The organism is Polluticoccus soli, from assembly GCF_029269745.1.
In the GTDB taxonomy this organism is placed as follows: Bacteria; Bacteroidota; Bacteroidia; order Chitinophagales; family Chitinophagaceae; genus Polluticoccus; species Polluticoccus soli.
Genome location: NZ_JARJHT010000003.1, coordinates 1 through 461,373, shown reverse-complemented (window position 1 = coordinate 461,373; position 461,373 = coordinate 1). Strand labels below are relative to the sequence as shown.

The 461,373-nt window shown below is 47.5% G+C and carries 440 protein-coding genes, 5 tRNA genes and 1 pseudogene (1 of these 446 only partly in view); 213 read left to right on the top strand and 233 right to left on the bottom strand.

The features are described 5' to 3' along the window. Positions 1-757: the final stretch of a T9SS type A sorting domain-containing protein gene (locus P2W83_RS18440; RefSeq protein ID WP_276135255.1), read on the top strand. The gene continues 764 nt to the left of window position 1, outside the view; only the last 757 of its 1,521 coding nucleotides appear in the window; the start codon falls outside the window, past its left edge; the stop codon is at positions 755-757. A 181-nt stretch (positions 758-938) separates the two neighbouring features. Here P2W83_RS18440 and P2W83_RS18435 read toward each other — a convergent pair whose 3' ends face one another. From P2W83_RS18435 to flxY, 4 genes are all read right to left on the bottom strand, one after another. Beyond that, entirely contained in the window at positions 939-1,487 is a 549-nt protein-coding gene (locus tag P2W83_RS18435; protein WP_276135254.1) for an REP-associated tyrosine transposase, read from the bottom strand. A gap of 115 nt (positions 1,488-1,602) precedes the next feature. Then, positions 1,603-2,517 carry a DUF6438 domain-containing protein gene (locus tag P2W83_RS18430; RefSeq protein WP_276135253.1) on the bottom strand — a complete coding sequence of 305 codons (915 nt, stop codon included), beginning with the start codon at positions 2,515-2,517 and terminating at the stop codon, positions 1,603-1,605. A 63-nt stretch (positions 2,518-2,580) separates the two neighbouring features. Beyond that, positions 2,581-3,066: a tetratricopeptide repeat protein gene (locus P2W83_RS18425; protein WP_276135252.1), complete on the bottom strand. Its 486-nt coding sequence runs from the start codon at positions 3,064-3,066 to the stop codon at positions 2,581-2,583. A 10-nt stretch (positions 3,067-3,076) separates the two neighbouring features. Next, the gene (gene flxY / locus P2W83_RS18420) at positions 3,077-4,369 is read right to left on the bottom strand and encodes a flexirubin biosynthesis putative acyl-CoA ligase FlxY (RefSeq protein WP_276135251.1); all 1,293 of its coding nucleotides are present in this window, start codon (positions 4,367-4,369) and stop codon (positions 3,077-3,079) included. 98 nt (positions 4,370-4,467) lie between these two features. Here flxY and guaB point away from each other — a divergent pair, with 98 nt between their 5' ends. Continuing rightward, complete coding sequence (gene guaB / locus P2W83_RS18415) at positions 4,468-5,937, top strand: IMP dehydrogenase (RefSeq protein ID WP_276135250.1); 1,470 nt, start codon at positions 4,468-4,470, stop codon at positions 5,935-5,937. 76 nt (positions 5,938-6,013) lie between these two features. Here the strand turns inward: guaB and P2W83_RS18410 are convergent, their stop codons facing one another. Genes P2W83_RS18410 through P2W83_RS18395 form a run of 4 tightly spaced genes read right to left on the bottom strand, consistent with a single transcriptional unit; the run spans position 6,014 to position 10,549 of the window. Continuing rightward, on the bottom strand, positions 6,014-7,222 hold the full coding sequence (locus tag P2W83_RS18410; RefSeq protein ID WP_276135249.1) for a serine hydrolase domain-containing protein: 1,209 nt from the start codon (positions 7,220-7,222) through the stop codon (positions 6,014-6,016). A 51-nt stretch (positions 7,223-7,273) separates the two neighbouring features. Further along, complete coding sequence (locus tag P2W83_RS18405) at positions 7,274-7,861, bottom strand: acyl carrier protein phosphodiesterase (protein ID WP_276135248.1); 588 nt, start codon at positions 7,859-7,861, stop codon at positions 7,274-7,276. 10 nt (positions 7,862-7,871) lie between these two features. Further along, complete coding sequence (locus P2W83_RS18400) at positions 7,872-10,061, bottom strand: FUSC family protein (protein WP_276135247.1); 2,190 nt, start codon at positions 10,059-10,061, stop codon at positions 7,872-7,874. Continuing rightward, entirely contained in the window at positions 10,061-10,549 is a 489-nt protein-coding gene (locus P2W83_RS18395; protein ID WP_276135246.1) for a TlpA family protein disulfide reductase, read from the bottom strand. The genes P2W83_RS18400 and P2W83_RS18395 overlap by 1 nt, the downstream gene beginning before the upstream one ends. A gap of 131 nt (positions 10,550-10,680) precedes the next feature. On the opposite strand from P2W83_RS18395, the gene P2W83_RS18390 reads away from it, so the two are divergent. Both P2W83_RS18390 and P2W83_RS18385 read left to right on the top strand, forming a co-directional pair. Beyond that, positions 10,681-12,219, top strand: a complete 1,539-nt coding sequence (locus P2W83_RS18390) for an acyl-CoA carboxylase subunit beta (protein ID WP_276135245.1) — start codon at positions 10,681-10,683, stop codon at positions 12,217-12,219. 57 nt (positions 12,220-12,276) lie between these two features. Beyond that, the gene (locus P2W83_RS18385; RefSeq protein WP_276135244.1) at positions 12,277-13,125 is read left to right on the top strand and encodes a UbiA family prenyltransferase; all 849 of its coding nucleotides are present in this window, start codon (positions 12,277-12,279) and stop codon (positions 13,123-13,125) included. Positions 13,126-13,191: 66 nt separating this feature from the next. On the opposite strand, the gene P2W83_RS18380 is transcribed toward P2W83_RS18385, so the two are convergent. Together P2W83_RS18380 and P2W83_RS18375 are read right to left on the bottom strand one after the other, a co-directional pair. Beyond that, positions 13,192-14,076, bottom strand: coding sequence for a choice-of-anchor V domain-containing protein (locus P2W83_RS18380; RefSeq protein ID WP_276135243.1), 885 nt, complete (start codon positions 14,074-14,076; stop codon positions 13,192-13,194). A 172-nt stretch (positions 14,077-14,248) separates the two neighbouring features. After that, a complete protein-coding gene (locus P2W83_RS18375; protein WP_276135242.1) occupies positions 14,249-15,091 on the bottom strand; it encodes a choice-of-anchor V domain-containing protein in 843 nt (280 codons plus the stop codon). Between the two features lie 155 nt (positions 15,092-15,246). Here P2W83_RS18375 and trmB point away from each other — a divergent pair, with 155 nt between their 5' ends. From trmB to P2W83_RS18355, 4 genes are read left to right on the top strand one after another with little or no spacing between them, the layout of a single operon-like run. Then, positions 15,247-15,948 carry a tRNA (guanosine(46)-N7)-methyltransferase TrmB gene (gene trmB / locus P2W83_RS18370; protein ID WP_276135241.1) on the top strand — a complete coding sequence of 234 codons (702 nt, stop codon included), beginning with the start codon at positions 15,247-15,249 and terminating at the stop codon, positions 15,946-15,948. Next, on the top strand, positions 15,923-16,132 hold the full coding sequence (locus P2W83_RS18365) for a C1orf53 family protein (RefSeq protein ID WP_276135240.1): 210 nt from the start codon (positions 15,923-15,925) through the stop codon (positions 16,130-16,132). Before trmB ends, P2W83_RS18365 begins: the two co-directional genes overlap by 26 nt. Beyond that, a complete protein-coding gene (locus tag P2W83_RS18360) occupies positions 16,104-16,454 on the top strand; it encodes an MGMT family protein (RefSeq protein WP_276135239.1) in 351 nt (116 codons plus the stop codon). Before P2W83_RS18365 ends, P2W83_RS18360 begins: the two co-directional genes overlap by 29 nt. Positions 16,455-16,509: 55 nt before the next feature. Further along, complete coding sequence (locus tag P2W83_RS18355) at positions 16,510-18,219, top strand: L,D-transpeptidase family protein (RefSeq protein WP_276135238.1); 1,710 nt, start codon at positions 16,510-16,512, stop codon at positions 18,217-18,219. A gap of 4 nt (positions 18,220-18,223) precedes the next feature. On the opposite strand, the gene P2W83_RS18350 is transcribed toward P2W83_RS18355, so the two are convergent. Further along, the gene (locus tag P2W83_RS18350; protein ID WP_276135237.1) at positions 18,224-18,985 is read right to left on the bottom strand and encodes a murein L,D-transpeptidase catalytic domain family protein; all 762 of its coding nucleotides are present in this window, start codon (positions 18,983-18,985) and stop codon (positions 18,224-18,226) included. Positions 18,986-19,229: 244 nt separating this feature from the next. Between P2W83_RS18350 and P2W83_RS18345 the strand changes: the two genes are divergently transcribed. From P2W83_RS18345 to P2W83_RS18335, 3 genes are all read left to right on the top strand, one after another. Beyond that, positions 19,230-20,408 (top strand): acetyl-CoA C-acyltransferase, encoded by a 1,179-nt coding sequence (locus tag P2W83_RS18345; protein WP_276135236.1) that lies wholly within the window; start codon positions 19,230-19,232, stop codon positions 20,406-20,408. A gap of 354 nt (positions 20,409-20,762) precedes the next feature. After that, a complete protein-coding gene (locus P2W83_RS18340; RefSeq protein WP_276135235.1) occupies positions 20,763-20,954 on the top strand; it encodes a hypothetical protein in 192 nt (63 codons plus the stop codon). Between the two features lie 245 nt (positions 20,955-21,199). Then, positions 21,200-21,817, top strand: a complete 618-nt coding sequence (locus tag P2W83_RS18335; protein WP_276135234.1) for a hypothetical protein — start codon at positions 21,200-21,202, stop codon at positions 21,815-21,817. Positions 21,818-21,867: 50 nt separating this feature from the next. Here P2W83_RS18335 and P2W83_RS18330 read toward each other — a convergent pair whose 3' ends face one another. Both P2W83_RS18330 and odhB read right to left on the bottom strand, forming a co-directional pair. Beyond that, positions 21,868-24,228 carry a TonB-dependent receptor gene (locus tag P2W83_RS18330; protein ID WP_276135233.1) on the bottom strand — a complete coding sequence of 787 codons (2,361 nt, stop codon included), beginning with the start codon at positions 24,226-24,228 and terminating at the stop codon, positions 21,868-21,870. Between the two features lie 417 nt (positions 24,229-24,645). After that, positions 24,646-25,875 carry a 2-oxoglutarate dehydrogenase complex dihydrolipoyllysine-residue succinyltransferase gene (gene odhB, locus P2W83_RS18325; protein WP_276135232.1) on the bottom strand — a complete coding sequence of 410 codons (1,230 nt, stop codon included), beginning with the start codon at positions 25,873-25,875 and terminating at the stop codon, positions 24,646-24,648. A gap of 113 nt (positions 25,876-25,988) precedes the next feature. Between odhB and P2W83_RS18320 the strand changes: the two genes are divergently transcribed. Beyond that, positions 25,989-26,639, top strand: a complete 651-nt coding sequence (locus P2W83_RS18320) for an MgtC/SapB family protein (protein ID WP_276135231.1) — start codon at positions 25,989-25,991, stop codon at positions 26,637-26,639. Here the strand turns inward: P2W83_RS18320 and crcB are convergent. The 3 genes from crcB to P2W83_RS18305 form a co-directional block, all read right to left on the bottom strand. Continuing rightward, on the bottom strand, positions 26,636-27,016 hold the full coding sequence (crcB, locus tag P2W83_RS18315; RefSeq protein ID WP_276135230.1) for a fluoride efflux transporter CrcB: 381 nt from the start codon (positions 27,014-27,016) through the stop codon (positions 26,636-26,638). The two genes, P2W83_RS18320 and crcB, sit on opposite strands and share 4 nt — an antisense overlap. Before the next feature lie 237 nt (positions 27,017-27,253). Next, on the bottom strand, positions 27,254-28,873 hold the full coding sequence (locus P2W83_RS18310; RefSeq protein WP_276135229.1) for an ELWxxDGT repeat protein: 1,620 nt from the start codon (positions 28,871-28,873) through the stop codon (positions 27,254-27,256). 122 nt (positions 28,874-28,995) lie between these two features. Continuing rightward, a complete protein-coding gene (locus P2W83_RS18305; RefSeq protein WP_276135228.1) occupies positions 28,996-30,066 on the bottom strand; it encodes a TolB family protein in 1,071 nt (356 codons plus the stop codon). Positions 30,067-30,193: 127 nt separating this feature from the next. Here P2W83_RS18305 and P2W83_RS18300 point away from each other — a divergent pair, with 127 nt between their 5' ends. Then, entirely contained in the window at positions 30,194-31,393 is a 1,200-nt protein-coding gene (locus tag P2W83_RS18300) for a T9SS type A sorting domain-containing protein (protein WP_276135227.1), read from the top strand. A 50-nt stretch (positions 31,394-31,443) separates the two neighbouring features. Here P2W83_RS18300 and P2W83_RS18295 read toward each other — a convergent pair whose 3' ends face one another. Together P2W83_RS18295 and P2W83_RS18290 are read right to left on the bottom strand one after the other, a co-directional pair. After that, a complete protein-coding gene (locus P2W83_RS18295; RefSeq protein ID WP_276135226.1) occupies positions 31,444-32,142 on the bottom strand; it encodes a hypothetical protein in 699 nt (232 codons plus the stop codon). 88 nt (positions 32,143-32,230) lie between these two features. Then, positions 32,231-32,479, bottom strand: coding sequence for a hypothetical protein (locus P2W83_RS18290; protein ID WP_276135225.1), 249 nt, complete (start codon positions 32,477-32,479; stop codon positions 32,231-32,233). Positions 32,480-32,690: 211 nt separating this feature from the next. On the opposite strand from P2W83_RS18290, the gene P2W83_RS18285 reads away from it, so the two are divergent. Next, on the top strand, positions 32,691-32,903 hold the full coding sequence (locus tag P2W83_RS18285) for a hypothetical protein (protein WP_276135224.1): 213 nt from the start codon (positions 32,691-32,693) through the stop codon (positions 32,901-32,903). A 332-nt stretch (positions 32,904-33,235) separates the two neighbouring features. Here P2W83_RS18285 and P2W83_RS18280 read toward each other — a convergent pair whose 3' ends face one another. Next, complete coding sequence (locus tag P2W83_RS18280; RefSeq protein ID WP_276135223.1) at positions 33,236-33,532, bottom strand: hypothetical protein; 297 nt, start codon at positions 33,530-33,532, stop codon at positions 33,236-33,238. A gap of 174 nt (positions 33,533-33,706) precedes the next feature. Here P2W83_RS18280 and P2W83_RS18275 point away from each other — a divergent pair, with 174 nt between their 5' ends. Next, the gene (locus tag P2W83_RS18275) at positions 33,707-34,057 is read left to right on the top strand and encodes a hypothetical protein (protein WP_276135222.1); all 351 of its coding nucleotides are present in this window, start codon (positions 33,707-33,709) and stop codon (positions 34,055-34,057) included. Between the two features lie 72 nt (positions 34,058-34,129). Continuing rightward, a complete protein-coding gene (locus P2W83_RS18270) occupies positions 34,130-34,675 on the top strand; it encodes a DUF1697 domain-containing protein (protein ID WP_276135221.1) in 546 nt (181 codons plus the stop codon). A 2-nt stretch (positions 34,676-34,677) separates the two neighbouring features. Here the strand turns inward: P2W83_RS18270 and P2W83_RS18265 are convergent, their stop codons facing one another. The 13 genes from P2W83_RS18265 to P2W83_RS18205 all read right to left on the bottom strand — a co-directional run bounded on the left by P2W83_RS18265 (position 34,678) and on the right by P2W83_RS18205 (position 47,380). After that, complete coding sequence (locus P2W83_RS18265; protein ID WP_276135220.1) at positions 34,678-34,983, bottom strand: hypothetical protein; 306 nt, start codon at positions 34,981-34,983, stop codon at positions 34,678-34,680. 80 nt (positions 34,984-35,063) lie between these two features. Beyond that, positions 35,064-36,443, bottom strand: coding sequence for a ComEC/Rec2 family competence protein (locus P2W83_RS18260; protein WP_276135219.1), 1,380 nt, complete (start codon positions 36,441-36,443; stop codon positions 35,064-35,066). Positions 36,444-36,464: 21 nt separating this feature from the next. After that, positions 36,465-38,369 (bottom strand): gluzincin family metallopeptidase, encoded by a 1,905-nt coding sequence (locus P2W83_RS18255; RefSeq protein WP_276135218.1) that lies wholly within the window; start codon positions 38,367-38,369, stop codon positions 36,465-36,467. Between the two features lie 113 nt (positions 38,370-38,482). Beyond that, on the bottom strand, positions 38,483-38,818 hold the full coding sequence (locus tag P2W83_RS18250) for an outer membrane protein (RefSeq protein WP_276135217.1): 336 nt from the start codon (positions 38,816-38,818) through the stop codon (positions 38,483-38,485). A gap of 155 nt (positions 38,819-38,973) precedes the next feature. Continuing rightward, positions 38,974-39,138, bottom strand: coding sequence for a hypothetical protein (locus P2W83_RS18245; RefSeq protein WP_276135216.1), 165 nt, complete (start codon positions 39,136-39,138; stop codon positions 38,974-38,976). A gap of 43 nt (positions 39,139-39,181) precedes the next feature. Then, entirely contained in the window at positions 39,182-39,856 is a 675-nt protein-coding gene (locus P2W83_RS18240; protein WP_276135215.1) for an outer membrane beta-barrel protein, read from the bottom strand. 53 nt (positions 39,857-39,909) lie between these two features. Further along, positions 39,910-40,764 carry a hypothetical protein gene (locus tag P2W83_RS18235; RefSeq protein ID WP_276135214.1) on the bottom strand — a complete coding sequence of 285 codons (855 nt, stop codon included), beginning with the start codon at positions 40,762-40,764 and terminating at the stop codon, positions 39,910-39,912. A 95-nt stretch (positions 40,765-40,859) separates the two neighbouring features. Beyond that, positions 40,860-41,552, bottom strand: coding sequence for a hypothetical protein (locus P2W83_RS18230; RefSeq protein ID WP_276135213.1), 693 nt, complete (start codon positions 41,550-41,552; stop codon positions 40,860-40,862). A gap of 31 nt (positions 41,553-41,583) precedes the next feature. After that, positions 41,584-42,282, bottom strand: a complete 699-nt coding sequence (locus P2W83_RS18225; protein WP_276135212.1) for a hypothetical protein — start codon at positions 42,280-42,282, stop codon at positions 41,584-41,586. Positions 42,283-42,404: 122 nt separating this feature from the next. Next, complete coding sequence (locus tag P2W83_RS18220; RefSeq protein WP_276135211.1) at positions 42,405-44,912, bottom strand: cation-translocating P-type ATPase; 2,508 nt, start codon at positions 44,910-44,912, stop codon at positions 42,405-42,407. A 56-nt stretch (positions 44,913-44,968) separates the two neighbouring features. Then, positions 44,969-45,448, bottom strand: a complete 480-nt coding sequence (locus P2W83_RS18215) for a hypothetical protein (RefSeq protein ID WP_276135210.1) — start codon at positions 45,446-45,448, stop codon at positions 44,969-44,971. A 69-nt stretch (positions 45,449-45,517) separates the two neighbouring features. Beyond that, complete coding sequence (locus tag P2W83_RS18210; protein ID WP_276135209.1) at positions 45,518-46,831, bottom strand: PBSX family phage terminase large subunit; 1,314 nt, start codon at positions 46,829-46,831, stop codon at positions 45,518-45,520. A gap of 99 nt (positions 46,832-46,930) precedes the next feature. Next, complete coding sequence (locus P2W83_RS18205) at positions 46,931-47,380, bottom strand: terminase small subunit (protein ID WP_276135208.1); 450 nt, start codon at positions 47,378-47,380, stop codon at positions 46,931-46,933. A gap of 184 nt (positions 47,381-47,564) precedes the next feature. On the opposite strand from P2W83_RS18205, the gene P2W83_RS18705 reads away from it, so the two are divergent. Beyond that, entirely contained in the window at positions 47,565-47,921 is a 357-nt protein-coding gene (locus tag P2W83_RS18705; protein ID WP_420831816.1) for a DUF1493 family protein, read from the top strand. 104 nt (positions 47,922-48,025) lie between these two features. Here P2W83_RS18705 and P2W83_RS18200 read toward each other — a convergent pair whose 3' ends face one another. Then, positions 48,026-48,529, bottom strand: a complete 504-nt coding sequence (locus tag P2W83_RS18200) for a hypothetical protein (RefSeq protein WP_276135207.1) — start codon at positions 48,527-48,529, stop codon at positions 48,026-48,028. A gap of 97 nt (positions 48,530-48,626) precedes the next feature. Here P2W83_RS18200 and P2W83_RS18195 point away from each other — a divergent pair, with 97 nt between their 5' ends. From P2W83_RS18195 to P2W83_RS18185, 3 genes are all read left to right on the top strand, one after another. Further along, entirely contained in the window at positions 48,627-49,100 is a 474-nt protein-coding gene (locus P2W83_RS18195; protein ID WP_276135206.1) for a hypothetical protein, read from the top strand. Positions 49,101-49,750: 650 nt separating this feature from the next. Further along, on the top strand, positions 49,751-50,131 hold the full coding sequence (locus tag P2W83_RS18190) for an endonuclease domain-containing protein (RefSeq protein ID WP_276135205.1): 381 nt from the start codon (positions 49,751-49,753) through the stop codon (positions 50,129-50,131). An 81-nt stretch (positions 50,132-50,212) separates the two neighbouring features. Then, on the top strand, positions 50,213-50,554 hold the full coding sequence (locus P2W83_RS18185; protein ID WP_276135204.1) for a hypothetical protein: 342 nt from the start codon (positions 50,213-50,215) through the stop codon (positions 50,552-50,554). A 44-nt stretch (positions 50,555-50,598) separates the two neighbouring features. On the opposite strand, the gene P2W83_RS18180 is transcribed toward P2W83_RS18185, so the two are convergent. After that, positions 50,599-51,348, bottom strand: a complete 750-nt coding sequence (locus P2W83_RS18180; protein WP_276135203.1) for a DUF6794 domain-containing protein — start codon at positions 51,346-51,348, stop codon at positions 50,599-50,601. A 222-nt stretch (positions 51,349-51,570) separates the two neighbouring features. Here P2W83_RS18180 and P2W83_RS18175 point away from each other — a divergent pair, with 222 nt between their 5' ends. The 4 genes from P2W83_RS18175 to P2W83_RS18160 all read left to right on the top strand — a co-directional run bounded on the left by P2W83_RS18175 (position 51,571) and on the right by P2W83_RS18160 (position 59,357). Next, a complete protein-coding gene (locus tag P2W83_RS18175; protein WP_276135202.1) occupies positions 51,571-53,436 on the top strand; it encodes a PAS domain-containing protein in 1,866 nt (621 codons plus the stop codon). A gap of 237 nt (positions 53,437-53,673) precedes the next feature. After that, complete coding sequence (locus P2W83_RS18170; RefSeq protein WP_276135201.1) at positions 53,674-55,494, top strand: CHASE domain-containing protein; 1,821 nt, start codon at positions 53,674-53,676, stop codon at positions 55,492-55,494. Between the two features lie 21 nt (positions 55,495-55,515). Beyond that, entirely contained in the window at positions 55,516-57,396 is a 1,881-nt protein-coding gene (locus tag P2W83_RS18165) for a PAS domain-containing protein (RefSeq protein WP_276135200.1), read from the top strand. A 23-nt stretch (positions 57,397-57,419) separates the two neighbouring features. Next, positions 57,420-59,357, top strand: coding sequence for a PAS domain S-box protein (locus tag P2W83_RS18160; protein WP_276135199.1), 1,938 nt, complete (start codon positions 57,420-57,422; stop codon positions 59,355-59,357). A gap of 138 nt (positions 59,358-59,495) precedes the next feature. Here the strand turns inward: P2W83_RS18160 and P2W83_RS18155 are convergent, their stop codons facing one another. The 10 genes from P2W83_RS18155 to P2W83_RS18110 form a co-directional block, all read right to left on the bottom strand. Then, positions 59,496-62,210, bottom strand: coding sequence for a T9SS type A sorting domain-containing protein (locus P2W83_RS18155; protein ID WP_276135198.1), 2,715 nt, complete (start codon positions 62,208-62,210; stop codon positions 59,496-59,498). Between the two features lie 429 nt (positions 62,211-62,639). Then, positions 62,640-63,089 carry a hypothetical protein gene (locus tag P2W83_RS18150; RefSeq protein WP_276135197.1) on the bottom strand — a complete coding sequence of 150 codons (450 nt, stop codon included), beginning with the start codon at positions 63,087-63,089 and terminating at the stop codon, positions 62,640-62,642. Positions 63,090-63,181: 92 nt separating this feature from the next. Further along, positions 63,182-63,787, bottom strand: coding sequence for a rhomboid family intramembrane serine protease (locus P2W83_RS18145; RefSeq protein ID WP_276135196.1), 606 nt, complete (start codon positions 63,785-63,787; stop codon positions 63,182-63,184). A gap of 8 nt (positions 63,788-63,795) precedes the next feature. Then, a complete protein-coding gene (locus tag P2W83_RS18140; RefSeq protein ID WP_276135195.1) occupies positions 63,796-64,818 on the bottom strand; it encodes a DUF2167 domain-containing protein in 1,023 nt (340 codons plus the stop codon). Positions 64,819-64,955: 137 nt separating this feature from the next. Further along, the gene (locus tag P2W83_RS18135; RefSeq protein WP_276135194.1) at positions 64,956-65,609 is read right to left on the bottom strand and encodes a hypothetical protein; all 654 of its coding nucleotides are present in this window, start codon (positions 65,607-65,609) and stop codon (positions 64,956-64,958) included. 85 nt (positions 65,610-65,694) lie between these two features. Continuing rightward, positions 65,695-66,264 carry a hypothetical protein gene (locus P2W83_RS18130; protein WP_276135193.1) on the bottom strand — a complete coding sequence of 190 codons (570 nt, stop codon included), beginning with the start codon at positions 66,262-66,264 and terminating at the stop codon, positions 65,695-65,697. Positions 66,265-66,287: 23 nt separating this feature from the next. Next, complete coding sequence (locus P2W83_RS18125) at positions 66,288-66,857, bottom strand: hypothetical protein (protein ID WP_276135192.1); 570 nt, start codon at positions 66,855-66,857, stop codon at positions 66,288-66,290. A 110-nt stretch (positions 66,858-66,967) separates the two neighbouring features. Then, positions 66,968-68,020 (bottom strand): methyltransferase family protein, encoded by a 1,053-nt coding sequence (locus tag P2W83_RS18120; RefSeq protein ID WP_276135191.1) that lies wholly within the window; start codon positions 68,018-68,020, stop codon positions 66,968-66,970. A 40-nt stretch (positions 68,021-68,060) separates the two neighbouring features. Next, positions 68,061-68,615 carry a hypothetical protein gene (locus P2W83_RS18115; RefSeq protein ID WP_276135190.1) on the bottom strand — a complete coding sequence of 185 codons (555 nt, stop codon included), beginning with the start codon at positions 68,613-68,615 and terminating at the stop codon, positions 68,061-68,063. A 196-nt stretch (positions 68,616-68,811) separates the two neighbouring features. Next, a complete protein-coding gene (locus tag P2W83_RS18110) occupies positions 68,812-69,498 on the bottom strand; it encodes a LuxR C-terminal-related transcriptional regulator (RefSeq protein WP_276135189.1) in 687 nt (228 codons plus the stop codon). Between the two features lie 254 nt (positions 69,499-69,752). On the opposite strand from P2W83_RS18110, the gene P2W83_RS18105 reads away from it, so the two are divergent. Next, positions 69,753-70,127: a hypothetical protein gene (locus tag P2W83_RS18105; RefSeq protein ID WP_276135188.1), complete on the top strand. Its 375-nt coding sequence runs from the start codon at positions 69,753-69,755 to the stop codon at positions 70,125-70,127. 95 nt (positions 70,128-70,222) lie between these two features. On the opposite strand, the gene P2W83_RS18100 is transcribed toward P2W83_RS18105, so the two are convergent. Further along, entirely contained in the window at positions 70,223-70,420 is a 198-nt protein-coding gene (locus P2W83_RS18100; protein ID WP_276135187.1) for a hypothetical protein, read from the bottom strand. Positions 70,421-70,713: 293 nt separating this feature from the next. Here P2W83_RS18100 and P2W83_RS18095 point away from each other — a divergent pair, with 293 nt between their 5' ends. Beyond that, the gene (locus tag P2W83_RS18095) at positions 70,714-71,103 is read left to right on the top strand and encodes a response regulator (RefSeq protein ID WP_276135186.1); all 390 of its coding nucleotides are present in this window, start codon (positions 70,714-70,716) and stop codon (positions 71,101-71,103) included. Positions 71,104-71,113: 10 nt separating this feature from the next. Here the strand turns inward: P2W83_RS18095 and P2W83_RS18090 are convergent, their stop codons facing one another. From P2W83_RS18090 to P2W83_RS18060, 7 genes are all read right to left on the bottom strand, one after another. Further along, entirely contained in the window at positions 71,114-71,287 is a 174-nt protein-coding gene (locus P2W83_RS18090; protein WP_276135185.1) for a hypothetical protein, read from the bottom strand. Positions 71,288-71,397: 110 nt separating this feature from the next. Beyond that, on the bottom strand, positions 71,398-73,086 hold the full coding sequence (locus tag P2W83_RS18085) for a hypothetical protein (protein ID WP_276135184.1): 1,689 nt from the start codon (positions 73,084-73,086) through the stop codon (positions 71,398-71,400). Between the two features lie 27 nt (positions 73,087-73,113). After that, complete coding sequence (locus tag P2W83_RS18080; RefSeq protein ID WP_276135183.1) at positions 73,114-73,845, bottom strand: heavy-metal-associated domain-containing protein; 732 nt, start codon at positions 73,843-73,845, stop codon at positions 73,114-73,116. Positions 73,846-73,989: 144 nt separating this feature from the next. Continuing rightward, positions 73,990-74,745 (bottom strand): T9SS type A sorting domain-containing protein, encoded by a 756-nt coding sequence (locus tag P2W83_RS18075; RefSeq protein ID WP_276135182.1) that lies wholly within the window; start codon positions 74,743-74,745, stop codon positions 73,990-73,992. Between the two features lie 97 nt (positions 74,746-74,842). Next, positions 74,843-75,403: a helix-turn-helix domain-containing protein gene (locus tag P2W83_RS18070; RefSeq protein ID WP_276135181.1), complete on the bottom strand. Its 561-nt coding sequence runs from the start codon at positions 75,401-75,403 to the stop codon at positions 74,843-74,845. An 81-nt stretch (positions 75,404-75,484) separates the two neighbouring features. Continuing rightward, positions 75,485-77,518 (bottom strand): hypothetical protein, encoded by a 2,034-nt coding sequence (locus P2W83_RS18065; protein ID WP_276135180.1) that lies wholly within the window; start codon positions 77,516-77,518, stop codon positions 75,485-75,487. A gap of 16 nt (positions 77,519-77,534) precedes the next feature. Then, entirely contained in the window at positions 77,535-78,569 is a 1,035-nt protein-coding gene (locus tag P2W83_RS18060) for a S8 family peptidase (RefSeq protein ID WP_276135179.1), read from the bottom strand. A gap of 470 nt (positions 78,570-79,039) precedes the next feature. Between P2W83_RS18060 and P2W83_RS18055 the strand changes: the two genes are divergently transcribed. The 5 genes from P2W83_RS18055 to P2W83_RS18035 all read left to right on the top strand — a co-directional run bounded on the left by P2W83_RS18055 (position 79,040) and on the right by P2W83_RS18035 (position 82,315). Beyond that, positions 79,040-79,690 carry a hypothetical protein gene (locus tag P2W83_RS18055; protein ID WP_276135178.1) on the top strand — a complete coding sequence of 217 codons (651 nt, stop codon included), beginning with the start codon at positions 79,040-79,042 and terminating at the stop codon, positions 79,688-79,690. A 331-nt stretch (positions 79,691-80,021) separates the two neighbouring features. Next, entirely contained in the window at positions 80,022-80,330 is a 309-nt protein-coding gene (locus P2W83_RS18050) for a hypothetical protein (RefSeq protein ID WP_276135177.1), read from the top strand. Then, positions 80,317-81,093 carry a sensor histidine kinase gene (locus P2W83_RS18045; RefSeq protein WP_276135176.1) on the top strand — a complete coding sequence of 259 codons (777 nt, stop codon included), beginning with the start codon at positions 80,317-80,319 and terminating at the stop codon, positions 81,091-81,093. Before P2W83_RS18050 ends, P2W83_RS18045 begins: the two co-directional genes overlap by 14 nt. 12 nt (positions 81,094-81,105) lie before the next feature. Next, on the top strand, positions 81,106-81,756 hold the full coding sequence (locus P2W83_RS18040; RefSeq protein ID WP_276135175.1) for a response regulator transcription factor: 651 nt from the start codon (positions 81,106-81,108) through the stop codon (positions 81,754-81,756). Between the two features lie 55 nt (positions 81,757-81,811). Further along, the gene (locus P2W83_RS18035; protein WP_276135174.1) at positions 81,812-82,315 is read left to right on the top strand and encodes a VOC family protein; all 504 of its coding nucleotides are present in this window, start codon (positions 81,812-81,814) and stop codon (positions 82,313-82,315) included. A 3-nt stretch (positions 82,316-82,318) separates the two neighbouring features. Here the strand turns inward: P2W83_RS18035 and P2W83_RS18030 are convergent, their stop codons facing one another. Next, complete coding sequence (locus P2W83_RS18030) at positions 82,319-84,895, bottom strand: PAS domain-containing protein (protein WP_276135173.1); 2,577 nt, start codon at positions 84,893-84,895, stop codon at positions 82,319-82,321. A gap of 257 nt (positions 84,896-85,152) precedes the next feature. Between P2W83_RS18030 and P2W83_RS18025 the strand changes: the two genes are divergently transcribed. Then, positions 85,153-86,223 (top strand): trypsin-like serine protease, encoded by a 1,071-nt coding sequence (locus tag P2W83_RS18025; protein WP_276135172.1) that lies wholly within the window; start codon positions 85,153-85,155, stop codon positions 86,221-86,223. Positions 86,224-86,403: 180 nt separating this feature from the next. Then, positions 86,404-86,712 (top strand): GNAT family N-acetyltransferase, encoded by a 309-nt coding sequence (locus P2W83_RS18020; RefSeq protein ID WP_276135171.1) that lies wholly within the window; start codon positions 86,404-86,406, stop codon positions 86,710-86,712. Between the two features lie 3 nt (positions 86,713-86,715). Here the strand turns inward: P2W83_RS18020 and P2W83_RS18015 are convergent, their stop codons facing one another. The 6 genes from P2W83_RS18015 to P2W83_RS17990 all read right to left on the bottom strand — a co-directional run bounded on the left by P2W83_RS18015 (position 86,716) and on the right by P2W83_RS17990 (position 89,484). Next, complete coding sequence (locus P2W83_RS18015) at positions 86,716-87,336, bottom strand: class I SAM-dependent methyltransferase (RefSeq protein ID WP_276135170.1); 621 nt, start codon at positions 87,334-87,336, stop codon at positions 86,716-86,718. A 1-nt stretch (position 87,337) separates the two neighbouring features. Next, a complete protein-coding gene (locus P2W83_RS18010) occupies positions 87,338-87,754 on the bottom strand; it encodes an arsenate reductase ArsC (protein WP_276135169.1) in 417 nt (138 codons plus the stop codon). Continuing rightward, on the bottom strand, positions 87,754-87,909 hold the full coding sequence (locus tag P2W83_RS18005; protein WP_276135168.1) for a hypothetical protein: 156 nt from the start codon (positions 87,907-87,909) through the stop codon (positions 87,754-87,756). Before P2W83_RS18005 ends, P2W83_RS18010 begins: the two co-directional genes overlap by 1 nt. A gap of 8 nt (positions 87,910-87,917) precedes the next feature. After that, the gene (locus P2W83_RS18000) at positions 87,918-88,754 is read right to left on the bottom strand and encodes an arsenite methyltransferase (protein WP_276135167.1); all 837 of its coding nucleotides are present in this window, start codon (positions 88,752-88,754) and stop codon (positions 87,918-87,920) included. 54 nt (positions 88,755-88,808) lie between these two features. Next, positions 88,809-89,138 (bottom strand): ArsR/SmtB family transcription factor, encoded by a 330-nt coding sequence (locus P2W83_RS17995; protein ID WP_276135166.1) that lies wholly within the window; start codon positions 89,136-89,138, stop codon positions 88,809-88,811. A 124-nt stretch (positions 89,139-89,262) separates the two neighbouring features. Continuing rightward, entirely contained in the window at positions 89,263-89,484 is a 222-nt protein-coding gene (locus P2W83_RS17990; protein WP_276135165.1) for a hypothetical protein, read from the bottom strand. 135 nt (positions 89,485-89,619) lie between these two features. Here P2W83_RS17990 and P2W83_RS17985 point away from each other — a divergent pair, with 135 nt between their 5' ends. The 4 genes from P2W83_RS17985 to P2W83_RS17970 all read left to right on the top strand — a co-directional run bounded on the left by P2W83_RS17985 (position 89,620) and on the right by P2W83_RS17970 (position 92,236). Beyond that, complete coding sequence (locus P2W83_RS17985) at positions 89,620-89,949, top strand: phage holin family protein (RefSeq protein ID WP_276135164.1); 330 nt, start codon at positions 89,620-89,622, stop codon at positions 89,947-89,949. A gap of 166 nt (positions 89,950-90,115) precedes the next feature. Then, entirely contained in the window at positions 90,116-90,490 is a 375-nt protein-coding gene (locus tag P2W83_RS17980) for a T9SS type A sorting domain-containing protein (RefSeq protein ID WP_276135163.1), read from the top strand. A 274-nt stretch (positions 90,491-90,764) separates the two neighbouring features. Further along, on the top strand, positions 90,765-91,001 hold the full coding sequence (locus P2W83_RS17975) for a hypothetical protein (RefSeq protein ID WP_276135162.1): 237 nt from the start codon (positions 90,765-90,767) through the stop codon (positions 90,999-91,001). A gap of 167 nt (positions 91,002-91,168) precedes the next feature. After that, positions 91,169-92,236 (top strand): endonuclease/exonuclease/phosphatase family protein, encoded by a 1,068-nt coding sequence (locus tag P2W83_RS17970; RefSeq protein ID WP_276135161.1) that lies wholly within the window; start codon positions 91,169-91,171, stop codon positions 92,234-92,236. A 56-nt stretch (positions 92,237-92,292) separates the two neighbouring features. Here P2W83_RS17970 and P2W83_RS17965 read toward each other — a convergent pair whose 3' ends face one another. From P2W83_RS17965 to P2W83_RS17955, 3 genes are all read right to left on the bottom strand, one after another. Next, on the bottom strand, positions 92,293-93,336 hold the full coding sequence (locus P2W83_RS17965) for a methyltransferase family protein (RefSeq protein ID WP_276135160.1): 1,044 nt from the start codon (positions 93,334-93,336) through the stop codon (positions 92,293-92,295). A gap of 40 nt (positions 93,337-93,376) precedes the next feature. Next, entirely contained in the window at positions 93,377-93,922 is a 546-nt protein-coding gene (locus P2W83_RS17960; protein WP_276135159.1) for a hypothetical protein, read from the bottom strand. Positions 93,923-94,091: 169 nt separating this feature from the next. Beyond that, complete coding sequence (locus P2W83_RS17955) at positions 94,092-94,784, bottom strand: hypothetical protein (protein ID WP_276135158.1); 693 nt, start codon at positions 94,782-94,784, stop codon at positions 94,092-94,094. Positions 94,785-94,958: 174 nt separating this feature from the next. Here P2W83_RS17955 and P2W83_RS17950 point away from each other — a divergent pair, with 174 nt between their 5' ends. The 4 genes from P2W83_RS17950 to P2W83_RS17935 all read left to right on the top strand — a co-directional run bounded on the left by P2W83_RS17950 (position 94,959) and on the right by P2W83_RS17935 (position 100,329). Continuing rightward, complete coding sequence (locus P2W83_RS17950) at positions 94,959-96,305, top strand: T9SS type A sorting domain-containing protein (protein ID WP_276135157.1); 1,347 nt, start codon at positions 94,959-94,961, stop codon at positions 96,303-96,305. Between the two features lie 168 nt (positions 96,306-96,473). Next, complete coding sequence (locus P2W83_RS17945; RefSeq protein WP_276135156.1) at positions 96,474-97,829, top strand: T9SS type A sorting domain-containing protein; 1,356 nt, start codon at positions 96,474-96,476, stop codon at positions 97,827-97,829. Between the two features lie 149 nt (positions 97,830-97,978). Then, positions 97,979-98,374: a BlaI/MecI/CopY family transcriptional regulator gene (locus tag P2W83_RS17940; protein ID WP_276135155.1), complete on the top strand. Its 396-nt coding sequence runs from the start codon at positions 97,979-97,981 to the stop codon at positions 98,372-98,374. Between the two features lie 32 nt (positions 98,375-98,406). After that, a complete protein-coding gene (locus P2W83_RS17935; protein WP_276135154.1) occupies positions 98,407-100,329 on the top strand; it encodes a M56 family metallopeptidase in 1,923 nt (640 codons plus the stop codon). A 373-nt stretch (positions 100,330-100,702) separates the two neighbouring features. Here the strand turns inward: P2W83_RS17935 and P2W83_RS17930 are convergent, their stop codons facing one another. Further along, positions 100,703-101,161 carry an META domain-containing protein gene (locus tag P2W83_RS17930; protein ID WP_276135153.1) on the bottom strand — a complete coding sequence of 153 codons (459 nt, stop codon included), beginning with the start codon at positions 101,159-101,161 and terminating at the stop codon, positions 100,703-100,705. A gap of 279 nt (positions 101,162-101,440) precedes the next feature. Next, a complete protein-coding gene (locus P2W83_RS17925; RefSeq protein ID WP_276135152.1) occupies positions 101,441-102,289 on the bottom strand; it encodes an NAD(P)-dependent oxidoreductase in 849 nt (282 codons plus the stop codon). 271 nt (positions 102,290-102,560) lie between these two features. On the opposite strand from P2W83_RS17925, the gene P2W83_RS17920 reads away from it, so the two are divergent. The 4 genes from P2W83_RS17920 (at position 102,561) to P2W83_RS17905 (ending at position 104,292) form a co-directional block, all read left to right on the top strand. Further along, positions 102,561-102,851 (top strand): GIY-YIG nuclease family protein, encoded by a 291-nt coding sequence (locus tag P2W83_RS17920; RefSeq protein WP_276135151.1) that lies wholly within the window; start codon positions 102,561-102,563, stop codon positions 102,849-102,851. Between the two features lie 233 nt (positions 102,852-103,084). Next, positions 103,085-103,363 (top strand): RNA recognition motif domain-containing protein, encoded by a 279-nt coding sequence (locus P2W83_RS17915; RefSeq protein WP_276135150.1) that lies wholly within the window; start codon positions 103,085-103,087, stop codon positions 103,361-103,363. Positions 103,364-103,460: 97 nt separating this feature from the next. Further along, positions 103,461-103,754: an RNA recognition motif domain-containing protein gene (locus tag P2W83_RS17910; RefSeq protein ID WP_276135149.1), complete on the top strand. Its 294-nt coding sequence runs from the start codon at positions 103,461-103,463 to the stop codon at positions 103,752-103,754. 289 nt (positions 103,755-104,043) lie between these two features. Further along, the gene (locus P2W83_RS17905; RefSeq protein WP_276135148.1) at positions 104,044-104,292 is read left to right on the top strand and encodes a hypothetical protein; all 249 of its coding nucleotides are present in this window, start codon (positions 104,044-104,046) and stop codon (positions 104,290-104,292) included. Positions 104,293-104,297: 5 nt separating this feature from the next. On the opposite strand, the gene P2W83_RS17900 is transcribed toward P2W83_RS17905, so the two are convergent. Together P2W83_RS17900 and P2W83_RS17895 are read right to left on the bottom strand one after the other, a co-directional pair. After that, on the bottom strand, positions 104,298-104,585 hold the full coding sequence (locus P2W83_RS17900) for a hypothetical protein (RefSeq protein WP_276135147.1): 288 nt from the start codon (positions 104,583-104,585) through the stop codon (positions 104,298-104,300). 619 nt (positions 104,586-105,204) lie between these two features. After that, the gene (locus P2W83_RS17895) at positions 105,205-106,164 is read right to left on the bottom strand and encodes a ligand-binding sensor domain-containing protein (protein ID WP_276135146.1); all 960 of its coding nucleotides are present in this window, start codon (positions 106,162-106,164) and stop codon (positions 105,205-105,207) included. 437 nt (positions 106,165-106,601) lie between these two features. On the opposite strand from P2W83_RS17895, the gene katG reads away from it, so the two are divergent. The 3 genes from katG to P2W83_RS17880 all read left to right on the top strand — a co-directional run bounded on the left by katG (position 106,602) and on the right by P2W83_RS17880 (position 111,144). Beyond that, a complete protein-coding gene (katG, locus tag P2W83_RS17890) occupies positions 106,602-108,878 on the top strand; it encodes a catalase/peroxidase HPI (protein ID WP_276135145.1) in 2,277 nt (758 codons plus the stop codon). A gap of 277 nt (positions 108,879-109,155) precedes the next feature. Next, on the top strand, positions 109,156-109,707 hold the full coding sequence (locus tag P2W83_RS17885) for an REP-associated tyrosine transposase (RefSeq protein WP_276135144.1): 552 nt from the start codon (positions 109,156-109,158) through the stop codon (positions 109,705-109,707). Positions 109,708-110,088: 381 nt separating this feature from the next. Continuing rightward, positions 110,089-111,144 carry an NAD(P)-dependent alcohol dehydrogenase gene (locus tag P2W83_RS17880; protein ID WP_276135143.1) on the top strand — a complete coding sequence of 352 codons (1,056 nt, stop codon included), beginning with the start codon at positions 110,089-110,091 and terminating at the stop codon, positions 111,142-111,144. 58 nt (positions 111,145-111,202) lie between these two features. On the opposite strand, the gene P2W83_RS17875 is transcribed toward P2W83_RS17880, so the two are convergent. Further along, positions 111,203-111,727, bottom strand: coding sequence for a hypothetical protein (locus tag P2W83_RS17875; protein ID WP_276135142.1), 525 nt, complete (start codon positions 111,725-111,727; stop codon positions 111,203-111,205). Between the two features lie 120 nt (positions 111,728-111,847). After that, positions 111,848-112,054, bottom strand: coding sequence for a DUF5808 domain-containing protein (locus P2W83_RS17870; RefSeq protein ID WP_276135141.1), 207 nt, complete (start codon positions 112,052-112,054; stop codon positions 111,848-111,850). Between the two features lie 216 nt (positions 112,055-112,270). On the opposite strand from P2W83_RS17870, the gene P2W83_RS17865 reads away from it, so the two are divergent. From P2W83_RS17865 to P2W83_RS17855, 3 genes are all read left to right on the top strand, one after another. Continuing rightward, a complete protein-coding gene (locus tag P2W83_RS17865) occupies positions 112,271-113,515 on the top strand; it encodes a T9SS type A sorting domain-containing protein (protein WP_276135140.1) in 1,245 nt (414 codons plus the stop codon). Positions 113,516-113,674: 159 nt separating this feature from the next. Continuing rightward, positions 113,675-114,778, top strand: coding sequence for a sensor histidine kinase (locus tag P2W83_RS17860; protein WP_276135139.1), 1,104 nt, complete (start codon positions 113,675-113,677; stop codon positions 114,776-114,778). Further along, entirely contained in the window at positions 114,775-115,506 is a 732-nt protein-coding gene (locus P2W83_RS17855; protein WP_276135138.1) for a LytR/AlgR family response regulator transcription factor, read from the top strand. The genes P2W83_RS17860 and P2W83_RS17855 overlap by 4 nt, the downstream gene beginning before the upstream one ends. A 21-nt stretch (positions 115,507-115,527) precedes the next feature. Here the strand turns inward: P2W83_RS17855 and P2W83_RS17850 are convergent, their stop codons facing one another. The 5 genes from P2W83_RS17850 to P2W83_RS17830 all read right to left on the bottom strand — a co-directional run bounded on the left by P2W83_RS17850 (position 115,528) and on the right by P2W83_RS17830 (position 119,466). After that, entirely contained in the window at positions 115,528-115,740 is a 213-nt protein-coding gene (locus P2W83_RS17850; protein ID WP_276135137.1) for a hypothetical protein, read from the bottom strand. Positions 115,741-115,908: 168 nt separating this feature from the next. Further along, positions 115,909-116,106 carry a hypothetical protein gene (locus P2W83_RS17845; RefSeq protein ID WP_276135136.1) on the bottom strand — a complete coding sequence of 66 codons (198 nt, stop codon included), beginning with the start codon at positions 116,104-116,106 and terminating at the stop codon, positions 115,909-115,911. A gap of 153 nt (positions 116,107-116,259) precedes the next feature. Beyond that, on the bottom strand, positions 116,260-116,706 hold the full coding sequence (locus tag P2W83_RS17840) for a hypothetical protein (protein WP_276135135.1): 447 nt from the start codon (positions 116,704-116,706) through the stop codon (positions 116,260-116,262). A gap of 67 nt (positions 116,707-116,773) precedes the next feature. After that, a complete protein-coding gene (locus P2W83_RS17835; RefSeq protein ID WP_276135134.1) occupies positions 116,774-118,021 on the bottom strand; it encodes a T9SS type A sorting domain-containing protein in 1,248 nt (415 codons plus the stop codon). A 182-nt stretch (positions 118,022-118,203) separates the two neighbouring features. Beyond that, entirely contained in the window at positions 118,204-119,466 is a 1,263-nt protein-coding gene (locus P2W83_RS17830) for a T9SS type A sorting domain-containing protein (RefSeq protein ID WP_276135133.1), read from the bottom strand. A 129-nt stretch (positions 119,467-119,595) separates the two neighbouring features. Between P2W83_RS17830 and P2W83_RS17825 the strand changes: the two genes are divergently transcribed. Next, complete coding sequence (locus P2W83_RS17825) at positions 119,596-120,294, top strand: hypothetical protein (protein ID WP_276135132.1); 699 nt, start codon at positions 119,596-119,598, stop codon at positions 120,292-120,294. 4 nt (positions 120,295-120,298) lie between these two features. Here the strand turns inward: P2W83_RS17825 and P2W83_RS17820 are convergent, their stop codons facing one another. The 3 genes from P2W83_RS17820 to P2W83_RS17810 form a co-directional block, all read right to left on the bottom strand. Then, entirely contained in the window at positions 120,299-120,886 is a 588-nt protein-coding gene (locus P2W83_RS17820) for a C40 family peptidase (protein ID WP_276135131.1), read from the bottom strand. 127 nt (positions 120,887-121,013) lie between these two features. Beyond that, the gene (locus tag P2W83_RS17815; RefSeq protein ID WP_276135130.1) at positions 121,014-121,688 is read right to left on the bottom strand and encodes a hypothetical protein; all 675 of its coding nucleotides are present in this window, start codon (positions 121,686-121,688) and stop codon (positions 121,014-121,016) included. A 69-nt stretch (positions 121,689-121,757) separates the two neighbouring features. Beyond that, positions 121,758-123,125, bottom strand: a complete 1,368-nt coding sequence (locus P2W83_RS17810; protein ID WP_276135129.1) for an Omp28-related outer membrane protein — start codon at positions 123,123-123,125, stop codon at positions 121,758-121,760. A gap of 344 nt (positions 123,126-123,469) precedes the next feature. Here P2W83_RS17810 and P2W83_RS17805 point away from each other — a divergent pair, with 344 nt between their 5' ends. After that, positions 123,470-123,856: an iron chaperone gene (locus P2W83_RS17805; protein WP_276135128.1), complete on the top strand. Its 387-nt coding sequence runs from the start codon at positions 123,470-123,472 to the stop codon at positions 123,854-123,856. Here P2W83_RS17805 and P2W83_RS17800 read toward each other — a convergent pair whose 3' ends face one another. The 6 genes from P2W83_RS17800 to P2W83_RS17775 form a co-directional block, all read right to left on the bottom strand. After that, positions 123,857-124,183: a hypothetical protein gene (locus P2W83_RS17800; RefSeq protein WP_276135127.1), complete on the bottom strand. Its 327-nt coding sequence runs from the start codon at positions 124,181-124,183 to the stop codon at positions 123,857-123,859. It abuts the gene before it with no gap. Positions 124,184-124,247: 64 nt separating this feature from the next. Continuing rightward, entirely contained in the window at positions 124,248-124,397 is a 150-nt protein-coding gene (locus P2W83_RS17795; RefSeq protein WP_276135126.1) for a hypothetical protein, read from the bottom strand. 56 nt (positions 124,398-124,453) lie between these two features. Next, positions 124,454-124,759: a phosphoribosylpyrophosphate synthetase gene (locus P2W83_RS17790; protein WP_276135125.1), complete on the bottom strand. Its 306-nt coding sequence runs from the start codon at positions 124,757-124,759 to the stop codon at positions 124,454-124,456. 31 nt (positions 124,760-124,790) lie between these two features. Then, a complete protein-coding gene (locus P2W83_RS17785; protein ID WP_276135124.1) occupies positions 124,791-125,213 on the bottom strand; it encodes a response regulator in 423 nt (140 codons plus the stop codon). A 59-nt stretch (positions 125,214-125,272) separates the two neighbouring features. After that, positions 125,273-125,839, bottom strand: a complete 567-nt coding sequence (locus tag P2W83_RS17780; RefSeq protein WP_276135123.1) for an NADPH-dependent FMN reductase — start codon at positions 125,837-125,839, stop codon at positions 125,273-125,275. Between the two features lie 36 nt (positions 125,840-125,875). Beyond that, positions 125,876-126,256, bottom strand: coding sequence for a DoxX family protein (locus P2W83_RS17775; RefSeq protein ID WP_276135122.1), 381 nt, complete (start codon positions 126,254-126,256; stop codon positions 125,876-125,878). Between the two features lie 100 nt (positions 126,257-126,356). Between P2W83_RS17775 and P2W83_RS17770 the strand changes: the two genes are divergently transcribed. Together P2W83_RS17770 and P2W83_RS17765 are read left to right on the top strand one after the other, a co-directional pair. Beyond that, entirely contained in the window at positions 126,357-126,734 is a 378-nt protein-coding gene (locus tag P2W83_RS17770; protein WP_276135121.1) for a winged helix-turn-helix transcriptional regulator, read from the top strand. Between the two features lie 113 nt (positions 126,735-126,847). After that, on the top strand, positions 126,848-127,537 hold the full coding sequence (locus P2W83_RS17765; protein ID WP_276135120.1) for a hypothetical protein: 690 nt from the start codon (positions 126,848-126,850) through the stop codon (positions 127,535-127,537). A 231-nt stretch (positions 127,538-127,768) separates the two neighbouring features. On the opposite strand, the gene P2W83_RS17760 is transcribed toward P2W83_RS17765, so the two are convergent. Together P2W83_RS17760 and P2W83_RS17755 are read right to left on the bottom strand one after the other, a co-directional pair. Beyond that, a complete protein-coding gene (locus P2W83_RS17760) occupies positions 127,769-128,035 on the bottom strand; it encodes a hypothetical protein (protein ID WP_276135119.1) in 267 nt (88 codons plus the stop codon). Between the two features lie 208 nt (positions 128,036-128,243). Further along, entirely contained in the window at positions 128,244-128,501 is a 258-nt protein-coding gene (locus tag P2W83_RS17755) for a hypothetical protein (RefSeq protein ID WP_276135118.1), read from the bottom strand. A 174-nt stretch (positions 128,502-128,675) separates the two neighbouring features. Between P2W83_RS17755 and P2W83_RS17750 the strand changes: the two genes are divergently transcribed. Next, on the top strand, positions 128,676-128,927 hold the full coding sequence (locus tag P2W83_RS17750; protein ID WP_276135117.1) for a hypothetical protein: 252 nt from the start codon (positions 128,676-128,678) through the stop codon (positions 128,925-128,927). Here the strand turns inward: P2W83_RS17750 and P2W83_RS17745 are convergent. The 12 genes from P2W83_RS17745 to P2W83_RS17690 form a co-directional block, all read right to left on the bottom strand. After that, the gene (locus tag P2W83_RS17745; RefSeq protein WP_276135116.1) at positions 128,924-129,202 is read right to left on the bottom strand and encodes a PepSY-like domain-containing protein; all 279 of its coding nucleotides are present in this window, start codon (positions 129,200-129,202) and stop codon (positions 128,924-128,926) included. The two genes, P2W83_RS17750 and P2W83_RS17745, sit on opposite strands and share 4 nt — an antisense overlap. A 110-nt stretch (positions 129,203-129,312) precedes the next feature. Further along, positions 129,313-129,597, bottom strand: coding sequence for a hypothetical protein (locus tag P2W83_RS17740; protein WP_276135115.1), 285 nt, complete (start codon positions 129,595-129,597; stop codon positions 129,313-129,315). Between the two features lie 134 nt (positions 129,598-129,731). Next, a complete protein-coding gene (locus P2W83_RS17735) occupies positions 129,732-130,004 on the bottom strand; it encodes a hypothetical protein (RefSeq protein ID WP_276135114.1) in 273 nt (90 codons plus the stop codon). A gap of 104 nt (positions 130,005-130,108) precedes the next feature. Continuing rightward, entirely contained in the window at positions 130,109-131,095 is a 987-nt protein-coding gene (locus tag P2W83_RS17730) for an outer membrane beta-barrel protein (RefSeq protein WP_276135113.1), read from the bottom strand. Positions 131,096-131,112: 17 nt separating this feature from the next. Then, positions 131,113-137,580: a PKD-like domain-containing protein gene (locus P2W83_RS17725; protein ID WP_276135112.1), complete on the bottom strand. Its 6,468-nt coding sequence runs from the start codon at positions 137,578-137,580 to the stop codon at positions 131,113-131,115. 274 nt (positions 137,581-137,854) lie between these two features. Then, positions 137,855-138,127, bottom strand: a complete 273-nt coding sequence (locus P2W83_RS17720) for a hypothetical protein (RefSeq protein ID WP_276135111.1) — start codon at positions 138,125-138,127, stop codon at positions 137,855-137,857. A gap of 39 nt (positions 138,128-138,166) precedes the next feature. Continuing rightward, positions 138,167-138,436: a hypothetical protein gene (locus P2W83_RS17715; protein WP_276135110.1), complete on the bottom strand. Its 270-nt coding sequence runs from the start codon at positions 138,434-138,436 to the stop codon at positions 138,167-138,169. A gap of 13 nt (positions 138,437-138,449) precedes the next feature. Continuing rightward, positions 138,450-139,208: a hypothetical protein gene (locus P2W83_RS17710; protein WP_276135109.1), complete on the bottom strand. Its 759-nt coding sequence runs from the start codon at positions 139,206-139,208 to the stop codon at positions 138,450-138,452. Between the two features lie 7 nt (positions 139,209-139,215). Continuing rightward, complete coding sequence (locus tag P2W83_RS17705) at positions 139,216-140,025, bottom strand: hypothetical protein (protein ID WP_276135108.1); 810 nt, start codon at positions 140,023-140,025, stop codon at positions 139,216-139,218. Between the two features lie 186 nt (positions 140,026-140,211). After that, positions 140,212-140,781: a hypothetical protein gene (locus tag P2W83_RS17700; protein WP_276135107.1), complete on the bottom strand. Its 570-nt coding sequence runs from the start codon at positions 140,779-140,781 to the stop codon at positions 140,212-140,214. A gap of 33 nt (positions 140,782-140,814) precedes the next feature. Continuing rightward, the gene (locus P2W83_RS17695) at positions 140,815-141,339 is read right to left on the bottom strand and encodes a hypothetical protein (protein WP_276135106.1); all 525 of its coding nucleotides are present in this window, start codon (positions 141,337-141,339) and stop codon (positions 140,815-140,817) included. Between the two features lie 92 nt (positions 141,340-141,431). Then, positions 141,432-141,977, bottom strand: coding sequence for a hypothetical protein (locus tag P2W83_RS17690; protein WP_276135105.1), 546 nt, complete (start codon positions 141,975-141,977; stop codon positions 141,432-141,434). Positions 141,978-142,109: 132 nt separating this feature from the next. Between P2W83_RS17690 and P2W83_RS17685 the strand changes: the two genes are divergently transcribed. The 4 genes from P2W83_RS17685 to P2W83_RS17670 all read left to right on the top strand — a co-directional run bounded on the left by P2W83_RS17685 (position 142,110) and on the right by P2W83_RS17670 (position 144,996). Further along, positions 142,110-143,315 (top strand): hypothetical protein, encoded by a 1,206-nt coding sequence (locus P2W83_RS17685; RefSeq protein WP_276135104.1) that lies wholly within the window; start codon positions 142,110-142,112, stop codon positions 143,313-143,315. 6 nt (positions 143,316-143,321) lie between these two features. After that, positions 143,322-143,534: a hypothetical protein gene (locus P2W83_RS17680; protein WP_276135103.1), complete on the top strand. Its 213-nt coding sequence runs from the start codon at positions 143,322-143,324 to the stop codon at positions 143,532-143,534. 581 nt (positions 143,535-144,115) lie between these two features. Then, positions 144,116-144,640 carry a DUF922 domain-containing protein gene (locus P2W83_RS17675; RefSeq protein WP_276135102.1) on the top strand — a complete coding sequence of 175 codons (525 nt, stop codon included), beginning with the start codon at positions 144,116-144,118 and terminating at the stop codon, positions 144,638-144,640. A gap of 182 nt (positions 144,641-144,822) precedes the next feature. Further along, positions 144,823-144,996 carry a hypothetical protein gene (locus P2W83_RS17670; RefSeq protein ID WP_276135101.1) on the top strand — a complete coding sequence of 58 codons (174 nt, stop codon included), beginning with the start codon at positions 144,823-144,825 and terminating at the stop codon, positions 144,994-144,996. Between the two features lie 95 nt (positions 144,997-145,091). On the opposite strand, the gene P2W83_RS17665 is transcribed toward P2W83_RS17670, so the two are convergent. After that, on the bottom strand, positions 145,092-145,784 hold the full coding sequence (locus P2W83_RS17665; protein WP_276135100.1) for a calcium-binding EGF-like domain-containing protein: 693 nt from the start codon (positions 145,782-145,784) through the stop codon (positions 145,092-145,094). Between the two features lie 532 nt (positions 145,785-146,316). Between P2W83_RS17665 and P2W83_RS17660 the strand changes: the two genes are divergently transcribed. Then, positions 146,317-147,171 carry a hypothetical protein gene (locus P2W83_RS17660; protein WP_276135099.1) on the top strand — a complete coding sequence of 285 codons (855 nt, stop codon included), beginning with the start codon at positions 146,317-146,319 and terminating at the stop codon, positions 147,169-147,171. A 177-nt stretch (positions 147,172-147,348) separates the two neighbouring features. Here the strand turns inward: P2W83_RS17660 and P2W83_RS17655 are convergent, their stop codons facing one another. After that, the gene (locus P2W83_RS17655) at positions 147,349-148,620 is read right to left on the bottom strand and encodes a T9SS type A sorting domain-containing protein (RefSeq protein WP_276135098.1); all 1,272 of its coding nucleotides are present in this window, start codon (positions 148,618-148,620) and stop codon (positions 147,349-147,351) included. A gap of 499 nt (positions 148,621-149,119) precedes the next feature. Here P2W83_RS17655 and P2W83_RS17650 point away from each other — a divergent pair, with 499 nt between their 5' ends. Beyond that, the gene (locus tag P2W83_RS17650) at positions 149,120-149,461 is read left to right on the top strand and encodes a hypothetical protein (RefSeq protein ID WP_276135097.1); all 342 of its coding nucleotides are present in this window, start codon (positions 149,120-149,122) and stop codon (positions 149,459-149,461) included. A gap of 5 nt (positions 149,462-149,466) precedes the next feature. On the opposite strand, the gene P2W83_RS17645 is transcribed toward P2W83_RS17650, so the two are convergent. Both P2W83_RS17645 and P2W83_RS17640 read right to left on the bottom strand, forming a co-directional pair. Beyond that, entirely contained in the window at positions 149,467-150,129 is a 663-nt protein-coding gene (locus tag P2W83_RS17645) for a hypothetical protein (RefSeq protein ID WP_276135096.1), read from the bottom strand. Positions 150,130-150,327: 198 nt separating this feature from the next. Continuing rightward, the gene (locus P2W83_RS17640; RefSeq protein ID WP_276135095.1) at positions 150,328-150,759 is read right to left on the bottom strand and encodes a hypothetical protein; all 432 of its coding nucleotides are present in this window, start codon (positions 150,757-150,759) and stop codon (positions 150,328-150,330) included. 119 nt (positions 150,760-150,878) lie between these two features. Here P2W83_RS17640 and P2W83_RS17635 point away from each other — a divergent pair, with 119 nt between their 5' ends. From P2W83_RS17635 to P2W83_RS17625, 3 genes are all read left to right on the top strand, one after another. Then, positions 150,879-152,252 carry a T9SS type A sorting domain-containing protein gene (locus tag P2W83_RS17635; protein WP_276135094.1) on the top strand — a complete coding sequence of 458 codons (1,374 nt, stop codon included), beginning with the start codon at positions 150,879-150,881 and terminating at the stop codon, positions 152,250-152,252. Positions 152,253-152,374: 122 nt separating this feature from the next. Next, positions 152,375-153,052: a hypothetical protein gene (locus P2W83_RS17630; RefSeq protein ID WP_276135093.1), complete on the top strand. Its 678-nt coding sequence runs from the start codon at positions 152,375-152,377 to the stop codon at positions 153,050-153,052. Between the two features lie 360 nt (positions 153,053-153,412). Beyond that, positions 153,413-154,012, top strand: coding sequence for a hypothetical protein (locus P2W83_RS17625; protein ID WP_276135092.1), 600 nt, complete (start codon positions 153,413-153,415; stop codon positions 154,010-154,012). A gap of 17 nt (positions 154,013-154,029) precedes the next feature. Here the strand turns inward: P2W83_RS17625 and P2W83_RS17620 are convergent, their stop codons facing one another. Both P2W83_RS17620 and P2W83_RS17615 read right to left on the bottom strand, forming a co-directional pair. Further along, on the bottom strand, positions 154,030-154,425 hold the full coding sequence (locus tag P2W83_RS17620; protein WP_276135091.1) for a SpoIIAA family protein: 396 nt from the start codon (positions 154,423-154,425) through the stop codon (positions 154,030-154,032). Between the two features lie 376 nt (positions 154,426-154,801). Further along, positions 154,802-155,587, bottom strand: coding sequence for a GldM family protein (locus P2W83_RS17615; protein WP_276135090.1), 786 nt, complete (start codon positions 155,585-155,587; stop codon positions 154,802-154,804). Between the two features lie 105 nt (positions 155,588-155,692). On the opposite strand from P2W83_RS17615, the gene P2W83_RS17610 reads away from it, so the two are divergent. Further along, positions 155,693-157,597, top strand: a complete 1,905-nt coding sequence (locus P2W83_RS17610) for a T9SS type A sorting domain-containing protein (protein ID WP_276135089.1) — start codon at positions 155,693-155,695, stop codon at positions 157,595-157,597. A 61-nt stretch (positions 157,598-157,658) separates the two neighbouring features. On the opposite strand, the gene P2W83_RS17605 is transcribed toward P2W83_RS17610, so the two are convergent. Beyond that, entirely contained in the window at positions 157,659-158,216 is a 558-nt protein-coding gene (locus P2W83_RS17605; protein WP_276135088.1) for a DUF922 domain-containing protein, read from the bottom strand. Between the two features lie 473 nt (positions 158,217-158,689). Here P2W83_RS17605 and P2W83_RS17600 point away from each other — a divergent pair, with 473 nt between their 5' ends. From P2W83_RS17600 to P2W83_RS17590, 3 genes are all read left to right on the top strand, one after another. Further along, on the top strand, positions 158,690-159,277 hold the full coding sequence (locus tag P2W83_RS17600; protein WP_276135087.1) for a calcium-binding EGF-like domain-containing protein: 588 nt from the start codon (positions 158,690-158,692) through the stop codon (positions 159,275-159,277). A 160-nt stretch (positions 159,278-159,437) separates the two neighbouring features. Further along, positions 159,438-159,968: a hypothetical protein gene (locus P2W83_RS17595; protein WP_276135086.1), complete on the top strand. Its 531-nt coding sequence runs from the start codon at positions 159,438-159,440 to the stop codon at positions 159,966-159,968. Between the two features lie 10 nt (positions 159,969-159,978). After that, on the top strand, positions 159,979-160,605 hold the full coding sequence (locus P2W83_RS17590; RefSeq protein ID WP_276135085.1) for a hypothetical protein: 627 nt from the start codon (positions 159,979-159,981) through the stop codon (positions 160,603-160,605). Here P2W83_RS17590 and P2W83_RS17585 read toward each other — a convergent pair whose 3' ends face one another. Then, positions 160,606-161,256 carry an EB domain-containing protein gene (locus P2W83_RS17585; RefSeq protein WP_276135084.1) on the bottom strand — a complete coding sequence of 217 codons (651 nt, stop codon included), beginning with the start codon at positions 161,254-161,256 and terminating at the stop codon, positions 160,606-160,608. Between the two features lie 119 nt (positions 161,257-161,375). Here P2W83_RS17585 and P2W83_RS17580 point away from each other — a divergent pair, with 119 nt between their 5' ends. Next, positions 161,376-162,668 (top strand): DUF6600 domain-containing protein, encoded by a 1,293-nt coding sequence (locus tag P2W83_RS17580; protein ID WP_276135083.1) that lies wholly within the window; start codon positions 161,376-161,378, stop codon positions 162,666-162,668. A gap of 270 nt (positions 162,669-162,938) precedes the next feature. On the opposite strand, the gene P2W83_RS17575 is transcribed toward P2W83_RS17580, so the two are convergent. The 5 genes from P2W83_RS17575 to P2W83_RS17555 all read right to left on the bottom strand — a co-directional run bounded on the left by P2W83_RS17575 (position 162,939) and on the right by P2W83_RS17555 (position 165,695). Continuing rightward, positions 162,939-163,697 carry a hypothetical protein gene (locus tag P2W83_RS17575; RefSeq protein ID WP_276135082.1) on the bottom strand — a complete coding sequence of 253 codons (759 nt, stop codon included), beginning with the start codon at positions 163,695-163,697 and terminating at the stop codon, positions 162,939-162,941. Between the two features lie 582 nt (positions 163,698-164,279). Next, a complete protein-coding gene (locus tag P2W83_RS17570; RefSeq protein ID WP_276135081.1) occupies positions 164,280-164,519 on the bottom strand; it encodes a hypothetical protein in 240 nt (79 codons plus the stop codon). Between the two features lie 478 nt (positions 164,520-164,997). After that, positions 164,998-165,165, bottom strand: a complete 168-nt coding sequence (locus tag P2W83_RS17565) for a FeoB-associated Cys-rich membrane protein (protein ID WP_276135080.1) — start codon at positions 165,163-165,165, stop codon at positions 164,998-165,000. 27 nt (positions 165,166-165,192) lie between these two features. Continuing rightward, a complete protein-coding gene (locus P2W83_RS17560) occupies positions 165,193-165,393 on the bottom strand; it encodes a hypothetical protein (protein WP_276135079.1) in 201 nt (66 codons plus the stop codon). Positions 165,394-165,416: 23 nt separating this feature from the next. After that, entirely contained in the window at positions 165,417-165,695 is a 279-nt protein-coding gene (locus tag P2W83_RS17555; RefSeq protein WP_276135078.1) for an RNA recognition motif domain-containing protein, read from the bottom strand. Positions 165,696-166,080: 385 nt separating this feature from the next. Between P2W83_RS17555 and P2W83_RS17550 the strand changes: the two genes are divergently transcribed. Continuing rightward, positions 166,081-166,824 carry a hypothetical protein gene (locus P2W83_RS17550; protein ID WP_276135077.1) on the top strand — a complete coding sequence of 248 codons (744 nt, stop codon included), beginning with the start codon at positions 166,081-166,083 and terminating at the stop codon, positions 166,822-166,824. A gap of 77 nt (positions 166,825-166,901) precedes the next feature. On the opposite strand, the gene P2W83_RS17545 is transcribed toward P2W83_RS17550, so the two are convergent. From P2W83_RS17545 to P2W83_RS17535, 3 genes are all read right to left on the bottom strand, one after another. After that, complete coding sequence (locus P2W83_RS17545) at positions 166,902-167,102, bottom strand: hypothetical protein (RefSeq protein ID WP_276135076.1); 201 nt, start codon at positions 167,100-167,102, stop codon at positions 166,902-166,904. Positions 167,103-167,200: 98 nt separating this feature from the next. Further along, a complete protein-coding gene (locus tag P2W83_RS17540) occupies positions 167,201-168,160 on the bottom strand; it encodes a T9SS type A sorting domain-containing protein (protein WP_276135075.1) in 960 nt (319 codons plus the stop codon). Positions 168,161-168,317: 157 nt separating this feature from the next. Then, positions 168,318-169,058 carry a hypothetical protein gene (locus P2W83_RS17535; protein WP_276135074.1) on the bottom strand — a complete coding sequence of 247 codons (741 nt, stop codon included), beginning with the start codon at positions 169,056-169,058 and terminating at the stop codon, positions 168,318-168,320. Between the two features lie 194 nt (positions 169,059-169,252). Between P2W83_RS17535 and P2W83_RS17530 the strand changes: the two genes are divergently transcribed. From P2W83_RS17530 to P2W83_RS17520, 3 genes are all read left to right on the top strand, one after another. After that, positions 169,253-169,762: a DUF7738 domain-containing protein gene (locus tag P2W83_RS17530; protein WP_276135073.1), complete on the top strand. Its 510-nt coding sequence runs from the start codon at positions 169,253-169,255 to the stop codon at positions 169,760-169,762. A 117-nt stretch (positions 169,763-169,879) separates the two neighbouring features. Then, a complete protein-coding gene (locus P2W83_RS17525) occupies positions 169,880-170,158 on the top strand; it encodes a hypothetical protein (protein ID WP_276135072.1) in 279 nt (92 codons plus the stop codon). A 79-nt stretch (positions 170,159-170,237) separates the two neighbouring features. Further along, the gene (locus tag P2W83_RS17520) at positions 170,238-171,479 is read left to right on the top strand and encodes a T9SS type A sorting domain-containing protein (RefSeq protein ID WP_276135071.1); all 1,242 of its coding nucleotides are present in this window, start codon (positions 170,238-170,240) and stop codon (positions 171,477-171,479) included. Positions 171,480-171,548: 69 nt separating this feature from the next. Here the strand turns inward: P2W83_RS17520 and P2W83_RS17515 are convergent, their stop codons facing one another. The 3 genes from P2W83_RS17515 to P2W83_RS17505 form a co-directional block, all read right to left on the bottom strand. Further along, positions 171,549-173,456 (bottom strand): T9SS type A sorting domain-containing protein, encoded by a 1,908-nt coding sequence (locus P2W83_RS17515; RefSeq protein WP_276135070.1) that lies wholly within the window; start codon positions 173,454-173,456, stop codon positions 171,549-171,551. Positions 173,457-174,353: 897 nt separating this feature from the next. Beyond that, positions 174,354-174,863 (bottom strand): hypothetical protein, encoded by a 510-nt coding sequence (locus P2W83_RS17510; RefSeq protein WP_276135069.1) that lies wholly within the window; start codon positions 174,861-174,863, stop codon positions 174,354-174,356. 71 nt (positions 174,864-174,934) lie between these two features. Continuing rightward, complete coding sequence (locus P2W83_RS17505; protein WP_276135068.1) at positions 174,935-175,903, bottom strand: type IX secretion system membrane protein PorP/SprF; 969 nt, start codon at positions 175,901-175,903, stop codon at positions 174,935-174,937. Between the two features lie 288 nt (positions 175,904-176,191). Here P2W83_RS17505 and P2W83_RS17500 point away from each other — a divergent pair, with 288 nt between their 5' ends. Next, positions 176,192-176,695 (top strand): hypothetical protein, encoded by a 504-nt coding sequence (locus P2W83_RS17500; protein WP_276135067.1) that lies wholly within the window; start codon positions 176,192-176,194, stop codon positions 176,693-176,695. 262 nt (positions 176,696-176,957) lie between these two features. Then, positions 176,958-177,272: a hypothetical protein gene (locus tag P2W83_RS17495; RefSeq protein ID WP_276135066.1), complete on the top strand. Its 315-nt coding sequence runs from the start codon at positions 176,958-176,960 to the stop codon at positions 177,270-177,272. A gap of 64 nt (positions 177,273-177,336) precedes the next feature. Here P2W83_RS17495 and P2W83_RS17490 read toward each other — a convergent pair whose 3' ends face one another. From P2W83_RS17490 to P2W83_RS17445, 10 genes are all read right to left on the bottom strand, one after another. Then, positions 177,337-178,077 (bottom strand): hypothetical protein, encoded by a 741-nt coding sequence (locus P2W83_RS17490; protein WP_276135065.1) that lies wholly within the window; start codon positions 178,075-178,077, stop codon positions 177,337-177,339. Between the two features lie 8 nt (positions 178,078-178,085). Continuing rightward, complete coding sequence (locus P2W83_RS17485) at positions 178,086-179,390, bottom strand: hypothetical protein (RefSeq protein ID WP_276135064.1); 1,305 nt, start codon at positions 179,388-179,390, stop codon at positions 178,086-178,088. Next, positions 179,387-180,436 carry a hypothetical protein gene (locus P2W83_RS17480; RefSeq protein WP_276135063.1) on the bottom strand — a complete coding sequence of 350 codons (1,050 nt, stop codon included), beginning with the start codon at positions 180,434-180,436 and terminating at the stop codon, positions 179,387-179,389. Before P2W83_RS17480 ends, P2W83_RS17485 begins: the two co-directional genes overlap by 4 nt. A 299-nt stretch (positions 180,437-180,735) precedes the next feature. Then, positions 180,736-182,082: a replicative DNA helicase gene (locus P2W83_RS17475; protein WP_276135295.1), complete on the bottom strand. Its 1,347-nt coding sequence runs from the start codon at positions 182,080-182,082 to the stop codon at positions 180,736-180,738. Positions 182,083-182,455: 373 nt separating this feature from the next. Next, positions 182,456-183,352 carry a Lin1244/Lin1753 domain-containing protein gene (locus P2W83_RS17470; protein WP_276135062.1) on the bottom strand — a complete coding sequence of 299 codons (897 nt, stop codon included), beginning with the start codon at positions 183,350-183,352 and terminating at the stop codon, positions 182,456-182,458. 99 nt (positions 183,353-183,451) lie between these two features. After that, on the bottom strand, positions 183,452-183,610 hold the full coding sequence (locus tag P2W83_RS17465) for a hypothetical protein (protein WP_276135061.1): 159 nt from the start codon (positions 183,608-183,610) through the stop codon (positions 183,452-183,454). A gap of 214 nt (positions 183,611-183,824) precedes the next feature. Beyond that, positions 183,825-184,619, bottom strand: coding sequence for a hypothetical protein (locus tag P2W83_RS17460; RefSeq protein ID WP_276135060.1), 795 nt, complete (start codon positions 184,617-184,619; stop codon positions 183,825-183,827). A 466-nt stretch (positions 184,620-185,085) separates the two neighbouring features. Beyond that, positions 185,086-185,355 carry a hypothetical protein gene (locus tag P2W83_RS17455; RefSeq protein ID WP_276135059.1) on the bottom strand — a complete coding sequence of 90 codons (270 nt, stop codon included), beginning with the start codon at positions 185,353-185,355 and terminating at the stop codon, positions 185,086-185,088. 196 nt (positions 185,356-185,551) lie between these two features. Continuing rightward, positions 185,552-185,932, bottom strand: coding sequence for a hypothetical protein (locus tag P2W83_RS17450; protein ID WP_276135058.1), 381 nt, complete (start codon positions 185,930-185,932; stop codon positions 185,552-185,554). A gap of 848 nt (positions 185,933-186,780) precedes the next feature. Continuing rightward, positions 186,781-186,990, bottom strand: a complete 210-nt coding sequence (locus tag P2W83_RS17445) for a hypothetical protein (RefSeq protein ID WP_276135057.1) — start codon at positions 186,988-186,990, stop codon at positions 186,781-186,783. A gap of 135 nt (positions 186,991-187,125) precedes the next feature. Between P2W83_RS17445 and P2W83_RS17440 the strand changes: the two genes are divergently transcribed. Together P2W83_RS17440 and P2W83_RS17435 are read left to right on the top strand one after the other, a co-directional pair. Then, positions 187,126-187,866 carry a S24 family peptidase gene (locus tag P2W83_RS17440; protein WP_276135056.1) on the top strand — a complete coding sequence of 247 codons (741 nt, stop codon included), beginning with the start codon at positions 187,126-187,128 and terminating at the stop codon, positions 187,864-187,866. Between the two features lie 275 nt (positions 187,867-188,141). Further along, entirely contained in the window at positions 188,142-188,357 is a 216-nt protein-coding gene (locus P2W83_RS17435; protein WP_276135055.1) for a hypothetical protein, read from the top strand. A 505-nt stretch (positions 188,358-188,862) separates the two neighbouring features. Here P2W83_RS17435 and P2W83_RS17430 read toward each other — a convergent pair. Together P2W83_RS17430 and P2W83_RS17425 are read right to left on the bottom strand one after the other, a co-directional pair. After that, positions 188,863-189,684, bottom strand: coding sequence for a T9SS type A sorting domain-containing protein (locus P2W83_RS17430; protein WP_276135054.1), 822 nt, complete (start codon positions 189,682-189,684; stop codon positions 188,863-188,865). A 186-nt stretch (positions 189,685-189,870) separates the two neighbouring features. Further along, positions 189,871-191,154 carry a T9SS type A sorting domain-containing protein gene (locus tag P2W83_RS17425; RefSeq protein ID WP_276135053.1) on the bottom strand — a complete coding sequence of 428 codons (1,284 nt, stop codon included), beginning with the start codon at positions 191,152-191,154 and terminating at the stop codon, positions 189,871-189,873. Between the two features lie 536 nt (positions 191,155-191,690). Here P2W83_RS17425 and P2W83_RS17420 point away from each other — a divergent pair. The 7 genes from P2W83_RS17420 (at position 191,691) to P2W83_RS17390 (ending at position 199,374) form a co-directional block, all read left to right on the top strand. Continuing rightward, on the top strand, positions 191,691-192,482 hold the full coding sequence (locus tag P2W83_RS17420; RefSeq protein ID WP_276135052.1) for a COG4705 family protein: 792 nt from the start codon (positions 191,691-191,693) through the stop codon (positions 192,480-192,482). A 397-nt stretch (positions 192,483-192,879) separates the two neighbouring features. Then, complete coding sequence (locus tag P2W83_RS17415) at positions 192,880-193,146, top strand: hypothetical protein (RefSeq protein ID WP_276135051.1); 267 nt, start codon at positions 192,880-192,882, stop codon at positions 193,144-193,146. Between the two features lie 115 nt (positions 193,147-193,261). After that, complete coding sequence (locus P2W83_RS17410) at positions 193,262-194,290, top strand: hypothetical protein (RefSeq protein WP_276135050.1); 1,029 nt, start codon at positions 193,262-193,264, stop codon at positions 194,288-194,290. A gap of 344 nt (positions 194,291-194,634) precedes the next feature. Continuing rightward, positions 194,635-195,348 carry a hypothetical protein gene (locus tag P2W83_RS17405; RefSeq protein WP_276135049.1) on the top strand — a complete coding sequence of 238 codons (714 nt, stop codon included), beginning with the start codon at positions 194,635-194,637 and terminating at the stop codon, positions 195,346-195,348. Positions 195,349-195,413: 65 nt separating this feature from the next. Further along, positions 195,414-196,220, top strand: a complete 807-nt coding sequence (locus tag P2W83_RS17400; RefSeq protein WP_276135048.1) for a hypothetical protein — start codon at positions 195,414-195,416, stop codon at positions 196,218-196,220. A 78-nt stretch (positions 196,221-196,298) separates the two neighbouring features. Further along, positions 196,299-198,050 (top strand): T9SS type A sorting domain-containing protein, encoded by a 1,752-nt coding sequence (locus P2W83_RS17395; protein WP_276135047.1) that lies wholly within the window; start codon positions 196,299-196,301, stop codon positions 198,048-198,050. Between the two features lie 151 nt (positions 198,051-198,201). Next, on the top strand, positions 198,202-199,374 hold the full coding sequence (locus P2W83_RS17390; RefSeq protein WP_276135046.1) for a hypothetical protein: 1,173 nt from the start codon (positions 198,202-198,204) through the stop codon (positions 199,372-199,374). 566 nt (positions 199,375-199,940) lie between these two features. On the opposite strand, the gene P2W83_RS17385 is transcribed toward P2W83_RS17390, so the two are convergent. Further along, the gene (locus tag P2W83_RS17385) at positions 199,941-201,257 is read right to left on the bottom strand and encodes a T9SS type A sorting domain-containing protein (RefSeq protein WP_276135045.1); all 1,317 of its coding nucleotides are present in this window, start codon (positions 201,255-201,257) and stop codon (positions 199,941-199,943) included. Positions 201,258-201,566: 309 nt separating this feature from the next. On the opposite strand from P2W83_RS17385, the gene P2W83_RS17380 reads away from it, so the two are divergent. The 6 genes from P2W83_RS17380 to P2W83_RS17355 all read left to right on the top strand — a co-directional run bounded on the left by P2W83_RS17380 (position 201,567) and on the right by P2W83_RS17355 (position 206,995). Further along, the gene (locus P2W83_RS17380; RefSeq protein WP_276135044.1) at positions 201,567-201,845 is read left to right on the top strand and encodes a hypothetical protein; all 279 of its coding nucleotides are present in this window, start codon (positions 201,567-201,569) and stop codon (positions 201,843-201,845) included. 35 nt (positions 201,846-201,880) lie between these two features. After that, a complete protein-coding gene (locus P2W83_RS17375; RefSeq protein WP_276135043.1) occupies positions 201,881-202,447 on the top strand; it encodes a hypothetical protein in 567 nt (188 codons plus the stop codon). 54 nt (positions 202,448-202,501) lie between these two features. Further along, the gene (locus P2W83_RS17370; RefSeq protein WP_276135042.1) at positions 202,502-203,035 is read left to right on the top strand and encodes a hypothetical protein; all 534 of its coding nucleotides are present in this window, start codon (positions 202,502-202,504) and stop codon (positions 203,033-203,035) included. A gap of 452 nt (positions 203,036-203,487) precedes the next feature. Continuing rightward, entirely contained in the window at positions 203,488-203,928 is a 441-nt protein-coding gene (locus tag P2W83_RS17365; protein WP_276135041.1) for a helix-turn-helix transcriptional regulator, read from the top strand. Positions 203,929-204,035: 107 nt separating this feature from the next. Next, positions 204,036-205,499 carry a T9SS type A sorting domain-containing protein gene (locus P2W83_RS17360; protein WP_276135040.1) on the top strand — a complete coding sequence of 488 codons (1,464 nt, stop codon included), beginning with the start codon at positions 204,036-204,038 and terminating at the stop codon, positions 205,497-205,499. Between the two features lie 20 nt (positions 205,500-205,519). Then, the gene (locus P2W83_RS17355) at positions 205,520-206,995 is read left to right on the top strand and encodes a T9SS type A sorting domain-containing protein (RefSeq protein WP_276135039.1); all 1,476 of its coding nucleotides are present in this window, start codon (positions 205,520-205,522) and stop codon (positions 206,993-206,995) included. A 54-nt stretch (positions 206,996-207,049) separates the two neighbouring features. On the opposite strand, the gene P2W83_RS17350 is transcribed toward P2W83_RS17355, so the two are convergent. Then, on the bottom strand, positions 207,050-207,274 hold the full coding sequence (locus tag P2W83_RS17350; RefSeq protein ID WP_276135038.1) for a DUF3606 domain-containing protein: 225 nt from the start codon (positions 207,272-207,274) through the stop codon (positions 207,050-207,052). Positions 207,275-207,454: 180 nt separating this feature from the next. Further along, positions 207,455-208,822 carry a sensor histidine kinase gene (locus P2W83_RS17345; protein ID WP_276135037.1) on the bottom strand — a complete coding sequence of 456 codons (1,368 nt, stop codon included), beginning with the start codon at positions 208,820-208,822 and terminating at the stop codon, positions 207,455-207,457. Positions 208,823-209,100: 278 nt separating this feature from the next. On the opposite strand from P2W83_RS17345, the gene P2W83_RS17340 reads away from it, so the two are divergent. Beyond that, positions 209,101-209,370 carry a hypothetical protein gene (locus P2W83_RS17340; protein ID WP_276135036.1) on the top strand — a complete coding sequence of 90 codons (270 nt, stop codon included), beginning with the start codon at positions 209,101-209,103 and terminating at the stop codon, positions 209,368-209,370. Between the two features lie 248 nt (positions 209,371-209,618). Here P2W83_RS17340 and P2W83_RS17335 read toward each other — a convergent pair whose 3' ends face one another. Both P2W83_RS17335 and P2W83_RS17330 read right to left on the bottom strand, forming a co-directional pair. Beyond that, on the bottom strand, positions 209,619-209,843 hold the full coding sequence (locus tag P2W83_RS17335) for a hypothetical protein (protein ID WP_276135035.1): 225 nt from the start codon (positions 209,841-209,843) through the stop codon (positions 209,619-209,621). Positions 209,844-210,005: 162 nt separating this feature from the next. Further along, positions 210,006-210,269: a hypothetical protein gene (locus P2W83_RS17330; RefSeq protein ID WP_276135034.1), complete on the bottom strand. Its 264-nt coding sequence runs from the start codon at positions 210,267-210,269 to the stop codon at positions 210,006-210,008. Positions 210,270-210,541: 272 nt separating this feature from the next. Here P2W83_RS17330 and P2W83_RS17325 point away from each other — a divergent pair, with 272 nt between their 5' ends. The 6 genes and pseudogenes from P2W83_RS17325 to P2W83_RS17305 all read left to right on the top strand — a co-directional run bounded on the left by P2W83_RS17325 (position 210,542) and on the right by P2W83_RS17305 (position 213,179). Continuing rightward, positions 210,542-210,769 carry a hypothetical protein gene (locus P2W83_RS17325; RefSeq protein WP_276135033.1) on the top strand — a complete coding sequence of 76 codons (228 nt, stop codon included), beginning with the start codon at positions 210,542-210,544 and terminating at the stop codon, positions 210,767-210,769. Between the two features lie 65 nt (positions 210,770-210,834). Further along, the gene (locus tag P2W83_RS17320; RefSeq protein WP_276135032.1) at positions 210,835-211,053 is read left to right on the top strand and encodes a hypothetical protein; all 219 of its coding nucleotides are present in this window, start codon (positions 210,835-210,837) and stop codon (positions 211,051-211,053) included. 42 nt (positions 211,054-211,095) lie between these two features. Further along, positions 211,096-211,758 carry a J domain-containing protein gene (locus P2W83_RS17315; protein WP_276135031.1) on the top strand — a complete coding sequence of 221 codons (663 nt, stop codon included), beginning with the start codon at positions 211,096-211,098 and terminating at the stop codon, positions 211,756-211,758. Positions 211,759-211,883: 125 nt separating this feature from the next. Further along, positions 211,884-212,290 (top strand): annotated as a pseudogene (locus tag P2W83_RS18700) (GxxExxY protein). 149 nt (positions 212,291-212,439) lie between these two features. Then, the gene (locus tag P2W83_RS17310) at positions 212,440-212,997 is read left to right on the top strand and encodes a hypothetical protein (protein ID WP_276135030.1); all 558 of its coding nucleotides are present in this window, start codon (positions 212,440-212,442) and stop codon (positions 212,995-212,997) included. A 5-nt stretch (positions 212,998-213,002) separates the two neighbouring features. After that, on the top strand, positions 213,003-213,179 hold the full coding sequence (locus P2W83_RS17305) for a hypothetical protein (protein WP_276135029.1): 177 nt from the start codon (positions 213,003-213,005) through the stop codon (positions 213,177-213,179). On the opposite strand, the gene P2W83_RS17300 is transcribed toward P2W83_RS17305, so the two are convergent. Together P2W83_RS17300 and P2W83_RS17295 are read right to left on the bottom strand one after the other, a co-directional pair. Further along, positions 213,176-213,874: a hypothetical protein gene (locus tag P2W83_RS17300; RefSeq protein ID WP_276135028.1), complete on the bottom strand. Its 699-nt coding sequence runs from the start codon at positions 213,872-213,874 to the stop codon at positions 213,176-213,178. The genes P2W83_RS17305 and P2W83_RS17300 overlap by 4 nt on opposite strands. 9 nt (positions 213,875-213,883) lie before the next feature. Beyond that, the gene (locus P2W83_RS17295; RefSeq protein ID WP_276135027.1) at positions 213,884-214,522 is read right to left on the bottom strand and encodes a hypothetical protein; all 639 of its coding nucleotides are present in this window, start codon (positions 214,520-214,522) and stop codon (positions 213,884-213,886) included. 178 nt (positions 214,523-214,700) lie between these two features. Between P2W83_RS17295 and P2W83_RS17290 the strand changes: the two genes are divergently transcribed. Then, positions 214,701-215,537 (top strand): hypothetical protein, encoded by an 837-nt coding sequence (locus P2W83_RS17290; RefSeq protein WP_276135026.1) that lies wholly within the window; start codon positions 214,701-214,703, stop codon positions 215,535-215,537. Positions 215,538-215,676: 139 nt separating this feature from the next. Next, the gene (locus P2W83_RS17285) at positions 215,677-215,958 is read left to right on the top strand and encodes a hypothetical protein (RefSeq protein WP_276135025.1); all 282 of its coding nucleotides are present in this window, start codon (positions 215,677-215,679) and stop codon (positions 215,956-215,958) included. Positions 215,959-216,037: 79 nt separating this feature from the next. Here the strand turns inward: P2W83_RS17285 and P2W83_RS17280 are convergent, their stop codons facing one another. Both P2W83_RS17280 and P2W83_RS17275 read right to left on the bottom strand, forming a co-directional pair. Then, the gene (locus P2W83_RS17280) at positions 216,038-216,334 is read right to left on the bottom strand and encodes a GIY-YIG nuclease family protein (protein ID WP_276135024.1); all 297 of its coding nucleotides are present in this window, start codon (positions 216,332-216,334) and stop codon (positions 216,038-216,040) included. Positions 216,335-216,424: 90 nt separating this feature from the next. Next, positions 216,425-216,832, bottom strand: coding sequence for an energy transducer TonB (locus P2W83_RS17275; RefSeq protein ID WP_276135023.1), 408 nt, complete (start codon positions 216,830-216,832; stop codon positions 216,425-216,427). Between the two features lie 115 nt (positions 216,833-216,947). Here P2W83_RS17275 and P2W83_RS17270 point away from each other — a divergent pair, with 115 nt between their 5' ends. Further along, positions 216,948-218,474, top strand: a complete 1,527-nt coding sequence (locus P2W83_RS17270; protein ID WP_276135022.1) for an ArnT family glycosyltransferase — start codon at positions 216,948-216,950, stop codon at positions 218,472-218,474. Between the two features lie 2 nt (positions 218,475-218,476). On the opposite strand, the gene P2W83_RS17265 is transcribed toward P2W83_RS17270, so the two are convergent. Beyond that, on the bottom strand, positions 218,477-218,623 hold the full coding sequence (locus tag P2W83_RS17265) for a hypothetical protein (protein ID WP_276135021.1): 147 nt from the start codon (positions 218,621-218,623) through the stop codon (positions 218,477-218,479). A 152-nt stretch (positions 218,624-218,775) separates the two neighbouring features. Here P2W83_RS17265 and P2W83_RS17260 point away from each other — a divergent pair, with 152 nt between their 5' ends. The 13 genes from P2W83_RS17260 to P2W83_RS17200 all read left to right on the top strand — a co-directional run bounded on the left by P2W83_RS17260 (position 218,776) and on the right by P2W83_RS17200 (position 227,263). Continuing rightward, a complete protein-coding gene (locus P2W83_RS17260; protein ID WP_276135020.1) occupies positions 218,776-219,093 on the top strand; it encodes a hypothetical protein in 318 nt (105 codons plus the stop codon). Next, positions 219,090-219,335 (top strand): hypothetical protein, encoded by a 246-nt coding sequence (locus tag P2W83_RS17255; RefSeq protein WP_276135019.1) that lies wholly within the window; start codon positions 219,090-219,092, stop codon positions 219,333-219,335. Before P2W83_RS17260 ends, P2W83_RS17255 begins: the two co-directional genes overlap by 4 nt. A gap of 21 nt (positions 219,336-219,356) precedes the next feature. Beyond that, entirely contained in the window at positions 219,357-220,190 is an 834-nt protein-coding gene (locus P2W83_RS17250; RefSeq protein WP_276135018.1) for a hypothetical protein, read from the top strand. A gap of 98 nt (positions 220,191-220,288) precedes the next feature. Further along, on the top strand, positions 220,289-221,620 hold the full coding sequence (locus tag P2W83_RS17245; protein ID WP_276135017.1) for a hypothetical protein: 1,332 nt from the start codon (positions 220,289-220,291) through the stop codon (positions 221,618-221,620). A 72-nt stretch (positions 221,621-221,692) separates the two neighbouring features. Further along, positions 221,693-222,670 (top strand): hypothetical protein, encoded by a 978-nt coding sequence (locus P2W83_RS17240; protein WP_276135016.1) that lies wholly within the window; start codon positions 221,693-221,695, stop codon positions 222,668-222,670. Positions 222,671-222,673: 3 nt separating this feature from the next. Beyond that, on the top strand, positions 222,674-223,066 hold the full coding sequence (locus P2W83_RS17235; protein ID WP_276135015.1) for a hypothetical protein: 393 nt from the start codon (positions 222,674-222,676) through the stop codon (positions 223,064-223,066). Between the two features lie 21 nt (positions 223,067-223,087). Next, positions 223,088-223,246, top strand: a complete 159-nt coding sequence (locus P2W83_RS17230) for a hypothetical protein (RefSeq protein WP_276135014.1) — start codon at positions 223,088-223,090, stop codon at positions 223,244-223,246. A gap of 5 nt (positions 223,247-223,251) precedes the next feature. Further along, positions 223,252-223,797 carry a hypothetical protein gene (locus P2W83_RS17225; RefSeq protein ID WP_276135013.1) on the top strand — a complete coding sequence of 182 codons (546 nt, stop codon included), beginning with the start codon at positions 223,252-223,254 and terminating at the stop codon, positions 223,795-223,797. Positions 223,798-223,799: 2 nt separating this feature from the next. Continuing rightward, entirely contained in the window at positions 223,800-224,342 is a 543-nt protein-coding gene (locus P2W83_RS17220) for a hypothetical protein (protein ID WP_276135012.1), read from the top strand. 8 nt (positions 224,343-224,350) lie between these two features. Then, positions 224,351-225,178 carry a hypothetical protein gene (locus P2W83_RS17215; RefSeq protein ID WP_276135011.1) on the top strand — a complete coding sequence of 276 codons (828 nt, stop codon included), beginning with the start codon at positions 224,351-224,353 and terminating at the stop codon, positions 225,176-225,178. Positions 225,179-225,589: 411 nt separating this feature from the next. Further along, a complete protein-coding gene (locus tag P2W83_RS17210) occupies positions 225,590-226,225 on the top strand; it encodes a hypothetical protein (protein WP_276135010.1) in 636 nt (211 codons plus the stop codon). A gap of 13 nt (positions 226,226-226,238) precedes the next feature. Then, positions 226,239-226,439, top strand: coding sequence for a hypothetical protein (locus P2W83_RS17205; protein ID WP_276135009.1), 201 nt, complete (start codon positions 226,239-226,241; stop codon positions 226,437-226,439). Between the two features lie 44 nt (positions 226,440-226,483). Further along, a complete protein-coding gene (locus tag P2W83_RS17200; protein ID WP_276135008.1) occupies positions 226,484-227,263 on the top strand; it encodes an FkbM family methyltransferase in 780 nt (259 codons plus the stop codon). 54 nt (positions 227,264-227,317) lie between these two features. Here P2W83_RS17200 and P2W83_RS17195 read toward each other — a convergent pair whose 3' ends face one another. Then, a complete protein-coding gene (locus P2W83_RS17195; protein ID WP_276135007.1) occupies positions 227,318-227,539 on the bottom strand; it encodes a hypothetical protein in 222 nt (73 codons plus the stop codon). A gap of 228 nt (positions 227,540-227,767) precedes the next feature. On the opposite strand from P2W83_RS17195, the gene asnS reads away from it, so the two are divergent. From asnS to P2W83_RS17170, 5 genes are all read left to right on the top strand, one after another. Next, positions 227,768-229,201, top strand: a complete 1,434-nt coding sequence (asnS, locus tag P2W83_RS17190; RefSeq protein WP_276135006.1) for an asparagine--tRNA ligase — start codon at positions 227,768-227,770, stop codon at positions 229,199-229,201. 282 nt (positions 229,202-229,483) lie between these two features. Next, positions 229,484-232,285, top strand: a complete 2,802-nt coding sequence (locus P2W83_RS17185) for a S8 family serine peptidase (protein ID WP_276135005.1) — start codon at positions 229,484-229,486, stop codon at positions 232,283-232,285. Positions 232,286-232,342: 57 nt separating this feature from the next. After that, a complete protein-coding gene (locus P2W83_RS17180; protein WP_276135004.1) occupies positions 232,343-234,157 on the top strand; it encodes a hypothetical protein in 1,815 nt (604 codons plus the stop codon). 51 nt (positions 234,158-234,208) lie between these two features. Then, positions 234,209-234,580 carry a hypothetical protein gene (locus P2W83_RS17175; RefSeq protein WP_276135003.1) on the top strand — a complete coding sequence of 124 codons (372 nt, stop codon included), beginning with the start codon at positions 234,209-234,211 and terminating at the stop codon, positions 234,578-234,580. A gap of 110 nt (positions 234,581-234,690) precedes the next feature. After that, complete coding sequence (locus tag P2W83_RS17170; RefSeq protein ID WP_276135002.1) at positions 234,691-235,809, top strand: hypothetical protein; 1,119 nt, start codon at positions 234,691-234,693, stop codon at positions 235,807-235,809. A gap of 58 nt (positions 235,810-235,867) precedes the next feature. On the opposite strand, the gene P2W83_RS17165 is transcribed toward P2W83_RS17170, so the two are convergent. From P2W83_RS17165 to P2W83_RS17130, 8 genes are all read right to left on the bottom strand, one after another. After that, positions 235,868-239,239, bottom strand: coding sequence for a DUF7948 domain-containing protein (locus P2W83_RS17165; RefSeq protein ID WP_276135001.1), 3,372 nt, complete (start codon positions 239,237-239,239; stop codon positions 235,868-235,870). A gap of 107 nt (positions 239,240-239,346) precedes the next feature. Further along, positions 239,347-242,865 carry a T9SS type A sorting domain-containing protein gene (locus P2W83_RS17160; RefSeq protein ID WP_276135000.1) on the bottom strand — a complete coding sequence of 1,173 codons (3,519 nt, stop codon included), beginning with the start codon at positions 242,863-242,865 and terminating at the stop codon, positions 239,347-239,349. A gap of 60 nt (positions 242,866-242,925) precedes the next feature. Beyond that, on the bottom strand, positions 242,926-245,301 hold the full coding sequence (locus P2W83_RS17155) for a T9SS type A sorting domain-containing protein (protein WP_276134999.1): 2,376 nt from the start codon (positions 245,299-245,301) through the stop codon (positions 242,926-242,928). Between the two features lie 47 nt (positions 245,302-245,348). Continuing rightward, positions 245,349-247,730: a T9SS type A sorting domain-containing protein gene (locus tag P2W83_RS17150; RefSeq protein WP_276134998.1), complete on the bottom strand. Its 2,382-nt coding sequence runs from the start codon at positions 247,728-247,730 to the stop codon at positions 245,349-245,351. 35 nt (positions 247,731-247,765) lie between these two features. Beyond that, entirely contained in the window at positions 247,766-250,171 is a 2,406-nt protein-coding gene (locus P2W83_RS17145; RefSeq protein WP_276134997.1) for an Ig-like domain-containing protein, read from the bottom strand. A 140-nt stretch (positions 250,172-250,311) separates the two neighbouring features. Further along, complete coding sequence (locus P2W83_RS17140; RefSeq protein WP_276134996.1) at positions 250,312-250,668, bottom strand: hypothetical protein; 357 nt, start codon at positions 250,666-250,668, stop codon at positions 250,312-250,314. Between the two features lie 192 nt (positions 250,669-250,860). After that, the gene (locus tag P2W83_RS17135; protein ID WP_276134995.1) at positions 250,861-253,896 is read right to left on the bottom strand and encodes a T9SS type A sorting domain-containing protein; all 3,036 of its coding nucleotides are present in this window, start codon (positions 253,894-253,896) and stop codon (positions 250,861-250,863) included. A gap of 59 nt (positions 253,897-253,955) precedes the next feature. Next, complete coding sequence (locus P2W83_RS17130; protein ID WP_276134994.1) at positions 253,956-256,715, bottom strand: Ig-like domain-containing protein; 2,760 nt, start codon at positions 256,713-256,715, stop codon at positions 253,956-253,958. A gap of 640 nt (positions 256,716-257,355) precedes the next feature. Between P2W83_RS17130 and P2W83_RS17125 the strand changes: the two genes are divergently transcribed. Both P2W83_RS17125 and P2W83_RS17120 read left to right on the top strand, forming a co-directional pair. Further along, positions 257,356-258,057, top strand: a complete 702-nt coding sequence (locus P2W83_RS17125; RefSeq protein WP_276134993.1) for a ComEA family DNA-binding protein — start codon at positions 257,356-257,358, stop codon at positions 258,055-258,057. Positions 258,058-258,427: 370 nt separating this feature from the next. Then, positions 258,428-259,567 (top strand): acyl-CoA dehydrogenase family protein, encoded by a 1,140-nt coding sequence (locus P2W83_RS17120; protein WP_276134992.1) that lies wholly within the window; start codon positions 258,428-258,430, stop codon positions 259,565-259,567. A gap of 34 nt (positions 259,568-259,601) precedes the next feature. Here the strand turns inward: P2W83_RS17120 and P2W83_RS17115 are convergent, their stop codons facing one another. The 7 genes from P2W83_RS17115 to P2W83_RS17085 all read right to left on the bottom strand — a co-directional run bounded on the left by P2W83_RS17115 (position 259,602) and on the right by P2W83_RS17085 (position 264,918). Then, entirely contained in the window at positions 259,602-260,021 is a 420-nt protein-coding gene (locus P2W83_RS17115; protein WP_276134991.1) for a hypothetical protein, read from the bottom strand. 144 nt (positions 260,022-260,165) lie between these two features. Continuing rightward, positions 260,166-260,570, bottom strand: a complete 405-nt coding sequence (locus tag P2W83_RS17110) for a lipocalin family protein (RefSeq protein ID WP_276134990.1) — start codon at positions 260,568-260,570, stop codon at positions 260,166-260,168. 46 nt (positions 260,571-260,616) lie between these two features. Continuing rightward, complete coding sequence (locus P2W83_RS17105) at positions 260,617-261,042, bottom strand: lipocalin-like domain-containing protein (RefSeq protein WP_276134989.1); 426 nt, start codon at positions 261,040-261,042, stop codon at positions 260,617-260,619. 385 nt (positions 261,043-261,427) lie between these two features. Beyond that, a complete protein-coding gene (locus P2W83_RS17100; protein WP_276134988.1) occupies positions 261,428-261,808 on the bottom strand; it encodes a lipocalin-like domain-containing protein in 381 nt (126 codons plus the stop codon). Between the two features lie 96 nt (positions 261,809-261,904). Beyond that, on the bottom strand, positions 261,905-262,747 hold the full coding sequence (locus tag P2W83_RS17095) for a transketolase (protein ID WP_276134987.1): 843 nt from the start codon (positions 262,745-262,747) through the stop codon (positions 261,905-261,907). A gap of 94 nt (positions 262,748-262,841) precedes the next feature. After that, positions 262,842-263,549, bottom strand: a complete 708-nt coding sequence (locus tag P2W83_RS17090) for an FkbM family methyltransferase (RefSeq protein WP_276134986.1) — start codon at positions 263,547-263,549, stop codon at positions 262,842-262,844. A 202-nt stretch (positions 263,550-263,751) separates the two neighbouring features. Further along, positions 263,752-264,918 (bottom strand): acyltransferase family protein, encoded by a 1,167-nt coding sequence (locus P2W83_RS17085; protein WP_276134985.1) that lies wholly within the window; start codon positions 264,916-264,918, stop codon positions 263,752-263,754. Positions 264,919-265,122: 204 nt separating this feature from the next. On the opposite strand from P2W83_RS17085, the gene P2W83_RS17080 reads away from it, so the two are divergent. From P2W83_RS17080 to P2W83_RS17045, 8 genes are all read left to right on the top strand, one after another. Then, complete coding sequence (locus P2W83_RS17080) at positions 265,123-266,904, top strand: DUF1420 family protein (protein ID WP_276134984.1); 1,782 nt, start codon at positions 265,123-265,125, stop codon at positions 266,902-266,904. Positions 266,905-267,010: 106 nt separating this feature from the next. Continuing rightward, positions 267,011-268,306, top strand: a complete 1,296-nt coding sequence (locus tag P2W83_RS17075) for a TolC family protein (RefSeq protein WP_276134983.1) — start codon at positions 267,011-267,013, stop codon at positions 268,304-268,306. A 1-nt stretch (position 268,307) separates the two neighbouring features. Beyond that, positions 268,308-269,402, top strand: a complete 1,095-nt coding sequence (locus P2W83_RS17070; RefSeq protein ID WP_276134982.1) for an efflux RND transporter periplasmic adaptor subunit — start codon at positions 268,308-268,310, stop codon at positions 269,400-269,402. Next, the gene (locus P2W83_RS17065; protein WP_276134981.1) at positions 269,399-270,661 is read left to right on the top strand and encodes an ABC transporter permease; all 1,263 of its coding nucleotides are present in this window, start codon (positions 269,399-269,401) and stop codon (positions 270,659-270,661) included. Before P2W83_RS17070 ends, P2W83_RS17065 begins: the two co-directional genes overlap by 4 nt. A gap of 2 nt (positions 270,662-270,663) precedes the next feature. Further along, complete coding sequence (locus P2W83_RS17060) at positions 270,664-271,368, top strand: ABC transporter ATP-binding protein (RefSeq protein ID WP_276134980.1); 705 nt, start codon at positions 270,664-270,666, stop codon at positions 271,366-271,368. 10 nt (positions 271,369-271,378) lie between these two features. Beyond that, a complete protein-coding gene (locus tag P2W83_RS17055) occupies positions 271,379-272,452 on the top strand; it encodes a sensor histidine kinase (protein ID WP_276134979.1) in 1,074 nt (357 codons plus the stop codon). Beyond that, positions 272,452-273,213 carry a LytR/AlgR family response regulator transcription factor gene (locus P2W83_RS17050; RefSeq protein WP_276134978.1) on the top strand — a complete coding sequence of 254 codons (762 nt, stop codon included), beginning with the start codon at positions 272,452-272,454 and terminating at the stop codon, positions 273,211-273,213. Before P2W83_RS17055 ends, P2W83_RS17050 begins: the two co-directional genes overlap by 1 nt. Before the next feature lie 18 nt (positions 273,214-273,231). Beyond that, positions 273,232-274,161 carry an alpha/beta fold hydrolase gene (locus P2W83_RS17045; RefSeq protein WP_276134977.1) on the top strand — a complete coding sequence of 310 codons (930 nt, stop codon included), beginning with the start codon at positions 273,232-273,234 and terminating at the stop codon, positions 274,159-274,161. A 78-nt stretch (positions 274,162-274,239) separates the two neighbouring features. Here the strand turns inward: P2W83_RS17045 and P2W83_RS17040 are convergent, their stop codons facing one another. The 9 genes from P2W83_RS17040 to P2W83_RS17000 form a co-directional block, all read right to left on the bottom strand. Continuing rightward, entirely contained in the window at positions 274,240-274,863 is a 624-nt protein-coding gene (locus P2W83_RS17040; protein ID WP_276134976.1) for a DUF4294 domain-containing protein, read from the bottom strand. A gap of 73 nt (positions 274,864-274,936) precedes the next feature. Then, the gene (locus P2W83_RS17035) at positions 274,937-275,299 is read right to left on the bottom strand and encodes a response regulator (RefSeq protein WP_276134975.1); all 363 of its coding nucleotides are present in this window, start codon (positions 275,297-275,299) and stop codon (positions 274,937-274,939) included. Between the two features lie 95 nt (positions 275,300-275,394). Then, complete coding sequence (locus P2W83_RS17030; RefSeq protein WP_276134974.1) at positions 275,395-276,420, bottom strand: threonine aldolase family protein; 1,026 nt, start codon at positions 276,418-276,420, stop codon at positions 275,395-275,397. Between the two features lie 25 nt (positions 276,421-276,445). Continuing rightward, a complete protein-coding gene (gene gldE, locus P2W83_RS17025; RefSeq protein ID WP_276134973.1) occupies positions 276,446-277,789 on the bottom strand; it encodes a gliding motility-associated protein GldE in 1,344 nt (447 codons plus the stop codon). 90 nt (positions 277,790-277,879) lie between these two features. After that, positions 277,880-278,344 (bottom strand): single-stranded DNA-binding protein, encoded by a 465-nt coding sequence (locus tag P2W83_RS17020; RefSeq protein WP_276134972.1) that lies wholly within the window; start codon positions 278,342-278,344, stop codon positions 277,880-277,882. Positions 278,345-278,390: 46 nt separating this feature from the next. Then, positions 278,391-279,464 (bottom strand): A/G-specific adenine glycosylase, encoded by a 1,074-nt coding sequence (gene mutY, locus P2W83_RS17015; protein WP_276134971.1) that lies wholly within the window; start codon positions 279,462-279,464, stop codon positions 278,391-278,393. Between the two features lie 20 nt (positions 279,465-279,484). Continuing rightward, positions 279,485-280,513: an acyltransferase family protein gene (locus tag P2W83_RS17010; protein WP_276134970.1), complete on the bottom strand. Its 1,029-nt coding sequence runs from the start codon at positions 280,511-280,513 to the stop codon at positions 279,485-279,487. Between the two features lie 102 nt (positions 280,514-280,615). Beyond that, a complete protein-coding gene (locus tag P2W83_RS17005; protein ID WP_276134969.1) occupies positions 280,616-281,044 on the bottom strand; it encodes a sulfite exporter TauE/SafE family protein in 429 nt (142 codons plus the stop codon). A gap of 143 nt (positions 281,045-281,187) precedes the next feature. Beyond that, positions 281,188-281,754 carry an inorganic diphosphatase gene (locus P2W83_RS17000; RefSeq protein WP_276134968.1) on the bottom strand — a complete coding sequence of 189 codons (567 nt, stop codon included), beginning with the start codon at positions 281,752-281,754 and terminating at the stop codon, positions 281,188-281,190. A 402-nt stretch (positions 281,755-282,156) separates the two neighbouring features. Here P2W83_RS17000 and P2W83_RS16995 point away from each other — a divergent pair, with 402 nt between their 5' ends. From P2W83_RS16995 to P2W83_RS16975, 5 genes are all read left to right on the top strand, one after another. Continuing rightward, positions 282,157-282,984: a MotA/TolQ/ExbB proton channel family protein gene (locus P2W83_RS16995; protein WP_276134967.1), complete on the top strand. Its 828-nt coding sequence runs from the start codon at positions 282,157-282,159 to the stop codon at positions 282,982-282,984. 95 nt (positions 282,985-283,079) lie between these two features. After that, positions 283,080-283,742 carry an ExbD/TolR family protein gene (locus P2W83_RS16990; protein WP_276134966.1) on the top strand — a complete coding sequence of 221 codons (663 nt, stop codon included), beginning with the start codon at positions 283,080-283,082 and terminating at the stop codon, positions 283,740-283,742. 53 nt (positions 283,743-283,795) lie between these two features. Then, the gene (locus P2W83_RS16985; protein WP_276134965.1) at positions 283,796-284,407 is read left to right on the top strand and encodes an ExbD/TolR family protein; all 612 of its coding nucleotides are present in this window, start codon (positions 283,796-283,798) and stop codon (positions 284,405-284,407) included. Positions 284,408-284,468: 61 nt separating this feature from the next. After that, the gene (locus P2W83_RS16980; RefSeq protein ID WP_276134964.1) at positions 284,469-285,269 is read left to right on the top strand and encodes an energy transducer TonB; all 801 of its coding nucleotides are present in this window, start codon (positions 284,469-284,471) and stop codon (positions 285,267-285,269) included. Positions 285,270-285,680: 411 nt separating this feature from the next. Continuing rightward, on the top strand, positions 285,681-287,087 hold the full coding sequence (locus tag P2W83_RS16975) for a hypothetical protein (protein WP_276134963.1): 1,407 nt from the start codon (positions 285,681-285,683) through the stop codon (positions 287,085-287,087). A gap of 910 nt (positions 287,088-287,997) precedes the next feature. Here P2W83_RS16975 and P2W83_RS16970 read toward each other — a convergent pair. Continuing rightward, complete coding sequence (locus P2W83_RS16970) at positions 287,998-288,225, bottom strand: hypothetical protein (protein WP_276134962.1); 228 nt, start codon at positions 288,223-288,225, stop codon at positions 287,998-288,000. A gap of 19 nt (positions 288,226-288,244) precedes the next feature. Beyond that, a complete protein-coding gene (locus tag P2W83_RS16965) occupies positions 288,245-292,090 on the bottom strand; it encodes a DUF7948 domain-containing protein (RefSeq protein WP_276134961.1) in 3,846 nt (1,281 codons plus the stop codon). Between the two features lie 359 nt (positions 292,091-292,449). Here P2W83_RS16965 and P2W83_RS16960 point away from each other — a divergent pair, with 359 nt between their 5' ends. The 7 genes from P2W83_RS16960 (at position 292,450) to P2W83_RS16930 (ending at position 298,402) form a co-directional block, all read left to right on the top strand. Then, positions 292,450-292,746 (top strand): hypothetical protein, encoded by a 297-nt coding sequence (locus P2W83_RS16960; RefSeq protein WP_276134960.1) that lies wholly within the window; start codon positions 292,450-292,452, stop codon positions 292,744-292,746. Positions 292,747-293,018: 272 nt separating this feature from the next. Continuing rightward, the gene (locus P2W83_RS16955) at positions 293,019-293,384 is read left to right on the top strand and encodes an endonuclease domain-containing protein (protein ID WP_276134959.1); all 366 of its coding nucleotides are present in this window, start codon (positions 293,019-293,021) and stop codon (positions 293,382-293,384) included. 716 nt (positions 293,385-294,100) lie between these two features. Next, complete coding sequence (locus P2W83_RS16950) at positions 294,101-294,709, top strand: OmpH/Skp family outer membrane protein (protein ID WP_276134958.1); 609 nt, start codon at positions 294,101-294,103, stop codon at positions 294,707-294,709. A 28-nt stretch (positions 294,710-294,737) separates the two neighbouring features. Beyond that, positions 294,738-296,186 carry an APC family permease gene (locus P2W83_RS16945; RefSeq protein ID WP_276134957.1) on the top strand — a complete coding sequence of 483 codons (1,449 nt, stop codon included), beginning with the start codon at positions 294,738-294,740 and terminating at the stop codon, positions 296,184-296,186. Beyond that, on the top strand, positions 296,176-297,165 hold the full coding sequence (locus P2W83_RS16940) for a bifunctional heptose 7-phosphate kinase/heptose 1-phosphate adenyltransferase (protein WP_276134956.1): 990 nt from the start codon (positions 296,176-296,178) through the stop codon (positions 297,163-297,165). The genes P2W83_RS16945 and P2W83_RS16940 overlap by 11 nt, the downstream gene beginning before the upstream one ends. Before the next feature lie 9 nt (positions 297,166-297,174). Further along, a complete protein-coding gene (locus P2W83_RS16935; protein ID WP_276134955.1) occupies positions 297,175-297,783 on the top strand; it encodes a hypothetical protein in 609 nt (202 codons plus the stop codon). 82 nt (positions 297,784-297,865) lie between these two features. After that, entirely contained in the window at positions 297,866-298,402 is a 537-nt protein-coding gene (locus tag P2W83_RS16930; RefSeq protein WP_276134954.1) for a hypothetical protein, read from the top strand. 73 nt (positions 298,403-298,475) lie between these two features. Here P2W83_RS16930 and P2W83_RS16925 read toward each other — a convergent pair whose 3' ends face one another. From P2W83_RS16925 to P2W83_RS16910, 4 genes are all read right to left on the bottom strand, one after another. Further along, positions 298,476-300,035, bottom strand: a complete 1,560-nt coding sequence (locus P2W83_RS16925; protein WP_276134953.1) for a GH3 family acyl-acid amido synthetase — start codon at positions 300,033-300,035, stop codon at positions 298,476-298,478. Between the two features lie 178 nt (positions 300,036-300,213). Beyond that, positions 300,214-301,623, bottom strand: a complete 1,410-nt coding sequence (locus P2W83_RS16920) for an amidohydrolase family protein (protein ID WP_276134952.1) — start codon at positions 301,621-301,623, stop codon at positions 300,214-300,216. A 64-nt stretch (positions 301,624-301,687) separates the two neighbouring features. Continuing rightward, a complete protein-coding gene (locus P2W83_RS16915) occupies positions 301,688-302,998 on the bottom strand; it encodes an alkaline phosphatase D family protein (RefSeq protein ID WP_276134951.1) in 1,311 nt (436 codons plus the stop codon). A 38-nt stretch (positions 302,999-303,036) separates the two neighbouring features. Beyond that, a complete protein-coding gene (locus tag P2W83_RS16910; protein ID WP_276134950.1) occupies positions 303,037-304,194 on the bottom strand; it encodes an acyltransferase family protein in 1,158 nt (385 codons plus the stop codon). Positions 304,195-304,278: 84 nt separating this feature from the next. Between P2W83_RS16910 and purB the strand changes: the two genes are divergently transcribed. The 6 genes from purB to P2W83_RS16880 all read left to right on the top strand — a co-directional run bounded on the left by purB (position 304,279) and on the right by P2W83_RS16880 (position 315,127). Continuing rightward, on the top strand, positions 304,279-305,628 hold the full coding sequence (gene purB / locus P2W83_RS16905) for an adenylosuccinate lyase (RefSeq protein WP_276134949.1): 1,350 nt from the start codon (positions 304,279-304,281) through the stop codon (positions 305,626-305,628). Positions 305,629-305,642: 14 nt separating this feature from the next. Further along, complete coding sequence (locus P2W83_RS16900) at positions 305,643-307,001, top strand: methyltransferase RsmF C-terminal domain-like protein (RefSeq protein WP_276134948.1); 1,359 nt, start codon at positions 305,643-305,645, stop codon at positions 306,999-307,001. A 36-nt stretch (positions 307,002-307,037) separates the two neighbouring features. Then, positions 307,038-307,505 (top strand): RlpA-like double-psi beta-barrel domain-containing protein, encoded by a 468-nt coding sequence (locus P2W83_RS16895; protein WP_276134947.1) that lies wholly within the window; start codon positions 307,038-307,040, stop codon positions 307,503-307,505. Between the two features lie 51 nt (positions 307,506-307,556). Beyond that, complete coding sequence (locus P2W83_RS16890) at positions 307,557-308,573, top strand: glycosyltransferase family 9 protein (RefSeq protein ID WP_276134946.1); 1,017 nt, start codon at positions 307,557-307,559, stop codon at positions 308,571-308,573. A gap of 154 nt (positions 308,574-308,727) precedes the next feature. Continuing rightward, positions 308,728-311,718, top strand: a complete 2,991-nt coding sequence (locus tag P2W83_RS16885; protein ID WP_276134945.1) for a T9SS type B sorting domain-containing protein — start codon at positions 308,728-308,730, stop codon at positions 311,716-311,718. Positions 311,719-311,923: 205 nt separating this feature from the next. After that, complete coding sequence (locus tag P2W83_RS16880; protein WP_276134944.1) at positions 311,924-315,127, top strand: T9SS type B sorting domain-containing protein; 3,204 nt, start codon at positions 311,924-311,926, stop codon at positions 315,125-315,127. 76 nt (positions 315,128-315,203) lie between these two features. On the opposite strand, the gene P2W83_RS16875 is transcribed toward P2W83_RS16880, so the two are convergent. Beyond that, positions 315,204-315,686, bottom strand: coding sequence for an SRPBCC family protein (locus tag P2W83_RS16875; RefSeq protein WP_276134943.1), 483 nt, complete (start codon positions 315,684-315,686; stop codon positions 315,204-315,206). A gap of 17 nt (positions 315,687-315,703) precedes the next feature. Further along, positions 315,704-316,489, bottom strand: a complete 786-nt coding sequence (locus tag P2W83_RS16870; RefSeq protein WP_276134942.1) for a HEAT repeat domain-containing protein — start codon at positions 316,487-316,489, stop codon at positions 315,704-315,706. A 205-nt stretch (positions 316,490-316,694) separates the two neighbouring features. Between P2W83_RS16870 and P2W83_RS16865 the strand changes: the two genes are divergently transcribed. Further along, the gene (locus P2W83_RS16865) at positions 316,695-317,237 is read left to right on the top strand and encodes a hypothetical protein (RefSeq protein WP_276134941.1); all 543 of its coding nucleotides are present in this window, start codon (positions 316,695-316,697) and stop codon (positions 317,235-317,237) included. Between the two features lie 61 nt (positions 317,238-317,298). Here P2W83_RS16865 and P2W83_RS16860 read toward each other — a convergent pair whose 3' ends face one another. Beyond that, complete coding sequence (locus P2W83_RS16860; RefSeq protein WP_276134940.1) at positions 317,299-318,981, bottom strand: NAD+ synthase; 1,683 nt, start codon at positions 318,979-318,981, stop codon at positions 317,299-317,301. A gap of 92 nt (positions 318,982-319,073) precedes the next feature. Further along, on the bottom strand, positions 319,074-319,877 hold the full coding sequence (locus P2W83_RS16855; protein ID WP_276134939.1) for a porin family protein: 804 nt from the start codon (positions 319,875-319,877) through the stop codon (positions 319,074-319,076). Positions 319,878-319,963: 86 nt separating this feature from the next. Here P2W83_RS16855 and gldB point away from each other — a divergent pair, with 86 nt between their 5' ends. The 4 genes from gldB (at position 319,964) to P2W83_RS16835 (ending at position 323,847) form a co-directional block, all read left to right on the top strand. Further along, positions 319,964-321,043 (top strand): gliding motility lipoprotein GldB, encoded by a 1,080-nt coding sequence (gldB, locus tag P2W83_RS16850; RefSeq protein WP_276134938.1) that lies wholly within the window; start codon positions 319,964-319,966, stop codon positions 321,041-321,043. Positions 321,044-321,114: 71 nt separating this feature from the next. Then, a complete protein-coding gene (locus P2W83_RS16845; protein ID WP_276134937.1) occupies positions 321,115-321,981 on the top strand; it encodes a segregation and condensation protein A in 867 nt (288 codons plus the stop codon). 145 nt (positions 321,982-322,126) lie between these two features. Continuing rightward, positions 322,127-323,143, top strand: coding sequence for a tRNA (adenosine(37)-N6)-threonylcarbamoyltransferase complex transferase subunit TsaD (gene tsaD / locus P2W83_RS16840; RefSeq protein ID WP_276134936.1), 1,017 nt, complete (start codon positions 322,127-322,129; stop codon positions 323,141-323,143). Beyond that, positions 323,140-323,847 (top strand): tRNA1(Val) (adenine(37)-N6)-methyltransferase, encoded by a 708-nt coding sequence (locus P2W83_RS16835; protein WP_276134935.1) that lies wholly within the window; start codon positions 323,140-323,142, stop codon positions 323,845-323,847. The genes tsaD and P2W83_RS16835 overlap by 4 nt, the downstream gene beginning before the upstream one ends. On the opposite strand, the gene P2W83_RS16830 is transcribed toward P2W83_RS16835, so the two are convergent. Then, positions 323,810-324,244 carry a cytochrome d ubiquinol oxidase subunit II gene (locus tag P2W83_RS16830; protein WP_276134934.1) on the bottom strand — a complete coding sequence of 145 codons (435 nt, stop codon included), beginning with the start codon at positions 324,242-324,244 and terminating at the stop codon, positions 323,810-323,812. The two genes, P2W83_RS16835 and P2W83_RS16830, sit on opposite strands and share 38 nt — an antisense overlap. Before the next feature lie 301 nt (positions 324,245-324,545). Here P2W83_RS16830 and P2W83_RS16825 point away from each other — a divergent pair, with 301 nt between their 5' ends. Beyond that, positions 324,546-329,690, top strand: a complete 5,145-nt coding sequence (locus P2W83_RS16825) for a right-handed parallel beta-helix repeat-containing protein (RefSeq protein ID WP_276134933.1) — start codon at positions 324,546-324,548, stop codon at positions 329,688-329,690. Positions 329,691-329,738: 48 nt separating this feature from the next. Here the strand turns inward: P2W83_RS16825 and P2W83_RS16820 are convergent, their stop codons facing one another. Further along, positions 329,739-330,467, bottom strand: coding sequence for an EcsC family protein (locus P2W83_RS16820; RefSeq protein WP_276134932.1), 729 nt, complete (start codon positions 330,465-330,467; stop codon positions 329,739-329,741). 102 nt (positions 330,468-330,569) lie between these two features. Here P2W83_RS16820 and P2W83_RS16815 point away from each other — a divergent pair, with 102 nt between their 5' ends. Further along, a complete protein-coding gene (locus P2W83_RS16815) occupies positions 330,570-331,358 on the top strand; it encodes a hypothetical protein (RefSeq protein ID WP_276134931.1) in 789 nt (262 codons plus the stop codon). A 75-nt stretch (positions 331,359-331,433) separates the two neighbouring features. Here P2W83_RS16815 and P2W83_RS16810 read toward each other — a convergent pair whose 3' ends face one another. Then, positions 331,434-331,589: a lmo0937 family membrane protein gene (locus P2W83_RS16810; RefSeq protein WP_276134930.1), complete on the bottom strand. Its 156-nt coding sequence runs from the start codon at positions 331,587-331,589 to the stop codon at positions 331,434-331,436. A 109-nt stretch (positions 331,590-331,698) separates the two neighbouring features. On the opposite strand from P2W83_RS16810, the gene P2W83_RS16805 reads away from it, so the two are divergent. Next, positions 331,699-332,637 carry an MlaD family protein gene (locus P2W83_RS16805; RefSeq protein WP_276134929.1) on the top strand — a complete coding sequence of 313 codons (939 nt, stop codon included), beginning with the start codon at positions 331,699-331,701 and terminating at the stop codon, positions 332,635-332,637. Positions 332,638-332,648: 11 nt separating this feature from the next. Further along, on the top strand, positions 332,649-333,941 hold the full coding sequence (locus tag P2W83_RS16800) for a flavin monoamine oxidase family protein (RefSeq protein ID WP_276134928.1): 1,293 nt from the start codon (positions 332,649-332,651) through the stop codon (positions 333,939-333,941). Here P2W83_RS16800 and P2W83_RS16795 read toward each other — a convergent pair. The 3 genes from P2W83_RS16795 to P2W83_RS16785 form a co-directional block, all read right to left on the bottom strand. Beyond that, positions 333,922-334,602, bottom strand: a complete 681-nt coding sequence (locus P2W83_RS16795; RefSeq protein ID WP_276134927.1) for an outer membrane beta-barrel protein — start codon at positions 334,600-334,602, stop codon at positions 333,922-333,924. The two genes, P2W83_RS16800 and P2W83_RS16795, sit on opposite strands and share 20 nt — an antisense overlap. A gap of 36 nt (positions 334,603-334,638) precedes the next feature. Continuing rightward, on the bottom strand, positions 334,639-335,058 hold the full coding sequence (locus P2W83_RS16790; protein WP_276134926.1) for an acyl-CoA thioesterase: 420 nt from the start codon (positions 335,056-335,058) through the stop codon (positions 334,639-334,641). Positions 335,059-335,128: 70 nt separating this feature from the next. Next, the gene (locus P2W83_RS16785; RefSeq protein WP_276134925.1) at positions 335,129-335,821 is read right to left on the bottom strand and encodes a porin family protein; all 693 of its coding nucleotides are present in this window, start codon (positions 335,819-335,821) and stop codon (positions 335,129-335,131) included. A gap of 19 nt (positions 335,822-335,840) precedes the next feature. Between P2W83_RS16785 and P2W83_RS16780 the strand changes: the two genes are divergently transcribed. From P2W83_RS16780 to P2W83_RS16745, 8 genes are all read left to right on the top strand, one after another. Beyond that, on the top strand, positions 335,841-336,149 hold the full coding sequence (locus P2W83_RS16780) for a hypothetical protein (protein ID WP_276134924.1): 309 nt from the start codon (positions 335,841-335,843) through the stop codon (positions 336,147-336,149). A gap of 1 nt (position 336,150) precedes the next feature. Next, a complete protein-coding gene (locus P2W83_RS16775; protein WP_276134923.1) occupies positions 336,151-336,912 on the top strand; it encodes an MBL fold metallo-hydrolase in 762 nt (253 codons plus the stop codon). A gap of 37 nt (positions 336,913-336,949) precedes the next feature. Continuing rightward, positions 336,950-337,480, top strand: a complete 531-nt coding sequence (locus tag P2W83_RS16770) for a TlpA family protein disulfide reductase (RefSeq protein WP_276134922.1) — start codon at positions 336,950-336,952, stop codon at positions 337,478-337,480. Between the two features lie 112 nt (positions 337,481-337,592). Then, a complete protein-coding gene (locus P2W83_RS16765; protein ID WP_276134921.1) occupies positions 337,593-337,844 on the top strand; it encodes a type B 50S ribosomal protein L31 in 252 nt (83 codons plus the stop codon). Positions 337,845-337,874: 30 nt separating this feature from the next. Further along, the gene (locus P2W83_RS16760; RefSeq protein WP_276134920.1) at positions 337,875-339,107 is read left to right on the top strand and encodes a GlmU family protein; all 1,233 of its coding nucleotides are present in this window, start codon (positions 337,875-337,877) and stop codon (positions 339,105-339,107) included. A 32-nt stretch (positions 339,108-339,139) separates the two neighbouring features. Next, on the top strand, positions 339,140-339,907 hold the full coding sequence (gene tpiA / locus P2W83_RS16755) for a triose-phosphate isomerase (RefSeq protein WP_276134919.1): 768 nt from the start codon (positions 339,140-339,142) through the stop codon (positions 339,905-339,907). A gap of 65 nt (positions 339,908-339,972) precedes the next feature. Next, positions 339,973-340,044: transfer RNA gene (locus P2W83_RS16750), tRNA-Glu, on the top strand. A gap of 73 nt (positions 340,045-340,117) precedes the next feature. Then, positions 340,118-340,189 (top strand) — tRNA-Arg (locus P2W83_RS16745). A gap of 94 nt (positions 340,190-340,283) precedes the next feature. On the opposite strand, the gene P2W83_RS16740 is transcribed toward P2W83_RS16745, so the two are convergent. The 6 genes from P2W83_RS16740 to P2W83_RS16715 all read right to left on the bottom strand — a co-directional run bounded on the left by P2W83_RS16740 (position 340,284) and on the right by P2W83_RS16715 (position 348,686). Continuing rightward, on the bottom strand, positions 340,284-340,979 hold the full coding sequence (locus P2W83_RS16740; protein WP_276134918.1) for a hypothetical protein: 696 nt from the start codon (positions 340,977-340,979) through the stop codon (positions 340,284-340,286). A 562-nt stretch (positions 340,980-341,541) separates the two neighbouring features. Beyond that, positions 341,542-342,018 (bottom strand): hypothetical protein, encoded by a 477-nt coding sequence (locus tag P2W83_RS16735; protein WP_276134917.1) that lies wholly within the window; start codon positions 342,016-342,018, stop codon positions 341,542-341,544. 18 nt (positions 342,019-342,036) lie between these two features. Further along, positions 342,037-342,822, bottom strand: coding sequence for a hypothetical protein (locus P2W83_RS16730; protein ID WP_276134916.1), 786 nt, complete (start codon positions 342,820-342,822; stop codon positions 342,037-342,039). 127 nt (positions 342,823-342,949) lie between these two features. Continuing rightward, positions 342,950-345,253, bottom strand: coding sequence for a PAS domain-containing sensor histidine kinase (locus tag P2W83_RS16725; protein WP_276134915.1), 2,304 nt, complete (start codon positions 345,251-345,253; stop codon positions 342,950-342,952). Positions 345,254-345,380: 127 nt separating this feature from the next. Beyond that, positions 345,381-347,075, bottom strand: a complete 1,695-nt coding sequence (locus P2W83_RS16720) for a GEVED domain-containing protein (RefSeq protein WP_276134914.1) — start codon at positions 347,073-347,075, stop codon at positions 345,381-345,383. A gap of 117 nt (positions 347,076-347,192) precedes the next feature. After that, positions 347,193-348,686 (bottom strand): aryl-sulfate sulfotransferase, encoded by a 1,494-nt coding sequence (locus P2W83_RS16715; RefSeq protein WP_276134913.1) that lies wholly within the window; start codon positions 348,684-348,686, stop codon positions 347,193-347,195. Positions 348,687-348,967: 281 nt separating this feature from the next. On the opposite strand from P2W83_RS16715, the gene P2W83_RS16710 reads away from it, so the two are divergent. From P2W83_RS16710 to P2W83_RS16700, 3 genes are read left to right on the top strand one after another with little or no spacing between them, the layout of a single operon-like run. After that, positions 348,968-349,327: a response regulator transcription factor gene (locus tag P2W83_RS16710; RefSeq protein ID WP_276134912.1), complete on the top strand. Its 360-nt coding sequence runs from the start codon at positions 348,968-348,970 to the stop codon at positions 349,325-349,327. Between the two features lie 25 nt (positions 349,328-349,352). Next, positions 349,353-350,438 (top strand): HEAT repeat domain-containing protein, encoded by a 1,086-nt coding sequence (locus P2W83_RS16705; RefSeq protein ID WP_276134911.1) that lies wholly within the window; start codon positions 349,353-349,355, stop codon positions 350,436-350,438. Beyond that, positions 350,435-351,877 carry a glycosyltransferase family 2 protein gene (locus P2W83_RS16700; protein ID WP_276134910.1) on the top strand — a complete coding sequence of 481 codons (1,443 nt, stop codon included), beginning with the start codon at positions 350,435-350,437 and terminating at the stop codon, positions 351,875-351,877. Before P2W83_RS16705 ends, P2W83_RS16700 begins: the two co-directional genes overlap by 4 nt. On the opposite strand, the gene P2W83_RS16695 is transcribed toward P2W83_RS16700, so the two are convergent. After that, entirely contained in the window at positions 351,874-353,100 is a 1,227-nt protein-coding gene (locus P2W83_RS16695) for a YaiO family outer membrane beta-barrel protein (RefSeq protein ID WP_276135294.1), read from the bottom strand. The genes P2W83_RS16700 and P2W83_RS16695 overlap by 4 nt on opposite strands. A 368-nt stretch (positions 353,101-353,468) precedes the next feature. Between P2W83_RS16695 and P2W83_RS16690 the strand changes: the two genes are divergently transcribed. Beyond that, complete coding sequence (locus P2W83_RS16690) at positions 353,469-361,616, top strand: T9SS type B sorting domain-containing protein (protein WP_276134909.1); 8,148 nt, start codon at positions 353,469-353,471, stop codon at positions 361,614-361,616. 49 nt (positions 361,617-361,665) lie between these two features. On the opposite strand, the gene P2W83_RS16685 is transcribed toward P2W83_RS16690, so the two are convergent. After that, entirely contained in the window at positions 361,666-363,804 is a 2,139-nt protein-coding gene (locus tag P2W83_RS16685) for an elongation factor G (RefSeq protein WP_276134908.1), read from the bottom strand. A 638-nt stretch (positions 363,805-364,442) separates the two neighbouring features. Between P2W83_RS16685 and P2W83_RS16680 the strand changes: the two genes are divergently transcribed. The 10 genes from P2W83_RS16680 to P2W83_RS16635 all read left to right on the top strand — a co-directional run bounded on the left by P2W83_RS16680 (position 364,443) and on the right by P2W83_RS16635 (position 378,165). Continuing rightward, positions 364,443-369,407, top strand: coding sequence for a LamG-like jellyroll fold domain-containing protein (locus tag P2W83_RS16680; RefSeq protein WP_276134907.1), 4,965 nt, complete (start codon positions 364,443-364,445; stop codon positions 369,405-369,407). 94 nt (positions 369,408-369,501) lie between these two features. Continuing rightward, entirely contained in the window at positions 369,502-370,248 is a 747-nt protein-coding gene (locus P2W83_RS16675) for an MbnP family protein (protein WP_276134906.1), read from the top strand. Then, positions 370,238-371,338, top strand: coding sequence for a cytochrome-c peroxidase (locus P2W83_RS16670; RefSeq protein WP_276134905.1), 1,101 nt, complete (start codon positions 370,238-370,240; stop codon positions 371,336-371,338). Before P2W83_RS16675 ends, P2W83_RS16670 begins: the two co-directional genes overlap by 11 nt. Positions 371,339-371,433: 95 nt before the next feature. After that, positions 371,434-371,721 (top strand): PqqD family protein, encoded by a 288-nt coding sequence (locus P2W83_RS16665; protein ID WP_276134904.1) that lies wholly within the window; start codon positions 371,434-371,436, stop codon positions 371,719-371,721. A 26-nt stretch (positions 371,722-371,747) separates the two neighbouring features. Next, positions 371,748-371,894 carry a hypothetical protein gene (locus P2W83_RS16660; RefSeq protein ID WP_276134903.1) on the top strand — a complete coding sequence of 49 codons (147 nt, stop codon included), beginning with the start codon at positions 371,748-371,750 and terminating at the stop codon, positions 371,892-371,894. 27 nt (positions 371,895-371,921) lie between these two features. Continuing rightward, the gene (locus tag P2W83_RS16655) at positions 371,922-372,836 is read left to right on the top strand and encodes a hypothetical protein (protein ID WP_276134902.1); all 915 of its coding nucleotides are present in this window, start codon (positions 371,922-371,924) and stop codon (positions 372,834-372,836) included. 6 nt (positions 372,837-372,842) lie between these two features. Next, the gene (locus P2W83_RS16650; protein WP_276134901.1) at positions 372,843-374,708 is read left to right on the top strand and encodes an asparagine synthetase B family protein; all 1,866 of its coding nucleotides are present in this window, start codon (positions 372,843-372,845) and stop codon (positions 374,706-374,708) included. Further along, positions 374,698-375,147, top strand: coding sequence for a lasso peptide biosynthesis B2 protein (locus P2W83_RS16645; protein ID WP_276134900.1), 450 nt, complete (start codon positions 374,698-374,700; stop codon positions 375,145-375,147). The genes P2W83_RS16650 and P2W83_RS16645 overlap by 11 nt, the downstream gene beginning before the upstream one ends. Positions 375,148-375,202: 55 nt before the next feature. Then, a complete protein-coding gene (locus P2W83_RS16640; RefSeq protein ID WP_276134899.1) occupies positions 375,203-376,993 on the top strand; it encodes an ABC transporter ATP-binding protein in 1,791 nt (596 codons plus the stop codon). Beyond that, positions 376,990-378,165 carry a nucleotidyltransferase family protein gene (locus tag P2W83_RS16635; RefSeq protein ID WP_276134898.1) on the top strand — a complete coding sequence of 392 codons (1,176 nt, stop codon included), beginning with the start codon at positions 376,990-376,992 and terminating at the stop codon, positions 378,163-378,165. Before P2W83_RS16640 ends, P2W83_RS16635 begins: the two co-directional genes overlap by 4 nt. A 5-nt stretch (positions 378,166-378,170) precedes the next feature. Here P2W83_RS16635 and P2W83_RS16630 read toward each other — a convergent pair whose 3' ends face one another. The 6 genes from P2W83_RS16630 to P2W83_RS16605 all read right to left on the bottom strand — a co-directional run bounded on the left by P2W83_RS16630 (position 378,171) and on the right by P2W83_RS16605 (position 385,646). Continuing rightward, complete coding sequence (locus P2W83_RS16630) at positions 378,171-379,301, bottom strand: vWA domain-containing protein (RefSeq protein WP_276134897.1); 1,131 nt, start codon at positions 379,299-379,301, stop codon at positions 378,171-378,173. A 17-nt stretch (positions 379,302-379,318) separates the two neighbouring features. Further along, positions 379,319-380,149, bottom strand: coding sequence for an MBL fold metallo-hydrolase (locus P2W83_RS16625; RefSeq protein ID WP_276134896.1), 831 nt, complete (start codon positions 380,147-380,149; stop codon positions 379,319-379,321). Positions 380,150-380,211: 62 nt separating this feature from the next. Beyond that, the gene (locus P2W83_RS16620) at positions 380,212-381,765 is read right to left on the bottom strand and encodes a glycoside hydrolase family 5 protein (protein WP_276134895.1); all 1,554 of its coding nucleotides are present in this window, start codon (positions 381,763-381,765) and stop codon (positions 380,212-380,214) included. A gap of 46 nt (positions 381,766-381,811) precedes the next feature. Next, positions 381,812-382,630: an N-acetylmuramic acid 6-phosphate etherase gene (gene murQ, locus P2W83_RS16615; RefSeq protein ID WP_276134894.1), complete on the bottom strand. Its 819-nt coding sequence runs from the start codon at positions 382,628-382,630 to the stop codon at positions 381,812-381,814. 354 nt (positions 382,631-382,984) lie between these two features. After that, positions 382,985-383,695 (bottom strand): hypothetical protein, encoded by a 711-nt coding sequence (locus tag P2W83_RS16610; protein WP_276134893.1) that lies wholly within the window; start codon positions 383,693-383,695, stop codon positions 382,985-382,987. A 70-nt stretch (positions 383,696-383,765) separates the two neighbouring features. Next, complete coding sequence (locus P2W83_RS16605; protein ID WP_276134892.1) at positions 383,766-385,646, bottom strand: Nramp family divalent metal transporter; 1,881 nt, start codon at positions 385,644-385,646, stop codon at positions 383,766-383,768. Between the two features lie 135 nt (positions 385,647-385,781). On the opposite strand from P2W83_RS16605, the gene P2W83_RS16600 reads away from it, so the two are divergent. The 6 genes from P2W83_RS16600 to P2W83_RS16575 all read left to right on the top strand — a co-directional run bounded on the left by P2W83_RS16600 (position 385,782) and on the right by P2W83_RS16575 (position 392,513). Then, positions 385,782-386,162, top strand: a complete 381-nt coding sequence (locus P2W83_RS16600; RefSeq protein ID WP_276134891.1) for a BlaI/MecI/CopY family transcriptional regulator — start codon at positions 385,782-385,784, stop codon at positions 386,160-386,162. A 6-nt stretch (positions 386,163-386,168) separates the two neighbouring features. Beyond that, complete coding sequence (locus P2W83_RS16595) at positions 386,169-387,332, top strand: M56 family metallopeptidase (protein ID WP_276134890.1); 1,164 nt, start codon at positions 386,169-386,171, stop codon at positions 387,330-387,332. A gap of 116 nt (positions 387,333-387,448) precedes the next feature. Then, positions 387,449-388,096, top strand: coding sequence for a hypothetical protein (locus P2W83_RS16590; RefSeq protein WP_276134889.1), 648 nt, complete (start codon positions 387,449-387,451; stop codon positions 388,094-388,096). A gap of 83 nt (positions 388,097-388,179) precedes the next feature. Beyond that, positions 388,180-389,178 carry a tryptophan--tRNA ligase gene (trpS, locus tag P2W83_RS16585; protein ID WP_276134888.1) on the top strand — a complete coding sequence of 333 codons (999 nt, stop codon included), beginning with the start codon at positions 388,180-388,182 and terminating at the stop codon, positions 389,176-389,178. Positions 389,179-389,254: 76 nt separating this feature from the next. After that, positions 389,255-389,893 carry a deoxynucleoside kinase gene (locus P2W83_RS16580; RefSeq protein WP_276134887.1) on the top strand — a complete coding sequence of 213 codons (639 nt, stop codon included), beginning with the start codon at positions 389,255-389,257 and terminating at the stop codon, positions 389,891-389,893. A 70-nt stretch (positions 389,894-389,963) separates the two neighbouring features. Continuing rightward, entirely contained in the window at positions 389,964-392,513 is a 2,550-nt protein-coding gene (locus P2W83_RS16575; RefSeq protein ID WP_276134886.1) for a DUF5686 and carboxypeptidase regulatory-like domain-containing protein, read from the top strand. A gap of 2 nt (positions 392,514-392,515) precedes the next feature. On the opposite strand, the gene P2W83_RS16570 is transcribed toward P2W83_RS16575, so the two are convergent. From P2W83_RS16570 to P2W83_RS16560, 3 genes are all read right to left on the bottom strand, one after another. Next, positions 392,516-393,742 (bottom strand): cation:proton antiporter domain-containing protein, encoded by a 1,227-nt coding sequence (locus P2W83_RS16570; protein ID WP_276134885.1) that lies wholly within the window; start codon positions 393,740-393,742, stop codon positions 392,516-392,518. 94 nt (positions 393,743-393,836) lie between these two features. Beyond that, positions 393,837-396,164 (bottom strand): PKD domain-containing protein, encoded by a 2,328-nt coding sequence (locus P2W83_RS16565; RefSeq protein WP_276134884.1) that lies wholly within the window; start codon positions 396,162-396,164, stop codon positions 393,837-393,839. A 177-nt stretch (positions 396,165-396,341) separates the two neighbouring features. Continuing rightward, positions 396,342-396,412, bottom strand: a tRNA-Gln gene (locus tag P2W83_RS16560). 186 nt (positions 396,413-396,598) lie between these two features. On the opposite strand from P2W83_RS16560, the gene mrdA reads away from it, so the two are divergent. Genes mrdA through P2W83_RS16545 form a run of 3 tightly spaced genes read left to right on the top strand, consistent with a single transcriptional unit; the run spans position 396,599 to position 400,705 of the window. Next, positions 396,599-398,635: a penicillin-binding protein 2 gene (mrdA, locus tag P2W83_RS16555; RefSeq protein ID WP_276134883.1), complete on the top strand. Its 2,037-nt coding sequence runs from the start codon at positions 396,599-396,601 to the stop codon at positions 398,633-398,635. Next, entirely contained in the window at positions 398,616-399,947 is a 1,332-nt protein-coding gene (gene rodA / locus P2W83_RS16550) for a rod shape-determining protein RodA (protein WP_276134882.1), read from the top strand. The genes mrdA and rodA overlap by 20 nt, the downstream gene beginning before the upstream one ends. A gap of 11 nt (positions 399,948-399,958) precedes the next feature. Further along, positions 399,959-400,705 (top strand): MBL fold metallo-hydrolase, encoded by a 747-nt coding sequence (locus tag P2W83_RS16545; RefSeq protein ID WP_276134881.1) that lies wholly within the window; start codon positions 399,959-399,961, stop codon positions 400,703-400,705. On the opposite strand, the gene P2W83_RS16540 is transcribed toward P2W83_RS16545, so the two are convergent. From P2W83_RS16540 to P2W83_RS16530, 3 genes are read right to left on the bottom strand one after another with little or no spacing between them, the layout of a single operon-like run. After that, positions 400,702-401,250: a hypothetical protein gene (locus P2W83_RS16540; RefSeq protein ID WP_276134880.1), complete on the bottom strand. Its 549-nt coding sequence runs from the start codon at positions 401,248-401,250 to the stop codon at positions 400,702-400,704. The genes P2W83_RS16545 and P2W83_RS16540 overlap by 4 nt on opposite strands. Then, positions 401,219-401,875, bottom strand: a complete 657-nt coding sequence (locus P2W83_RS16535) for a hypothetical protein (RefSeq protein ID WP_276134879.1) — start codon at positions 401,873-401,875, stop codon at positions 401,219-401,221. The genes P2W83_RS16540 and P2W83_RS16535 overlap by 32 nt, the downstream gene beginning before the upstream one ends. A gap of 31 nt (positions 401,876-401,906) precedes the next feature. After that, entirely contained in the window at positions 401,907-402,467 is a 561-nt protein-coding gene (locus P2W83_RS16530; protein ID WP_276134878.1) for an RNA polymerase sigma factor, read from the bottom strand. A gap of 103 nt (positions 402,468-402,570) precedes the next feature. Here P2W83_RS16530 and fmt point away from each other — a divergent pair, with 103 nt between their 5' ends. Beyond that, complete coding sequence (fmt, locus tag P2W83_RS16525; protein ID WP_276134877.1) at positions 402,571-403,503, top strand: methionyl-tRNA formyltransferase; 933 nt, start codon at positions 402,571-402,573, stop codon at positions 403,501-403,503. Here fmt and aroQ read toward each other — a convergent pair. Beyond that, on the bottom strand, positions 403,483-403,923 hold the full coding sequence (aroQ, locus tag P2W83_RS16520) for a type II 3-dehydroquinate dehydratase (RefSeq protein ID WP_276134876.1): 441 nt from the start codon (positions 403,921-403,923) through the stop codon (positions 403,483-403,485). The genes fmt and aroQ overlap by 21 nt on opposite strands. 74 nt (positions 403,924-403,997) lie before the next feature. Between aroQ and P2W83_RS16515 the strand changes: the two genes are divergently transcribed. Next, positions 403,998-404,459, top strand: a complete 462-nt coding sequence (locus P2W83_RS16515) for a MarR family winged helix-turn-helix transcriptional regulator (RefSeq protein ID WP_276134875.1) — start codon at positions 403,998-404,000, stop codon at positions 404,457-404,459. A 10-nt stretch (positions 404,460-404,469) separates the two neighbouring features. Then, the gene (gene xerD, locus P2W83_RS16510) at positions 404,470-405,369 is read left to right on the top strand and encodes a site-specific tyrosine recombinase XerD (RefSeq protein ID WP_276134874.1); all 900 of its coding nucleotides are present in this window, start codon (positions 404,470-404,472) and stop codon (positions 405,367-405,369) included. On the opposite strand, the gene P2W83_RS16505 is transcribed toward xerD, so the two are convergent. The 3 genes from P2W83_RS16505 to uvrA are packed head-to-tail and all read right to left on the bottom strand — an operon-like array spanning position 405,370 to position 409,287. Continuing rightward, positions 405,370-405,990: a Type 1 glutamine amidotransferase-like domain-containing protein gene (locus tag P2W83_RS16505; protein WP_276134873.1), complete on the bottom strand. Its 621-nt coding sequence runs from the start codon at positions 405,988-405,990 to the stop codon at positions 405,370-405,372. Continuing rightward, the gene (locus P2W83_RS16500) at positions 405,987-406,508 is read right to left on the bottom strand and encodes a hypothetical protein (protein WP_276134872.1); all 522 of its coding nucleotides are present in this window, start codon (positions 406,506-406,508) and stop codon (positions 405,987-405,989) included. The genes P2W83_RS16505 and P2W83_RS16500 overlap by 4 nt, the downstream gene beginning before the upstream one ends. 37 nt (positions 406,509-406,545) lie before the next feature. Beyond that, positions 406,546-409,287, bottom strand: coding sequence for an excinuclease ABC subunit UvrA (gene uvrA, locus P2W83_RS16495; RefSeq protein ID WP_420831820.1), 2,742 nt, complete (start codon positions 409,285-409,287; stop codon positions 406,546-406,548). Between the two features lie 518 nt (positions 409,288-409,805). Between uvrA and P2W83_RS16490 the strand changes: the two genes are divergently transcribed. Next, entirely contained in the window at positions 409,806-410,744 is a 939-nt protein-coding gene (locus tag P2W83_RS16490) for a toxin-antitoxin system YwqK family antitoxin (protein ID WP_276134870.1), read from the top strand. Positions 410,745-410,904: 160 nt separating this feature from the next. Then, positions 410,905-411,726 (top strand): hypothetical protein, encoded by an 822-nt coding sequence (locus tag P2W83_RS16485; RefSeq protein ID WP_276134869.1) that lies wholly within the window; start codon positions 410,905-410,907, stop codon positions 411,724-411,726. Positions 411,727-411,730: 4 nt separating this feature from the next. Here P2W83_RS16485 and P2W83_RS16480 read toward each other — a convergent pair whose 3' ends face one another. After that, positions 411,731-412,231 carry a GNAT family N-acetyltransferase gene (locus tag P2W83_RS16480; protein ID WP_276134868.1) on the bottom strand — a complete coding sequence of 167 codons (501 nt, stop codon included), beginning with the start codon at positions 412,229-412,231 and terminating at the stop codon, positions 411,731-411,733. Positions 412,232-412,280: 49 nt separating this feature from the next. Between P2W83_RS16480 and P2W83_RS16475 the strand changes: the two genes are divergently transcribed. Continuing rightward, entirely contained in the window at positions 412,281-412,757 is a 477-nt protein-coding gene (locus P2W83_RS16475) for a nuclear transport factor 2 family protein (RefSeq protein WP_276134867.1), read from the top strand. A 514-nt stretch (positions 412,758-413,271) separates the two neighbouring features. Beyond that, positions 413,272-413,454 (top strand): hypothetical protein, encoded by a 183-nt coding sequence (locus tag P2W83_RS16470; protein ID WP_276134866.1) that lies wholly within the window; start codon positions 413,272-413,274, stop codon positions 413,452-413,454. Here P2W83_RS16470 and P2W83_RS16465 read toward each other — a convergent pair. Beyond that, the gene (locus tag P2W83_RS16465) at positions 413,447-413,851 is read right to left on the bottom strand and encodes a hypothetical protein (RefSeq protein ID WP_276134865.1); all 405 of its coding nucleotides are present in this window, start codon (positions 413,849-413,851) and stop codon (positions 413,447-413,449) included. The genes P2W83_RS16470 and P2W83_RS16465 overlap by 8 nt on opposite strands. Before the next feature lie 119 nt (positions 413,852-413,970). Then, entirely contained in the window at positions 413,971-414,165 is a 195-nt protein-coding gene (locus P2W83_RS16460; RefSeq protein WP_276134864.1) for a hypothetical protein, read from the bottom strand. A gap of 141 nt (positions 414,166-414,306) precedes the next feature. On the opposite strand from P2W83_RS16460, the gene P2W83_RS16455 reads away from it, so the two are divergent. Then, positions 414,307-416,028 carry a M14 family metallopeptidase gene (locus tag P2W83_RS16455; RefSeq protein WP_276134863.1) on the top strand — a complete coding sequence of 574 codons (1,722 nt, stop codon included), beginning with the start codon at positions 414,307-414,309 and terminating at the stop codon, positions 416,026-416,028. On the opposite strand, the gene P2W83_RS16450 is transcribed toward P2W83_RS16455, so the two are convergent. The 3 genes from P2W83_RS16450 to P2W83_RS16440 all read right to left on the bottom strand — a co-directional run bounded on the left by P2W83_RS16450 (position 416,025) and on the right by P2W83_RS16440 (position 417,198). Next, complete coding sequence (locus P2W83_RS16450) at positions 416,025-416,264, bottom strand: 4a-hydroxytetrahydrobiopterin dehydratase (RefSeq protein WP_276134862.1); 240 nt, start codon at positions 416,262-416,264, stop codon at positions 416,025-416,027. The genes P2W83_RS16455 and P2W83_RS16450 overlap by 4 nt on opposite strands. A gap of 31 nt (positions 416,265-416,295) precedes the next feature. Beyond that, entirely contained in the window at positions 416,296-416,682 is a 387-nt protein-coding gene (locus tag P2W83_RS16445; RefSeq protein WP_276134861.1) for an SET domain-containing protein-lysine N-methyltransferase, read from the bottom strand. Positions 416,683-416,751: 69 nt separating this feature from the next. Then, a complete protein-coding gene (locus P2W83_RS16440; RefSeq protein ID WP_276134860.1) occupies positions 416,752-417,198 on the bottom strand; it encodes a septal ring lytic transglycosylase RlpA family protein in 447 nt (148 codons plus the stop codon). A gap of 318 nt (positions 417,199-417,516) precedes the next feature. Here P2W83_RS16440 and P2W83_RS16435 point away from each other — a divergent pair, with 318 nt between their 5' ends. Continuing rightward, on the top strand, positions 417,517-418,773 hold the full coding sequence (locus P2W83_RS16435) for a Na+/H+ antiporter (RefSeq protein WP_276134859.1): 1,257 nt from the start codon (positions 417,517-417,519) through the stop codon (positions 418,771-418,773). Between the two features lie 78 nt (positions 418,774-418,851). On the opposite strand, the gene P2W83_RS16430 is transcribed toward P2W83_RS16435, so the two are convergent. Together P2W83_RS16430 and P2W83_RS16425 are read right to left on the bottom strand one after the other, a co-directional pair. Further along, positions 418,852-419,313, bottom strand: a complete 462-nt coding sequence (locus P2W83_RS16430) for a septal ring lytic transglycosylase RlpA family protein (protein WP_276134858.1) — start codon at positions 419,311-419,313, stop codon at positions 418,852-418,854. A 69-nt stretch (positions 419,314-419,382) separates the two neighbouring features. Further along, positions 419,383-421,164 (bottom strand): DEAD/DEAH box helicase, encoded by a 1,782-nt coding sequence (locus P2W83_RS16425; protein WP_276134857.1) that lies wholly within the window; start codon positions 421,162-421,164, stop codon positions 419,383-419,385. A gap of 426 nt (positions 421,165-421,590) precedes the next feature. Here P2W83_RS16425 and P2W83_RS16420 point away from each other — a divergent pair, with 426 nt between their 5' ends. The 6 genes from P2W83_RS16420 (at position 421,591) to P2W83_RS16395 (ending at position 425,456) form a co-directional block, all read left to right on the top strand. Beyond that, entirely contained in the window at positions 421,591-421,881 is a 291-nt protein-coding gene (locus P2W83_RS16420) for a hypothetical protein (RefSeq protein WP_276134856.1), read from the top strand. A gap of 252 nt (positions 421,882-422,133) precedes the next feature. Beyond that, positions 422,134-422,715: a hypothetical protein gene (locus P2W83_RS16415; RefSeq protein ID WP_276134855.1), complete on the top strand. Its 582-nt coding sequence runs from the start codon at positions 422,134-422,136 to the stop codon at positions 422,713-422,715. Positions 422,716-422,726: 11 nt separating this feature from the next. Beyond that, entirely contained in the window at positions 422,727-423,062 is a 336-nt protein-coding gene (locus P2W83_RS16410; RefSeq protein WP_276134854.1) for a hypothetical protein, read from the top strand. Positions 423,063-423,213: 151 nt separating this feature from the next. Further along, complete coding sequence (locus tag P2W83_RS16405) at positions 423,214-423,981, top strand: alpha/beta hydrolase (RefSeq protein ID WP_276134853.1); 768 nt, start codon at positions 423,214-423,216, stop codon at positions 423,979-423,981. Between the two features lie 324 nt (positions 423,982-424,305). Next, a complete protein-coding gene (locus tag P2W83_RS16400; RefSeq protein ID WP_276134852.1) occupies positions 424,306-424,695 on the top strand; it encodes a hypothetical protein in 390 nt (129 codons plus the stop codon). A gap of 68 nt (positions 424,696-424,763) precedes the next feature. Then, positions 424,764-425,456 (top strand): hypothetical protein, encoded by a 693-nt coding sequence (locus tag P2W83_RS16395; RefSeq protein WP_276134851.1) that lies wholly within the window; start codon positions 424,764-424,766, stop codon positions 425,454-425,456. 62 nt (positions 425,457-425,518) lie between these two features. On the opposite strand, the gene P2W83_RS16390 is transcribed toward P2W83_RS16395, so the two are convergent. Then, on the bottom strand, positions 425,519-426,415 hold the full coding sequence (locus tag P2W83_RS16390) for a T9SS type A sorting domain-containing protein (protein ID WP_276134850.1): 897 nt from the start codon (positions 426,413-426,415) through the stop codon (positions 425,519-425,521). A 116-nt stretch (positions 426,416-426,531) separates the two neighbouring features. Continuing rightward, complete coding sequence (locus tag P2W83_RS16385) at positions 426,532-427,248, bottom strand: hypothetical protein (RefSeq protein ID WP_276134849.1); 717 nt, start codon at positions 427,246-427,248, stop codon at positions 426,532-426,534. 264 nt (positions 427,249-427,512) lie between these two features. On the opposite strand from P2W83_RS16385, the gene P2W83_RS16380 reads away from it, so the two are divergent. Both P2W83_RS16380 and P2W83_RS16375 read left to right on the top strand, forming a co-directional pair. Further along, the gene (locus P2W83_RS16380; RefSeq protein ID WP_276134848.1) at positions 427,513-428,028 is read left to right on the top strand and encodes a T9SS type A sorting domain-containing protein; all 516 of its coding nucleotides are present in this window, start codon (positions 427,513-427,515) and stop codon (positions 428,026-428,028) included. A 25-nt stretch (positions 428,029-428,053) separates the two neighbouring features. Continuing rightward, entirely contained in the window at positions 428,054-428,926 is an 873-nt protein-coding gene (locus tag P2W83_RS16375) for a hypothetical protein (protein WP_276134847.1), read from the top strand. 50 nt (positions 428,927-428,976) lie between these two features. Here the strand turns inward: P2W83_RS16375 and P2W83_RS16370 are convergent, their stop codons facing one another. Then, positions 428,977-429,321, bottom strand: coding sequence for a TfoX/Sxy family protein (locus P2W83_RS16370; RefSeq protein WP_276134846.1), 345 nt, complete (start codon positions 429,319-429,321; stop codon positions 428,977-428,979). A 129-nt stretch (positions 429,322-429,450) separates the two neighbouring features. Here P2W83_RS16370 and P2W83_RS16365 point away from each other — a divergent pair, with 129 nt between their 5' ends. Further along, positions 429,451-431,739 carry a PAS domain S-box protein gene (locus P2W83_RS16365; protein WP_276134845.1) on the top strand — a complete coding sequence of 763 codons (2,289 nt, stop codon included), beginning with the start codon at positions 429,451-429,453 and terminating at the stop codon, positions 431,737-431,739. A gap of 2 nt (positions 431,740-431,741) precedes the next feature. Here P2W83_RS16365 and P2W83_RS16360 read toward each other — a convergent pair whose 3' ends face one another. From P2W83_RS16360 to P2W83_RS16340, 5 genes are all read right to left on the bottom strand, one after another. Further along, a complete protein-coding gene (locus tag P2W83_RS16360) occupies positions 431,742-432,104 on the bottom strand; it encodes a PH domain-containing protein (protein WP_276134844.1) in 363 nt (120 codons plus the stop codon). A gap of 38 nt (positions 432,105-432,142) precedes the next feature. Beyond that, complete coding sequence (locus P2W83_RS16355) at positions 432,143-432,592, bottom strand: pyridoxamine 5'-phosphate oxidase family protein (protein WP_276134843.1); 450 nt, start codon at positions 432,590-432,592, stop codon at positions 432,143-432,145. 45 nt (positions 432,593-432,637) lie between these two features. Beyond that, the gene (locus P2W83_RS16350) at positions 432,638-433,846 is read right to left on the bottom strand and encodes a cation:proton antiporter domain-containing protein (protein WP_276134842.1); all 1,209 of its coding nucleotides are present in this window, start codon (positions 433,844-433,846) and stop codon (positions 432,638-432,640) included. A 67-nt stretch (positions 433,847-433,913) separates the two neighbouring features. Further along, positions 433,914-435,593, bottom strand: a complete 1,680-nt coding sequence (locus P2W83_RS16345) for a tetratricopeptide repeat protein (protein WP_276134841.1) — start codon at positions 435,591-435,593, stop codon at positions 433,914-433,916. Between the two features lie 644 nt (positions 435,594-436,237). Then, complete coding sequence (locus P2W83_RS16340; RefSeq protein WP_420831819.1) at positions 436,238-438,367, bottom strand: endonuclease MutS2; 2,130 nt, start codon at positions 438,365-438,367, stop codon at positions 436,238-436,240. Positions 438,368-438,458: 91 nt separating this feature from the next. On the opposite strand from P2W83_RS16340, the gene P2W83_RS16335 reads away from it, so the two are divergent. Together P2W83_RS16335 and P2W83_RS16330 are read left to right on the top strand one after the other, a co-directional pair. Further along, a complete protein-coding gene (locus tag P2W83_RS16335; protein WP_276134839.1) occupies positions 438,459-441,872 on the top strand; it encodes a DUF4175 family protein in 3,414 nt (1,137 codons plus the stop codon). A gap of 242 nt (positions 441,873-442,114) precedes the next feature. Further along, positions 442,115-442,588, top strand: a complete 474-nt coding sequence (locus tag P2W83_RS16330) for a hypothetical protein (protein ID WP_276134838.1) — start codon at positions 442,115-442,117, stop codon at positions 442,586-442,588. A gap of 73 nt (positions 442,589-442,661) precedes the next feature. Here the strand turns inward: P2W83_RS16330 and P2W83_RS16325 are convergent, their stop codons facing one another. Next, positions 442,662-443,210: a hypothetical protein gene (locus P2W83_RS16325; protein WP_276134837.1), complete on the bottom strand. Its 549-nt coding sequence runs from the start codon at positions 443,208-443,210 to the stop codon at positions 442,662-442,664. Positions 443,211-443,253: 43 nt separating this feature from the next. Here P2W83_RS16325 and P2W83_RS16320 point away from each other — a divergent pair, with 43 nt between their 5' ends. Beyond that, positions 443,254-444,522 (top strand): replication-associated recombination protein A, encoded by a 1,269-nt coding sequence (locus P2W83_RS16320; RefSeq protein ID WP_276134836.1) that lies wholly within the window; start codon positions 443,254-443,256, stop codon positions 444,520-444,522. A gap of 33 nt (positions 444,523-444,555) precedes the next feature. On the opposite strand, the gene P2W83_RS16315 is transcribed toward P2W83_RS16320, so the two are convergent. Together P2W83_RS16315 and P2W83_RS16310 are read right to left on the bottom strand one after the other, a co-directional pair. Continuing rightward, positions 444,556-444,972 carry a hypothetical protein gene (locus P2W83_RS16315; protein ID WP_276134835.1) on the bottom strand — a complete coding sequence of 139 codons (417 nt, stop codon included), beginning with the start codon at positions 444,970-444,972 and terminating at the stop codon, positions 444,556-444,558. Positions 444,973-445,028: 56 nt separating this feature from the next. Beyond that, positions 445,029-445,760 carry an energy transducer TonB gene (locus P2W83_RS16310; RefSeq protein ID WP_276134834.1) on the bottom strand — a complete coding sequence of 244 codons (732 nt, stop codon included), beginning with the start codon at positions 445,758-445,760 and terminating at the stop codon, positions 445,029-445,031. Positions 445,761-445,864: 104 nt separating this feature from the next. On the opposite strand from P2W83_RS16310, the gene P2W83_RS16305 reads away from it, so the two are divergent. Then, complete coding sequence (locus P2W83_RS16305; RefSeq protein ID WP_276134833.1) at positions 445,865-446,908, top strand: DUF2235 domain-containing protein; 1,044 nt, start codon at positions 445,865-445,867, stop codon at positions 446,906-446,908. Between the two features lie 12 nt (positions 446,909-446,920). Beyond that, positions 446,921-447,583, top strand: a complete 663-nt coding sequence (locus P2W83_RS16300) for a class I SAM-dependent methyltransferase (protein WP_276134832.1) — start codon at positions 446,921-446,923, stop codon at positions 447,581-447,583. A 10-nt stretch (positions 447,584-447,593) separates the two neighbouring features. Here P2W83_RS16300 and P2W83_RS16295 read toward each other — a convergent pair whose 3' ends face one another. The 6 genes from P2W83_RS16295 to P2W83_RS16270 form a co-directional block, all read right to left on the bottom strand. Next, the gene (locus P2W83_RS16295; protein ID WP_276134831.1) at positions 447,594-448,331 is read right to left on the bottom strand and encodes a LytR/AlgR family response regulator transcription factor; all 738 of its coding nucleotides are present in this window, start codon (positions 448,329-448,331) and stop codon (positions 447,594-447,596) included. Further along, positions 448,303-449,352: a sensor histidine kinase gene (locus P2W83_RS16290; RefSeq protein WP_276134830.1), complete on the bottom strand. Its 1,050-nt coding sequence runs from the start codon at positions 449,350-449,352 to the stop codon at positions 448,303-448,305. Before P2W83_RS16290 ends, P2W83_RS16295 begins: the two co-directional genes overlap by 29 nt. A gap of 9 nt (positions 449,353-449,361) precedes the next feature. Then, positions 449,362-449,670 (bottom strand): DUF4288 domain-containing protein, encoded by a 309-nt coding sequence (locus P2W83_RS16285; RefSeq protein ID WP_276134829.1) that lies wholly within the window; start codon positions 449,668-449,670, stop codon positions 449,362-449,364. A 52-nt stretch (positions 449,671-449,722) separates the two neighbouring features. Continuing rightward, on the bottom strand, positions 449,723-450,469 hold the full coding sequence (locus tag P2W83_RS16280; protein WP_276134828.1) for a LiaF transmembrane domain-containing protein: 747 nt from the start codon (positions 450,467-450,469) through the stop codon (positions 449,723-449,725). Between the two features lie 126 nt (positions 450,470-450,595). Continuing rightward, positions 450,596-451,645, bottom strand: a complete 1,050-nt coding sequence (locus tag P2W83_RS16275; RefSeq protein WP_276134827.1) for a glycosyltransferase family 2 protein — start codon at positions 451,643-451,645, stop codon at positions 450,596-450,598. A 16-nt stretch (positions 451,646-451,661) separates the two neighbouring features. Next, on the bottom strand, positions 451,662-451,877 hold the full coding sequence (locus P2W83_RS16270) for a hypothetical protein (RefSeq protein ID WP_276134826.1): 216 nt from the start codon (positions 451,875-451,877) through the stop codon (positions 451,662-451,664). A gap of 93 nt (positions 451,878-451,970) precedes the next feature. Between P2W83_RS16270 and P2W83_RS16265 the strand changes: the two genes are divergently transcribed. Beyond that, a complete protein-coding gene (locus tag P2W83_RS16265; protein WP_276134825.1) occupies positions 451,971-453,107 on the top strand; it encodes a sensor histidine kinase in 1,137 nt (378 codons plus the stop codon). 78 nt (positions 453,108-453,185) lie between these two features. Next, positions 453,186-453,270, top strand: a tRNA-Leu gene (locus P2W83_RS16260). A 54-nt stretch (positions 453,271-453,324) separates the two neighbouring features. Here the strand turns inward: P2W83_RS16260 and P2W83_RS16255 are convergent. The 3 genes from P2W83_RS16255 to msrA form a co-directional block, all read right to left on the bottom strand. Continuing rightward, entirely contained in the window at positions 453,325-453,618 is a 294-nt protein-coding gene (locus tag P2W83_RS16255) for a chaperone modulator CbpM (RefSeq protein ID WP_276134824.1), read from the bottom strand. A gap of 2 nt (positions 453,619-453,620) precedes the next feature. Then, the gene (locus tag P2W83_RS16250) at positions 453,621-454,547 is read right to left on the bottom strand and encodes a J domain-containing protein (protein WP_276134823.1); all 927 of its coding nucleotides are present in this window, start codon (positions 454,545-454,547) and stop codon (positions 453,621-453,623) included. Positions 454,548-454,661: 114 nt separating this feature from the next. After that, positions 454,662-455,336, bottom strand: coding sequence for a peptide-methionine (S)-S-oxide reductase MsrA (gene msrA, locus P2W83_RS16245; RefSeq protein ID WP_276134822.1), 675 nt, complete (start codon positions 455,334-455,336; stop codon positions 454,662-454,664). Positions 455,337-455,486: 150 nt separating this feature from the next. Between msrA and P2W83_RS16240 the strand changes: the two genes are divergently transcribed. Continuing rightward, positions 455,487-455,571 (top strand) — tRNA-Ser (locus P2W83_RS16240). Positions 455,572-455,651: 80 nt separating this feature from the next. Here the strand turns inward: P2W83_RS16240 and P2W83_RS16235 are convergent. The 3 genes from P2W83_RS16235 to P2W83_RS16225 all read right to left on the bottom strand — a co-directional run. Beyond that, positions 455,652-457,673: an OmpA family protein gene (locus P2W83_RS16235; protein ID WP_276134821.1), complete on the bottom strand. Its 2,022-nt coding sequence runs from the start codon at positions 457,671-457,673 to the stop codon at positions 455,652-455,654. 15 nt (positions 457,674-457,688) lie between these two features. Beyond that, a complete protein-coding gene (locus P2W83_RS16230) occupies positions 457,689-458,678 on the bottom strand; it encodes a PorP/SprF family type IX secretion system membrane protein (RefSeq protein ID WP_276134820.1) in 990 nt (329 codons plus the stop codon). Between the two features lie 35 nt (positions 458,679-458,713). Next, positions 458,714-461,373: Ig-like domain-containing protein (locus P2W83_RS16225; RefSeq protein ID WP_276134819.1), on the bottom strand; the 2,660-nt coding region annotated here is incomplete at its 5' end.

Sequence of the window (461,373 nt, the reverse complement as noted above, 5' to 3'; positions counted from 1 at the left end):
TTATGTGGATAACACATTCTATGGCAGCGGTGTATTTGCTGATAATAGCTATTCAAATCTCGACAGGTTCTATGCAATGACCCTGCAGCCGGATGGGAAAATTTTGGCGGCAGGCATGTCTGGCACGCAATCCGGATTGACTGATTTCGTATTAATGCGTTTTGATGAGAATGGTTACCGGGATAACAGCTTTGGCAACAATGGCGTGGCCCGGGCAATGACTCTTTCGTCGTACAATGTGATCAATGCCATTGCGCTGCAGAACGATGGCCGCGTAGTGGTGGCTGGCGCCACTCCCGGTGGCTCAGGCCTTGATTTTGCGCTATTGCGATTTAATCCTAATGGCAGCCTTGATAACAGCTTTGATGGCGATGGCAAAGCAACGACCTCTAATACGGGCGGCGACGACCTGGCATATGGTGTTGCGATTCAGTCTGACGGTAAAATTGTAGCTGCCGGATTCTCCGGATCTCAGCCTAACTATACACTTGTGCGCTACCTGGGTGGCGATGGCGTAAACGTGAATGAAATAGCTAATAACGCAAGCCTGAAAGTTTATCCTAACCCGGGCAGTGGTTTGTTTGTGATGCAAACGGCTAATGCAGATGTGGCATACACTGTGACGGATATAAATGGCCGTATTGTTTCAACAGGTCTTACAGCAAAAGGACAAACAACCGTAGACCTGACGAAAAATGCTAACGGTATTTACCTGCTGCAAATAGAAAACGAAACAGTGAAGCTGGTGAAGCAGTAAAACATTATAACGTACAAAGAAGATCCCGGGGTGATGCTCCGGGATCTTTTTTATGCCTCAAGTTGGAAACTTGAGTTATTTAATACCACCAGTCGCAGACTGGCGGTAGCGCTAAAAAAAACAATGCTGCCGCAAGTCTGCGACTTGTGGCTATATATCAAGCCAGTTTGAAACTGGCGAATCAATACAATAGATCAATTTTCAATTTGCCCTTGCCGCCCGCATAATCGTGTGCACTGCTGTAGGGATAGTTTTCAGCATCAACAACGTAACCGGCTACAACGGGATTATTATGTATGTAATAGAGTTTCTGCTGAATGACGGGACCGGTGTATAATTCTATCGGGTGGTTGTGTTGTTGCCAGAATTGGTATTGCTCATTGTTACGGTTATATGCCCCGGCGTTGCGGAATATCGACATCATCCATGACTTTCTCGATTCCTGGATGTTTAGGTCTATTTCGCTGATGATCTTTTTGCTGGTGAATTTTTTCAGGTCGCTGATGATGTCGGATAGTTTGTTGTTTTCTGCGCTGGCTATGAAGTGTACATGGTTGGTCATGATGCAGTATGCATGCACTTTGAAGCCTTTATTTTCCTGGCAGTACTGCACGCTTTCCAAAAACAGGTCTTTATAAAGCGGACGGGTAAACACGTCGATCCAGCTTACGATAGTGAAGGTGATAAAATACACACCTTGCTGGTCGTGTATCTTGTAGTTTCTGCTCATAGTGTCCTCAAGTTACAAACTTGGGTTATTTATTGCCACCAGTCGCAGACTGGCGGCAGCGTTCTTGTGGTTTGGAAGAGTGGCGGGAGCGGGTCTTTTTAGGAAGAAACTGTTGCTATTTCTTGCCATCATAAGAAGGCTGCGGTACAGACATTCCGAAAAATGCCCGTTCTTCTTCTTTTGTCAGCCTGATTTTTTTCAACTGGCATACTTTGAAAAAGTCCTGGAGCATTGTCGATAAAGCCCCAAGTCCAGCAGTGCCTGTGCCGCCATGTGCAATAATTTCTGTTGTACCGCCTTCATGCTCAACCCTTAAAAAAGTATGCCCAACGTCTAATACCGGCGCGCCGTATTCGTTAGGTAATGCAGGTAGGTCGATATAGTTGATGAGATCGTGAAGATCGCTAAGCTCAGTTGCGGATAATTTGCGACTGCTTCTCATCATGAAGACATTGTTGTTTTGGAATTCAGCTGTATAGAATGTGATAGTCCCATCGGGTGAAACTGTTGCGCCGGGCAGAGGATTGCTCGCTCCAAATCCACCTTCCTTTGTGTACTCGATCTTGCCTATAGAATGGGTTGCAGGCTTAGCCGAATATTCGGTCAGGTATCCGAATTTGTAAGTTAAGACCGTATCATAGATGCGGGTTCGATTGTTTTCGAGCCAGGTTTTTGCTTCTACTTTAAATCTGATGTCTGCATTTGATGTGTCAATCTGTTTTAGGGTGAAGTTACCGCCCATAGCTTCGAGCAGGTCGTAGTTGTTGCGACCTTTATCTAAAACCACCAAAAATTCATAGCCCTGGATGAGGAGGTCCGTCCGGCCGTTTTTGTCTATGTCGATCTTGAAGAAGCTGTCGGGTTCACTGCCAGTATGGCGAAACAGGTAGTAGGTATCAATGGAAGCGTTTAGTTCCGGATGACTGCCAATAAAAGAGATCACATCATCTTTTGACCTGATCTTGTCTATAGCATTACCCCAACAGGTGTTTGCGCAGAAGAACAGAATGACGAGGATATAGTTTTTCATAGTTGGTTTCCTGAAGGTACAAACTTGGGTTATTTATTGCCACCAGTCGCAGACTGGCGGCGGTTAGGCGCCAGTAGTCGTTATAAAGCGCAGGGCAGTTGAAGCAATAGTGCTATTGGGATATTCGTCCATTGCTTGCTGATAATATTGTTTACACATTTCCAGGTTGCCAAGCTGGCTATAACAAAATGCTATGTTGCACAAATCCATTTCTCTGAATGTGCGACGCGAAGATGTTAGTGCCACATAGCGGTATTTGTCTATCCAGGTATTGCGCGTTAGATGTTTCAAGCTAGCTTCTATATAAGGAATGGCAGCTTCGAAATTTCCCGCAGTTATCAGTTTAAATCCCTTTTTGTGGTCAGCTATTAATACAGCGCGCATAGCTAGTGAAAGACAGTAGAATGCTATGCCGGAAATCATCATGGATATTGGTAGGTCATGAGTGAGCAGCCAGAATATATAGACCAATATTCCGCAAACGGTAAGTTGGGGTGCAAGTGATATCCATGCGAATTCGTTTTTTGCAATTGGAACTTTTGAACTCATAGTATCTAATTTACCTATTATCCACAAACTTCACTTGCTTTCTACTCCCTGTAGGAAATTGCATTTGCAGCATTTCGGCGCTTGAGTGGAAGTGCAGCAGCGGAGATACGCGCAGTTTGCCTTGCAGTATGGGTTTTAGTTTTCGTTCCGCATCATCAACGGGCAGTAGCGTGTGCAGGTGTAGCTTCAGTTCGTCGGTGCCGAGGTCGTTGGTAAAGACCTCTATCACGTACTCCTGCACAAACGGTATCTCGTTCAGTATATCAAAGATGGCAGGAGGATAAATGGTGGTGCCTTTGTATTTGATCATTTGCTGCTTACGGCCCAGCACCGGGCTCAGCCTCCGCGACATGCGCCCGCAGGCACAGGGGCTATCGTAGTAGCAGGCAATATCACCCGTGCGGTAACGTATCAGCGGCATGCCTTCTATGCCCAGTGTAGTAATGGTCACTTCGCCATAGCTAACAGGTGGCATCGCTTTGCCGTGGTCATCCACTATCTCCATGATCACCAGGTCGGGTTGCTCGTGGCCGCCCATGCCGTGTGTGCATTCGGTAAAGGCCGTCTGCATCTCGGTAGATGCGTAGGTATTATAAAACTTGATAGGCCACTGATCGTAGATGCGCTGGCCTAGTGTGTTCAATTCAAAATCTGCCGCACGTATGCTTTCGCCTATGCACACTGCTTTGTGCACTGGTGTATGTTTCAGGTCTATTTGATTTTCCTGCGCATGTTCTATCAGCTTCAGCATGAATGAAGGAACGGCTACGATGCTGTTGCTTTGCAAGCGGTTGATGGTATCCCATTGCATAGAGGGTAACCCCGGTCCTGTACGCACTAGCGCTGCGCCCATTTGGCGTAGGCCAGAGTAGTAAGCCATACCCGCCATGAACTGCCTGTCGAGTGTCAGCATGAGCTGGTAGACATCGGTGGGCTTGCCGTCAGCACAGAGGAAAGACTGGTGTTCGTTATAAGCAAGGCGTTGCAGGTCGTTCTCGGTCAGGGCAATGGTAACTGGTTTGCCGAGCGTACCGCTGGTGGCGGTGTATTCTTTTATTTCATGATCGGGCACGCAGAGAAAATCCCAGTTGTGCTCCTGCATATCCATTTTACTGGTAGTAGGCAGGAACTCCAGGTCGCGTACTGATTTGATATTATCAATATTGATTTTATGTTCGCTGAACAGTTTTTGGTAGAAAGGGGAGCGGTCGCGGGCATACTCCAGCAGCTGCCGCAGGGCCTTTGCCTGGTAGTCGTTTTGCGTGCTCAGCGGCTCGAAAGCCAACCGGGGATGGAAGTTCATGCCCTGTGAAAGTTTAGGCCAAAGTACAAGGAATACACCTATTCACCTATATCAAAAACCAATTTTTCATTTTTCAAATTGCCGCCATATCTTTGCACATGGCTGCAAAATCCAAGTTCTACGGCGAAGGCCTCACATTTGATGATGTGCTCCTTGTGCCTTCCTACTCCGAAGTATTGCCCAACGAGGTAAGTTTAGCTACCCAATTAACAAGAGACATACGCCTGAATGTTCCAATGGCATCCGCTGCAATGGATACCGTTACGGAAGCTAACCTGGCTATTGCGCTGGCCCGCGAAGGCGGTATCGGTATCCTGCACAAGAATATGAGTGTGGAACGCCAGGCAGAGCATGTGCGTAAGGTGAAACGTAGTGAAAGCGGCCTGATCGTTGACCCGATCACCCTGCGTGCTGAAGCTACTGTAGGCGAAGCGCTGAGGGTAATGCGTGAGAACCGCATAGGTGGTATTCCCATTGTAGATGCTAATCATTTATTAGTAGGTATCCTTACCAACCGTGATCTACGCTTTGAGAAGAACCTGAAACGTAAAGTGAGCGAAGTGATGACCCGCGAGAACCTGGTTACTGCATCGGCAGGTACCAGCATGGGCAAGGCAGAAGGTATCCTTGAAGAATACAAGATCGAGAAGCTGCCGATAGTAGATAAGAAGGGCAAACTGATAGGCCTCATTACCTTCCGCGATGTGCAGAACCTGAAGAGCCACCCTATGGCTGCCAAAGACAGCACAGGCCGCCTTCTGGTAGGTGCTGCTATCGGTATCACTAAAGATACTATGGAACGCGCCGAAGCGCTGAAAGCTGCGGGTGTTGACGTACTGGTGCTGGATAGCTCGCACGGTCACTCAAAAGGCGTGCTGGAAGCTATGGCCCGCGTAAAGAAAGCCTTCAAAACTATCCCCATAATAGGTGGTAACGTAGCTACTGCAGAAGGTGCAAAGGCCCTGGCCGATGCAGGTGCTGATGCGGTGAAGGTAGGTGTAGGTCCGGGTTCTATCTGTACCACGCGTATCGTAACAGGTGCAGGCGCTCCACAGCTTACCGCTATTATGGAAGCAGCCAGCGCACTGAAACGCCGCGGCATCCCGGTTATCGCCGATGGTGGTATCCGTTATACAGGCGACATGGTGAAAGCCATCGCTGCAGGTGCATCGTGCATCATGGCGGGTTCTATCTTCGCCGGTACTGAAGAAAGCCCTGGTGAAACTATCATCTACGAAGGCCGTAAATTCAAAGGCTATCGTGGTATGGGCTCTCTGGAAGCTATGCAGGAAGGTTCTAAAGACCGCTACTTCCAGGAAGGCGAAGCTGATGCGAAGAAACTGGTGCCGGAAGGTATCGTTGGCCGTGTACCTTACAAAGGCATGGTGAACGAAGTGATACAACAGTTTGTAGGCGGCTTGCGTGCAGGTATGGGTCTTACAGGTTGTAAAGACATCAAAGCGCTGCAGGACGATGCACAGTTCGTACGCATCACATCTGCTAGTATGGCAGAAAGCCACCCGCACAATATCGTGATCACAAAAGAGGCTCCTAACTATAGCCGTTAACCATATACGTGTAGTGACGTATCAATAAAAAAGCCCCGTAACTACGGGGCTTTTCATTTATATAAAACTCAATCAGCTATTCTTCCGATTCAAAATCGCCGCTTGTTTCCATGCCCTTCACAAGGCTGTACACTACTGGCGCTTGTTTGTAGATACTGGTGTTGTATTTATTGCCCAGCATGATGATGGTGAAGTTCTGCTCTACAAAGCGGTAGAACACGGTATTGTTGCCATGCCACCAGCCGTTGTGATAGATCACGCGCTCTTTGCCGGGATTGTTGATCATACGCCAGCCGAGGCCGTAGTTCTTCTTACCACCTTTCTCGAACGAGTAAGGGGCATAGGCCATATCAATAGTTTCTTTGTTGAGGAGTAAGTGGCTGTAGAAAGATTGATCCCAGCGGTACATGTCTTCTACCGTGCTGTAAATACCTTTGTCACCATCTACGCCGTCGGCAAACATTACCGGGTCGCGTACCCAGTTGGGCCTGTAGCTGATGGTAGCCGTTGCAGGCAAGCCTTTCTCAGCTTCAAACACAAAGGTATTCTTCATACCCAGCGGTTCAAATATGAACTTGCGCATAAAATCAGGATAGCTCATATCTGTAGCTGCTTCTATGATCAGCGCGAGGAAGGCGAAGTTGCTGTTGCTATATTTGAAACGCGCGTCAGGCCTGAACTCGAGTCCCGGTTTGAACTTGATGAAATAGTCGAGCATCTGGTTGTTATTGATCGGCGTTTTCTGGTCTTTCCTATAGGCCGGTATCCATTTATAATAATCTGGTAAGCCTGAGCGGTGACACAGCAGCATCTTTACCGTAATGTTGGGATAAGGGAAGGTAGGCAGGTATTCCTGCACCGGGTGGTTGATGTTGATGAAGTTGTGCTGGTGTAAATAGAGTACTGCCGTGCCCGTAAAAGTTTTAGATACAGAAGCCAGCTGCACTGCGCTGTTAGGCAGCAGTTTCAGGCCAGTTTCACGGTTGGCCATACCAAAATACCTTTCGTACAAAACCTTACCATTTTGACCTACTAACACACTACCATTGAAGCCTGTACTCGCATAGCGACGGAAGAAATTATCCAGCCTTTCAACGATCGCCCTGTATTCAGGTTTAGTAGTATCTGCATACTGCAGCGGTGAGCTGGGCAACACCTTGGTAGGTTCGTCCGGCTCCGGCATTAATGGTTTACCAACAGCAGGTTGCGGGTTGCTGTTGCATGCTATAAATAGCAAGGATAGTAGGAGTGCGGTGGCTATATATGGAAAAAAATACTTGCGCATTGTTCTTAGACTTATCGAGTGTTGCAAAAATAAAATTGCATCTAAGCCAGACTAAAGGGTTAACTCAACTTTAACAAAACTAACCACGTCGTCGATCAATTCATAATAACACTGTGCCAGTTGATAATAGTTGGTTACAAAAATTTCATAAGCTTTTTCAACCGGCGGCATGTGTTGCGCACGCCTGTTGAGTCCGTTCATCGACTTGTTTATTCCCTGCAGTGTGCGGTAATTATACAGCCAGTTATGCTGCTGCATGTAAGGGAAGTATGTAGCAAAACTTTCTGGAAACCATTGGCTGTTTTGTTCCAGTGTTTTATAGGTCTGCTGTGTAAAGTTCAGCAGCTCCTTTTCTGAATTGAAGTGTTTGGCATCATTGGCCAGGTAGTGATCGAACACCGTATCCATTATAGCGCCGGCATACAAACCATAGTCTTCGCGAAACCATAGTTTGCCTCTCAGCGTAGCGGGATGCACATCTGCAAAGCTGTCTATCTTGCGATGCAGCAGTATCCCTTTCTTAATGCCTTCGGGAAATTTATCTAGCGCCAGCTTACCTTTTACATGATCGCCGATCATGTTGCCTGTAAGTATCTCTGCATCTCCAAACGATAGAAATGCATGTCCCAGGTAGTTCATGCGGCTAAAACTACGAAGTTGGAACCAATTTCGCGGGCTGAGGTTGCCTGTCGGTAAGTTCGTGCAGGTTCTGGTTCATCGCTTTTAGCTCGATGAGCATTTTTTCCACATACACCATCTGGTGCACGGTGAGTGCGTATGGGTACTTGAAAGTTGGGGCAGGTACTTTGATCCTTGTCTTGTTGTTGGGATCTATTTTTTGTGCCAGCAGTAGGTTCTTATTGAACCACAGCAGGCATTGGTTGAGCGCCTCTGTATGTGTCTCTGTTGCCTCGCTGGGGTTCTTGCGCGATTCCTGCTCGAGGTTGATATTGTTGAGCTCGCGGGTAAGGCGCACGCTATGTGTGATGAGGTGGTAGTAGATCGCGTAGTTCTTCTTGTGCAGCGTAGGCTCCTGCATAAAACGGTTGAATGAATCGAATGCATTGCTGTTCTTCGATTCGGCATTGCGCTTGTTGCGTGTCCAGTTGGGGTTGCCGTCGTGACTGAAGAAGGTAGCGAGGAAGTAGTGGTAATTACTGTTGATAGCGTTGGCCAGGTGCAGCGGCAGCCATTTCTTATCCCAGTGCGGTAGCAGGGCAAAGCCGGCAATGATGGCCACGGCAGAGCCTGCAATGGTGCAAAGCGTACGTGTCACTAGCAGGTGATCATCGGCTGAGGCCTCGAAGTTGAACATGAGCACCAGGCTGACTGTAACAAAGAATGCTGCAACAGAATAGCGCTTGCGTATATAATACACCATCAGCACCAGGCAGATGAATAGGATGACTTCTTTAAGGTAAAGGCCTGCTGGTATGCGTAGCAATAGACCACCGGCAATACTACCCGTCACAGTACCTAATATGCGCTGGAAGCCTTTCTTGATAGTGGCACCAAAGTACGGCTGCATCACGATCATAGCTGTAAGCGGTATCCAGTAGCCGCGCTCAATTTCGAACCACTGTGCAACGAACAGACCTATGGCTGCACCTGCGCCTGTACGCAGTGCATAGCGTGCCGTAAACGTATTGAGGTTGAACAGCAGCTGCAGATTGCGTATCCAGTGCTTAGGATGCAGCACCAATAAAGTTTTGATGAGCGAGTAAGAACGGAACACCGATTCATCATCGCCCATTTCTTCCAGCCTGCCGATAGAGCTTTCTATCAGGCGCACAGCACGCTCGGTTAGCTGTATCGCCCGGCGTATGGCGATGTTCTGTGCGTTGTCTTCTTCCAAAGGTTCTTCGCGCAGTAGCACGATGAGTTTATTAAGACGCGTGAGGCGCGACGAAAGCAACAACTCTTCTTCAGGCTTTAACGTGATAACATATACCGCCATCCTGTCGAGCGTTTGCTGCAGGGCGTTGAATACTGCGTATAGTTTCAGTCTTACTTCGTTGGGCACGTCGCGGCGGCTTACATTATCCAGCTCATCGCTGATGGCGATGATGTGTGTGCCTACGAGTGCCGTGGCTTTGCGCAGCTGCGCCAGCGGGTAGTCTCTATCGTCGGCTTTGGCCTGGTGGGCCGTAGTGCCGTAAAAGTGCAGCGACTGGTCGATAGCTGCACGTACCACTTGTTCTTTAAGATATATTTTCCTGATAGTGCTGCGGGCCGACATGCCATCCCAGCCTTTGGCCACGGTAACTATCAGCTGTGCGTTCGCTTTCCATATCAATGCAATCGAGCGACGGTAAGGCTCGCGTGCAGGCATGAACATGAGGATGAACAAACCTACCAATGCATTCCATGCTCCGCCTATACACACGAGGTTGAGCCTCGTCACCAGGTCGTGCGCCGATGCTGTGGGGAAGGCATTGGTGAATATGAACATCAGGAATACGGTCACCGAAAGACCTTGTCCGCGGTCGCCCAGGTTGCGGAACAGGCCAGAAAGAAAACCCACGGCCAGCATAGCCAGCGTTCCTATCCATACATTATTGCCCGTGATGCTACCGAGGGCGGCAAATAAGACTGCGAGCACAGCCCCGCCAAATAGCACTCTTGCACCCTGCGAAAACGATCCACGCAGCTCTACCCAGCAAATGGCCTCGGCTGTCAGCGATACCCAACTGGCTTCCACAATATGTCCTGTGGCAAGGCCAAATATCAGTGGAACTGTGGTGGCAATAGCCAGCCGCATTCCCCAGCTGAAAGTGGGTTCAAGAGTTTCCTGTTCTATTAATTTGTGTAGCTGCTCGTATGGATTCGGTAAGCGCATTAATAATTCAGAGCGAGTTGTTTATCTATCAGCACCTGCAATTGTTTTGCAGATATCATGCCCTCGAAGAAGTTTTTGTATTCAGTTTTATTGTTCACTATCAGTGTAGCCGGAATAGAACCTTGCCAGCGGTTGTCGATCTTAGGGATGAAGTAGTTGGCATCGCTTTCGTTCAGCCACATCAACTCGTGCTGTAGCTTGCGCTTTTTTGCAAAGGCAACGAGTTTCTTCGGGTAGTCTTTAGGGAAGTCAACACTCACCAGCAATACCTTCACCGGCTTGTCCTTGTACGCATCAGCCATATGGTCGAACTCGGGCATCTCCTTCATGCAAGGGCCGCACCAGGTGGCGAAGAAGTTCACTATATATAAGGTATCGGCGCTGCTGTAGCGTTTCAACAGGTCATCTACTTTAAACTCAGGTATGTTCTGCGCGCGTGCTGCAGAGGTGATCATTATCAATGACAGTATGCCGAGGAGTTTCTTCATAAAAATCTATTGTAGAGTAAAGTTATTATTCTGGCAATCGTAACAATATATCTTTTATTTAAAACTGTCCTAAAAAATCTATACTTATCGGGCTTTTGCTTTAGGTTTGTTGCTGATTTTCAAAAATTAATATGGATAAAACAGCCTTATTAAAACAAAAAGCCGACCAGGCTATGCTGGGTGGCGGCGCCAAACGTATAGAGGCGCAACATAAAAAAGGCAAACTCACTGCACGTGAGCGTTTAACACTGCTGCTGGACGAAGGTTCGTTTGAAGAGATAGGCATGCTGGTTACTCACCGCAGCCGCGACTTTGGTATGGAGAACGAAGTGTACATGGGCGATGGTGTGGTAACAGGTTACGGAACCATCAATGGCAGGCTGGTATATGTGTTCTCGCAAGACTTTACCGTGTTTGGTGGTAGCTTGTCTGAAACACACGCTGAAAAGATTTGCAAGATCATGGACCTGGCGATGCAAAATGGCGCGCCGGTGATAGGGCTGAACGATAGCGGTGGTGCACGTATACAAGAAGGCGTGGTATCGCTGGGTGGTTATGCCGATATATTTTACCGCAACGTAAAAGCATCTGGTGTGGTGCCGCAGATATCTGCCATCATGGGCCCGTGTGCCGGTGGTGCAGTGTATTCTCCTGCCATTACAGATTTTATCATGATGGTGGAGAACACGTCTTATATGTTCGTTACCGGACCAAACGTGGTGAAGACCGTAACGCATGAAACCGTAACCAGCGAAGAACTGGGTGGTGCGCATACACACGCATCAAAATCGGGCGTGACGCATTTTGCGCTGGCTAATGAAGTAGAATGTATCGAACGCATCAAGCAACTGCTGAGCTATATGCCGCAGAACTGCGAAGAAGACGCTCCTGTATATCCTTACGAACTGGCTGATGAAACAAGGGCGAAGCTGGATAGCGTCATCCCGGAAAATCCTAACCAGCCTTATGATATCAAGGAAGTGATAGAAGAAGTAGTAGATGCTGATTCTTTCCTGGAAGTGCATAAAGAATATGCTGAGAATATTGTGGTAGGCTTTGCACGCATAGCCGGCCGCAGCATAGGTATCGTGGCCAACCAGCCAGCAAGTCTTGCAGGTGTACTCGATATCAACTCGAGCAAGAAGGGCGCACGTTTTGTACGCTTCTGCGATGCGTTCAATATTCCGTTGTTAGTGCTGGTAGATGTACCGGGCTTCCTGCCGGGTACCGACCAGGAGTGGCACGGTATCATCACCAATGGTGCGAAGCTGCTGTACGCGCTCAGCGAAGCAACCGTTCCAAAGATCACGGTTATTACCCGTAAAGCTTATGGCGGCGCGTACGACGTGATGAACTCTAAACACATCGGTGCTGACCTGAACTATGCATGGCCTACAGCGGAGATCGCGGTAATGGGTGCCAAGGGGGCTGCGGAGATCATCTTCAAAAAAGAGATCAAAGAAGCGACTGACCACGAAGCCAAGTGGAAAGAGAAAGAGCTGGAATACACAGATAAATTCGCTAATCCATACGGTGCTGCCGCACGTGGTTTTATAGATGAAGTGATCCTGCCGTCGCAAACGCGCAGCAAACTTATTAAAGCCTTTAAGATGCTGGAGCATAAAGTGGTGAACCTACCTAAGCGCAAGCATGGCAACATACCGCTGTAAGCAACAATTGAACTTTATATAACGAAGTACGGCCCTGCGCCGTACTTTTGTTTTTAGGTGAAGAAAGTTGCCGATACATTCCTGAGCTGGATACTGTACACCAGCTTTTTTGCGGGCTGCTGTGCGGTAGCGATGTGCATGGCTACCGAAAGGCTGATACTCGGGGAGGTGCCTTCACTATTTAGCGCACTGCACGTCCTGGTATTTGGCAGCACGCTGATGGTGTACAACGTGCACTACATCGTTAAACGTTCCACTCCCGCCTTGTCTGATCGTTTTGCCTGGTCGCAGTTCCATATGTTGTGGCACCGGGTCATGTTCAGCATTGGATTCTTAGGTTGTTTCGTCAGTATCTTCTTTGTGAACTGGCAGATACTGGTGGGCTGTGGTGTGCTTGCTTTTCTCTCGTTTGCGTATTCGCTGCCGTTGCTGCCGTTTAAAGACAAGCGCAGGATACGTGAATTTGGCTGGGTGAAGATAACCGTGCTGACCCTTGTATGGACCATTGTGACCAGCGTGCTGCCCATGCTTTACTGGGAGGTGCCGTTGACCGGTTACCCGTTCGAGATAGTGATACGCTTCGTGTTCATGTTCACGCTTTGTGTGGCATTTGATATCCGTGATATGCAAACCGACCTCGAGTCGGGGATAGCAACACTGCCTAACCTGATAGGGGTAAAGAACAGCTACCACCTTATGGATGCGACTCTGCTATTGTTCGTACTGCTGTGCGTGTTTCAATATGTGCATTATCCCATTCCCTCGCGTTTGGCCGGCGAAGTGGCCGCCGCTATTGCCACCAAGTATGTCATCCATTACTCAAAGACCCATCCTTCCGACAGGGTCTATCTCGGACTCGTAGATGGGATGATGCTGCTATACGGTGTATTACTGCTACTGAATTAAATAGAAACGCCACCGCTCTGCGGTGGCGTTGTGGTTGTTTCATTTACCCTATGTGCCCAAGTATTTCTAGTATTTTATCAGCGGCGTCGTGTGTGTCATTCCCTCGTTGTTGCGGATCTGGATATGGTAAAAACCCGGTGCCCAGTCAGAAGTATTGTATTCAAAAGGTATGGTGTTGGATGAATATACTTCTGTGAACAGTTTGCGTCCGCTCATATCGAAAGCAGTGATGGTGTACTGCGATGTTGGCGCATTCTTCAGTTCTATCTTCAGGCGATCGCCGCCTACCAGCGGGTTGGGCCATATCTTCACATTAGGCGTCGTCTGCAGATCCTCAACCGAAGTTACATTTGTAAACTGTTTCTGAAACGGCGCACTGACCTGGTCGCCTGTTTGCATCGTATTGTTGTCTACGGCATTTACGATACCCCAGAACCTTACGGCGCCTTTATTGCTGCCCAAAGGAGGTGCTGCCCAGTCAAAATTTACATTCAACAGCCCGGTTGAAGAGAGGATCTTACCGGTGTGTTCTACCACTTTAATTGTGTCAGGGGCAATCGTAGGTTTGGTTGAGCGTACCGCAGTTTGTGCGGCAGTCGCTATGAGCGTTCCGGCATTGCCCTGGTTGGCTTCATAAATAGCACATGCCTGAAAGCCAAAGTAGTCCATCGCAGTGTTGGTGCCCTCCAGTGTTACGGTATAGGTGTGACCTTCTACATAGCCGAATCCCGTAACGTCCCATCCATTGGTTTTATCCACTATCTTTTTGAAGCTGCCAACTGTTGAGGTATTACTGGTGTGACAACCCGGCGCTGCGCAGGTAGCAGTAAAAGCCCCGGTCCTGTTGCCGTCTGAAGGAGGGTTAGAAGCCGCAGGGCCAGCATTGTTGCTCAATAAGGCTAGAGAAAGCATTCCTGCCGTAACAGAAAAGAGTAGAATTTTTTTCTTCATAGAGGACGCTTTAAGATTTAAATGATAATGATTCGTTAAGTAAGATAACACACATTAGTATTAATTGCAAATTATTTTTTTATATCATAAAAGCAGGGATTTATGAAATGTGTATGTTATTGGTAATAAAAAAGCCCCGCATTGCGGGGCTTTAAATCTTTATGTGTAGCGATTAGTACTTGATCACCGGGATCATCTTCTGCGCACCGTCCTTGCTCAGCTGTACATGATACAGACCTGCGGGCCAGCTGGCAGTGTTAATGCTTATCTCTGCTTTGCTGCTTGTAACTGATGCTGACTGCTCAGTTAGCTTACGGCCAGACAGATCAAATGCTGATACAGTGTAGTCGCCTGTGCTTGCATCTTCCAAAGTCAGGTGCAGCATATCGCTGTGCAGCGGGTTAGGGTAGGCATTAACGGAAACATTTTGCGCCAGCTCAGCTACTGAAGTATTGTTCTCAGCAAAAGTAGCCGTGAATGGCAGGCTTGGAACGTCGCCACCTGTGTTGCCATTGCCGTTCACCGAGTTGGCAGCTATGTAAAAGGTAACAGTGCCGGCATCTGCTGCTGGTGATACCCAGGTGAAGTGTGTAATGCTACCTGAAATACGGTTAGTGTGTTCCACTACTTTTTTAGTGCCCACGGTTGCTACGTGTTGTCCTGTGCCTGCTGTTAGTGCACCCACGCTGGCGCCGCTGCTGTTAGCTACCTCGGCCTGGAAACCGAAATTTGAGAATGCCGTATTAGAAACTGTAAGCTCTACATCGTACGTGCGCAGTGGTTTGTACTTGTTATCGGTCACCACCTGGCTGGTGCCTACATCGGTGAGTTTGATCGATACTGCAGTGCTTGCAGAGGCTGTGCCGTGGCAGCTGGCTTCTGCACAGGTTTTGCCATTGCTGCCCGTGCGCAGGCCTTGCGAGCCCAGGGCACTGGCGGGACCAGAGTTATAGCTCGACAGCGTGATCGCTGCCAAGGCTGAAGAAAGAGAAAAAAGTAAAAGTTTTTGCTTCATAAAAGTTGGATGTTTAAATGGACGAAAATTGAATTTAAGAGAATATTATTTAAGCACGCAAGTAATTTTTTTGCAACATAATGAAAACCTTGATGTTAAAACAGGACAGTTTAGCCGTTTAAGGGTACAAATTGCTGCCTATCTTTGCGGCCATTATGGGGCACAAGAAATTAATCAGGTTCAACGCTATCAATAACTTCAGCAACGTGCTGCAGAAACCCGAGGGAATGAAGGGTAAATGGCATGAGCATTTCAAGAACAATAACCCCATAACGCTGGAGCTGGCATGTGGTAAAGGAGAGTATAGCGTAAACCTGGGCCGCGAGCACAAAGACCGCAACTTCATTGGCGTAGATATAAAAGGCAACCGTATCTACAACGGTGCCAAAATAGCATTGACAGAAGGGCTGACGAACGTAGGTTTCCTTCGTATACATATAGGCCAGATAGACCAGCAATTCGCTCCGGGCGAAGTTGATGAGATCTGGATCATCTTCCCTGATCCCTTCCTGCGCGAGTCGCGCTCGAAGAACAGGCTGACGCATGCGCGCTTCCTGAACCTGTACCAGCAGATCATGAAGCCGGGCGGCCGTGTTAATTTAAAAACGGACTCGAAAGAGCTGTACGATTTTACACTCGAGTCGATAGCTGAGAATAACTGCACCATACACGAGAACCTGGTAGACATTTACGGCACAGGTAAGGCTGTGGGTCCGCTGGCTATTCAAACCTTTTACGAGAAGATGCACCTGGCAGAAGGGCGCACTATCTATTTCATTTCCTTCTCGCTGCCCGCAGAGCCCATCAGTATCCCGAAACGATTTGAGAAGGATGAACCAGCTGAAGGAGGGGATTGATTATTACATACTGCCTGACGGCAGGCTGGTGTTCACTGCAAAATATCTAAGCGACCGCGGTTTCTGTTGCGGCAACGGCTGCATGCATTGCCCTTATGAGTATATTCGGGTACGCGAACCACTGCGTACACAATTGCTGCTGAAACGACAACGCAATGAAGAAACAGGCGACCAACCAGGATGATATTTACGATGCAATTTTTGATGTAGTACGTGCGGTGCCCAAAGGCAGAGTAACTACATACGGTGCAGTAGCCGCTGCTATAGGTATGAAAAGCGGCGCCCGTGTGGTTGGGTATGCCATGAACTCTTGTGGCGGAGTAAAACCCAAAGTGCCTGCCCACCGCGTAGTGAACCGAAACGGAATGCTGAGCGGAAAACATCATTTCAGTCCGCCAGAGCTGATGCAGCAACTATTGGAAAAAGAGGGTATTAAAGTTGAGGAAGACAAAGTATTAGACTTCGACAAACGTTTCTGGGACCCTGTTAAAGAACTGTTAGGGTAGGGCTGGGAACAGTTTTTATACTTCTAGCTTGGAGTTTGGAATAAGATTATTACGTATGAACACAAGCACTAATAGAAGAACCGTGGGCAAGATTTTGTCATTATTTGCACTGTTTGTAGCAATAGCTTTCACCAGTTGCCGTGAGCGGCGTGATACTGCTGGCGGTTTATTCGGTCCTACCAAGTTTGACGAGGATGATTTTGTAGCGGTACTAAGCAAGAAATATGTCAAGCCCATAGACAGCGCTTCATGGAATAAGGAGAAGCTGCATGAAGACATTGAACAATACCAACAGTATGTGTACCAGGCCAACGATTACTTCCCCCTGTGGCTGGATGAGGATGGCAGTACCAAGTATGTTGACGAGCTGATAAAAGAGCTGGAGAACCTGAGGATGGATGGACTGGATCCGGAACAATACAACCTTTCTTTCCTGAAACAACAACGTACTTATTTCGATAGAACCAAGACACCTAACCTGGATACCGTTGTGGCGTTCGATACTGCGTGTACACACAGTTACCTTGCTGCCTCGCACGACCTGTTGTTTGGTAGGATCTCTGCAAAGAAAGCAGACCCAATATGGTACCATAAGAATGACTCTACCTGGAGACCTGATACTGTGCTGATAAAACAACTGTATCAGCAAGGCAGATACCCGACGCTGGCCAGCTATCGCAGTAAGATCCCGATGTACAATGTGCTGATGGAAACACGCGCGCATTATGATCTGCTGTTGAAGAACCAGGAGTTCCTCAATGCTAAAGCCGGGCTGGTGGCAGATACCGTGCCGGTAGATAGTTATAGCATGTACATCATTCATACAGAGATGCCGTGGTTAGCCAATGCAGAGACCGATTCAGGCAATACACGCAGTGCGCAGATCAAAGCATACCAGAAGTTTTATGCGCTGAAACAAAGCGGTAAGCTGGATAAAGAAACTATGGCAAAGATCAAAGGCGAACCAACGGACGTGTTTGACCATATAGATGTGAACATGGAGCGCCTGCGCTGGTTGCCGCAAAGCTTTGAAGACAGGTATGTGATCGTGAACGTGCCGATGATGGAACTGTTCCTACGTAAAGACGGAGAAGATGTGATGCACATGAACGTTGTTGTTGGTCGTCCTGAACGCAAAACACCATCTATAGGTGCCAACATGGCCAACGTAGTGTTCAATCCATCGTGGGGTGTGCCGCCTACTATATTAAGGAAAGACGTAGCGCCGGGTTTGGCTAAAAGTGGTGCAGCTTACCTGGCTGAACGACGCCTGGTGCCTTACACTAAAAAAGGAAAGCGGGTAAACCCTGCATCGGTGACAGCTGCAAATGCAACAAACTTCATGTTCCGTCAGCCGCCGGGCGATCATAATGCCTTGGGTAATGTGAAATTCAACCTGCCCAACAATTGGGATATATACCTGCATGATACGCCGCATCGCGAAGACTTTGATAAGCCTTACCGTGCTAAAAGCTCGGGCTGCATACGTGTGCAGAAACCACGCGAAATGGCAGAGTACATATTGAGTGTTCTGGAAGGTAAACAGTATGACCAGGAGCGGATATCTGCTGTGATCAGTACGCAGTCTACCAAGTTTGTGAACCTGGAGAAAAAATTAGCCGTACACATTGTTTACCTGACTGTTTTTGACAGCGATAACCAACGTGTACGGTTTGTGAAAGATATTTATGAAAAGGATGCCCAGGTGCTTAGCCAGCTGAGAGGCGATACTGAGCAACCTAAAGAAACGGTAGCTAAGAAGTAAGTTCTTACAGGGTACCGCCATTTGGCACCTGGCATGCCCTGTTCAACCATGTTGAGCTAGACAGGTAGTCCTTTTGCGGAGCATATACGAACAGTACGCTACCGTCTTTGATGGCGCTGATGAACTTAGGGGCCAGCGAGTTAGAAACTGCAGGACAACCCCAGCTACGACCCAGGCGGCCCATACCGGCCACAGCATCATTGCTTACATAGTTGGCACCGTGTATTACCACCGCGCGCGACATAGCAGAATGATTATAACCCTGGTCTACACCACGCAGGCGCAGTGACGTGCCATGCTTACCAACATAAGTACCATCGGTTATATAAAAACCAAGACTACTCTGGTGCGACTGAGCCTGGTTAGAGAACTTCGTCGCATATAGGTCGCCCGAGCCCTGGCCGTGCGCTACGTAATCATTGATCAAAAGCTTTTTAGAAACCAGGTCGATCACCCAAAGTCGATGAGCAGTAGAAGGCTGCGAAAAATCGGCGATACTCAGTATGTTCTTACTCACCTGTCCGGCGCTACGCAGGTTCAAAAAACCGGTATAGGCTTTCTTAAACACGTCGTACGCTAGTTTCTTACCACCAAAATCGATCGCGTTATAAACCGAGGTGATATATTCATCTATAGTTTGAGCTTTATTGGTCGAGGCAGCTGCGGAAGCTACTTTCTTTGCATTATTATCGTCTTCCTTCGCATTAACATTATACGAAAACGCAGTAGTAAAGGCCACAGACATACACAGGATCAGCTTCTTCATAATCGGTTCTGTTTGGTTTGGAATACATCGAAGATACGAAGAAGCGGCAGGGTGGCCAAGGTATAATGCGTTGTTTAACCGTGTTTTAACAGCCCACGGCAAGGTCCTTTATAAAAGCCCGGCTGTGTAAGAATTGCCTCATATGGGATTATTTATATGCATATTGAGCAGGCTTATAGACAGTTTTCGCAAATGCCTTTTTTCCGTACTTTTGGCGGTCTTTTTCAAACGACATTTACTGATTATGAAAGAAGTATATATCATATCGGCTGTTCGTACGCCAATGGGCAGCTGGGGTGGATCACTGAAAGATTTCTCTGCTACTAAGCTTGGTGCTATCGCTATCAAAGGCGCACTGGAAAAAGCCGGTGTCGCTGCCAGCGAAGTAAACGAAGTACTGATGGGCTGCGTACTGCAGGCTAACCTCGGTCAAGCTCCTGCACGCCAGGCTGCTCGTTTCGCAGGTGTTCCTGACAACGTGCCTTGCACTACTATCAACAAAGTATGTGCTAGTGGTATGAAAGCCATCATGCAAGGTGCGCAAGCTATCATGCTGGGCGATGCTGATGTAGTAGTAGCAGGCGGTATGGAGAGCATGAGCAATGTGCCTTTCTATAGCGACACACTGCGTTGGGGTAATAAATACGGTAACGCATCATTTATCGATGGTCTGGCTAAAGACGGTTTGACTGATGTGTACCACAACTACGCTATGGGTAATGCTGCTGAGCTTTGCGCTAAAGAGTGCAACATCAGCCGCGAAGACCAGGATGCATTTGCTATTGAAAGCTACAAACGCAGCCAGGCTGCTGCTACTGCCGGTAAATTCGACAACGAGATCGTTCCTGTTGAAATTCCGCAGAAGAAAGGCGATGCTATCAAATTTGCAAAAGACGAAGAGCCTTGGAACGTGAAGTTCGAGAAGATACCGGAACTGCGTCCTGCATTTGTAAAAGACGGTACAGTAACTGCTGCTAACGCTTCTACTATGAACGATGGCGCTGCTGCACTGGTACTGATGAGCAAAGAAAAAGCAGAAGCACTGGGTGTAAAGCCAATAGCTAAAATAAAAGGCTATGCTGATGCTGAACAAGCACCAGAATGGTTCACTACTACACCTTCTATCGCTGTACCAAAGGCTGTTGAAAAAGCAGGTTTGAAAATGAGCGATATCAATTTCTTCGAACTGAACGAAGCATTCAGCGTAGTAGGTATTGCCAATGCACAGAAAATGGGACTGAAACCAGAGCAAGTGAACGTGAACGGTGGTGCCGTATCTCTGGGTCACCCGCTGGGTGCTAGTGGTGCGCGTATCATCACCACACTGGTGAACGTGCTGCAGCAAAACAACGCTAAATACGGCGCTGCAGGTATCTGCAACGGCGGTGGCGGTGCCAGCGCTGTGGTGATCGAGAAGATGTAATTAGTATTAGAGAGTTATACTGAAGCCGCCATCGTTTGATGGCGGTTTTTTTATGCGTGTAATTGAGTAAATTCAAACACGCTTTCTTATGAATCGTATTCACCTGATCCCAATCGTCATTCTTCTCCTGGCTTTCAACCCATACAGGGCTGTCTGTCAGACATCCTCATCAAAGCCATTTTTTCCCTTTATAGAATATTCGGAATTTGAGGGGTGTGAGGCGATGAAACGTCATGCCCTCCAGGACGATTCAGGCGGCAATCTGAAATATGTCATCATGTGCACTTTGTGCCACTAGACAAGCAACTTGCGTCTGCGATCATTTTACGGGATCAGTATAATATAACAGCAGTAATGGCACCTATGAATTGTTTTGGCGATTTGTACGATCACTTCGGCTGTTATAACGATGTGGTAGAGCAATTAATGCGTCGCCGCCTGATGCGCAATTTTCCCAGGCTTATTGAACACAAGGCAGACAGCCTGCTCAGAAAAATGTCATCAGAGGTCCTTTATGAGGAAGTAAGTCGTCGTCGCCATGAATAAAGAGTAAACAAGCTCATCAATAACCTCCACGCTTATACCATATATTATATAGCATTTTTCTTTTTGTTTTCTTTAACAGCCGGGCTTTAAACTCTTTTAATCCTGCTGCGTCTAATCCTTTATTCGTTACTGTTTCAGCTGCTGCGCTTTAACATACTATATGAAGCAACTGGCACAGTATTCGCAATAGATGAGGTTTATTAATCAACATAGAAAACAAAGAACAAAACAAAACTTAGAAGCTTATGAAACAGTTCATCACAACATTAGCAATAGCAGGTGTAACCTTAGTAGGTGTTACTTCATGTAACACATCGGCTGTAAAAGAAAAGAACGCTGCTCTTGAAGCGCAGCAAAAGACGATCGACTCGATGAAAGTTGAGATGGCTAAAAAACAAGTGATCGACTCGATGAGTGAAGTAGCACGCACACAGTTTGTGGTGCCACAGGTAATACCTTCAGCACAGGTGCAACAATCTGTAGCGCCGCGTAAACACACCGTTGCTAAGAAACGCAGCACACGTTCACGTTCAGTAGCACGTACACGTACTACACACAGCAACGATACATATAACTCAGGTAGCTCTAATGCAGGTAGCAACAACTACCCTGTAGCGCAAACACAAACGCAATCGCAACCTGTGTACACGCCGGTAGAAACGCCAGCGCCAGTACAACAGCCAACTAAGAAAGGCTGGAGTGCAAAAGCTAAAGGTGCCGTAATCGGTGCGGGTGTAGGTGCCATTGGTGGTGCTATCATCAACAAGCAAAACAGGGGTAAAGGTGCGATCATAGGTGGTATCATTGGTGCCGCAGGTGGTCTGGGTACCGGAGCCATTTTGGATAAGAGGAACGGACGATAGTTTACAGGTAGGTCAATAGAGTGAGCGCCCCGCAATTTGCGGGGCGTTTTTTATTGTCCGCTGTCGCTTGTTTGCCGTTCGCGGCGTGCCTTGATATTCTTGTTGCCAAACTTCCAGCTGATGGTTCCCTGCACGCAGCGATGATCATCATAGTCGAACTGGTAGGTGCCGTTGTGCAGGTTGAGGTACTTATCCCATGATGTACGCGTAGGGTCGTTTATCTGCAGGTTAAGCGTTAGCCGCTTGTCGAAGAAGAGCGCTCTGATGCCTCCCCAAAACATGTAGTTGGCATAACCGAGATTAAAGCCATCCTGTTCTTTGGATCCATAATAGAAACCAAGTTCGGCCATCAACGTCTGCGCCTTGTTTAGCTGGAATGTGTTGAATATGTCCACCTCCCACGAAGGCAGGTTGAAATTGTTGGCTGTGTTATAGTAGTCGGATCTGAACGATTTGCGATAGCCACTCAGCGTCACCGTATTCTCCCACCAATCTGTAATGTTGTTGGTGGCATTCAACGAGAGGCCAAACGAAGTTGAGGTTCCTGAATTGGCCCAGGTGTAGAAGTAGGAGTTATTGACAGAGTCCGTTTGTGCTATCCATTGTATCATAGCATCTACCTGTTGCGCATATAGAGTAATGGTATATTGCGACATTAAGGTATATCCTAACTCAACGTTGTGACTGAACGATGGCTGGAGAAACGGGTTGCCACCTTCGTAAGATGTCGGCGTAGTGTAGGTGCGGAAAGGGTTGCGTTGAAAATACTGCGGTCGTTCAATACGCCTGCTGTAGTTTATGTTGAATGCGTTGTCTTCGTTGGGCGTGTAGAGCAGGTAAGCGGTGGGGAATAGTTTTGCATAGTTGTTGGTAACGGTGTCGCCAATAGAAATGCCTCTTGATTGCGTGTATTCACCTCGCAGGCCCAGTTGTCCTTCCCATTTATCCCATTTCTTTTCTGTGCTGAAGTATAGTGCCTGGGTATTCTCTGTATAATCAAACTCATTGCTTTTTTCAGTGTTGCGCACATACACGCCGTCATTGAGGTCGCTAAAAATATTGTCGCTGACGTTGTGAATGCCTGATGCTTTTGCGCCAAAGCTCCACTCAGCAAACGTGGTGGGCAACACGACGTCTGCTTTTAGTTCCATGTAGTTTACATCCAGGTCGGCGGTAGTGAGATTAGTGCCGGGTGCACCTATTCTACCGCCATCGGTCAGGACACTTTGATTGGTAGCTGTGCGATCGCGGTGAGAAGGGCGACCAAAATATTCATAGTCGATGTTCAGTTTTTTACCACTCGTGTCGATCCTCCATTCGTAGTTTACATCCACCACCTGGCGCAAACCTGTTTCTTTTATCTGCGCGCGGGAGCGTTGCAGTGAGTCGATATTGCCCGTATTTAGATTAGTGATGGTCGAGACGTAAGCCTGCCTCGCTATGCGGTCGGTGTGGCCCGTGGTGTACATGATGCCGAGTGTCGATCGATTACCGATGTTGTAATCAGCTCCAAGTTCCAGGCGCGAATAAATAGGATCTGTGATCTGCCAGCTGCTCAAATAGTTTTCCTGGTTGTCGAACTGCGTAGTTGTTTGCTGGTCGAGAGTATTTTGATTTCGTGTAAGGAAGCCATTGGCAAAGACATTCAGCTTGTTCTTCCGGTAGTTGAGCGACAGCGTGGTTCTTGCTCCGCCTCTCACGCGTTGTGTATAGCTCAAACCTACATTGCCATTCAGTCCTTCGTTCTTTCTTTTCTTCGTGACAATGTTGATGAGACCTGTGTTGCCTTCTGCTTCGTATTTAGCCGGTGGGGTAGTGATTACTTCGATCTGCGATATGTTGTCGGCTTTTATGGTGCGCAGAAAAGCTTCCAGTTCATCGCCACCCAGGCGTACCAGTTTGCCGTCTATCATAATGCTCACCGTGCTTTTTCCGGCAAGAGATACAGAGTTGTTAGTAACGCGCACTCCGGGTGCTTTTCTCAACAGCTCGTATGCATCGGAACCAATGGCGGATATCGTATTCTCTACGTTTAACACTGTGCGGTCTGCTTTGCGTTCTATCAGTGGTTTGCGCGAGCTCACGATGACAGCTGCAAGTTCTTTGCCTACCGGTTCTAAAATGATATCCTGTTGTTTGTTGCTAACAGGAGCGAATGCGGGTGCATAGCCCGAAGCAATGATCTTCAAAAGGAGTTGGTTCGTATCGGTTACCGGTATTTTATAGGCGCCATTACTGTCTGCCATGTCCATTTTTACTATGGCGCTATCGGGTAGGTGTTGCAATATCAGGGTAGCAAAAGCAACAGGCTGGTGTTGTTTGTCAACAATTTTGCCAACAATCGTGAGTTGTCCATTGGCCTTTATGAGGCACAAAAAGTGCAGGGTGATAAGTATGAATAAGCGGCTCATAGACAATTAAATATAAGTAAAGCCGTCGATATTCATTCGTCGAATGAAGTTCCCCATTCGTCAAATGGAAACTACGTTTCGACTGAAAACGCCTGTTGTTGCTATAAATGACGTTTTTTGGTATGGATTATGTTCTATATATTTACTCATCCTATAAAGCGTGGTGTATGAAAGAGATGCTTGGTGTGCTGCGAACGCCGATAAGAGGCGTTCATACTTTTTACCATTTCTCACCTGTATACGTAGTTCTATCCCATTACACGCCAGACGTTACTGGCATCAGCTTTGCTATACGAATTCATGAACCAGCGGTGCTTGCACCGTGGTGGTTTTAACGATAAGCGCAAAAGATATGCGCTTCGCCTAAAACAAGACAGCCGCTTTTCAGCGGCTGTTCTTTTTTATATTTCCTTGTTACTACAGTTCTAAAAGTGCTTTTACAGGATCGTGTCCTATCAGCAGCAGCTCCGGATTTTCCAGCAGTTCTTTTACACGCACCAGGAAGCTTACCGACTCACGACCATCGATGATGCGGTGATCGTAGCTGAGTGCGAGGTACATCATAGGGCGTACTTCTACTTTGCCATTTATTGCCATTGGGCGCTCCTGTATCTTGTGCATACCCAGGATAGCGCTCTGTGGTATGTTGATGATCGGTGTAGACATCAGTGAACCGAATACACCACCGTTGGTGATGGTGAAGGTACCGCCTGTCATTTCTTCGATGCTCAGTTTATTCTCGCGTGCTTTCTTAGCCAGGTTGCCAACTTCAGCTTCTATTTGCGCCATGCTCAGGCTCTCTGCATTGCGGATAACAGGTACTACCAGTCCCTTAGGAGCAGATACTGCTATCGAGATATCGCAGTAGTCGTGGTACACGATCTCTTCGCCGTCGATGTAAGCATTCACTGCCGGCCATTCCTGCAGTGCGTAGCAAACTGCTTTGGTGAAGAACGACATGAAACCGAGGTTCACACCATGCGATTCTTTGAAAGTATCCTTGTACTGCTTGCGTATCTCCATGATGCGGGTCATGTCCACCTCGTTGAAGGTAGTGAGCATAGCAGTAGTGTTCTTAGCTTCCACCAGTCTGCGCGATACTGTTTTGCGCAGGTTGCTCATCTTCTCGCGTTTTGCATCGCGGGTAAATGCAGCAGCACCGCCTTTGCGGCCTGGGTTAGCCAGGGCTTCCAGCACATCGGCCTTCAGAATTTTGCCCATAGCGCCAGTGCCTTTCACGTCGCCGGCTTTCACCTGCTTGTCGCTCATGATAGATTTAGCCACCGGTGTAGCTTTTACATCGGCTGCAGGAGCAGCAGCTTTAGGCGCTTCGGCTTTAGGTGCCTCAGCCTTAGCAGCGGGCTTCGCTTCTTCTTTGGCAGGAGCGGGAGCAGCAGCGCCTTCAGGGCGTGCAGCTGTCTCGTCTATCTTGCAGGCAAGATCTCCGATGTTCAATGTATCGCCTTCTTTGGCTACTGTATGGAGTATGCCTGCTTTTTCGGCGTTCAGCTCAAAGGTTGCTTTTTCCGATTCCAGTTCGCAGAGCAGTTCATCCCTTTCCACCCATTCACCATCCTTCTTCAGCCACTTCACTAAGGTTACTTCGCTAATTGATTCGCCAACCGTGGGTACTTTAATTTCTATCATGTAAGGACATTTGCGGGTGGCAAAATTAACGAACGCCTATGGATTATTCAAAAATGCATTCAAACACTTTAAATACCATATACTGGCGTAATTTTATGGTTGTTATATAAGCTATGGATATATTCAACGAGGATATTCAAAAAGTGCTGCTGTCGGCCCTGCTGGGCGCCCTGATAGGCCTGGAACGCGAGTGGAGTGGCAAGGCGGCTGGATTCAGAACCATGATGCTGGTGAGCGTAGGTGGTACTTTATTTACCCTGGTGTCACATCATATGGCATTACTTGACATAAGACATGCAAGTGATGTTACCCGTATCGCGTCCAATATTGTGACCGGCATCGGTTTCATAGGCGCGGGCATCATCTTCCGCAACCAGCAGAGTATACACGGGGTTACCACCGCAGCAGCGGTGTGGACGGCCGGCGCCATAGGAATGAGCGTGGGCATTGGCGATTACCAGGTGGCCGTCGAAACTACAGCCATCGTACTCATCATCCTGGTCATCCTCCACTTCATCGAAAAGCGGTTTGAGAGCAAGTATATGATACGCGATTACGTCATCAGGCAAGAATACACTACAGATGCCGCCCTGCTAAAACCTACCGATTTTTTTGATAAGAATTATAAGATACGCAAGGTGAAGACCGAAAAGAGTGAAGGTATGGTAGTGCTTACCTGGACAGTTAGGGCTACGCAGGAAAAGCACGACCTGGTGGTGGCTCAGCTGGTGCGCGACACAAGAGTAACGCAGTTACATTATTAATTACCCGAAAGGCCCATGCCCAGCCTGCACAGCAGAATGCCGATCACTACGCTGAAGATGGTGTATGCCAGTGCGGCGAGTCCCTGTTCGTTTTTAAAGAGGTTATTATTGTCCAGCGCAAAGGCAGAGAAGGTGGTAAAGCCGCCGCAGAAGCCAGTGCCGAGAAATAGCGCCCATCCGGTTGGTGCGCCTCCCGCAGTTGCCTTCGAGGTGAAACCAAATAGCAGACCAACAAGAAAACAACCGACAAGATTGACTGTAAGTGTAGCTACCGGAAATGTTTTGATAGTGTATTTGTCCATGGCGATGTACATTCCATAGCGCGCCATGCTGCCCAAGCCGCCCCCTAAGGCCACCATCAAAAATTTCCCTAACATTGTGTGAAGATAGTTAAAACACTGTAGTACAAAAGCTATTGCGATTGTTGGCAATGAAACTCTTTACTGTCGCTGGCCTTCATTGGGAGGGTACGTAACATTGTCTTGAGAAAAAAAGGGAGTGCGACCAATATCTCACACATCATTTCATTTCAGAGGGGCGATCAAGTCTCTCGATTGCGCAAAGTGCAAAGAGGAGCTCGTAGCTCCTCTTATGTTTTTTGCAAATTATTCAGGTCATTCTATTATCAGCTGTGTAGCATACAACGCATCATCGACAGCTATTTTTACCAGGTACATACCCTTTGCAGTTTCGGGCAACCGGATATTTTCTTTCGTAGATGCCAGAGACTGACTTAGTATAAGTCTACCTGCAACATCGTATACCTCCAGGTTCGCTGTGGTGAATGTTTTGTTTCCTGTTTCAATAGTAAACGTTCCATTACTTGGGTTCGGATAGATGCGGACACTAGCCGTTAGCTCGTGGTTACGGATATTGGTACTTGTATCATTCGTCAACAACCATAATTCAAAGCCTGTTGTATCGTATCGAGCCTGAAAGAATAACATTGAATCGTACACACAAAGTGCCGGTGGTGGGTTATTTACAGTGTTTGCCGGAGGGGTGGCTGTGGGTGCCACAACCTTTGTACCTGAAATTGAGCCGTCACTGATAAATAGCTGCCTGCCAGCTGTGCCATTTTGAATTGCTTCGAAATACAGATACCCCTTGTATACAATCAAATTCCTCGGATGGCCACCTATAGACCCAGAAAATATATCAGTTACAAGCTGGGTTCCACTAGCGGTGCCATCGGTCACCCATAATTCCCGCCCTTGAGAACCATTGTCTGCATTGAAGTAGAGCTTACCGTTATATTCTTCAAATTCGACTGGTCCGCTTGGTAGCACCCCAGGATTGATATCCTTGACCATCACTGTCCCTTCCGCTGTGCCATCGCTCATCCATAGTTCTGCTCCGTTAATGCCGTCGCTTGCCGAGAAATAAACGTTATTGCTAAACTCGACAAACTCGTTGGTAGTGCCTGATCCCGGAGGATTAATTTGTTTCAGCATCTGTGTGCCAGCGGTCGTCCCATCGGTAACCCACAGTTCGTCTCCAGTTCCCACGCCCTTAGTTGCACGAAAAAATAATTTGCTAAGCGCCTTCGTAAATACGTCAGGAGACACAGGACCGCCAGAATCAACCATCTGTGTCCCAAGCGTAGTGCCATCTGTCGCCCACAATTCTAATCCGGTCAAATCCGTCATTGCGCTGAAATATACTTTGTTATTGTAGGTAATGAATTTAGCTGCATGAGAACTATTAAAACCCGGTCTTATATCAATTAACATTTGCGTTCCGGCCGTAGTGCCGTCAGTTACCCAGATTTCCCTGCCGTATGTTATATCATCAGCAGCAAAATACATTTTACCGTTAAGCACCGCTCCATCAAGTTCGGAAGTCGAATTACCTGTTCCCGGCATTATATCTTTTATCAATTGAGTTCCTGCAACCGTTCCGTCTGATATCCAAGGTTCCATGCCACTGGTTGGAGATGATGCTAGAAATACCAATTTACCAGCCATCTCGTGAAGAGAGGAGGGCGAGCTTCCGTCAGCGCCAGGATTTATTTCCAGCACCTGGGTACCTGCCACAGTGCCATCCGTCACCCATAACTCACTGCCTGTCGCAGGAGTTGTGGCAGTGAAATATAGCTTGTTGCCTACGATGCAAAAGTTATTGGGAGATGATGAATTAGGGCCTGCATTGAGGTCTAAACGTTCAAATCTTAAAGCTGGCTGCCCAATTGCCTGATGGCTCATCAGAGTTAATAGGAATAGTAGTTTCTTCATAACACGCATATGCCTTAAATATAAGGTAATTACACGTGATCCGAAAGAGGCTGGCGGACTCTATCGCAAAATAATAAAGGAGCGTAACCGCTCCTCTTTTATTCGCTCTTATCACTCAGGAGTTATTCTACCCAGTCGCAAATGAACAGGTTGGTATCGTGCGTGCCGCCGTTGTTGCGGTTCGATGAGAAGATGAGTTTCTTACCATCGGGTGAGAACATCGGGAAGGCGTCAAAACCACCGTCGTGCGATATCTTTTGCAGGTTGCTGCCATCTATATTGATGGTGTACATGTTGAACGGGAAACCTCTTTCGTACTCGTGGTTAGACGCAAAGATGATGCGCTTGCCATCGGGCATGAAGTTGGGTGCCCAGTTGGCTTTGCCCAGTTTAGTTACCTGCTGCACGTTGCTGCCGTCGGCATTGGCCACAAACACCTCCATATTGGTAGGGGCAACCATGCCCTGTGCCAGCAGGTCTTTGTATTCTTTTACCTCTGCCTCTGTGGTAGGACGGCTTGCGCGCCAAACTATCTTGCTGCCATCGGGGCTGAACCAGGCACCACCATCGTAACCCAGGTCTTTGGTTATTTGTTTTACGTTCTTACCGTCAATGTCCATTACATACAGTTCCAGGTCGCCACTGCGGGTAGAGGTGAATACGATCTTATCGCCCTTAGGAGAGATCGTTGCTTCAGCATCATAACCGGGATTGTGGGTAAGCTGTTTGGTGATATTGCCTTTCAGATCGGCCACGAAGATGTCGTAGCTATCGTAAATAGGCCATACGTATTTCTTCAGCACCTTCCTGTCTGGCACCGGCGGACAAGTATCTGCACCCAAATGTGTAGATGCGTACAGCACGTGCTTGCCATCAGGCATCATATAAGAACAGGTGGTGCGGCCTTTATGACTCACTTGCTTGTATTCAAATTTATCATCGGCCTTCTTTGGCAGCTTGCCATAAAATATCTGGTCGCAGTTCAGTCCCTCTTTCGGGTTGGTGCGCTGAAAGCTAACGGCTTTGCCATCGAAGCTGAAATAGGCTTCCGCGTTATCGCCGCCAAAAGTGAGCTGCTTTACGTTTTTGAAATGCTTTTCGTCGTTGTATACCAGCTTGTCAGTTTGTGCTGTGGCTTTGGTGCCGAACATAACTGCCAGCGCCAGTGCCACGTAATGGGAAGATAACCGCATGTGAGGTGTGTGATTTTATGGGCGCAAATTAATGCTGCTCGGCGACTTTATTTGTCATGGCATTGTCATGCGATGTTATGTGTGCTGCTGGCTTTTTTATATATTTGGACTCAACTCAATTTCCATTATGAAGAAACTTTACGCATTTGCCATAGCGATGCTGGGCGCAGGTGCAGCTTTTGCACAGATCACACTCACCCAGAGCAGCTACTCGTCGGCGGTAATCGGATCAGACACCTTTGCTGATGCACAATTGCCCGTGCCGCAACTGGCACCGGGTTCTGCAGCACAAGAGTGGGATTTTACCGGTGTTCAATATAGCAACACCCGCTACTATTCAGAACAGCTCCAGGGTACGAACAGCAACCTGCCGGGTGCTAGCTGGTATAGCTCTCGCAACACCAAGATGGGCGCGCTCGATTCGTTGCGACTGAAGACCAACAGGTGGTCTGGCATAACTGCAACCGGTTTCATGCGTATTGGCGAAACTACAGAACGCTATGCTATAGGCCTGGGTCAGTTTGGTGCGCCTTTCATTGCTTCCGACTCGCTGGTGATCCTCGCGCAGGATGCTCCTTATTCTCAACCTTATCCACTCATCAAGTTCCCGGCTACTTATAACAGCAGCTGGCAGTCAACATGGAGCTTGACGGTCAACATGGAGCTGACCTTCCAGGCCCAAAGCCTGACGAGCGCCCCATTCCAGTACAAATCAACCACCGACTATAACTTCAGCGTTCCCGGTTTCGGTAAGGCCTCTGTTATATTGTATGATGGCTCGATGACCGACTTCGTGGATGTATTGCTGGAACGCATTAGTGGTGTTACTACCGATTCGTTCTTCCTGAACGGTTCACCAGCTCCGGCTCCTGTATTAGGTGCCCTGCAACTGACGCAGAACAAAATAACCAACAGCTATTTTGCAGAGCTGTTCCGCCCGCAGGAGATCAACGCACTGGTACTGTACACTTATGGTAACGATGCTACGTACACTAATGTGTCAACAGCCCAGATACATATCCTGCGCATCCCATTCCGTACTTCGGTGCAAAGCGTAAGCGCCGATGGTAAAATGGTATTGTATCCTAACCCGGTTGGTAACAGCAGGGCGATCAATGTGAAGCTGGCATCTACAGCAAATGGTAACTACCGCTATAAGCTGAGCCAGATCACAGGCGCCGTATCTGGCGAGGGTACTGTGCTGGCTAACGGTAGCAACGAGTTGCAGATCAATCTGCCTTCAACGCTGGCTAATGGTGTGTACTGGCTTACCTTGTCGAACGACAAAGGCGAAGTAGCTACAGCTCCTTTCAGGGTTGAACAATAATGACTGAACGACTTACTTTATAGGTGCCGGGATTCGTCCCGGCATTTTTTTTAGAATTCATCCACCCTGAACGCTTCACTGATATTGCAGCGGCGCAGGGCGCATTTGGCGCCGTAGTGGTTTTGCCTGAAGTCGTTGAGCGTGGCAACGCCTGCCTGGTTCTTCAGCTCATCATAATAGCCAGTGTTGGCGTAAGCTATATGGTAAGGATTGCACACGATGATATGGTTGTAGTGCGACAGGTTATCCACGGTACAGGGTTTCAGGCTTTTGAGTTTCAGTCCTAACAATGCGGCTGCATCTGCCGGTTCTATACCATCATTAATATCGCTCACCGCAGACACATAATTGTAACGTGGGTTTTGCTGCTGCAGCTTTTTTGCCATTACAGCAAAGCAGAGCTCTGCATATTTACGGATGTCGTGCGACAGCAGGTCGGTGCTCTTCTCGCTGAAGGCTGATGCAGTAGCGGCTTGTTTCAGTTCAGTGAATGTCAGCGTGATGGTCTCGTCGTTCCTCAGGCGGATCGTGTACTTTCCAGCTGCATTGTCAGTAGAAAAATAACGGAACACATTATTGACCCCAAAGGTGCCGATGGCTGCTTTGATGACCGCTACTGAGGCTGCATTGCCCTCGCCTTGTACCAAGCCTTGCTTGAAGGTGTTGAACAAGGGATTATCGGAGGCTGTCTGTGCAGAGCACCAGGTGGTACCTGCTACCAAACAAAACAGTAACGACAGCCTGCGCATGGGTAGAAAGATTTGTATCTAATATAATCCAAATAACTTCCGGAACCAATATTCGCCCTTTCCGTTCATGATCGATAGCTAGTCAAACCTATTCCTTACAATACAAGTAAGTCTCGCTTTTTCGCGCTGTCGTCAGGAACTCTTCAAACCTGTCGTCGTTAAGGCTTTGGCTGCTCATTACGATATCGAAGGCATCGGGCAGGTGAAAGTGATTGTCGATGACGTACAGGAACCGGAGGCGGAATGCAATAGGTACTGCTGGCAGCAGGTGTTTCCAGTCGTGAAAATCATTAGCTGTCTCCTGGACAGATGTTTCGAATTGGTGGTAGCGTATCATGTGAGTTGGGTTGTTTTCAGTATTCAAATATAGAACGTGCCACGGTACAGTGTGCAATAAGTTGTTAAAATAACATAGTGAAAAAACGGGCATTTCTAACTGGTTGATATGAGTTTATATGGGTTGTTTGGTTATATAACTGCAGCTCGGCCGTTGCATAGTTTTTGCTTATTGATGAGCGAGCATTTGTTGGACCCGAAAAGAATGAGAGATGGCCGTTTTTAAAGTAGTGTTTTTGAAAAATGAAGTGTTAGCCTGTCACGAATTATTGTCTCCCCCGCACGAAGCTGAGAACGTGAAATTTGAGCATGATAAAAATGGGCATCTTATATATGCCATGATCCCTGCCGACTCGGCGAGGGAGGCACATATCAAAGCCATGGAGCTGGTGAAGGACATGCGCCGCAGCGCTCCACGAAACTAGCTTCCACAGCCGATTGTAGCCGTTTTTGTAGAAAATTTTTCCGCAGCTGTGTACTGTGCAATTATTGGCTTGCATCTATCGCCTTGTTTCTGAAAGCTTCTCCCCGAACGGCCGGAGGGGCATATTTTTTAATAGTAAGTAGGGAAAGGAATAGTAAACGAACCAGAATAAAGTGATGTGACGAGTGAGGTAGATGGTGGTTGATTAAGCTCCCCTCAATACGAGGGGAGTATTTTTTTGCCCTTTTGATAATTGGCAAAACAACAGGCGCATTTCCAATGAAATGCGCCTGCTGCCAAACATTTAAAAAACACTCAATAACAGCTCATTAACTAAGCATCATACACATCATCTTGCCTTGTAATGGTGGTGCGGTGCACACGCGTATCAGAAGTGCTGCGGGAACGGCTGCCGCCACCCAGAATCGCACCCAATAACAGAATGAATAACAATGCGCCGCCTACTATCCAAACCCAGGGCTCAGTGTACCACTGCTCTGTGGTGGTTGTTTTTGCGGTTTTTTCTACCGTTACATTGGTAGCGTCTTGCGCAAAACTGTAAACGGACGCCATCATCGTCATAAAAAGAAAGGCCAGTCTATACGTAACTAATTCAATCGACTTTTTCATAACTGTTGAATTTATTTGCCTACAAGTTTTAAAAACTATGCCAGTGCAACGGATTGACAAATAGCCGCTTGTACAATATTGGCAAGCTTTCAGGCACGGCTGTTTTAGTATTTACTGTACCGGTAGCGGCCGTAACCAAAGCCGGTTATTTTTTCACCAGTTAAATCTCTCGCTATGAATCGTTCAAATTCCCTGGACGGCAAATCGTTTACATTGTCTAAAGCCATCGAAGTAAAGAATCACTTCCAGTACCTTGTTGGTAACAACTACTGCGGCGTTGGTAATATAGTGGCCTTGTTTGTTTGTCCTTCCGAAAGACGCGAAGAACTCATCAATGAGTACAAGAATCACAAGATCGCCAAACTGAATGGCGGCATCTTTACCAGCAAAGGCGCCCGTCGCGAAGAAGAGTATGAAGTGATCATCATGGCGAGGGTAAGCCACCCGGCTATGACCTCCAAATTTGAGATTTTTAAAGACATACGCACCTACGCGGTCGAAAGGCAGATACACTACCGGTTCTGATGGCTGTGACATGAGCTTTGTGAAGAGAGTTGCAGCCGCCAATGCAACTTTTTTTATTTTTAGCTCATCGGTATGGAACAGTATGTTGCTTTCTTAAGAGCTATCAATGTAAGCGGGCACAGGCTCATCAAGATGGAAGACCTGCGTCGGATACTGGGCGAGATGCCCGGGGTTGCCAACGTACGCACTTATATACAAAGCGGCAACGTGCTGCTGGAAGCCAAAGAGAAAGATGAAGCAAAGCTCACGGCTAAGATCGAGAAACAACTTGTCAAAGAACTTGGTTTCGAGGTGGAGGTGTTTTTGAGAACTAAGGCTGAGCTGGAAGAGATACTCAGCAATAACCCGTTCAAAAAAGCAGCGCTCGGCAAAGACCTCGCATTATATATTACCTTCCTTACCAAAGCTCCCGATGCGGAGCAGCGAAAGACGTTCGAGTCTCAGAGTAACGAGATAGATAGTTTTAAGATCGCCGGCCGCGATGTATATGCCCTTGTGGTGAAGGACGGATCGAAATCGCTGTTCAGCAATATGTTTGTAGAGCGCAAACTGAAACAGTTGGCCACGGGTCGCAACCAGACCACGCTCCATAAGATCCTCGCAATGTTTGATAAATAAGTTTAGGCTGCTGCCACATGCCTGGCCTGGCCCAGGCTGTCGTACACCTGCGCTTTCAGCACATTGAAATCGTGCACGTCGCAGTCGTCGCTGCTGGAAGGTATTTGCTTGTAGGTGTCTTGCAGCGAACGTATCAGCTGGCTGCAGTATTGCGGACTGGCAGAACGCTGGCGGTTGAGCTCGTTTATCGCATTCAGGACAATGAGTCTTAAACCTATCAGGTAGGGTTCGCGTTGAAAATCGAGCTTTTCGAGATCTTCCATCAAGCGGTTGATATTCATAACATTCGTTCTGATCCTCAAGTTCATGCAAAAACTGTTCCATACAAATGATAGGGTTTGAAGGTGATAGGTTAAGAGGGAAAGGGTTATAGGTTATAGTGGTTTTGTTAGCCTTGTATGGTGTACTCTATATATTTATTGGTCTTGTCGATCTTTGGTTTCACCAATCCTCTCCAGCTGTTTTTGTTTTTGCCGGTAGGGCTGCAATCCGGGTCGTAGCCGTAATCCATTCTTAGTACACGATGGTTAGTTTTTTCCTTCAGGCGGCGATACAGGTTCTTGGCCGGCATCTTCCATCCGTTGGGTTTGGTGATGTTGCTGTCGGTCTTGTCTACCGGTATCATAGCCACCAGCTCAGGGTGTTCCATCGCCTCCAGCGCTTTTACCAGTGTAGCATTGTGGCTGCCGTGGTGACCTACTTTATATAATACTGTGTTTTGAAGCAGCTGGTAGGTATTAAAGTGCGGCGCATCAGCCCATTTTATATGCTCCCACGATACCCAGTTACCCGTTTGCGCATCGGCAGCAAACAACAATACTTTACCTGAACGCACCAGCTCGAAGGCCAGCACCAGGCTGCTGTTGTTGGTGTACGAGTCGAGGTAGATGCCGAGGCGTGCAGCAGAGCCCAGCCAGTCGTCGTCTATCTTTCTCCATTTGCTATCGCGGTGGTCGTAGGCGGCCAGTATCTCGGGATCGATTTCAGAACGTTTCTTTTTAAAGGTTTGATTGAAGGGGAACTGGTCTTCAGCCCTGTTAAAGGTTCCTTCGTTTTGGTTGTCGAGTGCCGAGAGCATGCGGCTGGCATTGCCATTAGCCAGCGCCAGGTGCGGATCGTAGCTCTGTGTTTTATCGGGGTCTTTGCTGAAGAGCTGGTCGCGGCGGCGGGGTGGGCCGAGTACATACACCTTCACCGACTCTTCGTCTATACCGGGCAGGCTTTTTATCTGGCCGGGACTCAGGTATTCGGGTTTCTTCTTGCCTACCTTCTTCAATACTTCTATACCGCGCGCGGGTACACCCGGCGAATCGTCCACACTGTAGAAGCCCAGCATGTCGTGCAGGCGGTTGGCATGTTCGGTCTTGTTGAGCGCGTGCAGTTTCAGACCAATGGCCTGTACTTTGTCGGTCAGCTTCTTTTCATCCCTGCGTATCTGCCTTGCAAAAGCATCGCGTGGGTCGTCGAGCCACGACAGCCACACTTGCGATACGGAATCCTGGAAATGCTCTTCGCAGTGGCAGAAGCCTGACATATGATCGTTGTGCTGGTGTGTGCCGATAACCACATCGAGGTGTCCGTTTACTTCTGATTTAATATAGGTAACGATCTCCTCGAGACGGTCTTTGGAGCTCTGGCTGTTGCGGAATGTGCCGCAATCTATCAGCACATTGCTTTTGTTCTTTTTATCGTTGAAGGTGAGCAGGAAGCAATCGCCCAGTTCGCCCACCTGGAACATTTTTACGGTTACATCTACTGATTTTGCCATGGTAGTTGTTTTTGGGTTGGTTTAGTGAAAATGAAGGTGAGCAAAGTTGATATCGCCACAGCCGTCCTCATCATACAACGATTTGCTGAGCGCGGTGTAAGAGGCCGTCTTACCAAGCTGGTAATCCATCTGCTGCTGGAACCTGTATTCGCTATTCACGTTCTTGCAGATCACGTACTCTACATCGCAGTCTTGCGACATGTTGAGCAGTATGGTGCAACCACCGCGGAACGTAAGTCCTTCAAGTGCGTCTTGTTTGAAGTGCATGGTTTGCGTGAGGGTGATGAGTACCTGGTCGTTGATCTTGCCATCGCGGCCTACGCGGAATACTGGTCGTACTCTATGCACTTCCAGTTCTGGTACACGACCGGTCGAAACAGCTTGTCCATCGTATTGGAAGGTGAGCACCTTGTCGGTGAGACCCAGTTGTGCCAGCAGGCTAGACCAGGCACCGGGCTTGCCGCGCCGTTTGCCCATCAGCAACCCGTGCAGTTTTGCCTGCACCTTCAGCGATTGGTCGTGTATCTTCTTCCTGTTGTTGGCGCTTGCGTAAGAGTTGTCCACTATATCGCGGATGTCCTGGCGCAATTCGTCTGCTATAAATTTCCATGACCTTCTGTCCTGGTCGGTCATCGTTACGGGCTTAGACCATTGCAGGCTATCAACCGATAGTGTGTTCACTCTTTCAGGATAAATACCCCAACTCCTGAATGCTTCTATCAAGGCTACTTTGTATCCTTTCACATCTTTGTTAGAGCTGTCGAGATCAGCAGTGATAAGCGCGCGCAGGAAATCGCCAAACGTAATATCGTGCGGCGGACAGTAGTCGAGCGCGCGGATACATACATGCAACAATCTTTCTGCGAGCTCGCATGCCTCTTGTGCCAGGCGTTTCACCAGGTCGGGGTGAATGGCGCCGGCCTGCAATACGCCGCTGCCGTTGGTAGCAATACGCAGCAGGTCTGCCGTAGTATTGTTATACAGTCTTATAAAGGCGTCGAAAACGGCGGCGACCAATATGGCGCCGCGGTCGTGTGGTTCGTATATAGTGCGGTAGTCTTCGGGGTTGGGTTTGTAGCGTTGCCATTTGCCATTCTCGATCTTGCCGATGGCGCCGCGTAGTGCGCCGCGGTTGCCGTCCAGCGCATTGCCAAACTGTGTGGCCAGTTCGCCCAGGAAGCTGAACTCTTCAAGGTTGCCGCGTGTTTGTGCTATCTGGTGCTCTACGAGCTGCGGAATGGTGAACCGTTGCAGCAGCGCAACGATATCGGCGAAGCCTTCGTGGAAGGCAGGGACATCTGGATTGGTATTCTCGATAAAGCGCGGGTGGATGCTATCGAGAATGGCGTGCGTCATTTCGTGCGCAATGATGTCGGGCGATAGTGCTGTAAAGATGACACCACCGGGGAAGTTGATGCCGCCCACATTTTGTGCTGCTTCGAAGTAGCCAAAGAGCACTGCCTTCTTTTCAGGATCGTAGTAGGCATTGGCATCGCGCAGTGCGTGCGGGTGGATGCGCAGTTTGTCTACGTATTCCCACACGTACTCCCATGCTTCGCCTTTTTGCTGTTTGAAATACTGGCGTGGCGGCCAGATGATCTTCCGTCCCAGCGAATGCTCGAAGTGCTCCAGTGTCTTCATGGCAATGGTGTACACAAATTGCTGGTGAAACTTCGGGTTGCCCTCGCTGGGTGTGAGGCCACTCTGCCTGAGTACGTCGGGCGCGTCGAGGTGCACGGGGTCGTAAAAGCAGTTGCTGGCCGGGTCAAAGTCTATTACCTCAAAATAGTCGCCTATGGGGCCTTTTTTGAGGTTGTCTTCCCAGCGCACCTGGTAAGTAATTTCATTGATGCCTTCGGTATCCAGCCGTGTAGAGAAGGTGGGGTCAAGCGAATAGCCCCGCAGCTGGCGGTAAGGTTGTTTCATGTAGCGTGTGTTTATTGTTGGTAATAAAATTATCCCGTATATCCCTTACAAAATAGCGTGAAAACACGGGATTTTATTACGATAAAGTTTGGTATATTATTTCGGCTGTCAATCTAAAACCGGTATCGTGCGCCAATGCCGAAGGTGTAGTAGTTCATGTGACTGTAGTAGGTGATGCTCCTGGTACCACCGAACGGCGGAGTGCTGTCTTCGAGATTGACAAAGCGCGCGCTGAGGTCGGCCGAAAGTGAGATGCGCGGCAAGATGTTGTATGCAATGCCTGCCTGTGGGCCGGCTAAAAAGCCGCCCAAGGAATAGACCTCACCATATTCACTAGGCCAGTTTTCATAATGAACTTTGCGTTTAACGGTGGCTACCATGTACCCGCCGGTTGCTCCTGCATAAAACGTAAACCGCTTAGCCGGAATATGCAGGTTTGCCTGCAGCACCAGCGATTTGAAGGGGGTGCCGATGCTTTGCTGTTCAGTAACTGTATAACTGGTCTGCGCCTGGTAGGTTTTTATAATTTCATTGTACGCAAGTTTGCCAACCTCTAAGCCGCCACCCAGTTGCAGCCATTTTTTGTTGCGCAGGTAGTATAGGCCTACCTAAAACCACCTCCTTCGAGGTTGCCGATATAATTGCTTTTAGAGAAGCTAGATGTAAAGCCCTTGTAGTAGAGAGCACCGGGAGATAATGCGAGCTCATTCTTCTGCGCGAAGACGGAAGTGCTAAGAGCGAGTAACAGAGCGAGTGTCAGTTTTTTCATAAGAGGGTCGGCTGTTTGAGTTTGTAGCGGGTGCTAAAAAATACTAGAATAGATATCGAGCACCGAGGCTGAGTGTATAATAGTGCAGACCTTCATAAGAAGTGGGTGCGCTGGAAAGGAAAGTAAATGGAGTAGGTGCGGCATTTTTTAGTTGGATGTACCGCATGCTGGCTTCCGTTACGAGCGCGAAGCCAGGAACGAGCCTGAAGGTTATTCCTGCTTGTCCGCCACCGGAAAATCCTCCCACAACATCGGTATGGTTATAGTCTACGCCTTCGTTGTTGAAATTTATGTGACGATTTGCTATTGCCGTAAAATAGCCACCGGCACCACCGGCATGAAATGTGAATCGTTTGACCGGGAGGCGAAAGTTAGCCACAGCTGTTGTATTGATAAATGGCGCGGCAATAGTTTCCTTGCTTATGGCAGTCACTGGTTGCAGGCTGGGATGCTGCGCCGGAAATACTATATTAAAACTATTCGAGCTGAGCCAGCCTATTTCGCAGCCTCCGCCAACCTGCAGCCATTTTATGTTGCGCAGGTAGTAAGCGCCAAACTGGTATCCGCCGCCTCCCAGGTTGCTGCCATAGTCGATGGTCGGAGCTGCTGTAACCATGGCTGTATAGTTTATATAGCCGACTGAGAAGGCAACTTCATTCTTCTGCGCAAAAGCCTGTGCGGAAACAGTGAGTAACAGAGCGAGGGCTAGTTTTTTCATAAGAGGGTAGTGTTGTAAGGGGCTAAAGTAGTATTCATTGATCGCATTTTGTCTCAATAATCCACATGGTTTTTTACAATCTTATAATAAGGCGGATAGTAAGTTCTGGTATCGGGTTCCTTCTCATAATTCGCGAAGTTATAGACGACATAGAACAGCGTGTCGGGAGACGACGAAGAGAGTGGTGCAATGAAGTCCAGGTTATTGCTAAGCAAGGTGTTCATGTGAGGCGGCACTGTTGGAACAACCGCATGAAACCTGTCTTTTCTCAGGAAGTTGTAGATGCCCCGTCTTGGTAATTTGACACTGGTGTCCCTCTGGTGTAGTACAGACGAGGAATCAACCATATTGCCTAACCAGTCAAGAGAAAACGATACTGCCTGCTCGCTTGCCGTAAGCGTAGTCCAGACAGATACGCCGTTCTTATCATAGGCATCTACTGCTTTCCAATGCGATTTTTTTCCATTGCCGTTCAGTACAATCAGGCGTTCGTTGCCCGAACTGTCAGCTAGCACAGCTTTGCTGCCGGTGGGATAGTAGTCAAAAACCTTGATGTTGGCGAGGCCATTGAATTTAGATAGAGAGGGCCATCCGGTTAACTTATAATCATAGCTGTACCAGTCATAGGCGTAGGTCTTGCCTGTTATAGCCGTGGAAGTTGGCAGAGATCCTGTTCCGTTTGGTGGAATGGTGAGTTTTGCAAACACGACGAGACTGTCCGGGTTCAGCGGATTGGCATTTGGTGTATGGTAAATGTCTACAGTTATTATTTCAGCCGTCTTGTTCTCGAAGGCACCATTTAATTTTAGGACCATTGGATCGGGGGCAGGTGCAGGTGTAGTTGTTTCCTTTTTACAGCCGGCAAAAGCAACTGCGCATGCAGTAAGCCAAAGAATAGGTAATCGCATAGTGTTGGTTAGGTTTTTCCTTTCTGTTCCAAAATACATACCAAATTGTGTCATTCAATTGTCAGGCTCCTTTTTCTGCATCCTCGGTAAACAATTCAATCCTCATTCCAATCGAAAACATAATTGATACCCGCATTGAACTGCCAAGTGTTGAGCTGGTAAGCTATAGAATGTGCGCTACCAAAAATGGCTATAATGAATTCATTCAGCCACATACGGCGGTAAGCCAGTTCGCCGGTCAGTTCAAAATGCCGCGACAGCATCAGTGAGCCACCGGCCTGTATGCCTGCACCTACCCCATACATATGGAACGGCTGAAAACTGAAGGGCACATTGGAGTATTGATAGACGTACATTTTGCCGCTTCCGTTTGTTTTTACCAGGGCGAGCAGTACACCTGCGTAAGGCTTAAACCTAAAGAGGGGAAACTTCAAATTGGCGGCAACATACGGCAAGTAATATTGATCTGCGATGGCCTGGTAATCGGAACCGCTAAATGTGGCGGGTATCGGTGTGCCAACAGGTACAGCGTTAGCCGTGTTGTAGAAGCCGGTCTTCCGTCCCCTCATGCTACCCGTTTCAAAAGCATACTTAAGTTCGATCCAGTCGTGCGATTGCGCCAATGATATCGCGCCGCCATAGCCAGCGCCTTGTTGAGAGCCGAAGATGTAGCTGTCGCTGGATGTACCACTATGGTATAATGCATGCGCGCTAATACCGATCTTGAATTGCTGGGCAGCCGATGCCAGTGACAAGAGCATTAGCAGGGTTACTGGTATAAAGCGCATGGTAAAATGATTTAGGGTTGATCTGTTGTTTTTAGAAAACATAATTGACGCCTACACTGACATTCAATGTGAGCAACCTGTAATTGAGCTTGGGACGGTCGTCGAGAAAAGAGACGGCGGTTTCGTGCAGCCAGGTGCGGCGTATACCCAGCTCTCCGGCAAGTTCCAGGTGTTTGATAACAGGATAGTTGATACCGGCCTGCGCACCCAGGGTTGCACCATACGTATCAAACGATTCAAACTCGATAAACGATTGCGCCCACGAATAAGTATTGACAACTGCTTTGCCACTGGCTTCAGTTCTTACCAGTCCGGTCATGATGCCAGCGTAGGGGTGCAGCTTGCCTATGGGTATTTTCACATTGGCCATCACATGCGTTGAGTAAAAGATGTCGGCAATGTTCTGGCTGACGAATAATGTTTGTATGTTGTTGGGGTCGGTACTGCTGCTGTAGCTGTAATCGCCGTTCTTGCTTGTTAACGATCCCGTCTCGATGCCGTAAGCCATTTCTATCCATTCGCCGCCATGGCGAAACTGCAACGCGCCGGAATAGCCGATGGTCTTTATTGCGGGAAAATTATAGAGGGTGCCGGTAACAGTTGAGCTATAAATATCGCTGCGTGGTTTGCCCGATACATAAAAGCCACTGCCCCGGAGCGATAGTTTAAAATCGTGTGCTGTGGCTGTCGAGACGATAAACAGGCAGATAGTGGAAAGGATAGTACGCATGGCAAATGATTTTGGATACAAGTCTATACAATACAGGCCGCGTCATCTAATTGATACCTGCAACTGGTTTAGGCTTTTATTGCAGTATTTAATAAAGCGGCCAGAGTCATTATTGAAATTTACTAAAAGGTCCTTCTGCTACGTCGTTTTATTAGTTTGTACACCTCAAACCACGCAACGGAAATAAAGGCTGCAACTATTGCGACCATGAGGTGCGAACCATTGAGCGGCTGCAGGCGGAAGAAGGATGCAAACGCTGGCACATATAACAACAGCGCCAACAGCACAATAGTGAGCAGCAACATGGCGCTCAGCAGGTTGTTGCGGTAGCGCAGGGTAGTAAATACCGAATGGTAAAACGACCTGTTGGCGAGGGTCAGGAAAATGTTGGCAATCACAAGTGTTGTAAATACCAGTGAGCGTACCAGGTCTTCGTTATGGCCATGACTAACGCCGTATTGATAACTGAATAAGGTAGCTGCGGTGATGGCAAGACCTTGCACAATGCTTATGGTCAGCTCTTTCAGGTTGAAGAAGGTACTGGTGATAGCGCGCGGTGGTTGCCGCATGCTGTTCTCCTCCAGTGGTTCGTTCTCATACACTATAGAGCAGGTAGGTCCCATGATCAGCTCAAGGAAGATGACATGCACGGGCGTGAAAATAGCTGGGTACACCCAACCTAAGAACAACGGTAATGCTACGGTGAGGATGATAGGGATGTGTATGGAGATGATATATTGAATAGCCTTTTTTAGATTGGTGTAAATACGTCGCCCCATGGCTACGGCATCTACCATCTTACCGAAATCATCGTCGGTAAGAATGAGCGAGGCCGATTGCTTGGCGAGCTCTGAGCCGCGCTTGCCCATGGCTATACCTATGTGAGCTGCTTTCAACGCCGGGCCATCGTTCACACCATCGCCCGTCATGCCAACAATATGGCCCTGGTTTACCAGGCTGCGTACGATGCGGAATTTGAGCTCCGGGTGAATGCGGGCAAAGATGTCGTTGTCGAGTGCCGCTTTGTCGAAGTCTGCCTCCGATAAAGGGAGCAGGTCATTTGCCGTCATCGCTTTATCGCAGCCATGTATCCTGGCCTGCTTTGCGATGGCTATCGTTGTAGCGAGGTTGTCGCCGGTGATGATCTTTAGCCTGATGCCGGCCTTGTATAGTTGCTCAAATACTTCGGCTATGTTTTTTTTGGGTGGATCATAAAATGCCACCAGTCCTACAAACTCAAACTTGAGATCCTGTTGCATTGCCGGGAACTCGTTGCCATCAAACTTTGTAGTGCCAACTCCCAGAACGCGTAGTCCACAATCAGTCATTTGATCGAGCTTGTTACGCAACGTCGCTACCTGGTTGGCTGTAAGCTGGCATACTTGTATAAGGGCTTCCGGTGCGCCTTTGCAGGCAATGATCCTGTCGCCGTCTGCGTTTCCAAAGACATGCGTCATCATAGGAGGCTTGCCGCCTATGGGGTACTCATGTATCATGTGGTAGTGCGGGCGCTCGTCGACGGGAGTTGCCGCAGCATAGGCGGCATGCAGGGCCTGCTCCATCGGGTCGAAGGGAACGGGTTCGCTGGCCCACATCGCCATGCGTACAATAGCTGAAGCATGAGGATCGTCCCATTCGCCTGTTGCATAAAATCTATCCTGCGTCAATTCATACACCTGGTTAAGCTCCATTCGGTTCTCGGTGATGGTGCCGGTCTTGTCTGTGCAGAGTATTGTAGCCGCGCCCAGCGCTTCTACAGTGCTGGTTTGTTTTACAATGATGCCGGTGCGCATTAGTCGCCAGGCTCCAAGAGCCATAAAGGTGGCAAAGGCTACGGGTATCTCCTCAGGCAGTACCGACATAGCAATGGTAAGCCCCTTAAGCAGGCTGGGCAGCAGTTCACGTGTGCGCAGATAGTTGATGCCCCATATCAGCAGGAACACTACTGTACCTGCCAGTGCCATCCATTTTACAAAGCTGCTGATCTGCAGCTGCAGCGGTGTTTTTTCTTTGCCGATCGCTTCTACAGAAAGTCCTATCTGCTCGAGACGGGTGGCTACGCCTATGGCTGTTGTTTCAAACACACACAGGCCCGATACCACCAGTGTGCCTTTATATATTTTGTCGTCACCAGCGTGTATGTCTTTGATCACGGCATAAGCCTCGCCGGTAAGTATAGATTCATTGACGCTTAGATCGTTGAGGTGAATGATGCGGCCATCGGCAGGCACCAGTTCTCCTTCCGATACTACGATAAGATCGCCTATTACGATCTCTGAAGAATTTATTTTAGCTACCGCATTGTTCCTGATAACAGTGGCATGCGGCTGTGTGAATTCCCTCAGCGATTCCAGGGCTTTGCGGCTTCGGTTGTCCTGGTAAAATGAAATTGCAGAAACTGCAATGATGGCACCGAGCATGAACCACGCTTCTGATAATTCGCCCAGTACAAAATAGATGGTAGCACAAGCCAGCAACAGCAGGAACATGGGCTCGGTAGCCACATCTTTTAACGAAGCCCAAAGCGCGTTGTTGCGGCTTTTAGCTATCGTATTTGTGCCATGCGCTTTTGCCGAGGCGGCTACTTGCTCATTGCTAAGACCGGAGAATGGGAACGGATTGTCCTGCATGCTGGAAAATAGGCGGTAAACTTAGTTGGGGCTTTGATAAAACAGAATGATAAGTATCACTGTGGAGTAAACACCTGGTTGGTTACCGGCGGCGCATCGGGTATCTTGATCACGTTAAATTCAAACTTCGTAGCGCGGTGGCAATCGTTGCAGGTGTTGGTAAGTAATGTAAAGCTGCTTTTAAAAAGCTGAACGTTTTTAGCGCGGATGGCGTTGTCGATACTGTCCAGCGCCGGCTCTATCAACGGCAGCTTGCTGATCTCCGGGCGGTCGGTATTGTATTTGCCAACGTCTTCAAACAGTTCTTTTATTTCTCCCGCTTCAAATTCGGCGAGTGGCCAGTTGCCGGCATCTCCGGCAAACCAGAGTTTGGCATGGTGCATTTGGATAGACGCCATAAACTCCCCTATGCCGGGGTGGTAGGCTTCTACCTCCTTTTGCTGCACAGCGGTGGTCTGCGCCTGCTGTGGCGAACTGTTGTTTTGAGTGCAGGCAGTGGCGAGTAGTACAAATAATAGCAGAGCGATCGGTTTCATACACCTGTTATTTTTGTTAGTCATAAAGTTAGCACATTGGCTTGTGACGTAATTGATGACTTATTCACGCTAGGCCGCCCTCCCCAGCACACCCACCTTATCCGCATAGTCTTTAAAATACGTCTGGAAGAAATAGCGCAGGGCATCGAAAAGGTCCATTTTGTACATGTTGCGGTCTTTTTTGAGCATGCCGGGCTTGCTGCTTTCATCGTCCACAGTGGCTATGATGCAGTCGTTTGCCAGCAGGGGACAACCTTCTTGCGAGAGCAGTATATTGGGATAGTCGGCAAAGAGCATGTTGATCAGCTGGCGGCTGTCGTGGTGCATCAGGTTGCGCGGGTTGAGGTGCAGCAGCCTGTCGCTGATGCCGAGGTAGCTGCGTATCATCTGGTAGTAGGTGCTGTGCCTGTGGTCAAAACCAATGTCGCCACGGTTGCCCGATGCATCGCCGGTTACATACAGTATGCTGGCAGGGAAGGCGGCCCGTATGCGGGCGCAGAGTTCTTTGAGCTGCACATCGGCAGCAAACTCTTTTATGAAGTGAACGAAGCTATCCTTAGCCCCGCGGTGCGGACTCATCTGCACAGCTATGCACGATACAGGCTCGCGGTTAAAGTCGAATGAAAGATGGACTGGGTAAGAGGGCATGAAGGGCAGCGTAGGGCGCAGGTGCCGTTCGCGGTCGAAGGTGAAAAGCCAGGGCATTGTGTTAGTGCGCAGCCCCCATTCGCCAAGGGCGTACACGCGGTACTGGTTGTGGTCGTAGCGCTTCATCCATTCTATCTGCTCGCGGTCTTTGTCGGTAATGAAGCGGTTATCGTTGTAGGTGCTTTTGACAGCGACCTTATCTTCCACGTCCTGGTCGAAGAAATGCTTCTTCAGCCAATGCTCTTCATGCACAGGGTTGAAGGTGAGCGTGATCTGGATATTGTCCTTGCCACGTGCACGGCGGTTCAGTTCCAGGAAGTCTTCAAATTCCAGTTCGGCGGCTTCTTCTACCAGTATGCGGTTCAGGCCCTCGAAGCTTTTTAGCTTGTCGGGGTCATCGAGGCCGCGGAAGATGATCTGGGAACCGGTAACACAGGTTAGCGTTCGTTCTGTCTTGCTGAATTTGAAATAAGGTGAGAGATCGAATTCTTCTACCCGCGAGCGGAATGATGGTATCACAGAATCTCTTAGGGTAGCACCTACCTTACGTATCACCAGGGTTTTTATAGCCTCGTCGGAACGGGCGGCTTTCAACACTTCGTTTTGGGCAGCGCTAAAACTTTTGCTGCTGGCTGTGCCTCCGTAGTTGATCACAAAACGGGCGCTGGTCTTTGATATTTTATCAAAGACGTTTGTGAATTTGTCTGCCGGGAATGATAAATGTATCTCATTCATAATGCTTGCAATTGTGCTCCTGTATAGGTTTATAGGTAGCGGTGATAAGAATTGATAAACTTTATCAAAGTTTTTTCGAAGGAAAATTTTTTCGTGGGCTTATTTGAATTCTTGGTCGCCGATGGTGATGCGAAATTTTACTTTTTCGGTGAGCATGCCCATTTCTTTAGCAAGTTTGTTATCGAGCTCAATGGCTCTGAATACATCACTGGCTGTTGGCGATACCAGGATGGGTTCGTAACCATCGGCAGTCTTCACCAGCTTTTCAAATTTCATATCGCCGTTGATAATGCGGGAAAGCAAAGCACGTTTTTTAGAGAGGGCCGACATTTTGATGAGGTGCTCTTCATCTTTGCGTATCTGGTTGTCTATTTCCAGTTGCCGTTGTCCTTCTTCTATACGGGCTTTTATTTCAGGATCGTTGGAGAGGCGGTGTGCGGAGGCGTAGAAAGACCGGGCATCGGGGTAGGCAGCTTTATATGCTCTTACCCGGTCGCCGTGCTGTATCATCTCTTCGATGAATTTCTCGTGGCGGGGATTTGTTTTCATGATAGGGTTTATTTATTATAGCAAAAATACGGAATTTATTGTATTTGTGCAAATAAATGTTATCCAGGAAAACCCCCTATCCCCCTAAAGGGGGAACGTCTTATAGCATATTCCCCCTTTAGGGGGATAGGGGGTAGCGTAAAAACTTGAAGTGATTTAGTAGTTTTAAGTTATAGCCTGTACTATGCCCGAGATAAATAAAGAATTAGAAAGGTTTGTTGTGGACTTTTGCCACGATAACAAAGTCCGGAATGTTGACCTGACTGAATTGAGCGCCGAGACTTCACTCGATCTGGACCTTAATCTTTTTGATCTGAGTATAGATCTTTTTGTGTCTGATTTTATCACAAGATTCAAACTTGACCATTCTGAGTTCAATTGGTCAACTTATGGATACCCCTCTCCGAATGCAGCCTTTATTGTTTTTCGATCGTTTAACTATAAGTTGCCTTGGGTGAAAAGGATGTGCAGACGGGCATATCAGCCGAAGATAACGCTTGGCGTTTTTCAGGATGCCATGGTTACTGGGATGCTAAGATGATTTTTGTGGTTTATGGTATTGCCTACCGACTAAGCTACCAAATAAAAATGGGTTCAGATGAAACACCTGAACCCATATGGATACCTGGCAATGCAGGAATATTATTAGCCTCGCTTGTTCAGCACGCAGGTAGCCGCCTCCTTGATATTGGGCGCTTGCTTGTCTTCGACATAGCGTCCTATGGTTCTGTTGTCGATAACGGCAGACACGATTTTGAGACCGGTGGCAGCAAGTTTTTGCATGATCTCTTTTGGCACTTCGATACGGACATTGTTGCTGGTAGTCGAGGTTCCACCCTCGGTAAGGAAATTCACTGGAACTTCGCCAATGGGGTGGAACTCCATTTTTTCGCCATTGGTGAATTCCAGTATCACGAGGTCTTTGTCGGTCATCCGCGGTAAGCGTTTACCATCTTGCACAACATAGGTCCAGAAGTAGTACTTGTCAGAGTTGTGGCCAACACTGAATTTCCATTGCAGTGTATTGGGGCCAACGGGTTGCGTTACGTACTCAAAATTGCGTTCGTCTTTGTTGAAATCGCATTGCGCATTGGAAGCAAACGGCAGTAGCGCCAAAGAGAGTGCGGGGAACAGTTTTCTTAGATCCATAGAAAGGTTTGGTTGTTGTGTGAAGCTAGATAACATCAAAGACTCAACAAAAAATATTTTGACGTTGGATGGTGTCGCTTTTTGGTATTTTCATGATATGAAACAACACGCCACGCTAATCCTCCTGCTATTGCCACAGCTGGCGTTTGCCGCCGCGGGTGTAGCCGATGTGGCTGATGATGATCCGAATTTGTTTGTGGTGATGATGGCCATGCTGCTGGCGTTTGTAGTTTTGATGTTGATAGGCTTGCTGGTGTTTGCGTTGTTTGTAGGAGGTGCACTGTTGCTGGCTGGTATGGGCATCTTTTCGTTGTCTGTCATTTCGGGCTGGTATCATCGTTCGTTTGTCAAAGGTGTTAGTACGTTTTTTCGTTTAAGTCTGGTTGCTATGGGGCTTGTGGGAGGTGTGTTGTTTGCACTTGTTTTGCATCTTCTTAAGGTGCCACTTGCTTCTTACCCCTCAACCTGGATACTTGTGGCCGTTGCCGGAGCTGCAGCGGGCTGGGTGTCCTTCTACTTCATAAAAAGGTTAGGCAAACTTCTTGTCGACAAATTTGTTGCGCGGAGATAAGTATTGCTCGTGTTGTGTCCACATCCCCCGCTTACGCACAGAGCTTTCGCACGCCCCCTTCGGAATGGGGCAGTATTGTCTTAGTCCCCCCTTTTTAAGGGGGCGGAGGGGGATGTTGGGTAATGTGTGCTTGCTTGCGTTGTGTCCACATCCCCCGCTTACGCGCATGGCCTTCGCACACCCCCTTCGGAAGGGGGCAGTATTGTCTTAGTCCCCGCTTTTTAAGGGGGCGGAGGGGGATGTTGGGTAATGAGTGCTTGCTCGCGTTGTGTCCACATCCCTCGCTTACGCACAGAGCTTTCGCACGCCCCCTTCGGAAGGGGGCAGTATTGTCTTAGACCCCCCTTTTTAAGGGGGCGGAGGGGGATGTTGGGTAATGAGTGCTTGCTCGCGTTGTGTTCACATCCCCCACTTGCGCGCATGGCTTTCGCACGCCCCCTTCGGAAGGGGGCAGTATTGTCTTAGTCCCCCCTTTTTAAGGGGGCGGAGGGGGATGTTGGGTAATGAGTGCTTGCTCGCGTTGTGTCCACATCCCCCGCTTACGCACAGAGCTTTCGCACGCCCCCTTCGGAAGGGGGCAGTATTGTCTTAGTCCCCCTTTTTAAGGGGACGGAGGGGGATGTTGGGTAATGAGTGCTAATTTTAAGTACTTGGCTAATAGGATCATTCCATATAATCCCAGGCTAAAGCAGCTGGCACGCTTGCTAAGAAAGAATGCAACGGTGTCTGAAGTGATCTTGTGGAAGCATGTGCGTGGTAAAGCGTTTGGTGTAGAATTTCACAGGCAGGTGCCCATGTTAGAATTCATAGTAGATTTCTATTGCCACGAACTACAGCTTGCGATAGAAGTGGATGGAATTACGCATGATTTTAACGGAGCAGTTGAGCTGGACGCGATGCGTCAAAAAAGTATTGAGGAACATGGTGTTTCATTTCTGCGATTTTCCAGTAAGGAGGTGTCTGAAAATATTGGGTCTGTCATCAGGTCTATCGAGAGCACTGTTGAGCAGTTACAGCGTGAGAAGACATAGCCGGATATCCTTCAGAAGGGGAAGCGTATAGAAGTGGTATTAAAAAAAGCGTAATTTTAGAAATCCCAAACACCATAGCTCATGCGTTACCCAGTCTATTGTCTTGTTTTACTTATACTTTCCTGCAAAGGGAAAAACAAGAATGCTGATGATGCTGCGGCGCCGAAGACATCTCATGATCATAGCATAGAATGCCAGGCGCAACGGGATCTCGCCATTTCCGACCATAACAGCGGCAGCATGAAATATTATTTCTACGGCATTGCCTATCCTGCAAAGGAAGCTGTGAGGAAGTTGAAAGAGCTGGAAATAACCCCGGTGGTTAAAGACTGCGAGCCGGAAAAAGCAGGGCTTTGCTATAATGGGTTCATAGACAGCATCATGTTTGCCGAGTATCGCGTGCTGATACCCGAGATCAAATAGCGCTCATGTTCGTTGATGTGTCTGACGGTAAGTTTTCTATGGAATTATGGTGAGTTGAGACGCTGCGGCAGATAGCCGTTACGGTTCGAACTCCAGCCTCGTGGCGGCATGTGAAAACATTCGCAGGGATATCCCTCCACCAGGTCGCCTACATTGCGGGCGGTGGTGGTGTTGGGTTGGTTTTCTATATGCGTTATTTCAAACAGCAGTGCGTCGTTGTTATGTGCCCTTACCACAGCAAATGCCCGTAGCGATACAGGACCCGCATACATCTTGGTTTGTGTTTCGGCGGCGGTGTATATCATGATGGTATCGCCCACCGGGTATTGCGCCAGCAGCGGCTGCTGTGGTGGCAATTCTTTAAAGTCGTAGATGAAGTGCATGGTCGAGTCGGTTCTGCCTGCTTCAGTGCCGGGGTTTTGTCGCATTCGTACCTGGCCTTCCAGGTCTATAGGTTGATGGTTGAGATACCTGTGATACGAAACAAGTACAATGGACGACATGTCGTCCGGGTTGTCGACACCCATGGTGATGAACCAGCGTTTCAGCCTGCTGTTGCTGGCAAGGCCCCAAGTGGTGCGCATGTACTGTCCCAGCGACATATGGTAGTGCAGCGGCAAATAGTATTCCGGCATGGTCATGAAACCATAAAGAGAGGTGTCGTCGGCAAATATTTTGTCGAGATAAACAAAGGTCTCATTGAGTGTTGCCGGTTGGCCGCGCAATTTGTTTTGCGCGCTTGTGTACGGAGCGTAACAAAACAAACATAGTAATAGGATCAGGGCCGTTTTCATACATATAAAATTACCGTACTAAGAGCCAGCGAAAATGTTAAAGCTTTGCCTATGCATGTACTGCCTGATAGAAATGCCTGATACACACAGTACAACGACAGGAAGAAATTTTAGACTCTGCAGGTTAGAATAATGGGCAACACATCTGTTTTATTTTTGTTACGATAGAGCTATATTTACTGTTGAGCCGGGGCGTTGCTCTTTAAGGCTCATAGACCCACTATGTTACACACTATTCCCGACAACTCCCAGCGACCGGTATGGTTTGCAGTGGCCACATTTGCTGTGCTGCTCACCATTACTCAATACGTAGCCTTTGAGCGCTACCTCATATCGAAAGATCGCGAGCGTGAATTGCTGGGCGATGAACTGATCGCGGTGCAGGATCGTTTCCGGAAAATATTGAACAACGATATTACGGCTGCCAATACACTGGCCATCATCTACAAAGAATATGGCACTCCAAAAAATTTCGACAGCATTGCAAAACAGATAGTGCACAATGGCAGCAATTATGTAGACGCGCTGCAACTCACGAATAATGGCATCATACAGAATGTGTACCCACCGGTAGAATACCAAAGTACTGTCGGCATCAATACCCGCGCCGACTCATTGCGGCTACGTGAAGAGCAGGAGGCGCTAACAAAAGACGGTATCTATTTTGCGGGTCCGCGGCAGCTGCGCATGGGCGGCGAGGGTATATTGGCCAAGGTGCCCATCGTTGTAAATAATGAAGTAGCGGCACTTGCGGTAGTGCTCACCAAAATGTCTACAATCGAAAAAGCGCTGGACCTGAATAATGGCAAAAGCAAATTTGCTTACCGGCTCTCAAAGGTAGGTGGCCGTTATACCGGCATGCACTACCTGACCGCAGCGAGGCCCTACGATGGCAGCGAGTTTGAATCGGTAGCCATGCCAGAGGGTAACTGGGTACTGAGTATAGGTTATACAACGCCAGGCTCGCGTGCAAATATTTTCTGGCTGGCTGCATTAGGTGTTGTGGTGAGCATGTTTGGAGCAGCGATGGTGTATAGTCGCAGCATACAGCGTTTGCGGTTGCAACAATCGGTAGCAATGGCCACGCACGATCTGGGCGAACGGGTGAAAGAGCTGTCCACCATTTTCCAGACCAACGAAATATTGAAAGACGATAAGCAAACAATAGGTGAGGTGTTCCAGAGAATAGTAGATATACTGCCGCCGGGATGGCAGTATCCCGGTGTATGTGCTGCTAAGGTCATGTTCAACAAGAGGGCCTACACTACAAACAACTACCGCGAGTCGCGATACAAGCAAACAGCGGAACTGCACTTGCAGGACGGACGCTCGGGCTATATAGAAGTGTGCTACCTGCAGGAAATGCCGGCAGCATACGAAGGTCCGTTCTTAAAAGAAGAACGCAGCCTGATAAATACGATAGCAGAAACAATCGAGATCTACTTCAACAAGAAACGCCACGAGGATACCGTGCGCATGTCTGAGGCCAACCTGAGATCGATAATAGACTCGAGCCAGGTAGGCTTTATGCTTTGCGACACGGGGCTCAATATTATTGCCGCCAACAAAAGAATGGCCAACAACTACCAGGTGCTCTCGGGCAGGCCGTTGGTTGTGGGTGATGATTTTATTGAAGCGCTGTTGCCAGACAGGAAGCAACGTGTGCAGCAATTACTGGCGCAGGTGATCGTCGGAGGCGCCCCCGTGGAATACGACACCAGCTACGTAGTTGATACAAAGACAATACATATTACCGTAAGCATTGCCCCCGTGGTCAATGATAACCAGATCATAGGTATTTGTATGGCGGCATACGATATTACTGCGCGGAAGCAGATGGAGCTGGAACGGCAGCGCATCATTGACGACCTGCAGAAACGCAACCGGGCGCTGGAGCATTTTGCCCATATGGTCTCGCACGAAGTGCGTGCGCCACTGGCCACCCTTATGGGACTAAGCGGTCTTATCAAAGAAGCCGCCGATGAAGAGGAACACCAGGTAATGGTGAATGGTATCGTAGAGTCGTCGTACAGGCTGGACAATGTATTGAAAGACCTGAACGATATTTTGCGGGTAAAGGCTGAGTGACTGCTGCTTGCTGCTTGTTGTGGTTGTTGATGTTGGCAAGCCCGTAAGCGCTGATTAGCCTGCCATTTGCGCCCGGCGGTTTGTTGATTAACATCCTGTTAGGCCCATTCACTTTATTAAGGCGGATTTTAATCGGTAAATTTATATGGAGAGCCGGAGGTGTATCCCTTTGGGTTGTGAGTGAGTATGCTCAAGTTGTTGAAAAAAAAAGGCAGAAAGTTATCGGTGATATATGCCGTGATAACTTTTGTTGCGCTCCTCACTGTCACACAGCTGCTGGTATGGCAGCGCCACCGGGCCGTTCGTGCCAAAGAGTTTAACCAGTTGCTGCTGGAACTGGATGATACCAAAGATCACCTCAATATCGTTTTAGCCCACAACGCATCGTCTGTAAAAACGATAGTGACGCTTGTGAAATATGACCAGTCATTGGCCTGGTTTAACGATGTGGCTAAAGACCTGATGGAGATGAATGAATCGATAGACATAGTGGAGTATGTAGATACAAATTTTAATATTGCCCGCGTGTATCCGCTAAAAGGCAACGAGGTGATACTGGGGTACAACGTGATGACTGATCCGCGCAGGCGTGCCGAAACCCAGCAGGCGTTGACAGATAGGCGAATAAGATTTGCCGGGCCATACGATCTGCTGACAGGGGAGAAGGGTATAGCAACGAGACTGCCTATCTACGACGAAGGGAAATTTTTGGGTGGAGCAGTGACGATCACCAAACTTTCAACCATCCTGAAGCGCATGCCGGAGCTGAATAATAAGAGCGGAGTATATGTGTACCAGCTTACGAAAGTGAATCCGGTTACCCATAAAAAGGAAAGCTTTTTTAAAGGCTACAACGCGGCAGACGACTGGCAGGTGTCGAGGTACAACAGGAGGGGAGACTGGATATTGCACGTGGGCTACGTTAAAGGCTACATTACCCACTATACGATCTACCTGCTGGCTGTGTTTAGTGTATTGTTTAGTGGTTTGGGAGCCATGTTCGTTTATATGAAAACGTATGAAGCTGCCAAGCTGGAGCATGCTGTCAGGATAAAGACCCGCGACCTGGGCGAACGCATGAAAGAACTCTCTGCTATATACCAGGTGAACGAGATACTGAAAGACGAAAGGCAGAGCATAGGTATAGCCCTGAGCCGGGTGGTGAAAATAATACCCAGCGGATTTCAATACCCTGAAAGTTGTGCGGCGCGCATTGTTATTGGTAAAGAAGAATATACCAGTGGTGATTGCAGCCGAAAAGGCTATCATATGCAGGCGCCTATGATATTTAACGACAACAGCGAAGGGTACCTGGAGGTGAGCTATCCTGATACCATGAACCTGGAAGACGAGGGGCCGTTCATGAAAGATGAACGCGCACTGCTGAACGCACTGGCAGAAGCCATACAGATTTACTACAACAAGAAACTGCACCGCGACAGGGTGGCCAGATCGGAGGCCAGCCTGCGCACCACTATTGAGGCGATGCCTGCAGGGGTACTGCTGGCAGACGCGACGGGCGAGGTGCTTGCCCTCAATAGCCGGATGAGGGTCATCTATTCTTCCGTCGCGTTAAAGTCGTCCGACGTAGGAGATAATTTTATGGACTCTGTAAATTCTGAGCGAAAGGAAGAGGTGAAAGCCCACTTTGACCGGGTGATACAGGATATGGAGCCGGTAGAGTATGATGTGAAATATGGAACTGAAGAGAATCCCGTATACCTGAACATAAGTATGATACCGGTCATTTCCAATGCCTCGGCTATAGGAGTGTGCATTACTGTACTGGATATTACTGACCGTAAGAAGGTGGAAGTAGAGCACAGGCGCATCATTAGCGACCTGATGCAACACATGAGTGCAATGGTGGAATTTGCGCGCGTAATGAACGAGCGGGTAGGAGTGCCGGTGTCAGCTATCATCAGCGCTGCTGAACAGGCTGAAAAGTCGCAGAACGGTGTGCAAAAAGAAGCGATCAGCAACATTCATCGGTTGGCGAAAGAGGTAGATAACCTGATAAAAGAAATGGGCGAAACGTTAAAGGCTAAGAAACCGTAGCAGCTTTGGCAATCCAAAAGAATGAAGATTATGGCAGGTATCTTCAAAAAAGGAAAAAGAGCGTTTGTGGCGTACGCCGCAATAACCTTTGTTGTGCTGCTCATCATTACACAGCTGTTGGTTTACCAACGGTATTCTATTAACCGCGCAGCCGAGCGGACAGACCTGGAGCACGAACTGGATGAAGTGCGCGGCAGGCTGGGCGCGATACTGCTGCATAATATTTCTACGGCCAATACTGTGGCCATGTTGTACCAGCACGATAGAACTTTCAATTGGTTTGACAGTACCAGCCCGAAGTTGCTGGCGCTGAATGAGGGACTGGACATGATACAGGTGTACGAGGTGAACGTTGCCACACATGTGTACCCCTTAAAGGGCAACGAAAAGGTAATAGGACAGGACCTGATGAAAATTCCAAGATTCAAGGCTGAAGCTGAACTGAGCGACAAAACCGGCCAGTTAGCCTTTGCTGGACCTTACGACAGGTTATTGACCAAGGACAAGGCTATTGCCGGACGGGTGCGTGCGTATGATCATGGCAGGCTTGCAGCCCGCATAGCGGTGGTGTCCAGTTTTAGCTCCATTTTTAAGCTCATACCTGAGTTCCAAAACAAAGGCGACAAGTTTGTTTTCCGGTTAGGGAAGAAAAGTCCGCTTACCGGGCAGGTGGAATATTTCTTTGACGGGTACACACCGAAGGCCGGCTGGGTGGATTCAGTGTACATGCCGGTAGGCGCCTGGACGCTGTATGCGGCCTATCACAAAGGTTATGAGTCCGGGAATAATGTTTACCTGCTCTCGCTGTTCGGTATACTGTTTAGTGCGCTGGGGGCTTTGTTTGTGTATAACAGAACGCACGAGACCCTGCGCCTGGAGCATGCCATAGTGAAAAAAACGCACGATCTCGATGAGCGGATGAAAGAGCTGTCGACGATATACCAGGCGAACGAAATACTGAAGGATGAACTGCAAAGTGTAAGCATTGCGCTCAGCCGGGTGGTCAATATATTACCTGCGGGCTGGCAGTATCCAGATGTGTGTGCCGCGCGTATTGTGATAGGTGACGATGTGTACGCAACAAAGAACTACGAGGATACGCCTCATAAACTGCAGGCTCTCCTGAGTTTTGCAGATGGACGCGCAGGGAATGTAGAAGTAGTTTACCTGAAGAAAATGCCGCGCGAGGACGAGGGGCCTTTCCTAAAAGAAGAGCGCGAGCTGATCAATTCAATAGCGGAAACCATCGAACTGTTTTATAACAAGAAGTACCATCGTGAGCGGATCACCCGTTCAGAAGGTATCCTGCGCTCGCTTATCGAGGCAACACCGGTAGCCATTGTGCTTTGCGATAAAGACTTCAATCTGATGGCCGTTAACAGCGTGATGGCTACCAGGTATATACAGATGATGGGTAAAAGCCTGGAAGTGGGCGATAATTTTATAGAAGCGCTGGTGCCGCGCGACCGTGAGGAGGTCTACAATGTGTTTACAAAAGTGATGGAGGAACATGAGCCTATAGAGTATGAGCAAAACTATGTGCTGCCATTGGGCAATCTCAATATAAACATCACCGTTGCTCCTGTAATGAGTGGTGATACCGCCATAGGCGTAGCAGTAGCGATGCATGATATAGCCAACCGCAAGCGCAGGGAAGAAGAGCACCACCGCATGCTGGAAAGCCTGACACAACACAAGGCGGCAATGGGAGAGTATATGCGCCTGTTGACACAAAAGCTGCGCGAACCACTACAGGCAATAGAAGACCAGGTGAGCCAGGCTACTGCCGAAGCGAACGAGCAGAAACGGAAGGAGATAATAGAAAAACTGCAGCAGCTGGTGCAGCGGGCTGATAAGGTGGTGGTTTCTCTTGACGAGGTATTAACTGGTAAAAAGAGCTGACAGGTATGTAATTGAACGAAGGTATGCGGAGCATTTTCAAAAAGACGGAGTCAATGTATAAGGTGTACGCGGTCATCATATTTGTGGTGCTGCTTGTCATCACCCAGCTGCTGGTATACCAAAAATACAAGATCAACCGTGCAAAAGAGCGCACCGCCCTTGAGCAGGAGCTGGAGGATGTGGCGGAAGAGTTTCAGACCGTGCTTCGTCACAATATATCGTCGGCCAATACAATAGCCATGTTGTATGCCCAGGATAGTACGCTGTCGTGGTTTGACAGTACCGCCAGGAATCTCATACACTTAAACCCCGCGCTGGACCTGGTAGAGTTCCTGGACTCGTTTACCACCACGCATATTTATCCGCTCAAAGGTTACGAGTTCTACCTCGGCAAAGATCCGCTGGAAGACCCCGTGCGACGTGCTGAGACCATGCTGGCGGTGCAGAAAAAAGACCTGCGTTTTGCGGGCCCCTTCCCGATGCGGAATTCAAACGAAAAGGGCATAGCGGGCCGGCAGGCAATATTTTTTGACGGAAGGTTTATCGGTATCGCGGTAGTGGTATCGAAATTGTCGACCATACAACGCGTTATTCCTGAATTTCAGAACAAAGACCAGAAGTTCGTCTTCCAGTTGTCGAAGGTGAACGTAGCAACGAATAAACGAGAGTATTATTTTGACGGGTACAAGCCCCGGGGTAATATGGTAGATTCTGTATTCATACCCGGCGAGGACTGGACACTGCATGCGGCTTATGCAAAAGGTTATAGCTCCGCTTTCGGTATTTGGATACTTGCTCTGTTTGGAATACTGTTCAGTGCAGCAGGGGCGGCATTTGTATACTTCAGGACCCATGCAACAATGCGCCTTGAAGAAACCGTGAAGGCGAAAACACGCGTTCTGCATGAGCGGATGAAAGAACTGTCTGCGATATACCAGATCAGTGAAGTGCTGAAGGATGAGCGACAGAGTGTAGAATCCGCCTTTACCAAGGTGGTGAATATCATTCCTGTGGGCTGGCAGCATAGCGATGCCTGTGCCGCAAGGATCTCGGTTGGTGAGGAGGTGTATGCCACTGATAACTGGGTGGATTCGCCGTACCTGATGCGGACACCGCTGCAGTTTGTAGATGGACGTAAAGGTTATGTCGAAGTGATCTATTGCCGGGAAGAGCCACCCGAAGACGAAGGGCCATTTGTGACCGGTGAGCGCGATCTCCTCAACTCGCTGGCAGAGATGCTGATGCTGTTTTACAATAAAAAGTTCAACGGAGAAAGAGTGGCGCGGTCGGAGGCTAAAATGCGCTCTATGATCGAGGCAACACCCGTGCCGCTAATGCTTTGCGATAAGGACTTGAATATCTTATCGATCAACAGCATCATGACGAAGCGGTACCATGCCATGACAGAGCTGGACATGAAAGTGGGTGATAACTTCATTGAAGTACTGAAGCCGGAGCGGAGGGAAGATGTACGCGCGCTTTTCAACCAGGTGATGATCGATCTTGAGCCTGTATCGTATGAAGCTGTCTATGATACTCCTCACGGTCAAATATACCTGCACGTGATCGTGACGCCGGTAACAAGCAACGCAGAGCCTATAGGCGTGTGTACCGCCATGCACGATGTTACTAAACGCAAGCAAAGAGACAAGGAGAACCGGAAGGTTATTCACGACCTGATGCGGGAGCTGTCCCGCATTGTGGAGTATGCCCGGGAGCTGGCGCAAAAAATGCATGAGCCGTTGGCCAACATATCCGGTTCGTTAACTCGTGCCTCGGAAGAAAAGAATGAACAGGAGCGCGCAACTATGCTGGAAGAAGTCAAAACAACTGCGAGAAATACTAATAAAATGATCGGCGAACTGGAGATGGCAATGAAGAATAGGGAAGATATAGAAAATGGAGAAGATACAGAAGATACAGAAGATGGTGAGGATAGAGAAGTATCTGACAGTGCGTAAAAAGCAGTGCGCCCGCTACAACTGAAGTAGCAGGCGCAAGCTAATTTGAATGGCGTGGAAACGCTTTCCGTGTTATCTGTTTATGATCTATGTACTAAAAAAGGTTTATCAAGGTTGGTTTCATAGTGATAGGGTCTGTTATTGGTTGATAGTTAGTTTTCTTGTAGATAATTCAACACCATCTTTTGAGATAGCAATGAAATAGTTGCCCGGCGCCAAAACTCCTGCCTGTAGTTTTTTCACCAGCGAATGACCAACGTGCTGGTAAGTTTCGTTGTAAACGATCCTTCCCTGTATGTCAACGATCCTGAAGTTGTAGTTGCCGGCAGCAGCATTAGGCATACTGATGTTAATGTTTTGAGCATTGGTTGGGTTGGGGTATATAGTTACATCGTTTACAACCGGATCTTTAACAGATACAGGTGCCGCACTCAAGGCTATGTAGAACCTGTCTGGTGCAAAAGAGGCAGAGTCTGCATTTATCCTGAAGTCAACATTGGTTGGCAGGACCATACTAAACCACTGTTCGGTTTGCAGGTACCTGTCTATGAGCCTGGCTTTTACGTTCGTAGTATTGAATGAAGGTGTAATAGTAAAGCGATACACGTCGTTGGCACGCAGCTTCCACATTTTCAATGCAACGGTATCATTTTCTGAAACACCTGGGCGAGCCTCGAGAGCCAATGTATTATCGTCGCTCACTATCGCCAGGTTCTCACCTGCGTTCACTGGTTTTTGTGCATCATTGTCGTCAACTCCTTTTGCATAGCTATTGTCGAACAGTATGAACGCGCCGTCGGCCGGGCTTAATGTTGTCCCGTTTTTCAGGTAGCTAAGCTGTATGTGCAACTTATCGCTGTTTACCGCTGGTTTAAATCCATTATTGCTGGCGCCATCTGTCTTGTGTGCTTCGCGTAGTGTTAAGCTGCCCGTGCCACCTGTTGCCATTACAAAGAAGCCCATGCCCATCGGAATGGTGGAGTTTGGTCCCGAATAACAGCCACCGGTAATTGAGGGCGTAAATCCTGATGCATTGTCAAACAGCACATATGCACCTGTTCCATAGCTGCCGTTCGACCTTGGATCCCATAACCAAAACCTGTTTCCCATGTTTACCCTGTCTGAAGCAGACATCAAACTAAAATCTATGGCCGACGGATAGGGGTTGCCCAACACCATCAGCTTATTCTCTTGTACAGTGATAGTTGGTTGGTCGCCCTGCGCCAGCGTCCCTTTCGATCTCAAGGTCGTTGTGGTTGCTCCGTTTGTACTTGAGCCTGGTAAAACGCTGCGGTCGCCACGTATGAAAAGGAAATATGCGCGCTCGCTCGACAGTGCTTTTGTATTGGTGTTGGTAACCGGCGATGTGTTAAGGCTTTGATTGCTCACGTCCCAGGTCAAGATGGAACTGGAAGGCATAACGGCGTCGAATCCGTTTGTAGTGCTATAGCTTGAATTGCAGGTGATGATCGTGCCATAACCGGGATTAGGATTGCTATTAATGCTTGTGGCGCCTTCCTGCCAGGCATCACGAATAGTTTGAGAGCCGGATGTTACCGGTGCCAGCAACCGCCAGGTGCGGAGATTGCCCGGCATTGTAGGTATGTAACGTTCAACAGTTACATCGCCCGAGATACTGCCGGCAACGCATTCCGCTACGCGTGCTGTTCCGGTACTGGTGCTTTTCAGTGTAAGGAATCCGCCAGTGGTCAGCGTGCCAGAGAATCGCCTAAGTTCACCGGTAAAATTGGTTGGTCCTGCCAGGGTAACACCTGCAGCGTTGCCAAATGCAAGGTCTTTTACGGTATTTGTTTCAAATGTGTTTGCCGGTAATGTCTGTGCTCCCGAGGTGCCGTTCAGGGCAACTGCACCGTTGGTTGCTTTCATATAGCCGCCGGAAAGCAAATAGATCGGACCTGCGATCTCCACTCTACCAGTTACAGACACATAACCATTATCCAAGGTCAGGCATTTGCATTTTCCTGTGTCGCTTGCAGCGATAGTTGGCTTGTTGGTGGCGTTGCCTACGTACACATGTTTGGTTGAATCTGGCACAACGGCAGGGCTCCAGTTGCCGGGAGTTTTCCAGTCGCTGTTGGTAGATCCGGTCCATATAGCCGGATTAGCAGGTGTAAGAGAAACTTCATTGCTGATCTGTATCGCTCCATCGCTTTGTACGATCAGTGCACGGTAAATATTGGTACCGGTATCCGCCGCTGTCACTGGATTTATTGTTAAGCTTGTACCGGTTGCACCGGCGATATTCACACCATTTTTCTGCCACCTGTATGTAACAGTTCCAGCCGCAGCGGTTGCAGCAACAGTGAATGTGGCTGAAGAACCTATGCAAACACTCTTGCTTTGTGGTTGCGTAGTTACCGTAGGCTGAGATATTGCAACATCACTGGCAAATGAACAAGTGTACAGTAGCGCATTGGTTTGAGGGTTTACAAATATGAGCGAATATTTTTTTCCGGTAGGAAGGTTGACAGATCCGTAAAAGCAATAACTAGCCTTGTAGTTGGAGCCGTTTATGTTGATGGGCGAAGCAGGCCCGGCCGTAACTGCTAATTGCGCAGAGTCGGAGTAGAAAGCCTTGATGGCAGGAATCGGGCTTGGACCGGGGATGTCCCACCTTACCTCGAAATTCCCTGCTTTAGTACCGCCGGGAACTGTTGCATAAGAGGTGCCGGTAAAATTGGTGGCGATTGCGTTACCGCTGACGCCTGGGCAACTTGTTGAGCTTGCACTTCCGGATGTGTAATTGTCGATTCTTTGAGGGCATTGGGCGAGGACGTGTCCGCCGGACAGGCACAGCAGTGCCAGAAGCAGGTGAGAGAGTTTGCTTTGCATGTTTTCTGGTTTTGCACGAATGTATGCTCAGCTATCACCGATGTTGAATTTTATAGCACCGCTTTACAATTGCCTAACGGGTCAATAACGGCGCCTTAACATATAAATTGACGCGGCGGAAATAAAGATTTGGTTGTATTGGAGTTAGTGCTGGCATATGGTGATTTTTGAATTTGTTCGGGAAATGTTATGGGATATTGGTGGTGAGATTTCAATCATACAACAATGTTATTATGTATTTCTGTTGTTGACTGAACAGTTTGTAATGCAGAGATGCAACTGCATTTAGGCAATTAGCGGTAGCTATCTCTGCAATAACACTAGCTACCTCTACCGTAACGTTGACTACCTCAACAATAGTGTTATCTCTGCAGTAACGTTGATCATCTCTGCAATAATCTTCGAATATGGAATGCGAGGTGTGAACTTTTAGCGGTGATCGTCGCGATGCGGTGGAACGCGGTTGTTCCGTCGTTCATAGTGCTCCATCAATTGCGGCGGTATATAGCCATGTGGTAGCGGGTGCTTACTGATGAACGCTTTTTCTTTTTGTTCATCAATTGTCGTGTCGCGGATGAGTGCAGTCTTTTGTAGTCCTGCTATGAATGTTGTGACGGTTGTTTCATGTGTATTGCCTCGCAGTAGTCCGAGGTTTTTGCTGCGTACAAAATAGATGACCATGCCTGTGTCTGCTCCGTAGTACGGGTATAGTCTGAATAATTCAGTCTCGTGCAGTGTCTGGAACGAATAGATCTCGTTCAGTCCGCCACGCTTCAGTACAAAGCTTTTGCCATTTACAAATACTACCTGGTCTTCGGCTTGCGCGAAGCATCGTGTGCACGCTAATAGTAAGAAGAGAAATGTTATAGCTGGCTTCATAGCGGTAGATAAAGTTAGCGAATCAGCCGTTATGCGGATGGGAAATGAAAAATGCCGGGCGTTTGCCCGGCATTTTTCATTAATAGCTATTGTTATTTCAGGAAGGGTGGATTCCGTACCTGGTCTAAGAAAATGCTGTAAGACTCCGGTTTTAGTATCAACGTGTACGCGATGCCGTACAGTGCTCCCCACAGGTGTATGCCGTGGCCAATACGCTGTTCGGTTTTGTGCGACATATAGTAAGAGTATATGAGATAGCCCACAGCGAACAGGATGAAATAAATAGGGATGATGAACTTAAGATAGATAACACCCCACGGCTGAAACAACACCTGCGCGAACATGATGGCGGCTACTGCACCACTGGCACCACAAGCACGATACTCCGGATTGTCTTTTTGCTTTGAGTATTCCGTGACGCAGGAAAGCACCAGTGCCGATGTATAGAACAGCAAATATTGCGAGGTAGAGAAGATATGGTTCTCCAGCTCTGTGCCGAAGAAATACAGCGTGAGCATATTGAACAACAGGTGGCCGAAGTCAGCATGTACAAAACCTACGGACACGAAGCGGAAGTATTCCTTCTTGGTCTGGTTCATCTGGTAAGGGTACAGGCATAGTTTTTCGAAAACCACCTCGTTGTTGAATGCAGAAAAGGATGTAATGGCAGTAATGATGATAATAATGATCGTCAGCATGCAGCGTGTTAGCTTTTCGTTTCTTCGTTTGTTTCTGCAGCAATGGTTTCTTCTGCCACTTCGGCTACAGGCGCCAGCTCAGCTACCGGTTCTTCTTCAACAGGCGTAGGCGTGAAAGGTTGTTCTTTCTTTTTGAACAAGCCGGCCAGTTTGTTGCGGAAAGCACCTACCATAGCCATCAGTGCCAGCGCTATCAGTTTGATGTTTTTCAGCAGCAGCGCCAGTATGCCTGCTTTTGCCAGCAGCTTACCTGCAATAAGACCACCGATAGAGTAAGCTGCTACTTTGTCCATAGATGGGTTGAAGTCGCTGTACTTGTTACCATCTGTAAACGCTGCCATCTTCAGCACATTCGGGATGTGGGTGTTGATATCTGCCAGCTGGCTCATACTGCCCACCGCGTTCATGCTCAACACACCTTTGCGGCCCAATATGCGCACGTCGTAATTAAGTGTCAGGTTCTCGGCATCTTCGCCAAATTGTATCTTCTTGGCCCAGTGCAGCACTTTATTGTCATTGTCGTAGTATGGTTTAGCTGCCCAGTCAACTATGTGAACGGATTCATAGCCTTGCTCTTTGCGGGCTTTATTTTCTTCCGCTTCACCGCCTTGCATTTCTTTCAGCAGGTCGTCGTAGTTAATGTCTGCTGCGTCTTCGTCTTTTACAAAGCCATCTTCGTCGTAGGTTACAATAAAGGCCCAGGCACCGGTAGTCGACACTGCAAAATCAGATTTTACGACCATGCCCAGCACATCGGGACGTTCGGGGTTGCCCCAAAGGTCGTGTAGTATGAATTGCGCTTTGTCGGCGGGAATGAATTTGTACGTCTCGGGCAATGTAAGGTTAGCGTATTCTTTCAGCGCTACTTTGCCGTGTTGGTAATTCATAGTGGTTTCTACCGAGTCGAGGTAGAGTTTCCATTGCTGTTCCATGTAGGCGGCGCTGTCTGCTATCTGTGCGCGGCTGTTGAAGGAAAAAAGCAAACAAAGTAGTAGTGTTATCCGGCAGGGGATAGAGTTCCATCTAGTCATATTGATTTGGTTTTAGTGAAAAGGCTAAAGATAATCTGCGGGCGGAGGAAAATCAAGCCCCGTGGGCGTTTGGATGGTTTCTTAGAATAAAAAATGCCGGGCTTTGCCCGGCATTTGAATATGTTTAATGAAACAGTTTAGAAAATATAATCAACACCCAGAGTAAGCGGGAAGGAGAAAATACCACCTTTGTAATTTTCCAGCCCCGAATAATCTGGCTTATGTACATGCATTCCGGGAGCGGCGGATGTATAGCGCATCGCCGCCTCGGCTGAAATGCCCATGCCGTCCATCAGTTTTATGCGAGCACCTGCCTGTAGCCCAGCAGATGGTATGGTGCCATTAACTCCGGCATAGTCGAATGGGACACCAGCGGCGTAAACTTCGTCTTTGCCGGAATTGAAACGTGCGAAACCCGCGTTAATGCCAAAGTATAAGAAAGATCGAACAAGATTCTTTTTGATGTTTAGGAACAAGTATGGGTTGATAACTGGTGAAGAGTATCTGTATTCAATAATGGCTGGAATGCTAAAAACTGCGGGAATCGTTTCTTCTCGTATATAATCTACGCCGCTTACATTACAGCCAACTCCCAGCTGTATTTTGCGCGTGTCTATACCTAGTTTGCCGCCAACTATCATTTGCGGTTTGCTCTCAAAACTGGTGAAGTATTCAGACGACCCGATCGGAGCGGTGTTGTATAGCATTCCCCCCTGCACACCCAACATGAATTTCTGGCTGTAGCCTGCGAATGAACATAGTGTGATCAGTAGTGTGAAAACGGCTCTCATGGCTGCAAAGCTACGATACGCGCGGCTTTCCTGTATAAAAAAACTCCCGCCACGAAGGCGGGAGTCAAATCAAACCACTTATTGGCTAATTAGCGCTCCATTGCGCAGCTGTAAATACATCTGTGCATGGGTTAACGCCGGGGTTCACAAGTATCTGTTTCAACGAGGCAATTGTTTGTCGTGCGTATTCTGCAAAGCCTTCCGCATTCATGTTGCATTTCATGAGTGCAGCTGCGCCGCAAAAGGTGTTTACCTGCGTATCATCGCCACCTTTCTGCGCCAGTTCCATGTACCGCTGGGCCATTTCGCAGTCTTCTTCGTTCTCTTCGTCTTTTACAAAGTCTTCGGCGCTAGGCGCTTTGCCAGAGTAGGTCCAGGTGTGAGCACCGGCACCGTTCTTCAGACTTTGGAAGTGATCAGCATCCACAACATTGATCGTGAAGTTTGAATACTTCGGGTTGGTGTTGCGGTATGTGCCACCTTCGTTGCGATATACGTGGTCGCCAGCCTGGTCTTTCATGTTGATCGCATCACCTTCTTGGTTCACAGTTACGGTAATGTAGCCGTCTTGTGATTTGTAATAACCCGGTTTCAGTGTTTGCGCTTTCATCACGAAAGGCATCATCAGTGTAAGCAGGAAGAATATCTGTTTCATAAATTGAATGCTGTGTTGGTTGATTAATCTCTTACGTATACTTCAACTTTTACATTGCGCGAGTTTACCAGGGCGCCTGTAGATTTATTCGTGTACTTTACTGTCATTGACGTCACTACGTTGTGGAAGGTGTTGGCATCTGCACTCAACAGCTGGTCGCGCATCTCTAGTTTGTAGCGCAGGTAGGTCTCGCCTTTCAGCTCTATCTGGTCAACATATTTTCCCGAAGTGTACACATTGCCTGTTTCGCCGCCTGCATGGCTCACGATAGCGCTTACGCCAGACACGTCGACACTGTATAGCGATGGGTCGTTAGGTACGAGTATTGCCAGGCCATAGTATTCAAAGTCTGATGTAGGCAGTGATGTCTGCATCACGTAATAGTTGTTGTAGTTCACGCTTACACCATCGTCGTACAGTACCAGGTCTTTGGTGTTGATAGAGAAGTTTCCGCCTTCAACGCCCATCTCCCAATATTTGGTAGTGTTAGTTGGTGTTGGTTCAGGATCGTCTTCGTCTTTAGAGCAGGCGCTTAAAAAAGAGGTAAGGATAAAGAGCAGTGCCAATGGCCATGTTAAGCTGAGTTTTTTCATATAATGTCCGTTTTTTCGTTCTGAATAATTAATGATCTGTTTCTACAAATGTCTGACAGGATGTTAGGTTAGAACAGCGTAGTTGTACGTGATCTTTTTACGTATCACTACTAGATAACGCCCGGTATAAAGCGCCATTTTACTTTCTCGCAATAGTCGGCATACTCGGGGTCTGCCAGCAGGTGACGTTCTTCTGTTATGGCGCGCAGGTAGTACACTACCGTCCATACTGCCATACCTGAAATAGCCCACGGATTGCCGGGCAGTATTGGGATCAGTGTCAACCACCAGGCCGTTACTTTGGCTATATATGCCGGGTGCCTAACGAAGCGATAAGCGCCGCCGGTTACAATGCCGCGGTTGGTGAGGTTGCTGCAGCGCGTGCCCAACGATACCGATGCCCATGCATAGATGCCGATGAGCGAAACGACAGCAAGGCGCAGCACGAAAGTGGCACCCGTAGACCCATCGAACCATGCATACATGTTGGTGTATTGCGGGGCTACTTCGCTCAGCACCTGGTTGAATGGAGGATAGCAAATAAGTGCTACTAACCAGCCACTCCAGGTAGGTTCTACAGAACGTATCTTATTGCCCAGTCTGCGCGACTCGAACAGGTAGCCGAATGTAAACAGCGCGGTATCGAGCAAAAAGAAACCGGTAAGCGCCAGCGGAAAGGCGATGTTGTTGAACCACATGAAAAACGTACGGTCCATGCCGGTCTTCACCACACGTTCTATTTCGCGCGCCATGTCTATGCTGTTGCCCACGGTAAACTGCACCATGATGGGGATGAAGAACAACTTCACAACCAGGAACAGGAACTGTGTTTTCCGCTGCTGCGAAACAAACCGCGGTATGGTGAATTGGCCGGTGTTGCTTATGCTGTCGGCCAGCTGCGCCAGCGACGAGAAAAAGATCTGCCCCGGTGAGGTAGCAGTTTCATCATCGCGACGGCTGATGGTGTTGATGATAGACACGATGGTATAGAACGCGGCAATGGCACCGAGCGCCAAACGGGCTTCGTTGCCAATGAAATTCTGGTACCAGGTGTTGTAACTGTACAAGGCAAAGGCGCCCCATATAAGCGCAACATCCGCCAGCAGTAATGAGAGCCAGCGGATGTTGCGTTTAGCAATAAATAAACTTATAGCTGAATACATACTTCAAGATTCATTTACACAAAAGCTATTATTGGTCTTATTAGTCCTGAAGACACATTGTGTTACAGCTTGCACTCACTGTTACAGAACTGTTCCATGTTTGTGTGCCGTCTTCGGCTGAGTAAGAAACAGTACGTGGGCTTGTGTATGTTTTAGTAACACAGCCTGTAGCGCCGCAAGAAGGTGTGCTGCTGTAGTATTGAGTGATCTGGCCCGCATAAGAACCGTCAACATATACGCTGATCGGGTTGCCCTGGAAATCTGACCAGAAAGTCAGTTTGTAAGAGCTACCGCCAGATGAACTTGACGAAGAAGATGATGATCCGCCAGATGAAGATGTAGAACTTCCTGAAGACGAGCCACCAGAAGATGATGTAGAGCCGCCTGAAGATGAGCTGCTACCGCCACCTACATAAGTAGCGCACCATTTGCCGCTGTAGCCTGTCTGGCAAACACAGTCACCATCGGCACAGTAGCCGTTTACGCAGCTCTCGCCGCACGGGTCCTTTTTTTCGCACGACTGGAAGGCTACCAGTGAAGTGAGTACTGCAATTGCCAGCAGCAGGCTTCTGAACTTGTTCGTAAATGTGTACATAGGTATACGTGTTGTGGTTTGTTTCGTACCGGGTCGTGATCTTAGTTATATAGGGGCAATAGCCTGGCTTCTCCCGTTTAGGAGCAGTTTTGCATAGCTTTCGATGATTGATAAAGGAATCTCTGCAAAATTAACAAAACAGTAGGAAGCCCGACAATACTCAGAACTGGGTATTTTGGAATAATTTGGATTAATATTAGATTAAATCGAATGCACGCGCGAACTGCTGCAGCTCGTATAGCGACTGTGTACCCAGCTTGCGTTTTATGTTGCGGCGGTGGGTATCGGCAGTGGCTACAGACATGAACAATTCTGCAGATATCTCCTGGCTGCTTTTACCCAGGGCCAACGCTTTCAACACGCCTTTTTCACGGTCGCCCAGCTTGGAGAATTTCTGGTAGTTGTCGCGCAGGAAGGTATTCTCTTCCAGCAGGCGGTCGACTTTATGTTTTACACTTTCCAGCGGATCGATGGGGACGGCGAATACGATGGTGAGCAGGGGACGGCCTTCATCATCCTGCATTAGTATTTTGATGGATGTATTGTACCACCTGAAATTACCATCTTTTGACCTTACCTGCTGAAAGAAGGTGACTGAATCGTCGGGCGAGTTCTTTTCCAGGTATTCAAAAACCTTGGGTGCATAGTCGTTCAGGTCTTCGATATTGAAGAAACGAATGTAATACTCCTCGAGAGTGAGTTTTGCCATGTCCTCCCAGTTCGCACCCAGGATGTTCAGGCCCCTGTCGGACATATATAGCAACCGTTGGGTAGCCAGGTTTTGTATGATCACGACGCCCGGGTATTCGTTGGCGGTTGTCTTAATGTTGTTTACTGCGGCGCATATCCTGTCGTCCAGTGCAGTCATCATATTGATAGTCATAATACAGCGTACACAAAATAACCTGTAGTGGTAATAAATACAATGAATTAGATAGTTGCTTTTCTATTAATTTTTGCTATCATTTAGAATACAAAAATCGACCACTGTCAGCTGCACAGCAACCGTATTTCTACTGAAAAATTAAGGCCGATATAATAAAATTTACATATTGTTAAATGTGTTTATGTGTAATGTCTCTCGCTGGCACGGTTTTATAAGTATAGTAGTGAATCGTTTCCTATAAATAGTGATTTATGAAAAAAGTGATGAAGGGCCTGGTAGCAGGCATGTGTGTGATAATAGCAGGTTATACCAATGCTTTCGCCGAAAACAAGCTGACAAATAACGAAATACCCGCAGATAATGCTACAGGAGTAGTTTCCAACCGGCCTAATATGGGTATTAAACTTATAGAAACAAATAATAATCCATTTGCGCAGAAAAACCTCGTGGTGGAAATGCGCGACGTAATGGGAAAATATATATACACCTCAGGTGCGGCAGCAACGGTGAATGGGCAACCAGCTATTGATGTGGATATTCCGCAGCTGGCGAAGGGTGTGTACAGCTATGCAGTGTATGATGAAAAAGACAACATAATCGCCATAGGTAAATATGTTAAAGAGTAAGGGTATGCTCCATGCATCCCACTGTAGACCATACAGAGAGACGTTGCATAAGGCAGCGTCTTTTTTTTGTGGCTGATGATCCACTGTGAAACCAGCTATGACTTTTCGATACCGTCAACTATCTCTTTGGCGATCTCCTCTGCAGCTTCCTTTGATTTTGCCTTGACGATGGCGAATATCAGTTGCCCGTTTGCCTGCTCGTAAAAAACACTCCCGTCGAAATGTGTTTCAGGTTCGGCCTCCGTGACCGATAGTACCTGGTTTTTTAGAAATGTGATCTTGTAAATGTGCATGGCCGTGCTTTATGCCGGCGAAAATAGCAGTGACGTGCATTGCGCGGTAGGGTTAAAAAACAGAAATGTTTCAGCCATCTATAACTGGCTTATACTGACGAGGTCTTCCGCGTATGCATATCTCTTAAATACGTCTTAGAACCGACTGTAAGGCCGTGAAAGCGTGGGTCTTCAAAGTGTAGGGTGGCATTTTTACTTTCGATTGGGGGCCTGGTTTACTTATGTAAAATAAAGGATGAATAAATTTACGTATTATTGTTGCTGTACGACCATCGTTCCTGTTCTTTACCATTATGAATAATATCTTTCGCTACGAGAGAGTCTTGATCATTGACGACAGTAACATAGACAGGTTTGTTGCGGAGAAGATGATCAGGCAAACCTATTTTGCAGAGCACATCCTCACGATGCCGTCGGCGCAGCTGGCGCTCGATTATCTTGGCGTCATCAAGAATGAGGAGAGCTTACCGGACATCATCTTCCTTGATATTAATATGCCCGGAATGACTGGGTTCGAATTCCTGGAACATTACCGGGAGCTGCCGGAGATGATAAGGCAGCAATCGATAGTAGTGCTTAGTTCTACCATCAACCAGAAAGATATAGACAAGGCGATGGCAGATCCTTATGTTATCACCTTTATGGAAAAGCCGGTGAGCGCTGAAAGGTTGCAAATGCTATAAGGCATCTCTTTTATAGCTCAGTCATTTCAACTACCTGCGTAGTAAACTCATCGCTGTTGATGCCGTGCACATGTTTTTGCGACTGCTTATGGTCGCGCGTGTCGTAGTACACGTTGCATTTCGTGCAATGGTTATAGTGCTGTTTTTCGGAATCAGGCAGTTTGTCAAACTCTTCTTTTTTCATAGTGATAGGTTGAGTAGTGCTTAAATAATTGCCCAAAACCCGTGCCGATGGAGCGGCAATAAAAAAAGCCGCAGTATTGCTGCGGCTTCTACGAAGTAGTGTTTAGTATATTATCTCATCAGTGTTGGGTACAATCTCAGGTATACCTGTCCCGACATAGGGTTGTTGCCATAAATAGGATCGAGTTTTTCAGGCGCTATATATAGCGAAGCTTGCGTTCCTGCTGCTATGCGGATGACGCCAAGATGGAACAGGTCGTAAGCAAGACCTAACGTGAGCGCATTGACGGGGAAGATATCGTGATGATCGAAGTTGGGCTCTTCAAGTCCTAACTCTTCTGCAGATTTTTGTATCCATTCATAACGCGTGTACACATTCAACCTGTTGACAGCGTACGATGCTTCGAGCAGGGCAGCATTCTCGCCGTCGAGCTGTGTTTTTTTGTTTAGTCCCCATAGGGCAGTAACGTTGAGCAGGTTGCCTCGCACTACATTACTATAAGTAGCCGATGCGGTGGTACGGTTTACGTCCTGGCCGGGGTGTGTTGTCTCGGGCTCCTTTACAAAGCCATGGCCTACATGAAATGCCCAGTTGTTGGATGGGTTGAACGACAGCCTTCCGCTCCAGGAATCGAAACGTGGTTTATCAAAATTATATCTGTCCTCATCCGGCTCGCGGCCGGTGAACGAAGATCCTTCGAGCTTGAACTTGCCTACACGTACACCCAGCGTCGCTACACCAAAGGTGATATGTGTAGCATCATTCCAGTGGTGGCTGATGGGTGCATCGGGGTTGGGCATAGCAGAAGGGCGGTGCATGAAGGCTACAGAGCCCAAAGCAGGCTCTCCGGGATAACCTACGTACACAAAGGCATCTACTTTTTTGCTGAAGGCGTGTGCATAGCTCACCGCCAGTTCAGAGAATAGGTCATGCGGGTGCTGTCGGTCTATCAGCGGTTTGCCTTTCCATGTTTCACCAGACTGGAATAACAACGGGTAACCTTCTCCACCCACTATCGGTGCATCTAGCGAGAACATAGTACTGAAGTGGAACAGGCCACGTTTGCCCACTTTGCGCTGGCCCATTGCCATGAACCAGTTGGGTGCATCAAATTTGGAATCGCCACGGGTACCGTTATCAAACAGGTCTGTTTTTACATAGCGCACAAAAACATTTCCATGCAACATGAACATCCATTTCTTGGTGTGGTACATCTTACCATACATGGGTGATTCGTCGGGCAGCCAACCGGTACCCGAGCCATTGCGGTTCATAGGCAGGTTGAGCGAGTAGGCATGACTCATGCTACTCATGTCGTGATCGCCGTGCATGCCGCCCATATCGTGTTGCATTGACGAATCAGCTTCCATGTTCATCTCATGACCTTTGTGCGTAGTGTGGTCGTGCTCCTCCATGTCGTGTTGCATGGTAGTGTCGGCCGCGTGCATGTGTTCACTGTGGTCGTGTGTTGGTGTGGTATCCACAGGTTGCTGCATGTGCATACTATGATCTGTTGCAGGTTTAGCTGCAGGTTGCATATGCATGCTGTGATCGTGTTGCTGCGTTGGAGTGGCTTTGGGTGCGACTGCTTTTTGGGGAGCTGTGGCAGCCGCTTTTTTTGCAGGCTTCTTTGTTGTAGCGGCCTTAGCCGGAGTCGCTTTTTTAGCAGGCTTTTTGGTAGCGGCTGGTTTCGGCGCAGGAGCAGCCTTCTTCGGCGGTTGTTGCATATGGTGCTCATGCTGAGCCGTAGCAGCCATCGAGAAAGCAAGCAGGAATACCAGGAAAAACAATTGTTTCATCTTGATGCGTTATTGTTCGTCAAAGGGTTATAGCAATACCAGCATTATAGCACTCATTGCCACCATCAGCAGGTCTTCAAACAAAGTGACTTTGCTGAGTGGCAGTTTAATTACCGTACCAAGACAAGCGCACTGGAAAGGTGTTTTCTTCAGCAGGCTTTGTACTACACCTATGGTGCTCACACCCATTACTACCAGCGTCACCGCATTAGTTATCATCGGGTTGAAGCTTGTAAGAAAAGCAGCACCCAAAGCCAGCTCAACAAAAGGATAGATGAAACCCCAGGCGGGAACTGCTTTAGCCACTACGTCGTACGTGCGGTAACCCTCGGCAAAACCTTTCAGGTTCATGAGCTTGAAGAAAGAGAATACCACAAAGAAGCCCGCCATGAAGTGGCTCATCCATTGCATCAGGTGAAAACCGCCCTGCGCAGCCTGTACCAGTAGCGTGACACCAGTGATGTAGCCGAATATCAGGAAGATGGGAAAATAGGAGTTGGTGGTTGCTGCTGTGTCATCTGCGGTCGTGGTATGATGCATTGAAGTGTCCGCTTCTGATATCTTATAATTTTCGCCAGCGTTACTAATGGCGTGTTGCAGTACGGAAGTAGGGATGTGTTTTTGCATAGTAATGGTAGCCTGTGGCGCTTGCAGCTGCAGGTCTACGCTCAGTATATCGCCCAGCTTCAGCAGCTCGCTTTTTACCTTGGCTACACAGCCGTAGCAGGTCATATTGCTGATGTTGTATGTATGTGTCATCGCTAAAAGATTATAACACAAAGGTCGCACCGCGGGGTGGGCGGACTGTTATACAACTATGGAGGAGTGTTACATGATTATGGTACATTAAAAAAGCCACCCCTTGCGGAATGGCTCTCTTAAGTTATGTAAGTGGGCTTGCTGTTATAGTTTCACTATCTGCTCGATGCCGCTGCGGCCTTCGTTGTCCTGTACTTTTATCATGTAGTTGCCTGCAGGTATTTTCGACATATTGATAGAAGGGTTTTGTTTTCCGCCTTCGTAGCTAATGTCTCTAACTACCTGTCCTGAAATAGAAATAATGGTCACCCTGGTGATGTCGTGTGCGTATTTGATGTTCAGTACATCGCCGGCAGGGTTAGGGCTCATGCTGAAGCTCAGTTGCTGCGCCACTTCGTTTACACCGGTCGCTTTGTTGAGTGCATCAACGATGCCTGCGCCAGTGCCGTTCTTTTCATTGTACCAGATCTTGTGATCGGTACCGCTGGCTATCACGATGTGTGGCATGCCGCTGCCGCCATAGTTGGCTTCGTCAATAGTGTTACCGTTATTATTGAATACGCTCACCTTGCTCAGGTCTACACCATTGTTGGTGGCAAAAGTCTGGAGGGTAGAGCATTGGTCATTTCCGATCCCGTCGCCGATGAGGTAGTACAGCACTTTGCCGGGGTGTGCAGCTGCATAATTTTGCACGGCGGTAAAGGCATTGCTGGTGCCGTTATTGCAGGCGCTGCAAGGCATTACCCATACCATCACCACGGTTTTTCCGGCGTCCAGGTCAGTAAACAAGGTGTGGCTGGTGCTATTGCAATCTGTGGCGGTGAAGTCGGTAGCATTTTCCTGGGCATAGCCCACGGCAGCTACGGCGATGAGGCCTAGAGTAGTAAAGAGTCTTTTCATATAATGGCTGATTTTTATTTCTTGATACAAGTTACGGAAAAATTGATGATCTGCCGTTGGCGACTTAGCCCACTATGACAATTCTATTAACTGGCTATTAAACCCCGTCCAGAGGTTTGCGGTGGTGCATGCCTTTGTCTTTGTAAAAGCTTGGGGTGAGCCCGGTCACTTTTTTGAACTGCGCCGAAAGGTGCGCCACGCTGCTATAACCCAGTTGCCAGGCTATTTCACTTAATGACAATTCATCGTACACCAGCAGCTCTTTTACCTTCTCTATTTTCTGGGATATGATGTATTGCTCTATGGTCTTTCCTTCTACCTCAGAGAATAGCTTACTGAGGTAGGAGTAATCGTGATTAAGTTTTTCTGACAGGTATTCGCTGTATTTGAGTTTGGTCTGGTCTTCGCTGTGGTGAATGAGGTCGATGACCACATTCTTTATCTTCTCAATGATGCGTCCCTTCTTTGTATCTATCAGCTCGAAGCCTACGTCCGCCAGGTTGTGTTTCAGCTCATCCATTTGCTGCGCCGATGGTTTTTCGGCCAGTTCCACCTCGCCCAGCTGCACATTCAGGGGTTCGATACCAACCTTCTCCAGTTCGTTCTTCACCACCATGCGGCAACGGTTGCACACCATGTTCTTTATATAGAGGTTCATGGGGTAAAGTTAGGGGAGGATAAGGTATGCAAAAAAAGATCCCCGCTGATGGCGGGGATCGGTTGATATCGTTTGACAAGTCTATTGCCTGTTGCCCGGCCAGGTGGCAAAGTTGAGCAGCGGTATATCTACCGTAAACGATAGGCTGAACCTGGAATACATTTCTGATACTGTATTGTCGGTTGCCGTTACATTACGCAGACGAGGACCTATTTGCCAGCCGGCTCCAAATGATATAGGTGTTTTGCCAAAGCCGTAAATAAGGAAAGCACCCGGTGCTACCAGTTCGCGTAGTGTGATGGTTGGTATCTGGGATGTTTCATCGTCCTCCATCCTGAACGCGGCTACGGCTCCCAAGTCTATAGCGGATAAGAATAGTGAAAGCGAGCTGGTGTGTTTTCCGCTGAAGACGGAGTAGAACTGGCCGAGGCTTGCCGACACGCCCACAGGCGCCAGCAGGCCGTACGAATTGAATTGGAACTGATCGTCAATGCCTTCAATGCGCTCATATCCTACGAACGGACCGAGGTAGGCGTTGAGCGCAATGTTACCCCGCGACTCACGCTTTACACGCGATGATCCTGCAGGCAGGGCCGCGGCCTCTATGGCGTCGCTCACTTCTTCCGAACTTTTGGCTTCAGCCACCGAAGCCATAAATGTACCCAGACGTAGCAGAACTGGTGAAAAGCGCTGGGCGTTCATGATCCTGTCTTCTTCTGCTCCCAGCAACTTCAACTCCTGGTCTTTTTCTATGACGGGTTTGCTGAAGGCAAAATTGTATATGGTGTAAGCGTCGACCGCGGCGGTACTGTAGTTGCGCTCTTTAATGTTGAGTGCCAGGTCTGATGTGCGGCGACAAATACGAATGTAATTGGCAAAGGTGGTGTCGAATCTGCCCATGCCCTTCTTCTCCATGAAAGGCAGTTCGGTAAACCTGCCTGCCTGTTCAATCAGGTCTACCACGCCGTTGAAATAGTTGTAATAGAGCTCGAACGGAGGTGTTTGTTTTTCCCTCGTTATCTTTTCGGCTTCCAGAATGTAACCATGCACAGTTTCTCCTTTTGCAACAAGTTGTGTGCAAAATGCAGCATATTCGGGGTAATTCGCGTTGTAGGCGGCAGCCAGTTTTTTCAGTATGGTTGCTACAGAACGTTCATTGCCGTCTATTCTTACAAATTCAATGTCTTCAGCCTGTTCTGCTATCAGCGACAAGTATATTCTAACTGTCAGCGGGTCAGAAAAAGCTTTCTTCACCGAGTCGGCTGGTACCCAGTAATCACTATTGTTTTGTGCTTTGAAGGAAGTAGAGACGAGTTGGAATAGCTTCAGCGTTGCTGAAATATTTTTCGTGGCAAACGTGTCGTAGCTGGCATATTGTTCCTTCGCCATGCTGTCTATGTATTCAACCGGAAAACCTTCGATGATCTTTCCCGGATGTACTTCGTTAAGTATACCATTGGTAACATAATTTCCAGAAAGGCAGGTGTATTTTAACAGCGGGTGGCGGTTGAAGAACGCTGCGTAGTTGCCATCGGTGATCACTTTGGGCAAATTATTGGTAAGCATGCGCAGGTCTTGCTGAAACGCTTCCTGCAGTGCGGGGAGAAATGCCTGGTACATGTAGATGTTGTCGCCTATATCGCCGAGCATGTCACATGTTTCTGGAAACAATGTGACCGCATCGCGATATTTTTCTTTGCTCATTTCCTTCCTGAACTTATCGAAGAATGCAACACTGAGTTCTTCTTTTGTACGTTTTACCAGGAAGCGTGCAATGCCATCTGCCAGGGTCGTAACATCAAGACCTCCAATGGAAGAAAAGGGGTTGCCCGCGCCAACTGCAGGAATTCCGCTCAGGCCCGCAAAGGCGCTGCCCGCAGGAAGCAATGGGATAAACAGGTCATTTTCCTGGTAGAAGTCAACTCGTACATCTTCGCCCGCGTTAACGTCCAGGTATTTTGAAAGGATCGTATCAGCAATTTTCAGGCTGGCGGGTGTGAATGTTTTTCCGACGACCAGTTTTCTGAGTGCAACTGCATCGTTAAAAGCGTACGGTTGCGCTTGTATCGAGCTTCCAAAAAGAATGGCGACAAGCGAAAGTGTGATGGTTTTCATTGCGTGTGTGTTTTTATTAAGACGATATTTTGTAAGTGAATTGCCCTGCATCTACAAATGCCGGATTGTCTACAGTTGTGTCAAACTGACGTAGGTTGTTCATAACGCTTGCCCGGTTTTGTGCACAACCAGCCGAGAGCATTAAAGCAACGATACCCGATATGAACGCACAGCCAAAACTGCTGCCGGGTTCCTGGATATAAAAATTCTGGCTGCTAGTGCCTGGCATCCATCTTTGAGCAAATATGGTCACGACCGGCGGTAGACTCGCACTTTGCGCACTCAAAAAGGCAGGCATTGCAGATCCTACCGCTATGCAGGCGTTGCTACTGGCCGGGAAGGGCCTGTATTGTGGCAGCATTAGTTTGCCATCGCCGGCGGCTGCTACTACAATGATGTTTTTATTGTTTACCGTATCGGTGATCAGTTGGTTGAGTTCGTCATCAAACGGCATAGCGCGCGAGATGTTGATGATATTTGCTCCTTGTTGAATCGCGTATTTTATACCTGCGATAACATACTTCGGACTTGCATCTGCGCCATTGATGATGCGGACGGGCAAAAGCTTGCATTCGGGTGCTACACCTGTAATGCCATTGCTGGGCGAAGCAGAGCGAGCGCCGATAATACCTGCAACGGGTGTGCCGTGTTGGTTGATGTCAGCTGCTAATGGCTGGCCAGACGTAGTATCGGTAATATTGTTGTACGCGCCGGAAAAATCAGGATGTATGGGATCAAGGCCATCGTCGAGCACAGCAACTGTTATGTTTCGGCCCCTGGTATCTCGTATGCTGGCCGGAATCGAACTCAGTACACGATTGTAGTTGACCAGCATACCTGGATAGGCAGGTCGCGTGGTTAGCTCCTCTGCTGTCAAAAAACTTTCGTTGGATTTGATACCTGCGACGGTGGTGCCGTCGGGTTGTAATCCATTTATTACCTTGCTTCCGTCCAGCGTTGTGCTCGCAGGAGCTGATGCCATCGGAGGACGTTCGAAGTTCGGCTGTATCTGCAGGTTCAGCTCTTTGGTCGGCGTTACATTCGTAGTCATGTTTTTTAACTAATAGTTATAGGTGCGATCAATGATTGCCTGGTACCATGTGCTTGCTGGTTACTTGTGTTTCGGGTAGGAATTGTAAAGGATGAAGTTTTCATAAGATGACTGATTTACTATTATTGATCTGGCACAAATATCAATCATTAATATAGTGAACGCAATAGTAATGTTACGTATTTACGAAGCGTGTTTATACGCATCTTACGCCTATGTGGATCAAAAATTCCTTTTAGCGGTACTGTTCGTGTTTCAAGAGACTTATATTCAAGAGAATATTTTCACCTTAAAAACTAGAAATGAAAAGACTAATTGTCTGTAATAGCGTAATTGCGTAGTTCTACGTAAACCGAAATACGTAGTTCCGCTATTGCATTGGCGGCATAAAGTTTCGTCCTTTGTGATCCGGCTATGATAGCTGCCAACAATTGTATATACTTAATGTCAGATCACACAAAACAAAACCTATGAAAAAAGCATTTTTGAAATTAATGGGCTGTAGCCTGCTGGCGGTAATGGCATCGTGTGGAAATAGTGAGACGAAGGAGGAAACTGCTACGATCGATACAACAGTGCAGGCAAGTGATGCACAAGTCGAACAAACGAAATTAGCGGGATCCCGGATCATTTGTGCTGAATGCACGGAAGACTCTCTTTGCACACAACAATGCCTGGATTCGGTGCTTGGGTGTCATTATATCGACGGAACGGTATTTGAGCAAATGACCACAGGTAGCGGATATACGGGTGGCGGTTTTAGCCCTAAAACGGTGGCGCAAATAAGGAAAATTGTAAATACCTATGATTGCCGCGATCACAGGATTTTGGTAGTGGGCAATGATGCCGATAAGGCTCATGATACCGATATCAAATTTAAGGTGATTAAGATAGACAGGGCTGATTCTCTTATCACGTCTGTAAGCTATACATTCCCCTTGTTCAAAAAGATTATTCTTCAACATAATCCGTCTAATATCTCTTTCTTCAAAGGAGCTAAAAACGGTGAGGGTGATATAGTTATCAGGGTAACGACGGCAAGCGGCGAACTGATGCACTATGATATCAGCGACGTGCCTCCAACAAAATATGACGAGGTTGATATCTCTAAGTTGAAATAATCCAAACGATTCGGGTTTGCTTTTACTAGCCTCATCCATATTATCACCAATTGTCCCGTTAACGATCGGGTTTAAGAAAAGATCAACTCTGTTGTGGCTGTATCCACTAATAGGGTTGATCTTTGATTTGACCGTTTTTGCATTTAAGCGGATTCTTTTTATTAACCACCAATGGCCATCTAACGTTTTTATATTGTTAGAGTTCGTTCTGGTGAGTTTTCTATATAAAGAACGGGTTTTTAAGAGTAGTCGGTTTTTCTACTTAATTCTCATCACATTCGCCACGTTCTTTGTTTTCAATTCCATAAACAAATCGTTTTTACAATTCAATATGCTTGGCACGAGCATTTTTGCCTTTGTATACATTGTGTATGGTATTCTTGGGTTTTATAGCCTGCTCCAGAAACAGGATGAATTGTTTCTTGACCGGTCCTGGTTTTTCTGGCTAAATGTGGCCTTGACTATTTATGCTTCCGGCACCTTTCTGCTATTCCTTTTTATGGACTACTTGCTTTCGCTGGACTTTGACGTATTTAATAAGATATGGAGTTATGTTTTCCTAACCCTCAACATCACCAAAAACCTCCTGATAGCTGTAGCTTTATACCATTACAAACCTGTTGCGCGTGAATCTCACTAGTCTCATCATCATAGGTATCGCTGCCATGCTGGCTTTGGCCATGGGGGTGATATTGTTTGTAGTGATGTACCAACGCAGGGTGATACGCCACCAGGTAGAACTAAAGCAGATAGAGGAGCAGAAAGAACTGGAACTGATACAGGCAGGCATACAAAGCGAAGAGCAGGAGCGCATGCGCATAGCCAGCGAGCTACACGACGATGTTGGTGCTACACTAGCTTCGGCCCGCCTGTTCCTGCACCAGAAAGAGTTGACCGACGAGGCCGCGATACAACAGTCGAAAGAGCTGCTGGACGAGAGCATACAGAAGATACGCAGCATATCACACAAGCTGCAGCCCAGCACGCTGCATCATTTGGGTTTGCAAACCTCACTGCAGTCGCTGTCGGAGATCATTAGTAAGTCGGGTGTTGTGAAGGTGATCTATGTAAAGGTGAATGACTTACCACGGCTGGATGCGCAACTGGAGCTATCAGCCTACCGCGTGGTGCAGGAGCTGATGAACAATTGTATCAAACATGCCAATGCGCAAAACATCACCATGCAGACAGACGTGAATGGTGAACTGAAGATAAAGCTGAGTCACGACGGCAAGGGACTGCTGCAGCAGGACTATGAGGAGCTGATCTACAAGAAAGGCGCCATTGGTCTGAAGAATATAGTGAACAGGCTGAAGTCTATCAATGCGAACATTTCTTTTGACAAAGATGGCGACTGGTACACCATAGAAGTAGCCGCGCCGCTGATGCCCGCTAATAATTAAAACGATCTCACTATGCCTGCCATCAAATTTGCCATCGCCGACGACCATAAGATATTTCGCCAGGGATTGCGCTTTGCCCTCAGTAACGACAAGGGTATAGACTGCATAGGTGAAGCCGACAATGGCCGTAAGCTACTGGAGCTGCTGGAGCAACAACAGCCCGATGTGGCGCTGATAGACCTGAAGATGCCGGAGATGGATGGCATAGACACCACCAAGGAGATACGCAGGCTATACCCGGATATGAAGATCATTATCCTTACCATGTTTGATGACGAGCACTTCATTGTGCACCTGATGGAGAACGGCGCGAATGGCTATCTTATAAAGAACGCAGAGCCCGATGAGATCAAAACCGCCATCCGTTCTGCGCACGAAACGGGCTACTACTTCAACGACCTGGTGAGCAATACCATGCTGAAAAGCCTGATGCAAAAACAAAAAGCATCGCCGCGCTTCAAGCCCGAAATAAAACTGAACGACCGCGAACTGGAAGTGCTGCGTCTTATTTGCGCCGAACATACGGCTGCGGAGATAGGTGAAAAAGTTTTTTTGAGTGCACGCACGGTGGAAGGTATACGCGCTAACCTGTTGGAAAAGATTGGAGTGCGCAACACCGCAGGCCTGGTTATGTATGCCGTTAAAAATGGTATTGTAGAATAACGATCGATTGGTTCGAAAATTTAGGAACTTGTGTGCATCCAAATCCTAAATACACATGGCCATCGTTCAAAAGATCGTCCCCAACTTCTGGTTCAACCGCAATGCCGACGAGGCGGTAACCCACTACGTCTCTATTTTCAAGAATTCTTCCATAGGCGACAAGACCTATTATACCGATGCCGGTTTTGAACAGCACCAGATGCTGGAAGGTACTACGCTGACCATCGAGTTCAAGCTGGAAGGGTCCGACTTTGTAGCGCTGAACGCCGGACCGGAGTTTGAATTTACCGAGGCTATTTCGTTTATCGTTTACTGCGATTCACAGGAGGAGATAGACTACTATTGGGAAAACTTGAGCTCTGGCGGCGATCCAAGGTCGCAGATGTGTGGCTGGCTGAAAGATAGGTTCGGCGTATCTTGGCAGATAGTGCCGTCTGAGTTCATTAAAATGCTGAAAGATAAAGACCGCACAAAAGTAGAACGCGCCATGGCCGCCATGATGCAGATGAAAAAGCTCGACATCAACAAGCTGCGTGATGTGTTTAATGGTAAGGACTAGTGGCTAGCCCACGTGTTTTACCGGCAATATGATATGGAAGCTCGCGCCCTTTTCTGGCGTGCCTTTGGCGAAGATGATACCGTTGTGGAATTCCGCGATTTTTTTACATAGTGCAAGGCCTATGCCGGTACCTTCAAACTGCTCGCGGCGGTGCAGGCGTTGGAAGATGACAAAGATCTGTTCGGCATATTCCTGTTCAAATCCAATGCCGTTGTCGGTCACCACTATCTCTACGTGGTCTATTTTTGGGTTCAGTCGTTCGTACTGCAGCACTTCGTGTCTGGGCATCGTGCGCGAGCCGATGTGAATAAGCGGCGCCCTGTCATCCTTTGAATACTTCAATGCATTGCCCACGAGGTTGAAGAAAAGCTGGTTCATTTGTATAGGCACTGCATCTACCTGGCAAATATTGTCGATTATTATCGTAGCGTTCTTTTGCTTGATGAGCACTTCGTAGTCCACTATTATCTTGCTGATGGTGCGGTTCAGGTCGGTAGGGAAGAATACCTCCTGCTTTGCGCCCATGCGCGAGAAGTTGAGCAGGTCACTCAGTAGGCTTGACATGCGTTGTGCCGCATCGGATATTTTTCCGAAATACATCTCGCCATCGGTGGTTAGCTCTTGTTTATGTTTCCGCACTATCATATCTGTGAAGATATTGATCTTGCGCAGCGGCTCCTGCAGGTCGTGGCTGGCTACGTATACAAACTGCTGCAGGTTGTCGTTCACAGTCAGCAGTTCGTCATTGGCTTTTTTCAATTCCAGGGTGCGGTATTCCACCAGCGCCTCCAGTTCTTCCTGCATTAGCTTTTCAAGGGTGATGTCGCGCGTAGTGCCTATCATGTATTGAGGCATTCCCCTTTCATCCATGTACAGTTTGCCCTTCGAGTGCAGCATTTTTGTTTTGCCGTCTACAGTAACACGGTGCTCTGCCTCGTAGTGGCCATCGCCATTAATGATATTGGCCATCGGCACCATCGCTGCTGTCTTGTCGTCGGGGTGCATCTTTTCAAGCAGCACGGCTATCGTGGCCCTGGTAGATTGCAATCCCAGCCAATCCTTCAATCTTTCAGACACGGTAACGATGCCCTCTTTAAGATCAGCGTGCCAGGTAGCCATATCGGCCACGTGCAATGCATTACGCAGGTTTTCTTCAGCCTCGCCCAATCGTTGTTTTGCACGCACCAGGTCGGTTACTTCGGTGGCGGTGTTCATCACACCATATACTTTTCCGTTCTCGTCCAGCAGGGGCGAGAAGGTAAAGTTGTAGTAAGTAGTTGTTTTTACGCCGTTGCGCATCAGGTCAACGCGGTCTTCAGTTGCGTGGTATGGGATGCCGGTGGTGTATACGTCATCCAGTATTTTAAAGAACGGCTGGTCCGCCAGCTCGTAAAGTACCTCGTAATAGGTTTTTCCTTCTACCTCTTCGCGCGTGCGGTCCCAGGCTGCCAGTAAGGCATCGTTCATTGTTTCTATCCGCATTTCGCGGCCAACGTAAATACCAATTGGGGCAGGCGAGGCGTATACAAAGCTCTTGAAGCGTTTTTCGTTTTCTTCGGCACGCTTGCGGGCCATTACAAACTCTGTTACATCAACCGCGTGGCCGAAAATGCCTTCTACTTCGCCAGCCTCATTCTTCAGCGGGTTGGCTACGAAATCGAAATAGCAATCCTGCAGGTTACCATCCTCGTTGCGGTCCAGTTTCAACAGTATCTCGTGACCTTGCTGCGTTTCGCCGGTTTGGTACACGATATCGAGTATATCGAAAATGCCCTGGGTTACCAGTTCTGGCAGCGCCTCCCTGATGGGCAGGCCAATCACCTTACGGCCAGGCCCCACTGATTGCATAAAAGCAGGATTGGCAGTTTCTACCACCAACTTGGGTCCGTGCAATACGGCGATCATGGCCGATGCATTCATGAATAGCTGGTATAACCGGTGCCTTTCGGCTTTTGAGGCCTCAAGTGCTGCCTGTTCGGCACGGCGTGCTTTAGTACGTTCTTCTTCTACATGCTGGTGCTCTATGGCAAGCACTGTTGTGCGGCTTACCAGCTTCAGTATGTGCAGGTCGTCGGCAGCCGGACTTTTGGGGTGTTTATAATAAATAGCGAACGTGCCCAGTACTTTGCCTTCCTTTCCCATAAGAGGGGTAGACCAGCAGGCACGTAAACCATGCGCCAATGCAAGGTCTTTGTAGTCTTTCCACAGCGGGTCGGTGGCAATGTCTTCAACGATCGTTGTGAGCGTTTTGTAAGCGGCTGTTCCGCACGACCCTGCTTCGGGACCTATCTGGGCACCATGTATGGTGCTGTTATAGTCTGCGGGAAGGTCGGGGGCAGAGCCATGCAGCAAGTGCTTGCCCTCTTCATCTGTCAGCAGTATGCTGGCTATGGCGCCTTCTGTGCTCTGTGCCTGCACCCATGCTACGATACGATTGAGAATAGTGCCGAGAGGCGCGCCCTTCGATATCATTTCCAGTACTTCTCCCTGTCCGGCCATGAGGGCTTCCAGGCGTTCGTACAAGTGCCGGGTGGCGGTGTCGGTACCCGTTTGGGTCGATATGTTTTCGAGGGCGTCCAAGCTGTGTGCTAATTGAGATTGAAGCTAGTCGTTTTTTTGGCAACCAGCTGTAAAATAAAAAAGCTAAAAAATCGTGCCACATGGGTTTGATAATCAAATGCTTTTGTTCATACTGAACGGCATTGGTATTCAATAGGGGGCGTGGTTTGAAGTTGCGTTTTAGTTATGTCGTTGCGACAAATTATTTTTTTATGCCAACAGGCAACCTTTTGTACTCTGTCTGCATTTATAATGGAGTAAGACATAAAACCAGGTACATGAACAAGCTTCTATCTACGCTAGCATTTTCGGCTGTTATAGCGACAGCAGCCAAACAGGCCACGGCCCAACCCGTAGTAGGGGGCAGCGGCATCACCGGCAATGCAGATTTCTTTTGCTCGCTGGTAGCGCCACAGAGTGCCACGCTCAGCCCGCTGATATGCGGAGCCTCGCTTATTCACCCACAATGGGTGCTTACGGCAGGACACTGTGCTTTCAGCCAGTTTACCTCGAAGAAGTTCGACAGCATTGATGTGGCGGTAGCGCCTTATGTGCCGTCACAAGGTGGCTATGTTCGTGTCAGGTCGGCGAAGATCTATGTGCACAAAAAGTATAGCCTTACCGGCGATGGTTATGATATAGCCCTGATAAAACTCCGTACGCCGGTAACCAATGTTTCGCCCATTGCCATGCCCGCACAAGGAGATAACTCCCTGTACGATGATGGCGACCCGGTGAACATCGTCGGCTTCGGTATCTATGATACGCTGAACTTAGGCGCCCAGCCCGATACGCTGCAGTTTGCGCCAATACAAGTGATCGGCAACACGCAGTGCAACCAGCTATATGGTGGCGCCATCCTGGCCGACATGGTTTGCGCAGGTATGTTTAGTGGAAATATAGGCGGCGCCGCCGGCGACAGCGGCGGACCGCTGTTTGCGAACACCAGCAATGGCCCGGTGCAGACGGGTGTTGTAAGCTGGGGCGGCGGTGCATGGACGACTACTGATGCCCCGGGTGTCTATACCAGGGTGTCTGCTTACCGTCAGTGGATAGATTCGGTAATATACGCCGACAGTACTTTGTCGGTAGGCGAGGTGACACGCACACAGGCTGAAGTACGGAGAACAGACCGCGAAATAACTGTAGCGCTGGAAGATGTGGCGACAACGGAGTTGCAGTATACATTATATAACTACGAGGGCCGCGCACTGCGTTCTGGCACATGGGCGGCTGGCCATAGAGAGTACAGTATTGAAGCAGCGGACCTGCAGAATGCGCTTTACTTCATCAATATCGCCAACGATAGAGGTTTTCGATTTACCGGAAAGGTGCCTGTGCTGCGGTGATCTCTTTGAAGATGAGTTTGCATACAAGTGGTTTGAGGTATTAAAATGAGGTTATAATAATAGCAGCTGTACTGCGTATCTGCCTGATATTACAGGCAATGAGAATCACAACTTTCGGGTTGTGATTCTTAGTTTTTATCGAGTTACTTTTACCTCTTCAGATGACCCAATTTATTTGCAATGAACGATATCGAACTGGAACTGGACCCTACAACTGGTAACGGAGCGTTTAAAATAGAAGAGAATGGTGAACGCCTTGCCGAAATGGTTTTCAGGATAACCGCCAACAAAATGGTGATCTTTCATACCGAAGTATCGCAGAAGCTTTCGGGGCAGGGTGTAGGCAAAAGGCTGGTAACAGAAATGTTGGCCTATGTGCGTAGCCACGATCTAAAAGTAGTCCCTCTATGTCCGTTTGTGCACGGCCTGTTTCAGCGCCACCCCGAAGAGTATGCTGACGTCTGGGACCGTGGCTGGCATTCTAGCTAGTGGCTAAGCTGCGGTTTTCAACTCTCGTTTAAAGCTGCAGAACAGAAAGTTTTGTACTGTATTGAATGGCGTTATATGGTCTTCTTCTATACACCTGATCTTTTGAAAGCCGTTGGCTAGTTCTGTCGCCAATTTCGTTTCGGTGTATTGTTTAATATCAAGACCGCTACATTTTTTAGGTCCGTTCTCCGAAAAAGTACCAATGGTAACATAGCCCTTTACAGCGTTCCTTGCCGTGGCCAGATACCTGGTTATTTGTTCCGGCGTGGTGAGGAAATGGAAAGTGGCCCTATCATGCCATACATCGTAGGTTTCAGTTGGCTCAAACTCCGTAATGTCGGAGACGATCCAGTTCACTTTTTCTGCTACAGCTCCCAGTCTTTCCTTCGCGCGTTCTATGGCATTGGCCGATATGTCCAGCACTGTGATGTTTTGATAGCCTTCCGCCAGCAAGAAATCAACCAGCCTGCTGTCGCCGCCGCCAATGTCAATTATTCGGGCATTCCTGTCAACGCCAAAGCTGTGAATGAAATCCAATGAAGTCTGCGGAATGTCTTGCGTCCAGCTCACTTCGTTGGGCTGTTTGGTTGCATAAACATTTTCCCAGTGTGCTTTTCCTTCCATCTTAGCCCAAATTGGTTTGCACAAAATTTTTGCAGTAGTCCTTTATCATATCGCGCACCATGCGAAACTCGTGCATGATATGGTCTTCCGTTCCTGTTGCTTTTGCCGGGTCGGGGAAGTTGTGGTGAAACTTCTTCGCGTTGCTAGGGAAGTAAGGGCAGCGCTCTTTGGCATTATCGCATACAGTTATCACAAAGTCGAACGGGATATCCCTGTATTCGTTCATGTTGTTGGAGGTCTGCCCTGTTATATCCACGCCATCTTTTTGCATGATGGCAATTGCACGCGGGTTGACGCCATGTGTTTCTACCCCCGCGCTGTAAATAATTGCCTTATCTCCGGCAAACTGCCGCAGGTAGCCTTCAGCTATCTGGCTGCGGCAGCTATTGCCGGTGCATAATACCAGTACGTTCTTCATTAGTCTATTTTTACTACGCTTATCAATATCCAAAGCAGGTTGATGATCGTGAAACGGAGGTCGAAACCCATAGTCAGGTTAAGACCGATTATGCCGAGCAGGATAATGCCGAAACGCTTGTGACGGCCGAGATAAAGTGAGATGTTTTGTTTCATATAGTCTATTAGCAGCAGCCTGAACCCGGCGTACAACAATCTGGTTTGCGTGCAAACACAGTAACACTAAATATGCCCGTGCCGCTCTGTTTGAACGATGCGATCTCTTCGGCCGACAAGTAGGTGCTGAGTATGTCGTCTGGAATGATGATCTGTTTTTCTTTTTGCAGGGTGAGGGATTCAAAGCCTGCCTGTTTGATGAGGCCGAGATAATCTTCTTTCTGAATAGCACCACTAACGCATCCGGCATACATTTCGGCAGCCTGTTGCAGGTTAGCAGGCAATTCGCCCACCAACACTATGTCTGATATGCTGAAGTGGCCGCGCGATTTCAATACTCGGAATACCTCTTTGAATACGTTCGCTTTGTTGGGAACGAGGTTGAGCACGCAATTGCTCACCACTACATCGGCAGTGCTGGCTGTTACGGGCATCCGTTCAATATCTCCCAGGCGGAACTCAACGTTGTTAAAGCCAAGCTTTTCTGCATTGGCCCTTGCCTTGTCTATCATCGCCTCCGTAAAGTCAATACCTATCACTTTCCCGGTTTCACCGGTTTGAGATCGCGCTACAAAACAATCGTTGCCCGCGCCGCTTCCCAAGTCTATAACTGTATCACCGGGTTTTATTTGCGCAAATTCGGTCGGAAGTCCGCAACCCAGCCCCAGGTCGGCATCGGGGTTGTACCCTTGCAGTTGGGTGTAATCATCACTCATGATGTTATATACCTCTGTGCTGCAGCAACCCGAACCGCAGCATGAAGCCGCGTTAGTTTCTTTGTCCTGCAGCGCTATTTCGCTGTATTTCTGTTTTACCAGATCCTTCAGTTCCTGATCGGTGCTCATTGTATTAGTGTTTAGGCTTTATTGCAATATTGCGATTGATTAAGTCAAATTTTTTTAGCAGCAGTTATTATTAGCGGGCATGTCTTTGAATAGCTCGGCAAAGGTCTGCTTGTATTGCAGCCACACTTTTGGGTCAATGCAGTAGCATATGCTGGTGCCTTCAATAGTGCCTTGTATCAACCCGACGTTCTTCAGCTCCTTCAGGTGTTGAGAGATAGTGGCTTGCGCCAGTCCCAGTTCTTCTACAAGGTCGCCGCAAATGCAGCTGTTAGCCTTCAACAGCTCTTCCAGTATGGCAATACGTGCGGGATGTGCTATAGCTTTGGCCATAGCTGCTATCTCGTTTTGCTTTTTCGTAAAGAGGTCAGTTTTGGTCGCGCCCATATCAATCGCAATATTACGATTGATGTTTGAAACAAAAAAAAATATTTTACCGGCAATAAAAAAGCCGGCTCTAGGCCGGCTTTTACCAATAACAGAAAACAAAGTCAATTATTCCTTTCCCTTATTAGTGAGCTGCGTGGTTAGCAGTGTCTGCAGCTACGGTGTCAGTAACGCCACCTGTAGTAGTAGCAGCGTCCATAGTACCACCAGCAACAGTGTCAACTGGAGTTACAGGAACTGCAGTAGCAGTGTCAGTAACAGTAGTTTCGTTTTCAGTGCTCTCACCGCACGATGCTGCGAACAGACCGAAAGCACCCAGCAGCATCAAAGTTTTGATCGATTTCATAATAGCTTTTTCTATTAATCGCATTTTGGCCCGGAGGTAACCCATTGCCGACATAAAAATTTTTACCCTAAGCATTAGTGGCTGAAACAAAGGCTGGCATAGTTTCTGTTAAAGAAACTTATAAACTGTTTAACGATGGGCTTTTTAGTACAATTGCTAGTCAATGCGCTTATACTGCTGGTGCTGGAGAAGATCATGCCCCGCGTCAAGGTAAGCAGCTTTGGGACGGCGGTAGGCGTGGCGCTGGTGGTGGGTTTCCTGAATGCGACCGTGGGTTTTCTTCTCCGGCTGCCGCTCAATATCCTCACCCTGGGGTTGCTCTCGTTCCTGGTGCGGCTGTTTGTAACGGCGGTAATGATCAAGATAGCAGACAAGTTTTTCAGTGGTTTTGAGGTAGAAGGGTTTACTCCGGCGCTGATCATCGCGGTGGTAATGGCCATTGTCGGCACGATACTTTCATTATGATTGATTCATGGTAATTGGTGTGTTGGGGTGGCCTGGTGCCACCCTTTTTCGTGCGGCTTGATTGAGACATTTTAACTGCAAAAAATTGTTAAACAAAAATAACTTTGTGTCCATTGCGCAGGCATGAGTTTTTATTATTCTTTAATGTAAATGAAAGGAGGACTCAATGAAAAGATGCGTACAAATATTTCTACTGGTGATTAGCTCGATGGCGGTAGATGCGCAAACGGTTCCTGCTGCGCCTCGCGACAGTGTGGCTCTCACTGATCAGTTCGTGGCAGAGGATTTGGTCAACATTTACCCCAATCCGGTGGTAGATGTAGTGAACATCGAGATACACCAGCCGGAAAAGGCAAAACTCACTGTCCTGATCAAGGACGTTATTGGCAAAACGGTTTACAATGGCTCAGCTGATGAATTTACCAGCGGTACTTACCTGTTCCAGGTGCATATGCCAACGGCTGCACCCGGCATGTACCTGTACAATATACTTGACGAGAAAGGTGAACTGATAGCCAACGGCAAATTCGTAAAAGCATAAGTGTAACCATACACGAAAAAACTAAAGGACGCTGTTATCAGCGTCCTTGTGCATGGTCATAACCTGGAGATGGAATGACCACTTGTAATTATTGGCAAAAAAATGGTACCAGCTCGGCAGGGCTATCGTTAAGTTTATTCGTATCCCTTCTTATCCGTTGTTTTCTTTTGGTTTTTAGTTGGCGTAACAAATCATACGTAAGAGCTTGTTGTAAACCTCATCTGGTACGGTTTTTACTGGTTTTAGGCGTATCTAACCCAGGAGGAACGGCCAGATGAAGACTTACAAAGTGATATTTGCGCGAGATGAGGTGCTGGTGTGTGTAGAAACGCAAAGCGGAGTGCCCGGAGGCGGTGAGACCCACCTGGAGCACAATGCGCACGGCTCACCCATTTATGCCCTGGTGCATGCCGAAGACTCGGCAGAAGCTTGCCGGGTGGCCAAACAAATGGTTGCAAGCTCAATGGGTCGACCCAAGCACATGGGTGATCCCAGTTCAGATTCTGATTAACAGTTAACTCATTAATAGTGAAAAGCAGCTCTGCAGTAGGGCTGCTTTTGTGTTTTGCACAGGTTTAACCTAAACAAACTGTTGTAGTTGGCATTATGATGGGGAAGCGGCACAACCTTTTTATACATGCAGAGGTAGAATGGATGTGATAAAAGAAGACAGTCGAAATGGTAGATGAATATCAGTCAATTATAAAAGGTGTATTAGCGGTGATCAGCATTGTGATGATACTGCTGACGTTTATACCGCTAGTGCGCAACGACTACTGGACGTTCAGGGCGCTGGAGTTCCCACGCTCGCAAAAACTGATCGTCAACTCAGCAGTGTTGTTGCTATGGGCAACGGTCTTGTCCCATTTACATTCCCCGCACTGGGTACTGATCACCTTGCTGGCGGTTAGCATCATTTACCTGGCCTACAAGGTGATGCCCTATACGAGTTTATACGCCCACGAGATGGTTCAGATAAAAAATGGGTCGGCCGATAGCAGTATTAGCCTGTTTTGCGCCAATGTGTATCAGGACAATCGCGATTATGAGACCATGCGCCGGCAGATACTGGAATGTGATCCTGATGTAATATTCCTGGTGGAGACAGATAAGAGCTGGGCGAAAGAGATGAAGCTCTTCCGCAACAGGTACCCGCACTACCTGGAGCAACCGCAGGAGAATACTTACGGCTTACTGTTCTACAGCAAGCTGCCGCTGGAAGAAGGATCTGTGAAGTTTTTGGTGAAAAATGAGATACCGTCGGTGGAAGCAGCGGTCACTTTACCATCGGGTCAAAAAGTGAAAATATTTGGCTTGCACCCAGAGCCTCCGGCACCGCAGGAGTCTCTAACGACAACTGCCAAGGATAAAGAATTAATGAAGATCGCATTTAAAGCTGCAAAGAGTAAACACCCTGTGATAGTGATGGGAGATCTGAATGATGTAGCGTGGAGTTATACAACAGAATTATTTAGGAAGACCAGCAGGCTGTTAGACCCGCGCCGGGGCAGGGGATTTTTCGCCACTTTCTCTGCTAAGAGCCGCATCATGCGGTTTCCGCTCGACTATATATTCTGCAGCGAAACATTTGGACTGATAGAAATGAAACGCATGCCATATAGTGGCTCCGACCATTTTGCCATGTTTGTGAAGCTGCAATACGATAAGACACTCGCCAAAGAGCAAACGCCGCCTCAAGCAGACGCGGATGATATAGACGATGCCCGTGAGAAGGCGGCTGCTTAAAGACAAACCCGGTCCCGAATAGGTGGGACCGGGTATTGCACCGAAAAGAAACCGCCCTAAAAAATTCCAGGTACGAACCTCCATTTTACTTTCTGGCAATAGGCCATATATTCCTCATCCTGCATCAGGTGCCTTTCTTCTGTAATTGCCCGCAGAAAGTATACTACTGTCCATACCGCCATCCCTGTTACAACGGCTGGGTTTTCGCCCAGCAGGGGTATTAGTGTAACCCACCAGGCGGCTACCTTGGAGATGTAAGCCGGGTGACGCACAAATTTGTAAGCACCCTTGCTCACGATGCCGCGGTTGGTGAGATTGGATGCGCGCGCGCCTAGCGATACGGATGCCCATACATACACGAAGAACAGAGCTAACACCGTCGCGCGTAGGATGAAGGTGCCTGTGATCGACTGATCGAAATAGGCATAGGTGCTGCTATGTTGCGGCGCCAGCTGGTTGAGTACACTGTTGAATGGAGGATAGCAGATCAATGCTACGATCCAGCCGCTCCAGGTAGCATCTACCGAGCGCAGGCGGTTGCCCAGTTTAGATGACTCAAACAGGTAACCGAAGGTAAACAGCAGCGTGTCGACAAGGAAGAGCGCCGTAATGGTTAGCGGAAAGAACACATTATTGAACCAGAGCATGAAAGTACCGTCCATGCCGGTCTTCAATACACGTTTTGTTTCGTTCACCATATCGGTACCATTATTGAAACAGAATTGCACCATCATAGGCAGGAAGAACAGCTTGACCAGTATGAACAAGAAATATTTCTTCTGGTGGGCTGATGTGAATACTACTTTTTCTTTTGCAGTAGTAGCGATGAGTATACGGCGCAGCACGGTGAAGAAAATATTTCCCGGCGAGTCAGCCTCGTCATTATTGCGGTTCCTTATGTTGTTGCTGATGCAAATTGCTGAGTAAAGCACAGCAATGCCATACAGCGCAAACACAGTATTGGGTTCCAGGAACTTGCTGTACCATGCATTGAAAGCATATAGACAAAAGGCCAGCCAGATAAGCGCAACGTCAGCCAGTATAAAGCTAAGCCAGCGTATGTTGCGTTTGGCTATAAGTATAGATCGTTCTGTGTACATAGTGGAATTTTTTAGAGCGGCGTCGGTGACGAAAGAGCATTTATAATGTCAGGCACATTTTGTTGCAACCCGATGTAACGCTGAGCGTACCATCCCAGCTGTGGTCATCGTCTTCAGCTGTGTACGACAAAGTTGTAGTGCTCGAGTACTGTTTTGTAACACAACCAGTAGCGCCACAAGAAGGCGAGCTGCTATAATACTGGGTGATCTGACCTGCGTACGAGCCGTTGATATAAACGCTGATAGGAGAGCCCTGGAAGTTGGACCAGAACATGGCTGTACCACCGCCCGATGAAGAGGATGAAGATGAGCTGCTGGTGCTGCTGCTGCTGGGGCTTGGGTAGGGATCCGGATCGGGGCCGCTACTAGTGCTGGACGAGCTGCTACTGCTGCTACCCTTGTAGGTAGCGCACCATTTGCCTGTGTAGCCTGTTTGGCAAACGCAATCGCCGTCGGCGCAGTAACCATTAATACAACTGTCGTTGCATTGGTCTTTTTTAGAGCAAGATTGCAGCGAGTACGTTGCCAGCATCATGGAGGCCACTACGAGGACGCCTTTTACCAGTGTTGAGAGTTTGTTTTTCATAAGAGAACTTTTTTGGTTGAAGAATAACAATGTTGATAGAACAAAGGTGCGCCGGCAGAGAGGCCCGGAACGAAGTGTTTCCACCTGATTTGGGTGCGTAGTTCTACGCAATAAAAAAGCGGGCAAGAATGCCCGCTCCCGTTTTGCGTCAATTAACTATCGGTCCGTATTATTTCGCTTTGTATTGTACCAGCCTTGCTTCGTACACATGGTCGGCGTTTAGGTAAAAGGCACGTGTGTAGGACACAAGGCCCACGCCTTTGGCATAGCGATAGTAGTAAGTCCGTGACTTTACCGGGTTGTCGTGCGGCGGACGGAAATCGTAGCGCTCTGAATAAGACGAAGTGTTGAAGGTGGCTACAGGTACATTGATGGTCAGGTCGCGGTCGGCCATCTGGTGTGTTACGTCGGCAATGGTGTCGTAGGGTGGAGGGGCTAGCTGCTGGCTGATGAAAAGGCGTTTGTCAAATACCTTTCCAAATTCTGAAGCGCTGAAAATGATCTTGCCGAAATTGGTTACTACATAGTCGAGTGAATCGGTAATGTATTCTGTGCGAATGCCGCCGCCAAACTCCGGCCACAGCATTTTGTGGTATACCCGGCGGTTAATAACGGTGTCTTTTTCTACCCTGGCAGTGTCGTACATGTTCAGTGCTTCTTCGCTGCCATTATCATATATTTTGTAGGTCCGGTACACCCAGTAGTTGCCTGGTTTGGCCTTTATATATTCAGGGCTTTCCCAGGGTGGCATCAAGACAGAATCTATTAATACCGGTAGTTCTGCACGTTGATCTGTTCTTTTTCTGCATGCTGTTGTAGCTACAACAAACAGAATTGACAATAAAATGATCGTGGGCCTCATAATTTTCGGTTGGTTTGCATCCAAAACGCAGATTGCCCCGGAAATAGTATCTTTGAGGCTCAATTTCCGGTACAGCAATTGCTGTAAAGCGAAATATCCTTTGCGACATACTGAAACATTAAGCCCAACGTTCTATTACTTCTTTATCATTTTTTTTAATCACAAACCAACTTTATGAAGCAATTCTTTACCCTCTCTGCTGCCATATTGTGCAGCATCGGCGCTTATGCACAAAACTCGCAAAAGCCCGTAAATCCTTTAATGCCGAAACAGGCTAAAACCGTAAAACCCTCGACTACCCCTGAAAAAACAACAGGCGCCGACACAAGGATGATCGCCACCGTGAATGCTACCTATGGTGCGTCTTCGTTCGAAGTAGAAGATTCTTCTGTAGTTAGCTACACCGGCAACAATGGCTGGGACTATGCTACTGAAGGTTGGAAGTTTGACAGCGGTATTCAATATACAGTTAACCCTGTTTGGATCGCTGATGGTAAGATCTACCAAACCATCGTAAACAACCGCATTGCTACCATGCTGTTCAAGCAACTGCAGGGTAGTGTATGGGAAGATCAGTATAAAAGCACATACACCTATACCAACGGTCTTATAGCCAGCGAGACGACAGAATACAATATGGGGTCGGGGTTGACACCAAGCTCACGCAATACCAACACGTACAACGGCGACATGCTGATCACTGAAAACCTGCACGAAAGCTGGAACTCAGGCGCGTGGGAGAAAAGCATGCGTACTTTGAATCATTATAACGCAGCTAAGATGGTAGATACCTCTATCGACCAAACATGGATTGCGATGACATCGCAATGGAACGATCAAAACCGCAGAGTGAATATTTATAATAATGGTGTACTATCGGAAATGCTGATGCAAATGAGCACAGGTAGCAGCTGGCAAGACGCGTACCATACTCTTTATACTTATGATGCTAATGGAAGAGTGTCTGTGGAAACCGGCGAGCAATGGGATAACGGCACCAGCACCTGGGATAAATCGTACCGTACCGAGTATGCGTATAACACCGCCGGCGACGTGATCGAAGAAAAAGGTTCGCATTGGAATAATACTGCTTGGGAGTACGACGGTAAATCTGTATACACTTACAACCAGTACCATCGTTTGCTGACAGAAGAATCACAAACGTGGAATAATACTACCAGCCAATGGTTTTATGACAGCGGTAATGACTACAAGACAACGAACTACTACGAGGCGTATACCAACGATGTAAAAACCGTTGCATCTAACCGTGCTGAGTTAAAAGTATTCCCTGTTCCTGCCAAAGAGCAGATCACTATCTCGGCTTCTTTCCAGCAAATGCAATCGATCAGTGTGGTGATCATGGACATGAGCGGCCGCGTAGTAAAGCAAATGACAGACCATGCAGGTACGCAATACCGCCAGTCTATCAGCGTCGCCGATCTCGCTGCTGGCAACTATGTGATCAACATTGTAGGTACAACTGAGGTCGCATCAAAAATGATCAGCGTTACGCGCTAAGTTTTAATTATTGGTTTATAAAACAGAGCGGGCCTGCTATGCTGGCCCGCTCTTGCTTTTTCGGCACGGCAATTGCGGTAAAAGCCAAGTACGCTTTGTAACACACGAAAACACCGAATTCAACGTTCTATTACTCCTTAGTATTTTTTAAAAACAAAAACCAACTTTATGAAGCAACTCTTTACCCTCTCGGCTGCCGTATTGTGTAGCATCGGCGCTATGGCACAGCAAGCGCAACGAACAAATCCGTTGTTGCCGCAACGAGCCAAAGCAACTCCTGTAAGGCCAACGCAAGACAAAACAACTGCAGCCGACAGCCGCCCGATCGCTGTGTCAGAATTTACTTATGGGGCTTCGTCTTTCGAAATTGAGGATTCTACCGTACTGAGCTACACTGGCAACAATGGCTGGGACTACGCGACCCAGGGCTGGAAGTTTGACACCGGTACTGTGTGGACCTACGACGCGGGTACTACATCCTGGAGTGACGATGGGGGTGTAAAACAAGTGATCGCCAACAACCGCATCATGAGCAGCCTGTTCAAGTCGCGCATGGGCAGCGTTTGGCAGGATGAGCAAAAATCTACTTACACTTATACTGGCAGCGGTTTAATTCAGACAGAAGAATATGCGTACAACAACGGATCGGGACTGGAACCGGCAGGACGCTCTACGCACACCTACAATGGCGATATGCAGATAACGCAGACTGTGCAGGACAGCTGGAACCCTGGTAGCAGCCAATGGGAGCCTAGCTCGCGTACTATTAACCACTACAACACGGCAAAGCAAATGGATACTTCATGGCAACAGTCGTGGATCGCAATGACCTCGCAGTGGATGGACGGCGGACGCACTATTAGCACCTACACCAATGGTAAGCTGATGATGCAACTGCAGCAAAATTATTCAGGCCCTGGTTGGGACGATGCTTACCGTAGTAACTATACCTACGATGTCAATGGAAATATGGCTACCGTTGAAAACGAATTTTGGAACAACAATGCGTGGGAAAAATCTTACCGTGGCGAATACACTTATACCACAGCTGGCGATGTAGCCACCGAGATAGGCGCACACTGGACCGGAGCTGCCTGGGAAAACGGGAATAAGTATTCTACTACTTACAACCAGTACCGTCGCCCTCTGACTGAAGAGTCTCAGACGTGGAACACGAGCACCAGTCAATGGTATTATGACAGTGGCGACGACTACCTGACAAAATACTACTACGAAGTTTACACCAACGATGTGAAAAACGTCGCTTCAAACCGCACTGCGCTGAATGTGTTCCCTGTTCCTGCAAAAGAGCAGATCACTATCTCGGCTTCGTTCCAGCAGTCGCAGCCGGTTAGCGTGGTTATCAGGGATATGAATGGTCGTGTAGTAAAACAGATAGCAGACCAGGCTGGTACTCAATACCGCAAGGCTATCAACGTTGCAGATCTTCCTGCAGGTAACTACATGATCAACATCAATGGTACAACTGAAGTTGCATCTAAAATGATCAGCGTTACGCGCTAGTTTTTAATTATCAGCTAATTAGTTCTACGGGCCTGCTTTTGCAGGCCCGTTTTGCTTTTGTTAAAACATTGCCAAACTGCTAAGGAAAATTTTTGATTACGAAAATGTTCGTACATTAGCTACGAAATCATTCGTAGATACTCGCTATTATGAGCAGCAACGTTAAACCTACAGAGAGCGAACTGGAGATACTCAATATACTTTGGGAAAAGGGCCCATGTACTGTGCGTGAGGTGCATGAAGAACTGATCCTCACTAAAGAGTCGGGCTACACTACCACACTGAAGCTGATGCAGATCATGCACGAAAAGAAGCTACTGAAGCGCGATGCCAGCTCAAAGACACACGTGTTCGAAGCCGCGGTGTCGCAGCAGCAAACGCAGGGGCAGATGTTGAAGAAGATGATTGACACTGTGTTCAACGGTTCTGCCAGTCAGCTGGTAATGCAGGCGCTGGGTAACCACAAAGCAAGCAAGCAGGAACTGGACGAGATCAAACAGTACCTGGCAGAAATGGAGACGAAGACCAAACGTTCAAAGAAATAACCATCACCATCAATACTTAAACCTGTGTTTTTATGAACAACCTGCAGGATACTTTTCAAACACTGAGCCAGGCATTGGGCTGGGCACTCTTGCATTCATTGTGGCAAGGCTTCCTGCTGTTTGGGTTGCTTTGGGTGATACTGAAGATCGTTCCCGCAGCATCGGCAAAACTGCGGTACCGTCTTAGCTTTTTTGCGCTAGGTGGCATAGCCACATGGTTTGTGTACACTGCAGCAGGGTATTGGCAAAGCATGCAAAGCTATACCGTCACCATCAGCACGCAGGCCGATACGGTTACCTGGCAGCAGTCGGTGAGGCAAGATCCATCCGTTATTGGTGCACAAGTGGTACGCTGGCTGGCGCCGATAGAAGGGCAATTGCCTGTATTGGTAGCCATATACTTTATAGGTGTGGCTGCGCTGTTTGCACGACTGATCTACAACATTGCCGGTATTCGCAGTCTTACTACTCAAAAGGTACAGGCACCAACCGCTGAGTGGCTGACACTGCTGGAAAGCTGTATGCAGCAATTGGGCATAGCGCGCCAGGTGCGCTTACTGTTCTCAGAAAAGATCACGGTGCCCATGATCACCGGTACTATTAAGCCGGTAATACTGGTGCCGCTGGCTATGATCACACGCCTCGACACCTACCAGGCAGAAGCTATACTAATACACGAACTGGCGCACATTCGCCGCTACGATTATTTGGTCAATATTGTACAAACCATTGTAGAGACCATCCTGTTCTTTAATCCATTTGTATGGGGAGTATCAAACATCATCCACCGCGAACGGGAGCATTGCTGCGATGATGTGGTGCTGGACCATACACAATGGCCCCTGTCTTATGCACACGCGCTTACTACCCTCGAATCATATAGGCAAAACCCGCTGGCCATGGCGGCGACGGGCAATAACAACCAATTACTTCACCGCATTAAACGAATGATGGAAATGAACCGAAATAACATCTCTTATGGCCCTGCATTTACAGTATCGCTGGCAGTGCTGCTGGCAGTGTCATTCATTTGGCTGACACCTGCATTGGCACAAAGCAAGAAGGACAAAGACAAGCCCAAAGAGGCAGTCGTGGCCGCCGCCACACCTGCTCCGTCAACTACTGAAGTAGATGCTGCGCCTGCAGTTGACTCTCCGCAAATAGTAAAGAAAGAGCGTATCACCATCATCGACCCGGACGGCAACAAGCACACTTATAATTCGCGGGAAGAGGTGCCTGAAAAATACAGGGACAAGCTGACGACCGTTACTGAAAATGGAGAGAAGGTTCGCGTTAACACCAGGGTGATTGACAAAGACGGCAAGCGGGAAGAAGTAGTAGACATTGAAAGGACCATCAAAGAAGCACTGGATGGTGTTGACTGGAGCCAGGTAAATAGAGACATCAATGGGGCTATGGATGAAGTGCACACCGCGCTTAAAGAAATAGACTGGAATAAGATAAGTGCCGAAACAACGGCCGCGATGGAAGAATCGCACAAGGCGATGGAGGAAGCAAAGAAAGCAATGGCCGACATTGACTGGAACAAGATAGACGCCGAAACAAAGAAGGCGATGGAAGAGGCGAAGAAGGCAATGGCAGAAGCAGAGGTTGCCATGAAAGAGTCGGAGAAAGCGATGAGGGCTATGCCTCCGGTGCCACCTTCACCGCCTGTAGTAGGTGCGAGGCCCCCACGTCCACCACATCCTCCGGTGGTAGCTATTCCCTCAGGCGGCCCGGGCAACTCTTACGAGCGCATGCTGGATCGTATGGATGGAGAAGGGCTGATAGACCGCGACAAGAAGTTTAAGGTTGAAAAGAAGAATGATGCACTATACATTGATGGCAACAAACAGTCTCCAGAAACTTACCGCAGGTACAGTAGGTTCCTGAGTGCGGAGACGGTGAGTATCAAAGGCAATAAAGGCACATTGGAGATCAAGGTGCGCAAATAGAAGTTCTGCGTTTTTTTTAATTACTAACAGGTGAAAGTGCGGCGTAGCTACCAGGCTACGCCGTTGTTTTTTTGATTGGGGTGGTTAGATCCCTGGCAGCTAAAAAACTTTAAAAATACCGTTAAAAGACGGTGGTTTGGAAAAGAGGCGAGGTGTACCTTGCACCCAGTTACTTTTAGTGTTGCCTATAAGCACTATCCCCTGAAAAGTGAATAGACTGACGCTTCGCCTAAAGCTACATAGACCACAGCCACCTGCCGGCTGAATAATCTAGGCCGGAACTAATCACACATACAACCGATAAGCCAACCTCGTTATAATAGTGGGTCATCTTGATTCAGGCTGCCTTTTAAGGCAGCCTTTCCTTTTTGTATTATCTCGCGCGGAACTTAGCCAGTTCCTTATTGTCTCCATCGTTCAGCATCAGCATATCGCCTGATACGCTGTAGTTGGTAGCAGTGTTGAGTGCCTTCAGGTAGTTCATTTCCACGTCCATGTTGGGGCAGGCGCGTTTGGTGCTGCCTACTTGTTTAATGGTGATCTTACCAGGGGCGGGTAGATTGTAGCTGCCAAAGAAGTTGTTGCAACCTGTATTCCCGCTAATGCGGTTGCTGTCGGCGCCAAACTTGATGTAGGCCTCGCCAGCGGCATTGCGGCCCACAACGGGCACACCACTCAGCGACTCCAGCTTCCAGTTCTTACCGGCAAGCGAAGCCTTTTCGCCCTTCATTGTAGCGCCGATGTCGGTGGTCTTCTTCTGGCCCTGGCAACCTGTAGTTGTTACCGCCAACGCCACGATAGCTGGTATAATGAACCTTGTGAATCCGCTCATTGTGTTGGTTTAATGATTAAAGTTAAGCCGCGTCATGCTTAAAGTTTATAGAAACATAACCAAGGCGTATTAGTCCGTCCAAAAATCAGGCCTCATTTTTGCAGTAGACAAACCAAGCGGCAGTTTTAGCTGTCTTTTAATATCCAGGAATTTTTATGAAAAGGTCTATTCTACAAATCGTGATGATGCTATTCAGGCTGGCCAAAGAGCGCCGGCAGAACCGGAAAAACTACCAGACAGACACGGGCCTGTTCATTTAGGTATTGCCCGGCGCGCCTCCTATAGGTTGCCGGATGCTATGATCGTCCAGTCTTTGTGGGCATGGCCCTTATCCAGCCATTGGTCCATTTGTTTGGCTACCGCCGATACCATTACCAGCTCCTTGTCGCCTTTGGCGGCTTCTTCCATCATCAGCCTTGCGTCTTTGCGCGCCATCTGCAGCTCCCACGAGGGGTTGTCGAATTGTGCTGCCAGTACGCGTTTCAGCCTGCCCGGCGCCATTGCCCCCGGGTTCCACTCGCTGAATAAACCAAGGATATCACTGCCATCTACACCCACAGCCTTGCCCAGCGCCAGCATGTCTGATATGCCGCTAGTAAGCGCTATGAGGAACAAGTTGCCTATCAGCTTAAGGCCGGCCGCCTTTTCTGTACGCTCGCCCAGGTTCAGCAGCTTGCCTGTCATGGCAGAGAGCCATGGCGTTATTTTAGCAATCACCTCCTGGTCTCCCGATACCAGCATATAGCCACTGCTTTCCAGAGCATTTACCGGACCCATGAATACAGGGGCGTGTATGTAGATGAAGCCACGCTCGGCCCATTGCTGTGTACGGCGCAGGGCGCCCTCGGTGCTGGTAGTGCTGTGGTCAATGATGTAACAACCGGGAGTGAGGCCTTCTGCCGCCTGCTCCAGTACAGCGTCAACTACTGCATCGTCGGTGAGAGTGAGATGGATGCGGGACGCGCCACGCACGGCATCGGCTACATTATCAAATGCCTTTGCGCCATCGGCTTCCAGCGCTGTTGCCTTGGATGCTGTACGGTTCCATACTTGTACTTTTTCTCCTTTGGCCAGTAATGCTTTAGTGAAGTTGGCGCCCAGTAGTCCCGTGCCTATAAATGCGATCATAGTTGGCTTGTTTGAGCCGTAAATGTAAGCAAGCAGGGCGACTTAGAAACCAGCAGGGTAGGACAGCTTAGATAAACAGTCCCGTCTCCGACTGGTAGTGCTTTTTGTAAAAGCGCTTTTGGTTAAAAGGGGTAAAAAGAAGGGCTTTTAGTAGGCTGGTTACTCGTTTCATGATCGCATAAATACAATACAAAACTACCTGTGTTATCAATAGCCCAATACCGTGTTTTCACGGTATTTTTTTGTGGTTTGCAACTTTGTATATTGAACTGTGAAACGTTATTACGTCTATATCACTACTAATCAGCACCGAACCGTTCTGTACACCGGAGTTACCGGCTTTCTGCAGCGACGGATGGATCAGCATTGGTACGACGCCCTTTTTGAAGGAATGCATTTTACAGGCCGATATCAAAGCTTTTACCTTATTTACTTCGAAGAGTATAACCATCCTGACACGGCGATCGCTCGTGAAAAGGAGATCAAAGGCTGGAGGCGAGAGAAGAAGCTGAAACTGATCCGGTCATCTAATCCAACACTTGAATTTTTGCCTACAGGATAATGTCATCCCGAGTATCTACCGCTCAATAGAAAGCAGGCGCTTATGGCGAGGGATCCCACGGAATGCGGGCACTTATAGCGTGGGTTCCCTCGCCTGGTCTGCGTCTCCGGATCAGCTTTAGTAGCTCGGGATGACAGCCTTTCGCTAACGTTTTCTACGAAACATTGTCTTAACCTAAACTTCACGGGTAGCTTACGTTGCGGGTATACCTTGCGCCCATAAACAATGCAACCATGAAAGTATTAGTAAGCAACCTGAATGTACATGCTACGGAGCAAGACCTGAAAGCGCTGTTTGCCGCCTTTGGTAACCTTCTGTCGGTGAAGCTGATAAGAGGGTGGGATTCTTACGAATCGCGCGGGCTGGCGGTGGTAGAGTTTGAGCAGCGCCACGCCGGTGAACGAGCCCTGCAACTGCTTGATCATACCAATTATATGGAGCAATTGATGGGTATTAGCGAGATCAGGGCACCCTATTCCTTGGCCTCCCAGAGCCTGGCTACCAGCTATTAAAACCAATTTTTATTGGAAAAATTGAAATAACCTGTACAAAAAATTTGACTTCACCAGTTAAAGCCCTATCTTCACAATAGTTAAAAAATAAAACTACATGAAACTTTTTGTTGGTAACCTAAGCTTTAAAGCGGGAGACAATGACCTGCAGCAACTCTTCTCCCAATATGGAGCGGTTACATCTGCCAAAGTAATGACCGATAAATTCACTGGCCGCTCACGCGGTTTCGGCTTCGTAGAAATGCAAGACGACAGCGCTGCTAACCAGGCTATCGACAAGCTGAACGGTTCTCAGTTTATGGATCGCGCGATAACTGTGAATGAAGCACGCGAACGTACAGGCTCTGACAGGCCGGGCGGTGGCGGTGGTCGTTCAGATCGTCGTTACTAGTAGTCTCCTACTGCAATTTCAAAGAACTATATATTATGCGGGTATTCTTCGTCTGTATTGATGAACGGATATCCGCATAAGTATTTTTGCCGTTTTTCCCCTCTTTTTGGCTGTTAAATAGTAGCAGAACGTCCTGCCACTTCGCGAATTATATATTTAATAATTTTTCGCTCCCTCTTTCTTTTTACCCGGACGTGATGTATATTTATATACGACCAGGTTAGCCACATCTTACCATTTAATCACAGGAGATGCCTTCTATAGGCGTGTACCACCAAACCAACTGAGTATGACGAAGGTGGCACTTTCGAGGGAATTGCTGAACCGGCTGAAGAAGCTGGGTTATAAGTACTTGCTTATCACCGATGTAAAAGTCATTTGTCCGAAGAACATGCTGTATACCATGACGCTGAAACCGGATAGGGTGATACCTGCCTGCATGACCTTTAGCTGCACCGGTATTGATGACCCGCTGATAACAGGCGCACTTGCCCGGACGGCTGACAGCTGCCCGGTTTATGTTGAAATGCCTGAATGATCCGCTCACTTATGTGGCTGCTCTCCCGGCCCCTGCCGCACACTGGGGTCGATATTCCGGTTGGGTGCAGCTGGCTCTGCATCAGTTTTCTCATCGCTGGGTTCATGTCCGTTTGCTGTGGGCTTGCCTGATACCTCACCTTGGTCAAAGTTGCGGTCCTGGGCATTATAGTCATCCTGTACTTTCTCTTCTTGTTGCTCTTTCCCGTCTGTCGACTTTGATTTACCTGATTCTTTCTCCTGGTCAAAGTTGCGGTCTTTAGGGTTTGTTCTGCTTTCGGTGTTGTCTTGCATGGTTCTGCCTTTTGTTTACAGATAAAAACATCACACCAGCATGCGTCTATACCCGTATAGCCGCTCCAACTGTTGTGTTAAACTTGTTTGCCAAAACAAGAGCTTTTTGTCAAGGTCTGGTATATTCTTGTATAACTGCTGCGATTTTTGTTTGATCGTTTTCATGAGCTGGAAAGCACGGCTGGTAAGGGTTTTAGAGAAAATGTGTTAAAATGTATAAGAAAGTCAAACTATTTTTTTGCCTGGGGTGAAATGTAGATTTTGGTATAGTTTTTCGAGGCTCGGCGGAACAAAAAAATGTTTACAATTGTTTACATTTTTCGGGTTGGCGGAAGAAAAAAATCTTTCTGTTGAGGTGTTTGAGTGGCGTGATAGGTGGCGCATCGTGCAATATTTACTATTGCAAATATACATTATTTTACTGTTTTTGTCAATTTTATTTTATTGAAGCGGGACGCTTCTTTTGTTGTGGGTCTAAGCGGGACGCTTAGACCAGTATGGGTGCGCAGCGAAGAACGCTCTCACCGACGATAATCTGCCGGAAGGTAACCCTTAGGCCGGTTGGGGATTCCGCCCCTGTTTTATCTCTGAAATTGCGGAGACTCGTTTTTGGGTTCCCTCATAGTTTGAATTTTTCAAACGTCCTGCCATTGAATGTATAAACTCCTGAATTGTCTGTTCCAAGCCAGAGGACTCCGGCATTATCCTTGTAAATTGAAACAATTAATGCATTTACTTCTCCATCTTTTATTTGAAAATTGGTCAGTTTCTTGCCATCATATTTCCAAACACCCTCATTATAGCTGGTCATCCAAACGTTTTCATTGTCAATGACGGCTGAATTAAAATACGGAAGTTTCATTTTTACTTGTTGTTGCGACAATTCTATTCCGTTTACTTTTTCATATTCAATTGTCCCTTGATTTTTTTGATCGTTGCTGAGAATTTTATACCGGCTTAAAATATTACTGAACCAAAAAAAACCATCATTATCTTCAAGTATATTACGAACTGCCGGAACTCTGCCGTCATCAAGAACCGAAAGCTCTTTTTCATAGATCCAGTTCAAGGTTACGCCATTAAAACAGCACACACCGGCAGATAGAGTGCCGAACCAAATATTTTCCTCTTTATCCTTATAGATGCTATAAACCGCATAATCGGGGTCGATCCATTTTGAATTGAAGGATGAAAAATCCAAATGGTACAACGTATTGCCGTCATACCGATACGCACCGGTTATTTCTCCATTGCCTTTGAACCATAAGTCCTCTGAACGTAATTTCCATTGGTTGGTTTCTGATCTGACGGGTATTAACTGCGTGAATTTGTCTCCGTCAAATCTGCTTACTCCGTTTGGTGTGTCGAAATAGATGTTTCCCGATTTGTCTTCCTGAATACCTCTGATCTTATCACTATGCAAGCCGTCGTTGGTTGTAAACTGCTTTAGGTTTTTACCGTCGTAGCAATATGCTCCATTCCCATTGCTGCCAAACCAATAATTCTTCTTTTTATCTTGATAAACCACCCATATACTTTTGTTCATTTCTGAAGGAGCAGGGCCAACGTTAGCTGCCATGCCCATACTTTTGGGATTCTTTACTTGCGCATTGCATGATGTCAACACAGCGAGGATACAACAAAGTAGCATTGTGGTCAAAGTCATTCAAAAGATTTGATGTGCTTTATCAATTGCTGGTTCTTTCAATGTCGCAGCACTGCCGTATATAGACTGCGATGAGTCAAACTATTTGCTTAATAAACATACAAAGATTAAACTGAAACAGCTCTGCAGTTCGAACATCCTGAGATAGTAAGAGAAAAACCCGCCATAGAGGCGGAATAGGCTAAAGTGTCCGCTCATTTATTATGGGTCTAAGAGGGACATTTGGACCAGTGCCGGGTATGCGCTAATAGATTTTAACTATCTAAATTACTTATTGGATTGTGGTTACTTTATTAACTGATCTAACATACAGTACACGCAAGTGATCATTCAACCATAAAACTTTTAAAATGGGAAAAGAGTCAAACGACATCAGCAAATGCCCGTTTCATATCGGCAGTATGAAGCAAAATGTAGCAGGTGGTGGCACCCGCAATCGCGACTGGTGGCCAAACCAGTTAAAGCTTAATGTGCTGCGCCCGAACTCTTCCTTGTCCAATCCTATGGGAGCGGACTTTAACTATGCCGCGGAGTTTAAAAGCCTCGACCTGGATGGCGTGAAAAAAGATCTGCACGCGCTCATGACCGATTCGCAGGACTGGTGGCCGGCCGACTTTGGGCACTATGGCCCATTGTTCGTCCGCATGGCATGGCATAGTGCGGGCACTTATCGCGTAGGCGATGGCCGGGGTGGTGCAGGCACAGGGCAACAGCGTTTTGCACCGCTTAACAGCTGGCCCGATAATGTCAGCCTCGATAAAGCCCGACGGCTGCTTTGGCCCATCAAGCAAAAGTATGGCCGCAAGATATCCTGGGCCGACCTGATGATACTTGCAGGTAACGTGGCGCTGGAGTCAATGGGTTTCAAAACATTTGGCTTTGGGGGCGGGCGCGAAGATGTATGGGAGCCATCTGAAGATGTTTACTGGGGGGCTGAAAACACCTGGCTGGGTGATGAACACCGTTATGCGCATGGCGCAGGAGGTGTCATTGAGGATCATGGCGTACTGGTGTCTGACGACGATGCGAAGGGAGACATTCACTCCCGCCTGCTGGAGCAGCCGCTTGCTGCCGTGCAGATGGGCCTTATCTACGTGAACCCCGAAGGCCCCGATGGTAATCCTGACCCCTTCATGGCCGCCAAAGACATTCGGGATACGTTTGGCCGCATGGCTATGAACGATGAAGAAACAGTGGCGCTGATAGCTGGTGGACACAGCTTTGGCAAAACCCACGGGGCAGCAGCAGCCGACCACGTAGGTAAAGAGCCCGAAGCAGTTGATATTGAAATGCAGGGATTTGGGTGGAGCAATAGTTTTGGTACGGGCAAGGGCGCTGATACTATTACAAGCGGGCTTGAAGTGACTTGGACAAAGACACCTACCAAGTGGAGTAATAATTTCTTTGAGAACTTGTTTGGCTTTGAATGGGAACTTTCAAAAAGTCCGGGCGGGGCAAGCCAGTGGGTAGCCAAAGGTGCAGAGGCGATCATTCCGCATGCATACGACAGTGCAAAAAAGCAACTGCCAACCATGCTTACTACCGATCTCTCTTTACGGTTCGATCCTGAATACGAGAAAATATCGCGTCGCTTCCTGATGCATCCCGAAGAGTTTGCCGATGCTTTTGCGCGGGCGTGGTTTAAGCTGACCCACCGCGACATGGGCCCACGTTCACGTTACCTGGGCCCCGATGTTCCGGCTGAAGAATTGCTTTGGCAGGACCCCATCCCTGCAGGCTCGCATCCGCTAATAGATGAAAAGGATATTGCCGCCCTGAAGGCAAAAGTACTGCGAGCGGGGCTGAGCGTGTCTGAGCTGGTTTCCACCGCCTGGGCTTCGGCTGCTACGTTCCGCGGGTCCGACAAGCGCGGAGGTGCCAATGGTGCACGCATCATGCTGGCTCCGCAAAAATACTGGCAAGTCAACAATCCAGCGCAGCTGCACAAAGTGCTGGATAAGCTGGAGAACATTGCAAAAGAATTCAACACTGCGACGGCAGGCGGCAAAAAGGTTTCGATGGCCGACCTGATAGTGCTGGCAGGTTGTGCGGCGGTTGAAAAGGCTGCAAAAGATGCAGGGCATCCGGTGCCGGTGCCCTTTACACCGGGTCGTATGGATGCTACACAGTCGCAAACCGACGTTGAATCAATGGGTTACCTGGAGCCGCGTGCCGACGGGTTTCGTAATTATCGCAAAACAAAACACAAGGTATCTACAGAAGAACTGCTGGTAGATAAGGCGCAGCTGCTAACACTTACCGCACCTGAGCTAACCGTATTGGTAGGCGGCATGCGTGCACTGGATACTAATTTTGATGGATCGAAACACGGTGTATTCACCACGCGGCCCGGACAGCTTACTAACGATTTCTTTGTAAACCTGCTCGATATGAGCACTGTATGGAAAGCTGCAACAGAAGACAAGGAATTGTATGAAGGCAGCGACCGCACTACTGGTGCATTGAAATGGACAGGGACACGCGCAGATCTTGTATTTGGCTCCAACTCGGAGCTACGGGCCATTGCAGAAGTGTATGGCAGTGCAGATGCACAGGAAAAGTTCGTGAACGACTTTATCGCAGCCTGGAATAAAGTAATGAACCTTGACAGGTTTGACCTGGCTTAGCTGTAGTATATCGAAATGGATAAAGGCAATCTTTATGGTTGCCTTTTCTTTTTTGTTAAGGTGGAGAAACGTCTTCATGAAGCGGACGATTCTTTTATTGTGGGTCTAAGCGGGACGCTTAGACCAGTTTCATCAGTAGACTAGTAAATCTTGGGGTCACATTCAATTTCCCTTATCTGGTTTAAGCCTTAGCGCAGCGAGACTTAAATCTAACCAATCGAACGAAGGTCTCTGACCGGCATAGTAGCAATGATGCTGAAATTATTATTTTAGTTGTATGGCAACCAGGTACCGATTCGGCGACAGCTATATCCCACATTTTATCACTTTCTCGGTTATCAACTGGATAGATGCCTTAAGCCGGCCACATTATAAAGATATCGTTGTTGACAGCCTGAAATATTGCATTGCCAATAAAGGGCTAACAATCCATTCGTGGGTGATCATGAATAATCATGTTCACATGATCATTAGCGCGGAAGGCGACAGCCAATTGGCAGACATAGTTCGGGATTTTAAGAAGTTTACTGCAGCCAAACTATTGGAAGCAGTAGACCAGTCGTCTGAAAGCCGCCGGTCTTGGATGATGTGGTTGTTCGGGGCTGCCGGAAGGGCTAATACTAATAATACGCACTACCAATTTTGGCAGCAGGACAATCACCCGATCGCACTTAACAATCACCCGATAGCTCAGCAGAAAATTGATTACATACATGATAATCCGGTAAGGGCTGGTATAGTGTTTGCGCCTGAGCATTATATTTATAGTAGCGCTGTGGACTATTATGATATTCAAAAAGGATTGCTTCCCGTTGAGCTGTTGATTTAATCTTGCTATTGCGCTTTTGTGCTAATGCTGCCGGTCGGAGACCTGCGTTTAATTTGTGATTTAAGTCTCGCTGCGCTAAGACTTAAACCAGTTGGGGGTTGATCTGATCTTGCTATTGAGCTTTTGTGCTAATGCTGCCGGTCGGAGACCTGCGTTTAATTTGTAATTTAAGTCTCGCTGCGCTAAGACTTAAACCAGTTGGGGGTTGATCTGATCTTGCTATTGAGCTTTTGTGCTAATGCTGCCGGTCGGAGACCTGCGTTTAATTTGTGATTTAAGTCTCGCTGCGCTAAGACTTAAACCAGAATTTGCTGGATCGTGTAACAGCTGAACAATATAATGGCAAGTAAAAGCCATAATTTTAAACAACTATAAAACAACATGACCAATACAAAAGCTTTTGGAAACGCAGCAGCAGATGCTCCCTTAAAACAGATCAATATTAACCGCCGCAACCCCACACCGCACGATGTGGAAATAGACATATTGTATTGCGGTGTTTGCCACTCAGACCTGCACACCGCAAGAGGTGAGTGGGGGCCAACAGCTTATCCCTGTGTGCCGGGGCACGAGATAGTAGGAAAAGTGACACGTGTTGGTGACCATGTTAAGAAATTTAAAGTAGGCGATACTGTTGGTGTAGGCTGCATTGTGGACTCGTGCCGCGAATGCCAGTACTGCCAGAGCGACCTGGAGCAATTTTGCGAAAAGGGCATGACTGGTACTTATGGATCGCCTGACAAACACATGCAGGGCTTGCCAACCTATGGCGGGTATTCGGAGCGTATTGTGGTAGATGAAAATTACGTGCTGCGCATACCGGAAAACCTGGATATCGCTGCGGCTGCTCCTTTGCTATGTGCAGGCATCACCACTTACTCGCCTTTGCGACACTGGAAGGTTGGTCCGGGCCAGAAAGTGGGCGTGGTAGGCATTGGTGGCTTGGGACATATGGCCATTAAGATCGCGAAAGCTATGGGCGCGTATGTTGTTGCATTTACCACATCAGATTCGAAGTTTACTGAAGCAAAACGCCTGGGTGCCGATGATGTGATATTATCGAAAGACGAAACGCAGATGCAGAAATATGCAGGGCAGCTCCATTTTATGATCGATGCGGTTTCTGCCCAACACGATATCAATGCTTACCTCGGCCAGCTTCGCGTTGACGGCTCATTGGCGCTGGTTGGCGCCCCATCTGAACCGCTGCCGGTGGCAGCATTCAAGCTGATAATGGCACGCAGGTCTTTTGCAGGCTCACTCATTGGCGGCATATTGGAAACGCAGGAAATGTTAGATTTCTGCGGCAAGCACGAGATATTGCCCGATATCGAAATGATCAATATTCAACAGATAAACGAAGCCTACGACCGTTTGATGAAAGGTGATGTGAAATACCGGTTTGTTATAGATATGGCCTCGTTGAAGAAAAGCTAGATCTAAAAATGCTGTCAGGTGGTAACACCTGACAGCACCTAAAAAATATCGGATTAATTTATTTGCCCTTGCCGCGCAATAAGTTTTTAAGACGGTTATAATCAACATCTCTATTGAAGTATGCCGAGTCTTGCAAACCTCCAACAATTTGATTTTCGAAACAGTCGAAACAAATTTTGACGACACCAACAACTTTATCCTTTTTCTTAAAAACTAATATGTCGCGATAAACATAGATGCATGATGTTGTAGCGTCTTGTTCACCCCTTCCAAATATCTTGTCGATCTCGGGAAATTTGGATTCATCTATTTCCGTGCGGCGGTACCCAATTTTTTCGAGCTTATTAACGAAGGAAAGATCATTCATGCTCAGAGGGATGTCTCCTAGTATAACGCGATTTTTTATAGTGTCAAGTTCTGTCTTTGGATTATCAAGCAATTCAATTTCGTCCTCGTCAAAGTCATTGAAATAATAATCGATGCCATCATAGTCAAAGTACTTGCTACTTTGAACTGATCGATTATTACAAGAGAGCACAACAAAAACAAACGCCAATAGGACTACAAAAGGGATAAACTTCATAAACTCAAAGCTACTTCGAAGCAATATACCCGATTTCTGGTTTAAGTCGTAGCGCAGCGGAACATAGACCCGTTCTATTCTTTTGTTGTAAGTCTAAGCGTCTCGCTTAGGCCAGCATCGTCATCCGAAGAAATAAACTATCGCTGCAATTATTGCTATCATCAGCAAAATCGAAAACGGGTTAGCAAAGTTTACTGTCCAGCCAAACATGGGATTTCGTTTGGGCGGCAGCAGGCGCTTGTCGTTGGGGTTGTAATAGAAGATACCCCATTTCCAGTATTTAGAATCGTCCTGGTCGTTTTGCTGTTTGTCTTCGATCTCGGGCATGTATTAAAGTTACGGCCTTTTGTGTCAGGTGGTAACACCTGACTCCAGAAAGCGGGATAGGGGTTAAGGCTCCTTTGATTTCATCGCCATTTTTCCCGTTTTCGCGGGCAATCCCCCCATATTCGTCGAGTTTATTTTCCTGCCCGCCGTCACTGTCCTTGCTTTGCACCCCGAGGTACGACCAGGTTCTCACTTAAAAAAAACATTTGATCAGACATGAAAAAAATTACTTCTTTATTGATCGCCTTCGTAGCTGCGCTGGGTGCACAGGCGCAGGTTACTGCTGATACGGTGTCTATCGGCGCGGGGTATGCCAACCAGGTATGGTACAGCCTGCATAACGGGGTGCAGGGCACCGCCCCACAAAGCGACTGGGATATAGCCTTTGATGCTGACCCTATGGGACACGCCATTGTTATTAACGCCAACACGCTGGCATGGAAACACCCAGGTGCCGATACGTCGGACTGGGCAACATTAGATACACTTGGACTGAGCACATGGAGCAACCAGTGGAATGGGCCATACTGGAGCGAGGGTGCCATCGGCAACTACCCCGATCCGCTGAATCCTTTCAACGTAGACTGGGGTGTTTACAACCCGTCTAATCACTCTGTGACTGGTACGGCGCTGTATGTAGTTAAACTGGCTAATGGTGATTATAAAAAGCTCTGGATACAATCACTCATTGGCACTACGTTCAAGTTCAAATACGCCAATCTGGATGGCACCGGACTCCAAACCGCAACGGTCAACAAAACATCATTTTCGAACAGGAACCTTTGCTACTACTCTATGCAAAACAACCTGGCGCCGAACAGGGAACCGAGCACTTATGATTGGGACCTGGTGTTCACCACTTACAGCACACAATACCCCACACCGCACGTAGAAGCTGGCGTACTGGGCAACATCAACACTGGTGTAGCCAAATGCACGGGCATCAGCAATGTGTCTACGTATAAAAATTACCAATCAGCCATGTTTCTTGATAGCAATAATGTGATAGGCCACGACTGGAAAACAGGTTCGGGCAGCAGCTTTACTGTAGAAAACTCGACCCTGTATTTCGTAAATGTAGGCGGCGACATCTACAAGATCGTCTTCACCGCATTTGGCGGCGATGTAAACGGCGATTACATCTTCACCAACGAGGTGGTGAAATCAGTAACCGGTATTGCCAACACACCTGCTGCCAACGCAGTGATGGCGCTGTATCCAAACCCTGCCGCAGCAGGCCAGCAGTGCACCGTGGTGTACGATCTGAAGAATACAACTACCAAGGCTACTATCATGGTCAACGATATCACAGGCAAACTGATCTATTCTGACAATTTACCGTTTACTCCCGGTTTGCAGCAATACCATCTGCCTGTGGCCCAATTTACTCCCGGCACTTACGTGGTTACTGTTCTTGCAGGCAGGCAACCTGCGCTGCAACAGCAACTGGTGCTGCAATAGATACTTGCGCATATAAGGGATACTTCATTGCCGGGGCGCAACCGGCATGGCCCATCCACCACGGAAACAAGTTGCCCCCTCTTTACAAGGGGGCAACCCATTTTAGAAACGGGCTTTACGCTAACTTCGAACTATTAGAACTGATCGCTTTACAAGCTCATGGGCACAAAACTGACCAACTGGTGGGACAGAAGCTATAGCGCAACGCGCCAAAGGGTGTTGCTGCATATCCTGTTCTGGATACTCTACCTGGGCTTCTTCGCGTCTGCCAGCTATGAGCACTACAGGGTAAGCGCCGGCGGGCCACACGCTGCGCAGCTATTGTTGTGGAGCACGCCATGGTACCTGGTAGCTGTGTACTATTTTTTTATCGGCACTACCTATAAGTATATCCAGGGCAAAGAGACAGGCAAGATGTACCTCAGCGCCATTGCGGTGTTCCTGCTGTTTCTGCACGCTGGTTGTGTGTTCAATTACCTGCTCACGTGTCAGCTTGTTGCAGCAGGCCTGCCATCGCAGGGCCCCGTGCCCAAGGACTTTGGTTCTTACTACCGCGATACGATATTGAGTGCGGTGGATATGCTACATGCTGCTTTCATCTTCCTGCTTTATATGTTTCTGCCCGTAGGTTGCAAAGTAGTCAGAGATATGCAGCGGTCGACAAGGGCGCTACGCGAGCTGAAAGAACGCAACATGCAGCTGGAGCTCAACCTGATAAAAAGCCAGGTGAGCCCGCACTTCCTGCTCAACACGCTCAATAATATCTACGCCATTTCCCTGAATGGCACACGGCAGCAAATAGGCAGCATGATCCTCAACCTGTCCGACTTTCTCAAATACTCGCTCTACGACAGTGGCCAGGAGTTTGTACCGCTCTCTAAAGAAATAAAACTGCTGGAGAACTTTATGGAACTGGAAGCCATACGCAGCGAGTTCATTAAAACACAATTTCATATCAGTGTAGATAAGCCCGGCTATAACATTCCGCCGTTCATTCTCTTTCCGCTGGTAGAGAATGCCTTTAAGCACGGCACGCAACAGGCCATTAAAGACACGCACATCAATGTGAGCCTGACGGTCGTTGATGGCCACCTGCAGTTCAGGGTAGATAACGAGATACAAATCAACAACGCCAACAAAGGTGGCATTGGCCTGCCGGCACTGAAGAAGAAGATAGAATATTATTATCCCGGTCGGTCTTCGTTCCAGTCGCAGGTGGAGGATAACAGGTATATAGCAGAACTTCAAATTAACGGCCTATGAGAGCGTTGACTTGCCTTATTGTAGATGATGAGCCCCTCGCACGGAGCATTATTGAAAGCTACCTGAAGCAACTGGATAACTTTGCGGCACCTGTGCAATGCAATAATGCACTGGAGGCGCTGAAGCTGATCAACGAAGGTTTCAGGCCCGACGTGATGTTTCTCGATATCAACATGCCGGTCATCAGCGGCATAGACTTTCTGCGCTCGCTGAAAGAACCGCCTCCGGTAGTGCTTACTACCGCTCACCGCGAGTTTGCCGTAGATGCTTTTGAACTGCATGCGCTCGATTACCTGGTCAAGCCAATATCCTTCGACCGTTTTCTGAAAACGGTACAACGCATCTACGATCACTACTCCATGGGCAGCGAGCCCGTAGTGACCCACGCTGCAAAGCGCGACTATATTTTCCTGAAGCAGAACGCCAAAATGCTGAAGGTGAATTTTGATGATATACTATATGTGGAGGCTAATAAAGACTACATAAACGTGTGTACGCCCGGTAAGAAAATGCTCGTCTCCATGTCGCTTAAAGAAATAGAAGAAGAGCTACCCGCGGACACATTTATCAGGGTACACCGCTCGTACATAGTAAACGTGCACAAGATACAGGCCACCTATGGCAACGTGATAGAGGTAGAAGGCCAGGAAATACCCATCGGTACCAACTACAAGGAAGCTTTTATGAAAGCGGTGATGGATGGTAGTGCGCGGCAGCAGGGAGCTTAATGCAAGAATATTGAGTACACACTAGGGAATTTCATTCCCGCGGTCGGGAGATCTTGGGATGTCGCTGGTGGCATCGGGGCTGGCGGCACGGAAGAGCATGATATCGCGGCACAGCGTGTTGAGTTGTTCGTCGGTCATGGTTTCCAATGCGTCTATCAATTTTTGTCGCACAAAGCGGCTCTTGCCTTTGTTGTTAGATTTTTGAGCCTGCCTGATCCAATCTATCGCATTCATGGTGGTGACTTTACTTATGTTTTTTTATACCAGTATTATGCCAGCATAATGAGGAGAAAAAACAAACCGGCCTCAGCGCAACGCTGAACCCACGATCGGAATTGAGGTTCAAACGCTTTGCTAAGGCCGGTGGCACTAAGCCTGTACTCATGGCGAGTGCTTTTCTAACTATTTTTCTGGTGAAGATGCCGCCCCGTCGCTGTTGCCCGCTGGTTCGCCACGCAAGTGTGTTATATCGCTGCACAGCGTGTTTATCTGTTCATCACTCATTGCCTCCAATGCATCTATCAGTTTTTGACGCACGAAGCGACACTTACCACTGCTTTCTGTCCTTTCTGCCTGCTCTATCCATTCTATCGCTCTCATACACTCATCTTTACCCATGCCTTCATATACTACTACTGTGCCAGCCCGGCAGTATTATCAGGCAGTTGTGGCATTACGGAAGAGTTTTAAGATTTGATTAGGATAAGCGTGTTAAAGCAGACGCTTCAATTGTTTGTGGTCTAAGCGGGATGCTTAGACCAGTGGACGAATATTCAAACCGGCTGTGTCAAAGTTTTGCAGGCAAAGACGCAGTTCCTTAGCTGATTTCAGCATTTTTCGTTCTAACTCCGAATTAGCCACCAAAGTCGAAAAGTGCGTATTGTTCGTCTTGATCTGATCAAGGCTGATGTTAGGGAGAATGAGTTTATTTAATTTATCGAGATGCAGCGTTTTTGTTTTATCATCATAATTCGGCAACGAGCCATTGTCATCTAAGAGATAAACTATTACCTGGTAGTAGTTGCCGATGTTTTCATGAGATATTGATACGACTTTTTTATTATCCTGAAATTGGAATGAATAGTACGCATTTCCATTTGCTTTCACTTCTCCCTTGCTAAACTGAAATTCGCTGGTAAGAAAATGAAAATAGCTTTCTACCAAGGCAATAAAATCATCCTTGCTGATCATGGTAACCATTGCATGAAGATAAAAATAAACCCGGGAACGAATGAAACGTCCCCCGGGCGGAATTGAAAAAACAAACTTAGTTGATAACGCTAAACTGTCGCGTGATATTGTTGTTCTTCGACATTACCTGCACTACATAATTGCCTGCAGGCATACCATCCAGTTGTATCTTCTTTTTAAAGTTAGCTTGTGGAGTTTCTTCCCACTGGCGAATGATGCGTCCCTGCATATCCAGTATCCTTACCGCGAATTTCTCCGGCTTGCTGAAGCTCATATCGATATTGATGTAGCTGGTGGCAGGTACGGGGTAGAGGCGTAGCCCTTTATTATCTTCAACTTCACTAATACCTGTAGGGAATCCGTAGTAATAGTATCTCCAGAAAGAGCCTTCATTGGGCACCCATACATTGTTGGCATCCAGTTTAAAATTGCGTGCGCTGGTCAATTGATCAACGACGTTGTAGGTAAACGAGTCACGTAATGACTCTATAAAAGCATTAGAGGAATTGTCCCATACGCCCTTCGTTTTGGTGACCAGGTTGCCGTTGTTGTCGTACAGGTAGGCCAACCTGTAGGTGGGCGCTGATGCCTGGATGACCGAGTCTTGTATTTTCTTTCCCAATGCATCGTATGTGGTGAAAGTAGCCTGGCTGAAGGTGCCGTAATCAAAAAAGGAATCTACAGTTACTCTAAAGTTGGCATCGCGCAGGTAACGATGCTTTTCATACACCTGCATATTGGGCGGACTGAATTTCCAGTACCGTAAGTAAAGCGAATCGGTTCCTGCAGCAATGAACGAATCAACCCCCTCAACGTTCCATGTAGTGCCGTTTTTGATCTCATACTGTTTGGCAACCCGGATGTTATTCTGATAGCTATATACCAGCCTGCGGGTTTCCAGGAAGTTTGTTGCCGTTTGTATTTCGAGCTGATCATTGGCGTTGTATTGGTACGATTCCTTGTACACTTCTTTATACAAAGTGGCCGGTTTTACAAACTCGTGGTATTCGGAAAGCAGCCCAGAGCTGTTAAATCCACGCGTCATTCTATCTACGAGGTCCGGAGGGTTCACACTTGTGCTTTTGTACACCCTTATAGATTCATATGCAGTGTATACACCATCGTTAGGGCTGTAAGAGAGTTTTACTTCGGGAAGGCCGTAGCTTACTTTACCGCTGCTGTGAGCATGTGTCAATGAATCTTGTAGTGCAGGTTTTCCTCCTGATATCACATAGCGAGCCTGCGATACCATAGTAGGTTGAGATTGGGCCAGGGCAGTAGTTGCGGCCAGGCTTGCGAAGCATAGAGTAATCAGAGCTTTCATAGGTTTGTTCTTTGTCTTAAAGGTAAATCTGCGTTTTGGCAATATTTGCATATCGCGGGATATTGACGGCTGCATGACGTAATAGCACGCTGCGCGAAATTTCAGCAAAAAGCGTACAAAAAAAGCCGCCGTTTTGTGAAACGCGGCTTTGGTTTAACGAAATGCGGTTTTGAACTAACGAATCAATGGATCACGGTAAATTGCTTCGCCATATTGCCGGCTGTGGTTTGTAACTGCAGCTGGTAATTGCCTGCCGGAAAGCCATCGAGTAGTATTTGTTTATTATAAGCGTGCTGTGCCGGCTCACTCCACGATCTCAATACCTGTCCCTGCATGCTCATTATCCTTACCGAAAATGTTTCGGGCTTTGTGAAGTTCAGCTGCAGGTTGATGTAAGATACTGCCGGGATGGGATAAAGGTTGATGGCCTGGTTACTATTCACATCGTACACCCCGGCGGGGAAACCGTAATAGAAATATTCAAATACGCTTTTTTCTGTGGGCACCAGGTCATTATTGATGTAGCTGTAGTGCTGGTGTGTAGCCAGGTGGTTGTTGGCATAATAGGTCATAGAGTCGACAGAAGTAAAAGTGTAGTTGTTGTTAAGGACATCCCAGCTATAGTCAGCTTTACTTAGCAGGTTGCCATTCTTGTCGTAAAGATAGCGACGCATGTAAGCAGGTTGCAGCTGTAACAGAACAGGATCCCATCCTTTTACAGAGTCGCTGCTTCTTCTGCCCGCGGCATCGTATTTCGACCAGGTGACCGTCTGTAGTTTTTTATCAATGAAATAAGAGTCTATGGCCACGCGGTGGGTCGCATCGAGCCGCATTTTATTACGGTTGAACTCTTTGAGCGGAGAGCCGGCACCTGCAATGTAATTCACATGCACAGAGTCCAGCCCGCTGCATATGGTAGAGTCGAGTATCCACTTCTCCCAAATGTTGGTGGTTGTATTTCGCGTTTCGTACAGTTGGGCAATTAGTTCATCGTTATAATAGGCGTACGATGTCTTTTCGTTGTCTTCGCCGTCCACTGATACAGTTGTGGTCTCTAACATGCCGGTGCTATTGTAGGTGTAGCACGTCGTTTGTGCTTCGGTGTACTGGGTACCCCAGGCGGTTTCAGTCAGCAGCTTGATCACTTGTCCGGCACTATTGAACGTATGGGTGTACCGTAGCGCCGGTTCGGCAAAATTCTTTTTGGCGTCGAGCTTTACGGTACTGTCGTCGTGGTATACACCGTTATTGGGGTAGATGGCATTATCGCCCGGCACGCCGTAGCTAAAGCGCCCGTTGCTGTGATAGTGGCGCAGCGTATCGATGAGGGTGAACTTGCCGTCTTTGATCCAGTATACAGATTGCGACTGCAATACAGCAGGCGATTGTGCAAATAAAATGCAGGCATACAAAACCGCCGGCAGGGTAAGGGTGAGCCGTTTCATAGTAGGGGTAATTTGCTATAGAAAATAGCACACACACCGTGCCATCGTATTGCAGCTCAGGCGTTTTTTACACGGCGATGAAAAAGCACTTCAGTGTCGTATCTTTCAGTATCCCAAAAATCCCCTTCTATGAAACACCTTAGCTCTATTGTGCTCAGCGCGATGCTTACCTGCCTTATGTTCTCTGCAGTGCTATACAGCTCGTGCAGCAAAAGCATCGATAAATGTGAGACCGTGGTTTGTAAAAATGGCGGTACTTGTACAGATGGCCTATGCAAGTGCCCAACTGGCTATGAAGGTGCAGCTTGCGAAACCCAAACGGATCTTTGTAAGGATGTGAATTGCTTGAATGGCGGTAAATGCTTTGCAGGTAACTGCAACTGTCCCACCAACTTTACGGGCAAGTATTGCGAGATAGATCTTTGTGCCGGCCTCAATTGTAACAATGGCAATTGCCACCTGGGCAAATGCGTTTGCGATACGGGCTACTACGGCGCTCATTGCGATTCGCTGTACCGCGATAAATACATAGGTAGCTGGAATGGTACTTCTACCTGTGCGGGAAATGATCCCGTTACTGTGTCGGTGACCAGTAGCAGTGCGACTTCTATTACCGTACAGTACACCGGTACCGACCGCACATTTTCTGTAGGCCTGAAGGCGGATGGTACCGGAAAATTTACCATGAAAGAACAACAACAGATCAGCGGTTATGAAAAGGCTGGCTGCACAATGACCTCTGATGGCACTAACGCTTCGTTCGGCTATTACATATCCAATCTGCAGACCGGTACGGGCCTGCTATGTAGTGCAAAGCTGGTGCGGTAGACAGTTACGGCAGCACGCGTATGATCTTTACGAACCTGCGCTTATAATACTCGTTGAGCGGCGTGATGGTAACGCTGTATGCTTTTCCTGATGTTGAATGGATAAAACGTAATTCTTCTGCGCTGTTGGTGGTAACGATGCCTATATGCCCTATGGCGCGCTCGGTACTATCTGTACCCGTAAAAAGGATGAGATCGCCACGTCGTGCATTTTCTACTGGCACATTTACTCCCTCGTGGTCAAAGTCGATAGAAGAGCGCGGCACCGGTATGCGGAAGTGCAGGAATACATAGTTAATAAAGCCCGAACAATCAAAGCCTGTGGCAGGATTAGTACCAGCATACCTGTAAGGAGTGCCCAGCAGCGTTTCTGCAAAATTTACTATGCTATCGGCCAGCTGCGCGGTAGAGTCTGTATTATATCCTTTGAATGTGTCAGGTGGCATGGGCGGCGGTAAGGTGGTGTCTGGCCCCATGGCAGCCGGCAATGCCGTATCAATAGTATAGGTATTGTGCACACGGGGCATCTTTGCGCGCTCGCAAGCCACAAAAAACATTGAAACACCTATTGCTATCCCCCACAGCTTTTTCACATCTCATCTGTAAACAAAATCGTTCCGCGTGGGGCAAAAACGGAAGGCCCGTGCTTTCGTTACTGAGCGTACATATAAAATTAACATTACTTACTGGCTTGTTAGAGCGCGCAGCGGTTAGGCCTCTTTAGTCATATCGCAGATCGCCCAAGATTTCGGTTTGCATATAACACCTTAGCTCCTTGTATGTCCACGGTTGTTGAAAATGGAATCCATTTTCGTTGGTAAAGAGCAGGGTTATACCATAGTTTTCAATCACGAATTCCGGTTCCGTGAGCTGACTTGTGAGCCATCCCGGCAGCGCTTCGACCTCGCAACCATAAGCCATGGCAAGTCTTTGCAGGATAATAGAGTCAAGAGATGCTTTTTTATGGGCGTATACAGCTTGCGATATGCGTAGTCTTTGTCCCGTTTGCGGGTTGAAGTTAAGTGTAAGAATATCCAATCGAGGCATCTTTGTTCCATCTGTGTGTCCCGACTGAGTGTACAGAAAACTTAATATCAATGAGGTTTGCATTTTGACCCCGTGCATGCGCTCATAAATGTCATTGTGATTCCATGGACCGCAGCATTGTGCACTGTCGGGAAAATACCGGAAAGCCTGCAGTTCCCTCCGGATGGTTGAATTGATCGAGTCGGTGGCGGTTTTGTTATAGCTCTGTACCTCGAGCCAGTTGGAATAACACTTGCAATTACCAAAACGGAAACGTTTGTGCACCAATTTCACACCAGGATACGAGTCCTGGGTGGCGGTTGCTACAAAACCATGCAGCAGAACGAAGAGTAATAGAGCATAACGCATGAAACTAAAGTAGCTAAAAACGCGAAGCCCCGGCTTTTAGCGCCGGGCTTCCAGATGATTTAACAGATTTTATTGTTTTATGACATTGTGTGTATGTACTACCTGCCCATCGTCTATGCGCAGCAGGTAAGTGCCGGGTGCCAGGTGTTGTAGGTTCAGTTCTGCATCGGCTTGCACTTGTTGTGTGCCGTATACTCTGCCTGCGATGTCCTCCAGGGTTAGTTCCACAGGTTTTGGCAATGCAGTGCCGAAAGAAATTTTCAATACATCGGTTGCGGGGTTAGGGTATACATTGAATTGCAAGTTGGCCGCAGGAGTTGCGTCTTTTATATCGAGTGCTTCAGCAAAGGTCTTATGCTCAGAGTTTACGATGCGCCTCCCGATTATGTTTTGATCATAGGCCTGCACCAGCGCTATCAGGTGCATTTTGGAGGTGTTGTAGTTAGAAGGAACGGTGTAAGTGAAATCATATTCAGCCTCATCATTTTTGCTCATAGAAGAAGGGATGCTGCCTGCTTTTCCCCAGGCGCCGCCCAACATGGCGCGCAGCACGTGGTTGTGATAGTAATTAGCAGGGTCGGGCGCGGCAGCCTGGTAACCTTTTACGGAGTCTTCTGTCAGGTACACATTAAAACGGAGTTCTTCAGAGAAACCTACCCATGCTTTTGCAGCCAGTTTCATCTTTAGCTCTCGAGTGGCGCTGTTGTAGTTTACCGATTTGAAATATACCTGCACCCTTTCAAAATAGCGTTCGCGCTCACCATAGCCATCTATGGAGAAAGGAGTGGCATAATAACTGGCCCTGAACGATTTGAAAAAGTTGAACTTATACCTGTCAAATACCGGCCCCGGATGCGTACCGCCCACCAGGGCATCGTCGGCTTCTACACCCTCAGGGATGGCAAAAGGTTCAGTAATCCCTGCATAGATACTGACAAGGGAATATGCATCGTTTTTGGCAATGCAGGTATCGGCATACTGTGCTATGGCATAGCAAGGGCCGCAAGTAAGGTGTTTGTAGATCTCCAGTACAACATTTTTCTTCGGCAAAGCCTCGTACACCGTAATGTTTGCAGTTATGGTATCATTTGCAGGATTTAGATCGTTGGGCACTTTGACCCAGGCTTTTAGCTTATATACGCCTGTGGTGGGGAAAGTTACCGTCATGGTTGGGTCTGCGATCAATCCGCCGCCACTGGTCCAATAAGTATTGCTAGCCAGTTTAGACAATGAATGTATGGGGCCATTGTCTTGTTGCCATCCTATGGTGTAGGGACTGATGCCTGTATTGTCTATGTTTTCGAAAGCAAATGTGAACGTGCGCGTGCCCGGTATTTGCCGGTAGAGCTGTGTGAGCGGTAAGGCTGCCCAGTCTTGCGCAAACGCATGGGCGCTAAGCATAAGGGCAATAAAAAAGAGGGTAGAAAATTTGCTCATAGGTTCAAATAGGTTAAAGAGGTTAAAAACAAATAGACGGCAATTTCGGGAGGGGCCGTTGGCCGTCAGGGTACAAAATGCAGTAGCTTTAAGTGCCCTTAACGCAGTTTTGAGCGTATGAATGACAAAAGGCAGGAAGAGTCCTGCCCGATCTGTCAATTTACAACCTATTCTTTTCGTGTTTCACGACCCAATCGCTGGTTCGTGTTTATTGTAGGTAAATGAAGCAATACAAAGCTACGGTGGATGATAAACCGTAACAAGAGTCATTTGTAACAAAATGCCCCCTACATTTGACGGGGGTAGCAATTGAAAGATTAAGTAGTTTTAATGAAATCTTCGCAATGGAAACATCCCTGAAATTCAAAACTGTAGACGAATATATGCGCACAGTACCCGAACAGGCGCTGGAGCGTGCAGAGGAGATACGCAGCATTATCAAAGCCGCGGTACCACAGGCCGAGGAGGTGATCAGCTACAATATGCCGGCGTATAAGCTGAATAGTGTGCTGGTGTATTTTGCAGCCTACAAAGGGCACATCGGTTTTTATCCGACCGCCAGCCCCATGGTGGTGTTCAAAGACGAACTCACCAAATACAAAACATCAAAGGGCGCCATCCAGTTCCCGCTGGATAAACCGATACCCAAAACACTGGTGAAGAACATTGTGAAATACCGGATAGACCAGGATAAAGAAAAAGCAGCACTGAAAAAGGCGAAGAAGAAATAGTTACCTGGTCATCAGCCATAGATTACCCAACAGTGTCACCGCAAAGCAGACTATCATACCGAACAAGATGATATCTACCAGCTTGCGCCAGTTGACCTCGCCGTATCTCTTCAGATCGTAGAGGACATTGATGAGCAGCAGGATGCACAAGGCCATAAAGCTGTAGAAAGTAAATGCCGCCTGCCTCATCAGGAAGTTGGCGCCCCATTGCTCATGCAGCTGTTTCAGCTCATCGGGTTTTAGCAGCGTATACCAGCTGTAAGAGCCCATAACACCGGCAATGATCACTATCCCTGCATAATTCCATCCGCCTACACGCTTGAGCATAAATGGAAAGTTTAGTTCCGTATGGTGGATGACGTAAAACTAATGCCAGTAAGCGGGCATTTTGTTACCTGGCAGCTGCCGGCTGTCCCGTCAGTTGCAGTTCTTCCTGGGGTTGTAGGCTGCGCACGTAAAAATAGCTGCCTATCAGCAGCGCCAGTACCAGGATGTATGCTATGATCTCGCGACGGTTCACCATGCAGTAATAACGCTGCAAGTTAGTTTTACCCCTATTCGCGCGCTAGCGTAGAAATACGGAAATTAACTGCCGGTTTATTCCGGGTGCATGCGTAGTTTGCTGATCATGTCATCGGTCAGGCTTTCGGAATAGATGCCGTAACCATCTACCAGTATGCCCATCACGCCGTCTTTGGAGGTGATGCCGTACACAATGCTGTTGTCATCGGGGTTGGAGATGCCCTCGAAGCGGTAAAATTCTTCTACCGTAAAATGTTCGGGGTGCAGTTGCAGATCGAGCTGCGCGCAGCTAATGCAATTCGGTTCCAGGTTAAAATCTTCTTTGTAACCGCGTTTCCTCATGTCATTGACTGCTTCGCTCAGAGTATCGTAGGCGTACATAGGGGGTATGTTTGTAATAAAGGTACGTACATTAATCAGTTGGGCGGATACAGCTGGCCCAATATCCGCATATCCTTCTCAGGTCGTTGCACATTTCCTGGTAGGCGAAGTGTTTCTCAAAAAAGCCCTGCACGGCAAGCTCATAGGCTTTCTCTACCTCTTCAGGTCGGGCTGTAGTGCTGTAGAAGATAAAAGGGATGCTTTTTTTACGCAGTATATCGTTGCTGTTGATGTTGTCGCGCAGGGTGAGGCCATCCATTACGGGCATGTTCATGTCGCACAATATCAGGAAGGGTTTTTCTGTGGCACTCAGCAGGTGGTCCATTGCTTCCAGTCCATTCTTGAAGAACAGGATCTTATTGTCCATCCCAATTTCACGAAACGCGGTCTCCAGCATTTCCTGTTCTTCCAGGTCATCGTCTATCAGTAGTATGGGGCCACTGGTATTATTCATGAAGGCATAGTTTACCTATGCCTTCATAAATATTGTTCCCTCTTTAAGTGATAATACCGCTATTTGTTTCTCATTGGTTTCAAGGCTTCTGCCCAGCGTGCCAATTCGGTCAGCATCGCGTTTGCCGACTTGTCCAGTACATCATTGCTCATAAAGTTCTCCTCGTCGGTTATATGCTTGCTGAAGAACGGTATGTTCACTGCTTCTACCAGAGGGATCATCTTCTGCGCTGTCACTACCTGTATCAGCTGCTGTACCGATCGCGTACCGCCCGACAGTCCGCCATAGCTTACAAAACCTACGGGCTTGTAATGCCATTCTTTATACAGATGGTCGAGCGCATTTTTGAGTGGGGCGGGGTAGCCGTGGTTGTACTCCGGCGTCACTATGATGAAGGCATCAGCATGGTCTATGGTCTTGCTCCACTGTTTTGTATGCTCCTGTGTGTACATCTGCATGCGCGGGTGGTGGGGCTCGTCCATCATGGGCAGGTTGATGACGGCAAGGTCTAATACCTCTACATCAAAACCTCCGTGTTGTTTTACTGTTTCGTTTACCCATTCGGCTATTACCGGCCCCTGCCTGCCGGGGCGTGTGCTGGCTACAATTATCTTCAGGTTCAGCATAAACTTCTTCTTACTGTTTGTCGTTTGATGAAATAACTATGCCCTTGCAACCGACGGTTTTTGCAGGAAGGATAGGAACAACTCCCTGTCGCGGACGAAGGTGCCGATCCATACCAGGCCCATAGGCAGCAGCGCGTTAAACGGCAGGCCATACGACAGCTCGGTAGCCAGCGCACCTGCAAAGTAGCACGACAGCAGTATGAAGCCCAGCCTCATGGTGCGCGGGTAGAGGAAGAGTACGCTGAAGCTAAGCTCCATGATGCCCAGCATAGGCATGTGTTTGGCGATGCCCATTTTCTCGAAGCCGGCCAGCATATCGGCAGGTGGGTTGAATTTCATAAATCCACTCATGATGACCATAGCCGCAGGTATAATGGCTGCGATGGTGTTGACGATCTTTCTTGTCCTTGTTTGCATTGTTTGTTCTGTTTTGTTTGTTGATGCAAATTTCGGTACCTTTACTTACTAAAAGTAACTAGTTACCCGTTGGTAACTGGTTACCTTCGGGTAACTGACTATGGCAAAGACAATAAAAATGCCCGCGCATATATCGCGCGAAGAATGCATGCGATCGCTGGCGGCGATGGATGATGCCTTGTTTGTGATACACGGCAAATGGAAGCTGCGCATCATCGTAGCGCTGAAAGGCGGGGCCAAGCGTTTTGGCGATCTGCAGCGGGCTATAAAAGGTATATCGGCCAAGGTGCTATCGGCAGAACTAAAAGACCTGGAGCTGAATGGCTTTGTGGTGAGGCACGTGTACGACAGCACACCCGTAAGCGTAGAGTACGAGGCTACTGAATATTCAAACACGCTGAATGATGTGATACGTGCACTGGCAGACTGGGGCGCTATGCACCAGCAGAAGATACGCGGCAAGCTGAAGCAAAAATAAGCGCCGGCGATATATTGTATGGCGTACCTGCTTTATGGCTTTGCAATTTGCATACCCACATACAACTATGTTACAGAATACTAATATTGTACTATTACACGCATTAAAAATCTATGAAAACGCGGACTTTGTTTACGGGATTTCTTTTAGGAGTTCTTGGACTCTTCAGTTGCGGAGATAATAAAACCACAACTCAAACTACACTAAACGCTACAACAGAAATGCAAACAATTGATTTAAATAACCTGTTATATACTACGCCGACTATTAACGATGCACTTCCCGATTTTGTAGAAAAAACCGACACTTGTGCTTTTTTTCACGAAGATGAATGGAGACAAGTTGAATTTATTTCAAAAAATCAAAGAGAGTTAATAGACAAAGAGGTTGAGAAAATTAAAGACATTGTAGAAAACCAATCTGTGAAAGGAGAAAGTCAGGTCGGATATAAAAGCGTCGCCGTCAGAGATTTAATAACCCAACCTCTTTCTGTTGAATTTTCTAAACTTACATCCTATTTAACAACAAAGCCAATAATGTTGCACGGACTTGGGTTTGATAATAATCCGGGGCAGGTGAAGGGTGGTTTCTACTTCAATTTGAATGGAGTAAATTACTACGGAGTTCTTGATAACAATCAGGTAAAAGTCCTCGGCATTTATTCTGCTGAAAGTGAGCAGGATTTGAAAACAGCAACCGGCAAACTTTCCGAACTTTTGGCGGAGGAAAAACTTTACCTGGTTGACTGGCGAGCCATGCGTGTTTTTGACGAAACGAATATCAAAACTGAGCTGGTAAAATAAAATCCCAGATCTTCACACAAACGCGAGCGTTTCAGCGGATCTTTTGTGTCAAATGCAATTGGTCAGTCGCTGCCATGCATTAACGCGCGTAAAGCTGCATACGTTATTGCCGTAATGCGAGTTGCTCAAATGCACTTTTGCTAATTCCAATTATTGGCTGACAGACTGAAGCAAAAATAAGCGCCGGCCGGCTGTGGGCGGCCGACGCTATTATTTCAATTGCTCTGATCTTTAGTAGGGTAATTTATGCTTGGCCATATCGAAGGCGCCAAAGCATTCTTCTTTCAGAATGTCGCCTATCGGCAGAATAAGCAGCGGCCCCCTGCTCGATTCTATTTTCTTCCGGTCAACGATGTATTCTATCACGTTCACACCGTTGTACACTTCTACCCAGCCGATGTGCTGGTCTTTGTCACCCGCAAGAAAAAGTTTGCTTCTTGTGTCTGGTACCGGCACGTATGAGTGCGGCGGCAGTTGCGGTAGTTCCATCTCCATCATCTCTCCCAATAAATTTTTAAGTGAATACCCTGAAGTTATTGATTCTACTGCATTTGGAGCGCAAGCGGCTTATAATTATTTTATCATTAAACGTAAGATTTTCAGCTCGCTAAGGGTCATATATATGCTAAAATTCCCTTAACGTTTTGCACACAGGTTTTACTACCTGCTGCATGCAGGATGGTGGTGCTGCCTGGCGCTTTTTGCCTTAGTACGGCAGCTTGTGTTTGCTCACATCGAAGGCGCCAAAGTACTCGTCCTTTTTCAGGCTGTCGCCGAGGGATAGTATTAATAGCGCTCCCCGGCTGGACTCAATAGTGTTTCTGTCCACGATGTACTCAACGACGTTCACGCCATTGTATACTTCTACCCAGCCTATGTGCTGGTCTTTGTCGCCTGCTAAAAAAAGCTTGCATCTTGTATCGGGTTTTGGCACGTAATAATCCTGCCCTTGCTCACTAGTCATCGCTCACGTTTTTTTTGTGTCCACACGCTGAAATTATCGATCCCACCTGGATTGGAGCACAGCAGCAGGGCATTTTAAGTTATCGTTAAGCATAACCGGGCCGCCTTGCTGCTGGGCCATATATCAAAACATTTCTTAACTTTAGTAAACCTCTTTTTTAAATACACCACGTCCATGAAAGCCAGATTCACTCATCTCCTCACCAAACCGCGCGCACGCTTATGGATAGCCGGCGCAGGCGGCGCCTTTGCCGGTATTGTATTCACCTTGCTAGCCGATGCGCCCTGGTGGACCGCACCTGTTACTGCAACGGGTAGCACACTTGCGCAATGGGTAGAACAACGGTGGACGAGCCACCGGATGCGCCTGTTGCTAAAAGCCCGCAGACGCGCCCGTATGGCAGCCCAGCTTAAAGGACAGGCTTAATGCTCTTTTATCAGGTTGCCTGATTCGTCGTACTCTACCGTCATCTTATGATCTTCGTTCTTGAAGGTCGCTTCGTACTCGAACATGCCATCGTGGTTTTCTTTTTCCCAGCGCACATCCATCGCGTTAGGATAGCTGGCGGAGAAAGTAGACATCACGTTGGCAGGCACATCTGCTGCAGCTATATCTTTCTTGTGGGTAGTGCTGGCGCTTTCGCCGCAACCCGCTACCAACAATGAAGATACCAATGCAGAGAAGATCAGAAAGTTTTTCATAAACTCCGTGTTTTAAGTTGAACCAAGAGTAATAAAAAGGATGCCTTCGGAAGGCTGGGTTTGGCTGGTAATCATCAGCTTAGCAATTGCACCAGCTCCCGAAACACACGCTAGTCTTCCACTACCACGCCCTGGCGTTCCCGGTATTCGGCATGTTTCTGTTTGCCATCCTGCATAAAGGCTGCCTTGTACTCTGTTGCGCCAGAGTTGGTGCCTTTTCCCCATGTTACATCAACCGCATCAGGGTATTTGGCATTAAAGGCCGATAGCACAGCCACAGGCACATCTGCCGATGTTATGGGCTCCCTGTCGGCCATGGCATTGCTGCTACCGCTACAGGCAGATACAAACAGCGAAAATGCAAGGGCGGCAATACTTAGTAGGTTCTTGCTCATAAGTTTGTTGTTTGAGACAACTAACCGGGCATAAAAAAGATGCCCCCGCAAGGCTGAGCTTGAGTGTATAACGAAGAATGCGCCTGCTGGGAAAGCAGGCGCATCCGTGTTTGTATCTCTCTTAAATGATAGTACTAGTCTTCTTCTACCACGCCACCGCTTTCTTCATACTCGGCGTGTTTGGTTTTGCCGTCGTGTTTGAACTCTACTTCGTATTCTATCTTGCCGTTCTCATTCTCTTTCTCCCATTTGGCATCCGCAGCGCCGGGATACTTATTGCTAAATGCAGTCATCACTGCAGGCGGAACATTGGCGGCGTCTATTTTTTCTTCTTTTTCGTTGCCACCGCAAGAGGCCAGTGCTAAGGAAACAGTTAGTGCGCAGAGGCCGAGGAAGTTTTTATTCATGATTTTTGATTTTATGCAAAGCAGCAAAAAAATGATGCCTTCAGCGTCGGGAAATAAAAAAAGGGTGCCGCAAGAGCACCCTTTTTGTGGTTATGTTCACCTGTTTAGAAACACAGGCTAAGGCCTACTGTCAAACCGGTGTTGTACTGGCGCCTGCGCGATGCATTGTCCAGCAATGAATTGTATTCATTCAGCTTGTCGGTCATGCGACTGATTCGGCTATCTTCTTTCCTGAATTTCTGGAACATGTAATAGCCACCAACGTTGATCGAAAAAGCTTCTGTGAGCTTGTAGCTGAAAGAAGGCTGCAGCAATACGCCAATAGTGGTATTGTTGCGATGTTCCACTTTGCCCGACTTTCCTGCCGCTTCGCCAAGACCAACATTATAGCCCTGGTCCTGCAGCTTTTGGAAGTAATCGTTCACGTTGCCATCGCTCCGGTGTTCGTTGTAGTTCTGTACGGTCATCAGCCAGTCTTTTGGATCCGGTACCGGGCTGTTGTCGTACACTGCAACATTACCGGTGTTGTCAAACTTATAGATAGCCTCGTAGTTGTAAGCCGCAGTGCCGGTGTAGCTGGTTTCCATGCGTACGTTGTACACGAGGCCGGCATCTACATTGAAGCCAAATTTGTCACAGATCGGGGTTCTGTATTTAACCACAAGGGGGATGCTCATGTTGGTTACTTCCAGTTCTTCGCGAATAGGCGCAGTACTGGTGATCACCTGGCGGAAAACATCGCCTTTGAAATCTGTAGACTGGTATTCGAAGTGCGTAGCATCGATGCTCACTGCGCCTTCACTTTTCAGGTATACCAGGCCGGTACCTACACCCCATTTTTTGTCGGTGCTGAAGAAATAACCCAACTGCGCATCAAAGCCGAACGCCTTCCCTTTTTCGGTGTTGGTGGGCGTACGGTCATAGTTTACCACGTTGGGGTATATAGAGACAGCAGGCGCTATGGTCATGCGCTCTTTCATCTGCCCGTATTTGAAATTGATGCCGGCGTAGTAACGGCCGGTTGGTTCTAACTGCTGTGCGTGGCTGGTTGCGGCGGCACACATTAACAGCATTGCGAGTGTTCTTTTCATAGTTATTGTGTGTTTCATTACTGTTTAACAAATTTAGCTACTGCGATCTTCGCACCATCTACCGTGCAGATCACTGAATACATACCCTGCGCCAGTGCGCTCACGTTTGCCTGTGCTCTTCCCGCTGTGGCAGGTACGGTTTGCAGCAGTTTTCCTGTTACATCGTACACGCTGAAGCTTATCTCTGCGCCGTGCATTGCACTCAGTTCAAAGTTTACTGTCTCTGTAGCCGGGTTTGGATAAACCCTCATCTCGGTCCTGGTAGCCACTGGTCTTTCTACACTGGTTGGTGCATTGTAATAGGTCTTTTGCGCACAACCGTTTTTCATGGTCATCACCCAGTAGTACTTATTAGTGAAGTCCGGGCTCAGGTTCAGGTAATCCTGGTTCGTTTCTTTTGGCACAACGGTCGAATCCAGGGTTCCTTTGTCGTCGTACCCCCAAATATACACATCCATGTCGTTTTGCAAGCATACGAAACGACCATTGTAGTACATCACCTCAGGCTGTTGCGCTTTGCTACTGCCCGTTTGTACCGCTACAGTGGTGCTGGTATCGCAACCAGTAGCTGACAATGTGGTAGTTAGTGTCACCGTGCTGATGCCCGACGCTGGGAAGTTCACCAGTGCATTTTGGTGACCGTCGCCCTGGCTCCATATAGTCGCGTTATCGGCGGTCCATGTGTAGAAAGTACCTGCAGGTGCCGCAGTAGCCGCACCAAAGTTTTGGTACATAGTGTTAGCACAAACTAGTTCGGGCGCTTTAACAGCTATAACCGGTTCGTGCGGACGGTTGTGCATTGTCAGCGTTACTTTTTCGGTGTTGCTGCAACCATTTGCCATAGCGGTGTACACATAAAGAATGGTGGTTGTACCGTTGTTGCGGTTCGTCAGCGTTTCACTGATAGCGCCGTTGCCGTTACCATTAGCAGGAGTGATGCCTGCTTCGTTTGTCCTGTTCCACGAGAAGATGGTACCTGTGGTCAGGCTGGTTGGTGTGTAGTTGAATTCTTCGTCGCTGCACAGTGTAGCAGTCAACGGGCTATTGAGGCGTGGAGTTGGATTCACTACCAGGTTCACGTTTTCTGAATGGCTGCAACCATTAGCCGTTTGTGTGTACACATATTGTGTGGTCACGGGGTTCACGGTAATGTTGTGCAGTGTTTCAGCAGGATTGCTGGTACCGTTGGCAGCTGCATTGCTGATGCCCGGAGTAGCGGTCCTGCTCCACGTAAAAGTGGTGCCGGTAGTTGCAGATGCCGGTGTGTAATTAAATGCATTGTTGTCGCAAATAGCAGCAGGTGTCAGTGTGCTGGTAAGCATCGGTGTTGGATTTACGGTGATCGTGAAATCTTTCACAACACCGACGCAACCGTTGGCTGTTGGCGTTACACTTATAGTAGCGGTATCCGGCGCAGTGCCACTGTTCACCGCTGTGAAAGGACCGATGTTCCAAACGCCGTTGGCGCCAATGCCAATAGAAGTGTTGTTGTTGACCCATGCAAAGCTAGATCCTGCTACCGGGCTGGTGAAGACGATATCGTTGGTCACTGAGCCATTACATACAGCCTGGCTGATAATGTTGCTTACAGTAGGCGTAGGATTAACAGTGATGTCGAATGAACGTGAAGTGCCCGCACAACCGTTCGCCAATGGTGTTACATCGATGGTTGCCGTTACAGGCGCGCTGGTAGCGTTGGTAGCTACGAAGCCAGGGATATAGTTTGCGCCGATTGCGGCAAGACCGATAGAAGGTGTATTGTTGGTCCAGCTGAAAATAGTAGGCGATACTGCACCGATAAAGCCGACACCTGTAGTAACATCATCATTACACAATGTCTGGCTTGCAACAGCATCTACAGTTGGTGTTGGGTTCACTGTATACGTGAAGCTGGCCGGCGTGCCTGCGCAGCCGTTGGCTGTCGGTATTACGTTGATGGTACCGGCAACAGGTGAAGTTCCTGCGTTGATAGCCTGGAAGGCAGCAATGTTGCCCGCGCCCGTAGCTGCCAGACCGATGGTGTTATTGGTGTTGGTCCAGCTGTAGGTAGTACCACTTACACCGCTGGTGAAGTTTACTGCAGTTGTCGTGGCATTGTTACAAACAGGCTGATTAGATACTGTGTTGACAGTAGCTGTTGGATTTACCGTGATATTGAAATTGCCTGCGATACCTGTGCAACCATTGGCGGCGGGGGTAACGGTGATGGTAGCTGTTACAGGCGAGTTGCTGGTGTTGGTAGCTGTGAATGACGCTATGCTGCCAGAGCCGCTGGCCGCCAGGCCAATGAACGTGAGGTTATTGGTCCAGCTGTAAGTAGTGCCGGCAACGGTACCGCTAAAGCTGGCATCGGTAATAGTGTTGTTGCACACTGTTTGATTAGATACTGTATTTACAGTTGGCGTAGGTTTTACTGTTACGCTGTAGCTTTTAGAAGATCCTAAACAACCATTGGCTGCAGGCACTACGGTGATCATCGCGGTAACAGCTGTAGCGTTACTATTGGTAGCTGTAAAAGCAGCAATGTTGCCCAGGCCGGAACCTGCAAGCCCGATAGACGTGTGTGAGTTGACCCAGCTATAAGTGGTACCACTTACCGCCCCGCTGAAGTTTACAGCAGTAGTCGAGGCATTGTTACACAGTGTCTGGTTAGAAATTGTATTTACTGTCGGCGTTGGATTAACCGTGATCGTAAACGTTTTAGCCGTACCGGAACAACCATTCTTAGTAGGAGTTACCGTGATGGTTGCACTTACAGGAGTAGTGCCGCTGTTAGTAGCAGTGAACGAAGCGATGTCGCCCGTGCCACTTGCTGCAAGGCCTATTGAAGTATTAGTATTGGTCCAGTTGTAAGTAGTGCTGCTTACTGCGCCGCTGAATGCTACAGCGGTAGTTGTACCATTGTTACATACTGACTGGTTAGAAACGGTATTTACAGTCGGCGTTGGGTTAGCTGTTATCGTAAACGTCTTAGCCGTACCGGGACAGCCGTTCTTAGTAGGTGTTACCGTGATGGTGGCCACAGCAGCGGTAGTACCGCTGTTAGTAGCTGTAAAAGACACGATGTCGCCCGTTCCGCTTGCTGCCAGGCCGATAGAAGCATTGTCGTTTGTCCAGTTGTAAGTAGTGCTGCTTACTGCGCCGCTAAAAGCCACAGCAGTAGTCGAACCGTTGTTACAAAGCGTTTGATTAGAGACTGTGTTTACGGTAGGTGTGGGATTAGCTGTGATCGTGAACGTTTTAGCCGCGCCGGTACAACCGCTCTTGGTTGGTGTTACCGTTATGGTAGCCACAGCAGCAGTAGTGCCACTGTTAGTAGCCGTAAATGACGCGATGTCACCCGTACCGCTTGCTCCCAGGCCGATAGATGTATTGTCGTTGGTCCAGTTGTAAGTAGCGCCCGGTACATAACCTGTAAAGCTTACAGCTGTAGATGTACCGTTGTGGCACAGTGCCTGGTCAGGTATAGAGCTTGTGTTGGTAATAGGTTGCGGGTTTACTGTGAAGCTAAAGCTGCCAGCCGTACCGGTGCAACCGCTCTTGGTTGGTGTTACTGTAATAGTAGCAGTTACCGGGCTGCTTGCTGTATTGGTAATGGTAAATGCATTGATATTACCAGTGCCCACAGGCGCCAGGCTGATAAAGTTGTTGCTGTTGGTCCAGTTGTAGGTAGTGCCGCTCACTGCACCGCTGAAGTTAACAGCAGTAGTAGTAGCCATGTGGCACAGTGTCTGGTTAGATACTGCGTTTACAGTAGGCGTCGGGTTAACTATGATCTTAAATGATCTACTCAAGCCAGAACATCCATTGCCGTAAAGCGGTGTTACCGCCATAAAACCTGTAACCGGCGTGGTGCCTGTGTTGGTTGCTGTAAATGAAGGTATATTGCCTGTGCCGTTGGCAGCCAGGCCGATAGCGGGAGATGCTGCCCAGAAATAGGTAGCGGCTCCCAGTGGGTTGCTGAATGTTATAGCAGTAGTAGCGCTGTTGTTGCACACTGTCTGGTCAGAAACAGGGTCTGCGGCAGGTGCCGGCCTTACAGTTACATTGATGGTAGTTGTGGCCGTGGCTGTGCCGTCTGATACTTGAACGGTGAACACGTCGCTGCCTGAATACCCGGCATCAGGTGTATATGTCAGCCCGGTAGGCGTAATGGTAGATCCCGTAGACGTAGTGGTGTAGGTTGCATTTGCAGTACCATGTGCAGGAGCAGAAACCACACTCCATGTCAGCGTTTGACCAGCGTCTGCATCATCTACCCTCATCTGCGAATTCATGATATAATTGGGTAGATCCTGGCAGGCGAGAAGTGTTTGTGTGGCACCGCCTGTAAATGATGGTGCGCTGTTGGTTACGGTAACGCTAAAGGGCACTAAAGTGCTTTGACATGTTCCGTCGCTTACGCGGATGTTACCGTTATAGGTAGCAGCAGCTACAGGCGTAGGTAATGTAAGCGTTATAGGAGATGAAGGCAGGGACGTAGCGCTTACGTTTGCAAAGCCTGCGCCCAGCGCAGTAGCATCGTAAGTTATAGTATAAGTAGTAGGCGAGCCTGTTGTTGCAGTATAAGGAAGATTGGCTGTGGTTCCTCCATTTATAGTAGGGCTTGTGCCGAGTGTAATGGTTGGCACAGGATTTACGGTTACGTTCACACTGCCGGTCATAGTTGCCGTGCAATTCGTGGTATTATTAGTAGCTACAACCGTATAGTTACCCGCCGCAGTTTTTGGGCCGAAGTTGATACCAAGACCGGTGGAGCCGGCAACAGGGCTGCCAACATCCAGGCCGTCTACTTTCAGTTGGTAGCTAACGTCGGTAGTAGAGTTAGACAAACCTACAACAACACCAGAACCACCGGCGCAATAGGCGCCTCCGCCAATCACGTTGAAAGCTGTTGGTGAGTTATTGACTGTAACGTTTACTGTTATGGTATCCGTAGCCAGACCGTCGTTTACTACTACAGTAAATGCATCTGGACCAGTATAGCCTGGTGTGGGTGTATACTCGATAAAGGCTGGCGTAAGAATGCCTCCGTTTGTCGCGGTGCCGTAAATTGAGGCGCCTAAACCACCATGGGCGGGCAGAGATGGGAATGAAAAATATAGCGACTGCGCGGTATTCAGGTCATTCACCGCTAGTTGGCTGCCGATGCTTGTAGGACCGGCATCTTTACATACCGCCAAAGTTGTAGTAGCGCCGCTGATAAACGATGGGATCGAGTTGGCGACGATGTTAATGGTAAAATTCTGGTCGGCGCTCTCGCAGCTGCCATTCGCCACGCGCATGGTACCGGTATAGCTGCCCACAGGTGCGGCTGCCGGAATTGCTATGTTGAGAGATGTAGACGTGAGCGAAGTGCCGTAAGGGACATTTGTGAAACCCGCGGCTAGCCCGGCTGCCGACCATGTAATAGAATACGCGGTTGGACTACCAGTAGTAGCTGAATAAAAGAGCTGTGCGTTGGTGTTGCCTTGTATGACAGTTGGATCTGCACCCAGTGTAATAGTAGGCGATGGATTGGCGGTTATAGTCGCACTGCTGGTCATGCTGGCCGAGCAAGTGGTTGTCGCATCGGTGGCTACAACGGTGTAAACACCAGCTGTTTTGAGGCCAAAGTTGATGAAGTTACCGGTAGAACCTGCCACTGCAGAACCTGTATTAACGCCATCTAACTTCAGTTGGTAATTGACGCCGGTTTGAGAGTTGGACAGAAACACCGCTAGTCCCGAACCGCTGGAGCAATAGGAGCCGCTTCCAGATACCGTGTATGCTATTGGCGCAGGAGGATTACTTAAAACAACATTTCCTGAAAAAGTAATGGGATCAGAAGGACCGTCGAAACAATAGAAGTTTGAATAGGTTCCTGCCGTCAGATTGCTGTTGATGCCGGGGTTGCTCACGATGGTCAGCACACCGCTGGCATCGGTCGATATAAACTGCGGAGAGCCTGAGGCATCGCCGGTAAAGTGCACGCTATAACTGGTGTTGGGGCTAAGTCCGGGGAACTTCATGCTACCCACGCCGCCACAAGTAGTAGGATCGATGCCGTATATAGGCGAGAACGGTCGTAACTCTTTGAAGTTAGGGGCCGATGCTCCGGTTACACTACTGAACCTGAGCTGAGTAGTTGTGACAGGGGTGAAACTAACGGAATCGGCCGTTGTGTTGGAAGCGGTAACATGGGTGATATTGACCCACGAAGAACCATTCCAGTAGTCTACGTTGCAGCCGGTCATCGGCACGCTGCCATAGTGGAAAGCAACCTTGCTTATTACTACTCTATTACTCCAGGTGAACGTTACCTGTCCTCCATTGGTTGTCATACTGCCTGCCGTAGTATAGTCGCCGTCAGTAAGTAACGAGCCCGCCAGGATATTGCCTGAGAAGTTTGCACCCGGGCAATAGGTCTGTGCATTTGCCGGCGGGGCAAACATCGATAGTGAGGCAATGAATGTTGCCAGCAAGAGTTTGTAAAGGGATCTCATTTTCGTCTTGGTATTTGTGTTATTAAGGAGTTTAAATATGTGGGTGCGTAATAATATTACGCAAATTCGGTGCGCGAAATTGGCAATTTGCCCGTGAAAAGCCTAAGTGATAACATCCGTTAACGAGCTGATAACAAAACGGTTAGTGCCACCATTTGGAGGTAGAAGAAGTCTTATGGGAAGTCCTTGGGTGGCCTGTAGGTTGGGTAGGAAAAACAAAACCGGCAGGCGTACTGCCTGCCGGTTTTCGTCAATTATAGAAGTAGTTTTTAGGTCACTGTTTGTTGCAGCTGTACATATAGAGCTTGCGCGTCTTAATGCCCTGGTCTTCGGTTTCCTTTTGGTAGGTGCGTTCGTTCTGCACGATGTTTATCTCACGCTCACTCTTGTGGCAAACTTCCTCGGTCTGTGCCTGGGTCGTCAGTACCGTGTCGTTCTTGTTCGAAATGAGAAGCGTGGTCGTTCTCAGCTCACAGTTCCAGCAGTATTTTTTCTCGCAGGCTGTCAATAGCAGCGTAGCGGTTATGAGTAAGAGAACGTTCCGCATGGGTTGAATATTGTCTGATCCCTCTCTTATCAGCTAATATTACTTCTTACAGGTCATTTTGAATTTCTTATAGATGCTTTGGCCCGCGTCCTGGGTCACCGTTTCAGAGCTGTTCTTTTCTTCCTCGTTTTTTATCTGTTTTTCAGTGCGGTTGCAAAGCAGGTCTGATTTGGAATCGTAGATGCGTGTAGTATCGTGGTTTGACGTGACCACCATCGTGGTGATATCGGTTTCGCACTGCCAGCAATATTCTTTCTTACACGCTGCCAGCGAAACAGTTACCAGTACTATCAACAAAACATTTCTCATAATTGGTTGTAAGTTATTGCTCTTCTTTCGTTTCTGGTTCTTCTTCAGGTGTTTCGGCCTTAGGTATGTCGATAGGTTTATGGCGTCCGGTGTGGAGCCTGTAGTTGATGGACAGCACCACAGGATAATACATGAACGAGGTATTGCGGCCTACATGGTCTATCTGGCCCTTTGCATTTTCGGTCAAAACAAACATGCCAGCTTGTGGCCTGTAGCGTGCTGCTACTTCTGCCTGTAGGTACCAGCTGCTACCAAGGCAGTAGCCATAGCCAGCCTGCGCACCCATAAACGGACCGGGAGAAAATCCGCTGGAACCCGCATGGAAACCACTGTCTGGCTTGTCGGAACGGTAGGCAGTGATGGGGTCGCCTAGCGCCTGGTAGTCGCCAAAGTGCAGCCCGGCATAAGCGAACGAACGTTTCATCGCGTAGCGATAATTGGCAAACACGTATCCTGATGTTGCGCGGCTGTTAGCCTCGTAGCGATTGCTGTAGATGGCATCGCCGCTTTTGAACCTCAGTGGCGACTCGTAACTAAAGTTGCGCTCCACGCGGTCGAAACCAATGCCTATCTGCAACCATGGCTTTATCTCAACAGATGCAGTAGCGCCGGCCAGCCAGCCTGTACCGCCTTCTACATTCTTAAAATAGTCGTCGGGGATGCCCGAAGGAGCGTTGTTGAACAGCGCACCGCCGCGTGCGCCAAACCAGAATGCCTGGCCTCGGGAAATGACGGGAGCTAATATGATCAGTATGATGGGTAGCAGTCGCATAGTGAACTTATTTTAACGGGATAGTCTGGGTTTTTACTAACTCGATATACGGTGGCTCGAACATCCACTTGCCCTTTCCGTCAGGTATCATGTGCATCATGTACAGCGTGTCGGTAGATGTTGTGGACCTGGGTGCCTGCGGATGCAGGTCGTTGGTCAGTACCCAGCCGTTGGCATTTATTAGCAGCCTGGAGCTGTCTGATACATAAAAGTTAGTTTGCATCACATCGCCTTTAGTTGGCGGGAATGCCGGGTCTGTACGCATCGTATCGATATACAGGCCCATCAGGTCCATGTACACTGAGTGGTGTTTCCTGCCTTTCAACGTATCCCATACCGAAACGCCATTAGCATTGTAGGCGCCAACCGATTTCCAGTGAGTGGCCTTGCCATCGATGCCAACGCAATACAGTCGCGCGGGACTGGCTTTGCCATTCAGTATCACTGTGCTATCGCTTTGCAGCGGGTAGTAGTTGAATGGTTTGTAGCTCTGCGGCAGGCGCAGCAGGAAGTTGCTATAGGTATAGTCGGCACTGTGCCAGTCCAGTATATAAGGTTTGTCTGTCTGCAGCAGCGAGTCGCCCAATGGCACTGTGGCGCCGGCGGGTACGGTTATCTGCCGCAGTAGCGATAGCTTGGTGAAGTTGATACCGGGCTGGTTGGGCGTGTACAGTATGTTGACATAGGAAGTTTGGTTCAGGTCGTTCCTGAAAAAGCTGGGTGAGCCCTTGGGCACCAGCATTGGGTTGTTGTCATTGTCGCAGGCGCCGAGCATAGCAGCCAGGCAGGCAACAGGAAGAAACAAACGTAGTCGCATAGTTATAGGCAAATGGTTTTATGGTCAACCAACCAACCAGGTGGCACAAACGCTGTGCCGAAACGGTCGTTGTAATATAATACTTTCCCTTGTTAACGGGAAAATGACAGTGCATATTATTTGAGGGGGAAAGCGGACGCTTTGGTTATGATGGGTCTGAGCGGGACGCTCAGACCAGTATTAGGGTTACAACTCGCTAAATGGAATATCGAAGTAGCCAACCATGCGTACGGTATCGGTTTCTTTTGTCAGTTCAATGGCTATGAAGGCAAATTCACCTGCTGCGATCGTGTCGTCCAAACGCAAGAACCGGATCATTGATGCATTGGTATCTACCATGTATTGTTTTGTTGGGGCAGAAATGCTATGTACAGTATATCTTGATTCTGGCGCCAATCTGTAAGCTGTATTCAGTTCCGGTTTATCCACTCTCAGTTCCATCAGGATAGATGTAGATATTGAACCTCCTGGGTGGCGGTCTGTCAATATCATGTAGCCCATGCTGTCCCCGTTGCCCGGCAATATGAATTTACTGCGGCGCAGGATCACGTCCTCATCATCAAATAGTCCCGAGACCACTTCACGATATACTTCGGGATTGAAGGCCTGTTTGTCTAACCTGGCTACCAATATATCGGCACCGCCCTGAGTTCTTGGAGGAATACTTTTGTCTTCAGGAACAGCTCCCCACTCGGTGTTGCCCTGGCACGACGACAATAAACACAGCAATAGAAGGTATAAGGGTGCGCACCTCATACTGCTAATTTACTGTTTTTGAGATTGGGGTTACTACTTGCTAAACGGAATATCGAAATACCCTACCAAACGAACGGTATCGGATTTTGCCATGTCGACGGCTGTAAAGGCGAATTCGCCGGCGGCTACCAGGGTGTCGATGCGGGAGAAGCGTATGGTTGACCGGCTTTGATCGGCAACAAAGGTCTCGCCCCAACCATTGTAATCGGCATATACATTATAGGCCACATTGGGCTTTGGGTTTTGCACATTTACCACGAGTTCAATTTCTGTTTCAAGGTCATACTCGATATCCCGCTGTGCCGATAACAGGATCTTGTGAGAGGAGGGCACATAGGTGGCTTCTACTTCTTCGCCATTGAACAACATTCCGCGTTTCTCGCGAAGTCCTTCGTTTTTTAGGTCCGTTTTCACTATGCATACCATGAAGTCCTTGCCATCGCGGGTCCTGGCGGGGTAGGTGGGGGTAGTTTCGGGGGTGGTAGATTCACCAACATTACAAGATGACAAGAAAACAGGGAGCAATAGCAGCAACACTTGGCGGAGACGGAACCTCATGGCGCTAATTTAGCACTTTTGGTTAAAGTGCTGGTGGTCAAAAGCGGACGCTTTAATAGTCGTAGGTCTGAGTGGGACGCTCAGGCCAGTAGTTATTTAACCAGGAACGGGATATCGAAGTACCCGCTAATGCGCAATGAGTCGCTGGTGTTACTGATCCCGATGAAGCTGAATTCTCCGGAAGCTACCACACTATCGATGCGGGAGAAGCGGAGTATAGCGGTGGTATTATCGGCTATGTAGCTGCCGCGGGGGCCTGCGTAAGTGGCGTATACGCCATAGGCCACGTTGACCTGCGGGTCTTCTATGCGCATGCTAAGGCTAACGTGTGTCTCACGCGAGGGATCGTCTTTGGGCCGCTGCCTCGCTGCGATCTTGATGACGGGAATGTTGCTGGTGTACAGCCTGTCGGCCCATATGTCGTCGCTACTAAACAGGAACTCGCTTTGCTCGCGGTATATTTCAAGGTCCGTGTTGGCGTTGATCATGCATACCATTATGTCTTCGCCCGTGGCTGTCTTGGGCGGTATTCCACTTTCGTCTGGTGTCAACGAGATGTCGCTGTATGGATTTTTGCAAGCGGAAGATAACAAGCACATCCATACTAAGAATACTAGGTGAAGGATCTGGCGGTTCATACTCACAATTTCATATCCCTAATTTACGACAATCCCCCAGCCCCACCTACTGTACAATTCACGACTTTGTCAAAAAAATAATATTACCTAATTGTTAAGTTTCCGTAACTTCAGTTCGGAGGTATCAAAGCCATGAGGTGTACGATAACAATATTGGTGCTTGTGTTTTTGGGGGTGGTGTCGAAAACGGCTGCAGCCCGCGAGCGGATTCAAAACCTGAAGTTCGAGTTTTGTGGCGATACCGTTTCTGTTCCTGTCGATGCCTCCATTATCCGCTCCTTCGACAAGGTGCCTACGCAGGAACGTGTGCAGGCTTTCTATACTGAACTGGCTGCCGGCAACTACCAGCCAACCATATCAGCCATCACTGCCTTTCGCGACAGCCACAAGCTGAACGACTGGATATACTACCAGCTCATTCGCAAAACGGCACAGCAGATCAGTCCGAAGGCAGATAACTACGAGCGCTATACACTGTACAAATGGTTCCTGCTTAGCAAGAGCGGTTATGACGCACGCCTGGGTATTGCCGACAACCGGCTGCTGTTCTATGTGCTCAGCAACGACAACATTTACAACATACCATATTATATGAGCGAGGGCCGCCAGTATGTATGCCTCAACATACACGACTATGTGGCCATCGATATTGAGAAGTATCCTGTAGTACCGGTAACGGTAGATGTTCCTGGAGCCACAACGGCCTTCTCTTACCGTATCACGCAGATGCCCGATTTCACAGCTGCGGAGTACACTACCAAGAACCTTGAGTTCAGTTACAACAACAGGCACTACCATTTCGAGGTGCGCGTGAATTCCGAGGTGAAGACCATGTTCACCAACTACCCTGTGGTAGATTATGAGTCGTACTTCAACATACCGCTCAGTAAGGAGACCTATAGCTCGCTGATACCGCTGCTGAAGGAGCAGGTGAAGAACATGAAGCAGGTGAAGGGTGTAGACTACCTCATGCAGTTCACCCGCAATGCATTTTTGTACGAGGATGACAATAAGGTGTTTGGCAAGGAGAAGCGCATGTCGCCAGAGCAGACCTTGCTGCATGAGTACAGCGACTGCGACGACCGTGCTGCTTTGTTCTACTACCTGGTAAAAGAGGTGTACGACCTGCCGATGATAGCAGTGCTGTATCCTACACACATCACCATTGCTGTTGGTTTCGATAAGCCTACCGGCGAGACCATTGAGTACAACGGCAACACCTACTCTCTTTGCGAACCTACACCGCAGCTGCACAACCAGCGGGTAGGGCATGTGGCTCCTGAGTTCCGCAATGTGGCCTACCAGGTGGCGTTCGAATATATTCCCGGCAAAAAATAGCTGTTCTTGTCTGTCGCAGTGCGTACCTTCGCGGGCGTAATGGATCTGCGTATTCTGTTTGTACTTATTCTTTTCATGGCCATGTTTTTTGGCGGTGGTATCCTGATCATTCGTGGGGCGCTTACCCGTAATTATCGTCAGATCTACATTGGGTTAGGGTTGTTTGCGCTGATGATCGTTTTTCTATTGATAGTTAAGAATATGAAGGGGTTGTATTAGAACTTCTGTCATCATCTGAACCTGGTCTGCACTTCGAATCTTTTCTCGCCCTTACTTTCTTTTTGCTTGTCCAAAAAGAAAGTAACAAAGAAAAAAGACACTTCTTGTCCAATCGCTCCGCAGGACAAGAAGATAGCCACGCGCTGTTTCGCAGTTCGCTATTCAGCTGCATGGCGCTGGTTGTTTCGCTATCGCTCAACAAAGGCGCCATCATTGGCTGAGCTTTCTCTTTTCTCAAAAGGTTGGGTGGTGTTCTGTTAAAGTCAATACATGTGTTTCGTTGTAATGAAAGAAGGGTTGGGTGTTGAAGTGTTAAATAGATATATGGCGTTAGTTGCTATAAGTAGGGTTGGGTAGTGGAGTGTTAAATAGATATATGCTGTTTGTTCTGATAAATGGGGTTGGGTGCTGTGGTGTAAAATCGCCCGGAAAACCGCGCTGGTTTAGGCTTTTGTTCTGTTAAAGCTCTTTCAGTAAGCCCTGCTTTGCGGTAAGGATGAGGTATCTTTGCACTTCAACAATCCATGAGTTTTACTGTGTTTAATATAAAGCGACTACTGTTTTTATTTTGCTTCCTGCCGATGTGTGCTTTTGCCCAAAAAGTGTCTATTAATGGTAAGGAAGGATACCGCCAGCTGAGCTGGGAAGATTTCAAAGGTAAGGTGGATAAAGCTTCGCCGTTCACTGCCGTTACGCACTGGTTCCTTAGCTGGAACGAAGGCAAGCCTGCAAAGGATGCCCATGGCAAGCCTGTGTTGCAGCCTGAGGTGGAGGTGAGTTTTATGGGAGACTCGTGGGTAAACAAGAAACGTGATCTCTCGCCAGAACTGCTGCGCCACGAACAGGGCCATTTTGATATAGCCCTGGTATGTGCTGCTGAGCTTGCCAAACAGGTGAAGGCGGCCAGCTTTACTGCAAAGAACTTCGAGCCGTTGATGAACAAGCTGTTTGATGCAGCGTACGATAAGTGCGCGCGCCTGCAGGAGCAGTACGATGCAGAGACCGGCCATGGCTGTGAAGAGCATGATGCCGACCAGCAACGTTGGAATAGTTTCCTGGCGCAACAGCTGTCAAACAGCCCGGCAGTGGCGCTCAATACGTTGTAGTACTGCTGAGTATTTAGAAATTTATTTGTCATCACATCAGGTGAAGTGTTTGTTTCGTCGGACGAAAGTATGTTTTCGTCCGACGAATTTTTTTCTACAACACAATAACTATAAGTTAACATGAACAAAGTTCTAATATCGCAGAGTTAGCTGTACATTCATAGACACAAAATGCCCCGTTTATGACCAAGTTCCTTTCACAAACATTCGCTAAGCACAGCGTTATTAAGATCGTAGGTCTACTTGCTTACATTACACTTCTCGTACTTGTGGTCATAACCTACGAGCACCCCGGCCCTTTCGATAATGTGCCGGGTATTACCAGCCAACCGCCAGCAATAGACAGACTGTATTAATTTGATGATGGCCCGGTAAACACCGGGCCATCTCTGTTATATGATAGGATCGTACCTACTGTTTGATAAGCTTTCCCGTAGTTTTAGTATGATCGTTACTTCGCCACTTGTCCTGCGCAATTGCTCTTTTGGCCGCCGTTCACATTGGTTTTAAAATTGTAGGTGGCATTATTTCCGTCGATGGTCATGTAGAATAGGTCATTGCCACTAGGAGATAGCGGAACGAGCTTGTTGCCATCAACCTGGGCCATGGCTTGAAAAGAATCGGTAGAGCTTTTATAATCGATCATTACTGCCAGGGGCAGGCTTGTGCCGGTGTTTCCTTTGATCAGTATCGTTATTACCTCGCCGGGATCGTTGCAGTCGGATGTGCCCTTCCACGTACCAAGGAATTTTTCCTTTATCCACACCTCGCAAAACTTGCCTTCGTAGCCGGGGTTGCAGTTGCATTTGCCATTGCGGCAACCACCATTGATACAGTCCATGCTGGCGCAGGCGTCTATCTCGCAATACTGCCCGGAGAAACCTTCGGGGCATTTGCAGGTGCCGTCAACACAGGTGCCGTTGTGCTGGCAGGTAATAACCTTGCAGGCGTCATATTTTTCGCAGAGAGTGCCTTCGTAGCCGGTGGGGCAGACACACTTACCGTCTTTGCAAATACCGCCGTTTTTACAAATGGTCATTCCGCAGCTGATGCCGGAACTCTTGCTGCATGAGGTGTATAACACTGCGCTGAATACCAGGCAGGTAAGTAAGGCGCTCAAGAGGACAGAGGTAAGCTTTTTCATAGGTTGGATATTTTAGGACTTAATAAAGGTACTGCCGCGTGGCTTACCATATTGACATGGTTCTGTCAAGTGCGGGTGGCATTTTGTGAAACTGCGTTTTCATTCAGCGAAACTGCGTTTTGATTCAGGGAATGGATCGTGCCCGGTTTTGTCATACTATTGATAAGGTTTGTATACTTCCTGCGATATTATGTATATACCAGTTTATCAAAACAGCATGTGCTAAGTTGTTGGTTTTCAGTAGTGATTTTTGTTTTTGTATAGAATTGTGTAAAAAAGTCAAACTTTTTGGAGAGGAAAATTTTTTTCAAGGTGCATGGCGGGCATTTATAACTAGTTTTATTATAGCAAAAATACGAAATTTATTGTGGATTGGCAATTTTAATTTCTTTCCCTTTTGTCATGCATGCATGGGCTTTCCATTGCAATAGCGCAGTTTTCCTCATTGTAAATCTATTGTCAAAAACAATCGTTACTGTTGGCTACGGCCAGCACATTGAATAGTTTTGTACTACCTCAAACTATCTATTTTATGAAAAATTGCTTGTTAGCCTTTGTACTGTTATGCTCTATAGCAGCCTGTAAGAAAAAAGATCCCGATCCTGTTCCCGATCCTGTGCCCCATGATAGTACGACAGCGGGCGTGCGTTTTACCAACCAGCTGGAAAGACGTGTCATCATCGATATTTATGATACAGTAACCGTGGCTGACGACAGTTTCTTTTCTTATGCGAGCCGGTTTATTTATCACAAGCCCATTATGCGACTGATAGCTAATCCCAACGCTACTGTAGTGTTGCCGAAAGATTCTTTTGAACAGGGCTGTAAATACTATTACGATTGGTATACCGATAGCCTGGACATCAGTAGCTGGGCCAACGTGACAGACGCCGAACGGGATAGTATGGCCGCCGAATACAGAGCTCAGAAACCATTCCAACCGGACTCTATGCTATACCGGCTGAATTTCCGCTACGATAGCACAACCAAGGGCGTAAACATAAAAATGAATGGTAAGCCTGAAAAATGGCGGCGCATGATAGACAGGCGAACAACATGGACCCTGGCGGCAGTGTACGACAGTAGTGGCGCCATAGTTTCGCAACCTATACTACCGAAGTTTCCCAACAACAAGGATATCTTCATAGGCATGAATTATGGTGTGTCAGGCATTGGAATGGGCACTGGTGTTTTCTATTTCGACAACTCAGGCCCTGACCCCATGTTACGTGCGGTATGGGGTAAAACATTATACGGTGTTATTTCTCAAAGGTTCGCCTTCGCAGGTTTGAGCACAACAGCTAGGGATACTTTATTCTACATATCTACCCACCCCGACTGGGACGGATACATATACAAGATGTACCGCAGCAAGCACTATAAGTAGCAGTCAGAAATAATAAAAAAGCCCGGAAACCATCCGGGCTTTTTTATTTGTTAGCTCTTATATCTTACCTCACCACCATAAACTGCCTGCTTGTTCTTTTATGGTCTACCCCCTATCCCCCTGAAGGGGGAACTTAGGTTTATATATTCCCCCTTTAGGGGGATAGGGGGCTTTGTATTATCTCACCACAGTAAACTGCCTGCTTATACTCTCATTGCCGGCGAGTATGTGTACAGTGTACTGGCCCGGCGTCATGTTGGTGAGTGGTACTTGTTTGTTGTATTGTTTCTGCGCAGCCTCCTGCCAGTTGCTCACCAGCCTGCCCTGCATATCGAATATGCGTACGCTGAAGGCTTGTGGCTTAGTGAACTGCATGCTGAGGTTGATGTAGCTGGTAGCGGGGATGGGGTAGAGTTGGAGGTTGTTATTGTGTGAAGCTACTTCAGGTACGCCGACAGTTGTCCCGTAGTAGAATTTTTGTGTGCGCGTAGGGTTACCCCAGCTGCCGGACCCTGCTGTGCCTGACCAGTTATAGTGCGCTACGCTTGTCAACTGGTGATCAGCATTGTAACTAAATGAATCCATTTCAAAGAAGTTGCCATAATAGTTAGGGATACCCCAATTCCTGCCGATCTTTATACTTAACAGATCACCGGTTGCATTGTATGTGTAGATGCGTTTGTCATAGTTTAGAGGAAAGTTGACGATGGGATCGACAAACGAATCGACACTTACTCTTCCCTGCGCATCGTATATAAAAAACCTTGCAGATTCAAAGTTGTTGTTATTAAACTGCGAATCGATCAATACCAGGTTGTTGGCATCGCGGGTGTATTTGCCTAAATAGTTTTTGGCTGGCATGGTTATTCCCGAAAGGTCTAAATGTTTGACGATGGAATCGCTGCCGGGACCAGATACAAAAAACGAGTCGATAGCCCAATTTTGCCACAGATTGCTAACGCTGTTCCATATTTGCGTGTTTACCTCCGCCAGCTGGGTGCCATTATATGCATGTATGATGCGGCTTGAGTCGGTTTCGCCGTAATGCCATATGGTGTCGGGCAACATAGCCGACGTGTAAGTGTACAGGCTTGTTTCGACAGGTGTATTGCCCGATGCGGGTTTATACTTGTGGTATTCGGTGATCAACCCCGATGAGTTATAGTTCTTTGCATAGAGAGTTTTAGTAGTGTTGTTGTTGTAGGTGTAATATCCAAATGTGGTGTCATCCTGGTAGTTGCCGTTTTGAGGATAGGCTGCCGGCCATGGATTTACCTCTGAGATCCAATGTTGCGGTAGTATAGTGCTATTCTTTCCTGCAGCATGAACATGGAAGAGAGAGTCGTGCCCCAAGAAGTCATCGGTCTGTGCTTTAAGCTCCAGTGGCGTTTGCGCTGAGGCTGCAGTAGCGATGAGTAAAGGAAGAAAAAGTAGAAGTTTTGATCTCATAGAGTGTATTTAGGTTAATAATGATTGGGACCCTAAGTTAATATATGCGGATCGCCGTTGTATCACATTACTGTCAAAATCCCGCCTCGTTTTGTGAAATGCCGTTTTGGTTCAGCGAAACGCGGGTTTGGTTCATTGAATGGCGAAATGGTAGTATTCCCAAAAGGTAGTAACAAGCCCGGTGACACACATCTTCAGGAAGTAGGTAATTCATAGTCACGACATTAGACCGATGTCATTGTACCAGCTGTTGTGCTGCTGCCGGTTGAGTTTTAACACGAATTTTACCTGCTGTTGAGCTCTAACGGCTTACCGCAACCGTAACTTTGTATTGCGGTGGAAGTATGAGGATGTGTGAAGAGGATCGCAAACTAGCCGTCGCATGACAGGATGTTGCTTTTGCAGCAACGTCACAACGAAAGTTCTTAACGCCCAATGTGCAATACCCCCGGCCATGGGAGATAAGGTGTGATATCACCCTTAAAAAAAATTGCCGGCTATGAATAACAAACCCGACCTGCACGATAACATTGCCCGAAGGCTTACCAAAACAGAGGCGCACCGCGCCCTGGAGGGATGCAAGCATATTGAGGGCCAGTCTTTTTACGAAGGTGGCTCTGTGCTGGGCAGGGTAGAGTGTGTGGCTGTATCGCCGCACGATGCTGTGAACAAATGGCTCTTCATTCACTTTTATGCCGATTGCCTCAATCCGCTGAAAGCGCTCGATTTTTACAGCGTTCCGTTCTACGACGTTATTCTCATCATCCGTACTACCGACAATCGCCTTACTTATCGTAATCTCGATAGCTACCATCCGCCGCAGGAGCAAATGGCTGGGTGACTCATTTATTTTCTGCGCGCCGGAAGGAACGTTTGCGGTAGCGCGTAGCCCGGCAGGTGGTAGTTCGGTTCAAAGCCTTCTGCCTTTAATGTATCGATAAACCGTTCCAGGTCATGTAGCAGTTGATCTATAGTTAATTGCCTGAGTTGTTTTTTTGTATACACCTTCACAGGTTGTCCTGCATGGTCCAGGATGCCCTGTTTGCGCAGCCTCCTCCTGAGTGCAACAGTGCCTTTGGCGCGAAGTGTGTTTTTGGTCATTGCTTGGAACTGTACATAGCCGGGTTGTTTCTTATCGGCATTACCGATAATGACGAAGTCGCGAATGAGGCCGGCAACAGTAAGCTCGGTAAAAAAGTATTGTGCTCTATGGTTGACCACAACCAGCTGAAAGCCAATGCTGCCCAGTTGACCGAGTGGGGCGGTGTTAAAGACTTTGCGTTTGCGCCGGTCTTTATCCCACCAGTCCCACCAGGCTACGGCAAGAATGCACAGCGGGAGCACAATTGCGGCCACGGCAAGTGTTATTACGACCAATGCACTGGGAATAACAGCGCCCCTGCTACGGGCGATAAGCAGAAACCCCGCTATTGGTATCATGAAAAGGATACCGCAAAACGCGAGTGCATAAAATACCTTGCGCCGGTTGATGATAACAAAGACGTCCATGTTCAGCAGTGGCAAGTTAAAGCTTTTGGGGCTGAAGGCAGTGTTGTTCGTTTTCGTAAACCGGCCGTTCCAACCCTACTTCTTCTCTCCATCAAAGTCTATACAAAAATCGCCGCTCACCGGTATCGCCGGTCCGCCGCCGTCGGGGGTGAAGTTGCCGGTAAAGTTGCCTGCGGCCTCAGCATATTCCCTAATGCCTTATTGTCCATCTTCTCTATAGTTGCCTAGTGTGGAGATGATAAGCTGCAGGTCGTTGCTGAAATAGCTTTTTTGTCCCACCATCAATTGCACATTCCTTTCGTATGGATTGGCGCTGCTGTCGGCGTGGTAGATGCCGGGCTCATTGCCACCCGGTATTACGGCATTGAGCATCACTGCCTGTTCGCCAATTACGGTGTCGAAATTTAGGTATACGCGCAATAGCGAATCTGCACCACCTAAGAAGATGATGCGTGCGCTGCCTGTCAGGTCGTGCATCGACGTGCGGGTAGTACCATTATGTGTGATGGACATATACCTGTCGGATTTGTCTTTGCATACGCCGCTGAATTTTCGGAAGCCGGTGTTGTCTTTTGAGTTGCACGCAGCCAGTAGGCAAGATGCCAGTAACAATTGATAGAGTGGTTTCATAAGAGGTGTTTGTATCGGGAAGATAACGAAATTGGCGACGTCGTATTGTGCCGTCGCCAGCCAACCCTTGTGCCCTATTAACTGTCTGTTAATGTGCGATACAAAAACCATTCAACCTAATGAACCAGAAACTTATTCCCTTTGTGGCAGCTATATTGCTGGCACACAGCGCTTTGGCGCAAGATTTTGCTGCCGTTGCCGTGAGTCCGCTGGAAAACCAGGTTCCCGGTAATCCCAAATTCACGTTTACCTTCGAGCGAAAAGGTGCCGCCGCCGCTAATAATTGTACCATAGGCTGGCGGCTCGATAACGGCACGCCGCAAACGGTTACCAAAAATGCCTCCAACCTATACTGGAGCGGTCCGTTTGGTGTGGTACGCGATGCTGCATTTACCGTAAGCCTGCCATCGCCCGGCATGTATACGCTGAAGGCGTGGATAAAGACAACCAACCCGCTGGACAATAACGCAGCCAATGACACGGTAACGCAGGTGATCAAAGTGCACCAGACACTACCCAAGAAGAATGTGGTGCTCGAGGTGTTCAAACACCAGGGATGTGCACCCTGTTATCCCGCTGCTTTGTACCTGGACACCTTTGTGAGTAAAAACCCTGCTTATGCCATAGTGCAAACTTACAATGGTGCTAACGATGCCCTGTACAATACTGAAGGTTCTGCTGTTGATGCGCAGTATGGAGGCTTTGCACATCCTATGGCACTGTACGATAGGTTCAAGTTTCCGTTCAAGGAAGATTGGGGACATATGTTCGTCAACCAGAATGGTAAAGACACGCTCAGGGAGTTTGGCGAAAGAGCGGCGTATTATGAGCCGGTGCTGGTGTGGTTCAGAAGCACAAGCTATAACGAGAGCACGCGCGAGCTGAAGGTGAAAGTAGCGGCCAACTTCTTTGCCGACTACAGTGGCGACTACCGCTTCAACCTGTATGTGACGGAAGACGATGTAAAGGGCTTCCAGTCGTCGGCGCCCGATGTGAACAACTATTACCACAAACATGTGCTGCGATCGATGGTGGGTGGCTCATGGGGACAGCAAGGCAGCCTGCCTGCTGCCATCAAGAACGGCGAGTACCACGACTACGAATTTACTTACACCATACCGGCCGGTTATAATACCGGCAAGCTGCGATTGATAGGTTTGGTGCAGGCATACAACACCAATGATAAGCAGCGCACCATACTGAACAGCGATCAGAAAACGTTTGCACAGGCACTCTCTGTTCACGATGCTGCGCAACTGCCGAAGGTGCAGATATATCCTAACCCTGTGCACGACAAGCTGACCATTACTTTCGGTAATACACCACTGCAAACCTGCCGCGTTACACTGCTGGATATGACTGGCAAACTATGTCGCACAGTGCAATGTACCGGCAACACTACGATCGATGTGCAAGGCCTGGCGCCGGGCAGCTATTTGTTGCATATAGATGATGGAAACGTGGTGCACACACAAACTATCGTGAAGCAATAGACCAATTGACAGATAAGTGAAGAGCGTGGGTGTTATGCCTGCGCTTTTTTGTTTGATGGTAATGGCAGATGCGATAGTTTAAACTACAATAAAAAACCCTCTCCATTCGTTAGTTTAGCATTATGAGAACTGTATACACCCTTTTGCTGTGTTTGTGTTGTACTGCCGCTTCTGCACAAAAGTTTATGATAGGCCTGCATGGCGGTATGCAGTTCAACGGTGCGCCCATGGGTGTGAGCGATCAGTTCGATAACTTCAGCAACTTCACCGAGTTTGCCTATGGCGGCCGGCTGGGTGTGGAGCTGCGCAAGGTGCAGGTAGGCGTAGGCCTGTTGCTTACTGAGATCAACCACAGCTACAGTACAAAATTGAGTGGCAATTTGCCGGCAACTACATTACTAGGCACTCATTACGACTACAGTTCCGATATTTTGAATCCATACCTGTTTGTGAACCTGGTGCGCAACATGGGTCCGCTGCAGCTATACTACGGGCTGAATGGCGGGCCCATACTACTGGGCACGGGCCAGACGCAGGTGTCGTGGTCGCCGATGAAGTCGTACCGCAGCACCGAGTATGTGCCGGCCCAGTGGGGTATAAGCGCCGGGCTGCAGGTAGGCGCCCGCATGAGGATATTGAAAGGCAAAGGTCCAGGGGTGTTTGTGGAAGGCGGCGCGCGCTACAACAGCGCTGCGTATGAAATGACCCAGCATGATCTCAATGCCAATATGGTCGGCACTTACAAAGGCAATGGTTTTCTTTCTTTCCCGTTTTTGGTTGGGGTGGATTATAGGTTGTGATCGTTTCGTCTTTATCTCTTTACTCGTCCTTACTTTCTTTTGTCTTGAAACAAAAGAAAGTAACAAAGAAAAATTCAAGGCTTAGCGACTCAAGCTAAAAAATGTCTTCACTACGCTGCATTGAAATAGCTTATTATCATCTGCTGTAGTATGTGCCGGGCAATGTTGATCTCTACTTTTCATCGCTACTGTGACTTTCAATGCGGTCGCTCCGTTCCACCATTTTTCTTAACGCTTTCGTCGCTTATGCCGGTTTCAAGAATCGGCCAGTCAGTTAAGCCGGTTTAATCAGCGGTTTAGACACGCCCACTTGCTTTGGTACAGGCTTTGTGCTAACTTAACAGTATCTAAACCTGTCTTATGAAATACCTGCCCACTGCCTGTATGGCGGCACTATGCACTGTGCTCGTCTTTTCCCTGGTTTTTTATTCAGCCTGCAAACCTTCTTGCAAACATGTAGCCTGCTTTAATGGCGGCACCTGTAGTGGCGGCGAATGTAAATGTCCTACGGGGTTTGAAGGCAATAACTGCGAACGCATAAAGTGCAAGGATACAGACTGCCGCTGGGCAGGTACCTGTGTTGATGGCAAATGTGCCTGCACACCGGGCCATGAAGGCCAGTATTGCGAGATCTTCACCAAAGATAAATTCATTGGGGTATGGGGTGGACCGGAAGAATGCGATCCGCAGGCTAAGAAAACGTATGGGCTCCACATTGGTAGCGGTGCCACAATTCTTAAACTTAGAATCGGAGGTATTCGAAATCTCTTCGATTCGGTGGATGCCGATATAGTATCGACAACTGAAATAAAGATACCGGAGCAGACACTTCGGTACTACGATGATACTATAACCTTAAGCGGCACAATGGTGCGGGATGAGAACGCTCAGTTGCATTTCAACTACAGCTACCGCTCTAAAGATGGTGTTTTACAATGTAGTGGCGCTTACCACAGGTAGATGAAATAGAGGTTGTTCTACAAATACTGCTTCAGCCACTCCCTTGCTTCAGCATCATTGGTGAAGCTTTTCATAGGTATGGGTGATGGTTTTAGTGCGAACAATATCTTCATGATGAAACTGGATAGTCCCGGCTCTGATACCATAGCCATGGCTTTGTAAATAACAGGCAGCTGCGTGGTAGAAAACTTACGTGTTTCTTTATCGGGTATAGGAGAGTCGCAGAGATAGATGAGAAGAGGTACGGGCTTGTTGCCGGTTATTTCTTTCACCAATGCCACGTTAGCAGTTATATTCTCCACCGTACGCTTCGGCGCTTTCGATAGCGATATCAGGATACCGCTATTGTCGAACCAATAGTCGGCTATTTCGCCGTGGTATATCTGCCTGTCTCTTGGTGGAGTTGGTTTCATCTGTGTAAAGATAGGGCTGCATGACTATTTTACGCGCAGCTCGGCTTGATCTTTATCGCATTAGTTACGTGTCTTATCTGTTGTGCTTTATTCATCTCTTCTTTTCTTTGGCTTGAACCAAAGAAAAGAAGCAAAAGAAAGTTCAAGGCTTAGCGACTCAAGCTAAAAAAAGTTTTCACTACGCTGCATTGAAATAGCTTACTATCGATTGCGGTGGTAAGTGCCCGGCAATGTTGATATCGGCGCGGTATCGCTATTGTGACTTTCAATGCGGTCGCTCCGTTTCAACTTTTTTCTTTGCGCTTTCGTCGCTCATGCCGGTTTTCGGAGCCCAGAATAATCAGTTTGATCATGACTAATCTGAGGTTCAGACTTCTCAATACTTCTTCACCTGTATCCAGGTGCTGTCGCTGTGACCGGTTATTTTCATTATCGCTTCGCCAGTCACCGGATCTTCTACCATGACTGTATCAATCCCTGGTGTATCCTTTACCTTGCGGTATTGGTACGCATCTTTGATAGTGAGCTCTGCCGGTTTGGCGGGGCGCAGTTCATCGTTGCAATCTTTGGCCATCACGTTTTCAATCCTCACCAGGTCACCGTTCATCAGCGTGTGAAAGAAATCTACCATCACATCATCAAACAAAGGTCCCTGCATGTTTCTTCTGAAAATTTCTTTTCCCTTCCTGGATATTGAAATGGTGAAGCCGGTTACGGTCAGCATTGCCTCTATATCGCAACAGTCAACCCAAACTATTACGCTCCTTTGTGTCATCAGCATTCCCTGGGCTATGGTTCCGTTCTTACTCCCGCCAACTGTTGCAGGAGAAATGGGCAGGGATTTAACACGGAATAGGACGCTGTCAATAATAGTTTCGCGACCCTTGCCTGTCCGTTTCTTCACATAGACCATAGCTTTGCCGACTTTTTTTGCGTGATAAGTATAATGCCCTGGCCCCTCATTGTATTTATCTTTTTCAATAGTTCCATTATCGGTGCTTACCGAAATGGAATCTGGCGACATTCCAGATACGGCTATCGTGAGCGGATTGTCCAGGCACAGCATCAGTGTATTGTTTCTGTCATTTTGAATCGCCACCACCTGCGCCGTTGCGAGAATCGTGGATAAAGAAAGGAGGGTTGTTAAGATGTAAGCCTTCATAGCTGCCTTAAAGATAATGATCCCGCTGCTTTTACTTCGTCGGTTCGTGCATCTTTATCTCCAACGCTTTCCGTATATTACGAGTCTTCTTTAAAAACCATGTTCATGAAAAGACTATTTACGCTATTAATTCCTATTGCGCTGCAATCGACATTGTGCAGTGCGCAAAATTTTGAATGGGCCACACAGGTGGGTGGCACCGGTACCGATGATGTGATGGGTGTCACTACCGATGTATCGGGCAATGTGTTCAGCACCGGCTCGTATGAGGGCACGGGCGATTTTGACCCCGGCGCAGGTACGCTTAACTTCACTTCTGCTGGCGGCCGCGATGCTTTTATTGTGAAGCAAAGCGCCAATGGCAGTTTTCTGTGGGCGAAGACATTTGGTGCCGCCGCCCACGACTACGGACGTAAAGTAAGAACCGATGCCAGCGGCAATGTGTACCTGGTAGGCTATTTCAGCGGCACGGTAGATTTCAATCCCGGTGCCGGCGTTAACAACCTGACATCGCAGAGCACTGGCACTCTACAAGACCTGTTTGTAGTAAAGCTGGATGCAGCAGGCAATTTTGTATGGGCTGTGCAAAGGCAATCTCCGGCTGGCCAGCAGTTTGTAAACGACTGCGATATAAAACTGGACGCGGCTAATAACCTGTATATGGTGTACAGTTTTGGTGATGGTTACGCAGGCAGCCAGGTAAAGATAGAAAAGACCAATAGCAGCAACGGAGCTGCCGTGTGGACAAAGGCCATCTATACACTTGGTGGTCCTGGCGGCTTACTGGCATATTCCAACCTTGCATTGGATGCCAGCGGCAACATATTCGTGGCTGGTGAGTTTGGGGGGGATGTGAATTTTGACCCTGATGGTGGTACGCATATTCTGACCGCGGTAGCCTCACCTACGGCCTATGTGCTGAAGCTAACAAATGCAGGTGCGTTTACCTGGGTAAGCCTTGTTGGCAATATCACCGGAACACTAACGCGTGCCTTTGATGTGACCACTGACGCCGCAGGTAATGCTATTGTTGCCGGCAGATATGCCGGTACTGTAGATTTTGATCCCGGCGCTGGCGTGCACAATGAGACTGCCACAGCTATCGATGCTTACCTGCTCAAGCTTACGAGTACCGGTGCCTTTAGCTGGGTGCGCACATGGGGCGGCAACGGCCTGAACAGTGCGTGGGGTGTAGCTACCGATGCTGCAGGTGCGATCTACACAACAGGGATGTTCGCAGTGAACGCCACTTTTGGCGTGCCACCTAACACGGTTACTTTCAACACCGGTATCAATACCTATAACGAAGCCTTCACCGTAAAGTTCAACAACGGTGGTGGCCTTGAATGGGCGCAGCACATAGGTGGTGGCCTTGGTCAATATGCAATAGGCAATGCCATAGCAATAAGCAACCTTGGTGCGGTGTATACCGGCGGTAGTTTCGACTACATGACCGATTTCAATATGAACAACCCGGGCACTACTATCCTGTTCACATCGGGCAATACGGATGGATTTGTGCAGAAGGTAGCGGGTTGTGCTGCGGTGAATACCGGTGTGTCGCTGGCTGGCTCGACACTCTCAGCAAGCGCGAGCGGTGCAACGTACCAATGGATCAATTGCAGCACCGGTCCTGTAGCCGGCGCTACCGCGCAAACCTTTGCACCTACCGTTACCGGCAACTACGCCGTGATAGTGATGCAAGGTGGTTGTGGTGATACTTCTGTATGTACTTCGGTAATAGGTACTGACGTATCAGACGTACAACATGCAGCAGCTGCGATCTATCCTAATCCTACAACCGGCGCGCTTTCTATAGAGCTGAACAAACAATACAGCAATGTAGAGGTAACGATCACATCGGCTGTTGGTGCTGTAGTGTCTAAGACTGCATACAGCAACACGCGCTCTATCAACGCCAGTGTTGATGGTGCTAACGGCATTTATTTCATCAGCATCAACGCAGATGGTGCAATCATTGCGCGTGAAAGGGTAGTGAAGGCTGATTAACAGTTCTATGTCATTTTAAAAAGGCTGCGCACATTGCGCAGCCTTTTTGTTTTAGGTCTTGTTAGCTACCCACAGGCGGTTTCAGGCAGCGGGTTATTTCTTTATCCAGGTAAGTATCCCAGGTGGCTTGCTCTTTGGTGTTCTTGCCATTGGCGGTTACGGTTGCATACCTCTTGCGCATGCGTTCGTATTTGGCAAGTGTTTCCTGATACATGCGGGTGATGGCCGGCATGGCGTTCTCAAATACATCGAAGGTGGTGTCGTTGAATTTTTGTTGCAGGTCGGCGGCGCACACTACGGCTATATCAAAATGGCCCCGCTGGTGGCGTAGTGCTGCGGGTGTGGCTTCGCGCTCTGTGTTCACCCACGAGCGGTCGGTAAAACCCACCACTACCTTCAGCGGCGGAAAGGCGGTTTTGTTTTGCTTTGCGCGCGTGGTGTCAACCTTCCAGGTGATGTTGCAGTGGGTCATAGCCGGGTAGTGTTTGGTTGTATCGGCTGCTCCCCTGTAGTCGTTCCATGTTAGTTTGTGGTATCCCTCTTTTCCGTTTACAGTTATGCTCTGTGCAAAGCATAGACTGGGCGCCAGGCACAGCAGCGCCAGTAGTGTTCTTTTCATGCAAGGGATAAAATAGGGGTTTTGTTTTGGGTGTGCAATGTTATTAGATTTTGTTTTATCTCTTAAGCTTCTGTGCGCCACTCGTCCTTACTTTCTTTTGCCTTGATGCAAAAGAAAGTAACAAAGAAAAGATCAAGGCTTAGCGAAACCGGCTAAAAATTCATTTCACTTCGTTGCAGTGAAATAGCTTACTATGTTGCAGGCGATTTCTATTTGGCAATGTTGAGATCAATCTTGCTTCTCTCTATGAGACCTTTCACTGCGGCCACTTCGTTCTATGAATTTTTTTAACGCCTAATTCGCTCATGCCAGTTTTGTGTTTCGCTTCTTTTTTTATGAATCAGATTAATCAGTATAATCAGACTGATCTGAGGTTCAGACACTTCTTCTTAGGTACATAATATATGCGTTGATGTGTTTTTATCTCTGTGTTGTGCGGTGTATTATTGCCGCCCAAAAAATCAATTCATATAATGAGATCAATGAGAGTAGCTATTATGGCGGCACTGCTGACTGTTGCCGCGTTTACCGTGGTTACGTACACGGCTTGCAAAAATGCCTGTGCCGATGTTGTTTGTCTGAATGGTGGTGCCTGCCAGGATGGTAAGTGTATCTGCCCTTCAGGGTTTGTGGGTGTCAACTGCGAGAAGACTCCGTGCAGCGATGTAGACTGCAGGAACGGCGGCACTTGCAAGGATGGTAAATGTTTGTGTCCTGCAGGATATGAAGGTTCTAATTGCGAAACGCCGATGGTAAACAAGTTCATGGGTAAATGGAATGGACAAGAGCGTTGTGAGGTGGAGCAATGGCCATGGCAGCCTTATAACATAACCATAGAGAAGGGCGTGACTGCGGCAGATGTGAAGATAACCGGTGTGCAGGGCAACTATACTATGTACGGCGCTATCACATCGTCTAACACCATAGAGGTGACTAGGCAGCCTTACAAAACGTCCGACGAGATAAGTGGTACGTTTACGCTGGAGAATAATAAGCTGACCTTTAAGTTCACTTACTACGGCACTACAACATATACTTGCACGGGTGAGTATTTCAAATAAGCACTGACAATTTTTTTTACAGGGGTTTCCGGATGTTCTGAAAATGGGCATCCGGATTTTTTTATGAGCTAATATCATTTGTTGGTAAAAATTCCTGCTGTGCACCCTGATGCGAAAAACTGGCATGGTAACTGCGGTTGGCTGAATATATCTTTACGCTATGAAATACTTATATGCCTTTCTAGTTATGGCAATGCTGAGTGGCTGCGGGTTACTACCTCATCATTGCAAAGAAACGGTGAAATGCATGCCTTCTGGCAACCTAGGGGTACGCCTGTATGGTTACACTCAGGAGGAGATCGATACGATCATTATTAGATGGTATGCAGCCGGTACCAATTTTCAGAACCAAACTGATTCAGAGTTTATCGACTCTGCCACAGCCATGCATTATTATACGGGGAATGACAGCACACATAACCCTTTTTACCCTGCAGTAGACAATAGTGGTGAAAAATATTTTAGCCCGCAAATGGACCTGGTGCATGGTGAAGGAAGAGATGTAGAGCTGATACTGCCGGGAGCCAACAAAGTGCATCGCGTCACAGAGATGAAGTTTGAAGGAGAAGTGTCGCACGAGTTTGAGTACTCTTGCTCTGATGAAGTACCGAAGTGCTACAGGAAGCTGGTGTCCTACAAGGTAGATGGATGGCTGGGAAATCAAGTGTACGGGTGTGAGCTACGGAAGTAAGATTACAACTATGAAGAACTATATTATCGCAGCTGTTGCTGGCCTGGCATTGATGGCTGCAGCCTGTAAGAAAGAAGAGTTGGGCTACGATCAATATTATCGCGTGGAATACAGCAATAAAGGCTATTATTCTATTGCGACTATTAAGAGCGGTAATGAGTCAGTGAGGCATGGCGTGTCAATGAATGGCGTGAATGGAGTATGGGGCGGACCCGGATATGTCTGGCATGGCGATGGGCATCCGGATATGCAGTTTGCTGCGCCGCTACACGGCAAGACGTTAAATAACACCGTGTCCTACGCAGATGCCCCCCTGTTTGATGTGTACATCCCTGACACTTTCTCACGCGCGAAAGGTGCTTGGTTCCTGCTTGATCAGGCCAATAACCAGCCTGGCGAAAGCAAGCAGTTCTGGGAAGGCGGGCATGGCGTCAATAGTTTATATGCGTCGTACACTACCCCTAATGACACGGTTTGGGTACCGATAGCAGACAATGTTTATTTGAAGGACGAAGATTCGTCGTACTTCCAGTTCGGTGTATTTAAAGAAATGGAGCTTCAGCAATACGATGGCAACGGCAAGGGACACATAAGTCTTTCGAAAGTATACGGGAAGTGGGTGCGGCTGGTGCCATAGCTACTCACTCCGCGTTTGCAACGCACCGCTATTATAGTTCCCTGTTAGTGGCTTATACGTTCCCGTGCAGTATAGCTGGTAGGTGTTGGTGGACGATGTTACGGTCATGAAGTAATCTATCACCAGCTGATCGCCTTGTGGCATGTAGGTGAGGTTGGCGCTGTCGAGTGTCATGGTGTTGGTAAGTGCCGTGTTCGATAGTCTTGCCGTGGTAAATGATGTCAGGTTGCCGGTCATGGTTGCTTCTATACCCGGCAGGTGTGCCGTTATACTTGTTGGCGATGCACTTTCTATGCGTATATAGCTAACGTCGTACTGGTGCGGGGCACACTGGCCTGTTCCCACCCACTCGGCCGCAAACTTGCCCGATATACGCACCTGGCAGCTGTCGCCTTCGTAGCCGGGGGCGCACTGGCACTGGCCGCTTACGCACACACCATCGTTCAGGCAGTTCACCTTCGCACACAAGTCTTTCTCACAACGTGGGCCGGTATAGTTGGCTTTGCATTTACAGATGCCATCGCTGCAGGTGCCGCCGTTCAGGCAGGTCACGTCGCGGCAGGGGTCTTTCTTGCAGGCGGTGTAGCCAACAACCGTGAATGCTGTAAGCGTGATGAGCAGTGTGAGCAGCAGGGTTTGGGTGAGTTTCATGCTTTAGTATTGAGCCTAAGATACTGACGCGTAGCGGTATTTGCAATGTTGCCTTGTAGCAGCGCACCCGCCCATGGCACAGGTTTTATCCCTATTATCGCGATCTAAACAGCACAGTGATGAAGGCATTAGTGATGATGGTATTCAGCTTGGTGATGTTGCGCACATGCAACAGGCCCTCAATAAATTACGGCTCACCAACCCCTGTAAGTTTCCAGCAGTTTTACGATGAGTTATCGCCCTATGGCAACTGGGTAAATACGCCCAACTATGGTTATGCATGGGTGCCCGATGTGGATGATAATTTTCGCCCATATTATACCAATGGCAACTGGGTGCCCACTGATGTGGGTAACACCTGGGTGTCGGATTATCCGTGGGGATGGGCGCCGTTCCACTATGGCAACTGGGCCTATACCAATCCCTACGGCTGGACCTGGGTGCCGGGTTACGACTGGGCGCCTGCACAGGTGTCGTGGCGGCAGGGCAATGGCTTTTACGGCTGGGCGCCGCTGCTGCCGGGTCTTGGCATAAACACAGGCCTGAACAATTACAACCCGCCAAACGACTGGTGGGTGTTTGTGCCGCAAGGGCGCCTATACGATAAGCATGTGAACAAGTACTGGCGCGGTCCGGTGGTTGATGCAGGGTTACTTCCATATACCAATTTCGTTAAGAATGTGTACAGGGGTAAGTCGGGCAATATGTATATTTATGGTCCGCGGCCCCATGAGTGGGTAAAGGCCACCGGCAAGCGGCTGGATGTGCGTCATGTAGTAGATGTAGCGAAGGTGAAGGATATGGGACGTAAGCGCGATGGTTTGCATGTGTACCGCCCGGCAGTGAAGCAGGACAAAGGTGCGCGCCCATCGCCCGACAAGGTGATGCAGAGCTGGGGTGGTAAGAGTCATCGTGGTAATGCACCCGGCAACCAGAAGGCCAACGATCACGGTAATCGCCAGCAGTACAAAGCGCCGCCTGCAGCAAAGCAAAACGATCATGGTGGTGGGCAGCAGCACATGAATCCGGTGCGCAAACAATCATCGCCGGCAAAACAGACAAGGCACGCTGCACCTGCACGACAGCAACATAAAGTTTCTGCACCGCAGCGCAGTTCAAGACCCGCACACCAGAACGTAAGGCAATCGCGGCCGCCTGCACCCAAGCGGCAAGCACAGCCTGCCAAACAGCATATACAGCACTCACAGCCGCATCAGCAACGTGTGTCGCAACCCGGCGGTGGTGGACGTGGTGGGCACAGCGGCGGCGGTGGTCAGCCGCATCAGCAACGTATATCACAACCCGGCGGACAGCATGGTGGTGGTGGTGGACGTGGTGGCCACGGTGGTGGAGGCGGTCAACCGCCGAAGGGTGGCGGTGGCCACGGCGGTGGTGGTGGAAAGCATAAGTAGGGTTCATTTGTGTGATAGTTTGTATAACTATTGATACATTTTGCGACGATTTTGCACTAAAACCTATACAGGAATGGGTTTTGCAAGTGGTTGATAATCAGACGCTGTTTTTGGAAATGTTTAGTTTTGTATAGAAAAATCAAACTTTCGCGCGGGAAAAATTTTTGTTTTCTGGTAGGGCATTGGGCGTGGTTTTATTATAGCAAAAATACGAAAAATTATTGATTTTATCAAGTTTGTTAGTTTGGTGGTTGGGTGCAACAGTTGGTGCTAATCTTTTTGCAACTGGTAGCCCAGCGGGGCTGCACCAAAAAAAGCGCTATTGATGATATGAAGTGAACGATGGAAAAAATGTGCATGTGGAAGCGATACCTTGCTAAGATAGAACTGGCTATAGTTAATCCGACCAGTAAACGGCGGCGACAAGTATACATGCTCATTCGTATAGAGGCGCACACGCAGGCTTGTGCGGTAGCTCCCTGTGTAGCGTGGCATATAGAAGACGGCAAATTCCTGCGGTCTTATAAGTACGGCTCCTGCCCCCGTGCCACATAGCAGCATTTCCATTTTTGCATTGTACTCTATAGGTCTCCATATGCCTGAAGAATCCAGCGCTTCATGTATCGCATTAATGCCGCTGGCGATGTCGAGCATTTTCCGGCTACTGGTTTCATTAAAAACAAATACCGGGTAACAGGAGCGGTTCGAGTCGCCGGGTACTACGGCGTGATTGGCAACAGCCAGCTGCAGCCCATCGCTTGCTCTCTCGCTGTCAATACCATATTCCACAAAGTCACTATCGCTTAGATATCTGCGCTTGCCGGACAGCACGATGGTATCAGCAAAGCGAAACTTGCCCGAAAACATGCCTAGGTTGCGACTGCAACTATCGACCGGTTTTATATGAACCGCGTTGCTCGCATAAGCGGTTTTAATAAAAGGGATCCTGAAGGCAGGCTTGTTTTCGCAATCCCGGCGCGGTGAGCAGGCGGCACACAATATCAGCAGACATGCTATCCAGCTACGCATCAAAAAAACGATCTAAATTGATACTCAAGATAGTAACTGAACGTTAACTGGTGCAGATTTTCCGCCGGGCGACTATCCCTTACCGTCGTAGCCGTTCGTCAGTGTTTCTCTTCTCATCTCTTTCTTTTCTTTTGCTTGTCCAAAAGAAAAGAAACAAGAGAACTAGCGCAGCGACTCATGAATGCCTTTGAAAAGACAAACATGCAATGAATAAAAAGACACTTCCTGTCCAATCGCTCCGCAGGACAAGAAGATAGCCAGACGCTGTTTACGTAGGGGATTACTATGCGCCCCACTACAGGCGGGGCGCTAATGGGCTGAGGATGTCCGTGCACCATGTGTTTCACTGTTTGTGTTTTCAATCAGCGAAATCATTTTAATCAATGAAAAATCAGCGGTTCTGACAGTCAGCCTAATCAGTCAAATCAGTTTAATCTGAGTTCAGAAATCAGCGGTTCTGACAATTTCGTTGGTATCGTGTTAACCCCCTATCCCCCTAAAGGGGGAATATATAATCCAACGTTCCCCCTTTAGGGGGATAGGGGGTAATTCAGCAAAAATCAGTTAAAGCCGCAGTTCAAACTACTCCAGCTCGCACTCTTTTTTATAAGTAAAGTTGGTCTCGTTGATAGTCTGATCGCCCATGTTGCAGTCTTCTTCTGCGTCTTTCTTACGCAGCATGTTCAGTTCACTGGTATTGCTTTCTTTTACTACGGTACCGTTGGTGTTGGTCTCTTCGTTGCACACACAGTTGTAGGTTTTTACACAAGAAGTAGTGGTCAGTACCACGAAAGCCGCGATCATTGTAATTGTATAGCGCATGTAGGTCGTAAATATTAGAACGGCAAGATAGGAGATAGGCAGGGGAGTTGCAAGGCTGGAATGGTTGGTAGATTGGAGACTACTCGGAGCTTTTTGTTATTTTGGTAACCTATGGGTCAGTTTGTGCGAAGTCTGTCAATAACAAAGCTGGTGCTAACAATATTGCTGCTCGCGTATTTTTTGTATAAGTATTCATTGTTTGAAACCGTTTATCAAAGGCGTTTTGCGGCTTCTGCAGCTATTGAAATGACTGTGTTTTTTCTAACGGGCTTATTTGCGTTGAAGTATTGGCGGAATACGAAACGAATAGCTGCGGTGCTGTTTGTTGAGCTTGCTGTCTATTTGAGTTTTATGCTGGCTCCAGTTCGTGTTGGAATAAATTATCTCAGCATGTTTCTTGTTTTTTTGACCATGGTTATGCTGTTGGTTAGCAGGTTCGGAAAGCGTGCTTGAATTTCTGATGGCATGATAGTCGCAATCACACCTTATCTCCATCTTTTTCCTGGTCCATATGCAGGTTGTCTACGGCGTCTTGCGAGTCGGGGTTGAAGGCGCGCCTGTCTTTTTTGTTTTTCCAGACGAGGAAGATGATGAGTGCTGCAACTACAACACCAACTATTGCGAGGATAAGAATGTTTGGCTGCATAGAGTAAAGCTACGCCTAGCGCCTCAATTACCCGCCTATCTTTTTAAAGCCGCTCACAAATTGCCAGGCAACATATAGCAGTACAAAGCAAACTGCGAGCGATAGCAACCCGCGCCAGAAATGTTTGTTGCTGTTATGGCGAATGCCTTTAGTCATCTGTATAGCGCCGATAACGCCAGTTACCACCATCAATACAAACCACAGCACAAATACCAGTTCATAGTTCATACAGCAACTAAAGTAACCAATCCTTAGTAGCTCGTTATCAGTGTTTGCGTTGAGAAAGTGAACGGAGCTCTTATCTCGCTTACGGAAAGGCGCTGATCCATGTACTGCGTTTTGTTGAGCGTTGCCAGGGCTGCTTCGCCGCTGGTACGGTGTTCAAATTCTAATACGGCCAGTCCGCGCGACTCGTAAGAATCGTAGCCGCGGATGATCTTTACCGACTGCAGGCCGCCATAGACAGCAAACAGGATCTCGAGGTCTTGCTCGGTGGCGGATATATTCAGATTACTTACTAATACTTTCATGGTATGCTTGTTTGTACCGAGGGGCATGCACAGGCAATACCTAACGATGATGATTTGCTATTGCTAAAAGGGCGCGGGAGGAAGGAAATAATAGAACGCCTCACACAGGTCTTTTTCACTAATACTGCAAAGCTACAATAAAATGTTGAGAGTTTGAGGGGGAAATTCCTTTACTGGTATGGTTTTTCGGTTCTGGGGTGCTGTCTACTACCCAGAACTGGGTAATTTTTGAATTGTGTACATCTACGCTTGCGGTTTGGTTGGCGGCGCAGTACTTTTATTGTCAGTAACTAATCCATTATTCTGAAATTCATATACAGCGCTTGTCGTTTGTTTATAACGCCGTTTATTCATTATCCATTATAAAAAAAACAAAACGACCAAGATGAAGAAACTACTTCTATTCATTGCCGCATTGCCCATTATTTTCGCTGCCAGCTGTAGCAAAGACGAAACAACCAGTAACACAGCAAAAGTCAGACTGTGGCAGGAGGAAGAGAACGAGCCCGAGCACTTTGGCGTGTCAGTTACAGATTTTACCATTGCCGGTACAAAAGTCAATGTAGATCTGATGACCAACAAAGAAATTACTCTGACTGACAACGTTCCATTTACCTTTAATATCAAGAAGGCGTCGATATTTATTGGTGAATACCCCGATGAGATCTATTCATATTCAGGTACTGTAGACCGTGCGATCTTCACTGCTACCAAAAATAATTCTAACGACATCCAGGTAGATATTGACAATGTTACTCCTACTATGACCATAAACCGGAAACCTGTTGCTGTAACACTAACCGGCAGCACCGGTGGCGGCAGCCCGTACACGGGTATCTGGGTAAGAGAGCTGGGCGCATCGGGCGATGAGACCGACCTGGCCATAGGCAACATACCGGGCGAAGCTGCCAACCGCGTATGGATGTGCGAATACAAAGGCCAGGTTGGCCTGTACAAAGGCACTATCAGCGGTAGCACCATCACCTTCGATGCTCAGTATGGCCTGCCTACTTATACCGTAAGTAAGGATGGCGATAAGCTGATGCTGCAAGGCAATATCACTGGTTCACTGGCTACGCCGTATAGTAAAGGCAGCTGGACTGCGCACTGTGGTACACTGGGTAACTAACCCACTACATTATTAAATATGAAACCCCGGAGCAGCATCCTGTTCCGGGGTTTTTCTTTTTGTTGTTGCGTGTAGTGTTATCCACCTATCTTGCCTATGTGCGATACGACATACACTGCAAACCACACCAGCGTGAAAGTGATGATGAGTGAAAACAGCCCGAGCCAAAAGTGTTTATTGCTGTTATGCCGCAGCCCCTTCACCAGCCACACAATACCGCTCACACCTGTTGCCAGCACAAACACGATCCATAGCACAAATACCAGTTCGAAGTTCATTGACCTACTAAGATATTATTTAGTCCGCACTTTGGTTAAAGGTAAAACAGGTCGCCATTCTGGCGACCTGCTTTTTTCTATTATCTGTTAGGTGGTTATTACCGCTGCAGCGTAAGTGGTATCGTCTTCGCGCCTGCTTCGGTGTTGATATGCACCAGGTAGGTGCCGTTGTTTATGGTGGAGGGTAATTGTACCGAACTGCTTTGTGGTGTGATCGTTGTTTCAAACAATTTTTGTCCCACCATGCTGTAAACAGCCAGTTGCGCTTCTCCCCTCATCGCCTTCGGTAGTGTTATGTTCAGCAGCCCGGTGCTGGGGTTGGGGTATAGTTTAACTCCATCCATCAGCATGTCAGCGTCTGCAATGCCGGCGGGTATCAGCTTCAGTTCTACATCGTCTATGAAATAATAAGCCAGATCGTCAGAGCCCGGAGTGATGACCACCTTATTCAGCAATGTGTCGTTTTTAAAGCAGCCTATCACAACGTGTGTGTAAGCAGAGTCGGCGATAAACGTCTTGGTGAGTTTGGTCCATCCCGTGTGATTGGTAATGACCCCGTAACTGTCGTACGAGACTTTGGGGGTGTAGATGGGATTCGAATTATTGCGGAAGCTATCGCCAGCGACAAAAAAGTGAACACCAAAGCCATCGGTAGCAACCCTGCTATCATCGGCCAGCGACACGTTTATAGACATTTCATACAGCTGCCCCACCTGCAGCGCCGGTATGCGGGCATGGATGTACTCTTTATAATTTGGGTTTTGCCCGGGGAACTGCGTAAACACACCGATGTATGCCTCTTCGGGTGCAGAGGTTTGCTGCGATTGCACTCCCCATATGTTGGTGGGAACGCCAAAACCCATTGGGGTAGCATCGCAGCTGTTATAGAAGTCGGGACTGGCGAGTGTGTAACTATTCCAGTTGACGACTTTGGACATCTGGCCTGTGCCGGTGGGGCAGGCCGTCTTTTGATCGAATCCCGGATTAGGTAAAAGATTTTGCGCAGTAGCGGCGACTGCGTATACGCCAAGGGCAAAAAGGAGTAACAGTTTTTTCATAGAGCGATATTAATGGTGAGTTAATATCAGATAAGACAAAAGGATAATTTGAAATGGTTGGGTTGGCTTAGTAAATACAGGCAATGGAGGATGGCCTGGTAAAAAAAAGCGCGAGTGCCCAATGGAACACTCGCGCCGTTAAACTTTCTTATAAGAGTTACTTCTTCACCATATTAAGTGTATAGCTCTCTGCTTGTGTTGAGCCATTCCACAAAGCGAAGTCGACAGTGAGTGTATTGTCTGTAAATTTACCAGAGCCTCTTACTGTGTAGCCGGTAAGTCCGTCTATAGCTTTTTCAACCACGGTAAGTGTATAGTTGCTGCAATTCACGATCACTTGTATGTCTATTGGCCCGGCTAGGCTGGTCTGCACCTGCTGTATGGTTATCTGGTTGGTACCAGGTCCGGCAACCACGGTATTGTCTGTGTAGAAATAGGGCATGTTGTTCCTGTACATTTGGTCGGTATACTCGCCGGGGCGCTCGCCATAGCAGGCTTCCAGGCCTTTCGAGGTCAGCACAAGGGCAAAGGTCTTAACGCTGTCTTTGTCAGTGGTGGCTTTTATTTTGATGGTGTGCTTGCCGGCAGTCAGGTTAGTGCTGCGTAGCGTAAGCAGGGTAGAGAAGGTAGGAATGCCAGATGCAGGCTCGAATTTGGCCGTTATGTTTGCTGGAAGTTCGATAGCCGAAAGTGTTAGTCTTTCCTGGTTGCCGCTGCCGTAAACTACCGAGAGTGGCATGACAATGCTGTCCGTCCACCTGATGGTTTTATCACTGATACCGTTGATGGCGTATTGCATCGGGTTTGGATCGACCGGAACAACGGTGGCCGTGTTTTCGCGTTTGCACGAAAAGAGCAGCGTAGCGCAGCTTGCTAGAATGAGGGCTTGGAGCTTCATAATGTTTGATAGTTTGCCGGTAAAGATAATATAAAGCCCTGATGGTTTTACAGGTATGTCTTGACCTAGCCGGTGCCTGGCATCGTCTCTGGCTGCGCCCGGCGTCATTTTTTATTGGAACACTAAGGCCAGCGGCTGCGCTGGCATATGTTTATTATATAGAAGGTAGCAGGCTGATTTTTAAAACACTATTTATGAAAAGACTGTTAATCGCTCTTGCTTTCCTCTGGTCGATGCCGGCTTTCTCCCAGGAGATCGTAATAGCCAAAGAGAGTCTGACGATCAATGGCTCAAAAGTTACCAGCGCGTCTACATACGCCAACCTGGTAAAGTTGCTGGGAAAGCCCGAGAGAGAAGACAGAACTGAAGAGGGAAATAGTCGTTTGAGCTACGGTTCAGGAAGACTACAGGTATATTTTTCTTCAACTGCTTCCCCAACACTCAAGACGATAATCATGAAACCTGAGCCCGACTCAACAGGCGAGACGGTCTTTGCCGGCACGCTGTTCATAAACGAGGTGAGCATAACGGCTAATACAGACAGGAATATGATCGCGAGTATACCCGGGGTGCAGATAACAGAGCAGGGAGACACTGGTATTGATGCCAATGTCGAAGTCTACAATGTTTCTTTCTATTATGGCGAGAGTGCTACCTCATTAAAGCGGGTTGAAATTCATGTAGATAATGAGGAGGAAGATTAATTAATGCTTGTTGAGCCCAGGTACTACGATGTCCGGGGATGGGATAAGGATATTTTTAAAGAGCAGTAGCCTCGTTCGGCGTTTAGCCAAGGATAGGAAAACGTATCTTCGGTTTCTATGAAACACCTGTGGATATTTGCGTTGCTGGCTATCGCCGCTACCGGCTGCCAGAAGAAATATTGCTGGACGTGCAATGTCGACACGAAAGACAGCCTATCGGGGAGCGGTGGTGTAGTGCTTGTCCAAACCATAAACTACGACACGCTTGTGTGCGACATGACCGAATCTGCTATCCACGAGTTTGAGAAAGACATGACCTCGAACTTCTCCAGAACAATTGAAGACAGTTTCGTTTCATACACCGACCGCAGGATGGTTTGTAATAAGGCAGACTGATCGTGTGCTGGGTAGTCCAATGGCAGGATCCTTCATGTTTGGCACAGCATTTGCCTTGTTCTGTATCTATACCAAACCTATGAGATCCTTTATACTCTTTGGCTTATTGTTATTGTCGGCCAGTGGCCTGCGGGCGCAGTCGGTGCCGCTGATGCGCTACCAGGTATCAGGGTCTGAACAGGCAAATGCTGGCAGGGACTCTGCAGTGCTCGGTTTTGCAGCTGGCAAAAATGCGGTAGCGCTGCCGCTGCAATCTACCGGCTACCCTTACAACGGTGTGTACAACGATGACACCACCACTGTGTACAAGATATCTCCTACCGGGATGGTGACCGCTTACTACGGTTATAAGTGCTACTACAACGGTGACGGTTTGCTGCAGAAGCGTGTAAGGACGACCGTCCCGATAGCTATCAGATCTATTACTAGCACCTACTACGATTATAATTCGGCAATGCAGCCCACCTTTATGGCCGAGGTAACTACCGATACGATGAAGAAGTCGGTGTACACCTACCAGGGCGGCAAACTGGAATCGCAGACCGACTATTGGAAACCTGCTGCGGGCATGGCGTGGAAGCCACCAACAGTTGCCGGGTTTGTATACGGCCCCGGCAACGACAGTACCTGGATATATAAACCCTGGAACGGTAGCGCCAACGTGGAGGCCTACCGCAAGAGGGTGGTGCGCGATGTAAATAACAGGATCCTCTCAGACTCGCTTATCAATAACGGTAAAGTCACGTACATAACGCGCTACCTGTACAACGCAAAGGGACAGTTGTACCTTGACAGCGCCCTGACATGGGATGCCACGCTGAACAAATATTATCTCAGCTCGTGGCACAACTACAGCTACAATGCAGCTGGCGCCGTAACCAGCATAACGGTGTCTTACAAAGATGTAAGCGGCAACCTTGGTATTGTGCGCACCGATTCGCTGACGTATAACAGCTACAGCCAGTGCACCAGCAGGCAGCGCTTCCAGGCTGGTGTGCTCGATACCACCTCCATCACGCAGCGCTTTTACTACGATCTCTTTCCTGTAGGTATAAACGAGGTAAAGCAGGTTGCTGGAATTGAATTGTACCCAGTGCCGGCCGGTGACTATATAAATCTCCAGGCCAGCTTTACGGCAGCACAACCATTTACTGTAGCCGTGTACGATATGTCGGGCCGGCAGCTACTGCAATGGCAGGAAGAGGGACAGGTGCGGTATAACAAGCAACTCTCGCTGGCCAATATACCTGCAGGCATATACACACTGCACCTGTATACCGGCAGAGAAACTTATAGCAGGCAGTTTAGTGTGGTGAAGTAAGACCCGCGCCAGTGTTGGCAAAAAAAATCCGGGCACCTACGAGTGCCCGGACGAATAATATAAACACGACTACTTCAACTTCACCACACGCTCTCTCGCTACAATAGTACCATCAGCCACCACGCTTATGAAATAAACACCGTCGGCAGCGGCGAGGTCAGCACTTACTGCTTGCGTGTTTTGGAATGCGGTCTTCGATACCACCATACCCATAGCTGAGGTGATCACCACTTCCACATTGCTGTATTGTTTATTCAGCTCTATAGAAACTGCGCCGCTTGTAGGGTTAGGATAAATAGTTGCCGCTGCGAGTTGCACTCCTGCAATGCCGGAGCCATATACAGAACTGCACGCGGAAGTATCGCCACAGCCACCTTGCATCACCACTACCGCATAGCTGCCTGTTACTGCGGGAGTAAATGTTTTAGCCGTAGCACCGGCAATGGCTGCCTTCGTGCTGCAATTGATCCATTGATAGCTGGCGCCTGTAGCGTTGGCCATAAGTGTAAAACCATTCGACAATACACTCTTATCCACCGCAGGGCAGCCTGCTACTTTATATATAAAGCCATCGCTTGCACCTGCCGACGCCAGGTTGAATGCCGTTGCACCACCCACATTAAAGTTGGCCGTACTCACGAACCTTCCTGCTGCGTACACTGCACCCATGCCGGTAACAGTTATCGCATTGCCTATAGCAGTGTCGCCAAGGCCGCCGCCCATATGCTGCGCCCATTCAAAGTTTCCGCTGTTGTTAAACTTCGTAACATAGGCTTCGTATTTAGTGTTGATGTCTGTTTTAAAACTGACTGCATTAGGTGCCGAGCCAAACGTGCAGCTGTCTCTGAAATAGCCTGTAGCATAAACTGCTCCGGCAGCATCTGTGGCTATACCAAACGCATTGTTGATGGCCACCGTCTCGCCCCAGTGACGAACCCAGCTAAAGTTGCCGGCATTTGTAAGCTTCAGAATGTAGCATTTGCTAATAGAGTTTGAGTTCTCGAGGTGCACACCGAGGCCCGGATCGAAATCGATCTCATCGAGAAACCTGCCTGCTACCAGGATATCGCCCGCAGCATCAGTAGTTATATCATACGCCCTGGAAATGCCGGCAGTGGGTGACCCGAACAGTTGTACCCACTTAAAACCACCCCCGTTATCCAGCTTCATAACATAGGCCGTGCCAAATTGTCCTTGTAAATAGGTGGAGCCGCCCTGGTCGAATTTTGCTTGCCCGCTAAACTCGCCGGCTACAAATATGTTGCCGCCGGTATCCACCGCCAGGTTTGCGTTCATCATCGCATCGCCACTCGAACTGCCTGCGTTTATCATAGTGCTCCACGATGTAAAGCCGGTGTTGCCCGGTGCTTTTTCTATAATGACCCGGTCGGTTGCAGTAGCATCGCCCCAGGAGTGACACGCGTATATGTCGCCGGCTGCATCCAGCTTCAGGTCGGCGTCGTGCACCTGGCTTCCACTATTGGTCACCTGCCTGATCCCGTGCCAGATGGTATTGCCAGCTGCATCTAATTTAAGTACAAACACGTCTTCGATAGTACCACTCAAGCCCGATATGTATATACTTGAACCCGGACCTGGATCCAGATCGACCGAACCAATGAATGAACCGATCACGACTACATTGCCGGCTGTGTCGGTTTTTACTTTGAGCGCACGGTCGCGGCCGGTGCTGCCGAGTTGCCTTGCCCACAGCAGGTTACCATTCGCATCCAGTTTTATAATAAACGCATCACGGTCTCCGGCCGACACCAGGTTGGTCACGCCGGGGCCGGGATCCATATCTGCCGTGCCCTGGAAGTTGCCCACGGCCAGTATGTTGCCCTTTGCATCGGTAGTGATAGCAGCTACCTCGCCGGCGCCTGTACCGCCAATTTGTTTTGCCCAGTCGAATGCCTGTGCATTGCAAAGGCCTGCCTGCAGCACTATAGGGATCAATAGTTGTAATGCTCTTTTCATGAAAGGTGTTGTAAAGATGAACCCTAAAGATAAGGCAGCAGTTGTGCAGTTTTGGTGAAATTGTGTGACAGGGTGATACATTTCTCGGCTATTTTATGCTACAACCTATACCAAAACGCGTTTTGCAATCGGTTGATAATCAATGGTGGTCTTTGGGGAATGTTTAGTTTTGTATATAAAAATCAAACTTTCGGAAGGAAAAATTTTTGTTTTGGTGGGCGATAGGGTGAGCATTTTTTTAGGGTCTTTTTATTATAGCAAAAATACGAAAAATTATTGTTTTGTGCAAATTATGTTTTGTGCTTACTATCGCTCTTCATCCTTACTTTCTTTTGTCTTGAAACAAAAGAAAGTAACAAAGAAAAATTCAAGGCTTAGCGACTCAAGCTAAAAAAATGTCTACACTTCGCTGCATTGAAATAGCTTACTATCGCCTGTTGCGGTAAGTGCCAGGCAATGTTGATCTCTTCGTTTGTTCACTACTGCACCTTTCAATGCGGCCGCTCCGTTCCACCATTTTTCTTAACGCTTTCGTCGCTCATGCCAGTCCTAAAACAGCTTAATCAGTTAATCTCGATTAATCTGAGGTTCAGATACTCAGCCATCATCGAAATCATTTTAATCATTCAAACGGCGCAGCCCTCATGAGCTCCTTTTTTAAATCAAACTTGCCGCGAATAATCAGCGGTTCAGACTTCTTCGCTCAACAAAGGCGCCATCATGGGCCGAGCTAAGGTTCGTTGATGTGCTGGTACGCTGGCGCAGGTCTCCCGCCCAAACAAGGCTGTCATTCTGAGCATTGCGAAGAATCTGCCGGGAGTTTAGCACAATGTTGGTGCGAGATTGCTTCGTCGTGCCTCCTCGCAATGGCGTTTAGTGGTAGGGGCGTTTATGAACTTACGATAGTCGCCCTGTGGCGCGCCATTCGGCGTAAATGGCACCCAATAGTTCGTCTACCTTTCCTTCCTCATCGGCACAGGTCCAAAAGACAGTGCTGAGCGCGTAGTGCAGTTTATAGGGACTTACAAGCTTCATCCTTCTCATAGTTTCTTCGTCGGAGAAGTCTTTTTCGCGGTATTGGTTGTTGCCTGTATCAATGATGAGTGCTAGCAATGGATGGCTGAAATAGCGTGGCATGTTATTAAGATATTTCCATGCATAGCGCTTGATGGGCTTGCGGCTTTGATAAGAACCGGGAAGGCGGCAAAGTTCGTCGGTTACTGCAAAGGAAACATTGGGTGAAAAGGAGAGGCCTTCTCTTATGGTCCGCCTTGCCCACTGCGAATTACGGTAGGGAAAATTGCAGCGTATACGGTCAAGGAATGTTTCTTCCTTGTTGGCAGCTTTTATATATGGCTGTAGCTTGATGCGGGATTTTCGGATTGATAGGTGCTTTTTTGTGCCCATGACGGTGTAAAGATAGGATAGAAAAGCCGGTGCAACACTTGCGCGAGTGTCACGCGTCGAAGTCAGAGACCTCACTGAGCTGTGGTCGCCTCTGCCGGTTTTTTTTGCCTGGGCATGATATACCTTGCTACGAGCTGAAACCCGCCACTGCCCTCGGGATGATGGGCTGAAAGGTAGTGATCAACCCCGGCGCTTATCCTGTAGTATTTGAACTCATAACCCGCGTTGGCCGAAATGATATGGGTGGAACGATACCAGAAGGTCGCAAATACGGTTTTAAGGGCATCGGCTTTGCTTGTGTTGTACCTGAACTCATTGCCCACCACGTAAAAGCTGGTGCCGATCAGGTGCAAAGCGGCGGGGCGTATGGCAAACCTGTTGGTGAGTTTCCAGTTGGCGGCCAGCAGGCCCGTATAGCTGGGTGTGATCTTCAGCAACGGGTGTTGCACATTCACGGTGCCATCGTCAAACAGGTTCAGGTTGTTTCCCGAAAGGCCTATGGTGTAGGCAAAATTCTTTGCGGGCAAATGTGAGAATGACAAACCAACATTCAGCACCAGGTACTGTGCACCTGCACCTATCTGATGGACATTCGGCAGAAAGCTTTCGCGGAATTGGGGGATGGTGATATTGCGCTGAATGTACCCCAGCTGTACACCGGCGGCAAGGTCACTTCTTCCGACACCGGCTTTTGCAGCCGTGCTTCCCATCAGTTTGTGGTAGGCCACCGATGCGAAGCCTGAAGAATTTCTAAAGCTGTTGTCAGCAGCCCGGCCGTCGAGGGCCGCAAGGCCGAGCGCAAAATAGCCGCTTTTTTTCGGGTCAATTCTCCCGTCGGCAGATGCGCCATATGCCATGAACGATGGCCTTGCTGCCGACCATTGCCGTTTGAGCAGCGCTGTTGCGCGAACTCTGCCGTCGAACAAGCCGGTAAAGGCCGGGTTGATGGCTGTCGGCAAGATGTTGAAACTAAACTCCTGCGAAAAAGCCACCCTGGCAGAAAGCACTGCAAGCAGAAAAAGCACTGCCGGTTTTTTCATCGTAGCGGTTTGGAATACTAACATAATTCCCGCGCCAGCTTCGTAGTGGGAGGGGCGGCAGAGGCTGTTAAGCGGGAGCTGATGCCGGAGAGATATGTAGCTGGCGCAAGCATGCAGATTAGGTTAGTGGGCGGCGTGCTTGTGACTGTAGCGTAGGCTAGTGTAATAACACAGGCACAAGCGTGCTGTTGCTCATGGCTGCGCTACACGCTTGCGCCAGCGGGGGAACAAGTGAGTTTGTTTTTTTGTTATAGATACCTTTAGTATTTTGTTGGAAATAAGCACACTATGAGATTACTACTTCTAATTGCTTTTGTATTTATTTCGGGAAGTGTTGCTGGCCAAGAAATAGCTCGTAACGAAACTGACAAATATCTAAAAGTAAAAGTCAAGGAAACTACTTGGGAAGCTTTGGCGATGCCTTTCAAAAATGCGTTAAGGTTTCGATGTAAGATGTTAGACGATAGGCTGTATGTCGAGTTTCGTGTGACATTGCATCAGGCGTTTAGAGTAGATGAAGGAGATGAGGTGTATTTGCTTCTTGATAATGATGAATCAGTACCTGTGATTTGTGTCCGCGGAGGAGTAGCAAACTACGATTATGCTCCATCTGCTTCATTTTGGTATGGAGATTATTTGTATAAAATAACCGACGAGCAAAAGCAAAAATTCCTGGAGCACAAGGTGGTGGGTGCTCGTGTTGATGTGGGAGGTGAATACGTTACCTTCGATAAGGTAAAGGAAAAGAACGCTATCAAGTTTCAAAAAGCACTGACATTGGTTACGCAGTAACACCATGCTGGCGCAGGTCTTCCGCAGGGCGACCTGTGTCTATTTAATCTGCCGGTCTGTGACCGGAATTTGAAATGCTGGTGTTGAATTGCTTTGAGCTGCCTGATAGACGGTTAAAGCCTGGTAGCGCTGAATGCCGGTCTGAGACCGGGTGATTTGGGAAGGCACGAGTGATCCGGTGGAACACTCGCGCCAGCTAGGGCCAGTGAGAGAACACTGCGGCCAGCTGGTTGTATTTTGTTTTTTTGTTTACATTAGGGGTATGAGTAATGAATTTATCACCATTGCACGCGATACAAAATCTAAACAGGCGATAAGGAATGAGAAAGGACAGTGGTTGATGTCTCCTTCAAACACCTATCGACATAAGCGCTTGGAGTTGGATTGGAATGAAGTTAAAAATGTATTCCGAATTGTATGGAGAGAATACAGTAAAGGTTCGAATTATGAAGAAATGGCTACTACGTTCAAGCCTGCACATTTCAAAGGATTGCTAAGCCATGCTAAAGAGAATGCTCTCAAAATGCAAGATCCAGCTATTCGCACGAAGTTAATGAAAGCGCTGAAGGAATTTTGATATTTGGTGAGTATTCCGACAGTGCACGAGTGATCCGGTGGAACACTCGCGCCAGTCGGGGTATCTACAAAGCATCGTTTACTTTGTTCAGTAGTCCATTAAAGTCGTCAACTATTTGGCCAGTTAAAATGCGTTTATAAACAGTCTTTTTTGCTTCGTCGAAAAATTCCCTTAGCATTTTGACGCCCTGTTTTTGCAGCATAGCTATTATTTTTGAAAATTGCTTACGTACCTCTTTTTTGGGGAGTCGGGTCTGATTTTCCCTAAGTGCTATTATTTCCTTTTGAATTTCTAAAACATCTTCAGTTTTTTCTGACTCCGGTAGCATCTCGAGCTTCGAATGAAAGTGATCAAGAATATAATCTAGCCGATACTGAGTTTGATAATCAAATGCTGACGACTCGTCTTCGTCGTTTATAAATTCGAAGTCGTTATAGATATTTTCTTGATATTGCTTAAGCAAAGGGTCATCCTCTCGATGTGGATTTCGATATTGACTATATGGTGCAAGAAAACTTACCCAAGCCCCCAATATACCCTCAGCATTTTTGTGGCTCACCCATGTCTGGGCAATTCCAGTATCTAATTTTGAGCTAGGTGAATGTGTTATAAAAAAATGGACATCACCATTAGTAATTCGAAAGTTCTTAAGTGTAAAAAAGAACGGCGAATTTTCTTTACTATGTACAAATCTTACGAGGTGATCTTCAGAAGCTTTATCTCTTTTGAATAGATCGCCTTTTTTGTTTTGCCAAGAATCGAGTACCGTAAGAACCTCTCCGGGAAAGTCATAAATCTCTTTCATGTTCAGTCTCAGTTTCTAGCTCGCTTTATGTTGTCAAAAAGTTCCATTCCTAGTTGTGTAGCTCTCCGATAATTGTTCGCTTTTATAGCGTCATACAATTGTTGATTTTTTCGAGGTAATTCTTCAAAATCAGTAAGATTATTTGTATTCAGAAGTTCGGCAAATCTTGCCACCTGATTCATTCCCAACTTCAAAAGAACGACGTCATCGTTATGAATGACTTTTTCGAAATAATAGTACCATCTTTCCCTGGTGATTTTTGACAGCTCAGTTCTTGCTATTGGAGCTGCGTCCCTAGAGACACCATAAGAATTTCCAAGATAGACGGCTAAATATGCTTGTATTGTATCAATCAACGCGGGCGCGGGTATGGAACTTCCAAGGCTGGCAAGTCTTCTGACAACTGGCGGCTCGTTATAGAAGTTGTTAAATGCGAAGTGTGTATCGAGCACTTGCTTGGCGGTTTTGATAAATGTAACAGATCTGAGATTTTCAGGAACATAGTCGAATCCACTGACTTTTAATAGAGCCGCCTTTAAACCAGAAGCTGCAATTGTATTGCCTGCGGCTGTTACATCTCGATAGGCAGTGCCTATGTTCCACTTGTCCGTTTCTCCAATCTTGTTCCAAATGTGTGAGATGACTAAATTTAAGTTGCCAAGAGCATGTTCAAGTTTTGCGCCAATGTCATTTCTTATGGAAGCGAGTAAGATAGTTATTGCGGTTCTGAGGTAAAATAGTGGAGCACTTATGATTTGTTCAACTTGAGGATCGTCAATTTTTAATGTTTCGTTCAGCAGGCGTTGCCTGAACTGAGAAAATTCTAAAGCAATTGAAATATCCTGCTCTCCTAAAATGTATTGAACACTTGACTTTACGATTGAAAAGGCGGTTGCATAATCGAGTGTTTCCTCTGCATTTTTTGAAAAATAGTGAGTGATTAGTTCGTTCGCATGTCTCAATCTTAACGCCGCTGTGTTCCCTATGACACCGAGTTGCTCTGCTAAAACAATAGCACTATAGTCAGTAATTGCAAAGTCAATTGGCGTTGTTTCATCTATGTCAGTTCTGTTTAGCATTTCACCGACAAATTGCATCCCTAAAGTTCCAATGGTTTCTTTCAGCTTAACCATTGCCTTCTTCCAGGCATATTCAGCCGCCATATCATATGCCTCTATTTGAAATGCGGATATTATTTGTGCCTTTTGCCTTTCGTTTAGATAATTCGCAAATGGTACTACGTCTTTTGCTTCTTTAGCAGAAGCAGGTAGTGTTATTCCGTTTGGTCCTTGCCATATCTGAATGTCACTCATGGTTTTTTCCAAATTTTGATATTGCCATCTTGGGATTTATAAAAACAGAATTTGAAATGGCCACAATTCTGCATTGATACAAAGGCCTTTGATCGCGCACCACCCACCAGTACGTCGCCTTTATTAACGTAGCTATCGATCAAAATGTGATAGCCTATAAGGCGAGCTTTTGTGCTTATTATGGTTATCCCATCATGGTTTAACATCGACTTTATTACCGAAGCAAATGCCTTTAAATTGATAGACGACTCACTATTTTTGTTGATCTCCGAATCCTCTATAAGCGACTGGAAGTCTATGGGCTTTGCCAAATAGATTCCACCATTGCCTTTTATTTCTGCCTTAAGGTTGTCTATTTTTTTGTCATCGTCTTCAACAATACCTATAAGATTCCCGTGACCAATTTTTAGGGTTTCATCGATTAATTTTTCGAAAAAAGTTTTAACATTTACCCGAAGTTTCTGTTCGCAACCAGCAGCGATACTCTGACATAATTCCGATATTTCGTTCATAGTCAAAGGCTTTGGTTCGTCCAATGTCAACGAAACGACAAGCCTGTTTTTTAGCCCTGCCAATTCGACTGTCTTCTGTCCAATATTTCGGATATACGCTATTGTGGTGTCTTTGTATTCGACTCTTAATTCACCTACTGTCTGATGATATATGGAGGGACTTGTTTCTGTCATTTCGGCGCTGGTGATGCCATATTTTATCCTGTTGCCCTTTACTTCTATAAATATAATCCAACTGTTTATTGCTAACGGCGCACATAGTTTGACAGCACTTCGAAACTCCTCGATTGTTAGGGCACCCTCTTGGATGACAACATCCTTGTTCGGAATAGTTTCGAAAAAGTCCAAATTGTTTGTCACCAGCACTTCTGGATACAAAGCTGTTCCTTCTTCGTGATAATCTGAAATGAGGTTAATTACTTCTAGAATCCCACGTTTCGTTATGTCGTCTTTTTTGAAGCCTTCCTCCCACAGAAAGTCGCCTATGGACGCAAGTAATGCGTCCCTAAGAGACGATTGTTTGATTTCTTGCATGTGCTGATAACTGGTTTAGGTAATTAGTTCGTACTGGTAAATAACTAATAATCAAAATGGATGGTAAAAATAATAAATGTACGAAACTAAGGATAAGAATATAGTTCAAAAATTGGAAAAATGTTGAGGACATGAATGCTTCAATAGCCATCCTCCCTTTCAACGGTGCCAACGCCACTGTGGCTTTATAGGCATCCGGCCGCCTGGTACATAAGGCTGCTATTCTTTCTTCAACACTCCCGCGTGCTTCAGCAACCACCCCTCGGCCCCTCCTCAAAGAGAGGAGGGGGACTTGTTATTTACGTCCTCTCTTCAAACCGCATGGTGTGGGGGTGGAAGTGGAGTTTGAGGTCGAGGGGGGTGCCATTGCGCCATTTGGGGATGAGGAGGTCGGCCTGGTGCTCGGTGCTGTGGCCGTGGGCGTCGGTGGTGATGCCGCAGCGCCAGTCGCGGTGGAGGAGCATGATGATGTCGGCGTCTTGCTCTATGGCGCCCGATTCGCGGAGGTCGGCCATCGATGGGCGTTTGTGGGCGCGGGCTTCGCTTTCGCGGTTCAGCTGGCTGAGGGCAATGACGGGTATGCCGAGGTTCATGGCCAGCATTTTTAGTCCGCGGGAGATGGCGGAGATGTTTTGCTCGCGGTTGCGGGTGGCTGTGGTGGTGGTTTCTTCTATGAGCTGCAGGTAGTCGATAATGAGGAGGCCGAGGCCGTGGCGGCGTTTTAGTTTTTCGGCTTTGGCGCGTATGTCGTGTATGTTTACCTGGGCGGTGTCGGAGAACCAGAGGGGCAGTCCGGCGGGGCGGGTGATGGATTGGTAGATGTATGTTCGTTGATCGTCTTCAGTGATGCGGTTGCGGTCGATATCGGTGAAGGGTATGTGTGTGTCGGCGCTCACCATGCGGCCAAAGAGGTCGGCGGCGGGCATCTCGAGCGAGATGACTCCTGTTGGTGTGCCGTGCATGGCGGCTTGTGTGGCTATGGCGCCCATGAGTGCGCTTTTGCCTACTGATGGGCGCGCGCCTATCACCACGAGCTGCCCGGGGCGGAAGCCTCCGTTTATCTTGTCTATGCTGTGGAATGTGGTGGATACTCCTATGCGGTCTTTGTTTTGGGCATCGTCCATGTGTTTGGTGAGGGCGAGGGCTGCGGCGGAGGCATCGAGCCAGTCGTCGGTAGCGCGTATGTCGAGGGCTTGTTTTATTTGCTGTTGTATGTGTTCGGCATGGGTGATGACATCATCTCCGGAGAAGCGGGTGGAGGTGAGGCTGATCATCATGCGTCTTGCTGCAAGTTCTCTTAACATGAGGCACCAGTGCTGGAGGTGGGCTGAGTTGACGATGTCCTTCGTTAGTGATGTGAGATAGTATGCGGTGGGGTAGCCGCGTATTTCTGTTATGTTGTTGTCGTAGAGTTCTCTGCTGAGTGTTAGCAGATCGACGGGTGCGCCTTTCTCCCAGAGGGTGTTCATGGCTGCGTAGACTTGTGCGTTGGCTTGCGTGTAGAAGCATTCCTGCGTGAGGAGTGTGTAGATGGTTCCGAAGGATTGGGGTTCTATGAGGCATACTCCTAACACTGCGCTTTCGAGGGGTTCGTCGTAGTCGAGGTGTTGCCTATAACCCCCTCCGCCCCCTAAAGGGGGGACCATGTCAGTGTTTAGTGGGATTGTTCTGGCTGTTTGCATGGTGTTGGGCTTTTTGTTCTGTTTTCGTCTTCATCGCTTTAGTCATCCCTTCTTCTTTTGTCTTGAAACAAAAGAAGAAGCAAGAAAAATTCAAGGCTTAGCGAAACCGGCTAAAAATTCATTTCGCTCCGTTGCAGTGAAATAGCTTACTATGTTGCAGTCGATTTCTATTTGACAATGTTGAAATCAGCTTCCTGTTGTCTGCGAGACTTTTCACTGCGGCCACTGCGCTCAATGAATTTTCTTAACGCCTAATTCGCTCATGCCGGTTTTTTTCACTTCTATCCCCGATAGGGGAGTATGTTATAGTGCGTTCCCCCTTTAGCGGGATAGGGGGTTACCTCGCTATACGGTTCTTCCATTGCTCTTGTTGTGCGCGTTCTTCTTCTATCTGCTGCGGGGTTTTGAGGAAGGTTTGGGTGTTGATGATGGTGGGGGCTTTGTTCCTGGCTTCGGGGACGAGGAAGGTTTGCGGGTCTTCTTTCTGCGGGTCGCGGAACTTGAACCAGTGGAGGAAGTGGTTGCGATAGTCTTGCAGGCTTTTGGCTGGCTCGCTGCGTATGGTGAGGATGCGGTTGAAGGCGGTGAGCCATTGGTCTAGCTGCACTTCGTTGAGCTTGCCGGTGCTGATGATGGCGTAGGTGAAGCCGGTGTCTTGAAGGGCTTGTTGTTTGAGGGCTTGCCAGTCTGCTTCGGGTTTCTGCTCTTCCTTCACAGTTTCTTCCACCTCGCCTTCGCCTTCCGACGTAGTTGTAGTTTCGTTTTGTTTTGTTTCGTTTTGTTTTATTTCTTTTGTTGAGGAATGTTGCAACGCTGTTTCAACGTCGTTGGAGGATTGTTGCAACGACGCTGCTTGCTTCTCTTTCCTCACTTGTGCACTTTGCTTCCCGGCCTTGCTATAGTTGGCTTTTTGCGTGTCCATATGCTCCATCCTGCCACACAGGCTGGTTGACCAAATGTGTTCTTCGTCGGTTTGGAGGAGTTGGTATTGTTGTATACAGTCTTGTACGAATTGCTTTGCTTCTTCGGTGCTGCACATTAGTTCTTTGGCGAGGACGCTGTAGGCAAATGGGGTGGTGATGTTGTACCTGTATCGTTCTTCGGCGCGCAGTATTTCTACGAGCCTCCACCACCTGCCGTAGCCTGCTATGCCGTGGGTGGCGGTGAGGGCTATGATCTTCGGGTCGAGGCTGGCGTTGCTGTCGTGGGAGAACCAGGTGGATTGTTTTTTCATTTTGATAGGGGTTATGTGTTTTCCTGCTCGTATCGTCTTCTTCTTTCTTTTGGCTTGAACCAAAAGAAAGAAGCAAAGAAAAGTTCAAGGCTTAGCGACTCAAGCTAAAAAATGCCTGCACTGCGCTGCATTGAAATAGCTTACTATCGTCTTGTGTGGTAGGTGCCGGGCAATGTTGATCTCGTCTTTCCACTCTACTGTGACTTTCAATGCGGCCGCTCCGTTCCGGACATTTTTCTTAACGCTTTCGTCGCTCATGCCAGGGTTTCAGGAATCAGCGGAATCAGTCAATCTGACGTTCAGACAATTTCGCTGCGCTCAACAAAGGCGCCATCATGTTTTCGGCTGCATATCTCTTATCGTCTTTATTTACCCCCTATCCCCTGAAGGGGGAAACCTTTTTGGCTTATTTCCGCCATTGGCGGAATTGTTACGGAATGAGTTCCCCCTTCAGGGGGATAGGGGGTAGTTTCTACGCAGCCACACACTTCCTCAACTCATTCTTCCTTTCGGTAAACAACTGTTTCAGCTTGGGTTCTTTGTCTATGCGGGTTTTGTTGTCGTTGTAGAGGGTGACTAGTTCTTGCTCTGTGGTGCAGCGGTCTACTTCTTTCTTTAATCCGTTTAATGTGAGGAAGAGGGAGGTGGGTATGCCGTTGTCGTCAGCATCGTTCTCGCGCATTTCATCTATGCCCGTCGCGAGTGGACATCCCCCTACGCCCCCTTCGAAGAGGGGATGATTTGCATAGATGCTGGTGAGTTCGATGTTGCCTTTGTATGGTCCTGCGGGGATCTCTGATTCGTCGAGCATGCCGAGGCCGAGAAGGTCGAGTGTGGCGCGGCGTTTTGCTTTGGTCTCGGCTTTCATCATCGCGTTGCACAGGTTCTCGCCTTTCATATTGCCTATAGACACTGCACCGATGCTTTCGGTGGTGCGTCCGTCGGGTGTGGATGCCTGGGCGGTCACTACGTAGCAGGTGCCGGTCACTTCTCTTGCTTTTATCTCGTGGCTGACTTTGTATAGTTTATTTAGCTGCTGTGTGCCGGTGCGGTCGCAGTACAGCATTTCGCGGCCGTTGAGGCGTAGTATCCTGAATGGTTGCAGCATGGGGTCTAATCCCAGCTTCTCGCAGAATTGTTTATAATATTCTACTTTCTGCTGTGGGGTGAGGCGGCTGATGTCGCCGTTGGTTATGATGGAGGTGATGATCTTGTTGTCGGTTGTTGTCATGGTGATGGGGCTTTTAATTTGTTGTCTGTGGTTCATCGTTTCGTCCTGGGTGTTTCGGTCGGGTGCTTGCAAGGACCATACCATGGAGGTTTTTCTTTATTCGTCCTTGCTGCTTGCTCATGTCGTCTCCTACTTTCTTTTGCCTTGATGCAAAAGAAAGTCTACTCGACATCACAACTGTTTCTACTGCGTTTCTCTCCTCGTCTCTTTCTTTTCTTTTGCTTGTCCAAAAGAAAAGAAACAAAAGAAAAAGACACTTCTTGTCCAATCGCTCCGCGGGACAAGAAGATAGCCACGCGCTGTTTCGCAGTTCGCTTATCGTCGTCATGGCGCTGGTTGTTTCGCTATCGCTCAACAAAGGCGCCATCATAGGCTGGACGTTTGCGTGCTTATCTGCTTTTTTAAACCCCTATCCCTGAAAGGGGGCGTGTTATAATGAGTTCCCCCTTCAGCCTGTCAAATAAAGAAATCATTGCGGCAGGCGGGGGGATACGGGGTAGTTCTATTCTCCCAGCAGCTTGTTCAGTAGTTCGTGTTTGGTTCTTTGGCTTTCGGCGAAGGCGCCGAGGTGGAACGAGACGTAGGCGAGCTCGTTGGCGGTATGGAGTTCGCTTGATATCGCGGCGAGGGCGTCGGGGTAGGTGTCCGTCTCGCCGTGGTATTTATCCATCAGTTCGTCTATCTGTGCTTCTCTGTCTGCACTGATGCTCATGGCGCGGGCAAATGTTTCGTCGGGCGATGGTGTGGCGGTTACTATTAATTGCTTGTTCATGATGATGTTTTTATCTGCTTAATAAATGTTTATCTATCGGTGCGATAATGGGTCTGGTGATGTTTTCAAAAAAATGATAGGGCTATAGGTCTCTTTATGGAGCGTTTAGTATCGTGGTCTGCTCAAAAAGTTTTCATGTTATTGTTTCATATTGCTTGAAAGGTGATAAGGGTTTGAAGCGACGGCCACACATCGGTTAGCATCCGCAGGCGGCCAGTTCTTCCATAGGGGCTGGGTCTGCTAACCTGATGCGGTAAAACACATTGCCGGGCACTAGTTCTGCTGCATAGCCACGCACTTTCAGTTCGGCTACTTTGCAGATGGCGCTGAAGCGGGTGGTGTATACGCGTGGATGTCCTTCGTAGTCTACCAGGTACATGTCGCCGTTTACGTTGGCAAAGCACGGTGTGTTTTTCAGCGCTGCCATCTTGATGTCTATCTCGCGATGCAGCTTTTCTTTTATATGCACGGGTTGCTGGCTGGCGTTAATGAATTTGCGCAGCCATTCGAGTGCGTCGGCGTTGTGGTAACTTTTGATCCACTTGCTTACGTGTTCATAAAATTTTTGTTGTTCCATATGATTGTGATTTTTGTTTTTGTGGTTTTTGTTTGTGTGCCCCTCCGCCCCCGACCGGAATTGATGACTGATCAATTGCCGGTCTAAAGAGGGAACTTTTTCAAGTCCCCTTCAGGGGATTTAGGGGTCTTGTTTCATGGTGATGGGTTTATGTTTTTTATGATGACTAACCCTTTTTGTTTTCGTTTAGGTTTTGCATGGTGATGGGTTTACGCTTACTAACCCATAGTTTTTTGTTTCATGGTGATGGGTTTATGTCTTTGCCTATTTATCAACGTGTTTTTATTATTTGCTCGTGTTGTCTTCTACTTTCTTTTGTCTTGTCTTTTCTCCCTCCGTCATTGCGAGAGAGTATTTGCGAACTTTCTCACCGAGACAATTAAAAAATAATTGTGACTCGAGGTAACACAAATACGGCCGAAGCAACAATCTCATTGAGGCCTTTGAAAAATCATCGTGAACGAAATAATCTAGCCACGCGTCGGGCATCAAGGCACTGATGTCGCTTCTTCTTTTCTTTGGCTTGAACCAAAGAAAAGAAGCAAAAGAAAATTCAAGGCTTAGCGACTCGAGCTAAAAAATGCCTGCTCTCCGCTGCATTGAAATAGCTTACTATCTCCAGTTGTGGTAAGTGCCAGGCAATGTTGATCTCCTCTTTCGCGCGCTACTCAACCTTTCAATGCGGCCGCTGCGTTCCAGCATTTTTCTTAACGCTCTCCTCGCTTATGCCGATCCTGAAATCATCGAAATCATTTCAATCATTCTAATCAGCGGTTCAGACAATCTTTCAAAGAACTTTATCCAATCAGCCTAATCAGTCAAATCACGAATAATCTGAGGTTCAGCCCTCACTCCTCCACAAACACCTTACTCTCTCCTCTCAGATACTCTCTCATCTTTTCTATTATTGCCTGGGTGGCTTCGCCGGTTTTCAGGATGCGGGCGATGGTGGTGCGGTGGATACCGGTTTGCTCTGCGCATTCTTTGATGGCACCGTACTGCGCGAGCTTTTGCTTGAGGGTCCGTTTCTCGGGTGCCGAAAAAAATTCTGTTTTCATGTGTTGGTTGTTTCTAATAGTTATTATACATTTGTGCAACAATGCAGCATCATTGTCTTGAATGTTGTACAAATGTACAGAAATTGTACAAATGTCCAAAAGGAAATTGAATATTTTTTAATCTAATCCGTTACTATGATGATGCAAATACATGAGGGTGAAGCCCTTCAGAATGCAGCCAAGCTCAGTAAGCTGGGTGTGCACGGCCTGGCCGAATATCTCGGCGTGCCGAGGTCGACGCTCTATTACAACTTCCGCAAGTCGCGGCTGGACGAAGACCTGAAAGAAAAGACTGCACGCGCGCTCGGTTTGAGTGTAGAGCAGTTGTTTGGTGGTTTATACAACAACCCCGCTGCAGGCGCGCTGGCCAACAGCCGCATGACAGGGGAGGATATACGCATGCGCAAAGCCCTTGGCGATATTCGCGAAGAAGAGGGCCTGAGCGTGGTGCCTATTATGGCGCAGGCCGGCTATAGCAAGCACTACGAAGATCCCGTTTTCGTAGGCGAGCTGGAGCATATGCGCATACCTAACATGCCCTACAAGGGCGAACGCTACCGTGTGTTCGAGGTGAGTGGCGATAGTATGGAGCCTACGCTGAAGGAACATTTCCATGTAGTAGCCGAGCGTGTGGACCAGGATTACTGGAATACTACTGCGCAGTTTTACATACACGTAGTGGTAACGCACGATCGTATCATGGTGAAACGTCTCTTCCGCAAGGACGATAACGAGACGTTCGTGATGATATCTGACAACGAAGAGTTCTATCCTCAGTTTACCATGAAGAAGAGCGAGATAAAAGAACTGTGGCTGGTGAAGCGCAAAATAGACTGGGACATGCCGCCGCCGAAGCGGTTTGAAATAAAGGTTTAATAGAACGCCATCCTGTTGGGTGGCGTTTTTGTTTTGACAACCTTCGAGCGTATATTGAGGCTATGAAACTATATGTTTTTATTAGTGCGATTTTGATTGGGGTGATGACTTCTTGCAGCAACAGAGTAGAGGAATTGACGCCCGATGCGACTAAGGTTACGAGCAAGTTTTATAGTTATCTGAAAGAGAAAAAATTTGATTCGACAAAGTCTCTGTTTAGCTCACAATGTTTAGCAGATACCCCGCCTGATTCAATATCGGCAATGCTGGAGAGGATGAATAATAATCGCGGTGATGTTCAGTCAGCTACTTTAGAGCAAAATGGATATTCTACGAATGTGAAGAGTGGCAAAACTCAGAAGGAGTTTACTCAAACATATAAAGTGATCTATTCGTCAGGTTTTATTACGAAGGAAGAATTTGTGTTTTTGGAGGACGAAAAAGACAAATCCATTGGTGGTATTTATTCCTATGTCATCGACTTCTATTGAGCCTTTCTAAGAATTTGTTCTTTTTTTTGATTTCTTCCACGTCACGTCATTGCGAGAGAGTATTTGCGACCGCAAATATGTCCGAAGCAATCTAGCCACACGGTGGGCATCAGGGTGCTGATGTTGCTTCTTCTTTCTTTTGGCTTGAACCAAAAGAAAGAAGCAAAGAACTCAGCGAAGCGCTCATGAATGCCAATGAAAGACAGACATGACTATGAATAAAAGTTCAAGGCTTAGCGAAACCGGCTAAAAATCCATTTCGCTTCGTTGCAGTGAAATAGCTTACTATGTTGCTGAGCGCTACTATTAGGCAATGTTGAAATCAACCGTTGTTCGCTATGAGACCTTTCACTGCGGCCACTGCGCTCAACGAATTTTTTTAACGCCTAATTCGCTCATGCCGTTTTTTTCGGAATCAGAAAACGGCCCTAGTCAGTCCAATCTCGACTAATCTGAGGTTCAGACATCAGCCCAATCATTCTAATCAACGGTTCAGAGTCGTTTTTTATTCTACAATAAACTTGCCTGGATAGCTTTCTTCTTTAGTTGCATTTGTAATACGGTAGAAATAAACGCCCGCCGGTAATAGCTGTGGAAGCGGTAAGCTTGTTTCATTCCCGATCTGCAACGAACTGATAGTTTGGCCTGTGGTGTTGGTGATAACGAGTTGGCCACCGGGTATTGCACGCGGCAGTATGATGCGGCTGTTGGCGGTAATGGGGTTGGGTGCAACGACGGATCGTTTTATTTCGTTGATTTCTTTGATGCTGGTCACGCAGCTCGTCACATTATCGAACCATACCTGTGGGTAGGGAAAAGTTGGTCGTTGTCCATTGTTCTCGAAACAGCAAATGGGATAAAATGGCGCATCAGGTCCAATGCCAAGCTGCTGCGGGCCGACCCCTTCCATTATAGGGAACCTGTCAAACTTCAATACCCGGTGAAAGCTGCCGTTGATAGGTACGGAGTCGACCTGCAAAAGCTTCATCGAATGCACTGGGTGTAAAAAAAATAATGAATCGCCCACCGCCATATTGAAATCGACGAAGACTTTATCTGCGGTATCGGTTTGAAACCTGTAGTACAATATCCTGTTGGCAGTGTCTTCTCTTATCCATGCGCTGTACCTGTAATGAAAGTAGTACTTGTAACCATTCCATACTGTGTCATCCGAAATGCTGTAATCCGCGTAAGCGCCGCCGTGTACCGTATTTTTCCAGTCGCATTCGGTCCATACGTTTGTGGTATCGTTAAACCGCATCCTCTGTGCGAATGAGGTGAGCGCTACAATAAGCACAAGGAACAAGAGGGTAAAGGTCTTTGCCATAGTGCGGTGGTTTGTACTTAAAGTTAGCAAGAAAAGGCGAACGGCAACTTAGCGACTCGAGCAATGAGGAAGTTCTTAATGCTCTCATGCTGGTTTCGGAAATCAGTTTAATCTGAAGTTCAGAGAAAAACACCAACGGGCGGAAGAATCCGCCCGTTGGTTAGTTTTTACTTATTCCTCCCAATATTATTTGTAGACAGAGAACTGTTTAGAGAATTGTTCTTCTCCACAATGCAGTTTGATCATATACATGCCCGATGGTAATTCTGTAAGCGGTATGCTGCGTGTATAGACTTTGGTTGCAGGTTCGTCCCACTGGCGTATTACACGGCCTTGCATGTCGAGTATAGCTGCGGTAAACGGCGTAGCCTGTTTCCATTCTGTTTCTACGCGTATGAAATCTGATGCGGGTGATGGATAAAGTTTTACCTGTGCATCGTTGTTTAGTTCGTGTACGCTTGCAGGCCAGTACAGTTCATACTCCATCTCAATCTTTTGCGATGAGCTGGCATCGCTGGTGTCAGACATCGGTTTGAACTGGGTGCCGTCCCAGTTCAGGGTCTCCACCTTAGTGAGCTGCCCCCAGGTATTGTAGGTGTACGTGCTATTGCGTGTTGTGTCAAGGCCGGGAAGCCCGTTGCGTTCGGTTTTGAGAAGGCTTTCCAGGATATTGTTGTTAGCATCGTATGTGTTGAAATTCTGGTTTCTCAGAATAAGGTCTGTACCCGGCGTTGCGCAATTCCAGTTCTCCGAGGTCACCACCTCGTTTTGTGCGTTGTAGGTATAGATGCTACGGAAGGTAGTGTCTGTTACTGACGTGCTATAAGTGGTATAGAGCGTTACGGCGTCTGTCACATTTGGCCCGGTATAGTAGCGCTGAAGGTCAGACACTCCCGCGCTGTTATAACTTTTTGTCGACGTTATATCGCCGTTGGTGTTGTAGCTGTATACATTAAAATATAATGGCGTCGATGCACCCAGGGGATAATAGTAAGAGGTATCGAGCTTGCCATTTTTGTATACGTACGTATAGAGGTCGTCGTTGTTAGTTTGCGATATCAATGACGTGCCGCTGAAGGTAAATATTTGGCTAATAAACAGTGTCAACGGCGTAGTGGCGTCGGCTTTGTCATATGTCTCCCGTTTGGTTATCTGGTTTTGAGCATTTATGGTTTGGTATATATACTCCGCGATGGGCGACGCGCTCATATTTTTATTCGTTTGTATCGCACTATCGTATAGCAGGGTGCCGGAAAGATTGAACGGAAAGGGGTTGTGGCCAATACCTGCCCACTTCGCAGTAAACGGCCCCGGTTTATCGCTGGAATAATAGTAGTTCATGGTGTAATCTTCGGTCATACCGGTTTCGTTGTACATGGTAGACCGCACCAGCTTTTTTAACCTGAACTGCTGCGCATAGGTCGCAGGAACCTGGAGAATAAGACAAATAGCAAGTAATGTTCTAATCATTGTTTGCATAGATTATAAAGGTGAAAGATATGATGTAAAGATAATGTATTGGTCAATTGCTTGTATATGTTGCTTCTGGTTACGGTGGTACATATTTGGTCGAATGCGATTTAGGGATCGGCAACGGATGAGCAGGTGGGTTTTCTCCTGCCATATTCAGGTTAAGAATTCCTATAGTGCTCTTGAGGTTTTGTTCTTCATTCTATCGTTCCTCGTCTCTTTCTTTTCTTTTGCTTGCCCAAAAGAAAAGAAACAAAAGAACTAGCGCAGCGCTCATGAATGCCTTTGAAAAGACAAACATGCAATGAATAAAAGGGCACTTCTTGTCTCCCGCCGCCGGCGGGACTCCGCAGGACAAGAAGATGGCCACGCGCTGTTACGCTTATCGTCTTTTTGACGGAAACAGTTCTAATCAGTCTAATCTTGACTAATCAGAGGTTCAGACATCAGCGCAATCATTTCAATCAATCAAATCAGCGGTTCAGACGATCCCTATTGGTATCATTTTTACATAGCTGCGGTATAACTAACAACATATGTCTGCTACAGCCAGCGAGCACTTGAAGAAAGTACCGGAGATAACCTTCTTGTTTTGGGTGATGAAGATCTGCGCCACAACGCTTGGCGAAACTGCCGGCGACTTGCTTTCCATGACCATGAACGTGGGTTATGCGGTCAGCTCCATGATATTGCTGGGTGCTTTTTTCGTTACGCTGGTGGCGCAGCTGGTGGCAAAGCGTTATATACCACCTATTTACTGGCTGGTCATCTTGTCTACCAGTACGGCCGGTACCACCATGTCCGACTATATGGACCGCACCCTGGGGCTGGGATATGCCAAGGGTTCAGCACTGCTGGTTACCCTGCTCGTTATCATACTGGCCATATGGCGCATCACGCAAAAATCATTGTCGGTTACCAATATACGGTCGCTTAAAGTTGAATTGTTTTACTGGGCAGCCATACTGGTGTCTAACACTTTAGGTACTGCCCTGGGAGATTTCCTGGCCGATGATTCAGGGCTTGGTTTTATGGGCGGCGCTTTACTGATAGGCAGCCTGCTGGTGATCATCGTGCTGCTGTACTATTTCACTTCTATATCGCATGTGGCTTTGTTCTGGATAGCGTTTGTATTGACGCGTCCGTTTGGTGCCACCTTTGGCGATGTGCTCACTAAAGGCCCGGAAAAGGGCGGGCTTGGGTTTGGTACTATGGGGTCGTCGGCTATTCTTTTTGCCATACTGCTGGTTCTGGTGATCTATGAAACTATTCGCGTGGCGAGGTCGAGGAGGGTGGAGGTTTCTGCTACTAGTTCGAGGTTTGGGTAATGTGTTGTCTTCTACTTTCTTTTGCCTTGATGCAAAAGAAAGTAGCAAAGAAAAAATCAAGGCTTAGCGAAACCGGCTAAAAATTCATTTCGCTCCGTTGCAGTGAAATAGCTTACTATGTTGCGGATGATCTCTATTTAGCAATGTTGAAATCATCTTTGATTCTCTATGAGACCTTTCACTGCGGCCACTGCGCTCAATGAATTTTTTAACGCCTATTTCGCTCATGCCGGTCTTCGAATTCCAGTAATTCGTTAATTCTAAAAATTCCGGTTCAGACATTCAGCCTAATCAGTCAAATCAGCTTAATCTGAGGTTCAAAAACATTTCTTAACAAATGTCAATGCCCACCGAAAAACCGGCCTGTAGTTTTGCTTTATAAAACAATCAAACTATTATGGTAACGATCATCAACACCCACGAAGTAAAAGATTTCAATGCATGGAAAATAGGTTTTGAAGCTGGCGCGGAGGTACGTGCTAGGGCTGGCGTAACGCTGAAGAATCTGTTCAGGGATACAGATAATCCTAACAAAGTGACAGTAGTATGCGAAATGGGCGATACTGAGTCGGCTAAGGCTTTTATTGCTAACCTGCGTCAGGTATTGGAGAAAAGCGGTGTTGTTGGTGAACCGAACATCATGATACTCGAACACGTGAATTAATACTCTTGCTATAATACTTTCAGGCGCCATCCTTCGGGGTGGCGTTTTTGATTTTATACTGTCGATGCTATCGAAAACTAGTTGTATTTTGATCGTCTATACCGAACCACACATTATGAAGCTGTTTTTGATCACTTGCGCTTGCGTGCTCCTTGGCACGTATGCACATGCGCAGAACGATACTTTATCGGCCACCGAAAAACAAGAGTTGAAAGAGGCTTTGTCGAAAACACCACTAGGTGCCAATTTCCAGGCTGGCTCTTATTCTACCCGCGGCGATAGTGCAAAGGCCGGGGAATACTTAGTCAAAAGCGATCCATATTATATGATGTTCCTGGGGCAGACACCGGAATCGCTGCCTGAGTTCCTTTCGAGGTTTAAGAGTTCAAAAGCTGCTAAGGATACATTTATCGAAGCCTTTACCCGCGCCTACAACGCGCCGAAGAATGCGCAGTACCAGTTGTTTAAAAGCATGTATAAAGAAGACCGGATCGTAAGGAGCAAATTGGATAGCTGCAGCACCGGGGAGCTATGCCAACAGTTGAGTAACCAAATGAATCAAACAGACAGCGTTCACAGTGCTACTTTGTATAATTACGTCTCGAAAAACGGCTGGCCCACTATGCAGAATGGTGGATTGTATGCCGGCCTTCTTGCTGTGCACGATCATAAGAACCATAAGTTCTACATACCGCACCTCAAGAAAGCCATTGCACAAGGACAAAGCACGCTGGACGCGCTGGAGATACTCTACTATTACAGTTCACACTCCCAGGATCATAAAGCCTGGCAAAAATTCCTGGATACCTCAAAAAAGCAAAGCTTCGATGTGAGCAGCTTGCTCCGGTTCGAGCTGCCTGCTAACTTGTCTCAGATAAAGAAATTTGCAGCCGATCATTGTCCCGTTGAGTATCACCTGGTGTTTCATTCATTGACAACAAAAATAGCCGAGGACTGGTACGACGAAGCGCGGGCGCATGGCAACAGGGATCCCAATGGCCATATCAATTCCCAGTTTTTCAACGAGGTAAGAAAGGGATGTTCACGATTACCACCCGATGTGTTAAAGGGTGTTTGGGAGTTCAGATATCTTCCTTCTGATAGTAAGCGGTCGAGGATGGTGTTGTATGTTGTGTATAAGTAATCTGCTTGTGGCGTCTCCTTCTTTTCTTTGGCTTGAACCAAAGAAAAGAAGCAAAAGAAAGTTCAAGGCTTAGCGAAACCGGCTAAAAATTCATTTCGCTCCGTTGCAGTGAAATAGCTTACTATGTTGCTGATGATCTCTATTTAGCAATGTTGAGATCATCTTCGTGTCTCCGTGAGACCTTTCACTGCGGCCACTGCGCTCAATGAATTTTATTTCGTTCTTGATGATTTTTTCAAGGACTCAATGAGAGAGTTCTTAACGCCTAATTCGCTCATGCCGGTTCTGTAATCAGTGAAATCATTTTAATCTTTCTAATCAGCGGTTCAGACAATTAATCCATCATGCTGTATATTAGTTGCGTGAAGACAACTGTAATATCTTTTATACTGTTGCTGGTGGTGTTGTGTACATCGGCGCAGGATTGCAGTCAGCTTATAAGGCGCGATACGGGGTATGTGTGCCAGGAGCAATACTACGACCTGCTGATAGCAGGCAAGTATGATGAATGGTATAAGGCCGAAAGCCGGAAAAAGGCAAAAGTAATGTACGGTTATATAGTAGAACTGCATAAGCCGGATAGAAACGGCGAAGACATAAGCTATCAGTTATATCCGGAAAGCGAACCAAACAGGCTTTATATTTCCCTTAGCGTCACTTACCCTTATTTTGCCGACAAGTTGCGGCGTACAAAAAACAGGTATGAGATCAAATTTAGTGATGGTACGCTGTATAAATATGACCAGCCGTATTCGGTTACGTGCGCCCATGATTTTTACATTTTGCTAAAGGGCAAGGCCCGGCAGTTGCATTGGGATGTTGACGAACAAAAAGTAGAAAGCGTCACACCTGTGTTCGGCGACACTGTTTTACTAAAGAAGATGCAGGATGTACCGATCCAGGCGATCACCCAATACAGCGCATGGAGGAATAGGAAATACCAGAGGGAGAAAACAGGCAGAGAGTTTGACGAATATACCATTGAGCATGATCTCGCATTGCCACGAGCCGAGGCCATTAAATTCATGCAATCGCTGCAATGCATGGTTAAGGAGTAATAACAAGACAGGCATTGCCTAAATACTAATCCCGCCTATCTTACGTTAAGTTCTAAAACCCACCTATGCGAATTCTTGTTTTATCGTTGCTCATTGTAATGCTTATTGTATCGCAGGCCTGCAAGAAAAAGAACCAATCGACGAGCTACGCTCCGTACGTGCGCGTATTTACAGATGCCGACTCGCTTTTGCCCACCTATTCAAACTATATGCGAGGGGTCGAATGGAATGCCTGGGGCGTGTTTGGCGCCGGCAAAATAGATGCACACATCAAAGACAGCATGGGCAACACCCTGGATAAACGTGAACGCACCTGGGCATGGGCCGATGTTTGTAAGTACCCCGACACCAGCAAGCAAGCATCTGGCACGGTAAGTATCAACGGCATGCAGTTGGGTTACCTGCCACAATCGGCCAACACATTTGAGAAAGATGATATTGCTGCAGTATGGCAGCCTGCTGGGAATAATAATTGGATGGCAATGGGATTCCCCGGCACGGGTGTTATTAACTTCAGCACGGGTGGTTCATTTCCCTTATTCAGCGGCACACTTCCTAAATACATCTCGCACGATTCTGATTTTGTGCTACAGTTCAATCAAACCGATGCCGACTCGGCTTATGTACTGCTGGATATACAGAGGCAAAGAATGCAAAGTAATATCGTGAGCGCCGTAAACGGAACGGCAATTATATCTTCCAAGACAATAAAGAACAGAGCAGACAAATACTTCCAGGGAGCTACTGCGGTAAAAACCTGCTGGGCCTTCATTGATGTAGTATTGATACGCCGGCAATACCAGTCTGTTGGCGGCAAGCAATATGTTTTCGTGAACCAGGGCGAAACAGTAAGGGAAATGTTTGTGAAGTAAGGGGTAAAATCCCCGCCCCACGCACGTTTTGCACCCCTGAAACACGTAACTTCGCTTCTCAATTAAAAGTTTATTGTGATGCGTGTTTTTACCCTTGCCCTATTGTGTTGTGTGTTTTGTGTGGCACAAACCCAGGCGCAGTATTTCTTCCAAACCAAGATCGTCAACAACAATTTCATCACCACCCCTTACCAGGGGGCACACATCTGCATCTCGGGCGATGGTAATACGATGATGATAGGCGCCCCGCGCGACAGCAACAAGCGTGGCAGCGTACATATATACAACCGCCAGGGCAATGCCTGGGTGTTTGATACCACCATCTGGGCACCGCTGAAGAACCTGTTTGTGAATGGCAACTATGTAGACAATGGTTTTGGCAGCGCCATCGCCATGTCGAAAGACGGCAGCAGGGCAGCCATAGGCCGCTGGGGCGATAACGACGGCAGCGGCGGCGTATGGATATTTGAAAAAGACGTGAATGGCGACTGGAGCGACGTGACCGGCTGGCTGCACCCTTCGGGCACGCAGTGGCTGTGGTCGCGCTACGGCATATCGCTGGATATGACCGATGACGGTAACACGATAGTCGTAGGTGCCTCTGCCTACGGCACTGGTGGCGCTGCATACATCATCTACAAAAGCGGCAGCACATGGAGCACTTACCTGTTAGCCGCCGGCAGCGACAACTCCGGCCTTGATGTAGCGATAGCAGGTAATGGTTCGCGCGTTTTTATTGGCGAGCCTACGGGCAATAAGATACAAGAGTGGGAAATGACCAGCTGGTGGACCTATAAAGGGTATATACCGGTTATCTCCACCTCATACCCGTCGCTGCAAGGTCAATCGATCGATGCCAGCTATACTGGCGATACGCTGGTGGCAGGTACCATCAACTTCGGCGGACCTACAACCGGTGTAGTGGCCATGAAACGCAGCAGCACCGGCGTATGGAGCCAGATAGGAACCTCCATCATTGCACAAAACAGCGTGACCTTTGTCAACAAAGTTGCTCTCTCGGCCGATGCTAAGCGCGTGGTGTTCAGCTCGCCTGAAGAGAACAGCCAGGCAGGCGCTGCCTACTACAGCGAACTGGATGCTACCGGCAACTGGACACAGCCTTTGCGGCTATATGGCAACGGCGCCATTGGCAATGCACACCAGGGCTATGGTCTTGCTATATCGGGCGATGGTAACGTGATCGCTTCGGGTGGATATGCCGACAACAGCAACCTGGGTGCTACCTGGATATTTACACAAATGCAGCCACAGCTGGCAGCGGGCACTATTACCGGCTCACCCTTCTGCAAGTCTACCTCGTACACTGCTACAGTGCCTTTTACAGCCAATATGACCGGTGGTATGTACGATGTTCAGCTATCTGATGCTAATGGCAGCTTTACCTTGCCGTCTGTAATAGGTTCAGGCAGCAGCAATCCTATCATTGTAAGCATTCCGGCCAATACACCTGCGGGTATCAACTACCGCATGCGCGTGGTGTACACCGGTGGCGGCGATCTGAATAATAGTTTTGAGGGTGCACCCAACAGCGCACCGCTGGCGATCAACGCCTGCACGTCGGTAGACGATGTAGCAAGTATGAAACTGAAAGTATATCCCAATCCTGCTTCCAATGGCATCAGGGTAGAGGGATTGACGAGATCATTGCACTACTCGATGGTGAATGTTGCAGGTGCTGTGATGCAAACCGGTGAACTGACACCACAAAATGCAACTGTAAATTTCAACGCGCCAGGTGGTGTGTATTTTATACAACTGCGCGATGGTGATAGCTATCTTGGCTCTGTAAGGGTTGTTGTGCAGCACTAGGCAAATGATATTTCAACCAATAACGCCATCCATTTGGGGTGGCGTTTTTTTGAATGAGATCGTATGCCTATTGTCGCATGAGTGTCATAAAGCTACATTTGCGCAAAATGGCATTGTTGTTGCCCTGCCTTATTGAAACCTGACCTAAACTATGCGTTGCCCATTATTACTTCTGGCACTAGTTGCCTCCATTTCATCATCTGCACAGTTCAAAGCCGATTTAATTGCGGCTGGTGGATTGACAATGCCAAAGCTTCATAAAGAACTCGCGCCGCACAGCAATTCGCGCACCGGAGATTACTTTTCCACTGGAGCCGATTTTATGTTTTCCACCTCGCACAAACTGTTTCCGTACGCTGGGGTGCGCATCAGCCATCATGGTTTTCGTTATACGGAGGAGTTTGCTAACGGAACACTGGATAAACATGTAGACGTACTTGCACTTAGCATTTTGGCAGGTGTTCAATACCGGCAGGCATTGGGTGAACATACCGCATTGCGTTTCGCGGCAGGTGCAGGCGGATTTAGTGGTGGAGAGGATATGGCCAATGAGTCGAATATCTCCGGGGTTGGAGAGGCCTCTGTAGGTTTTCAATGGCATAGCCTAACATTGGGCTTAAAGTTGGTAAAGCCATTGTCGAGCTATAGGGAAAGAAGCGGCTATGCACTAAATGTAAGGTTTGAAAAGGGCGAGGGATTCAATAACTACCGTATGCAGAGTGTAGCGGTGGAACTTAAGCTAACGCCGCGTCCACCTTCGGGCATGCCCATGCGTGAGCGTCCTGCCCGATCTATACGTCGCGGGCCGAGGGGATATGAGTCTGCAAAAGAGCACAATGCAAGAGTAGAGCTGGGGATAGCTGCAGGCCCGGCTATGGTAAAAGTTACCGACCGTGGTTGGTACGACAGTAGTCCGGCTGGCAGCGGGGCTATTGGCCTGTTAATGTTCGATGTGTATGGCGATGGCAACAAACGCCCGATATGTTTTGCAGCCGGGGCCAGGGTCGGCAGCAGTCCACTGGGTTTTCATATTATACATGTTGGGGGTTTTCAAATAAACCCGATGCCGGAAAAAGATCTCGGCATTCGCGTATCGGCAATGGGCGGTCCAATAATATATGGCCGGGAAGGAACTATTAAATTCAACCTGGTGCTGGAGGGCAATGCAAGTGTGTTGATCAATCACCGCTGGTCGGTGGGGCTAAAATATATGCAGCCTATAGAAGACCTTACCGATATATACTACCGTGAACCTGAGTACGGCAGCGATTATCGCGTTCGTTACCTGATGGGTGAAGTAAAGCTGCGATTTGGAAAGCGGTAGACATAAACAGCAACAACGGGCGGATGATTCCGCCCGTTGTTTTTTTGTTTTTATCGATACTGTCCGTTGTCAGTATGAAGTTACTACGTGTGTACGCGTTTCGCTTCGGCTGTTAAGGATTATTACATATTGTTTACGGTGGGGTGACGGTGGTGTGATGATTCTGCTTTTGTTTTCTACTCGTGTCGTCTCCTTCTTTTCTTTGGCTTGAACCAAAGAAAAGAAGCAAAAGAAAGTTCAAGGCTTAGCGAAACCGGCTAAAAATTCATTTCGCTACGTTGCAGTGAAATAGCTTACTATGTTGCGTAGAGCTACTATCAGGCAATGTTGAAATCATCTGCTGTTCTACTTGAGACCTTTCACTGCGGCCACTACGCTCAATGAATTTTATTTCGTTCTTGATGATTTTTTCAAGGACTCAATGAGAGAGTTCTTAACGCCTAATTCGCTCATGCCAGCTGTGTAATCAGCGAAATCATTTTAATCATTTCAATCAGCGGTTCAGACAAAATACCAACGGGCGGAAGACTCCGCCCGTTCCTTGCTTTTTACTTTACTGTCCAATCTTATTTATAAACGGAGAACCTGTTAGAATATTGTTCTTCTCCGCAATTGAGTTTGATAATGTATGTTCCGGATGGCAACTCAGTGAGTGGTATGGTGCGTGCATATTGCTTTGTGCCAGGTTCATCCCACTGGCGCACTACGCGGCCCTGCATGTCCAGTATAGCTGCAGTAAATGGCTGGGCGTTCTTCCACTCTGTTTCTATGCGGATGAAGTCGGAAGCGGGTGAGGGGTAGAGTTTTACGTTTGCCGCTTCCTTCACCTCTGGCACGCCTGTTGGCCAGGCTACTTCATACTCAAACGTGTAGGTGTGTGAGGAACTGGCGGTTGCAGAGTCGGGACCTGGCACCCACTGGCCGTTATCCCATTGTTCGGTATGGAGTTTTGTTAGCAGGCCGTAGTTGTCATAGGTGAAAACAATATGCTGGTGCGTGTCTACGGTAAAGGTCGGATACCGGCTATACATCAGGATCATTTCCGTTTTGCGGTGTTGGTTATCGTAAGTGCTCAACAGTTTTGATGAGGGCTGAAGAATGGGGCCAGAGTAGCCATCTTGCTGCACCAGGTCTCCGTTGCCGTTGTAGGCGTATTGCCTGGTGAAAATAGTATCTCTAAAGCCATTATAATAGCTGCCAATTTCCATCGATCCGATCAGTCGGTTTTGGCCATCGTAGCTATAGAGGCTCCAATTACTGTCGTTGGTAGCAGCCGGGTTGGCTTTGGCGTACATCACTTGTTTCAGGTTGCCTGCCGGGTCGTAGCTGTAGTAGTAAGAGGCGAACACAGACGATCCGGGTAGCGTAGAAATAATATCTGTTCGCTGCAATACGCTGTTCTGATAGTTATAGATGTATTTGGTATTGGAAATGCCCTTGATATTTTCTGTAAGCAGTGGGCCGTTGTACGTGTTGTGTGATGTCTCGGTTACCACATAGCCGTTTTGCCCCTTTGTGTGCAGCGCGTAATCTGTCAACTGCCCCACGCTGTTAAATTGTTGCCGGGCGCGGTAGTATCCTGTATAATAGGGCGACATAGGATAGTCCTCCATATTCTCTACCGAATCGTACGCCAGCAACGAGTTTGACGCATGCAGACCTTCACTCAATAGCCCGCGCGATAATTGTTCTGCCCACTGCCAGTATACAGGTCCGCCATTGGCACCAAAATAGTGGAAAACAGCGGAGTCGGTTTTTACTATACCGTTGTTCCAGGTGTACTGCTCACGCTGTATGCGTTTAACCCTGTGTTGTTGTGCAAAAGAAAAGGGACCGAGGGAAAGGGCTGCCATCAGCAGCAGGGGAGTGATCAAGCGGATCATAATTAATAGGTTGAGGTTAGAAAAATAGGTTTGTGGTATAAAGGTAGTTGCGCTACCATATACCCACATGTGCCCTAGCTATTTATGACAGTCTTTTTACTTGCTTTGGTTGGCAAATGTTATGTGCGTTTTTCCGGTTGGTGCCGCTAATTATTTCATTCTGAACAGTTAGTGTAAAAACTGCCCGAAACCCGCTACTGGCAAGGATTTGTTATCGGTTTGTTTTGCGATTGTTAACGCCGTGTTATTGGGTGTTTTCACCCCCATGGTTGGTAATGCAGAGGTTTACATTCGCAGCAAATCCCCAGTATGTACTCCGCCAATGTTTCTCTCATCGTCGTAAAACTGCTCGCTATTGCGTGCGTGTTTTTCGTCTCCTGTTCTCCGCAACAAAAGATATCGAAAGTGACGGGTGGCTACACCGACGAAGGTGTGTCGCTGACCGACAGAACACTCTCGACAAAATTTGTGAACAGTGCAAAGAAGCCCAGGACCAAACGCCACCATCCCTGCAAGTACTATGTAAAGAACAAACCGTTTTTTGGCAGGCAGGGCATTAACGGCCAGCTGCAGCTGTATAAGTACTAAGCAGATATAGCTGTTTGTTTTCGTAACTTGACGGCGTGTTACGAGTATTTATCTTTTCCCTTTTATTCCTGGCGGCTGCGCCCGCTTTTTCGCGCATGCCTGCAAAGGTCACAGTGCCTGCTGGCAGTATCGCGCCCGCCATTGTCGTAGAGCTGCGTGGCGATAATCTGTACCTGGTGGGCAGGGGATTCCGCAAAACCGAAGATACAGGTAGAGGCAGCGGTTTAAAAATCGACTGCGGCATAGCGACACCCGCCGTAAAACTGAGCTTCATCTTTGCTGACGGCAGCTACTACGTGTATATACCCAAAGAAACATTCCTAAACACATCGTTTGCCGTGCTGCTGCGCGGCGAGGTAAAGCTGCCCGACCACAGGCATGGCATTGGCAAGCTGTTTGGGCACAGCAAACAGCTGCATGGCGATGAAGCGCTGCTACAAAGGCTGCAAATCAGGGAGCTGCAAAGCATACGCTACGAGCAGGAGAAAATGGCCTATTGGGACGGCAAGGCAATAAAGGTTGAGTACGGCCCCGCTCAAACTTATACTAACCCAACAGAGTTTGCCACTATGCGCAGCGAGCTGATGAGGCTTGCACCGTAACTATATCTATACTGATCCGGTCGCTCATCGCCTTGTTTTTTGTAAATTGTGGGTGTGCTACGGATGGTATTAATACTGTTTGGTTTGTTGCCTGTGGGATGCGCATTTGCCCAGGAACAGCATGGTTTTCGCATAGAGCTGTTTGGTAGCAGTACTTATCTTTTGTTTGCCCAGCAACATGCGCCAGTTGAGCAGCCTACACCTCGGTTAAACACCGTTTGTGTAATTCCGCGCAATCCATCAATAGTGAGTTTTGTATTTGCAGATGGCGATGTTCACGACTATACTACAGAGACGATAAAACGCGATGCTTCCTTTGCCGTGTTATTGAAAGGCAACGAGCGATTGCGATTTCGCAGGCGCGGCCTTGCAGGATTGTTGCGGATACGCAGTAAACCTATTCACGGTGATACTGCGCTTTTGCGTAAGCTGCAAACAAAAGACCTTGAGGCGGTGCGATACGAGCACGAAGATCTGAAATACTACGATGGTGCGCCGGAAGAACGATTTGTTTCCAATGTAATCATGCACCTGACAAAAAAAGAGATGACAGACCTGCGTAAGAAAGCGAATGGTGTAAAGCCGTGAGGTTTCCCGGCTGGATCTGCAGAAAAAAAAAGAGGAGCAAAGATGAATCTAAGCTCCCTCTTAACCATTTAATTTGAAGCCATTGCTCTCGCAATGTTTCAGGGACTAAAGTAATACGTGGTTTTGGAATATAAAAGCGGTGGTGCGGTTGATTTGTTGAACAGTTATTTGTATTCTATAGCTGCCTTGTCACCGTAGGGAGAATTTAGGGATAAATCCTGTTTCCACACCAACTGATCAAGCATTTTTATCATTCCGCAACTGCAAGCCCATCCACCACAATAACACAATCAATTGGTTGCTACTGAATAGTTTAGCATTTACAACATTTAATGTTTTTTTTGCTTTGTCGCCGCAATTATCAAAACAGTTAAATTTTTGCATCAATTTTACATAAAATGTTGTTCCTATAGTTTGATGCCGTATCTTTAGGGTCCAAAACAAACGAGTACATGCCTCCTAAAGCGAACCATATCAAAGATGTAAAGCCGGTGCAATTGAAACAAGCGGCGGCTATACTGATGAAACGCCGCGGTATTGCTACCAAAGGCGAGATGGCAGAGAAGATCAAAGTAACTCCTTATTACTACTCAAAGGTCATCAACGGTGAAACCCCGCTTACCAAAGCTTTTCTCGATAAGTTCCTGAAATATGCACGCGCCGGTAGTGTTAACGAGATTTTGGCATCGAAAAAACCACCGCGTAATATGTACGAGACCGTTGCTGAAGGTCTTACCAACTACATGGAGGCTAAGAAGGTGACACAAGCCGAGTTGGCGCACCACCTGAAGACCGACCAGCAGATACTGAGCCGCATTTTGCACTGCAAGAAAAAGCTCTTTACCCCCGATATGATGATCGAGATACTGCGACTCATCAAATACAAGATCTAGTTTTTTTCCGCTTATCATTTATAAAAACTGGCCATCCCGTGCAATAATCGGGATGGCCTTTTTTATTAGCGGATTTTGTATTTTGTAAGTCCTTATACTACCAATCTATGAAAAAGCTCTTTCCTCTTATGGCACTGCTATGCCTCAATGTTGCTGCCCAGGCACAATACCAGGTACAAGACCATCCGAGTGTGAGCACTGGCATCGCCTTTTCGCCGCTGGGCTCAAGAGTATATTTCGTGGGTGGCGAGTCCGCCACAGGTGCGGAATTATGGCGCTTTAACGACAACCTGCCCGAGCGGCTCACAGATATATGGCAAGGGGTCCGGTCGTCGATTACCGGCAACCTCAAACAAATGCCGGTAGTCAATGGCAGCGTCTATTTCCCCGCCCTGGATAAGACCAACGGAGGGACGATATTGTATGCATATTCCGATGCAGGTTACCTGACTGCGATACCCCTGTCGCCAGCGGGTGTGGTAGAGGTATTAGACAATGAAGTGGTGACAATTGACGACACCATTTACTTTGTAGGTAGAGATAATAACGGCTACCTGGATATTTATGGCTACCAGCCGGCCACCGGGCTGATAGCGCAGCTTACTACACAACACGGGTCTGCCGGACAGATGACGAACTATAACGGGCTGTTGGTGTTTGCGCGCACGACCATCAATATGGGCAGCGAGCTGGGTGTGCTCGATCTGAAGAACGGGAAATCGTATACCTACGATATCAATGCCGGCAATTCATCTTCCTTTCCGGGTTCTTTTACCGTGGTCGACAATACGCTATACTTTGCGGCCACGACGGCTGCCGAGGGCCGCGAGCTGTATAGTTATGATCCGCTGACGGGCCCTGTGCGGCTAACGGACCTGCAACCCGGTGCTGCAAATTCGGTTGCCGGGGGTGTTATTGTTCATTACAAAGGCTCGCTGGTGTTTTCGGCCTACACCAATTCCAGCGAGCGTATTCTGTATCAATACAACCTGGCGTCGAAAGCGGGCACGCAGCTGGGCGCCTACCATGGCCAGAGTGCAATATTGACGTCGGCTGCGGTATATGGCGGCAAGCTTTTCATGAACATCGATACCAGTTTTATGTTCAATCCCGAATCGCTGTATATATACGATGGTACAGGCCTGCCCAAAATTGCCAGCCAGTTGCTGGGCGGCGCACAATACCAAAACGTGTATGGGCTGGGTGTTTGCGGAAACAAGCTGTATTTCACCGGCGCTACTTTGCCCAACCTGCAGGGCCATCTCGTTGTAGTTACCGATTCAACAGTGCTGGGAGTAGGGGAACAACTGGTAGCAACGGGCATCGAATTGTATCCCAACCCGGCAACTACAGAAGCGCATATCAGCTTCTCATTAAGGCAAGCAACGAAACTGAATGTGCAGCTTGCTGATATGCAGGGCAGGGTGGTTTATGCCTCAGCAAAGCAATACAGTGCCGGCAAGCACGAAATAACAGTGCCGGTTAGTGAGCTAGCAGTGGGTGTGTATATGTATACGGTGGCGGATGCGGATGGCACTGTGCTGGATAGAGGCAGAGTGGTAAAGGAGTAGAAAAATTGTATTTTACCCCGATGAAACATACTGTATCCCTTGCAGCGACTTTAGCTGCTATAACCCTTTCTTTTTCTACGACATTTGGACAGCCATCACTTACTAAGATAGATATTAATCCTTCGGCCGGTTCGTCGCCAGAAATGCTTACAACGGCATTGAACAGACTCTATTTCTATGCAGACAATGGTGCAGCCGGTAAGGAGCTAATGGTCTATGACGGTACGGGCGTAAGCCTTGTGGCCGACTTAGTGCCCGGTTCGGGAGGCCTTGCGGACTTGTCGAATATTTGTGAGCTGAATGGTAAGATATATTTTGCTGCGCCCGCAGCCGGTGCAGGTATTGAGTTGTTTGCGTACGATGGTGTCAATCCCCCGGTGCTGGCAAAGGACGTTGTGCCGGGCGCAACCAGTAGCTTTCCTACTAATCTTGTTGCACTGAACAATGTGTTGTACTTCCGCACTAGAACAGCCAATTTTCATTCTGATATCTATAGTTACAATCCGGCTACAGGACAATTGCAGTTGATAGCAACCAATCCTGCCGAGCCCATGCAGGGACTAGAGCTGATGGTGCACAACAATAAAGTCTGTTTTTCTTCGCAGGTGAATACAGTCTCTGCGCCCGGCGATGGTCTGTATAGTTTTGATCCGGCTACAAACTCCTTGGACACGATCATTGAACTTGATCCCCACACCGGTCGCCCTTTTGGTTACCTGGTGGATAGTGGAATTCTGTATTTTATTTATTCCACAACTGCGGATGGATGGGAGCTGTACAAATACGATGGTGTGAATCCTCCAGTTATGCTCACTAATTTTCCAGGTCTTAAGGGACTAAGGTTTAAGTCCAGGATCGGAAAGCTGCAAGACCGCATACTCATGACGGTACACGGGGCAACGGCTGTGGAGAATTACTTCGCGATATATGACAACTCTTCAGCTACAGTGACTATGCTGGATACTACATACGCTTATATGGGTTCAGGCTTTGGCCTTTATAACAACCGGATGTATTTTGGTTTTGAAGAAAATCAGGAGATTCCGCTCTTTACTTATGATGGAATGAAACACCACCGCTTATCAGATGATGTGAGTGCTGCAAAAACGATAAGCCTGCCAGACGAATTCCAAGTGTTCCAGGGTGACCTCTATTTTGCAGCGCAGGTGGCCGGTCAGGATAGAGAGTTGTACAAGTTCAATGACGCTAACCTGAGCGTTAAAAGAGTAAAAGATATTTCTTCACTCGTGCTTTATCCAAATCCGGCCTCTTCAGACGCCACCATCAGCTTCACCCTAAAACAAGCCACGAAACTAATTGCGCAGCTCACAGATATGCAGGGTAGAGTAGTGTATGCAACTAAATCTCTGCAATACACTCCAGGCCAACAAGAAATAAAAATGCCCGTGCAGGAATTTGCACCGGGCATCTATATCTATGCAGTTATGAACGAGGCTGGAGAAATACTGGCCCAAGGCCAGCTGATCAAAAAATAGTGCAACCTCAGCTGCAGTAAAAAATGGCGGTAGTACAGCACCGCCATTTTTTTCTTATTCTCTAGGACCCGCATCGCGTTTTGGGTCGTAGCCTCCTATCTGATTTCGAAGGTATTCTTCAAGCGCTTCCCGGTCAGTACTACCGACGGCGCGTATAGCTTCCAATACTTTAGTGCTTGTTACGCCAAACTTCCGGCGGAGAAAATCCACCTCTTTGTCTTCTTCGTTCGCAACTCTTTGCCGCTCTCGCCACCCTTTATTTTCCATATTATCTCTCATAACACACTATTTATCACCACAGTTAAAAACATCGTGCCCCACCTCGGCCATTGGCAGTTAAAAGAAGCGTAAAGCTGCTTTTCATGGGTTTATACGGCTGTTTTTAGACGGTTTTAACGCCGCCTCTTAAGAATGGCTTAACGAATGTCTACGGAATTGTTAACGGGTGGGGAAGTGTTGCTACCCAAACATGGCCAGCTGCTTGTCTACATGAAGCGGCAGTGACACATAGAAAGTAGTGCCTTGTCCCTCTACACTGGCAAACCAGATGCGGCCGCCCTGTAGCTCGGTAAACTCTTTACACATTACAAGACCCAGGCCAACACCTTTTTCGTTGTTGGTGCCATAGGTTGAGCTTGTTTTCAGCGTGAAGATATCTTCCTGCTTATCGACAGGTATGCCGCGGCCGGTGTCTTTAACAACGAGACGGCAATGGTCATCTTCCCGGTAAGCTTTTACTTGAATGCTACCGCCGGTGTCTGTAAACTTGATGGCGTTGCTCACCAGGTTGCGCACCACCAGCTGCAGCATGTCGTAGTCTGCTACCACTATCATCGAGTCGTCGATAGAATAGCTGAGGTGTATGCCCTTCTTTTCAGCCGTGGTTTCCTGTACATCCAGCGTAGCATGCAAAGTCTGGTACAAGTTGAGCTGCGCTAATCTTACCGCTGTGCCTTCCATTTGTGTTTTAGACCACGACAGCAGGTTTTGCAGCAGTTCAGATGTATTGCCCGTCACCATCAGCAGTTCTTTTTCAAACTCCTTACGTTGCTCAGCAGGTACCATGTCTTCAGACAATAATTCGAGGTAGCTGCAAATAGAAGCCAGAGGGCTTTTCAGGTCGTGCGATATGATGGAGAAGAGTTTGTTCTTTTCCTGGTTGAGGCGCTCCAGTTGTAAGTGCTGCGCGGCTATTTGCAGGTGCTGTGTTTCTATAGACTCAGCCCTGCGTTCGGCCTGCACCTTTTCATAATAGTAGCTGCGGCGCAGGAAGGTGACGCAGAAGAAAGTAAGTATCAGTATGACGATGTAGGAAAAATAATTGTCAGCAACACGCTCGCTGAAGGAGTCGTAGGAATGAGCCACCCACTCAGGGTGGTAGCTTTCGGCCTGGTAAAGTGCCAGCACCAGCAGCAGGTGTATCATTACCCAGAACCAATAAGTACGTTGTGGTTTTATGGCAATGATGAACTGGAATGAAAGAAAAAAGGCCAGTGTTGTAGGGCCGGCGATCCCATCGTTCAGAAAATAATTGCAGGAGAGCGCGGTTAGGGCAGTTACCGCAAACACACTGGTGCCCAGCTGAAACCGTGACTTGAAACGCGACAGGTAATAAACGATGAGGCAGATCACCGCTGTACAGCAATATACAAATGCTATCTGCGGCAGGCCCGTAAAAAAGTTGAACGGTATAATGGCGACATGCAGTATCAGCGTGAGCAGGCACACAGCGTTAAACACCCGTTGTTCGAGTGGGTACTGTGTTCTACTGCCCACCAGGTATTCCCAGGTATCCCTGAGTCTATTCCGTCCCGGTGTGGTACTCATGAAAGAAAAAACGTACTGGCTTTCGCGCCGCCAAATTACAAGTATTTAATTATTTTTTTAAGTTAAATCCCTTTAATCTGGCGGCTTGGGATCTGGTGTTTTGTGGTGAGTGGCTTTTTAGGGGCAAGCGATTAAAACTAATACAATTATTTATAATTTTACATGTAAGTATTTTACATTTAATTATGTTAGGCAAAAAAAATCCGTCGATCGACGTAAGAAAATACCGTTAAAACACGGTATTGAGGTAACGAAGTATTGATGACCTTTACCCTGCGATGAAACATTTGACGGATATGTCGCTGCTGGACTCGATGATCAAAAACTGGCCTATGAAAAGCAATCGCCCGTCTATGGGCGAGCGGGTCGTGGCCTGTAAAGAAAATTATGTAACTGACTATATCGTACACACGTTGCTCAAGGTACATCCCCATCTTGACCGTGAAATGATAGTCAGCGCTATGCAACTGTGCTGCAAAGAAGTAGCAGAACCGCACTATCCCCGGCCGTTCTTGCTATCGTTGCTGCGCAGGTTAGGCATTGGGTGATCCAGATCTGAAACAGCCCCTTAGCACACTATTACACAAACGGAAACTGAAACCCAAGGCAATAGGCGAGGCAAGCTACAATCCCGGTACAGCTTGTCTCGCGCTTAGGTTAACCAGAGCTAGCTCCTAAAGCCGGTAGTGGCAAAAGGATGCAGCTTCGGATCGCTCCGTTAGTTTGTGGTCGTCTTATTCTTGATAATGTTCGATGCCCTGTTGTCAATTAGCCTGCCGGCCAATCAACACAATTCCTAGATCTGTGTAGCCAATCCTACCTTAGTGATCTCGATGCTTTCGGGTTGCTCGTCAGAGTATTTGATGAGCCTTAATTTCCTGAGCGATTCGAGGTAGTATTTCATGTCTTCGCCCGACAGCATCAGCTCGTTTTGTATGGCATCTACCTGCACCTGCGGGTTTTTTCCACCCTGCTTGTAGTGCATTTCTTTAGCTTTCCTGAAAATCAGCTTATTGCTCATACGCCTCAACAATTTGGGGCAAAGGTACAGATAAATGCCGGTATCAACTAATTTATATATATTCCCCGCCCTGCGGCTGGCCTGCTGATACTAGCGACAATTGCTTACCTGCACCACGTAATGGTGATGAAATAGCGAGACATTCAGCATTAAAGCAGTGTGTTATGCTCTTGCCAGCCTTTGCTGTACCAGGTGTTGGTCTTCTGCGCTGCTAACGAGAATTACATCTTCTAATCCGAAGATAAAGAGCAGTTTCAGTGGTGAATTGGCCAGGCTGCCGAAGAAGGAACCTTTGAAATAATCGGTGTGTGTGTGATACTCGAGCTTGCGCATGATGCGTACATTATTGTTTCGCTCGGCATGGAGCAGATCTGCTCCTGATAGTGGCGCACACAATATCGCCATCACAAATTCTGTTGTAATCATTTCTCTCCCCTTTAAGTGTGTTTTGAATAGAATCCCCTTATATGTCGTATAAAAGTATGAAAAAATTTATATAGTGCAACCTTTACCAATAATTTTTTTGTTGAATGCATAAAAAAAGGCATAAGGGCGCTTTGTGGGCACTAAAGGCTCAGTCTTCGGTCATTGAGATATGTATAAGCGAATAAGCAAACTGGCCTTTCAGAAAAACAGTAGCGTCTATTTCATTGCTCATCATAAAACACTATTTTGCGACACAATAAAAAAAGACCAAAATGAGAATTACGCTTATTCTTGCGATTGCTTGCCTTGGCTTTGTGGCTTGCAATAAGGAATATACCTGCGAATGCACAACTGTGGGTTTTTCCGACAGTCTGCGCTCGTTTCCTGTAAATGCCGTTAAGGAAAAACAGGCTAAAGAAAAATGCACTAAGTATGAGGCAGATGTGAACACCGTGAACCTGGGTACTACCAATCCGGCCATCGCTTGCTCTATCAATTAATTTTATGATATACCTGCAGGCCCGCACTCTTGTAGCGGGCCTGCTGTTTATAAAGCTTGATACCTATGAGATCAGTATACGCAGCTGCCGCATTGGCGCTGGTTTTATTCAGCTCTTGCACGAAAGACGACTATACATGCGTTTGCAACGACAGCACCGGCAATTCGGGCCAGCGCAGGTTTGACATTGACGCACACTCGCAACACAGTGCTGTAAATGAGTGCGATGCGCAAGAGGCAGACCTCAACAAATCGAACAACAGCTTCGACTGCCACATCGAGTAGCAGCTTATTACCAGCAAGGGTTTAGCTATTTTTACCGGGTATATGCGCGGGCAGCCCAAAGACTATTATACCATTCTTGAGGTTCATCCCTCTGCCACGGCACAGGAGATAAAAAAGGCTTACCGCAAGCTGGCATTCAAGTATCATCCAGATACTTCGCAGCATAATACTTACACCGAGATACATTTTCGTGAGATACAGGAAGCATACGATGTGCTTTCTGATGAGGTGAAGCGCAAGCGCTACGACGAAGAACGATGGCTCTCGGGCATGAGCAGCCGTGCGCGCCACCAGCACGTCATAACGCCGCCGTGGATACTGAAGGAAGCACAGCGCCTCACCAGGCACATGGCCACCGTCGACACCTACCGCATGAGCCATAGCGCCCTGAGTGATTATGTCTTCCTCCTCCTTTCCGACTCGCACATGGCTATATTACAACAGGCCGATGACCGCGATACCAACAAAGAAATAGTGAACGAGCTGCTGAAGGCTACCTCTAACCTCAAGTACCAATATATGGATGCCATAGCCGCGCGGCTGGTGCAACTATCCGGTGCCGACAATGCACTGCACGCCAGCATCTATGCCCACGTACGCAACCGCCGCGCCGAAGCCACCTGGGAAAGATACCTGCCGCTGATCATTGCCATCATTACGCTGGTACTGGTGGTGGTGATGTGGTGGTGGGGAAAGCGCAATTGATATTTGTCTGAACCGCTGATTAGAAGGATTAAAATGATTTCGCTGATTTCTTGAAACTGATGTGTATGACTTTAGGTTGGATTTTGGATTTTTATTAGCTTAAGATATTCTTTAACTACAAACCAATGTCTGAAACAACTAAACCTGAGTTTCTTCATTCCCAGCTAACGGGCCAGATAATTGGATGTGCTATGAAAGTACACGCAGTGCTTGGTAACGGCTTTCAGGAAGTGATCTACCAGCGTAGCCTTGCAATTGAGTTCGAAAAACTAAGCTGCAATTTGCACGCGAGTATGAAATGCCTATTTTCTACGATAATATTGAGGTAGGCACAAGGCGGGTCGATTTTTTAGTTGGGAACAATGTGATGGTGGAACTAAAAGCGCTGGTTGAACTTCAAGATGTGCACACAACGCAAGCACTCAATTATTTGGAAGCATATAAGCTGCCAATAGGGCTACTAATAAATTTTGGTGCAAAGAGTCTGCAATTCAAACGTTTGACCATCGAGCATAAGCTACGGAAACAATAGGTCTTGCCGCTATAATCAGCGCAATCATTTCAATCATTCTAATCAGCGGTTCTGACGAGATTTAACGGCATCATTTAACTAAATATGCCAGTCGTTCTGGTTTTACAATTATTTTTATTATTTTTGCAATAATAAAACCTATCACCACCATGCTCACCAACAACCCTAAGTACAAAGAAGTATTCCACAGCAAAGTACATGACCTGCGTTTTTATATGCCCGAAGATGTGGCCAGCGGTTACCATCTTAGCCGGTACGTTGCGGCAGGGGCGCAAAACATTTATTCGGCAGGCGGCGCTACAAAAGATCTGCTGGGCGCTATGATGGATAAGATGCTGGAGCTGTGCAACGACGAGAAGAATGTAAAGAGCCTGCGCACTGATATTGCAACACTTGCCAATAATATCAAGTACCGCCTCAAATATCCTGTCGACGAAGATTGTGCTCTGCGCATGGGGGCGATATACTCGTTTGTGGAAGATGAAAACCCTGACACCACCGAAGACTACTGGACGCGCCGCAAACTTGTACTGGCCAAAGGCGATGCTACGCAAAATATCTCACCCGATCCTGACCTGTACGCTTTTTTTTTAAGCATCGGGATGCCGTACACACCATCATGGAGCGAACTATTGCCTGGTTCGATCGGTTCGAGCTATTTCAGCCAAAGAACGGAAACGCTGAACGCCCTGCAGCCACAACGCTAACATCTGTGGCTACGCGCATAGACGACTGGTACGATAGCTTTTGGGACATAGCCATGAAATACTGCGAAGGAAATGTAGAAGCTGCCGAGCGGTTTATGGATACCAGTGTGTTTATGTTCTACTATCGTATCAAACAAAAGGCAGCTTATGTTAACTGGCACAATCGTCAAATGAGATCTTAATAGTACTCGTAATTGCGTACATGCAACCAGTGCCGAATTTTTCCATCGATGCCGGTAACTGTTTCAAGGGTTTTCACAGGGTTGCCGGCATCGTCTTTAGAAAGTATGCGGAATGCTGACCGGGTGGTATCTCCCGTAAATAGCGTGCCGGTTTGTACCAGGTCATTACCCTCTGCATCGTATCTATAGACATTTGCCGATAGAAGTTTTCCGGGTGAGAAAAACTGAACGAGTACCGGTTTTTGAGCGTCATTAAGTACAGTTCGGACCTCCTCGTCTGCCTTCCCATTTTTATCCAGGTATATTTCGCGGTACGTACTGTCATTTTCCCAAACGGTAGTCATGCTGCGTTTTATTGAGTTTTCGAAGACCTCGCGCCCTGTAAACTTGTTATTGCGGTATAGGTAATTGTACTTAAAATGTATGAGACCATTGTGTGTTTTTTCCTGCTTTTCCATTGATAACAGGCGGCCGTTGGTATCATAAGTGTAATGCTCGTCAGCGAAAATGCTGTCTACAGGTACCCACTCGCCGTTTTTGAAAACTGTTTCATTGTAGTTATGCACCGTCATGCTTTTTATCACAGGCTTATCCACCAAGCTGTCTGCACTTGCAGGGGCTTGTCGCGAGACATCGGCGTTGCAGGCTGCGAGGAAGATTAAAAGTGCAAGGCTGTATCGCAGGCGGTATTTCATTGGATCGGTTTATTGGTAGTAACTAAAAGTCCGCCAAATGCGTTGCGTCTTATTTTTACCTGTCAAACCAGTTACCTCTTTCAGCGTTACGTTTTGCTGCGCATCCATTTTTTGATGTGTTTCTTTTACCAGCCGTGTCTCGTCAAGAAAAACGGTGTAGGTTTTGCCGCTTTTGTTATAGGTGTATTCTTCTCTTACTTTTCCCGACTGCAATGCTTTTTTTAAAGTACCGTCGCTGTTGAGCACGTACAATGTGTTCATTGGTTTGGCATCGCCCACGAAAGAGGTATTTACTTCAAACGTACTGTCGTCTTTATAGGTGTACTTACTGATGCCTGACAACTCGCCGTTCGAATAGATGTGCCGGACTGCCGGCCTGCTGCCATGGTATTCATACACGTATTTAATGGTTTCGCCATTATTGTCTTTGACTTCAGTAAAATTGCCGCGCTCATCCAGCACGTAGGAGATTGACCAGCAGCTCGATGAATCTACCCGCGAGCGGTCCGCTTTAAGTATATCGCATGTGGTTTCTTTGATCTCTTTTACTTTGCCTTTATATCCACTTAGTGAGGCATCTGATTGCGCGAAAGCAATAAAAGGAAGATAGATGAGGGTAATGCTCAATGCTCTAATTAATGTTTTCATATGGGCTAACATGATTTCTAATACAAGATAGCGCAAAAATATTTTTCAGTAAATAAATATTATTGTATCTTTGCTGTATTATTGTTATTCAAGGACGCCATTCCTTTCAAAAAGTGTAAACAGGTATCTGCCGCCTGCAAGTGCAAAAACATAATAATGTTTCACACTTGTTCTCACCATGGCAGAAATAGTAGAAGTAATTCACCAGATCAACTATGAAGTAAACGATGCGCAGCTGCAAAACGCTGTAAACGTGATACATGCACAGATACGGGAACTGAATAGCCTGTATAATGTGCTGGACCGCTACCACAGGCAACTGGCCAACGTGCGCGATACAACCGCGTTTAATGAGCTATCGCGCAAGGTAGATGGCGCCACCCGGCAGATAGAGGCCAGCCTGGGTAAAACCAAAGGTATACTGGCGCAGTTTGGTAGCGGGCTGCTGAAAGGCCTTGGGGTGGAAACAGACCTGGAAGGCGCCGTAGCAAAATGGCTGGAGCCACTCAACACTCACCTTGAAAGCGTAAAAAATAGAGGTAATGACACGGTCACCTCGCTGGGTGGCATAGCCGCTAAGCTCACATCGTTTTCAGGATTGGCACCACTGGCTATAGGCATGTTGTCTGAGTTGGCAGATGAGTTCTTTTCGGTAAGCGAAGAAACAAAACGCGCACGCGAAGAGCAGGAGCGCAGGCGCATGGCGCTCGATTTTGTAGACAAACAATACAGCGGCGATGCAGTGATGAAGAAGAAAGCAGCGATCATTACAGAGATGGACGAACTGAGTGTGCTGACGCTGGAAGAAGTATTGCAGCTAAGAGATGCAGGCACGGTGACGGCTGCAGCTATCATCTACTCGCGCAAGCTGCCGGTGGTGTTGGAGAATTTGATACGCGCTTACGGAGAGCAATGGTTCCTGAATGCAGGGTTTGAACAGATCAAAACGGAAATTGAAAGTGAGATGGATGAGCTGGTGAACGTGGAAGAAGTAGTTAAGACGCTGCTCAACTAACGTGTTCGGTTTCATAGTGGTTAAGAAAAACGGGGTGGTTTTCCGCCCCTTTTTCTGTTGTTAAGCGGTAGTTAACGCCCGCGCCGGAAGCGGCTTTAACGGTTTTTATTTTTGAAATTTGAGTAGCAAATACAGAGAGATGAACAATACACCTACCCAATTTGCCCTCGCTATAGTTTTTCCAGGTGCCGATAACGGTGATGTAGTTAAAGCTGCCATCAGGCACTATGTGCACGTTATAGACAAAGAAGATTTTATAGCAGATAAGGACTATGCTGCGCAAGCCGCCAGCTACCAGCCTTACACCAACGGCAGCCGCATTATGTTATTGTTCATTTTTTCTGAGGGCAACACCGTGCTGGCCGATAATGAGACCAACCTGCAGCGCGCGTTGTTGTGGATACGGGAGATGAGTAATTAAAACACCATTTTTCTCCTGTCATTCTGAGCGAAGTGATAACGCAGCGAAGAATCTGCCTGGATGCAGTACTGCCGCCGTGCTACATGAGTTCCTCGTTTAAAAACCGCCACTCCGGATTAAAAGCATTGATCAGTGCTTCCTTTTTCCAACGCTTAAGACCTTTTATTTCTGTTTCCCGTGCAATGGCACTTTTGACGTTCCTGAAATGCTCCCAATAGATAAGGTGATAACAGTTGTATCTCGCGGTGAAATTATTTTGATTAAGCCTTGCCCCTTCTTCGTGAAACCAGAGTCGCGCGGCTATGTTGCCGGTAACGCCGGTGTATAATACCGTTTTGTTTTTGTTGGTGGTGATGTAGACGTAGTAATTGTGCATTGGGCTTAGGTTCTTTGATTAGGCGGGGCCTTGATTAGGCAGATTCTTCGCTTCACTGTGTTTCGCTCAGAATGACAAATAGGGTGGGCGCTAAAACACCAACGGCAGCGAATACTTCACCGTCACCTTACGGCCATTGTAGGTACCCGGCTCCCAGCGGGGCATTGCTTTTATTACGCGCACTATTTCTTTTTCGAGTGGCGTGTTAGGTTTTCGTGTAGTGTTGTTATCCATTATCTCTACATGTGCAATGCGGCCGGTGGAGTCTATCCAAAGTTGCGTGTCTATCCTTGGTGGGAACTTTGTACCTGCAGGTATCTTCAGGCTCTTGCTCAGGTACTGGCCAAGGTTGCCTTTGAACGCTGGTTGTGTTTGTACAGTATCGAAAAAAGTCTTTGTTTCCAGTTTAACGGTAGTGTCCTGTGTCAGTGTAACATTAGTTTGTGCATGGGCCATGGCTGAAAAGGCCACCAGTAGCAGGGTCAATAAAATTCGCATAGGTGTAAAGTTACCTCAAAATCGCGTTCGGTACACGTGCTGTCATCGATTGTCCTATCGTGGTTCTTTTTTATATCTTGTTGGCCAATTCCGATAACCAATAAGGCAGGCCTTGATGAGAACCACCCACCCAGCGATTCCATTATTTGTATTTACACTTGTATTCCTGGTGATGTGTTTTGTCTATTATGCCGACCTCGTGTTCATGTACCCTTTCGGTTTTCATGAATGGGCACAGGCCGACAGGCTGGCACTAGCGCTCAAGTTTTACGATAACGGGATGAACTTCTTCAAGCCGGCAACGTTCAACCTCACATCTATAAAGGGAGTGACGGGCGTTGAGTTCCCGATACAAAGCTGGCTGGCTGCGGCGTTGGGACATGTGTTTGGACGGGAGAATATCTCTACCTGTTTCCGCCTGCTGACGCTGGGTATCAGTTATGCAGGGCTCTCGGCACTGTTCTTACTCTGTTATCGTCATACGCGCGATATCATAGTATCGTTGCTGGTGCCCGTGTTTTTCATGTGTTCACCCATCTTCATTTATTACTCCTGCAGCTACCTACCCGATACTGCTGCGGTGTCACTGTGCTTTGTAGGTTTCTACTTCTTCGACAGGTACATATCCGATAGCAGGTTCCGGGATCTGTCAAAAGCAATTGCATTCCTCACGCTCGCAGCGCTTATCAAAACATCAACCGGCACCATGCTTATCGGCATTATGGGCATTACCGTTTTGTGGGCCCCGCTCAGGACGCGTATTTATGCACCCGGCAAGGTTGCCGGTGTGTTCCTTTATTCGGTAGTGGCATTGATCGCTTACTATTTCTACAATCAATACCTGAATAAAACTTACCAGAGCACGCTCTTTCTCGCCAAGCCCTATCCTTTCCAGGAAGGTGAGTTTGATACCTATGTCAACCATGCCTTCAAGGATTTCTGGATAAGAGAATACTTTGTGCTGCCGCAATACTTGTTGTTGGTGGGTATTCCTGCTGCGGGCATTCCGTTATTGTCAAAAAGCCGTGAAGGTAGAACGGTGTTGGCAACCCTTGGGCTCTTCGTATTGGGAGTAGTAGCAATGGCGCTGCTGTTTGGACACCAGTTCATCCAGCACGACTACTATGTGGTATCTATCTACTTCCCGCTGTTTGGCTTTATGCTGATCAACTCGGTAGTGGCAATCCGCCAGCAGATAGAGGAAAAGCCGGCGAGGATCTCGATCCGGTCGTTTGCTATCGGGGCTATGCTCATCTTGTTCGTGTTTGCAGATCATCATACTTACCGCCGCATCCACCTCAGCGATGATCGCTACTACTCGGGCTGGAAGGATAACTTTAGCACCGCCTGGCTGAAAGGCACCGATAAGCAACTGGACGAACTGGGCGTTAGTCGCAAGGAGCATGTGGTAGTGGTAGGAGAGAACGCACCCAACCTGTCGTTCGTTTATCTTGACAGAAGTGGCTACTTGCTGGAAGAACACCAGGTATTGCAGTTCGCTTCGCTAATGAAGGAGAAAAACGTTAGGGTGGCAGTTGGCGCTAATAAAAAAATGGAAGACGTTTACGCGCAGGATTCCACGCTGTTCAACGGGTTCAATGTTGTGAAGAAGGAGAAGATGTGGGTGGTGATGAGGAAGTAGGATTAAAACCGTCCTCCGTGTTCCTCTTTATCTTTTTTGTTCTCTATGCGGCGCATCACGGCCTTTGCCAATAGGTAGACAATAACTATAACAGTTACAATGAGTACACCGGTCTGTACAGGTCCTATGGCATTAACAAGTGGTTGCATGGCAGCGGCTATTTTACCCAATGTAGCACTTTTTTGTTAAACTGTTATGGTTCAGTTCGTTTAATAACCACAAAAAAACTTTCCTGAAATATTTTTTGCTATTTAAAATAATAATTGTAGTTTTGCTATAGTAAACCGAACCTCACCCTATCATGGAAACTAAAAAGTTCTCCCCCAAGGATGCTAAGCTCATCCGCGATAATCCCCATAGTGCTCCCGAAGAGTTATCGACACTCGGCCTTTCCAAAGCCGCTTACAACAGGCTTACAGAAAACACTGTTACATCTATACAAAATCTGCAACCCGTAAAAGTGGAAGCTGCACCACAGCAACCACAGCCCGGCCGCAGGCCCAACCATGTAGTGCGCATGCTCAACAAGGCTACCAATGTGGTAACCGAGCTCGGCTACCGCGCCGCGCTATCAGTGTCAAGCACCTACCCCGACAAATTCGAAATCCTATCCAAATGATAAACGAAGAAACCAACCTCACCGGTGGCGAAGACGAAGTACTTCTCCCCCTGGAAACCGCTGCCACCAATTCTGAAAAAGCACAGCAACCTGCTGTTGAGATACCAATTGGCCACGTGCTGATAATCGCCCTTGATGGAAACGGCGCAGAGATACCCGGCAGCGAATTCTTTTATCCTGAGCGAAGTTACCAGCGCTTCTACGCCGACGAAAGCAAATTCAACGTCAAAAAAAAACTTTAACCACCTATAATTCCAATCACCATGAAACTCTCACTAGAACAAGCCAGCAAATTACTCAACGCATTACTGGGCGATGCGGCAGTTGTGGCAGATGAACACGAAGCTGACACTGATCTCTCACACGAACAACTGATCTCGACCGTCAATGACACCCTCTCCAGAACTCTCCGCCCTTCGATTGAAGAACAACTAAAGCCAGCACTGGAAGCCGGCTTCACCGGCCGCTACCTGGGCGCTCTGCGCAGTGCAGCACAACGTGTGTTCAATGTACCCAAGCGTGAGCTGGAGGATATGAGCATCGAGCAAGTACTATCTAAATGCAAAGGCGCTTTTGAAACCCGCGCCAGCCAAAGCGACGATGAACGTTTCGTGTCTTTAGAAGCTGCTATCCACGATTATGAATCGCAAATCGACCAACTCAAAGCAACACACGAAGCGCAATTAAAAGACGCACACGATAAATACGTGCAGCGCGACATTGCAGCCCGTTGTATCTCCATCATAGAAAAACTACCACGCAAAGGAGGCGACCTGCACGAACAAGCTGACATGCTGCGCTACAAGATGAGCAACACCTACGAGGTGCGCTACAACGAGCAGACAAAACAACTCGAATTCTACAAAGAAGGCAAACCCGCAACTAGCGAGGATAACACACCTATAACCGACGAAAATTTTGCGAGAAACTGGGCCGAAAAGGCCGGCATACTGGTGAGTGATACCAGGCATATCAGTCCCGCCGATGTGAAGGCAGGACAGCAGGGACAATATGCCACCGGCGTCATCTCCATCAGTAACAGCGACGACCCCGCCGACGATACGCTGGAAGCGATAGCCGCATGGGCCGGGCAGTAACACACAGCCGGGCGCGGTTGTTCTCTCCAAACGCATAGCAGGCGTGTGTCCCGCCTTGAGAGGGCGTTTTATTTCACCATACTTAACTCTTAAAAGCAATGAGCTTTAAAAATGCCATGCAGTCTGTGCAGAAGAACCTGCTGCAATACGCAAAGCAGGGCCGCCCTTACGAGGTGCTGGCCGCAGTTCTTGCCGCACGGCAATTCAATACATCTATAGTAGAGACCGACCTTCATGCTGAAGAAGGTAAAAAGCGACAGCTGAAGATAAACTACTACGCACCCATCTGCGAAGACAACGGTACGGGTACCGAGAACTTCTGTGATCCGGGCAATGCAATTGCTCCAAAGCAGATGTACTTCAACCTCGATCAGGTCACCGCTTCGGCAAACTATTCGCTGAACCGTGATGACATTCGCATGGTGGATGGTCATTATTCCTTCAGCGATCATGCGAAGGCTGCGATCAATGCAGCGCTGCCTGCTGTGCGCCGCAAGCTGGCGGTACAGGTTGCAGAGTTGTTGATAGCCAACAACGGTATTCTGCCCGATGGTAATGCAACACGTATGCTGCCCTTCCTGGACAAAACGCAGGGAACAGTAAACCCGATGGGCCTGTGGGAGATCGAGCGCAACTTCCGCGATGCGGGTTTGTCTAATCCGTTCATCATTGGTGGCACCGACGTGTTTCACTGGCGCAAAGCGGTGGAGATAGGCGGCGTGAACGAGAAGGGACAGAACGTGAGCCAGATGGGCCGCGCCAATGCGTACTACGACAGCCTGATCAACGATGCTTATGGCGATACATCGAGCGAGCACATTCTCGCATTCGATCCGCAGGTGCTGAAGTTTGTCAGCTTCAACCGCAACGCCGGAATCTTCGCCACCGATCTGCAAAACATCGACGCCATCGATACCATTTACCAGCAAGGTGGTACCGACTACCTGCATGGTGTGATGGCCGATCCTGTTACAGGTTTGCTCTGGGATCTCAACATCAGTTATGAAAAGTGCAGCTTCACCTGGATGTTCCAGTGGCGATTGGAGTGGGACATCTTCTTTATGCCGCCTGCAGTGTGCAATGTGACGGGTGTGAATGGCGTATTCCACTATACTACCTGCGCGCCGGTTGAATACACTTGTCCTACAGGTGGTACGCCTGCAACACCGGGTACCAGCGATACGTTCGACTGGGATACCAATGGTGTCATCATGTTCCCGCTGTTCATCAACAAGCTGGAGCTGGCAGGGCAGGAGAGCTATCCTGCAACCACGGTGGCAGATATCACCGAGCTGCGCGACCTGTTCAACGACAGCGTGACGGGTTATGTGTTCAGCGTAACAGGTACCAAGCTACGCTATGCCGGTTATGCCGGCATCAGCGGACAGATAAACGATACTACTAACATTTCCTTCACCGCAACCCCTTAGTATCCTATCTCCAATAAGTTCCCCGGTGTTAGTAGCGGGGAACTTTTATTTAACCACACAAACCCCATCACCATGCTCGATAATATCATTTCCGTACGCGATGTTTGTAACAGCGACGATGCGCCCACATCACTCAGCGGCCTCGACCTGATGGACGCGCCTGAGATATCGGTGCTCAACCTGGCGCATATTGCCAATGAAGAATACATCAGCGGCCTTACACTGGCAAAGAAGAAAGTGCAACAGGCAGTCATCCTTGTGCGCAACGACCTGATGAGCGCACTGGCGGCTAATAATGTCATTTCAAACCTTTCTGCGAAGAAGTACAGTACTTCAGAGTTCAAACCTGCAGTAACCTTTCCCACCGAAGCAAAAGAACGTGGGCTGACACTTTATAAGAATACCCGCATACGTGGTGCGCTGCGCAAGCTGAAGATCCATACTGTGAAAGTTTATCCGTTAGTTAGCCTGGACAATATATCGTTGAAGATATACGACGACCATGCAGGCGGCATAGTATCTACTTACAACATCAACCTCACCGCAAACGAAGTGAACAGCTTTAATGTAGCCTATGAAGTGAAAGGAAGCTTTGCGCGTGTGTTGCTGGATGGGACTAATGTGCCTGTCGGCAGTTCATACCTCACCTGCTTTACCGGTTGCAATGGCAGCATGCCCAACGATTGCGGTTATACCAAAGGCTGGTATGGCGATAAAGAGATCAGCGGGAAGGAAGGTTTTGGTGTCGGCCTCGAGTTTAGTTGTGAATGCGACTACGACCAACTGCTTTGCGACCTGAGTCAGACGTACATAGGCGAGATAGTATGGCTAAAAGCCCGCGTGCTGCTGATGGAAGAACACCTGCGCACCAATAGGTTCAACAACTGGGTCGTGTACGGTCGCGAGGAAACTGAGAAATACCTCGTAGATGTAGAGAATCAGTACCGCGATAAATGGAAAATATTCATCAACGCCATGCCCGGCATTTTAAAACAATTCAAAGACGACTGCCTGGTGTGTAATGGTATTAGGTGGGTCACAAATCTCTAAACCATGTTAACCTTCCTACTATACACAATAGTGGCGCTAATCGCCAATGCCTGCCTTGTCAGGATACTCTACATCAGCATTCAACCCGGTAAGTGGTTGGATAAGTTGCTCAACTGGCAACAACGGCTACAAAAATGGGATCTGCAAGGCAAAACCTTTCTTGTAAAAGCAGGAGGCTACTGTGAGTTGTGCTTCAGTCATTTTATCACCTTTATCAGTTTCTGGTGTTATGTGCTGGTGTGCAAAGTGGTCATTGGCTTCTGGCTGACTGCGGGAATTGACAACATCTTTTTAAAGGTAGCAGTGAACATCATCTGGTACCTGGTGTACATAAGCGTCGGCACCAACATCGCACTTTTTTTTATTAGCAACCCGCTAAAAACTAAACAAAACTAAACATTCGTCAAGCTGGCCCCTATGAACCTTCATGAGTACTATCACTACCTGCAGCAATTGCCGCAACAAGCCGTTGCTATGTTGCAAACGCGAAATACGCAACAAAACACAACAAAACGCAACAACGTATACAAGAAGAAGCTAAATCGCAAAACCTTCTCACGTAAACCTAAACCCTGACACCCATGCAAAAGCAAGATTTCGAGCAGCTGCGCTCGCACATTCACAATAAGAACAACTATTTCCACCATGGCTTTGCCAATGCTTTCCGCAGTGATGCCACTGGTGCAATCTGGGTGCAGAAGTACAACGACATGCAATGCCTGCTACCCGATGATACCTTGGGTAACTACTTCTACCTGCGTGCCGAGCAAACTGTAAAACATGATCCGCAATCCGCAGAAAGACTAAGTGATGGCGGCGCACAACGCTTGTCGTTTCTTGACAGTGCCACAGTGTACCTCGTAGCCATTGTGCACAATGCCGACGAATACCTGCTGATAGAAAACCTGCGCAATGCTGCCATGGCATATGACGAGATGAATGTGATACCGCTTAGCAGTAATAGCAACCGCGAGTACATCATTGCCGATGAACTCGCGAAGATGAGAACGGATGATGTGCAAGCAGTTCTCAAGCGGCTCACGACACAAACCGTAGTACGCCTTACGCTGCAGGTGTCTAAGACATTCGTACCATCCAACTGTATTGTAAACCCTGTAAAACTATAACCATGGATTGTGAAACCAATTACACTGGCCTCGGCCTGGCGCCTGTATGCGGCGAGGCTATGTCGCTGCCACTTATTGCAGACGCCACCGGCACCTGGGCGTTTATGACCACCTTCAACGGTGCGTATCAGTACACCCAGTTCCACCAAGCCAGCGGACAAACAATTGTAGTACCCGCGAAACTAAATGAGGACTACACCTACGTCTTCAAACTTTACAAACCCGACAACAGCATCTTCAACGATACCTGTTACGCGGTGAAGACCATACCGATGATAGATGGCGAAGTTGCGCTTGTACCTGAAGGAGGAAGCGCCGGTACGATCACTACCGGCAAGTTGCAATTCACTGCGCTGCCGGGACAAGATTCGGTCAGCTACCTCGAACTGATCAACGCAAGACAAATAGCTGTATTTATCGAAGGCACTATCAGGCAGGAAGGTACAGAGCCCGAAGAATACCTGTTCGACAAAGTGCCGGGCATCATCTCTTTCAACTCAGAACTGCAGTCGGGACAAAAGATCACTATTCTCTATTTTAAATAAGCTCTATCATGAAACATTTGCTCATTTCTCTTTTATTGACTTTTACCATCGGCGGCAGCTACGGCCAATCCGGTATGCTGTTCGATAGGTACTACATCAGCGGCTCTCTTTCGCTCGGCCAGCAAAGCAGGCTCTTTGCAGACAGCTCTGCCTGGCTACAGGTTGGAAAGGACACATCCAATAAAGGCATCGTTTTCCCACGTGTCTTGCTCGATAGCATCCACAACACCAAACGCGCGCTGTTTGTATACGATCTAAAAGACTCCGTGCTCTATCATTTCGATGGCAGCAAACGTGTGCGGTACATGACCTACAAAGACACCACGACTATCCGGCAGTTGTTTTCAAACTACCGCATTACCGATAGCATCTCAGAAGGCGTCAACAATAAATACTACACCGATGCACGTGCCCGGGCTGCAATATCTGCCGGCAGTGGTATTGGTTACAATAACAGTACCGGCGTAGTAAGTAACTCCGGCGTGCTTTCCGTAGATGGTGCGGCGGGTTCTATCGATCTTTCCGGTACTTACCACAAACAAGGCGGCAATGCATTCGCCGCAGGCGCAACCATTGGTACTACTAACAACACAGCTGTCAGCCTCATCACCAATGGAACTACGAAGTTTAGTATATCGAATGTTGGTAAGGGGCTATATAGCGGCAGCAGTGCTGAAGATATACTTACATTGAGCAACGACAGGACGAATAAGTTGATCATGGGTATTGCGAGAAATGGTGGTTTTGCAAGCGATAATTTTGTTTTTGTTCAATTCGGTAACAATCTAGTGAACCGATTCTTTCAGCTCCTCCCTTTGCTGGTAGCAGTCAGCTAAATATTGGTCGAACGGATGTGTTGTCGATTATTAGTAATAATTCAGGGAGCGTTCCTACTGAATTGCGTGGAGGACTCGTTGGAACTAATAGTGGGTCTGTTCTCGCCGTTGGTAGTAGGGCGAATTCCGCCGGAAATGGTCACACGGGTACTAGTGGCACACTTAATTGGCTCACGATTCCATGGCACTTAGGTGCCAATTCGGATATAAAGCCTACGTCTGGAAACATGGAGTTTAATGTATTCAATATCATACCCAATGTTAACCAGACTGGTACTGCCATTGTCGCGGTTCGTGGAATCTATATCAATCCCAACCTGATTTCCGCGCCTAATTTTCGCGCTATCGAGATCGATCGCACAAACCTCTGTTACAAAACTGCTGCATGGTATTGTTCAATCTGGCGGCTGGTTGTACAACAGCGGTTCACCCGTCGGCAACGTAAATACCTTTGCAGGTCGCAATGTATTCGGTAACGCACAAGGCGCTACCGGCAATCTCGGTATGAAACTGGAATACTTCGGTGTTAATACTTCTGTCGGCGCCGACCTGGGTAGTTCCGCCGGTGGCAACTTGTACGAGACTAATACACGCACCTCTAATACTGACAAACTCTGGTGTCTTCGCGGTATCGCTTACAACAATACACACATTGGATTGTTTGGTTACCAATCATCGTCATCGGGCAGTGAGCTCATGATCGGGCAGGGTACGAGCTGGGGAAGTACAGCGCCCGGTAAAACGAGTTTTTTCAATACCGTATCGGGAACGGAGACCCGTGCACTCACCATATTCAACACCGGCAACGTGAACATCGGACCTGTGAATACCGATCCGGGCTACAGGCTACAAGTGCAGGGTACTGCAAAAGTTGATGGTGCGTTTGAAACCACGGCCACTATCAAAACCGCTCAGCCCTCAGTAAACGGTGCCGGAAGTGTTAAGCTGGGAAAGGTGATCACCGGTGCTACGGTGACCCTGCAAACGGACAAGTTCCTGGAAGTGGAGATCGACGGAGTGATACGCAAACTGGCAATTGTTGACTAATAAATCTTAAGCTATGACGCAGCATGAATACAATTTGCTAGACCGCCAGCTGAAGAACTTTAGCTATCGAAACCTCATTACTTTAGTGGTGAGTACGGTAACGACGGTCGCAACTGTGTTGGGGGTATACTATGGATTTCGTACAGAACAAGCACTAATGAAATTGGAGATAAAATTGCTGGAACAACGTATTGAACGACTGGAAAGACAGTAAATATCCCATAGTAAGCTTTATCTTGCACTTAAGATACCGTGTTTATGCGCTCACTATTACGAAAACCATTTAGAAAATTTTATTACTCATTATACGGGAAACAAGGCAAGTGTGTAGTAATAAACGACGAAAAATATCGCGTATCCGCTCATATCGCACGGGGAGTAAATAGCGTTATTGACGAAACGCCTTATAAAATCCTAAAAAATCTGGTAGCCAATGCTTCAGTCGTGTTTGATATCGGAGCTAATGTTGGAATAATATCGGTTTTACTGGCGAAGGCTATGAAGCCAAGAACAAAAATTTACTCGTTTGAGCCAGTTCCGTCAACATTCGTAATGCTTGCGGATAATGCAAGGGTGCAAGATGGCAATGCTGCTGTAATTGCAAATAATCTAGCCATTAGCAATGGTGTCGGCGATATTTTTTTTACAAACAGGACGACACACACGATAAATAATATACTTCGTAGTCCAGAGCAGGGCGCAATTTCAGTTAAAGCAACTACAGTAGACGTTTTTTGCAAGGAAAACAACGTAACACCTAATGTAATTAAGGTCGATGTTGAAGGGGCAGAATTTTTTGCGCTTGAGGGTATGACTAAAACGCTACAACAGAATGATTGTATTGTTTTGGTTGAAATTCACAAGTCTATGTTGGCGGATTTTGGAGTTGACAAACAAAAGTTCGTATTGTTTCTCGAGAGGATAGGCTACCATTTATACAACGAGTCAGGTAATCAGATAGCCTATGACGAAATTTTGAATCATACTTGTGTTGTGCTTTCGAGCAGGCCGTTGGAAAGTTCGATGTTCAGTATCTAAACAGTTGACCTCCGAATGCCTATGTCTTCTTGGAGCCTATAGTAGGACTCCCCGCTACCTTCCTTTCCTCCCAGGAATGGCCAGTATAACACTGATGAAGCACAACAACACTGCTCCAACGGTGATGATAGGATAACTAGCCGTTATGCCTACATATAGTGAGCTTATTCCGGCTACCAGGAAAAGCACTGAGACGAAAAGGCGTCCAACTTTGCCCATGTTGTCGAAGGGCATGCGCATTGAACGGATAAAGCTGTAAATACTGTTGGTGAACATATTCTAGAAATTAAGTAAAACTAGAATCTGTATTATGGATCATCAAATGTTTGGGCCTCAATAACATATTAATAACATGTTATGTGTCAATTGCTGAGCTGTATATTTTGTCTTGATACCGAATGTTTGTCAGTTTCAACTGCTTTTGCCAGTTTCCCAATTTCCTTGTTTTATAGTTTCTTTGCACCCTTGGTTGACTTGATCAACCCAACTAATTAAACCGCAGACATGCCACGCATCAAGATCAAAGAGATACTGAATACTGAGAAGTATGATTTCCAGGTAACCGTAAAAGGATGGGTTCGCTCATTCCGCAACAACCAGTTCATTGCCCTGAATGACGGTTCTTGCCTCAATAACCTGCAGGTGGTTATCGACTTTGAAAATATGGCGGAGGATCTGCTGAAAAAGATCACTACCGGTGCCAGCATTAGTGTTGATGGTACCGTGGTACAATCGCAGGGTAAGGGACAAAAGGTTGAAATTAAAGCTACCAACCTGGAGATACTGGGCGAATGTGATAATGAACAATACCCGCTGCAGCTGAAGAACCGTCCCAGCCTGGAATACCTGCGCGAGATAGCGCACCTGCGTTTCCGCACAAATACGTTTGGAGCCGTGTTCCGCGTGCGTCACTCACTGGCATTTGCGGTACATAAGTTCTTCAACGATCGTGGTTTCTTTTACCTGCATACACCAATTGTTACAGCATCTGATGCTGAGGGTGCAGGCGAGATGTTCCGTGTAACGACACTGCCTTTCGATAACCCGCCGCGCAAAGAAGACGGCACTATCGATTTTGCTGAAGACTTCTTTGGCCGCAGCACCAACCTGACCGTGAGCGGTCAGCTGGAAGGCGAGCTGGGTGCTACTGCGCTGGGCGAGATCTACACGTTCGGTCCTACCTTCCGTGCCGAGAACTCAAACACCGCGCGCCACCTTGCCGAGTTCTGGATGATCGAACCAGAAGTTGCTTTCAACGACCTCGTTGACAACATGGACCTCGCTGAGGACTTTGTACGCTACATCATCAAATACGCACTCGACAACAACCGCGAAGACCTCGAGTTCCTCGCACAACGCCTTGCTGACGAAGACAAACAAAAGCCTGTAGCCGAGCGTCATGAAATGGGCCTGATCGAGAAACTGGAGTTCGTTGTAAACAACAGCTTCGAGCGCATCACCTATACAGAGGCTATCGACATACTATTGAATTCGCCTGCATACAAGAAGAAAAAATTCCAGTACGAGGTGAAGTGGGGTATTGACATGCAGAGCGAACATGAGCGCTACCTGGTAGAAAAGCACTTCAAAAAACCGGTTATCGTTACTGACTATCCTAAAGACATCAAGTCGTTCTACATGCGCATGAACGATGATGGCAAGACAGTTGCTGCGATGGATATCCTTGCTCCGGGTATTGGTGAGATAGTAGGCGGATCGCAAAGGGAAGAACGCCTCGACATGCTGGAGAAACGCATGCAGGAAATGGGCGTTCCCACAGAAGAATTGTACTGGTTCCTGGATACACGTCGTTTCGGTACCGTGCCGCATGCCGGCTTCGGGCTGGGTTTTGAGCGTATTGTACTGTTCGTTACCGGCATGACCAACATCCGCGACGTGATTCCTTTCCCACGCACACCAAAGAATGCAGAGTTCTAATTTTCATTAAGTTATACGCGAAAGCCGCCCCAGTGGCGGCTTTTTCATTTCAATTTATCGTTACTTCTGTAAGATCGCCATTGATTTTATAGGGCATTTGTGTTATATTTACTATCCGCCCTAAAATTATCGTCACCATGATTAACCATACGCTACCCGCCGGCTGGCATTGCATATATAAGGGAATCCGCGCCCTCAGGTTTCATTTTACCGTTCCATAGGCTGCGCTCGTAGTCCACCCAAGTCCGAAATTCAATCTCTCACCACGATAAATCACCATTCATGAACATTGAACGTATGTACGAGGCGTACGACAACGCCTCCGACCGTTACTCCCACTCCCAAACCGACATCGAGCAAATGCGTCAAAGCGTACAGGATGCCCGCGAGGGAAAGATCAAACTCACAGACATACCGCAGAACGAAGGCCGCATCAAAAAGCGCCTTGCCCGCGAAGGTCTCAACCAGGCAGACAAAGCGCTGGAGCGCATCAACGGTATCGCCGATTTCCAGGACATCTGCATTGTAAGAAAGATCACCCGCCTGGGCGAAGCTGTTTGCCGCATTGAAATACCGATGCCCTTTGGCAGTACTGCTTATGGTACGGGCTTTCTTATCAGTCCCGACCTGATCATCACCAACCACCACGTGCTGGAAAATGTACAGGCCGCAGCGGGTGCTACTGCCAAGTTCCGCTACGAGCTGGATGAACAAAGCCGCCCGTCCGAAGATGTAACCTTTAAGCTTCGTCCCGACAGGTTCTTTATGACCTCGGATATAGAGAAGCAACCCAACGATCCCAACAGCGGCCTCGACTTCAGCATTGTGGCAGTAGACCCTGTGTCATTTGAAGGCGTGCCACTGTCTGAATTCAAACACGTACCGCTGGATGGCGGACAGGGCAAGATACTGGAAGGCGAGAACTGCGTGGTGATACAACACCCGCAAGGCGACTATAAAAAGATAGTGCTGAAAGACATCCGCCTGCTCACCATACAAGGCGACTTCATCGTGTACGAATCAGACACACAACCGGGTTCATCGGGCAGTATGGTGGTAGGTCTGGGCACAGGTGAGATAGTTGGCTTGCACCATTCCGGAGTGCCGCGCAAAGATGCACAAGGCAACTGGCTGCGCAAAGACGGCACACCTGTTCAAGACAGCGACAGCGATGACACGATAGACTGGCTGGGAAATGAGGGCATCCGCGTCAGCAGCATACTGCGCACCATCGCCGGCATGCCGCTGCCTGCACATATGGAAGACATCCGTCGCGGACTGGTGCAGCTGCACACCATGCCGGATAATACAGCTCCGCAGGAAAGCAAACGCACTACTACCACCAATACTACTTCAACTCCAACAGCATCTACCCCAAAGCCACAAAACATGGAACAACCAAAAAACAATAACACCACACCTGCCAGAGAGCAGTATTTCGATATCGTGATCTCTGCTCGTCCCGGCATGCAGGAGAGCTGGGAAGATCATAAAGAGGCACTCATTCCAAACCTGGTATCGTCTGAGCGCCTGCTGCCATTCAGCACCGATCCGCAACTGCGCAGGCATTACTATATAACTGTCAACAGCAACCTCGACCCATGGAAACAGGCCGCTGAGTTTGAAGCGCTGCCACAGGTAGAGAAGTGTGTGCCCGATCTGCCGTCTAAAACATACATCGATGCGCCGGAAGAAAAACCAAGGGCAGCGCACGAAAGTTTCTTTGGTGGCGATGACAGCGATGAAAAGAACTGGGCAGAGTTCAAAGCCAGGTGGAAAGAATCGCACTGGGGTAAAGACCTGATAGCAAATGCCGACCCGCGCCTGCACCGTTCATGGAACTGGAAAGCAATAAATGCAATAGACATCCATAAAATCAAGGGCTTTGATAAGATACAGGATAACCTGAAGAAGCTGCGACTCGTTCAGCTGGATACAGGCTATACTACTCATAGTAAGAACGCCAACGGCTACGACTTTGAGCGCGACTATGATACCGTGAACGAAGACAGCGACGCAGCCGACCGCATGAGCAACCGTGTAGGACGCATGCCGGGTCATGGTACGCGCACTGCCAGTCTTGTGGTAGGTAGCAGGATATCTCAGGATCCGAAGAAATGTGATGGCAACCGCGGTATACTTACGGTGGGTGATGCTCCGCTGATCCAACTGGTACCGTACCGCGTAGCGAACTCCGTAATACTGATAGGCGCGGCTCACGATATGGTGGAAGGTGCACGACGCGCTGTCAACAACAATGCCGATGTCATGTTCATGTGCATGGGTAGCTATCCACGGCCTATGATAGAAGCTATGGCCAAAGACGTGTACGACAAAGGTGTGATCTGGGTATGCGCCGCCGGCAACCAGGTGAAGGTGGTAATAGCGCCAGCTGTGTATCCCGGCACTATTGCCGTGGCTGCGGTTAATCCGGACTTCCGTCCATGGAGTGGTAGCTGCCGCGGACCTGAAGTCGATGTAGCTGCACCGGGCGAAGATGTATATGTGCCCACGTATAATGGCAAGTCAGAGACCATGCGCTTTGGTAGTGGTACCAGTTATGCTACACCGCATGTGGCATCGGCAGCTATGTTGTGGAAAGCCAAACACCTCGACGAATTGAACAAACAGTATGATAAGCCATGGCAGATAGTGGAGGCCTTCCGTTACTGCCTGCACAAAAGCGTGCAGCAGTACGATGCAAGATGGTCGCAGTGGGAGCGTGAGAACTATGGCGCTGGCGTGCTTGACATCAACAAGCTCCTGGCTACACCGCTGCCTGCAGCTGTTACGTTGAAATACGCTTACGAGAATGTAGACATCTCTCCGTCGTGGGATCTTGGTGTGACCGAAGCTGTGGCTAAGATATGGGAAGCACTCAGCCTGACCGTAACCGGTGCAGAGTCGACTGTTGGCCAGCAGCCTTTGACAGAACGTGCGCAACTGGCCATGGGTGCATTGACCGGCACTGCGGTATCACGCAATGCGACTGAGTCTGCCGTAACCACGCTGACGGAAGACGCGAAGCAAACCGTGCTCGAAGCTTATTTCGGCAGCTTCCGTAACCCCGTGAAATACGACTAAGGTGAAAATGAATATTCAGTAATCCCAACGATCCATCATCATTTAAAAAACAACACTATGCCAAACAATAAATATTTCGATTTTCATTTTCACCCACTGTTCAAACAAATGCTGTGCAACTGGGAAGACAATTACCCCAGTGCCGTTCCGCTCAGCGAGCTGGAGAACAACCTTGACCTGAAGAACTACCTGCTGGAAAAAATAGACAGCATGTTCCTCAACATACTGGGTAGCCAGTCGAGCGTAACACAGTTGCAAAAAGGTAACGTGCTGCTGGGTGTGGCTAATATTGTGGCATTGGAGTTTGGTTTTGCCGACAGTCGCAAAGGCTTTGGCGCCATCCTGCAATCCAATATCACCCGTCCGCTCGATTTGCGTTACTTCAGCAACGTGCGCGAAAGCAAGACGTCTTACTACCGCATGTTCCTGCACGAGCTGAGCATGTATCGTAACCTTGTGGCACTTAGTGAGAATGGCAACCATCCGGTCAAGTTCCTTTCGCGCAAGCAAAAGACAACCATCGGTGACAACGATATCATCTTCGCGCTGGGTATAGAAGGCGGGCATAACCTCTGTCGCGACTATGTGGCTAAGAAAGGCTATGCCGATACAGGCAAACCCGGTACCGCAGACGATGAACTTTGGAAAGACTTCTGCAAGCCACTCACCACAACGCAGGCACGCTCGGCCGAAAGCCTGAGGCGCCTGCACGCTGCGCTTTGGAAAGAAGACCTCGATCTGCTTTACGTTACGCTCACACACCTCACACATATCGATCAGCAACTGCTGGCCAACCATGCCTTTGGTATGAAGATGCTGAACCACGCAGCTTTCTATCCGCAAGGCTACGGATTGGAGCAGGAGGGCAAAGATTTCATCACTGCAGCATACGAGCTGACTGCTGATGGTAATCCAACGCCTGTGCTGATAGACACCAAGCACATGAGCCTGAAGAGCCGCATGGATTTCTACGACTATCGCAGGGAGAAAGGCTATACGCATCCTATCGTTGCATCGCATGTGGGTGTTACCGGTTACACGCTCAATGAATGGAAGTTGGCCAAAGCACATGCTGCGCCGGCAACCAAAGAAGGCGTACGGGTGAATGAGGTAGTGACAGAACCACAGAAATGCGGTACCTATGGCAATCTCATTGTCAAAGACCAGTACCACTACAACCCGTGGAGCATTAACCTGATGGACGAAGACATAGAAGAAGTGATAGAAAGCAAGGGCATGATTGGCGTGAGCCTCGATGTGCGCATACTTGGTTTTGAAAGCAGGGTAGCGCAGCTACTGAGTGGCGAACACGCCGAGTACCTCAGCGTGAATGAATACAACTGGGCATTTGGTCGCGGTACCGATACCAACACTGCGCTGGCAGAAGTACGTGGTGCTGAAGAAGCGCTGATACCAGGCAAAGACACCCGCCAGCCACTGGCGCTCGCGTTCAATATCGTCCACATACTGGCGGTGGGCAAACGTATGGGCATGACGGATGCGTGGAAGTACATCACCATCGGCAGCGACTTTGATGGACTGGTGAACCCGGTACAACTGGCTGAAGACTGCACGCTGCGCCCGGCGCTGGAAAGCACACTGATGCGCTGGCTGCCGGTTGCTGAACGCGCTTATGACCAGGAACATGGAGTTGGTGCGCTGCTGCCCGGTACAAACGGTACACAGCGCAGCATGAACACAGAGCCAGACCTGCAAATGCTGCAAACCGTTGTGCGCGGACTGCTGTATGAAAATGGCCGCAGGTTCTTGTACAACTGGTGCAACATACCGCTGGTTCACCCTGCTGCCGAAGAAGCGGCTTTGGTGAACGTGACAATGCCAGCCGTGGAAACTATTACGAAAAAAGAATAATGGTTAACTTAGATGTCCCCCTGCAAAGGGGGGCATTAAATACCCGGTACTATGTCAAAAGTAATTAAAATAAAGATCGATTCGCGCGAGCCGTTCTCCGGCTTCAAGCTCCCGGTGACGGCCGGACAGAAGATCGAATTTGCCTGCGACAGGTCACAGCGTTGGAAAGACCTTTTCTTCAAGAGCTCGCCCAACGGATTTTTTAACCCCCTGGCCTGGATAGCAGGTTTGCGGGTACGTGGTGTAAAATGTTTTGCGCTTTGCGGCTGCTACAACGATGACGTGAAGACAGGATTCAAGATCGGTACGGGGCGCACAATAGAGATAGAGAAAGATGGTTTCCTATCTTTCTTTGCCAACGACACCGAGGGGTACTACTACAACAACTACGGCTCGGTAGAGCTGGAGATAAAGACTGTGTAAGTCACACGCATGAACGAGAACAAGAAAGCCACCCTGTCAAGGGTGGCTTTCGTATTTTGAATTAGCGATGTTATGACATAGTTGTTGGAGCGATCGACTATTTTAGTGGTGTGAGACGCTTGTTTGCAACACTTCTTTTACTCATATCCGTTTGTTTTAATGTTGCTCGCGCAACATCGTGGTCACCTGTTCACCCGTATAAGGTGTTTTCCAGCGAAACTGATATAGTTGTAGACGCTGTGCCCTATAATCCTTACGCATGGGAGCCATCATTGGGTGAAACACGAGTTTACAGTGCAGGACAATTGCTTTATAAGATAGACAGGTACTTTGACGCACCGGTTTTCGCCAGCAATGATGGCAAGTATTTAGCAGTTGTTTATAGTGCAACTGACTCTCATCGGGGAACGCCGGCAGAAGTACGCGATCACTCGGGTATTGAGATATATGAAAATGGTAAGCTTTACCATAGATACAGTATGCCGGAAATAATAGGTAAAGTTCCCTTCCCTGAAGAAGGGGCTTTTGAATGGTCATACTATGTCGACTGGCCTGAAGAAATGCGAACAGGTGTTCAATTTGGGTGCGAAGCGTGTAGGGAAACATGGAGCGAACAGGTGTTGGCCAGTTGTGATACAAGTGAAATCGACAACGACGACTGCGCTGAATGCAGATCGGCCTGTGATTCATTCAGTCTATATCAACGATTGAAGCAGGTCGAGGAAAACGCCATATCAATGCGTGGAGATACCTTACGCATCTTAACCAAACTGGGAATGATATTGGAAGTCCATCTTTCTTCAAAACAGGAGATGACGCGGCGTCGTGTCTTTGATCAATCGAAGATGGAGATTTTGCCCGCGTCGACAAGGAGAAAAGACACAAAGGAGATCGACTGGCCTGGCATAATGGATTTACCACAATTGGTAAATGGTGATAGTATCGAGATAGAGTTGGGAAAGCTATTTACGAATTTAGGTAGGTATAACGCCAACGAAAAGCTGGGAGTGCACATTACAAGCATGGTCATAGACTCGTCGGGCCGCTGCGAATTTTCAGAGATTTACTTTATGACAGAAGACAAAGACTGGGATAAGCATTTCTATAAGTACTCTGCAAAACAGGTGCGATCAATCATTAAAGAATGGATAAAAAAACAACGTTTCGACACATCGTTAATGCCGTCGGGGTTTAAAAAATATTCCTTCGAAAGCTATATCGATATTTAGCTTAAAACAAAAAAAAGCCACCTTGTCAAAGGTGGCTTTTTTTTAGTTAGTGTTTCATTTACTCGCTTATCACAAACTTCACATCGCTGTTTTTACCGCCTACATCGAGGCGCAGTATGTACACGCCGGCTGCGGGTTCTACCGGCATATTGATCGTCTTATTGAAATGTTTTCTGAATGCCTTTACCTGGTCGCGGTAGATGGATTTGCCCATCGCGTCCACCACATCAAGGTTCACCACCTGGTCTTTTTCAGTATTGCCCTTTACGGTAAAGCTGCCTTTGTTAGGATTAGGGAATAGCTCGAAGCTGATCTCCTCCGTTACACGAACATGTGTACTGGCGCTAGCAGTACAGCCGTCTTTCGATACGGTGAGGAAATAATCACCGCGCTGGTCAACACCAATGTCTTCCAGCAACGGATTTTGCAGTGTCGATACAAAGCCGCCGGGGCCGGTCCAGCTCCATGTTACGCCATCCCTGTTGGCCGATCCTTCAAACTTGATGGTATCGCCCGGTGTGCGCAGTTCTATTTCTTTGATGTTGGCTTCCAGTTTTATGATATCCACGTTCAGGGAGTTCGAGTCTGAAACGCAACCCTTGTCTGAGGTCATAAAGGCATAGTACAAACCAATATTAGCTTGAGTGACACCCGTAATAGTCGGCGATTGCTCGGTCGACGTATAACCATTAGGACCTACCCATTTGTAGCTTACATCCGGCATACTGCCTTCAACGGTCATGGCCAGGTTCGAGCCTTCGCATATAGGGCCTTTGTAGGTTAACTTAGTTACATAAGGGCGTGGATTAATGATCACCTCAACACTGTCTTCGCTGCCGCAGCCAAAGTTGTCTGCAGTCACCACATAACGGCCGGCGTGTGTCTCTGTCGCATGACCAATTTTTACCGATGCTCCCGTTTGACCAATGCCGCCCGGCAGGCTCCATGTGAACAGTACACTTGGTGTAGTGCTCGTAGCTGTCAGGTTGATAGAATCATTGGTACATACTTGCAGGTTGCCCGTAATAACAGGTTTCGCCTTTTCCAGTATGCGTATGTTCTTGCCATTGTCTGGTGTAGTATATACTGGCGATGATGACACAATGCGCAGGCGGTAACCATTGCCCGGTGTGATGTTCGCTGGTATGCCGCCTTTTATCGTGCCGCTTTGGTTGGAGTAAAAAGAACCGATAGTGGCAGGATTGGTAAAGCTGCCATTAGCATCCGAAAGTTGCAGGTAAAAAGTGTTGGTCGCACCGAATTGCACCTCGGCTACGTAGGCCAGCTCTATAGAATCCGGAGGACAAACAATCGTATCGGTGAACGGCTCGAGGGTAGCAATGGAATCGTGCCATTTAGCAATGAAGGCGTCGGTAGTAGCATAGCCAATGGTCGTCCATGTGTCGCGGTGCGTGCCGGGGGTAGTGATACCGCTGGGACTGTTGGTATTGCCGCACACATACAGTTTGTTTCTCCTGTCTAGCGCCAGGCCTTTTATGTAGTCGTGGTTGGCGCCGCCGTAGTAGCTGCCCCAGGTTTGGTTACCTGTAGGGTCCAGCTTGAGGAGGTAACCATCCCAACCACCGCCGGGATTGAACTGGTAACTACCCGGCGTAGAATAAGTGGGCGTAAGGTGAGCCACAGAACCTGCCAGGTATATGTTGTCTTCGTTGTCTGCAACAATGTTATTTCCACCCAGGCTTTTTACCCACTGAAATTTACCCTGGTTATTGAATTTCAGGGTTGTCTTGCCCACATCCGTAACCATATACACATTGCCCTTGCTGTCGGCGCAAAGGTCTGACGGTCGTGAAGTGACATCAGTGCTGCCATCCCAGCCGTCGTGGTAGGAGCTGTACAACACCACGCCATAAGGGGAGAACTTTACAATGAATGAATTGCTTATGTCTGTTGGTGGTGGCGGCGGGCTGGGTGGGGGTTGTGGGTTGTAGATAAGTGTATCCAGCTCCGCATCGGGTGTGCAATAAAGGTTCAACGACCATGTTTCGCCTGTCATGAATACATCGTTGTTGGCATCTACCGCAATGGCGTGGCCCCAGTCCAGGGCTACGTCGCCAAAGTAGGTGCCCCAAAGCACCGTGCCCGATGTACTGAATTTTGCAACATAGGCATCGCCACCGCCGCCGCTATAAGCGCTTTTAAAACCCGAGGTGTAATGGATCTTGTTGTTGCTGGCGGTCCTTCCGGTGATGTACACTTCGCCGGCGGCGTCTATCGCCATCCGTTCGCAGGTTTCATCACCGTTGCCACCATAAAAAGTACCCCATACTATCTGGCCGCCTGCATTGAACCTGGCCAGGAAGGCATCATCGCCGCCCTGGTTGCTGGTCTGGTGTACCCATGGAGGGAAGGCAAGACCCGATAGACTGTTGGACTTACCGCAGATGTATATTTCACCGGCCTGGTTGGTCAGTGCATCGTTACAGAACTCATCGCCGAGACCGCCATAGTAAGTAGCCCACGCGCGTTGTCCGTCGCGGTTCAGTTTTACGATAAATGCATCTATCGTTCCCTGCAGGATTTGCTGGAATGATGGATTAAAAGGATCAGTGATATCATCGTCGCTATAAGTATAGCCCGCGAGGAACACGTTGCCTGCCGTATCAGTTGCTACTGCTTCTCCATAGTCATCCATGCCGGCCTCGCCGTAGTAGGTACCCCATGCCAGCACGGGGTCTATCACTACCGTGTTCTCTGAAGCCGCCACGGCAAAGCGCAGCTCGTTGTTCTTTACTATGAACGACGATGGCAGTTCTTTCTTCGTCACTGCATCGTAGCTGTATGGTTTCTTCTCCGTCACGCTGCCCAGGGGGGTGCGTGCGGTCACCGCGCCGTCTTTCATGCTCAGCTCTGTGGCGCCTTTGTAGCGCAGCCTGATATCGCTGGCCTTGCCGCCGGGGCGTACTATAAAGTCGTACTTCAGTTGGTTGTTGCTGGCATACAGCACCCAGTCAATGTTTGGGTACACGTTCTTATAGGTCACCTTGCCGAAGCTGTGGGCGGTAACGCCCTCCGGGCATTGTGGCACGTAGTAATTCTCGTAGTATGGTTGCTGCTGCTCTTTTACGATTACAGCGTTCTTATTAGCCCCCACCAGTTCTACATCCATGCGGTAGGTCTCGAAGGTAGCTGGCGTGATCTTGCCTGTCTTGTCTTCGGTGCGTTGAGGCGTGGCTGTTTTCTTCCACATATAGTGCACCTGCCCGTCGCCTATGAATATGCGCACACCTGCCGCTTCCAGCTTCAGGTCTATGTCTGTGCGTGGCTTTTTATTACTGCCGGTTATCTGCCCCTTGTTCTCGATGAAGGACAAAGGCGCCTCCTGCAGTTTTTTGCCTCCCGATGCAGGAGCGGCCTGCAACAGCCAGGGCAATGCAATAAATAAACTGATGGGTAATAATTGCTTCATTGTGTGCCGATTAACCCCTTTAAATTAAGCATTTATCCCCTAAAAACGCAATCCGGGGCCGCCAAAGGGGCCCCGGACCGGGTATTCATTCGTTATATGGTTATTTTCTACCTGCTCACCGTAAACCGGGCATGGTACACCACGCCATCAGCCTGCAGCTTCAGCATATACACCCCATTGGCCACAGAAGCCGGCAGGGCGATCTCTAACCTGTTCTCTACAGGCTGCGACCGGTCGCTATAAACAGTCCTTCCCAGCGCGTCGACAACATCGGCGCTCACATGTCCCCCACGAGAGAGGGCAAGGGGAATGTACACAACAAACGACCCGTTATTAGGGTTCGGGTATAAATCCAGTTTCCTGTCGGCATCAATATCCGAGATGCCGGTCTTGATATTCACCACCATCCTGTTGCTCGTATTGCTGGCAGGCGAAGCGCACCAGACCCCGCTGGTTACTACGCAGCTAATGGTATCTCCGTTCGAAAGATTATTAGCGCTCCATACATTGCTGGTGGCGCCTATCACATCCTGCCCGTTGCGTTTCCACTGGTATTTGGGCAGCGTGCCTGCATTGGTAGCCACAGCCGTGAACTTCACCAGCTGCCATGGACTGAGTAATGTACCGGGATCCGCTGTTATCGTTACAGTAGGACCCACAGTAAGTGGCAGCACCGTCATGCCCACCTTATTACTATACAGCACCAGCGGATCAGCACAAAGGCCCGTCACCGTCATCCGGCAATAGAAACTATCGCCGTCTGCAATGCCGGTAGCAGGGTAAGAGATGGTTGTTGCACCGCCAATGAGTGTGTTATTCTTATACCACTGGTATTGCGGCGCTGTGCCTGCGTTGAAGGGCACTGCTACGAAATTTGCGTTGGCGTTATTGATGCACAACGTATCGTTGGGACTGGGGTAGACGCCGAGGGAGGAGACGTTGTTGACGGTAATGTTGGTCGTTACAGTAGCATATTGACAACTATTCAAAGTAGCGTACACAGAATAGATTCCACCCGCATTCAATGGTACGGGCGCTATCGAAGGGTTTTGTGTTGTAGCTGCAAAGCCATTTGGCCCGCTCCACGTAAAGACCGCACCGGGCATGTTGGTTACGCTCAGATTGAGTGTACCCCCTGCACATACGGGGCTGTTACTGCCAGCCGTGTAGGTTGCCGGCGGCGTGGCGACCGCAACGTTTGTTGTGCCCGCCTGGGATACGCATCCATTTACGGTAGCTGTAACCGAATAGGTGCCGGCTTGCGATAAAGTTGCGTTGTTGATAGCAGGATTTTGTTGTGCAGCAGAATAAGATAACGGGCCGGTCCAGTTATAAGTGGCACCTGAAACGTTATTCGCGAAAAGGTTGATCGGTGTGTTAGGACATACAGGACTATTGCTGGTAGCCACAGGTGTAGCCGGTGTCGGATTGACAAGTACCGTGGTAGTGTTTGAACTACTACAGCCATTAAGCGTGGCAGTAACACTGTAGCTTCCCGAATACGAAGTGTTCACATTTAGCCTGTACGGGTTTTGCTGTATCGTTGTATAACCTCCGGGACCAGTCCACTGGTAAACTGCACCTGCGGTACTTGTTGCTGTCAACCCCATGCTGTCGCCGGGGCAAAGCGGACTGTTGCTTGTAAGTGCAGGAATAGCCGGCAATGGTTTTACTGTTACAGCCGTGGTGTCTTTCCTGTCGCATCCATTCATGTTGGCAGTTACTATGTAGTTGCCACTGTGTGCAGGTATTGTACTTGTTCTGCTGGCGTTTGCAGTGTTGGCTGTATAGCTTGCCGGGCCCGCCCATGAATATGTTGCGCCTACTGTAAGGTTGCTAGCCGAAAGATTAAATGAAACTCCTTCGCAAACCGGTCCGCTGTTAGCGGCTACTGGTTTGGCCGGCGACAGGTTGACGGTTACTTGTGTAGTATCGGACTGTTTGCAGCCATTCAGGTTAGTTGTCAATGTGTATACTCCCGAATGAGCTACAGTAGTATTGGCTCTCGCAGCATTTTGCAGGGTCGAATTATAACTGCCGGGTCCTGTCCATCCATAAGTAACACCCGCAGTCGTAGTACTGCAAAAAAGTTTAAGACTATCGCCACTGCATACCGGGCCATTGTTTGTAGCGCTTGGTATTGCCGGCATCGGTTGTACCGTTACAATAACGGCAGATGATACTGCGCAGCCATTACCCGCTGTTGCCGTTACAGTATAGGTGCCACTATGAGAGGCACTGGCTGGAGTAATTACCGGCCTTTGCAATGATGACGAATAACTGTTAGGCCCTGTCCAACCGTATACCACGTTGGCTACGTTGGTTACGTTTAGCTTTATTGAATCAGTAGCACATACAGGATTGTTGCTGATTGCGTTTATCGCAGGTGGCGACTGTTTGATCGTAACAAATTCTGTATCGCGCGCAAGGCACCCATACTTGAATACAGTAACTACATACTCGCCGCTATCTGCCAACTGGGCACTGGCAAGAGAGGTGTTTTGAGAAGCTGCAGAAAAATTGGGACCCTTCCATTTCCAACCGGTAATGCCTGTAGAGGTAGTGGATGCATAGAGGTTGATCGTGTTGCCCGAACATACTGGTGTGTTACTTGTTGCTACAGGCTTGGCGGGGCTAATCATCCCTATGGAAATATTCTTGCCATTGTCTTCGGATACATGGACGCCATTACTGGAAATTACGCGCATCCTATAACCTAACCCCGGAGTAATTGTTGCGGGTAAGCCAGCCTTAATATTACCGGAGACGGTATCAGTCTTTGAGCCGATGTTGATCGGGTTGGCAAAACTTCCGTTAGCATCAGACAACTGCACGGTAAATACATTGCCCGCATGGAAAAAGCCTGAGTAAGCATTGTAAGGAACCATAAAGCTATCTGTGCCACATATCATTGAATCTCTGTAGTCGATATACAGTGTATCTCTTAATCTCACTAAAACTGAGTCGACATAATAGTTGCAGTGATAATTTGTTGAGATAACAAGCGGTGTGATAGGTGTGGCACCGGGAAATCCGCCGATCACAATATTGTCGTAGGCTGAGTCGGCTACAAAAAAGCCTCTGAGTTTGGTCCAGTTTATTTTATCGCTGATGATGCCGTAATTGCTGTATGATACATGCGGAGCGACATTGAGCTTGCCGGATGTTGGCACAGTTGATGGTCCTGAGTCGTAGAAGAAGACACCGAGATCATCTGTGGCGCAGCCTGAATAGTCTGAAAGTGAAACGTGGATGGTTACCTCGTAGGCTGCTCCCGCTTGCATGGGGGCCATATAGCCGGCGGCGTATGCCTTTAAGTCGGTTGGAGAAGAGGGATTGTAGTAATGCTCGTATATGCCAATGTACGCGTCTCCCGCAACAGTTTGTTGATAGCCAAAGCAGTTTGTTGGAATATCTTGGTCCAACCAGGAGGAACAGGTGTTGTAATACTCGACCATGTACCCATTGTACATTCGCCAGTTAGTGCAAAGTGTTGTTAGGTTATAAACGCCATAAACAGGACAAGAATTGTACTGCTCAAACCCCGGATTAACTACAATGTTCGGGTGTTGAGCATAACCGAAGATGGGTGCCAGCAACAGCACCATGGGCAACAAGTACTTCATAGAGTAGTAGGTTGGGTAATGGGATACTAAAGATAATAATTATTGTAAATGCAACAATTACTACCTGTTTACTGTAAATGGTATCGTCTGCACTCCATTGTTTGTGGTCAGCTTCAGCATATAAGCGCCATTGGCTACTGAAGCCGGCAAGGTCACTTCCATTTTGGTTCCTGCAGCCATTGGGACCGTGTATACTTTTTGTCCCACAGCATTCACAACATCGATGCGCACATGTCCACCGGCTGAAGGGAGATACACAACAAACGATCCGTTATTCGGATTCGGGTACAAACTCAATTCGCCTTTATTCATGTCATTGATACCCGTCGGGAAGTTCACCACCATGGTATCGCTGTAAGCTGCCTTTGGTGTGGCGCAAGGGTCGCTGCTTTCTACTATGCAGTTGATCTTATCATTAGGGTGCAGGCCAGATGTGCTCCAGTTAGCGTGTATGGCACCAGTAACGTTCTGGCCGTTGCGCTGCCACTGGAAGGTGGGTTTGTAACCACCATTGCTCACGTTCGCTATAAACAAAATGTTCTGTCCCGGCAATGGTGCTGATGGATTGGAGCTGATATCGATAGACGGCGTGGTGGTAATAGGCAGCACATGCATCTTGATACCATTGCTATAAAGGTTCAACGTATTAGCACAAACATTCGGTGCTATCATCTGGCAGTAGAACGAATCGCCGTCTGCTACTGCACTCGTTACATACAGTGTGCTATTGGCACCGCTGATGGCCGCGCCATTTTTATACCACTGGTATGTTGGCGTAGGACCGGGATTGGTCGGCACTACCACAAAGGTCACTGTGGAACCCGCGCACACTGTATCACTAGGGCTCGCCCAGCCGCCAATAGAAGAAACAATATTGATAACAGGCACAGTTGATCCCGCCGCTGAAGTACAACCGTTAAGCGTCGCAGTTACCTGGTAGGTGCCTGCGTCGTTTGGCCCTGCTGCATTTATAGTTGGATTCTGTGTAGCAGATGTAAAGCCATTCGGTCCCGTCCACGAATAAGTAACGCCTGAAGTACTGCTGTTGGCAGTCAGGTTCAGGTTAGCGCCTGCGCAGATGGGTGTGTTGTTGCCCGCTGTTGGTACTGCAGGATATGGCTTGATGGTTACGTTAGTTGTGCCTGCTGCTGATGTGCAACCATTGAGGCTGGCAGTTACACTATATGTGCCGGTATGTGCTAATACTGTTGTTGCGATAGTCGGGTTTTGCTGGCTCGCAGTAAAGCTGTTAGGTCCTGTCCAGTTATACAGCGCACCTGGTGTTGTGCTGTTGGAAGTCAGGTTGATGCTCGCCCCTTCGCATACAGGACCATTGTTGTTGGCCGTAGGTACTGCGGGTTTTGGTTTAACCAATACCGTCACTGTATCCTTTACACTGCAGCCGTTCAGCGACGCGGTTACTATATAGTCGCCCGACTGTGTGGGCTGCGCGCTTGCAATAGTTGGATTTTGTATAGCCGATGTATAAGAGTTCGGTCCCGTCCACCCATAGGTAGTATTGGGCAGGCTGCCGCTAGCCGACAGGTTGAGCGTGCCATCCTCGCATATAGGACTATTGCTGGTAGCCAGCACGCTGCCCAGCGTGTTCACCACTTTTATATTTATACCATTGTCCTGCGATGCGCGTGCGGGGTTGGTGCTCACTATGCGCACCCTGTAGCCCGTGCCGGGCGTTACGTTAGGTAGTTTGCCATGAATGATGCCACTGGTGGTAGCAGTGAGTGTGCCGATAGTTACCGGTGTAGCAAAACTGCCAAAGGCGTTCGATAGCTGCAGTGTGAACACATTGCCCGCCTGCATAGTCTGGTTGACCGTAAAGGCCACGTGCACGCTGTCGCTGGGGCACTTCAGGGTATCGATATAAGGTTGGGTGATCGTAATAGTGGTATCGTCGGCAAAAGCGAAGTCCATCAGGCAACCGCCGCCTGCACCTGTCGTGTGCATGATCCGTATAGAATCGATAGCGGTGAGCGAACTGATATTGACCTGCGCACCCTGGTGGGCGCCGGCAGCAGTATTGAAAGAAAGATCGCCCGATAGGGCTATGGCTGTACCACCCATGCCCGAACAGCTTACAGGCAATGCACTGACGTCTGTTGGTGTAAGCATATACTGCGAGCCGTTGATGAAGAAGCGAACATTTTCGCCGGTATGCATGATGGCGAAGTTTGTCCGCACTTTGTATACAGGAGTACTGAACTCGAATTTATATCCATTGATGCCGCCGCTGCCTATCAGGTATGGGCCTACGCAGTTGAAAGCCGGGAATACACTGCTGACATTGATACCAGTTACTGTTACAGTGCGCCCGCCAATGGTTTGGGGTCCGCTGTTGTGTGTTACCGGGTAGTAAGTTTGCGCACCCGCCGCCACCGATAGTAGCATGACCAGCAGGAATAGAGTATAGTTCTTCACTTCTTTAATGTTTTATTTATAGCATGTTGAACACATGCGGGTTCGCATTACCTGCTCACTGTAAATGGTATGCTTTGCACGCCCTCATTAGTGGTCAGCTTCAGCATATAAGCGCCATTAGCTACAGAGGCCGGCAGGGTCACTTCCAGTTTGGTTCCGGTAGCCATTGGTACCGAGTACACCTTTTGTCCCACTGTATTGACAACGTCAATGCTCACATATCCTCCGGCAGAAGGGAGATACACTACAAACGACCCGTTATTCGGATTGGGGTACAAGCTCGACTCGCCTTTGTTTATATCCTCAATGCCTGTCGGGAAGTTCACCACCATCGTATCGCTATAGGCATTCTTTGGCGTGGCGCAAGGGTCGCTGCTTTCTACTATGCAGTTGATCTTGTCGTTAGGATGCAGGCCCGAGGTACTCCAGTTGGCATGTATCGCACCAACAACGTTCTGTCCGTTGCGCTGCCACTGGAAGGTAGGTTTGTAACCGCCATTGCTCACATTGGCCATGAACAAAATGTTTTGTCCCGGCAGTGGTGTACTGGGGTTAGAGCTGATATCTATAGATGGCGTTGTTGTAATTGGCAATACGTGCATCTTGATGCCATTGCTGTGCAGGTTGAGTGTATTTGCGCAAACATTAGGCGCTATCATCTGGCAATAAAAAGAGTCACCATCGATTACTGCACTCGTCACGTACAGTGTGCTGTTGGCGCCGCTTATGGCCACGCCATTTTTATACCACTGGTATGTTGGCGTAGGACCGGGATTGGTGGGCACTACCACAAATGTTACCGTAGATCCCGCACACACTGTATCGCTCGGGCTTGCCCATCCACCAATAGACGAAACGATATTGATAGCAGGCACGGTAGATGCAGCCGCTGAAGTACAACCGTTAAGTGTTGCAGTTACCTGGTAAGTGCCCGCGTCTTTTGGTGTGGCGGCTGGTATAGTTGGATTTTGTGTATTCGATGTAAAGCCATTAGGTCCCGTCCACGAATAAGTAACGCCTGAAGTGCTGCTGTTAGCGGTCAGGTTCAGGTTAGCGCCTGCGCATATGGGTGTGTTATTGCCCGCTGTTGGTACTGCGGGGTATGGTTTGATGGTAACGTTAGTTGTGCCTGCCGCAGATGTACAACCATTGAGGCTGGCAGTTACACTAAAGGTACCTGTATGTGCAAGAACAGTTGTAGCAATGGTTGGATTTTGCTGGCCGGCCGTAAAGCTGTTAGGTCCGGTCCAGTTATAGAGCGCGCCCGGTGTAGTGCTGTTAGCCGTCAGGTTGATGCTTGCACCCTCGCATACCGGGCCGTTGTTGTTGGCAGTAGGTACGGCAGGTTTTGGTTTCACTAATACCGTCACCGTATCCTTCACACTGCAGCCGTTCGTCAGGGCAGTAACTATATAGTCGCCCGAGTGCGATGGCAGCGCGCCTGTGATAGAAGGATTTTGCGAGGATGAAGTATAAGAGCCGGGACCACTCCAGGTAAAGGTGGTAACAGGCAAGCCACCGCTGGCCGTCAGGTTCAGCGTCGCATCCTCGCATATGGGGCTGTTGCTCCCGGCAAATATGCTGCCCAGCGTGGTCACTACTTTTATATCCACCCCGTTGTCCTGCGATATGCGTGCAGGGTTAGTGCTGGTTATACGCACCCTGTAGCCTGTGCCAGGTGTAACGTTAGGCAGTTTGCCATGAATAGTACCATTCGTGGTTCCTGTCAGCGTGCCGATGTTTGTGGGTGTAGCAAAGCTGCCAAAGGCGTTTGATAACTGCAGTGTGAATACATTGCCCGCCTGCATAGGCTGGGTGGTGGTAAAGGCTACGTGTACACTATCGCCGGGGCATTTCAGTGTATCGGTGTATGGTTGGTCAACAGTGACGACGGTATCGTCGGCAAAATAGAATTCGTAAGCAATGCCGCCCAGAGAATAGGAACCGTTATGGTGCAGGCGCACAGAGTCTATAGGGAAGGTGGTATTGATGTCCACATTTCCGCTGGCTGCACCGGTGTTAACCTCCAGGTTGCCGCTCACAGCTATCAGCAATCCGGTCAGAAAGCATGCTCCCGGAGTGGTAATATTGGCGCCGGTGAGCGTATAGGCCACACCGTTGACGTAAAAAGTAACGACCTCGCCCATATTCTGCCCCTGCATCATGAAACGGACTTTATACACAGGGGGTACCATGGCGTATTTATATCCCAGTTGGGTATTGTTCTGAGCCACTAAGTACGAGTTAGCCGCCAGTCCGCAGCTGGCCGGCGAGTATGTGGATGCAGCATTGGTGGCCGTAACCGTAACGGCATGGGTGCCGATGGTTTGTGTGCCGGATGTATGCGATACTTTATAGTAGGGCTGCGCCTGGCTGGTAAATGCAAACAAGCTTACAAAGGCAGCAATAAAAAAAGCAAAACGAAACATAATAGGTTAAGGTTGTATGGGCAAATTAAATGGACTTACCTGTTAACTGTAAAACGTATGGTATGTGTTTCCTCATCCGCTCGCAACTTCAGCATATACACACCGTTGGCTACAGAAGCGGGCAAAGCAATTTCAATTGTTGGGGTATTGGCTTGATAAATTGATTGGTACACCTTACGTCCCACAGCGTCGACAACGTCGACACGTAAATTCCCCCCTTTGAAGGGGGCAAGGGGGATGTTCACAATAAACTCACCATTATTCGGATTCGGGTACAAGCTCAGTTCGCCTTTGTTCACTTCGTTGATGCCAGTAGGGAAGTTCACCACCATCGTATCACTGAAAGCATTCTTTGGCGTAGCGCAAGGGTCGCTGCTTTGTACGATGCAGTTGATCTTATCGTTAGGGTGCAGGCCAGATGTGCTCCAGTTGGCATGTATCGCACCAACAACGTTCTGTCCGTTACGCTGCCACTGGAAAGTTGGTTGGTAACCGCCATTGCTGACAGTCGCCATGAACAGGATGTTCTGTCCCGGCAGTGGTGTAGCTGGGTTAGAGTTGATGTCTATTGATGGTGTTGTAGTAATAGGCAACACATGCATTTTGATGCCGTTGCTATATAAGTTCAATGTATTCGCGCAAACATTAGGCGCTATCATCTGGCAATAGAAAGAATCGCCATCGCTTACCGCACTGGTAGCATACAGCGTACTATTAGCTCCGCTTATTTGTGCGCCATTCTTATACCATTGGTACGTCGGTGTAGGGCCGGGGTTATTAGGCACTACCACAAAGGTCACGGTAGAACCTGCGCACACCGTATCGCTCGGGCTGGCCCAGCCGCCTATAGAAGAAACGATATTGATAACCGGTGTAGTTGATGCCGCACCTGAAGTACATCCGTTAAGTGTAGCCTTTACCGTGTAAGTGCCTGCGTCGTTGGGTCCTGCTGCAGGTATGGTTGGATTTTGTATGCTCGATGTAAAACCATTAGGCCCCGTCCATGTATAAGTTACACCCGCTGTGCTGGTGTTGGCCGTGAGGTTCAGATCAGCACCTGCGCAGATGGGTGTGTTGTTGCCCGCTGTCGGTACTGTGGGGTATGGCTTGATGGTTACACTTGTAGTACCCGCCGCCGAAGTGCAACCATTGAGCGTAGCGGTTACACTAAATACACCTGTATGTGCCAATACAGTAGTAGTGATGGTTGGATTTTGCTGACCAGCTGTAAAGCTGTTAGGGCCTGTCCAATTATACAATGCTCCCGGGGTTGTGCTGTTGGACGTCAGGTTGATGCTGGCCCCTTCGCATACAGGACCATTGTTGTTAGCTGTAGGCACTGCAGGTTTTGGCTTTACTAATACAGTCACGGTATCCTTCACGCTGCAACCATTCAGCGAGGCAGTTACTATATAGTCGCCAGAGTGTGTGGGCTGCGCGCCGGTTATGCTTGGATTTTGGGTAGCAGATGTATATGAGTTCGGCCCTGTCCAGTCGTATGTGGCATTGGGCAAGCCGCCGCTGGCCGATAGGTTGAGCGTGGCATCCTGGCATATCGGGCTGTTGCTTGTGGCCAGTACGCTGCCCATGCCGCCCACCACTTTTATGTTCACCCCATTGTCGGCCGATGTGCGCACCGGGTTGGTGCTTACTATGCGCACCCTGTAACCAGTGCCGGGTAGTGAGTTTGGCAGTTTGCCATGAATAGTGCCTGCGGTGGTAGCTGCGAGCGTACCGATGTTGGTCGGTGCTGCAAAGCTGCCAGAAGCATTTGACAGTTGCAAAGTGAATACATTACCTGCTTGGAAGTTGGAGATCGTGGTAAACGCCACATGCACACTATCGCTGGGGCATTTTACAGTGTCGATATAGGGTTGCGTGATCACAGCCATGGTATCGAAACTGAACTGAAAATCGTGTATGCACGCGCCACCATTTGTCGATAGCAAGCGCCATACGCGTACTGAATCCATCGGTGTTGAAAACAGTATATCCACCTGGTGTATGTTATCTACCAACGGTATGGTACTCGGGTTAGCATTAAGCACCACGCCTGTGCTGGTAACTGTAGGCAGTATCGAAGTAGCGGGACACCCTATTGTTGTCAGCGATACATCGGGCGTAGTAATGAGGTGTTGCACGCCATTGCCAAACACCACGTACGACTCCGTATTATGGAACGCATAGAACCTGCATCGTATGCGGTTGATGGGTGTAGAGAACTGGAACATGAAACCACCCGGCAGGTTGCTCAGTCCGATACCGTAAGGGCCAACACCGCAGGATATGCCCGGTACATATACAGACCCCAGGCCTGTTACGGTTACGTTGTTGGTACCGATGGTTTGCGTACCAGAGGTATGCGTTACCGGGTAATAAGTTTGCGCACCTGCTACTATTGATAATAAAGTAAAGAGCAGGAAAAGGGTATAGTGCTTCACTTCTGCTAAGTTTTAAAACCTACAAGTTAATGAAACTTTATATCTTTTCGTAACGTGTTGCCTTTTTGTGTTATCCTGTGCACAACAAAAAAGCCCCATGATAGACATCATGAGGCTGGTTTTGGTTGACCATACAGAAATTAAATATTGTCACTGACCTCCGGAGATTCCAGTTGGTCGGCTCTGTTAAGATTTTGCTCTTGCAGGTATGTTCTTAGTTCTTTGTAAAATACCTGTGTCCGGTCGCTTTTCATTACCGATATCAATACTACATCGAACAGCGGACCCACGTAAAAGCCCAATGCTTCTATCACATCGCGGCACTCCCTGTAATCTATCAGGTATATGTATCGGTTTATATCATCATACGGCACCACGGCAACGCAGTCTATAACAAGACTGTCGTCTACTCCCGTGTTTAGCGGCTGTCCTACCAGGTGACTGAATTGCTCCCGCAGATCTTCCGCTTGTTGGCGTGTCAGGGGTTGTTTCTCCATCTCTCTCTCCTCTCCGTTTTAAGCCGTAGTTCACATCCCGTCGTCTTCAAACAGTGATAATTTGTGGAGTAGCTACACGAGGATTCTGCCCCGTTTTGGGTAGTGTGAATGAATAACATGGCCGTTTTTCAACTAATTTCCTCTATAACAATAAAAATCATGCCGTTACGAAAATTTTTCATTCGCGCAGGCCTACCTCCCCACCGTAAACCTCGCATGATACACCGCACCATCGGCAGCCAGCTTCAGCATATAAACGCCATTGGCTACAGAAGCAGGCAGGGTGACCTCTAATTGATGATTAGCAGTTTGCAATTGATCTCTGTAAACAGTTCTTCCCAGCGCGTCGACAACGTCGACACGTAGACTACCCCCTTTGAAGGTGGGGATGTTCACAACAAACGACCCGTTATTAGGATTCGGGTACAACTCCAGTTTTCTGTCCGCATCAATATCAGAGATACCCGTCTTGATATTCACCACCATCCTGTTGCTGCTCGCGTTCGATGGTGAAGCGCACCACACGTCGCTTGTTACGATACAGCTGATAGTATCTAAGTTCGAAAGGTTATTCGCACTCCACACATTGCTGGTAGCACCTATTACATCCTGGCCATTGCGTTTCCATTGGTATTTAGGCAGGGTACCTGCATTGGTAGCAACAGCCGTAAACTTCACCAGCTGCCATGGGCTGAGCAGCGTGCCCGGATCTGCTGTTATTGAAACAGTAGGTCCTGCTGTAAGTGGCAGCACTGTCATGCCAACCTTATTGCTATAAAGAACAAGTGGGTCAGCACACAAGCCTGTTACCGTCATGCGGCAATAGAAGCTATCGCCATTGGCGATGCCGGTTGCGGGGTAAGAGAGATTCGTTGCGCCGCCCATCAGCGTATTGTTCTTGAACCACTGGTATTGCGGCGCAGTTCCCGCATTAAAAGGCGCTGCTACAAATGTTGCGTTTGCATTATTGATGCAGAGTGTATCGTTAGGACTAGGATAAATGGCGAGAGAGGAAATAGTTGTGACAGTTACATTAGTAGTTACTGCAGGATATTGACAACCATTTAGTGTAGCATATACGGAATAAATGCCACCATCATTTACAGACACAGGGTTTATTGCGGGGTTTTGCGCAGTTGCTGCAAACCCATTTGGTCCGCTCCATGTAAAGCTCGCGCCGGCCATGTTCGTTACATTTAGATTTAAGTTGCCGCCTGCACATACAGGACTGTTACTACCCGCTGTGTACGTTGCAGCAGGAGTAGCGACAATAACTGTAGTGGTGCTTGCAAGTGAGGTGCAACCGTTCACAGTCGCAGTTACCGAATACGTGCCCCCGTGCGAAAATGTTGCATTATTGATAACCGGGTTTTGCTGCGACGAAGCAAACGATAAAGGTCCCGTCCAGTTGTAGGTTGCACCTATGGTATTGTTGGCGGACAGGTTGATCGAAGTGTTTGGACACACAGGTCCATTATTTCCCGCTATCACAGGTGTAGGTAAGGCTTTTACTTGCACATATACGGTGTCTTTATCCAGGCAGCCTCCATTGGAGCAGGTAACAGTATAGTTGCCTGTGTTAAGGCCTGTTGCACTGAATATTTGTGGATTCTGTCCTGCACTGTTAAAGGCCAAAGGTCCGGACCACGAATAGGTGACACCGGTCGTTGTTGCCGTTGCATAGAGCTTTAGGGTGTCATTCTCGCATACTGGCGAAGAGCTGGTTGCGACGAGTCCCACCGGCTTGGAGTTTATTGCGACGGTCACAGTATCTTTCACAGTACATCCGTTTAATGTGCCTGTTATTACGTAGTCACCATTGTGAATGGTTCCAGCCGGGGCAATATCGGTGTTTCGGGTATTGGCCCAAAAACTGTTTGGTCCCGTCCAGCTGTAGGTCGTGCCGGGGCTACTTATGTTGCCGGAGAGCTTCAAGGTGTCGCCAATACATAAGGGGGCGTTGCTGGTAGCCACGATCAATGACGGCTTTTGCACTATAGACACCGTTTCGGTATCGCTCGATACACAACCGTACTTTAGGGCTTTTGCAATGTAGTTGCCAGACATTACGGTTGTCGCGCTATTAATAACAGGATTAGAAAGCGTACTAGTGAAATTGTTAGGCCCTGTCCAAAGCCAACCAGTTATCGTACCAGTTACCGTTGCCGATAGCTTGAGGGTATCGCCGTAACATACCGGTGAATTGCTCGCGGCAATGGGTTTTGCAGGTAGTGTCATTCCAATGGCAATATCCTTTCCGTTGTCGGCAGATACGAAAGGAATATTTGTGGCAACCAAACGGATACGGTAACCGGCGCCTGGTGTAAGCGAGGCTGGGAGACCGACTTTAATTGTGCCAGATGTACTGGATGCTTTAGTACCTATGTTGATAGGCGTGGCAAAACTTCCGCTGGCATTAGATAGTTGTACAGTAAATACATTGCCTGCATTAAAAACGGATGGCAGCACAAAATAGTTTATGGAGAAGCTATCTGTCCCGCAAAGCAATGTTCCGCTAAACCGCGGCTCTAATGTATCAACCTGTTTGATAAATACAGAATCAATAAAATAATAAGAATGAATGCTGTTAGAACCCGTACCACCAAGATATGTGGGATTTAGGGAGCTAAAATGCGTAAAGCCGCCGATTACGAGATTGTCGTAAGCAGAGTCTGCCGTAAATATTGCCGACAGACGTGTCCAGTTGATCTCATCGGTAATATTGCCATAACTGCTAAATGAGACTTGCGGGGTGACGGGGAGCACTACGGTGCCCGAAACGGTATTGGGTCCTGAATCATAAAAAAACATGCCCAGGTCATTAGAAGCCCAGCCTGCTGTATCAGCAAGGCTAACAGACATTGAAGCCTCGTAATGTTTACCAGCCTGTAGGGGCGATATGCTAGTAGCGATATACTCCTTATAGTTAGCAGGACCGGTCAAATTATTATAGGTGTAGGTAATCACGCCCGTATAGGCATTTCCGCTGGCTGCGTATTGGAAACCAAGCAAATTGGCCGGTATTCCGACATATGTAGTTGTAGTCGCGCAGGTATTGTAGTAGTCAGATGTTCCGCCGGTGTATTGTCGCCATCCAGTACAATTGTTTACTTGCCCCAAGGTGTTAGGGCAGGGCGTGTAGTATTCAAAATCGCCATTTGGAACAATATTCTGCGCATTAGACGACAAGCAACAAAATACAAGCAACAAGGGTAATAAGTACTTCATAGATAGTTAGGTTGGGTAATGGTAACTTTAAAGATAATCATTATTGAAAATGCAATCGGCTACCTTCCCACAGTAAACCTTGCATGATACACCGCACCATCCACACCCAGCTTCAGCATATACACGCCATTAGCCACAGAAGCAGGCAAGGCGATCTCCAATTGATGATTAGCAGTCTGTAATTGATCTCTGTAAACAGTTCTTCCCAGCGCGTCGACAACGTCGACACGTAGATTACCCCCTTTGAAGGTGGGGATGTTCACAACAAACGACCCGTTATTAGGATTCGGGAACAACTCCAGTTTCCTGTCAGCGTCAATGTCCGAGATGCCTGTCTTAATATTCACTACCATCCTGTTGCTGAAATTGCTGGCCGGAGAAGCGCACCACACGTCGCTTGTTACGATACAGCTGATAGTATCTAAGTTCGAAAGGTTATTCGCACTCCACACATTGCTGGTAGCGCCTATCACATCCTGGCCGTTACGTTTCCATTGGTATTTAGGCAGGGTACCTGCATTAGTAGCTACAGCCGTAAACTTCACCAGCTGCCATGGGCTGAGCAGCGTGCCCGGATCTGCTGTTATTGAAACAGTAGGTCCTGCTGTAAGAGGTAGCACGGTCATGCCTACTTTGTTGCTATAAAGAATAAGTGGATCAGCACACAAACCGGTCACTGTCATGCGGCAATAAAAACTATCACCATCAGCAATACCCGTTGCAGGGTAGGTAATGCTTGTTGCTCCACCAATAAGCGTATTGTTCTTGAACCACTGGTATTGCGGCGCAGTGCCTGCGTTAAATGGTACAGATACGAAGTTTGCGTTTGCATTGTTGATGCAGAGTGTATCGTTGGGGCTGGGGTACACGCCGAGGGAAGAGACATTGTTAATGGTGACGTTGGTGCTACCTGCTGGCGACACGCAACCATTAGCTTCCGCTGTCACGCTGTAGATGCCACTTCCATTTAATGGTGCCGGACTGATCGATGGATTTTGTGCTGTTGATGTAAACCCGTTTGGTCCTGTCCAGTTGTAGTTCACGCCTGGTGTTATGCTATTTGCCGACAGATTCGACGTTCCACCGGCACAAACTGGCGTGCTGCTGGATGCAGTAGGGGTAGCAGGATACAAGTGTACCGTAGCAACGGTTGCGCCCGCTGCCGAAGTGCAGCCGTTGAGTGTAGCTGTAACACTATAAACACCCGACATGGAAGTTGTAGTATTCGTTATTATTGGATTTTGTGTTGTTGAAGTAAACGAAAGTGGCCCAGTCCAGTTGTAGTTCACGCCACTGGTGCTACTTGCAGCTGTCAGGTTCAGGCTGCCGCCAATGCATGATGGTCCTGACACGCTGACAACAGGAACGGCTGGCATTAGTTTGGTTTGCACGGTAACAGTGTCTCTGGCAGTGCAGCCGCTCAGCGTCGCGGTTACCACATAGTCTCCCGCCTGTGCTGATGTGATATTGGTCAGCGCCGGATTCTGTATGCCGGCAGAAAAGCCGGCAGGACCAGTCCAGGAGTAACCAGCTCCCGCTCCTGCGTTGCTGGCCGAAAGATTAAGCGTTACGCCTTCGCACACCGGGCTGTTGCTAGCTGCTACAACAATCGGGTTTGGTATAATTGTTACCAGTTCGGTATCGCTGGAAATGCAGCCGTAGTTCAAGGCTTTAACTATATATATGCCAGATAGAGGCTGCGTAGCATTATTGATAGAGGGATTGGATACTGTACTTGAAAAATTATTGGGACCTGTCCACGACCAGCCTGTTACGCTGCTGGTTGTGGTTGCCGACAAGGTAATTGTATTGCCTTCGCACACCGGGTTATTACTTGCCGCCACCGGTTTTACCGGAGGGGTCATCGCTATGGCTATATCCGTTCCGTTGTCAGTTGAAGCGAACACAATATTTGAAGCCACAACGCGCATGCGATAGCCCGTTCCCGGTGTGAGCGACGAGGGCAATCCAACTTTTATCGTCCCGCCGGTAGTCGCGGCTTTTGAACCGATGTTAATGGGGGTTGCAAAACTTCCGCTTGCGTTGGACAACTGCACGGTGAACACATTGCCAGAGTTGAACAACCCGGTACTTGCCACGTAGGGCACCATGAAGCTATCGGCGCCGCAAAGCATGTTTCCTGTAAACTGTAGTTTAAGAGAATCGCTGGTTTTGAGTACTACCGAATCGATATAGTAGTACGCGTACCCTGAGCTGCCACCAGGGTTAGTCACAATGGTCGCAGCCGAAGGAGCAAGGAAGCCGCCAATTACCAGGTTGTCGTAGGTTGAGTCTGCCACAAAAGTACCAACCAGGCGATTCCAACCCGTCGTGTTTGTCTGTGGCCCGTAACTTGAAAAAGATACCTGGGGTGTTACGGAAAGGCACACTCCGGGCATGGTAATGGTAGCTGGTCCGCCATCATAGAAATAGACACCAAGTCCATTGACGCCGAAACCGCTAACATCTGCAAGCGATGCCGATATAGATATTTCATAGGTGAATCCTGGTGTTAAAGGTGGAAAGCTTGTGGCGACATACTCGTAAAAGTTGTTGGGCGTGTAGGCTGAAAAACCAGCGTAAGCGTTACCATGAGCAGGTGTTTGTGTTCCTATCCAGTTCGTAGGCACCATCGCGGGACCGCAACTGTTATAGTAGTCGGGGCTTCCTCCGCTTGTATATGGCCTCCAGTTAGTACTGTTTGTAAAGGGCCCCATACTGCAATTAGTGTACTGTTCGAAGCTGCCATTTGTAAGAATATTTTGGGCATTAGACGACAGGCAATAAAATGCCAGCAGCAAGGGCAATAAGTACTTCATAGATAGTAGGTTTTGGGTAATGGTAACGCTAAAGATAATAATTTATCTAATAACAGCCCGGCTCCTGATAAATTAAATTGTCCTTAAAGGAAAATTGTTGTATATTTGTAATAGAAAGCTACCGATATGAGAACCCTAAAACCGTACGCACATCCAATCGCGCCCAGCGCCAAAACTGCAAACAAATTTTTTTCTCCGCGAAAGTTTGATTTTTCTATACAAAACTAAACAAAACCGACAATCGCACCCATGAGAACAAAACAGTATAACCCTTGTTCAAAGCGTGTTTCAGCGATTTTATGTCGCACAAGGAGAGAAGCGGAAATTGTATAAGAATATCAGCAGGTTTCTGCAATAAATGTATCAATTCTATGACAGAATGTTACAGGATCGCGGTCAATATGTAATAGGAAAGACTATTTCTTCTGGAGATACCCTTTAAGAACCAGGTAAAAGAAATACAGGAGGAAGATAGGTAGCAGAGCTAGGCCAAACACCTCATAACCGGGCATAGAAAGCAGATAAAGATGCATGTTGATAACGTTTGTTATTTTAAAGTTATCAAATTGTTACCTGAAATGCAAGCTCTTACGTGACATTTTAACAATTCCCGAAAGCTGTATCTTAACCCGTCAAACCCATGAAGCGCCTCATCAAGTCATACACCAACTTCACCCGCCCCGAGCGAAACGGGCTGATAGGGTTGTGCCTGTTGCTGGCGGTTGTCATTGCAGCAAGAGTGATAACAGCAGAGCCCAACAGCAGGGTAGGAGAGCCGCGAATAGCAGCAGCATACCGGCAACAAAACGATGGCTTTTTAAAAACCACCCCAAAAAGGAAACAACCGGCAACAAATCTGGAGGACGCGGAATCACCAACAACACCATCAGCGCAATCAGAAAAATCATTCAAATCAGCGGTTCAGACATTCGACCCCAACACCGCCGACAGCCTCACCCTCCGCAGTTTCGGACTCAAACCACACACCATCGCCAACCTGCTGAAGTGGCGCGCCAAAGGCAAACGCTTTTACAAGAAGGAAGACCTCAAACCACTCTACACCCTCACCAATGAAGAATACACCATGCTCGCACCCCACATCGCCATCAGGCCACTGCAAATAGACCTCAATACCGCCGACTCCATCACCCTGCTCCAACTCCGTGGCATAGGCCCTAAGCTGGCGCACAAGATCATCGTGCGCCGAAATACCATCGGTGCCTTCACCAACTATGCCCAATTGAAAGAGCTGTATCACTTTCCGGATGGTGTGTTTGAGGGGTTGGTGGAAGAACTGAAGCCATTGTCTGAACCTCAGATTAATCGAGATGGGACTGATTAGGCTGATAGTCTGATTGAAAAGTAAGGACCGGCATGGGCGAATAAGGCGTTAAGAAAATTCATTGAGTGCAGTGGCCGCAGTGAAAGGTTTCACAGAGAACAGGAAGGTGATTTCAACATTGCTAAATAGAAATCGAATGGAACATAGTAAGCTATTTCACTGCAACGGAGCGAAATGAATTTTTAGCCGGTTTCGCTAAGCCTTGAACTTTTCTTTTGCTTCTTTTCTTTTGGTTCAAGCCAAAAGAAAAGAAGGAGGTAACACGGAAGTATGACTAGAGAAATGAAACCTGAGATTACAGCTAAAACCCATATAAACCCACCATAATCCCCAAAAAAATCCGTAAAATTGCACCTCCTTAACAAGACTTATGGACTTTCAATATACTGATACTCAAGTGCAGATCGCTGAAATGATCCGCGATTTCGCCAACAAGAACATCCGTCCCAAAATGATGGAATGGGATGAGGCGCAAAAATTCCCTGTCGACCTGTTCAAGCAAATGGGCCAGCTGGGCCTCATGGGCGTACTGGTACCAACCGAATATGGCGGAAGCGGCCTGGGCTACTTCGAGTACGTGACCGTGGTGAGCGAGATCGCTAAAGTATGTGGTTCTATCGGTCTGTCGGTAGCGGCGCACAACTCACTGTGCACCGGTCACATCCTGTACTTCGGCAACGAAGAGCAAAAGAAGAAATACCTGCCTAAGCTGGCAACAGCTGAATTTATAGGTGCATGGGGCCTGACAGAAGCCAATACCGGCAGCGACGCCGGCAACATGCGCTGCACTGCCGTACGCGATGGCGATGACTGGACACTGAATGGTACCAAGAACTGGATCACCCACGGTATCAGCGGCGATGTAGCAGTAGTACTGGCCCGCACCGGCGAACCACGTGCCAAGAGCAACGTGACAGCCTTCATCGTTGAGCGTGGTACACCGGGCTTTACAGCTGGCAAGAAAGAAAATAAACTGGGTATGCGTGCTTCAGAAACTGCAGAACTGGTGTTTGACAACTGCCGCATCTCTGACGCACAACGTATGGGCGAAGTAGGTGATGGTTTCCGCCAGGCTATGAAAGTGCTGGATGGTGGCCGTATCTCAATCGCTGCACTGTCTCTGGGTATTGCAGAAGGTGCTTACGAAGCTTCTCTGAAATATAGCAAAGAGCGCCAGCAGTTCGATCAGCCTATCTCTAACTTCCAGGCTATCGCCTTCAAGCTGGCAGACATGGCTACCAAGATCGAAGTATCTAAAATGCTGATCTACCAGGCTGCCGATATGAAGAACCGCGGCGTGGCTATGACCAAAGAAAGCGCCATGGCTAAGTACTATGCTTCAGAAGTAGCAGTACAAAACTCGGTTGAAGCAGTACAGATCTTCGGTGGCTACGGCTACACCAAAGACTTCCCTGTAGAGAAATTCTACCGCGACAGCAAGCTGTGTACCATCGGCGAAGGAACATCAGAAATACAAAAACTGGTTATCTCCCGCGAGATATTGAAATAAGTAAAAAGCCCCGCAAGTTGCGGGGCTTTTTATTTTATTGGCTTCTTTCAAAGGTCAGGATGTCATTGTAATTGCCACGTAATACAAATCGCGTAGGGTCGTACGATAACACACGAAAGCTACGCCAGGTAGTGCCTGCAAATTCAGTATGCGTATTAATAGCCATACTGTCCAGGCGCTCATTCACTACCCACTGCCAGCCTGTATCTGTCCTTACAGTTCCTTTGTATCGTTCCAATACATCAAGCCGGGAACTGGCCATGAAGTTGTAAACGCAGTAGTCAGTACTATCAGCCGGGAAGAGTATTTCGTTGCCGTCCAGCATCTGGTTGCCGTCCCTATCGAAGCCGCTTTGTGCCAGTTTCCAGAGTCCAACTACAGGCTCTTGACGGCTGGGGGCTTTCTTGCAGGATGTAATTGTAACTATAGCAAATAGAAGTGCAAAGGATCTCATAGTGGTTATAAAACTAGGTAGATTTTTAGGAGTGCCTACAACCAGCCATATTTTTTGACAGTACTGTGAGTTCACTAGATCTAACTACTGCAGAATTGTGAAAGCCTCGCTGATGCGAGGCTTTCTTATTGATATCATTTCAAGCTATTGCTTGGTGAATGTTTGCCAGTAAAGCATGTTGTTAGCAACCTCCTGTTCGAGGGTCAGCTTCTTATCGTCTAGCACCACTACCTTGTAACTGAGCACACGCGATGAGGGTAGCGTTATCTCCAGTTTCTTGTCATCGTCTTTCAGGTCCCAGGTACCGCTTTCCATTACATCACCCCAAAGGATGTCTATCTTATCTCCGCTTTTAAAAGTGTACACGGTGTTCATCATGGGCGAAGCGGGAACGTTCCGTATTTCAGAGTCGTCCATCACCTTATTGCTGTTGCTGTCTTCGGCATACTGTGTCAGCAGCCAGTTGCCGGTCAGTTTCTTGTTGTCAGACTTTTTGCAGGCGGCCAGCAGGCAGATAGCTAAAGCGGGGTAGATCAGGAACCTGGTCATAAGTAGTTGTTTGGTTTAAGTATCAATAACCAAATACTGTACCAGATTATTGCCTCACATACCCATTCCAAAGTCCGTGCATGTGTTCCATCACAAACTCTTTGTCTGTCAACACTTCGATGCCGGCCTCTATGGCCATACCATCATCAAACACCATATTAAGTTTTTGGGTACTGTTCTTTTGCAGTTCCCATTTGCCCGGGTAGTTTTTAGTAGAGCCCGGCGAGAAGTATTGGTTTACCTGCAGAAATGTTCCGTCGTTCTTAAACGTTAGCGTGACCTTACTTTCGGTGCTATCGTGAGGGGTGCGTTCAATGGCATCATAGGTGCCATTGCCATTCACATCGCTTCCGTTGGTCTTCATCAGCCATGTGCCAACCAGCTTCTCTTCAACTTCTTTTCTATTATTCTTAGTGCACGATGCTGCCAGCAGGCAGATCGCAAGTATCAAAGGCACAAACAATTTGTTCATAGGGCAATTATAGGGGAAAAAGCTAACAAACGCCGGCCTAAAATAAGAAGGCCTCCCGCGAAGGGAGGCACATCATTTTCGACACAAAAGCTGTTAGGAGTAAAGTATTGCTCACCTGGTTTGGTGAGATAGGGTAGGTGTCAATATCATAGTAGTTTAGGTAGGGGCCGGGCCGCCTTTTTGTTATCCGTTATGGTCAGGCTGGTTGATCGGGTTTGGTTCAGCGAATTTCTGAAACCCCTCCTGCTTGATTTGTCACATTTTGTTAAATGCAGTTTTCGTCCTGCGAAACTGCGGTTTGGTACAACGAATGGAAAGAGGCGGTGGAACGTATTAGAAATAAAAAAGCCCCACGGTGTGGGGCTCATGACTATATTGCAAGTGGTTATTGTTTTTTGAGTACTTCCCAGTTCTTTTCGCCGTACTCGTCTGACCATTCCAGTGTCAGGTCTGTGCTGTTGAGTGTTAGCACCTTGAAATCTTTCGATGTTGCAGCTGTGATTGTCAGGATACCATTTTTCAATTGCCATGTGCCAAGGTGGGTTAGTCCCGCATTCACTTCTACATCGCCGCCTTTCTTAAAAGCATAGCCCCAGTTGTTTGCGGATTCGTCCCATTTTTCCTGAGTATCCATTACGCCATTACCATTGGTGTCGATAGCCATCGCCGTTGCTTTCCAGACGCCAACCAGTTTTTTCTCGTCAGACTTTTTGCAAGAGGCCAGCAGGCATATTGCCAGCGCAGGGTATAAGAAGTACTTATTCATAGTTTGGTTTTACAGAGTTAAAATAACCAAACGCCATGCCAAATAAAAAGCCCCCCGCAGTTGCGGGGGGGCTTTCAAATATAATAAAGCGTTCTATTAATAATCTCCCAGGGTAGCAGGCAGCTGCGCTTCTGCCAGTGTCAGCTGTGCGTCGCTCGGTGCGATACCATGCCATTCGTGCGTACCTTCCATGAAGTCAACACCCTTACCCATTACAGTGTGCATCAGTATGCAAACAGGTTTGCCTTTACCCAGGCGGCCTTTGGCTTCTGCCAGCTTGCTTACAACTTCTTCCATGTTGTTGCCGTCCATTTCCATCACATCCCAGCCAAATGCAGTGAACTTATCGCCTATTGAACCCAGGTTCATTACCAGTTTGGTAGGACCGTCGATCTGCTGACCGTTCACGTCAATAGCTGCGATCATGTTGTCCAGCTTATGGTGAGCAGCAAACATGATTGCTTCCCAGTTCTGGCCTTCCTGCAGTTCGCCATCGCCGTGCAGCGAGTAAACCACGGTGTTGTCGTTGTTCATTTTCTTGGCTTGTGCCGCACCTGATGCTACGCTCAGGCCCTGGCCCAGTGAGCCGCTGGCGATACGTACGCCAGGCAGACCTTCGTGCGTGGTAGGGTGACCCTGCAGCCTGCTATCCAGCTTGCGGAAGGTAGCCAGCTCCTGCACAGGGAAATATCCTGAACGAGCCAACACGCTGTAAAACACCGGAGAGATGTGTCCGTTAGACAGGAAGAACAGGTCTTCACCTATGCCGTCCATGCTAAACTCTTTCGGGTTGTGCTTCATTGCGTGGAAGTACAGCGCTACGAGGTAGTCAGTACAACCGAGAGAACCACCGGGGTGGCCGCTCTGGCAGGCGTGTACCATTCTTACTATATCCCTGCGTACTTGCGCCGCTACTTGTTTCAGATCATTAATTTCCATCTGTGAGTTGAAATTGTGCCGCAAAACTACGGTTTTAGCTGCGATATTTTGGAGAAAAGTTCAGCGCTCCACGGTGTAGTGGCCCGTATATACTCTAGCTTCTGGGATCCTGCCTATAATACACATTCTCACTGTCGATAGCTATTACTTCATAATTGTACTTAGACAGGTAGGTTGTTATTTCAGATTCCCTTACGTGCATTATGTTGCCGGGGTACTCAACACAAATGACCGTTGGACGGTAGCGGCTGAGATCGAGCCCCTGCAATACCTTCAGATCGTGTCCTTCAACATCAGTGGTCAGCAAGTCTATATTCCTACCGCCGAGGTGCTTGTCAAGTATCTGGTTCAATGTCTCTGCCTGCATCTCAACTATCTTTTGGTCGGGCTGCGCCTGATACCGGGAATGGGCTTCATGCTCTTCAATAGATGACATGCCCGGATTTTTATGGTTGATATAAAAACTAACCGCCCGTGGTTCGTCAGAGACTATGGCATGCAGGCAGATATCTCGTTTACGGATTTTTGAGAACCTTTTAATAAAGTCGGCATTACCGTCGATACAAATTCCCCTCCACCCTTTCAGGTATAACCGAAAGGTGTTGCTGTTTTGAATAGGGTTATTACACCCGATGTCGAGGTAAAAGCCATTCTTTTTATTGCTAAGCAATTTCTTAATAATTAAATCCTCTGCACCTTGCGCATACGACACAACAAATCCTTCCATTTCCAAAATGGATAACATCTTGGATATCATATAGTATACGTATGAATTTCGAAATGAATTGAGAAGTTTCTGCATGCGCCTAAGATAGAGATTTTTTGCCCGGTTGCCATGATATTTCAAGCTTTTTATGGCAATAACAAATAAATTATAATTAACTGTAAAGATATATCTCGATGCAACGACATTCTTTGTACCAAACTGTAGTACAGCTACCTCTTCTTGAGTTGCCCCGTTGGATATTTTGAAGTGATAAGGTATCACCCCATTTGACGGCCTGCTAAACGATCGATGTCCCTGCGGTTTCGGGAAGTGCCTGTTCGCCTTTCTGTTCCTTAGGTCGTAGCGCATTCCATGGCCAGAAGGCATTAGCCGTATGCAAGCCTTTAGCGTAGCGCCGCTCTACAAAATGAAACAGCAGCATGGCTACAAAAAGACTGAGCGGCAAGGCCAGCGCCCGGGTAAAAAATCCATATACCAGGTTGCGGCCGGGTGTAAAGTGCGATACGGTAAAGTTGATCAGGTACAGCACCGAGAAATGTGTGAGAAATAGTGAATAGGAACGCTCACCCAGCCAGATCAGCAAGGGCTTTTCAAGGTATTGCCTGAGCCGTGCCCTGTAAAAAGCAAAAATGATAAGTCCTGCATATATGAAGCCGTAGCCGGTATATAGAACTGGCAGGTAGGCATACGATAATAAGACCAGCAACACGCCTGCAACAATAAAGTGAACAGCTTCTTTCAGGCTGCTATCGGTAGCGGCCAGGTACACACCCAGTATGAAACACACCGGATAGTCGATGAATTTGTACAGCACCAGTGCGACACGATTGTATGAGTATATAGAAGGGTAATAAGCTGTAAGGTATACCTGCAGCACTGTTGTACACAGCAGGGTGATCATTACAACTGTCCATAGTGAGCGACTGGTGAACCGCACATTGCGGGAGAACAGATAGAGTATCGGCGGCACGCAGAGGTAAAACAGTACTTCGATCTGCAGGCTCCACCAGGCAAGGTTGTAGTATTGCGAATCGAAATTGAAAATAGCCGCCTGCGAGATCGCCTCCTGTAAAGTGAAGGGGATGATGATCTTAGAATACCATGTTGGCTGCTCATGGATGACCCAGATAACAGAAGCACTAAAGACCAAAGCCCCAAGGTAGGGCGGATATATCCTGCGAAACCTGCGGTAGTAAAACTGGCGTAAGTTGACGGCTCTTTGCGTGCGTATATAGGGCCGCAGCAATACCACCCCACTCAGCACAAAAAACAGCTCGACACCCGAATGCGTGAAGTTGTATAGAAAGAATGCAGGAACGTTCAAATGGTACTGCTCCATCAGGCTTACGATGTTGCCCGTAAAGATGTGGTGGAACACTACCAACAGCGCGGCCAGCCCCCTTAGGCTGTCTAAGAACTGGTAGCGTTTTTTTTCAGGGTCCATACAGCAAAATTATGTTGGTGTGTGCGACACTCCGGGGGCGTCTTTGCCCTTTATTCGGACCTCTGCCGGCCGTTTTCTTCACCAGGTCGATTCCAGCGAGATAAAAAAGATGATGATTCCCAATAAATTACAAACTGGTTGTTAAGGATGCATAAAGACATTACCTACCTATTGCAGCCGGCGTATATATTTGTCTAAATCCTTATGGATATAACAGCATTCTTTTTACCGGCTTTTCTCTCTACTGTCATGACCGTGGCGGCAGGTTGTAGCATGGCCATCGTGTTCGACTGGTTGGGCCGCCGGATATTTAAGACCGATGAGGTACTGGCCCGTGCTATGTACTTTCTCACCGGCCTGCTGATGCTGTCGTGGCTGCTGTTATTGGCAGGCATGGCTGGAGTGGTACAAGTAGAATGGGTGCGCAGGGTCCCTTGCGTGTTTATCGTGTTTGCGGTACTCATCGTTATAGGCACGCGGAGCTTCCAGCCTATTCATTTATTCATGCAGCCGTTCAGGATGCCTGTCAGCAGCAGGTGGGACAAGATCACCCGCACAGCTATATACATCACAACAGGTGCGCTCTTCCTGGTATGTCTCGCGCCCCCCACTGATGCCGACTCGCTGGATTATCACCTGGGTGTTCCTGTTGACATGTTGAGCAGCGGTGGATTGTTCTTCGATGCACGCAACCTGCACTTTCGCATGTTTGGTTTCGGCGAAATGCTGAACCTTCCGGGCGTTGCCGCGGGCTACCCGCAACTGGGTGCGTTTATCCAGTTCCTTGCATTTCGATACCTGTTGCGTGTTTATTCCGATCCTGTCAATGGCAAAACACGCCTCGACCTGCTGGCCGTGTTCATGGGCATACCCTTGCTGTTGTTTTTTGTATCGGGCGAGAAACACCAACTTACGGGAATGGTGGCCACTTCGCTCGCATTTTATGCATTGCTGCAGCGCGATGGTCATCTGCGCAAGCCGTATACCTTCCTGTTTTGGGCCGTGCTGGTGTTTGCCGTTGGCATCAAATACTCGTTTATTATCAGCGCCGCAGTCATTGCGGTGATGCTGATAGTAAAGGACAGAAGCTGGCCGCACGTTTCGCAAAATATGTTTGCGGGCATCCTTGTATCGATCGTCTTCCTTGCTCCGCTATACGTATTTAAAGTTATCCGGTTTGGTGATCCGTTATCACCACTGCTGGAGCGCTTTAGAGCTCACCCGGACCCGGTTGCCGTACACCTACAGCTGTTTTTGCGAGAGTTTACAGACTCTGCATTCCCCTTGCCGCTCAACCTGTTCATTCCTTCGTCACTAGGATTGCTTACTACTGTTATCGGGCTGGCCGCTGCTATTATTTTCATATTCCTGTTCTCGCGGGGTTTCTGGGCAGAGAAGCTTACCGTGTTGCTCTTCGTTGTGTTTACCATTTTGCTGGGACAACCTACCGCACGGTTTTTCATGGAGCCTTTACTTTGGGTAACCCCGCTGTTTTTTGCCAGCCTGTCTGCATCCAAATGGCAAAAGCTTTTGTTTGGAGGGCTGCGGGTGCAACTGCTGGCTATGTTGCCGATAATATTGTTCACTGTGTATTCGTTTGCTCCGGGACTGTTTACCAACAAAGGGCGCGACGAGGTTATGCGCTCTTATGCGGTTGGCTATGCCGAGAGCCGCTGGATAGACTCAACACTGCCACCGGGGGTGAAGATATCTACGGCACTGCGTTCACGCGCGTTAGTACCGAGAGACAACTTCGCGGTAGAATACCTTGCCTATTCTGCAAAAGACCAAAGCCAGGTGGATTCGCTTATTGCGGGCATGCGGAGCTTTGGCGTAGAGTATTTCGTAGTGCCGGGATATTATTTGGATGCGCTGGATACCAGCTATGTATTCCCTCCCATAGCACATCATGAGTTTAGCGTGGCTACCCGAAATCCAATGAATGCGTCTATGTATACGCTCAATATCTGTAAGGCAAAGCCCTGATGCTTCGTTTCCGTTGCTTCCGTTTCGGTGTAGATTTTCTCCATCCGGACAACAATCATTTGTCATATATCGCTACATGTATTCTCTTTGTATAAAATCTAATGCAATGCGGTTTTTGAATGCATTATTTAGTTTCCTGCTGATACCGGTGTTTAGCACCGCACAGTTGCAGGTCAACAGTATCGACGAACTGATACGTTATGCTGATAGAAATGGCCCCGCAGCAAAGCAGGCCAGGCTGATGCCTGAGATAGCCCAACAGGATGTAAGGATCACACGAAGTGGTCTGTACCCGCGCGTTAATGCTTTTGCACAGGGCGATTACTACCCCATCCTCATTACACAGATCATACCCGGTGCAGCGTTTGGCCGACCTGAGGGCGAGGTGGTAAAAGTAGAATTTGGTTTGCCCTATACGCTGCAGACAGGTGCCGAATTCAGTATGCCGGTAGTGAACCTTGAAAAATGGGCGGCGCTGAAACGTAGCAAGGCAGAATATGCAGAAGCACAATGGGGCAGCAAGGCAGCACTCGAAGATTATCATATACAACTGACACAAGCCTACTACCAGGTGCTGGCCAACCGCGAAGTGCTGCGCCTGAACCAGGAGAACGTGACCACTACCAATGAGCTGATACGCATTATGCAAGACAAGCTGGATGCTGGTGTTATCAACCCTGCGGATTTCAACCGCTCGAAGAACCTGCAGCTGGATGTGCGCACACTCGATGCCACTTACAAACGGATGCTGGAGTTGAGCCTCAATGCACTCAAAAGATTGATAGCTGCCGATGATGGAATCGCAGTTAATGAAAGCATTGGCGATTATGAATGGCCCGTGATCTCCTCGCCGGCCGCCATATCAAACCGTGCAGCATGGCACGAAGCCGAGTTTAAAATTCGTGCTGCAGAACTGGCTGTTGCAGAGGCCAGTCGTGGTGGCTTGCCGAAGCTAGGACTTGCAGGCAGGTATACGTACAACTACCAGACAAAACTTCAAGAAGACTTCGAAGGCGTCCAGTTCAACATGGCGAATGTGAACATGAGACTGGATGTGCCTTTGTTCCAGGGCAACTACTACCGGGCGCTGAAAAAGAAAAGCAAGCTGTTACTGGAATCAGCACACTATGAACAGGAAGCCACTACTGCGGAGCTCACCCAGCAACAATCTGACTGGTTTGTGCAGTACACTACTGCCTTTAATAAGAATGCAGAACTGAAGCAGAAAGTGGAGACCACCCGCGAGAACCTGAAGATTGCTAACCTGAGCCTGAAAGAAGGCGTAATGGAGTTTGACCAGTACAACGAGATATTCAGAGAGTATAACCGCGCCAAGATAGAGTACCTGCAAAACCTGTCCGACGGAATATTATATCACTTACTAAGCACACAAACATTTTAAGATGAAGCGGCAACTATTATGGTTACTGTTAGCTTTTACCGCTGCCGGCTGTAAACAAAAAACCACCGAGGTACGCCTGCAGGTGAAATCACTCACCTCGGCTGTGTATGCATCGGGTTCACTGGTGCCTGAAGAGGAGTATAAAGTAGTATCGAGCATGGATGGTTATTTGGTGCAGGCTAACGTGAACGAGGGCGATATTGTACAGAAAGGACAACTGCTCTTTCGCGTAGATAACGATGTGCGTGATGCACAGGAAGCAAGTGCGCGCGCGCTGGTGGTTCGCACCATACCAACTGCAACCAATAATGCTCCTGCCCTACGCGAACTGCGTGGCAGAATAGAAAAGGCACGCATACAACTAAGAAATGACCAGGCAGAATACGGAAGATATGAACGCTTATACAACCAGAAAGCGGTATCCAAGAGTGCATATGACCAGAAATTCCTGCAGTACCAGGCTTCGTTGAAAGACTACGAGAACATGCAGCGTCAGTTGCAGGCACAAGAATTGACTGCCGATATACAACTGCAGCAGGCACAAAACCAGCTGATAGTTGCCAAAGCGCAAAATGAGGTTGGTCTGTTACGCAGCTATGTCAATGGTACGGTGTACGAAGTGTACAAGAAGAAAGGCGACCTCGTAGCACCCAACCAGCCTATAGCGCTGATAGGCGCGGGCAAAATGATCGCCAAGCTGCTGGTAGATGAAGATGATCTGGGCAAAGTAACAGAAGGACAGAAAGTGCTGATCATCATGGATGCTTATCCCGACTCAGTGTACCGCGCGCATATAGCCAAGATCTACCCGCTGCTGAACAAAGCAGAACAATCGTTCCGAATAGACGCAGTGCTGGATGAGCCCGTACCGGTGACCATGTACGGACTGAACCTTGAAGCCAATATTGTGCTAGCGGAGAACAGGCAGGTTTTAGTATTGCCTAAAGCTGCCCTGCACAAAGGCGATAGCGTCATGGTGAAAAAAGGCAAAGAGAAGCAACTGATAAAGATCAGCAAAGGCCTGGAAGACGACGACTACGTGGAAGTAACCGGTGGTATCGATAAGAACACAGCTGTAATCATTGAACAAGAATGAACTGGAAACTAGCATTCTCCATAGCGGTAACTCACCTGGTTACCAAAAAGAAGCAGAGCGTCATTGCCATGCTGGGCGTGACGTTCGGTATCTCCATGTTCATCATCATGATCAGCTTCATGACCGGCGTGAACCAGTTTACCGAGGACATGGCAATGGACAATACGCCACACGTGCGCATCTACAAACCACTCGACATAGAAGACAACAAGATCATCGCAACCAATAAACCACAGACCGATAAGCAATGGTATGTGGTGGAGCACGTACGCCCGAAAGATGAACTGCCCAAAATAAAGAACGGCCTCAAACTGGCTGAACAGATAGAATCTATGCCGGAAGTGGAAGGCGTAGCACCACAGGTATCGAGCCAGGTGATTTACAACAACGGCCCTGTGCAGATACCGGGAACCATCTATGGCATAGATGTAGAAAAGCAAACTCATCTCTTCGAGCTCGATAAAAAGATGGACTACGGCTCGCTTGACGATCTGCTGAAGGCCTCAGACGTAGTGGTAATGGGTAAGGGCCTGGCTAAGAAGATGAACATCAAGATGGGCGACCGCGTTAGTATCACTACTCCCGCAGGTAACTACCTTACATTGAAAGTAGCAGGTATCTTTTCTTTTGGCATCGTGTCAATGGATGAGAGCCGCTGTTACGCTACGCTAGCTACCGTGCAGAAGATATTGGGCAAAGACCCGTCTTACATCACCGACCTGCACATCAAACTCAAAGACCTGAACGTTGCCAAGCCATTTGCCAAAAGGCTGGAAGCCCAGATAAAGGGAGTGCGCATTGAAGACTGGGAGACAGCCAACGCATCATTCTTTGCAGGCAACCAGATCAGGAATATCATGACCGTAGTTGTATGCCTCACGCTGCTTACGGTAGCGGGCTTCGGTATCTACAATATCATGAACATGAATATCATCAACAAGATGAAAGACATCGCCATCCTGAAGGCCACCGGCTTCCAGAGCAACGATATCACAGCGATATTCCTGCTGCAGTCTGTTATGATAGGCCTGGCGGGCGGCTTGCTCGGATTGATCATTGGTTTTTTCGTCAGCTACTTGTTGTCGATGGCGCCATTCCCCGCTGGTGATTTCGTGAGGATGAAAACTTTCCCGGTCAACTTTAAGCCGGTGCACTACCTGTTTGGTTTGTTCTTTGGTTTTTTGACCACGCTGTTCGCGGGATACTTCCCATCCAAGCGTGCATCTAAAGTTGACCCTGTACAGATAATAAGAGGATAACAATGGCCACAGTACTGAAAGCAGATAATATCGTTAAATACTTCCTGCAGCCGGAGAAGTTCCAGGTGCTGAAGGGTGTGAGCTTTGATGTGAATGAAGGCGAGTTCCTTTCCATCGTCGGTAAGTCGGGCTGCGGTAAGAGTACGCTGCTTTACATTCTCTCTACCATGGATACCGACTATGAAGGCAACCTCGAGATACGCGGTGAGCGTGTAACGGGAAAATTGCAGAACGAACTCTCTGCCTTTCGCAGCGAGCATTTGGGTTTTGTGTTCCAGTTTCACTTCCTGCTGCCCGAGTTTACTGCACTGAAAAACGTGATGCTGCCTGCGCTGAAGCTGGGCAAATATTCGCCCGAAGAGATAGAACATCGCGCCATCGAAAAGTTGAAGCTGGTAGACATGCAGGACTTCGCCACCAAATTTGCTTCAAAGCTCTCTGGTGGACAACAGCAGCGTGTGGCCATTGCACGTTCGCTTATAAATGACCCAGCGATCATTATGGGCGACGAGCCTACGGGCAACCTTGATAAGGCTAACTCGCAACGCGTGTTCGATATATTCAGAAAACTCTCGCACGAGAACAAGCAGACCATCATCACCGTTACCCACGATCCTGACTTCGCGAATGGTGGCGACCGCATCATGGAGATGGAAGACGGCAGGATCATCAACATGCACTACCCGGTAAACAATGTAAAACACTAAGCGTACTTTAGTGAGAAGGAAACCAACCATATTGTCTACGCCGCAGCAAAAGAAGATAAACTACCTGCAGTACCGCTTCACGCCGTATTTCCTGATACTGCTGTTTGTACTTGGCGGTGCAGTTTTCCGCTGGTACCTGTTGACGGAGTGGCCCTGGTATTTTCATGTGATGTCCTTCTTTGGTCAGTTCGTCATGATGACCATTATCTGGCACCTCATCGTGTGGTTGAATAAAAGACTTGAAACTCGTTTTCCTTTTGAAGAAGGACCACTGCAGCGTATGTTCCTGCAAATACTTTTTACGCTGCTTATACTCTCACCTATAGTGGCCATAGGCCTGAAGGTAACCAGGCCGATCTGGCCGGTTGGTGTCAATGACATGGTGGTCGGCGTTACACTATTCCTATTCACCATCGTTATCATACTATTCAACTTTAGTTTTTACGCTGCTTACTTCTTTACCAACTGGCAGGAGTCAGTCGAAGAGCGTGCGGCCCTGGAGATACAGGCAGCACAACTGCAGCGTGAGAAGTTTGACCTGCAATACCACCAACTGAAGAACCAGGTGAACCCGCATTATCTGTTCAATACACTTACTTCTCTTGATGGACTGATACACACCAACCCCGAGCTGGCATCAGAGTTTGTTCGCCACATGGCTAAGGTGTACCGGTACGTGTTGCAGCATAAGGAAAACGAAGTGGTAAGCCTGGACGAAGAGCTGGAGTTCATCAGTCACTATATAGAGCTGCTGCAGATACGCTATGGCGCGGGCATCAATATCCACCACAACATCTCTGCAGCCGCCAAAGAGCGCGGCATCGTGATGGTGACGACACAGATGCTCATCGACAACGCCATCAAGCACAATATCATCAATCCCAATCACCCGCTCAAGATCATCATCTGGGACGAGGGCGACTACCTGCAGGTGTACAACAACAAACAGCTGCGCCGGCAGATAGAGACATCCAACAAGCAGGGACTGGCGCAACTGCAACAGCTGTATTCGTACCATTCAGGCAAGCCGGTGATCATAGATGACAACGACGAGCATTTCACAATTAAGATACCTTTGCTGTGATGAAGATACTGATACTGGAAGACGAACACCTGGTAGCGCAAAGCCTGATAAAACTGGTGCGCCAGCTGGAGCCTGATGCGGAGATAGAAGGCCCGGTAGACAGTGTGATCGATGCGAAGGACGCACTAAGCAACTTCAATCCTGATCTTGTCATTTCAGACATCCAGCTTTCCGACGGTATCAGTCTCGATGTATTTACCGAGGGTCAGATCAAATGTCCCATCATCTTCACTACCGCTTATAACGAATACGCCATACGCGCCTTTAAGGTAAACAGCATAGACTACCTGCTGAAACCGATAGACAAGAAGGAGCTGAAGGCAGCGCTGGATAAATTCCACGAGCTGCGATCTAAGTTGGGCAACGACCAGTACCTGCAGCAGCTGGGCGAGCTCTTCAGCGATCTCAAAAGCGGCAAGAAGTACAAGGACCGCTTCACAGCCCACCATGGCCGCAACATTGTGCTGATACACAGCAAAGAGGTGGCGGGTTTTACTAAGGAAGAGGTTATTTACCTCGTTCATGCTGATGGAAAAAAATATATCACCGACTACCGCTCGCTCGACGAAATTGAAGAGCTTTTGGATCCCGAACAATTCTACCGCGCCAACAGGCAGTATATCATTTCCTTGCCCCAGATAGACACCATGCGCAGCGACGAGACTGGCAAAGTTATAGTCAGGTTAAAACCGCAGAGTTTCCCCGAAATTATTGTCAGTAAAGAGAAAGCGGCCGCATTTCGCAAGTGGGTGGAAGGTTGAATGTCGTACCTTTAATGAATGCGGCTGTTGACCCTTTTATTCGTGTTATTGATGTTTGCCTTCGGTGCGGGGGCTCAGAAAGTTTCCTTTGAAGGGTTGAAGGAGATCAATGGCGTGAAGATGTACTTCAAGATCATTGGCGAGGGCGAACCGCTACTGGTGATACACGGTGGACCAGCAATGAACCACGACTACCTGCTACCACACCTGCTGCCACTTGCAAAGACCCACAAACTCATATTCTACGATCAGCGCGCCAGTGGCCGTTCCGATATCCCTCTCGACAGTATCAGGGCCATTAGTCACGAGATAATGGTGGATGATATAGATGCCATACGCAAGGAGTTCAGGCTGGATAAGATCAATATACTAGCACATTCGTGGGGAGCCAAGCTGGCCATTAACTATGCGCTCGACTATCCCGAAAACGTGGGCCGGCTGATACTGAGTAATCCCACTACCCTGAGCCATGAATACGATAGCCTGCAGGTGGCCGCTATGGCTGGCAAAACAACAGTAGCTAATGCCGAACGTAAAAAGAAGCTGGTGACCTCAAAAGAATTTTTGAGTGCAGACCTGGGTGTTTACAAACAAGTGCTGCAGCTTAACTATCTCACATCCTTCTTCGATACTACCAATCTCGCAAAGCTTGATATCGTGCTCGATAATGATTTCTTTCGCCAGAATGCATTGCTTATGCGCGGGCTGTACAGGGACTATGCGAAATACGATGTCAACTATTATCCTTTCCTGCGTCGTGTTGCGGTACCCGTATTGATCCTGCATGGCCGTGCCGATAATATACCGCTGGCGGCTGACGAACGACTGGAGAGCAGTCTTGCCAATGGTACCTTGGTGATCTTCGACAGCTCGGGTCATTTTCCTTTCATTGAAGAGAACGGCAAGTTCACACAGTCGGTGTCTGCATTCCTTAGCAGTAGCAACTAAATACTTAGTTACCATTTACGATAAACAATGGCCCGCATCACTGGTGCGGGCCATTCTCGTTTCTATATAGAGGACAAATTATCGTTTCGGGTATTTCACGTCCTGGTTGCGCAGGGCAGTGCGTTCCATTTCGCCATACACAGCTGGCAGCGGGTACCCCAGGTCTTCCATAATGTGTTCCAGCATCGGTTCGTCGGCGGGCGTGTAGCGTTTGTTCAGGTTAAAACCGTTGAACCTTGCCCATGCCTGCCACTTCACAGCCGTAAAAGGATTTTTGAACTCGCCGAGCATGCTGTAAATGTTGACGCCCGTTTGGCGTGCTACGAGTTTTACCAGCAAAACGCCCTGCGTTTCGTTCAGGTTTTTTACTTCGTTCTCAAACTTATCGCGCAGCTCGTCTTCTTTCGACGATACAAAGGCTTTGCGTTCCTTTCTGTTGGTATTTGGATCGTTGACCTTTGCATCCAGCTCGTTGAATAGTTTGGTGGCCGCGTTGAGGTAGGGGAGAATAGTGGTAATGTAGTACCGGGTCTGGTTGTACTGGTAGCGCACGGTGTCGTTGGCCCATTTGCGTTCTGCATTCACGTTTACCGTAGGCAGTTTTACCATCAGCAGGGTGTCAGGTGCATTTGCATCCTGCGCCTGTGCCGATGAGCAGCTCAATATAGTAACCAACGCCCCGAGGCTCACTATCCCTTTCATACAGCACAAAGGTACAAGCAGTATGCCAGAATAGCGGTATTGTTAACGTATCAATGGGTTTCTTAACAGTTGCTTACGCTGCCTTCAGCGTTACTTTGTTGATAGCATCCTCCAGCTCGCGTATGCCAAGCGGTTTAGGAAGGAACATGTCCGCATGGGCTTCTTTGGCCAGCTTAGCACCTTCGGTGTTGGCCGATATACAGATGATAGGAATTGCCTTATAAACGGTGTCCTCCTTCAGTACTTTGGTTGCCTGCAACCCGCTCAGTACCGGCATTTCGTTGTCCATAATAATTACATCGGGGTGTACCTCTTCGATCTTGTCCATGAGGTGCAGACAGTTTTGGGCCGTATGCACCTCGTGGCCTCGTCGCTGCAATATCATGCTGTATAATTGCAGCACATCTATCTCGTCGTCAAATATCATAACTTTCATCTCTTCTGTCTTTTGCCGCTACAGCAGAGAGAAAAACTGTGCCATGTCCCGGTTTTTTCGGCTATATGACAATTTGTAACGCCTTGGTATATAGGCTATTGGGAGAGCCTTTCCAGCTCAGTAGCAAAGCCTTCTATGTCTGTGGAAGAAGTGTCCCAGGAACACATCAATCGCGCCTCATTGCTGCTTTCCTTCCATATGTAGAAGGGGTATTTTTCCTGCAGGACGGTGGTCCATTCCACAGGTAGTTCGGCGAAAACAGCGTTGGCGTGCACCGGTTTGGTCAGTTTTATCTGAGGGTATTTTAACAAAACGCCATTGAGTTGCTGCGCCATTTTGTTGGCGTGTGTGGCGTGTTGTCTCCAGTTGTCGTTGCCCAGCATGGCCTCAAACTGCGCGGCTATGAAGCGGGTTTTAGACGCCAGCTGCATGCTTTGCTTTTGCTTGTAGGCTATGTGCTCAGATAGTTTTTTGTTGAACACCACCACCGCTTCGCCAAACATCATTCCGGCCTTGGTGCCGCCCAGCGATAGTATATCTACACCTACATTGGTGCTGATGTCTTTCAACTCGCAGCCAAGTCCCGCAGCTGCGTTGAGGAAGCGCGAGCCATCCATGTGGAGGTACAGATCATTAGCATGTGCCAGGTCGGCTATGGCTTTTATTTCTTCAGGCTTGTACACGGTGCCGTATTCCGTGCTTTGTGTTATAGAGAGCAGTTTGGTTTGCGCATAGTGCACATCGCCTTTGCGCATAAGGCGCTGCTGTATCACTTCCGGTGTCAGCTTGCCTTCATCGTTTGCCGGCAGGGGGAAGAAGCGACAGCCCGTAAAGGTTTCCGGTGCTGAAGATTCATCGCAGTAGATATGCGATACATCGGCACACAGCACCGCATTATACGACATGGTAGCGCTGCTGATGCTAAGCACATTCGCGCCCGTACCGTTGAAGACGAAGTACACGTCCACATCGGCACCAAATACTTCCCTGAAAAGTTTTATTGTACGCGCTGTGATGTCGTCAGCTCCATAAGAGCGGGCGTGTTCACTGTTGGCGCGTTGCAATGCTTCCATTACTTCGGGCAATACACCCGCATAGTTATCGCTGGCAAAACTTTTCATTGAAATGTAATGTGTGTGGTAAAGATTAGTCTTCTTCCATCTCGTTGATGGTAAGTTTTATGCGCTGTATACGCATGCGCTCTATCTGCAGTACGGTAAAGTCGAACTGCTCGTAGCTCACGGTCTCATTCACAGCAGGGAATTTGCCGGATATTTCCAGTAACAGCCCCGCAAGTGAATCGCTTTCGCCGCGTACGAGGTCGAAGGTGTCTGATGGTTCGCCTATCAGGCGGCACACGTCGTTGATAAGGGTTTTACCTTCTATGATGAAGTTGTGGTCGTCGATCTTTTTAAAGTGCAGGTCTTCTTCGTCAAACTCGTCTTTGATATCGCCAATGATCTCTTCCATGATATCCTCCAGCGTCACGATACCTGATGTACCGCCAAACTCATCCACCACTACGGCAAAGTGTATGCGCTTTTGCTGGAATTCCTTTAGCAGGTCTTCTATCAGCTTGCCTTCATGCACAAAGAAGGCGTGGCGTATCAGCGTGTGCCATTCAAATTCGTCCAGCTCTGCATAAGGCAGCAGGTCTTTGGTGTGAATGATACCCGCTACTTTGTCCAGGCTGCCTTTGTACACTGGCATGCGCGAGTAGCCCATCTCCACCGCAAGGTTCTGCACCTGACGGAAGTTCAGGTCGTGCGGAATGCCGCTTACGTCGAGGCGCGTACGCATTATCTGGCGCACCGTGATGTTACCAAACTTCAGGATGCCTTTGAATATATTCACCTCCTCGCGCGTAGCAGTGTGGCCCACGGTCAGCTCAATAGCGTGTTCAAAATCCTCGCTGCTGATGTTGCCGGGATTGCGGCTGCCCATCTTTTCTTCGATATAGCTGGTAGACGATACCAGCATTTTGCTGACAGGTTTGAAGATGCTGGTCAGTATTTGCAACACAGGCGCTGCAAACAAAGCCATGCGCATATTGTTTTGCGTAGCGTACACTTTTGGCAGCACTTCTCCGAAGAGTACCAGCAAAAAGGTGACCGCTATTATCTGTATGAAGATAGAGGCTGTCGGGCTCAGGTCGTGCGGCAGCAGCTGTCTCAGTAATACGTTGGTAGTAACGATGATGGCGATATTGATGAAGTTGTTGGCCACAAGTATGGTAGCCAGCAACATTTTGGGGTTCTCCAACAGGTTCACCGCCTGGCGGCTGCTTTGCTGGTCTTTTGTCTTCAGGTAGTTAATATCCTTTGCCGTAAGGCTGAAATACGCCGTTTCTGCTCCTGCTGTGATGGCGGTCATCAACAGCAGCAACAGTATGATAATGATAAGGATAGTAGTATTTGATGCAGAGAAAACCCCTGGTGCCTGTAGTAACATAGTATTCAGAATCGTCTCGCCCTCAGTTGTGTTTCGCAAGTTCAATACGGTTTGGTGTTGCCCAAAATTAAAAAAAGGAAGAAATATCATCCATTTCTTCCTTCAATGCTTATATATTTTCATGCCAGCCTAAAATGGCAGGTCGTCTTTAGTACCACTTGTGCCGGGGTCAAAGCTCATGTCAGGAGCCGGAGCTGTGAAGCCGTTCATGTCTGTTGAATGGTGCGTATCGGCAGCGGGCTGGTAATCAGTGCCGTTCTCCTTACGTTTGTCCAGCATTACCAGGTTGTCGCCCACTATTTCAGTGCTGAAGCGACGGTTCTTGTCTTTGTCTTCCCAGGTGCGGGTACGCAGGCGCCCTTCGATGAACACGAGGCTGCCTTTGTGCAGGTATTTTTGAGCTAACTCGGCAAGGCCGCGCCATAATACCACTGTGTGCCATTCTGTTTGTGAAACCAGGTTGCCATTTTTGTCCTTAAAAGTCTCGGTAGTGGCCAGTGGAAACTTCGCTACAGCGATGTTACCTTCAAGATATTGGAGATCCGGATCCCGCCCTAAGTTGCCTATCAACATTACTCTATTAACTCCTCTCATGATTGTTCAATTTACCAATTAACAAAAATTATAACTTAATGGATTTCTAAAAGTATAATTTTTTTTCTAAAAAAGAAACAATCGTTTTCGGGAAACCATAATTTTTTAACGCCTTTATGGGCACCCATTCTCCACCTTCCAGCTTCAGTTCCGAGGCTTTATCTACACCGGCATTAAAGAAACGGCTCTCGATCAACCTGTGTGTGAGACGCTGCTTCTGCTGACCTTCGTATTGCAGTGCTGTCTTCAGTTTTAACGCTTTGTACGAGGGGTGTGCGGCAAGCGCCTGTATATCCAACGCTTCTGTATGCTCTACAAGGTAAGGCTCGTGCAGGTTTTGCCAGATGTCAGACTCTGTGCGTTTGCGTATCCAGAGCTTGTCGCCATCGGTGAGCAGTATGTAGTGAAAGTAGCGGGTAGTCACCGCTGTTTTTTTAGCTTTTACCGGCAGCAAGGCAGTCAGTTCCTGTTTGTAACCAGTGCATTGCTTCAGCAATGGACATTCGCTGCATTTTGGGTTGGCCGGTGTGCACACGGTAGCGCCCAGGTCCATAATGGCCTGGTTGTAAGCTGCGCTGTCTTGTTCGTACAGCAACTCTTGCGCCAACGTAGCAAATTCCTTTTTGCCTTCTGTACTATCAATAGCTGTGTCTACGGCAAAGTAGCGCGACAGTACACGGTACACATTGCCATCCACCACAGCGTTAGGTCCACCAAAGGCGAAGGATGCAATAGCTGCCGCGGTATAGGGGCCTATGCCTTTGAGTTGCAGCAGCCCTTCATATGTACCGGGAAACTTGCCTTTCAGCTCACCGGCAATAATGCGTGCAGTAGCCAGCATGTTCTTGCAGCGGTTATAATAACCCAGCCCCTGCCACAGGCGGAAGGCATCTTCGTCTTTTGCTTTGGCAAGCGCTTTTACAGTGGGATAAGCTTCGGTGAATTTCAGGTAGTAAGGCAGTCCCTGTTGCGCCCTTGTTTGTTGCAGTATGATCTCAGAGAGCCAGATCTTATATGGGTCTTTCTCCTGCTTCCACGGCAGCGAGCGGTCGTTGGCCGTATGATGCCAGTCTACCAGTCTGCTGGTAAAGTATTGCTTCTTAGTATCGTTCTTTCTCATTCCAGTGCAACGGGGCTCGTCTATTGTCCCGTTACCGGCACCAGTTGAGGTGGGGCAGGTAAAGGACTGCTGTCGCCGATCTTCTTACTCCGTTTTTGAAACGGTTTTTCAACCAGCAGGTAAAACAGCGAGGAGCATGCAAAAATACAGGCTATGCACAGTAAATTGGTTATCACCGGGTCCATCCCGGGAAAAAACCTGTTGGCCAGACCGAAAAACCTGCCTACGATCAGGTTGTGTATCAGGTACATGGAGTAGGAGATAGTGCCGATGAACAGCAGTGGCCGGGGCACTTTGCCTATGAACTGTATGGCCGCCAGTGTTACGACAGCCAATACCAGGTATTCAGGATCGAAAGCATAGCCGATGATCAGGCCATTGAGAAGCATCAATAACAACGTGGCCAGGAGGTTTGTCTTGCCCGTAGTAAATAAGAACAGGCTGATGCCCAGGCCAAAGAACGGCATGTGCTGGAATATGTGAGCCCGCGATACCGGCAGCAACGCGCTGGCGATGACCAATAGCGCCGTCAGCCACATCGTGCGCCGTTTTGCCGATACCAGCAGCGGAAAAATGAGCGACATTAGGATATAGAATTCAAACTCAATGGCAAGCGTCCAGTAAGCAGCATTGAGCCATGGATTACCAGTAAAAGCATTTAGGTAAGCCAGGTGGCCCAGTGTGTTTGGCCAGTTGATGGTAAACGGCTGTCCGCCCGACCATGGTGATAACGAATTGACGAAAAGCAGCAGCAATGCCAGCACAATCGAAAGTATGTAAGGAGGCTCTATCCGCGTTATCCGCTTCATCATAAACTCTTTAAAGTCGCCGTACTGGTAGTTGTATTTCGACATGGAGAACGGTATGATAAAACCTGAAATGATGAAGAACATGTTGACCCCCATATGGCCATAGTCGCCAAGCAGCCAGAGGAAGCTGCCTTTCTTAAGTCCGAAATAGAAATTGCAATGGTGCAGCACTACCCAGCTGGCCGCCAGTCCGCGCAATAGTTGGATCGATCTTAATTCCTTAGATCTTTTGGTAAGCATGGTGAAAGGGCACCAATCAGCATCGGCTGTGGTGTCGATGCAATTTAGCCCCTGCTACCAGCGAACAGGCCAGACGCAAGCGTCATACTTGCATACTACTTATCATTTTTGGCCAGCTTCCCTGTGCTCAACAGGAAGCTTGTTGGTGGGTGGAGTGGAAGGTTTATCGAAAAACAGGTACTTGATGCCAATAATTATCATAAACACGGCGAAGATCCTTTTCACGGTTATGGTGTTCATGTCCTGCACCAGTTTTGCACCGAAATAGCTGCCAATCACGAAAGTAACTGCCATTATCAGGGCATAAGACCATTTCACATTGCCGGCTTTGTGGTACACCATCACTGCCAATATTCCTAAGGGAAGCATGAGCAATGCCAGCGATGTGCCCTGCGCCATCTTCTGGTTGAGCCCAAGCAGCAATACCATCGACGGAACGATCACAAGCCCGCCGCCAATACCCACGAGGCTGCTGAGCATACCTGCGGCTAGTCCAATAAGCAGCAATGTCACTATCGTTATTATACTCATTTCCTTCACGGTTTATGTTTATTAAGACGAGCGCAAGTTAAAGCAATGCAACTATTCGCTCCGCCGACATTAAAGAATAGAGCCAATTCTTAATCCTAACCAAAAAATAAAGCCACCGTGTAGGTGGCTTTTTCTATTTAGTGTTAGTTCGATTCGCTGTGTTGCAGTTCCGCTACTTTGCCAAATTTGGCCTGGTAGTCGTTGATGCTGTGCTGGAGGATCTTCTTAGCCAGGCGTGCACCCTGGAAATCTTCGATCTTCACCACTTTGTTCTCCAGTTTCTTGTATTCTTCAAAGAAGTGGCGCAGCTCTTCGATGAAGTAAGTAGGCAGCTCGCTGATGTCGTTGATGTGGGCAACACTCATGTCGTTGGCGCAAACAGCTATCAGTTTATCATCAGCCTCGCCCTGGTCCAGCATGCGCATCACGCCTATGATCTTGGCTTCTACCAGGCACATTGGCTGCATGTCTATTTGTGATATCACCAGTATATCCAGCGGATCTTTATCGTCGCAATAAGTTTGAGGGATGAAGCCGTAGTTGGCAGGATAATATACTGAAGAGTACAGTACACGGTCCAGCTTCAGCATACCGGTTTCTTTATCCAGCTCATATTTCGCCCTCGAGTTACGAGGTATTTCAATAACAGCAGTTACTACATCGGGGGTATTCTCTCCGTAACTAACGGAATGCCAGGGGTTGAAGTTCATATCGTCTATTTTTCGTTTCGTTTGCCTGTTCAGGCAATTTCGGGGCGGCAAAATTACGGCAGGAATTGGCAAATTCGCGCAACAGCAGCGGAAACAGTGCAATAAACTTGCACAGGCAGGTCAAATCCACCTGTTTAGCCAATTGTTAAAATATTTCTAACTAGCTACAGCAATTCGAAAAAAACATAATTTCGGCATCCCGTCAAAAGAAGGGATCTCCTAATTCAAACATGCACAACATTTTAGCTAAAGTCACGGCAATGTAAATGACTATTAAGTTTACAATAAAACTTATCTAGCCGAGTTGTTTTATTCTAGCGTCCTTATATCTTTGCAGCCTCATCATATAGTGTATTAATAAATAACATAAACAAACAGTAAAAAACAAATAAAAATTCAATTATGGCAGACGTAAAAACAGCCGCAAAAACTCACCAGGCAGGTAAACCTAAAAATGCTAGCAATTTTATGATCAACCTGATCATCGTTTTGGCCTGTATAGGTGTGGCTGAAATTGTATTTCACGTAGTAATGGGCAGCGCAGCAAACTTTAAAGATGCTGAGAAGCACGTTCCTGCAAACGGTATGGGTACTATGTACCTTGGTGGCTGGGTTGTACCGGTTCTGATGGGTACTGCACTTACACTGATCGCGTTCATCGTTGAGCGTGCACTGACTATCATCAAAGCAAAAGGTAAAGTAAACGGTGCTGAATTTGTACGTAAAGTGCAATACCACCTGGCTAATAAAAATATCGACGCTGCCCTGGCTGAGTGCGACAAGCAAGCAGGTTCAGTAGGTAACGTAATGCGTGCCGGCCTGGTTAAATACCGCGACATGATCAACAACCACGAAATTGATACAGATCAAAAAGTACTGAGCATCCAGAAAGAGATCGAAGAAGCTACAGCACTGGAACTGCCAATGCTGGAAAAGAACCTGGTGTTCCTTTCTACTATCGCTTCAGTAGCTACCCTTCTTGGTCTGTTCGGTACCGTACTTGGTATGATCCGTTCATTCGCTGCGATGGCAACTGCAGGTTCTCCTGACGCTGCTGCCCTGGCTGCTGGTATCTCTGAGGCCCTGATCAACACAGCCCTCGGTATCGGTACTTCATTCCTGGCTATCGTATCGTACAACTTCTTTACTACTATCATCGACGGTATCACTTACAGCATCGACGAAAGCGGCTTTACTTTAACTCAAAGCTTCGCGGCTAACTACAAGTAATAGTTAAAAAACTCAAAATGTGAAGTAGGGTTTGTGGAAACTGAGAAGTTTTGGATCTGATTACTAAATAAACAGCCGAAGAAAAAAAATAATAGATGCCTAAAGTAACAATGCCACGAAAAAGCACCACCGTCGATATGACGGCGATGTGCGACGTAGCCTTCCTGCTGCTTACGTTCTTCATGCTGGCAACAAAGTTCAAACCGGACGAGCCAGTAATGGTGAAGACCCCGGCGTCGATATCGGAGATACCCATCCCGGACAACGACATCATGCTGATAACCGTTGATCCTGCCGGACGTATCTTCTTCTCTATCGATAATAAGAACATGCGTAAGGAACTTATTGAGAAAATAGACGAGCAAAAAGGCCTTGGCCTCACCGACGAAGAGAAGAACAAATTTGCTATCGGTGCTTCTGTTGGTACTCCTTTCACTCAATTAAAGTCTTACCTGGCTGCTGAACCTGAGCAACAAAAAGAATACGATAAAACAACAAAGGGTATCCCGGCCGATACATCTGTACTGAACGAGCAAAACGAGCTTGCACAGTGGGTGAAAGAGGCAAGGTACACTAACCCTAAGTTGCGTATCGTGATCAAAGCAGACGGTGCTGCCGGTTATCCGGAGATCAAGAAAATCATCAGCACGCTGCAAGGCTGGAAGATCTTTAAGTTCAACCTGCTGACCAGCATGAAAGAACCACCTGCAGGTACTGCCGCCTACGATATGAAACACGGCGGAGCACCACAGCAGTAGTTCCTGATCGAAAAGAAATAATTTAATTAACTCAATAACAAAAAGAAAGTTCCATGGCTGAAATGGATACCTCCAGTAGTGGAGGACATAAGAAAGGCCCCGGGGTCAAGAAAGGAAAGAAACTTTCTACGCGTATTGACCTGACACCGATGGTGGACTTAGGCTTTCTGCTGATCACGTTCTTCATGTATACGACTACCATGTCGAAACCGAAGACGATGCAGATCAATATGCCGTACAAGGATGAGAACATAAAGGAAGAGGAACAAACCAAGATCAAGAACAGCGTAGCGTTGACTGTGCTGCTCAGCAAAGACCACCGTGTATATTACTACGAGGGTATTGGCGACGATCCTCAAAACCCGCCTAAGCTGGAAGTGACTTACTTCCGCGCCAAAGACGGAATCCGCGATGTGCTCATCAACAAAAAGAAAACCATAGAAGATATGAAGCGTGCAGGCCAGCTCACAGGCAAAGACCAGCTTACAGTGCTGATCAAGCCTGACGAGACCAGCACCTACGAGGACATGGTGAACATGCTGGATGAGATGAACATCAACGACGTGCGTGTATATGCACTGTTGGATATCTCTCCGGTAGATAAAGAATTTATCTCGCTCACTGAACAGGCAAACGCGGGTGGAGCTGCACCGGCAACACCGTAAACTTTTATGGAAAATTATCCCGGCAGCATCTAATAGCTAACGGGCAAACGAAAAAGAATTTATGGATATTAATAAAATACTGAAAAGCGATTACCTCGATATCCTGTTCGAGGGCCGTAACAAGGCCTACGGAGGATACGATCTGCGCAAGAAATATCCTCAGCGCATGCGTAATGCAGGTATTATCGTGGTTGGTGTTACAGCTTTGATAGTGGGCGGCTCAATGGTTGCCAAAGCTATCAAAGGCAGGGAGAAAAAGCCGGTAGCCATCATGAAGGAGGTTACCCTGGCCGAACCACCACCAATAGACGAGAAGAAACAACCACCACCACCGCCGCCGCCACCACCACCACCGGTGAAGCCGACGGTAAAATTCACGCCTCCTGTAATTAAGAAAGACGAAGAGGTACGTGAAGAGGAGAAACCACCAGAAGTAAAAGAACTCGAAGATAAATCGGCAGGTATCAAGACGCAGGAAGGTGATCCTAACGCACTTGATCCGGGTATCACAGAACCGGGAACGGGTGTGGTAGCTGCTCCGCCTCCGCCGGAGATCTTCAAATACGTTGAGCAGATGCCCGAAGCTCCGTACGACGTAAGCGCTTACATGGCTAAGAACATCAGGTACCCTGATGCAGCCCGCGAGGCTGGTATCGATGGCCGTGTTAACGTACAGTTCGTAGTAAGTGAAGACGGTAGCATTGGCGACGTAAGAGTAGTAGGTAGCAAACGCCTTGGCGGCGGTCTTGAAGACGAAGCCGTACGTGTAGTAAAAGGCATGCCTAACTGGAAACCAGGTAAACAAAACGGTCGTCCCGTTAAAGTGTACTACACACTGCCTGTGATGTTCCGCCTCGAGTAGTACGATTGGACTTAACTAACATAAAAAGCCCCCGCATAACGCGGGGGCTTTTGTTTTTATACCAACCAAACTCCCCTCCTCAGATGAGGAGGGGAGACCGGCAGAGGGCGCAAGCCCGTTGCCGGTCGGGGTGGTTGAAAAGCTGAGGAATGTTACTCAGGCTGAAAAGTGTTGCGCAAGCCCTCATAACGTATCCAACCACCCCAGTTTGCAACGAGCCCTCCAGGCTCTCTGCAAACATCCCCCTCCTTAACTAAGGAGGGGAGTTCTCGTGATCCCACAACCCCCTCCATACCCCACAATCGTACAACAACCATTGTACATTCAGCGGCTGAAAATGGGTTAAAACACCCTTGACATAGGTATCACCATACTCTAGCTTCGCCGCTAAATCACCACCAACACACACCTATGAAAAAACTACTGTTCATTGCGCTGGTAATAACCGGCGCATACGCCTGCAACCAGGCTGTGAAGACCGGCGAGAAAGGAGATGGCAAAGAGTTCAAACCATACAACTCTTTTTGCAGCAACGGCGACACCAATCTTTGTACACTGCTGCCTTACGACGTAGCAGAGAACTTTGGCTTCGGTTACCAGAGCGTGCTCGACTCCCAGTTCCAACCACCGTTCGATGCATTCTCCTGGCAAACCTTCATCGCCCTCAACTGGCCTGCTGATGCCAGTGGCAATCCAACAGGCAATTCTATCAGCGCCAACCCCGGCAACAAACGCGTGTGGGAGTATTACATTGATCCGTCAAAAGCATTCAGCAACGGGCTGCTGGGCGGCGAGCTGAAACTGCACATGGATGCTGCTGAAAGCAATGGCCAGAAATTCCTGTACATGGATTCTAAGTCTCCGCACGACCTTGGTCTTACCGTGCCTCGCCCCGATGAATTTGTAGAGGCTGATGGCAAACCACTCGTAGACCGCAACCTCAATTTCACGCTGTACGAGATCAAGGTAAACAACGTAGAAGATACCTTCATCCGCAACAACAAACTGAATACTGCGGCTGGTATTTACAAATACGCATCGCAGGGTCGCGCCGGCAATGCTGCGCTTGAATTACCTGAAAGCGACTCGGCCAAACAAAACCCCGGCACCATCGAGGTCAAAACATCATGGCGCATACTCGATCCTGCAAAGGGCGACGATACCAGCAGGTTCTATTGTCGCAAGGCCACTATCTACATTGATGCGGCACACACTACCAACAAGAAGACGTTGATCGTGCCCGGTGTCACGGTAGGCCTGGTAGGTATGCACATCATCCGCAACACACCCAAGATGAGTGGCTTCCTTATATGGACTACCTTTGAGCACGTAGACAATGCACCCGAAGAAGGCGAGCGCACCAACGGCACCCGCTGGTCGTACTACAACAAGGACTGCAAGGATTGTCCTGTTAACACACCGCCGCCATTCCAGCCCGGCGACAATAAGCAATACCTCTGGAGCCCCACGCCACCATACGCCAGCCACTATACCGACAGCATGAAAGGTTACGGCACACAGGTAGTGCGCGAGAACGCTATTTACAAATGGACAGACGTGCTCAACAACTGGTGGCGCGCCAAACTGCAAGGCACCGTGTGGGCCAACTACAAACTGGTAGGTACCCAATGGGAGCGAGGCGAAGGTTTGTCAAGCACCAAGCCTGCACCCATCTACCTCGCCAACACCACGCTGGAAACATACATCCAGTCAACATCAAGCTGCATAGGCTGCCACAGTGCCGCCAAAGTAGTATTCAATCAAAAAGACACGGTAACAACAGCACTCAGCTTCCTGTTCCCGATATATAAACATTAGGTTAGAGGGTAGGTCGATATTAGACAGAACGCCGGGCTTCTGCCCGGCGTTTTATTATCTAGAGAACTCCCCTCCTTAGCTAAGGAGGGGCGACCGGCAGAGGGCGCAAGCCCGTTGTCGGTCGGGGTGGTTGAAAAGCTGAGGAACGCTATTGCAACTGAAAGATGTTACGCAAGCCCTTACATCCCACACCCAACCACCCCCGTTTGCAACAAGTCCTTGCGGACTTTCTGCAAACATCCCCTCCTTAGCTAAGGAGGGGAGTTGATTTAATTCCTTTTTGTACGCTCACTTTTTTCCGCCTGGCACCAGGATCAATTACGTCGGCCTTTCCCAGTTCCCGACGAAACAAGTATAATTGCTAGTATGCCTAATACTATTGTTGCTATTGCTACTACGAGTCCTAATAAATACTGGGTTCCATGGTCCATTAGTCTGATTAATTTTTGTGCTGTCAGGTGTTTCCACCTGACACATTAAGTCCCCCCTTTTAGAAGGGGGCGGAGGGGGATGTCCACTCGCGCAGGACAGATAATACTATTTAAACAAATACCTTCTTGCCAACTTCACCAAGCAAAACGCCACTGTATACAAAACGCCAAATATCGCCAGCCAAATACAAAGATTAACACCGAAAACAGCTATCAGTTTATCAGTTGCGTAGTGCCGCGGCTTGTAGGTATACAACCATGTTGTCACGGCAAGCGCAGGTAGCAAAACAATAGCCAGGTGTTTAAATATATTCATGACCTCCTTATCATCCCTCCCTTTTTTGTGTTGTCAGGTGTTTCCACCTGGAATCAATCATGCATCCCGTTAAATGCATCAATAAAGTTCCAAACCTGAGTGCAAAAGTAAATGATGATGACTATTAATATAAATGCCAGTAGCCACCCAAATGATCTTACTATTAACCATTTGTCCTCTTCCATCTGATCTTTATTATCCCTCCCACCTTCGCCACTACCCAATACATAGCCGACGAAAGAAAGAAGATGCTGATGAAATACAATATGCCCACTACGACATAACCGATTATCGATTGATAGCTGAGATCCCATTCATCCTCGTCTATCAAAAACAGTATCACTGTAGTGATAATAGATAACCAGAGCAGTCTTTTATAAGGCTTGTCCATATTGTCTGTTTATAAAAGTTTAACGTGCTACCGTAAACCTTATTGTCTCGATGCCGGTCTCATGCTGCAGCTTCAACATATACACGCCATTGGCCACCGATGCCGGCAAAGTTATTTCTAATTGATGATTGGTAAGAGCGGCTTTGGGATCAGCGTACACGGTTTGTCCCACAGCATTGACAACATCAATGCTCACCTGTCCTTTTGTGAGCGGCAGGTAAACAACAAACGATCCGCTGTTCGGGTTAGGATACAGCTTCAAGCCGCCTGTTGTTGCAACATCCTCGACACCTGTCTTGATATTCACCACCATCTTATTGCTGACAGTACTTGCAGGAGTAGCGCACCACACACTGCTCGTCACAACACAGCTTATCGTATCTCCGTTCGACAGGTTGTTGGCACTCCAGTTATCGCCGGTGGCGCCTATTACATCCAGCCCGTTGCGTTTCCATTGGTATTTAGGCAGCGGGCCTGCATCGGTGACTGTGGTATTAAATCTTACCAACTGCCACGGACTCAGCAACAACCCCGGATCGGCAGTGATAGATACTGTTGGACCAGGTGCCAGTGGCAGCACAGTCACGCCTATTTTAGTGCTTGCTATCGACAATGGTGCACTGCACACACCTGTTACGGTCATTACGCAATATATACTGTCGCCGTTGGTGATGTTGGGAGTAGTGTAAGTAATAGCCGTAGCTCCTGGTATCAGCACTCCGTTTTTATACCATTGGTATTGCGGACTTGTGCCTGCATTCAGCGGCACTGTAACAAAGGTCACATTGCTGCCAATACATATCGTGTCGTTGGGGCTGGGATAAATAGCCAGCGATGACACGGTATTTACTACCACCGTCGTATAGCCCGCACCCGAAACGCATCCATTCAACTCGGCCTGTACATCGTAAACACCTGCATTGCTCATAGCTGCAGGGGCAATGGTGGGATTCTGCATTGTGCTGTTAAAACTGTTAGGACCTGTCCATTTGAAACTGGCACCGGCCAGGTTGGTGGTTGCAGTCAGGTTGAGTGCGCCGCCCGCACACACCGGAGAGTTGCTAGCCGCTGTAGGTGTAGCTGGTGTTGGCTTGACCGTGACACTCGTGGTGTCTTTTCTCGTGCAACCTCCTCGTGAAATGGTTACAACATAATTGCCTGAATGCCCGGTGGTCGGGTTGCTGATAACGGGGTTTTGTGCGGTAGATGTAAAAGATACCGGACCCGACCAACTGTAACTTGTGCCTGCCGTTCCTGATGCAGTAAGATTCAGCGGGCTGCCGGCACATACAGGCGTGTTGCTGCCTGCGGTGTCGGTAATATTGGTGATCTGTATATTGAGACCATTGTCGTCTGAAATATATGCAGGGCTACTGGCCACAATGCGCAGCCTGTAGTTGCTGCCTGTTGGTGTGTTTACAGGAATTACGCAAATGATCGTATCAGACAAGCCGCTGTTTTTGCTGCCGATGTTCGCGGGGGTCGCAAAGCTGCCGCTGGCATTCGAAAGTTGTGCGGTAAAGCTATTGCCATTGTTAAAAGCCGGAACCGTTTTGTATGCCAGCTTCAGTGTATCGTCGGGGCATAAAAGAGTATTAGTAAAAGGCGGAATGATGTAAACCATGGTATCGGGCGCAAACTTCGCCAGTAAAGCATCGGTACTGCCACCGTACACAGTTTGGTGAGCGGTTGATGTAGCTATGCCGCTGGTGCTGGCAGTCTGCCCGGTAAAGTAGATAGCATCGCTTTTGGTGTCGTATGCTATGCTGGTTCTCCCGTAGTCGTTCGGGCCATCATAACCTGCTGCTCCGAAATAGCTGCTCCATCTGAGTGCACCCGCGGAGGTGACCTCGGCGAAGAACTCGTCGTTAAGGCCCCCGTAGCTGCTTTGCCATGCACCGCTTGTTGCTATGCCCGATGTTGAGTTTGTATTGCCAACGGCATAAATACTGCCGCCGGGACCCATGGTGATAGCTGTTACAAGGTCGCCGTTATTGCCGCCAATATAGCTGCCCCAAAGCCTGCTGCCCGAAGAATCGAATTTCGCCAGGAAACCATCGGTGCCGCCCTGCAACGAAGTTTGAAAAGCGCCGCTAGTAGCCATGTTTGTGCTAAGGGTCGCTCCTCCAATAAATACATTCGTCCCGTAGCAGGCGACAGAGGAAATGCCATCAATCGAAGTGCCGCCATAGTGTGTTGCCCAGATAAGCGCTCCGTTGCCATTGTATTTTACAAACACACCATCTTCAGATCCGGGAGAAGCACTGTTGGGTTGAAAACAACCGGGCGTTGTTTGCATGTGACCGATTCCTTCACCTACTGCGTAAGCGTTGCCGAACGCATCGCAGGCCACGTTATGAAAATGATTGGTGTGCATGGTGCCATAATAAGTGGCCCATAACCTGGTGCCGGCTGACGAAAACTTTACAATAAAGCCGTCGGGATCGATTGCTGCGGCGGGATTGCCATTCGCGCGTAATGGTTGTGCGCATCCCGGTGTGCTGATGCTGGTGTCACTACCGGTTTCGCCAGCCAGGAAAATATTCCCGGCAGGGTCGCAGGCTACAGCTGCGAAATCATCATAGCCTTCCCCGCCATAGTAAGTACCCCATTGCCTGGCACCGGAAAGATCAAATTTTACCAGGAATACATCAGAGCGGAGATTGTATTGGGTTGTTCGGAATGCACCCGTTGTTCCAAGGCCCGTAGGGCTTAGGGTCCGTCCCGAACCGTAAATAAAACCACTGGGATGATAAGCCAGTGACTGCAGGTCATCACCATCGGAGCCGCCATAGTAGGTTGCCCATTGCCGCACCCCTGAGGTATTGAACTTAACGAGCAGGCCATCGCCAGTGCCCGTATAGGTTGCCAGGAATGCGCCGGTTGTAGCTATGTTGTTACTGCTGATTGTGCTGCCGGCAAGATATACGTTGCCCGAAGTATCGCTAACTACAGCATACCCCAAATCCTGGTTGCTTCCGCCATAGTAGGTTGCCCATTTTAGTACGGGGTCTATCACAAGTGTATTGTTTGTTTGTGCAACAGCAAATCGCAGCTCGTTTCCTTCAATCGCAAATGAAGAAGCAACCTCCTGTTTCGTTTCCGCGACATAACTAAACGGCTTTTGCTCAGTAATACTACCAAAAGGTGTTTCTGCTATCAGCGCACCGTCTGCCAGACGTAAAGCAGTAGCTCCGTTATAGCGCAGTTTTATCTGCTTTGCGTCACCACCAGCATGTACTACAAAGTCATATTTCAGCTGGTTGTCTTTGCTATATAGCACCCAGTCTATACCGGGGTAAACGTTTTTATAAGTGATCGTGTTGTAGGCATAGGCAGTAGCACCATCGGGGCACTGCGGCAGGTAGTAGTTCTCAAAATAACCCTGCTTCTTGCCGTATACAGCAATAGCCTTAGTATTAGCACCCACCAACTCCACATCCATGCGGTATATGTCCGTGGTCACAGGTTCTTTACTTTCCTCACCACGATCGAAAGGGCTGTGACGTTCAGTCCCCCCTTTCGCCGAAGCGGAGGGGGATACCAAAGCAGTCCCCCCTTTGAAGGGGGCGGAGGCCTGCCAATTTGCAACGCCAGCGCCGGGCCGGGGGGATGTCCCACTCACGCTGGTCCGGCTCCACTGGTAATGAATAGCACCTCCACCCACAAACACCACTAACCCGTTTGCTTCCATTTTAGCATCAATTCCGTTGCGGTGGTTACCATATTGGTCAACAATTTGTCCTTTGTTCTCAATAAACGCAAGTGGTTTTGCTTGTTGTTTGGCGGTTTCTGCAAGTCCCGGTTCACGTCCGGCAGCAAAAAATGGCAGTAATAGTAGAATGGGTAGGTAGCGGGTTATCATAAGTCAGGTTTAGGAACAATAAATATAATAAATATGGATGAGGTTTGACAAGCAAAACTCCCCTCCTCAGATGAGGAGGGGCGATCGGCAGAGGGCGCAAGCCCGTTGTCGGTCGGGGTGGTTGAAAAGCTGAGAAATGCTATTGCTGCTGGTATGTGTTACGCAAGCCCTCATAACGTATCCAACCACCCCCGTTTGCAACAAGTCCTTGCGGACTCTCTGCAAACTCCCCCTCCTTAGCTAAGGAGGGGAATCTCGTAAGAGTGCTTTTGTCATTAAAAGATGATGAAAATTTCTATTGTTTTCCAGTTTTAATGTCAGTTTATTATTTTCACACCTGTTCCTTCATAAAGAGAGAGATGATAAGGGATTTCCTATTAGACTATGCTATGCATGTGTTCCTCGCTATCGGGCTTGCATACGCCTTTTTGAAAATAGCCATTATGTATAAGGTGGGTTTGCGACACAATCGCTCCGCTATCTTTCTGCATTCTATTTTCCCGTACCGAAGGCAAACGATCAAGAACACCTTCTACGACCGTTTGCGCCACTACTACAAGATCAGCAACGAGGTGAACCTGTGGTTTTACTGCTTCATGGGGGTAATGCTGCTGGTGTACGGTTTCCTGGTTCTGATAGACTCCGGGCACGCGTAATAATCAAACATAAAACTCCTCTTAAGGAGAGATACCAACAAAATATTTTAAAAACTCCCCTCCTCAGATGAGGAGGGGACACCGGCAGAGGGCGAACAGCCCGTTGCCGGTTGGGGTGGTTGAAAAGCTGAGGAACGCTACAGAAGCTGAAAAGTGTTACACAAGCCCTCATAACGTATCCAACCACCCCCGTTTGCAACGAGTCCTTGCGGACTCTCTGCAAACATCCCCTCCTTAGCTAAGGAGGGGATGTTTTTTGTTATATTTAAATAATGAAGTCAGATCCTGTCCATAACAAGATCGAAATGAAAACAAATCGACGGGAGCTACGAAATAACCTTACTCCTGCCGAAGCTGAATTGTGGAAGCACTTGCAAAACGGTAAACTAGAAGGAAGAAAGTTCCGCCGTCAGCATAGCATTGGCCACTGCATTGCAGATTTCTATTGTCCCTCTGAAAAACTGGTTATTGAACTGGATGGACAAACGCACTTCACTTACCCTGGTTTCGACAGCGACGAGAAGCGAACAGCTTATCTAAATTCTCTCGGTTACACAGTTGTCAGGTTTGAAAACAAATACGTTTTCCAGAGCCTGGAAGAAGTACTGGAAGAAATAAAGACTCATTTCAAAACATAAAAAATAGGTAACGCTAAGACTCCCCTCCTTAGTTAAGGAGGGGATACCGGCAGAGGGCGAATAGCTCGTTGCCGGTCGGGGTGGTTGAAACGCTGAGGAATGCTATTAAGCTGAAATGTTATTACGCAAGCCCTCATAACGCACCCAACCACCCCCGTTTGCAACGAGCCCTTCAGGCTCTCTGCAAACGGCCCCTCCTTAGCCAAGGAGGGGAGTCTTATAGCTCGCGTAGCATAAGATTATTTGTACAAAACAATAAAAAGTAGTATTTTTGCAATAGAACTATTGCGACATGAAAACGACCCGATCAGCCACAAAACCCACCTCACATCTGCAAGAAGAATTTTTTTCTTCCGAAACTTTGATAATTGTATACAATTGTATACAAAAATGACAATTGCACACATGAGAACTGAAATGCATAAGGCAGTAATGACAGGGGCTTGAACGGGTTTATGTCGTACGAGGGTAGAAGGCAGAATTGTATATGCGTTTACACCGGAGTATGACCGGAATATCGCAGGATTTATACAAAAACAGACCATAATTATCACAAAAATGGTCACTATAAGCGTTCCGCAGCCAGCGCCTTACCTATTCGTCCACTTTCAAAAAACGGAGTTTTTAAGAAACTATTAGCTAAACAGCAATCATAAGATATTATTTTTGTCGCGGCAGGTTATTAAAGACCGCTCCAAAATTTTAATTCAACCTAGATGAAATACCTCTCTTTAGCATTGAGCGCATTGGCCCTGGTGGGCGTTATCGTATTGTTTGCTACCAAGTCTGGCAACAATAAAGGCGGCTCGCATACACACACTGCAGCCAGCGCAACCGGTACCACAGGCCGCATAGCCTATGTAGATATCGATACGCTGGAAGCCAACTTCACCTACCTGAAAACAAAGCGCGAAGATTTTGCAAAGCGCCAGGAAGGTATGAAGCGCGAGCTGCAAGGCTCGGCAGCACAAATGCAGCGCGACATACAAGACGTACAGCGCAAAGCCAAAGCAGGTACCCTGACCGAGGCTGAATACGCTGCGGCCGAACGTCGCGTACAGCAAATGCAGCAAAGCCTGCAAACCCGCGAGGCTGCCCTTACTGAGCAACTGCTGAAAGAGCAGGATGAGTTCAACAAAGAACTGCAATCACGCCTGGACGCATTCCTGACCGAATACAACAAAGACAAGGGTTACGATTATATACTGTCGTACAGCCGTTCGGGCCACATCCTGTACAGGAACAAAGACCTGGATATTACACAAGATGTGATCGAAGGCATGAACAAGACGAACATGGCAGATACTACTACGAAAAAGAAGTAGTATTTTTCTTCCTTAAACTCCCATTCATTTGGAAAATAAGAACCAGTTCCACCGCTCGCTCAGCCTCATAGATGGCGCCTTGCTGGTGATCGGATCCATGATAGGCTCCGGTATATTCATTGTAAGCGCCGACATAGCGCGCAACGTGGGCAGTGCAGGGTGGCTGGTGGTGGTATGGCTCATTTCAGGTTTCATTACCTTATCGGCGGCGCTGAGTTATGGCGAGCTGAGTGGTATGTTCCCCAAAGCCGGCGGACAGTACGTGTACCTCCGTGAGTCGTTTGGTAAGATATACGGCTTCCTGTATGGCTGGGCGTTCTTTGCCGTGATACAGACAGGTACCATAGCTGCCGTAGGCGTGGCCTTCGGTAAGTTCACAGGTTATCTTATTCCATCGCTGGGTGAAGAGAACATACTGGTTGGTCCCACGAAACTGGGCTTCATTGAGAACTTTAAGATAACTGCCGCGCAGCTTACCGGTATCGGCACCATTGTGCTGCTCACATTCCTCAACACCATGGGTGTGAAGAATGGTAAGATCGTGGGCTTCATCTTTACTTCGGCCAAGATCATTGCTATGGCCGCGCTCATCATCTTCGGTATCATGTTCATGAAAGACGGCAGCGTATGGGCATCCAACTGGGACAATGCCTGGATGGCGAAGACCATCACCAATACCCCGGAGATGATCTCGCACAAAACGCTTGGCACCTTCGAATTGGTAGTGGCTATCTGTATCGCCATGGTGGGCGCCCTGTTCAGCAGCGATGCCTGGAACAACGTAACCTTCATTGCCGGCGAGATCAAAAAGCCTGAACGTAACATCGGCCTCAGCCTCTTCATCGGAACCTTTGTTGTAACTGCACTATACGTATCAATGAACCTGATGTACTTGAACGTACTCACCATCAGCGAGATCAGCAGCGCCCCTGCCGACAGGGTAGCGCTGGCAGCAGCACTCAAAGTGTTTGGCAGCGTGGGTACTATCGTGATAGCATTGCTTGTTATGGTGTCAACATTTGGTTGCAACAACGGCCTGATACTTTCAGGTGCGCGTGTGTACTATACCATGGCTAAGGACGGCTTATTCCTGCCATCGGCCGGTGTGCTGAACGAAAAAGGCGTACCGGGCAAAGCGCTCTGGATGCAATGCCTCTGGGCTTGCCTGCTTTGCCTCAGCGGCCAGTACGGCAACCTGCTCGACTTTATCATCTTCACCGTGCTGCTGTTCTACATACTGACCATCGCCGGCATCTTCAAGCTCCGCAAGACCATGCCCGATGCGCCACGTCCGTACAAAGCATTCGGTTACCCGCTGATACCTTTCCTGTACATACTGCTGGCATCTTTCATTTGCATAGTGCTGCTGCTGTACAAACCAGACTATACCTGGCCCGGCCTCATCATCGTGCTGATAGGCATACCTGTATATTACTTCCTGAAAAAACGAGGACTCGCAGTTAATAATGAGAGCTGATATAGAACAGTTGTTTGATGATATAGAAAAGCTGCACGTAGTAGTAGTGGGCGATGTGATGCTGGACAACTACTGGTGGGGCGATGTAGAACGTATATCTCCCGAAGCGCCGGTGCCTATAGTAAGCCTGCGCAAGCGCGAAAGCCGTTTAGGCGGCGCTGCCAACGTGGCGCTCAACTGCCGCACGCTGGGTGCTAAGGTTACCCTGGCCAGTGTGATAGGCGATGATGTAGAAGGCAAAACGCTGGAGCAACTGGCAAAGAACGAGGGCATCGATACCTCGCTGCTGCAATGCTGCAAACGCACTACCACCACCAAGACCCGCGTCATCAGCCGCAACCAGCAAATGATGCGACTGGATGATGAAGTAACCGAAGACCTTGCTACAGAAGACGAGCACCCGTTCATAGATATGGTGCTACGCTTCCTGCAAATACAAAAGCCGCAGGTACTGATATTCGAGGACTATAACAAGGGCGTGCTCAAAGAGAATGTGATCAACCGCATCACAGAGCATTGCCGGGAACTCGGCATCATCACGGCAGTAGATCCCAAGAAAAAGAACTTCCTTGCTTATAAGAACGTAACTGTCTTCAAACCTAACCTGAAAGAGGTGCGTGAAGGCCTGCACATACCGCTGACTACGGTAGACCAGGAAGAGATGGACCATGTGCACGCTGTGCTGCAGAAGCAACTGCACCACAGCATCACTTTCGTTACGCTGTCTGAAAAAGGGGTGTACTATAGCAATGGCGATTCGGCCATTATCCCATCGCACCTACGCAACATAGCCGATGTATCAGGCGCAGGTGATACCGTTATCGCTACAGCCTCCATCGTTTACGCGCTCACCAAAGATGCCCGCCTCATGGCCGAGATATCGAACATAGCCGGCGGCCTGGTGTGCGAAGAGGTGGGCGTAGTACCGATAAAGAGGGAGCTATTGAAAGAAGAAAGTTTGAAACTGTTGACCGATTAAATAATACCCATGCTGGAAACGCCTCCAACACTGCGATTGCCAAGACCGGACGAAGTACCAAATAACGATCAGGAGGAGGTGTTTGAGCGCCTGAAGCAGCGCGAAACTGCGAATATCGTCGAGGGTTACAAATTCAGGTACAACACAGAGCAGGACTTGCCTTTCAAGTTCTTTGCCGAAATAAATATCAATAACTCCCGTCTTTGGGGCTTGTTCGTAGAACTTGCTCACCAGCTGCCCGATGAGGTTTGCTGTATATATGGCGAGTACGACGAAGAGCCTAATTATAGCAGCTATGCAGACAGAGCGCACGTCCTGAACGTGCTAAGCAATTACCAGGTCGAGTTGGCGCAGGATTGTTTCATAGAGTTTGGACTGATCTATCATACAGAAGAAAAGCTGGAGGAAATATTTGTGAAGGAAGCAAAGCACTTGCAGGTATGGGGAACAAATGAAGCAGGCTTCAGACAGCTGATGGCGAGGTTTCAGCTGGACGAAATACCTGACTTGAACTTTGTAGATGAATTCCCTAAAGTAGTAGAGGCGCTTGAGGAGTTTGTTCCAGATGCCAGACCGCCTTATCAGGTCATTGAGGAATTAGAGAATATGCTGCCTTGATGCCGTGTAATAATTATGTAAGAAAAATAAAGATCGACTAAATCGGCATCCCGATTGCAATAACCTAACAAACCTCCATCCTATGTTCAGACTGCTTTGCATTCTGCTATTTCTCCCCGTACTATCTTTTGCCCAGTTTGAAGTTGGGCTGGGAACTTCGAGCAGTCCGCTTTTGCTTGGAGGTACGGCAAGAGTAGCCTACCATACACCTGGTGCTAGTTTCGGTGTTTCTATGGAGTCATCGGCCTGGTTTCTCTACCTAAAGGGTTTCGTAGCGCAGACGGGCGCTTTCATCAATATTCATCCCGCCAAGGTGAAAAAAGACATGTTTCGTTATTTCGGTTTTTCAGCACACTATGGCTGGTTTAATTACGACAATCAACAACCCTCTGATAAAGCGCGTTTTCTGAGCATTTACGGTGGTATATCTTGGCGTTGCAGCAAACATATTTATATGAATTCCGAATGGGGAATAAGAGGCGGAATATTGGACACATGGGAATTTCACGACAACGGCCGGTATACAGGAATACCCAATCCTCCTCCTTCTTACTACGAAGCGACCCACCAATGGTTTGCATACTTCCCGGCCACCATCAGTGTCAACTACCGGTTTTGACGATGAGAAATAATACCCAATAAAAAATCCCCTCACCAAAGCGAGGGGACTTCAAAGAAATTTATAAGACAGGCTATTTAGCCTTACTCATCACTTTCACTTTATTCTTTTCCAGGTAGTCTTCCCAGCTGGCTAGTGCGGGGCCTTTTAGCACCCGTGGGAATTTGCTCATGGCGCCTTCCTTGCCTACAGAGCGCAGGTAGTCGATGAAGACATCATTCGGCAGCACCTCAACGAACACCTCTTTAAGCGCCGACGTGCGTTCTACAGCATAGTCGTCGTTGATCTCGGCGAGGGTCTCATCCAGTATGCGGCGTATGTCTTTGGCATCGGCGCACTTGTCGTCGCAGCCAATGTACCAGCGGTGGGCAAACAGGTTCTCATGCGCCATGCCGGCTACAGCAAACTCGCGTATGTCGATCTTCAGCTTCTTAGATACAGTGTCTATCGCCTTGTTCATATTGTCGACAGACATGTGCTCGCCACACAGGCTGAGGAACTGCTTGGTACGGCCACTGATGGCTATCTCGTGCTCTTTGGCATTGGTAAAGCGTATCACGTCGCCAATGATATAGCGCCATGCCCCCGAGCAGGTGCTGATCATTACTGCATAGTCTACACCCTCCTGCACTTCATCTACCATGAAGGTCTTGGGGTTGGCTTTGGGGTTGCCATCCTCGTCAAAGTTCTCAGAGGTAAAAGGCACGAACTCGAAGAAGATACCCGCGTTCAATACCAGCTTGATGCCGCTGCCGTCGGGCTTAGCTTTAAAGCCAAATGAACCCTCGCTGGCCATATAGGTCTCGATATAAGTTATATCTCTGCCCAGCAGCTTTTTGAAGCTCTCTTTATAAGGCTCGAACGATACGCCGCCGTGTATGTACACACTCAGGTTGGGCCATATCTCGTGAATGTTCTTAACGCCATGGTATTCTATTACCTGCTCCAGCACTATCTGCACCCAGGCAGGCACGCCGCACACGGTGGCCACGTCCCACTGAGGTGCCTTGCGCACTATCAGCTTGATGCGGTCTTCCCACTTGGGGCGTTTAGATATCTTCTGGCCCGGCTTGTAGAAGAAGTTAGAGATCCATTTCGGCATGTTCTTGGCGCTGATACCGCTCATGTCGCCTTCGAAGTAGCCGCCCTTCTCGTACAGAGAGGTAGTACCACCCAGCATCAGCACACCTGTGCTGAATACCTTGGAAGGAACTTTGAAGTCCAGCAGGCTATAGAGCTGTTTGAAGCCAACCTTCTTGATGGACTTGATCATGTCGCCGGTAACGGGTATGTGCTTGCTTGCGCTCTCGGAAGTACCGGAGCTAAGCGCAAAGTACTTTACCTTGCCCGGCCAGGTCACGTTCTCTTCGCCCTTCAGGCAGCGGTGCCACCATTGGGCAAACATCTCATTATAGGTATGCACCGGTACCCTTTCGCGGAAGGCAGTAGTGAAATCTACCTCCTTGCTCAGTATCTGGTCGAACCCATAGAACTTGCCGAACTTGGTGTACTGACCGCGCTCCAGCAACTGGCGTAACGTGTGCCTCTGGTAGGCACCGGGCGTTGCCACTGGCAGCTTGAACTGTTTGCGGATCTGTAATGAACGGGCGATGATGTTACCTAATAATGCCATGCTTTCCGAACCGGGATTGTATCTGGTCTAAGGCCACAAAATTAGATTTTTAATCGCTCTTTTACATCATTTGTATTTTGCTAAAGTGTAATGCATGGCTCAGTTGGTGGAAATTATTGTTTCACCAGCTGTTGAGAATGAATGACTTCGCTCGCTCAATAGGCAGTAGTACTGTCGCTTACTGCAGGGCATCAATGCCCGACTCAAACTCAGTAAACCGCTGCTCCAGGTCGGCCTTGAGTTTCTCCTTAACTTCCTCTTCTTCAATGAACGAGTACTTGATGCTGTTGAACACGTAACGCTTGATGTCCTTGTAGCTGATGTCTGGGTAGCGCTTGGCCAGCAGCACGTATTGTTCTGCCAGGTTGGTACGCAGTACGCCAGCATCGTCGGTGCTGATAACTATGGGTACATGGAACTGCTCGTAAAGGCTGATCGGGTGCCTGTCGTTCTTCACTTTTAGTATGAACTCGTTGCTCGCCAGGTTGATCTCGACGGCAATCTTGTTCTTTGCCATATAGCGCAGCAGGTCGTGGCTCTTGTACTCGTAAGGTATGTCAACCCCATGGCCTATGCGTGTGGCGCCGGCTACGTACACGGCGTCGTTTATATGCCAGGTCAGTTCTTCAGGTTGTACCATGCCCAGTACCAGCTCACCGGCGTGCATAGAGTACTCCACGCCCGGATATTCATTGTGCAGGAACTTGTACATCTGCATATGCAGCCAGTAGTCCGCCATCGATGTTTCGTTGTTCTCAGGTGCAACGATGTTCACGCCCACCATCAGCGGACTGCTATTGGCCGACTCAAAGGCCACAGCAAGGCTCTTGAACACAACGAGCGGCGGCACCACGCGCGTCACATAGTTTTGGTAGCGCATGGTGAATTGGGCGTCGTCTATTTTGGCATCTTCATGCAGTTGGGCTACTTGTTTGTTATAGGAGCTGGCGCAGCCTTTGATATTGCGGGTCTGCAGCCAGGTATATAGTTCACCAAGTAGTTTCTGAGCCGTGGCTTCATCCCGGTTTGTTTGTGCGGTTCTCAGCAAAGCCTGGTACTTGTTCACAGGCCCAAGGTCTATATTACAAGGTATGCTGGTGAACATTGTTTCGATATAGCTCACGTTCTCTTTGATAGCCCTGTTCTTCAGTTCCAGCAAGCCTGCCTTCAGGCTGTCGCCGCTGGTAACACCGAAGCCGCCAAAGGTTTCAAAGAACTGCAAGTCGGAGGGGTAGCTGACGCCGTTGTAATCCTTCACCGACCATTTCTGTACCAGCTGCTGTTTGTAGTATCCCAGCGAATCGCCCAAGGTAGAAAAGCGCACATAACCTTTGGCACTGTCCTTTCGCACTACGTTGGTGGCTTTGTTGATGAAGTAGTTGTTGGTCACCACACGGTTGATGTAGGTCTCGGCATATACAGAGCCTGTGTAGTGGTGGTGCAGATCACCGCCTTTTGGCATAGCCGAAAAGAAAGCCGTGAGTGCAGCTGAGTTATTACGTATGGAGTTGAGATAGTCCCCGGTAGATTGTGCAGTAGCGGTAGCCGATGCCATCAGCAGGCAGGCCGCGAAAGAAGTTGTTTTCAATGTGTATGTGTTTTGGCGTGAGTACAAATGTTGGAAAAATGTACTTCAATTCAAAACACAGTTGTTACCAGAGATATTCCAGCTCTTTCTCACTCACCTGCCATTCGGCCAGCTTCTCGCCTTTTAATCCCAGGTATTCAACGCGTAACTTTCTTGAGCCCGCCTTGCCTGATACGGACACTCTCGCATAGTTTTGCTTTTGGTCGACAAGTGTGCCCGGTACGCGCAAAGGATTGTTTAGCTCTTTATCCACTTTATGAACATTGGAGGTGAATGGTGATACGGTAACATCGTACAGTGGGTAGTGCCTGCGCCTATTGACACGAATGATCTCTGAATGATGGCGGTCGCCGGTGAAGAAGATGACGCCCTCTATCTTCTTCTTTTCAATATAGTTCATCAACTCGTCGTACTCCTCAGGGAACTGGTAGAAACAATCGTACTTGGTGTATTCGTTCAGCATCTGGCTGCCTGATACGATGATGTTGAAAGTGGCATCGCTACTTTTAAGCTCTTTCTTCAGCCAGTCCATTTGCTCTTTGCCAAACATCAGCTTGCTTTTGTTTTTGTTGCCGTCTATCATAGCGGGCTCCTTGTCGCTGCTGCGCCACCAGCGGTCGTCCAGCATAATGAACTTAACGTCGCCATAGGTAAAGCTGGTGTAAATGCCCCTGTCATCCTGGCCATAAGAAGGATTGGCCCAATAGTCGATGAAGGCGCGGCGTGCATCTTCTTTCAAAGGAAAGTCTTTGTCAGAATCATTAGGTCCGTAGTCGTGGTCATCCCATGTGGCATAGTGCGGCATGGCCCTGAATAGCGGCTGCAGGATGGGCATGCTGCGCACATGGTACGCGCCCTGCCAAAGTATCTCGCTACGCGGTATTTTATTAGGTAAGTACCAGTTGTCGCCAAGCCACACCATGAAATCAGCAGGCGTGTTGGCCATCGATGTGAAGATGGATGTATCTAAGACGTTGGCAGCGCAAGAGCCTGTAAGAAATGAGAAATCAACTACTTCCCGTTCTGGTTGCGTGGTAAAGCTGTTCCTGATGGCACCATTGTGTGCGGAGCCTGATGCTGTGATCTCGTAATAGTAAGTGGTCGCGGGATTGAGTTCATTGATGGTGAATACCGCAGTATTGAAGCGTTTGCTGAGTTCGCCGTAATAGTCAAAGCTTTTACGCTGCAGCGAGTCGCTGGCAGGCCAATAGGCTATCTGCATTTTGGAAACGTCTTCGGCTGCTTCTATCCATATGTTGGCGGTGTTGCGGCTAACATGTCCTGCCATGGGGCCAGCAATGAATACCTGGGCATGGATCGAAGGGGCAAAAGCACACAGGAACAGAAGTAAGGCGAAATGCACGCAGATTTTCATGCCCGAAAGGTAGTCTGAAATTTTTTAACGAAGAGCAGCTATAGCCGCGGTATAGCGTCTGCGGGCGGCATGGGTTCTTCTGTCTTGCTTGCAAAACGTTCACGCAGGTTCATCATCGGTCGCTCATAAAACCTGTACAGCAAGTATGCAAGCCCAATGGTCAATGACCAGAAAAGGGTGTATGCAAGCAGGCAGGCGGCAACGCTGGATTGCATATTGGCGCCTGTTACCTTCAATATACCAGCTATCAATACCTTTTGCACAATGGTGAAATTGAGCAGGTACATAGAATACGAAATGACGCTGATAAAGCTAAGGAACCGGAACGCCGGGCCTTTGCCAGTTGATATGGAACGGAGTTTTGGCAGCAATAGCAGCACGCCTATCGCCTGAACCGAAAGGTCGAAGTGCTGATAGTAAAAATCAGATAAGGTTCCCATGATCCTTGCACCGAATAGCAGAAGTATGCCTGCAATGAACAGTGCGTTCTTCCTTGCATTCCAAAGCTTAGGGAAGTAATAGCATAGGTACGCTCCCAGCACGCCAAACATAATGCTGTCCATGCGCGTCAATACTGTTTTTCGGATGTAACGGTCCCAGGTATGATTGGCGAAATACTCTGGATGCGCCAGGTTTGTATAAAGCCTGTAGCAGGTGATGGAAACCAGCACAAAGCATATCCAAGAAAGGATTGTCAGTCGTTTGGGGGCTTTGGCTAATGCGGTCAGCAGGAATAGGCCGGCGGGTACTAAAAGGTAAAACCATTCTTCTACCGAAAGGCTCCACGCCTCGCCAAAGAAATCAGGATGCGGTGAAGCAAAGTTTTGGGTGAAGCTGAAAAATTGAAGTGCTTTATCGGGGAACTGCCCAAAGGCATATCTATACGCCGGTAGCAGCATTAGTAAGATCAGGAAATAGTTGGGCAGGGTGCGAAACCATCGCCGTATCCAGAATTGCCACAGGTTGCCGGGGCTGGCCTCGTTATTGTCGATGGTTTTTATGAGGATGCCGCCAATAAGGAAACCACTCAGCACGAAGAATATGCTTACCCCGTCGAGTATGAACAGCCAGTAATAATGAACGTTGAAAATGGGTTCCAGGTAAGTGAGGCTATGCGACTGCATGACGAAAAGTATAGCAGCTGCCCGCAATATGTCGAGGCCGTAGATACGCTTGCTGGATGCGGGTTTGCTCACATTTGTAAAGTTAATGGTTATCAGCCAGAAAGCTAAAGTGAGGCCCCGCTTTATACTGTCAGGCTCATACTGTACTTTTGCGCCATGGAATTATCAGCGCTTACAGCCATCAGCCCTGTCGACGGGCGTTACCGCTCGCAACTTGCGGCACTGGCTCCTTATTTCTCAGAGTTCGGATTGATACGCTACCGCGTAAGGGTAGAAGTAGAATACTTCCTGTTCCTTGCCGAAAAGAAGATATTCAAGCTGCCTGCGGCTGCAAAGCCTGCCAAGCTGCGTACCATCTACCAGGACTTCACTGAAGCTGATGCGCAACAGATAAAAACCATAGAACGCACCACCAACCACGACGTGAAAGCGGTGGAATACTTCCTGAAAGAGAAACTGAAAGCCCTGGGCGCCGGCGATGCCGTTGAATGGGTGCACTTTGGCCTGACCTCGCAGGACGTGAACAACACTTCGGTTCCTTTGTCTTGGAAAGAGGCGCTGGAAGAGCAGTTCCTGCCTATGTTGCAGAACGTAGTACTGTCGCTGCGCAAAATGTCTAAAAGCTGGGAAGGCATACCGATGCTGGCCCGCACGCACGGTCAGCCTGCTTCGCCTACCACACTGGGTAAAGAGTGGATGGTGTTTGTAGAGCGCCTGGAAGGACAGATACAACAACTGTCTCATGTGCCATTCGCGGCTAAGTTCGGCGGTGCAACCGGTAACTTCAATGCACACTATGTTACCTTCCCTGATAGGGATTGGGTAAGATTCGGTAACGACTTCGTGAATAATAAACTGGGACTGGAACGTATGCAGTACACCACCCAGATAGAGCACTACGATAACCTGGCTGCACAATTCGATGCGCTGAAGCGGATAAACACCATATTGATAGACCTTAGCCGTGATATATGGAGCTATATCTCCATGGACTACTTCAAGCAGAAAGTAAAAGAGGGCGAAGTAGGATCATCTGCTATGCCGCATAAGGTGAACCCGATAGACTTTGAAAATGCTGAAGGTAACTTTGGTATTGCCAATGCTATCTATGAACACCTTGCTGCCAAGCTGCCTATCAGCCGCCTGCAGCGTGACCTGACAGATAGCACTGTGCTGCGTAACGTAGGTGTACCTATGGCGCATAGCTTCCTGGCACTGCGCTCGCTGGAGAAAGGTCTAAATAAGCTACTGCTGAACAAAGACAAGATGAAGCAGGATCTCGATGCCAACTGGGCTGTGGTAGCGGAAGCTATCCAAACAGTATTGCGTCGCGAGAATTACCCGCAGCCGTACGAGGCGCTGAAAGCGTTGACACGCGGTAAGTCAGGCATCAATAAAGAAGACATCCACAACTTTATCAATACCCTCAAGGTATCGGCTAAAGTGAAGAAAGAACTGAAATCGATCACGCCGCACAACTATGTTGGCGTGCCTTTTAAACTGTAATTCAATCCACGATATTGGCCGCATTACCGGAACAACTGCTTCGCGAACTGGAAACCGTAAAAGGTTTTGACAGGGAAAATTTTGAAGCAGCGCACCGGCAGCCTGCGGCCGTGTCTGTACGCCTGCATCCTGTAAAAGGGGCAGGCGTATTTGCTGATAATACACCAGTGCCGTGGTGCGAAACAGGTCGTTACCTGGACGCTCGTCCGGTGTTCACGCTCGATCCATTGTATCATGCAGGTGCATACTATGTGCAGGAAGCATCGTCCATGTTCCTCGATCATATGATCAGGCAACTGTTGCCGGAACGTAGCGGCCTGCGCGCGTTGGATCTGTGTGGAGCGCCCGGCGGCAAGAGCACGCTGGTGGCTTCGCTGCTGGAGCCAGACAGCCTGCTTGTCTGCAACGAGGTTATCCGCACGCGTGCATCTATACTGGAAGAGAACATATCCCGCTGGGGGTATATGAATACCTGGGTGACCAGCAACGATCCCAAAGACTTTGGTAAGCTGACTGGTTATTTCGACCTGATAGTAACCGATGCACCATGTAGCGGTTCTGGCTTGTTCAGGAAAGATGCTGCTGCACTGAATGAGTGGAGTGAGTCTAACGTACTTCTCTGCAGTCAACGCCAGCAACGCATACTGGCCGATGTTTGGCCTGCCCTGAAGGAAGACGGTATTCTTATCTATGCCACCTGCTCCTATTCGCAGCAGGAAGATGAAGAGATACTCGACTGGCTGGCCACCGAATTTGAAGTGGAAAGTTTGCCCGTGCCGGTAAACGAAGAGTGGGGGATAGTGCAAGTGACAACTGCTAAAGGCATGTTCGGCTATAGGTTCTTCCCGCACCGCGTAAAAGGCGAAGGGTTCTTTATTGCAGCATTGCGCAAAAAGGAGGCTGAAAAGACGATCGCCTACACGAAATACAAATCAACACACGATAAAAAGGCGCATCTGCAAGCGGCGCATGTACTCAACTTCGCAGACTGGTTATGTGTTCCAACCGGAGAAGAGTATAGTGCTATTCGTTCGGAGCACGAAGCTGATATGCACCTGCTAAGTAAGTATGTATATCTGCGCAGAACGGGCTTGCCTATAGGCTCACCAACCGCGAAAGAATGGCTGCCTGCTCACGATATTGCCTTGAGCATCGATCGCAGCAGTTCCATCGCCACGCTGGAGGTCTCGAAAGAACAGGCATTAAAATTTCTTAAAAAAGAAGACGCTGAGCTACCGCAGGTGGATAAAGGATGGTATCTTGTTACATATAAAGGACTGGGCTTAGGATGGGTCAAGGCATTAGGTAACAGGTTTAACAATTATTTACCGAAACACTGGCGCATCAGAATGGATATTAACGATACGGACTAGGGAGAAATTAGTACCTTCATTTAATCCCCAATTGTCATGTTTAGGCTGTTGTTTAGTATTCTGTGTGCTTGTTTGATCCTGCCGGCTTTGGCCCAGCAAAGGACTGCCGGTCTCATTTCTAAAAAGAAATCTGCCGATACCATAATTATCATAAAAAAGGCTGCTCCGATTGATACGCTTAGTCCCGAGGAAAAGCTGTTTATGGAGCAAACCCATAGCGGCACTAAGATCACCGAAGAAAAAGGTGGTGCTGTGTTCTTCGGCAACGGAAGCAAGATAAAAGGCACCAACCTGTATTATGCCTTTCACAATACTGCTCCCAAAGGCACTATTATAAAGGTGTACAACCCGGGTACAGAAAAGACCATTTATGTAAAAGTGCTCAGTGTCATTCCTGGCACCAAGCAATACCATAACAGCATCATCGGCATCAGCGCCGGGGCCAAACAAGAGCTAGGTGTGGCTGATGAAAAGACCTGGTGTGTATTAGAATATGCGCCGTAAACTCTTAGATAACTTTCAATTTTTGATTCTGTTTTTGTAGGTTGGCGGCTCATGAAGGTCCTTGTTATCCGTTTTTCTTCCATTGGTGATATTGTATTGACTACTCCCATAGTACGTTGCATTAAGCAACAGAAACCGGGAGCAGAGGTGCATTTTCTTACCAAAGAATCTTTCAGGTCTATAGTAGCGTACAATCCGTATATCGATAAGGCGCACTATATGAACGAGGACCTGCCAGCTGTTATTGAAGATCTGAAAAAGGAAAAATTTGATGTGGTGATCGACCTGCACCGTAATATCAGGAGTGCGCGCGTGAAGAAAGCGTTGAAAACCAAGTCATATACTTTCGATAAGCTCAATATCCGTAAATGGCTGCTGGTTAACTTTAAAATGGATACTATGCCCGACAAGAGCATAGTAGACCGTTATTTTGAGTGCATCAGGCCACTGGGCATTAAAAACGACGGGCAGGGCCTGGATTATTTCGTTCCAAAGAATGCTGTCCTGAAAAACTCTGACCTCCCGATGAGCCATTGGGCCGGCTATGTTGCCTGTGTTATCGGTGGGTCATATAACACCAAGAAACTGCCGGTTGAGAAATGGAGGGAGTTTATCTCAAAGGTTCCTTACCCGGTAATACTGCTGGGTGGTCCCGAAGACAGGGAGGAAGGTCAGCAAATAGCGGAGGGTAACAATATAAAGGTGTATAACTCCTGTGGGAAGTTCAACCTGAATGAATCTGCCTATATAGTAGAAAAAGCTAAGGTGATAGTAAGTAACGACACCGGCCTGATGCATGTGGCCGCGGCATTCAACAAGCCTGTTATTTCCTTGTGGGGTAATACCTCGCCGGAGATGGGCATGTTTCCCTATTATGGATATAATAATTTAAATACAACCGTTTCTCCCAATTCCATTATATTGGAAAACAAAGGGTTAAGTTGTCATCCGTGCAGCAAGTTGGGCTATAATAAATGCCCCAAAGGACATTTTAAGTGTATGAAAGAATTGAATATGAACGATTTAACAGAATTTGTGAAGAAATTATGGAATACATCCCAACGTTAACGCCCAGCTTGCCGTCTTTCGTTTGGGCAACGGTTCAATTTTAACAATTGATATTTTTTTCAATCTAAATGAATCTGGCTCATTCAGTTAAAGAGTTTTAAAGTTTAAGAATATTCGCCTTATATTGTTGGTCCGTATAAAAAATTACCTAAAAATGAGAAAAAACAGTTCGTACCTATTAACACTATTGGTCTTATTGTTGTTCGCGGCCAAGCCTACAGAAGTGAAGGCTTCGCACGCGGCCGGTGGTGAGATCATTTACGAGTGGATAAGTGACTCTACTTACCGCGTTTTCTTCAAGTTTTATCGCGACTGTACAGGTGCCGGTGCACCTACGTCGCAGCCGCTGTGTTACAAAAACAGTTGTAACTCAACGGTATACCAAACTACCATGGCCGTATACCCGGGCGTTATCCCTCCGGGCGTTCCTAACGGTTCTCCCGTAGCTCTGGGTTGCTCTCCGTCGTTGTACCCAACCAACTGTACCAACACGTCGAGCTCCATCCCGGGTTACCACGAGTGGTGGTATTATGCCGATGTTACGCTCCCATTCCAGTGTAACTACTGGACGTTCTATACATTTATAGGTAACCGGAACCCGAGTAACAACCTCGCTGGTTCTACCGGTCTTTATTTTTATACAGAGACAACATTTGACAACACTGGTAGTTTCCAGGGCAACTCATCACCTTATTTCTCCAACAAGCCGATACCTTACGTTTGCGTAAACGTTCCGTTCCAGTTCAACAATGGTGCGGTTGACCCGAATGGCGACTCACTTTCGAGCGACGTTCAGCAGCCATATAATACTGCAGGTTCGTGCTCTTCAAACCCGACAGCTGCTCCGTTCAACAACCCGGTGGCTCCGCCTTATCCTAACTACGCGCTCCCTAGCAACCCGATACAGACTGCAAATACTTTTACACTAAATGCTGCGACCGGTCAAATGAACTTTACCGCTCCAGTAGTTGGTGCATATACACTTTCAGTACGTACCCGCGAATTCCGCAATGGTTTACTGATCGGTTCTATTCTTCGTGATGTGCAGGTGCAGGTAATTGGTAACTGCGGTGCTACGGCTCCGGTAGTGACTCCAAAACCACCACCCTCAGTTATTACCGTCGGTGGCCAGATACAAGGTTGTGCCGGTCAGCCGCTGAGTTTTGGATATGATCTGAAATCGTCTAACCCGAACTCAATACTTATTGGTGAGGATAACCATAATTTCTCGATACCTGCGGCCACTACTGCATATTTCGGTCAGAAAACAGACTCGGTACGTGGTGAATTCAGCTGGACACCTGGTCCTAACCAGTCGGGTCTGTTCAACCTGTCTGTTACCGTTCGCGACTCTACCTGCGATCCTCCCGGTATCATGTACACGTACATTTCAACCATACCTATATTTATATGGCCTGCTACAAAAGCAAGCAATGACACAACTGTTTGCCCTGGTCAACCAGTGCAGCTGAGTGTGGCTGGCGGTGGTAACTTCCTGTGGAGCACGATCTCTGGTCCGGGCACGTTAAGCAGCACGAATACCAGCGCTCCTGTAGCTACTGCTTATGGTCAGACATCTTATAGGGTTATTTCTCAGCAAACTGCATTCTGCGCTAAAAATGCGGATACGGTAACGATCAACATGCTGCCGACACCAACGTTTACGCCGCTTACTGATATCCTGACTTGTCCTGGTACTGCTTCTACATTCGACCTGAATCTGCAACCCATTTCAGGTGTCACATATAATGTAAAATGGTTCCCACCTACTTACCTGAGCAGCGCTACCGCTGAAACACCAACGGTGACACCTCAGGGAGATATCACTTATTATGTGCAAATTGGTGCTACTAATAATACTTGTACAGGTTTCGATACGGTAGTAGTGGATGTGCTTGACGGCTTCAAGATACTAACTCCTGACACCGCGATTTGTCTTGGTCAAAATGTTAAGGTGAATACCGTAGGTGACTCACGCTACACTTACTCATGGACTGCAATGGACGGCTCAATTGGCAACAGTTCAGTCTCTGATCCAACCAGCATGACACCAACTATTACACCGCCAGGCGTGTCTCCACAAACGGGTAAATTCAAATACATATTGAAGGCCCAACATGTTAACTGTCCTAAGGATAGCATAGCCAGTTTCGATATTGAGGTACAGCCAATCCCAACAGTGGCACTACAAGAGGATGCGGCTATGTGTCATGGCGATACTATGCAACTGGTTGCTACAGTAACACCTGCATATAAATATACTTATGACTGGACACCTGGTACAGCGCTGACTGCTTCTAACATTCCGAACCCGATATTTAAAGCACTGGCTACTACCACATTAAAAGCTACAGTATCAACATCAGCAGGTTGTAAAGACGATGACGACATTACGCTGACAGTATTTCCTGCAGACTTCGTATTCCTGTCTTCAGACACAGCGATCTGCCCTCGCGATACAGCGCAACTGACAATGGTAGGTGCAGGTCTGAAATCGTTCATGTGGACGCCAAATGAAAATATCAGCGATGTAACAAGCCTGCTGCCAACAGTATGGCCTGCCGGTACACAGTTATATACAGTGTATGCACGCGATACAAACGGATGCTTCGATACGGCTAAAGTGAAAGTGACTGTGAAACCAGCGGCGATCATAGATCTGCCTGCTTCAGTGAAACTGTTCCCTGGCCAGAGCCACCAGATGGATCCTAAAGGTAACGCCCTGTATTTCAACTGGTTCCCTCCTGTGGGTCTGAGCAATCCAAATGTTTCGAACCCAATGGCAAAACCAGAAGTCAATACACGCTACGTTGTAAAGGCTACTACTGAGTTTGGTTGTACTACAACCGATTCGATAGATGTACTAATATCTGCTGACAGTGAGATCGATATGCCGAACGTGTTTACGCCGGGCCGCAACTCGAAATTGAAAGTCCTGCACCTGGGCGAAGCAAGGCTGAAAAGCTTCATAGTATTTAACAGGTGGGGTCAGAAGATGTTTGAGACCAACAACATCGAAGAAGGATGGGATGGTACTTACAATGGTGAGCCTCAGCCGATAGGAGTGTATATCTATACGATTGAAGCTGAAACATACACTGGCCGCAAAATATCGCGCCAGGGTAATGTGACCCTGATCAAGTAACTTGATCGACAACGAACCGAGGTGACAAATTAAATACTTCGATATTTATAAGATCCCGGTGAAAACCGGGATCTTTTTAAAATTTAAGTATTATTATCATTTAGAAATGCGGATTATTCCAACTATATTTGAAATCTAACTGTCTTCTTTTATAATTGCTTTAACAAATAAGCTGTTTTACTTAGTTATAAAAATTGTTCATTCTATGAAATTCACCCACAAATCCTTGATTCGGGCTTTTTCTGCAGTTCTTCTGCTGCTTTTGACGCTCAATGTCAAGATGGCTAAGGCCTCGCACTTTGCTGCTGCCGACATCACGGTTGAGTATGCAGGTACAGGTCCTGGTGATCTTACCTATCGCGTAATAGTGGATCTGTACTATTCTTGTAATGCATCTACCAATCCGGCAGGTGGCGCAGGTACAGTATACTTTTTCTCTGCCCAGGCAGGCCATGCCCCGTATGTTAACGATAATACTCGTTCGATCTCTATGACATGGGATGGCGTTGCTGACGACATAGATCAACTTTGTGCAGGTGCAAAAAATCTGAGTAAGTGCCAAAATACTTCGAACCCTTACCCGGGTTTTAAACACACACGTAGTGTGGGTACGAAAACACTGCCTTCTGCCCAAACAGACTGGACTTTCTACTGGTCTTCGTGCTGCCGCGATGGTGGTATCGTAAATATCAGCCAGCCGGGTTCTGGTACAGGTTGTAACCCCCAGGGTAACATCTTTGTAGATGCAACCATCAACAACAAGTTCAGGTACGATCAGGGTACGCCTAAATTTACCGTGCAGCCGCTGCCATACCTTTGTGTTGGTATTCCATCAACTTACCTGAACGGTCCACTGGATCCATTTGGCGATTCTCTGGTAACTGAGAACGTAATTCCCCGCGATCAATGGAATTCTTTCTATAACTATTGCACTCCTTACACTGCGATAGATCCGATCGGCGCAGCGACATCTGCACCTTTGAATCCATATAACACCGATCCTACTACTGGTACTGCCACATTTACGGCAATGTTCCCCGGTCAGCACGTGGTTGCCTTTAAAGTTACCAGCTACGATCGTGCAACAGGTACCAAACTGGGTGTTTGTAACCGCGACGTACAGGTTTCAATATTAAACTGTAATGGTACTGCTCCTAACCTGAGCGATCCTCAGAACATCACCTTCGGTGAGTTATCAAACGATAAAGATAAATTCACTACCTGCTCTGGTGTGAAATTCGATTTCGATGTTAAGGCCAGCACTACGCTGCCTAACAGGGCGCTGTATATGGAAGCTAACCTTACCAACTTCCCTGGTGCATCGTTCACAGTAGTGGGAGAGGGCACAACTAATGTAACTGGTACATTCAGCTGGGCTCCGCACTATGGTAACCTTGGCGAGCACATCCTGATCGTAACAACAAAAGACTCTACTTGTGATCAAACATCACCAATCGTTTTCAAATCTCACAAGGTTATCCTGTTGAAGGTATTGCCTACTATCGACCTTGGTCCAGATAAACCTTTCTGTTTGAAGGGTGGCAACCCTGTTGAGCTGTTTGTAAGGGGCGGAGATAGCTACAAGCTTTACTGGACTGGCGCTGACGGTGGAAAACCACAAGGCCTGAGCGCTGACACAGGACAGATCGTTTATGCAACGCCAAATAAAGAAACTTCTTATATAGCTTATACTAACGATCTGCCATCTATTTGTAAGAACAGGGATACAATAACCCTGAAGGTTGATCAGCTGAACAGCGTAGATGTATTCCCTCAGAATCCGATCATCCTTTGCCGCCCTGACTATCTGCAGCTGGAAGGTAAAGTGTTCGGTCCTAAACCGGTAAATCCGATCTCTTGCGGAACTACCCAGGTGTCTACATCAAAAGATGTTGTGCAGGTTGCAATAGTAGGTAGCCTTGGTCCTGGTTATGATACACTTGGTCCTTTGACCTCTACACTGATCACTAATACGTACAGTGTAAAGAACCAATATCTAATCAGAAGGGCAGATCTTTTGGAATCTGGTATATTATATGGTACGATCAGCGCACTCTCGTTTAACGTGAATTCTGTTGATCCGGCTTACGAATACAAAAATTTCAAGATCTCGATCAAGTGTACTGACGAAAAATCAATGTCAAAAACCTCGTTCCAAACAGGTTTGAAACAAGAATATACAGCAGCTGCACAAACACTCGTAAACGGTTTGAACAGTTTCAAATTTGCCGAGCCGTATAGCTGGGATACTTCTAAAAACCTGCTGATAGAAATATGCTACTCGGGTAACACTGGTACCGCTACTCAAGATCCTGTGATAAGCTTTGTACCTACAGATTATCTGTCTACAACATGGTTGGCTACTAAACCAAATATTTTAAATTCGGTTTGTGCTACTAACTCATCAAGCGAGATCAAAACTAACTACGCACGTCCTGAGTTTACTTTCGATTATTCGGAGAACGTAAGAGACGATTATAAGTTTGAATACATCTGGTATCCATCAGTGTTCCTGTCTGATTCTACAATTCAGCAGCCGCTTGCTTACATACCACAGTCTACTAAGTATTACATGGAAAGCAGAGGTCGCAGTGGTTGCTACGTAAGTGATTCGGCTGATGTTTACATTCCGGTTCATAACTATTCGGTAGTACCTGCTGATACAGCAATATGCTTCAACGAAGGTTCTCCAATGCAAGCTAAAGGCGGTGGCTTTACCTACAAATGGTATAAGATCAACGACAAAGGTGAATATGAGATCCTGTCTAATACAAAAGAAGCTAGCTGCTGGGATTGTGCTAATCCAGTGTTGAAACCACTGAAAACCACAATTTATAAGATCGCAGTATATGATAGCGTATGGTGTATCGATACGATCTCGGCTAAGGTAACAGTGAAACCTCTGCCAGATATCAAGATCATCACCCGCGATACATTTGTTAAGTATGGTCAAAGCCTGCAGCTGATGGCTAGCGGTGCACGTATCTACAACTGGACTCCTGTAGGGTCTTTAAACAACGCTAACACTTCGTTCCCTGTGGCTACGCCAACTGAACCTACTACGTATATCGCAGGTGGTATCGGTGCCAACGGCTGCCGCGCGTTCGATACAGTGAAAGTGGATATCGACTATCGTGACAACCTGTTCGTTCCAACCGGCTTCAGCCCGAACAACGATGGTAAGAACGACCTGTTCAAAGTATCTAACCTTACTTTCCAGAGGGTGATCGAGTTCAGGGTATTCAACCGCTGGGGCCAGGAAGTATTCATGGCCAACGACAACCGCGGTTGGGATGGTGCATGGAAAGGTGAACCACAGGATATGGATACCTACACTTACACTATCAAAGTAGGTTTCCCTGACGGTTACATCGAAACTTACCGTGGTAACACTACCCTGATAAGGTAATAAGTATAAAACAGCTTAATAAAACTAAAGGCCTCCCAACGGAGGCCTTTAGTTTTATCGCAAAAATTGAAAGAGTCTAGTCTAACCTTACTTCAAGAAGGGGAGCGTGCAGCTTAGCTGACAGCGCCCTGGCGCCATTTTTCATTACCACCCCATGGTTGTAGCGGAATGCTGGTTTTAATAGAAATGCCAGCCAGTTCATCCATTTTATGTTGGTAGCCACGTTCCATACGCAAGTAACCTCAGTTACGCCATCTCGTTCGTTGAATTTCCAGGAGCCGATACCCTCCAGCTGGCCGGTAGCATTTCCTTCGAGGTAACTATGGTCTGACCGTTTGGTAAGAAGGAGATCAAAACGTAGGGTGTAGATAGCCGGGCTTTTGAGTTTGTAGGTACGGATGCTGCCGATGCTATTCTCGTCGCCTTTTTCGATCTCTATAACGGAGGTGAAATTCTTCCACCATTGGGGCCATTGCTCCGAATAGTAGATAGCATCCCATACGTCTTGAAGGGGAGCCTGAATTTTCCAGGTAGTAGTAAAGAGATAGTTTTTATGCATAGAGAGGTATTGGCGTTTCAGGAAAGTACTTTGGTTAAGTGTGTGCGGTGATAGTGTTGGTTGATGTAATCGATAGCTTCCTCCTGTGTCAATATCGTAAAGTTCTTGTAGCGATCATGCACATCGATTATTTCATCGATCGCCTTATCAATTACCTCCTTGTTTTGCCACTGTTTTAAGTCTTCGATAACGGTTGCGAGGCACCCTTTTTTGTAGCTGATCTGCCCTATAACATGCACCAGGGTATTACGAACCCGCGCAGTCTTGTCGAATTCCAATTCTCGCAGCATTGGGAGAATATCCTGTGGATGCGTACGCCCGCGTAACTCAATGCCATGGCATATCTCGCGGCGTATTTCTTTGTCTGCGTGATGCAGATACATGCGTGCCCACGCCAATACTGGTTCAGGGTTTTTCTCACCCATCTTTTTTACTGAACCTATCACCGCATTGCGCACAGCATGGTGTTCATCAAATAGTGCAACGTCAAAAAAGTGCTGTACTATTTCGAAATCAGTTTTACCAATCTCACCGGCGGCGTTTACTGTGGCTTGCCTGGTCTTGAAATCATCTTCCTTTAGCAGCCTGTTTAGTGTCGCGATGATTTTAAAAGTAGGGAATAAGCCGTTCTTAGATATTCTACCTACAGCGAGGTACGCTGTTTTACGTATATAGGTGTCTTCATCGGAGAAATAGTGCAGAAAATGCGTTAACGAGTCGCTTTGCAAATCGTTAACCAACAGTGTTTCTATCTCCTTACACAGTAGTTCGCGTTGTGGTTTCGAAAGGTCGTAAAACGCCATCCTGTAGCGGTTTTCATGCAATTTATGAAAATAAAATTAGGCTCAGCGATTCTTAATTGCTCGTTAAGCGCCTGTAAATCACGGGTTAACCAGATGCAAAGCTCAGGTTAAACACATCAAAAAGTTTTGATGAGTTTGATCTGCGTCTAATCTTTGCATCATCAAACAACAACAAAACAACTAACAACAAAACAAAACAATAGTCATGAAAAAGATCTTTCTCATCGCCGCCAGCCTTTTCGCTTTTGTTGCCGCAAAAGCTCAAGTTAACAGCTCGGCTAGCCAGACAGTTAATCTTAACTTGTCTAACGCTATCGAGATCACCTTCACTGGTTCTGGTACTGCAACCGGGGATCCTACCACCATGGCATTTACAACTGTAGCTCACTACGCTGATGGCGTTGAGTCTTCAGAACAACAACTTAAAGTTCGCTCTAACAAGAACTTTAAAGTTGCTGTGAAATCGAACGCTACCAACTTTACGTACACAGGTAGCACTACGCCCGCACCTACCATGGTAGTAGCAGACGTGCTGAATGTAATGGTATCTGGTAATAACACCGGCGGTACTATCGCAAACAGTTTCTCTAGCTACCAGGATGTGCCTACCGCAAACATCGACATGCTGAGTAACTGCAGCAAAGGTGGCAACCAGAATTTCTCAGTAAAGTACAAAGCCGAGCCTGGTTTCAACTTCCCTGCCGGTAACTATGCAGTAGATGTAGTTTACACAGCAACACAGCTTTAAGAATTTAAGACGAATCAAGATTGACCAGTTTACAAAAAGAGCCCCCATAAGGGCTCTTTTTTTATGCAAGGTATTTTGCAACGATGGGTACCCGTCGCCCAACACCGAACGCTTTTGGCGAAACGCGGATGATGGGACAAAACTGGTTGCGTTTATACTCGTTTGTATTCACCAGCTTCAGGATGCGTGTCACAAGGGCTACATCATTACCCATAGCAATGATCTCTTTAGGCCCTTGCCTGCCTTCTATGTACTGAAACAAGATCGGATCGAGTACGGTGTATTCGGGTAAGCTGTCACTATCTTTTTGACCGGGGCGTAATTCTGCTGAAGGTGCTTTCTGTATGATATTGACAGGAATGATCTCTTTGTCCTTGTTTATGAATCTGGCCAGCTCATATACTTGCAACTTATAGAGATCGCCGAGCACGCCGAGGCCCCCCGCCATATCGCCATACAGAGTACCATAACCAGTAGCCAGTTCGCTTTTGTTTGATGTATTCAGAAGAATAGAACCAAATTTATTCGACATTGCCATTACCAAAGCGCCGCGTATGCGCGATTGCAGATTTTCTTCAGCAACGCTAAAAGGCAGATCTTTGAATACAGGATGCAGCGTTTTCTCGTACGCTTCAAAGATGTCCTTAATAGGCAGTATATCGTAAGAGTTGTCTAGGTTCTTTGAAAGTTGTTCAGCGTCGCTTACAGAGTGGCCGGTAGAGAACTGCGAAGGCATTAATAGTGCATGTACATTTCCAGATCCCAAAGCCTCACACGCCAGCGCCAATACCACAGCGCTATCTATACCGCCCGACGAAGCAACAATGGCTTTTTTGAAGCCCATTTTACCAAAGTAATCCCTGATACCCTCTACCAGTGCCTGGTGTATCCTATCGATTCCCAAAGAAGGTTGAAGATCGTGCGGAAGCAGATCGGCCGATGGAATATTATCTGCCTTGCGAAGAACAGGTTCTTCAAAGCGGTGACTATCGTTGAAAGTAACGCTGGCAATTGCTTCGCTGAAGTAGGGGAGTTCAGCTACTATATTCTGATCAACGTCCATTACTACTGAACCGCCGTCAAATACGATCTCTGTCTGCGAGCCTACTGCATTGCAGTAAACCATAGGCAGCTTGTATTTTGCAACGTTCTGTTTTACTATGCTCAACCGGCCATCGGCATGCATATAGTCGAACGGCGATGCGCTCAGATTGACCATGAGATCTGGCTGGTGCTGCATCAGCTGGTCCATAGGGCAGATACGGTACAGTGGATTGTCACCCATGTTCCAGATGTCTTCGCATATCGTTACTGCGAGTTTCTTTCCTTTGAAGGAAACGATATTCCACTCATAAGCAGGTTCGAAATACCTGTACTCGTCAAAGATGTCGTATGTTGGCAATAGTGTTTTGTGAACTATAGCTTTTACTTCTTTCTCGTAAAGGAAGTAGGCACTGTTGAACAAGTCTTTGCCTTCTACCTTGGGGTTGCGTGCAGGAGCGCCAACCAACACCGCAATAGTGTCTGCTTCCTGTTTTATCCGTTCTATAGACGCAAGGCCTTGTTCAATAAAATCGTTGAATTCCAGAAAATCTCTTGGTGGATAACCGCACACTGCCAGCTCTGAGAATACGATCAGCTCACCGCCTTGGGCTTTTGCTTCGCGTATAGCTGCAATGATCTTTTCAGTGTTCGATTCGAAATTGCCTATATGATAGTTCTGTTGGGCAAGAAATATCTTCATGACATCAAAAGTAAGAACTAATAGAGCTATAAAAAATCAGCCCATGCATAAGCATGGGCCGAAAGTTGTCTTGGTTAAATGACGCTGCTAATTTAAAAGAATATACCGACACGCAAAGCCAAATTATTCAGGCGTACGTTACCATCTGCAAATTTGCCTTTATAACCCATATCGAGCTGAGCAGGATTAGTGATATCTGGCGCAAAGCCGTTGTTGAAGAACAAGCCTACAGTCAAAGCCATTTTATCAGATATATCGTATTCAATACCACCGCCCAGGTTCAATGAAAGCATAGCGGGTGCAATCGCAAGGCCGTCAAATATCTTTTCGTTATCGCCGCTTACTGTTTTTAGCCCGCTTGGATCTGAAGCGTCCGTATAGGTTACTTCAAAGCTTGCTTTTTTGCTGATGTTCAAACCGAGTGAAAGTCCCAACTGACCGAACACATGTACGCCATTGGAAACTTCGTCGCTGCGGAGTTTGAGTGCCAGAGGCACCTCGACGAATTGCAACTTGTAATCGAAGTAAGCGCTGGTAACACGGTTGGCTACGGTTGGTGGCGTAGCGTCTGTGTTTTCGCGAGAAAGTATTTTACCGCCGGTAGTGGTGAGCTGGATACCTGTGGCAACACCATAATTCTCAGCAAACGGACGGTCAACCATCAATCCCCATGAATAACCTACTCTATTACCCTCGCTGCTTACGCGGAACAACTTATCGTTGCTTTTATTAGAGGTCGGTTTCATCCACGATACATTGGGTGCGAAGAAAACGCCTATCCTCCAGTTATTGTAGTTGGAACCGCCACGTGTAGGTTCTGCATATTCATATTGCTGGCTTTTTGCAACTGTAGCCATACTGCCAGCCAATACCGTCAATAAAAAAAATCTCTTCATGTCTGAGCCTTTATTTGAATAACCTTATGGAGCAATTATTACGCCAAACGTTATTTTTGCTGCTGTAAAAATAAAAGGCATTTCCAATGTTTAAGACCTCACCGCAAAGAAAGTTTGGAGTACGTACCAAAATAATTCAACTATTATCCACAGCACTGTTATTGTCGTTGGTTGGGTTGACAGGTTGCGGAGGCGATGAAGAAAAGGCTCCGGATGTTTCGGACGTGAAGGTGGATCTGAAAACCTACAGGTTTGATAAAGACCTGGCTGCTATTGATACCAATAATGTTGGCGGCTCATTGGCGCAACTCCAGCAGAAGTATCCTCAATTCCTGAATTTTTACCTGGATACACTTATGGGCTTTGGCATCCTGGGCAACTATTCTAACGATAATCCGGCCGTAAGTACAGTGTTCCGCCCTTACCTGCTGCATAAAGACTATAGAGGACTGTTTGATACTGTAGCCAAACATTATCCTGATACAAAAGAGATAGACGAACAACTCACCAAAGGGTTTAAATACTTGAAACATTATTTGCCCTCTACCAAAGAGCCTAAGGTGATGTACATGATCACCTGGCTGGGTAACTGGGCTGCTATTACCTACGAGGATATGCTCGGTATCGGTCTGGATATGTTCCTTGGTCCGCAGTATCCCTACTACAAATCGCGCAACATACCCGATTACATGACCGCAAAGATGACGAAGGAGTACATCCCTGTGGCTGTATTCAGGGCCATATACCAGGACAAAGCACCTTTTAAAATGGAAGGTGCGAATATGCTGGATATGATGATACAACGGGGTAAAGAGTTGTATTTCCTCGGTAAAGTGTTGCCGTTTCTGCCGGAGCATCTGCGCCTGGCATATACTTCTGAGCAGCTCGAATGGTGCAAGCAAAATGAAGGACAGGTCTACAACTTCTTCGTGCAGGAAAACCTGTTATACGATAACAACTGGCAAAAGATACTGCGCTATGTGAACGATGGTCCGTCGTCGGCTGGTATGGCGCCTGAAAGTCCCGGCAATACAGGTTCCTGGATAGGGCTGCAGATAGTAAAAGCATATATGGCGCAACATAGTGATATGACCTTGGAGCAACTGATGAAAGAGCGGAAGGATGCGCAGCGCTTTTTGCAGGAATCAAGGTACAAACCGAAATAATCGGTCTGCCATTTCGGCTAAAGGTTTATATTTGAATGCGTTTGGAATTGTGATACATCTCTGAAATAATAATGTCAGCTACTTACCAGATAAAATTGCCCCAGTTTGAAGGTCCTTTCGACCTGCTACTGTTCTTTATAGAACGTGACGAGCTGGATATTTATAACATACCTATACACACCATCACCAAAGACTTTCTTACGTATATACACGAGCTGGAATCGTTGAACATAGAACTGGCCAGCGAGTTCATCCTGTTCATATCTACCCTGATGCGCATCAAAGCGAAAATGCTGCTCCCGAGGCGTGAAGTGGATGCACAGGGTAATGAAATTGATCCCCGCCAGGAACTGGTGGATAAGATACTTGAGTACAAGCGTTTCAAAGAAGCATCGGAGCAGATGGCGATGATGGAGGCCGAGCGCCTGCTGCAGCAGAAACGCGGTAACACACGCCAGGAGCTGGATGCGTTGGGTGAAGAATATGCAGAAGGCACCGAGATCCAAACCGTGAATACCTACAAGTTGATGCAGGCGTTTGAGCGGGTGATGAAGAAGTACCAGGACAGGACGGCCAAACCGCAGCACGTTGTAGTAAAATATAAGTACAGCATGGAAACCCAAAAGGCTTTCCTGCTCGATCATATCAAGGTTAATTCAAGGGTGGCCTTCGAAAACCTGTTTATGAAGTGTGAGGACAGGATACACGCCATCTTCACCTTCCTGTCGATGTTGGAATTGATCCAGATGAAATACTTCGGTATCCTCATAGGAAGCGGCCGTAACAACTTCATTATTGAGTGGAATGACAACCGTGAGGCTGACCTTACCGCCACCCTGGAAACGGAAAACGAAGCTGCTTTGGACTCTGAAGGATCTGTTAAAACAACCGATGAGCCTGCACAGGAGCCTGACAATGAGGAGGGTTTGGCACAGTAATTGAACTAATATTATTAGCAGTTAATGCTTGATAAATTTCCCCAGAACGCTGTCGGACAGAGGTTAGGGGAATTTTGATTTTTAGGCCCGTCTGTTTTTCTCCTTTTTTGATAATTGCCCCGTAAATGATGAATTTTGCAGCCGTATGGACGCAAAAACCGTTAATATATTAGCTATTGAGTCATCGTGCGATGAAACGAGTGCTGCCATAATACAGGATGGCAAGGTGCTGAGCAACCTTATTGCCACCCAAAAGGTTCATGAACAATACGGTGGCGTAGTGCCTGAAATGGCCTCGCGCGCGCACATGCAGAAGATAGTGCCGGTTGTGGATGTTGCGCTACAACAATCGGGTATTGCCAAGACCGATATTCATGCTGTCGCTTTTACACAGGCGCCCGGTCTTATAGGCTCACTGCTGGTTGGCGCCTGCTTTGCTAAAGCCTATGCACAGGCTCTAAATGTTCCGCTTATTGCGGTGCACCACATGCAGGCGCATGTGCTGGCTCATTTCATCGATGATCCTAAGCCTGAGTTTCCTTTCTTATGCCTTACCGTTTCTGGCGGACATACGCAGGTGGTGCTTTGTAAAAACCACCTGGAAATGGAAGTACTCGGTGAGACCATAGACGATGCAGCAGGAGAGGCGTTTGATAAAGTAGCCAAGATGTTGGGTTTGCCTTATCCCGGCGGTCCGTTGGTAGATAAACACGCTGCGCAAGGCGACCCTAAGCGCTTTAGTTTTCCTGTGTCGCAGATGGAAGGATATGACTTCAGCTTCAGCGGTATCAAGACAGCTGTATTGTATTTTCTGCAGGCTGAAAAAAAGAAAGATCCTGAGTTTGTTGAAAAGAACATCAACGATATCTGCGCCTCAGTTCAATACACCATCATCAAAATGCTGATGCTGAAACTAAAAAAGGCAGCAGCAGATATCAACATCAAACACATAGGTATAGCAGGCGGTGTTTCTGCCAATAGCGGATTGCGCAAAACGCTGCTGGAAGCTGGTGCTGAGAATGGATGGCAGGTGTATATACCAAAGTTTGAGTACTGTACTGATAATGCTGCTATGATAGGTATAACCGGCTATTACAAGTTCCTGAACGGCGAATTTGCCGACCTTTCTGTGAGTCCTACTGCAAGGGCAGCCTGGTCATGAGCAACAACTATTTTCAGTTCAAACAATTCCTGGTAAAGCAGGATAAGTCTGCCATGCGTGTATCGACCGATGCATGCATACAAGGAGCGTGGACTCCAATTGAACCAGTTGTTAAACATGTGCTGGATATTGGCACTGGTACCGGCTTGTTATCGCTAATGTTGGCACAGCGAAATGATAGTATTATAATTGATGCTATCGAACTGGATGAACATGCTGCAGACGAGGCAAAGGAGAACGTTGCTGCTTCTCCTTTTCATGATCGTATTAATATTACACAAGCAGATATAAGAGAAGTTACTCTTGATAAGCAATACGATCTCATCATTTGCAATCCACCGTTCTTTCGCGATAGTTTACTAGGGCCAACAACAAACCGCAACACTGCGCGTCATGCACTCTCATTTTCTTATGCAGATATGTTTGGTGTGCTTGAAAAGTTTCTGGCAAATGGTGGCTATGCATCTATTCTCCTACCACCGGTAGAACATGAGCAGTGGGAAAAGTTATTGCAGACAAATGGATGGAATGTATTTCATCGCCTGCATGTGCGCCCGCGTAGCAGTAATGACGTAAATAGAGTAGTAGGTTTATGTTCACCTAATAAGATTGGAAACACAATTGAAGAAGTGGTGATCTACGAAGACAAGGATTACACGCAACAGTTTAGCGCCCTGCTCCGTCCTTACTACTTGAAATTGTAGTGCTCGTAGTCAGGAAGAAGACGCAGATACTGATCCATCCAAACCAAAAGCAATAGGCGCCCAGGTGAAAACGCTCGCCTAGCCAGCGATGCGAGAGCGTGTGCCTGAAATCATCGTAAGTAAAATACACACCAACTATCGCGACCAGGATTCCTGCAATGTGATACAGTTTTGCTTTGCCCGAAAGCTTCTTCTGGAGGAAAAAATGTAATAGGTATAGCCCAAGAAGTATAGCGAAAACTACTAATGCAGCCTGCCACCATATTTTCAGAAATCCATATTCTTTATAAAACCACCTGATACCAACCTTTCCAACCCATGATACTTTCGAAAATAAGTAGCCGGAAAGCGTTGACAAAAGCAATAAAAATGTAATAAGCAGACCCGTTCTTTTCATAAGATTTTTAATGTGAATAGGGGCGATTGTTGCCTTTAACGTTTCTTTAATCTGATGCAAAGTTAGCAAGCCAATAATTAAATATAACTACTTGTTAAAGTTGGTAATAATACTGTAATAAAACTGTCTTAAATCAGGTTTTCCACCCAACTGTCTTTAGTTTTGCGTTTGTCTAATTTGAAGAAAAATTGTCGTTAAATATTAAAATATTTTAATGGCAAATACACATAGATCCCTCTCATTAAGAAAACTATTTAATTAAAAGTTTTAGCCATTTAATTATCAGTTAATACTGAAAAGCATGCGTTCTTTTATCAAATCAAAAAAAATAGCAGGTGTTTTACTGGCACTTGGTATTTCTTCAGCAGCTATCGCTGCGCCGCTTAGTGGTACGTATACCATTGGTGGCACCACTCCCAACTATGCGACACTGTCCGACGCCGTTACCGCTCTGAATACAGAGGGTGTATCGGGGCCTGTGACATTCAACATCCGAAACGGTGTTTACAACGCAACTACCTGGAGAGCTGAGATCAAAACCATCACTGGCGCGAGCGCGACCAAACGTATTACGTTTAAGTCGGAAACGAACAACGCTGCGAATGTGACCATTAGGGTCGATGGTACGGCCAGTACAGCAAACTACGTGGTAAAGCTGAATGCGGCATCGTATATCACGATAAAAGACCTGACTTTCAGGAATGAAGGCGCTACTTATGGCAGGGCAATAGAAATTGCCGGCACATCCGGTAACGATAGTTTGATCAACTGCCGTTTTGAGTCTATCACGCGCACTGCATCCTCAACCAATACCGCGTTGGTATATGGTACGAGCATAAAAGGCGACAACAACGTATTCATTGGCAATACGTTTTTGAATAACTCTTATGGTCTGTATTACTACGGTACGAGTACAACTACCAAGGTTGCTAATACAAGGTTTTTGAAGAACACATTTACCAACCAGTATGCCTATGCGATAAATACCGAGTACCACGATAACCTGCGTATCAATGGCAACACCATTACTACGAATTCAACTGGTACCTTCTATGGTATGGAAGTATACTATGCAGATGGCGCTTCTGAGATAATTGGAAATACTATCTCCGGATATTCTAATGGTTATGGTATCATGCACTATTATAGCGACGGTGATGCAACAAACTATGGCCTGATCGCAAACAACGTGATCTATAATATTGGCGGTACCGGTACTTCTCGTGGTATCAGCAGTCACTACACGAGCTACCAGCGTTATTATAACAATACCATACGGATGGCAGGTACATCTGCTACGACGTCTTTAGCCGGGTATTTTTACTATAGTAATAACACCGACTACGTGGGCAACGAAATACGCAACAACGTATTTTCGAATTTTGGTGGTGGTTATGCGATCTATGTATACAACCCCTCTTACAACAATAGTTTTGACTATAACAACTTGTATACTACAGGTACAAAGCTGGTAGACCAGGGTACACCTTCTACCGACTACGCTAAACTTACAGACTGGCGTGCAGCGTTCAAGCATGACATGAACTCCATATCATACGATCCTGCATTTACTTCTCCTACCAACCTTACACCGGATGCTGGTAGCGTCTCGTCATGGTCGCTGAATGGTCGTGGTATACATCTTGCCGGCAACAATAAAGACTTCAACGGAAATACAAGGGTAACTACTCTTGCAGCCGGTGTTCCTGATATTGGTGCATTTGAATTTACACCTACATCTACACCGCCTGCAGCAACGGCTGCTCCTGCAGTACCGGCTGCCGGTACTAACCAGGTGTTTACGTTTGGTGAAGATACTGTCGCGACTATCAACTGGGCGGCTGCATCTACGGTTCCGGCTGCAATTACTGTACGTCAGTATACAGGTACGCTGCCAGCTGGTATCAATACCATCAGCCCAACGTCAATGTATTTCTATACTGATATCACTGCTCCCGGTACTTACAACTATTCGGCTGATATCTATTATAAAGAACCATGGGCAGGCACCACAGCGGCAGAAGTCGGTCTGCACCTAGCCAAGAAAGAAGGCGCTAATCCATGGGTAGGGTATGCTCCAGCTGTCAGCAGCGCTATACCAGCAAGGGACCTGATAACAACTAGTGGCCTTACAGATTTCGGCTTGTTTACAGGTATCGATGTGGCAGATAACGCCGGTACCGCTGGTATACTTGGGTTGCCTAATTACTTCTGCGCCGGTACCTATCCTGTACAGGTGAAAGTGAAAAACGGTGGTAACAACATTCTGAATAAAGTACAGATACAATGGGAGATAGATGGTGTGGCACAACCTGTCATCAACTACGCAACTCCGATTGCTGTGAAAGGTGAAGCAAACGTAACCCTTGGCAACGTTACATTCAACAATGGATACCGTAATATTAAAGCATGGACTGTCCTGCCTAACGGCGTGGCCGATGTTGTTGCCATAGATGATACCAGCTCTTTAAAAACACGGGACGGTCTTAGCGGTGTTTACACTATTGGCGGAACTACGCCTTCGTATGCAACAGTAGCTGAGGCAGTAAAAGATGTGAATGATTTCGGTATCTGCGGAGCGGTTACATTCAATATCAGGAATGGTAACTATGCGGGGAATATTATTCTGAACAAGATCAAAGGTGCCAGCGCAACTAACCGTGTTACATTCCAGGGTGAAAACGGTGCGAGCAGTGTTGTGAATATTAGCTACACAGCTGCCGCAGCAGCAGACAACTATGTGTTCCAGCTTAATGGTGCATCGTATGTGACGATGAAAGACCTGACGTTTACGTCAGGTAGCGCTACACAAGGCCGCGTATTGGTTTATGTAGACAGCACATCTTACGACAGCCTGCTTAACTGTCGCCTGGTTGGTCTGCCTGTGACTACATCAAGCTCTAATATTGCGTTGTTCTATGGTACCGACATTACCGGTAAGAACAACGTATTTGTTGGCAATACCTTCCAGAATGGTTCATACAGCCTGTATTACGCTGGTACTTCAAGCGCAGCCTTAACGGAAAACGCTGTATTTGACCGAAATAGCTTCGAAAATTTCTATGCGTACGGAGCGTACACGTATTATATCAAAGACAACAAGTTTACCAACAACAACATCAGTACAAGTTCGACTTACACCAGCGCTTATGGCGCATACATCGGCTATTGCGACAACGCACTGGAAGTGACACGTAACAAAGTGATGGGCCTGGCTGGCGGCTATGGTCTGTATATCTACTATTCAGATGCAACCGCTACCACCAGGGGACTTATAGCTAACAATACCATTGCTATTGGTTCAGGTACAGCTTCTGCATATGGTTTGCGTATCTACTATAGCAGCTACCAAAATGTATACAACAACAGTGTAAACATTATCTCGGGTTCTGCCACCACCAGCTATGCTGGCTATATCTACAGCACGTCAACTACTACAACAAACAACGATATCAGGAATAACGTGTTTGCCAACCAGGGGCCTGGCTATGCGCTGTATGTTTACAATCCAACGTATAACACATCGGATTACAACAACCTGTTCACCAACGGTGTGAACCTGGTTGATCGGGGTACACCAGCTGCAGATTTTACTACACTGCAAGCATGGAGAACCGCAAGCGGACAGGAGCTGAACTCGATAGCATATGACCCTGGTTATATGAGCACTACCGATCTGCACCCTGACCCAACGAAGCCAGCTTCATGGTCGCTGAATGGCCGTGGTGTTCATGCCGCGTTCAACAACCTTGATATGGATAACAACGCACGTATCACCAATATCGCTGATGGTGCTCCGGATCTGGGTGCTTACGAATTTACACCAACGTCTGTACCGCCTGTTGCCGAAGCTACACCTGCTGCACCGGCTCCAGGCACAAGGCAAGTATTTACTTTTGGACAAGATACTGTGGCTGTGATAGATTGGAAGCCAAACTCGGTAATGCCAAACTTTATCGAGATGAGGCAATACTCTGGTCAGAAAGCGCCTCAGTATACTACTCCTGGCTATATGTATTTCCATGCCGATGTGAATACGCAGTCTGTTACACACAACTTTGACGCAACGATCTACTACAAGGACATCTGGACAGGAACGATCGCAACAGAGTCGAACCTGAGGATGATGAAAAAGCTTGGCTCTAACCCGTGGACAGCCTACAATGGTACTGAAAGCTCGGTGAATACTGCACGCAATACCATCAATGCACCACAGCTCAGCAGCTTCGGAGTGTTCACTGGTGGTAACGACGGTGAGATATTCTCAGCCAACATCAAACCTGCAACAACCACAGTATTCTGCCCTGGCGGTAATGTTACACTGAATGCAAACATCGGTACAGGGTATTCATACCAGTGGGAATTGAACGGTTCGCCAATACCTGGTGCTACTAGCTCTACGTTAGTTGCGACGACTGCAGGCGACTATACTGTGACGATTACAGACAATGTAAAGAACAAGACAGCAACATCTGACAAAGTTGCGATCACGATCATATCTGCTCCGGCAGCGCAGGTTACTGCTTCTGGTGCACTTACATACTGCCCTGGCAGTTCTCTTAGCCTGAGCACTCCGGCTGTGAGTGGTGTTACTTACCAATGGCAGCTCAACGGTACGAATATCGCTGGCGCTACTGCAGCAACATACCAGGTAGCGGGTGCTGGTCAGTACACCGTGCAGGTAAATAACACAGCATGTAGCGCACTGTCGCCGATAGTAAATGTAACTGCTGGTCCGCTGCAACTGAGTATCGGGAACGATACAACATTCTGCGAAAGCCCGACCGCTATGCTGGTACTTGATGCCGGACACGCTGGCGCTAACTATACATGGAACACTGGTGCTGCTACACAACAGATCGCAGCAACTACCACTGGTAAGTACTGGGTGACTGTTGATGCAGGTGCCGGTTGCGTTGCTACCGATACTATACAGGTTACGGTTAACCCGCTGCCATCAGTGTCAGGTATCTCTTACAACAGGGCCGGTAATACCTTCCAATTTAGCGCAAATGGTGTGAAGAACGCCAATAGCTATCTCTGGATTTTCAATGACGGTGTAAACAGCAACGCACAAGCGCCATCACACACATTCACTATTCAGCCTACAGAGGTGGTGCTGATCCTGACCAACGATTGCGGTACGGATACGATCAAGCTGAACCTGAATGCGACCAATGTGAATGACGTGAATAAAGACGAGCTGACGCTGAACCTGTATCCTAACCCTGCCAGCGATAAGATAACGTTACAGGTAGACGGTACGTTTACGCTGGAGAACATTGCGGTTGTAAACCAACTGGGACAGGTAGTGATGAAAGAAGAGCTTAACGGTGGAGTAAAAACCAAAACCATCGATGTGAGCAATCTGCCGGTAGGTTACTACATCCTCCGCGCGGGCACTTCTGACGGTGTGATCGCTAAGCCGTTCAATATAACAAGGTAGTAGTGGTATATTAATTATATCAGGCCGGCCCGCATGGGCCGGCTTTTTTTATTTGAGTTTCCCTTCCAGGAACAGGCGCATTCTGTAAGCATTCATGGCTGTGCGGCCCAGCTTTTCGGTGTACTTGTGGTTGACGTATGCCCCGGCTATAGCGCCAATGCCGGGAATGAGTTGTATGAGCTTGGCAATGTCAATATAGTCGCGGTACTCTTGCTGAAATTTTCTCCAGTCAAATTCATCAGGCCCGGGTAGGGACCTACTTAATTCGGGCCAGTTCGCGACTATATAATATACCTGACGCCGATGTGCCCGGCTGGAGAACGCAAGTTGGAATATATATAACAGGTATACACGCTCCTTATAGTCGTTTATGTCAAAGCCATATAATACCGCGATCTCTGAAAGCATTTTCATCTTGAGTGTTAACCACAAAGGGAAATCAGCCAGCCCCCATAGAAAACCACCGGCTCCCGTAAGTGCACCTTCTGCTGCAGAAGTGTGCTTGTAAAAATCTATCCGTTCTTCTACTTTACTTTCCCTGTTCTCCAGGCTGGCATTTTGCAGAGGTTGTTTTGAAATAAAACCTGCACCTTTTAATAAAGTTTGGATAGTGTGTTTAAATGCAGTGGTGATGACCTGGTGAACTTTTTCGGGCACGTAACTATTTAGCTTGTTCTGAAGTTTGCCTGCAAGACGGCCGGTAAGAGAGGGCTTGCGTTGCATTTCGCGCTGCCATGCTCGCAGTTCGTTTTTCGCATCCTGTTCGTAGTTGGTCACCTCTGTGATCGTTTTGTTTCCTATATCAATAAAAGTTATGCCTTTAAGCTTATGTTTTGCAGGGTAAAGCTGTAACTTGATTACTGTATCAGATCGCTCACGATGAAACTCCTCATAACCCTGCTTTGTTTAATAACGACGATACCCACCTGTGTCTCCGCACAGTACAAACAGCACCGGCCATTCCAGGATTATTACTCTGCACGGGCTATTGGAAGTGAGCGCGTATACCAGCGCATCTACATAGGCGCAGGCAAGCACTTCCTTACAGGAACCGCCGATCTTCATTACGTAGGGACAGATACTACAGGGGCGCCGGTTGATACCAGCATAAGTAAAAAGGTGCGCGCGAAAGGCTCGTATGTATTTCATGCAGGTACATTTTTCCCTGTCGCGTTATTGTCTGACAACAGCATGATAGCTTTTAATGTTGAATTTCTAGGCGCATTTTACTACCTGGCTATAGACTCTGTGTTCTTCCATCCTGGTGCATTGTATAAAGGCTCAGAATCCATCACCATGCTGGGCGTGCCGATATCCCTTGAGTTTAAATCGGGAGGAGATGTTTCCCTGAGTAAAGTGCGAAAGTCTATGTTTGCTATCGGCGCTGGTGCTTACTTTGGCGGTACGAACTCTTATGTTGCCTACCAGGATCAACTGCCGTTCATTCCGATACCTTTTGCGAAAGTAGAGGCAGGGTTCTTCGCCGGGCTGGCTTTCAAGCTACGCGGGGTAGCCTATTTTGGAAACGCGAACTTTATTGACAGGCCTACCGGCCATATCTTCGGCGAAGACCAGTTAACGACAAAAACACACTCAGGTTATGGTTTTCAACTCTCAGTAATTATGATGCCGTTCTCCAATGGCTGGCGTACTGAAGAATGGTACTAGCGAAAAAAAAGCCATGGCACTAGCCATAGCTTTATCACAAAATAATAGAGGATATACAGAAATTATGTTCCTGCGTTAGTCCACCGTACCGCGCCTGATGAAACCAAGCAGCAGTGAAATGATAGCGATCACAAGCAGGATGTGAATGATGCTACCCGCGTTCCAGACAAAAGCACCCAACAGCCAACCTATAATCAGTATCACCGCGATCAGATATAATAGCGATCTCATAACAAAAATATTTAGTCCGCCATATGGCTAAAAAGACTGTGCCAGAGATATAATGACAAAGCGGCTGTATAACGCCAACGGGCATAATTATTTATCTTATTTTTAACGCGTGAACGAAAAGCCTACCGGAAAACGGACTATTAAGAATATTGCATCGCTCGCGATCATTTTGCTGATCGTAGGAGGGTATTATTTCCTGAAAGGCAGCAAAATGTTTGTGAAAGATCATTTCTACTTTGCCTATTTCGCTGACGTACAGGGCTTACAAATGAGCTCTCCTGTTATGATTAAGGGCGTGCGGGTAGGGAAGATATCTGATATTGATCTTGGTGGTCGCAACGTGAAGATCACGCTGTCTGTTAAAAAAGACATACAGGTACCGGAAGGTACTATTGCCAAACTTGCATCTGGCGGTATCACCGGCGATAAAATTATAGACCTTAAGCCAGGCAACGGCCCGGCTATACTCGCGGATTATTCAACTCTGCAGACAGGCTTAGATACCAGTCTTCTGCCTGTATCGGTAAGGTTTACCCCGATCTTTGAAACGGCTAAGATTATGCTACGCAGCATGGATTCGACATTGCAGGGTATAGATTCATTGTTTAGTACGGGCCTATTATCTCGGGCGAGCTTGGGTATTATCAGTTTTGAGGATAGGCTGGAAGGCGCGTCGAAAACGTCGGCCAGGTTGAACAATAACTATAACTTTCATAATGCAGCAGCAAATGCAGAGGTTCAGTCGCGCAAACTGGTGAACGGATCAGCCCAGCTGAACCAGACAATAAATGACGCTGCAGCAAAAAGCGAAAAGCTGTCGAACACAGACATTGCGAATGATGTTGCCAGCCTTGGTTCATCAATAAAAAAGCTTGGCAGTAGCTTTCATAAGCTGGATACCTCAATGTCGGGGTTTGGCAAACTGCTGAATAACAAAAACTCCTACCACTCCATGACCAAGTCTTTTGACACGTTAAACCGCAACGCGCAGGAGTTGCAGAAAGCCCCGCCTGTTATGACCATTTTTAAAAGCAAAAAAATAAAATAATAGCCGAGTCCATGAAGCACGATGCCGATGCGATCGTTGTAGGGGCCGGTGCTGCAGGCTTAATGGCCGCGTGGCACTTGGCACAGGCAGGACGAAAAGTGCTTATCGTTGAGGCCAATGATAAACCCGGAGGAAGGATCAATACGCTGCACAACGCTGGGTTCAGTCACTATGTTGAAGCTGGAGCTGAATTTGTGCATGGTGAGCTGCCGTTTACCCTCCAACTGCTTAAAGAGGCCGGTATTGAATATACACCTATGTCTGGTGAATTGCTGCAGTATAAAAAGGGAGAGATACAAGAGCAGCATGATTTAGTTGAGCATAACGAAAGACTTAAAAAGCCATTGAACGACCTGGCTTATGACATGCCGGTCGAAGATTTTCTTAATAAGTATTTTCCGGGCGTAGAAGACGCAGCGATGCGCCAGTCGGTAAAACGATTTATTGAAGGTTATGAAGCAGCAGACGCTAAGCGCGCGAGTATCATAGCCATGAAAGAAGATTTGATGGAGGACGATAGCGAGCAATTCAGGGTTGAGGGTGGTTATGGAAAAATGATCGACTATCTCGTTAAACAATGCGATCAGAATGGTTGTATGTTTCGGTATTCATACCCGGTGAAACATATACATTGGAGTGAGGGTAACGTCAGGGTCGATACTCCTGCAGCATCTTATCATGCACAACAGGTATTGCTAACCGTTCCTATTAGTATTCTCCAGGCTGAGCCCAATGAGGAGCATGCTATCCGTTTTCTACCATCGCTTGAGCGTAAATGGGAAGCCGCAAAAGTCATTGGTGCGGGCATCGTCATGAAGTTTTTGCTTGAATTCAAAACTGCCTTCTGGAAAGAGAACGCTGAAACAAAAGATATGGGTTTCATTTTGTCTGACGAGATAGTGCCAACCTGGTGGACGCAAACTCTTGAAGGCAGTATGCTGCTTACTGGATGGTTGGCAGGGCCAAACGCAGCTAAGCTAAAGGATGATGATGAGGACATGCTGCTGGATGATGCGCTTAACTCGCTTTCCAATATTTTCAAGATCCCACATGTAACCTTGCGCGAGCAACTACGCACCTGGTATATTGCCAATTGGCAGCATCAACCCTTCATTAAATGTGCCTATAGCTATGCCACTGTAGGCTCAAAAGAGGCGAAAGAAGAATTGAACAAGCCGGAATCAAGTACCATTTTCTTTGCCGGTGAAGCTACTTATATAGGACAAGCTGCCGGCACTGTCGAAGCTGCACTTGCCAGTGCGGTAAACGTTGTAAAAGAAATGCTCAATCATCGCCCCGCTTAGTACCGAATAGATACATTAGCCGAAAGGTGCAGACATTGTGATACTGTCCGTGCCATGCAATGCCGTTGGGCGTAAGACCTCTTGCTTCAATTATTGAATACTGGAAACGGGCAATTGCAAAAAATCCTTTCCACAGGTGCACACTACCTCCGATCAAAAAACTAATGTCATGTTTTTTGAAAGGGTAGTCCTCGGTATGAAAATCATATACGGGTTTTGACTCTACCTCTTCTATCGTGTTGATGAGGCGTGCATAAGCAAACCCTGCCCCGAAATGATTCAAATGTTTATCGTGATAGTACACTTGCACAGGCACTTCTGCATAGTCAGTCCTGATGCGGTAATTCAGCAATGTAATTCCGGGAATCGTTGAATTATTGATCCCGCCGCGTGCACCCTTTTGCACATATAGCATTTCCATGCTGCCGAGTATCCTGTCGGATAATCGCATATACAGTACACCACCAGCATTTAAGCCAAAGTTGTAATAGCCTTTATAGTTGTCGCCGTCAACCTGTGTAATGTTGGTTCCTGCGGCAAGGCCTCCGTAAAATGTTCGTTGTTCTTCAAGGTAATAGCTGCTTTGTGAATGCCCCAGTAGTGGCGTTGCGACAAGGGAAAGCAGTAAACAAATAAAGCTGTACGGTAATTTGTGGGTCATTTATAGCTAAACGCCATAGAAGCAATGAAATTGTGTTTAAGTGGTTATGCCTTCCAGCTCCATGATCTTCTTCCGGATGTCTTCGGGTATTACCGCTTTCTCTTCTTCTTTGAAATTGTACATCACGATAACGTCTTCAGCTTCTGCTGCAATGACCAGGTTAATGTCGAGTATCTGGTGTAGCATTTTAAAGCTGGTATTGCCAATGTTGGTTACACTAGCCTGAACAAGAACATTTCCCGGATAAAACAGTGGTTTAAAAAAACGGCAGGATGAAGAGGCGAGCATGGGGCCTATACCTGTTTCGCTATGAGATTTCGTCAGGCCTATCATTTCCCAGTAGTTCACACGGGATGACTGTATGTATTTGAAATAGGAAACGTTATTAATGTGTCCGAATAGATCCATCTCGCTCCAGTCGAGACGTAGTTTCAACTTCGCCGGGTAATTGTTCATGGGATGAATATATATTCAAAATCTATTCCCGGTATTGGCTTAATCTTTTTTTAATCTATAAATGGCTCAGCTAGTATTTTGGCTCTTCTGTTCCAAACAGGTACATGAGGCGCAGTACGTATGAGTTGTTGTACTGCTCTGCGCGGCCGAGCTCCGGATGGATATCCTTACGAACAGGCACGAGTGAATATTGAAAACGAAGGTTCAGGAAAAGTCCTTTATACAAACGCAAACCGCCGCCGAGGATGAAATTCACATCATACTTTTTGAAGGGGTATTCCTTTTCAAAGTCGAGGGCATTTACGGTTGGGTCGGTGGTGAGTACTGTTTCTTTCGAACTGATCAGCTGAGAATAAGAAAAGCCTGCACCTGCATGAGCTTTCTTCTTGTCGAAGTAATTGAACATGATGGGCACTTCGGCGTAGTTAAGGTCTATATTGTATTTCTGTATTATGAAGAGCCTGTGGTTGGAGCGCTGCTCCTGGTGTGCCCTGCTACCTCTTTGAGAAAAGAGTATCTCAAGGCTTCCTGCAAATTTGTCTGCAAATCTGGTATATACGATACCGCCTACATTGAGACCAACTTTGTGATAGCCGGCGTAATTATCGCCATCTACCTGGGTAAAATTGGTGCCGGCTAGCAAGCCGCCATAGAAGGTGCGGGGTACTTCTTCGTAATAGCTTTGTGCCCTTGTAGCTGTGCTGAATGCCATAAGGAATACTGCGGACAGAAGAAATGCGCCGAATTTTCTATTTTTAGCCATCGAAACCGGGAAATTGTAAATGAGCTTCAAATATACACCAAACACGCTTAAAAAGCTGGAGCAGCTCTACGAAGAGGCGCGCTATATCATTCGTTATGAGAAGGGTACCTTCAACTCGGGGTACTGCATACTCGAAGACAAACGCGTGGTGGTGATCAATAAATTTTTAGCCATTGAAGGACGTATCAATGCGCTTATCGAGATATTGCCATCAATAGCTGTAAAAGAAGAAGAGTTGAGTGGCGAGATGCAAAAATGGTATGAACAACTGAAGGAGCAGCCAAGCTTCAATAAAGATTCAGGTACCCAAACAGAAATGGACATCTAACGTGAAGATAACTTTCCTGGGAACCGGAACCTCACAAGGTGTGCCTTTCATTGGTTGCGACTGCGCGGTATGTACTTCGAAGGATAAGCGTGACAACAGACTGCGGTCCTCAGTATGGATCGATGCGCCTGAAGCCAGCATTGTAATAGACTGCGGGCCGGACTTTCGTTGTCAGGCTTTGCGTGCTAATATCCGAAAGCTGGATGCTGTTATATTCACTCATGGTCATAAGGACCATACAGCAGGACTGGACGATGTGCGTGCCTACAACTACCATTACAATAAAGCGATAGACGTGTATGCCACAGAGGAGACGCAGGAAATATTGAAACGAGAATTTCAATATGTTTTCCAATATCCTAACTATCCGGGTATACCGCAGATAGACCTGCATACTATAGCAAACCAGCCATTCTATATAAACGGGCTGGAGATCGTGCCCATACGAGTACTGCATTATAAACTGGAAGTGTTCGGTTTTCGCATTGGCGACTTTACCTACATTACCGATGCTAATTATATAGCACCGGAAGAGCTGAAAAAGGCAATGGGCAGCAAGGTGTTCGTACTGAATGCGCTGAGGCACCAGGAACATATCTCTCATTATAATTTGCAAGAAGCAACCGATATCGCGGCGCAGGTGGGAGCGGAGCAAAGTTATTTTACACATATCAGTCACCAACTGGGCCTGTATACCGATGTAGAGGCAATGTTGCCCAAAGGCATGCATCTTGCTTACGACGGCCTGACACTTGAAGTCTGATTTTTACTACATTTATCTATTCAACATACAACAGAAGATGAAAAAATTAATTGCAGCCCTGTTCATTTCATGCGGCCTTAGCTTTAGTGCATGCGCGCAGGATTATAGTAATCAAACTATCTCACTAGGGCAGAAGGCACCAGAATTGTCCTTCTCCAACCCGGCCGGTGAAACCATCGCCCTTTCGGAAGTCAATAAGAAGCGTATTGTTCTGGTCGATTTCTGGGCGTCATGGTGCAGGCCCTGCCGCGCGGCCAACCCCAAGCTGGTAGAGATGTATGAAAAGTACAAAGACAAGAAGTTTAAAGGTGCCAAACGCGGTTTCACTGTTTTAAGCGTATCGCTCGATCAGAATAAAGAAGCCTGGATAAACGCTATACAAAAAGATAAGCTGGCATGGCCTTACCATATGAGCGATCTGGGCGCGTGGAACTCAAAGGCTGCGCAGATATACGGTATCCAGTTTATCCCCCAGGCGTTCCTGGTAGATGGGGATGGCAATATTGTTGGAAAATACAATACGGCAGAGCAGGCAGAGGCTGATCTGGAGAAGCTAATGTCTAAATAATATTAAAAACGGGCAAATATTTCAGATTTTTTTGCTGCAAATCAAAAAATAGCTACCTTTGCCCACTCATTTTAACGCATGGCAAAATCCATGCACCCCAAAAAGCAATACAATGAAAAAAGATATTCATCCTAAGAGTTACCGAATGGTGGTCTTCAAAGACATGTCGAATGACTATGCATTCCTTACCCGTTCGACTGCGGCAACAAAAGAAACTATTGTGTGGGAAGACGGTAACGAATACCCGCTGATAAAGGTCGAGATCTCTCACATGTCTCACCCTTTCTATACAGGTAAGTCTATGTTCGTAGATACAGCAGGTCGTATCGAGAAATTCAAAAAACGTTACGAGAAGAAGAAATAATCTTCCGGTTTTATATTACTTGCTTAACGCATGAAAAATCCCGACTTTTGCCGGGATTTTTCTTTTATGGTAATAACACTCTTCGATACTAATGCAAGGCACAATTTGCTGCCGTTTACGCATACGCGCGCTATCGCCGACATTCGTTGCGGTATAATGACCATGCGCGAGCGCTGGGAGCGTTTTACCGGCACAACTACGGGTACGCTTACCGAAGAATACCTGCAGGAAATATACCCTAAGAATGGCGAAGCCGGCGTATACGTTAGCGGTGCCGTTCTTGCTACCCAATCTGTTTACGAAGCAGCCAGGCAACTGAAAGACGGGCAGAAGCTAATGTCCGGCTCTTCATTATTAGCCTTCAACACCTCTTCCGATGTTACGTTTGCCAATGTTGAATCGGCAGCAATGAACCTGGAGGCTGTTGAGCTCTCCGGCGATGTGCTGGTACTGAAGAACGCCTGGGATATTTTCTCTTACAACGACAAGGCTATAAAAGAAGACTTCGCCCTGCTGACCAACGGACGTAAAAGCGCTGGCATTCCCGAAGGCGTAACTGTGGCAGGTAAAGGCCTGTTCATAGAAGAAGGCGCTAGCATAGCTCCCGGCTGCATTATCAATACTACATCTGGCCCAGTATACATAGGCAAAGACACGGAGATAATGGAGGGTTCCATGATACGTGGGCCATTTGCTGCTTGTGAGCATTCTGTAGTAAAAATGGGTGCGAAGATATACGGTGCTACAACACTGGGCCCCGGCTGTAAAGTGGGAGGCGAGTTGAATAACGTAGTGTTCTTTGCCAATAGCAACAAGGCGCACGATGGTTTCCTCGGTAATGCTGTAATAGGCGAGTGGTGCAACCTTGGTGCTGATACCAATTGCTCTAACCTGAAGAACAACTACGACGAAGTAAAGGTCTGGAACGAGCAGCTGAACAAGAGCGTCAAGACTGGTCTTAACTTCTGTGGTTTGTTGATGGGGGACCATTCAAAAGCTGGTATCAATACGATGTTTAATACTGGCACCGTTGTAGGTGTTTCCGCTAACATCTATGGAGGTGGTTTTCCTGCCAGTTTTATCCCTTCTTTTTGTTGGGGTGGGGCAGAGGGGCTAACTACTTACCGTTTCGATAAGGCGACTGAAACGGCCAACCGCATGATGGGCAGAAGAAGCAAACAACTCTCAGAAGTTGAAATTAAAATGCTTCAATACATATTCGACAAGACAAAATCTCAACGCGACACATTCGCGCAATCATAATTCTTAACCACATTTAATAATAGTTACATACAATGCGTAAAAAGATAGTTGCAGCCAACTGGAAAATGAATCTCAACCTGGAAGAAGGTAAAAGCCTTGTTGACGGTATTCTTGCTGGTCTTCCTGCTTTAACTGAAACTAAGCAAGTGGTAATAGCTCCGCCGTTCGTTCACCTGGCGCAAACAGCACAGCAGCTGCAAGGCAAGGCCAACATCACCCTGGCTGCACAAAACTGCTATAGCGAGGCTTCAGGCGCCTATACAGGCGAAATATCGGCCTCTATGGTGAAGAGTGTTGGTGCAGGCAACGTGATCATTGGTCACTCTGAGCGCCGTGAATATTTCAAAGAAAGCGATGCGTTGCTGGCGAAGAAAACTTCACAGGCACTGGAAAATGGTCTGCGTGTGATCTTCTGCTGCGGTGAGCCATTGGAGATACGCGATGCTGATACACAAAACGAATTTGTTGAAGCGCAGATCAAAGCCGGTTTGTTTCACCTTACTGCTGAAGAGCTGAAGAATGTAGTGATCGCTTATGAGCCTATCTGGGCTATCGGTACAGGTCGCACTGCATCTTCTCAGCAGGCGCAGGATATGCATGCTCACATACGCAATGTAGTTGCTGCTCAATATGGTAAAGAAGTTGCAGATGATACATCTATACTCTATGGCGGTAGCTGCAAACCATCAAATGCTGCAGAGTTATTTTCATGTCCTGATGTAGACGGAGGCCTTATTGGTGGCGCGTCTTTGAAGGCTGATGAATTCCTTGGGATCATCAATGCGATGATGAGCTGCTAAAAATTTTTCAAAAAGTTTTGGAGATAAGAAAACACCTCTTATCTTTGCAGTCCCAAACGGGAAACGCCGCGTTGGTCAAGGGGTTAAGACGCCTCCCTTTCACGGAGGAATCACGGGTTCGAATCCCGTACGTGGTACGAAAAAGGGCAACTAATTTAGTTGCCCTTTTTATTTTACTGAATCTTATTTTTACAATTGTTCAGTATACGCGGCCTCGTAGTACAATGGATAGTATAAGAGTTTCCGAAGCTCCAGATTCAGGTTCGATTCCTGACGAGGCTACTGACGATAAAAGCCGCTCAAAGAGCGGCTTTCGTTTTATACCCGAACAAGAGTATCGAATTTTACAGGAATAAACCTGTTCTTATAGTTACGTTCAACAGATCATCAGTAGCCGATGCAGTCCCTTTTCATCTGGTGCGCGATGGATGCAAGCAGGAACCAGACTTTCAGGATGATCAACCGCCAGCCGCCACATATTACCCAGGCCTAAACTTATGGGATGTGCATCAGGCATGGCTTGATAATGCAGATCAAAGAAATGTTCACTTAAGAATGATTCAAAATCATCATCTGCTCCCTGATATAGCTTCCTGAGTCTATCACGTATCTCCGGAATAAGAATTTTCTTCTGGCCTTGTGTATTAGGCAATATCTCGCTGGGGGCACCATAATAAGTGCATAAAATGGTGTCGACAGGAATGGGAGAGCGATCAACATGGAACGAATAAACATCAGTTGGAAAAAAAGGATAAGTGTCGTCCCGGTCATAACACTTGACCACATTTATGATGGGCGAAGCGCCGTGAGCGTTCAATATTTTCAAATCGTTTAAAAGGATTTCACGAGCAAGCTGCCCCTGTTCACTCAACGGAAGATCGCAAATTTCCTCTGGTCCGATTTCTGTTATATTTCCGGTTAGTGCTACTTGTTTAACAATCTCGGAAAAATCACCTCGTAGAGTACGGGTCCAGCAGATCGCATTAATATCTCCCTTAAATGGTGCAGAAACAAAATCTTGAAAATTTGTGACATATTGAATGTGTTTCCCGGTGTGTGATGGATCAACCATATTGTAGATTATGCTTAATGGCGTATTTATTTTTTAAAGGTAAGTGACCCAAAAACAATTTCATATGTTGCATCATAAATCCAGCCCTTCTACACGTCAGCCTCTCGTGCAGCATCAACTTTAGATACTCTATGAAATAGTTCGAGAAACTTCCTGTTGGGGCTACTGCCTTTACCTGGCGTCAATAAATTGGCGCTTTTTATTTTGTTACAGCTACTGTCATTTGTTACTCGCCGAAACTCAATGCCGGCAACGATTCCCTTTTCAATTTGTTAGCTTTTTTTGCCCGTTTTGAGCCTTTTTTCAACCTGTGGCAAATCCCGATTTGTCGTCATTTGTTGTCGTTTTGGGGTTGTTTTCCAAAGCTCGATCTCTTGTCAACAAACTTGTAGAAGCCCCTGCTTTTTACAATAACAAAAATACAAATTTTATTCTATATAGTCAAAAAATGAATTCTTCGAGAGAGGTCTGTAGTCCGGCCAAGAATATCGAGGCGTTAGGCTAAGTTCTTTAAAAAAAATACACTTTCAGGGCCGGTTTTAGCTTCCATTGCTGCGGCGGTCTATTTTTTGGATAAAATGATCTTTGAAACATATTGTCCGCTATATGGGTGCACCGTGTCCTTATCCACCATTAACATGTCCTGGTTGTAGTAGCAATGCAGCCCTGCACCACCATGCGGTCCGCACCACATTTCTTCAGATTTCGGCGTGTTGACGAAACCCCATATCCTGAAAGTATCTACCCCAACTACAATGACCTCGTAGTCATATTTACTGTTCAGGCTATAATGACTTTCTACCGTTGCTTTGTCGTAGTAAGTAATATCTTTTATAAAACTGTCAAATTTGCCATTGGGTACGTAATGTTTATACACTACGGTGTCCAACATGCTGTCCGTGTAATTTCGGAACTCGGGCTCCACTGATTGCTCATTACATTGTATCGTACATTTATAATCGTTGGGAGGCAGATCATTTTTTTTACACGCTAAGAATGAGAAGAGAACAGGCAAAAGCAGAAATACTATCGCACGCATACTTTGAGTTTTATATAACTAATAACGCAGTTCGGTCTTTTTGACCAGGTAATAATATCCCTTGTCTTTCACCAGACCTCCATTGTTGTACCTGAACGAATAATAAAGGCTGTCAGTATGTACCGGTGGATGAGGCACTTTTAAATTCAGCTCCGTAGTCAGTTTAAGGCTGGGTTGTGTACTCGTTCCGGGAACAAGCAGTACAAAAGAAGAATCATGAAGTACATATTCTGCCTGCCTGATAGCACCATCCGGGATAATGTAATTTGAATCTGTCACTTTCCTGGCCCAGTCTATCACTACTACATGATATTTCTCAGAGTCAGGGAGTATGTTCCATATATCATTCCCATCTTTATCAAAAGCGCCAACAGTTCTCCATACTGTTTGTTTGGCGTTTCCACTAAGGCAGATCAGCCTGTTGTTTGATGGACCCGCTGCAAATGTCTTTGTTTTTTCGCCTCTCTGCTGATAAGTAAAACGGGGAGCAAAGCCGTATTGGTTCCAGCCCGAATATTTATAGTCAGCCGAGTACCAGTCACAATCATAGACCTCCCCATTTTTCATACCATCGTCACCAATAGTAACTGTTGCATGCGCAGGTACCGACATTTTTTTAATAAAGATGTGTTGGATGTACTCCGTTGCTGTTGTGCCGGCGTCTGGAATATGATAGATGTCCACGATAAGGTTGACAGGCAGGTCATTGTAGAAATATCTTACACCGGCTTCTTGTGTTATTGTATCCTTTGTGCATGAACTAAGGAATAAAAAGAGGCAGCAAAGGGCTGATAGTGGTTTCACCGAAAATGGAATTTTACTTTATGTAACAATAGCTATGCCAAATTCGGTATTTAACCTGAATTGCCAGTTTGGTTTTAGTGTGCAGCCTGCGAAACCAAATTGTTGTTTTACATTGATAAGCCTTCTTTTAACTTTTCATCGGCAGCATGATCTCAAACTCAGTTCCTTCACCCTCGGCGCTTGTAGCTTTGATCGATCCTTCGTGTCGCTCAATGATCGTTTTACAGAGCGATAGTCCAAGGCCAGCTCCTTCGTATTCATCTTTTGTGTGCAGGCGGGTAAAGCTTCCAAATATCTTCTCGGCATATTTTTGCTCAAAACCAATGCCGTTGTCTTTTACCAGTATGCGTGCACAAACTTTGTTATCGCGGGATACGATCTCTGATGATATGTTGATGACGGGGGCAGCATCGGCTCTTGAGAACTTTAATGAATTACTGATGAGGTTGTAGAAGACCTGGTGCAGCATTACCTGTGCTCCTTTCAGTTCCGGTAAATTTGTGTGGTTGATAGTTGCCGCTTTGTCCTGGATCCTTAATTCAAGATCGTCTTTGACATCTTTCACCACCTTATTCAAGTTCACTAATTCATATGCCTCTTCTTTTGCCGCAACAACTGAATAGTTGAGTACACCGTGGATAATAGAGAACATGCGGGTAGTTGCTGATTGCACCCGGCCAAGATAGAACTTGCTTTTTTCGTCAAGCTGCTCCTTAAGGTGTGCCTGCAGCTGACTGATGAACACAGTGATCTTACGCACAGGTTCTTTAAGATCGTGAGAGGCCATATGAATGAATTGCTGAAGCTCGCTATTGCTTTGCCGCAATTCTTTGGTGCTTTCTTTTACCCGTTGTTCCAGAGTTCGTTCAAATGTTTTCTGATCATCTATTTCCGTACCCGTTCCAAACCATTTGACAATAATCCCTGCTTCGTCCCTTATTGGTACTGCGCGCCCCAGGAACGAGGGGTATTCTCCGTCATATCGCCGTAGCCGGTATTCGATCTCGTAAGGTTCACCGGTTTCCAGGCTATGCGACCATTTTTCCCAGGCTCGTTCCTGGTCATCAGGATGGAAGACATCGTTCCATCCTTCACCCTGGGTGTCAGTAAAACTGAGGCCGGTGTAGTTGGTCCATTGCTTATTGTAATAGTAGTGATAGCCATCAGGCAGCGCCAGCCAAATGATCTGTGGTACAGTATCCATCACGAATTGAGCTTCTTTGTGGCTTTCTTCAACCTTTTTGCGGGCTAATACCAGTTCTGTCACGTCGGTCGCTACAGCGACTATCTTGCTGACTGTTCCATCGGCGTTTTTGATCGGCTCGTAAATAAAGTTCAGAAACACTGTTTCCAGCTTATTGTTTCGCGGTAATGAAACGGGCATCTCGTTGGCAGTAAATGGCTCTCCTGTGGCATAGACCCTTTGTATTACCTGTCGCAGCCCTTGTTCGCCTGCCTCCGGCAATACCTCAAAAACCGGACGCCCTATTATTTCGTCAGCTTGCTTTTCCCAGATCTCCAGCATGCGGGTATTGGCTACTTCTACTACGAAATCCGGGGCGCTTCCGATAGCCATAGCTACCGGCGCGTGTAATACCAGGTTGCGCAGATTGGCTTCGCTCTGCTGTAAAGCTTCTTTTATTTCCCGCTCCTCTGTTATATCAGTGTTCGTGCCAAACCAACCAAGCAACGATCCGTCTTTTTTTCGCACCGGGATGGAGCGGGAGAGAAACCAGCGGTAGTCGCCATTCTTACTGCGCAAAGGAAAGGTGTCTTCCCATGGCTGGCCAGTTTCGATAGCCTCGGCGAAACGCTCAACCACGCGGTCTACCATATCGGGATGGTGTACTTTCTTCCATCCCCAGCCCACCATCTCTTCGGGCGATGTTCCGGTGTAATCGTACCAGCGGTCGTTATACCAATATATCCATCCTTGTGCGTCGGTCATCCAGGCCAGCTGTGGAATGGAATTGGCCATTGTGCGGAAACGCTCCTCGCTTTCTTCTACGTTCTGTTGCGATTGTACCATGAATGTTACATCGTAGGAAATACTTACGACGCCTGCCGGTGTGTCGTTTCCTACTTCATAATAGGGCTGATAGACAATGTCGAAGTAGAACCGCTCAGCTTTCCCGGTGGCGAAAGAGGTTATAGGCACAGCTTTGCTGGAATAGGTTTCCCCTGTATTGTATACGTGATCGAACAATTCCTTGATTTCCTGATCGTTCAGTTCGGGAAGTGCTTCGAGCAGTGGTTTCCCTATCATGTCCGGCCCCTTGCCCCAAAGTTTATATGCCGCATCGTTAACCAGGTACAAAACATGGTTTTCTCCCTTTGTAACGCTAAACACAACAGGGGCTTGCATAAGGATGTTATACAAGCTGCTCGCCCCAATTGCCTCTGCAGATAAGCCGTTGATATTAGTTTTCATAACACGCTCCCGTCAAGCTGAATACAGCATTGTTTGTATAAATCAAATGCCATACTGAACAGTTGCTTCATATGGGCAAAAAAATAAAGCCCCTGGAGAGGGGCTTTATCATCTGTATGGAATTGACTTACTGTTTCGTAAAGGTAGTAGTGCTGTTTAACGTGCCCTCTGCATTGGTGAGCTGAAGGTTGTAAACACCTGGAGTAAGATGGCTTACATCTATGGTTGCCGCTTTATTGCTGTTAGACAGGTTGATGTCTGAAGAATAGAGTACGCGACCCAGTTTGTCTATCACAGTTGCTCTCAAAGCACCTTCTATTTTAGCCGTTGTGCTGATGAACAATTCACCACCTGTAGCTGGGTTAGGATAAACCACGATCTCACTTTGCTCGCTTGCCAGTTCATTTACACCAGATGGCAGGATGACCATTTTCAGCTGAGCCGACTTACTTGTGTCGTAATAAAGGCCGCATTGTGGATCGGCAGATTTAATGATACAACGGAAATGCCAGTTGGCCATAGACAGTGGCGCTGCTTTTACCAGCAGTTCCGGAGTCTTGGTTTTAGCATACAACGCGTTGTCGTAAATGTTTGAGTAGTTGATACCATCGGCGCTTGCCTGCCAGTAGTAAACTATTGCCATGCCTTGTGTGCCTTTAGCTGTAAACAGCGCATCGGCAGTTGGCTGGATATGCTGATCCTGCGGGTCTTCAATAAATACAGGAGACTCGATCACATTCATTGGTATCGGAGCAGAGTTCAGATTAGGGCATTGGCCGCCGATAACAGCACACCTGAAGATGTAATCATTAAGCGTATCGGGAACCGGTACGATGGTCAGTGTTTTTGTATTAGCGCCAGAGAATGGGTATTGGTTAGGTACAGGGCTGAATATGCCAACTGTAGCTATAGCCATTTCCCACTGGTAAGCGCTTATTGTACCTGCGGTGTTAACGTTCAGCGATGTTATCGCATTGTGGCAAATAGTGTCTGCCAGTGTTTGCGATGTGATCGACGGACCGGCATTAACGGTGAGTGTAGCAACTGCTGAAGTTACAGGGTTGCTACAGTTGCCCGTAACGATACAACGGTATTGGCGTGTGTTGAAAGCAATTGTTACGTTGGTGATGGCAAGTGTATTGGCAGTTGCGCCTGAATAGTTGGCGCCAGCTACATTTGACCAGCCAGTACCGGGATTTACCTGCCACTGGTAGCTTGCAGCGCTGGTCGCAGTCACGCTAAACTGCACGTTCTGACCTTCGCAGGTAGTGCGGTTTTGAGGCTGCGCGGACACAGTAGGCAGCGGGCAGGCAGAGGCCAGCGTCACGTTGTAATCTTCGGTTTCACCCCAGCTTAAAGTTGTACAAGCATCAGTGGCTAACATTTGAGTTGCATACTGGCAACGGGTTCTCATTTTGATATTGGTACCCGGTGTAGCTGTGCTTGGTATCGTTATTGTCCCGCTGTGGCTATAGGCCGCGGGGGTTGATGCAAGCTGCTCCGTTGATTCGAATTGACCGTTGTTGTTTAGATCGATCCATATCGCAAAGCCTTCTGTCCACGAGCTGCCACCCACAGTAGCAGTCCATGGATAAGTTTGACCTATGGTCAGGGTCCTCACGGGCGCATTGAAAAATATATATCCCGATGAGTTGCTGCAGCCGCTATTGCCGGTTGTTGGAACACCCGCAAGCGAGAATGCGTCGATGGCATCGCCAGAACCACAATAGGAACCCGGGGTAGAAGACGTTGAACACTGGGCCTGGGATCTGTAAGCCTGAGTGGATAAAAGTAAGAGAGCAAATAGTGTAATTTTTTTCATAAGCACCGATTGATATGTCAACGGAAAATGATTAAGTTTAATGTAATGGTTTTACTAATTTATAGAACTTTCAGTTAAAAAAGAAATATTTGTTAATTTTTCGCCCCGTCCTCTCAACTATTTGAATATCAATTGCAAGAACTTGCGATGATCTGCCGGGCTAGAGCGATAATTGGCATAAGGCATCCAGTTTTCACCGTTCTTCATTTCAAACACCGCGTTCCATACGATCTTCTTATCCTGGCCAACTATATAATCCCTGTTAACAGACCCCATGGACACAAGTATTGCTCCGTCGCCAAGTTCATACACGCTTCCTCCGCCTACTGATGAATAAGCTGCAAACGTGTCGATATTGCAGGTCTGCTCCCATGCTTTTGTCAGCGATCCGCTTTCATTCTTTGGTTCGTCGTAAATAGCAACAGTGGATATGATCCCTTTAACATCCCGCCTTCTCTTATCCTTCGTAAATGGAATGTTGTTGTTGAACAGGTACAATTGGCCGTTGGCGTTGACCCGGCAGCAGTGCTGGCCGTAAAACATTCCATTTCCCTGCCTGGGTTCTCCGTGTATAGATTGACCATATTCGGCGATCACTACGCCCTCCGGGTATTTGATTTTTATCACGCGGCTCAGATCCCTGAAACTGACGTACACAGCTCTTTGCAGTTCGTCGAAGTAAAACGCGTTCATGTGCGTATTGGCTATCGACTGGAGGTTGTCTCCAAATATGTCGGCATTTGAGAAATACTGCGATGAACGCCATGACCACACCACATTTTTTGCCGGATCGTATTCTATTAAAGTGCCTTGTCTGCTAAATATGTATCGTTTGCCGTCCTTTGAAACCAGCCGATCTTGCGTTAACTGTGTAGTATCAAATCCCTTTGGTATTTCCCGCAGGCCACTTTCATGGCCGGCAACCATATAGTTGCCATTTGCGAGTCGTGTGAATTCGTGATGATAATACTCGGAGGTGTCATTGCTAACACGTCCATCGTTCGGCGCCATCCAGAGTAATTCGCCGTCGTAGTTCACCTCCACCGCTTTAGATCCTGCCAAAAAAGTGATGGTGCCCTGCGGCGTGATTTCCATGTCGCGAATACTGGTCAGGCTATCGATGACATCGCCTATTGCCGGTAGAAACCACACAGGCATTCCGCTCATGTCGTACGCGGCGCGCGAAGCATCGTGAAATATAATAAGGTCTTTATGAGCTGTTGCGGTATCGATTATTCTATACCTGAATCTCGCAGTGTCTGTGAAAGCTAAATAGCCAGTGACAAAGTGACGTAACGGCGTTTTGTTGTTCGGGCGCTGGCGCTTATTCAGGTAAGATATGCGCCATGTGTACTCTTTGCCAAAAGCGGGTACCGTTTCTACTATCCTATTTGCAGGATATGCCTTACTGTAAATTATGTTCTTCTGAAAATCATAATCATTGTTGAACCTGCCTTCAGCTATTTCCAACAGGTAAGATCCGGTTTTTGGTTGCGCAGGCACGGAAAAGCCTACGAGCCTGTAGTTTAGGGTGTCGTTTTCGGCAGGGCGTATTTGTGCAGTAGCAACAAAAGAAATTAAAAAAAATATAGCGAACGAGATGCAGCGCATAACCAACAGAGAATGAAACTTGTAAGTATATATCACTACAAGTTAAAAAAATAAAGCATTCCTGTTACTAAAATCTACGCGCAGATTCCCCAGCTGCGGAGGTAGCCACCGGAACATGAGACTTAATTATGGGGCGAAATGTGTATTTTTAATTGTACATCGCTGTTGAATTCCGGTGCGCCGGAACAAACTATATCACCGAAGGGCAGTAGCCTACAGGTGATTTTTTTGTGCAGCAGTGAAGCTCGCAATATATCTTTGAAAAAATTTATTAAAACGGAATGAAGATCCTGGTAGCCGAAGATGATTCGCTGATACAAAAAACGGTGGAGCTGAAGCTCAAAAAGGAAGGTTTTGAGGTGATATGCTGCAATGATGGAAAAGAAGCGCTTGAAAGAATAGAAGAGCATATGCCTGATATTGTGCTTACCGATATGATGATGCCCTATGCATCGGGACTGGAGATCGTGGCCAAAGTGAAAAGTATCACGTCTAAAAAGATACCTGTGATCGTGTTCTCGACTATGGGACAGGAGAATATTGTTGAAGAAGCATTTGAACTGGGCGCTGATGATTATGTGACCAAACCCTTTAGCCTCACAGAGCTGACCATCCGTATCAAAAGGCAGCTGAAGCGATAACTATTAACTAGATAACACGAGAGATTTGTCACCTGGGGAAACTTTTCTGGATTTTATTACCACCGAGCGATTGTATGGCGCGGCCATAGTTTTTGGCAGCACTACTGCTATTATAGTGCTGATGATCTATACCTACCTGTATCAGAAAAAGCAACGCTTTTTTAAACGCCAGAAAATAGCCGATATATTAGACGAATGGATAGGGGAGGCGTTATTGGATGAAGAAGGTGGACACATTTACGTCACCCCCGATCTTCGGAAAGAATTGGAACTGCCTGTCAACCGCCAGTTTGCAGTCAACCAGCTCATATCGACCCGGAAGAACCTGACGGGTGGGGCTGCTATGAACATATCTCGGTTGTACGAGCAACTGGATCTGAAAAAAGATTCGCTCGATAAATTTCATGATAAACGCTGGTACAAAAAAGCCCGTGGCATATACGAGCTGTATATGATGAACGAGGTGGACATGAAGGATAAGATAGCCGTGCATACCAACAGCGAGAATGAGAATATCCGTACCGAGGCGCAAACTGCATTGATCACTTTTTCGGGTTTCGACGGACTCGACTTTCTTGACACACTGACCTATCCGCTTACAGACTGGCAACAACTAAAAATACTCGAACAACTGAAGGCACTGAACCCACAGGATATGCCGGGACTGCTGCGCTGGATAAGATCGGAAAACGAATATGTGGTGTTGTTTGCACTAAGGCTGGCAGAGATATATTATCAATTGCAGGTGCACGATGATGTAGTGCATTGCCTCGATCACACCAACGATCGCATTCGCCTGCAAGCCATTATCACACTCGCACGGTTGGCCAACTTGTCTACAACAGGCATATTGGTGCAACACTACCCGATAGAAACACCTGCCAACAAAAGAGCCATATTGCAACAGTTGTTCAAGATAAGCGGAGATGAGGAGCTGCCTTTTCTGCAGTTGGAACTTGACAATCCCGATGACCTGCTGAAGCTGGAAAGCGCGCGTGCTATCGCCCGGAATTGCAGCAACGGTTTTGAGGTGTTGGCTGCGCGGGCAGAGCTGCAACCAGTGCCGTATCTGCATATCTATAACCATGTAAAATACGAGCTGAAGAGATGAACTATGAAATTGCCATCGATCTGCTGACCTATGGGATATTCATTTATTCTGTATTGTTGCTTTTGTCCTATCTGCTTATCGGTTTCTTCTCCATTGGCGAAACACAAAAATACCTTCGCAATAATGAGTTTACTGATTACAGGTTGCTGGTGTCGTCGCCGCACGATCCGTCGGTGAGCATCCTTGCGCCTGCATATAACGAAGGAGCTACTATTATTGAGAATGTGCGTTCGCTGCTGTCTATTTACTATAACCACCTCGAGGTGATCATCATCAATGATGGCAGTAAAGATGACAGCCTGCAAAAGCTGATAGACGCGTACCAGCTGGAGAAGATAGATTTTTTTGTGCGCTACCAGATAGAAACCAAAGAAGTGCGTGGTGTCTACAAGAGTAAGAATCCGGTATACAAAAAACTAGTGGTGGTTGACAAAGTGAATGGCGGCAAGGCTGATGCGCTGAACGTGGGTATCAATGTTAGCAGTCACGACCTCATAGTGTGTATAGACGTGGACTGTATACTGGAGCAGGACTCGCTGATGAAGATGATCAAGCCTTTCATGGAAGAGACGGACATGAAGGTGATCGCTACAGGTGGGGTAGTGCGCATTGCGAACTCGTGCGAGATCAAGGATGGTAGGCTGGTAAAGATCAATCTCCCAAAGAATTACTACGCGCGCATGCAGTCGCTGGAATATATCAGAGCCTTTCTGCTGGGGCGCATGGCATGGGCAAGACTGAACGGGCTGCTGTTGATCTCGGGCGCGTTTGGTGCATTCAATAAAGACATAGCTATAAAAGCAGGTGGGTACAATCACAACACAGTAGGTGAAGATATGGAGCTGGTAGTACGCATGCGCAGGTATATGGAGGAGCAAAATGTAAAGTATAAAGTTGCCTACATTCCTGATCCGCTATGCTGGACCGAAGCACCTGAATCGAAGAAAATACTTGGCCGCCAGCGCAACCGCTGGATGCGCGGTACGATAGAGACAATGAAGATCCACAAGGTGATGTTCTTTAACCCGAAGTATGGCCTGCTGGGCATGCTGAGTTATCCGTATTGGTTCTTCTTCGAGATGCTGGCGCCCTTGATCGAGTTCTTTGGCACCATCGCATTTTTGATAATGGTGTACCTGCAGATAATAGACTGGCAAATATTCATAGCCTTGCTGGTATTCATTATCTCGTTCGGTTACATGTATTCGTCGTTTGCTGCGCTGATGGAGGTAATAACCTTCAACCAATACCGCAGGCGGACAGACATGATGAAACTATTGCTTACTGGTATGACTGAACCTTTCTATTTCCATCCCTTCGGCGTATGGGCTGGTATTAAGGGGTATATTGATTTGATACGCAAGAAGAAGAGCTGGGGTGAGATGACTCGCCAGGGGTTTGGTCCCGCTGCCGCAGCTGCGCCTGCCAAGAAACCTTAGAACCTGCGTATGTAACCGATGCCCGCTTGTATTTGGTTGCCTTTTATCACCTCGGTGCCGCGTGTAAATTCCTGGTTTTGTAATGACAGGTTGAGCGTCAGGATATTCATGCGTTTTATCAGCTTTCTGAAGATCAGTTCGCCCCGGTAACTTTTCAGCTGGCCGGTGTTAATATTAATAAGAGGTGCAGAGTTTCTGTCATCGGGTGAGATACCATAACCTACCAGGAAATTCAGGTAGTCGTCGGCGCCGCCGAAATAATAGCGTGCTATAGCGTTGTATGACTGCGATGTAGCTGTTGGGTTAGGTGTCAGGTATACACGTGCGCCAAAGAGAAATTTATGATAGTATTTGCCTAGGTAGAGCGTGTAGAAATCTGTGCCGTTAGCATCGCCCGCGAAATACAGGTAGCGAATACCAGCTTCTGCTTCAAACGCGTGCGGCAGGTTGGCAAATAGCGATGCGCCTAATCTCCATTTAGGGAATATGCCAATGGTGTCTGACGAGTAAGCAGCAGCGACATAAGCATAAAAAGTTCTCGAAATCCGCGGATAGGTTTCCAACTCGTATTGCACGGCGTCGTTGGCAAAGCGATTAGCATAGTTAACGCGAGCGGTTATCGAACCCATGTTGGTTTGACGTGTATAGTCTACTGCCAGCATATGCCACGGATCCGGGAATTGCTCGTCAAAATACGTATAGTCATACTTGATGCCTACCCTGTTTTTTGACAGGAAGCCGTAAAGGCGGGTTAACAAAGCGCGCGCGTCCTGGTTGCCCTTATCTAATGTCAGAACGGAGTCAGCCAGCAGGGCCGCTTCCTCATATTGCCTCATCGATTCTAGTACGGTAGCCTTTCGGACCAGCAACTGCTGAGATGTGGGATTTTTGGCCAGGCCTTCGTTGGCCAGGGCCAGCGCAGCTGAGTCGTTTTTGTTCCAGAATTCAAGATCGGCATACGCCGAAAGGGCGTCTTCATAGCCAGGCTTCTGCTGCAGAGCCAGGTCGAAGTAATAACGAGCGCTATCAGTTTGCTTGTTCCATGTATATATACGCCCAAGAAAGACAGCAATGTCTGTATAGTTGGGTGCTATTTGCAGTGCCTGTTTGCTTAATGTGATAGCCGATGAGTAGTCTTTATGATCATAGGCCGCTGTGCGCGCCATGGAAAAGAGGCTGTCAGGGTTTTGGGTGTTTTGCGCCGATGTCTTGATTACAAGCACCGTCAATATTGTCATTAAGAATATTCCTTTTGTACACTTAAAGGTCAGCGCCATAGTTTTTTCGGTCGGTCCGAAGCAAAAATAATGGTTGTGTGAATTGACTGATGAAAAAACTTTAAATATTGCCGAGCTTAGCCACCATGGCGGCCTTTGGGTGAGTTATGAGTTATTATTAGGCAAGGTTTCTATGTGATTTTTTCAGTTCTCTCTGGTTTAGAGTATGCCATGTACAAAAAAAATAATAATTTAGGGGTTTATAAGGGATATAAACATTTTTAAGGGAGAGAGATATACTTGAGGAATAAGAGACCTTGGTGTGGTTTTTTATTTTCTTTAACAAGCCTATCTCTTGTTAAAATGAAAACCGCATGAAGCGATCTAGCGTTATTCTGCTTCTTTTCTTTCTTTTCTGTTTCGCCTGTTTCAGCTCGTACGGCCAGACGTCGATTGTTTGTCCTCCGAACATTGGCCTGGAAATGGGGAATTTCACAAACTGGAAATTATACACGGGGTCGTGTTGCCCCATTAACGCCAACACGCTGCAGGCGGGTCCGGTTAATAACCGGCACGTCATAACCAGCGGTACCGGCGTTGATCCTTACGGCGGCTTCCCGATCGTGGCGCCGGGTGGGGGTGTGTATTCAATGAGATTGGGAAATGATAACGTAAACTCCCAGGCGGAAAGGGCGCGTTATTATGTCCAGGTTCCGGCAGGTGTCAATAATTACAGTATCATATTCCGCTATGCGGTGGTGTTTGAAGATCCGGGTCACGATACGTCCGAACAGCCAAGGTTTGAGGTAAAGGCCTATGACTCAGCTACCAACATAATAGTGCCTTGTAGTTACTTCAAGTTTGTTGCCTCGTCTGCACTCCCCGGTTTTCTGCAGGCAGGATCTACTTCAACCTCAACTATTTGGTATAAGTCATGGACCACGGCCAGTATCGATCTTTCGAACTATGCAGGCAGAACCGTTGCGGTCGATTTCGCTTCCGGTGACTGCTCCCTGGGCGCTCACTTTGGTTACGGTTATGTGGATCTGAACTGCGGATTGTTACCTACAAATACAGTAGTATGTAGTACGTCGCCAACATTCTCCATCACGGCTCCGCCCGGCTTCCAGGATTATGAATGGAGAGATTCAACTTTAACCACTTTGCTGGACACCGGCCAGGTGGGGGTATTCAACACACCTACTGCAAATACAAAGTATGCTGTAATACTCAATCCCTACACAGGGTTTGGTTGTCCTGATACGATCTTTACGCAGGTTACTGTCTCAAGCACATCAGTAAATATCACCAACAACGATACTACTGTTTGTAACGGAACAACGCTGCAGCTCAATACATCTACCGTAGCAACTTCTACACCAATTACCTACAGCTGGACGCCCACAACAGGCCTTAGCTGCTCGACTTGTGCCAACCCTGTTGTAACACTACCAGTCAATAACAAGTACTATGTAACGGCTACGAATGGTGATGGCTGTCCGCGGAAGGACAGTATTACGATAAGGGCCAGTAATATTTCGGTCGCGACAACCAAACAACGGGTTTCATGTTTTGGATTAAGTGATGGTATGATAACTGCCACACCTTCAGGAGGTAAGATCCCGTATTCTTATAACTGGACCACGACGCCTGTTCAAACGACAGCAACAGCGACAGGTCTTGCTGCCGGTACTTATACTGTGACCGTAACAGATAGCCTGGGTTGTACAAAATCTGCCACCGATTCGGTTAAACAACCGGCGTTGCTTACGGCAACAACTACACAAACTAACGTGAGCTGTTTTGGTGGTAATAATGGTACAGCTGCGGCATTGCCAGCAGGAGGTACTGCTCCATTTACTTATAGCTGGACTACAACACCTGTAAAAACCACAGCAATTGTTTCCGGTCTTGCTGCTGGCACATATACTGTTACCGTGACGGACTCAAGTGGTTGTACGACAACAGCTAGTGTAACGATCACGCAGCCAACACAAGTGACGGCAACCACCACAAAAACAGATGTTAGCTGTTTTGGTGGTAATAATGGTACTGCCACCGCAGTGCCGGCGGGTGGTACCGGGCCGTATACTTATAGCTGGAATACTTCGCCTGCGAAAACTACCGTTACTGCAACGGGGCTTTCTGCCGGTACTTATACAGTAACGGTGAAAGATGCCAACAACTGTACGACTACGGCAACAGCAACTATCGGGCAGCCTGCAGCATTGACCGCAACCACTACCAAGGTGAATGTGAGCTGTAATGGTGGTAATGATGGTACCGCGACTGCAATACCGTCCGGTGGCACATCGCCTTATACATATAGCTGGAATACAACGCCGGCGCAAACGACAATTACTGCAATAGGTCTTTCAGTAGGGACATATACAGTAACTGTAACCGATGCCAATAATTGTACTACGACAGCCACAGCAACTATTACTCAACCTACTGCGGTAACTGCCACAACAACAAAGACCGATGTGAGTTGTAATGGCGGCAGCAATGGTACAGCCACGGTTACGGCTGGTGGTGGCACCGCTCCTTATTCTTATAGCTGGAACACAACGCCGGCACAAACAACGGCAACCGCCACAGGTTTGGCTGCAGGTACTTATACTGTTACAGTGACAGACAACCAAGGCTGTATCAAAACAGCAACTGCTACCATTGGTCAGCCGACAGCGCTGGCTGCAACAGCTACTAATACAGATGTTTCATGCAATGGTGGGGCTAATGGTACCGCAACTGTAACAGCATCCGGCGGTACATCTCCTTATTCTTATAGCTGGAATACAACGCCGGTAAAAACAACAGCGACTGCAACAGGTCTTGCAGCTGGTACATATACTGTTACCGTGACAGATAATAAAGGCTGCGTAACAACTGCGACTGCAACAGTTGGCCAGCCAACTGTACTGAGTGCATCTACTACCAAAACAGATGTGAGCTGCAATGGTGGTAATAATGGTACCGCAACCGCAACCGCTTCTGGTGGTACGTCTCCATATACTTACAGCTGGAATACTTTGCCTGTAAAAACTGCTGCTACGGCGACGGGATTGTCGGCCGGTACTTATACTGTAACGGTAACAGATAACAAAGGCTGCGTTACTACAGCTACGGCAACAATTGGTCAGCCAACTGCCGTTTCTGCAACGATCAGCAAGACGAATGTAAGCTGTAATGGAGGCTCGAATGGTACTGCTACTGTAACTGCTGGTGGTGGCACTGCACCTTATACTTATAGCTGGAATACCGGCCCAGTACAAACTACAAGTGCAGTGACAGGGCTTGCAGCCGGTACTTATACTGTAACAGTAACGGATGCAAACAATTGTACGATAACCGCAAGCACGACTATAACTCAGCCAGCCGTGCTTACAGCTACAACTTCTAAAACCGACGTGAGTTGTAATGGTGGAAGCAATGGTACAGCTACCGTAACAGCAGGTGGTGGTACAGCTCCTTATACGTATAGTTGGAACACAACACCAGCACAAACCACGGCTACTGCTACCGGTTTGGCTGCTGGTACATATACCGTCACAGTTACCGATAACCAGGGCTGTGTCAAAACGGCGATGGCGACTATAGGTGAGCCAACAGCACTGGCAGCATCTGCTACTAATACAGATGTTTCGTGTAATAATGGTGCTAATGGTACCGCAACTGCAACAGCATCTGGCGGTACGTCTCCTTATACATATAGCTGGAACACAACACCTGTTAAAACTACAGCTACAGCAACAGGTCTTGCCGCCGGTACTTATACTGTTACCGTAACTGATAATAAAGGTTGTGTGACAACAGCTATTGCAACTGTTGGTCAGCCAACTGCCCTGAGTGCATCTACTACCAAAACAGACGTGAGCTGTAATGGTGGTAATAACGGTACAGCAACTGTTACGGCATCTGGCGGTACATCACCTTATACATATAGCTGGAATACCTCGCCTGCAAAAACAGGCGCAACTGCAACCGGACTGTCGGCCGGTACTTATACTGTAACGGTAACAGATAACAAAGGATGTGTTACTACAGCTACGGCAACAATTGGTCAGCCTGCTGCTGTGTCTGCAACGATCAGCAAGACGAATGTAAGTTGTAATGGCGGTAGCAATGGTACGGCTACTGTAACTGCCGGTGGGGGCACTGCGCCTTATACGTATAGCTGGAACACCACGCCAGTACAAACCGGTGCTACTGCAACCGGGCTATCTATTGGCACGTATACCGTTACAGTAACCGATGCTAATAATTGTGTTGGCACCGCGAGTACTACTATTACACAACCACCTGTACTGAATGTGACCACAACAAAAACCGATGTAAGCTGTAATACAGGTAATGATGGTATGGTAGCTGCTTTGCCTACAGGTGGTACAGCTCCGTATACGTACAGTTGGAACACTACACCGGTTTCCACCACTTCTATAGTTACCGGGCTTCCTGCAGGCACATACACCGTAACGGTTACTGATGCCAATGGTTGTACCAAAACGGCTACAGCTACTGTTATCCAACCTTCAGGACTCTCTGCTACCGCTACTAAAACAGATGTTTCGTGTTTTGGTGGTAACAACGGTACTGCTACAGTAACACCTATAGGAGGTGCCGGTCCGTATACGTATAGCTGGAACACCACGCCTGTAAAAACAACTGCAACGGCTACTGGCCTGGCGGCTGGTACATATACTGTAACGGTTACCGATAATAATGGTTGTATCACTATAGCAACTGCCATAGTTGGTCAGCCGACCCAGGTGAGCGCCACTACTACCAAAACAGACGCAAGCTGTTATGGAGGAAACAATGGAACGGCTACTGCTGTGCCAGTGGGTGGTACCGCACCATATACATACAGCTGGAATACTACACCGCCCAAGACAACCATCACAGCAACCGGACTTTCTGCAGGTACCTATATAGTGACGGTAACGGATAATAAGGGTTGTGTTACGACAGCTAGCGCTACAGTCGGTCAACCTGCACCGGTTACGGGTACTACTACCAAAACAGATGCGTTGTGCAATGGCAGCGCCGATGGTACGGCTACAGTGACTCCTGCCGGCGGAACCGGACCGTACACTTATAGCTGGAATACTAGTCCTGCACAAACAGGCGCAACAGCAACCGGGCTAGCAGCTGGTACATATACCGTGACTATTACCGATGCGAATAACTGTACCGGCACAGCCACTGCAACAATAGGACAGCCGACGCCAGTCACTGCTTCGACAACAAAAACAAATGTGAGTTGTAACGGTGGCAGCAACGGTACGGCTACAGCAACAGGTGCAGGCGGCACCGCTCCATATACTTATAGCTGGAATACAACCCCTGTGCAAACCACAGCTACCGCTACGGGGTTGCCGATCGGTACGTATACAGTAACTGTTACCGATGCTCACGGTTGTACTAAAACAGCTTCAGCTACGATCACGCAACCTACACCGCTTACTGCTACAACAACAAAAACTGACGCTACCTGCTTTAGCGGAGCCAATGGTACTGCGACTGCAGTGCCAACAGGAGGTGTAGGACCATATACCTATAGCTGGAATACCACGCCGGTTCAGACTACCGTTACTGCAACGGGTCTTGCTAATGGCACTTATATTGTGACCGTGACTGATGCCAACGGTTGCACCACTACAGCGAATGTTACGATCGGACAACCGAACCAGCTTAATGCCAGTGCAGTGAAAACTGACGTGAGCTGTTTTAATGGCAGTAATGGTACTGCGACCGTTACGGCGGCAGGTGGCATTACTCCATATGCTTATAGTTGGAATACAATACCACCAAAGACTACGGCTACGGCAACTAACCTGGCTGCTGGTACTTACACAGTGACTGTAACGGACAATCAAAACTGCGTTGTTACAGTAAGTATTACTGTAGGACAACCAACACAGTTGACTGCGGCCACAACGAAAACCGACGTGAGCTGTAATGGCGGTGCCAATGGTACAGCGACCGTTACCGGTGCGGGAGGTATAGCGCCTTATACCTATAGCTGGAATACAACTCCCGCCCAGACTACTGCTACGGCAACAGGTCTTGTTGCCGGTACATATACAGCCACGGTTACCGACAGCAAAGGCTGTGTAACAACCGTAAACGCAGTTATAGGTCAACCTACGGTGCTGACCAGCACCATGTCGAAAACCAACGTAAGTTGTTTTGGTGGAAGTAACGGTACTGCTACTGTAACTCCACAGGGTGGTACTCCGCCGTATACTTATAACTGGAATACCACACCGGTTAAGACAACAGTTACGGCCACGGGCCTCGCAGCAGGAACTTATACCGTTGTAGTGACCGATGCCAAAGGCTGTTTAAGAACTGACTCGATAGCAGTTGGTCAGCCAACCCTGCTCACTGCGACTGCAACCAAAACCGATGTAAGTTGTTTTAGTGGTGCCAACGGTACCGCCAGCGTTACGGCAGGTGGCGGCACTGCGCCATACACTTACAGCTGGAATACAACTCCTGTACAAACGGGCACTACAGCAACCGGTTTGCCGGCAGGTACCTACACAGTTACTGTTACTGATGCAAACGGATGCACTACTACAGCAAAAGATACTGTTAAGCAGCCAACGTTGCTCGCCGCATCGACAGTGAAGACCAATGCTACCTGTAATGGAAAGGCTAATGGTACAGCTACAGTAGCGGCTGCAGGCGGTACAAGTCCGTATACCTATAGCTGGAATACAACACCAGTACAGACCACGGCGGGCGCAACCAATATGATCGCAGGTGCATATACAGTAACCGTGACAGATGCCAAAGGTTGTGTTGCTACTGCAACTGCCACCATTACACATCCGGCGCCATTGCTATCAATGACCACTAAAGTGGATGCTAATTGCTATGGGGATAGTAATGGTACTGCTACGGTAGCTACTACAGGCGGTACAAGTCCGTATTCATATACCTGGCTTACAACGCCGGTCGTAACGACTACTACCATAACCGGTTTGCCAGCGGGTACTTATAAAGTAGCAGTGAAAGACACTAACAATTGTCCCGACACGGCAACGGTTATTATAGGTCAACCAGCGAAGTTAGCAGCGGTTACATCCAAAGTAAACGTTAGGTGCTGGGGTGAAAGCAGTGGTTCTGCCAGTGTAACTGTCACAGGAGGTACTATTCCATATTACTATGCCTGGAATTCAACTCCTTCCCAAACTAGTGCGACCGCATCAAGCCTGCCGGTTGGCAAATACACCGTTGTGGTCACTGATGCCCATGGGTGTAAAGTGGCTGCAGTTACGGATAGTTTGCAACAACCGGATCCGCTGCTGGTATCGGCAAGCGGTACGAAGACTTGCTTTGGAACCACTATGGGCTCTGCTAGCGCAACTGCATTAGGCGGCACAGCGCCTTATTCGTTTGGATGGCATACGCAGCCTCCTCAATTTGGTAACAATGCCGGTAACCTTGGTTCTGGTATTTATGAAGTTCAGGGCTCGGATGCGAATGGTTGCATAGATACAGCCAGTGCAACTGTAGCAGAAATACCGCTGCCAATAGTGGACGGTATAGGTGATGCAACCATTTGCGAGGGTGGTAAGGTGCCTCTAAGTGTAAGCGGGGCTAAGTCTTATTTATGGAGTCCTGCAGGTACACTATCGTGTGCTACCTGCGTTACACCGATAGCTTTTCCGCCTGGTACAACAACTTATACTGTAGTGGGTACCGACACTAATAATTGCAGCAATACTGATCGCGTTGTTATCACTGTGATACCTAATGTGAACTCTTACGTAGGGCCAGACATCGATGTGTGTATCGGTGATCCGGTTCAGTTGAGTGCATACGGAGGTATGTCCTATAGGTGGTCTCCTCCTGTTGCGCTGAGCGATAGCATGATCTGGAACCCCGTTTCAAGCACCGATACCACTATCACTTATAAGGTGGTTATCATAGAAAACGAGTGTTTTTCTGACACACTTTATCAGACAGTACGAGTGCATCAACGTCCAACAGTCAACCTGGGACCTGACAAGCGAGGAGCGCCAGGCGCTGTTATTCAGCTGCATGCAGATACGACGAAAGCGATCTCTATTGCCTGGAAGCCTCTGGATCACCTAAGTTGCGATAGTTGCATCGATCCGTTGGCTACGCTCTATAAGACCATAACTTATATTGCCACGGTGACTAATGGAGTGTGCGAAGACACAGATGATATTCGAATCATTGTTGGATGCGATGAAAATCTGTTCTTCATACCAAACACGTTTACGCCTAACGGCGATGGTGCTAACGATCGCTTTTACCCGATGGCAGAAGGTGTTACCAAAGTTGACAAGTTTAGCGTGTACAACCGATGGGGCGAGGTTATGCATGCGGTTATTAACTTTGCTCCGAATGATCCTGCATTTGGTTGGGATGGCAGATTTAAAGGAGCTGATCTGCCACCGGATGTATACGTCTGGTACCTTGAGTCAAAGTGTAGCAATGGCGAGAAGATCTTCCTGAAAGGTGATATATCGTTGATACGATAAAAAAAGAAAAGCCCCGTACTGCGGGGCTTTTCTTTTTGGATAATATAGGTCAGGCTTCTGCAAGTTCCACAGTGTCCTTTTTGTAGGTCTCTGTAAGTTTTTTCTGCAGTTCGCCCGATACTGGCGCGTAATGGTCAAACTTCATTTTAAAGCGTGCGCGGCCCTGAGTCATGCTGCGCAACGATGAAGCGTACTGATACATTTCTGCGTGTGGCACCATGGCATTGATCACGGTGAAGTGACCTTCGGTGTCAAAACCTTCTACCATACCACGGCGCATTTGCAGATCGCCCATGATGTTGCCGGTTAGATCTTCAGGGCAATACACCTTCAGATGATAAATGGGTTCCATCAACAGCGGGTTGGCCATTTGGAAGGCTTCCTTAAAGCCCATCATGCCGGCCGTTTTGAAGGCCATGTCATTACTGTCTACAGGGTGCATCTTGCCATCAAATATGCACACACGTATATCACGCACATGTGAGCCTGTAAGTGGACCTTGCTGCATTTTTTCCATGACACCTTTTAGTACAGACGGCATAAAACGCTGGTCGATAACACCGCCTACTATGCAGTTGTAATAAACCAGCTTGCCTCCCCAAGGCAAAGCTATTTCTTCTTTGCCGCGTACCGTAAGACCCGTGGGTTCAGGCATACCTTCGGTCCATGCCTCTACGCGCATAGTTACTTCGGCAAACTGACCTGCACCGCCCGACTGTTTTTTATGTCGGTAGGTGGTTTCAGCTTTGCCGCGTATTGTTTCACGATAGGAGATACGGGGCCTGGCATACTGCACGTCGAGATGATAGACGTGTTCGAGTTTCCATTTTATAATTGTGAGGTGCATTTCGCCCATGCAATGCAGCAGCGTCTGTCCGAGTTCTGATGATACTTCTACATGCATGGTCGGGTCTTCTTCCTTAAGCTGGTGTAATGCTGAGGCAAGCTTTTCTTCTTCGCCTTTTTTAGCATTGGCAATGGCCACACTCATTAGTGGCTCAGGGAAGACTATAGGGGCAAGCTCAATATGTTTGCTCTTTTCATGGAGGGTGTTGTTGACGTGTGTGTTTTTCAACTTCAACGTTGCACCGATATCTCCAGCCACCAATTCGGGTATTGGTGTGCGCTTATTGCCTTCAACGATGAACAACTGGTTGATTTTTTCAGTAACTCCTGTCGATTCGTTTACCAGTTCCATACCAGCTTTTATTGTGCCGGAGTACACTTTGAAAAAGCTCAGTTCGCCAATATGGGGTTCGTTGACGGTTTTATAGATAAAGATACAGGCGGATGCATTGGCATCGCAGTTTAATGTACTGCCATCTTTAGTAACCTGTGGTGGCATTTCACTAGCTGGTGGGCACACATTGTCGATATATCCCATCAACCGGGCTACGCCACGGTTTTGCAATGCGGAAGCACAGAAAACAGGAAAGAGATCATGACGAACCATAGAGAGATGTAAGCCTTGCTTCATCTCGTCTTCTGTAAGCTCGCCGATGTCGAAATATTTTTCCATCAGCGTTTCGTCATTGGCTGCTATTGCTTCTATCAGTTCCTTATGCAGTGTTTCAGCTTTAGGTCTTTCTGCATCTGGTATCGGGAGTTTTTTAGGTTTGCCGCCCTGATCATTGTATTCATACATCACCATGTTGAGAACATCGATAATGGCATTGAAACCGAGACCAGAATTGAGCGGGTACTGGACGAGTACAACGTGCTGCCCAAAGTGATTGCGTGCTTCCTGGTAAGTCTTTTCAAAATCTGCTTTAGGATGATCGAGCTGGTTGACAACAAAGATCATTGGTGTCTTGAATTGTTCAGTGTATTCCCAGATAATGTCTGTGCCTACTTCAACACCTGTGCTAGCATTAAGTAACATCACACCAGTGTCGGCGACACGTAGTGCGCTGATCACTTCGCCCGAGAAGTCATCGTAGCCAGGTGTATCCAGGATGTTGATCTTGTACCCTCGCCAGTGTGTGTGAAGTAGTTTTGAGAAGATGGTATTTCCTCTTTCTTTTTCCAGTTCGGTGTAATCACCTACTGTGTTTTTTTCCTCAATGCTTCCCCTGCGGTGTGTCAGGCCTGCTTCAAAGAGCATGCTCTCAGCAAGCGTCGTTTTGCCACTGCCGGAATGTCCCAGCAGTACAATGTTTTTTACGTGAGCAGTATCAAACTCCGGCATAACAAAAAAAAGTTTTGATGTGCATTAAACAAATAATGCTCACGAAGACCAGCAGTTTATACCCGTATAGAGCTTATACCATTTGGAAAATGAGCTGCATTATCCTCGCGGCATTTTTACCTAACTAAATTTAAAGAAAAGGTATATGAATTCCTAAATATGTTTTCGTGCCAGCGGCTCCGCCAAGCTTGTACACCGCTTAGGTTCAATTTGGAATAATAACAATATATACTGGTTAACGAATCGTTTGCAAATAGATTAAATAACCAACGCTTAACAAGAATTATAATATCTGTCTATACAATAATTTATTAATAAATATCATTCGTAAATAGTTAACAAAAAAGTACTTTTTTTCATAATCTGAGCAATATACTTTTGAGCCCGGATTAAGAGAGTCGAGATAAGTTGTAGAGATATACTGGATAAGAAAGAGATACAGTATAAAACTTACAAATTATCAAAACTCCAATATGAAGCGTCTAGCTTTAGCGTGCCTTTCTAATTCAGGAATTATTCTTTCCTGTTTTTCGTACAACTGGTATTCATTATTGGGACCCTACAGGGGTTAAAAAACGCTATTGTCATTTTTAAATGTTCGTTTTTAAAATATAAACACTCCTTTCAAAATTCCCAGTATGAAACACCAGTTCACTAACCATGTCTTCAGCAGACTGAGATACATATTCCTGATATGTGTTTTTTTGCTAAGTGCAACCAGTGGCTATTCGAACCACTTCAGGTTTGGTACTGTTACCTGGCAAAGAGTGCCCGGTAATCCATACCAGATAAAGTTCAAGGTTTCGATGGCCTTTAGAAGACTGCACTTCAGTGATGGGGCAACGTTGCATGTAGGTTCCATCAAGAACATCGGATCGTTCAGGCCAGGGGTAGGTACTACCACAATGCCTGTAAACCTGTTCATTACAGCGGTAAACTATACCGACGACTGGTTTTACGGTGAATGGACGTCGGTATACACTTATCCAAGTGTTGCAGCTTCATATCAGGCCAACTTCCAATCTTTGAGCTATAGAATAGGCGCGCCGTTGATAAACAATACGCTGGGACCTGTTTATTTCAGTGCTAAGGTGCAGGTTGGAGCTGAAAATAATAATAACGACGGACCTGTATCTACGATTCAGCCGATCATTAACTGCCGTGTAGATGACGCAGACTTTCAATACCAGATACCAGCCATTGATCCTAATGGTGATGCGCTGACTTACTCACTTACGCCGGCAGATTCATTTGGTGCCGGTAGCGTACACCCGGCAGGTATGTCTATTACTTCAAGTGGTAAACTTAAATGGAATACCGTTGGCAAAACCATTGGTGATCTGTACAACACCAGTATTCGTATCACAGATGCAAAAGGTGCATGGACTACCCTTGATGTGCTATTGAGGATTGTTGGTAATTCAACTCCGTCTGATTTTGATTACAGTGTCTCTCCGCAAAACGGCACTATCTTCGATATTCAACCAGGGGACTCCATTGCGTTCCAGGTCAAGGCTAGCGATATTGATGCAGGTGATACTGTGAAAATGCTCGCTATTGGTCTGCCTCCTGGTGCCACTTTTACAACGATTGGTACCAACCCGGTGATCGGCGTTTTTGGATGGAAGCCTGGCGCAGACCAGGAGGGTGACTATGTTGTGAACGTAATATCGGAAGATGATGCCGGCGTTCAGAACAATACCGTTGTGTTCTTTAACGTGTCATACAAGCCAAAATTCAATGTACCTACAACACCCGGTAATAATAGTGTTTTCACACTGAAACCAGGTGATACGATAACGCACGAAGTAGCTGCATACCACCCTGATTCTAACAACAAGTTGGAATTGGTTGCTCTTTCCGGCGTGAAGGCCGGCATGGTATATACACCGAATTTTCCACTGGCAAAAGCAAAATTTGTAGGTACTACATTTAAATGGATTCCTGCTGCGACAAACTGGGGGATCAATAAGCTTGTTTATAAAGCTACCGATACTATACACTTCGAGTCTGCTTATGACACCATGTACTATTTTGTTGATAATCCGCCTGTGATCACTTCAGCTCCGGATACAATAGCTAAAGCTGGTGTACCTTACACCTACGTCCTGAATGCGTATGACGTTGACTCGATCTACGGCGACAAAATAAAACTTGAGGTAGCACAGCTCCCGTCGTGGTTGACTGCTACACCAAACGGTAACAATAGCTGGCTGATCACTGGTACTCCTACGATTGCGAATCTCGGCAATGTGATCATTTCTCTTGAGGTAGCGGATTCCTTGAATCATATTTTAGGCACGCATGCTGGAAACATTGTACAACTGTATACGCTGAAGGTTGTGCCTCCGGCTGGTGGGTTGCAATTTGACGGTGTAAATGACTATGTGCGTGTAACAGCTCCTTATGCAAGCTTCGGAAAAGAGATCACGGTAGATTTTTATGCGAGCATTGATCCGACAAGCAAGATAGGTTCTGGTATTTCGCAGTCAACAGAGAATATTGACGGTGCGCAGCATATGATGTGGATGATGCACTACTCTGGTAGCGGTGTAATGCAATTCTATGTTAGCGATAACGGTGCCTGGAAACACGCAGATGCTGCAGTAACTCCTGGTGTGCACCGCTACACAGGCGTTGCAGGTCCTGCCGGTATCAAAATATATGTAGACGGTGTACTTGCTGCTACTTCACCGGATGTTGTCAATAACGGTATCCTGAATGTAGCTAACTCTGTAATGCACTTTGGTAAAGACAGCCGCTATGCAACAGGACGTTTCATGAAAGGCCAGATCGATGAGGTGCGTATCTGGAACAGGGCCTTGTGTGCCAGCGAACTTCAGCAATACAACTCTTGCCAGTTGGGCGGTCCGCAAAACGGGCTGGTGGAGTATTATACCTTTAACCAGGGGCATGTGGGGGCGAACAATTCTACGATCAATACTCTTACGGACGCAAGCGGTAATAACAAAAATGGTACACTGCAAAACTTTGCCCTGACCGGGAACACGTCAAACTGGGTGTCTGGAAGCATCAACAATGCATGCTCTGCTTATGTTCCTCCAGTTGCGTCTATTACGGCAGGTGGTTCTACAACTGTTTGTTACGGCGAATCAGTGGTTCTGACCGCAAATGCGGGTAGCTCTTACCAGTGGACCAAAAATGGCGCGGACATACCAAATGCTACGTCTCAGGTATATACTGCTACCCAATCGGGTGCTTATGCCGTAAAGGTGTTTGCTGCTGGTGGTTGTGCCGGTGTTTCGCCGGTTGCCAATGTTACTGTTGCTCCGCAGCTGACAGTAGCAGGAAATGCGGTAAATGCGCTGATCTTCGGTACAAATACAGGTTCGATCAATATTACCGCTACGGGTGGTACTGCTCCTTATAATTATGCATGGAGCAACAATGCTACTACAGAGGATATTAACGGTATCGGCATGGGTAACTATTCGGTAGTTGTTTCAGACGCCATTAACTGTACTGCTTCAAATGCATTCACAGTTTCTCAACCAGCACAACTGCTGGCCACAGCATCTGTGAGCAATGCCCTTATTTACAATACAAATACAGGGGGGATTAATCTAACTGTTGCCGGTGGGGTTGGGCCTTACTCTTTCAGCTGGAGTAATAATGCTTCAACTGAAGATATCACTACTGTTGGTGCAGGTACTTACACTGTAACAGTAACAGATGCGAATGGTGCTATGTTCACGGCTACTTACACTATCACTCAGCCAGATCCGCTGACGGTGACAGGAGTGGTTGCCAATGCTACGATTTACAACCTGGCCAACGGTGCTATTAATATTACACCTGCGGGCGGTGTTGGCCCGTATACTTATGGCTGGACAAATAATGCAACAACTGAAGACATTGCAAGCATTGGTGCCGGGATATACTCCGTAACTATTACTGATGCCAACGGGGCAACTGCAACAGGTACTTACACGGTTACACAGCCGGATCAATTGCTGGCTATCGCTTCAGTAAGCAATGCAATCATCTACAATACAAATACTGGTGGCATCAACCTGACAGTAACAGGTGGTGTAGGTCCTTATACTTATAGTTGGAGCAATAATGCTACTTCTGAAGATCTGTCCGCCATTGGCGCAGGTACCTATACTGTAACTGTAACCGATGCGAACGGTGCCACCTTCACAGCTACATATACTATCACCCAACCGGCTCAGCTAACTGTAGCAGGAGTGGTTGCCAATGCTACGATTTACAACGTTGCAAATGGTACTGTTAATATTACAGTTACTGGTGGTGTAGGTCCTTATACGTTCAGCTGGAGCAACAGTGCAACCAGCGAAGATATATCGGGTGTGTCTGCCGGTACTTATGCGGTAACAGTAACAGATGCTAATGGTGCAACTGCTATGGGTAGTTATACAGTCGGTCAGCCTGCGCAACTGCTTGCAACTGCATCGGTAAGCAACGTGCTTATTTATAATGCAAGTACAGGTGCCATTAATCTGACAGTAACAGGTGGTGTAGGCCCTTATTCTTACCTGTGGAATGGAAATGTGACTACTGAAGACCGTACGAACGTGCCTGCAGGTAGCTATACTGTGACAGTAACTGACGCGAACGGCGCTACCTTTACTGCTACCTATACCGTAACGCAGCCTGCGCAACTTTTGCTTACTGGCGCTGTTACTAATGCAACTATCTATGGAGTAAGCAATGGTGCTATTAATATTACTGCTACGGGTGGTGTTGGTCCATACTCGTACTTGTGGAATGGTAACATTACAACCGAAGACCGTACAAATATTCCTGCAGGAACATATACCGTAACCGTAACTGACGCAAATGGCGCTACCAGGACGGGAGTATTTACGATTACTCAGCCTACGCAGTTGAATGGTGCTATCTCAGTAAATCCGGTATATTCAGTAAATAGCAACCATGTGCCTTATACCCTTTACAAAGGATACAGGGATTATACGTACCTGACTGCGGTACCCACAGGCGGCATGCCAGGTTACACATACAGCTGGTCACCAGCTACAGGTTGTTCAAACCCAACATCGGCTACAACCAAGGTTACGCCGGCGGTTACAACTACATATACCGTTACGATCACTGATTCAAAAGGTGCTATTAAGACAGTAAGCCAAACAATAAATGTTATCGACGTTAGGTGTTACGCTGGTAATAGTCCGCTGCACAAGATCTACGTGTGCCACAATGGTAAGAATACAATCTGCATTGATACCAACGCACTGGCCACACATCTGAATCAGCACGGCGACCTGGTTGGTCGTTGCGAAGACTACCAGAATAAAAACTCTTATGACGAAGGTGGACATGAAGATGGCCTGACGGCGATCGGTGAGATTGCAAAGAATATGGTTCTGTTCCCTAATCCGAGTGATGGCCGCTTTGCTGTGAAACTGCCTGCATTGGGCCAAGAAGGCCAACTGGTAGTTCGCGACATTACTGGTAAAATAGTGAGTATGTCAACGGTGACATCGTCGGATGTTGAGCAAATACTGCAAATAGATCTTTCAAACGTAGCAAAAGGTACCTACATTATCATGGTGTCTAGCGGTGACGAAATGTACAAGTCAAGTATGCTTGTTCAATAGTCTTTAAGGGGGAGTTTTGAAAAAAAGCAGCTACATAGACGTAGCTGCTTTTCTTCGTAAATCACGAAGTGTCAACAAATTAGATTAATTTTGAATGATGGTTGGTAAATACAGAACTGCTGTGGCTTTGGTGGGTTTATGTGTGTTGCAGTCGCTATCTGCCATGTCGCAGCCGGAAACTAAATGCAAACTGCACATCAGCGTCAAAAATGTATTCGGTAAAGACCCCCTGATCTTAAATGATCGCATTTACCGGACACCTGCCGGCGACAGCATTTTCATAACTAACTACAAGTATTACATCAGTAATATCACGTTGCCGACAGTTAATGGTGATGCAGTGGTGGAGCTTGACAGCTACCACTTAATAAATGAGGCGAAGCCGAAAAGCAAAGAGTTTGATGTATACCTTCCTCCAGGCGAGTATTCGGCAATCCGGTTTATGATTGGAGTGGACAGTTTACACAATGTAAGCGGTGCGCAAACCGATGCTCTCGATCCGATCAATGCTATGTTTTGGGATTGGAATACAGGATACATCAATGCAAAGCTGGAAGGCAGGCTCAATAATGCGGAACAAACTGACTATTCCTTTCACATTGGTGGGTTTGCAGGAAGTAACAGTACGCTTAGATGGGCTACGTTGAGGTTTTCGAAACCTGTGACCATTAAAGCTGGTGTTGAGACGGGTATTGCGCTAACCTCTAACGCGGCCGAGTGGTTGAAAACACCCAATAGTATTGAATTGCGTAAGATGCCCGTTGTTGTAACAGAGGGTGCTGATGCTGTACACATTGCAGACAACTACGCTGATATGTTTTCGTTAAGCCATGAGGATTAATAAGCTGTTGCATACGTTGTTTGTAATAATACCGGGAGTTTTGCTGGTGACGTTCTTCATGTACCCTTGTCCACCCGAAAAGGCAAGGCCTGAGAAGAACTGGCAATTGAACTATCCGGAATCTTGGCCTGAACCTGTATACAAGTTTGACAAAAACAATAAGCTAACGAAAGCCGGATTTGAACTAGGGCGTACATTGTTCTATGACCGCCGCCTGTCTCGCAATAATACCATTTCATGCGGCAGTTGCCATCAGCAGTTTGCAGCTTTCGCGCATCTCGACCATCCAACCAGTCATGGAATAGAAAGCAAACTTGGCACGCGAAATACACCACCACTATTCAATCTTAACTGGCAACCTGCGTTCTTTTGGGACGGGTCCGTAAATCATATAGAAGTACAACCCATTAGCCCGATGCAAAATCCGGTGGAAATGGACGAAAAACTGGAAAACGCTGTGAACAAGGTTGCCGGAGATACAATGTATAAGAGGTTATTTAAAACAGCGTATGGAGATGAAAAGATCAACTCTCAGCGCTTGTTGAAAGCTCTTGCCCAGTTTATGGGCATGATGGTGTCGTGCAATTCAAAATACGACAAGGTCATGAGGAAGGAAATAGGAGTAGAGTTTACTGCCTCCGAAACAAACGGGTTAAGCATCTTTCGCAGTATATGCAGCTCTTGCCACAAGGAGCCCTTGTTCACAGATTTTTCTTATCGGAATACTGGCTTGATGCCAAAATTTAAAACTGATAGTGGCAGGGCGACCATTACCAAACAATCTGGTGATCTCTATAAATTCAAAGTGCCATCGCTGCGCAATTTGAAATATACCTGGCCATATATGCACGATGGCAGGTTCAATGAATTGGAGCAAGTGTTGGAACATTATGCGGGCGATAAGTTTAAAACAGCCACGCTTGACCCTGCGATGCATTTGCGGCTTTATCTAACCGCTACAGAAAAAGCAGACCTCCTGGCATTTTTGAATACGCTCAATGATGAGGAGTTCGTGAAAGATGTGCGATTCAAAGACAATAGTGGTAATCCGGTATTGAGCGACCATTCGCATTCTTTCGAAAAGCGATAACACATCTTTGTTGTCAATGGGAACAAGCTCATCAATAACAATACAATAACAAGAAAGCACTACGAAAACATTTTGCAGCGATGTATTTTTGACGCATGCAAGCTGTTGATATTAAAGATGATAGCCTGATAAGCAGGAATGGTGGGATGCTTGCTAATAACATAGGTGCCGAGACAGTTATGATGGATCCTGAGGCTGGTAGATATTTTGGGATGAATAAAACGGGTTCATACATATGGAGGCAATTGGAAACCTCCATGACCTTTTCTGATCTGTGCGCACAACTGTCTGCGAATTTCAATATTCCGGAGCAAAAATGTAAGGATGAGACGAGACCATTTATAGTAGAAATGGTTAAAGAGACCATATTGTTAGTTTCATAAATACTCTAGTACGTAAAAATAGGTCTATGAACAGTTTCATTACTGGATTGGCAATGCCTGCCAGGCACTCAGAATGGGAAGCTCCAAAGCTTTACAAAGAGGAGTGGATAAATACGCTTAGCGGCGAGAACGTCGATATTGAGGATAACGATGGCGTGCCTGCGTCTAGCTAACGCTAATAATTAAAATCAAGGGTGACGGTGAGACAAGGTATTTTGCCCCATACATATTGGGCGAACGGGCTGCGCATTGCCTCTGAATTCGAATTTCCCGAACTGCAGAAGGCAGATTTTGAACAGTTTGACTTATACGTCAAACGAGGTGTCGTGCCGGAGAAGCTCGATGATTGTGTCTATACCAGTCGCTATGTACAAATATCACCCGATGGGTTCCTCTTTAATGTTCAGAATACGGCCCGGTATCTTGTTACTAATGATAACCTTATTGAGATAGATGAACATCCGCAGTCTGAAACTGCGGCGGTAAGGATATATGCACTCTCCACATTGTTTGGTGTCATCCTGCATCGAAGAAATTTGCTGGCTCTGCATGCTTCTGCTGTAAACGTTAATGGTAAGGCTGTGTTGTTTTCCGGAAACTCCGGAGTTGGTAAGTCAACGCTCGCTTTAGGTTTCTTAAAAAAGGGTTATGAAGTGATCAATGATGACATATCGGCGATCCAATTTGACGCAGATAGTGTTCCCTTTGTTTATTCTGGTTACCAGCATCTCAAACTCTGGCCAAGCAGTCTTGAGCTGTATGAGCATAGTGCGGAGTCGCTTACAAAGTTGAGAAATAGCCTTGATAAATATAGTTTCCCAATTAACAGGTCGCAGCAGCGTGAATACCCGATCAAAGCCATCTTTATGCTGGAAGCTTGTGATGAAGAGCAGCCGCGTATGGAAATGCTAACTACATTTCAAAAGCTGGAACTTCTCAGGCTGAATACGTTCAGACCTGCACTTGTTGATAAGCTGGGCAAACGTACGGAACATTTTAAGCTATCTTCCACTATTATCGGTAACGTGCCGGTTTTTAAATTGTTCCGGCCGGCAACTATGGCTCCAGAAAGTTTTGTGGATTTTGTAGAACGTAAGATTAGCCAAACCGCTTAGTGCAGTATGCGTGCGGGAAATTTTATCGGAGTATTTTCGAGGAACGGCACCGTTTCTATGCCGGCTGTACATGCCGCATTGTGCAACGGGGACGTTTCTGTTTTTGGATCGGTAAATAATGAGGTGGCATTTTTTCAGAATGATAGAAAGGGAAATATTGTAAAGGACGATGATGGCTGGGTTATTTGCGGCAAAGCGGAGATATACAACCGCGAAGACGTTTGCAAAAAACTGGCCATTGGAAATCAGCCAGCCAACGATCTGGAACTTATATTACAAGCCTTTAAGAAAACTGGTAGCTCGACACCGGGGTTGCTAAATGGGGCTTTTTCATTCGCTATTTGGGATCCGCAAACGGAAGCTTTATTTGCAGCCCGCGATCACATCGGGCTTTTTCCGCTGTTTTACTTTATTAGTGAACGCCTGTTTTTCTTCAGTGATTCGATAAAACTTTTGTCAAAGTTTGCATTTGCCCGTTGCTTGAATAACAGTAAGATCATTCAGCTACTTCAGAAAACCTATGGCGACAAGGAGCAAACGATATTTGAAGAAATACAAAGCTTATCACCTGCATATTCTATTTGCGTTGATCGGAAGAAAAGTGTGTGCCGCAAATATTGGGCGCTGAGTGCTGTTCTGCCAAGTCGCGTTCAAAACCTGGAAGATGCAGCAGAAGGACTCCAGGATCGTTTGTTAATCGCCATGCGAACTCGGCTTGACGGAGATTTGAATGTCGGCATCGAGCTTAGTGGCGGCCTGGATTCATCATCAATTGCGGTACTTGCCTCTCAAATTGCGGATAGGAAAGAGCTGTTTGCCTTTTCGAATGTCTTGCCTGTAGCGCATAAACAATCATTCGCCGGTTTTAGTGATGAATGGGATAAGGCCACAATGGTGGCAGATCATTTGGGTTTGCCGGCGCCTACTGCAATCGACCATATTGAAGACCCGGTTACATTGTCTGAGAGTATAATCGAACAGGCGGGCATTCCATTCAATTTTTATTTGTCATTTTACCAGACAGGTATTTATAAGGCTGCTGCCTGCCAGGGTGTAGGTGCCCTTTTCTCGGGGTTTGGTGGTGACGAAGGAATCTCCATGCAAGTCGGACAGCGGTACGTGGTGTCGATGGTCAGGCAATTGCAACTACAGTCTCTTTTCTGCCACTATTCAAAAATGGGTTTGTTTCGGGGTAAAGCCGTTGTAGCAACCGCCTACCAGGTGGGCAGGTATGCCTTGAGAAATAAACATCGCGAAAACAGGCGATATCTTTTAAATCGATACAACCACCTGCTATTTACAAACGATCTCCTCGAAGATGATCTTAACCGCAAACAATATCTTGGTGATGATTATTTTAAACACTACTCACCAGGGGAACGAATGAATTTTTTTATGACGAGCGGTGGAACAACCGCGCGTCTTGAATCGGGATATTTTATTTCAGGCGCTTACGGATTGTCGTACAAATATCCTTTTCTTGATGTCTCAGTACTCGAGTATTTTTACAGTTTGCCCGATGCGCTCAAAGTGAATGCCGACGGAGATCGCGCGGTATTGAGAAAGGCAATGGAAGGTTTACTGCCTGCAAGCATTATCAATCAGCCCAAGCAGCCTGCAATAGCTTCTGCTACCGTCCCGTTTCATAGGGTAGAGCGGGAAAGGCATTTTGAAAGGGTTAAGGACTATCTAATGAGTTTGTCTGAAAGTCACCAGTTGTTTGATTTTTGGGACCGTAATAAGTTATCGAGTCTCCGTCTTGGTGTACACAATAGCTATATAGAAGGCAAATATTACGACCAGCTGCTGGCTGGGATGATGTTGTCCCTTTTCCTGCAACAACAAAAAGCTACGACTTTTCATGAGATTTAACGCGATCAGCAAATACAGGCGACTGTCGCTACAGGAGAAAGTTCTTCTGACTGAGGTCGTTTTGATATTGCTTATCGCAAAGCTGCTTATCCTGTTTGTGCCTTTTAAAAAATTAGCTCCATATTTCGGTGCCTTGAATAGCGAGGGCCTTGGTCATATAACGGAGACGGATGCCACAACAGTTGCCATGGTGCGAAAGATGATCGTGGTTGGAGCTACAAAAGTGCCATGGAAAAGTGTCTGTCTTGACCGGGCATTGACTGCAATGATCATGCTGAATAGGCGTCGCATTCCGAATACTCTGTGCCTGGGAGTAAGGTTCAACGTTGGTAAAAGCAAACTCGATGCCCATGCCTGGATAAGGTGTAACAACGAAATTTTCATTGGTGGCGCACGAAGCAAATACTATAACGTCGTGGCTTTTTTCTCAAAGTATTAAGTCGGTGTTGATGCTAACCCATGGAATGTTATTTTTGAGGTAGTATCTGACACCCATGTTTCAAAGCATATACGAACGGAAGCAAAAGATCTGGAACTTTTTATCAGATAGTTTTAAAGGCTTCGTGCTTATTTGGAATTCAGCCAAACGTCTCACGATCGTCAATCTCCTGTTGTTTGTTTTGCAGGCTGTCATTCCTCTGTTTTCGTTTATTGTGCTCAAGGCACTGATAGATCGTATCATTACTTCGGGGAATGTGGCGTGGGATTGGGCCGGCAATTATCTTTTAGCGTTTGGCGGATTGCAGCTTGCTAGTATTGTCATTTCGCAATTGTCTAGCTACTACATGGTATTGCAGCAACAAGTGATCTCGGATGACATTGCAGCAAAAGTGCTGCATAAGGCCGTAGAACTGGATCTTGAAAATTATGAGAATCCATCGTTCTATGACGAGTTGCATATGGTTCAACAGCAGTCTTTATATAAGCCTGCTCAGCTTATGGCCACCAGTCAGGCTATTATTCAAAGCCTGATCACGATCGTGCTGTTTGGTGGTTTTTTGACCATGGTGCATTGGAGCATTCCAGTGTTGTTGATCCTGTTAAGCATTCCACTGGCAGTAAGTAAAATATTGCATGGATATCGGCAATATTTGTTGGAAAAAACGACGATGCCGGTATATCGCAAAGCAGTGAACTTGTTTCAGAGCCTTACAACCGACAACTATGCAAAAGAGGTACGTGTTTTTAATTATGGACCGGAATTCATCCGGCAGTTTCTTCATCTGAATCTTTTCATCTTTAATAAAAAGAGGCAACTACACTACCAGTTTCTGAAGCGTGGTATATTAATACAATCTGTAGAGATCGTCTTTACCGTTTTTATATACTATATTCTTATTTCGAGTGTGTTAACTGGCGCGATCACCATTGGTGGGCTGGTTGTGTATTTCCAGGTGTTTCAGCGGCTCCAGGGATCTATTAACAGCCTGTTTCAATCTGGCATTGCACTGTTTCAAAACCAATTGTATATCCGCCAGATACTCAATTACCTTGCGGTGCGCCCAGCAACCAGAATGAAAAAAGGTAACCGGTCAATGCCACTGTTAGCAAAAGGCATTCAAATTAACGCGCTGGATTTTACCTATCCGGGTACAGAGGGCCGGGTGTTGCACGATGTGAACATGCAATTACGACCGGGCCAAATAACGGCAATAGTTGGTGAGAACGGCTCAGGCAAATCCACGTTGATCAAATTGCTGTGCCAGCTATATGCAATTGAAGATGGACGCATGCTTGTAGACGGCGTTGATATTAATATGATCAATGCCGAGGAACTGCGCAGCAGCACCACGGCAATTTTTCAGGATTTTGGGCGGTATTATCTCACCGTGGAAGAAAACATTGCACTTGGAGAGGAGCACCGCTTAGAAGATAGAATGAAGGAAGCTGCTGTACGATCTGGTGCAGATGGTTTCATCGCATCGCTTCCAGATGGATTCAAGACAGTTCTTGGGCGTGTATTCAAACGTGGGGCGCAATTGAGTGGAGGTCAGTGGCAGAAGCTGGCACTAGCGCGTGGCTTTTATAAGAATAGCGAGATCATTATTCTGGATGAACCGACCAGTGCAATGGATCCGATTGCGGAGTATACCGTATTTCAACAGTTGAAAAAGGACATCGGTAACAAGATCGTTATACTGATCACCCACAGGCTTTACAGCCTCAAGATAGCAGATCATATCTATGTAATGGAAAATGGCACCATTGTAGAGGATGGAACGTTTAGCGAATTACTTAAAAAGGATGGTAAGTTTTCTGCCATCTACGAGAAGCAAGCTATATGATCCCGATCTCCGAAATAGCAAAACGTTATAATGCAGAAATGGCATTGTTGGTGTTGATTGGCAGGGCCGGATTTAAGAAAAGTGCACTGGATGAGGTTGTGACACACATATCGCAGTCGTCAATAGATTGGCACCTGTTTGAGAAAATTGTCGTAGCGCATAAGCTACGCCCTCTTGTCTATCGCATCTTGTTAAGAATTTCAGATCACGTTGCCCCTGATTATATAGAGAGGCTGAGAAGCGATGTATTAAAGATCGCCGCGGGTAACCTGATGAAGCTGGATGAGTTGATGAAGCTTCATGCTGTACTTAATGATAGTCGTGTTGTAAATATTCCATATAAGGGCTTGTTGCTTAGCAGGCTGCTTTACGATGATTTTGTGACGCGAGAAACAGGCGATATTGATTTTCTTATTAATGCGCGAGATTTTAGGACTGCAAAAGAAGTCCTGTTGGCGAGTGGTTATATTCCTGCCAGCTTTTTCGATGCGCAGTTTGAAGATAGGTTCGTAAAGACAGAGAGTGAGTTGCTGCTGACAAGGCAAACTCCGCTGGGTATAATGAAGGTTGAATTACATTGGGAAGTTACTCATCGTATGCTGGATGCGCCGATTGATGTGATGCGATTGTTTGACAGATCTAAGCGGCATTCAATTTCGAGCAAAGAAGTTTGCGAGTTGAATGTAGAGGACCATTTGATGATTGTGCTGGTACACCATGGAGTCAACGATGTTTGGCGGGTATTGCGACATGTAACCGACCTGGCTGCTTTTGCAGAGGCCGACGGTCAACTGATTGCTTCTCCGGAAATAAAAAAGCTACTAAAACAGGCAGGAATACGAAGAACATCAGCCATTGGGTTGCAACTTTGCCACAGTCTGTTTGGTGTCGGTTCAGAAACAAGTGAGCGCGAAACACCTGAATACAATGCAGTCCTGAGTCGCCTCCTTACTTTCCCCGTCTTAAAAAAGCGGAAATTGTCAGCGGAAAATGTCCGCCAGCAGTTCCTTTTAAGGGATAGTCTAAGAGCCAGGCTGCGCCTGGGCTGGTGTTATTTACGCGAGGGGTTTACACCAAACATGCGTGATGTTGCAACCTTGCGCTTGCCGGATCATTTACATTTTTTGTATTATCTCCTGAAACCTTTCTTGTTCCTGGTGAGAAAGAAATAGCGCGGCTACCGAGCCAACCACACTTCAGTTTCTTTTCCTTGCTCTACAGTGAAGTTGAGACCAAGCTGGTAACCGTATAGCATGTAGACAAGCTTGTAGTAGCCGGGTTTGAGTTCTACTTTTTGCACATCAAGGCCTACCGGGAAAATGTCTTTCGTGGGACTGCTATCGGGTGCGCCGTCTTGATAAATGGCAATGTGGGGTATGCGACTTATGTTCATCAAAATCGCATAGCCATTTTTATTCTCTGGTTCTGCCTTTATTCTCGAGTTTTTGCTAATGAGCACAGCCTGTACGGGTGGGGCTGTGGCAACGCGGCCTGTTTTCAGTGTATCGTACGACGCAGTATCTTTTTTTGCCGTTACTGGTGGTGTTGGGTTTGTCTTTGGTTTTGTTGTGCCTAGCGGCTCGAATGCGGGTTTCGATTGCTGTTTCCTTGTGCTTGCCGTTTCGGGTCGTTTGGGCGGCAGGATCTTTCGGTATGCTTGAACGATGTGACCAATAGCATACTTGATATTCTCCTCGTTTTTTATAGTCAAAAATTCCCCGAGGCAGTTGTAGTCATTTCTGAATTGCTCGTTTGTGTTTACCTGCAGTACGTAAGGTGTGAACTTTAGTTTCTTGCGCAGTTCTTTCATTTTGGCACAGGCGTCGGCGCTGCAGTCAACACTTCCATCGGTTACAAAGATCACGCTGTAGATGTATTGGTCGGCTGTTGAGATGTCGTAACTATTGGCCTCGCTAATAGCAAAGCTAAGCGGAGCGGCGCCTTTGGGCTTAATGTCCGTCAGTCTTAGTTTCATCTGTGCTCTTGTGTCGCGGCTAAACATTACCTCGCGTTTCGAGTCATAGCAATCGCGCTCGCGGAAGCTTTGCTGGTGTCCATATACTCGCAGGCCAAATTCCACTTCGTCATTTATCTGGTACAAGCTATCTATCAGCGAAGAGATGATGCGCGACGATACCTGGTAGTTGTTTTCATTGGCCGACCATGTATCGAGCATCTTTTGCGACCCGTTCATGATAATGAGTATGCGGTGTCGCTCGCCTGGTGCGGCTTGTGCCAGCACAGACTTGTTTATTATCAGCGTTGCCAATAATAGTATCACAATCCGTATTGCAGTGTTCTTGCTCATTATGCAGCAATTAAGTCTTATCCGAATAATGAGGCCTGTACAGGCTCTTCTTTCTTCGGTTCTTCATATTTAGGCGCTAGCGGATTTTCTATCAGGAATACTTCGGAGGGTTGATATCTCGATGCGATAATCACCCGCACACCGTTGGCATGTGTTTCAAACAATTCCTTTACCAGCTCGGGCGAGTTATTATCCTGCGACAAATGTGACAGAAGTAAATGGCTCATATGCGCCGGCTTGTACTCGCGGAAAAACTGTAGCGCCTGGTTGTTGGACAAGTGCCCTTTGCCGCCACGTATGCGGTTCTTCAGGTGAATGGGATATTTGCCCAGTTCCAGCATAGTCGTATCATAATTGGCTTCCAGGAAAGCCGCATGGCATTTCTGGAAATGGCGCGCCAGGTTATCGCAGGGTATGCCTATGTCGGTGAAGACGCCTATAATTATTCCGGCATAGTCAACTATGAAGCTATGCGGTTCTATGGCATCGTGTTCTTTTGGAAAGGCTGTGACGTTTATGTTGTTTACACGCACAGGCTCAAATGCTATAAAGGTCTTCGCAAGGCGTTCGTCCACAAAGAGTCGTCCGTACTGCATGGTCCGTGTTGTGATGTACACGGGCAGGTTATACTTTTTTGATAGTAGTGTGACTCCTTTTATATGATCTGAGTGCTCGTGCGAGATAAAGATGGCCCGTACTTTGCTCATGGATAGGCCAACCTGCTTCATGCGCTTTTCCGTTTCACGACACGAGAGGCCGGCGTCTATCAACACCGCGTCCTTATGGTTGCCGATATAATAGCAATTACCGTTACTGCCCGAATTCAAAGAAGCTATATAGAGCGCCATTAGTATGCAAAATAACCTTGTTTTGAGCTGATTACAACGTCCGGACCATTATAATCTTTGCCTTAATATGTTCTTGTGCGAGCCGGCAACCTGTTTCTGTCGAATGCCTGCATGAACAGGCGCTGACGCTGGGTAGGGGTGGGGCTTGGTGCCCGGTTATACCGGTTGGTGTCGTGTTCTACACTCCAGCCATGAAATTCGCGAAAGGCGTGGTAAGCCCAGTCCCAGCCAAACTCCTCAAAAATATCTATGCAATCACGCAAGTAATAAAATGCACTTTCCGACGGTGCCCAACGGATGGCGCTGAACTCGCCTACATAGATCGGAACATTATAGGTGTTTTGCCAGTCGCGAACACCCTGCAGCAATTTTTCAAGTGTTGCTTTGTTCCATTTCTTGCCTTGTATAATACCGGGATAGAGAACGTGCTCGCTGGTGTCATTAACTCCCTGGTGGGTAAACGCCATAGGGTGATACATGTGAAAGCTGTAGACAACATTTGAAACAGAGATCGGTTTGAAGTGTTCAAGGCTTTCTGGGTTACCTGCAGGAGCGGCCTCTACTACGATAATGTGAGTTGTGTCGACTGTTCGTATGTCCCCGGCCACAACTTCGGCCAGTTGCTGCCAATTCATCAGGCCAGCGGGTACTATGCCTTCTATTGGTTCGTTTACCAGATCATAACCCCAAACTACGGTGTTGTCTTTGTATCGGGTAGCTATCTGCTTCCAAACATCGCGCAACGCTTGCTGCCATTCCTTTTCCCTGAGAATGCGGTGAATAGATCCATCAACGCGCCCACCGGGTACCGAATGAATATCGATCAGCACCTTTATGCCAAGTTGCCGACACAAGGGGAGCAGCGTATCAATATGGTGTAAGGCTGTGCCAAGCCATTGGTTATACGATGTAATGCTTGCAGTGTCTGCACCCGATGCGGGGAATCCTCCCCAGGTCAACTGCCAGCGCACATGGTTCGCACCCCATGATGCGAGCGTGCGGAGGTCGTCGGCAGTAGCAAAGGTGTTGATCATCATTCCGCGCAACTTGGTTTGGTTGCCGGTGCCTGTGTTCGTGGTTTTCGGAGCGAGCTGCAACTGTTGTGCCGGCTCTTGGATGCTGATCTCAATGTAGTCGTACCAGATACGGCCCTTTACGCTTTCCAGTCCCGTGATCAGGCTTAGTGTATCTGTACTGGGTGAGATGTTGACAAGCATAGATTGCTCTGTCCAGTCAAAAGAACCTGATGGAAGGGTTGCCTGCGGGCGTTCGTCGGTCCATGGCAACACACTATGCAGCATTAGTTTTATACCATTCCATGGCTTTTTAGGCTGCGACACATTTTCTGCTTTTAGCCGCGTTTTTACCAGCAGTGTTGCTCCTTTCGCTTTTTCTACGGGTAAGTTGACCGAAAGTTTATGATTGGATGTAACGCGCAACGCACTGTTACCGTCCTTTGTTACCAGCTTATATTTACCATCCCAACCGCCCATTTCTACACGATTGTCAAAATTGTTGCGGTAAATGATCTCCCCCTTTTGCTGGGCGATAGCATGGGCATGGCTGTAAGAAAATATAGCGGCTAACAAAATGCCGCGGAGGAGACGAGTGCGCATGAGCAAAGGAGTAAACGCAGCAAAACTACGACAGGGTTGTTGGATTTTATTTTTCACGCATTTCGATGGCTTTTTTTACGCTGCCATATTTCAGTAGCAGGTCTTTGGCTTTTTCGTAATCTTTCATCTTTAACCGCTCCATCACCATCTTCACACCACGGTCTACCAGTTTGTCGTTGGTCAGCTGCATATTCACCATTTTGTTGTCTTCCACCCGGCCCAGCTGTATCATCACGGTGGTAGATATCATGTTCAGCACCAGCTTTTGAGCTGTACCACTTTTCATGCGGGTGCTACCCGTCACAAATTCAGGACCAACGACCACTTCAACCGGGTAGTCGGCTAGCTGCGCTACCGGGCTGCCGGGATTGCACACTATGCAGCCAGTAGGTATGCCGTTCTCCCTGCATTTTTCGAGGGCGCCAATTACGTAAGGAGTAGTGCCACTTGCCGCCAAGCCAATTACTACGTCGTGTTCGTTGATCTTATGTTCCTGCAAGTCTTTCCAGCCCTGTTCTGTATCATCTTCTGCAAATTCCACGGCCTGTAGTATGGCTTCATGTCCGCCGGCTATGATGCCGATGACCAGCCCCGGTGGGACGCCAAAAGTGGGAGGACATTCGCTTGCGTCTACTATGCCTAGCCGGCCACTGGTACCCGCACCAATATAGAACAACCGTCCGCCCGATAGCATCTGCTCACTTGCGGCTTCGGTCAACCTTTCTATTTGTGGAAGGGCTTTCTCTACAGCAAAGGGAACCGTCTCGTCTTCTCCATTGATAGCAGTCAAAAGCTCTGCTATCGTCTTGTGTTCCAGGTCTCTATGGTTGGATGGCTGCTCGGTATACTTTATAAAGTCTGCCATGGGTTAGCTTTCAATAATAAAGTTACAAATACGTTGCCAAAGCTGCGTTTGTTGTCTTTTGTTGTCGTTTTTGATGTTTTTCCATTGGCCGCAACGAGCTCGCTGTCCCAGTTTGTTGTCGAAATGAGGTGTTTTTGTGAAAGACTTGAATTGGTTGCCATTTATTGTCGATATTGAATACGAACCTGAATTTGTTGCAGTTTGTTGCGAAAAAATGCAAGCCGTTAATCTGATCCCGCATGAGCGGGAGAGAAATCTCCTGAAGTGCGGTGGTATTGTTGATAGGGAATATTGGCGCATCGATACCTGCTATTTATTATAGCAAATATACGTAAAAATATTAAATTTTATCTTCTATAATTTCACGCCCACACCTAACCTCACTGAATAATAAGCCGGGAGGCCGTTAAAGTTGAATGTTGTTGTAGTTCGCTGTTCTGCAGGGAGCGCTGAGTTGAGCGTGTTAGTGCTATGGCTCTGCGCATCGAACAGGTTTACTGGTATGTTCAGATCGAAGAATATTTTCTTACTGGTATAATAGGTCAACCTGGGAACGATAAACGCGCGCATACCAAATATATTGTCGCGGGTAGGAAAGAGGGCCGAGATAGCCGGGTCTGTCCTGTAGCGGTTATAGTAAGGCATGGCTGCAATGCCGACTGCAGGCAGCAGTTTTGCTTCTTTCTTTTTGGCAAACATCAGGATATACTCGTAGCGCACTGCAACCGATGTTACAGTAGTTACCGCGCCAGATACAGGTTCGGTTGTAGTTTGGTCGGGGTAGATGCGTTCAGTCAGCTCATCGCGGCGGCCAACGGTCAGGTCGCTGAGCTCTATCTCGTGAAAGTTCTTCTTTTTCGTGGCTATCTGTACAGCTGCTGCAGGGTAGGCTATCTTATCGAAGCTGGCACTGCGTACATAGTTGCTGTCTCTGTACAATTGATTCTTGTCGGCTACAGTCGTCAGGTTGTACAGCTTTACAGCGTATTTATAGTCGAGATGGCTGTTTTGCGCATAACTGCTGCAACAGCTTAATACCAGTATGAATGTAACTATGCTCTTCATATGCTTCGTACTTTAGTGATAGTCAGAACCTGGCTTCTGATACTAAAGATACGGCATAAATATCAAGCCATTAGCGAGCAATAAATACCGGCACCTTGATCATGTGACGAACCGAGTTAATGGTCTCTCCAAATATCCAATCGCTGACTTTTTTGTGACCGTGGCTACCTACTATTAGCAGGTCTGCATCTTTTTCCTGGATGATGCGTGCTATTTCTTTTACACGGTGTTTAAAGCCCAGTAACCCTTCAGCATTGTAGCCACGCTCGGTAAAGAAGTTGACGTATTTCTGGAGGTGTTCAGAGTCTTTGATCGTCTCATAGTCACGCGCCTCGTCTTCCATCATACGGGCCTGTGCGCTTTCTACTACATGTATCAAAACGAATTGCGTGTTACTATCACCCAGCTGTATCGCGTATTGTATCACACGCTCGTCCTTGTCGCTATAGTCCAGCGCAAGTGCTATGCGTTTAAAAGGTTCTGATACCGTAGTGCGGAGTGTTTCCATTGATATCTGTTTGTGTACATCGATGCTTGCCTCACGTTTCTGCAAACGGAAGGGATAGAAGGTGGTGATGAGTAATAGCGCCACCAAACCTATGCCGCCAAGCACAATGAGCCCCTGTAACAAGATACTATCTGTCAACGATATCCAGTCTACAGCCGACTCATACACCAACTTCAGGTTGAGTGCTACTATTACCGCAGCGATCAGCCATGCGAATGTTTTCGTTACCGGCCCGATAGCGAACTTACCCATGCGCTTGCTGTCGCTCACAAAATGTATGAGTGGTATAACAGCAAATGCCAGCTGCATACTGAGCAGCACCTGGCTAAACACCAGCATACTGTCTACCATCTCTTCGCCCATAATAAGTATGACCAGCACAGCAGGAACAATGGCCAGCATGCGGGTAATCAGCCTCCGTGCCCAGGGGTTCAGGCGCAGTCGCAGGTAACCTTCCATTACGATCTGACCAGCCAGTGTACCAGTAACTGTGGAACTCTGGCCTGCAGCTATTAGCGCTATTGCAAACAGATGAGAAGCCCAGGTATTGCCCACCATTGGAGCTAATAACAAATGTGCGTCTTTAAGAGATGCTACATCCTGTTTGCCTGCGGTATAAAATACAGCGGCCGCAAGTATTAGAATAGCGGCGTTGACGAATAGCGCCATGTTTAACGCTACGGCGCTATCCACAGTATTTAGTTTGATCGCGTGTTTGATTGAAGCATCGTCGCGGTTGATCTTGCGGGTTTGCACAAGGGCAGAGTGGAGGTAAAGATTGTGTGGCATCACGGTGGCGCCGATGATACCAATGGCAATATATAAAGCAGTATTATTGGGTATAGAGGGAACAAAGCCTTTCGCAATCTCGCCGAAGTCAGGTTTGGCAAAAAACATTTCGAGTAGGAAACAACCCCCTATAATGGCTACGAGTGCAATAATAAAAGCCTCCATCTTGCGCATGCCCAGCTTTTGCAGGTAGAGTAACAATATAGTATCGGCGAAAGTGATGAGCACGCCCCAGATAAGAGGAATGCCCAGCAACAGGTTCAGACCTATGGCCATACCCAGCACTTCGGCCAGGTCGCAGGCGGCGATGGCTATTTCAGCCATTGCATATAATACAAAGTTGACCTTACGTGGATACACCTCGCGGTTGCACTGGGCCAGGTCTTTACCCTGCACAATGCCCAGGCGTGCACTGAGTGATTGCAGTAACAGAGCCATTATATTACTCATCAATAGCACCCAGAGTAGGCGGTAACCGAACTGGCTGCCACCGGCAAGGTCGGTAGCCCAGTTGCCCGGGTCCATATAGCCGACACTTACTAAATAAGCGGGGCCAAAGAAGGCCGCCATTTTGCGCCATGGACTGCGTTGCTTATGTGGGTCGATAGAGGAGTGGACCTCACTTAAAGATCTATCGGTAGTAGCTAATTTCATTTTAGCCTAAAAATAATTTTAGACAAATCTAAAACAACAAATTGATTTAGTAATGTTAATGTTAAATAAAAACATACCAACTAAAAAATTAGTTGTAATACTAAAAACTTAGTAGTTTCACTAAAATTTTAGTAGATGACTCCACATTTTAAGTCACTAACAAAGGCCGAAGAAGAAATAATGCAGATACTGTGGCAACTGGAAAAGGCGTTCATCAAAGATGTAGTGGATGCCCTTCCAGAACCGAAGCCGCATTATAATACCGTCAGCACAATAGTAAAGATACTTGAAGACAAAGGCTTTGTTAGTCACGAGTCGCTGGGAAAGTCGAATAGATATTTCCCCGTTGTGGCCAAAGACGACTACAGCAAGCGCTCGATGAAGCAATTCGTGAAGCGATACTTCGACGGATCATTCGCCAGTATGCTGTCGTTCTTTGCAAAAGAAAAAGACATCAGCGTAAAAGAGCTGGAGGAAATACTCAACGAGTTAAAAAAATCTTCACCTAAAAAATAAACTGCTATGCTCTATTTGATCCAGGTTATCAGCTATTCGGCACTCATGTGCCTGGTGTATGTTCTCTTCCTGCGCAATCGCCCGATGCATGCGTTCAATCGTGTGTACCTGTTGGCGGCTGCGGTGTTGCCTGTGGTAATTCCATTTCTGAAATTTTCTGAAGCGGTGGGTGAGCAAATACGAACTGCAACTGCGATGAGCGTGCGCCTGCCGGAAGTGGTTGTTAGTACCACGCAACAGTCGGCTGGCTATGATTTAATAGCTGCCGCTTACCTCTGTGTATCGTTGATATTGCTCGGTGCTTTTGTTTATAAGATCATCGCGCTTAGGAGGGTGATAGCAAAAGGCGAGAAGACAAAAGTTGACGGATACACGCTGGTGGCCAATTCAGGTTTTGGTCCCGGTAGCTGGTTCAATTACATCTTCCTGCCCGATGCGGAACAGAATACTACTATAATCGAACACGAAGTCGCTCACATACGCCTTCGTCATACCCGCGATATTATTTTACTGAACGTGTTGCAGCTATTCTTCTGGCCAAACCTGCTGCTGGTATGGATAAAGAAAGAACTGGAGCAGGTGCACGAGTTCCAGGCCGATGAGGCAGCCAATGGCGAAGGTTATTCTGAGCTGTTGGTGTCAAGCGCCTTTAACAGGTGTACGCTGCCTTTATCGCATTCGTTCATGATACACCCGATACGCCGCAGATTGATGATGCTGAAGAAGAACGGTGGGGCAGGTAAATATATTGCAGGCGCCGCGTCTGCGGTGGTAACAGTAGCGTTATTTGTGAGTGTGGTTGGTGTGCAGAGCTGCAAGGAAAAGAAATGGGAAGTTAACAAGGACACAATTGCTAGCTCTGAAATGGCGCTATACCAGGCTGAGAAAATGCCGGAGTTTAACGGCGACATGAACACCTATATGGCAAGGGAGATCAAATACCCCCTGGAAGCAAAGCTGAAAAACATTGAAGGAAAAGTGATCGTTGAGTTTGTTGTAGACGAAAATGGCTATGTGCAGGGTGCCAAAGTGAAAAGCTCGCCTGACATTGCATTGTCTCTGGAAGCCATGCGTGTGGTGAATAGTATGCCCCAATGGAAACCCGGTGAAAACAAAGGCAAGAAAGTTTCGGTGATCATGACCCTGCCGATCTCTTTCAGGCTTTGCTAGCCCCTACAGATAAAAGCCCGATCCCCGCTACCGGCGGGGATTTTTTATGCCATCCGTTTTCCTTTCTGCTGGTTTTGTATCTTACCACAAACGTTCATATCCGTCACTCACTGAATATGGTTAAGTACTATTTACTGCTGTTATTTTGTGTGCTTTTAAGCTGCAAAGGAAAACCTGAGAGGAATTTAAAAGTGGAAAATGAATCAACAGTACCAATAAATAGCAGTGCTTCGGAGGAGCAACCATATAGTTACTGGAAAGAGATTCTCGCAAATGTTGGGGAGTCGGATTTAAGAAATAATCGGACCGAAGCATACAGATTTGTATATAATATAATTTACGGCAATTACCTAGTACTTACCGTAATTGCGCTGGATAATGTAGATAGCAATCAATTCGGCTATAGGATATCAAGTAAAGCCAACCTCTTTTGTAAACTTGTTATTGGCGAAGACTCTGTCGCCCAAAGCAGTAAACAGGAATTGACGGAAAAAGAATATTCTGAGTTTAAGGAGATATTGAACGGAACGTACTACTGGGCTCTTAATAACCACCCCTGTTGGGACGGGGCTATACGCGATGGAAATACTGCCGCGTTTGAAAGTAAGTCTTATATCTGCTACCGAGACACGTTGACCTATAAAACTGCCAGCCTCTCGCCATTGTATGATGGAAGTTTTAAAGACGCATTCCGATATCTTTTAAAACGGGCCGCGCCATTTAAAGGGAATTTAGCTGCTCAAAAGTCTATCTTTGAGCCATAGGTTAGGTCCTGCATCCCGCTACCGGCGGGGATTTTTTATGCCCACACATTTCCTTTCTGCCCGTTTTGTATCTTGCAGCCGTTATGAGTAAAGAGATCGTTGTCAGCGGTATTCGTTCGACTGGCTACCTGCACCTGGGAAACTATTTTGGCGCTATGCGTAACTACGTGAAAATGCAGGATGAATATAACTGCTATTTTTTCGTAGCCGATTACCATTCGCTCACCACGCACCCCGAGCCGGAGCACCTGCGCGAGAACGTGTACCGTGTGGTGGCTGAGAATATTGCCTGTGGCCTCGATCCTGATAAAGTGGCCCTGTATGCACAGAGTGACATTCCGGAGATTCCGGAGCTGTACCTGATGCTGAATATGCTGGCCTACAAAGGCGAGCTGGAGAAAGTACCTACATTCAAAGACAAGGTGCGTACCCAGCCGCAAAACGTAAATGCTGGCTTGCTGACCTATCCAGTACTCATGACGGCCGATATCCTCATACACAAAGGCATAAAAGTGCCTGTAGGTAAAGACCAGGAGCAGCACGTAGAAATGGCGCGCAATTTCGCGCAGCGTTTCAACGGCCGCTACGGAGAAACATTTCCCGAGCCGTATCCATTCAACTATAGTAATGAGCTGGTAAAGGTACCGAGCCTGGATGGTACCGGTAAGATGAGTAAGAGCGAGAACGTGAATGCTACTCTTTACCTGGCCGACGATGATGATACCATCCGCAAAAAAGTAATGAAGGCAAAGACCGATGCCGGCCCTACCGAGCACGACAGCGAAATGCCTGACTATATCCAGAACATCTTCCAATTGCTGCACCTGGTATCGAAGCACGAAACAGTGGAGACCTACCGAAGCATGTATAACAACTGCACCATACGCTACGGCGATATGAAAAAGCAGCTGGCTGAGGATATGGTGAACTTCATACAACCTATACGCGAGCGTGCTACAGACCTGCAGCAAGACCATCCGCAGCTGCAGCGTATCATGAAGCTGGGTGCTGAAAAAGCCCGCGAAAGCGCATCAAAAACCATTGCTGAAGCTCGTAAGAAGATAGGGATAAATTATTATTAATAATTAACCTACCCGCTGCGTTTTTATTTAAATAGCTTATTATCTTGTAGAAAATAAGGTAAGAGATCACTCTATTATGCCTGCTAAAAAGACTCCTCCAAAACACATAGCCGTTGCCGGCAATATCGGTTCAGGTAAGACCACACTCACTACACTGCTTGCCAAGCATTATAAATGGCAGGCTCATTTCGAAGACAATGAGCACAATCCTTACCTGGTAGATTTTTACGAGGATATGCAGCGCTGGTCATTCAACTTGCAGATATACTTTTTGAACAGTCGTTTGAAGAACCAGCAGGAACTACGCAATGGCAAGGACAGCGTGATACAGGATCGTACCATTTATGAAGATGCGTACATCTTTGCGCCCAACCTGTACGAGATGGGCCTGATGACCAAACGTGACTTCGAGAACTATTCATCTCTGTTCGATACGCTGCGCAAGATGGTAGCACCGCCCGATCTGCTGATCTACCTGCGTGCATCTATACCTGCGCTGGTAGACCAGATACAGAAACGAGGCCGCGACTATGAAGAAAATATCCGCCTCGACTACCTGAAGCGCCTGAACGAGTTCTACAATAAATGGATCGACCAATATAGCGACGGACCACTGCTGATCATTGATGTAGACAAAGTGAACTTCGCCGACAAGGAAGAAGATTTTGCTGAGGTAGTCCGCCGGATAGATGCGCAGATACACGGTCTTTTTTAACAAACTGTAACTTTTTGCCCGGCCGGCCGATATACGGGATAGAGTGACTCATTAACCCTCGCCCACTACAATGAAAAGACAACACCTCTACAGCTTATTCCTGTTGCTGGCTACTATATCATCGTTGCCTGTATTTGCCGGTGTATTAAAAGGCAAGGTTTCCGACGATAAAGGAGAACCGCTGCTATTTGCTACCGTATTTGTGCAAGGCACAACCATGGGGACTACTACCAATGCTGAAGCCCAATACCAGTTGCAATTGGCGCCCGGTACGCACAAAGTGCTTTGCCAATACATGGGTTTCAAGCAGGCATCCTTTACAGTTACCATCAAAGGAGATGAAACGATCAGCCATGATTTTCAGTTGCAGGACCTGGCGCTGGAAATGAAGACCGTAGTGATCAAGGCCAATGCGGAAGATCCCGCCTATGCCATCATACGCAAAGCCATCAAAAAGCGCGAGTTCCATCTGGAGCAGGTAAAGTCGTTTCAGACATCGGCCTATCTGAAAACAGTGTTGCGCAATCGCGCTATGCCTACATCAATACCTGGCCTGATGAGTAAGAAAGAGGGGAAGGAGGCGAAATCAGAGATGGGCTTTGATTCCAGCGGTAAGGGCATCTGGATGTTGGCAGAGCAGGAAGCAGATTATTATGCGGCCAATGGAAAGGAACGGACCATCATCCGTTCTGTGCGCCAAAGCGGAGATCCAAATGGTTTTGGTATGTCGCAGTTACCGCCGGTGATCACATTTTATGAAAACAATGCATGCCAGTGGCAGGGTATAGCCCCAAGAGGTTTTGTTTCCCCCATTAGCGATAATGCACTGCACTACTATACTTATAAATACCAGGGCGAGTTTCGCGAAGGAAACCACACCATCAATAAGATTGAAGTAACACCTAAACGTGATTACGAACCACTGCTAAAAGGCACGTTGTACATTGTTGAAGATGACTGGGCCATACACAGCCTTGACCTGATGGCAACGACGAAGTCGAACCTTGAGTTTTTTGATACGCTGAGATTTCAGCAGGTGTTTCTGCCAATGAAAAAAGATACCTGGGTGATCAAAAACCAGGTGATGTACCTGACGCTGAAATTTTTCGGGTTGGATATAACAGGGTATATGGCTACGGTGTATGACAAGCAAAAGGTGAATGAGCCAGTGCCAGATACGGTGTTCAACGATAAGATCATTAGCATCTATGAAAAAGATGCCAATAAAAAAGATACTTCGTACTGGGCAGATAAGCGGCCTATACCACTGGAGAGCGATGAGGTGCATGACTATACTGTAAAGGACAGCATATTGGTTTTGCAGAATGATCCCGTGCGCAATGATTCAATAAGAAGAAAGGGTAACAGGTTTCATTTAGGAGATATTCTGCGTGGGGGCTATGAATACAACTCAAGGAAAAATAAGCATGAGTTCGCTACAAACTCTTTATTGTCGTTCGATCTTGTGAACTATAATACCGTGGAGGGTGTTAACGTGTCACCGAAGTTTTCGTGGAAGTATAATATTGATACAGGTAAGTCATTACAGACCAACCTCTATACTCGTTACGGCTTCAGCAACGAACATTTCAACGCGCTTGGCAGGACGGTGTATACTACTAACCAACGAGATTGGAAAGGACGATACTGGCAGATAGGTGCGGAAGGAGGCAAATACGTTTACCAATACAACCCACAGAGTACTTTAAAGCCTTTGTATAATACAGTATCTACTTTGCTGCGTGCGCGCAATCATATGAAAATATATGAGCGCTGGAACGGAGCTGTATTTGTAGAGCGCCACTATGGTAATGGTTTCAGGTGGTATGCCAAGATGGACTACCAACACAGACTGCCATTAGAAAATACGACTTCATTTTCCTGGTCGGACGAAAAGCTGACCTCAAACGTTCCGGACGAACTGGCCTGGGTAAAATGGGAAGAACATAATGCCGCACTAGCTACGGTATGGCTGGCGTACAGGCCTGGCACTACCTATACTTTGTATCCTACCTATAAGCAACCGCATGGTAGCAACTGGCCCTTGTTCAGCATATGGTACCAGAAAGGGATCGCCGGGGTGTTTGACAGTAAAACGGATTTCGACAAATGGCGGTTCTCGGTTGAAGACGACATGAACCTGAAGTTGCTGGGCAGCATGTCATACACTGCATCTGTTGGTGGTTTTCTGAATGACAAATATGTGAGCCTGCCAGACCTGATGCACCTTGCCGATAATGAAGTGTTTGTGGCAGCGCCCTATTTGAAAAGCTTCCAGTTGGCGCCCTATTACCAATACAGCAATACGGCAAAATTATATGGAGAGTTGCACCTGGAATATTACCTGAAAGGGCTGCTTACCAACAAGATTCCATTATTGCGCCAGGCTAAATGGTACCTCGTTCTGGGCACCAATACATTTTATGCAGGCACCAATAGCTACTATACGGAGGCATTTGCGGGCATCGATAACCTTGGTTTTAAAGCCTACCGTTTCCTGCGTGTAGACGTGGTGCATTCCTGGGATCAAATGAACAGGCAAATGACGGGTATACGTATAGGGCTAAGCCTTTTGGGTGTCCCCATAAGTATTAGTGGAGGATCGGCGGCTGAAATGTAAGCTTACTGATCGTGCCTCGTCTTCAGCAGATCGAGTACCGGGCTGGTCATAAATGTAGTCACCAATGCCATGATCACCATCATGGTAAATATCTCCGGAGAAAGAATACCCAGGTCATAACCGATGTTGAGAATGATCAGTTCCATCAAGCCGCGTGTGTTCATCAACGCGCCAATTGCAAGGCTGTCGTGTTTTGATTCACCCGCTATGCGCGCAGCGATATAGCTACCACCAAATTTGCCGATAATGGCCAGTGCAATTATCACCAGGCAAATCGACCACAGTGCCGGATCGTTCAGCAAGTTGATCTGCGTGCGCAAACCGGTAAGCACAAAAAATATTGGCAGGAACATGATAGAAGCAACATCTTCTACTTTGTCGATAATGAGCTTACGAAAATTCCACTCGATCGGCATTACCACACCAGCCATAAATGCACCGAACAACGCGTGAATGCCGATCACCTCACAGGCATAAGCACTACCCAGGAGGATGAGAAAGATAATAGCAAGACTAGATTGCTTGATCAGCGTATCGTTTGATTTTTGTGCAGATAGTTTCTTCAGGAAAGGACGAACTGCGAGGAGCATCACTGCCATGTATGCAATGGTTGCACCGAGTGTGTAAAATGATGTGGCCATTCCATCGGCTTTTGCCAGTGCTATTACGAAGGCCAGTATGCACCAGCCCGTCACATCATTGATGGCAGCAGCTGTCAATGCAACCGCTCCCAGTTTAGTTTGTGAAAGGTTCTTTTCTTTCAGTACGCGTGCCAGCACAGGAAACGCGGTGATACTCATCGCAATACCCATGAACAAGGCAAACGCCAGTTTAGATATTCCTGCAGGAGCATAGCTGGTGTGTAAAAAAAACGATAAGCCGGCGCCCAAAGCAAATGGCAGGATGATACTCGCATTGCTGATGAACACGGCGGAACGTGCTTTTCTTTTGATGATGTTCAGGTCAAGCTCCATACCTATCACGAACATGAAAAGTATGAGGCCGATCTGGCTCAGTAATTGCAGATTGCCCAGCGAGGCCGGCGGAAAAATGAAGGCGCTGATATCCGGTGCTAGTGCGCCGAACAATGATGGTCCCAACGCTATGCCCGCAATTATTTCTCCCATCACCGGAGGCTGTCCTATTTTTTTGAAGAGGAAGGCGCACAGCCTCGAGGCAATGATGATGATGATGAGCTGAAGGATAAAAACCGGCAACGGGTGTGCCATGCTAGCAATGATTTGGTGCGAAAGATATAAAATGCCCGTTACTAAATGCGAAAGCCTTCCCTGAGGAAGGCTTTCGCATAAATTTTAAGTTCGTCTATCTAACCAGGATGACGTCTCCTTTTATTTCATATTTTTCGCCACTGCTGGTATACTTTACTCGATAGTAATAAGTGCCGATCGGTTGTGGTTCGCCTTTGTACATGCCGTCCCAGCCTTCGTCTTTGCTAAGCGTGTAGTACACTCTTTCGCCCCAGCGGTTGAAGATAGCCATCTCGCATGCGGTAACGTTTGGCAGGTCACCGATGATCTTAGCCAGGTCGTTCTTGCCATCGCCATTGGGCGAGAATGCATTCGGGAAGAAAACTGAGCAATCTTGCACCTTGATATCAATAGTGTCTGATCCAAAGCCGCATTCGTTGTAGAGTTTCACAATATAAATACCCGGCTTGTTGACGATCTTGCTGGCTTGCTCTGAACCATCACTCCACACCCACTTATCGCCGCGGGCACTAATGCCTGCGGGCAGATGCAGGGGCAGCTGTTTACATATCAGCGTGTCTTCGGGACCGAGGTCTACGTATGGATTGGGTATGATGTTGTCTATGGTGTGCGAGATGGTATCTGTACAACCCAATGAGTCGAACACGATAAGGGTAGGGACGTACACCTTGGTGTCCGGGTATGCATGTCTCGGGTTTACAATGGTGTCGGTTTTACCATCACCAAAGTACCATTGATATTTTGCCGGTGTTCTTGGCAGGCTTATGATGGAACTGGCAGAATTAAATTCAATAGTATCACCTTCGCAGATCTTAGCGTCCGGGAAGTCAAATCTTGCTACAAGCGGGTGGTTAAGATCTACAGTTTTTATTGCGGTGTCTTTGCAATGATCATTGGCTATATGCAAACGGATCTCGTAAAAGTTTTGTTTTTTATAAAGGTATATCGGGTTTTTAGTAAGCGCCGTCCCATGGTCATCGTCGCCGAACGTCCAATAGTAAGTAAGTGCACCGAGTGCTGATTTTGAGCTGTCCGTCAGCATCACCGTGTCGACGTTGCATCCAAAATGGTATTGGAAGCCAAAATTTGCGTCTACTTTGGCATCCACAAGTGTTACGAATGCAGAGTCGCTCCAGGTACACCCGCCCTGTGTTGCTTTAGTTGTAGCTGTAACCTTGAACCACATATTGGTCTGAGGATTGATGACAGGTGTGAGCGTGGCTCCTCCCGAAATGATATTGGACGTCGGCTCCCATGCTATTATGTACGGCATCCATGGTTTGATGTTTGTTATGCTGGCGTTAAGAGTATCGATGTAGTCGCCACAGCCATAAATGGTAGGGTTGTTGCCTGCAACCAATGTGGCAGTCGGTACAATAATGGTAACAGTATCCTTTCCTACTACAGTGCCTGAGCCACCACATGGATCGGTTACTGTTGCATCCATCAATATCTTAGCATCAGAAGTTGCCGTTACGGTAACGCTGGCGCCTGAGCCGTAAATGGTAGCGGCACCACTCATTACAGACCAGCTGATAGTTACCGGAGTACCGCCTACAAGGCTTACAGGTATGCCGGCGCCGGTACCACAATAATAGCCTGTGTCAATGCTTGCTTTGGGCGATACAGCCAGCGAGCCCAGGGCGCAGGTGCCGAAATCGCTGGGGCTAATACTAGGCGCGCCTGGCATCAGCGTGAAGTTTACATTGGTGCCTGCGATTGTACCTATCCAGAAACCACTTGAGTTGTGGCAATAAACAGTGTTGCCAATGATGCCCATACCACCACCCGAAAGCGTTGGCGTGGCCCCTGTAACTGTATAAGAAGCCAGCAGGGTTCCCGAAGGATCGTATTTATTCAGGTAAGGGGGGGATGGCGTGTTGTTTAACCTAAGTACATAAAAGTTCCCGCAGTTATCGCCTGCAAGATCGTAAGGGCCGCCCGATGCAAAGCTCGCTATTGTGGTGATCAGTACATCGTTACCGGTACCATCGTACCTGTAAACCTGTCCCGAGCCGCCATTTAATGAATATATATACGAACCAGCACCGCAGGGATTTACAGCCGAAGCGATGTGACCTGTATTAACCCAGGTAGTGCCATCCCAATACACATAGGTACCGGTGCTGCCGCCTACAAGATAAAAAGTGGGCGAAGGGCCCGGGCCGTTCAGGTTATTACTCACCGCCAGTCCGCCGCCACCTACTGCAGGCATAGGAATGGTATTGGCGGTTGGGTTAGTGCCCGAAACAGGCAAAGCAGGATTGTACTGCATGATGCCGCCCTGCAGGTAGTAGATCAACCCCGTACCGGGCGGACCGAAGCAAACCGGCGGCTGCGCGTGTGACCGAAAACCTGTGATGATACAAAGAGCCAGCAGTAATCTCCGGAAAGAGACAGATAAGCGTGTGTTTTTGTTCATAATGGCGGTGTGGCAAATAATTAAATACAAACGGGGGTTAATCTCTTTCAAATTACTGAAAAAAACAGTTTGTAGTATAGACGGGAAAAAACTCGGGAACGTTTATGCTTTGAGCATAATTTAATGGCGAAGAAGCCAAAAAGAAAAAGACCTTGTATTGCAAGGTCTTTTCTCGAGTAGTCCGACCTGGATTCGAACCAAGACAAACAGAACCAAAATCTGTTGTGCTACCGTTACACCATCGGACTAACTGCGTTAGCGGGATGCAAAGGTAATTCGTGTTTTGTAAAAAGGCAAAACTTTTTTTCGAAATATTTTTTTTCGCAACTAACAGAAGGGGATAAAATTAGCAGAGCATTATGTTTTTGAATGACAGTAGTATCAGCTTTTTCAAGTAGGTTTGCGATAGAAGTTTTATTAACGCTTTTATTATCATGTCCATAGCGGCCAACCCGCGCCAGTTAGTCATCAGGTTCCTGTTTATCGGTATTGCATTAGTGATATTGGTAAGGTTATTCATCCTCCAGGTTTTCGAGGATCAGTATAAGATCATGGCCAATGATATTGCTATTTATCGTAAAGTGGTATATCCGCCGAGAGGTGTGATCTATGACCGGAAAGGAAAAGTGATGTTGTACAACCAGGTGGTATACGACCTGCTAGTGACACCCAATAATGTTTCCAAAAATCTGGATACAACCTCTCTGTGCGATGTACTCGGCATCGACAAACCGACCTTCGAAAAACTGCTGACCCGTATACGCATCAAGAATGGCCCGATGCGTAAAGGCGCTATTATCGAAGAGCTTTCACCTGCACAGACTGCGAGGTTTCACGAAAATCTTTATATGTTCCCCGGCTTCGAACTGTCGGAGCGGCATATACGCACATACCCCAATACCAGCTCGGCAATTATGCTTGGGTACATTGGTGAAGTATCGCCAGCTATGCTGAAGAAGCCACGATATTCAACTTACCAGCAGGGGGACTATGCAGGTATTGCCGGCCTGGAGAACAGCTATGAAGAAGTGTTGCGCGGCCAGCGTGGCGTATACTTCTTGGAGCGGGATAACTTCAACCGTCCTACAGAACCATATAAGCGCGGTACTTTAGATACTCCTGCTATAGCAGGTCGTAGCCTTGAATTGTATCTCGACGCAGAGCTGCAGGCATATGCCGAAAAGCTGTTCGTGAATAAGATAGGCAGCGCCGTGGCGATAGATCCCAAGACAGGTGGTATCCTGGCCATGGTGAGCGCGCCTACCTATGATCCTAACCTGCTGAAGGGTAGGGAACGGTCAAAGAACTATTCGAAACTATATTCAGACGCCACACACCCGTTGTACAACCGCGCCACACAGGCGTCTTACCAACCTGGTTCTACTATGAAACCAATGACCGCGCTGATAGCGCTGGACGTTGGCGCCATCACGCCTTCATTTGGTTATCCATGCGGTGGTGGTTATTTCCAGTGCGGTCGTGGTATAGCCTGTACCCACTCCGGTGGCGGCCACGCAGCTAACTTAAGGCTGGCTATTGCCCACTCGTGCAACGCCTACTTTGTACACTGTTTCCGCCTTATTGCCGATTCTAAGAAGTTTGGCAACGTAAAGGTGGGTACACAGGTATGGAGCCAGTATTGTCGTGAATTTGGTTTCGGCCATAAGACGGGCGTTGATATACCATACGAAGGCACCGGCCTTGTACCAGATAGTAACTTATATAATAAGATGTATCGCGGCGTGTGGAACTCCTGCACCAATCTTTTCGTAGGTATGGGACAGGGTGAGATCGCGGTTACTCCACTTCAGATGGCGAATGCTATGGCCTTTATCGCAAATAAAGGTTACTACTATACACCGCACTTTGTGCGAGCTATAGGTGGCAACCCGAATGATACCATTCTGAAAAAGTACCAGGTAAAACACAAAGTGACTCATATACCTGATACAACCTTCTCGATAGTGGCCTTGGGTATGCAGGATGTGGTAGAGCATGGTACAGGTAGGGTAGCACAGTTACCGGGACTGGAGATATGTGCAAAAACAGGTACGGTTGAAAACAAGGCTGTAGTGAATGGCCAGGCAATGAAGATGAAAGACCACTCTGTGTTCGTGGCCTTCGCCCCGCGCACCAACCCGAAGATCGCCATCGCCGTAATTGTAGAAAACGCCGGATTTGGTGCTACGTGGGCAGGTCCGATCGCGAGTCTGATGATGGAAAAATACCTGTTTGGTCATATCGATAGCAGTAGGCGTCCCCTGGAAGACCGGATGTTGGGTGCAAACCTGATCAATCCTTATATCGACGACATCGATTCAGCCAATAAACGGAAGGATAGGGAGCGTGAGATGATCAGGATTGCGAAGCAGCGTTACGAAGACAGCATCATTCACAGAAGGGATTCGATCTACATAAACAGGTGGTTAAGAAAAACATATTTAGAGGCAAATGACCGAAAATCAAGGTAAATCCGTTTTTAGCAGGCTCGATGGCATAACAGTACTGTTATATCTTGCCCTGGTAACGATCGGGCTGCTCACCGTATTTTCGGTTGAATACAGGAGCACAGACCCGAGCATATTCATGATGAACAAAAGCCACATGCGTCAGTTCACGTGGCTGGGTATCTCGTTGTTTGTCGGCCTACTCATTGTGTGGACGGATACAAAGTTCTTCTCATCTTTTGCTTATCTGTCGTACACCATGGGGCTTTTCCTGTTGGTGCTTACCATATTCGCAGGTGTAGATGTAAAGGGCTCGCATTCGTGGCTAGGTGTCGGTAGTGTACGTTTTCAGCCCGGTGAGGTCTGTAAGATATTTACTTCGCTGGCACTGGCTAAGTTTCTATCGTCGCCCGAAACCAATTTTAAAACACTCAAGCATAGGCTGATCGGTGCCGCAATTGCGCTGGTGCCCGCCGTGTTGATCATATTGCAACAGGAGACTGGTCTTGCGCTTGTGTACTTCTGTTTCTTCCTGGTGATGTACCGCGAAGGATTACCCAATGCAATACTGATCCTTGCATTTTCGATCATTATCCTTACGCTGGCCACGCTGCTTGTCGATCGCACTACGCTATTCATAGTGCTCACCGTCATGGCTATAATAGCCGGATGGCTGATGCGTCGCGACCTGAAGAAGTACGGCATTGCCCGCATCATCTTTATTGCTGCGTTCGGTATTTGTGTGGTATTCTCGCAGTTTGCAGTGCCGTTCATTTTTAAGAATGTGCTGCAGAAACACCAGATAGAACGTATTTACTCCACCCTTGGGCAGGAAGTACCGACAGAATACATGAAGGTGGCTGAAGGTGAGGAACCGACCGGCAAGAAAGTAAATACTTCAGAGTACAATGTTATTCAATCGAAGATCGCTATCGGTTCAGGCGGTTTCTGGGGTAAGGGATTTCTGAATGGTACATCTACAAAAAATGAATTCGTTCCGGAGCAGAATACCGACTTTATCTTCTGTGCTGTCGGTGAGCAGTTCGGCTTTGTGGGTAGCGCTATATTGATCATGATATACGTATCATTAATGCTGCGTATTCTTTACCTGGCCGAACGGCAGCGTTCTGCCTTCAGCCGGATATATGGTTATTGTGTGGCATCTATCCTGTTCTTTCACTTTGCTATCAATATTTCTATGACCATCGGCCTGGCTCCGGTTATTGGTATCACATTGCCATTCCTGAGTTATGGTGGTTCGTCGCTGTTGTCATTCAGTATCCTGGTGTGTATACTTTTACGTCTCGACTCCGACCGATCGGTTATGATACGTTAACTTTGCAGCCCATGGCAAAGATATTCCCGTTATCCGAAGGCGTTTTTACGATTGGCCACGACAAGCAGTTTGTTCCTTTCGACCTGGAAAAAGATATTCTTACCGACCGGCCTACTGGCTCGTTGCTGGTAGAGATACTTCCTTTTCTTATTGTTACCTCAAAAGACCTGATCGTATTTGATACAGGTCTTGGCTTCAAGAACAGCGACGGCGTGTTGCAGATACATGCCAATATCCGCGCCTGTGGTTACGAGCCTGAGCAAATAACTAAAGTGTTGCTGTCGCATTTGCATAAAGACCACGCCGGTGGAGTAGTATACAAAGATGATAACGGGCTGGTAAAAACCACATTTGCCAATGCTGACTATTACATTTATCGTAACGAAGCAGATTTTGCATTGAAGAAAGGCTTGCCCTCATATCATCCATCAGAGATCGAGCCGCTGCTTTCCAGTAGCCAGGTGAAATGGACAGATGGCGAAGAAGGAATGATAGATGGCTACATCAAATACACGCATTCAGGCGGACATTGTCCTGAGCATATCGTGTACCTGGTAGATGACAACGGCCACAAGATATTTTTTGGTGGAGATGAGGCACCACAGCTGAAGCAGATGAAGATGAAGTACGTGGCCAAGTATGATTTTGATGGCAAAAAAGCAATGGCCCTGCGTGAGCAATATGCTGAGCAAGGCCATAACGAAGATTGGGATTTTCTTTTTTACCACGATGTGAAAACGCCGGTAGCAAAGCTTTAGCGGCCTGGCGGCGGTCCGCCTCTGCGTCCTCTGCCATTGCCATTACCATTGCTGCCTCCGCGATCCCTAAGGTTTTCCAGCAGCATGCGCTTGAAGTCGCGTTCGGCTTCGTACATCTTAGCCAGTTGCTGCGCAGAGATCACCCGGAGAAATTCGTCCCGATACTTACGTTCCACATTTAGGCGTTCTTCCCTGAATTCAATATTATCATCCACAAACTGGCGCGACTGGAACTCGTTCCTGGAGCCGCCCTGTTGTTGAGGGTATTTACTGCGAAATTTGCGGCGCACATCGCGCTGCTCGTCCTCATAGCGGTTGTATACAGGCCAGAATCTTGAAGACTGAGCCGGTGTCAGTTGTATACGCTCCTTAATAAAATCTGCTTTTATCGCACGTATACGCTCTCCTTGTTCGCCGCGTGGTTGTGCTACTGCCGCGAGGCAAGTGAACAGTATACAAGCAATTAAATATCCTATCTTTTTCATTTTCTTCTCCTCCGCAAAAATAAACGCATTAGTTGGTTGTGTTCCAATCTGTTTCTTCAAGGTATTTATCTATCTCCTCATCGGTCAGCGATTGTAACTCGCTATTATTAATTGTGCTTTCCAGCACCTCCATATCAAACTCGTCGATATTCTGACTCACATAATCACTGATCACATCGGCTGGTAGTTTCGCCAGTTCTTCGCTAGGGGTTAATTGTGCAGGCGTCAACATCCTGTAAGAGCCTATACCCAAAGCTGCAACCAACATGGCGGCCGCTGCCCATTTTACGCCTTTCTGTATGTGCGTGGTAAATGGTATCACCCGCCCTTTCTTCTTCCCTTCAGCTTTTGCTGCCTGTAGCATTTGTTCAGGCAGTTTGTCGAAATAACCGGCAGGTACTTCAAAAGGATTGCTTTTCGGTAGTTCCAGTTTTGGTTGCTCCTGCACGAGGGCAAGTATCATAGCCGGCAGCTCCTCAAAATAGCCTTCCGGTACTGGCAGCGGTGTTTCTTTCGACAGGTTTAAAAGGTCGTTGCTGCCTTCCAGCGATATTTCAGCGATCAGTTGTTTCTCAAAATTGCTGAAATAGCCTTCCGGCACTGCGTAAGGCATGGCGCGCGACATGTCAGCCAATGGGCTGCCCAAGCTCCTCAGTTCGTCCAGTATGTCGTTATGCTCTTTCATTTTCTTTTAGACCGTTTCTTTCGTTCTTCGTTTAACTGTTCAGTATGTACGCTTCCACTTTTTTAACAGCATGGTGGTATGACGCTTTGAGCGAGCCCACCGATGTATCTAATACGCCAGCCATTTCTTCATAAGGCATTTCATCATAATACCTTAGGTTGAAGACTAGTCGCTGCTTTTCGGGCAGCGATTGTATGGCTTGCTGCAGTTTCCACTCCAGCTTGTTAGCATCAAATCCCTTTTGCGCTTCCAGTTTACCAGCTACCGATGATTCTGAATCGTCGAGCGATATGGAACCGCGACGTTTTTGCTGCTCCAGCCAGGTTAGCGTCTCGTTGGTGGCAATGCGGTATAGCCAGGTGTACAGGTTCGATTCCTGCTTAAAGTTCTCCAGGTTCTTCCACACTTTTATGAACACATTTTGCAATACGTCGTTCGCATCCTCGTGTTCCACTACCATACGGCGGACATGCCAATACAGCCGCTGCTGGTATTTTCGTACCAATTGTGTGAAGGCTACTTCACGGGTTTTCTCGTCTTTGAATGACGCCAGGATAATACTGTCGTCAATTTCTATGGCCGTTCCGGACATCCAGCTCCCTTTCGTTTATATATAATAGACAATCTTAAGTTAGGAAAGTTTAAGCTATAAATGTCGGCAAAATGTTAAATCAGGTTAGTTTTGCAGCGATTTTATGCCTTCTTTATCCGATCTCCGCATTGTATTCTACGGCACGCCAGACTTTGCCGTTGCCTCGCTCGACGCCCTGGTTCAGGCCAGAGCAAACGTTGTAGCCGTTGTTACAGCGCCCGACAAGCCCGCAGGCCGCGGTATGCAGCTGAATGCCTCAGCAGTAAAACAATATGCCCTTGAAAAAGGGTTGTCGGTTTTACAGCCGGTCAAGCTAAAAGACCCAGAGTTTATTGCGCAACTGCAGAGCTTGAAGGCTGACCTACAAGTAGTGGTAGCATTCAGGATGATGCCTGAGGGGGTGTGGAATATGCCGCCAATGGGTACCATCAACGTCCATGCGTCGCTACTTCCGCAATACCGTGGTGCGGCGCCTATCAACTGGGCGATCATTAATGGTGAAACAGAAACTGGTGTAACAACCTTCAAACTGAAACACGAGATCGACACGGGCGATATACTGCTGCAAAAGAGTACTCCGATAGAACCCGCGGACAACATCGGTACCTTATACGAAAGGCTGATGAAAATGGGAGGCGAACTGTTGGTGGAAACTGTAAAAGGTCTTGCTGAAGGGACCATCAACGAGATCCCGCAGCAAAGTGTCGCTTCATCAGCATTGAAGCATGCGCCTAAGATATTTAAGGAAACTACCCTGATCGACTGGGACAAGCCTGTTCTTGATATCCATAACCTGGTAAGGGGGCTTTCTCCGTACCCGGTGGCGTATACTATGCACAACGGCAAGTTCCTAAAGATATACATCTCACACGCGGAAGCAGCCACACACGGAAAAGAGCCTGGGACGCTGGACACAGACGCTAAAACTTACCTGCGCTTTGCAGCTAAAGACGGCTGGTTGTATTTGGATGAACTGCAGCAGGAAGGCAAAAAGCGCATGGATGTTACCTCGTTCTTAAGAGGTTTTAGAGGCTAGTTTGTCGATGAAGTATTCAATAGCCAGAGCATAGCCCTTTAGCCCAAGACCTGTTATGCAGCCAACGCACTTAGAGGCTGTAATAGAGCGCTGGCGGTATTCTTCGCGGGCGTAGATATTGGAAATGTGAACTTCTACAACCGGTATGTTGATAGCGGCAATAGCATCTGCCAGGGCTATACTGGTATGGGTGTAACCGCCACCATTTAAGATAACACCCTCTACTTGTCCGCGGCAGCTATGTAGATAGTCTATCAGTTCACCCTCAACGTTTGATTGATAGGTACGTATTGCGATATCTTTGTATTTTTGCTTTAGACTGTCGAGAAAAGCATCGAGCGGTACATTCCCGTAAATGTCCTGTTCCCTTGTTCCAACCAGGTTTAGATTTGGTCCGTTAACAATTGCTATCTCCAACATTTTTAAATTTTATGCAAAATACTGAGCCGTTGCTTATTTTTGTATTGGAACAAAGAAATATATAACATACCTGCATGTCGATCCTTGAAGATATCATCAAAACAAAGCCCATTAAAGACCCCTATTCCCGAGCTTTTCTAAACATCATGTACACCGGTACCTGGCTCCTTAGCCGCATTAACCAGGTGCTGAAGCCTTTTGACCTGACTGAACCTCAATATAATGTGCTACGCATCCTGCGCGGCCAGCAAGGTGAGGCTATGCCTTTGTTCGAGATCCAGGAACGGATGATCCAGAAAATGTCGAACGTATCGAGGCTGATAGACAAGTTGCTGGAAAAAGGACTGGTAGTGCGCAAAGAGTGCCGCGATAACAGGCGCAAGGTGGATATTATGATCACCAAAAAAGGCCTGGACATGCTGGATGCTGTTGAACCTAATCTCAATAGCCTGTTTGACGGGGTGGCTAAAAACCTGAAAAAAGATGACGCTCGCTTGTTAGGCGAAATGCTGGACACCTTGCGTAAAGACTTGTAATTTAGCGTCCGTGTGGGACGCATACCTAAAGGGATTTAAAGCTTATTTACAGTTAGAACGTTCACTGTCTGATAATACAGTGGAGGCGTACCTGCATGACGTAGCTCTGCTGGGCGGTTTCGTTGCGGATAACTACAGCGGACTTGGTGTAGACGCCATAGAGCTGAAGCACCTTCAGGCGCTGACGGAGCATATCAATAAGCTCGAACTCTCGGCGGGCACGCAGGCAAGGGTCATTAGCGGTATCAAAGCATTCTATCGCTACCTTTCGCTTGAGGAAGTGGTGAAACAGGATCCTACTATGCTGCTGGAGGCACCTAAGCTGAAACGAGCCCTGCCTTCTTTTCTTAGCATCGATGAAATAGAACAGCTGTTTACTGTTATTGACCATAGTACACCAGACGGCCAGCGCAACCGCGCTATGTTGGAAACTATGTATAGCTGCGGATTGCGTGTGAGTGAACTGGTCGGCCTCACTATTTCCAGCCTTTACCTCGACATTGGTTTCGTGCGCGTAGTAGGTAAGGGTAATAAAGAACGCCTGGTACCTATTGGCGATAGTGCTGCGACGCAGGTGAAGCTTTATAAAGACCACGTACGCCCTCATATGCCGATAAAGCAGGGGCAGGAAGATATACTCTTTCTTAACCGCAGGGGCAGCAAGCTTTCGCGGGTCATGGTGTTCATGATATTGAAAGACCTGACTGCTAAGTGTGGCATCAAGAAAAACATTCACCCGCACACGCTACGCCATTCATTTGCTACGCACCTGGTAGAAGCTGGTGCCGACTTACGTGCTGTGCAAGAGATGCTGGGGCACAAGAGTATTACCACTACCGAGATATATACGCACCTTGATCGCAGCTACCTGCGGCAAACGCTGGAGAAATACCACCCGCGTTTTGCTTAGTTATTTGATAATAACCACCTCGCCATCGTGCAGGGCTTTGAACAGCATCTTGTGGTCGATGTAGTACTGTACTACTTTCTCGGCCAGTGGTGATTCAAAATGGTCTGACCTGTAATGCGGAACGATGTAGTAGGGGAGGATCTCTAATCCCTCCCAGATAGTTTCATGTTCTTCTCCGTAAGGTTTTACGTTGGGATCATCGGCAAGACGTATGCCCTTAAGCGAGTGCGAAAGAACGCAAACACCTGCACTGTAACCACCATACACTTTGTTCACCCTAGCTACCCACATCGATTCAAGTATAGTGTCCATGCCACTCAGCTTCATGGCTTGTCGCAGTACGAAGGTATTGCCGCCTCTAACCCAGATGACGAAATATTTATGTAACTCGTGTTTGAGCGCATCGCACTTGCCGAAATAGTCTTTGAGATCAAGTACTGTTGGTTCGAGGCCCGCCTGCCGCAGGTCTTCGAGATCGCGGTCGATAAGATGTTTTACTTCTTCCGGATCCATGCCATCGCAGGCATTGGGAATGAACGCAGCCTTGTTTTCATCGCCGATAAGTTCTTTTAGCTTATCGACCTTGTCACCCATTCGGTATGAAGAGAGATACAGTTTCATCGGGAGTAGTCGATCTTGTGTTGTGGTAAGTTACGGCAATCGGTCGGTGAATAGCGTATGCTGTACGGACTGGAAGTGTTCAGGTATTCGCGACCTGTTTTTTCATTGAAGGATGGAACTTGCTGGAGCATATCGTTGCCATCCTTTTTAAACGAAATGTCTATCGAGTCTTTCTCACCCTCCTGGTCATAAAACCAGGTGCCGAAGATAATGTCGCCATCCCGGCTGCCGCGTATATTGCCGAAGCGCGCATCTTTTTCATGTGGAAGATACATGAGCGCGCCCGTTACGTCATCTCCGTCTATCACGAGTTTCAGCACTTTGGTATCCTGTATGGTAGCACCTTCTACCAGCAGGTAACACATGCTGTCTATATCCTTCGTCGTCAGGTCGGCCGCACTTTCGTCGGTTTCAAGCAGCGTATCTACCTCGCGGGTTTCCTCGTCTGTTCGATTGTTGTTGCAGGATGCCAGCATCCCGGCAATAAGGATGGCTGAGAAATATTTCAGCATGTTCATACGATAGGGTTTACTTAATAATTGTACCAATACTCTGCTACATATATCTGCCTGTATAACTTTCTTTTATCTTCTTCAATCCTTCGGGTTCGCCTTCGTACAACAGGTGGCCACCATTGATGCCGCCCTCGGGCCCGAGATCGATCACCCAATCGGCGCTTTTGATCACATCGGTATTGTGTTCTATCACTATGATGGAATGTCCGTTCTCTATCAGCGCATCGAATGAAGCCAGTAGTTTTTTGATGTCGTGGAAGTGCAGGCCGGTTGTAGGCTCATCAAATATGAACAACACTTTGTCTTTGCCCGCACCCTTGCCCAGAAACGAAGCAAGTTTTACACGCTGAGCTTCACCGCCGCTGAGGGTATCACTGCTTTGGCCAAGCTTTACATAACCCAGACCCACATCGGTAAGTGGCTGCAGGGCTTTGGCCAGTTTCTTTTCGTCTTTGAAGAACTCTATGGCTTCATCCACACCCATATCCAACACCTGGAACACGTTCTTGCCGCGGTAAGTGATCTCCAGCACCTCGTCTTTAAAGCGCTTGCCTTTACAGCTTTCGCACAGCAGGTGCACGTCAGCCAGGAACTGCATCTCAACAATTACTTCACCTTCACCTTTACAAGTATCACAACGGCCACCGTCGGTGTTAAATGAGAAATGCTTTTCTGCAAAGCCGCGCATCTTGGCCAGTGGTTGCTTAGTGAACAGCTTCCTAATCTCATCCCATGCTTTGATATAAGTAACAGGGTTACTGCGGCTCGATTTGCCTATCGGGTTCTGGTCTACCATCTCTACATGAGTGATGCGTTCCAGGTCGCCCGTAAGCTCTCTGAAGTGCCCCGGTCTTTCGGTGCCCTCGCCCAGGTGTTTTTGCAGGGCTGGGTAAAAGGTTTGTTTCACCAATGTGGTTTTACCGCTACCGCTTACGCCGGTTACAACACAAAGCAGGTTCAGCGGAAAATCTACAGCGACGTCTTTCAGGTTATTTTGGCGGCAGCCTTCTATTCGTATCGCACCTTTTGGTCTGCGTTTTATCTTCGGTACATCTATGGTTAATTCGCCGCCCAGGTATTTACCAGTCAGGCTGCGCGGGTTGGCTACCAGCTCACGATAATTGCCTGCTGCCACTACTTCGCCACCGAGGTGACTGGCCAGCGGACCCATATCAATGATATGATCAGCCTCGCGCATCATCATCTCATCGTGCTCTACCACTACCACGGTGTTGCCGAGGTCGCGAAGGTTTTTCAGTACACCTATCAAGCGCTCTGTATCACGTGAGTGTAGGCCGATACTCGGTTCATCGAGGATGTATAAAGAATCGGTCAGGTTACTGCCCAAAAACTTGGTGAGCTGTATACGCTGGCTTTCACCACCACTCAGTGTGTTGGCGAGGCGGCTTAGCGTCAGGTATCCAAGACCCACATCGAGCAGTGTCTTCAGTCTTTGGTCTATTTCTATTTGTATACGTTTGGCAATAGCGGCATCGTGTTCGTTCAGCTTCATGCCTTTGAACCATTCGTACAGTTCATCGGCAGGTATGAACATCAGCTTGCCAATAGTAGCTCCGCTCACCTTTACATAGCTTGCTTCTTTGCGCAGGCGGGTACCCTCACAGGTCGGACAAACAGTACGGCCACGGTAGCGGGCCTGCATCACGCGGTATTGCACCTTGTACAGGTTTTCCTCTACCATTTTGAAGAAATCGCGGATGCCATTCACTTTGGCATTGCCTTTCCACAGCAACTCGTTTTCAGCATCAGTCAGGTCGGCTATAGCTTTGTGTATCGGGAAATCGAACTTAGATGCGGTGCGGATGAAGGCAGCTTGCCATTCGCTCATCTTCTCGCCGCGCCAACAGGCTACGGCGCCTTCGTACACACTAAGCCTGCGGTCAGGTATTACCAGGTCTTCGTCTATACCCAGCACTTGTCCAAAGCCTTCGCATTGCGGACAAGCACCGTATGGGTTATTGAAGGAGAACAGGTTGGGCGTGGGTTCTTCAAACTTCATCCCATCGGCCTCAAAGCGGTTGTTGAAGTTCACCATCTTTTTGCCGTCCAGCTCCAGCAGGCAGTCGCCCTCGCTTTCATAGAAGGCTGTCTGTATACTATCGGCCAGGCGGTGCAGGTCGTCTTCGTCAAAGTCTTTGGTCACTATGCGGTCTATCAGCAGGTAGATCTCTTTGCCTTTTGTGACCAGTTTTGTTGTTTCAGGGTCGGTATCTGCCAGCACGTCTTCAATGCGTATCGGCTTGTCTACACTCTTGGCATGCACACGGCTGAAGCCTTTTTGCATCAGGATATTCAGCTCTTCTTTTACACTGCGGTTGTAGCGCGTTATCAGTGGTACTATGATCTGCACCTTGGTACCCTTAGGCAATGTCTCCACGTAGTTCACCACATCGGTCACATCGTCCTTCTTCACCTCGTTCCCGCTGATGGGGGAAAATGTATGTCCGACGCGTGCAAACAACAAGCGCAGGTAATCGTATATCTCCGTCATGCTACCCACGGTACTGCGGGGCGTGCGGGTGGTTACCTTTTGTTCAATCGCAATAGCCGGACAAATACCGCGGATGTAATCTACATCGGGCTTGTCCATGCGCATAAGGAACTGGCGGGCGTAAGCGCTGAGGCTTTCCGCGTAGCGGCGCTGGCCTTCGGCAAACAGGGTATCCATGGTCAGGCTCGATTTGCCTGAGCCTGATACTCCGGTCACTACCACCAGTTTGTTTCGGGGAATGGAGGCATCCACATTCTTGAGATTGTGCATGCGGGCTCCTTTGATAAATATTACGTCACCACCGCCGTGGTCATTTAGCGGGGTTTCTAAATTGTGCTCTAGCTGTGGCTGGGATATTCCTTCTACCGACTTAATTCCTTTCTTCTTTGCAGCCGTTTTCTTTTCTGCCATAATCTGGACAACAAAATTAAGGGTTTGGCAACAGGTAAAACGTAAAAGCTGGAAAGCAATGCTGAAGCAGCTTTCGAATCAAATTTGTTACAGTTTGTTGTCGTTTTTGAAGGTTTTTTAAACTGACAGACTTGTAAATCAAGTGGTTGCGATCATAATGTTTCTTCTGTGTTGTATAGGCGATTGCTTTCATGTGAGTTGTGTTTTGTTGTCTGAAACGGAATTTGTGGAATTAAAGAATTCCCGGAATTGGTGACGAGCTCTGCCGTAAACCTCCGGCATTTACCATAGCAAATATACAAAATATTGGCAACATATTAAAATTTGGTTCATCCGAGTTGGCTATCTTTGGTTTGCCGCTTTAATTCCGGTTTTCTATGAGAACGTTTTTCCTGATCATATTGCTTGCTGCAGGCTGTCAATCCATCGCGCAAAAGAAAGTAGAATATTACCCTAACGGTGCCAAGAAGTTTGAGGGCGATTATTTCTATGCCTGGAAAACCGCTGATGCTGGCGAAATGGTCTGGCCGCTGGATACTACCCAACTCTACGATCCGAGACAGAATAAAGTAGAAGAACTGGACCTGTACATGAACATGTTCCCTACTAAGGAATTTGAGGGCATCTGCACTTTTTACTTTGTGAATGGCCAAAAGGCTTTCCAGGGCAACTATAACCGCGGTGTAAAGAATGGCAAATTCAACTATTGGTGGGTGGATGGCACGTTGGTGGCCGAAAAGAATTTTGTGAATGGTATGGCGGATGGTAAATGGGTGGCTTACGGTCTTTTTAAACAGGCCATGGTCACCGAGAGCTATAAGGCCTTTACCCAGGCGCAGCTGGAAACGGTGTTTAACGATGTGGTCAAGGAATTTACAAAGGACGGTTATTCTGAAGCCGACAGGCTGGACAAAGACTGGTGGCATATGGAAAGCCGCCGCAGAATAGAGTATGATGAGAGCAACACCGCGCTGGCTGGCGCCGAACGATTTGTCAGCCAGTTCTATGATTTTACAAAAGTGCTGCAGCAGCGGTCTATATGGGACGGTGAGTTTATTTACCTCAATAGCGAGACGAAGAAGAAGGCTATCGAGATGTATTTTAAAGACAATGTACCTATTGATACCTGGAAAGTTTGGGATGGAGAAGGTAATGTGGATATGGAAGGCACGTTCAAAGGCGGTAAGCTGGTGAAGTTTAAGGACTATCGTGTTGCTGCTACATCGCCGACACCCGCACCGCAACAGTCAGAGCCAACCAAGACGCGTAAAGGAAAAAAGCAGGCTGACGAGCAACCGCTGCAGGACAACCGGTAACTATTATCTACTCTGTGTAATTGCGCTGCAGCCAGCGGATGCTGGCAAGGGGGTGGGGCGAAGTAAATACTTCGACCAGAAGTGGTTTAGGTCGAAGTGGCATGGGGATTATGCTATAATTCGTCGCATCAGTATACTATCTTACAGCAAACCGGTTTTTATGAAAACTATCCTATTTGCTCTTGCCCTTTTAGGTGCAGGTGTATCGTTTGCTCAGGTTCCCGCCCAGCAGCTCACAACGCCTGACCTTGAAAAAATCGCGTCTGGTATTGCGGACGAAGCGATGTTGTTGTACAGATCAGAAATGGCTTCATGGTACGGAACTGATATCTTTATGGCCAAATATGATGACAAAAGTAAGATTGGAGGCTATTTTTCCTATCCCGAGGGATTGATAACGAAATGCATCTTCTTTTCTAAAGCCGAAACGCCAGTTGTAATTGGAACGGTCTCATTTGATACAAGTTATTCGCTGGAGCAGGGTTTTGCCAGTCTTGAAGAGCGAAGCTTTACACCACTGGAGCATGAGTATTACACGTTGAGGAAAAAAGCCGCAGAAGTGTTAGAGCGCGACACAAATTTTAAATACTACCGTGGCACGCAAATGAATATTGTACCATTGGTAGATGCGAAGAGAAAGGACGTGTATGTGATGACTGGTACGAGCGAGCCTGGGATGCTTTTGCTTGGTAACGACTATCTAATTCGTTTTGGCGATAAATACGAAGTGAAATCAATGCAGCCGATGCACAAAAGTCTTATTCAATTCAAATATCCTGCTGAGGAATCAAACACTATGGGGCAGCTTCATACGCATCTTCCCGAATTTAGTCCTTACATCACGCCTACTGATATTTGCACGGTGAAGTTATATGAAAAGATCACGGGTCAGTCGCAGGTGTCGACAGTATCGGAAAAATACATTTCCATTTGGTCGGGTAAAAGCTTGGTGATCATACCTAAAGATAGAATCGGAAAATAGTGGCCTACACCAGCACCTTCCGCATTACAAAATCGTTCATCTGGTAGCCGCGGCCAATGTCTATGTCTTCTTCATAGGCTATAACAAAGCCCATTTTTTCATAAAAGCTCTTAGCAGGGTTGTAACGGTTCACGTTTAGCTCCAGCGTTGTTTTGCCTGCGTTGAGTACTGCTTTTTCTACTTCTGCTAATAACAGTCGGCCAAAACCACTGCCATGCGTTTCCGGCAAAACATACAGCTTATGCAGCTTGTAGATCGCAGGATTTTCTTTGCGCGGAGAGTAGGCGGCAAACCCCATGGGTCTGTCATTTTCGATAAGTAGGAGATACGTCTGCTCGTCTGTGCTGATCTGTGTTTTTATGCTCTCGAGATCGTACATGGTATCGAGCATATAATTTATCTGCGGCTCGGTGAGTATTGGAGTGTAGGTGGGCCACCACACGGCCTCAGCAAGGTTGCGGATGGTAGCGGCATCGTCAATAGTTGCAAAACGTATCAAAGTCATCGGCGACAAGTTAAAGAGATTAGGTTAATTTTAGTGAAACACACCACTCATGAAACGTTTGTGTATACCGGTCCTCATCATACTGTTGGCTTCCTGCTCACAGCCGGGGCACCCACTTTCAGGGAAACAAAAAGCACAAGTCACCAAAGAGGTAGAAACTGTCCTGAACGATTACTACAACGATATAAGGAAAGACGGATTGCTGGCTGAATTTGAATACCTTGATAGCACCGCTGACTTTTTTTGGGTACCTCCAGGCTATGATCGCAGCCTGGGATATGATTCGATAGCAGCTATCATTAAACAAAACGCGTCGACCGTTCGCAGTATTGATAATAAGTGGCTGAGTCTGCGCATAGTGCCACTTTCAAAAGATATGGCTTGTTATACCGGCAAACTGGAATCAGTAACTACTAATACATCTGGTGTAGTTAATTCGATGATTTTGATGGAAACAGGCTCGGTCATCAAGCGCCCCGACGGGTGGAAATTGCTCTGCGGGCAAACATCTGCAACGCGACAATAGCTAACGAAAAAGCCCGGAAGAATCCAGGCTAATTATTTACATTCTTAATAGAAGTAAATGAAACACTGCTTATATAGACCTTGCTTACTTGCGTTTAGTTGGGTGAAAAAGCCTGTTTTAACATAAATATGACACAACGAAAAATAAAGGCTTTTTGTTATTAACGAATGATTGCTGTTTTTGGTGTGAATAGTAACCTCGCAGCACAGAGATTGACATTAGCGTGACCGGGCCGTTTTGTCTAAAAAGGTGAATTGCAGTACATTAGCATTAAATTTGAACTGTGCGTCGAGTTATTGTTTTCTCTGCCTTACTATCTATCGTCCTTCTTTCTTCCTGCTACGGTCCGCGCAAGGCTACCGGCTGTCCCGGCCAGCGCACCCGTCCACCTAAGGGTTTTGTAGCGGTTCCCCAGCCAATAAATAGCGGTTTTTCGCAAGGTTTAATAACCTTGGGCTAGAACTACCTACCAATTAGTTTTTGCATTATTTTTAAGCAAAGAATAATTTATAGTATGAAACGTTTTACTACTGTTGCGGTTTTATTGTGCATTGCTGTAGGTATGTCATCTTGCCTGCGCCAAAAGTATAGGTACGGTCTGCGTCGCAACAACCACGTGCAGCCCACTAAGCACAAGATGTTTGTAAAACAGCACACTAAGGAAGAGAAGACCATGTTCTTCGCGAACGCTAAATAATACCCTGCTCGCGCAGTATTTTTTTAATATTCTTCCGTATGCTGACGATCCTGCCGAAGCGGGAGCCTGTTACTATGCAAAATGCAAGGGCGGTCAGCATATTCCCCGTTATCCAGTGAGCTAGTATCCAGTTACGGCTGAGTGAGAAACTCATGTATACGATGAGAATGATGATGCCGGTGGTGTCGCGTTTGGCGATGACCTGCTCCAACTCTTCGTGCCACATGATTTTAGACATACGGCCGGCTGCGTAACCTATAATCATGCCGAAAGCCCAGCCGCCTGCTGCCTGTAGGGCATTGATATAACCCATCAGTATATCGTATAGCGAAACGATAAGCATGGCAAAAAAGATAGCCAGGTAGATATACAGCTTCCTCTTGAGCCTCTTGTGCACATAATGCCTTTGTTTCGTTCGTATCGCGTCCGGTTGCATTTGCTCTAAAATGAACAGCCGGGCTCCCTTCTATAAAGTGGTCCCGGCTGCCTCGTATGAAACAAACAATCCTAAGTCCTTCAAGCTGAGGTAGGGATAACAGTCTCCAGAATAATATCTTCCTGAGTCTTAGTGCCAAGCGTATAAGCATCCATTACGGCCTTTCTTATCTCCTCATACATCCCATTACCTTCCAAAGGACATGCAATCTTAGAAAACGTCTCATCAATCAATCGTGCCAACAATTCTTCTTTCATAGCATTTCCATCTTTCATACACCTCAGGTAAAAAAACGCGTGCCAGCCATATATTACAATCGTTAAACAGCTTAACGGGTTGATTAAATAAACCTTAAAGCTAGACAGTCATCTCATCAGGAATTAGTTAAAACAGCTCTTCAGTAGTACTTTTAAACCATGATGAAAAAGCTGCTTTTATTACTGGCTATCGCTCATGTAAATGCCAAAGCTCAGCAACTAACGGTGTTTGAAGAGAGTAAAGGGAAACGCTCAGCTACCTACTTACAAACCATTGATTTCTATAATGCTTTGGATAAAAAGTACTCAACAATAAAGATGCAGGAAGCTGGCGCTACAGATGTGCTATACCCGCTTCATGTGGTGCTGTGCAATAATCGCAGCAATTTTAATATTGATGAGTGGAAAAATAGCGGCAATATCGTCATATTGATCAATAACGGTATACATCCCGGCGAACCGGACGGCATCGACGCCAGCATGATGCTGCTGCGCGATATCGCCTCGGGGAAGGTTAAGCTGCCTGATAACGTGATGCTGGCCGTTGTGCCTGTATTCAACATCGGAGGGGCCCTAAACAGGAACAGCACCAGCCGCACCAACCAGAACGGACCTGAAGAATACGGTTTCCGTGGCAATGCACAAAACCTCGACCTGAACAGGGATTTCATCAAGCTGGACGCTAAGGAAACGCAGAGCCTGGTGCAGCTCTTCCATAGGTTGGATCCGGACCTGTTTATCGATAACCACGTAAGTAATGGCGCCGACTACCAGCACCTGATGACCTTGCTGGCTACCCAACACAACAAGCTGGGCGGTAGCATGGGTACATACCTAAACAAGCAACTGGAACCGGCTATTTACGCCGATATGAAAAAGCGTGGGTACGACCTGGTGCCTTACGTAAATCACTGGGGGCATACACCTGATAAAGGTTGGATCGCATTTCACGAGGGGCCAAGGTTTGCCAGCGGGTTTGCTGCGCTGTTTCAGACGTATGGTTTTGTGCCGGAGACGCACATGCTGAAGCCATTCAAGGATAGGGTAGAGGCGACTTACGCACTGATGCAGAGCCTGATCAATACAGCATCTGAAAACGCAACGCAGATAAAAGCCACAAGGAAACAAGACAGGGAAGCGATACAGAAGGAAAACGCTTTCACGCTGGAATGGGCGGTTGATACGACGCAGCCATCGACCATAGAATTCAAAGGGTACGAGGCAGGGTATAAGCCAAGTGGAGTATCAGGACAACCAAGATTGTACTATGACAGAAGCAAGCCGTACAGTAAACAGGTACCGTTCTACAATACTTATGTAGCCAAATCAGAAGTGCCCGCGCCAAGAGCGTATGTAATACCACAAGGATGGGGCAGGGTAATTGAAAGGCTGAAGATGAATGACGTTCAAATGCAACCATTGCAACGTGATAGTGTGATGGAAGTACAGGTATATACGATCACCAACTATGAAACTGGCAAACGTCCTTACGAAGGCCACTACCAGCACAGCAATGTGCAGGCCGCAAATGAAATGAAGAAGGTGAGAATGATGAGAGGCGATTACATCATTCCGATGGATCAAAAAGCTAAGCGCTATTTAATAGAAACGCTGGAACCAACTGCTCCTGATGCCTTCTTTGCCTGGGGATTCTTTGATGCCATACTGCAGCAGAAGGAATATTTCAGTGACTACGTGTTTGAAGACGAAGCCGGTGAAATGCTGAAAAAAGATCCGGTGCTAGCAGCCCGGTTAAAACAAAGGTGTGCCGCAGATACGGCTTTTGCTAACGATGCTGAAGCGCAACTAGAGTTTGTATACCGCTGTTCGCCGCACTATGAGGCGGGACATATGAGGTATCCGGTGTTTAGAGTAAACTAATTAGCGGTAAGCTTGTCGATTGACTGCGCTAGCTTTCTATCCCTATCCGTTACTACATCACCGGCATCGTGGGTGTTGAGCCACACTTCTACCTTGTTCCAGACATTGGTCCAGCGGGGATGGTGGTTTTGTTTTTCGGCTATCAGCGCCACGCGGGTCATGAAGGCGAACGCTTCTGAGAAATCTTTGAAAGTAAAACTTTGGTAGAGGGCGTTGTCTTTTTCTTCCCAGGCCATAGTGGATTAGTTTAGATGTGAACAAAGGTCATTAAATAGTCTCAAACCAAACCGTCTTATCATCATTCCAGTCGCCATTATAATTAATGGTGAGTTCTTCGCCCGGTTCAATATGCCGCACCGATCTGATCATGATGGTATTATCATCATAATTCATGAAATATTCGCAGTTGGATTCATACGAATGATTGTACACTGAGATATACCCCTGTGCCATGCAGCACATAACCATCCCTTTGGGTGTCCATTCAAATATATAGTCGTGCAGTAATGTCTGGTCCAGCAGTTTGCGTTCTTTCTCCGTCATTACTATAACCGGGGAGAGCTCGACGATGGTATCGGCTGCTATGTCTTCACTGGTGAAGACGCCGTTGCCGCGGCCTTCGCTTTGATCAATATATATGGAGCCAAGGATCATACGGCAAGTTAAGCAAAAAGAAAAGGCCCCCCGAAGGGAGCCCACTCTTAAATCTGTATGGAACAAAAATTATAGCTTGTTGCCACGTGCTACTTCCCTTTCCTGCGCCAGCAGTTGTGGGCGTGCCTCTTCAGCACTTACACGTTCTACACGTACGTTGGTGATGCCTTTCTGCTTAAACCTCAGGCTTGTAGCGGCCTGGCTGGTAAGGTCTATCAAACGTTTATTAGCAGCGTTCATACGATCGTTGATACGCACATATACTACTTCTCCATTGCTCAGGTTTGTTACTTTGGCATAGGTACCCAGTTTCAGGGTATTGCTAGCTGCGGTGAACTTATCCTGGTCGAAGATCTCGCCGGTAGAGGTTTGGCGACCTTCAAATTTATTATGGTAATAGCTGGCAATTCCGTTCGCTTGCGCTGGATTGGTTATTTTCCTGCTTTGTGCTTCAGCGTTGAGATTCATGCTAAGACCCGCAACAACGATCATCATACTCATTACAAACTTCCTCATACTCTCTATCGTTTTGTGAACAGCAAAGGTCCCCCCAAATAGGCTCTTAACCAAGTCGGCATAAATCTAAAAACTAATATGTCCAGTTAAAACGGTGTGAACCAAACTGCCCGGTTTGGGGTGATTTTTGTATGTAAGTGGTTGATTTTCAGCATTGTGAGGATATATAGCCCCCAATTCCCTTAACATAGCTTTGAGGGATAGTTGCATATGTGAAATGTATATGCGTACAGAAGGTTCGATTTCTCCTCAGATAAAAAGCTATTATGTTTGGTATATCTTTCCTGTTTCAAACGTCGGCTTAGTAAAGCCTGGTTTATGGAGCATTACACAACCATATTAGCTATCCTCGGGGCTATGATCATCCTTTCAGCCCTGGCGGAGCAGATCAGGGTGGCATCCCCAATATTGCTGATCGTGATGGGTATCGCCATAGGCTTTATCCCGGGGATGAATAAAATAGAAATTGAGCCGGAGATAATATTTCTCCTCTTTTTACCGCCCCTTTTATATGAGGCCGCTTTTAATATTCCCATCAGGGATTTCAAAGAACATTTCAGAACTATTAGTTCGATGGCTTTCGGGCTGGTGTTTTTAACTACAGGCTGCATCGCTGTCGTATCATATTACCTGATTCCCGGGATGACCTGGCCGCTCGCCTTTGTGCTTGGGGCTATACTGGCCGCGACTGATGCTGTAGCGGCAATGAGTATCACCAAAAACCTGGACCTGCCGCATAAAACTAGAGTCATACTTGAAGGCGAAAGTTTGTTGAACGATGCATCGGCCCTGGTTGCCTATCGTTTCGCCGTAGGCGCCGTGGCGGGTACAGCCTTCATTTTTTGGAAAGCCACCCTTACTTTTCTTGTACTACTGGCGGGGGGAGCCGTAGTTGGTTTTGTGATGGGGTTCCTTGTCTCACGGGTTTTACGGTTGGTGAAAAACAACTCCCTGGCCATTTTGAGTGTTCTGTTGCTGTCTCCTTTCATTGCATATATAGTAGCAGAAGAGTTTGAGTTTTCGGGGGTGATAGCGGTGGTGGTGTTGGGCCTCGTAATGTCCCTTTTCAGCAGGAAGAACTTTCCGGAGCTGATAAAAAATGAGTCTGAAACGATCTGGCAGCTAATAGCCTTTCTTCTGAATGGTTTTATCTTCATCATGCTTGGCCTTGAAGTGCCGGTGGTGGTCAATGCCATCGAGAGCAGCATGATCTGGCAGTACACAGGCGTAGCTTTGCTCCTTACAATCACGGCGCTGGTAGTGCGTACGGTCAGGGTGTTTCAAATGCGTAAGTCGTTGCAACTCGCCCAGCAGCACCCCAAATTCAAAAACAGGGGCATCGATTTTTCCGAAACGCTCATGCTGAGTGCTCGCGAAAGCCTGATCATCAGCTGGTCGGGGATGCGTGGCATCGTTTCACTGGCTATAGCAATTGCCCTGCCAAAGACCCTTCCGAATGGTGAGGTGTTCCCGTTGAGGTCTGAGATCATATTTATAACTACGCTGGTTATACTTTTTACCATCCTGGGCCAGGGTGTAGTGCTTCCCTTTATAGTGAAAAAATCACAAGATTGATCTTAGTGGTCTTGAGGCCTAAAAAAGACAGAGCCCCCGTTTGGGAGCTCTGAATAATGTTGTGTGTTAATCCGTCTTTTAAAGTTGGCTTTCCTGTAGGCCGGCCTCTTTACGCTGGGCCAGTATTGCAGGTTTAGCCTCCGAAGCAGGTACGATCTCTACCTTGACTTTGGTAATTCCTTTCTTGTGGAACTCCAGTTTTTTGGCAGCCAGGCTGGTCAGGTCTATCACACGGGTGTTAGACTTAGCCATGCGGTCGTTGATGCGAACATAAATGACCTCTCCGTTGGTAAGGTTGGTAACTTTTACATAAGAGCCGAGCTTGAATTGGTTGCTGGCTGCTGTAAAGCGATCATTGTCAAAAACCTCACCTGTAGCGGTCTGGCGTCCTTCAAACTTGTCGTGGTAGTAGCTCGCTAAGCCTTTCTTCTCAGCAGTAGCGGTCTTTACCGCTTCTGTTGCAGGTTCGTCACAAACCTGCTGAGCTTTTGAGCTCAAGCTGCCTGCGGCGAACATTAAAGTAAGTACCAATAGCCTCATACACGTTCAAATTTGGTTGCAAAATACTGTTAAAAGCCCAAACGGCCAAGTTCTTTATTAGGATTTGACCTAATATCTTCTACCTGAGCCTTTTGCACCACCTCTGCCGTCGCGTGAACCATAGCTTCCGCGGTCGCCACCACGGCCACCGCCTTCGCCACGACCACCACCGCCATACGACCTGCCGCCGCCATAGCCGCCACGGCTTCCGCCGCCGCTACGTTCAGGCCTGTCGCCACGGTCGCTGCGTTGCTCGGCCTCTTCGAGGCGCACCTTGCGGCCTTTGAATTTCTTGGCCGAAAGAGTAGCTACGATAAATTCGGCCGCGCTGGAGCTTACATTAAAGAAGCTACTCAGGTCGCGAACGGTAATGCGGTCAACCAGTCCCGGTTCGATATCGGTAGACTCGGTAATGAAGTTCAGGAGTTTTTCAGCGCTGGTGATACCATCTTTCATACCCAGGTTGATGAACAGGCGTACTGAAGAACGGCCACTTGCTGCTCCCTTACTTCCTTTATTCTCATAACCTGCGTTCAGGTCTTCGGCATCCTGGTAGGCATCGATGGTCTCTTTCAGCTGTAGCCATATCAGGCGGCGTATCAGTTCATCTTTATCCATTTCGTCGAAACGCTCGTGGATGGACTGCTGGTAAACTGCTGCGAAATCGCCTTTTGGTTTAGCTGTTTCTATTTGCTCCAGGTAGTGGAACAGGCGCTTGCGCACTACTTCAGCACCATCAGGAATATCGCTGCGGTGGAAGCGGGCTTTAACGATGCGTTCTATCTGGCGAATGTTTGAAATTTCTTTGGGGCTAACTATCGACATACAGATGCCCGACTTGCCCGCACGGCCTGTACGGCCGCTACGGTGTGTGTACACTTCAGGATCATCCGGCAACTCGTAGTTGATAACGTGCGTGATGTCGTTAACGTCGATACCGCGGGCAGCTACGTCGGTAGCTACTATCGCCTGCAGTGCCTTGCTCTTGAAGCGTTCCATCACCTTGCTGCGCATCTTCTGGTCCATATCGCCGTGCAGCGGACTAACATGGTAGCCCATGCGCATCAGCTTTTCAGACGTGTCCTGGCAATCCTGCTTGGTGCGGGTAAAGATGATACCATATATACCCGGTGTAAAATCGAGCAGGCGGCGCAGGGTCTCGAAGCGGTTGTGGTGGTTGGTAACGTAGTATTGGTGGTCGATGTTCTCGTTAGTAACGTTAGCGGCAGCTACCGAGTGCTCTTTCCAGTTATTCATGAAACGCTTGGCGATGTTACGCACATCGTTGTTCATGGTAGCTGAGAACAACCAGGTAAACTCGCGCTCAGGCGTGTTTTTCAGGATGAACTCGATATCCTCGCGGAAGCCCATGTTCAGCATCTCATCGGCCTCGTCCAGCACTAAGTACTGAACCTGGTCCAACGAAAGCGCTTTACGCTCCAGCAGGTCTATCAGGCGGCCGGGTGTGGCCACTATTATTTGAGGGCCGGCTTTCACCTCACGGATCTGGCCACTAATGGGCACGCCTCCGTACACAGCTGTGGTTTTAAGGCCACGCATGTGTTTGCCATATTTTTTAAATTCTTCCTGGATCTGCATACACAGTTCGCGTGTAGGACTGAGAACCAGGGCTTGCACGTGTCTTTGTGCAACGTCGGTATGGTGCAGTAGCGGAAGTCCAAAAGCGGCGGTTTTGCCGGTGCCTGTTTGAGCCAGGCCGATTATATCAGTTGGTTGAGATAACAGATGGGGGATTACTTTTTGCTGAATAGGGGTCGGGGTTTCAAAACCCAGTTCCTCTACGGCACGAGTTAATTCCTCTCTCAGGGAGAGGCTCGAAAATGTGATCATTAATTAAAGAACTTTTATATAATAAGCCGCAAAGGTACGTTTAATATGTGGATAAAAGACAGCGGCCGTGTGATTAATAGGTTAAACCCTGCACAGCTTCAAATAGTGGTTAAGTAGATGTGTTGTTTATTTTTGTTAGTTATTTGACGGATAACAGCCGAAATCGGTCGTTTTTGTTGCCGTTTGTTGTCGAATTGGGGAGGATTTTAAAAGTGGGTTGATTTTGTTGCCAGGAGAATGTTTGCGGGAAGGTGGTAGGGTGTTTCATTGTCTTAGTTTTTCTATAGCAAATATACGATAATTTAGTAAGTTTGGCGAAGGTGATTACTTGTATTATTTTCGGGAAATTATAAAACAGACAGGTTCGCCATTGAAAAGAACATCCACAATGACATTTGTTAATACCAGGATAACTTTACATACACAGTGGGAGAGATAATAATGGATGTAGTCGTAGCTGTGTTTGCTACAACATTTGGGCTGTCATGGATAGTACATTTTCTGGGCTATTACTTTTTAGAAATGATCTATAATAAAGACCCATTTCCAATTGTAATACCCGGCATCACCTGGTTTAGTCCATATAATAAGACAGTTAAGCCCAAACATGAATGGATAAAGAGGTTGACAGACTTTACACTTAAAATGATAGGGATAAATTTTGTACTGGGCATCCTGTTTGGTTTGCTTGTATTCTTTTTTAATGCGGGCAGGTAACACCCCTCGTTGGCGCGAGAATGCAGCCCCCTAACTGGTTTAAGTCTTCCACCGGAAGACTTAAATCTTCCAATAAACGAAAGACTCCGTCTGGCAGTAGCGCGACAATGGGGCTGCATTGCTTTTCTGCCGGTCAGAGGCCTGCGATTGATTTTGATTTAAGTGACGCTGTGTTTAACACTTAAACCAGAGAGGTTTGGCGGAGCGTGACGCTTGTGCTATCTTGGGTCTAAGCGGGACGCTTAGACCAGTATGGTAGAATTTAAAAAGAAAGTTTCAAAAGTGCTTTTTTACAATCGCAAAGAGTATAATAAATATCTGCGCGGTAACGTTCGATTTATTTCTAAATGGTTTGGTGTCTCATTTCAGTTAAATCACAATGAAGTAGATACAACAGAGTTTCTTAGGATTTTCCTGCCACTATTTGAAAAAGTAGTTGAGAAGATTGATGTGGGCAATTCATGGGTAGTAAATCATGATTATCCGTTTCATGTATGGTTTCCGAATACTGAAAATACGCTGCCCTCTTTACGGACGTTGTTTAAACTACACGGAATTCCAAATTCATACACAGGTGCAGTGGTCTTCACAAGGGATGAGCTCTTGAAATTCGCCCAGGATACAATTCTCTACCCGACTAAAATGTTTAAAGAAGAGAGATCGTTGTACACTGACCTGGATATTTCGTCTGCGCATATAGCATTTGTTATAAAGGTATCCCATCACAGCTGCATTGATTTTTTAAGTACCGATGAAAAAATATTGAAGGAAATCGTAGAGGAGAATCGCTCTGATCTTTTTGATATTAAAGTATATAGAGGGACTACACTATAATAATACCGTCAATGGCACAAAGAACAGCAACTATCCGCGATAGCCAACTGTACTGGGGAAGTATAGAATACAGCTACACTAAAAAGCACAAGCAATACGCTAAACTTAAAGGTGGGCTAGTGTATGCGTTTTTCGTGGCGCAGGATGTGCGTGAGTTTTTAGCTGCGGTGGAAGCCGAGTTAGGTAAACTGCATATCGAAATAGATGCCGTAGAGTTTGTAAGCCTTTATGATGTAGACATGGAGTGGGAGGACGAGGATGATAATGATACCTACAAACAACTAGCCGAAAAAGCTGTGCAGAGTAGCGAAGTTGTGTTTGATGATTTCTATGCGTATGAACGATAACGTCTGTAATGATCGCAATAGGTCTGATCGGGACGCTTAGGCCGGTTTGAGAGAAAGCGTTGCGCAAGCTGGACCGCATATCCTATTTATTATTTCAGTATATTTTCACTGAAACTACCAACACCTAAAACAACTATAAAAACCATTTACAATGAAATCAAAAACTATTGTCCTCATCCACGGAAACTTTATAAATGACCTAACCTGGGCAGAGTGGAAAAAACACTACGAAGCGAAGGGTTATAAAGTTTATACACCTGCTAACCCGGGACACGAAGGAGTGCCGTCTGAACTACGCAAAAAGGTACATCCTGACCTGGTCAAATCTGGTTTCATAGATGTGGTAAATAATATCAGCAGCTTAATTGACACGCTTCCTGAAAAGCCTTTGGTAATAGGCCACTCTATGGCGGGAATGGTGGTTCTGAAATTGATAGAATTGGGGAAAGCAGCGGCAGGAGTAAGCATAGACGGTGCACCTCCCAAAAATGTTTTTCCACCTTTTCAAACACTTAAAACGGTATTGCCTGCGTTCGGTTTTTTTTCGTCTAAAGAATATTTTTTGGGAAGCCGGGAATGGTTTAACTACGCATTCTTCAACACAACTCCCCAAGCCGAAAGAGGAAAAGCATTTGAAAAATTTGCTGTACCTGAAAGTTATAAAGTGAGCCGTCAGCTAGTGCTGAATTCCTTTTCTAACATAGATTTTCACAAGCCGCACCAACCACTATTATTTATAGGTGGTGGAAAGGACCATATATTTCCGGCAGCACTTACCACAACTATTGCGAATAAATATAAAGATGGCGACAGCAAAGTTGATCTGAAGATATACGATGAAAAAAGCCATTTCATTTGCGGTGAACCAGGCTGGGAAAAAGTGGCAGATTACGCGCTGGATTGGTATGAGAAATTATAGTACTGTACTCCGCCGTTGTTGGTATTCTTCACCAACAATGGTGGAGGAAAATATTCGACGGCGAAAGAACTTCTCTCCCCACTGGTCCAAGTATTTACTTGCTCCCCAAACTGGTTTAAGTCTTCTACCGGGAGACTTAAATCTTCCAATAAAAACGAAAGACTTCGTCTGGCAGTGGTGCGGTAATGGAGCTGCATTGCTTTACCGCCGGTCAGAGACCTGAGTTTGATTTTTTGATTTAAGTGATGCTGCGCTTAACACATAAACCAGGAATCGGTAATTTCCGTCCCTGGTTAGCCTTCTCAATGGCTAACTACAAATGATATGGAGCAGTTAAAAGAAACATACAACCTAAGAAACGACAGCCAGCACATCAAAGCAGTCCAGGCGGCTTCGCTTCATCCGGATTTTCGTGTCGGTTTAAAAATGGAGAATGGGTTGCTTTATGGCAGCGCTCAATGGTTTGAAGCAATTGAAAACGGGATGATCCCAACGCATGTCATTACAGGCAAGATATCAAAAGTATATATGACCGGCCACAACGACTTTCCTATGTTCGATATTTCAGATGGCAATAATACAACCGAATGGGAGCGAAGGGGAATTGATGATCAATATGTAGTAGGCAAAGAGGTTGAACTAAGTTACGTACTGCAAAAGTTTAAGCGTGGATATACTCGTGAGTGTGTGATAAGTATTAAAATATCTGAATAAAAAACTTTTCCATTCTGCAGTGTCTACTGCACAGCGACTCGGAGAATAAACACATATCTTCATGTGTCATGAGGCATGCAGTTGTTGTAATCCTATTATTTCTTTCCCAAATAGCTTTGGCTCAGAAGCCACGTGCACTGCGTTACTATAGCTCACCACGTTTCGGGTTGTGTACAGGAACAATAGATATCTATAACGACAACAGCTATGCGTATGAATCCGGTTGTGAAGAAACATCTCACATATCGTTTGGCAAATGGCGTCTGTCAAACGACACTGTTTATTTTACCCCGTTCAACAACAAAACTTTTAAGCTGATCGATACGGTCATTACGTCGGACAAGGGGGATGATAGTGTTAGCGTTGTTGTTTTTGACAAGTATAATGTGAACGTCACTCATAAGATCGATCTGCAAAACCTACTGCTCGGAGATCCGCGACTGTTGGATGATCGTTTTTCCGACACCAGTTATGTAACACAACAGTTTCCGCAGGACGCTGATTCCATCGTTCTATTTTCGCTGGAGCGTATTTTTGAGCAGAACTTCCGATACGTGGTAGGTAACAATAAGAAGTTCATTGTTAAGTTGAACATACCATCTGAGTGGTTAATGCACCCGACCTCTGATTGGAATATTATTAGCGATTTTGGTGCTATAAAAAGAGCTGACGGAAATCTCGAAACCTTTACACCTAACTTCTGGGAAAAGCAGGTTTTTGTAAGAGAAAAGAAATCCGTCGCAGCCGAGTCCCCGGAATAGGGACTCGGTGTGAATCCTTTCAAAAAAAATGGTCCAAGTATTTACTTGGACCCCAATGCTTATTATTCTATTACCAGTCGCTGCATCTGAATTTCCTCACCTACACTCGACCTTACAAAATACGATCCTGTTGCCACGGTATTCAATTGCATTGAATACACACGCTGGCCACGGGCCCAGGTTGCTTGTGTTACAGTCCTGCCATAGATATCTATCACCTGCAGGATTACATCCTCACTAACAACAGCGCCGAAGTCTACAGACAGGTTGTCTTTTGCGGGATTGGGTGAAAGTGTTATGCTGTATTTGGAATCCGTGATCTCAGATATCCCATCCGGTACACTACCTGTAAAGTTCAGGCTGTCTACATATAAGTAACTACCTGCAGCCGCGTTTGAAGACTTGTTGCTTGATATAAGGCCGATGATGACGCTGTCTGGCATAGTGCCGTGTACATAGGTAATGGGTATTGCAAAAGATGTCCATGACATGACCATTCCTGGCAGGTCGTATTCAACCTGACCGATCAGGTCACGTTGAAGAGTAGTATTGTTCCATTTAGTTAGGTACACCGCTATGCGGCCTGTGTCAGTTCCGAAGGCCATGTATTGCCATTTGCCCGTGAGGTGCGATGGGCGGCCAGTAAACGGCACACCTGATTTCGGCTTTTGGGTAACAGCATCGTATTTGCCGAGCATTGCCAATCCCGGTACTGTAGAAGTTCCAACGACTTTGGTGGTGAGCATAAGGAATGCGTTGCCATGTGGTGGGCTGGTAGTTCCTTTTTCGCAGGTGTACACGCTGTATGAAGTTGTAAGAGGATTGAAATTATCCCAACCGTCAGGTGTGCTGTAGCCTGTCGCCGTTGTCCAGTTCTCGAAACTGCCGTTGGGTATTTGTGCATACGTATTGGTGAGCACTGTGACTAGTAGAGCAAAAAGGGTAATGGTCTTTTTCATAGAGTCTGTTTTTGAGACTCTAAATATATATAAATATGTATTAAGTAGCAGGCGGGCGTAAAATTGTCCGGTGATATCAATGAGTGACCCAAAATGTATCGATAAATAGAATCGCTCTATGCCAATATGTTTATCGCGCGAGACATCACCACCAATATCGTCATCAGCGATATAGAGCTTTGCAGCATCATCAGCATTTTGGCGCGGTGGGTAAGTGGCAGCACATCTGTGGCGCTGAATGCCGCACTTGTACTAAAGCCAAGGAATAGATAATCGATATACGCAGGTTTCCAACCCTCAGGGTAATCTTCTTTTGGAGCGCCCTCCTGCGGAAATAGCCAGTCGGCGAGTCTGTCCGTATTGCCCGATCGACCCGCAGGACCACCGCGGTCGACAGCCCAGTAGAAAATAGAGAATGATACGATGTTGATGATCCACACGCCGAGGCCCGATATAAGTAATAGCAGGCCGCTGATTTCCTGGCTATTGTCGAGCATAACCCTGATAATAGTGGCCAGATTTGCGACACATAAAACAGTAGCTGCTGCAGAGAAGATCAACGTTGACGTCCGTTCGATACGCTGCCAAAACCTTAGGTGCGGCATCAGCATAACAATGATCAATGGTATCATTTCAGCTGCCACGATAATACAAAGAATTAATGGCGGGAAGATCCGGATGCGCTGCGGGAATTGTACCAGCAGAGCCAGTACAAAAAGAATAGCAAGCACAACAGCCCAGCGCTGCTCACTGTGTTTCGCTTCCGTAGATGTCGTTACAGTAGACACATTTTTTACGGCTATAAAATCAGGCCACCTGGAGCTGAGTCGCACAGCTCTGCGCTTGCCGACGAGGGTTTTCTAAGGAAAAATGCCGACCGCCTGATAGCGAAAATGCTACGTACATCAGGTTGATTTTATTGGATAACCCACACATTTTTTGATGCGGTTCTTGCATAATTTTATGAAATAAGGGAATCATCGATAACCGGGGCTTATCACCAGTTTGTTTTATCATTTCTGCCAGGATCTGCGAGAAGGTATTTGTGTTCAGTTACGATTACGACATAACATTTTTTGTAAATAAACTCCATAACTATGAAGAAGCGTGTGCTGTTTTGTTTGGCGTGCTGTTGGCTGTTGTCCCTGCATGCCGGCGCACAGTCGATCGGGCCGTCCATCATCGCAAGTGCAGGTGGCGGCGGCGTTATCGGCGTGCAGAGTTTTGATTTTGCCGTGGGCGAAATGACCCTGGTGAATACGGCGATTGCGCCGAATGTTGTACTTACACAAGGGGTGCTGCAACCACATCCACCACTTACCGGCATCACAAGTTTGACGGCCTCTGGTAAAACGATCAAAGTATATCCCAATCCCGCAACGGATAATGTGATCATATACCCGGAGTTTGAAACACGTAGCCTGCTGTTGATATCGGTGTATGATGTCGTGGGCAGGAAGCTAATTGAACGCAGTTTTGAACATGGCGCTGGTAGTGTAAAGCATGATGTCAATGTGGCTTCGCTATTACCTGGAACATACAAGTTGGTTGTAGATGTAGTTGCAAAAAATGAGACGACTTCATACGGATTCAATATTCAAATACTCAAGTAACAATTATCGCAATAAACTATCCATCATGAAACAATTATCTCTACTAATGGTCTTGTGCCTGCTGTATCTCGGTATACAGGCCCAACCTCCCAAAAAGTTCAATTACCAGGGTATTGCGCGCAATAGCGCTGGTCAACCGCTTGCCAACCAGGCGTTAGGCCTTCGCCTTTCGATATTAGACAGCAATGCTATGGGGCCTGTTCGTTATTCGGAAACGCATACAGTAACGACAAATGCCTATGGCTTATACAATGTGGCCGTAGGCGGCGGTACTATACTGACCAAAGAAATGGACAGCATTGATTGGGCTGCGGGCGATAAATATTTAATGGTAGAAATAGATCCTGCCGGTGGCACTAACTACACTTCTCTTGGAGCTACACAACTTTTAAGTGTTCCTTATGCGATGTATTCGCAAAATCCAGGTCCGCAAGGCCCTCCGGGTATTCAGGGTGTTCAAGGTATTCAAGGTGTCCAAGGTATTCAGGGTCCCACAGGTGTTGTAGGTATCCAGGGATTTGCCGGGTTTATCCAAACTAGTATTGCAGCAAATGCGGGAATGGTGTTTGTTGGTCCTTCGGTCAGCGTAACAATACCCACCGGCGGTGGAAGACTGACTGGTGCAGCGGCGGCAGTTTTAGGCTTGTCAGCTGGAGGGCCTATCAATGTGAGGTCAGGTATGTGTTACCTGTCCTCCTCCTCAGCCACACCAGACTTCTTCGCAGGTTTTAATTGGCTTTTTGTGCCTTTGACTACTACGAAATCAGTGGTAAGCTCTGCAGCAACGGTGACGCTACCAGCAGGCACTTATACCGTTGGATTTTGTATTAATAATGCTTCAGGAACCGCTGTCAACAGCAATGATTTCATAAACGGCTGGGTGATGCAGACGCAGTAACTGGTCTGCAGGCGAATAAAAAAGAGGCAAATCTGAGGGTTGCCTCTTTTTTATTTCTTTTTCTTCTTTGATGACTTTGCGCGACTGTTAAAATCCAGGCAAAGGTCTATCCAATAGTTGAAGTCTTTTTTTGTGTGCATGCCGGTCTCGTCTACCAACACATAGCCTTTCATTGTGCGGCCGTTCATTTCCATTTGGCGACAGCCTTGTTTGTTGAGAACCTCGTCAACTATTTCAGGATCAATACGGCACATCAGTTCATTCCTGAAAATGCCCACGCACATCTTGTCGTTGTACATGAAGCATAGGCCGCCCATCATGGCTTTTTCTTCCACATTTGGCAATTCTGCCAGGCGGTTGCGTATGCGGTCGGCAAGTTGTTCATCGTAAGCCATTTGGACAGATTTGAACGTTAAAGTAGGCTAAAAAACGGTTGCAAGAATAATAAGAGCTGATGTTAATTCCCTGTTTTGAATGATGATGGTCACCTCAGCGGGAAGGCAATCGTAGTAAATTTGCGTTGTATGACCATCCATGCTGATAGTAAGCTTTCGTTAGATATCATTCAATACCTTGGCGAGGTAGTGGCAGAAGTGTCTGCAGACGGCATGATACACGACGTGCGTATGCGCAATACGGACAAATATCCGGGTGAAGAAGAGCGATACCGCGGCAATAAACTGTCGGATATTCACCCTGCAGAAGTAGCGGATAAGTTTACTGCGCTGATAAAAAAGGCGTTACGTACCGGGGAGAGTCAGTACCTGGAATTTCAAACCTCTTATAAAAAACAGCCTGTTATATACAGTGTGCGCATCCTGCCACAGCACGCCGATGAACACCTGGCTTACTTCATTATTGATGACATTACCAGCAAGGATCGCCTGGAGCTGATGGAGAACAAATGGAAGATGGCGTTGGATGCATCGGGCGATGGTATGTGGGATTATAACCTTCAGGCAAACACGATCTACTTTTCCGACAGGTGGCATGAGATATTTGGTTACTCGAAAGACGAGATATCGGGTAGCGTCGAAAAATGGACGTCGAAAGTGGACCTGCAGGATGTGGAAGAATCTGCCAGGCTGTTTGAAGGCTGCGTAAAAGGCGAAACCAATACATATAGCTCGGAGTTCAAAATGAAGTGCAAGGATGGCAGCTATAAATGGGTGTTGAGCAGGGGAGTGGTCATATCACGTACGCCCGATGGCAAGCCGCTGCGAATGATCGGCACACATACCGATATTACTGCCAGAAAAAGCGCAGAACAATCTCGCAATGATTTTGAAGAACAACTGCAATCACAAAAAGATTTTTACGAACAGATATTGAACTGGCTGCCCGGCGATATTGCGGTGCTCGACAAAGACTATCGATTCATGTACCTGAACGAACGTTCGGTAAAAGACCCTGAGGTCAGGAAATGGATGATCGGTAAAACTGATTTCGACTATTGCCGCGAGCGCAACAGGCCTTTGGACATAGCGCAGGGGCGTAAGCAGCGATACGACGAAGTGAGAAATACCGGCCGGCAACAAGAGTGGGAAGAAAGGTTCACAACAGCTGAGGGAGATACAAATTACAAACTGCGTCGCCTGCAACCTGTGATGGATGAACAGGGCGATCTGCGACTAATGGTGGGTTATGGCGTGGATATTACGGAGAAGGTGAGAACAGAAGAAGCACTCCGCACAAGCAACGAGATGTTCACCAGCGCCTTTGATTCATCTGGTATTGGTATGGCGTTAGTAAGTCCGTTCGGCAAATGGCTGAACGTAAACAACTCTGTTTGTGAGATAACCGGTTATTCTAAAGAAGAGCTATTGCAGAAGACTTTCCAGGAGATCACACACCCCGACGACCTGGAGCTGGATCTGGGTTTGCTGAAGCAGATGCTAAACAAGGAAATAGAGGTCTATAACCTTGAGAAACGATACATATCAAAAAGCAAGAAGATAGTTTGGGTACTGCTCACAGTATCGATGGTGTGGAATGCAGACAATACTCCAAAATTTGTCATAGCACAGATTGTGGACATAACTAAGCGCAAAGAGCTGACTGACGAGATCAATCGGAAAAATAAAGAGTTGGAGGCAACAAAGGTGAGCCTCATTAACAAAATACAACAGCTGGAAGAGCTGAACTACATCATTGCGCACAATTTGCGTGGACCTGCTCGTAATATCAATATGCTGGCTTCGGCACTCAGCGCAAAGCACGGCGGTACGCATGATGAGGAGTCGCTTGTAATAGCAGAGGCATTTACAGACCAGGAAGCGATCAGCCTAATGGTTGAAGGCGCAAAAGCCCTGACGGAAAATCTCGACACCCTGATGGAGGTGGCCAAGATCAGCCTGAATAAAAAGATCCAGTACGATGATTGTAACGTTGAGCAGATGGTGCAGAACATCACCAGCCAGTTAAGTGGTGTGATGTATGAAAAGCACGCACGCATAACGACCAAGCTGGCAATTAAGGATATAAGTTATCCATCAGTATACCTTGAAAGCATCCTTTATAATTTTATCAGCAATGCGATCAAATATTCGCGCAAGGATGTAGCGCCGGAGATCATTGTGAGTACAACGAAAATGCAGGGGAGAGTAGTGCTTTCAGTGAAAGATAATGGACTTGGCATCGATCTTGACCGCTATGGCGACAGGCTGTTTAAACTGAACCAGGTTTTTCACCACGGCTTCGATAGTAAAGGCGTGGGGTTGTTCCTTACCAAGTCTCAAATAGAAGCATTGGGTGGCAGTGTAGAAGTGAAAAGCATGGTGAACGAAGGAACGGAGTTCATTGTGACACTTTAAGCTTAGTGCCCGGCGTGTTTAATAAAAGCTGCGGGGTCTTCAGGACTGATGATGTAGTGTGCATCGCGCGTGCGAATGAAGACCATCTTACGGTCATCGTTTACACTTACTACCACTTCGCCCAGCTCGTGAAAATGAAACGATCCGTATAGCGTGCCCGGCATGCGCAGGCCAAATTTCATGGTTGGTCCAAGCGAGTCCCAGCTTATCTTTCTCGCTTCGAGCATGTCGCGGTAAAATATCTTTTTGTTGACCGAACCATGTATCACAATGCCGTCATCATCGTATGTATAGCGTTGCCTCTTGCCTAGCAGCAATACAAGCGCGATGGCTATCAGTATGACCAGTATGATTGCAAGCAGCATAGTGTTGAAAGCGAAGCTGGCATATATTAAAGCAGAGATTATAGATGCTTAGCGTATCGTCCGGAAAGCTCTTCTATTTGTATCCGGTAGTAAACGACCTCTTTATGGTGTAACTCAGCAGACGGGCGCGAAGATTCAGGTGCTGGTTCGGTTTGTTCAGCTCTTAGCCGGAGATAGTCTTTGATGAAATACTCTTTTGCCTCGGCTCTGCCTGCAGGATCAGTAATTTCTTCGTAGCGACCGAATGCCAGAACACATACCCAATCTTTGACATTGGTGATTCGGTCTATTTCAAGACACACCAGTGGGTGATCCCGCATCATTTCGATCTTCATGCCGTCCAGTGAGAAGCACAGGAAGTAGCTGTCGAAGTATAAATAATTGATGGGCACGACATAAGTACGCTCACCATCGTTGCAACCCAGCCGTGCAATATTGTTGTCGCCTATGAATTCGCGGATCTCTTCAGTTGATAGTTTTGACACCATGGCGAGAGGTTTGTGTTATTCGCACAAAGGTTGTACCAACGAATGTTATATGGCTTCTTCAGACTTTTCCAGGTATTGTCCGTTATCCTTGCTGAAGAGCAAGCCGAACATCATCAATATACTGCTTACAGCTACTACAAAGAATAATATCCCATTGTTGAATCCGCCAATGCTTTTACTAACAGGAATGCTATAGAATAATAGTATGGTCACCAGGCCGCGAGGCATCAGCAATAGCATCGGAAATGCAGGAGTTTTCAAAATGACACGGAGATAGAAGTAGCGTACTAATAGCAGGATGATAATAATTATTGATCCGAGCTCCCAAACATCAGGCTGCATAAGAACACTAAGGTCAATAGTATAACCGAAGAGTATGAAGAAAAATGTACGAATGAGAAAGGATGTTTCTGCTGTTATCGACCTCATCGTTTCCAGCACGCCGTCAATGCCTGTAGTGTCGAACCGCCTGATGAATTTCGTATTCAGAAGGAGATTGTAATTGTTGATCACCAGTCCAAAAACGAGTACGATCATCAAGGATGGCAAATGTATCAATTCGCCGAGGCCATACAGAAAACTCAGCACAGAAAATATCAGGAAGAATTTTAAGCCCACCTTTATGTTGAGAATTATATATAGAAGCAGAAAAGTTGCAGCCAGCGAGAGCAGTATGACCAACCCTACATTAACAAAAAAACGCCCTGCGGTTACCAGGCTGACAACATTAGGCGCAAGCATATAATTAAATGCGAGGATACCTACGATGTCTGAGAATGAAGATTCATAAATGATAAACTCTTTCCTTTTTTCTTCAAAATGACTTGTGCTTGGGATGATGATAGCACTGCTGATGATACTCATGGGTATGGCATAAAGGAAGGCTAGCTCGAATGACACATGCAGCCATTGCATGATGAGTATGCCAATGCCAAAAGCAGAAAAAAGGAAAATGAACAAGGCGGAGAAAAACGAATCGCCAATAAGGCGCAGTTTGTCGCGTCCCAGCTTAAGATCCAATGCTGCCTCCAACACGATCATAATAAGCCCCGTCGCACCCAATATCTTCACAAGCTTGGTTACGTCTGCTCCTGCAAAGCCATAGTGGGCGGCCAGGTATTTAATACCAATGCCCGTTGCTATCAGCATTAACACTGATGGTAGCCGTGTTTTCTTGCTGAGGAGGTTGAACAGGTAGCTGAGTATGACAATGCTACTCAGTAATATTAATATGACTGGTGCACGCAATTCCATCCGGCCAAGGTAGACAATCGAGCTTAGCCCGACGGTAATGTGGCCTTAAAGTTTTCTTAAGGTTTTTTTATATCGCGTGTACTGTATCGTAGAGCGAAACGCCTTCGGGTAAACTCAGTTTTTTGAGCAGGCGGTGTTTGTTGGTGCGTACTGCTTCAAGGCTTACGCCCAGCATGGCTGCCATTTCCTTGTTGCTGAGTTCAAGTCTGCTCAATACTATAAAACGTAATTCCGCCGCCGTAAGCGCGGGATATTTTTCTTTAGTACGGCCAATATAACCCTGGTGCACTTTGTCGAAAAGCGATTGGAAGTTCACCCATTGCTCCTCTGTCAGGATCACGGAACTTTGCAGTTCTTCCAGCGAACTGTCTTGTTCAGGTAGTTCGTTGTAGGCAGAAGCCTGGTAGCGGGTGATCTCTGCAGAAAATTTTTCGATCAGTGCGTTTTTCTCCTGTATGCTTTGAGTGAAGTCGGCCAGCTGTTGTTTAGCCATATCCTCGGCGCGCATGCGCTCGGCCTCGGCCATTTTACGACCCTGCATTTGCTTCAGTTTCTGGCGGTTTACCAACAGCAGGCTAATGATGCTCGCCAAACTCAATACCACTATTGATCCGTTACGCTCCAGTTTACGCTCTGCGGCTTCATGTTCGTTCAGCGTCGCAAGGTATTTGAGTGAGTCGGTCATTTTTTGTACCCGGAACTCCGCTTCGATCTTTGCAAATTCCTTCTCGTTATTTTCACGGGCCAGTGTGTCCTTCAGGGCGTCATATTTATCAAAGTACACAAGTCCTTCGCTTAGGTTGCCTTGCATTCGGTAGATGTTGGATGTTGTCGCATATACATCTACAAGCTTATCGCGAATGCCGAGTTCTTCGCAAACAGCCAGCGCCTGTTTCTCATAATGAAGTGCTTTCTGAAAATTGACCTCCTTATTTCTAAGGCTGTCGGGAAAAGAATTGCTGGGGTTTTTCCCCATGGCCAGGTATGCATTGCCAATATTGTTTAACGTGCTGGCTGTACTGCTGGTATTGCCCATGTTTTTTTGTAGTTCCAGCGCTTTAAACAGAAAACTCAGTGCTTCGTTGTATTTCTTTAGGCCAAGACTAGCGCCTCCGGCATTTGCAAGCATTGTAGCCAGCAGCGGAGTAGCGGATTTGAGCTGTTCTTCGATCTTTATGCCTTGCAGAAAATAGTTTAACGCCGGTTCGTAGTCGTTCATGTACATATAACAGTTCCCGATGCCATTTATCACGAGCGATACTCTGGGGATACCGAGGGTCTCGTATATTTTTCTTGCCTGCTGAAAATAGTCGAGCGCTTTTTGTGGTTCATGGTTGGAGCTATAAACTAATCCCATTGCAAGGAGCGCATTTCCAGTGAATTCTTCATCATTAAGCTTCCTTGCCATGGTAAGTGTAGCCTGGAAATGCTGCAGCGCTTCGGTCAGATCGTCTTGAACAGCATAACAGCGACCGATGGCATTATTTGCTGTCATAACACCATAATCGTAGTCAAGTTCGTTAGCCAGTGCCAAGGCCTTTTTGCCACATTCTACACCTTTGGCCGGGTCAGTTCTATAGTAATTGCGAGAGATAGCCACTAGTAACGAAACCTTTGCCGTGTCTTGTTTTGCAGATTTTAATACTGTCGTGAGTGAGTCAAGCTCCTGCTGTATGTTCTGCGCAGCAGACTGCTTCACAAAGACAGAAAATGATAGAACCAGGAGTAACGTGGTCTCTCTTAGCATATGAGTGAATAGATCGCAATAGTGAAACCATAATAATATAAACAAAACGCCATATTAGGAAGCCTTAACGAGCTATTAACTATTTGAAAATTATCAAATTATGTATTTGCGGTGTCTATTGTTTCAACAACCTTTGGCGGTTAAGTATAAGTCATAAGATTGGCGGCGCTTTCTCTATTTAGAGACTGTGCGTGGTATATAGGTTGAGGGCTGCCATTGGGTTTGACTGATGACTTTTCGGAAGATAAGCTTTCTTTCGACGATTGCTGTATTCGTTTCCCAGTGATTGTGTTTGTTGTTGTAAGCGATTTGAGTTATCTCGTGCCGAGTATTTGATAATTGGGTTGGCTCGCCCACAACAATAGGTTCGGAGTGCGAGTCGAGGGGATGTAAAGATGCCCACGAAAAGCAACCACCGATCATAGCAAGAAAGAGGCAAGTCGGGACTATCGCCTGCCAGCTCCGATATTTAAGTGCTATTAGGCAACCAACTAGTGCAACAAATATAAACGGCATCGTAACCGTGCCTGCAACACGCAAATCCCGTGATGCAAATCTCCAGTCAGGAAACAAAATTTCCCATGTTATTGCTAACAGAAGAAAGCTGGCAAGAAAAAAGGAGATGCTTTTGAGCATCTCCGAAGTTACGATTGGTTTTTCTTCTTTTTCTTACCCTCATTATTACTTTTCTTCCTTACTACTATCCACTCTTCCAGGTTTACGTTAAATGGCATCTTGCCAATGTTCACAATACCACGTTTATCACGTACTTCTTTTAGTGTGCCCACCTGGTGGTTGATCTTGTTGCGCACCAGGTCGCCCACCTGTGGCTCGCTGCCTACTACCTCGTAGTTCTTATCGGCTTTTTGGGCCATGGCGGCATTAGCCTGTATCTGTTTCTTACGAAATAGCACATTTTCCGCTGCCTTTATCACGTCCTGTTTGTTCTCTGCTTTCTTCCAGTCGTGGATGATCTGTTTGAACTTGCGTTCCATATCACGCAGGTAGTCCAGTTCTTCTTTCTTGATCTGGTTTTGCAGCTTGAGCGTGTTGTAGTGTTGCTTCAGTTTCTCTTTATCGGTCAGCTCCTCGTAGTTCTGTTTCAGTCTTTCATTTTCCTTTAGCAGCCTGTCTACTTCTTTTTCTTTTTCCTTCAGCTTTTGCGATTGCTGCTCGGTCTGGTGCAGCATTTTATCGAGCTTAAAGTGGCCGCGGTCGGTTATCTGGCGTGCGCGCTCAATGATCTTCGGCGCCAATCCGCTACGTTGCGCAATAGCAAAGGTGTACGAACTTCCTGGCTTGCCCACTGTGAGTTGGTAAAGAGGCTCCAGGTGTTCTTCGTCGAATGCCATGGCACCGTTTACAATGCCTTGCACTTTGCCGGCCATTACCTTCAGGTTCAAGTAGTGGGTCGTGATAATACCCAGTGCATGCCTGTGTGCCAGTTCTTCTACTATAGCTTCAGCAAATGCGCCACCCAGGTTTGGGTCAGAGCCGCTACCTAGTTCATCTATAAAAAACAGTGTCTTGCCGTTCGCAAAGTCCATGAAGTATTTCATGTCGCGCAGGTGGGCGCTGTAAGTACTCAGCTCATGTTCTATCGACTGTGTGTCGCCAATATGTATCATCAATTGCTTGAAGATGCCTATCTCCGACTGTGGATCAGCAGGTATCAATAACCCGGCTTGTGCCATCAGCTGCAACAAGCCCACCGTCTTCATCGATACTGTCTTACCTCCGGCGTTCGGTCCGCTAATGATGAGCACGCGTTGGTTGCGGTCGAGGGTAATATATAATGGTATGACCGGTTTGCCGGTTTGCTTGTTATGCAAGTATAGCAGCGGGTGATGCGCCTTGACTAGGTGTACACCGGGGTGTGGACTAAGGCGAGGCATTTCTGCATTCATGTCAATAGCCAGCAGCGCCTTCGCACGAATGAAATCGTAAATGCCGCAAAGATGGTAGTAACCTTCCAGCTGTGGCGCATATACCGATAGGGTAGCGGTGGTTTGTGCCAGTATGCGGTGTATTTCCCGGCTTTCAGCCCGTTCCAGTGAAAAGATCTCGTTGTTAAGTTCTATAGTTTCCTCCGGCTCGATGAACACGGTGCGTGATGATTCGCTCTCGCCATGAAGGATGCCCTTAACGATACGTTTGTGCTCGGCATTGATGGCAACCGTTCTTCTTCCATTCAAAAAGCCTTCTGAAATATCAGCGAGGTAGCCCTGTTTGTTCAGCTTGCGCAATACAGATTCAAAAACTTTCCGCAGGTTCTGGCGGGCGCTGCTCAGCTCTGCGCGTATCTGCATCAGCTCGCGCGAAGCGGTATCGCGCACCTGGCCATTATCGTCTATTACTGCTGAGATGGTATCAGGTATCTCTTTCTGGTAGCTGATCTTTTCAGCTATCTCCCGCAAGTGTTGGAACAGTTTGTCGTGTCGCTTGAACCACAGCAGTATGTCGCGGATGTTGAGGGCCAGGTTGCGGAAGGCCAGCAATTGCTCGCCAGTCAGTACCGCTCCGGGTACGGCCAGCAGCCTCAGTTCCTTTTGTACATTCCTTGTAAAATCGTTGGGGAAATAATCACTGCCTTTCAGCACCCATTTAAATTCGTTGGTGTGCTGCAGCTCTCTTTCTACATAATCAAGCCTGGTATGAAAACGCAGCTCTTCCACCCGTTCGCGGGCGGCATCAGTGCGGCAATGTTGTTTCAGTAACTGACATACTTTGTTAAATTCCAGTGCCTCTGCGGCGTGAGCCGGGTACAATTGCATCATATAACTAACCTCGTCTGTACTGCAAATGTACGTATAGGAAAATTTAAGAATTCCATTACATTTCTTATGGTAAATTTGAGAGAGTACTATGAATAATTACGATTGGCTTATATCCCGGCTCGACGCGTTCGTCCGCAAATACTATGCAAACCAGGTAATACGTGGTGCGCTGGTACTGCTGATATGTTTATTGTTTTACATACTTGCGGTTAGCGTTGGCGAGTATTTCCTGTATATGCCCGTATGGCTAAAGGTGACCATCGTGTCGGCTTTCGTTGTATTGGGAACCGCTGCATTAGTAGCCTGGATCATCATACCGATCGTCCACATGAATCGACTGGGCAAGACCATCAGTCACGAGCAGGCAGCCGTTATTGTTGGTAAACACTTCCCGGAAATAAGCGATAAGCTGCTGAACATACTACAGCTGAAAAAGCAGAATGGCGGACAAACCAGCCGAGAGCTTTTAGAAGCCAGCATCAACCAAAAAGCCGGTCAGCTTTCGGTAATACCCATTACCAACGCTATCGATCTTTCGAAGAACAAACGTTTTCTGCCATACTTATTACCGCTGGTGCTGGTAATGGTATTATTGTTAGTGGTAGCACCTAACATCTTCAGCGAAGCATCCTCACGCCTCTTACAGCCCACAAAAGAATTTGAGAAACCAGCTCCTTTCGAGTTCGTTGTTACCAACAGTCCTTTACAGGCTGTGCGCAACAGCGATTATACACTTTTAGTAAAAGTGAAAGGCAGTACTCTGCCTGCTGAAATGTCTGTAGACGTACATGGAGACAGGCTATCGATGCAGCAAGTAGACAACGAAACTTTTAAATACACGTTCAGGAATGTGACCGAGGCCGTTGATTTCCGCCTGTTTGCAGCGGGATTCTACTCTAAGCCGCATACGCTGAAAGTGGTGCAGAAACCTGTTTTGAAAGCGTTCAAAGTAGAGATAGATTACCCTGCATATACCGGCCGTAAAGACGAGACCCGCAGCAGCCTGGGCGATATGACCCTGCCTGCAGGTACGCTGGTGAGCATCGCTTTTATTGCAGAACATACAGACGAAGCAACCATCAAACTGGGCGATGGCCAGCCAGTGAAACTGCCGAAACAATCGAGCATGTATGCGTCCAACTATCGCTTCATGAACGATACTACGTACACACTGACCTTGCGCAATAGGCAGGCGGGAGTAGTAGATAGCTACCAGTACAATGTAAAGGTGATACCCGATGAATACCCCGTGATACAATTGCAAGAGTTCCGCGATACGGTGTCGGGTAAACAAATATTGCTTAACGGTACTGCCGGTGATGACTATGCTATCACAAAAGTGCTATTTCATTACCAGGTAGTATCAAAAGATAACAAGACACTTAGTGCTAAAAGTATAGCTCTGAATAATACAGGCGGTGCACTCACCACCTTCCAGCACTATTTTGATATCGGAGTGCTAAACCTGCAACCAGGCGAAAAGATAACGTACTTCGTAGAAGCATGGGATAATGACGGTGTACACGGCAGCAAGGCGTCGCGCAGCGAGGTCATGGCTTATCATATGTACAGCCCGCAGCAGCTGGATTCTGCCATCAACGCCAATGCTGAGCAGATCAATTCAGGTATGAGCAACAGCTCCGAGCAAATGAAGCAGCTGCAAAGTGAATACAAAGACATGCAGAGCAAAATGCTGCAGTCGGGCGATATGGACTGGGAGCAGCAGCAGCAATTGCAGGAGCTTGCCAAAGCGCAGGAGCAGCTGAAGAACAAACTGGAAGCCGTAAAAAAACGCATGGAAGAACAGCGCCAGCAAAGCGCCCAGAAGCAATACAGCGATGATGTAAAAGAAAAACAAGCTGCCCTTGAAAAGCAGATGGATAACCTGCTGAATAAAGAGCTGACCGAGCAGATGAAACGCCTGCAGGAGCTGATGCAAAAGCTTAATAAAGACCAGGCTTTTAAATCCATGAAGCAGCTGGAGCAGGATAATAAGTTATTCAATATGGATATGTCGCGTCTCGGAGAGTTGATAAAGACCCTGGAGATGCAGATGAAGCTGGAAGATATGGCCAACCGGATGAGCGAGATGGCTCAGAAACAAGATGATATCCAAAAACAAACTGAGAAAGGCGCAAAGGATAATGAATCATTAAAGAAAGATCAGGACGATCTTAAAAAGCAGCTTGACGAAGCCCTTACCAAAGACCTGAAAGAAATGCAGGACGCCGGCAAAGAAACGCAGCAGAAGCCTGATTTCAGCGAAACACAGAAAGACGGTAAAGAAGCTTCTGAGAAAATGGAAGACAGCAAGCAGGAGTTAAGTAAAGACCAAAATAGCAAGGCCGGTCAATCGCAGAACCAGGCTAAGCAAAACCTGCAGAAGATGGCTATGAGCATGCAAAAGATGGCCGGCGGCATGAACGCAATGCAATTGCAGATAGACATCCGCGCTACTCGCCAGTTGCTGACTAACCTGATGCGGCTCTCGTTCGACCAGGAGAAACTAATGAAAGGTGTGCAGAATACATCTGCGGCTAGTGCTACATACCTGGCTAACCAAAAAGAACAAACAAGGCTGCACAATAATTCACGCATGATACGTGACAGCTTATTTATGTTGAGCAAACGTTTATTCCAGCTGGCGCCGACCGTAAATAAAGAGACCACAGAACTGGAAAAGAATATGGCTGGTGCTGCAGAAGCTATTGAAGGCCGTCGCGTGGTGGACGCCGCTACAAGGCAACAGTACGTGATGACACATACCAACAATCTTGCGCTGATGTTGAACGAGCTGCTGTCGAACCTGCTGGCGCAGCAAAGCCAGCAACAGGGTGGTCAGTCAGGTAGCTGCTCTATGCCTGGTGGCAAGAATCCTTCGCAGGGCGCAGGCGATCAGTTGGGCGATGTGATCACCAAGCAAAAGCAACTGGGTGATGCCATGCAGCAGATGAAGAGTGCTCAGGGCAGGCAGCAGGGACAGCAAGGTGAGCAGGGTGAGAGTGGACAGGATGGCCAGGGTGGTAAAGAAGATAAGCAGCGCGGTGGTGCCGGCGGCAACGGAGAGTATGGCGATGCAGAACAACTTGCAAAGATGGCCGAACAACAGGCCGAGATACGCAGGCAGCTGCAAGATGTAAACCGTATGCTCAATAGCAAAGGCCTTACCGGAACCAAAGAACTGCAGGAGTTGCAGCAACAGATGGACCGCAATGAGACGGACCTTGTGAACAGGCGTATGAGCGCAGAACTGCTGGCCAGGCAGAAGGAGATACTTACACGTCTGCTACAGGCGGAAAAGTCGCTACGCGAGCAGGAGCAGGATGACAAAAGATCGTCAAAATCGGCTGAAGATGTTGCGCGTACCATGCCTGCCGAATTGCAGAAATATGTCAAGGACAGGCAGCAGCTTTTAGAGTTGTATAAGACGGTTCCCCCGCAACTGAAACCATACTATCGTACCATGGTAGAACAATACTACCAGCTCATCGGTACAAAATAATATATTCAAAAAAAGTTGTAATTACAAAAATAATTTTCAACAATTTGAATTAAAATAGGATTAAATTTGGTGGCATGGATTTTTTATAAGGTGCTGAATTTCAACATGTTTGTAACACTGGCACACATATTGCGTTAGTATTTATAAACAGAAAGCCCAATATAGATTTTGCCTGTTGTATGAGGTAAAATTTATACCTAACTTTCATAAAATTCAGTTCTTAACTATATAAAAAAGTGCCTATGATCTTCTCAAGAACTTATCGGTACGATTCGTCAATGCCAGCGGAGGCCATTAAGGGTCGCCTAATTGGCAAACATGTAAAAGTACATAACATGGACTTCGAGGTCTCTGAAAAGGACCGAGTGCTTCGCATCATTCCTCATGCCGAGCAGGAGACGAACATCAAAACGCTGCCGATAACTCACGTAGAGTTTAAGGGGAAAGGAGACAAAACGCAGGTCGTTATCAACTCCAAAATGCGTAAGATCGATTCGGGTGGTCCGATGCTGATCCTGATCTTCTGCACATTTATGCTTATTGCAGCGGTGGGATTTTACATCTTCGGTCAGCAGGAGTATCTGAACTTCACTTATACCCTGGCTGGTATCAGCCTGGCGATATTTGTGATCTTCTGGATGCGAATGGAAGCGGGTTATTTTGATTATGTACGCAAGTTGCGTGACTATATTAAAAAAGAGAGCGTAGTTAACTAAGGTTGTAAACTACGCTCTCTTTTTTAACCCTATCAACGGCTACTGCTAAAGTGCAGAGCCGTAAATGAAACTTTTACTCTATGTATGGCTCAAGATCTTTCATTGGTGTATCGCCGTTGAAGGTCTTCACAAGCTTCCTGTCTTTATTATAGACGTTTATTTGGGGAAGCGCCTCGTAGCCGAAGGTTTTAGTAATAAAATCTGCGCTGTCAAGCCCCACCTGTACTGTCGGGTGGAGTTTGGATACACCTGTCGCGCCTTCAAAAACACTCAGCAGGCCTTCCATATTGGGAGATGCCAGCATCACAATTTTTGACTTTTTGAACTGGTTGATGTGTTTACCTATCATCACTGTCTCGTCTTGGCAGTGTCCGCAGGTAGGGTTGAACATGATCACAAACAAGTTGGCGCTGTTAGCTACATCCTTTTCGGTGATCACCTTTTTATCCGGTGTTATCATACGGATAGGTGGCATAGGCGCCCCCAGTTGTTTATAGTTTACAGAGCTGTCTGCAGCTACAGTGGTAGCTTGTGGCTCCTTCTTCTTTTTTTTCCATTGCCATTTTCCGAATGCCACAAATCCTGTGCTCAACAGGCAGGTAATGATTAGTAACTTGCGCATGGAGCGAATTTAGGGATTTACTTTAAAATGATTTGCTAATTGTATGGCGGGAAAACAAATACCTCTGGCGGAACGTATGCGGCCCCAAAGCCTGGAGGAGTTTATAGGACAGGAGCATTTGGTAGGGCAGGGAAAGGTGCTGGAGCAAATGATACAGAGCCGTAAGGCACATTCCATCATTTTTTGGGGACCGCCGGGAGTGGGGAAGACCACGCTGGCGCAGATCATCGCTCGTTCGCTCGACATCCCGTTTTTTACTCTTAGTGCTATAGATAGTGGTGTGAAAGACGTGCGCGCCGTCATAGAGCAGGCACGAAAGGCTGGCCATGCTTTGTTGTTCATAGATGAGATACACCGTTTTAATAAAGCACAACAGGATAGCCTGCTGGGTGCTGTAGAGAAAGGCATCATCACCCTGATAGGTGCCACTACTGAAAATCCTTCATTTGAAGTGATAAGCGCCTTGCTGAGCCGAAGCCAGGTGTACGTATTGAAGGCTCTCACAGAAGAACACCTGATGGCCCTGGTGAACCAGGCGCTGGAAAAAGACGAATGGCTGAAAGAGCAAAATATCAGAATAGGCGAATGGGAGGCACTGATACAGCTAAGCGGCGGTGACGCGCGCAGACTTTTGAATCTAGTGGAGTTGATCGCAGCATCGATGCCCGAAGGTGCGACAGTAGTGACCAATGATATAGTGCAGGACATTGTGCAGAACAAAATGGCGCTGTACGACAAGACCGGTGAGCAGCATTACGATATCATTTCAGCTTTTATTAAATCCATTCGCGGCAGCGACCCCAATGCAGCTGTGTACTGGCTGGCGCGGATGATAGAAGGTGGCGAAGATCCGAAGTTCATTGCGCGGCGCATGGTGATACTGGCCAGCGAGGATGTCGGCAACGCCAATCCCAATGCGCTGCTGCTGGCAACAACAACCTTCCAGGCAGTGGAACTGATAGGTTGGCCGGAATCGCGTATCATCCTTTCTCAGTGTGCCACCTACCTGGCATCTTCGCAAAAAAGCAATGCATCTTATATGGCCATCAACCGTGCACAGTCGCTGGTGAGCAAAACGGGTGACCTTCCAGTGCCACTACCAATACGCAATGCGCCTACAGGATTGATGAAGAAAATGGACTACGGCAAAGGGTATAAATATGCACACGATTACCCGGGCAATTTTGTGGAGGAGGAATTTTTGCCGGAGAAGATATCGGGAACGAAGTTGTACGATCCCGGTAATAACGCGGCAGAAGCAAGGTTGCGGGATTACTTAAAACACTGTTGGAAAGATAAATACGACTATTAAAAACAAGAGGCGCTTTAAGCGCCTCTTTCAATTTTATGGGTTGCCTATCGTATCATTCAGGTTATCACCTTTTTTCAGGCTGTCATCGTTGTTTTCATCTTCGTCCATATTGCGGACGCCTTCCTTGCTTTTTAGTTGCTCGCGCATGCTGCCTTCTTTGCCCATGTTGCCCTGGTCTTTCATGCGCTGTGTGGGTTGCGATCCTGTCCTTGGTTCACCCGGTGCAGTGCGGTTACCGGCATCAGGATCATTGATCAATCCAATTTTTGTATTCTCATCTCGCATATCACGTGCATCTGCGGGGCGGATGTCATCTTCCATATCTTCATTAGAGGCCACATTGCGGAACTGGCTTTTCTGTTCGTTCGCGCGTTCGCCGAGGTCTTTTTTGCCGCTTGTATTTCCCTGCTGAGGTCCGCGGTTCTCATTAAAACGATTATTGTCAGCCATAGTTGGTTGTTTTCAATGGATGACACTAAGATTGTGCCGCTGTAACTAGCAGGATGCTAATTGTCTATGCGGAAATGTATAGGGAGTGTAAAGCACATTTCGTACGGTACGTCATCCAGCACGGCAGGACTCCAGTCGGGCATCATATTGATTAGGCGAATAGATTCGGCATCCAGATCAGGGTCAACTGGGGTTCTTACATATGTACTTTTTATTTTTCCATTTGTGTCAACCACGAAGGTTACTGCCACTCTTCCCTGTTTTCCATTGTCGCGGGCACGCACCGGGTATTTGATGTTTCTACTTAAATACTTGTTCACGTCAAATTTTGGCTCAGCTCTGCGTTCATACTCTGTGTACTCAATCTCCTTTCCCGCGGTATCATGCATCTTCCCTGATTTTAGTTTTCCATTTTTATATGTAGCTATTCGTTTTAGCTTGCCTGTCGAATAATAACTTTTAAGCGCTCCATGCAATTCATTGTCCTTGTAGGCGCCCTGTGCATGTATCTGTCCCCCAGGGTAATAGTCTTCGATAGGACCATCGAATAAAAAACCGTTGCCCTGTTTTTTTAAGGTTCGTACCGACTTCAACTGCCCGCTTAGATAATAGTCTTTATGTAAAAGAGTATTTGAATCCAGCATAATGGAAACTTGATAATAATCGGCACTGTCCTTTGTCGTCATGCCGCCGGCTTTATTGTAATAAGTAGTATCAGATTTTGCAAGTCCGGCTTTTGGAAACAGAAAACCAGAAAGTAATAGAATAAAGAAGATCGTGTTTTTCATGCTGCGCAAAAATACTCATTTCCCATGGCGCTCTCATTATGAGAATACCGAATGGTTTATTAATTTAGAGATATTCTCCATGTTAAACTTAAATCACCTGAATTATGGGAAATCGCATCATTACCTGCAGCGATGGCACCTGGAATAAGCCGGGCGCAGCCTCTACCAACGTTGAACGTATATTCCAATGCATTGCCGACGAGACGCCAGATGGCAAGTTTCAATACAAGGCATATGACCAGGGTGTAGGAACCGGAACTAATTTTCTGGATAAGATCATAGGTGGCGCAACGGGCTCGGGTCTTACCCAAAACATCAAAGACATGTACCTGTTCCTGTGCATGAACTACCAGCCGGGCGACGATATTTACCTGTTTGGTTTCAGTAGGGGAGCGTATACCGCACGCAGTCTTGCCGGCTTTATTTACAATTGCAGCATATTGAGGCCAGAGAACATTCATCTTGTCAACACTGCTTTTGATCTGTATCGTAACCGTAACCCGCTAACAAAACCTGCTTCATCGCTGATGGCTTCGTTTCGCCGCAATTATTGTTTTGAGCGGCCGATGATCAAGTTTATTGGTGTGTGGGATACTGTAGGTAGTCTTGGTGTTCCGATATCGTTCTTCCGCAACCAGGCCAAATTCCGCTTCCACGACTGCCACTTGAACAGGGAAGTGGAGTATGCCTACCATGCATTGGCGATTGATGAACGAAGGGGCATATTTAAACCTACGCTTTGGGAAATGACGCCTGAGGCAAAACGCGAGGGCAAACAAGTGCTGGAGCAAAGATGGTTTCCCGGCGTACATAGCAATGTGGGTGGTGGTTATCTCGATCACGGCTTGAGTGATATTGCACTGAAATGGTTGATGGATAAAGCCGCAGGTGCGGGGTTGTATTTCGACCCGGAGATGTTGAAACAATTAAAACCCGAGTGTAGGCCACTGTTTAACGGTAAGAAATATAATTCGCATCTCGCCTTGCCTTATGTCTTATACCCACCGTCGTGGCACTGGCGCAAAATAATGACCAAAGACACTACCAATGAAGTGTTGGATGAATCGGTGCACGAGCGGTTGAAGCTGATGGGCTACAAGCCTAAAAACGTAATGAAGTTGCTCAAACAGAAAGGACTGTCTAAATAGATCACTGAGATTATGGGTACAGAAGAACAACATCTGCGGCTAGTGGCGCAGCAGCTACGAAAACCGGAAGGCGAAGACGGTATTACGACGGGAGAGATCATGAACCGGGGTAACCGCCTGATAAATGAGTATGCCATTCAAAAGCTGGACCCGGTGCCCGGAGATTCAGTATTAGAAATGGGTATGGGCAATGGCTATTTTATCAAAGAAATTATTGGTCGTGATCAGTCTATTTCATACACCGGCATCGATTATTCGGAGACGATGATAGAGGCGGCAAAGGAATTGAACAAGGAATGGATAGCGAAAGGACAGGTGAAGTTGGTACAGGGAGCGGTTGATAATATGTCCTTTGCTGATGGAGCATTTACAAAGGCGATGGGCATCAACATCATTTATTTTTGGGAAAACCCGACAATAGAATTGGCGGAGATAAGACGCGTGTTGAAACCGGGAGGAAAATTGGTAATTGGCATACGTCCCAAACACGCTATGTTGAAAATGCCGTTTACTAAGTACGGCTTTACCTTATATAGCAAAGATGACCTGGTTGAGCTGTTAACCCAAAATTCCTTTACCGTAAGTGATGTGCAGGAAATGGAGGAGCCTTCTTTTGATATAGGAGGCAAGACAATTAACCCGGAGAGCCTGATCGTAACGGCCGTGAGCAATTAAGCTTCAGTTTTTACCAACCCAGCAAGGTCTTCAGCCGCGACATACCGCTTTTGCTCACTACTACTTTAGCGCCGCAATGCAGCAACGCAATGTGGCTTTCTTTTTCATAAGGCTCTATACGCGATAGCTGGCTTACCGGTATCAGGAATGAGCGGTGTACACGCACAAACTGTTTCGGGTCGAAGCTTTGCTCAATATGATTAAGTGTACTCTTTTTAAGGTAAGTACCGTTGGAGGTAAAGATCTTCACGTAATCGTCGCTGGCTTCTATATAGTATATATCCTGCGCCGGTATGATGCGGATCATGCCATTGTCCTTTACCACTATCCGGTGCTGGTAGCCTTCGTAAATGTCATTTTCCAGCAGCTGCCCCATGGCAGGCAGATTCTTCGCCGCAGCCTGCTGCAGCCACTTCTGCATCGCTTTATCAAAACGTTCTCTTGACACTGGTTTCAGCAGGTAATCGACAGCGTGTGCTTCAAACGCCTTCAATGCATATTCATCAAAAGCAGTAGTAAAGATGACAGCAGGTGGATTGTCCAACAGCTCCAGCATCTCAAAACCATTTACTCTAGGCATCTGCACATCGAGAAAGATAAGATCAGGCTGGAGTTCCTGTATAGCTTTAAATCCCTCAAAGCCGTCGTTGCACTCGGCTACCACCTGTACTTGTGTATAAGGTTGCAGAAAAGTGGCGATGAGTTGGCGTGCCAATGGTTCATCGTCTATCAGTATCGCCTTGTACATGCTGAGGGATCTTTAAAATGGTTGTAAATATCTCGTTTTCCTGCGAGGTTTCTAAAAGGTCGGCACGGGCAAATAACAGGTACAACCTGCGGCGTATGCCTTCCAGCCCGAAGCCTGTACCCTTGGGCATCTGCATTTGCGGATCGTATGGATTGCTGATGGTGATGTGTAACATGCCTGCTTGCAAACTGATGTGCACAGTTATGGTTACCTGCCCTGTTTTGCCATACAGCCCAAACTTGATGGCGTTCTCTAACACCGGCTGCAGTAAAAACGGTGGTATCGTTGCTGCATCCGTGTATTCTTTCTCAAACTCCACTTTCAGCCTGTCTCCAAAACGTATCGCTTCTATCGATAGATAGGCTTCTATATAACTCAGTTCTTCATCAACGGGTATATGCTCTTGTCCCTCACGTCGCACAGAGCTGCGCAAAAAATCCGACAGTTTACCGATCATATCCTGTGCCTTACCGGGCGCTATCATCGTTAGCGCACTGATGGAGTTAAGGCTGTTATATAAAAAATGTGGCTGCAGCTGCTGACGAAGCTTGTATAGCTCTGCCTCTTTCAGCAATGCAGCAGCGTCTGTCTGTTGTGTAAATCTTTTCCGCACTTCATCCAGTTGCTTTTGCATGGCAATGACGCTGGCTATCCAGCAGGTGATAAGCCAGGTAGCTACAAAATGAATCACCAAACTCTGCCTGACGAAATTGGCAAACTCCTCGTTCTCGCTATCTAAGAGTTTGAGCAGGACATTATCCGTGAGCGTAACCGCCAGGCTGAGCACTGATGCTATGATGAGCGCATAGGTGAGAATACCCACCCTGGTAGGATAAGCCTGTATGATGATGAGCAACGCCCATACAGCCAGCGTTTGCGTGGCCGTAACTACAAAACCCGCGAAGATGGACAATGTTGAATCTGCAAAGCCCAGTTCATGAAACAGGTAAATATGCGCTGCTGCCAACAGGCAGAACAACGGCAACAGCCATGTCAGCACATATTTCTTTACCGGTTGCATGTACAGGTGTTAGCAGCTGGCAGATTCTGCCCAGAGAGGCGCGGCTATCGGTTCTACTTCTTTAACGGTAGAGAACAATAATGATCCATCATTAAGTACTACTTCCTGCAGGTCTTTGATGGCTACCATCTGCCACGATACAGCGCGCCCGTGACGGTCGATAAAGGCGGCTTCTTCTTCCTTGCCTATTATCTGCGCCTTGTTCAGCGCTTCGCGTTCATCGGCGGCAAATACCAGGCGGTACTGCTCGTCATATTGTTCGGTTCCTTTTGATGATGATTTGATCTTGTAAATGATCTGGGCAACGTAAGCTTGCATATAACATGGATTATGATGAACGCCTGCCGCGAATGCGACAGGCGAAATATTATTAGTATGATTTGATCTCGATACTACCGAAGCTGCAGCTTCCTTTCAGTATCAGTACCTTCCTCTCCTCTGTGGTGATCGTGGATGTGCGCATAGCCCTGTGATCTTCTACACTGCCGAAGGTCGGCTCTATTTCATTTTGCAGCTCCCAGTGCGATGGCACAATCAATTCAACACCGCTGAAGGTTACATCGAGATTCAGTATCATTGGCTGAACCGTGCTATCGGCCTGGATCATATTTATCTCAGTGCCGCCAAACGTGGTATTTACCCGGCCACCGCGAAACTCTTTTGAAGTAACGATCTCTTTCCTACCGCCGAAGGTGACATCTATATTAAGATAACTCTCCGTATTGGTAACAACCTCCGTCTCCTTTATGCAGTCGTTTTTTTTTCGTGAGCGAAAAACGATCAGCAAGCCCCCGATGATGAACGCCAATGGTACTACCAAGCTCGAAGCGCTCGTACCCATGATAGTGAACGGCGGTACCAGGTGCGCCACACCTACCAGTATCAGTATCCACCAGACGTGGTTGGTAAAGCGTTTGCGTACGCCTATGAACAGACCTATCGCGATAACGATGAAAGGCCATGTGCTGTGCCAGTTGATATAGGGAATGAGGCTGAGTTTCTTCAGCATCAGGAATACACCTAGCAGTAACAGTACCATCCCGCCGAAAACTCTGTTGCCACGACGGTCGCGCCTGCGATAGTAAGGGTTTGCATTCCAACGGTGTTCACGTGCCATCTTGATAATTATTGTTTGTTGAAGCAAAAGTATAACCCTTTACCACCCTGCAGAAGGGGCTTTAGGTAAACCCGGAGGGGTGGTCGGTAAATGGCAGAAAACTGTCGGTGAACGGCTAAGCCAACTCTAGCTCAAAGGTTTAGGCGTCCATTTTAGCTTGGGGAACACCTTTTTGCGCAGCACGAAATAGTCCCACACGATGCTGCGGTTATAGATGCCTTCTTCGTTGCGGTGGGTGATGTGTTTACTGCACTCACGGCGACGTTTCAGCCATTTGCCCAGGCTGCCGTAAAAGTTGAAATGCGCCCGAAGAATGGTCCATGTACCTATGAACTGCCCCGTCAGCAGTAACCTAAGACCTGCAATGCCGTCGAGTACCAGGCGCATAGGGAAAAGCCAAAGCAGCTTGCTGGCCTTCTCGTTCTTGGTAAGCAATATAAGGTTGTTGCGGAAGTTGTAGAACAGCTTTTGCGGACTGCCGTAGCTGATAACGCTACCGCCTACGTGATATACGAGTGACTGCCCAATGTAGCCGATCTTATAACCGGCATTCTTAAGGCGCCAGCACAGGTCTATTTCTTCCATGTGCGCGTAGAAGTCGTTATCGAGTCCGCCTATTTTGTGATACAGGTCGGCGCGTATCATCATACAGCCGCCCGATGCCCAGAACACTTCTATGTCGTCGCTGTACTGGCCTTCATCTTTTTCCAGGTCGGAAAACATGCGGCCGCGGCAAAACATATAGCCGTATTTATCCATGAAGCCACCGCCGGCGCCGGCATATTCCAGGTATTCGCGCTCGCGCCAGTAACGTATGCGCGGCTGGCACGCGGCCAAACCAGTATAGCGCTGCATAGCGTTGATGAGTGGTGGGAACCACCCGGGGGTCACCTCGAAGTCGGCGCTGAGCAGCACATAGTACTTGGCCTGTATCTGTTTCAGCGCCTCGTGGTAGCCATTGGCAAAGCCGCGGTTGATGGGGATCTGTACCGTTTTAACGGTAGGATAATTATCGTTCACCCATGCAAGGGTGTCGTCAGTACTTGCGTTGTCGGCAACAATGACCTCGTAGCCGGTCCCGGCTTCAGCCACTATCATCGGCAGGAACAGCTCATGCCACTTTTTGCCGTTGTAGCTAAGAATGACAACGGCGGTATCCTGCGCGCAAGTAATCATTGCCTAAAGCGAATGATTATTTATACTTAGGTTCGTAAAGAGTATTGTCTGGAACCTTGATATCCTCAGTGCTTTTGTAACCGTGTGTGTACAGGTTATAGCAGCCTGCCCATGCAAAAATGAATGTTCCGAAAAAGAACAGCAGGAATAAGAAACGTGATTTCGAAGGTTTGCTCAGTTCGATATCAGCCTCGTTAGGCAGAAGGTTACTATCGTGATGTTGCGTATGCATTAGGAGATAAAATTTCCGCTCGCAAAAATAATAGTTCTTCATTCAAAATCATAATATTTTTACCTTAACTACGTTTAGCGCACAGCAGGATCTATGAAGCAGTATATTAACTGGAAAACATATTTAATACTCGTTGCTATGTGTATAGTTGCGGCATCGCTGTACTATACCAACCAACTTGCCCGCAAACTGTCGGACGAGGAGAAGCAGAATGTGATACAACTGGTAGAGGGAATTAAGACGACCTACCTCACCGAAGACGAGGTAGCGCTCAGGTACGCATCAATGGTAGTAGAACAGAATAAAACCATCCCACTGATCCTTGCAGGAGACGGCGATAGCATTCTCAGTAACCGCAACCTTGATTCAAATAAAATAGCCAAAGACCCGACTTACCTACCATCAAAACTGCGTGAGTTCAAGGCCGAGCACGACCCTATAGTGATCGATTTCGGGTATGGCAAGCAGCACGTTTACTACGGAGAATCCTACCTGGTGAAGCAGCTGCGTTACTATCCTTATATCCAATTGATCATCATTACACTGTTTCTACTCGTGGTGCTGATCGCATTTACGTCCTCTCACCGATCCGTGCAAAACCAGGTGTGGGTGGGCCTTTCGAAAGAAACGGCACACCAGTTGGGCACACCACTTAGCTCTATAGAAGCCTGGCTGGAACTGCTGAAAGACCGGCCTGAGAATGCCGAAGCCGTAAGCGAAATGCAAAAAGACCTTGACCGCCTCAAGCTGGTAGCCGACAGGTTTGGTAAGGTGGGCAGCGCGCCAAGGCTGGAAGAAGAGGACCTGGTGAAACGCCTGCAGGATATGGTGAACTACATGCAAAAACGTGCGCCCAATAAGGTAAAGATAGACCTGGAGACCGATCACGACACGATGCCGGTGCTGCTTAGCGGGCCTCTGTTTGACTGGGTGATAGAAAACCTGATGCGCAATGCACTAGATGCAATGGCCGGCACGGGACGAATTGATGTGAAACTGGTAGACCAGCCAGAACAAGTGCTGGTAGATGTAACCGACAACGGCAAAGGCATCCCCAAGCACCAGGTGAGCAAAATATTCAACCCCGGGTTCACTACTAAGAAACGCGGTTGGGGATTAGGCCTTTCACTTTCTAAGCGTATCATTGAAAAATACCACCATGGTTCGCTCTATGTAAAGAGCAGCGAAGTGGGCAAAGGCACTACTTTCCGCATCATACTGCGCAAGTAGATATATGTATAAATTTTTGTTGCGGGATTGACTTTTAAATATTGGTTTTAGCACTTACCTTTGCAATCCCTTAAAGATGCGGCGGTGGCGAAACTGGTAGACGCACTACTTTGAGGTGGTAGCGCCTGTCATGGGCGTGGGAGTTCGAATCTCCTCTGCCGCACTTGATAAAGGCTTCCTTTGGGAAGCCTTTATTGTTTTGATATGTTTTCCTAAACTATGGTTCGTATAGCCTTAGTCGTTGTTGCAATGTACGCATCACATTTTCCATTTCTTCCATTTTACCAAGTAAGTGCATGATCGCTTCAAGTCCCGGAAGGTTAATGTCGAGCTCAGTATGCAGGCGTACCAGTTTTTCGGTATCACGCAGGTGTTCTATCTCCAGGAATTGTTCTCCCTCTATCGTCACTATTTCTATCAGGCCTGCTTCGTAAAAACTGGCAATGATAGTTGGAGAAATGTGGTTATGCATACAGAAATCCTGCGCAGGTATCAGGTCATCTTTTTCCATAGCTATTTTCTTAGACCGGACAGGTCGTTAAACAATTCTTTTTCCTTGTCGGTTAGTCCTGTGGGCAGAACAACATTGTAGGTGATATACAAATCGCCGAATTTGTCTTCCTGTTTATAAACAGGAAAGCCCTTGTTCTTGATCCGTGTTTTGGTACCGTTTTGTGTTTCAGCCGGGATCTTGAGTTTTATTTTGCCATCGAGAGTGTCAACGGTCTGCTCCCCACCCAATACAGCAGTATACAGCGGCAGATCGATGGTAGCGTGCAGATCATTGCCGGTCCTTTTAAACTGCGTGTCGTTATTGATCACGAATTTGATGTATAGGTCGCCGTTGGGGCCACCGTTAATGCCCGGGCTGCCATAGCCTTTAAGCTTGATCACTTGCCCATCCTCAACACCTGCTGGTATCGTGATCCGCACTTTCTTTTCGCCAACAGTTAGCACCTGCTGCCGGGTAGTGGCGGCATCGGTCAAGCTCATTTGCAGCTCCGCATTATAGTCTTCTCCGCGATACTGCGTCTGCCGACTTCTACCCCTACGGCCAAACACCTGTTCAAAGAAATCAGAGTAGTCGCCACCCTCAGAATTGAAGCCGCTAAATCCACCGCTTTCACCAAATCCGCCAAAGCCACCGAAACCGCCGGTGCGGCTTTGCTGCCCCGCTTGTCCTGCTTGTTGAGCCTGCTCAAACTGTTCAGCATGTTTCCAATGTTCGCCATACTGGTCGTATTTCTTCCTGTTCTCCGGATCGCCCAATACCTCGTTAGCCTCGTTTATCTCCTGGAATTTCTTATGCGCGGCTGCATCGTTGGGATTAAGATCTGGGTGGTACTTGCGCGCCAGTTTGCGGTAAGCCTTTTTTATGTCGTCGGTAGTGGCACTTTTGTCCACGCCCAACACTTTATAGTAATCAATGTATTCCGCCATATGTGCCAGAGGTTATGGTAGAATACATAAGATTGGTGCCAACGGCCACACGCTACCAGCAGCAAAAAGCCGGCTCGTTTTGCGATGCCGGCTCCTATCAATGCTGTAAAGAACTTATTTATGCGTCTTCAGCTTATCCTTAAATACTTTCTGAAACTTTTCCAGTTTGGGTTTTACCACGAATACACAATATGGCTGAGAGCTATTGTCATTGTAGTAATTCTGGTGGTAGTCTTCAGCTTTGTAGAAGGCGGTGGCTGGTGATATCTCCGTTACCACAGGATCATTGAACGCCTTCTCTTCGTTCAGCTTCTTCTTATATTCTTCTGCTTTTTGTTTCTGTTCAGGCGTATGATAAAAGATAGCTGAGCGGTATTGCGTACCTACGTCGTTACCCTGGCGATTGAGCTGCGTTGGGTCGTGGGCAGTCCAGAAGGCTGCCAGGAGCTCGTCGTAGCTGATCTTTGCGGGGTTGTAATAGATGTTCGCCACTTCTGCGTGACCGGTTGTGCCTGTGCACACCTGCTTGTAAGTAGGGTTCTCTATAATGCCACCCATATAGCCCGACTCTACTTTCTCCACTCCTTCCAGTTGCTGGAATTGCGCTTCCACGCACCAAAAGCAGCCGGCGCCAAAGGTGGCGACTTGTAATTGATCATTGTTTGCAGAGCCGTTTGTATTGTTCATTTGGTCAAAAGTTTTCGATTGTTCAAAGTTATTCTTCTGCGCGCATGCCGAAAGCTGTAGTGCGAAGAAACCCAGCGCCAGTATTGTTCTTAGTGTATGCATTACTACAAATTTACTTTATTTACGAAGGCGCCCGCTAAACGGATTTGTTATAGCACCATAACAACGTGCATTTAACATAGCATTAGAAAATATATAGCCAAAGCGGAAAAAACTTTTTGAAAATTCGCCTGCTTATCTAATTTTGCCCCCGGAGAGATGGCAGAGCGGTCGAATGCGGCGGTCTTGAAAACCGTTGTCTGTAACAGGACCGGGGGTTCGAATCCCTCTCTCTCCGCCTCAAATTGAAAAGCCCCGGACCGCGGGGCTTTTTTTATGCTTACAGCATATCTATTTTAAAAAATCAGGACTATCCTCTTAAAACTTACAGCCTTTACAAGGATCTACGTGCATATTAAAGCGCTCTAAAGATTTGATGTCGATGCTACCGCCAACAACTCTAAATTCTGTACGGCGGTTGCGCTGATGTTCAAACTCCGAGCAGTGTACACCGTCAGTGCAGTTATTACGGGGCTGGCTTTCACCATATCCTTTTGCCCGCATCCTGTTTTTATTGATGCCTCTTGCTCCCAACCAATTTACCACCGATTGTGCTCTGCGCTGCGATAATTTGATGTTGTAGGCAAATGGTGCGCGGGCATCGGTATGTGAGCCTATTTCTACAATAGCATCAGGATTTTCTTGTAAGAGACCGAGTAGTTTATTCAAGCTCGGTTGGCTTTCCTTGCGGATACTCGACTTGTTAAAATCATAATAAATACCTTCCAACACAATTGTTTCTTGCGGTGTCAGTTTAAGGTCTCTTGTGAATGTTGTTGTTTTCCTCACCCCTACTGTACTAACGCTAGCCTCATCTGGTTGATACCCTTCTTTCTGGGCTACTATTTTATACGAATGATCTTTATCAAGTTCAAAGTAGTAGCTACCATTAGTATCAGTCCTTTTTACTTTTTTCTGATTGGTAGCAATATCTATCAGATCAAGGTTTGCGGATGCTATCAACTCCCCTGTTTTACTGTTCGTTACCACACCATCCAAAACGAGTATTATTTTCGAAGGCTGGCTAAACGAATAAATATCGTCGCTGCCGGTGCCGGATATTCTATTGGATGAAAGATAGCCTGTGATTTGGTCTTGTACTGTTGATGGCTTTTGCTGGAAATAGAAATCATCGCCGGCAGAGTTAATGGGGTATTGCATATTTACAGGTTGGCGCCATTGGTTGCGAGCACCTTCAGCGGTAAATATGTCTAATCCGCCCATCCCGGCTTTACCATCTGTGGAATAATACAAAGCACCATCTTCCATTATAGTGGGGAACATCTCATCACCAAATGTATTGATGGCAGGGCCACAATTTTTGGGAGTGCCCCAGCTACCGTCCGCTTGTTTTTCACTGTAGTAAATATCTACGCCGCCGTAGCCGCCTGCTTTATCGCTTGCATAATATAACACATCGCCGGAAGGACTGAGCGCCGCATGGCCCAGGGAATAATGTTTTGCGTCATTATAAGCAAAGGGTATTGGCTTACTCCAGTTGCCATCAGCTTGCTTCGTTTGCATAAAAAGTTCGAGCCTATAGCGTGCGCGTTTCGTACGGTCATTATCCCGCGCATATTGCAGTGTTGCCTTGCCCGTGTTCGTGCGGGTAAAATACAGAGTGTCGAGACTTTTATTGAAGATTGCTGGGCCCACATGGTATTTGTAATCATCAAGCCGGTTTGAAAAAATGTAGATGGCTCCGCCTGTATCTACTGAGGTCTGAAATAGCTTTGTGAATGGAGTGAGTGTTCGTTTATAATCTTTTCCTCCGCCACGCTCCGAAGCAAATACTATTTGATTGCCATAGTAGCTCGTGCCCCAGTCTGCCAGGGTGGTGTTCCATGTTTTTTGTTCCTGCACTATATGATCCGTAGGATTTGATCGCCATTGCGGTGCCAGATCGCAGCCTTCGGATAAAATAGCTGCCCGCTCGGTATTGCCACCTTTGGATAGATAATTTGCTATTTGCTCTTTTGCTTCGGAATATTTAGAATTGTTTTGCAGCACTTCTATGTAAGACAAGAAATGGTCGTAACGCACCGTATCTTTGGAGTTGTTAGCGGGCACAGTATTCACCAGCAATGCATACCATTCTTCTGCTTTTTGATAATCATTGATCTGGCGGTAACTGTTGGCTATTCTTTCCAGTAAGCCAATATTGTTTTTTTCTTTATTCCACAACCGCTCAAATAAGGGTAACCCTTTGGCATATTCCTGGCGATAATAATAGCCCTCTGCAAGTTCACGGGTTGTTTTTTGCTCTTGCGCACAGATATTTGTTTGAAATAAAATACCGGCAACACAACAACCGAGGGCGATCAGTTTTTTCTTGAGCATCTTATAAAACATACCTTAAAAATATCTTGGACTGATAATAATTTGTTCTTTACGTTTGAATGTATAGCCGATGGATATTTCGTGAGAACCATGCTCATAATTGGCAATCTCCGTCAATGTGTAGTCATAGGCATAACCAATACGTAATTGTTTAGTTACAAAAAAATCTATTATCACCGACCAGGCATCTAAATAGGTTAAGTCAGGTTGTAAATGATCCTTATTCCAGAATGATACCCGTGTGCGGTAAGATCCGCCGAGCCAAATCCTGTCATTAAATAATATGAAAGCATTGAAGTCCATATTGGTTGGCCCTTTGAAATCTTCTTTGACTAAAATGGAAGGTTTGAGTTTTACTCTGTCGCTTACATTGAATAACATCCCTGATGTTAAATAAAGGTGCGGCGCGCGTTTGATGGTAGTTAAAACATTTTCATGGCGTGAGATCAGATTCAAAGCAGATAAACCTGCATACAATTTTGGAGTAGAATAGTAAACCCCCAGCCCGGCATCAGGGTTAGTTACGGATTTTAATTGTTCCAATTCTTGGTCATATGGATCTAAGGGGTTCAACTTATTTCTATCTATTCTGTAATTGTATATACCGGCTGATATGCCAAAGCAAAGCCTTCTGCTGTCTGCCTCATCTAATGGTATGCGGTAGGCAAAACTTGCTGCTCCTCCCGTGTTGTTTTGTGCTCCTAAACGATCGTTGATAAGCTGGAAGCCAACACCGAATCTATTACGTTCCCAAAAACTACCGTCAACACTCACTACAGCTGTTTTTGGTGCCCCAATAAATCCTGTCCATTGGTCTCTATAAGTGCCGTTGATGTACCAGGCTTCTTTATAGCCTGCATAAGCAGGGTTTACAGCAAGCCCATTAAAAATATACTGTCCAAACTGTATGTTTTGTTGCGCATAAATTCCTGAAGGCATTGCCAGCAGTAGATATATTAATCCTACACCTACTGCTAACTGCCATACATTTCGAAATGGTTTCATCTTCACTTTTTTAAAATAGTTTCACCTTACTATCCCTATTTAATAACTTCTACGTATCCATGGTAAGCTCTGTTTTTGAGGGTTGCAGGCATTCTAATAACATAGTAATAAGTACCGCCATTCAACCCTTCTGCAGACCAATCATTTTTATAGCTTGATGAATGGTATACTTGATTACCCCATCTGTTATAAATCGATATTTCCACATTATCCTGAATGCAGTCTATCACGAAATAATCATTTGCGTTATCATAGTTTGGCGTAATTACATTTGGTATGTGACAAGTATCCACAGGATTGACCGTAATTTCTAAACCATTGACCGTAATTATTGTATCCCTGTTACAGTTGTGTTCATTCATTACAGATATTATATAACTTCTGTCTCCGGCAAGGTTCATAAATAGAGGCGATGTTTGGTAAGCACCTCCATCAAGTGCATAACTGAAATTTGCTCCGCGTGGCGATAACACTTCTATACTTCCGAACGGATTAATTTCAGTTGGTTGTCTGACGTCTAATATCATCACGTCAGGGCTCGGATTGACCGTAATTGTGAAACTCATTTGCGTTCCAATACAACTGTCAGAGTAAGGGACTACAGTAATTGTTGCAGTAATTGGCTGATTTGTAGTATTTACAGCCACAAAAGATGGTATAGACCCGGTACCGCTTTTACCTAAACCAATGGTCGTGTCGCTATTCTGCCATACATAGGTAGCAAATGATGGAGTGCCACTAAATGTGATTTGAATTATAGTATCTTGATTACATACCACTTGATTAGCTACAGCATCCACAACAGGCAATTGCGGTGCTCTTATTGTATCTGTATGTGTAGTAATACAGCCATTAAAGTCAGTAATTATTACGGTGTATATACCTGTTGTCAGGCTATCCAAATCTTCCGTAACAGCACCGTTGCTCCAGCTATAGCTATACGGTGGAGTACCGCCAGCCACTGTTAGATCTATTGCACCCAATTTGCCATCGCAGGTCACATTAGTGGCCAGCGTGGTTGCAGTAATTACAGTAGGTCCACTATCTATAGTGTCTGATACGATTGTTGTACAGCCGTTTGCATCTGTAATAGTAACAGTATAGACCCCTTGTGTAAGGTTCGTCAAATCTTCTGTAGTGGCTCCATTACTCCAATTATAACTATATGGAGCTATACCGCCATTTACAGTTAAGTCTATTGAGCCTGTGCCGCCATTACATGTCGGTTGTATGGATGTAGTTGTGGCGGATAATAATGCGGGCTCTTGCAAGATTACCGTATCAATGTGTGTACATCCATTACCATCCGTAATCGTTACCACATAAACTCCTGCAGGTATATTGCTTAAGTCTTCGGTAACAGCACTATTGCTCCAGCTGTAAGTATAATTACCGGAGCTGCCACCAGTAACGGCTAGATCTATCGCGCCCAAACCGCCATTACATGCTATTGGTGTTATGCTTACAGATGTTACAATGGCTGATGGTAATACAATTATTGCAGTGTTACTAACGGCACCCATAGAATCCTTTACCGTATACCCCATCGGTGTTGGTGCATTTGTAAAGCCTGTAATTGGCATAAATGTAATGATGCCGTTAGAAGCAACACTCCATGCACCTTCACCTGGCATTGTAGCACCGATTATATTACCATTCGCATTTGTAATAATGTTCGTTGCTCCAATCGGCACTACCAAACTGATACTATCACCCTGAAGTATATCTCCATCTACATCCAGATCATTAGATAATACTGCTATTGCTGTACCGCTTATTGAATTACACAAAGCCGTGTCGTTCACCGCTACAGGAGGATCGTTCACCGGATCGATGGTGATGAATACGGTGGCCGTGTCGCAGAGGTTAGGTGTACCGCCATCGCAGATCGCATAGGTAAATGAGTCTGTGCCGTTAAAGTTCGGATCAGGGATGTAGGTGATGGTGCTGTCTGCATTGACTACTACCGAGCCGTTTGAAGGAGGTGTACCGACGATCGGAACACCTAACGGACTGTCAGAATCGCTGTCGTTGGCCAGTACAGGTATGGTGACCGGCGTGTCCTCACTGGTGGTGGTGGTGTCGTTCACCGCTACCGGCGGATCGTTCACCGGATCGATGGTGATGTATACGGTGGCAGTGTCGCAGAGGTTAGGTGTCCCACCATCGCAAATCGCATAGGTGAAAGAATCAGTGCCGTTAAAGTTCAGGTCAGGCGTGTAGGTGATGGTGCTGTCTGCATTGACTACCACCGAGCCGTTGGCCGGAGGTGTACCGACGATCGGAACACCCAGCGGATCATCAGGATCGCTGTCGTTGGCCAGTACAGGTATGGTGACCGGCGTGTCCTCATTGGTAGTAGTGGTGTCGTTCACCGCTACAGGCGGATCGTTCACCGGATCGATAGTAATGAATACGGTGGCCGTGTCGCAGAGGTTAGGTGTACCGCCATCGCAGATCGCATAAGTGAAAGAATCTGTGCCGTTAAAGTTCAGGTCAGGCGTGTAGGTGATGGTACTGTCTGCATTGACGACCACGGTTCCGTTTGACGGAGGTATACCGACGATCGGAATACCTAACGGATTGTCAGGATCGCTGTCGTTCTTTACCACAGGTATGTTCACCGGCGTGTCCTCATTGGTGGTGGTGGTGTCGTTCACCGCTACAGGCGGATCGTTCACAGGATCGATCGTGA

Bases quoted from the DNA above. Each gene is read 5' to 3' on its own strand.
- P2W83_RS18435 (WP_276135254.1), bottom strand. From the start codon at position 1,487: ATGAGCAGAAACTACAAGATACACGACCAGCAAGGTGTGTATTTTATC.
- P2W83_RS18430 (WP_276135253.1), bottom strand. From the start codon at position 2,517: ATGAAAAACTATATCCTCGTCATTCTGTTCTTCTGCGCAAACACCTGT.
- P2W83_RS18425 (WP_276135252.1), bottom strand. From the start codon at position 3,066: ATGAGTTCAAAAGTTCCAATTGCAAAAAACGAATTCGCATGGATATCA.
- flxY (WP_276135251.1), bottom strand. From the start codon at position 4,369: ATGAACTTCCATCCCCGGTTGGCTTTCGAGCCGCTGAGCACGCAAAAC.
- guaB (WP_276135250.1), top strand. From the start codon at position 4,468: ATGGCTGCAAAATCCAAGTTCTACGGCGAAGGCCTCACATTTGATGAT.
- P2W83_RS18410 (WP_276135249.1), bottom strand. From the start codon at position 7,222: ATGCGCAAGTATTTTTTTCCATATATAGCCACCGCACTCCTACTATCC.
- P2W83_RS18405 (WP_276135248.1), bottom strand. From the start codon at position 7,861: ATGAACTACCTGGGACATGCATTTCTATCGTTTGGAGATGCAGAGATA.
- P2W83_RS18400 (WP_276135247.1), bottom strand. From the start codon at position 10,061: ATGCGCTTACCGAATCCATACGAGCAGCTACACAAATTAATAGAACAG.
- P2W83_RS18395 (WP_276135246.1), bottom strand. From the start codon at position 10,549: ATGAAGAAACTCCTCGGCATACTGTCATTGATAATGATCACCTCTGCA.
- P2W83_RS18390 (WP_276135245.1), top strand. From the start codon at position 10,681: ATGGATAAAACAGCCTTATTAAAACAAAAAGCCGACCAGGCTATGCTG.
- P2W83_RS18380 (WP_276135243.1), bottom strand. From the start codon at position 14,076: ATGAAGAAAAAAATTCTACTCTTTTCTGTTACGGCAGGAATGCTTTCT.
- P2W83_RS18375 (WP_276135242.1), bottom strand. From the start codon at position 15,091: ATGAAGCAAAAACTTTTACTTTTTTCTCTTTCTTCAGCCTTGGCAGCG.
- trmB (WP_276135241.1), top strand. From the start codon at position 15,247: ATGGGGCACAAGAAATTAATCAGGTTCAACGCTATCAATAACTTCAGC.
- P2W83_RS18365 (WP_276135240.1), top strand. From the start codon at position 15,923: ATGAACCAGCTGAAGGAGGGGATTGATTATTACATACTGCCTGACGGC.
- P2W83_RS18360 (WP_276135239.1), top strand. From the start codon at position 16,104: ATGAAGAAACAGGCGACCAACCAGGATGATATTTACGATGCAATTTTT.
- P2W83_RS18355 (WP_276135238.1), top strand. From the start codon at position 16,510: ATGAACACAAGCACTAATAGAAGAACCGTGGGCAAGATTTTGTCATTA.
- P2W83_RS18350 (WP_276135237.1), bottom strand. From the start codon at position 18,985: ATGAAGAAGCTGATCCTGTGTATGTCTGTGGCCTTTACTACTGCGTTT.
- P2W83_RS18345 (WP_276135236.1), top strand. From the start codon at position 19,230: ATGAAAGAAGTATATATCATATCGGCTGTTCGTACGCCAATGGGCAGC.
- P2W83_RS18340 (WP_276135235.1), top strand. From the start codon at position 20,763: ATGGCACCTATGAATTGTTTTGGCGATTTGTACGATCACTTCGGCTGT.
- P2W83_RS18335 (WP_276135234.1), top strand. From the start codon at position 21,200: ATGAAACAGTTCATCACAACATTAGCAATAGCAGGTGTAACCTTAGTA.
- P2W83_RS18330 (WP_276135233.1), bottom strand. From the start codon at position 24,228: ATGAGCCGCTTATTCATACTTATCACCCTGCACTTTTTGTGCCTCATA.
- odhB (WP_276135232.1), bottom strand. From the start codon at position 25,875: ATGATAGAAATTAAAGTACCCACGGTTGGCGAATCAATTAGCGAAGTA.
- P2W83_RS18320 (WP_276135231.1), top strand. From the start codon at position 25,989: ATGGATATATTCAACGAGGATATTCAAAAAGTGCTGCTGTCGGCCCTG.
- crcB (WP_276135230.1), bottom strand. From the start codon at position 27,016: ATGTTAGGGAAATTTTTGATGGTGGCCTTAGGGGGCGGCTTGGGCAGC.
- P2W83_RS18310 (WP_276135229.1), bottom strand. From the start codon at position 28,873: ATGAAGAAACTACTATTCCTATTAACTCTGATGAGCCATCAGGCAATT.
- P2W83_RS18305 (WP_276135228.1), bottom strand. From the start codon at position 30,066: ATGCGGTTATCTTCCCATTACGTGGCACTGGCGCTGGCAGTTATGTTC.
- P2W83_RS18300 (WP_276135227.1), top strand. From the start codon at position 30,194: ATGAAGAAACTTTACGCATTTGCCATAGCGATGCTGGGCGCAGGTGCA.
- P2W83_RS18295 (WP_276135226.1), bottom strand. From the start codon at position 32,142: ATGCGCAGGCTGTCGTTACTGTTTTGTTTGGTAGCAGGTACCACCTGG.
- P2W83_RS18290 (WP_276135225.1), bottom strand. From the start codon at position 32,479: ATGATACGCTACCACCAATTCGAAACATCTGTCCAGGAGACAGCTAAT.
- P2W83_RS18285 (WP_276135224.1), top strand. From the start codon at position 32,691: ATGGCCGTTTTTAAAGTAGTGTTTTTGAAAAATGAAGTGTTAGCCTGT.
- P2W83_RS18280 (WP_276135223.1), bottom strand. From the start codon at position 33,532: ATGAAAAAGTCGATTGAATTAGTTACGTATAGACTGGCCTTTCTTTTT.
- P2W83_RS18275 (WP_276135222.1), top strand. From the start codon at position 33,707: ATGAATCGTTCAAATTCCCTGGACGGCAAATCGTTTACATTGTCTAAA.
- P2W83_RS18270 (WP_276135221.1), top strand. From the start codon at position 34,130: ATGGAACAGTATGTTGCTTTCTTAAGAGCTATCAATGTAAGCGGGCAC.
- P2W83_RS18265 (WP_276135220.1), bottom strand. From the start codon at position 34,983: ATGAACTTGAGGATCAGAACGAATGTTATGAATATCAACCGCTTGATG.
- P2W83_RS18260 (WP_276135219.1), bottom strand. From the start codon at position 36,443: ATGGCAAAATCAGTAGATGTAACCGTAAAAATGTTCCAGGTGGGCGAA.
- P2W83_RS18255 (WP_276135218.1), bottom strand. From the start codon at position 38,369: ATGAAACAACCTTACCGCCAGCTGCGGGGCTATTCGCTTGACCCCACC.
- P2W83_RS18245 (WP_276135216.1), bottom strand. From the start codon at position 39,138: ATGAAAAAACTGACACTCGCTCTGTTACTCGCTCTTAGCACTTCCGTC.
- P2W83_RS18240 (WP_276135215.1), bottom strand. From the start codon at position 39,856: ATGAAAAAACTAGCCCTCGCTCTGTTACTCACTGTTTCCGCACAGGCT.
- P2W83_RS18235 (WP_276135214.1), bottom strand. From the start codon at position 40,764: ATGCGATTACCTATTCTTTGGCTTACTGCATGCGCAGTTGCTTTTGCC.
- P2W83_RS18230 (WP_276135213.1), bottom strand. From the start codon at position 41,552: ATGCGCTTTATACCAGTAACCCTGCTAATGCTCTTGTCACTGGCATCG.
- P2W83_RS18225 (WP_276135212.1), bottom strand. From the start codon at position 42,282: ATGCGTACTATCCTTTCCACTATCTGCCTGTTTATCGTCTCGACAGCC.
- P2W83_RS18220 (WP_276135211.1), bottom strand. From the start codon at position 44,912: ATGCAGGACAATCCGTTCCCATTCTCCGGTCTTAGCAATGAGCAAGTA.
- P2W83_RS18215 (WP_276135210.1), bottom strand. From the start codon at position 45,448: ATGAAACCGATCGCTCTGCTATTATTTGTACTACTCGCCACTGCCTGC.
- P2W83_RS18210 (WP_276135209.1), bottom strand. From the start codon at position 46,831: ATGAATGAGATACATTTATCATTCCCGGCAGACAAATTCACAAACGTC.
- P2W83_RS18205 (WP_276135208.1), bottom strand. From the start codon at position 47,380: ATGAAAACAAATCCCCGCCACGAGAAATTCATCGAAGAGATGATACAG.
- P2W83_RS18705 (WP_420831816.1), top strand. From the start codon at position 47,565: ATGCCCGAGATAAATAAAGAATTAGAAAGGTTTGTTGTGGACTTTTGC.
- P2W83_RS18200 (WP_276135207.1), bottom strand. From the start codon at position 48,529: ATGGATCTAAGAAAACTGTTCCCCGCACTCTCTTTGGCGCTACTGCCG.
- P2W83_RS18195 (WP_276135206.1), top strand. From the start codon at position 48,627: ATGAAACAACACGCCACGCTAATCCTCCTGCTATTGCCACAGCTGGCG.
- P2W83_RS18185 (WP_276135204.1), top strand. From the start codon at position 50,213: ATGCGTTACCCAGTCTATTGTCTTGTTTTACTTATACTTTCCTGCAAA.
- P2W83_RS18180 (WP_276135203.1), bottom strand. From the start codon at position 51,348: ATGAAAACGGCCCTGATCCTATTACTATGTTTGTTTTGTTACGCTCCG.
- P2W83_RS18175 (WP_276135202.1), top strand. From the start codon at position 51,571: ATGTTACACACTATTCCCGACAACTCCCAGCGACCGGTATGGTTTGCA.
- P2W83_RS18165 (WP_276135200.1), top strand. From the start codon at position 55,516: ATGAAGATTATGGCAGGTATCTTCAAAAAAGGAAAAAGAGCGTTTGTG.
- P2W83_RS18160 (WP_276135199.1), top strand. From the start codon at position 57,420: ATGCGGAGCATTTTCAAAAAGACGGAGTCAATGTATAAGGTGTACGCG.
- P2W83_RS18155 (WP_276135198.1), bottom strand. From the start codon at position 62,210: ATGCAAAGCAAACTCTCTCACCTGCTTCTGGCACTGCTGTGCCTGTCC.
- P2W83_RS18150 (WP_276135197.1), bottom strand. From the start codon at position 63,089: ATGAAGCCAGCTATAACATTTCTCTTCTTACTATTAGCGTGCACACGA.
- P2W83_RS18145 (WP_276135196.1), bottom strand. From the start codon at position 63,787: ATGCTGACGATCATTATTATCATCATTACTGCCATTACATCCTTTTCT.
- P2W83_RS18140 (WP_276135195.1), bottom strand. From the start codon at position 64,818: ATGACTAGATGGAACTCTATCCCCTGCCGGATAACACTACTACTTTGT.
- P2W83_RS18135 (WP_276135194.1), bottom strand. From the start codon at position 65,609: ATGAGAGCCGTTTTCACACTACTGATCACACTATGTTCATTCGCAGGC.
- P2W83_RS18130 (WP_276135193.1), bottom strand. From the start codon at position 66,264: ATGAAACAGATATTCTTCCTGCTTACACTGATGATGCCTTTCGTGATG.
- P2W83_RS18125 (WP_276135192.1), bottom strand. From the start codon at position 66,857: ATGAAAAAACTCAGCTTAACATGGCCATTGGCACTGCTCTTTATCCTT.
- P2W83_RS18120 (WP_276135191.1), bottom strand. From the start codon at position 68,020: ATGTATTCAGCTATAAGTTTATTTATTGCTAAACGCAACATCCGCTGG.
- P2W83_RS18115 (WP_276135190.1), bottom strand. From the start codon at position 68,615: ATGTACACATTTACGAACAAGTTCAGAAGCCTGCTGCTGGCAATTGCA.
- P2W83_RS18110 (WP_276135189.1), bottom strand. From the start codon at position 69,498: ATGACTATCAATATGATGACTGCACTGGACGACAGGATATGCGCCGCA.
- P2W83_RS18105 (WP_276135188.1), top strand. From the start codon at position 69,753: ATGAAAAAAGTGATGAAGGGCCTGGTAGCAGGCATGTGTGTGATAATA.
- P2W83_RS18100 (WP_276135187.1), bottom strand. From the start codon at position 70,420: ATGCACATTTACAAGATCACATTTCTAAAAAACCAGGTACTATCGGTC.
- P2W83_RS18095 (WP_276135186.1), top strand. From the start codon at position 70,714: ATGAATAATATCTTTCGCTACGAGAGAGTCTTGATCATTGACGACAGT.
- P2W83_RS18090 (WP_276135185.1), bottom strand. From the start codon at position 71,287: ATGAAAAAAGAAGAGTTTGACAAACTGCCTGATTCCGAAAAACAGCAC.
- P2W83_RS18085 (WP_276135184.1), bottom strand. From the start codon at position 73,086: ATGAAACAATTGTTTTTCCTGGTATTCCTGCTTGCTTTCTCGATGGCT.
- P2W83_RS18080 (WP_276135183.1), bottom strand. From the start codon at position 73,845: ATGACACATACATACAACATCAGCAATATGACCTGCTACGGCTGTGTA.
- P2W83_RS18075 (WP_276135182.1), bottom strand. From the start codon at position 74,745: ATGAAAAGACTCTTTACTACTCTAGGCCTCATCGCCGTAGCTGCCGTG.
- P2W83_RS18070 (WP_276135181.1), bottom strand. From the start codon at position 75,403: ATGAACCTCTATATAAAGAACATGGTGTGCAACCGTTGCCGCATGGTG.
- P2W83_RS18065 (WP_276135180.1), bottom strand. From the start codon at position 77,518: ATGAAAACCATCACACTTTCGCTTGTCGCCATTCTTTTTGGAAGCTCG.
- P2W83_RS18060 (WP_276135179.1), bottom strand. From the start codon at position 78,569: ATGACTACGAATGTAACGCCGACCAAAGAGCTGAACCTGCAGATACAG.
- P2W83_RS18055 (WP_276135178.1), top strand. From the start codon at position 79,040: ATGAAAAAAGCATTTTTGAAATTAATGGGCTGTAGCCTGCTGGCGGTA.
- P2W83_RS18050 (WP_276135177.1), top strand. From the start codon at position 80,022: ATGCTTGGCACGAGCATTTTTGCCTTTGTATACATTGTGTATGGTATT.
- P2W83_RS18040 (WP_276135175.1), top strand. From the start codon at position 81,106: ATGCCTGCCATCAAATTTGCCATCGCCGACGACCATAAGATATTTCGC.
- P2W83_RS18035 (WP_276135174.1), top strand. From the start codon at position 81,812: ATGGCCATCGTTCAAAAGATCGTCCCCAACTTCTGGTTCAACCGCAAT.
- P2W83_RS18025 (WP_276135172.1), top strand. From the start codon at position 85,153: ATGAACAAGCTTCTATCTACGCTAGCATTTTCGGCTGTTATAGCGACA.
- P2W83_RS18020 (WP_276135171.1), top strand. From the start codon at position 86,404: ATGAACGATATCGAACTGGAACTGGACCCTACAACTGGTAACGGAGCG.
- P2W83_RS18015 (WP_276135170.1), bottom strand. From the start codon at position 87,336: ATGGAAGGAAAAGCACACTGGGAAAATGTTTATGCAACCAAACAGCCC.
- P2W83_RS18010 (WP_276135169.1), bottom strand. From the start codon at position 87,754: ATGAAGAACGTACTGGTATTATGCACCGGCAATAGCTGCCGCAGCCAG.
- P2W83_RS18005 (WP_276135168.1), bottom strand. From the start codon at position 87,909: ATGAAACAAAACATCTCACTTTATCTCGGCCGTCACAAGCGTTTCGGC.
- P2W83_RS18000 (WP_276135167.1), bottom strand. From the start codon at position 88,754: ATGAGCACCGATCAGGAACTGAAGGATCTGGTAAAACAGAAATACAGC.
- P2W83_RS17995 (WP_276135166.1), bottom strand. From the start codon at position 89,138: ATGGGCGCGACCAAAACTGACCTCTTTACGAAAAAGCAAAACGAGATA.
- P2W83_RS17990 (WP_276135165.1), bottom strand. From the start codon at position 89,484: ATGAAATCGATCAAAACTTTGATGCTGCTGGGTGCTTTCGGTCTGTTC.
- P2W83_RS17985 (WP_276135164.1), top strand. From the start codon at position 89,620: ATGGGCTTTTTAGTACAATTGCTAGTCAATGCGCTTATACTGCTGGTG.
- P2W83_RS17980 (WP_276135163.1), top strand. From the start codon at position 90,116: ATGAAAAGATGCGTACAAATATTTCTACTGGTGATTAGCTCGATGGCG.
- P2W83_RS17975 (WP_276135162.1), top strand. From the start codon at position 90,765: ATGAAGACTTACAAAGTGATATTTGCGCGAGATGAGGTGCTGGTGTGT.
- P2W83_RS17970 (WP_276135161.1), top strand. From the start codon at position 91,169: ATGGTAGATGAATATCAGTCAATTATAAAAGGTGTATTAGCGGTGATC.
- P2W83_RS17965 (WP_276135160.1), bottom strand. From the start codon at position 93,336: ATGTACACAGAACGATCTATACTTATAGCCAAACGCAACATACGCTGG.
- P2W83_RS17960 (WP_276135159.1), bottom strand. From the start codon at position 93,922: ATGAAAAACAAACTCTCAACACTGGTAAAAGGCGTCCTCGTAGTGGCC.
- P2W83_RS17955 (WP_276135158.1), bottom strand. From the start codon at position 94,784: ATGAGGCCCACGATCATTTTATTGTCAATTCTGTTTGTTGTAGCTACA.
- P2W83_RS17950 (WP_276135157.1), top strand. From the start codon at position 94,959: ATGAAGCAATTCTTTACCCTCTCTGCTGCCATATTGTGCAGCATCGGC.
- P2W83_RS17945 (WP_276135156.1), top strand. From the start codon at position 96,474: ATGAAGCAACTCTTTACCCTCTCGGCTGCCGTATTGTGTAGCATCGGC.
- P2W83_RS17940 (WP_276135155.1), top strand. From the start codon at position 97,979: ATGAGCAGCAACGTTAAACCTACAGAGAGCGAACTGGAGATACTCAAT.
- P2W83_RS17935 (WP_276135154.1), top strand. From the start codon at position 98,407: ATGAACAACCTGCAGGATACTTTTCAAACACTGAGCCAGGCATTGGGC.
- P2W83_RS17930 (WP_276135153.1), bottom strand. From the start codon at position 101,161: ATGAGCGGATTCACAAGGTTCATTATACCAGCTATCGTGGCGTTGGCG.
- P2W83_RS17925 (WP_276135152.1), bottom strand. From the start codon at position 102,289: ATGATCGCATTTATAGGCACGGGACTACTGGGCGCCAACTTCACTAAA.
- P2W83_RS17915 (WP_276135150.1), top strand. From the start codon at position 103,085: ATGAAAGTATTAGTAAGCAACCTGAATGTACATGCTACGGAGCAAGAC.
- P2W83_RS17910 (WP_276135149.1), top strand. From the start codon at position 103,461: ATGAAACTTTTTGTTGGTAACCTAAGCTTTAAAGCGGGAGACAATGAC.
- P2W83_RS17905 (WP_276135148.1), top strand. From the start codon at position 104,044: ATGACGAAGGTGGCACTTTCGAGGGAATTGCTGAACCGGCTGAAGAAG.
- P2W83_RS17900 (WP_276135147.1), bottom strand. From the start codon at position 104,585: ATGCAAGACAACACCGAAAGCAGAACAAACCCTAAAGACCGCAACTTT.
- P2W83_RS17895 (WP_276135146.1), bottom strand. From the start codon at position 106,164: ATGGCAGCTAACGTTGGCCCTGCTCCTTCAGAAATGAACAAAAGTATA.
- katG (WP_276135145.1), top strand. From the start codon at position 106,602: ATGGGAAAAGAGTCAAACGACATCAGCAAATGCCCGTTTCATATCGGC.
- P2W83_RS17885 (WP_276135144.1), top strand. From the start codon at position 109,156: ATGGCAACCAGGTACCGATTCGGCGACAGCTATATCCCACATTTTATC.
- P2W83_RS17880 (WP_276135143.1), top strand. From the start codon at position 110,089: ATGACCAATACAAAAGCTTTTGGAAACGCAGCAGCAGATGCTCCCTTA.
- P2W83_RS17875 (WP_276135142.1), bottom strand. From the start codon at position 111,727: ATGAAGTTTATCCCTTTTGTAGTCCTATTGGCGTTTGTTTTTGTTGTG.
- P2W83_RS17870 (WP_276135141.1), bottom strand. From the start codon at position 112,054: ATGCCCGAGATCGAAGACAAACAGCAAAACGACCAGGACGATTCTAAA.
- P2W83_RS17865 (WP_276135140.1), top strand. From the start codon at position 112,271: ATGAAAAAAATTACTTCTTTATTGATCGCCTTCGTAGCTGCGCTGGGT.
- P2W83_RS17860 (WP_276135139.1), top strand. From the start codon at position 113,675: ATGGGCACAAAACTGACCAACTGGTGGGACAGAAGCTATAGCGCAACG.
- P2W83_RS17855 (WP_276135138.1), top strand. From the start codon at position 114,775: ATGAGAGCGTTGACTTGCCTTATTGTAGATGATGAGCCCCTCGCACGG.
- P2W83_RS17850 (WP_276135137.1), bottom strand. From the start codon at position 115,740: ATGAATGCGATAGATTGGATCAGGCAGGCTCAAAAATCTAACAACAAA.
- P2W83_RS17845 (WP_276135136.1), bottom strand. From the start codon at position 116,106: ATGAGAGCGATAGAATGGATAGAGCAGGCAGAAAGGACAGAAAGCAGT.
- P2W83_RS17840 (WP_276135135.1), bottom strand. From the start codon at position 116,706: ATGGTTACCATGATCAGCAAGGATGATTTTATTGCCTTGGTAGAAAGC.
- P2W83_RS17835 (WP_276135134.1), bottom strand. From the start codon at position 118,021: ATGAAAGCTCTGATTACTCTATGCTTCGCAAGCCTGGCCGCAACTACT.
- P2W83_RS17830 (WP_276135133.1), bottom strand. From the start codon at position 119,466: ATGAAACGGCTCACCCTTACCCTGCCGGCGGTTTTGTATGCCTGCATT.
- P2W83_RS17825 (WP_276135132.1), top strand. From the start codon at position 119,596: ATGAAACACCTTAGCTCTATTGTGCTCAGCGCGATGCTTACCTGCCTT.
- P2W83_RS17815 (WP_276135130.1), bottom strand. From the start codon at position 121,688: ATGCGTTATGCTCTATTACTCTTCGTTCTGCTGCATGGTTTTGTAGCA.
- P2W83_RS17810 (WP_276135129.1), bottom strand. From the start codon at position 123,125: ATGAGCAAATTTTCTACCCTCTTTTTTATTGCCCTTATGCTTAGCGCC.
- P2W83_RS17805 (WP_276135128.1), top strand. From the start codon at position 123,470: ATGGAAACATCCCTGAAATTCAAAACTGTAGACGAATATATGCGCACA.
- P2W83_RS17800 (WP_276135127.1), bottom strand. From the start codon at position 124,183: ATGCTCAAGCGTGTAGGCGGATGGAATTATGCAGGGATAGTGATCATT.
- P2W83_RS17790 (WP_276135125.1), bottom strand. From the start codon at position 124,759: ATGTACGCCTACGATACTCTGAGCGAAGCAGTCAATGACATGAGGAAA.
- P2W83_RS17785 (WP_276135124.1), bottom strand. From the start codon at position 125,213: ATGAATAATACCAGTGGCCCCATACTACTGATAGACGATGACCTGGAA.
- P2W83_RS17780 (WP_276135123.1), bottom strand. From the start codon at position 125,839: ATGCTGAACCTGAAGATAATTGTAGCCAGCACACGCCCCGGCAGGCAG.
- P2W83_RS17775 (WP_276135122.1), bottom strand. From the start codon at position 126,256: ATGCAAACAAGGACAAGAAAGATCGTCAACACCATCGCAGCCATTATA.
- P2W83_RS17770 (WP_276135121.1), top strand. From the start codon at position 126,357: ATGGCAAAGACAATAAAAATGCCCGCGCATATATCGCGCGAAGAATGC.
- P2W83_RS17765 (WP_276135120.1), top strand. From the start codon at position 126,848: ATGAAAACGCGGACTTTGTTTACGGGATTTCTTTTAGGAGTTCTTGGA.
- P2W83_RS17760 (WP_276135119.1), bottom strand. From the start codon at position 128,035: ATGATGGAGATGGAACTACCGCAACTGCCGCCGCACTCATACGTGCCG.
- P2W83_RS17755 (WP_276135118.1), bottom strand. From the start codon at position 128,501: ATGACTAGTGAGCAAGGGCAGGATTATTACGTGCCAAAACCCGATACA.
- P2W83_RS17750 (WP_276135117.1), top strand. From the start codon at position 128,676: ATGAAAGCCAGATTCACTCATCTCCTCACCAAACCGCGCGCACGCTTA.
- P2W83_RS17745 (WP_276135116.1), bottom strand. From the start codon at position 129,202: ATGAAAAACTTTCTGATCTTCTCTGCATTGGTATCTTCATTGTTGGTA.
- P2W83_RS17740 (WP_276135115.1), bottom strand. From the start codon at position 129,597: ATGAGCAAGAACCTACTAAGTATTGCCGCCCTTGCATTTTCGCTGTTT.
- P2W83_RS17735 (WP_276135114.1), bottom strand. From the start codon at position 130,004: ATGAATAAAAACTTCCTCGGCCTCTGCGCACTAACTGTTTCCTTAGCA.
- P2W83_RS17730 (WP_276135113.1), bottom strand. From the start codon at position 131,095: ATGAAAAGAACACTCGCAATGCTGTTAATGTGTGCCGCCGCAACCAGC.
- P2W83_RS17725 (WP_276135112.1), bottom strand. From the start codon at position 137,580: ATGAGATCCCTTTACAAACTCTTGCTGGCAACATTCATTGCCTCACTA.
- P2W83_RS17720 (WP_276135111.1), bottom strand. From the start codon at position 138,127: ATGCGGAACGTTCTCTTACTCATAACCGCTACGCTGCTATTGACAGCC.
- P2W83_RS17715 (WP_276135110.1), bottom strand. From the start codon at position 138,436: ATGAGAAATGTTTTGTTGATAGTACTGGTAACTGTTTCGCTGGCAGCG.
- P2W83_RS17710 (WP_276135109.1), bottom strand. From the start codon at position 139,208: ATGCGACTGCTACCCATCATACTGATCATATTAGCTCCCGTCATTTCC.
- P2W83_RS17705 (WP_276135108.1), bottom strand. From the start codon at position 140,025: ATGCGACTACGTTTGTTTCTTCCTGTTGCCTGCCTGGCTGCTATGCTC.
- P2W83_RS17700 (WP_276135107.1), bottom strand. From the start codon at position 140,781: ATGAGGTGCGCACCCTTATACCTTCTATTGCTGTGTTTATTGTCGTCG.
- P2W83_RS17695 (WP_276135106.1), bottom strand. From the start codon at position 141,339: ATGAGGTTCCGTCTCCGCCAAGTGTTGCTGCTATTGCTCCCTGTTTTC.
- P2W83_RS17690 (WP_276135105.1), bottom strand. From the start codon at position 141,977: ATGAACCGCCAGATCCTTCACCTAGTATTCTTAGTATGGATGTGCTTG.
- P2W83_RS17685 (WP_276135104.1), top strand. From the start codon at position 142,110: ATGAGGTGTACGATAACAATATTGGTGCTTGTGTTTTTGGGGGTGGTG.
- P2W83_RS17675 (WP_276135102.1), top strand. From the start codon at position 144,116: ATGTGTGCTTTTGCCCAAAAAGTGTCTATTAATGGTAAGGAAGGATAC.
- P2W83_RS17670 (WP_276135101.1), top strand. From the start codon at position 144,823: ATGACCAAGTTCCTTTCACAAACATTCGCTAAGCACAGCGTTATTAAG.
- P2W83_RS17665 (WP_276135100.1), bottom strand. From the start codon at position 145,784: ATGAAAAAGCTTACCTCTGTCCTCTTGAGCGCCTTACTTACCTGCCTG.
- P2W83_RS17660 (WP_276135099.1), top strand. From the start codon at position 146,317: ATGAAAAATTGCTTGTTAGCCTTTGTACTGTTATGCTCTATAGCAGCC.
- P2W83_RS17655 (WP_276135098.1), bottom strand. From the start codon at position 148,620: ATGAGATCAAAACTTCTACTTTTTCTTCCTTTACTCATCGCTACTGCA.
- P2W83_RS17650 (WP_276135097.1), top strand. From the start codon at position 149,120: ATGAATAACAAACCCGACCTGCACGATAACATTGCCCGAAGGCTTACC.
- P2W83_RS17645 (WP_276135096.1), bottom strand. From the start codon at position 150,129: ATGGACGTCTTTGTTATCATCAACCGGCGCAAGGTATTTTATGCACTC.
- P2W83_RS17640 (WP_276135095.1), bottom strand. From the start codon at position 150,759: ATGAAACCACTCTATCAATTGTTACTGGCATCTTGCCTACTGGCTGCG.
- P2W83_RS17635 (WP_276135094.1), top strand. From the start codon at position 150,879: ATGAACCAGAAACTTATTCCCTTTGTGGCAGCTATATTGCTGGCACAC.
- P2W83_RS17630 (WP_276135093.1), top strand. From the start codon at position 152,375: ATGAGAACTGTATACACCCTTTTGCTGTGTTTGTGTTGTACTGCCGCT.
- P2W83_RS17625 (WP_276135092.1), top strand. From the start codon at position 153,413: ATGAAATACCTGCCCACTGCCTGTATGGCGGCACTATGCACTGTGCTC.
- P2W83_RS17620 (WP_276135091.1), bottom strand. From the start codon at position 154,425: ATGAAACCAACTCCACCAAGAGACAGGCAGATATACCACGGCGAAATA.
- P2W83_RS17615 (WP_276135090.1), bottom strand. From the start codon at position 155,587: ATGAAGGCTTACATCTTAACAACCCTCCTTTCTTTATCCACGATTCTC.
- P2W83_RS17610 (WP_276135089.1), top strand. From the start codon at position 155,693: ATGAAAAGACTATTTACGCTATTAATTCCTATTGCGCTGCAATCGACA.
- P2W83_RS17605 (WP_276135088.1), bottom strand. From the start codon at position 158,216: ATGAAAAGAACACTACTGGCGCTGCTGTGCCTGGCGCCCAGTCTATGC.
- P2W83_RS17600 (WP_276135087.1), top strand. From the start codon at position 158,690: ATGAGATCAATGAGAGTAGCTATTATGGCGGCACTGCTGACTGTTGCC.
- P2W83_RS17595 (WP_276135086.1), top strand. From the start codon at position 159,438: ATGAAATACTTATATGCCTTTCTAGTTATGGCAATGCTGAGTGGCTGC.
- P2W83_RS17590 (WP_276135085.1), top strand. From the start codon at position 159,979: ATGAAGAACTATATTATCGCAGCTGTTGCTGGCCTGGCATTGATGGCT.
- P2W83_RS17585 (WP_276135084.1), bottom strand. From the start codon at position 161,256: ATGAAACTCACCCAAACCCTGCTGCTCACACTGCTCATCACGCTTACA.
- P2W83_RS17580 (WP_276135083.1), top strand. From the start codon at position 161,376: ATGAAGGCATTAGTGATGATGGTATTCAGCTTGGTGATGTTGCGCACA.
- P2W83_RS17575 (WP_276135082.1), bottom strand. From the start codon at position 163,697: ATGCGTAGCTGGATAGCATGTCTGCTGATATTGTGTGCCGCCTGCTCA.
- P2W83_RS17570 (WP_276135081.1), bottom strand. From the start codon at position 164,519: ATGCGCTATACAATTACAATGATCGCGGCTTTCGTGGTACTGACCACT.
- P2W83_RS17565 (WP_276135080.1), bottom strand. From the start codon at position 165,165: ATGCAGCCAAACATTCTTATCCTCGCAATAGTTGGTGTTGTAGTTGCA.
- P2W83_RS17560 (WP_276135079.1), bottom strand. From the start codon at position 165,393: ATGAACTATGAACTGGTATTTGTGCTGTGGTTTGTATTGATGGTGGTA.
- P2W83_RS17555 (WP_276135078.1), bottom strand. From the start codon at position 165,695: ATGAAAGTATTAGTAAGTAATCTGAATATATCCGCCACCGAGCAAGAC.
- P2W83_RS17550 (WP_276135077.1), top strand. From the start codon at position 166,081: ATGAAGAAACTACTTCTATTCATTGCCGCATTGCCCATTATTTTCGCT.
- P2W83_RS17545 (WP_276135076.1), bottom strand. From the start codon at position 167,102: ATGAACTTCGAACTGGTATTTGTGCTATGGATCGTGTTTGTGCTGGCA.
- P2W83_RS17540 (WP_276135075.1), bottom strand. From the start codon at position 168,160: ATGAAAAAACTGTTACTCCTTTTTGCCCTTGGCGTATACGCAGTCGCC.
- P2W83_RS17535 (WP_276135074.1), bottom strand. From the start codon at position 169,058: ATGAAGCTCCAAGCCCTCATTCTAGCAAGCTGCGCTACGCTGCTCTTT.
- P2W83_RS17530 (WP_276135073.1), top strand. From the start codon at position 169,253: ATGAAAAGACTGTTAATCGCTCTTGCTTTCCTCTGGTCGATGCCGGCT.
- P2W83_RS17525 (WP_276135072.1), top strand. From the start codon at position 169,880: ATGAAACACCTGTGGATATTTGCGTTGCTGGCTATCGCCGCTACCGGC.
- P2W83_RS17520 (WP_276135071.1), top strand. From the start codon at position 170,238: ATGAGATCCTTTATACTCTTTGGCTTATTGTTATTGTCGGCCAGTGGC.
- P2W83_RS17515 (WP_276135070.1), bottom strand. From the start codon at position 173,456: ATGAAAAGAGCATTACAACTATTGATCCCTATAGTGCTGCAGGCAGGC.
- P2W83_RS17510 (WP_276135069.1), bottom strand. From the start codon at position 174,863: ATGGGCACAAAAAAGCACCTATCAATCCGAAAATCCCGCATCAAGCTA.
- P2W83_RS17505 (WP_276135068.1), bottom strand. From the start codon at position 175,903: ATGAAAAAACCGGCAGTGCTTTTTCTGCTTGCAGTGCTTTCTGCCAGG.
- P2W83_RS17500 (WP_276135067.1), top strand. From the start codon at position 176,192: ATGAGATTACTACTTCTAATTGCTTTTGTATTTATTTCGGGAAGTGTT.
- P2W83_RS17495 (WP_276135066.1), top strand. From the start codon at position 176,958: ATGAGTAATGAATTTATCACCATTGCACGCGATACAAAATCTAAACAG.
- P2W83_RS17490 (WP_276135065.1), bottom strand. From the start codon at position 178,077: ATGAAAGAGATTTATGACTTTCCCGGAGAGGTTCTTACGGTACTCGAT.
- P2W83_RS17485 (WP_276135064.1), bottom strand. From the start codon at position 179,390: ATGAGTGACATTCAGATATGGCAAGGACCAAACGGAATAACACTACCT.
- P2W83_RS17480 (WP_276135063.1), bottom strand. From the start codon at position 180,436: ATGCAAGAAATCAAACAATCGTCTCTTAGGGACGCATTACTTGCGTCC.
- P2W83_RS17475 (WP_276135295.1), bottom strand. From the start codon at position 182,082: ATGGTCCCCCCTTTAGGGGGCGGAGGGGGTTATAGGCAACACCTCGAC.
- P2W83_RS17470 (WP_276135062.1), bottom strand. From the start codon at position 183,352: ATGAAAAAACAATCCACCTGGTTCTCCCACGACAGCAACGCCAGCCTC.
- P2W83_RS17465 (WP_276135061.1), bottom strand. From the start codon at position 183,610: ATGAGCGACGAAAGCGTTAAGAAAAATGTCCGGAACGGAGCGGCCGCA.
- P2W83_RS17460 (WP_276135060.1), bottom strand. From the start codon at position 184,619: ATGAACCACAGACAACAAATTAAAAGCCCCATCACCATGACAACAACC.
- P2W83_RS17455 (WP_276135059.1), bottom strand. From the start codon at position 185,355: ATGAACAAGCAATTAATAGTAACCGCCACACCATCGCCCGACGAAACA.
- P2W83_RS17450 (WP_276135058.1), bottom strand. From the start codon at position 185,932: ATGGAACAACAAAAATTTTATGAACACGTAAGCAAGTGGATCAAAAGT.
- P2W83_RS17445 (WP_276135057.1), bottom strand. From the start codon at position 186,990: ATGAAAACAGAATTTTTTTCGGCACCCGAGAAACGGACCCTCAAGCAA.
- P2W83_RS17440 (WP_276135056.1), top strand. From the start codon at position 187,126: ATGATGATGCAAATACATGAGGGTGAAGCCCTTCAGAATGCAGCCAAG.
- P2W83_RS17435 (WP_276135055.1), top strand. From the start codon at position 188,142: ATGAATAATAATCGCGGTGATGTTCAGTCAGCTACTTTAGAGCAAAAT.
- P2W83_RS17430 (WP_276135054.1), bottom strand. From the start codon at position 189,684: ATGGCAAAGACCTTTACCCTCTTGTTCCTTGTGCTTATTGTAGCGCTC.
- P2W83_RS17425 (WP_276135053.1), bottom strand. From the start codon at position 191,154: ATGATTAGAACATTACTTGCTATTTGTCTTATTCTCCAGGTTCCTGCG.
- P2W83_RS17420 (WP_276135052.1), top strand. From the start codon at position 191,691: ATGTCTGCTACAGCCAGCGAGCACTTGAAGAAAGTACCGGAGATAACC.
- P2W83_RS17415 (WP_276135051.1), top strand. From the start codon at position 192,880: ATGGTAACGATCATCAACACCCACGAAGTAAAAGATTTCAATGCATGG.
- P2W83_RS17410 (WP_276135050.1), top strand. From the start codon at position 193,262: ATGAAGCTGTTTTTGATCACTTGCGCTTGCGTGCTCCTTGGCACGTAT.
- P2W83_RS17405 (WP_276135049.1), top strand. From the start codon at position 194,635: ATGCTGTATATTAGTTGCGTGAAGACAACTGTAATATCTTTTATACTG.
- P2W83_RS17400 (WP_276135048.1), top strand. From the start codon at position 195,414: ATGCGAATTCTTGTTTTATCGTTGCTCATTGTAATGCTTATTGTATCG.
- P2W83_RS17395 (WP_276135047.1), top strand. From the start codon at position 196,299: ATGCGTGTTTTTACCCTTGCCCTATTGTGTTGTGTGTTTTGTGTGGCA.
- P2W83_RS17390 (WP_276135046.1), top strand. From the start codon at position 198,202: ATGCGTTGCCCATTATTACTTCTGGCACTAGTTGCCTCCATTTCATCA.
- P2W83_RS17385 (WP_276135045.1), bottom strand. From the start codon at position 201,257: ATGATCCGCTTGATCACTCCCCTGCTGCTGATGGCAGCCCTTTCCCTC.
- P2W83_RS17380 (WP_276135044.1), top strand. From the start codon at position 201,567: ATGTACTCCGCCAATGTTTCTCTCATCGTCGTAAAACTGCTCGCTATT.
- P2W83_RS17365 (WP_276135041.1), top strand. From the start codon at position 203,488: ATGCCTCCTAAAGCGAACCATATCAAAGATGTAAAGCCGGTGCAATTG.
- P2W83_RS17360 (WP_276135040.1), top strand. From the start codon at position 204,036: ATGAAAAAGCTCTTTCCTCTTATGGCACTGCTATGCCTCAATGTTGCT.
- P2W83_RS17355 (WP_276135039.1), top strand. From the start codon at position 205,520: ATGAAACATACTGTATCCCTTGCAGCGACTTTAGCTGCTATAACCCTT.
- P2W83_RS17350 (WP_276135038.1), bottom strand. From the start codon at position 207,274: ATGAGAGATAATATGGAAAATAAAGGGTGGCGAGAGCGGCAAAGAGTT.
- P2W83_RS17345 (WP_276135037.1), bottom strand. From the start codon at position 208,822: ATGAGTACCACACCGGGACGGAATAGACTCAGGGATACCTGGGAATAC.
- P2W83_RS17340 (WP_276135036.1), top strand. From the start codon at position 209,101: ATGAAACATTTGACGGATATGTCGCTGCTGGACTCGATGATCAAAAAC.
- P2W83_RS17335 (WP_276135035.1), bottom strand. From the start codon at position 209,843: ATGAGCAATAAGCTGATTTTCAGGAAAGCTAAAGAAATGCACTACAAG.
- P2W83_RS17330 (WP_276135034.1), bottom strand. From the start codon at position 210,269: ATGATTACAACAGAATTTGTGATGGCGATATTGTGTGCGCCACTATCA.
- P2W83_RS17325 (WP_276135033.1), top strand. From the start codon at position 210,542: ATGAGAATTACGCTTATTCTTGCGATTGCTTGCCTTGGCTTTGTGGCT.
- P2W83_RS17320 (WP_276135032.1), top strand. From the start codon at position 210,835: ATGAGATCAGTATACGCAGCTGCCGCATTGGCGCTGGTTTTATTCAGC.
- P2W83_RS17315 (WP_276135031.1), top strand. From the start codon at position 211,096: ATGCGCGGGCAGCCCAAAGACTATTATACCATTCTTGAGGTTCATCCC.
- P2W83_RS17310 (WP_276135030.1), top strand. From the start codon at position 212,440: ATGCTCACCAACAACCCTAAGTACAAAGAAGTATTCCACAGCAAAGTA.
- P2W83_RS17300 (WP_276135028.1), bottom strand. From the start codon at position 213,874: ATGAAATACCGCCTGCGATACAGCCTTGCACTTTTAATCTTCCTCGCA.
- P2W83_RS17295 (WP_276135027.1), bottom strand. From the start codon at position 214,522: ATGAAAACATTAATTAGAGCATTGAGCATTACCCTCATCTATCTTCCT.
- P2W83_RS17290 (WP_276135026.1), top strand. From the start codon at position 214,701: ATGGCAGAAATAGTAGAAGTAATTCACCAGATCAACTATGAAGTAAAC.
- P2W83_RS17285 (WP_276135025.1), top strand. From the start codon at position 215,677: ATGAACAATACACCTACCCAATTTGCCCTCGCTATAGTTTTTCCAGGT.
- P2W83_RS17280 (WP_276135024.1), bottom strand. From the start codon at position 216,334: ATGCACAATTACTACGTCTACATCACCACCAACAAAAACAAAACGGTA.
- P2W83_RS17275 (WP_276135023.1), bottom strand. From the start codon at position 216,832: ATGCGAATTTTATTGACCCTGCTACTGGTGGCCTTTTCAGCCATGGCC.
- P2W83_RS17270 (WP_276135022.1), top strand. From the start codon at position 216,948: ATGAGAACCACCCACCCAGCGATTCCATTATTTGTATTTACACTTGTA.
- P2W83_RS17265 (WP_276135021.1), bottom strand. From the start codon at position 218,623: ATGCAACCACTTGTTAATGCCATAGGACCTGTACAGACCGGTGTACTC.
- P2W83_RS17260 (WP_276135020.1), top strand. From the start codon at position 218,776: ATGGAAACTAAAAAGTTCTCCCCCAAGGATGCTAAGCTCATCCGCGAT.
- P2W83_RS17255 (WP_276135019.1), top strand. From the start codon at position 219,090: ATGATAAACGAAGAAACCAACCTCACCGGTGGCGAAGACGAAGTACTT.
- P2W83_RS17250 (WP_276135018.1), top strand. From the start codon at position 219,357: ATGAAACTCTCACTAGAACAAGCCAGCAAATTACTCAACGCATTACTG.
- P2W83_RS17245 (WP_276135017.1), top strand. From the start codon at position 220,289: ATGAGCTTTAAAAATGCCATGCAGTCTGTGCAGAAGAACCTGCTGCAA.
- P2W83_RS17240 (WP_276135016.1), top strand. From the start codon at position 221,693: ATGCTCGATAATATCATTTCCGTACGCGATGTTTGTAACAGCGACGAT.
- P2W83_RS17235 (WP_276135015.1), top strand. From the start codon at position 222,674: ATGTTAACCTTCCTACTATACACAATAGTGGCGCTAATCGCCAATGCC.
- P2W83_RS17230 (WP_276135014.1), top strand. From the start codon at position 223,088: ATGAACCTTCATGAGTACTATCACTACCTGCAGCAATTGCCGCAACAA.
- P2W83_RS17225 (WP_276135013.1), top strand. From the start codon at position 223,252: ATGCAAAAGCAAGATTTCGAGCAGCTGCGCTCGCACATTCACAATAAG.
- P2W83_RS17220 (WP_276135012.1), top strand. From the start codon at position 223,800: ATGGATTGTGAAACCAATTACACTGGCCTCGGCCTGGCGCCTGTATGC.
- P2W83_RS17215 (WP_276135011.1), top strand. From the start codon at position 224,351: ATGAAACATTTGCTCATTTCTCTTTTATTGACTTTTACCATCGGCGGC.
- P2W83_RS17205 (WP_276135009.1), top strand. From the start codon at position 226,239: ATGACGCAGCATGAATACAATTTGCTAGACCGCCAGCTGAAGAACTTT.
- P2W83_RS17200 (WP_276135008.1), top strand. From the start codon at position 226,484: ATGCGCTCACTATTACGAAAACCATTTAGAAAATTTTATTACTCATTA.
- P2W83_RS17195 (WP_276135007.1), bottom strand. From the start codon at position 227,539: ATGTTCACCAACAGTATTTACAGCTTTATCCGTTCAATGCGCATGCCC.
- asnS (WP_276135006.1), top strand. From the start codon at position 227,768: ATGCCACGCATCAAGATCAAAGAGATACTGAATACTGAGAAGTATGAT.
- P2W83_RS17185 (WP_276135005.1), top strand. From the start codon at position 229,484: ATGAACATTGAACGTATGTACGAGGCGTACGACAACGCCTCCGACCGT.
- P2W83_RS17180 (WP_276135004.1), top strand. From the start codon at position 232,343: ATGCCAAACAATAAATATTTCGATTTTCATTTTCACCCACTGTTCAAA.
- P2W83_RS17175 (WP_276135003.1), top strand. From the start codon at position 234,209: ATGTCAAAAGTAATTAAAATAAAGATCGATTCGCGCGAGCCGTTCTCC.
- P2W83_RS17165 (WP_276135001.1), bottom strand. From the start codon at position 239,239: ATGAAGCAATTATTACCCATCAGTTTATTTATTGCATTGCCCTGGCTG.
- P2W83_RS17160 (WP_276135000.1), bottom strand. From the start codon at position 242,865: ATGAAGTACTTGTTGCCCATGGTGCTGTTGCTGGCACCCATCTTCGGT.
- P2W83_RS17150 (WP_276134998.1), bottom strand. From the start codon at position 247,730: ATGTTTCGTTTTGCTTTTTTTATTGCTGCCTTTGTAAGCTTGTTTGCA.
- P2W83_RS17140 (WP_276134996.1), bottom strand. From the start codon at position 250,668: ATGGAGAAACAACCCCTGACACGCCAACAAGCGGAAGATCTGCGGGAG.
- P2W83_RS17135 (WP_276134995.1), bottom strand. From the start codon at position 253,896: ATGAAGTACTTATTACCCTTGTTGCTTGTATTTTGTTGCTTGTCGTCT.
- P2W83_RS17130 (WP_276134994.1), bottom strand. From the start codon at position 256,715: ATGAAGTACTTATTGCCCTTGCTGCTGGCATTTTATTGCCTGTCGTCT.
- P2W83_RS17125 (WP_276134993.1), top strand. From the start codon at position 257,356: ATGAAGCGCCTCATCAAGTCATACACCAACTTCACCCGCCCCGAGCGA.
- P2W83_RS17120 (WP_276134992.1), top strand. From the start codon at position 258,428: ATGGACTTTCAATATACTGATACTCAAGTGCAGATCGCTGAAATGATC.
- P2W83_RS17115 (WP_276134991.1), bottom strand. From the start codon at position 260,021: ATGAGATCCTTTGCACTTCTATTTGCTATAGTTACAATTACATCCTGC.
- P2W83_RS17110 (WP_276134990.1), bottom strand. From the start codon at position 260,570: ATGACCAGGTTCCTGATCTACCCCGCTTTAGCTATCTGCCTGCTGGCC.
- P2W83_RS17105 (WP_276134989.1), bottom strand. From the start codon at position 261,042: ATGAACAAATTGTTTGTGCCTTTGATACTTGCGATCTGCCTGCTGGCA.
- P2W83_RS17100 (WP_276134988.1), bottom strand. From the start codon at position 261,808: ATGAATAAGTACTTCTTATACCCTGCGCTGGCAATATGCCTGCTGGCC.
- P2W83_RS17095 (WP_276134987.1), bottom strand. From the start codon at position 262,747: ATGGAAATTAATGATCTGAAACAAGTAGCGGCGCAAGTACGCAGGGAT.
- P2W83_RS17090 (WP_276134986.1), bottom strand. From the start codon at position 263,549: ATGCAGAAACTTCTCAATTCATTTCGAAATTCATACGTATACTATATG.
- P2W83_RS17085 (WP_276134985.1), bottom strand. From the start codon at position 264,918: ATGGACCCTGAAAAAAAACGCTACCAGTTCTTAGACAGCCTAAGGGGG.
- P2W83_RS17080 (WP_276134984.1), top strand. From the start codon at position 265,123: ATGGATATAACAGCATTCTTTTTACCGGCTTTTCTCTCTACTGTCATG.
- P2W83_RS17075 (WP_276134983.1), top strand. From the start codon at position 267,011: ATGCGGTTTTTGAATGCATTATTTAGTTTCCTGCTGATACCGGTGTTT.
- P2W83_RS17070 (WP_276134982.1), top strand. From the start codon at position 268,308: ATGAAGCGGCAACTATTATGGTTACTGTTAGCTTTTACCGCTGCCGGC.
- P2W83_RS17065 (WP_276134981.1), top strand. From the start codon at position 269,399: ATGAACTGGAAACTAGCATTCTCCATAGCGGTAACTCACCTGGTTACC.
- P2W83_RS17060 (WP_276134980.1), top strand. From the start codon at position 270,664: ATGGCCACAGTACTGAAAGCAGATAATATCGTTAAATACTTCCTGCAG.
- P2W83_RS17050 (WP_276134978.1), top strand. From the start codon at position 272,452: ATGAAGATACTGATACTGGAAGACGAACACCTGGTAGCGCAAAGCCTG.
- P2W83_RS17045 (WP_276134977.1), top strand. From the start codon at position 273,232: ATGCGGCTGTTGACCCTTTTATTCGTGTTATTGATGTTTGCCTTCGGT.
- P2W83_RS17040 (WP_276134976.1), bottom strand. From the start codon at position 274,863: ATGAAAGGGATAGTGAGCCTCGGGGCGTTGGTTACTATATTGAGCTGC.
- P2W83_RS17035 (WP_276134975.1), bottom strand. From the start codon at position 275,299: ATGAAAGTTATGATATTTGACGACGAGATAGATGTGCTGCAATTATAC.
- P2W83_RS17030 (WP_276134974.1), bottom strand. From the start codon at position 276,420: ATGAAAAGTTTTGCCAGCGATAACTATGCGGGTGTATTGCCCGAAGTA.
- P2W83_RS17020 (WP_276134972.1), bottom strand. From the start codon at position 278,344: ATGAGAGGAGTTAATAGAGTAATGTTGATAGGCAACTTAGGGCGGGAT.
- mutY (WP_276134971.1), bottom strand. From the start codon at position 279,464: ATGAGAAAGAACGATACTAAGAAGCAATACTTTACCAGCAGACTGGTA.
- P2W83_RS17010 (WP_276134970.1), bottom strand. From the start codon at position 280,513: ATGCTTACCAAAAGATCTAAGGAATTAAGATCGATCCAACTATTGCGC.
- P2W83_RS17005 (WP_276134969.1), bottom strand. From the start codon at position 281,044: ATGAGTATAATAACGATAGTGACATTGCTGCTTATTGGACTAGCCGCA.
- P2W83_RS17000 (WP_276134968.1), bottom strand. From the start codon at position 281,754: ATGAACTTCAACCCCTGGCATTCCGTTAGTTACGGAGAGAATACCCCC.
- P2W83_RS16995 (WP_276134967.1), top strand. From the start codon at position 282,157: ATGGCAGACGTAAAAACAGCCGCAAAAACTCACCAGGCAGGTAAACCT.
- P2W83_RS16990 (WP_276134966.1), top strand. From the start codon at position 283,080: ATGCCTAAAGTAACAATGCCACGAAAAAGCACCACCGTCGATATGACG.
- P2W83_RS16985 (WP_276134965.1), top strand. From the start codon at position 283,796: ATGGCTGAAATGGATACCTCCAGTAGTGGAGGACATAAGAAAGGCCCC.
- P2W83_RS16980 (WP_276134964.1), top strand. From the start codon at position 284,469: ATGGATATTAATAAAATACTGAAAAGCGATTACCTCGATATCCTGTTC.
- P2W83_RS16975 (WP_276134963.1), top strand. From the start codon at position 285,681: ATGAAAAAACTACTGTTCATTGCGCTGGTAATAACCGGCGCATACGCC.
- P2W83_RS16970 (WP_276134962.1), bottom strand. From the start codon at position 288,225: ATGGACAAGCCTTATAAAAGACTGCTCTGGTTATCTATTATCACTACA.
- P2W83_RS16965 (WP_276134961.1), bottom strand. From the start codon at position 292,090: ATGATAACCCGCTACCTACCCATTCTACTATTACTGCCATTTTTTGCT.
- P2W83_RS16960 (WP_276134960.1), top strand. From the start codon at position 292,450: ATGATAAGGGATTTCCTATTAGACTATGCTATGCATGTGTTCCTCGCT.
- P2W83_RS16955 (WP_276134959.1), top strand. From the start codon at position 293,019: ATGAAGTCAGATCCTGTCCATAACAAGATCGAAATGAAAACAAATCGA.
- P2W83_RS16950 (WP_276134958.1), top strand. From the start codon at position 294,101: ATGAAATACCTCTCTTTAGCATTGAGCGCATTGGCCCTGGTGGGCGTT.
- P2W83_RS16940 (WP_276134956.1), top strand. From the start codon at position 296,176: ATGAGAGCTGATATAGAACAGTTGTTTGATGATATAGAAAAGCTGCAC.
- P2W83_RS16935 (WP_276134955.1), top strand. From the start codon at position 297,175: ATGCTGGAAACGCCTCCAACACTGCGATTGCCAAGACCGGACGAAGTA.
- P2W83_RS16930 (WP_276134954.1), top strand. From the start codon at position 297,866: ATGTTCAGACTGCTTTGCATTCTGCTATTTCTCCCCGTACTATCTTTT.
- P2W83_RS16925 (WP_276134953.1), bottom strand. From the start codon at position 300,035: ATGGCATTATTAGGTAACATCATCGCCCGTTCATTACAGATCCGCAAA.
- P2W83_RS16915 (WP_276134951.1), bottom strand. From the start codon at position 302,998: ATGAAAATCTGCGTGCATTTCGCCTTACTTCTGTTCCTGTGTGCTTTT.
- purB (WP_276134949.1), top strand. From the start codon at position 304,279: ATGGAATTATCAGCGCTTACAGCCATCAGCCCTGTCGACGGGCGTTAC.
- P2W83_RS16895 (WP_276134947.1), top strand. From the start codon at position 307,038: ATGTTTAGGCTGTTGTTTAGTATTCTGTGTGCTTGTTTGATCCTGCCG.
- P2W83_RS16890 (WP_276134946.1), top strand. From the start codon at position 307,557: ATGAAGGTCCTTGTTATCCGTTTTTCTTCCATTGGTGATATTGTATTG.
- P2W83_RS16885 (WP_276134945.1), top strand. From the start codon at position 308,728: ATGAGAAAAAACAGTTCGTACCTATTAACACTATTGGTCTTATTGTTG.
- P2W83_RS16880 (WP_276134944.1), top strand. From the start codon at position 311,924: ATGAAATTCACCCACAAATCCTTGATTCGGGCTTTTTCTGCAGTTCTT.
- P2W83_RS16875 (WP_276134943.1), bottom strand. From the start codon at position 315,686: ATGCATAAAAACTATCTCTTTACTACTACCTGGAAAATTCAGGCTCCC.
- P2W83_RS16870 (WP_276134942.1), bottom strand. From the start codon at position 316,489: ATGGCGTTTTACGACCTTTCGAAACCACAACGCGAACTACTGTGTAAG.
- P2W83_RS16865 (WP_276134941.1), top strand. From the start codon at position 316,695: ATGAAAAAGATCTTTCTCATCGCCGCCAGCCTTTTCGCTTTTGTTGCC.
- P2W83_RS16860 (WP_276134940.1), bottom strand. From the start codon at position 318,981: ATGAAGATATTTCTTGCCCAACAGAACTATCATATAGGCAATTTCGAA.
- P2W83_RS16855 (WP_276134939.1), bottom strand. From the start codon at position 319,877: ATGAAGAGATTTTTTTTATTGACGGTATTGGCTGGCAGTATGGCTACA.
- gldB (WP_276134938.1), top strand. From the start codon at position 319,964: ATGTTTAAGACCTCACCGCAAAGAAAGTTTGGAGTACGTACCAAAATA.
- P2W83_RS16845 (WP_276134937.1), top strand. From the start codon at position 321,115: ATGTCAGCTACTTACCAGATAAAATTGCCCCAGTTTGAAGGTCCTTTC.
- tsaD (WP_276134936.1), top strand. From the start codon at position 322,127: ATGGACGCAAAAACCGTTAATATATTAGCTATTGAGTCATCGTGCGAT.
- P2W83_RS16835 (WP_276134935.1), top strand. From the start codon at position 323,140: ATGAGCAACAACTATTTTCAGTTCAAACAATTCCTGGTAAAGCAGGAT.
- P2W83_RS16830 (WP_276134934.1), bottom strand. From the start codon at position 324,244: ATGAAAAGAACGGGTCTGCTTATTACATTTTTATTGCTTTTGTCAACG.
- P2W83_RS16825 (WP_276134933.1), top strand. From the start codon at position 324,546: ATGCGTTCTTTTATCAAATCAAAAAAAATAGCAGGTGTTTTACTGGCA.
- P2W83_RS16815 (WP_276134931.1), top strand. From the start codon at position 330,570: ATGAAACTCCTCATAACCCTGCTTTGTTTAATAACGACGATACCCACC.
- P2W83_RS16810 (WP_276134930.1), bottom strand. From the start codon at position 331,589: ATGAGATCGCTATTATATCTGATCGCGGTGATACTGATTATAGGTTGG.
- P2W83_RS16800 (WP_276134928.1), top strand. From the start codon at position 332,649: ATGAAGCACGATGCCGATGCGATCGTTGTAGGGGCCGGTGCTGCAGGC.
- P2W83_RS16795 (WP_276134927.1), bottom strand. From the start codon at position 334,602: ATGACCCACAAATTACCGTACAGCTTTATTTGTTTACTGCTTTCCCTT.
- P2W83_RS16790 (WP_276134926.1), bottom strand. From the start codon at position 335,058: ATGAACAATTACCCGGCGAAGTTGAAACTACGTCTCGACTGGAGCGAG.
- P2W83_RS16785 (WP_276134925.1), bottom strand. From the start codon at position 335,821: ATGGCTAAAAATAGAAAATTCGGCGCATTTCTTCTGTCCGCAGTATTC.
- P2W83_RS16780 (WP_276134924.1), top strand. From the start codon at position 335,841: ATGAGCTTCAAATATACACCAAACACGCTTAAAAAGCTGGAGCAGCTC.
- P2W83_RS16770 (WP_276134922.1), top strand. From the start codon at position 336,950: ATGAAAAAATTAATTGCAGCCCTGTTCATTTCATGCGGCCTTAGCTTT.
- P2W83_RS16765 (WP_276134921.1), top strand. From the start codon at position 337,593: ATGAAAAAAGATATTCATCCTAAGAGTTACCGAATGGTGGTCTTCAAA.
- P2W83_RS16760 (WP_276134920.1), top strand. From the start codon at position 337,875: ATGAAAAATCCCGACTTTTGCCGGGATTTTTCTTTTATGGTAATAACA.
- tpiA (WP_276134919.1), top strand. From the start codon at position 339,140: ATGCGTAAAAAGATAGTTGCAGCCAACTGGAAAATGAATCTCAACCTG.
- P2W83_RS16740 (WP_276134918.1), bottom strand. From the start codon at position 340,979: ATGGTTGATCCATCACACACCGGGAAACACATTCAATATGTCACAAAT.
- P2W83_RS16735 (WP_276134917.1), bottom strand. From the start codon at position 342,018: ATGCGTGCGATAGTATTTCTGCTTTTGCCTGTTCTCTTCTCATTCTTA.
- P2W83_RS16725 (WP_276134915.1), bottom strand. From the start codon at position 345,253: ATGAAAACTAATATCAACGGCTTATCTGCAGAGGCAATTGGGGCGAGC.
- P2W83_RS16720 (WP_276134914.1), bottom strand. From the start codon at position 347,075: ATGAAAAAAATTACACTATTTGCTCTCTTACTTTTATCCACTCAGGCT.
- P2W83_RS16715 (WP_276134913.1), bottom strand. From the start codon at position 348,686: ATGCGCTGCATCTCGTTCGCTATATTTTTTTTAATTTCTTTTGTTGCT.
- P2W83_RS16710 (WP_276134912.1), top strand. From the start codon at position 348,968: ATGAAGATCCTGGTAGCCGAAGATGATTCGCTGATACAAAAAACGGTG.
- P2W83_RS16700 (WP_276134910.1), top strand. From the start codon at position 350,435: ATGAACTATGAAATTGCCATCGATCTGCTGACCTATGGGATATTCATT.
- P2W83_RS16690 (WP_276134909.1), top strand. From the start codon at position 353,469: ATGAAGCGATCTAGCGTTATTCTGCTTCTTTTCTTTCTTTTCTGTTTC.
- P2W83_RS16685 (WP_276134908.1), bottom strand. From the start codon at position 363,804: ATGCCGGAGTTTGATACTGCTCACGTAAAAAACATTGTACTGCTGGGA.
- P2W83_RS16680 (WP_276134907.1), top strand. From the start codon at position 364,443: ATGAAACACCAGTTCACTAACCATGTCTTCAGCAGACTGAGATACATA.
- P2W83_RS16675 (WP_276134906.1), top strand. From the start codon at position 369,502: ATGATGGTTGGTAAATACAGAACTGCTGTGGCTTTGGTGGGTTTATGT.
- P2W83_RS16670 (WP_276134905.1), top strand. From the start codon at position 370,238: ATGAGGATTAATAAGCTGTTGCATACGTTGTTTGTAATAATACCGGGA.
- P2W83_RS16665 (WP_276134904.1), top strand. From the start codon at position 371,434: ATGCAAGCTGTTGATATTAAAGATGATAGCCTGATAAGCAGGAATGGT.
- P2W83_RS16660 (WP_276134903.1), top strand. From the start codon at position 371,748: ATGAACAGTTTCATTACTGGATTGGCAATGCCTGCCAGGCACTCAGAA.
- P2W83_RS16650 (WP_276134901.1), top strand. From the start codon at position 372,843: ATGCGTGCGGGAAATTTTATCGGAGTATTTTCGAGGAACGGCACCGTT.
- P2W83_RS16645 (WP_276134900.1), top strand. From the start codon at position 374,698: ATGAGATTTAACGCGATCAGCAAATACAGGCGACTGTCGCTACAGGAG.
- P2W83_RS16640 (WP_276134899.1), top strand. From the start codon at position 375,203: ATGTTTCAAAGCATATACGAACGGAAGCAAAAGATCTGGAACTTTTTA.
- P2W83_RS16635 (WP_276134898.1), top strand. From the start codon at position 376,990: ATGATCCCGATCTCCGAAATAGCAAAACGTTATAATGCAGAAATGGCA.
- P2W83_RS16630 (WP_276134897.1), bottom strand. From the start codon at position 379,301: ATGAGCAAGAACACTGCAATACGGATTGTGATACTATTATTGGCAACG.
- P2W83_RS16625 (WP_276134896.1), bottom strand. From the start codon at position 380,149: ATGGCGCTCTATATAGCTTCTTTGAATTCGGGCAGTAACGGTAATTGC.
- P2W83_RS16620 (WP_276134895.1), bottom strand. From the start codon at position 381,765: ATGCGCACTCGTCTCCTCCGCGGCATTTTGTTAGCCGCTATATTTTCT.
- murQ (WP_276134894.1), bottom strand. From the start codon at position 382,630: ATGGCAGACTTTATAAAGTATACCGAGCAGCCATCCAACCATAGAGAC.
- P2W83_RS16610 (WP_276134893.1), bottom strand. From the start codon at position 383,695: ATGAAGAGCATAGTTACATTCATACTGGTATTAAGCTGTTGCAGCAGT.
- P2W83_RS16605 (WP_276134892.1), bottom strand. From the start codon at position 385,646: ATGAAATTAGCTACTACCGATAGATCTTTAAGTGAGGTCCACTCCTCT.
- P2W83_RS16600 (WP_276134891.1), top strand. From the start codon at position 385,782: ATGACTCCACATTTTAAGTCACTAACAAAGGCCGAAGAAGAAATAATG.
- P2W83_RS16595 (WP_276134890.1), top strand. From the start codon at position 386,169: ATGCTCTATTTGATCCAGGTTATCAGCTATTCGGCACTCATGTGCCTG.
- P2W83_RS16590 (WP_276134889.1), top strand. From the start codon at position 387,449: ATGGTTAAGTACTATTTACTGCTGTTATTTTGTGTGCTTTTAAGCTGC.
- trpS (WP_276134888.1), top strand. From the start codon at position 388,180: ATGAGTAAAGAGATCGTTGTCAGCGGTATTCGTTCGACTGGCTACCTG.
- P2W83_RS16580 (WP_276134887.1), top strand. From the start codon at position 389,255: ATGCCTGCTAAAAAGACTCCTCCAAAACACATAGCCGTTGCCGGCAAT.
- P2W83_RS16575 (WP_276134886.1), top strand. From the start codon at position 389,964: ATGAAAAGACAACACCTCTACAGCTTATTCCTGTTGCTGGCTACTATA.
- P2W83_RS16570 (WP_276134885.1), bottom strand. From the start codon at position 393,742: ATGGCACACCCGTTGCCGGTTTTTATCCTTCAGCTCATCATCATCATC.
- P2W83_RS16565 (WP_276134884.1), bottom strand. From the start codon at position 396,164: ATGAACAAAAACACACGCTTATCTGTCTCTTTCCGGAGATTACTGCTG.
- mrdA (WP_276134883.1), top strand. From the start codon at position 396,599: ATGTCCATAGCGGCCAACCCGCGCCAGTTAGTCATCAGGTTCCTGTTT.
- rodA (WP_276134882.1), top strand. From the start codon at position 398,616: ATGACCGAAAATCAAGGTAAATCCGTTTTTAGCAGGCTCGATGGCATA.
- P2W83_RS16545 (WP_276134881.1), top strand. From the start codon at position 399,959: ATGGCAAAGATATTCCCGTTATCCGAAGGCGTTTTTACGATTGGCCAC.
- P2W83_RS16535 (WP_276134879.1), bottom strand. From the start codon at position 401,875: ATGAAAGAGCATAACGACATACTGGACGAACTGAGGAGCTTGGGCAGC.
- P2W83_RS16530 (WP_276134878.1), bottom strand. From the start codon at position 402,467: ATGTCCGGAACGGCCATAGAAATTGACGACAGTATTATCCTGGCGTCA.
- fmt (WP_276134877.1), top strand. From the start codon at position 402,571: ATGCCTTCTTTATCCGATCTCCGCATTGTATTCTACGGCACGCCAGAC.
- aroQ (WP_276134876.1), bottom strand. From the start codon at position 403,923: ATGTTGGAGATAGCAATTGTTAACGGACCAAATCTAAACCTGGTTGGA.
- P2W83_RS16515 (WP_276134875.1), top strand. From the start codon at position 403,998: ATGTCGATCCTTGAAGATATCATCAAAACAAAGCCCATTAAAGACCCC.
- P2W83_RS16505 (WP_276134873.1), bottom strand. From the start codon at position 405,990: ATGAAACTGTATCTCTCTTCATACCGAATGGGTGACAAGGTCGATAAG.
- P2W83_RS16500 (WP_276134872.1), bottom strand. From the start codon at position 406,508: ATGAACATGCTGAAATATTTCTCAGCCATCCTTATTGCCGGGATGCTG.
- uvrA (WP_420831820.1), bottom strand. From the start codon at position 409,287: ATGCACAATCTCAAGAATGTGGATGCCTCCATTCCCCGAAACAAACTG.
- P2W83_RS16490 (WP_276134870.1), top strand. From the start codon at position 409,806: ATGAGAACGTTTTTCCTGATCATATTGCTTGCTGCAGGCTGTCAATCC.
- P2W83_RS16485 (WP_276134869.1), top strand. From the start codon at position 410,905: ATGAAAACTATCCTATTTGCTCTTGCCCTTTTAGGTGCAGGTGTATCG.
- P2W83_RS16480 (WP_276134868.1), bottom strand. From the start codon at position 412,231: ATGACTTTGATACGTTTTGCAACTATTGACGATGCCGCTACCATCCGC.
- P2W83_RS16475 (WP_276134867.1), top strand. From the start codon at position 412,281: ATGAAACGTTTGTGTATACCGGTCCTCATCATACTGTTGGCTTCCTGC.
- P2W83_RS16470 (WP_276134866.1), top strand. From the start codon at position 413,272: ATGAAACGTTTTACTACTGTTGCGGTTTTATTGTGCATTGCTGTAGGT.
- P2W83_RS16460 (WP_276134864.1), bottom strand. From the start codon at position 414,165: ATGAAAGATGGAAATGCTATGAAAGAAGAATTGTTGGCACGATTGATT.
- P2W83_RS16455 (WP_276134863.1), top strand. From the start codon at position 414,307: ATGATGAAAAAGCTGCTTTTATTACTGGCTATCGCTCATGTAAATGCC.
- P2W83_RS16450 (WP_276134862.1), bottom strand. From the start codon at position 416,264: ATGGCCTGGGAAGAAAAAGACAACGCCCTCTACCAAAGTTTTACTTTC.
- P2W83_RS16445 (WP_276134861.1), bottom strand. From the start codon at position 416,682: ATGATCCTTGGCTCCATATATATTGATCAAAGCGAAGGCCGCGGCAAC.
- P2W83_RS16440 (WP_276134860.1), bottom strand. From the start codon at position 417,198: ATGAGGAAGTTTGTAATGAGTATGATGATCGTTGTTGCGGGTCTTAGC.
- P2W83_RS16435 (WP_276134859.1), top strand. From the start codon at position 417,517: ATGGAGCATTACACAACCATATTAGCTATCCTCGGGGCTATGATCATC.
- P2W83_RS16430 (WP_276134858.1), bottom strand. From the start codon at position 419,313: ATGAGGCTATTGGTACTTACTTTAATGTTCGCCGCAGGCAGCTTGAGC.
- P2W83_RS16425 (WP_276134857.1), bottom strand. From the start codon at position 421,164: ATGATCACATTTTCGAGCCTCTCCCTGAGAGAGGAATTAACTCGTGCC.
- P2W83_RS16415 (WP_276134855.1), top strand. From the start codon at position 422,134: ATGGTAGAATTTAAAAAGAAAGTTTCAAAAGTGCTTTTTTACAATCGC.
- P2W83_RS16410 (WP_276134854.1), top strand. From the start codon at position 422,727: ATGGCACAAAGAACAGCAACTATCCGCGATAGCCAACTGTACTGGGGA.
- P2W83_RS16405 (WP_276134853.1), top strand. From the start codon at position 423,214: ATGAAATCAAAAACTATTGTCCTCATCCACGGAAACTTTATAAATGAC.
- P2W83_RS16400 (WP_276134852.1), top strand. From the start codon at position 424,306: ATGGAGCAGTTAAAAGAAACATACAACCTAAGAAACGACAGCCAGCAC.
- P2W83_RS16395 (WP_276134851.1), top strand. From the start codon at position 424,764: ATGAGGCATGCAGTTGTTGTAATCCTATTATTTCTTTCCCAAATAGCT.
- P2W83_RS16390 (WP_276134850.1), bottom strand. From the start codon at position 426,415: ATGAAAAAGACCATTACCCTTTTTGCTCTACTAGTCACAGTGCTCACC.
- P2W83_RS16380 (WP_276134848.1), top strand. From the start codon at position 427,513: ATGAAGAAGCGTGTGCTGTTTTGTTTGGCGTGCTGTTGGCTGTTGTCC.
- P2W83_RS16375 (WP_276134847.1), top strand. From the start codon at position 428,054: ATGAAACAATTATCTCTACTAATGGTCTTGTGCCTGCTGTATCTCGGT.
- P2W83_RS16370 (WP_276134846.1), bottom strand. From the start codon at position 429,321: ATGGCTTACGATGAACAACTTGCCGACCGCATACGCAACCGCCTGGCA.
- P2W83_RS16365 (WP_276134845.1), top strand. From the start codon at position 429,451: ATGACCATCCATGCTGATAGTAAGCTTTCGTTAGATATCATTCAATAC.
- P2W83_RS16360 (WP_276134844.1), bottom strand. From the start codon at position 432,104: ATGCTGCTTGCAATCATACTGGTCATACTGATAGCCATCGCGCTTGTA.
- P2W83_RS16355 (WP_276134843.1), bottom strand. From the start codon at position 432,592: ATGGTGTCAAAACTATCAACTGAAGAGATCCGCGAATTCATAGGCGAC.
- P2W83_RS16350 (WP_276134842.1), bottom strand. From the start codon at position 433,846: ATGGAATTGCGTGCACCAGTCATATTAATATTACTGAGTAGCATTGTC.
- P2W83_RS16345 (WP_276134841.1), bottom strand. From the start codon at position 435,593: ATGCTAAGAGAGACCACGTTACTCCTGGTTCTATCATTTTCTGTCTTT.
- P2W83_RS16340 (WP_420831819.1), bottom strand. From the start codon at position 438,367: ATGCAATTGTACCCGGCTCACGCCGCAGAGGCACTGGAATTTAACAAA.
- P2W83_RS16335 (WP_276134839.1), top strand. From the start codon at position 438,459: ATGAATAATTACGATTGGCTTATATCCCGGCTCGACGCGTTCGTCCGC.
- P2W83_RS16330 (WP_276134838.1), top strand. From the start codon at position 442,115: ATGATCTTCTCAAGAACTTATCGGTACGATTCGTCAATGCCAGCGGAG.
- P2W83_RS16325 (WP_276134837.1), bottom strand. From the start codon at position 443,210: ATGCGCAAGTTACTAATCATTACCTGCCTGTTGAGCACAGGATTTGTG.
- P2W83_RS16320 (WP_276134836.1), top strand. From the start codon at position 443,254: ATGGCGGGAAAACAAATACCTCTGGCGGAACGTATGCGGCCCCAAAGC.
- P2W83_RS16315 (WP_276134835.1), bottom strand. From the start codon at position 444,972: ATGGCTGACAATAATCGTTTTAATGAGAACCGCGGACCTCAGCAGGGA.
- P2W83_RS16310 (WP_276134834.1), bottom strand. From the start codon at position 445,760: ATGAAAAACACGATCTTCTTTATTCTATTACTTTCTGGTTTTCTGTTT.
- P2W83_RS16305 (WP_276134833.1), top strand. From the start codon at position 445,865: ATGGGAAATCGCATCATTACCTGCAGCGATGGCACCTGGAATAAGCCG.
- P2W83_RS16300 (WP_276134832.1), top strand. From the start codon at position 446,921: ATGGGTACAGAAGAACAACATCTGCGGCTAGTGGCGCAGCAGCTACGA.
- P2W83_RS16295 (WP_276134831.1), bottom strand. From the start codon at position 448,331: ATGTACAAGGCGATACTGATAGACGATGAACCATTGGCACGCCAACTC.
- P2W83_RS16290 (WP_276134830.1), bottom strand. From the start codon at position 449,352: ATGCAACCGGTAAAGAAATATGTGCTGACATGGCTGTTGCCGTTGTTC.
- P2W83_RS16285 (WP_276134829.1), bottom strand. From the start codon at position 449,670: ATGCAAGCTTACGTTGCCCAGATCATTTACAAGATCAAATCATCATCA.
- P2W83_RS16280 (WP_276134828.1), bottom strand. From the start codon at position 450,469: ATGGCACGTGAACACCGTTGGAATGCAAACCCTTACTATCGCAGGCGC.
- P2W83_RS16275 (WP_276134827.1), bottom strand. From the start codon at position 451,645: ATGATTACTTGCGCGCAGGATACCGCCGTTGTCATTCTTAGCTACAAC.
- P2W83_RS16270 (WP_276134826.1), bottom strand. From the start codon at position 451,877: ATGCATACGCAACATCACGATAGTAACCTTCTGCCTAACGAGGCTGAT.
- P2W83_RS16265 (WP_276134825.1), top strand. From the start codon at position 451,971: ATGAAGCAGTATATTAACTGGAAAACATATTTAATACTCGTTGCTATG.
- P2W83_RS16255 (WP_276134824.1), bottom strand. From the start codon at position 453,618: ATGGAAAAAGATGACCTGATACCTGCGCAGGATTTCTGTATGCATAAC.
- P2W83_RS16250 (WP_276134823.1), bottom strand. From the start codon at position 454,547: ATGGCGGAATACATTGATTACTATAAAGTGTTGGGCGTGGACAAAAGT.
- msrA (WP_276134822.1), bottom strand. From the start codon at position 455,336: ATGCATACACTAAGAACAATACTGGCGCTGGGTTTCTTCGCACTACAG.
- P2W83_RS16235 (WP_276134821.1), bottom strand. From the start codon at position 457,673: ATGCTCAAGAAAAAACTGATCGCCCTCGGTTGTTGTGTTGCCGGTATT.
- P2W83_RS16230 (WP_276134820.1), bottom strand. From the start codon at position 458,678: ATGAAACCATTTCGAAATGTATGGCAGTTAGCAGTAGGTGTAGGATTA.